Consider the following 433925-nt stretch of genomic DNA (forward strand, 5'->3'; position numbering starts at 1 on the left):
CCGACTTGTCGATGAGCCGTCTGTTTCGTGCCAGGATTCCACCCGTCACCTCACGCCCGCCCCCCCCAGGACCGAGGAGCCCCCACGTGACCACCTCGCCCACCCCCCGCCACTACGACGTCATCGTCCTCGGCGGCGGCTCGCCCGGCGAGCACTGCGCGGGTGCGCTCGCCGAAGGCGGGCTGCGGGTGGCGGTGGTGGAGCGCGAGCTGGTCGGCGGGGAGTGCTCGTACTACGCGTGCATCCCGTCCAAGACCCTGCTGCGGCCCGGCGAGGCCGTGCACGCGGCCCGCGAGGCGGCCGCGAGTGCCGACGTGGACGTCGACGCGGCACTCGCCTGGCGCGACTTCATGGTGTCGGACTACTCCGATGCCGGACAGGAACGCTGGCTCTCCGACAACGGCATCATGCTGCTGCGCGGCACCGGCCGGCTCGCCGGCACGGGCACCGTCGAGGTCGACGGCGAGCGCTACACCGCCGACCACGTCGTCCTCGCCAACGGCGCCGACGCCGCGATCCCGCCGATTCCCGGCCTGTCCGGGCTCGGCACCGGGCCCGACGGTGTGTGGACGAGCCGGGAAGCCACCGCCATGAAGAGCGTCCCGCGCCGGCTGCTGATCCTCGGCGGCGGGCCGGTCGGCGTGGAGATGGCGCAGGCCGTGCGCCGCTTCGGCGCCGAGGTCGCGCTCGCCGACCGTTCCGCGCATGTCCTGGCCCGCGAGCCCGCACCGCTCGGCGAAGCCCTCGGCGAGGTGCTGCGCCGGGACGGCGTGGAACTCCTGCTGTCCGCGGGCGCGAGCGGGGTGAAGCGGGAGGACGGCGAGTACGTCGTCGCGTTCGAGGACGGCCGCGAACTGCGCGGCGACCGCCTCCTCGTCGCGACCGGCCGCCGTCCGCGGGTACAGGACGTCGGCCTGGAGAGCGTGGGCATCACCCCCGATCCGCACGGCGTCCCCGTCGACCCCTACCTGCGCGCGGGGGAGCGGCTGTGGGCGATCGGCGACGTCACCGGCTTGTGGCCGCTGACCCACGTCGGCAAGTACCAGGGCCGCGTGGTCGCCGCGAACATCCTCGGCGGCTCCCGCACCGCCGACTACAGTGCGGTGCCGCGCGTCGTCTACACCGACCCGCAGGCCGCGTCGGTGGGCTCGGACACCGGCCGGTTCAGCGCCACCGTGCCGCTGTCCGGGGTCGCCAAGACGGCGACGTACACGCGGGAGTACGCGGACTCGAACGGCTTCCTCACCCTGCTGAGCGACGGCGAGCACCTCACCGGCGCCTACGCCCTCGGCCCGGAGGCCGGGGAGTGGCTCCAGCAGGCGACGCTCGCCATCCGCGCCCGGGTCCCGCTCGACGTCCTCACCGACACCATCCAGCCGTTCCCGACGTTCTCGGAGATCTACATGTCGGGGCTGAAGGCCCTGCGCGCCGAGATCGCGTCCTGACGCGGATTCGGCACGAAGAGCACCCGCGTGTCATCACGAAGAGCACCCGCGTCTCAGCGCGGGTAGTACCCCGGGGCTCCCGGGGCGCGGCGTGCCGCAAGGCTGCCCGCCACACACGCGACGATCGTCGCGATCAACGTGAGATAGGCGCCCGCTTCCGCGGTCGGCGAGACCGCGTTGACCATCTCCATGGTGGCACCCGCCTCGCGGGCGTCGTGGACCGTCCAGATCAGGTACGCCGGATGCACGACGGAGATCCCCGCTCCGATGCCGGCGAGCGCCGAGAAGAACACGCCGCCCCGGTTCGCGCCGCGAACTTGGATCCCGATGACGAAGAGCAGCGACGCCAGCACGGCGACGCTCACGACCCCGATGCTCAGGTAGGCCTCGTAGCCCTTGTACTTCTCGCTCTCGTCCTCCACCGACGCCGAACCCCACGGCATCAGCGCGGAGAACGACGACAGCACCATCAGCACCAGCGCGAGGGCCGCCCAGCCGCGGCCCGGGCGTGGCGGGCGTCCGTACGCGTACGGCGGCGGCGTCGCCTGGTGGTGCGGGTACGGCCCCGGTGCCCCGCTCCCCGGCCAGCCGCCGTGCGGCATCGGGTTCGGGTACGTCACCGGGTCGGGCTGCCGCCACGCGGGCGGCGGCCCGGCGGGCTGTGCCGGGACGGACGAGCCGGGCGGCGGCGACGTCGGCGGCACCGGGCGCGGCGGCGCGGCGGGCGGCGGAGTGGGAGGCATCGCCGATGCCGTCGGCACGTGGGGGGCGCTCGCGGCCCGCGTCGACTTGACCGTGGGCGGCGCCGCGGGCCGGGCGGGCACACCGCCCGCGTTCGGTGCGGCCGCGGGCGGGGCCGAATAGGCGGCCTGGCGGTCGGCGAACGCCTCGAGCGCGGAGCGGACGTCGGATATCGCCGCGTACCGCTGCTCGGGGTCCTTGGCCAGCATGCGCAGCACGACGGCGTCCAGCGCGGCGGGCACCTCGGCGCGGCGCTGCGACGGCGGGTCGGCCGGCCGTCCGAGGTGCTGGTTCATCACCGCGAACACCGAGTCGCCGGTGAACGGCGTGTGGCCGGTCAGGAGTTCGAACAGCACGCAGCCGAGCGAGTACTGGTCGGCGCGGGCGTCGACGGCGTGGCCTTGGGCCTGCTCCGGCGACATGTAGGCGGGGGTGCCGACGATGCGCCCGGTGGTGGTCAGCCGGGTCGCGGTGTCGGCGAGCATGCGCGCGATGCCGAAGTCGAGGATTTTGACGGCGCCGTTCGTGGTCAGCATGACGTTCGACGGCTTGATGTCCCGGTGCACGATGCCCAGTCCGTGGCTGTGCGCCAGCGCGTCGGCGATGTCCCGGGCGATCGCGGCGGCACGGCCGACGGGGACCGGGCCGGAGCGGATGTACGTGGACAGCGGCTGCCCGTCGACGTACTCCATGACCAGGTACGGCACCGGGTCCGCGGAGTCGTCGTCGCGCCCGTAGTCGTGCAGCACCGTGATGCCCGGATGTGCCAGCGCGGCGACGGCGCGCGCTTCGCGCTGGAAGCGCTCGCGGAACTCGGGCTGGCGGGACAGCTCGCCGGGCAGCGTCTTGATGCCCACGATGCGCGCCAGTTCGCGGTCGCGGCCGCGCCAGACCTGGCCCATCCCGCCCTGGCCGATCGCCTCGATCAGCTCGTAGCGGTTGTTGAGAACACGCATGATCCCCCCGGACCCGAGAGTGGCGGCACGAGTGTATTGCGGGCGCGAACCGCCGGACGTGGTTTTGCCGCCGCGCGCAAGCGACGCTATCCGCCCGACGGGGCCAGCGCGTCCACAAGTCCCCAGGCCAGCGCCTGTTCCGCGGTCAGCGTGTCCCCGGTCAAGGCGAGCCAGGCGGTGCGGTGCCGGCCGATGCGCGGCGGGATGCTGGCGGTTCCGCCCGCGCCGGGGATCAGGCCCATGGCGATCTCCGGAAGCCGGATGGCGGTGTCCGGCGCGGCCACGACGCGGCCCGCGAACGCGGGCAGTTCGATGCCCGCACCGACGCACGCGCCGTGCAGGTACGCGGTGACCCGGGAACCGCAGCGCTGCAGTTGCGCCCCGGGGCTGCGGTGCACGCGGATCAGATGCGCGCGGGCCGGATCCGCGCTGGTGCCGAACTCCGCCAGGTCGCCCCCGCTGCAGAACGCCGGTCCGTTGCCGCGCAGGTGCACCTCGGCGACGGACGGATCGGCCACCGCGATCCGGAACGCCTCGCACAACGCGTCGCGGGTACCCGCGTCCATGGCGTTGCGCGCCTGCGGGCGGTCCAGCGTGACGTGCAGCGCATCGCCGTCGCGGCGCACCAGCACCGGCTCGGCGACGGGCCGGGGCGTGCGGGCCGGCGCGGACTCCCGCCACCCGCGGAACCCGGCGCCGCTCAGCAGCATCGAGTAGGCGAGGGACTCGGCGACGATCCGGTCCGCGCCGGTCAGCGCCAAGCCCATCCGCAGCACCTGGACGAGTGCGAGCGAAGCGGCGGGCTGCGCCTCGACCACCGCGGCGAGCCGGGCCGCGGCGGCGTGCGGATCGCCGCAGCCCACCCACGGGCGCGGCGCGTCGGACGGTCCGGTCAGCAGGACGTCGCAGGACTCCGCGCCGCCCGGCAGGGCCGCGGGGTCGCGCGGCTCGGTGGCGATGCCGACGACGACCCGGTCTTCCCGGCCCCACAGGACGTCGGCGCCCGCGAGGGCGTCCGGGCGGTCGAGATCGACGGCGAGGAACGGCGACTCCACGTTTTCCCTTCGTTTGCCGCGGCCCGGGCCCCATGCGCGGCCCCGGGTCCCTGTTCGTAGCAGAGCCCGGGCGCCGGTGCCAGGCCTGCGGAAAACCGGGTGATCCGGCACGCCGCGGGCCGATGTCGGGCATCCCGCCCGGACTGCCCGACGCCTGGCGGGTACCGATCCGCACGGCCAAGCGCCAGGATCGGAACGCCCGACGGCGCCTCCGCGCCCCGGGCCGTCCCCCGAACCGATCCGCAGAGGTGACACATGGCCTACGCCCTGGACCCCGAAGTCGCCGCCGTCGTGGCGCTGATGCCCGGGACGCCGCTCACCGACATCCCGGCCCTGCGCGGCATCGAGAGCACCCTGACGTCGGCACTCGGCGAACCGGACGCGTCCGGCGTCGACGTCGCCGACCTCACGGTGCCCGGCCCGGCCGGCGCCCCCGACGTCACGGTGCGCGTCTACCGCCCGGCCGGAACCGCGGGCACCGTGCTGCCGCTGGTCTTCGACATCCACGGCGGCGGATTCGTCCTCGGCTCGGTCGACATGTTCCACGGCGGCAACCTCGACCTGTGCCGGTCGCTCGGCGCCGTCGTCGCCTCCGTCGAATACCGGCTCGCCCCCGAAGACCCCTACCCCGCCGGTCTGGAGGACTGCTACGCCGCGCTCACCGCCCTGGTCGGCGCCGCCGCCGACCTCGGCATCGACCCGGAGCGCGTGGCGGTCCGCGGCGGCAGCGCGGGCGGCGGCCTGGCCGCGGCGCTCGCCCTGCTCGCCCGCGACCGCGGCGGACCGCGGCTGTGCTTCCAGTTCCTCGGCTTCCCGGAGATCGACGACCGGCTCGCCACGCCCAGCATGGTCGCGTTCACCGACACCCCGGGCTGGAACCGGCCGAACGCCGAGATCAGCTGGGACGCCTACCTCGGCCCGGGGCGGCGCGGCGGACCCGACGTGCCGGCCTACGCGGCGCCGTCGCGGGCGGAGGACCTGGCCGGGCTGCCGCCCGCGTACATCTCCGTCATGCAGTTCGACCCGCTGCGCGACGAGGGCATCGCCTACGCGCAGGCCCTGCTGGCCGCCGGGATCAACGTCGAACTCCACCTCTTCCCCGGCACGTTCCACGGCTCCGGGCTGGCCCGGCACGCCGAGGTGTCGCGGCGGGAGCGTGCGGAGGAGATCGCCGTCCTGCGGCGCGCCCTGTTCGGCTGACCCCCCGGCCCCGAACCCCCGGGACCGGCGGTGGCGGCGGCAGCCGTCAGTGCCGGGACAGCCTGCGCAGGGTCAGGGCGAGCATGGCGCGGAACCGGTCCGCCGGTTCCGAAAGCTCCCAGCCGAGCGCCCGCCCTGCGCGGGCCACCCGGTCCGCGACCGAACTGTGGTGGAGATGCAGGTGCGCCGCGGCGCCGCGCAGCGACCCGCTGCGGCAGAACGCCTCCACGGCGGCGAGGTCGCCCTCGCCGCCCGGCCGGGCCGCGTAGGCCTCGACCGCGGCCAGCTCCGGACGCCGCCGCAGCTCCTCCGGCGGCAGCGCGGCCAGCACCGCCAGCGCCCCGAGCCCGTCGTGCCGGACGACGGCCGCCTCCGCGTCGCCCGCCACCGCGAACCGCAGCGCGACCCGGGCCTGCGCCCAGGACGTGCGGGCCCGCTCGGCGTCCACCGCGTCCCCGATGCCGACCACGACGCCGGGCGGCACCGCCGGGCCCGCGAACGCGTCCGGTGCCGACGGCGGCTGCACGAGGACCGCGACCACGCCTTCCACCACCGCGTGCGGAGCCCGGCACTCCGCCGGGCGGGCCTGCGGGGGACGCCCGGGCGCCGCACCGCGCACCGCCACGACGGCGAGCGGGCGGCCCGGGACCAGGCCGAGGAGCCGCAGCGCACGGACCCGGCCCTCCGCGGGGGTGTCGTCGGCGAGCACGAGTTCGACGAGCGCGGGGTCGGCCGGCTGCGGGCCGGGCCGGTTGGTGTGCGCGGCGGTCACCGCGGCCAGCGCCATGCGCTCCAGGACCAGCGAGTCCAAAGGGCCGGGGCCGTCCGGACGTTCCAGCCACACACCGCCCGGCCCGGCGGCCAGCGCGGTGGCCGGGAAATTGCCGCGGACCGAGGGCAGCGGCTCGCCGTCGGGCCGGTAGCGCACGACCGTGCCGTCCGGCCGCCACAGGCCCGCCGGGCATTCGGCGAGCGCGGCGGCGGCACGCACCAGCGCGGGCGCGGACGCGCCGCGCGTCACCAGGGCGTCGAAGTACGCGATCACCCGGAGCGCGGCCTCGGCATCCGGATCGAGGGCGGACAACCTCAGCAGAAGACCCTCCACGCGGCGACTCTAGCCGGACGCGGCAACCCCCACACGGGCCGGCAGGATCCTCCCTCGGCTCCCCGCAGGCCCTTGCCGGCCCCGCCTCCGACTGCCCGTCCGTCCGCGCGGGTACAGCGCCGGGATGGTCGACAACTCGGGGCGGGGCGAAGCAAGCGGGCGGGACGGCAGGCCCCACACGGCGGCGGACGTCGTCCGGCACGCCGTCTGGCCCGGAACGGCCGCCCGCGACGGCCGGTTCGTCCCCGCGCTGCTGGCGCTCACCGTCGTCACCGGCCTGGTCGACGCGGTGAGCTACCTCGGCCTCGGACGGGTGTTCGTCGCCAACATGACCGGCAACGTGGTCTTCCTCGGCTTCGCATGTGCGGGTGCGCCCGGGCTCTCCGCGGCCGCGTCCCTGGTGTCCCTCGGCGGCTTCGTCGTCGGGGCGTTCGGCGGCGGGCGCCTGCACCTGGTCACCGAAGTCCCGCGCGCGCGGCTGTTCGCCACCGCGGTCGCCGGGCAGGCGGTGCTGCTGGCCGCGGCCACGGGCATCGCCGCGGCCGGGAAGCCGTTCGCGGACGGTGTCCGCTACGGCCTGATCGCCCTCCTCGGCGTCGCCATGGGCCTGCAGAACGCCGTCGTCCGCCGCCTCGCCGTCCCCGACCTGACCACCACCGTGCTCACCCAGACCCTCACCGGCTTCGCCGCCGACACCGGTGACCGGCGCCGTGCCGCCCGGCGGCTGGCGTCAGCCGTGGCGATGTTCCTCGGCGCGCTCGCGGGCGCGCTGCTCGTCCTGCGCGCCGACCTCGCCCCCGCGCTGGGCACGGCCACCGCCCTGGTGGCGCTGCTGGCCGTGGTGTCCTGGGGATATCTGCGCCGCCGAGCACGGTGAACTCGCCGACCCCGCGACGATTTCCGACTCCGGGGCCGCGAAGGACCGCGGCCGCGGGGGGCCGGTCTGTTAGCCTGGCCGCATGCAGCGTGCCTTCCAGACGACGACGCCGGAGTCCGTCCCGGCGCGCTGAGCGATGACTTGGAGCAGCCCCGGGGCGAGTGCCCCGGGGCTTCGCCGTTTCCGGGGACTCGCCTCGCCGCCATTACCGCGAGGAGAGCACGATGTCCGACTCCGTGGCCCCGAAGAATCCGATGAACCCGATGCCCGGCGGCGACGCCGCCGACCGGCCCGATCCGCGGCACGACCACCGCAGACTCGGCCGGGAACTCGGCCTGTTCGACACCGACCCGCTGATCGGCGCGGGCCTCCCGTACTGGCTGCCGGACGGCGCCGCGGTGCGGCACGCCCTGGAGGAGTACATCCGCGCCGCGGAGCGGCGGGCCGGCTACCGGCATGTGTACTCGCCGGTGCTCGGCAAGCGCGAGCTGTACGAGATCTCCGGGCACTGGTCGCACTACAGCGACGACATGTTCCCGCCCATGGACCTCGGCGGCGAGCAGGTGCTGCTGCGGCCGAGCCTGTGCCCGCACCACGCGCTGATCTACCGCTCGCGGTCCCGCAGCTACCGCGAACTGCCGCTGCGGATGGCGGAACTCGGCGGGATGTACCGGGCGGAGCTGTCCGGCGTGCTCGGCGGCCTGACCCGGGTCCGGTCGATCCAACTCAACGACGCGCACATCTTCTGCACCCTCGGCCAGGTCGCCGACGAGGCGCGCGGCGCGCTGGAGCTGATCGGGCGGGCGTACGAGGCGCTCGGCATCCGGCCGGCCCGCTACCGCCTGTCGCTGCCCGGGCCCGGCGGGAAGTACGTGGCGGCGCCGGAACTGTGGCGCCGGTCCGCGGCGCTGCTGACCGAGGTGCTGGACGGATTGGGGCTGCCGTACGAGGCGGCGGAGGGAGAAGCGGCGTTCTACGGCCCGAAGATCGACGTGCAGATCGCCGACGCGGCCGGGCGCGAGTCGACCCTGTCCACCGTGCAGGTCGATTTCCACCAGCCGGAGCAGTTCGGCCTGGAGTACGTCGGCGCGGACGGCGCGAAGCACCGCCCGGTGATGGTGCACCGCAGCATCGTCGGCAGTGTGGAGCGCGCCGTCGCCCACCTCATCGAGGTGCACGGCGGGGCGTTCCCGGCCTGGCTCGCCCCCGTGCAACTCGTCGCGCTGCCCGTCACCGACGCGGAACTCCCGCACGCCGAGGCATTCGTGGCCGACTGCCTCGACCGGGGCCTGCGCGCCGAAGTCGCGCTTCCGGAGGCCGGCAGCCTCGGCGCCCGCATCCGCGCGGTACGGCTGGTCCCGTACCAGGCGGTCATCGGCGCCAAGGAAGCCGCCGACGACCGGGTCTCCCTCCGCCTCCGCGACGGCCGCCGCCTCGACCCGCGCCCGGCGGACCGGGCCCTGTCCGAGATCACCGCCGTGCTGGCCGGCCACGGCACCGCCCTGTGGGGTTCCTGATGCGACCGGAACGACCGGAACGACCGGAACAACCGGAACGGCCGACCGGCGAGCCGAATGGCGGAAGGCCGTACCCTCGGCGATGATCGACGAGGCGTTATGCCCGTTTTGTCAGAGGAAGGGGTCATGCCTTGGCCGCCGCAAGCACGTTGACCGTCTGGAAGTTCGACAACCCGCAGGGCGCCGAGGAGGCCGAGCGGAAGCTGCTGACCCTCCAGAAGCAGGAACTGATCACCGTCGTCGACGCCGCGGTGGTCTCCTGGCCGCCGGACAAGAAGAAGCCGAAGACCAAGGAACTCCACGACCTCACCGGCGCGGGCGCGCTGGGCGGCACGTTCTGGGGCCTGCTCTTCGGCCTGATCTTCTTCATTCCGCTGATCGGCGCGGCGATCGGCGCCGCGACGGGTGCGCTGTTCGGCAGCCTCAGCGACGTCGGCATCGACCAGGACTTCATCGACCAGGTCCGCGCCGAGATCAAGCCGGGCGACTCGGCGCTGTTCCTCATGAGCAGCGGTGCGGTCCTGGACCGCGTGCTGCCGGAGTTCGAGGGCAGCCACGCGAAGCTGATCCGCACCAACCTGTCGCACGAGCAGGAGACCAAGCTCCGCGAGGTCTTCGCGAACGACTGACCGCGCGAGCGGCAAGCGCATGAGTGGCGCGCGGCGGATGATCCGCCGTGCGCCACACATGTGTCGGGGCCCTTGGTCGGAGTCACCCGAAAGCCACCTTGCCGCACCCCCACGGGCGACAAACCGTTGCGCAGCCCGGGCCGGGTCGTTGGCCGGGGCGTGCAGCATATTGACGTCGATCTCGTCGGTCCGGCCCAGGCCGTGGCCCACATCGTCGCCCGCCTTCGCGAAACGGACGTCCTGGTGTCCGCCCGCGAACTCGTCCGCAACTCCGAGAATCCGGAATACGGATGGCGCAGCATCACCGTCGCCGTCCCCGAGCACGCCGCCCACGACTGACCCGAAGCCGACCGGGGCGGGCAACCGCCCGGCGTCCGCGGCCGGTTCACGACCCGGCCGCGGCGCGCCCGCGCAGCCGCATCGCGTACACCAGGCAGCCGGCCGCCGCCGTCGAGGCCGCCGTGCGGACGATGTTCCAGGCCACCCACGGGTCCTCGAAGTCCCGCCGCACCGCCCCCGGGTCGGCGAGCGCCGCGGCGTCGCCCGCGTCCTTGAGGGTGTTGTTGAGCGGGATGTTGAAGCCCATCGTGGTGAGCAACCCGGCCGTGTACAGCGCGAGTCCGGCGATCGTCCAGCGCAGGGCCGCACCGCCGCCCGCCTTCCGCTGCCGGAACACCGCGATCAGCGGCAGCACGAACGCGCCGAAGAAGCCCGCGAAGAACACCGGGTTCTCGATCTTCACGTTGATCGCCTGCATCGCGGCGACGAACGTCCGGTCGTCGGTGGCCGCGAGGCCCGGCATGACCGCGCATGTGAACGCGAAGTAGGTGCCCGCGACCAGCCCGGTCGCCACGGTGCCGGCGAGCAGCACCCGGTCCCGCGAGCCGCGCGCCGCGGGGGAGGGGGCGGGCACGGGGGAGGCGGCGTGCGGGCCGGCGGGGTGCGTGTTCATCGGATCTCCTCGTCGTCCGGCGCCGACCCGGGCGGCGGCGAGCCGGGGTGGCCAGGGGGCTTGCTGGTTGATGCGTCCAGTCAAGCCCGCGCGAATGAGACTTTCCATCGGCCAGGCGCCCATTTCCATGTTCATTCGTCTACGCTTGCCGTCATGGATGCTCTCGCGGGACTCCTCGACGGCCCACGTGCCCAAGGCGCTTTCCTGCTCCGCTCCGTCCTCGACCCGCCGTGGTCGGTCCGGGTCGAGGACGAGGCGCCGCTCACCCTGGTCGCCATGGTCCGCGGCACCGCGTGGTTCCTCCCACACGGCCCGGACGGCGGCGAGCCCGTCGCACTCGGCCCCGGCGACATCGCGATCGCGCGGGGCCCCGACCCGTACACCGTCGCCGATACCCCGGAGACCGCCGTGCAGGTGGTCATCAAGCCCGGCCAGGTGTGCCTGAGCCCGGACGGCACCAAGGAGTTCGCGCTGGCCGAATTCGGCGTCCGCAGCTGGGGCAACGCCGCCGAGGGCACGACCTGCATGGTGACCGGCACGTACCAGCTGGAAGGCGAGATCAGCCGCCGCCTGCTCGACGCGCTGCCGCCGCTGGTGGTGATCCGCGACGACGAACGCGTCAGCCCGCTCCTGCCGATCTTCGCCCGGGAAGTGGTCAAGGACGAGCCCGGCCAAGAGGCCGTCCTCGACCGGCTCCTCGACGTCATCCTCATCTCCGCGCTGCGCGCCTGGTTCGCCCGGCCCGACGCCGAAGTCCCCGCGTGGTACCGGGCGAACAGCGACCCGGTCGTCGGCCGCGCGCTGCGCGCCCTGCACGGCGACCCGGCCTATCCGTGGACGGTCGCGAACCTCGCCCGCGCCGCCGGCGTGTCGCGGGCCGCGCTCGCCCGCCGGTTCACCGAACTCCTCGGCGAACCGCCCATGACCTACCTGACCACCTGGCGCCTCACCCTCGCCGCCGACCTGCTGCGCGAGCCCTCGGCGACCATCGGCGCGGTCGCCGAGCAAGTCGGCTACGGCAGCCCGTTCGCCCTCAGCACCGCTTTCAAGCGGGTGCGCGGCGTCAGCCCCAAGGAGTTCCGCGCCCTGGCCGTCCGCGCCTGACCGCCCCACCGCCCGGCGCTCCCGGGGCCGGGCGGTACGAGCCGGCGCCGCCCCCTGTGCATACCGCCACGAAATATCCCCCGAATATGCCCCTGAATATGGCGGCAATGCGTCGGTCCTGTCGCCTAAAGTCCGGAACATGACGACGATTGACGTGCGCGGCTACCTCGCCCGCCTGGGACTCGACGGCATATCGGATGTGCCCGGGCCGCCCTCCGGCGAGCTGCTGTTCACGCTGCACCGCGCCCACCTGGAACGCATCGCGTACGAGGGCCTGCACGCCCAGCTCGGCGAGCCGGCCCCCATCGACCCCGCCGCATCGGTCGCCCGCATCGTCGCGGGCCGCGGCGGATACTGCTTCCACCTCAACGGTGCCTTCGCCGAGCTGCTCAAAGCCCTCGGCTTCCCGGTCACCCGGCACCGCGCCGGCGTCCAGCCCCGCTTCGAGGACCCGCCGGGCGTGCTCGGCAACCACATGGCCCTGACCGTGCGCTGCGAGAGCCGCGAATGGCTCGTCGACGTCGGCCTCGGCGACGGCTTCCACGAGCCGCTGCCGCTGCGCACCGGCGTCTACGAGCAAGGCCCCTTCTCCTACGCCCTCGCCCCCTCCGACGTCGTCCCCGGCGGCTGGCGCTTCACCCACGACCGCCGGGGCTCGTTCCCGCGGATGGACTTCGCCCCCGAACCCGTCGACGTGGCGGAGTTCGAAGAGAAGCACCAGTGGCTGTCCACCTCGCCCGAATCGAGCTACCTCCGCACCTGCGCGGTCCTGCGCCGCGACGCGAAGGGCACCGACAACCTCACCGGCTGCGTGCTCAAGCGGCAGGACGCGGCCGGCACCACGACCACCACCGTCACGACCGAAGCCGACTGGTACGCCGTCCTCGCCGACGTGTTCGGCCTCGGCCCTGACAGCCTCGGCCCCGAGGCACGCCGCCGCCTGTGGGACAAGGTGGCCGCGCAGCACCTCGCATGGGAGGACACCCGCGCGAGCACCTGAGCCACCACAGGTCTCCCGGCTAGGGTCGGGCCACGAAAGCGGGCAAAGACACCACCGAGACACTACCGAGGAGGCCGAGTGGGGACGTTGCGGGACCTGTACCCGGAGATCGAGCCGGACGAGCACGGCATGCTCGACGTCGGCGACGGCCAGCGGATCTACTGGGAGCTGTGCGGGAACCCCGAGGGCAAGCCCGCGGTGTTCCTGCACGGCGGGCCGGGCGGCGGCAGCACGCCGACCCACCGGCGGCTGTTCGACCCGGAGAAGTACCGCGTCCTGCTGTTCGACCAGCGCGGCTGCGGCCGCAGCACCCCGCACGTCAGCGGCCAGGACGTCGACCTCGCCGCGAACACCACGTGGCACCTCGTCGCCGACCTGGAACGCCTGCGCGAACTCGCCGGCTTCGAGCGGTGGCTGGTCTTCGGCGGCTCGTGGGGCAGCACCCTCGCGCTCGCGTACGCCCAGACGCACCCCGAACGGGTCAGCGAACTGATCCTGCGCGGCATCTTCACCCTGCGCGCCTCCGAACTGCACTGGTTCTACCAGGAGGGCGCGTCCCAGCTGTTCCCCGACCTGTGGGAGTCGTTCGTCGCACCGATTCCGACGGGGGAGCGCGGCGACCTGATGACGGCCTACCACCGCCGCCTCAACTCGCCCGACCCCGAGGTCCGCGCCGAGGCCGCCGTGGCGTGGAGCGTGTGGGAAGGCTCCACGATCTCGCTGCTGCCGCGCGCGGACGTGATCGCCAAATCCGGCGAACGCGACTACGCGCTCGCGTTCGCCCGCATCGAGAACCACTACTTCGTCAACAAGGGCTTCATGGCGGAAGGCCGGTTGATCGCCGACGCGCCCAAGCTGCGCGGCATCCCCGGGGTCATCGTGCAGGGCCGCTACGACGCCTGCACCCCCGCGCGCACCGCGTGGGACCTGCACCGGGCCTGGCCCGAAGCGGAGTTCGTCATGGTCGGCGATGCCGGGCACGCCTTCGACGAACCCGGCATCCTCGACGCGCTGATCCGCGCCACCGACACGTTCGCCTGACCCGCGCGTGACCGCCGACCGCCGCCCCGCGCGACCGCGGGGGCGGCGGTCACGCCGGATCCGCGAACCAGTCCCCGTGGAAGCCGAACGGCACGCGCACCGGCAAATGCACCGCGGCGACCTGCTCGAGTGTCCCGGCGTCGTGCACCACGAGGTCGCTGGTGCCGCTCGCGGCGTCGTAGACGTAGCCCATCAGCAGGCCGGGGCCGCCCGCGTCGGCGGTCGACGGGACGAACGCCATCTCGTCCGGGCGCCGGCCGGGGCCGTAGGCGTGCACGGCCGCGTCGCCGGTCTCCAGGTCGTAGCGGATCAGCGTGTCCTTGCCGACCGCGTGCCCGAACCGTGCGCCGCGGCCCGCAAGCCGGTCGTCGATACGCGGGAACTCCGCTTCCCGGTCGTCGAGTTGCTCGCCGCGGACGGTGCCCGCGGCCAAGTCGGCCGTCCACCGCCACGCGACCGCGGTGTTCGTGGCGCCGGTCCGGTCGGACAGGTCGGCGAAGCGCGTCGCGGTGAGCACCACGGTGTCCCCGGCGTCGTGCGCGGCGAAGGTGTGGAAGACGTAGCAGGGGTCGATCTCGAACCACCGCACGGGCGTGTCCGGGGCATCGCGCCGCAGCACGCCGATGCGGGCGCCGCAGGACGGATCCCACCGGTAGGGCATCGTGCCCTGGTCCACCAGCGCCATGTCGAAGACCACCGGCAGGTCGAAGAACAGCACATGCCGCTCGGTCAGCTGGAAGTCGTGCATCATCGTCGACCGCGGCACCTCGATCTCCCGGCTGTGGACCAGGTTCCCCGCCGCGTCCGCGCGGTGGTAGGTGAGGAACGGCGGCAGCGGCGAGTAGCCGAAGAAGTGCAGCTCGCCGGTGACCGGGTCGGCCTTCGGGTGCGCGGTCATGGGCGTGCCGAGGCGGCCGGCGAAGTCGTAGGGGCCGACGGTGCCGAGGTCGGGCGTGATCTCGTACGGGAACGACGACTCCACCAGCGCGAGCATCCGCCCGGCGTGCCGCACGACGTGCGTGTTCGCCGCCGCGGAGCGCAGGTTGCGGGTGCCGTCGGGGCGGTGGATGCCGGACCGGTCGGTGTCGACCCAGCGGTTGCGGTACCAGGTCGCGCGGCCTTCCTCGAAGCGCACGCCGTGCAGCATGCCGTCGCCGAGGAACCAGTGGCCGGACGTGCCGGACCGCGGGTTCGGACCGTTGCGGATGTACGTCCCCGTGAGGTCCCGGGGCAGGGCTCCGGTCACCGCGAGCGCGGTCTCGGTGGTCTCGTGCGCCACGGGGGCGTAGTTGCCGGTCAGGTGGTAGGCGGTCACGGGAGCCTCCGGGAGTCCTTCGTGTGAGTCGAATCAGTGTGGAAGCAAAGGGAGTTGGTCAGGCAACCGGGTTTCCGGAACGGGCCTTGGCGCGGGCGCGGGCCGGGTACCGGGCGGTGAACACCGCCGGGATCGCGAACCCGGCCACCTGCACCGCGACGGCGGCGCCGGCCGGGGCGCCGGCCTCGCGCAGTCCGGCGAGCGCGGCCGCGGTCACCGTGAACGACGCCGCCCACACCGCGGTGATGACGACGTTGACGCGCCGGAAGAGCGGGTGCTCCCACAGTTCGCTCGGCACCGTCCGCTTGGCGATGACCAGCGTGAACGGCCGGCGGATGGCCAGCGACACCCACGCGGTCAGGGCCAGCCAGCCCAGCGACAGCGCCGCGGTCCACGGGTGGACCGGCGAGTCCGGGTCGGCGAACGCGACCGCGGTCAGGGCCGCGAAGTACACCGCGGTGCTCACCGTCAGCAGGTCGGCCGGGCTGCCGGTGCGCCGCCCCTGCAGCACCTGCGAGCCCGCGGAGACCAGGGCCGCCGCCGCGCCCCACCGCCAGTCGGCCGTCGACACCGCGACGAACACCAGCCAGGGGATGAAGCTGCGCAGGTAGCTCATGATCCGGTCCCTCCCTGTGCGCCGGAACCCCGGCGGCGCGGTGGCCGCGGCTTCCTGCCTCGACCTGTCACTGTTGACACGTCAAACAATGACGTTCCACAAGTGACATGTCAAGGAGGACATGTATTGTTCGAGGTATGAGCCTTCGCCACGCCCTCCTCGGGCTCCTCGACGCCCGGCCCGCCAGCGGCTACGACCTGCTGAAGACCTTCGAGACGTCGATGGCCAACGTCTGGCCCGCGACGCAGAGCCAGGTCTACGGCGAACTCGGCCGTCTCACCGACGCCGGCCTCCTGGAGGTCTCCGCGGAAGGCGCGCGCGGGCGGAAGGAGTACACGATCACCGACCCGGGCCGCGCCGAACTGCGCACGTGGCTCCTCGCCCCCGAGCCGCCCCGCCCGGTGCGCAGCGAGATGCTCCTGCGGGTGTTCTTCCTCGACCGCATCGCGGCGGATCGGGCACGCGCGTATCTGACCGCCCAGGGCGCGGCGGCGGAGGCGCGCGGCGCGGGCCTGGCCGCGCTGGAGGAGTCCGTCCCGTGGGACGACGGGCCGCTGTCGACGTACGGACGCATCGCCCTCGAATACGGCAAGCGCCAAGCCGCGATGCAGGCCTCGTGGGCCGCCTGGGCGGCCGCCCAGATCCCGGCGGACACGTCCGCGTGGGACGGCGCGACAGGTGGCGCGCCCGCGGGAGGGGGCGAGGGCGGGGCCGCGGATCGGGCCGCGGAAAACCAGTAGCCCTCCGGGTAATTCGTGCGGCATCGTGCGGAGCATGGGCTTGCTGCATTCCATGGCCTCACGCGTCGCCGAAGGCGACACCGTGCAGTTCCGTCCCAGCGGCGCGTCGATGGCGCCGCTGATCCGCAATCGGCAACTCGTGTCCGTGGCCCCGGTCGACGCCGCCAAGCTCGATGTCGGCGACATCGTGCTGGCCCGGGTTGCCGGGACCGTCTACCTCCACCAGGTGTCCGCCGTCGACCGCGAACGCGGCCGGGTCCGCATCAGCAACAACCGCGGCCGGGTGAACGGCTGGACGGCCTTCGCCCGGGTCTACGGCATCTGTGTCGCCGTCGACGGCGAAGACCGTCCGCGTGCCCGCGCCAAGGTGCGTGCGGCAGGCGTCTGGTCCGGCTGACGTGCCGGGAGAAGCATGGGGATTCCGGGCCGGCGGCCCGGAATCCGCTGCCGCGTGCGCGGGGGCCGGGCCGGCGCTGCGGGACGGTGCACCGGTAGGCAAACGGGTTGCCCGGTAGCCCGTAAGGGCGAATTTCGGCAGTCGGCCCGACGTCAACGCGCGGTCGACGCGGAGTCAAAACCGGGTCAAAGCAGGTCGATCGGGGGATCGGGGCCGCGGGTCAGGACGGCTCGCGGACGAAGACCAGCTCCATCCCGGGCGGTTCGTCCGTCGGCTGCTTCGCGACCAGTGTGTAGCCCTTGCTGATCGCCAATCGGACCAGCATCTCCACCCGCACCGGGCCGCCCAGCTCGGGCACCACGACGCGCGGCGAACCGTCGAACAGCTCCTCGTCGCGCCGCCATTTGCCGCGCAGGCGCCCGCCGGTGAGCACGAGCAAGCCCACCACGATCGCCACCGCGATCGACGCGCCCAGGATCAGCATCGTGTGCCCCCAGCCCCCAACGCCTGCCACCGCCGTCCGGCCGCGGCGGGGCGGGCCGCCCGCCGCAGTGCCGCGTCCAGAGTGACGCGGCGCGGGGGCCGCGTCCACTTGCCACACGGTGCGGCTCGCGCGGTTCGTCCCGGGTTCGCCGGAAGTCGGCCGTGATGTGGCCTCGCGCCCGCCCGCCGCTGTCGGCCGATCGCGCTAACGTTCCGGCCATCCTGACCGCGGCAGCCGCCGCTCCGGTGCCACCATCACTTGCCCCGGCGGCCCTCGGCCGCGGGCCGCGGTCAGGTCTCCGCAGGGCGCGCTCCGGCTCGGGCCGGGCGCGTCCGGCGTCCCCGCGGCGGGTGCCGCGGACTCCGATCTGCCCCCCGCGTCGGCGGGCGGCTTCCGGCGGGAGGGACTTGTTCATGGGCTGGGTCCGGGCGGGCGACTACGAGGTCGCCCTCGAGGACGGCACGGTCGTGTGCCGCAATTCCGCGGGCAAGCGGCTGAAAAGCGTCCCCGCCAAACTGGCCGACGATCCGGCCGTGTCCGGGCTGCGCCAGTTCGTCGAATGGCTGGACCGGCACGAACGCGCCTGCGTCGCGGACGTCGAACGCTGGATGGTGCGGTCCCTCGCCGTCCCCGCCCACGTCGTCGTCCGCGTGTGGCCGGACCCCGCCTGGCAGGCCGTGCTGCGCGACCTCGTCGTGACGACCGGCGACGGCACCACCGGATTCCTCCGCGACGCCGACCCGGAGCGCGGCATCGGCATGGTCGACCTGGACGGCGACACCGTCCGCGTCGCCGCCGACGAAGTCCGCATCCCGCACCCGGTGCTCCTCGATGACCTCGACGACCTGCGCGAGTTCGCCGCCGAACTCGGCGTCGACCAGAAGATCGGGCAGCTGTACCGCGAGGTCTGGCACAAGCCGGAGAACCCCGCCGCCGACGCCCGCAGCGTCGACGAGTACGCGGGCGGCAAGTTCGACCAGCTCCGCTTCCTGCTCGGCCGTGCCACGTCGCTCGGCTACCAGGTGCGCGGCGGCGACGCCGTGCTGCCCGTGCTGGAGGACGGCCGCACCACCGAGGCGCATGTGTGGCTCGGCGACTTCGACCCGTACGAGAGCACCGAAACCGGCCAGCTCACCTGGACCGGCCCCGGCGGCCGGGGCCTCCACCTCGCCGAGGTCCCGCCCGTCGCGTGGTCCGAAGGCATGCGCATGGCCGCCGCGCTGTACGCCGGCCGCTCGACCGAGACCCAGGAGGACGCGGCGTGACCGCCCAGCAGCCCCACCCCGACACCGCCGCCGACACCGCCGCCGAGCTTCTCGACGCGGGCGCGATCCTGCCGTCGGGCAGCGTCTCCGGCGACGACGTCGACACACTGACCGCCCGCACCTACGTCCACCCCGCGCTCGACGACCGCCGCATAGTCCGGCTGGTGCCCGGCACCCTCGGCGACGCGGAAGACCTCGCACTCGACTTCCTCGGCCTGGTGCGCGACGGAGACGCCCCCGAGGTCGGCCACGTGCGCCGCGAAACCCTCGGCTTCCCCGCGTGGGCGCTCGTCAACGACCCGGCCAACGGCCACCACGCCCTCGCGCTGGTCCGCGACATCGAACGCCTCGACCGGCAGGCCCGCAGCAAGCCCGGCTTCGCCAAGGACGGGTTCGCCGCGCTCGGCGAACGCCTCGGCCGCGCCGTCCCGCACTTCCTGCCGACGTTCTACGAGCAGGCCGCGCGGATCTTCCTCGCGCACGACAACACGACCTACGCTGCCACGTTCTTCGGCAAGGCCCGGGACGCCGAACGCGTCCACAACCTGGTGGTCGAGGAGGAACGTCTCCGCGCGGTCTTCCTGGAGTTCGCGTTCGCCGGCGCGCTCACCGCGAAGGCGCTCAAGGAGTACGCCCGCGACCTGTCCCGCCGCCTCGGCCCCGACGAAGCCTGGACACAGTTCCGCCGCCTGTGCGTGGAACGGGGCGCCGCGGGGATGGCGCCGTACGCCGGCCTCGCCGAGGACGCCCGCGCCATGATCAAGGCGACCGGCCGGGACCAGGCCGCCGAAGAGCGTGCGCTCATCGCCGAACTGCTGCCCGGCTCGGCGATCGTCCGCGCCCCGGTGTCGTTCTGGAAGACGTTCGCCAAGTCCCTCGCCGCGGCCGCCGCCGAACAGCCCGAACTCCGCATCCGGCTGCTGGAGATCATGCCGAACCCCGGCTCCGGCAAGGCCGAGGACGTCGACGACCTGTGGCTGGGCATCCTCGCCGCCGCCGGCGCGGAGGAACTCCTCACCACCCCGGGCGCCCTGGAGCCCGGCAAAGCGGCGGGCTGGTTCAGCCGCTGGGCCGGGCACATCCGGCGCGGTTACCGCGACCGCGGCCGGCACGTCGAAACCCTCGCGCTCGCCGCCCGCATGGCGCCCGCCCTGCGCGCCGGCGGCGGGGCCGTCGGCCTGTTCGGCGCCACGTGGCGCAAGAACGCCGATCCGGACCTGCTCGACCTCCTCCTCGCCGAGGGCGTCGCGGTCGAGACGCCGCCGGACGGCGCCTCGCTGGAACTGGCCGACTGGTTCAAGGACACCGGCGACGGCCGCCGCGACCTCGCCGCCGCCGCGGCCGACCCGCGCATCGCCCCGCTGCTGCGCGCCGCCGTCGGGAGGCTCGGCAACGCCGACAGCGGCCGGCACCTTCCGGCGACCGCCGCCCACCCGGTGCTGCGCGGCAGCCTGCACGCCTGGCTCGAGGACCGCACCGCCGAACTCGAGCAGCAGGCGGGCCTGCCCGACGCGCTCGCGCTCCTGAGCGTGCTGCGCCCGTTCGCCCGGGTCTGCGCCGACGTCCACCCGGACGCCGCCGCCCGGGTCGCCGCGTTCGACCCCGCCCCGATCCTCGCCCGCACCCTCCGCGCCGGCATCCTCGACGAACTCGGCTGGCCCGCGCTCGACGAGGCGATGAAGCTGCTCGGAGCCGAAGGCCGCGGCATCGCCCCGGGCTACCCGGACGACAGCAAGCTCGTCGTCAACACCGACGAAGCCTGGCCCGCGCTGATCCTGTCCACCCCGACCAAGGCCGTCGTGGTCGGCCCGGACGGCATCCTCCTCGACCACGACCTGCGCATCCCCGGCAAGCCCGACGACCGCGGCCGCACCCGGTTCTTCCACATCGACGGCGACCTCCTCGTCGTCTGGCGCGAGGACGACACCCCACAGGCCTACTGGGCGTCGCGTCCGGCGGACGTCTTCGAGCCGACCGGCGAAGTCCCCAACCGCTGGGGCTACGACCCGGGCCACAAGTCCCTGCCGCACCCGGACGGCGGCCGCGTCACCGGCGACCGCACCTTCCACGCCGGCGACACCGCGCTGCCGCACCGCCGGTCGGTCGCGGGTGACGGCACCGGCTACTGGGTGTGGAACACCGACACCTACCCGTCCGCCTGGTACGAGTACGACCCGGCCACCGGCAACCGCGGCCGCGCCTCGCTGCCCGGCCCGTGGGCCGCCGCGGTCGCCGACGGCGGCAGCCTGGTCGTCGACGAGTGCACGCTGCGCCCGATGCAGCCCGGCCTGGAGGACACCCCGTTCGGCACCGACGGCCGCCTCCTCGGCTCGTGGGTCCGGATCGACGACCACGGCGTCGCGACCGCGGGCACCACCGACGGGCACACCGCGGCCCTGCCCGCCGCCGACCTGCTGTGGAACGGACGTCCGCGCTGGAGCCCCGTCGGCGGCGTCAAAGTCCCCGGGGCCCGCCCGACGGTCGCCGTCCACGACGAGCACGTCCGCCTCTACGACGGCGACCTCCACCTCGGCGACGTGAAGCTCCGGAACCGCGGCAGCGACCACGCGGCCGGCACCCGCTTCGTCCCCGACCTCGCGTACTGGCACGCGCTGCGGCCCCGCGACGAAGCCGCCTCGCAGGCGCTCCGCGCCACCGGCACCGAGCAGGCCCGCGCGCTGATCGACGGCGCCCAAGCCGAGTACGACGCCGCGAAGGCCGCCGCCGAACCGGATACGGCCGTCACCGAGCCGCTGCCGCTCGCCACCGTCGAGGCCGCGCTGCCCGGCGTCGCCCACCCGCGCATCGCCGACGGCGTCGGCGGGATCACCCTGGTCGCGGCCCGCCTCCAGCGCGGCCTGACCGCGTTCGGCAACCCGCCCGCGGCCTCCGCCCAGGACCCCGACGAGTACCAGCCCAAGCACGGCGAGGACGAGACGATCGCCGCCGCCGCCGAAGGGTTCGCCGGACGCGCCTACTGGTACTCGGACGGCACCAGCTTCGGCATCCTCAACCAGATCCGCACGATTGCCGGGCTGCTCGCCACGAGCCCCGACCCGAACGCCGCCGCCGGCTGGTCCACCACACGCGTCCGCCTGGCCCCGCTGAAGACCGACTGGACCCCGCTGGTCGGCAACCTCGAACCGCTGCTCTTCCGGGCGGCCTCGGTGTACCCGGCCGCGAACCACCGCGCGGCGATCCGCCTGCTCGCCGACGAACTGTCCGCCGAGGCCCTGCACCGGCCCGGACAGCTGCGCCGGGTCTGCCTCGCCGCCGAACAGGCCCCCGGCACGCGCGTCGGCGACGTGCTGCGCAACGGCGACCGCATCGTCGTGATCATCGCGCAGGACGGCTGGGGCCACGACCGGCAGCAGGTGTGGCGCGCCGTCGACTACGACCCGAGCGGCGCGTTCGCCGCGGTCGACGGGTTCACCGTCCACGACGAACACCGCTTCGACTACCCGGACGACCGCGCCCGGGTCACGGAACTTCTCCGGCTCGTCGCGGAGTCCGGCCCGATCGCGTGGAACCCGGCGCACGTCGAAGCGCTGTGCGCCGACACCGACCTCCGTCCCGCGGAAGCCGCGTACCTGCTCGCCGGCCTCCCGCGCTTCGGCTCGGGATCCGCCTTCGAGGCGGACGGCCTCGCCGCGATCGGCCTCAAGCCCACCGCGGCCGACACCGCACGCCGACGGCTCGGCAGCCTCGGGGGCCAAGAGGTCCGCGGGCTGCTGCGCACCGCGATCCCGCGGGACGCCGCGGCGCTGTGGACCGACGGCCCGGACACGGCCGCCGTGGTCGCCGCGTGGCGCGCCGCGTTCGGCGCGGTCGTCCGGGTCCCCGAGGAGGTCGCCGACGCGGCCGACAAGGCGCACATCCGCGCCGACGTCCTCGAAGCCGTCTTCAACTCGTCCGACGTGCCGTATCTGACCCGCACGACCACGCAGAAGCTCGACGAGCAGAACCAGCTCGTCGCGGCCGACGCCGCGGCCGTGCCGAACCTCGGCCAGTTGGCCGACCTGATCTTCACTGCCCGCTGGCTGGCCTACCGGCTGCCGTACGGCGACCCGGTCCGCACCCACCTGCCGCGCATCACCGCGATGATCCGCGAACGGCTCCGCGACCCGAACCTGCTCGTCCACGCGGACGTGAACTGGTCCCCGGCCGGCGAATACACCTCGCCCGCGCTCCGCGAAGCGGCCGGCCTGCCCCGCGAAGGCGCCTGGGAGCCCGACGGGCTCCTCCGGATCGGCGACGCGGTCGTGCTCGCCCCCTGGGGACAGGGCGAAGGCGACCACATCTGGGTCCGCCCGGCCGCGTTCACCGGCGCCGACGACCTGGAGCTGCTGCGCCTCGTCGGCCTCGGCGGCGAGTACCGCGGGCACGGCCTCCGATCCCTGCGGGAGGTCCTCGGCGCCGACTTCGACCGCGTGTTCGGCACCGGGATCGGCGGCGAGGTCCACTACGCCCAGGACCCGTCCCGGTCGGTCCCCGACCTGGTCGCCGAGGTCGCCAAGACCCACGAGATCGGCGACGACGCCGCCACGCTCTACCTCCAGCTGCTGGCGCTGCCCGACCCGACCGACCGCAACGCGGCCCGCTGGACCGGCTGGAAGCCGGCCCGGCTCAAGAAGGCCCGCGCCGAACTCGCCGCGACCGACCTGGTCGTCACCGCCAAACGCGCCCGCGCCGGCCGCTCGATGTTCCTGCCCGGCGGCTGGCACGAGTACAAGCGGGCCCTGCCGCTGGAGGTCTGGAAGGACGGGCTCTACCCGGTCGCCGACGCCGTGCGCGGAATCCTCCCGGAAGACCCCGTCGACGAGCTGTTCGTCCGCGCGTGGCAGCGTGTCGCCGAGGGCGACGCGCCCGGATTCGAGCAGCTGGAGACCCGTACCCGGAGGGGACGCCGCCGATGACCACCGACACCACCGAACCCGTGACCGCCGGACGGCAGATCCAGCCGCCGGAGGACGCCTACGCCGCCGAACTGGAGTTCCTGGCCGCGTACGACACCGGCCCCCGCCCGCCCGCGTGGCGGCTCACCCCGCGCGCCGTGGTCACCTTCGTCATGGGCTCCGACGGAGCGCTCAAGCTCCCCGACGGGTCCGCGTCGATGACGATCGCCCGCAAGTTCGTCGGCGAACGCTCCCTCGTGGAACGCTGCGTCGTGACCCTGGCCGGTGAGCGCGGCCTCCTCTTGGTCGGCGAACCCGGCACCGCCAAGTCGATGCTGTCCGAACTGCTGGCCGCGGCCGTCTGCGGCACCAGCGGACTCACCGTGCAAGGCACCGCGGGCACCACCGAGGACCAGCTCAAGTACGGCTGGAACTACGCCCTGCTGCTCGCCCAGGGCCCCAGCCGCGAGGCGCTCGTGCCGTCGCCCGTCCTCACCGCCATGTCCCGCGGCGCCGTCGCCCGCGTCGAAGAGGTGACCCGCTGCCTGCCCGAGGTGCAGGACGCGCTGGTCTCGCTGCTCTCCGAACGCCGGGTCGCGGTCCCCGAACTGGCCGGCACCGGCGACGCCCAGGTGCACGCCGCACCCGGGTTCACGCTGATCGCCACCGCCAACCTGCGCGACCGCGGCGTCTCGGAGATGTCCGCGGCCCTCAAGCGGCGGTTCAACTTCGAGACCATCGGCCCGATCGCCGACCTCGACGAGGAGACCGCCCTGGTCCGCCGCCAGGCCCGCGGCTCGGTGGAACGCGCCGGGGCAGGGTTCGCGGTCGACGACGCGGTCCTCGAAGCCCTCGTCACCGCGTTCCGCGACCTGCGCACCGGCCGCAGCGCGGAAGGCTGGGAGATCGAACGTCCGTCCACGGTCATGAGCACCGCCGAGGCCGTCGCCGTCGCGTCCGCCCTCGGCGTCGCGTCGGCGTACTTCCCGGGCGACCGCGACGTGCTCGGGCTGCTGCCCGGCCACCTGCTGGGCGTCGTCCGCAAGGACGACCCCGCGGACGCCGCCCGGCTGCTCGGCTACTGGGACGCGGCGGTCCGCCGCCGTGCCGAACAGGGCTCGGCGACCTGGCGCACGCTGTGGGACCTGCGCCACGTCCTGGAGGGCTGACCGGGTGTCGGACACGCACCAGGGCACCGGGGAGGCCGCCGTGCGGCCTCCCCGGGCCTTCCCCGCCGCGGACCCGCGCGAGGCCGCGGAACGCCTCGCCGCCGCCGACCGGCCGTTCCTGATCGGCGTACGCCACCACTCGCCGTCGCTCGCCGCCGCGATACCCGCGCTCCTGGACGCCGCCCGCCCCGGCGTCCTCCTCGTCGAACTCCCGGCCGACCTCGCCGAATGGCTGCCGTGGCTCGCCCACGAGGACACCCGCGCCCCGGTGGCGCTCGCCGGGTCCGGGCCGCACGGGCTCGGCTTCTACCCGTTCGCCGACTTCTCACCCGAACTCGCGGCCATCCGCTGGGCGTTCCGCTCCGGCGTGCCGGTCGTCGCCGCCGACCTCCCGCTCGGCCACCGCGGCTGGACGGCCGAACCCGACACCGCTCCGGCGCCCCTCGCCGACACCGACGCGGACACCGCCGCCGACCGCACCGGGCCCGGCCTGCACGGCCTGCTCACCCGGCGCCTCACCGGCCGCCCCGGCGACGACCTGTGGGACCGCCTCGTCGAAGCCGCCGCCCCCGGCGGAACCCCCGAAGCCCTCCGCCGCGCCGCACTCATGGTCGGCTGGGCCCTGCGCCACGACGCCGCGGCCGGCGACGGCGTCCCGGCCGTCGACCTGCGCCGGGAAGCCTGGATGCGCCGCGCCTTGCGCGACGCCACCGCCGACGGCACCCGCGCCGCCGCGGTCGTCGGTTCCTTCCACGCCGCCGCCCTCCTCGCCGACGGCGACCCCGCGGACGCCGAACTCCCGGACACCGCGCCCGAACCCGTCGTCACCTCGCTGGTGCCCTACACCTACGCGCTCCTCGACGAACGCTCCGGCTACCCGGCCGGCATCCGCGACCCCGAATGGCAGCACGACGTCTTCACCGCCGCGGGCGACACCACGTCCCTCGACGACGCGATCGCCCGCACCGCCACCCGGATCAGCGCGGAACTGCGCCGCCTGGGCCACCCCTCGGGCCCCGCCGACGCCCGCGAAGTGGTCCGCGTCGCGGGCGACCTCGCCCGGCTGCGCGGCCTCCCGGCGGCCGGCCGCGGCGAGTTCTCCGAAGCCGTGCAGACCGTCCTCACGCACGGCGAACCGCTCGGCCGCGGCCGAGCCGTGGCCCGCGCCCTCGAACGCGTGCTGGTCGGCAGCCGGGCCGGCCGCCGCGCTCCCGGAACGCCCCGCAGCGGCCTCGGCCCCGCCGTCGAGACCGACCTGGCCGACCTGGGACTCCCCGGCCCGCACGACCCCGGCGCGGGAGAGCGCGAACTGCGCCTCGACCCGCAGCGCGGGGGACCGGACGCCCGGCGCGAGCTGCTGCTGCGCCGGCTCGCGGTGTGCGGGGTGCCGTACGCCGAGGAAACCGACGTGACCGGCACCGGCGGCGCCGACGCGCTCACCACGCGCTGGCGGATCCGCTGGACGCCGTCGACCGCGGCGATGCTCGACGTCGCGGGCATCCGGGGCGTGACCCTGGAGCAGGCCTGCGAAGGCGTGCTGCGCGACCGCCACCGGCGCGAGCACGAGGCCGACGGGCCGACCGCGGCCCAGGTCCTCGCCGGGCTCGAAGCCGCTGCCGCGTGCGGGCTGCCGGACTTGGCCGCGGAACGCGCGGCCGAGGTCGGCACCGTCCTCCCGGCGTGCGGAACGCTGCCCGAACTCCTTTCCGGCATGGCCCTGTTGGACCGCCTGAGCGCGGGCCACGCGCCCGGTCTCGCGGACGTGCCGCCCGGCACCGCCGCCGCGGCTGCCGAACTCGCCGCCGCGGCCGTGCGCCAGATCGACGGCCTCACCGGCTCCGACGACCCCGCCGACGCCCGCGCGCTGGTGGAACTCGCGCGCCGCGCCGACACGTTCGGCGGCATGCGGCTCGCCGACGCGCTCGACCGGCTGGCCCGCGAGGGCACCCCGCTGATGGCCGCGGCGGCCGGCGCCGTCCGGGTCCTGCTCGGCCACGACACCGCCGACGCGTTCGGCGTACGCGCCGCGTCGTGGCTCGACGACGCCGGCACCGCACCACGCCGCGCGGAACTCGCCCGGCGCCTCACCGGCGTCCTCACCGCCGCGAGCCCGCTGCTGGCCGCGGGCGGCGGCGCCCTCGAACCGCTGCTCGACCGCGTCGGCATCCTGTCCGACGAGGCGTTCCTGTCCCGGCTGCCCGCGCTGCGCGGCGGCTTCGACACGCTGTCCCCGGCGGCTCGCGGACGCGTGCTCGCCGTCGTCGAGGAACTCCTCGGCACGGACGTCGACGCCGAAACGGACATCGCCCCCGAGTCGCTCGCGGCGTGGACGACCGCCGACACCGCGGCCCGCCGCGTGCTGGCGGCCCGCGGCCTGTGGCCGGCCGAGCCCGGCACGGCACCCGACCCGGGGACCGAACCGCGACCTTCCGAAGCCGATCATCCGACCGTCAACGCCGCCTGTGGACACCAGACTTCCCCCACCACGAAAGCTCCGGTGGACCGGGCCCTCGGGGGCGCTCCGCAATCTTCCGACCATCCCACCGGTACTACCGCCGACCACCCCGCCGACCACCCCGCCGACCACCTCGACCCCGCCACCCGCTGGCGCCTGGTCCTCGCCCGCCGCACCGACCGGCTCGGCGGCCGCGCCGCCCGCGTCAACACCGCCCTGGACGAGCTGTACGGCTCGGGCCGCGGCGAAGGCTCCCGCCGCGGACTCGGCGGCGACGGAACCGGCGCCGGCCGCGAAGCCTCCTACCCGTCGGCCCGCGACTGGTCCGAAGACCTCGCCGCCCTGTTCGGCCCCGCCGTCCGCGAGGAAGTCCTCGCCGCCGCGGTCGCCGCGGGCCGCCGCGACGCGGTGACCGAACTCGACCCGGCCGCCGCCGTCCCGTCCGTCGACCTGCTCAAAACCGTCCTCGACCTGGCCACCGGCCTCCCGGAATCCCGGGTCGCCGCGCTGCGCCCGCTCGTCGACCGCATCGTCGCCGAACTCACCCGCGAACTCGCCACCCGGCTCCGCCCGGCCCTGTCCGGCATCACCGTGCCGCGCCCCAGCCGCCGCCCCGGCGGCGGCCTCGACCTGCCCCGCACCATCCGCGCCAACCTGGGCACCGCCCGGACGGGCGCCGACGGCACGGTCACCGTCGTCCCCGAGCGCCCGGTCTTCCGCACCAAGGCCCGCCGCAGCGCCGACTGGCGCCTGATCCTCGTGGTCGACGTCTCCGGCTCGATGGAGGCCTCCACGATCTGGTCGGCGCTCACCGCCTCGATCCTCGCCGGCGTCCCCGCGCTCACCACGCACTTCGTGGCGTTCTCCACCGAGGTCATGGACTTCACCGACCAGGTCCACGACCCGCTCGGCCTGCTCCTCGGCGTGCAGGTCGGCGGCGGCACGCACATCGCCGGAGGCCTGCGCTACGCCCGCAAACTGGTCACCGTGCCGTCGCGCACGCTCGTCGCCGTGGTCAGCGACTTCGAGGAGGGCGGGCCGATCGGCGGCCTGCTCGGCGAGGTCCGCAGCCTGGTCGGCGCGGGCTGCCACGTCCTCGGCTGCGCGAGCCTCGACGACCGCGGCAAGCCGCGCTACTCGACGTCCGTGGCCGCCCAACTGGTCGCCGCGGGCATGCCCGTCGCGGCCCTCAGCCCGACCGAACTGGCCCGCTGGGTAGGGGAGAAAGTCCGTTGACCGAGCCGACCGCAGCAACCGCCGCCGACGTCTTCACGGCCGTCTCGGTGCGCCCCGACGTCGCCGCGGCCATCGTCGAGGCGCTGTCCCCGCGCCTGCGCAAGCGCCTCGACGCGGGCGTCGCCAAACTCCGCGACCGCCCCGCCACCCGCGACGGCGACACCTGGCGCATCGCCGTCGACGACGAGGCCGCGCTGACCCTCGACGCCCCCGGGGGTGTCGTCACCCGCGACGAACAGGTCGTGTGCGCCTGCCTGCTGGCCCCGGCCTGCAGCCACCGCGCGGCCGTGGTGTCGGGCCTCGGCGTCGCCCTGGAGGAGCCTGCCGAGGCCGCCGAACCTGCCGGAGCCGACGCACCCGCCGAGTCCGCGGACAGCGGCGACCGGTTGCCCGCCGACGACCGACCGGGGTCGGTCCAGGCCGCGGCAACCGACCCCAAGGAGGCCGCCGCCCGCGCCTCCGCCGCCCAGGCCCTCCGCGACGCCGCGGCGGCCGTCCTCGACGCCGGCACCGCCGGCTCCGGGGCCGTCGTCCAAGCCGGACTGCTCCGGGCCGCGCACACCGCCAAGCTGGCCGGGCTGCACCGCGCCGCCGCGGCGGCCGTCGCGGTCACCGCGGGCCTCCGGGCCGCCCGCGCCGACGACCCGGCCTTCCGCCTCGCCGAACTCACCGACCAACTCGTGGAACTCCTCGACGTCGCCCACCGGGTGTCGGCGGGCGAGACCGGCGGCGAGATCACCGGGACCGCGCGCCAGGCCTACGCGCACGCCGGCTCGCTCCGCCTGCACGGCCTGTTCACCGAGCCGATCCGCACGGACACCGGTCATGCAGGGGTCGCCACCTATACCGTCGGCGCCGACGGTGTCCTCCGTACCGTCGCCGACGTCATGCCCGGCGGCCCGGAGCGCATCGCGGGCGCCGCCGCCCGCGCCATCCGCATGGGCGACGCCGCCGTCGACCACCACGCGCTGACCCGCGCCGGGCTCCTCGTCTCCGGGGCCACCGAATCGCCCACCGGGCGTCTCGGTGCCGGCGCGGCCGTCAAGGCCGTCCGCTCGTCCGGCGTCTCCTGGCACACCGAACCCCTGGCCTCTTTGTGGGACACCCCGCCGGCCGACCAGGCGGTCCGCGCGGCGGCCGCCGCGGAGCTGCCGCCGAACATCCGGCGGGCCGGGGCCGAGCTGATGTTCCTGGACGCCGAGATCCTCGGCGCCGCTCCCGGCGACGATGGCGCCGACCGGGTCCTCGCCCGCTGCGGTTCGCTGCTCGTCTCCCTGCTCGTCGCGGACGACCATCCGAAGCTGGCCTACCGCGACAACCTGCGCCTGCTCGCGTCCCGGCCCGGACTACGGCTCCGCCTCGTCGGCCGCCTCGAACCCGGACCCGCTCCGGCGGTACGCGTCCTGGCCGTCGCCCCGGATCCCGACCAGCCGACCGGCCTGACCCTCGTGGACGCCCTGCACGGCCGCGTCAACCTCGGCCTCGACCGCCTCCGACACGCCGACTTCGGCGGATCGTCCGCGGCCGCCCGGGAGCACGCCGCCGCGGCGGATGGCTCCGGCGTACGCCCCGCAACGCCACCTTTCGCCACCCTCACTGCGGCAGGCACCGCCGACGACGCCTCGCCCGCGTATGTGATTCGCCGTCAGGTGGAGCGCGCCGTTACGGGAGGCCGCCAAGCGCTCGCGCTCGCCGCCGCGCCCCGCACCGGACCGGGCCTCGCCCCCGGACCCTCCGCGTTCGCCCGCGACACCTCCCGCCTGCGGCGTTGCGGGATGGCCGCCGGCGCGGCCGTCCTCGACCGGCTGGCCGCCGCGGCAGCCGACCGCGGCCGCGACGTGTTCGGGCGGCTGCTGCCCGCCGACACCGGGCGGCTCGCCGACGCCTGGCTGGCCGCTTCTCTCTACGAACGCGCCGTCGGCAGCGTGCTCACCGCGTCCGCCTGGGGCGCGCCAGAGGGCGCGAAAGCCGCCGCCGAATGACCCTCGGACATGCGGCGGCTAACCGATTTCCTGTGGGGGGCTCAGGCCGTGTATGGTTTCACCTGCTCGCCCCAATAGCTCAGTCGGCAGAGCGTCTCCATGGTAAGGAGAAGGTCTACGGTTCGATTCCGTATTGGGGCTCTGACGAGGAAGACCCCGCCCGGCGACGGGCGGGGGCCTTCGTCGAGGCGGCGTAGCTCAGTCGGTAGAGCAAGCGGCTCATAATCGCTGTGTCACCGGTTCAAGTCCGGTCGCCGCTACCCAAGGAGCCGATGTGGGGGAGACCCCAGGTCGGCTGCTTCTGCTGCAAATCACCCACGAACCAGGAAGGCGCTCCCGTGGCTGCCACTGATGTCCGCCCGAAGATCACGCTTGCCTGTGTGGAGTGCAAGGAGCGGAACTACATCACCAAGAAGAACCGGCGCAACGACCCGGACCGTCTTGAGATGAAGAAGCACTGCCCGCGCTGCAACGCCCACACGGCGCACCGCGAGACCCGCTGACCCGGCGTCCGCGACCACGACTCGGCAACACCCGCGAGGCCATCCCTGATCCAGGGATGGCCTCGTCGGCGTTTCGCAGCCCCGCCACAATGGCCGGGCCCACCACCAGCACACGCCAGGAGGCCACGCGGATGCCGCTGGATCCGAAGTTCATCGGGCGGACCTACCCGCCCACCGCGCCCTACGAGGTCGGGCGCGAGAAGATCCGCGAGTTCGCCGACGCGATCGGCGACGCGAACCCCGCGTACCGCGACCCGGAAGCGGCCCGCAAGCTCGGCCACCCGGACGTCATCGCGCCGGTCACCTTCCCGATCGTGATCTCGCTCTCGGCCGCCGAGCAGATCGTCATGGACCCCGAACTGGGGCTCGACTACTCCCGCGTGGTGCACGCCGACCAGCGCTTCGCGTACGCCCGCCCGGTGCGGGCCGGCGACCGGCTGGTGGCGGTCGTCACGGTCGAGAACATCAAGACCATGGCGGGCAACGACATCATCACCACGCGCGCGGACATCGCGACCGAGGACGGCGAGCACGTGGTGACCGCCCACTCGACGCTGGCCGCCCGCGGCACCGCCGAAGGGGAGAGCTGAGCCATGGCCGCGAGCATCGACTACGACGCCGTCGAGATCGGCACCGAACTGCCCGCGCAGACCTTCCCGGTGCGGCGCGAGAACCTCGTCCGGTACGCGGGCGCCTCCGGCGACTTCAACCCGATTCACTGGAACGAGCGATTCGCGGTCGGCGTCGGCCTGCCCGACGTCATCGCGCACGGCATGTTCACCATGGCCGAAGCCGTCCGGGTGGTCACCGACTGGGCCGGCGACCCGGGCGCGGTCGTCGAGTACAGCGCCAAGTTCACCCGCCCGGTGGTCGTCCCCGAGCCGGACGGCGCCGTGGTGGAAGTCACCGGGAAGGTCGCGCAGAAGCTCGACGGCCGCCGGGTGCGCGTCGACCTGACCGTCACCAGCGACAACGGCAAGGTCCTCGGCGTGCCCCGCGCGGTCGTCCAACTCGGCTGATCCGGACTCCGCTTCCGCCCGGCGGGGGAGCAGCCCCCGCCGGGCGCCGCGGCGCACCCCGCGACCGGCCGCCCCGTAGGCTGTGCGGGTGGAACACCGCGCCGACGCCCCCCTCGCCCCGCTGACCTCGCTGCGCCTGGGCGGCCCCGCCCGCCGCCTGTACGAGGCCGCCACCACCGCCGAACTCGTCGCCGTCGTCCGCGACGCCGACGACCACGGCACCCCGCTGCTGCTCGTCGGCGGCGGCAGCAACCTGGTGATCGGCGACGAAGGCTTCGACGGCATCGCCGTCCGCATCGCCACCAAGGGGCACACGCTGAGCCCCTCCGGCCTGCTCAGCTCGGACGCCGGAGTGCGCTGGGACCACCTGGTGGAGACCGCGGTGGGCGCCGGGCTCGCGGGCGTCGAGTTCCTGTCCGGCATCCCGGGCAGCGCGGGCGCCACGCCGATCCAGAACGTCGGCGCGTACGGCCAGGAAGTCGCCGAGACCATCTCGCTCGTCGAGGTCTACGACCGCCGCACCGGCCGCATGGACCTGCTCGACCCGAGCGAATGCGGCTTCAGCTACCGCGACAGCGTCTTCAAGGGCGACGACCGGTACGTCGTGCTCCGCGTGCACTTCCAACTCCGCGACGAAGGCGGCCTGTCCGCCCCGGTGCGCTACGCCGAGACCGCCCGCGCCCTGGGCGTCGAGCAGGGCGAGCGGGTGCCGCTGGCGGCCGCCCGGGACACCGTGCTGGGGCTGCGCCGCGGCAAGGGCATGGTGCTCGACGAGGCCGACCACGACACGTGGAGCGCCGGGTCGTTCTTCACCAACCCGATCCTGACGGACGCGCAGTTCGCGGACCTGCGCGTCCGGGTCGCCGAACGCCTCGGCGACGGCGCCGAACCGCCGCACTTCCCGGCGGGGGAGGGGCACGCCAAGACGTCGGCCGCCTGGCTGATCGAGCGCGCCGGCTTCCCCAAGGGCCACGGCACCGGCCCCGCCCGCATCTCGACCAAGCACACCCTCGCGCTGACCAACCGCGGCACCGCGAAGACCGAGGACCTGCTGTCGCTCGCCCGCGAGGTCCGCGACGGCGTCCGCGAGGCCTTCGGCGTCGAGCTGGTCAACGAGCCGGTGTTCGTCGGCGCGGAACTCTGAGGAAGCCCGTTCCCCCGTATGGCGCGCGGGAGATTGACACTCTGGTTATTGAGTAATAACTTACTATTCATGGCAGCCCCCACGACCTCCGCCGGAACCGTGCGGATGACGGCCGACGAGCGTCGGGCCTCCGTCATCCGGGCGGCGATGAGCGAGTTCGCACGCGGCGGCCTGCACGGCACCTCCACCGCCGCGATCGCCAAGCGCGTCGGCGTCTCGCAGCCCTATCTCTTCCGGCTCTTCGACGACAAGAAGGCGCTGTTCCTCGCCACCGTCGACTACTGCTTCACCCGCCTGCGGGACAGCTTCGACCGGGCGGTCGAAGGCCTCGAAGGCGCCGGGGCCATGCACGCCATGGCGCACGCTTACACCGACCTGCTGGGCACCGAGCCGGAGTTCCTGCGCATGCAGCTCCAGGCATACGTCGCCTCGCAGGACCCGGAGTACCAGGCGCCGATCCGCGCCTGCTGGGAACGACTCGACGAGCAGGTCCGCGTGCTGTCCGGCGCGGAAGGCGAAGAACTCACCGACTTCTTCGCCCGCGGCATGCTCTGCAACGTCATCGCGGCGCTCGACCTGCCGCGCGAACGCTACTTCTCGTCCATGAAGGCCGGCGCGCAGCACGTCGACTGCGCGCGCTGCGCGGCCGAGGCCGCCGGGCCCCCCGGGACATCCGCCGAATCCTGCTGACTCCGCCGCCGGGCCTTCCCGGTGCCTCGGCGCACGTCCCCAAAAGTTAGTGAGCAATAACTTAATATCTCGGCAAAAGTTAGTGACCGATAACTATGTACCCGTCGGGGGCACACCATGACCACCGCACCGTCCGCACTCGCATCACCCGCGGCGCCGATGTCCAAGCAGCGCGGCCCGCACACTGTCCTGTGGACCTTCCTCGCCAGCAGCTTCGCGCTTTTCATGGCCGGGCTCGACAACCTCGTCGTCACCACCGCCCTGCCGTCCATCAAGGAGGACCTCGGCGCCGGACTGTCCGAACTCGAATGGACCGTCAACGCCTACACCCTCAGCTTCGCGGTCCTCCTCATGCTCGGCGCCGCCCTCGGCGACCGCTTCGGCCGCCGCAAGGTCTTCGCGTCCGGCATCGCCGTCTTCACCCTCGCCTCCGCGCTCGCCGCGATAGCCCCGAGCACCGGCGGCCTGATCGCCGCCCGTGCCATCCAGGGCGCCGGCGCCGCCGCGATCCTCCCGCTCAGCCTCACGATCCTCACCCGCGCCGTGCCCGCCGAGAAGCGCCCCGTCGCCCTCGGCCTGTGGGGCGGAGTCAACGGCCTCTCCGTCGCCCTCGGCCCGCTCGTCGGCGGCGCCATCGTGGAACACGGCTCGTGGCAGTGGATCTTCTGGCTCAACGTCCCGCTCGGCCTGATCCTGGTGCCGCTGACCCTCTTCAAGGTCGAGGAAAGCCACGGCCCCTCCAAGCGCCTCGACCTGGTCGGCACCACCCTGGTCAGCCTCGGCATGCTCGGCGTCGTCTTCGGCCTGGTCCGCGGCCACGGCGACGGCTGGGCCGCGCCGCACATCGTCGGCGCCCTCGCGGTCGGCGTCGCGCTCATCGCCGCGTTCGTCGCCTACGAGAACCGCACCGCCGAACCGATGCTCCCGATGACCATGTTCAAGGACCGCGCCTTCACCGCCCTGACCTTCTCCGGGCTGCTGATGTTCGCCGGCGTCTTCGGCTCGATCTTCCTGCTCACCCAGTACTTCCAGGGCGTCCAGGGCTACTCGCCGCTCGGCGCGGGCCTGCGCATCCTGCCTTGGACCGCGATGCCCGTCATCGTCGCCCCGCTGGCCGGCCCGCTCGCCGCCAAGATCGGCGGACGCCCGCTGGTCATCGCCGGCCTCGCGATGTCCGCCACCGGCCTGGCCTGGTTCGCGCTCGTCGCCTCGCCGCACGTCACGTACGCCGAGCAGATCCCCGCGCTCGTCCTGTGCGGCCTGGGCATGTCGCTCTACTTCATCCCGACCGCGAGCCTGCTGATGTCCGTGGTCAAGCCCGAGCAGCAGGGCGTCGCGTCCGGCACCAACAACGCCATGCGCGAACTCGGCGGCGTCTTCGGCGTCGCGGTCCTCGCCTCGGTCTTCTCCGCGAACGGCGGCTTCGTCTCCGCGCAGAACTTCGTCGACGGACTCGTCCCCGCCCTGTGGGTCGGCGCCGCCCTGGCCGCCGTCGGCTCGCTCACCGCGGCGCTGATCCCCACCCGGCGCACGCCCGCCGCCGCCGCACCGGCCGACGCCGACGCCTCGGCCAAGGTCCCGGTCGCCGCCTGACCCGCACGACCCGCAGGACCCTGTCCGTCGGCCCCCGACCCGCACGTACGGCACCGGGCGCGGCCTCCGACCACCGGAGGCCGCGCCCGCGGCATGTCCGCGGGGCTCCCGGTCAGCCGGTCAGCCGGTCAACCTGCAGGGCGGCGCGTCAGCCGGCCAGCCAGGCGTCCACCCCGGCCAGCAGCTTCGCCCGCACGTCCTCGCGTGCCACCGACCCGCGGATCGACTGCCGGGCCAGCTCCGCGAGTTCCGCATCGTCGAAACCGTGCTCGTGCCGCGCGATCTCGTACTGCGCCGCCAACCGCGACCCGAACAGCAGCGGATCGTCCGCACCCAGCGCGATCGGCACCCCGGCCTCGAACAGCTTGCGCAACGGCACATCCGACGGCTTCTCGTACACGCCCAGCGCCACGTTGGACGCCGGGCACACCTCGCACACCACTCCGAGCCGAGCCAATTCGGCCATCAGGAGGGGATCCTCCGCGGCCCGTACACCGTGCCCGAGCCGCCGTGCGCCGAGCACCTCGACGCACTCCCGGATGCTCCGCGGGCCGTCCAACTCGCCCCCGTGCGGGTTCGCGAACAGCCCCGAGCGGCGCGCGATGGCGAACGCCCGCTCGAAATCCAGTGCCCGGCCCCGCCGTTCGTCGTTCGACAGGCCGAACCCGACCACCCGCCCGCGGTCCGCGTACCGGGCCGCCAGCCTGGCCAGCGTCCGAGCCTCCAGCTGGTGCTTCGTCCGGTTCGCCGCGATCACCACGGCGATCCCCACCCCGGTCGTGCGCTCGGCCTCCTCGACGGCGTCCAGGATCACCTCCACGGCCGGCGTGAGACCGCCCAGCCGGGGCGCGTACGACGTCGGATCGACCTGGATTTCCAGCCACCCCGAGCCTTCCGCGGCATCGTCCTCGGCCGCCTCGCGCACCAGCCGGTGCACGTCGTCCTCGCCGCGCACACAGGATCGGGCGATGTCGTACAGCCGCTGGAACCGGAACCAGCCGCGCTCGTCGGTGGCCCGCAGCCGCGGGGGAGTGCCCGAGGTCAGTGCCCCCGGGAGGTGGACCCGGTACCGGTCGGCCAGCTCCAGCAGCGTGGCCGTCCGCATGGAACCGGTGAAGTGCAGGTGCAAATGGGCTTTCGGCAGCGCGCGCACATCGCGGACGGGGTCATCCATCTCCCCGATCTTGGCCCACCGCGGCCCCGCCCGGGCGAAGTCGGCGCAGGTTGCCCCGACCGGATGATGCACAACCGGCCGGGAAACGGACATACCGGCCGACCGCACCGCGCAATCCACGCCCCGCCCCGCGCCCGGTACGCCGCGCACCGGCGCCACCCCGGAACGCCGGACGGCCCGGCCCCCCACGGGGGACCGGGCCGTCCGGCGAGAAAACGCCTCTCGGCGGGACCGCGGCTACTTCGCCTCGCCCAGCAGCTTCGCGATCCGCGACACGCCCTCGACCAGGTCGTCGTCGCCCAGCGCGTACGACAGCCGCAGGTAGCCCGGCGTCCCGAACGCCTCGCCCGGCACCACCGCGACCTCGACCTCGTCGAGGATCAGACCCGCCAGCTCCGACGACGTCGCCGGCACCTTCCCGCGGATCTCCTTGCCCAGCACACCCTTGACCGACGGGTACGCGTAGAACGCGCCCTTCGGCTCCGGGCACTCGACGCCCGGGATCTCGTTCAGCATCCGCACGATCGTCCGGCGGCGCCGGTCGAACGCCACCTTCATCTCGTCCACCGCCGACAGGTCGCCGGACACCGCGGCGATGGCCGCGGACTGCGCCACGTTGCACACATTCGACGTGGCGTGCGACTGCAGGTTGGTGGCCGCCTTGATGACGTCCTTCGGGCCGATGACCCACCCGACGCGCCACCCCGTCATCGCATACGTCTTCGCGACACCGTTCACGATGACCGTGCGGTCGAGCAGCTCCGGCACGACGGTCGGCATCGACACGAACTCGGCGTCGTCGTACACCAGGTGCTCGTAGATCTCGTCGGTCAGCACCCACAGGCCGTGCTCGGCCGCCCACCGGCCGATCTCCTCGACCTGCGCCCGCGTGTACACCGCACCCGTCGGGTTCGACGGCGACACGAACAGCAGCACCTTGGTGTTCGGCGTGCGCGCCGCCTCCAGCTGCTCGACGGACACCAGGTAGCCGGTCGTCTCGTCGGCCACGACGTCCACGGGCACGCCGCCCGCGAGCCGGATCGACTCCGGGTAGGTCGTCCAGTACGGCGCCGGCACGATGACCTCGTCGCCCGGGTCGAGGATCGCCGCGAACGCCTCGTAGATCGCCTGCTTGCCGCCGTTGGTCACGAGCACCTGCGCCGGGTCGACCTCGAGGCCGGAGTCGCGCAGCGTCTTCGCGGCGATGGCCGCCTTCAGCTCCGGCAGGCCCCCGGCCGGCGTGTAGCGGTGGAACTTCGGGTCCCGGCACGCCGCTACGGCCGCGTCGACGATGTAGCCCGGCGTCGGGAAGTCCGGCTCGCCGGCGCCGAAGCCGATCACCGGGCGCCCGGCCGCCTTGAGCGCCTTGGCCTTGGCGTCGACCGCGAGCGTCGCAGACTCGGCGATGGCGCCCACGCGCCGCGAAACGCGGCGCTCGGTGGGGGAGGAGACAGGGGTCTGGGGGCTGGAGGAAGGTGCCGTCATGACCCCCATCGTCCCACTGCCGCGGAGGGCCGGGCACGCAGGTTTCGCGATCCGGTCAGCGACGGGTTCGACCTGGGGCACCGCAACCCGTACACTCGTCCCCTGGCGGATCGAACCGCGCTGGACTGTGCCCGGAAACCTTTGGTCTCCGCAGGGCGTTGTCCGCTAGGTTGGGACCACCGAAGGGCACTAGCTCAATTGGCAGAGCACCGGTCTCCAAAACCGGGGGTTGGGGGTTCAAGTCCCTCGTGCCCTGCGATGTACCGCCCCGATCCGACTGTGTTTCGGGGTGTGTACATGCAGTCAGCGCCAGCCATTAAGCGCCGACGACACCGTCGGTGATCCAGTCAGACCGGATCCAGGTGAGGACGAGTGACGGAGGCCCACGGCTCCACGACCACGCCCGAGGACGAAAGCTCGGACGACGTCGGCGTGGACGAGACTCCCCCGGGCGGTCGCAACCGCAAGGGACGCCGGGCCGAGTCCGAGAAGCCCGATCCGAAGAAGAAGAGCATCTTCGCGCGCCTCGCGATCTTCTACCGGCAGATCATCGCCGAGCTTCGCAAGGTCGTCTGGCCGACGCGCAACGAGCTGGTCACGTACACGACCGTCGTGATCGTGTTCTGCCTGATCATCATCGGCATCGTGTACACGCTCGACCTCGGGTTCGCCCGGGCGGCGCTCGAAATCTTCGGCTGACCCCGGCGCGGCGTGCCGCCGCGACGGATCCGGGACTCCTGCGGCCGATCCCGGCCTCCGCCCGGCTACTGTGGTGTCCTGGGGAGATCCTCCCCCGATGCCGTGGGGCCCGGCGCGTGCCAGGCCCGCCCGGCCAGCCCGTTTGATCCCCACCCAGGAAGAAGCAGCCACCGTGTCAGACTCGAACCTGTTCCCCGACGAGGCCGTCGAGGAGACGGGGTCCCAGTCGGAGCAGGCGGCGGACGCGTCCGCGGTCGCTGAAGCCGACACCGAAGCCGGCGCCGAGGCCGTCGAGGAGACCGTCGAGACCGCCGTCGGCGACGACGAGGCTGCCGAGGAGACCGGCGACGCCGAGCCCGCCGGCGACGACGAAGCCGCCGAAGCCCCGCAGGTCGACACGCTCGCCGAGTTCCGCGAGGCGCTGCGCCGCGCGCCGGGCGAGTGGTACGTCATCCACTCGTACGCCGGCTACGAGAACCGGGTGAAGGCCAACCTCGAATCCCGCACGACCTCCCTCAACATGGAGGAGTTCATCTTCCAGGTCGAGGTGCCGATGGAAGAGGTCGTCGAGATCAAGAACGGTCAGCGCAAGACCGTCAAGCGCAACAAGTTCCCCGGCTACGTCCTGGTCCGCATGGACCTGACGAACGAGTCGTGGGGCGCGGTGCGCAACACCCCCGGCGTCACCGGCTTCGTCGGCAACGCCCACGAGCCGTACCCGCTGACCCTCGACGAGGTCGCCAAGATCCTCGCCCCCGAGGAGGAGCAGGCCGCGGCCGGCGGCGGCACCACGACCAAGGCGCCCGCCGAGGTCAAGGTCCTCGACTTCGAGGTCGGCGACTCCGTCACCGTCATCGACGGCCCCTTCGCCACGCTGCAGGCCACGATCAACGAGATCAACGCCGACTCGCAGAAGGTCAAGGGCCTGGTCGAGATCTTCGGCCGGGAGACCCCGGTCGAGCTGTCGTTCAACCAGATCCAGAAGAACTGAGCAGCACCCCACGAGCTTCCGCAGCCGGGCCGTCCGCGAGGGCGGCCCGGACCACGGATTAGGGCGCCTTCGCAACGGTGGTTATCGTTGTGGGGGCGCCACGCCGCGTATGCCGGTCCGCAGGGACCCGGCGCGCGGGGCGCAAGCCGCGTGACAGCACACTCCGCCGGTCCGTCCCGGATCCGGTCGGATGTGCCGTGCGTACCGCGCGGCACCAGGGAAGTACATCTCGTCGAAGGACCCGGAAACATGCCTCCCAAGAAGAAGCTTGCTGCCATCATCAAGCTCCAGATCAAGGCCGGCGCCGCTACGCCCGCCCCGCCGGTCGGTCCGGCGCTGGGCCAGCACGGCGTCAACATCATGGAGTTCTGCAAGGCCTACAACGCTGCGACCGAGTCGCAGCGCGGCGACATCGTGCCGGTGGAGATCTCGGTCTACGAAGACCGCTCCTTCACCTTCATCACGAAGACGCCGCCGGCCGCGCGCCTGATCCTCAAGGCCGCGGGCGTCGAGAAGGGCTCGGGCGAGCCGCACAAGACCAAGGTCGCCAAGCTCACGCGCGACCAGGTCCGCGGCATCGCCGAGACCAAGATGGCCGACCTGAACGCGAACGACCTGGACGCCGCCGAGAAGATCATCGCCGGCACCGCCCGTTCCATGGGCATCACGGTCGAGGGCTGAGCCAGAACTCCCGTCCGCGCCCCGCGGGGGGCGGACATCTCCGCAGTACGTGGCAGGGCCGTGCGTCGGTCCGAATCCACCACGACTCCTTTCGCAGCAACCAGGAGCAGAAGTGACGCAGCGCAGCAAGACCTACCGCCAGGGTGCCGCCCAGGTGGACCGCGAGCGGCTGTACGCCCCGCTCGAGGCCGTCCGCCTGGCCAAGGCCACCTCGAAGACCAAGTTCGACTCGACCGTCGAGGTCGCCCTGCGCCTGGGTGTCGACCCGCGCAAGGCCGACCAGATGGTCCGCAGCACCGTCATCCTTCCGCACGGCACCGGCAAGACCGCCCGGGTCCTGGTCTTCGCGACCGGTGACCGTGCCGAGGCTGCCAAGGCTGCGGGCGCCGACATCGTCGGCTCCGACGAACTGATCGACGAGATCCTCAAGGGCAACCTGCTCAACGAGATCGACTCGGTCGTCGCCACCCCGGACCTCATGGGCAAGGTCGGCCGCCTCGGCCGCGTCCTCGGCCCGCGTGGCCTCATGCCGAACCCGAAGACCGGCACCGTGACCCCGGACGTGGCCAAGGCCGTGTCCGAGATCAAGGGCGGCAAGATCGAGTTCCGCGTCGACAAGCACTCGAACCTGCACTTCATCATCGGCAAGACCTCGTTCACGGACGAGCAGCTGATCGAGAACTACGCCGCGGCCCTCGAAGAGGTCCTGCGGGTGAAGCCGTCGGCGGCCAAGGGCCGTTACGTCAAGAAGGTCGGCTTCACGACCACGATGGGCCCGGGCATCCCGGTCGACCCGAACCGCACCCGCAACCTCCTCACCGAGGAGGACCCGGCCGCCGTCTGATCACGCTGATTGCGTCGATCGGACTGCCGCAGGGCAGCGAACTCCGGTGGCCCGCACACCCCTTCGGGGGAGTGCGGGCCGCTGTCGCGTCGCGGTCGGGTAGCTGCCCGGTGTGTGACAGCGGATGTGCACCAACGGATTTGCCCTGTAGACGTCACGTCACGTACCTTGTACGAAGCCAAAGACCGCCGGTCGTTGCGATGTGCCCGCAAGAGCGCCGCAATCGAAGGTTCCGCCACAGCGGACGGCCTGCGCAGGTGCCTGAGAGGTTCTCCGAGCTTCCCGCGGATTCGTCCGCCGACCGGCTCGTGTTCCGCCCCGTGCGCCTGCGCCGGGGCGTTTTCGTTTGTCCGGGCCCTTTCCCGCCGGTGGTCGTCCAGGCGCCCGGCCGGTCCCACGGCCGGCCGAAGATCGCATCGCGGAAGGAGGCCCGTCCCATGGCGAGGCCCGACAAGGCGGCCGGGGTTGCCGAGATCGCGGACAAGTTCCGCGGCTCGAACGCCACCGTGCTGACCGAGTACCGCGGACTCAGCGTGGCGAAGCTCAAGGAGCTGCGCCGTTCGCTCGCTGGGAACGCAGAGTACGCCGTGGTGAAGAACACGCTGACCAAGATCGCGGCCAACGAGGCGGGCATCACCGAGCTGGACGCCCTCCTTGTGGGTCCGTCCGCCGTGGCCTTCGTCACCGGCGACCCGGTCGAGGCTGCCAAGAGCCTGCGTGACTTCGCCAAGGCGAACCCCCTTCTCGTCATCAAGGGCGGTGTCCTCGAGGGCAAGGCCCTCAGCGCTGACGAGATCAACAAGCTCGCGGACCTCGAGTCCCGCGACGTGCTGCTCGCCAAGCTGGCGGGTGCCATGAAGGCGTCGATGGCCAAGGCCGCCGCGACCTTCCAGGCCCCGCTCACGGAGTTCGTCCGCACCGCGGAAGCCCTCCGGGTCAAGCGCGAGGCCGAGCAGGGCGGTGCCGGCGAGCCGGCTCCCGCCGCCGAGGCCGCCGAGGAGGCCGCGGCCGAGTAATTCCGGCCGCAGCACCTCGCGACTCCGGTCGCCGGGGGCCCTGCCCCCGCCATCCACACCACCCGGCACCTGCCGAACTTATTAGGAAGGACCGCCCATCATGGCGAAGCTCAGCAACGACGAGCTCATCGAGGCGTTCAAGGAAATGACCCTCATCGAGCTCTCCGACCTGGTGAAGCTCTTCGAGGAGACCTTCGACGTCAAGGCTGCCGCCCCGGCCGCCGTCGCCGTTGCCGTCCCCGGCCAGACCGCCGAGGCCGAGGCCGAGGTCAAGGACTCGTTCGACGTCATCCTCGAGGCGGCCGGCGACAAGAAGATCCAGGTCATCAAGGAGGTCCGCGCCCTCACGAGCCTGGGCCTGAAGGAAGCCAAGGACCTGGTCGACGGCGCCCCGAAGCCGCTGCTCGAGGGTGTCAACCAGGAGGCTGCGGACAAGGCGAAGGCCGCCCTCGAGGCCGCCGGCGCGACCGTCTCCGTCAAGTAAGTCCCGGCGCACTCGCGCGGGCTTGCCGACGGCTGCATAGCCGCACCGCCGCCGGGCGGTCTCCTTCGGGAGGCCGCCCGGCGGTTTTTGCGTCCCCGGACGCCCCCTGCCCGTCTCCCGCCGGACGTCCGGCTTGCCCTCCCGCGACCGCTTCCGGGACGTCTCGAAGATCGTCCGGAAACGATCGCTCCGGATGCCCCCGACCCGGCCGCGGCCGGGCCGCGACACTCCGCAGCCACTCCATCGGCCTCCCCCGGAAGAGTGATTCCGGCAACACCAGGGAGCACTCCGCGGCGCCGCGCGCGCCCCCGGCCGTGAGCCTCCGCACACCCGTGCGGCGGCACCCGGCCGGGTGTCCGCGGACGTCCCACGCGCCCCGGAAACACCGGGGAATCCCGCTCCGGCGCGCCTCCCGCGACGCGCGTGTCGGCTCGCCCGCACCGCTGTGACCTGCAAAGGCGTAACGGATTCGGCGCGATTTGCAACCCGCCGGGCAGCGTGCGCCGCGGTGTCGGCGACCTGTGCAAGAGTGGTGCCCGCACCGCCGCAGGTCGGCTCCCTCTTGACGAACCGAACGCGGCGCGCAATTCTTCGGACGCGTCCCGAAGAGCACTGGCCGGGTGGCAGAAGCCCCCGAGATGGCGAGCGCCCGTTCCAGGCGCTGGACAGCGGTGTGCCGTGTGGCTACACTGACCCTTTGCGCTGCCTGTTGACCCTCCGCGGTACCCGCACCGAGGCCGTCCGGCATGCGCATAGTGAGTCCGAGCCCTCGGAAGGACCCCTCTTGGCCGCCTCGCGCACCGCCACGAACGCTACAAACCCCGGCGCCGCCAGTACCGCCCCGCTCCGCATCTCTTTCGCGAAGATCCGCGAGCCTCTCGAGGTACCGAACCTTCTCGCGCTGCAAACCGAGAGCTTCGACTGGCTGCTCGGCAACAGCGTGTGGAAGGCACGAGTCGAAAACGCTCTCGCATCCGGAGCCGATGTCCCCAGGAAGTCCGGCCTCGAGGAGATCTTCGAGGAGATCTCCCCGATCGAGGACTTCAGCGGGTCGATGTCGCTCACGTTCCGCGACCACCGCTTCGAGCCGCCGAAGAACTCGATCGAGGAGTGCAAGGAGCGTGACTTCACGTTCTCTGCGCCGCTCTTCGTGACGGCCGAGTTCACGAACAACGAGACCGGCGAGATCAAGAGCCAGACGGTCTTCATGGGCGACTTCCCGCTCATGACCAACAAGGGCACGTTCATCATCAACGGCACCGAGCGTGTCGTGGTGTCGCAGCTCGTGCGCTCGCCCGGCGTCTACTTCGACAAGCAGATCGACAAGACGTCCGACAAGGACATCTTCAGCGCCAAGGTCATCCCGTCCCGGGGCGCCTGGCTCGAGCTGGAGATCGACAAGCGCGACACCGTCGGTGTCCGCATCGACCGCAAGCGCAAGCAGTCCGTCACGGTGCTGCTGAAGGCGCTCGGCTGGACCGACTCGCAGATCCTCGAGGAGTTCGGCGAGTACGAGTCGATGCGGCAGACCCTGGAGAAGGACCACACCCAGGGCCAGGACGACGCGCTGCTCGACATCTACCGCAAGCTGCGCCCGGGAGAGCCGCCGACCCGCGAGGCCGCGCAGACGCTTCTGGAGAACCTGTACTTCAACCCGAAGCGCTACGACCTGGCCAAGGTCGGCCGGTACAAGATCAACAAGAAGCTGGGCGTCGACCGTCCGCTGGACGCGGGGACCCTCACCGTCGAGGACGTCATCGCGACGATCAAGTACCTGGTGAAGCTGCACGCCGGCGAGACCGAGATGACCGGCCTCAGCGGCCAGGAGTTCGTGGTCGAGGCCGACGACATCGACCACTTCGGCAACCGCCGCCTGCGCAACGTCGGCGAGCTGATCCAGAACCAGGTCCGCACCGGCCTGGCGCGCATGGAGCGCGTCGTCCGCGAGCGCATGACCACCCAGGACGTCGAGGCGATCACGCCGCAGACGCTCATCAACATCCGGCCGGTCGTCGCCTCCATCAAGGAGTTCTTCGGCACCAGCCAGCTGTCCCAGTTCATGGACCAGACGAACCCGCTGTCCGGCCTGACCCACAAGCGACGCCTGTCGGCGCTGGGCCCCGGCGGTCTGTCCCGTGAGCGGGCCGGCTTCGAGGTCCGCGACGTGCACCCGTCGCACTACGGCCGCATGTGCCCGATCGAGACGCCGGAAGGCCCGAACATCGGCCTGATCGGCTCGCTCGCGTCGTACGGCCGGGTCAACGCCTTCGGCTTCGTCGAGACCCCGTACCGCAAGGTCGTCAACGGCGTCGTCACCGACGACGTCGACTACCTGACCGCGGACGAGGAAGACCGCTTCGTCATCGCCCAGGCGAACGCGCCGCTGAACGCGGACAACACGTTCGCCGAGGCCCGCGCGCTCGTCCGCCGCCGCGGCGGCGAGATCGACTACCTGCCCGGCGACGAGATCGACTACATGGACGTGTCGCCGCGCCAGATGGTGTCGGTCGCGACCGCGATGATCCCGTTCCTCGAGCACGACGACGCCAACCGCGCGCTCATGGGCTCGAACATGATGCGCCAGGCCGTGCCGCTCCTGAAGGCCGAGTCGCCGCTCGTCGGCACCGGCATGGAGTACCGCGCGGCGGTCGACGCGGCCGACGTCATCACCGCGGAGAAGCCCGGCCTGATCACCGACGTGTCGGCCGACTACGTCACGGTGATGAACGACGACGCGACGTACACCACGTACCGCGTGCAGAAGTTCATGCGCTCCAACCAGGGCACGAGCTTCAACCAGAAGGTCATCGTCGAGGAAGGCGCACGCGTCGAGGCCGGCCAGGTGCTGGCCGACGGCCCGTGCACCGAAGACGGCGAGATGGCGCTGGGCAAGAACCTCCTCGTGGCGTTCATGCCGTGGGAAGGCCACAACTACGAGGACGCGATCATCCTGTCGCAGCGCCTCGTGCAGGACGACGTCCTCTCCTCGATCCACATCGAGGAGCACGAGGTCGACGCCCGCGACACCAAGCTGGGCCCCGAGGAGATCACCCGGGACATCCCGAACGTCTCCGAAGAGGTCCTCGCCGACCTCGACGAGCGCGGCATCATCCGCATCGGTGCGGACGTCGTCCCCGGCGACATCCTGGTCGGCAAGGTCACCCCGAAGGGCGAGACCGAGCTGACCCCCGAGGAGCGCCTGCTCCGCGCGATCTTCGGCGAGAAGGCGCGCGAGGTCCGCGACACCTCGCTGAAGGTGCCGCACGGCGAGCAGGGCAAGGTCATCGGCGTCCGGGTCTTCGACCGCGAAGCCGGCGACGAGCTGCCCCCGGGCGTCAACCAGCTGGTGCGCGTCTACGTCGCGCAGAAGCGCAAGATCACGGACGGCGACAAGCTCGCCGGCCGGCACGGCAACAAGGGTGTCATCTCCAAGATCCTCCCGGTCGAGGACATGCCGTTCCTCGAGGACGGCACCCCGGTCGACGTCATCCTCAACCCGCTGGGTGTCCCGTCCCGCATGAACCCGGGCCAGGTCCTGGAAACCCACCTCGGCTGGGTCGCCAGCCGCGGCTGGCAGGTCGAGGGCAGCGACGAGGAGTGGAAGGACCGCCTCCGCGGCATCGGCGCGGACGCGGCCGAGCCCGGCACCAACGTCGCCACCCCGGTCTTCGACGGCGCGCGCGAGGAGGAGATCACCGGTCTCCTCAACTCGACCATCCCGAACCGCGACGGCATCCGGATGATCGACGGCTCCGGCAAGGCCAAGATGTTCGACGGCCGCTCCGGCGAGCCGTTCCCTTACCCGGTCTCGGTCGGCTACATGTACATCCTGAAGCTGCACCACCTGGTCGACGACAAGCTGCACGCCCGTTCGACCGGCCCGTACTCGATGATCACCCAGCAGCCGCTCGGTGGTAAGGCGCAGTTCGGTGGCCAGCGCTTCGGTGAGATGGAGGTGTGGGCGCTGGAGGCGTACGGCGCCGCCTATGCCCTCCAGGAGCTTCTGACCATCAAGTCCGACGACGTGCTGGGCCGCGTGAAGGTCTACGAGGCCATCGTCAAGGGCGAGAACATCCCCGAACCCGGCATCCCCGAGTCCTTCAAGGTGCTCATCAAGGAGATGCAGTCGCTCTGCCTCAACGTGGAAGTGCTCTCCAGCGACGGTATGTCCATCGAGATGCGCGACACCGACGAGGACGTCTTCCGCGCGGCGGAGGAGCTCGGTATCGACCTGTCCCGGCGCGAGCCGAGCAGCGTCGAAGAGGTCTGATGTCCGACCCGGGACCCGCTGGGAAGCGGGTTCCGGGCCCCCGGACCACAGACCTGATGAAGACACCCCCGGGGCGGCGGACACCCCGCACCGCCGCCACCGGGACCAAACCCCGAAAGAGGGATTGACGAAACAGTGCTCGACGTCAACTTCTTCGACGAGCTGCGTATCGGCCTCGCCACCGCCGACGACATCCGCACGTGGTCGCACGGCGAGGTCAAGAAGCCCGAGACCATCAACTACCGCACCCTGAAGCCGGAAAAGGACGGGCTCTTCTGCGAGAAGATCTTCGGCCCCACCCGGGACTGGGAGTGCTACTGCGGCAAGTACAAGCGCGTCCGCTTCAAGGGCATCATCTGTGAGCGCTGCGGCGTCGAGGTCACTCGCGCCAAGGTGCGCCGTGAGCGGATGGGCCACATCGAGCTTGCCGCGCCGGTCACCCACATCTGGTACTTCAAGGGCGTCCCGAGCCGCCTCGGCTACCTGCTCGACCTCGCCCCGAAGGACCTCGAGAAGGTCATCTACTTCGCGGCGTACATGATCACGTACGTCGACGACGAGCGCCGCCAGCGCGACCTGCCGTCGCTCGAGGCCAAGATCTCCGTCGAGCGCCAGCAGATCGAGCAGCGCCGCGACGCCGCGGTCGAGGAGCGCCAGAAGAAGCTCGAGGGCGACCTGGCCGAGCTCGAGGCCGAGGGCGCCAAGTCCGACGTGCGCCGCAAGGTGCGCGAAGGCGCCGAGCGCGAGATGAAGCAGCTGCGCGACCGCAACCAGCGCGAGCTGGACCGTCTCGAAGAGGTCTGGACCCGGTTCAAGAACCTCAAGGTCCAGGACCTCGAAGGCGACGAGATCCTGTTCCGCGAGATGCGGGACCGCTTCGGCACCTACTTCCTCGGCAGCATGGGCGCGCAGGCGCTGCAGAAGCGCCTGGAGTCCTTCGACCTCGACGCCGAGGCCGAGAAGCTCCGCGAGATCATCCGCACCGGCAAGGGCCAGAAGAAGACCCGCGCGCTCAAGCGCCTCAAGGTCGTCTCCGCGTTCCTGCAGACCCGCAACAGCCCGACCGGCATGGTCCTGGACTGCGTCCCGGTCATCCCGCCGGACCTGCGTCCGATGGTGCAGCTGGACGGCGGCCGCTTCGCGACCTCCGACCTGAACGACCTGTACCGCCGCGTCATCAACCGCAACAACCGCCTGAAGCGGCTTCTCGACCTCGGCGCGCCCGAGATCATCGTGAACAACGAGAAGCGCATGCTCCAGGAGGCCGTCGACGCGCTGTTCGACAACGGCCGCCGCGGCCGTCCGGTCACCGGGCCGGGCAACCGCCCGCTCAAGTCGCTGTCCGACATGCTCAAGGGCAAGCAGGGCCGGTTCCGCCAGAACCTGCTCGGCAAGCGCGTCGACTACTCCGGCCGTTCGGTCATCGTCGTCGGCCCGCAGCTCAAGCTGCACCAGTGCGGTCTGCCCAAGCAGATGGCGCTGGAGCTGTTCAAGCCGTTCGTGATGAAGCGCCTGGTCGACCTGAACCACGCGCAGAACATCAAGTCGGCGAAGCGCATGGTCGAGCGCGCGCGCCCGGTGGTGTGGGACGTCCTCGAAGAGGTCATCGCCGAACACCCGGTGCTGCTCAACCGTGCCCCCACCCTGCACCGCCTCGGCATCCAGGCGTTCGAGCCGCAGCTGGTCGAGGGCAAGGCCATCCAGATCCACCCGCTCGTCTGCACCGCGTTCAACGCGGACTTCGACGGCGACCAGATGGCCGTGCACCTTCCGCTGTCCGCGGAGGCGCAGGCCGAGGCCCGCATCCTGATGCTGTCCTCGAACAACATCCTCAAGCCGGCGGACGGCCGCCCGGTCACCATGCCCACCCAGGACATGGTGCTCGGCCTGTTCTTCCTGACCTCGGAGCGCGAGGACATGAAGGGCGTCGGCCGGTCGTTCTCCTCGGTCGCCGAGGCGATCATGGCGTTCGACGCACGCGAGCTGGACCTCCAGGCGAAGATCGACCTGCGCCTGCGGGCCGGCACCGTGCCGCCGCGCGGCTGGGTCGCGCCGGACCCGGGTCCGGAAGGCATCGCGTGGGAGCCGGGCCAGCCGCTGCGCCTGCACACCACGCTCGGCCGCGCGCTGTTCCACGAGCTGCTGCCCTCGGACTACCCGTTCATCGACACCGAGGTCGGCAAGAAGCAGCTCTCCACGATCGTCAACGACCTCGCGGAGCGCTACCCCAAGGTCGAGGTCGCCGCGACGCTGGACAACCTCAAGGCCGCGGGCTTCCACTGGGCCACCCGTTCCGGTGTCACGGTGTCCATCTCGGACGTCGTCGTGCCGCCGAACAAGGGCCAGATCCTCGAGGGCTACGAGGCGCAGGCCGACAAGGTCCAGAAGCAGTACGAGCGCGGTCTCATCACCAAGGACGAGCGCGCGCAGGAGCAGATCCAGATCTGGACCAAGGCGACCAACGAGGTCGCCGAGGCGATGAACGCGAACTTCCCGAAGACGAACCCCATCTTCATGATGGTCGACTCGGGCGCGCGCGGAAACATGATGCAGATGCGTCAGATCGCCGGTATGCGTGGTCTGGTCTCGAACGCCAAGAACGAGACCATCCCGCGTCCCATCAAGGCGTCGTTCCGTGAAGGCCTGTCCGTGCTGGAGTACTTCATCTCCACGCACGGTGCCCGCAAGGGTCTGGCCGACACCGCGCTGCGTACCGCCGACTCGGGTTACCTGACCCGTCGTCTGGTGGACGTCTCGCAGGACGTGATCATCCGCGAAGAGGACTGCGGCACCGACCGCGGCCTCGCCCTGGACATCGCGGTCCGCGCCGCGGACGGCTCGCTGCGCAAGACCAACGACGTCGAGACCAGCGTGTACGCGCGCAGCCTCGCCGAAGACGTCGTGGTCGACGGCAAGGTCATCGCCCCCGCGGGCATCGACCTGGGCGACGTCACCATCAACACCCTCGTCGCCCACGGCGTCGAGAAGGTGAAGACCCGGTCCGTGCTGACCTGCGAGTCCAAGGTCGGTACGTGCGCGATGTGCTACGGCCGTTCGCTGGCCACCGGCAAGCTCGTCGACATCGGCGAAGCGGTCGGCATCATCGCGGCCCAGTCCATCGGTGAGCCCGGCACCCAGCTGACGATGCGTACCTTCCACACCGGTGGTGTGGCGGGTGACGACATCACCCAGGGTCTGCCGCGTGTCGTCGAGCTGTTCGAAGCCCGTACCCCCAAGGGTGTGGCGCCGATCAGCGAGGCGGCCGGCCGGGTCCGCATCGAGGACACCGACAAGACCCGCAAGGTCGTCGTCGTGCCGGACGACGGCACGGAAGAGCTGGCGTACGCCGTCTCCAAGCGTGTCAAGCTGACCGTCGAGGAAGGCGAGCACGTCGAGGTCGGCCAGCGCATGACCATGGGTGCGGTCAACCCGCACGACGTGCTGCGCATCCTCGGCCAGCGTGCGGTCCAGGTCCACCTGGTCGCCGAAGTGCAGAAGGTGTACAACTCGCAGGGCGTGTCGATCCACGACAAGCACATCGAGATCATCATCCGGCAGATGCTCCGCCGCGTGACGATCATCGAGTCCGGCGACGCCGAGCTGCTGCCGGGCGAGCTGGTCGAGCGCGGCCGGTTCGAGAGCGAGAACCGGCGCGTGGTGGCCGAGGCGGGCCAGCCCGCGTCCGGCCGTCCGCAGCTCATGGGTATCACCAAGGCGTCGCTGGCCACCGAGTCGTGGCTGTCGGCGGCCTCCTTCCAGGAGACGACCCGGGTGCTCACCGACGCGGCGATCCACGCCAAGTCGGACCCGCTGCTGGGCCTGAAGGAGAACGTGATCATCGGCAAGCTCATCCCGGCCGGTACGGGCATGCCCCGCTACCGCAACATCCGGGTCGAGCCGACCGAGGAGGCGAAGGCCGCGATGTACTCGATGTCCGGGTACGACGAGGCCGACTACTCCGCCTTCGGCACCGGCTCCGGCCAGGCCGTTCCGCTCGAGGAGTACGACTTCGGCGGTTACCAGGGCTGAGCCCGGACCCCGCAGTCCCCGCTGTACCGGCAGGGCCGCCACCGTTTCGGTGGCGGCCCTGCCGTCGTTCCACGACCGCCGCACGCGGTGCACTAAGGTGCCGTGACGCCGCATCGGCGGCCGTTGCGACACCACCGAACACCCGGGGGGGAACTCGTGAGCACACCTGGCGACCCGTGGGGCCAGAACCCCTATCAGAACCCGTACCAGCAGCCCGGCCAGCCGCCCCCGCCGCCGCCCGGCTACGGCCCCGGGTACCCGCCGCCCGGGCCGCCCGGATACGAGTACGGCTACGGCTACGGACCCCAGCCCGGCACCAACGGCTTCTCCATCGCGTCGCTCGTCCTGGGCATCATCTGCGCCTACTGGATCGGCTCGATCCTCGCCGTGATCTTCGGCCACATCGCGCTGTCCCAGATCGAGCGCAGCGGTCAGCAGGGCCGCGGCATGGCCATCGCCGGACTTGTCCTGGGCTACGTCTGGATCGCGGTCGGGATCGTCCTGATCATCATCGCCGTCAACGATCCGAACGCGTTCGACAGCGACGACATGCTCCGGACGCTCCTCGCCGCACGCTGAGCCGGTGCCGCCCGGGACGGCCGGGCGGCACCGTGAAGCTCCGGGCCGAACAGTTCGCGAATGTTCGGCGAACTCCGGAACGAACCCGGGACGAAACTGAGTACGTGTACGCACGCGGCAGCCCCCGTCCGTGGCGCACCATGAACAAGCCGCATCCGCGCGGCGGTGACCCGGAGCCCTAGGGGGAGCGATGCCGAACGGCCGCGACGGTGTGACGCCGGACGAGATGCGGTGCGCGCAGGCCGACCGCGACCGGTGCGCGGACGTCCTCAAGGCCGCCTGGGTCGAAGGCCGGCTCCGCGACGACGAGTACGAGGACCGCCGCGATCGCGTCCTCCAAGCCCTCACCTACGGCGAACTCAACGCGCTGGTACGGGATCTGCCCACGGGTGCGCTGCCCGGTGCCCCGGCCCCGCAGCCGTCCCCGCCCTACCCGGTGCCCCCGCACGCCCTGCACGCCCCGCACCCCGGCGCCCCGCGGCTGCCCGTGTGGGGCTACCCGCAGTACGTCATGCGCCCCGCGCCGGCCGGCGGCCTCGCCGTGACCTCTCTGGTCGTCGGCATCGTCTCGATCGTGGTGATGTGGCCGGCCAGCGCGATCCTGTTCGGCGTCCGGGACCAGTTCAACTGGGTGCCGTTCGTCTCCGCGGCCGTCGCCATCGTCACCGGCCACCTCGCGCTGTACCAGGCGCGGACCCGCGCCGACGGGCGCCGCGGCGGCACGCAGCTCGCCGTCGCGGGCTCGTGCCTGGGCTGGATCCAGGTGGTGTGCGCCGCGCTGGCAGCCCTGCCGAGCTGACCGCCGTGGCGCCCTGCGCCGACGCCCGGTAGCGTGACCCGGGAAAGGGGTACGGAGGGCCGGCAACCGGCAAAACCGGAGGTCGGAGCACGCGGAAGCGTGCGATTCCAAGGTGGCGACAGGGGCGTCGGCTTTCGCTTTGACCTCTGCTCGTGTGGTAGGTACTCTCTTTCCTTGTGCCTGGGGTGTCCCCGGGTTCTTGTGCCTGCGCTCACCCGACATCCGGCTCGGATGCGTCCGTGAGAGGGTGCAGGAGACCGAAACACATACCTCCCGATTCCGTTCCGCGCTGAAGACTGGGCGACACGCCCGACCGCGGGGGCCGGATAGGCGGGTAGGCGATGGCCCTACACCCAGGGAAACAGGCCATCCAGCAGCACATTGAAGATGCAGTCGTTCTACAGACCGCTTGGCACGAAGAAGACGGAGACGCGGTGCCCACGATCCAGCAGCTGGTCCGAAAGGGCCGCCAGGACAAGGTCGATAAGGCCAAGACTCCGGCGCTCAAGGGGAGCCCGCAGCGTCGCGGCGTGTGCACCCGTGTTTACACGACGACGCCGAAGAAGCCGAACTCGGCGCTTCGCAAGGTGGCGCGTGTTCGCCTGACGAGTGGCATTGAGGTCACGGCGTACATCCCCGGTGAGGGTCACAACCTGCAGGAGCACTCGATCGTGCTCGTCCGCGGTGGTCGTGTGAAGGACCTCCCGGGTGTTCGCTACAAGATCATTCGGGGTTCGCTCGACACCCAGGGTGTCAAGAACCGCAAGCAGGCGCGCAGCCGCTACGGCGCGAAGAAGGAGAAGAGCTAATGCCTCGCAAGGGCCCGGCCCCGAAGCGACCGGTCATCATCGACCCGGTGTACAACTCGCCGTTGGTCACCTCGCTGGTGAACAAGGTCCTGCTGGACGGCAAGCGCTCCACCGCCGAGCGGATCGTGTACGGCGCGCTCGAAGGCTGCCGTGAGAAGACCGGCACCGACCCCGTCATCACGCTCAAGCGCGCGCTCGAGAACGTGAAGCCGACCCTCGAGGTCCGCAGCCGCCGTGTCGGTGGCGCGACCTACCAGGTCCCGGTCGAGGTCCGCCCCGGCCGCTCCACCACGCTCGCTCTCCGCTGGCTCGTCGGTTACTCCCGCGCCCGTCGCGAGAAGACGATGACCGAGCGTCTGATGAACGAGCTGCTGGACGCCAGCAACGGTCTTGGCGCTGCTGTGAAGAAGCGCGAAGACACGCACAAGATGGCCGACTCCAACAAGGCCTTCGCGCACTACCGCTGGTAGTCGTCACCCCGTCGAACGAGATACGAGAGAGAAAGCCACATGGCTACCACTGCTCTTGACCTGGCCAGGGTCCGAAACATCGGGATCATGGCTCACATCGACGCGGGCAAGACCACGACGACTGAGCGGATCCTGTTCTACACGGGCGTGAACTACAAGATCGGCGAGGTCCACGAGGGCGCCGCCACCATGGACTGGATGGAGCAGGAGCAGGAGCGTGGTATCACCATCACCTCTGCTGCCACCACCTGTCACTGGACGCTCGAAGATGTAGACAACACGATCAACATCATCGACACCCCGGGCCACGTGGACTTCACGGTCGAGGTGGAGCGTTCGCTCCGCGTCCTCGACGGTGCGGTCACCGTGTTCGACGGTGTCGCGGGTGTCGAGCCGCAGTCCGAGACGGTGTGGCGTCAGGCCGACCGTTACGGCGTCCCGCGCATCTGCTTCGTGAACAAGCTGGACCGCACCGGTGCGGAGTTCTTCCGCTGCGTCGACATGATCGTCGACCGCCTGGGCGCGACCCCGCTCGTCATGCAGGTGCCGATCGGTGCCGAGGCCGACTTCCAGGGCGTCGTGGACCTGGTCCGCATGAAGGCCCTGGTGTGGTCCGCCGAGGCGGCCAAGGGCGAGATGTACGACGTCGTCGACATCCCGGCCACGCACACCGAGATCGCGCAGACCTGGCGCGAGAAGCTCGTGGAGACCATCTCCGAGCACGACGAAGAGATGATGGAGATGTTCCTCGAGGGCCAGGAGCCCAGCGAGGAGCAGCTGTTCGCGGCCATCCGCCGCGCCACCATCGCTTCGACGAGCGAGGAAAAGAAGGACGAGCCGACCTTCACCCCGGTCTTCTGCGGAACCGCCTTCAAGAACAAGGGCGTTCAGCCGCTGCTCGACGCCGTCGTGCGTTACCTGCCGTCGCCTCTCGACCGTGAGGTCATCGAGGGCCACAAGGTGGGCGACGAGTCGACGGTCATCGAGCGCCGGCCGGCCGAGACCGAGCCGCTGGCCGCTCTCGCGTTCAAGATCATGAGCGACCCGCACCTCGGCAAGCTCACCTTCGTCCGGGTGTACTCGGGCCGCATGGAGTCGGGATCTGCCGTCCTGAACTCCGTGAAGGGCAAGAAGGAGCGCATCGGCAAGATCTACCGGATGCACGCGAACAAGCGTGAGGAGATCCCGAGCGCCGGTGCCGGCGACATCGTCGCCGTCATGGGCCTGAAGGACACCACCACCGGTGAGACCCTGTCGGACAGCGCGAACCCGGTCATCCTCGAGTCGATGACCTTCCCGGCCCCGGTCATCCAGGTCGCCATCGAGCCCAAGTCGAAGGGCGACCAGGAGAAGCTCGGCGTCGCGATCCAGCGGCTCGCCGAAGAAGACCCCTCCTTCCAGGTGCACACCGACGAGGAGACCGGCCAGACCATCATCGGCGGCATGGGCGAACTGCACCTCGAGGTGCTGGTCGACCGCATGAAGCGCGAGTTCAAGGTCGAGGCCAACGTCGGCAAGCCGCAGGTGGCTTACCGCGAGACGATCCGTTCGGCTGTCGAGCGCGTGGACTACACGCACAAGAAGCAGACCGGCGGTTCGGGTCAGTTCGCCAAGGTGCAGATCGGCATCGAGCCGCTCGACGCCGGCGGCGACGACAACTACGAGTTCGTCAACAAGGTCACCGGTGGCCGTATCCCCCGGGAGTACATCCCGTCGGTGGACTCCGGTTGCCAGGAGGCCATGGAGTTCGGCGTTCTCGCCGGCTTCCCGCTGGTGGGTGTGCGGGTCATCCTGCACGACGGTGCCTACCACGAGGTCGACTCCTCCGAGCTGGCCTTCAAGATCGCCGGTTCCATGGCGTTCAAGGAGGCGGCCCGCAAGGCGAACCCGGCGCTTCTCGAGCCGATGATGGCCGTGGAGGTGACGACGCCCGAGGACTACATGGGCGACGTCATCGGCGACCTGAACTCGCGCCGCGGCCAGATCCAGGCCATGGAGGAGCGCAGCGGAGCCCGCGTTGTGAAGGCTCTCGTTCCGCTGTCGGAGATGTTCGGCTACGTCGGCGACCTCCGGAGCAAGACCTCGGGCCGGGCCAGCTACAGCATGCAGTTCGACTCGTACGCCGAGGTTCCCAAGAACGTCGCGGACGAGATCATCGCCAAGTCCCGCGGCGAGTAAGACACACCGTCACGGGACATGGGGCCCGGAGTCCTTCGCGGGATTCCGGGCCACCGGCCCGCCCCAGATCACCCCGACGTCGTACGGCGTAAAGAACCAGTCCACAGGAGGACCCCAGTGGCGAAGGCGAAGTTCGAGCGGACTAAGCCGCACGTCAACATCGGCACCATCGGTCACATCGACCACGGTAAGACGACCCTTACCGCGGCGATCACCCGCGTGCTGCACGACGCGTACCCGGACCTGAACCCCTTCACGCCGTTCGACCAGATCGACAAGGCGCCGGAAGAGCGTCAGCGCGGTATCACGATCTCCATCGCGCACGTGGAGTACCAGACGGAGAACCGTCACTACGCCCACGTCGACTGCCCGGGTCACGCGGACTACATCAAGAACATGATCACGGGTGCCGCGCAGATGGACGGCGCCATCCTCGTGGTCGCCGCCACCGACGGCCCGATGCCGCAGACCAAGGAGCACGTGCTCCTGGCCCGCCAGGTCGGCGTTCCGTACATCGTCGTCGCCCTGAACAAGGCCGACATGGTGGACGACGAGGAGATCCTGGAGCTCGTCGAGCTCGAGGTCCGCGAGCTGCTCTCCGAGTACGAGTTCCCGGGCGACGACCTGCCGGTCGTGCGCGTCTCGGCGCTCAAGGCCCTTGAGGGCGACGCGGAGTGGGGCGGCAAGCTCCTCGAGCTGATGGCCGCGGTCGACGAGTCGATCCCGACTCCCGAGCGCGACGTCGACAAGCCGTTCCTGATGCCGGTCGAGGACGTCTTCACGATCACCGGTCGCGGTACGGTCGTCACCGGCCGTATCGAGCGCGGTATCGTCAAGGTCAACGAGACCGTCGACATCGTGGGCATCAAGAACGAGAAGACCACCACCACGGTCACCGGCATCGAGATGTTCCGCAAGCTGCTCGACGAGGGCCAGGCGGGCGAGAACGTCGGTCTGCTCCTCCGCGGCATCAAGCGCGAGGACGTCGAGCGCGGCCAGGTCATCATCAAGCCGGGTTCGGTCACGCCGCACACCGACTTCGAGGCCCAGGTCTACATCCTGTCCAAGGACGAGGGTGGCCGCCACACGCCGTTCTTCAACAACTACCGTCCGCAGTTCTACTTCCGGACGACGGACGTTACCGGCGTGGTGACCCTCCCCGAGGGCACCGAGATGGTGATGCCCGGTGACAACACCGGCATGACCGTCGCCCTGATCCAGCCGATCGCCATGGAGGAGGGCCTGCGCTTCGCCATCCGCGAAGGCGGCCGTACCGTCGGCGCCGGCCAGGTCGTCAAGATCCTCAAGTGATCATCGTCCCGCCCGCCGGCCCGCAAGGGCCGACGGGCGGGACTTTGTTCGTGCCGAAAGGCATGGGAGATCACACCCCCGTTTGTTGGCGGGGCGGACTCCCCACTGTGACCACGGGGCTCCGTGCACTGGCAGCGTGCTAGCGCACGGGCCCCGATTGGCCAAGGCGGCACTCCGTGTTGCATACTGGTCAAGTTGCCCGGTTCGGCCAAGGGGCCTTTGTGTGCCTTTGCCGCGAGCCCTGGCTGTGCGTTCTCACGTGTGAGGGCGCCCGGTTCGGTCGACGGGCTTCAGTGTGGACCAGCCTCCCCGCCGCCCATCGCGTGTTTGCGCGCGTGGTCGTCTCGTGGACGCATCGATGCTCAGCCGCTTGCCGCAGCGGCGCGGGCAGTGCGTTCCGTTGCTTGCTCCGGCTCCCCGAGCCTCCCCGGAAGGGGTGTTCAAGGGTGCCATGCGGGCAACAAGGCGACACGCCCGACCGCGGGGGTCGGAGGACGAGGAGCCCGGAAGGGCTTCCGGACAACACTTCCTCCCGCGACAGCGGGGGTGATCCGCAGCGGTACGAGAGAAGGAATTCAAAGCAGCCATGGCGGGACAGAAGATCCGCATCCGGCTCAAGGCCTACGACCACGAGGTCATCGACAGCTCGGCGCGCAAGATCGTCGAGACGGTGACCCGTACGGGCGCGCAGGTCGCGGGCCCGGTGCCGCTGCCGACCGAAAAGAACGTGTACTGCGTCATCCGCTCGCCGCACAAGTACAAGGACTCGCGCGAGCACTTCGAGATGCGCACTCACAAGCGGCTCATCGACATTCTCGACCCGACGCCGAAGACCGTCGACTCGCTCATGCGTCTCGACCTGCCGGCCGGTGTCGACATCGAGATCAAGCTCTGAGGACGCACCGACGATGACGAAGCAGATGAAGGGCATCCTGGGCACCAAGCTCGGCATGACCCAGGTCTGGGACGAGAACAACCGCGTCGTTCCGGTGACCGTCGTCCAGGCCGGGCCGTGCGTCGTGACCCAGGTCCGTACCTCCGACACGGACGGCTACAGCGCCGTCCAGATCGCGTACGGGCAGATCGACCCGCGCAAGGTCAACAAGCCGCTGGCCGGCCACTTCGCCAAGGCGAACGTGACGCCGCGCCGCCACCTGGTGGAGCTCCGCACCTCCGACGCCGGCGACTACGCGCTCGGCCAGGAGATCAACGCGGACGTCTTCGAGCCCGGCCAGAAGGTCGACGTCTCGGGCACCAGCAAGGGCAAGGGCACCGCCGGTGTCATGAAGCGCCACGGCTTCCACGGCCTCGGCGCCTCGCACGGTACCCAGCGCAAGCACCGCTCGCCGGGCTCCATCGGCGGCTGTGCCACCCCGGGCCGCGTGTTCAAGGGTGTGCGCATGGCGGGCCGCATGGGCAACGTGCGCGTGTCCACTCAGAACCTGACCGTCCACGCTGTCGACGCCGAGAAGGGCCTCATCCTGGTCAAGGGTGCGGTTCCCGGTCCGAACGGCGGCCTCGTCCTGGTCCGCACCGCGGCCAAGGGGGCGTGAACCACATGACCAGCATTGACGTTCTCTCGCCGGCCGGCGAGAAGACCGGCTCCGTCGACCTCCCCGCGGAGATCTTCGGCGTCCAGGTGAGCATCCCGACGATCCACCAGGTCGTCGTGGCGCAGCTCGCCGCTGCCCGCCAGGGCACGCACAAGACGAAGACGCGTGGCGAGGTCCGCGGCGGCGGCCGGAAGCCGTACCGCCAGAAGGGCACCGGCCGCGCCCGTCAGGGCTCGACCCGCGCCCCGCAGTTCGCGGGCGGCGGCGTGGTCCACGGACCCGTGCCGCGCGACTACGCGCAGCGGACCCCGAAGAAGATGAAGGCTGCCGCGCTCCGCGGTGCACTGACCGACCGTGCCGTGCACGCGCGCATCCACTGCGTGTCCGCGCTGGTCGACGGTGACGCCTCCACCAAGGCCGCCAAGACCCTTCTGGGCAAGATCAGCGAGCGCAAGCACGTGCTCCTGGTCGTCGAGAAGGACGACACGGCCGCCTGGCTGAGCGCCCGGAACCTCCCGCAGGTGCACATCCTGGAGCCGGGCCAGCTGAACACCTACGACGTGCTCGTTTCCGACGACGTGGTCTTCACCAAGGCCGCTCTGGACCGGTTCATCGCCGGCTCGCCCTCGGGCAAGTCCGCGACGGCCGTTGCCACTTCGAGCGAGCTTGAAGGGAGCGACGAGGCGTGAGCGAGACCACGCAGGTCACCAGCAAGACCTTCACCGACCCGCGCGACGTGCTGCTGAAGCCGGTGATCTCGGAGAAGTCCTACGGGCTCCTCGACGAGAACAAGTACACGTTCATCGTCCACCCGGACGCGAACAAGACCCAGATCAAGCAGGCCGTCATCGCGGTCTTCGGGGTCAAGGTCACGGACGTGAACACCATCAACCGGCAGGGCAAGCGCAAGCGGTCCCGCACCGGCATGGGCAAGCGCAAGGACACGAAGCGAGCGATCGTCACCCTGGCCGAGGGCGAGCGGATCGACATCTTCGGTGGACCCGTCGGCTGACGGCCGCTGATACGGACGAGGACTAAGAGAAGCCATGGGCATCCGCAAGTACAAGCCGACGACTCCGGGCCGTCGTGGCGCCAGCGTCGCCGACTTCGTCGAGATCACGCGGTCCACGCCGGAGAAGTCGCTGGTCCGCCCGCTGCACAGCAAGGGTGGTCGTAACAACCACGGTCGCGTGACCACGCGCCACCAGGGTGGCGGCCACAAGCGTGCGTACCGCGTCATCGACTTCCGCCGGAACGACAAGGACGGCGTGCCGGCCAAGGTCGCGCACATCGAGTACGACCCCAACCGCACCGCGCGTATCGCGCTGCTGCACTACGCGGACGGCGAGAAGCGCTACATCCTGGCGCCGAACAAGCTCCGTCAGGGCGACCGGATCGAGAACGGCCCGACGGCCGACATCAAGCCGGGCAACAACCTGCAGCTGCGCAACATCCCGGTCGGTACGGTCGTCCACGCGATCGAGCTGCGTCCGGGCGGCGGCGCCAAGCTGGCCCGCTCGGCCGGTGCCAGCGTCCAGCTGCTGGCCAAGGAAGGCGCGTTCGCGACCCTCCGTATGCCGTCGGGTGAGATCCGCCTGGTCGACGTCCGCTGCCGCGCCACTGTGGGCGAGGTCGGCAACGCCGAGCAGTCGAACATCAACTGGGGCAAGGCCGGCCGCATGCGCTGGAAGGGCAAGCGCCCGACCGTCCGCGGTGTGGCGATGAACCCGATCGACCACCCGCACGGTGGTGGTGAGGGCAAGACCTCCGGTGGCCGCCACCCGGTTTCGCCGTGGGGCCAGAAGGAAGGTCGCACCCGCCGGCCGAAGAAGGCCAGCGACAAGCTGATCATCCGCCGCCGCAAGACGAACAAGAAGCGCTAGGAGCAGGTCTGATGCCGCGCAGTCTGAAGAAGGGGCCCTTCGTCGACGACCACCTGATCAAGAAGGTGGACGTGCAGAACGAAAAGGGCACCAAGAACGTCATCAAGACCTGGTCCCGCCGCTCGATGATCATCCCGGCGATGCTGGGTCACACCATCGCGGTACACGACGGCCGCAAGCACGTCCCGGTGTTCGTCACCGAGGCGATGGTCGGCCACAAGCTCGGCGAGTTCGCCCCGACCCGGACCTTCCGTGGCCACGAGAAGGACGACCGCAAGTCGCGTCGTCGCTGACCGGCGAGCTACAAGGAAACCGAACTGAGATGAACAAGGGGACTTCAATGGAAGCCAGGGCCCAGGCGCGGTACATCCGCGTCACGCCCATGAAGGCTCGCCGGGTTGTCGACCTGATCCGCGGCGTCGACGCCGCCGAAGCGCAGGCCATCCTGCGGTTCGCGCAGCAGGCCGCGAGCGAGCCGGTGGGCAAGGTGCTGGACAGCGCCATTGCCAACGCCGGGCACAACCACAACCTCGACACGAACAACCTGTACGTGTCCGAGGCGTACGTCGACGAGGGCCCGACCCTGAAGCGGTTCCGGCCGCGTGCCCAGGGCCGCGCGTACCGCATCCGCAAGCGCACCAGCCACATCACCGTGGTTGTCGCCGAGAAGGAGAGGACCCGCTAGTGGGCCAGAAGGTTAACCCGCACGGGTTCCGCCTCGGTATCACCACGGACTTCAAGTCGCGCTGGTACGCCGACAAGCTGTACAAGGACTACGTCAAGGAAGACGTCGCCATCCGCCGGATGATGACGCAGGGCATGGAGCGGGCCGGCATCTCCAAGGTGGAGATCGAGCGCACCCGCGACCGCGTCCGCGTCGACATCCACACCGCCCGGCCGGGCATCGTCATCGGCCGCCGCGGCGCGGAAGCCGACCGCATCCGGGGCGACCTCGAGAAGCTGACCGGCAAGCAGGTCCAGCTGAACATCCTCGAGGTCAAGAACCCCGAGATCGACGCGCAGCTCGTGGCGCAGGGCGTCGCCGAGCAGCTCTCGTCGCGTGTCTCCTTCCGCCGCGCCATGCGCAAGGCGATGCAGACCGCGATGAAGTCGGGTGCCAAGGGCATCAAGATCCAGTGCGGCGGCCGCCTCGGCGGCGCGGAGATGTCGCGCTCGGAGTTCTACCGCGAGGGTCGTGTGCCGCTGCACACGCTGCGCGCGAACGTCGAGTACGGCTTCTTCGAGGCGCGCACCACCTTCGGCCGCATCGGCGTGAAGGTCTGGATCTACAAGGGCGACGTCAAGAACATCGCCGAGGTCCGCGCGGACAACGCCGCGGCGCGTGCGGGCAACCGCCCGTCGCGTGGCCCGGGCGGCAGCGACCGTCCGCGTGGCGGCCGCGGTGGCGAGCGTCGTGGCGGTGGCCGCGGCGGACGCCCGCAGAACGAAGCGCCGGCGACCGAGTCCGCTGACTCCGCCGCGCCGGCTGCCGAGGCTGCGACCCCGGCGCCCGAGACCGGAACGGAGGCCTGACCCCGATGCTGATCCCCCGCAGGGTCAAGCACCGCAAGCAGCACCACCCCAAGCGTGGTGGGCGCGCCAAGGGCGGAACGGAACTCGCGTTCGGCGAGTACGGCATCCAGGCCCTGGGCCAGGCGTACGTGACCAACCGGCAGATCGAGTCGGCCCGTATTGCCATCACCCGGCACATCCGCCGTGGTGGCAAGGTCTGGATCAACATCTACCCGGACCGTCCGCTGACCAAGAAGCCGGCCGAAACCCGCATGGGTTCCGGTAAGGGCTCGCCCGAGTGGTGGGTCGCGAACGTCAAGCCCGGTCGGGTGATGTTCGAGCTGTCGTACCCGAACGAGAAGGTGGCTCGCGAGGCGCTTCTGCGCGCCACGCACAAGCTGCCGATGAAGTGCCGGATTGTCCGGCGCGAGGCAGGTGAGGCGTGATGGCGGCCGGGACCAAGGCGTCCGAGCTGCGCGACCTGGCGGACGAGGAACTCGTCGCCAAGCTGCGTGAGGCCAAGGAGGAGCTGTTCAACCTCCGTTTCCAGGCGGCGACCGGGCAGCTCGAGAACCACGGGCGGCTCAAGGCGGTCCGCAAGGACATCGCCCGCATCTACACGCTGATGCGCGAGCGCGAGCTCGGGATCGTCAGCGTGGAGGAGACCGGAGGCGCGGCGTGAGCGAGAAGACTGAGATGACTGACACCCGGGGATTCCGCAAGACCCGTGAGGGCCTCGTCGTCAGCGACAAGATGGACAAGACCGTCGTCGTCGCCGTCGAGGACCGCGTGAAGCACCCGCTCTACGGCAAGGTCATCCGCCGCACGAGCAAGCTGAAGGCTCACGACGAGCAGAACGCCTGCGGCGTCGGCGACCGCGTCCTCCTCATGGAGACCCGGCCGCTGTCCGCCAGCAAGCGGTGGCGCATCGTCGAGATCCTCGAGAAGGCCAAGTAGCGAGCGCCGGGCAGGCCCACTGAGGTGGGCCTGCGCCGCGACGTGACGATCAGGAGTTAGACGTGATCCAGCAGGAGTCGCGACTGCGAGTCGCCGACAACACGGGTGCCAAGGAGATCCTTTGCATCCGTGTGCTCGGCGGGTCCGGCCGGCGCTACGCGGGCATCGGGGACGTCATTGTTGCCACCGTTAAGGACGCGATCCCCGGTGGCAACGTGAAGAAGGGCGACGTCGTCAAGGCTGTCGTCGTGCGGACCGTCAAGGAGCGCCGCCGTGTGGACGGCTCCTACATCCGCTTCGACGAGAACGCCGCCGTCATCCTCAAGAACGACGGAGAACCCCGCGGTACCCGCATCTTCGGCCCGGTCGGCCGTGAACTGCGCGAGAAGAAGTTCATGAAGATCATCTCGCTCGCGCCGGAGGTGCTGTAAGCCATGGCGAAGAGCATGAAGATCAAGAAGGGTGACCTGGTCCAGGTCATCACGGGCAAGGACAAGGGCAAGCAGGGCAAGGTCATTGCGGCCTACCCGCAGCTCGACCGCGTCCTCGTCGAGGGTGTCAACCGGATCAAGAAGCACACCAAGGTCGGCCAGTCCGCCAAGGGTGCCAAGACCGGCGGCATCATCACCCAGGAAGCCCCCGTCCACATCAGCAACGTGATGCTGGTCGTGGAGCAGGACGGCAAGAAGGTCCCCACGCGCGTCGGCTACCGGTTCGACGACGAGGGCAACAAGATCCGGATCGCCAAGCGGACCGGTGAGGACATCTGATGACTGTCACCACTGAGGCACGGGCGCTTCCGCGTCTGAAGCAGCGCTACCGGGACGAGATCCAGGGCAAGCTGCGTGACGAGTTCCAGTTCGAGAACGTCATGCAGATCCCGGGCGTCGTCAAGGTCGTCGTCAACATGGGTGTGGGCGACGCCGCCCGCGACTCCAAGCTGATCGACGGTGCGATCAAGGACCTGATGGCCATCACCGGCCAGAAGCCGCAGGTCACCAAGGCCCGCAAGTCCATCGCGCAGTTCAAGCTGCGCGAGGGTCAGCCGATCGGCGCGCACGTCACGCTGCGCGGCGACCGCATGTGGGAGTTCCTGGACCGCCTGGTCTCCGTCGCGCTGCCGCGTATCCGCGACTTCCGCGGGCTTTCGCCGAAGCAGTTCGACGGCCGCGGGAACTACACCTTCGGTCTCACCGAGCAGTCGATGTTCCACGAGATCGACCAGGACAAGATCGACCGGGTTCGCGGCATGGACATCACTGTGGTGACCACGGCCACGAACAACGACGAGGGCCGGGCTCTGCTGCGCCACCTCGGCTTCCCGTTCAAGGAAGCGTGAGCAGCCGTCTAGGCTGAGCGTCGCAATAAGGAGAGCTGAAGTGGCGAAGAAGGCCCTGATTGCCAAGGCCGCTCGCAAGCCGAAGTTCGCGGTGCGCGGTTACACGCGCTGCCAGCGGTGCGGTCGTCCGCACTCGGTGTACCGCAAGTTCGGCCTCTGCCGCGTGTGCCTTCGCGTGATGGCGCACGCCGGCGAGCTGCCCGGCGTCACCAAGAGCAGCTGGTAAGCGAACCCCGCTTGCCGGCACCACTCCGCCTCGGCGGGGTGTCCGTTTCAAACGCTGTAGGTCCCGTCCCGCAGTCGCCTGTGGTGCCGCCCCTCTTCCGGGAGGGGCGGCCCCGGGACAGATCGCATTTCGGGAAACCGCGGCGAGAAAGGCCCTGAGGCCGTCATGACCATGACCGACCCCATCGCAGACATGCTCACGCGTCTGCGGAATGCCAACTCGGCATACCACGACGATGTCGTGATGCCGTTCAGCAAGATCAAGTCGCACATCGCGGAGATCCTCCAGCAGGAGGGTTACATCCAGGGCTGGCGCGTCGAGGACGCCGAGGTCGGCAAGAACCTCGTCATCGACCTGAAGTTCGGCCCGAACCGCGAGCGCTCGGTCGCCGGCATCCGCCGCGTTTCGAAGCCCGGTCTGCGGGTGTACGCAAAGTCCACGAACCTGCCGAAGGTGCTGGGAGGCCTCGGCGTCGCGATCATCTCGACGTCGCAGGGTCTGCTGACCGACCGTCAGGCTGCCAAGAAGGGCGTGGGCGGGGAAGTCCTCGCCTTCGTCTGGTAACGGGAAAGGAGGATAGGCAATGTCGCGTATTGGACGGCTGCCCATCCCGGTTCCCACCGGCGTGGACGTCACCATCAATGGCCGCGAGGTCGTCGTGAAGGGCCCCAAGGGCACCCTGTCGCACAATCTCGCTGCTCCGATCGAGATCGCCAAGTCCGAGGACGGCACCCTTGCGGTGACCCGCCCGAACGACGAGCGCCTCTCGAAGGCCCTGCACGGGCTGTCCCGGACGCTGGTGGCGAACATGATCACCGGTGTGACCCAGGGATACGTCAAGAAGCTCGAAATCAGCGGTGTCGGTTACCGTGTCGCGGCGAAGGGCTCCTCGCTGGAGTTCGCGCTCGGCTACAGCCACCCGATCGTCGTCGACGCCCCCGAGGGCATCTCCTTCGTCGTCGAAAGCCCGACCAAGTTCTCGGTCGAGGGCATCGACAAGCAGAAGGTCGGCGAGGTCGCTGCCAACATCCGCAAGCTTCGCAAGCCCGACCCGTACAAGGCCAAGGGTGTGAAGTACGCGGGTGAGGTCATCCGCCGCAAGGTCGGAAAGGCTGGTAAGTAGGCATGGCCGTCGGTGTGAAGATCGGCAAGGGCGTCGCGAAGAAGTCGACGTCCCGCAAGCGCCGGCACATCCGGGTCCGGAAGCGTGTTTCCGGTACCCCGCAGCGGCCTCGTCTGGTCGTGACCCGTTCCACGCGCCACATCGTGGTGCAGGTGATCGACGACCTGGCCGGTGTCACCCTGGCGTCCGCCTCGACGATGGACGAGTCCATCCGCGGCGGCGAGGGCGACAAGACCGCAAAGGCGCGCAAGGTCGGCGAGCTCGTCGCTGAGCGGGCCAAGGCCGCGGGCATCGAGACCGTGGTGTTCGACCGTGGTGGCAACAAGTACCACGGCCGTATCGCCGCGTTGGCCGATGCCGCGCGTGAGAACGGGCTGGCTTTCTGAGCCCGCTGGTCCGGACAAGCTTCGTACGACAGATGAGGATTTTCTGATGGCTGGACCCCAGCGCCGCGGTGGCGGCGCCGGCGGCGGCGAGCGTCGGGACCGGCGGGATCGGCGGGACGGCGGAGCCGCCGCCGAGAAGACCGCGTACGTCGAGCGCGTTGTCGCGATCAACCGTGTAGCCAAGGTCGTCAAGGGCGGCCGCCGCTTCAGCTTCACCGCGCTGGTCGTGGTGGGCGACGGCGACGGCACCGTCGGTGTCGGCTACGGGAAGGCCAAGGAGGTGCCGGCCGCCATCGCCAAGGGTGTGGAGGAGGCCAAGAAGCACTTCTTCAAGGTCCCCCGTATCCAGGGCACCATTCCGCACCCGATCCAGGGTGAGGCGGCGGCCGGTGTCGTGCTGCTCAAGCCGGCTTCCCCCGGTACCGGTGTCATCGCCGGTGGCCCGGTGCGTGCCGTGCTCGAGTGCGCGGGCATCCACGACGTGCTGAGCAAGTCGCTCGGCTCGGACAACGCGATCAACATCGTCCATGCGACGGTGGCGGCCCTCAAGGGTCTCCAGCGTCCCGAGGAGATCGCGGCTCGCCGCGGGCTTCCGCTCGAGGACGTGGCCCCGGCCGCTCTCCTGCGCGCCCGCGCGGGAGTGGGTGCGTGATGGCTCGCCTCAAGGTCACCCAGGTCCGATCCAAGATCGGCAGCAAGCAGAACCAGCGGGACACGCTCCGGTCCCTCGGTCTCAAGCGCCTTCACGACGTCGTCGTGAAGGAAGACCGTCCGGAGATCCGCGGGATGATTTTCACGGTGAAGCACTTGGTCACCGTCGAGGAGGTGGACTGACATGGCTGGGGAGAACCCGCTGAAGGTGCACCACCTGCGGCCCGCCCCGGGCGCCAAGACCGCCAAGACCCGTGTGGGTCGTGGTGAGGCGTCGAAGGGTAAGACCGCCGGTCGCGGTACCAAGGGCACCAAGGCCCGCTACCAGGTTCCGGAGCGCTTCGAGGGTGGGCAGATGCCCCTCCACATGCGGCTTCCGAAGCTGAAGGGCTTCAAGAACCCGTTCCGCACCGAGTACCAGGTCGTGAACCTGGACAAGCTCAGTGCCCTGTTCCCCGAGGGCGGCGACGTGACCGTCGACGAACTCGTGGCCAAGGGTGCGGTTCGCAAGAACCAGCTGGTCAAGGTGCTCGGCCAGGGCGAGATCACCGTTGCCGTCCGAGTGAAGGTGCACGCCTTCTCCGGTGCGGCGAAGGAGAAGATCGCGGCGGCCGGCGGCTCGGCCGACGAGCTGTAAAGCAACGGCTGTTTGGCAGGGGCGCCTCACCGGTAAGGTGGTGGCGCCCCTGCGTCGTCTGCGGCCAGGCCGCACACAGCACCAGGGTCCCCGGTCGGAACCCCGGATTCCACTTCCGGGCCCGCCGTAATTCCCCCGGTCCGTGCGACACTTCCGCGGTCCGACGCTGTTATTGTCCGTGAGGTTCCAACCGGTACCGGCCCGTACAACGCGGGACCGATCGATCAAACGACTCGCTCGCCTGAGCGAGGCGCAGGAGGCAGTGTGCTCACCGCTTTCGGCCGGGCGTTCCGCACGCCCGACCTGCGCAAGAAGCTGCTCTTCACGCTGGGGATCATCGTCCTGTTCCGGATCGGGTCGCACATCCCCGTTCCAGGCGTGTCCTTCCAGATGGTCCGCACGTGCGTCGATGCCGCGGACCAGGGCGGCCTCTTCGGTCTGGTGAACATGTTCAGCGGCGGCGCGCTGCTGCAACTCACGATCTTCGCGCTCGGCATCATGCCGTATATCACCGCGAGCATCATCCTTCAGCTGCTGACGGTGGTGATCCCACGCCTCGAAGCCCTCAAGAAGGAGGGCCAGGCCGGCACCACCAAGATCACCCAGTACACCCGGTACCTGACCATCGCCCTGGCGATCCTGCAGTCGACCGCGCTGGTCGCGACGGCGCGGAGCGGCGCGCTGTTCAACAGCGCGGGCGGCGGTGAGTGCGTCCCGTCGCAGATCGTTCCGGACCAGAGCCTGTTCCGGATCGTCGTGATGGTGGCCGTGATGACCGCCGGTACGTCGGTGATCATGTGGCTGGGCGAACTGGTCACGGACCGCGGCATCGGCAACGGCATGTCCGTGCTGATGTTCGTCTCCGTGGCGGCGGGCTTCCCGTCCGCGCTGTGGAACATCAAGCAGACCGGCACGCTGGGCGGCGGCTGGGTGGCCTTCTTCACGGTCATCGCGGTCGGCCTGCTCATGGTCGCGCTGGTCGTCTTCGTCGAGCAGGCGCAACGCCGCATCCCGGTGCAGTACGCCAAGCGGATGATCGGGCGCCGTGCGTACGGCGGAACGTCGACGTACATCCCGCTGAAGGTGAACCAGGCGGGCATCATCCCCGTGATTTTCGCCTCGTCGCTGCTCTACATTCCGGCGCTCATCGCACAGTTCTCCGGCAGCAAGTCGGGCTGGGCGGTGTGGATCCAGAACAACTTCGTCAAGGGTGACCACCCGCTTTACATGATCACGTACTTCCTCCTGATCGTGTTCTTCGCCTTCTTCTATGTGGCGATCACGTTCAACCCCGAGGAAGTTGCCGACAACATGAAGAAGTATGGTGGTTTCATCCCGGGCATCCGCGCCGGCAGACCGACTGCGGAGTACCTGAACTACATCCTTACCCGGATCACGTGGCCCGGATCGCTCTACCTGGGCATGATCGCGCTCGTACCCATGATCGCGCTCGTGCTCTTCAACTCCACCAACAGCTTCCCGTTCGGTGGTACGAGCATCCTGATCATCGTGGGAGTGGGTCTGGAAACCGTGAAGCAGATCGAGAGCCAGCTCCAGCAGCGCAACTACGAAGGCTTCCTCCGCTAAATGCGTATCGTTCTTGTGGGCCCCCCCGGCGCGGGTAAGGGAACCCAGGCCCAGTTCATCGCGACAAACCTGTCGATCCCCGCGATCTCGACGGGTGACCTGTTCCGCAGCAACGTAGGCCAGGGCACTCCGCTCGGCCTCGAAGCGAAGAAGTACATGGACGCGGGCAACCTCGTCCCCGACGAGGTGACCATCGGCATGGTCCGCGACCGGCTCGCCCAGCCGGACGCCGCCGACGGCTTCCTGTTGGACGGCTTCCCGCGGAACACCGCGCAGGCCAAGGTGCTCGACGAGATTCTGGCCGGGCACGGCACGCAGCTCGACGCGGTCCTCGAACTCGAGGTCCCGTCGAAGGAGATCATCCAGCGGTTGTCCGGGCGCCGGCAGTGCCGGGCGAACGGCCACGTCTGCCACATAGTGTTCGATCCGCCGAAGACCGAGGGCGTCTGCGACGAGTGCGGCAGCGAGCTGTACCAGCGCGAGGACGACCGCGAGGAGACGGTGAAGCACCGTCTCGACGTGTACAAGGAGCAGACCGAGCCGTTGATCGGCTACTACTCCGAGAAGGCGATCCTCGTGGTGATCGACGCGACGGGACGGGTGGGCGACGTCACCGAGCGCGCGATGACCGCGTTGAAGCCCTTCGCGAAGCAGGACTGACGCGGGGGCCCTTCGGGGCGTACACCCAGCGCCGTGCGGCATGGGCGATCCGGGAGATCCGGGTCGCCCATGTTCGCGTTTCGGAGCGGGTATCGGGGGACCAGGGCATGACCGACGAGGCGACGCCGCACGCGGCGCGGAAGGACAGCAACCCGGTGATCAAGAGGCGGCGGAGCAAGATCGAGCGCAAGACCCCGGAGCAGATCGAGAAGATGCGCCGGGCGGGTGCGGTCGTCGCGGACACGCTGGCGAAGCTGCGCGCCGCCGCGGTGCCGGGGGCCACCACGCGGGAACTCGACGCGCTGGCGGAGGCGTCGATCCGGGGGGCCGGGGCGGTGCCGTCGTTCAAGGGCTACCACGGGTTCCCGGCGTCGATCTGCGCGTCCGTGAACGACGTGGTGGTGCACGGGATTCCGGACGACACCCCGCTGCGGGACGGGGACCTGATCTCCATCGACTGCGGCGCGATCCTCGACGGGTGGCACGGCGACTCGGCGATCAGCGTCGCGGTCGGCGCGGTGTCCGACGAGTTGGCCGAGCTGAGCCGGGTGTGCGAGGAGTCGATGTACGCGGGCATCGCCGCGGCGGTGCCGGGCGCGCGGCTGACCGACATCAGCCACGCGATCGAGAAGGCGATCCGTGCGAACGCGCCGGCGGGCGGCGGGCAATACGGCATCGTGCAGGACTACGGCGGCCACGGCATCGGCACCGAGATGCACCAGGACCCGCACATCCTCAACTACGGGCGTCCGGGCCTGGGCCCGGAACTGCTGCCGGGCGTGTGCCTCGCCATCGAGCCGATGGTGACCCTGGGCAAGCCGGACACCTTCACCATGCCGGACGAGTGGACGGTGAAGACCACCGCGGGCGGCTTCGCCTCGCACTGGGAGCACTCCATCGCCGTCACGGCCGACGGCCCGGTCATCCTGACCCGCCCGCTGGACTGAGGGACGGGCGGAGTCGCGGCGGGGGAGCGGTCGGTCGGCGCGCCTGGTCGCCGGGCCGGGGTCGGCTGTGACGAGGGGTGTCGCGGAGCGGGACGACGGGGCGACAGGATCTGCCCTCCGACGGGCAAGAGGTCTCCGGGCGCGGTGAGTCACGGATCCCGTCGGCCCGCACTGCGGGCTGTGGCGCGGATGGCGCCGCGGAGCCCTGGGCGCCGCGGGTCGGACGGCCGCGTCGGGTGCGGTCGGGCGGGGTGTGCCGGCGGTCGGCCCACGGTGCCGTTGCCGCGGCGTGAACCGAGGCCGTCGGTCGGGGAGTTCGGGTGTCGCCCGGCACGCCCCCGGCGAGGCTGCCGTGGGCGTCTGCCCCGTCCTACCCTGTGCGCATGGACAGTGACGCGGCACGGCCGGTGACCGACGCGGAGCGCGAGCGGGTGACCGGCATTCTGCGGGAGCAGATGGCGTCCGGTCGCCTGGCGCTTTCCGACTACCAGGCCCGGCTGCGGCGCGTGCGTGCCGCGGCGACCGTGGGGGAGTTGGACGCGGTGCTGCGGGACCTGCCGGGCCGACGCGACGACGGCGACGGGGAGGAGCGGCCGCACGCGGCCGCGAGCCCGTCGGCCGAGGCGGCACCCGAGCAGGCTGCGGGCGGCGCCAAGCGCGCGGGGTGCGGGGGAGCGGCCGCGATGCTCGTCGTGGCGTCGGCCGCGGTGTGCGCGGCGGCCGGGTGGACGAAGCGGGCGGGCTGACGGGGCGCACACGCCTGAGTCGACCTGACGCCCACCCACGGGCCGGCCTCGTACGTCCTTGCTGGTCACCCGCCGATTCCGTGGACGATTGAGCCGGTCGTGCGGCGTGTCGTGGGCTGGGGATGCGGTACCGTGCCCGGCTCGGTTTCCCATCTCGTGGGTATGTGGCTTAGACTGACTCGTCGGCTTGTCTGTGCCGCTTTTCACCACGCCTTAGACGAAGCGCCCGCTGTGCGGGTTTCGCGAGGTCCGGCTGCGGCAGTCACGACAGCCACAGGTAGCTGATCCCGAGTAGATGAAGCGCGGAGGACATGCCCAAGAAGCAAGGGGCCATCGAGATCGAGGGCACTGTCATCGAGTCTCTCCCCAACGCCATGTTTCGCGTCGAGCTGCAGAATGGGCACAAGGTCCTCGCGCACATCAGCGGGAAGATGCGGATGCACTACATCCGGATCCTTCCGGACGACCGGGTTGTGGTCGAACTGAGCCCGTACGACCTGACCCGCGGCCGGATCGTCTACCGCTACAAGTAGGCGAGCCCCGTCGCGCAAGCGCGGGTGCGAACCGATAACCGCCTCGGCGACGAGGGTGCCCCAGGGCGCCCTCGTCAGCACGTACCGGAGAGATCATGAAGGTCAAGCCGAGCGTCAAGAAGATCTGTGACAAGTGCAAGGTGATCCGCCGTCACGGCCGGGTCATGGTGATCTGCGAGAACCTGCGCCACAAGCAGCGCCAGGGCTGAGCAGTCACCGCGCACGCGGCACGCGATCGTCGCGCGACGCACGCACCACGTAAGAGTCGCAGCACCCGACCCCCGCAGTAGTCGAGCGCGGGACGCCACCCCCGGACGAAGGCCGGGGACCGAAGGACCCTGTGAACGGACCTTCCGGATCGGTGCTGTGCAGAACCTTCGACGAACCCAGGAGCCACGTACATGGCACGCCTTGTCGGCGTTGACCTGCCCCGCGACAAGCGGGTCGAGGTCGCACTCACCTACATCTTCGGCGTCGGTCGCACCCGCGCGCTGGAGACCCTGAGCAACACCGGCGTCAACCCGGACACCCGCGTCCGCGACCTGACCGAGGACGACCTCGTCAAGCTGCGCGACTGGATCGACGCGAACTACCGCGTCGAGGGCGACCTGCGCCGCGAGGTCCAGGCCGACATCCGCCGCAAGGTGGAGATCGGCTGCTACGAGGGCCTGCGCCACCGCCGCGGCCTTCCGGTCCGCGGACAGCGCACGCACACCAACGCGCGTACCCGCAAGGGCCCGCGTCGCGCCATCGCCGGCAAGAAGAAGCCGGGCAAGAAGTAGTCCGCTAACGCCGGATCACACGGTTCGCGTTACGCAGGACCGACGACCTCAGGAGTTTCCAGCAGATGCCTCCCAAGAGCCGCACCGGCGCCAAGAAGGTGCGCCGCAAGGAAAAGAAGAACGTCGCTCACGGGCACGCCCACATCAAGAGCACGTTCAACAACACGATCGTGTCGATCACCGACCCGCAGGGCAACGTGATCTCGTGGGCTTCCGCGGGCCACGTCGGCTTCAAGGGCTCGCGCAAGTCGACCCCCTTCGCCGCGCAGATGGCTGCCGAGTCGGCGGCCCGCCGTGCCCAGGAGCACGGCATGCGCAAGGTTGATGTCTTCGTCAAGGGCCCGGGTTCGGGTCGTGAGACCGCCATCCGCTCGCTCCAGGCGACCGGCCTTGAGGTGGGTTCCATCCAGGACGTCACCCCCGTGCCGCACAACGGCTGCCGCCCCCCCAAGCGCCGCCGCGTCTGACCTGAGTCCGAGTAGGAGTTAAAGAACCATGGCGCGTTACACCGGCGCTGACTGCAAGCGCTGCCGTCGCGAGAAGATGAAGCTGTTCCTCAAGGGCAGCAAGTGCGAAGGGCCGAAGTGCCCGATCGAGATCCGCCCGTACCCGCCGGGTGAGCACGGCCGCGGCCGTACCAAGGACAGCGAGTACCTGCTGCAGATGCGCGAGAAGCAGAAGTGCGCGCGCATCTACGGCGTCCTCGAGAAGCAGTTCCGCGGCTACTACGAGGAGGCGAACCGCAAGCAGGGCAAGACCGGCGAGAACCTGCTCCGCATCCTCGAGTCGCGTCTCGACAACGTGGTCTACCGTGCGGGCTTCGCCAAGTCCCGCGACCACGCCCGCCAGCTGGTCCGCCACGGCCACATCACGGTCAACGGCGTCAAGACGGACATCCCGTCGGCCCGCGTCAGCGAGAACGACATCGTCGAGGTCCGCAAGGACTCGCTGGAGCTGACCCCGTTCGTGGTCGCCCGTGCCGAGGCCGGCGAGCGCCCGGTTCCGGCGTGGATCGAGGTCATCCCGAGCAAGATGCGGATCCTCGTGCACTCCCTGCCCGCGCGTCAGGTCATCGACACGCAGGTGCAGGAGCAGCTCATCGTCGAGCTGTACTCGAAGTAATCCGCGGTTTTCCGCGCATTCCTTCGGGAACGTAGGACGGATTTTCGGGTCGGGCGGGCCGGGTTTCACCGGTCCGCCCGTACCCTTGCCATAGCCATCGGTGTCATATAGCGGGCACCGGAGACATGGAGGAAGACCATGCTGATCGCGCAGCGTCCCACGCTGACCGAAGACGTCGTCGACGAGTACCGCTCCCGGTTCGTCATCGAGCCGCTGGAGCCGGGCTTCGGCTACACCCTCGGCAACTCGCTCCGCCGTACGCTCCTGTCGTCGATCCCGGGTGCCGCCGTGACGAGCATCCGCGTCGACGGCGTCCTGCACGAGTTCACCACCGTGCCGGGCGTCAAGGAGGACGTCACCGACCTCATCCTCAACATCAAGCAGCTGGTCGTCTCCTCGGAGCACGACGAGCCGGTCGTGATGTACCTGCGCAAGCAGGGCCCGGGTGTGGTCACCGCCGGCGACATCGCGCCGCCGGCCGGGGTCGAGGTGCACAACCCCGAGCTGGTCCTGGCGACGCTGAACGCCAAGGGCAAGCTGGAGATGGAGCTGACCGTCGAGCGCGGTCGCGGCTACGTCTCCGCGGTGCAGAACAAGCAGGCGGGCCAGGAGATCGGCCGGATCCCGGTCGACTCGATCTACTCGCCCGTCATGAAGGTCACGTACAAGGTCGAGGCGACCCGTGTCGAGCAGCGCACGGACTTCGACAAGCTGATCGTGGACGTCGAGACCAAGCCGTCGATGCGTCCGCGCGACGCGATGGCCTCGGCCGGCAAGACCCTGGTCGAGCTGTTCGGCCTGGCCCGCGAGCTGAACGTCGACGCCGAAGGCATCGACATGGGCCCGTCGCCGACGGACGCCGCGCTCGCAGCCGACCTGGCGCTGCCGATCGAAGAGCTGGAACTGACCGTCCGCTCGTACAACTGCCTCAAGCGCGAGGGCATCCACACCGTGGGTGAGCTGGTCGCGCGCAGCGAGGCCGACCTGCTGGACATCCGCAACTTCGGTGCGAAGTCCATCGACGAGGTCAAGGCGAAGCTGGCCGGCATGGGCCTCGCGCTCAAGGACAGCCCGCCCGGATTCGACCCGACCGCCGCGGCCGACAGCTTCGGCGACGAGGACGACCACGGGTTCGCGGAGACCGAGCAGTACTGAGCGACGGATTCCCGTCGAGGATCGCAACGCGGAGACCGAGCAGTACTGAGCAGCAGCCTTCGCTGACTGACTTGTACTGATCACCGCTGATCGTCGCCCGGGGCTCCGGCTCCGGGCGGACCGCCCCCGGCAGGCATGCCGGGGGCTCACGTCCGTGCCGTCCGGCACGGACGGACTGACACCGGTACCTGATACGGCCGGTGCAGGGATATCAAGGAGAAAGAAATGCCCAAGCCCGCCAAGGGTGCGCGCCTCGGTGGCGGCCCGGCTCACGAGCGCCTGCTTCTCTCGGGCCTCGCGACGGCGCTGTTCGAGCACGGTCGGATCACCACGACCGAGGCCAAGGCGCGTCGGCTGCGTCCGGTCGCGGAGAAGCTGATCACCAAGGCGAAGCGCGGCGACCTGCACGCGCGCCGCCAGGTGCTCACCGTCGTCCGCGACAAGAGCGTCGTGCACACGCTGTTCGAGGAGATCGGCCCGCGCTACGCGAACCGTCCCGGTGGCTACACCCGTATCACCAAGGTCGGCAACCGCAAGGGCGACAACGCGCCGATGGCCGTCATCGAGCTTGTCGAGGCCCTGACCGTGGCGCAGACCGCGGTCGGCGAGGCCGAGGCCGCGACCAAGCGCTCCGTCAAGGAGCAGGACGCCAAGGCCACCGAGGCGAAGGTCGAGGAGACCAAGGCCGAGGAGACCGAGGCTGCCGCCGACACGGAGGCGAAGGACGCCTGAGCGTCTCACCGCTGATGTAACGCAGGCCCGCTTTCCCCCTTCGGGTGGGGGAGCGGGCCTGTGGCTTTTGCGCGTGTGTCCTTTCCGCGCGGCACCCTGCCGCGCCCGGTGAATGGGGTTGAGGGTGACTGCCGACGCGGGGCTGCTGCGGCTGCGGATCGATCTGGCGTACGACGGCGCCGAGTTCTCCGGTTGGGCGCGCCAGCCTGGGCTGCGGACCGTGCAGGGCACGTTGGAGCAGGCGCTGACCACGGTGCTGCGGCTGCCCGAGCCCGCGCAGCTGACCGTGGCAGGGCGTACCGATGCCGGGGTGCATGCGCGCGGGCAGGTCGCGCACGTCGACATTCCCGTGGACAAGTGGACGATGGACGGCCACCAGCTGGTGCGGCGGCTGTCCGGGACGCTGCCGCGGGACGTCCGGGTGCGCGCGGTGTCCCAGGCGCCGGACGGCTTCGACGCGCGGTTCGCCGCGGAGTGGCGGCGGTATGCCTACCGGGTCAGCGACGCCGCGGGCGGCGTCGACCCGCTGCGGCGGGCCCACGTGGTGTGGCACGACCACCCGCTGGACGTGGCGCTGATGAACGAGGCGGCGGGGCGGCTGCTCGGCGACCACGACTTCGCGGCGTACTGCAAGCGGCGCGAGGGCGCGTCGACGGTGCGGTGCCTGAAGGAGTTCCACTGGGTGCGCGAGACGCCGGGGGAGTCCGATGCGGGGCCGGGGTATACGCCGCTGGTGATCGCGTCGGTGCGGGCGGACGCGTTCTGCCACAACATGGTGCGGTCGCTGGTGGGCGCGATGCTGGCCGTCGGGTCGGGGCGGCGGCCGGTGGAGTGGCCGGCCGGGATACTCGCCGCGGGCAAGCGCGACTCGTCGGTGCACGTCGCGCCGGCGCACGGCCTGGTGCTGGAGGAAGTGGCCTACCCGTCGGACGAGAAACTGGCGGAGCGGGCGGCCAAGGCCAAGCGGCACCGGCTCGACGTGGTGTGACGGTTACGCTCCGTCAATTATTGAGGGCCTTTTCGGCCGCGGACTTCGCGGCGTTGTAGATCTCTTGGGAGCGCTGTTCGCCGCGGGCGGTCAGGACGCCTTGGGCGGCGGCGTCGAGGTCGGCGCCCATCTGGTCGACCTTGGGGTCGCTGCCCGTGGTGATGCGGTTCTCCGTGCCGGGGTAGCCGCCGATCAGGAAAATGCCGTACCGGCCAAGGGAGTTCGTTTGCCGCAGGCAGACCACCCCCGGGGTTCCGGCGACCGGGTCGGGGCACAGCACCTGCACGGGGCCGCCGGGGAGCGCGGTGAGGGCGGAGGCGGGGTCGGCGTTGCCGTCGCCCGCGGCGGCCTGCGCGTCGCCGGGGTTCGCGAACGACGCGACCGCGACGGTGGCCGCGACGCCGTCCGGGCCGGACGCGGTGATCCGGACCAGCTGCACGCACTGGTGGCGGCGCAGGATCATGCCGAGCGACGGATTCGCGGCGTCCGCGCAGGTGTTGTCCAACTGCCGTGCGACGACGGTGTAGACCCGCCCCTGGACGGCGATCGTGGCGTCCGGGAACAGCCCTTCGGCGGTGAACGGCGCGGTGTCCTTGGCCGGGTCGGCCAGCACCGCGGCGCTGCCCGGCGGGGGTGCGACGACCGGCACCGGCTTGAACGTCGGCTTGCCGCCCGCGGTGGGCGCCGAGGCGGGCTGCTTGTCCGTGCCGCCGTCGGGCCACAGGGCCCAGGCGGTGATGCCGCCGCTGACGAGGGCGAGGCCCAGCAGCGTGGCGGCGGTGCGGAGGCGCTGTTTGCGGCGTCTGCGGCGGCGCGTTTCGCGGTCCGCCATGGCGTTCCAGTCGGGTGTCCCGGAGCCGGACCGGCTTGCCGCGTACGGGGTTTGGGGCGTCGTGCCGGTGCCGTCGTACGGGTCGGCCGCGGCGCCGAATTCCGGCCCGCCGGGGCGCACCGACCACGCCATCGTCGTCTCCGACGGGCTCTCGTCGGGCATGGCGGATCCCGTGCCCGCCGCGCCGTCGACGCCGTCGCCGCGGTTCGTGGTCTCCGCCACACCGCTGCGTCCGGCGTGCGCACGGCGGCGGCCGCGGCCGCCCCGGCCCGTATGGTCTCCGCTCACGGCAGCCTCCCCGCGGTCGCCCGTCGGTCACAGTCCGTTTCTTCGCGCGGCAGCATAGTGGCGCGCGGGGGCCCGGGTTCGCCGCCGGTGGTCGGAACCGCTCCGCGGGCCGGATAGCATGGAACCCTCGGAGGGGGCTCGGGGAGCACAGCCCCCCGACGCTCGTTTTGACCGGCACCCCGGAAACCCGGTATTCTGCCGGTTCGTTGTGCGTATTGGCTTGCTTGAGTGAAGTCGGTACGCCGGGCCGCACGAGGCCCCCGGCTGTACTTCCGGATCATTCGCGGAAGTCGCCGGGCTCAGCCCATGCGCCATCCCGTCAGCACACACTCACTGAAGAAGCGAAGGCTATCGACCGTGCGCACGTACAGCCCTAAGCCCGGCGACGTCCAGCGTCAGTGGCACGTCATCGACGCGACCGATGTCGTGCTCGGCCGTCTGTCCACCCAGGCTGCTGCCCTCCTCCGGGGCAAGCACAAGCCGGTGTACGCGCCGCACGTCGACACCGGCGACTTCGTCATCATCATCAACGCGGACAAGGTCCACCTGTCCGGCAACAAGCGGACCCAGAAGCTGGCCTACCGCCACTCGGGTCACCCGGGCGGCCTCCGCTCGGTGCGCTATGACGACCTGCTCGCGAACAACCCCGAGAAGGCCGTGGAGAAGGCCGTCAAGGGCATGCTCCCGAAGAACACCCTGGGTCGGCAGATGCTGTCGAAGCTCAAGGTGTACGCCGGTCCGGAGCACCCGCACCAGGCCCAGCAGCCGGTGCCGTTCGAGATCACCCAGGTCGCGCAGTAGTCACGGCCACAGCCTGACGATCGAAGTTTTGAGCAGCCGTGTGAACGGCTGAGGATCGCAAAGAGGAGAATCGTGGCCGAGACCACTGCCGAGGTCCCCGTCGAGGAGACCGAAGAGGTCACCCTCGAGAGCTACACGTCCGAGTCCGTGGCTTCGCGTTTCAGCGAGCCGCAGCCGGGCGCCGCGACGGGCCGCCGCAAGGAGGCCATCGCCCGTGTCCGCATCGTCCCGGGCACCGGCAAGTGGAAGATCAACGGGCGCACGCTCGAGACCTACTTCCCGAACAAGGTGCACCAGCAGCTCGTCAACGAGCCGTTCAAGATCCTTGAGCTGGACGAGAAGTACGACGTCATCGCCCGCATCTCCGGCGGCGGCGTGTCCGGCCAGGCCGGCGCGCTGCGCCTGGGTGTCGCCCGTGCGCTGAACGAGGCGGACGTCGAGCTGAACCGTCCGGCGCTGAAGAAGGCCGGCTTCCTGACCCGTGACGCCCGCGCCACCGAGCGCAAGAAGCCGGGTCTGAAGAAGGCGCGTAAGGCTCCGCAGTACAGCAAGCGTTAAGTCGCCGGCTGGTCTGCATATTGCATCGGACCCCGGGGCACAGTTGTGTGCCCCGGGGTCCGATGCTTTTGTGGCAGCACTTCAGCAGCACCCTCAGCACTTCTGCACTTCTATCCACGGGAGGTCCGAAGGTGGGACGACTCTTCGGCACGGACGGGGTACGCGGCCTGGCCAACGGCCGGCTGACCGCCGAACTGGCCCTGGACCTGGCGGTCAGCGCCGCGCGGGTCCTGGGTGCGGAACGCACCGGGCACGGCCGTCGGCCGTTCGCGGTCGTCGGGCGCGACCCCCGGGCGTCGGGCGAGTTCCTGGAGGCCGCGGTCGTCGCGGGCCTCGCGGGCGCGGGTGTCGACGTGTACCGGGCCGGAGTGCTGCCCACTCCCGCGATCGCCTACCTGACCGGCATGCTGGGCGCGGACCTGGGCGTGATGCTGTCCGCGAGCCACAACGCGATGCCGGACAACGGCATCAAGTTCTTCGCGCGCGGCGGCCACAAGCTCCCCGACGACGTCGAGGACCGCATCGAGGCGCTGCTCGGCACCGAGTGGGACCGTCCGACCGGTGCCCAGGTCGGGCGCGTGCAGGACCACCCCGAGGGCCATGCCCGGTACGTCGAGCACCTGCTGGCCACGTTGCCGCACCGCCTCGACGGCCTGAAGGTCGTGCTGGACTGCGCGAACGGCGCGTCGTCACGGGTCGCCCCGGACGCGCTGCGGCAGGCGGGCGCCGAGGTCGTGACGATCCACTGCGAGCCCGACGGCCTGAACATCAACGAGGACTGCGGCTCGACGCACCTGGGCGGGCTCAAGGCCGCGGTGCTGGAGCACGGCGCCGACGCGGGCATCGCGCACGACGGCGACGCGGACCGCTGCCTCGCGGTGGACGCGCACGGCAACGAGGTCGACGGCGACCAGATCCTCGCGGTGCTGGCGCTGGCGATGCGCGACTTGGGCAAGTTGCGCGAGGAGACGCTCGTCGCCACGGTGATGTCGAACCTCGGCCTCAAGCTCGCCATGCAGAGCGCGGGCGTGAAGATGGTCGAGACGGCGGTCGGCGACCGGTATGTGCTCGAAGCGATGCTGGGCGCCGGCTTCACCCTGGGCGGCGAGCAGTCCGGGCACGTGGTGCTGCTGGACCATGCGACGACGGGCGACGGCACGCTGACGGCGCTCCAGCTGCTGGCGCGGGTCGCGCAGACCGGCAAGCCGCTGCACGAGCTGGCGTCGGTCATGACCCGGCTGCCGCAGGTGCTGATCAACGTGTCCGGCGTGGACCGGGCGCGCGTGCACGTGTCGACGGGCCTGGCCGCGGCGGTCGCCGAGGCCGAGCAGCGCCTCGCGGGCGGCGGCCGGGTGCTGCTGCGGCCGTCCGGCACCGAGCCGCTGGTGCGGGTGATGGTCGAGGCGCAGACGCACGAGCAGGCCGAGTACGAGGCGAACCTGCTCGCCGATGTGGTGCGGGTCGAGCTGGCGGTCTGAGCCGCCGTTTTCTTGCCGAACGGCCTCCGCCCGGGATTCCCGGGCGGAGGCCGTTCCGCATTTCCGCATGTGCAGCTGTGGGGGTGTGGGGTGCGATCGGGGCGCGTCAGAGCTTGCGGAGCCGCAGCCGGCTCACCGAGTGGTCGGCGTCCTTGCGCAGCACGAGCGTCGCGCGCCCGCGGGTCGGCAACACGTTCTGCACCAGGTTGAGTTCGTTGATGTCCCGCCAGATGCCCTCGGCGTAGGCGACGGCTTCCGGTTCGGTCATCGCCGCATAGCGCCGGAAGTACGACGCGGGGTCCCGGAACGCGGTCTGACGCAGCTTCAGGAAGCGGTCGAGGTACCAGCGGCGGATGTCCGTGGTGCGGGCGTCCACGTACACGCTGAAGTCGAAGAAGTCGGAGACCGCGAGGCGGGGCCGGCCGTCCGCGCCGACCAGCGCGGGCTGCAGGACGTTGAGGCCTTCGACGATGAGGATGTCGGGCTGCCGGACGACGAGGCGTTCGTCGGCGACGATGTCGTACGACAGGTGCGAGTAGACGGGGGCGGACACTTCGGCCTTGCCGGCTTTCACGTCGGAGACGAAACGGACCAGCGCGCGCTGGTCGTACGACTCCGGGAAGCCTTTGCGGTGCATGATGCCGCGCCGCTCCAACTCCGCGTTGGGGTACAGGAATCCGTCGGTGGTGAGAAGCGCCACGTGCGGATGGTCCGGCCATCGTGCGAGCAGTTCGCGCAGGATGCGCGCGGTGGTGCTCTTGCCGACGGCGACGCTGCCCGCGACGCCTATGACGAAGGGCGTGGGGCGGCGCTCGTCGTTGCCGAGGAACGTCGTGAGCGCGGAATTGAGGCCGCGGGTCGCGCCCACGTACAGGTTCAGCAGCCGGGACAAGGGCAGGTAGACGTCGCTGACCTCGTCGAGATCGACGACGTCGCCGAGGCCTCGGAGCCGTTCCAGTTCGTCGGCGGTCAGCGGCAGCGGTGTGTTCGCCCGAAGCCGGCTCCACGCCTCGCGGTCGAGTTCGACGTACGGAGACAGGTCGCGTGCCGTGCCGGGCGTGACAGAGGTGTGCACGGCACACATTCTCCCCGGGGCCGTCCGGCGGTCGCCTCCGGGGCGGATCCGGCGCTCCACCCCGTAGGCTGACACTCCAGTGCGGCTCGTGGGCAAACCCCACGGAAGGGATACCAGTCTGTGTGTGGGATCGTCGGATACGTAGGTGACAAGTCGGCGCTCGACGTCGTCATCGAGGGTCTGCGGCGCCTCGAGTACCGGGGTTACGACTCGGCGGGCGTGGCAGTGCTCGCCGACGGCGGCCTGGTGAGCGACAAGCGGGCCGGCAAGCTGGTCAACCTGGAGAAGGCCCTCGACGAGTCGCCGCTCGCCGAGGGGACCACGGGCATCGGGCACACCCGTTGGGCGACGCACGGCGCGCCGAACGACGTCAACGCGCACCCGCATCTGGACAACGCGGGCAAGGTCGCCGTCGTGCACAACGGCATCATCGAGAACTTCGCCGCGCTTCGCGCCGAGCTGGCCGAGCGCGGCCACACGTTGCTGTCCGAGACGGACACCGAGGTGGTCAGCCACCTGCTCGCCGACGAGTTCGGCGCGGCGGACGGCGACCTGGCCGAGGCCATGCGCCGGGTGTGCCGCCGTCTGGAGGGCGCGTTCACCCTGGTGGCCGTGCACGCGGACGCCCCGGACGTGGTCGTCGCCGCGCGCCGCAACTCGCCGCTGGTCGTGGGCCGCGGCAAGGGCGAGAACTTCCTCGCGTCGGACGTCGCCGCGTTCATCGCGCACACCCGCGAGGCGGTCGAGCTGGGCCAGGACCAGGTCGTCGAGCTGCGCCGCGGCGGTGTCGAGATCACCGACTTCGAGGGCAACCCGGGCACGTTCCGCGAGTACCACGTGGACTGGGACGCGTCGGCCGCCGAGAAGGACGGCTACGACTACTTCATGCTCAAGGAGATCGCCGAGCAGCCGAAGGCGGTCGCCGACACGCTCCTGGGCCGCATCGGCACCGACGGGCGCCTGCACCTGGACGAGGTGCGCATCCCGGACCAGGTGCTGCGCGAGATCGACAAGGTCGTCATCATCGCGTGCGGCACGTCGTTCCATGCCGCGATGATCGCCAAGCTGGCGATCGAGCACTGGACGCGCGTGCCGTGCGAGGTCGAGCTGGCGAGCGAGTTCCGCTACCGCGACCCGATCCTCGACAAGCAGTCGCTGGTCGTCACGATCTCGCAGTCCGGCGAGACGATGGACACCCTGATGGCGCAGCGCCACGCCCGCGAGCAGGGCGCCAAGGTGCTGGCGATCTGCAACACCAACGGCTCGACGATGCCGCGCGAGGCCGACGCCGTGCTGTACACGCACGCGGGCCCGGAGGTCGCGGTCGCGTCGACGAAGGCGTTCCTCACCCAGCTGGTGGCGTGCTACCTGGTGGCGCTGTACTTGGGCCAGGTGCGCGGCACGAAGTGGGGCGACGAGATCACCGAGGTGATCCAGCAGCTCGCCGAGATGCCCAAGCACGTGGAGAAGGTCCTCGACACGATGGGCCCGGTGCGGGACCTGGCGCGGTCGCTGAAGGACGCCACGTCGGTGCTGTTCCTCGGCCGGCACGTGGGCTACCCGGTGGCGCTGGAGGGTGCGCTCAAGCTCAAGGAGCTGGCGTACATGCACGCCGAGGGCTTCGCGGCGGGCGAGCTGAAGCACGGGCCGATCGCGCTGATCGAGGACGGCCTGCCGGTCGTCGTCGTGGTGCCGTCGCCGCGGGGCCGCAGCGTGCTGCACGACAAGATCGTGTCGAACATCCAGGAGATCCGGGCGCGCGGCGCGAAGACGATCGTGATCGCCGAGGAGGGCGACGAGGCGGTCGTGCCGTACGCCGACCACCTGGTGCGCATCCCGGCGACGCCGGTGCTGCTGCAGCCGCTGGTGGCGACGGTGCCGTTGCAGGTGTTCGCGTGTGAGCTGGCCACGGCCAAGGGGCACGAGGTCGACCAGCCGCGGAACCTGGCGAAGTCGGTGACCGTCGAGTAGGGGTTTCGTTCGGTCGTCGCGTTCGATCGTTCGTGGGGGCGGGCCGGCCGGGTGCCGGCCCGTCCGCGTTTGCGGGAAGGCGTGTGGGCATGGCGGCGCGGTCGCGTCCGGTGGTGGAACTCGTCGATCTGAGCCTGCCGGCGGGGGCGGCGGAGGCGGATGCCGAGCCGTGGATCGCCGGGCTGCGGTCGGCGGTGCGGGGGTTGGCGCCGCGGGTGGACCAGGAGGAGTTCTCCGGGCGGGCGGCGGACACGCTGGCGGTCGCGGACGGGGACCCCTACCGCAGTCCGTTCGCGATCGTGCACGACGGCGCCGCGGTGGGGTTCGGGGTGCTGGACGCGCAGGGCTACCGCGACGAGATCGCGGGTGAGCGGGGACGGCCGGTGCTGCTGCGGGCGTTCTACGTCGCCGCGGCGTTCCAGGGCCGCGGCCTCGGGGGCGCGGCGATCGCGCGGCTTCCGGAGGCGGCGCGGACGGTCGTGCCGGAGGCGGACACGCTGATGCTGACCGTCAACGTGCGGAACGCCGGGGCCCGGGCGGCGTATCTCGCGGGCGGGTTCGTGGACGCGGGCGACCTGTACTTGGGCGGTGACGCGGGGCCGCAGCACATCTTGCGGATGGCGCTCGCAAGCCGGGGCGTCGGCGCCTTGTAGGGCGTTCGGGGCGGCCGGTGGCCGGGCGGGGGCGGGCCCGGCGTTCCGGAGCGGTCTGCGGGTCGGGGCCGCGTGCGGTCAGCCGCCGAGGCTGGTGTCGCCGCGGGAGACCAGCAGCTTGTTGAGGAGCGCGTCGAGCTGACGCTGCTCGTCGGGGGTGAGGACGGCGATGAGGCGTTCCTCGTTCTGCACGTGGCCGGCCACGATGCGGTCGACGAGGTCCTTGCCGTCCGGGGTGAGCCGGATGAGGACGGCGCGGCGGTCGTCCGGGCACGGGCGGCGTTCCACCAGGCCCTTGGCGGAGAGTTTGTCGACGCGGTTGGTGATCGCGCCGGACGTGACCATCGCGGACTTGAGCAGCGCACGGGCGTTCAGCTCGTAGGGCGCGCCGGAGCGGCGCAGGGTGGCGAGCACGTCGAACTCGGAGAAGTCGAGCTGGTGCTGCGCGAAGTACTCGCGGAGCGCGGCTTCGACGAAGACGTGGAAGCGGTTGAAGCGCCCGATCAGCGCCATGGCGGTGGCGTCGATGTCGGGGCGTTCGCGGCCCCACTGTTCGACGATGTCGTCGACGGCGTCGCGCTCGCGGCCGGGGGTGGGGCCGGGGGTGGGGCCGGGGGTGGGCATGTCTCGGGTCCTTCCGGGTGTCGTGGCTGTCGTGGTCGTGGGGCTGGGGCTGGGGCTGTGCTGTGTGTGGTGTGCTGCGGCAGTTCTATCAGTCTTCATTATCTCAACGCTCGCATACTTGACGTTCGCGTTTCCCTGACGTAGAACTATCTCAACGTTCAGATAATCAGCGTTGAGGGGATCGGGGCCATGGGTGGCATGCGGATGGGTTCGGCCGGCCGGATCGGCGTCGCGGCGGCGACTGCGCTCGCGCCGGCGGCGTGGGGCACGACGTACCTGGTGACGACCGAGCTGCTGCCGGACGGCCGCCCGATGCTGCTCGCCGCGATGCGGGCGCTCCCGGCGGGCCTCCTGCTGCTCCTGCTCGGCCGCAAGCTGCCGCACGGCAAGTGGTGGGGCCGGGCGGCGATCCTCGGGATGCTCAACATCGGGTTCTTCTTCCCGCTGATCTTCGTCGGCGCGTACCACCTGCCCGGCGGCGTCGCCGCCACGATCGGGGCGATCCAGCCTCTGCTGGTCATCGGGTTCTCGGCGATGATCCTCGGCGCCCGGCCGACTCGGCGGGCCGTGATCGCCGGCCTGGTCGGCGTGGCGGGTGTGGCGCTGCTGGTCCTCAAGGGCAGCGCCAAGCTGGACGGCATCGGCATAGCCGCGATGCTGACCGCGATCGTGATCATGGCGCTGGGCACGGTGCTCACCCGCAAGTGGGGCAAGCCGGAAGGCGTCACCATGCTGGACCTGACGGCGTGGCAGCTGGCCGCGGGCGGCCTGTTCCTGGCGCCGCTGGCCCTGGTCACCGAAGGCGCGCCGCCGGCGTTCACGGCAGACAACTGGATCGGCTTCGCCTACCTGGGGCTGTTCGGCACGGCGGTCGCCTACGTGCTTTTCTTCCGCGGGATCGACCGGCTCGGCGCGGGCCCGGTGTCCTTCCTGTCGCTGGTCAACCCGGCCGTCGCGACGATCGGCGGGATCGTGGTCCTCGACCAGACGCTGACGGTGTGGCAGGTGCTCGGGCTGCTGCTGGCCCTCGGTGCGATGCTGGCCGGCCAGGCGCCCGCCAAGAGCCGCACGGCGGTGGTCGCCGAGGGCGGGCAGCCGGCGGCGGAGCCCGCGGCTGCGGAGTCGGAGCGGAGCGGGGCGGTCGCGGCCGGACGCTGAGCGGCGGGGACACTGCCGCCGAACGGACGCCGAGCCGCTGAACGGACGAGGGCGGGGCCGGATCACCGGTCCCGCCCTCGTCGCGTGTGCGGGCGCGGCGGCCTACGGCCGGGTGCTGTACGGGGCCGCGTGGGATGCTGGCGCGCGTGATCGTGGGCGTGGGTATCGACGTGGCGGACATCGACCGGTTCGCGAAGTCCCTGGAACGGACGCCGGGGCTGGCCGACCGGCTGTTCACCGACGCGGAGCGCTGGGTCCGGCCCGGCCAGGAACGCGGAATCGCGTCGCTGGCCGCCCGGTTCGCCGCCAAGGAAGCCCTCGCGAAGGCACTGGGGGCGCCGCGCGGGCTCCAGTGGCACGACGCCGAGATCCGCACCGAGGACTCCGGGCAGCCGCGCCTGACGGTGTGCGGCACGGTCGCCGCGCGCGCCGCGGAGCTGGGGGTCAGAAGCTGGCACGTCTCGCTGAGCCACGACGCGGGGATCGCGTCGGCGGTGGTGATCGCGGAGGGGTGAGGCCCGGGCGACACCCGGGGGCGTGCCGGTCGGCTCGGTTACGGCGGGCGGCGCAGACGAGCGCAGGCTCGGGTGCACTTCCCGCCAAACGCCCGACCTCGCGGCGTGGCCGACGTCCGACCGGGGACGGATGCCGTCCCTGTCCGGGCGGCTGGGGTCGCGGGCGTCCGCGGGCGCGGAGTGACGCGGGTCGGCGAGATCGCACGGCCCTCCGGGAACGCCCGGGTGGGCGGTTCGCCCGTGCGGGCGACGCCTGGACGCCCGGCCTCGACCGGCCAGCGCCGCGGTCGGTCGTCCGCCCGCCTGCCCGGCCCCCGCCCGCCCCTCGACCGACGCGCCGCCCGGGCCCGTCCCTCGTCCGGTCCCCACCCGGCCCGGATTCCCCCGCCTTCCGTCGGTGTGGTTCTCTCCCCGCGCGGGCATCGCCTCGGCTGGTGCGCGTGCGGCGCCGTGCGGGCGGCGAAAGCCGCGTCGGCCGGGTGCGCCGGTGCCGGTCGGGTGGAGCGAAGGGAAGGTGCGGCGGTGCGGGAAGCCCACAGTGTCGAGCAGGTGCGGGCCGCGGAGGCGGCGCTGATGGCGGTGCTGCCGGGCGGCGCGCTCATGCAGCGGGCCGCCGCGGGGCTCGCGGCGACGTGTGCCGGGCTGCTCGGGCGGGTGCCCGGCAGCCGGGTCGTGCTGCTGGTCGGCAGCGGCGACAACGGCGGCGACGCGCTGTTCGCCGGGGAACGCCTCGCCCGCCGCGGTTCCCGGGTCGACGCGCTCCTGCTGGCCCCCAAGCGGGCCCACACGGCCGGTCTGGCGGCCTTGCGCGCCGCGGGCGGGCGAATCCATCCGGCCGACGCGCCGGGCTTCCTCGCGGACGCACAAGCCCTCGTCGGCGGCGCCGACCTGGTCCTCGACGGCATCGTCGGCATCGGCGGACGCGGCGCACTACGGCCGCCCGCCGACGTCCTCGCCGCGGCCGCCGCCCGGTCCCGCGCGCTCGTGGTGGCCGTCGACCTGCCCAGTGGCATCGACGCGGACACCGGCGCGGTCGCCGCCCCGCCCCCGGGACCCGACCGCGCCGCCGGGCCCGCCGGGCTCGACGCGCCCGGCGCCGCACCCGGCCCCGTCGCCGGTGCCGCGGAGGCCGTCGAAGGCGTCGGCGGCGCCTGGCACGAAGCCCCGCCGCGGCCCGCGGGCCCGGGGCTGCCCGGCGCCGCCGCCCGCGGCGACCTCACCGCGCACGGCACCGCCGCGCAGGCCCCCGCGGAAGGCGACGCGCACGCCGTGTTCGGCACCGGCATGGCGCTGACCGCGGTGCGCGCCGACGTCACCGTCACCTTCGGCACGTACAAGCCCGGCCTGCTCGTCGACCCGGGCGCCGAGTACGCGGGCGTGGTCGAACTCGTCGGCATCGGACTCACGCCACCCGCACCCGTGCTGCGCGCCGCCCAGCACGCCGACGTCGCCAGGCTGCTGCCCGTCCCGGCCCGCGAGTCGGACAAGTACGCGCGCGGCGTGCTCGGCCTCGTCGCCGGGTCCGAGCGCTACCCGGGGGCGGCCGTGCTCGCCACCGGCGCCGCGCTCCGCGGCGGCGCGGGCGCCGTCCGGTACGTCGGCCCGCGCCCGGTCGGCGACGCGGTGCTCGCCGCCCACCCGGAAGTCCTGGTCGGCGACGGGCGCGTGCAGGCGTACGCGGTCGGCGCGGGCCTGGACACCGGGAGCGAGGCCCGCGCCCGGCTGGCCACCGTCCTCGACGCGGGCGTCCCGGTGCTCGTCGACGCCGACGGACTCACCCTTTTGGCGGAACTTGGCAAGTCGGCTTTGGCGCGCGTCCCCGGCGCGCTGCTGACCCCGCACGCCGGGGAAGCCGTCCGCCTCCTCGCCGGCCTCGGCCTGGCGACAACCCGCGCCGACGTCGAAGCCGAACGACTGGCCACCGCCGCCGAACTGGCTGCGGGCTACGGCGCGACGGTGCTGCTCAAGGGCTCCACGACGGTGATCGCCGACCCGTACGGCGAGACCTGGGCCAACCCCACCGGCACCCCCTACCTGGCCACCGCGGGCAGCGGCGATGTCCTCACCGGCTTGGCCGGCGCCCTGCTGGCCACCGGACTGCGCCCCGTCGACGCCGCCGTGTGCGCGGCCTACCTGCACGGCCTCGCCGGACGGCTGGCCTCCGCCGACGGCGTGCCGTGCGCCGCCTCCGACGTCGCCGCGGCCGCCCCGCGCGCCTGGGCGGAGGTCCGCCGGGCCTGACCACCGGAGCGTCCCCGCCAGCACGACGCGGGTGCGCCTGCCACACTGGGACTCCCGCCCGCAGCCTGCCGCGGGCCATGTACCGCCGAACGACGACCGCCGAATGAGGGGATCCACCGCCCTATGCGTGCCGAAGCCCGGATCGATCTCGACGCGGTGCGGCACAACATCACCGCGGTCCGGGACCGCGTCGGCGCGGCCCAGGTCATGGCGGTGGTGAAAGCCGACGCGTACGGCCACGGCCTGGTGCCGTGCGCCCGCGCCGCCCGCGAGGCCGGCGCGACGTGGCTCGGCACCGCCGTCCCCGAGGAAGCCCTCGCGCTGCGCGCCGCGGGCCTCGACGGGCGGATCCTCACCTGGCTGTGGGTGCCCGGGGACCCGTTCGCCGAAGCGATCGCCGCCGACATCGACATCTCGGTGAGCGCCCGGTGGGCCTTGGCCGAAGTCGAGGCCGCGGCCCGGGCGACGGGCCGCCCGGCACGTGTCCACCTCAAAGCCGACACCGGCCTCGGCCGCAACGGCTGCCAGCCGCACGACTGGGACGACCTGGTCGAAGCCGCGCTCAAAGCCGAAGCCGACGGGCTCGTGCACGTCGTCGGGCTCTGGTCGCACTTCGCCTGCGCCGACGAGCCCGGCCACCCGTCGGTGCCGCGCCAACTCGCCGTGTTCCACGACGCCGTCGCCCGCGCCGAACAGCACGGCGTGGTCCCCGAGGTCCGGCACATGGCCAACTCGCCGGCCATGCTGCTGCTCCCCGAGAGCCACTTCGACCTGGTCCGCAGCGGCTTGGCCACCTACGGCGTCTCGCCCGTCCCGGACCTGCACGGCCCCGCCGACCTCGGGCTGCGCCCCGCGATGACGCTCGCCGCGACCGTCGCCAACGTCAAGCACGTCGCCGAAGGCCACGGCGTCAGCTACGGCCACACCTGGCACAGCGAACGCGCCACCAACCTCGCACTCGTCCCGCTCGGCTACGCCGACGGCATCCCCCGGCACGCCAGCAGTACCGGGCCCGTGCTGGTCGGCGGCCGCCGCCGCACCGTCGTCGGCCGCGTCGCGATGGACCAGTTCGTCGTCGACCTCGGCGGCGACACCGTCGAACCGGGCGACGAAGCCCTGGTGTTCGGCCCCGGCGACCGCGGCGAGCCGACCGCGGAGGACTGGGCGCGGGCCGCCGGCACCATCGCGTACGAGATCGTCACCCGGATCGGGGCGCGCGTGCCGCGCGTGTACCTGGGGGCGCGATGACCGCTCACTGTTGGGGGTCGTGCGCGTGAGCGACCCCACCGCGGGAGCCAACGCGGCGCGCCGGGCCGGGATCTTCGGCGCGGCCGTCGGCGTGCTCGCGGTCGGTGCCGCGGCCGGGGTGGCCATAGAGCGCATGACGGTCGGCCGGGTCCGCCGCCGCGCGGAAGCCGAGATGGACGCGGTCAGCGAGTACGGGATGCTGCGCGGCGAGCCGCACATCGTCACCGCGCCCGACGGCGTCGACTTGTACGCCGAAGTCGACGGCGATCCGCGCGCGCCGCTCACCGTGGTCCTGTGCCACGGCTACTGCCTCAACATGGACTGCTGGCACCACCAGCGCGAGGCGCTGGGCGACGACTACCGCCTCGTCCTGTTCGACCAGCGCAGCCACGGCCGTTCGGGCCGCGGCACGCCGGAGAGCGCGACGATCGACCAGCTCGGCGACGACCTCTACGCGGTCATCAAGGCGCTCGTGCCGAAGGGCCCGATGGTGCTCGTCGGGCACTCCATGGGCGGCATGACGATCATGGCGCTCGCCGACCGGCACCCCGAGCTGTTCGGGACGCGGGTCGTCGGCGTCGGCCTGCTCAACACTTCGGCGGGGCGGTGGGCGACGGTCACCCTCGGCATCCCCGCCGCGGGCGCCCGGCTGATGCACCGGGTCGCGCCCGGGGTAATGCGCACTCTCGGCAAGCGTGCGGCGCTGGTCGAGGCGACCCGCCGGGCGGCGCGGGACCTCGTGTACGTGTTCACCGAGCGGTACGCGTTCGACTCCGACGTGGACCCGGCGGTCGTGCGGTTCACCGACCGGATGATCTCCGCGACGCCGATCGACGTGATCGCGGAGTTCTTCCCCGCGTTCGAGACGCACGACAAGCTGGCCGCGCTGCCGGTGCTCGGCCGCGTACCGACGCTGGTGGTCGGCGGCGCGGGGGACATGATGGCCCCGGCGTCGCACAGCGAGGCCATCCACGACGCGGTGCCGGACGCGGAACTGGTGATCGTGCCGGACTCCGGCCATCTCACCCCGTTGGAGCATCCGGAGGTGGTGGATGCGGCGCTGCGCGGCCTTCTCGCGCGCGCCGCACGCGAAGCCGCCCGGCGCGGTGGCGGCGGTGGACGGCGGCGAAGCGGATCGACGGGTTCCGCCGCCGGGAAGAACGCGGCGGGTGACGCGGCCGGTTGACCCGGCCGCTCGGCCGGTGCGGCGAGCGGACCCGCCGGACGGTCCGGCGGCACGGACTCGGACGGGACGACAGGACAGAGCAGTGGGGCAGGAAACGGTGGAGACGGTGCGGACCGAGCAGATCGAGGTGCCCACCGGCGAGGCGATGCGCGAACTGGGGCGGCGGTTGGCCGCGGTCCTGCGCGGCGGCGACCTGCTGGTGCTGTCGGGCGGCCTGGGCGCGGGGAAGACGACGTTCACGCAGGGGCTCGGGGTGGGGCTCGGCGTGCGCGGGGCGGTCACGTCGCCGACGTTCGTGATCGCCCGGGTGCACCCGTCGCTGGCGGACGGGCCCGCGCTGGTGCACGTGGACGCCTACCGGCTCGGCGGCGCCGATGTCGCGGCCGAGGTGGACGACCTGGACTTGGACGCGTCGCTGGACGAGTCGGTCACGGTCGTGGAGTGGGGCGAGGGCAAGGTCGAGGACCTCTCCGAGGAGCGCCTGCAGATCCTGATCGCCCGGGCGGAAGGCCAGGACGTGGCCGAGGGCGACGACGTGCGGGTCGTGACGTTGCAAGGCATCGGGGAGCGCTGGGCCGGGGTGGACTTCGGGGCGGCGTTGGCGGAGGACAACGTGTGACCTGGGGACGATTTCGGCCCTGTGGACGGGGCGAAGCACGGGTTCGCGGGTCTGCGCTTGAATGATCGAAGGGGATCCCCCCAGCGCATATGACCTGACAAGCCGATGGTCGTCCCAGGCACGGCCTAGCGCCGCCCGGCCAGCTCCGCCGGTCCCTCCGCTCCCTCCGACGGCCCCGACGACCCGCCGCCTCCGCTGCTCGGCGACTGCGTCGCGGTCTCGCCCGTCGACGGCGAGCCCCCGGTCGGCGGTGCCGACGTCCCGGGAGCGCTGCTCGTCGCGGGTGCCGACGTTTCCGGCGTGGAAGGCGGTGCCGAACTGCTCGGCGGGGTGGACGTGGGCGGCTCGCTGGTCTCGGGGGCGCTTCCGCCGCCGTTGTCCGGCGGTACGGCGAAGTCCGCGACCGGTGCCCCGGACAGCGCCTTCGTCATGTACGACGTCCACATCCGCGTGGGCAGGTTGCCGCCGTCGACGCGGGCGAGCCCGGCCGTCCCGTTCATCGACTCGAAGGCGTTCGTGGTCGGGTTCTGCCGGAACATGCCGATCGCTGTGGACAGTTGCGGCGTGTAGCCGACGAACCAGGCGGACCGGTTGTCGTCCGTCGTCCCGGTCTTGCCGGCCGCCGGGCGGCCGAGCTGCTGGGCGCGGAAGCCGGTGCCGTTCTCGACGACGGACTGCAGGACCTGGTTGATGCTGTTCGCCTGGTCCGCGGTGTACGGCTGTTCGGAGCCGTGCCCGGGCAGTCCCACGTCCTCGCCGTTGCGGCTCAGCTTCGCCACCGAGTACGCGGCGATGCGGGTGCCTTGGCCGGCGAACGTGGCATACGAACCGGCCATGTCGAGCGCGCTCGGCGTGGCGGTGCCCAGCGACACCGACGGGTTCGGTTCGAGTCCGGGGGTGTCCTTGTCCAGGCCGGTGCGGATGGAGTCGGCGACCACGAGGTCGGGGCCGACGTCCATGCCGAGTTGGGCGTAGACGGTGTTGGCGGACACGTCCATGGCGCGGGACAGCGTGATCATGCCGTAGCTGCGGCCGTCCTCGTTGCCGGGCTGCCACGGCTTGCCGTTCTCAAGGACGGGCTTGCCGTTCGGATAGGTGATCACGACGTCGTTGTTGCCGTCGTACACCGTCTGCGGGGTGATCGGGACCCGCTTCCTGCCCTTGAGGACGCCTTCGCGCAGTCCGGCGGCCAGCACGTAGGGCTTGAACGTGGAGCCGACCTGGACGTCGCGGCGGGTCGCGCTGTTGACGAACTGCTTGACGTAGTCGGGGCCGCCGTAGATCGCCACGATCTTCCCGGTGGCCACGTCGACGGACGCGCCGCCGACCCGGACGCCCACGTCGGCGCTGTTGCCCGCCGGGTCGAGGCTGCCCGCGAGCGTGCTCTGCACGGTGTCGTACATGGCCTGGGTCTTGGCTTTGTCGAACGTCGTGGTGATCGTGTAGCCGCCCGCGGCCAGCAGGTCTTCGTCGACGACGTCGTTGTCGAGCAGGTACTGCTTGGCGGTCTCGACGAGGTAGCCGTTCATGCCGGCGAGGCCGGGCTGGGTCTTCGGGTCGAGGGGCTCGGGGAAGACCATGGCGGCGCGTTCCTGCGGGGTCAGCCACTTCGACTTGACCATGCCGTCGAGGACGTAGTTCCAGCGGGCGACGGCCTTGGCGCGGCCGTGCTGGGTGGTGTTCTTGACGTCGTAGGCGCCCGGCGCGTTGATCAGCGCGGCCAGGTAGGCGCCCTGTTCGACGGTCAACTGCGAGGCGTCGACGCCGTAGTAGGCCTGCGCGGCGGCCTGGATGCCGTAGGCGCCGCGGCCGAAGTAGACGGTGTTGAGGTAGCCCTCGAGGATGTCGTCCTTGGACTCGGTGCGGTCCATCTTGACCGCGATGATCGCTTCCTTGAGCTTCCGCGACACGGTCTGCGCCTGGGTGAGGTACAGGTTTTTGACGTACTGCTGGGTGATCGTCGAGCCGCCCTGCAGCGAGGCGCCGCCGCTGGTCACCGAGTTGACCAGGCCGCGCATCGTGCCGGTGAGCGAGATGCCGGAGTCGGAGTAGAAGGTGCGGTTCTCCGCGGCGAGGAAGGCGCGCTGGACCTGGAGCGGCACGGACGACAGCGGCACGTTCTGCCGGTTGGTGGTGCCGGTGCGGGCGATCTCGCTGCCGTCGCTCCACAGGTAGATGTTGCTCTGCTTGGTCGCGCTGGCGTTCGGCTGCGAGGGGATGGGGGTGATCGCGTAGACGACGCCCGCGCCGAGGAACAGCAGGCCGATCACGAACAGCAGTGCGGTGAGGAACTGCTTCACCGACGGGATCCAGCGGCGGAACTTGGACTTGCCGGCCCGCGGATAGTCGAAGGCGCGGCGCCGGCGCGGCACGGTGACCGACGGGGCGGCAGGCGGGCCGCCCGCGGGGGTGCCGGGGCCCGGCGTGTGATCTGACACTGCGTCACCGCTTCCGCTCACCGCATATCTGCCTGATCTCGAAGGCGATGATATGTGGATAAATCGGGTGGGGTGATGTTGTACGGCGCGAACGGGTGGTCCGCGCCGCGCGCCGTCAGGCGACGACGACGACGGACGTGCCCACGTCGACGAACTCGTACAGCGCCTTGCTGTCGTCCACCGTTTCGCGGACGCCCGCGTTCGGCTTCTTCGACCCGGTCGTGGTGCGCGGCGACGTCGTGGTCTTCCCGGTGGGCTTGCGCGTGCCGGAAGGCTGGGGCGCGTTGGCCGCCATGATGTCGTCGAGCGGCGTGTCCGTGCCGCTGAAGCCGTAGATCACGCTGCCCGCGGAACCTATGCGCACCGTGTAGACGATCTTGAGGCCGTCGCCGCCGTTCTGCGGCCCGGGGGTCTTGCCCTGGACCCGGTAGGTGCCCACCGGCGTGAGGACCGAGCCGGGCGCCACCTTGTAGTAGCGCGGCACCTTCTCGTTGGCGTCGACCAGCCACACCAGGTTCTGCCCGACCGAGTACACGACCCGCATGCCGGTCCCGGAGTTCGCCGGCACCGGCGGCTGCGCGGGCGACGCGGGCGCCTGCGGCTGCCCCGGCGGGGCCGGTGCCGGGCTGGTCGCCGACACCGCGGCGCGGCGGTCGTCCGGTGCCGAATCGGCGGCCTTCCAGGCCAGCGCGCCCACGCCGATCAGCGCCGCGACCGTGAGGCTCGCGACCGTCGTACCGGGATTCGCCATGACCATGCCCTTCGGTGACCGTGTGCGCCGCGAGGCGCCGTACCGTGCACCCACATCGTGCCAGGCGGGTGACGGCGTCCGTGCCGGGACAGCACGAAACCCCGCGGTACCGGCGACGCCTGCGGGGCGCCCCCGGTTCCGCGGGGTTCCGTGGGGTTTCCCGGGTCAGCTGCCTTGCATCTTGCCGTTCAGCCACACGAACGCGGGCTCCACGAGCTGCCGCCACGTGCCGGTCACGTGCCCGCCGCGCGGCACCGTGAACGACTCCGCCGGCACTCCCGCCTGCCGCGCCGCGAGCACCAGTTCGTCGCTGAACCTGGTCAGCCCGACCTGGTCCTCTTTGCTGGTCATCAGCCACAGCGCCACGTCCGGCGCGGGCTTCTGGTTGTTCAGCAGCCACATGGCGCTGTTCTTGTCGCGCAGAGCGGTGTCGCCGTTGAACACGGACGTGTCGCCCTTGAAGTCGTCGCCCGCGATGCTCATGCCGTAGCGGAACGCCTGCGGGTGCTGCACCGCGAGCTTGACCGCGCAGGTGCCGCCGGTCGAGTAGCCCAGGGTCGCCCACTTCTTCGGGTCGGGCGACACGCGGAAGTTGCCGACCACCATGGACCGCACGTCGTCGGCCAGCCACGTGCCGCGCTTGCCCTTGCCGGGCACGTCGCTGCACTGGGTGTTGTTCGAGTTGTTGCCGATGTCCGCGACGACCAGCACGAACGGCTGCGACTTGCCGCTCGCGAACAGCGGCTCGACCTGCTTCTGCACGTTCATCGCGCCGCCGCCGACCCAGCCGGAGTTGGTGCCCGGGATACCGTGCAGCAGCATCACGACGGGGAACTCGCGGTTCTTGTTCGCGGGGTCGTCGTACTGCGGCGGCGTGTAGACGTCCACCTCGCCGGTGACGCCGGACTTGGGGCCGGTGAAGCTGGTCTTCACGAACCGGCCCGAGTACGGGTCGAACTTCTGATTGCCGCCGTGCGGGCCCCCGTGCGGGCCGCCCGGCGCGTTCTTCCCGGCCACCGACGGCGGCAGGTCGGGGCCGCCGCCCGAGGCCTGTTCGGCGGACACGTCGCCGACGTCCTGGCCGAACAGGTCGGCCCAGGTGACGTAGAACGGGCCGAGCGACTTGTTGACGATGATCAGCGCGCACAGCGCGGCGCACACCTGCCCGGTCACCAGGAGACCGGCCCGCCCGGCCACGTGCAGCGGCGTGCGGCTCGCCAGCTTCGGCCACAGCGCCACGGTGGCGACCAGAGCGGCCACGACCAGCAACACCGTCAGCCACATGAACGGCGTCCCGGCTGGACCCATGGGGAGTGCTCCTTGCTTCCTGTCGCGCTGTCGTCTCGCGTGCGCGGCTGTCGTGTCCTGCCCCACGAGTGACCGGAATTGCGCCTGTCGGGCGGCGGCGCTCCAGTGTCTCCCGGCCCGGGGTGCTCCCGACCGTCCCGGCGGCCCCTCTCGGGCGGGATAGCCTGGGCCGGTGCTGTTGCTCGCTTTCGATACCGCCACCCCCGCAGTGACCGTCGCTCTACACGACGGATCCCGCATCGTGTCCGGTTGCACGCAAATCGACGCCCGTCGGCACGGCGAACTGCTGGCCCCCGGGATCGTCACCGTCCTCGCCGAGGCGGGCCGCGACCGGACGGAGCTGACGGACATCGCCGTCGGTGTCGGCCCCGGGCCTTACACCGGGCTGCGCGTCGGCCTGATGACCGCGCGCGCCCTCGGCGACGCCCTGGGCATCCCGGTGCACGGCATCTGCACCCTGGACGCCCTCGCGTACGCATCCGGCCGCAGCGGACCGTTCGTCGCCGCGACCGACGCGCGCCGCAAGGAGGTGTACTGGGCGCGGTACGCCGACGCCCGCACCCGAACCGCGGGCCCGGGCGTCGACCGCGCCGCCGACATCGCCGAGTCCGTCGCCGGACTGCCCGCGATCGGCGCCGGCGCCGCGCTGTATGCCGACGCTTTCGCCGAGGTCGCCGGCCCGGAACACGTCGACGCCGCCGCGCTGGCCGATCTCGCGGTCGAGCGGCTCAAGGACGGCGGCGAGCTGCTGCCGCCCGAGCCGCTCTACCTGCGGCGCCCGGACGCCAAGGTGCCGGCCAACTACAAGGCCGTCTCGCAGCCCTGAGCACCTGAACCCGGCACGCAGTCCCGCGGCGGGGATGCCACCGCGGGACTGCGTGCCGGTTGGGCATGCCGGTCGGGTATGCCGGTTGGTCGTGCCGGTTGGTCGTGCCATCACTCGTGCGGGTTACTGCGGCGGGTGCCGGTCCAGCCAGTCCTCGAACAGCCGGTCGATCGCGTCGAGGAAGTCGTTCCCTGTGCTCGGCCGCATCCGCAGCACCTGCGGATCGTGGTCGCTGGCCTGGTCCGCGAACTCGGCGTTCACGTGCACGATGTCGTACTCGAACCGGGTGATCCGCGGGCTGGTCAGCACGTGGTCGAGGACCTGGCTGTTGCCGTTGTAGACGTAGCCGTACTGCTCGTCCGCGGGCAGCGTGGTGACCAGGCTGCGCAGTGATCCGTCCGACGTCAGCTGCCGCAGTGCGGGCGAGAAGGCGAAGTCGTTCAGGTCGCCGAGTACGACCAGATTGGCCTTCGGGTCGGACGCCAGCAGCTTGCTCACGAAGTCGTGCAGCACCGCGGCCTGCCGGACCCGCTGCACCTCCGAGGTCCGGGTCGGCGGCTGGAAGCGGCTGTCGAGCGCCTGGTCGCCGCCCTTGGACGCGAAGTGGTTCGCGATCACGAACACCGTCCGGCCGCGGAACAGGAACTCGGCGGCGAGCGGCTTGCGGCTGTTCGCCCACGCCTCGTCGGTCGGCGCGACGCGGCCGGGGGAGGCGGTGAGCTGGGTCTGGCCGTACCAGGTCTTGCGCACGTCGACCGCGGTCGTCGCGTCGCCGCCGGGGCGGTCGACGAACTGCACGCGCTTGGGGTCGAACAGGAACGCGGTGCGGATGTTGCCGCCCGGCTGGCCGCCGTCCTTCCCGTCCTGCGGCGCGATCGACCGCCACTGGTACGCCGGGCCGCCGGCCGCCGAGATCGCGGCGACGAGCCGGCTCAGGGTCTGGTCCGCGGCGACCGTGCCGTCGTCGTCCGGGCCGCTGTTGTCCTGGATCTCCTCCAGGGCCACGATGTCCGGCGTCGCCAGGTTCGTGACGATGCTGCGGGCGAGGCGGTCGAACTTCGCCTGCGTGTCCTTCGGCGACAGGTTCTCCACGTTGTACGTGGCGACCGCCAGTTCGGTGGTCTTCTGATCGCGGGTCACCTCGGGCGTGCGGCCCGCGGAGGTCAGGTTGCCGAGCGTGGTGGCGGCGATGCCGTAGCCGCCGAAGCTGTCGTACGTCATCGGGCCCGCGGTCGGGCCGGAGAGCGTGTCGCCGACGTTCGCCGTCGGGAACGGGCGCTCGGCGAACGGGATGAGCGACGCGACCTTGATCCGGCCCGGGTTCTGCGCGGTGTACGAGCCGTACAGCGTGCCGCCGCCCGCCGTCGGATTCTGCCCCGGCTCGGTGGTGACCCACAGCTCGCCGTGCGTGTTGGTGGCGCCGACGACGCGCGTGTCGGCGACCTGCACACGCTCGCTCTCCAGCGACTCGTAGAAGTCGAGCGCGTAGGCGGACGGCTGGAGCGGCAGCGTGTCCGGCGCACCGTCCTGCGTGTAGACGTCCGGCACGGACGCCGCGTCCAGCACCACCGCCGCGGGCAGCGGGTTGCCGGACGACGCGACCGTCCACGACGCGCCGGTGAGTTCGGTCAGCGACTGCGGCGCCGCGTCGGCGGAACCCGGGTAGTACTCCTCGACCTTGCCGGTCACCGTGACCGCGTCGCCCAACGCGACGCCCTGCGGCGTGGCGTTGCCGGTGAACACGAACAGGCCCTCGGAGGTGCGCGGGTCGTCGTCGGGCTGCGGGTCCTGGATCCAGAAGCCGCGCGACGAGCCGAACGGGCGGATCGCGGTGACGATGCCGGGGACCGCGGAGACCTGGGCGCCGTTCTTCGGCGAGACCCGCGTGGTGCCCTGGATGTCGTGGATGCGCGCGGTCGGCGCGGGCTCGCCGCCCGGCGTCCCCGGGACCTCGCCGCGGGCGTTGACCGGTGTGGGCGCGCCCGCGGTGAAGTCCGCGGCGTTGTCGTCGGTGTCGTCGGACGACGCGTCGCGGGCGACCGCGGCACCGTTCGACGCGCCGGTCGCGGGCGAGCCTTCGCGCACGGCGGCGTTGCCGTAGCCGACGACGTCGCGGATCCGGGTGTCGGCGGCGCACTCGTCGGGCGTCGAGCAGGTCAGCCGGTCGGCGGTGGCGGCCACCGCGACGGTGCCGGCGGTCGCGGACATCGCGATCGACCCGGCGACGTCCGGTGTCGGCAGTGCCACGGTGCCGTTCTGGCCCTTGGCTTCGGCGACGAGCAGGCGCCCGCCCGGGGCGATGCTGCCGGTGAGCGCGGTGGCCTGCCACGCGGTGCCCGCGGCGGCGGTCGCCGAGCGGTACTGCACGGTCCAGCCGGTCAGGTCGACGGCGGCGGCGGACTTGTTGACGAGTTCGACGAAGTCGTGGGTGAGGGCGGCGCCCGCGTTGCCGCCGCCGCCGTAGACCTCGGCGACGAGCACGTCGGGGGAGGGGGCCGCGGCAGCCGGATGCGCGGCGATCAGCACGGGACTCACGGCGAGCACGCCCGCGACGGCCGTCGCGAGCGTGCGGGGAGATCGGCGCCTGCGTGGCGGCGTCGGTCGAGATGTCACCCGGATCCTCCTGATCCTCCTGGGGCGGTGGGCCGAACGGGCAAATCCTCGGGAGCGCTGGTGAACGCGGGCCGTCGCCGGAACGACGGCCGGGCCGTGCGGGGCGGAACAACGAGCGGGAAAGCGGACAACTCGGCGGGCCGGGCACGGCGGGTTTCTCCGCGCGTAGACCCCGAGGGAATCGAAGCAGGTCGGGCGGTGGAATCCCAGGGGGCGCGAGGAGCGGGTTGCCGGGCGCGGGGGCGCGCGCGGCCGTCGCGCGGTCGCGCGGATCGCGGTGGGGATCTCTGCGTGGCGTTTGTGTGGATCTTCGTGGGGCCTTGGACCAGGCTTGTCCGGGCCTCCGCGTGGCCTGCGTGCGGCCTTGGTGGGGTGTTCGTGCGGTCTTCGCGCGGGGTGCGCGTGGCCTTCGTGTCGCCTTCGTGTGGCCTTCGTGTGGCCGGAGTGTCCGCTTCGCCGCCGTAGACTCGCGGCATGGACTCCGCCCCCACGCTCCGCGCCATGCGCTGGTGGGACATCGCACCGCTGCTCGTGCTCGAACACGACCTGTTCCCCGAAGACGCCTGGTCCGAGGGCATGTTCTGGTCGGAACTCGCGGAGCCGGAGACCCACCACTACGTGGTCGCCGAGGACGCGTCCGGCACGATCGCCGGCTACGCGGGCCTGGCCGTGGCCGGCGGCGACGCCGACGTGCAGACCATCGGCGTCCGGCGCGACCTGTGGGGCACCGGCCTCGGCGCCGACCTGCTCGCCGACCTGCTGTCCGCGGCCCGCGCGCACGGCTGCGGGCACGTGCTGCTGGAAGTCCGCGTGGACAACGTCCGCGCGCAACGCCTTTACGAACGCTTCGGGTTCGCGCCGCTCGGCATCCGCCGCGGCTACTACCAGCCCGCCAACGTCGACGCGCTGGTCATGCGCTGCGACCTGAGCCGCACCCCTGTTCCTTCCGCCGCTCCCTCTTCTGCTGCTGCTTCGCCCGACTCGAACGGAGCCCCCGCCGGTGGCTGACGAACCCCTGGTCCTCGGCATCGAGACCTCGTGCGACGAGACCGGCATCGGCATCGTCCGCGGCACCACGCTGCTCGCCGACGCGGTCGCGTCCAGCGTCGACGAGCACGCCCGCTTCGGCGGCGTGGTCCCCGAAGTGGCCAGCCGCGCGCACCTGGAGGCCATGGTTCCCACCGTGCACCGCGCGCTGAAGACCGCAGGCGTCACGATGGCGGACATCGACGCGATCGCGGTCACCTCCGGCCCGGGCCTGGCCGGCGCGCTGCTCGTCGGCGTCGCCGCGGCCAAGGGCTACGCGATGGCGCTCGACAAGCCGGTGTACGGCGTCAACCACCTCGCCGCCCACGTCTGCGTCGACCAGCTCGAACACGGGCGGCTGCCCGAGCCGTGCATGGCGCTGCTGGTGTCGGGCGGGCATTCGTCGCTGCTGATGGTGCCCGATGTGACGTCCGATGTACGGCCGTTGGGCTCCACCATCGACGATGCGGCGGGGGAGGCGTTCGACAAGGTCGCCCGCGTCCTCGGGCTCGGGTTCCCGGGCGGGCCGGTGATCGACCGGAAGGCCCGCGAGGGCGACCCGGACGCGATCGCGTTCCCGCGCGGACTCACCGGCCCGCGCGACGCGGCCTACGATTTCTCCTTCTCCGGACTCAAGACCGCGGTAGCGCGCTGGGTCGAGGGCCGGGCGCGGGACGGACAGCCGGTGCCGGTCGCGGACGTGGCCGCGTCGTTCCAGGAAGCCGTCGTGGACGTGCTGACCCGCAAAGCGATCCGGGCGTGCCGCGAGAACGGCGTCGAACACCTGCTGCTCGGCGGCGGCGTCGCGGCCAACTCGCGGCTGCGCGCGATGGCCGCGGAACGCTGTGCGGCGGCCGGGATCTCGCTGCGCGTGCCCCGTCCGGGCCTGTGCACGGACAACGGCGCGATGGTCGCGGCGCTGGGCGCGGAAATGGTGAACCGCAACCGGCGCCCGTCACTGCTCGACATTCCGGCGGATTCGTCGATGCCGGTTACCGTCACCCAGGCCTGAGGAGTCAGCTGTGACCGCACCCGTGACCGCGTCGATGTGGGAGGCGAAAGCCGAACCCGGCAGCGCCGACGCCCTGGTCGAATGGGTCTACGCGACGGCGCTCCCGTCGCTGCGCAGCGCCCCCGGGCTGACGCGCGCCGAAGTGTTCCGCAGTGCGGACAGCCGCGTCGTGGTCATCAGCCTGTGGACCGGCGACCCGGCCGGACTGCCGGATCCGCCGGCGGATCTGCTGGCACGTCCGCCGCATGCGTGGGACTTCGAGCAGGTGCAGCGCTGAGCCGTCGGATATCGGGCTGCCGCCCGGGCCGGTGCCCGCGCTGGTGTTCGCGTCGCTACTCGCGTTGGTGTTCGGGTGCAACGGTGGGCGGCCTCGCGCGCGTGTAGTGCTCGGAGCCGTCCGTACGCGGGCGGCCCGGGGAACCGCGGTGGTCCTGAGGGCGCTTCGCGTGTCTTCCCGCGACCTGCCGAGAAATCCGGCCCGTCCCCGACGAGGAGGCCTGATTCACAAGCCGGGGACGGGACGGCCGCACCGCATGGCGACGCGCCGCCGCACGCGCCATGCCTTCAGGACTTGAGTGTGCCCTGTGCACGCCGACCTATACACCCGTATCGACATTCCCGGGCCGGTCGGTTGCGCGATGGTGTATGCGGAGCCGCGTACGGTGGGACGCCGGTGTGACGCTGTGGATCGATGAAGGGCGCGGAACCGTGGCGGTACGTACAGCAGTTCGGGCGGCTCGGGCAGCTCGGACGGGGGCCCGGGTGCGGCTCGGTGTGGTGGGCGCGGTCGTCGCGGCGCTGCTCCTGGCGGGGTGCGGGGACGACAACAAGCCGAAGCCGTTCGGACAGAACATGCCCAGCGCCGGTGCGGTGCCCTCCGGTTCGGTCGCGCCCGGCAACAACACGCAGGCCGCTCCGGCTCCGGGCGACGTCCAGGCGGCAGCAGCGCGCTGGGGCATCAAGCCGTTCGCCGCACCCCCCAAGCCGCCCGCGCAGAAGCCGGTGAAGGCGAATCTGTCGGCACCGGTCGTGGTCCGGCAGGTCCCCACCGACCAGAAGATCGTGTTCGTCACGCTCGACGACGGGGCGGAGAAGGACCCGAAGTTCCTCGACATGCTGAAGGACCTCGGCGTGCCGGTGACGATGTTCTTGAACGACACGTACATCAAGCAGAACCCGGACTACTTCAAGAAGCTCCAGCAACTCGGCAACACGATCCAGAACCACACCGTCGACCACCCGAACCTGAAGACGCTGTCGGCGGAGGCGCAGAAGCGCGAGATCTGCGGCGACTCGGACGCGATCGCGGCGGCGTACGGCAAGCGCCCGGTGCTGTTCCGGCCGCCGTTCGGGAACTACAACGACGCCACGCTGAAGGCGGCGGGGGAATGCGGGATGGGCGCGATCATCCTGTGGCGCGAGTCGATGCAGATCAACGACATGCAGTACGACGAGGGCCTGAAGAAGCTCCATCCGGGCGACATCATCCTGGCGCACTTCCGCGGACCGTCGGAGCTGAAGGGCACGACGATGACGCAGATGATGGCGAACCTGTTCAAGAAGATCCAGGAACAGGGGTTCACCATTGCCCGGTTGGACGACTACGTGTGAGTCCGTCGTGTGGTGAGTGCGGGGCTCGTCGGGGGTGGCCCGTGGCCGGATTCCGGCGGGCCCGCCTTACGCGGGGTGGCCGAGCAGCATCGTCGGCGCGCCGTCGACCCGCGTCAGGAACACCGTCGCCGACGTTCGCCCGGACGGCTTGACCTTCTTCAGGACTTCCTCGGGCGTGACGGCCGACCCGCGTTTCTTCACCGTCAGCGTGCCGATATTGCGTTCCCGGACCAGGGCCTTGAGCCGTTTGAGGTTGAAGGGCAGCACGTCGGTGAGCCGGTACGCGTGCGCGAACGGCGTCGGCACGAGAGTGTCGGCGGTGATGTAGGCGATCGACTCGTCCACCAGTACGCCGCCGACCTCCTCGGCCACCTCGGCGACCAAGTGGGCGCGGATGACGGCGCCATCGGGCTCGTAGAGGTAACGCCCCACGGGCCCATGCGGTGCCTGCCGCGGGGTGGCTGCCGCGAGGGACGCGGCCTGCGGCAACAGCGTTGCCCGAAGCGGCTGTTCGACGAGTTCCTCGCCCCACCAGAGGACGGCTTCCTTCACGTCCCCGGCGTAGGACACCCATTCGGCTTCCATCCCCGACGGGATGGCCTCGTGCGGAATCCCCGGCGCGACCTTCGCGGCGCCGCACGGCACCTTCGCGGCGAGCGTGTCGAGGAACGACAGCGGCGGCGAGTAGGCCTCCGGATCGAACACCCGTCCCCGTGCCGTCCGCCGCGCCGGGTCGAGGAACGCGGCGTCGTATCCGGCGAGTTCGACTTCGGTCACATCGGCGCACCGCACCTCGACCCGCTCGGCGAGCCCCAGCGCCTCGGCATTCGCCGCAGCCACCGCACACGTCAGCGGATCCCGGTCGACGGCCACCACCCGTACCCCGGCACGCGCGAGTGCGAGCGCGTCACCCCCGATCCCGCAGCACAGATCCACCGCCGTACGGATGCCCGCGGCGGCGATGCGTGCGGCCCGGTGATCGGCGACCGCCACCCGGGTGGACTGCTCGACCCCGTGCGCCGTGAAGAACATCCGCGCGGCGTCGTCCCCGAACTTCGCCTTCCCCCGCTGCCGCAACCGCTCCTGCGTCATCGCCGCGGCGACCAGCTCCGCCGGGAACTCCTTCCGCAGCCTCGTCGCCAGGGCGATCTCGTCACCGGCCCCAAACCCCCGCACCCGCTCGAGCAGCCCGCGCCCCTCATCGGCCATCAACAACGCAAAGGTCTGGGTATCCACCCACCCATTCTCCCGGTCGGTGCGCCCGCCCCGATCACCCCCGGCACTTTGCCGACCGTATGGTTGTCGCGCGGTGGGGCGGAGCGGCAATGGCGGCGTAGGCACGGGGGAATGTGGGGGGATCGGCGTGGCGCGTGAGAACCGGGGGGCCCGGGGCCCCGCGGACCACCGGAGCCGCCGACCGGGCGGCCTACGGAAGCGCCCCCGTCGAAACCGGCCGCCCACCCGCCAAGGCCTGCGCCGCGCGGCCTACGCCTGGGCGGCCTTCACCGTCGCCATCTGCGCCGCCGGCGTGGACTCCTGGTTCGCCTACTCCGGCCGCACCCGCGTGCTGCACATCTCCGCGCAGATCCTCGCCGCACTCATCGGCACAGGCGTCGCCCTCGACTACTGGCGCCGCTCCACACGCGCCCCCGAAGCGGCCCGCCCGGCCCCCGCGCACTCCCCACCTACGCACGGTGATGGTGCGGAAGGGGGGTGAAGCATTGTCCGGGCGGCTCCCTCGCAAAGAGGACCGTGGCGCTACCGACGAGCCCCGACAACCTTGCGCGCATCCGCCGTCCCGTTCGCAGAATCGCTTGATGCGTAGCGACTTCACCAACCGCACGACCTCACCCGTGGACTGGCAACGGGCTCAGCAGGCGGGAATGGCCACCTTCACCCCGGGGCGACCCAGGACCTCGACGAACATGATCGCGCCATGGACGACGTCGAGGATGACCATGCCGCTCTCGGGGGACAACGCGATGTTCCGGTGCCCCAAGCCGTATCTGCCGGCGGGTCTGGAAGCGGTGTAGAAGCTCTGGCAGTGGTCGCCGTCGCACTCGCACGGCCCGACGACGGGCATGGACGGGAGAAACGCGGCGAGGCCGTACTCCCCTTCGTCACGCAGGAGCCGGCAGATTTCCTCACACAGTTCCGGCAGCAGCTCTGCCACACGCGGCGGCCGCCTCACCGCACCTTTGCCGGGTAGCTCATGGCCGGATTATCGTCCGCAGCACGTGCCCCCGCCAGCGCTTTGAACTGACGGCACGCGTGCCCGATCACGATCGATCGGATCCGCACGAATGCGTTCCGTTACCGCTCGCGGCGCGTTTGGCGCAGGGGACACAGGTGCAACACGCCCCCCGGCTCATTGGCACTCTAGTTGACGGAGTGCTAACCGAAGCCTAGGGTCTGTGACTGGCACTCTCCCCATGAGTGTGCCAACGCGACGGGCAGGTCCGGCACCCGCGACGACGGGCTTACCTGGTCGCCACCTGACAATTACCCCGTGAGATCTCCGAAGGGGGAGGTCGGATCGTGACGACCGCCAGCACCAAGGTTGCCATCAAGCCGCTCGAGGACCGCATTGTGGTCCAGACGCTCGAAGCCGAGCAGACCACGGCCTCGGGCCTGGTCATTCCGGACACGGCGAAGGAGAAGCCCCAGGAGGGCACTGTCCTGGCCGTGGGCCCGGGCCGGTTCGAGGACGGGCAGCGCCTGCCGCTCGACGTGAAGGTCGGCGACACCGTGCTCTACAGCAAGTACGGCGGCACCGAGGTGAAGTACAACGGCGAGGAGTACCTCGTCCTCTCGGCGCGCGACGTTCTCGCGATCATCGAGAAGTGACGATCGCAGCCACCCGCTGAGCCAACGACCCGCCCCGGGCACCCCGACTGGGGCGCCCGGGGCGGTGTCGTTGCGCAGGCAAGGCCCGCGGCGCCGTGACGGTCCGCGCGGCGGTGCGAGGCGAACCGGAACGCATCGCTTCGCACCCGCACGGCAGCGCACCGCACACGCGCCGCATCACGCGCTGAAAAACGGCTGACCAAGCCGAAGAGGAACAGAGGATTCACATCCCATGGCCAAGATTCTCCAGTTCGACGAGCACGCCCGTCGTTCGCTCGAGCGTGGCGTCAACGCGCTCGCGGACGCGGTCAAGGTGACGATCGGCCCCAAGGGCCGCAACGTCGTCATCGACAAGAAGTTCGGCGCGCCGACGATCACCAACGACGGCGTGACCATCGCCCGCGAGGTGGAACTCGACGACCCGTACGAGAACCTCGGCGCGCAGCTCGCGAAGGAGGTGGCGACCAAGACCAACGACATCGCGGGTGACGGCACCACCACCGCGACCGTGCTGGCGCAGGCGCTGGTCCGCGAGGGCCTGCGCAACGTCGCCGCCGGTGCCGCGCCGATGGACCTGAAGAAGGGCATCGACGCCGCGGTCAAGGCCGTGTCGGACGAGCTGCTCGGCACCGCCCGCGCGATCGAGGGCAAGGAAGACATCGCCAATGTCGCCGCGCTCTCCGCGCAGGACCGGCAGATCGGCGAGCTGATCGCCGAGGCGATGGACAAGGTCGGCAAGGACGGTGTCATCACCGTCGAAGAGTCGAACACCATGGGTCTCGAACTCGAGTTCACCGAGGGCCTGCAGTTCGACAAGGGCTACCTGTCGCCGTACATGGTGACCGACCAGGAGCGTATGGAGGCCGTCCTCGACGACCCGTACATCCTGATCAACCAGGGCAAGATCTCGGCGATCGCCGAGTTGCTGCCGATCCTCGAGAAGGTCATCCAGTCGGGCGGCAACAAGCCGCTGCTGATCATCGCCGAGGACATCGACGGCGAGGCGCTGTCCACGCTGGTCGTCAACAAGATCCGCGGCACGTTCAACGCCGTCGCGGTCAAGGCCCCGGGCTTCGGCGACCGCCGCAAGGCGATGCTGGAGGACATGGCCATCCTCACCGGCGCCCAGGTCATCGCGCCCGAGGTCGGCCTCAAGCTCGACCAGGCCGGCCTGGACGTGCTCGGCACCGCCCGCCGCGTGACGATCACCAAGGACGCCACCACGGTCGTCGACGGCGCCGGCGACGCGGAGAAGATCTCCGAGCGCGTCCGCCAGATCAAGGCCGAGATCGAGAACACCGACTCCGACTGGGACCGCGAGAAGCTCCAGGAGCGGCTCGCGAAGCTGGCCGGCGGCGTGTGCGTCATCCGCGTCGGCGCGGCCACCGAGGTCGAGCTGAAGGAGAAGAAGCACCGTCTGGAGGACGCGGTCTCCGCGACCCGCGCGGCGATCGAAGAGGGCATCGTGGCGGGCGGCGGCACCGCGCTCGTGCACGCCTCCGCGGTCCTCGCGGACAACCTGGGCCTGTCCGGCGACGTCGCCACCGGTGTCGCGGTCGTGCGCCGCGCCGCCGTCGAGCCGCTCCGCTGGATCGCGGAGAACGCCGGCCTCGAGGGCTACGTCATCGTCAACAAGGTGCAGGAGCTGGGCGTCGGCGAGGGCTTCAACGCCGCCACCGGCGAGTACGGCAACCTGCTCAAGGCCGGCGTCATCGACCCGGTCAAGGTGACCCGCTCCGCGCTGCAGAACGCCGCGTCGATCGCGTCGCTGCTGCTCACGACCGAGTCGCTGGTCGTCGAGAAGCCGGCCGAGGCCGAGGCGAACGGCCACGGCCACAGCCACGGCGGGCACGGCCACAGCCACTGACGCACCCCGATCCGTCGACCGGCGGGTCACGCGGTACCCCGCGCGGTACCCACGAAGGGCCTCGGCCTGCCTCCCCGGCAGGCCGAGGCCCTTCGGCATGCCCGCTCAGCCCGGCGTCGTACCCGGCGCGGCAGGTACCCCCGGGAAGTATGTGCGCAGGCATCTAGCGGGTCGGTTCTTCCAGGTGCACGGATGTTCTGGAAGAGTGCGCCTGGGCCGGTCGTCTGACTGGTCGTCAGAGACGGGTTCCGGTCCGGTACAGCGCGGACCTGCGCGAACAGCGCGGCGAACAGAGGGAGAACGATGGGCACGTACGCGATCACCGGTGCGGCATCCGGCATCGGCGCCGCCACGAAGGCCCGCCTTGAGGCGGACGGCCACCGGGTCATCGGCGTCGACCTGCACAACACCGACGTCAACGCGGACCTTTCCACCCCCGAAGGCCGCGCCGAGGCGATCGCCAAGGTCACCGAGCTGGCCGGCGAATCGCTCGACGGCTTCGTGCCGTTCGCGGGCCTGGCCGCCGCGACCGGCCGCCCCGGTTCGCTGATGGTGTCGGTGAACTACTTCGGCGCGATCGAGGTGCTGGAGGGCCTCTACCCGCTGCTCGCCAAGGGCACGAACCCGTCCGTGGTGCTGATCAGTTCCAACTCGACGACCTGCCAGCCGAACTGGCCGGTGGAGCTGGCCGAGCTGTGCCTGGCGGGCGACGAGGCGGCGGCCCGCGAGGCGGCCGACAAGGACCCGATGGGCTCCTACCCGGCGGCCAAGGCGGCGCTCGCGTACTACGTGCGCACCAAGGCCGTCGCCGACGAGTGGATCGGCGCGGGCATCCGCCTCAACGCGATCGCGCCGGGCCTCATCGAGACGCCGATGGTCGCGGCGGGCAAGGTCGACCCGCTGACCGCGGAGGGCATGAAGATGTTCCCGCTGCCGATCGGCCGCGGCGGCCGCCCCGAGGAGATCGCCGAGCTGACCGCGTTCCTGCTCGGCCCGACCTCGTCGTTCTTCGTCGGCTCGGTGCTGTTCTGCGACGGCGGCACCGATGCGCTGTTCCACGCCAAGGACTGGCCGAAGGTCTGGGAGCTGGACCTGTCGGCGTTCGGCGGCTGAACCGGAGCGCACGCGGGGCACCCGGCGCCGGAGCCGACCCCGGCGCGCGCCCGAGGCGCACCCCGGAGCACACGCCGGAGCGCGCGCCGCGGCGAGCAATCCGGATCGGAGATGATCAAAAACGATCACGCGTTGGGTGACACGTGACACCCGGCGTACGACGGGCGCGTACGACCGCACACGCGGCAGCGGGCAGCAGCACGCGACGTGCACACCACGACGGTGACCCCGTCCCGGATGCCTCCGGGGCGGGGTCACCGTCGTCTGCGCTCGATCAGCCTGCGGTCGTCACATCGGTCCTGTTGAGCATGCGGCGACGGCCGTCCATCTCGACCCGGTCGTCCTCGGTGAGGCCGCCCCAGACGCCGTAGGGTTCGCGTACGGCGAGGGCGTGTTGGGCGCATTGGGCGCGCACGGGACAGCGCTGGCACACCTCCTTGGCAGCGGCCTCCCGCGCGACCCTCGCGGCCCCGCGTTCGCCTTCCGGGTGGAAGAACAGTGCGCTGTCGACGCCGCGGCAGGCGGCGGAGAGCTGCCAGTCCCACAGGTCGGCGTTGGGGCCGGGGAGCCGTGAGAAATCAGCCATGAGTCGTCCCTCGGTTTCAGGGGCAATTGGTGTCGCGGGGTGTGGCGGGGATGCGGGCCGATCGATCAAACGACGAACCGAAAGCGCCACAGAATGATCAGTTCCATGCAGATATCGGTCTTATGCGCGAAAACCAGTAAAAAATACGCGTCCCGGGCGTAACGCCTGCTGCGGCGCAGCCGACGAGCCCCCGCCTGGCGCACCCGTGGCGCGCCGCCCGCCGGGTCGATCGCGAGAGTGAGGTCGTGTCGCTCGGAAAGGTCACTGTGTCGGCGTGCCCTTCGGAGGGGTCGGCTCGTTGTGGTAGCGGGCGGCCCCACGGCCCCCGAAGAAACCCCGTAACCCTTTCGAGTGATGGTCGTTGGGGTGGGTGAGATGGTCGGCGGTTCGCAAGTCCCGGGCACGACGAGCCGGGGCACACCGGGGACACTCCGGGAACACCGACCGCGTAGGCAACGGAACGTACAGGCGTGGAGGCTCAACGTGACGCGGATCTGCTGCGGAGGCCGGCGATGACGACCGTCCTGGTCTGCGACGATTCCCCGCTGGTCCGGGAGACGCTCCGGCGCGCGGTGGCCACGGTCCCCGGCGTCGAGCGGGTGACCACCGCCACGAGCGGCGAGGAAGTGCTGCGCCGCTGGGGCGCGGAACGCTCGGACCTGGTGCTGATGGACGTGCGCATGCCCGGGCTCGGTGGCGTGGAGGCCGTACGCCGGCTCCTCGCGGGCGACCCCGGTGCGCGGGTGATCATGCTGACGATGGCCGAGGATCTCGACGGAGTGGCCCTCGCGGTCGCCGCCGGGGCCCGCGGCTACTTGCACAAGGACGCGTCGCGCGCCGAGTTGCGCGCGACGGTGTCCCAGGCGCTCGCCGACCCGACGTGGCGGCTCGCGCCCCGCCGGCTCCGCTCGGCGGACATGGGCGTCGCCCCGACGCTGACCGCGCGGGAGATCCAGGTGCTGGAGGGTATGAGCCACGGCCGCAGCAATGCGGAGATCGGCCGTGAGCTGTTCCTTTCCGAGGACACCGTCAAGACGCACGCGCGTCGGCTGTTCAAAAAGCTCGGTGCCTCGGACCGCGCGCACGCGGTCGCGCTCGGCTTCCGCTGGGGTCTGGTGCGGTGACCGCGCGGGGTTTCCGGCCCCGCGATTCGCGCCGCGACGGACCTGGCGCGAACCGCAGGGGCCGGAGCCCGGCATACTGAATCTCATGGGCGGGATCGCCGAGCGCATGCCGGACAGACCGGAGAGGGCCGAGACCCGGGTCGATGACGGCATGCGTGCCGTGGTCGTCCGGGCCGTTTCGGGCGACCTCCAGGCCACCGACGAACTGCTGGCCTATGTACGCCCGCTGGTGCTGAGGTACTGCCGGGCCAGGCTCGGCCGGGTGCCCGGCGCGGAGCACGCGGCGGACGACGCGGCGCAGGAAGTGTGCCTGGCGGTGCTGTCCGCCTTGCCGCGCTACCGCGACGAAGGCCGGCCTTTCGAGGCGTTCGTGTTCGGCATCGCCGCGCACAAGGTCGTCGACGTGCAGCGTGCCGCGGTCCGTGCGGCCGTGCCGACGTGTGACCTGCCCGAGGCGATCGACGACGACCCGGGCCCGGAAGACCAGGTGGTCCGGCGCAGCGACGCCGCGCAGGCGCGGGCGCTCCTCGGCCGTCTTCCCGACAATCTGCGCGAACTCCTCGTGCTGCGGGTGGCCGTCGGCTTGTCCGCCGAGGAGACCGGCCGGGCGATGGGCATGTCGCCGGGTGCGGTCCGGGTCGCGCAGCACCGCGCACTGTCCAGGCTGCGGGCGCTCGCCGAGGAGGAGAAGACGGCGTGAAAGCGGGGATTCCCGGGATGCGGCATGTGCACGTCGGCGGTTCATCGTCGCGAGCGCTCGCCGATCTGGGACTCCTGCGCCGCGACGACGAACTCGTCGAGACGCTGCGCGCCCGCACCGCCGGGCATCCGAACACGGACCGGTTGGCCCGGCTGTTCCACGCGCTGGTCGCGGAGGTCGACGGCGTGCCGTCCGGACGCCGCGCGGTGACCGACCGCTGCTGACCCGGCCCCGGCTCGGACGCGCATCCGGGCCCGGTTGCGAACCCGGCGCGTGCGGTTCGCGGAAACGGGCCGAATCCCGGGCCCGCGAAGGCCTTGACGGGAGCGGGAAGCTCCCGGGACCGGGCGGTGTTGGAGCCGAGTAGCATGGGGGGCCATCCCCCTGGCACACCACCGGGCTGTCGTACCCGCGCGTCCGACCAGCAGCTCCGGTGGAGCCGCCGTATTCGCGCGGCCACGGTGTCGATCAAGGCGAGCGGGCGGCTCCCGGGCGTACCCCTCGAACCGGAACAACCGGAAGGTGTCATGAGTCTCACGGCCGACCGTGCAGTCGACGGTGTACCCGAGAAGTTCGCGATGCTCGGGCTGACCTACGACGACGTGCTGCTGCTGCCCGGCGCGTCCGACGTCGTGCCGAGCGATGTCGACACGACGTCCCGGGTGACCCGGAACATCTCCGTGCGGATCCCGCTGCTGTCGTCGGCGATGGACACCGTCACCGAGTCGCGCATGGCGATCGCGATGGCGCGCCAGGGCGGCGTGGGCGTGCTGCACCGGAACCTGTCGATCGCCGACCAGGCGAACCACGTCGACCTGGTGAAGCGGTCCGAGGCCGGCATGGTCATCGACCCGATCACCATCGGCCCGGACGCGACGCTGCGCGACGCCGACGAGCTGTGCGGGCGCTACCGCATCAGCGGCGTCCCGGTCACCGACGAGAACGGCCGCTTGCTCGGCATCGTCACCAACCGCGACCTGCGCTTCGAGGTCGACCACGCGCGCCAGGTGCGCGAGGTCATGACGCCGATGCCGCTGGTCACCGGCCCGGTCGGGATCAGCGGTGCGGACGCGATGGAGCTGCTGCGCCGCCACAAGGTCGAGAAGCTCCCGCTGATCGACGCGGACGGCAAGCTGCGCGGCCTGATCACCGTCAAGGACTTCGTCAAGAGCGAGCAGTACCCGAACGCGACCAAGGACGCCGACGGCCGCCTGGTGGTCGGTGCCGCGGTCGGCACCGGCGACGACAGCTTCCGCCGCGTGCAGGCGCTGGTCGAGGCGGGCGTGGACTTCATCGTGGTGGACAGCGCGCACGGCCACTCGCGCAACGTCCTGGAGATGATCGCGAAGGTCAAGGCCAACACCAAGGTCGACGTCATCGGCGGCAACGTGGCGACCCGGGACGGCGCGCAGGCGCTGATCGACGCCGGTGTCGACGGCGTCAAGGTCGGTGTCGGCCCCGGCTCGATCTGCACCACCCGCGTGGTGGCGGGCGTCGGCGCGCCGCAGGTCACCGCGATCTACGAGGCCGCGCGCGCGTGCGGCCCGGCGGGCGTCCCGGTCATCGGCGACGGCGGCCTGCAGTACTCCGGCGACATCGCCAAGGCGATCGCCGCGGGTGCGGACACCGTGATGCTCGGCAGCCTGCTCGCGGGCTGCGAGGAGAGCCCCGGCGAGCTGATCTTCATCAACGGCAAGCAGTTCAAGAGCTACCGCGGCATGGGTTCGCTGGGCGCCATGCAGTCGCGCGGCCAGGGCAAGTCGTACTCCAAGGACCGCTACTTCCAGGACGACGTGCTGTCCGAGGACAAGCTGGTCCCGGAAGGCATCGAGGGCCAGGTGCCCTACCGCGGCCCGCTGTCCGCGGTCGCCCACCAGCTCATCGGCGGCCTGCGCGCGTCCATGGGCTACGCGGGCGCGCCGACGGTGCCGGACCTGAAGGAGCGCGGCCGGTTCGTCCGCATCACGTCGGCGGGGCTGAAGGAGTCGCACCCGCACGACATCCACATGACGGTCGAGGCGCCGAACTACCACGGCCGCTGAGCCGCGGCGGCGCTCGCCGCAGCCGGTGCGGGGCACCCGCCCCGCACCCGGGGTTTGCGGTCACGGGGCGGTCGGGAACCTTCGGGTTCGGGCCGCCCCGTAGGCTTGTCCGGGGGCATCCGGGCGGAAATCAGGACAGGCGCCCGGACACGCGCGGCGCATGAGCGCCGCACGTGCGCGTGCAGGGTTCCCACCACCGAGAACGGCAGGAGAGGCGCAACGTGACTGAGGTCGAGATCGGGCGGGGCAAGCGAGGACGGCGTGCCTTCCACTTCGACGACGTCGCCATCGTCCCGAGCCGGCGGACCCGCGACCCCGAAGAGGTCTCGATCGCCTGGCAGATCGATGCGTACCGGTTCGAGCTGCCGTTCCTCACCGCGCCGATGGACAGCGTCGTGTCCCCGGACACCGCGATCGCGGTGGGCCGGATGGGCGGGCTCGGCGTGCTCAACCTCGAAGGCCTGTGGACGCGCTACGAGGACCCGGCGCCGCTGCTCGAGGAGATCGGCAGCCTCGACGAGGCCGCCGCGACGCGCCGCATGCAGGAGATCTACGCGGAGCCGATCAAGGAAGAGCTGATCGGCGCGCGCATCAAGCAGATCCGCGACTCCGGCGTGGTCACCGCGGCGGCGCTGTCGCCGCAGCGCACCGCGCAGTACCACAAGGCGGTCATCGACGCGGGCGTCGACATCTTCGTGATCCGCGGCACCACGGTGTCCGCCGAGCACGTGTCGGGCCGGGCCGAGCCGCTCAACCTCAAGCAGTTCATCTACGACCTCGACGTGCCGGTCATCGTCGGCGGCTGCGCGACCTACCAGGGCGCGCTGCACCTGATGCGCACCGGTGCGGCGGGCGTGCTGGTCGGCTTCGGCGGCGGCGCGGCGCACACCACCCGCCGCGTGCTGGGCGTGGCGGTGCCGATGGCCACCGCGGTCGCGGACGTGGCCGAGGCGCGCCGCGACTACCTCGACGAGTCCGGCGGCCGCTACGTGCACGTCATCGCGGACGGCAGCGTCGGCGCCAGCGGCGACATCGCCAAGGCCGTGGCGTGCGGCGCGGACGCCGTGATGATCGGCTCGGCGCTGGCCCGTGCCACCGACGCGCCGGGCCGCGGCCACCACTGGGGTTCCGAGGCCCACCACCCGGAACTCCCGCGCGGGCGCCGCATGGACCTGGGCGCGGTCGGCACGCTGGACGAGGTCCTCAACGGGCCGTCGCACGTGTCGGACGGCTCGATGAACCTGTTCGGCGCGCTGCGCCGGGCGATGGCGACGACCGGCTACACCGACCTGAAGAAGTTCCAGCAGGTCGAGGTGACGGTGGCGCCGCAGAGCTGAGCATGTGCGGCTTCGCGGCCGCACGGGCGCGGAACGGCCCGGCTTCCCGAGGGGGAGCCGGGCCGTTTTCGTGCGCCGACGGGTCGCCGTGACGGCGGGCCGCGGGTTCAGGTCCCGAGGAACTCGCGGGCCAGGAACCGGGCGACGCCGTCCTCGTCGTTGGGGCCGACCACGTCGGTGGCCGACGCGAGGATCTCCGGGTGCGCGTTGGCGGGCGCGACGCGGCGGTCGGCCACCGCGAACATCGGCAGGTCGTTGAGGTGGTCGCCGCACGCCACGACCGGGCCGGTGAGGGCGTGCCGGTCGCGGAGTGCGAGGACGGCCTGGCCCTTGTCGGCGCGTGCGCTGTGGACGGCGAACTCGACCCAGCCGGGCAGGTAGCCGATCGGATAGCTCTGGACGGTGGTTCCGGCGCTGCCGAGGCCGGCGAGCAGCTCGAGGGCCTCGGGTTCGCGGTCCCGGCGTACCGCGAAGCGCACCAGCGCGACGTCTTCCTCGCGGGCGACCCGGCCGAAGTCGGGGCTGTGCCGGAGCCGTGGATCGCCGTATTTGCGCTTCTCGTCGACGTACCAGGCGGCGCCTTCGTCGGCGAGATCGCCGTGGTGGAGCCGGTCGGTGCGGCCGTCCCAAGTGGTGAGCGCCGGTTCGAGGCCCGCGGCCAGGACGGCCGCGACGAGTTTTGCGGCGGTGGCCCGGTCGAGGGAATGCCGCGAGACATGCCGTCCGGTGGCCGCGTCCGACAGGTACGAGCCGCCCAACTCGATGACCGGGAGCGGGAATTCGACGCCGGCCAGCAGTGCGGTGATGGCCGGGAGGCTGCGTGCGGTGGCGACGGTGAGCGCCACGCCCGCCGCGGTCAGGGCTTGGAGCGTCGTGCGGGAGTAGTCCGACAACGTGCCGCCCGATCGCAGCAGCGTGCCGTCCAGGTCGCATACCACCAGCGGACTGTCGGGTAAGGACGGCGTCACGGGTACCTCGCTCTCGCGCGGGTATTTCACGGTACCCGCCCGTTGGCGGCCGTTCACCCGAATGGCCTACACGGAAGGGGTGCGTGCTCAGCGCGGCGGGGAAGCGGCGGGCGCGCCGCCGGGTGATGATCGGGGCAGCGGAACGGCGGGCGACGGGAGCGGGTGACGGCGCGTTGAAGACCACGGCGTTGGGGTTGCGGGCACGCGAGGCGGCGCTTGAGGCGATGGCCGAGCGGGAGTTGGACGTGGTCGTGGTCGGCGGTGGCGTGGTGGGCGCCGGGACCGCGCTGGACGCGGTGACCCGCGGCCTGAGCGTCGGGCTGGTCGAGGCGCGCGACTGGGCGTCGGGCACGTCGAGCAGGTCGAGCAAGCTGATCCACGGCGGCCTGCGCTACCTGGAGATGCTGGATTTCGCGCTGGTGCGCGAGGCGCTGCGGGAGCGCGGCCTGATGGTGCAGCGGCTGGCGCCGCACCTGGTGCGGCCGGTGCCGTTCCTGTACCCGCTGCAGCACCACGGGTGGGAGCGCGCCTACGTCGGCTCCGGCGTCGCCCTGTACGACACCATGGGCCTCTCCACGGGCCACACCCGCGGTCTGCCCGGGCACCGCCATCTGTCGCGGCGGCACGCGCTGCGGCTGGCGCCCGCGCTGCGCAAGGACGCGCTGGTCGGCGCCGTGCAGTACTACGACGCGCAGGTCGACGACGCGCGGCACACCATGACGCTGGTCCGCACGGCGGCCGGCTACGGCGCGCACGTCGCGTCGCGTGCCACGGTCACCGGGTTCCTGCGCGAGGGCGAGCGGGTCGTGGGCGTGCGGGTGCGCGACGTCGAACAGGGCCGCGAGTACGCGGTCCGCGCCCGGCAGGTCGTCAACGCGACGGGCGTGTGGACGGACGAGACACAGGCGCTGGTCGGCGAGCGCGGCCAGTTCCACGTCCGCGCCTCCAAGGGCATCCACCTGGTCGTGCCGCGGGACCGGATCCACTCGTCGACCGGCCTGATCCTGCGCACCGAGAAGTCCGTGCTGTTCGTCATCCCGTGGGGGCGGCACTGGATCATCGGCACCACGGACACCGACTGGGACCTCGACAAGACGCACCCGGCCGCCAGCCGTACCGACATCGAATACCTGCTCGAACGGGTCAACGCGGTGCTCGCGGTACCGCTCAGCCGGGAAGACGTCGAAGGCGTCTACGCCGGCCTGCGGCCCCTGCTGCGCGGCGAGTCGGACGCCACCAGCCAGCTGTCCCGCGAGCACACCGTCGCGCACCCGGTGCCCGGCCTCGTGGTGGTCGCGGGCGGCAAGTACACGACCTACCGGGTGATGGCCGCCGACGCGGTCGACGCCGCCGTGCACGGGCTCGACCGCAAGGTCGCGCCGAGCTGCACCGAGACCGTGCCGCTCGCGGGCGCCGAGGGCTACCACGCACTGTGGAACGCCCGGACGTCGATCGCCGCGGGCAGCGGCCTGCACGTCGCCCGCGTCGAACACCTGCTCAACCGGTACGGCTCCCTGATCGACGAGGTCCTCGCCCTGGTCGAAGCCGACCCGGAGCTGGGACGGCCGCTGCCCGGCGCGGACGACTACCTGCGCGCCGAGGCCGTGTACGCGTGCACCCACGAGGGCGCCCTCCACTTGGAGGACGTGCTGGACCGGCGCACCCGCATCTCGATCGAGACGTTCGACCGGGGCGTGCGCGTCGCCGAGGAGTGCGCGCGGCTGATGGCTCCGGTGCTGGGCTGGACCGACGAGCAGGTCCGCCGCGAGGTCGACTACTACCTCAAGCGCGTCGAAGCGGAGCGCGAATCGCAGGAGCAGCCGGACGACCGGACGGCGGACGCGGTCCGGATGGGCGCCGAGGAAGTCGTCCCGCTCGCCTGACCGGTTCGGCGAACCGGGCACCTTCGGCGCCGACAGTGCGTTGTACCGGTGGTTCGGATGGTTGACTGGAATGGTCGCGAATCCCGTCCGCGCACGGGGTTCGGCAACCCCAGCACAGGAGCACGCGCATGAGCGACGCGGACGCCGACGGGCGGTTGCTCGCGGGCCGGTACCGGTTGCGCGAGCGGTTGGGCCGGGGCGGCATGGGCACCGTGTGGAGCGCGCTCGACGAGGTCCTCGACCGCGAGGTCGCGGTCAAGGAGCTGCGCGTCCCCGGCCACACCGACGACGACGAACGCGAGACGCTGTCCGCCCGCATGCTCCGCGAGGCCCGCGCCGCGGCCCGGATCGACCACCCCAACGTGGTGACGATCTTCGACGTGGTCGACGAGGACGGCCGCCCGTGGATCGTCATGGAGCTGGTGCGCGGCCTGTCGCTGGCCCAGGCGATCGAGAAGGACGGACCGCTGCCCGCCGGGGAGACCGCCGAGATGGGCCTCCGGCTGCTGTCCGCGCTCGACGCGGCGCACGACGCGGGCGTGCTGCACCGCGACGTGAAGCCCGCGAATGTGCTGCTGGCCCGCAACGGCCGCGTCGTCCTCACCGACTTCGGCGTGGCCTCGGTCGAGGACAGCGCGACGCTCACCCAGCTCGGCGCGCTCGTCGGCTCCCCCGAGTACCTCGCCCCCGAGCAGGTCGACGGCCAGCAGCCGACGGCCGCCGCGGACCTGTGGTCGCTCGGTGTGACGCTCTACGAGGCCGTGGAAGGCAAACCGGCGTACAAGCGCGCCACCCACGCCGCGACGCTGGCCGCGGTCGCCGCCGCCAAGTTCCCCGAACTGGAGCAGGCCGGCTCGCTCATGCCCGCGCTGCGCAGCGTGCTCGTGCAGGACCCGACCGCGCGCGCCGACGCGCCGCTGCTGCGCGAACGCCTGATCGAGGCCGCCGACACAGCCCCCGCCGGCACCCAGCCCGGCCGCGCGCTGCCCGGCCGGGCCCGGGGCACCGGCGCCACGGGACGCCGGCATGCCGTGCACAACGGGCCGCCGGGACGGGCCGTGCGGCACACCGTCGAGGAGACCGCGCCGCGCGGGCACCCGGGCGGCCGCGCCACGGGCGGCACCGCGAAACCCGCCGCCGAGGAGCCGGTCGCGCACGGGTCCGTCACCGAGACCAATCTGCGGGTGCAGCGCACGCACGTCGGCGAGACCGTCCGCGAGCACGAGCGGCCGGCCGAGCCGGACCGCCGCCAGGACCGCAGGCCCGGCCGCCGGGAACGCGCGCGGGCCCGGCGCGGCGGCGGCTTCCGGGCCCGCTACCGGCGCTGGCCGCGCTGGTGGATCCGGCACTGGGCGACCGTGCTGGTGGTCGTCGCGATCATGAGCGCGGCGGTGGCCCGGTGGCTCGCCGACTACGGCTCGTGGGCCGGCATGTACACGATCTCGCTGCTCGCCGCGGTCCTCGCGGTGTGGCTGGTGCTGCCGCACCGGCGGCTGTCCCGGTCGGTGCCGGCGGCGATGCTGATCGGCACCATCGGCGGCGGCGTCCTCGAACTCCGGCACATCAACCCCAACCTCGTCGAAGTCCTCGCGGTGGTCGGCGGCTGCCTGCTGCTCGGCCCGCTCATCGACGGCGCGGTGCTGCGCCGCCTGCGCACCGGTTCCGGGCTCGGGTTCGCGCTGCCGGTGCCGGAAGGCTGGAGCTGCACGACCAGCGACAGCGGCTTGACCGTGCACGACCCGGACCGGCTCATCTCGGTGACGGTGACCGTGGACCGCGGCATCGTCATGCCGCCCGAGGAGTCCGTGCTGCACCGCGAGCACGGCACGCTCGCGTCCCGCGACTACCGGGACAGCGAGAGCTACCGGCGGGTCGAACTCGCCTCGATGGACTACCGCGGGCACGACGCCGCCGAGTGGGAGTACGTGTGGCGCGGCCCGGACGGCGCCGCGTTCCACGGCAAGGACCTCGTCGTGCGGACCGGCGACGGGGTGCGCTACTGGATGACGGTGCGCTGCCGCGAGGAGCTGTGGCCGACGGCCGCCGCGTACTTCGACCACGCCAAGGAGAACCTGGCGATCGTCCGCTGACCGCCGCCGCGACTGCCCGGTACGGTGGGTCGGCGGGACAATCGGCGGCGTTCGCGGGGCGGGGTAGCGCAGATGACAGGTCCGACCGGAGACCGCACGGTGGCGGGCCGCTACCGGCTGACCGAGATGCTCGGCCGCGGCGGGATGGGCACCGTGTGGCGGGCTGCCGACACCGTCCTGGACCGCGATGTGGCGGTGAAGGAAGTCCGCGTCCCGGAGGGCCTCGACGACGAGGAACGCGCCCGCCGCTCGGCCCGGGCGATGCGCGAGGTCCGTGCCGCGGCGCTGGTCGTGCACCCCAATGTGGTGGTCGTCTACGACGTCGTCGAGGACGACGGGCGGCCGTGGATCGTCATGGAATTCGTGCCCGGCCGCACCCTCGCCGAGGACCTCGACGAAGGCCGCCTGCCGGTCCGCGACGCGGCACGCCTCACCCGGCAGCTGATCGACGCGCTGCGCTCGGTGCACGCGGCCGACGTCGTGCACCGCGACGTCAAACCCGGCAACGTGCTGCTCTCCCGCGACGGGCGCGCGGTGCTGACCGACTTCGGCATCGCCACGCTGGTCGGCGCGACGACCATCACCGCCACCGGCACGACGATCGGCACGCTGGAGTACATGGCCCCGGAACGTGCGCAGGGCCTGCGCCCCGGGCCGCCGTCCGACCTGTGGGCGGTCGGCGCGACGCTGTACGAAATGCTCGAAGGCCGCTCGCCGTTCCGCCGCAACGGCGAGTTCGCCACGCTCCAGGCCGTGTTGGACGCGACCTACGACCCGCCCCGGCACGCCGGCCCGCTGGCGCCGCTGATCGCCGGGCTGCTCACCGCGGATCCGGACGCCCGGATGACCGCCGACGAGGCCCTGCGGCTGCTGGCCGAGGTGGAGGCCGCGGGACCGGGGTCGTCGCCGGGCGGGCGTGCAGCCGAGGGCGGAACCGCGCCGGGCGCGGAAGCGACGTGGCTCGGTGCGGGTGCGGGTGCGGGTGCGGGTGCGGGTGCGGGTGCCGGGCCGGGCCCGGCGGCGGGAGTGGCGGGTACCGCGGACGACGCCACACCGACCGGGGATCCGCAGGCCGGTGCGGGTGCTCCGGGGGAGCACCCGGACGCGGTGACCGTGGACGGCGTGCCCGCGCCGCGGCCGACGCGGCCCGAACCGGGCGCGTCCGCGGCATTCGGAGCGGTCTCCGCGGGCGGCCCGTCGGCGGCGCGGGCCGCCGCGCCCGCGCGCGGCGCCGCGGCGCCGCCGCCAATGCCGGCCTCGTTGCCGACCGTCGGCGTGGCCGGTGCGGGTGCACCGCCGCCGATGCCCGCCTCGGCCCCCGGCGTCGGGATGCCGGGCGACCCCGGTGCGGTGGCGCCTGCCCCGCGGCGGCGCGTGCTGCTCCTGTCGGTCGGTGCGGTCGTCCTCGCCGGGGTCGTGATCGCCGTCGCGCTGCTGCTCAAGTCGACGGGGAGCGACAGCGGCGGGAAGAGCTCGGGAAGCGCCGTGGCCGCCGGCAACGCGCCGGCGGCCCTGCCGCCGTCGTCGACGGGCGGCCCGTCGACGTCCGGCGGGGCGGCGTCGCCGACGGCTTCGCCCGTGGCATCGGGGGGTTCGGCGACCGGGCGCCCGGAGTCCGGAGCGTCGCCGGCCGACCAGGCCACGTCCTCGCCGACCGGCGGCTCCGGCCCCGCGGCGCGCTCCGGCTTCCGCCGGGTCGACGACCCCGCGGGGTTCAGCGTCTCGGTCCCGGACGGCTGGAGCGGCCGGGATCCGCAGGGCGACCGGATCTTCTTCCGTTCGCCGGACAGCCTTTCGCGGCTCGGCGTGCGGATCGATCCGGGCGACGCGTCGGGCGACCCGTACGCCGACCTGTCCGCGCAGGACGCGGGCGGCACCGGCAGCTCGTCGACCGCGAGCTACCCCGGCTACCAGCGGGTCCGCCTCGACTCCACGACGTTCGGCGGAAACCCGGCGGTGCTCTGGGAGTTCACCTGGTCCGACGGCGGGACGCAGCGCCGGTCGATCAACATGCGCTACACCGCAGGCGGTCACACGTACGACTTCTGGGTCTCCGGCCCGGACGGCGCGTCGACCGCCCTGCGCGCGGCCTTCGACGAAGCGAAGTCGACCTTCACCACCAGCCGTTGAGTCTGTCCCTGTTCCGTCACGGTGCGGTCCTCAAGCGGTTCTGAACGGATTTCCCGGCTATCGAACCAACGGCGTTCTCTTTACGTTGTCCCCAGGGGGTAGCAGCCACGGTCCAATGGGGAGGGACCCGTGACGGAGGGCAGCGGCGAAAGCCGCCTCGTCAGCGGCAGGTACCGGCTCGGCGAAGCGCTGGGCCGGGGCGGAATGGGCACGGTGTGGCGGGCGGTCGACGAACTGCTGCGCCGCGAGGTCGCGGTCAAGGAAGTCCGTATCCCGGACGACCTGGACGCGAGCGAGCAGGAAGTCCGGCGGGAACGCGCGATGCGCGAAGCCCGCGCGGCGGCGCGGGTGACCCACCCGAACGTCGTCACCATTTACGACGTCGTCGAGGACGACGGGCGTCCGTGGATCGTCATGGAACTGGTCCGAGCCCGCTCCCTCGACGAAGTGATCGAGCACGAAGGGCGGCTCGGCCCGAGCGAAGCCGCCGAGGTGGGCCTGAAGGTGCTCGCCGCGCTGCGCGCCGCGCGCGCGGCGGACGTGCTGCACCGCGACGTCAAGCCGAGCAACATCCTGCTCGGTGCGGACGGCCGGGTCATCCTCACCGACTTCGGCATCGCGACGGTCCTCGGCTCGGCGACGCTCACCGCGACCGGCATGCTCATCGGCTCGCCGGAGTATCTGGCGCCGGAGCGCGTCCTGGGGCGGCGTCCGGGACCGGCCTCGGACCTGTGGTCGCTGGGCGTGACGCTGTATCAGGCGATGGAAGGGCGTTCGCCGTTCCAGCGGACGTCGGCGATCGAAACGCTCACCGCGGTGCTCCAGGACGAGGCCGCGCCGCCGCGGTACGCGGGAGCGCTCGGCCCGGCGCTGGACGCGCTGCTGCGCAAGGACCCGGACGAGCGGCCGGACGAGGACGCCGTCGAAGGGCTGCTCACCGCGGCGCTCAAGGGCAAGTCGGAGCACGGCACCGGCGCGGTCGCGGGGGCCGCCGCGGCGGCGGGTGCGACGGCCGGGGCGACGGCGGTTCCGCCGCCGATTCCGGCACCGCCGCGGCCGCCCGACGCGTTCGCGTCGGCCGCGACGGTCGAGGACCCGCACGGGCCGCTCGGCGCGACCCTCGGCCCCGGTCCCGGGGCACGGTCGGGGCCGGGCTCCGGACCGGGTTCCGGATCGGGCAAGGGCCCCGCGGTCCTCGGCGGAGCGGCGGTGGGCGCGGCGGCCGGTGCGGCCGCGGTCGGGGGGACGGCCTACCCGCCCGACGGGTGGCCGACCGGGCAGCAGGCACCGGCCGGCGGTCACGGCGGATCGGACGCGTGGGCGACGGCGGCGCACGGGCAGGCGGCGGACTCCGGACCCGGCGGGGTCGGGCATCCGCGGTCGGGGGACACACCCCAGCCGTTCCCGATCGGCGGGTTCCAGGGGACGACGCGGCCGATCGAGGAGAACGGCCGGCCGGGCGGCGGGTATCCGCGGCGGCGGCCGCGCGGGGCGTACGCGGTGCTCGCCGGGGTGGCCGCGGCGCTCGTCGCGGCGGCGTTCTGGATCGTGCCGAGTGCGCTGGGCAGCAACGACAAGGGCGGCGACGGGCACCCGGGGACGGGGACGTCCGCCGGTGCGAGCACGGTGTCGTCGCCGGCCGCGCCGTCCGACAACGCGGTCGCCGGCGGCGTCACCGTGACGCCGACGACCGGGCAGGCCACCTACGAGCCGACCGGTGGCCAGGACGACTCCGACTACACCGAACCGACGAAGTCGGCGCCGAAGACGACCAAGCCGAAGCCGACCACGAGCAGGCCGACAAGCTCGACCACGTGGCCGACGACCGGCAAGTCGCCGACCACGACACCGACGGGCAGCACGACGTCGGCCGGCTCGGGCAGCTCGTCCGGTTCCGGTGGGGCCACGAAGTCCGGTGCGGGAAGCGGTTCCACGCCCGCCGCGGGGGCGGGGGCCAAGGCCGACGCGACCGGGTGAGAGGCGGGGGCACGAGGGCCGGAGCCGGGTCTTCGGGTGCGCCGCTCAGGCCCCCGCGGCCGGGCGCGTGCCCACGACGACCGTGGCGTACAAGTCCTCGTCCTCGACCACGCGCGCGGTCAGGCCGCTCGTGGTGAACACCGCGACGGCCTCGGCCGCTTGTTCCTCGCTGGTTTCCACCAGCAGGTGGCCACCGGGGGCGAGCCACCCGGCGGCCTCGGCGGCGATCCGGCGCTGCAGGTCGAGGCCGTCCGAGCCGCCGTCGAGGGCGACGAGCGGCTCGTGGTCGCGGGCTTCGGACGGCAGCAGGCCGATCTCGGCGGTGGGCACATACGGCGTGTTCGCGGTCAGGACGGCCACCCGGCCGCGCACGTCCGCGGGCAGCGGCGCGAACAGATCACCCTCGAACACCCGGGCGCCGTAGGTGGCGAGGTTGCCGCGGGCACAGCGAACCGCGGCGGGGTGGATGTCGGCCGCGTACAACTCGACACCCGGCACCGCGGACGCCACCGCGGCGCCGATCGCGCCCGCGCCGCAGCACAGGTCGACGACGACCGCGCCGGACGTGGCAAGCGCGGCCGCGTGCCGGGCCAAGAACTGGGTGCGCCGCCGCGGGACGAACACGTCTTCGTCCACCGCGATCCGCAGCCCGCAGAACTCCGCCCAGCCGACCACGTGTTCGAGCGGAAGCCCGGCGGCCCGGCGAGCGGTGAGGGTGTCGAGATGCACGGTGTCGTGCGCGGCTTCGGCGAGCAACGCGGCTTCGTCCTCGGCGAACACGCAGCCGGCGGCGCGAAGCCGGGTCACGGTCGCGGCCACGACCGCGGCGGAAAAACCGGGGTCCAGGCGGGGTACGGACGTGGCGTCCGGTGGCGGGAGCGTCATGAGCGGCACCGAGCGTACCGGCGATTTCCCGGTGCCGGATCGGCGGGTTGCCGGGGTCCGTGCGGGCCCAGGAGAGGGCCGCCACGCAACCGGAGCGGTGCGTAGGCCGTAGTCTGACCGGGCGACACAGGGAACCCGGTGGCGCCGTTCGGGGGAGGTCGGCCCACCGAGGAGCGGGGAGGAACGATGGCGGACGTTGCGTCGCCCGGTCAGGCGCGCATCGTGGCGGGGCGGTACCGGCTGACGAGCGTGGTCGGACGCGGCGGCATGGGCACGGTCTGGCGGGCGGTCGACGAGATGCTGCACCGCGAAGTCGCGGTGAAGGAACTCCGGCTGCCCGACCACCTCGACGACGAAGAGCGCGACATCCAGCAGCAGCGCACGCTGCGCGAGGCGCGCACCGCGGCCCGGATCGGCCACGAGAACGTCATCACGATCTACGACGTCGTCGAGGACGGCGGCATCCCGTGGATCGTCATGGAGCTCGTCGAGGCGGAGTCCCTCGCGGACATCCTCAAGACCCGCGGCACGCTCTCCCCGGCCGAAGCCGCCGAAGTCGGCCTCAAGGTCCTCAACGCGCTGCTCGCCGCCGAGGCGAAGGGCGTGCTGCACCGCGACGTGAAGCCCGCGAACATCCTGGTCACGGTGTCCGGCCGGGTGGTGCTGACCGACTTCGGCATCGCCACCGAGGCCGGTTCGGCGACGCTGACCGCGACCGGCATGCTCGTCGGGTCCCCGAACTTCCTCGCCCCGGAACGCGCGCAGGGGCTGCGGCCCAACCTGTCCGCCGACCTGTGGTCGCTCGGGGTCGTGCTCTACATGGCGGTCGAAGGACGCAACCCGTTCGACGGGCCGACGATGATCAGCACGCTCAACTCGATCCTGACCGAGGAGCCCGACCCGCCGCGCCGCGCGGGCCTGCTGCTGCCGGTCATCGAAGGACTGCTGCAGAAGGACCCGGACCGGCGGCTGCCGGCCAAGGACGTGGACCGGATGCTGTCCGGCGTCGTCCGCGGCGACCTCACGCAGTCCCACCCCCGTGCGGTGCCGTCGGGTGTGCCGAACATCGGGCTGGGTGCGGTCGCGGGGCTGGGTGCCGAGGCCGGGCCCGACTCCGACCCGGCATCGGCGCGGTCGGCTCCGCAGTCCGGTCCGCCGTCGGCCGCGCCGTCCGGGCCCCACTCGGGTCCGCATTCGGGCCCCCACTCGGGTCACCCCGGTCCGTACTCGGGTCCGCCGTCGGGTCCGCCTTCGGGGCCGCAGGGCTACGCCGGGGCGCCGACGCTGACCGCCGGGGCCATGGGCATGCCGCCCGCGTCGGGCGGATACGGGCCGCCGCACGGCACGTACCCGGGGGCCGGCAGCGGCTACCCGGGCGTGCCGCAGCAGCCGACCGGGTCGTACGGCGCCGGACCGTACGGTCCCGGCGGGCCGCACCCGGACAGCGGGCCCGGCGTCGCCTGGCCGTCCGCCGAGTACGTGACCGGGAACACCGCGCCCGACACCCGGGCGAACCCGTCCGGCCCGCCCGCGCGGCCGTCCCGCAAGCCGCTCGTGCTGGGCGTCACCGCCCTGGTCATCGCCGTCATCGCGGCGGGCGTCGTGGCGGTCGTGGTGCTCAAGGGCAAGGACGACAAGTCGGACAACGCGAGCGGCCCCGGCGTGTCCACCACGCCCCCCACCGCAACGGCGTCGCCCGGCGCGCAGCCGGGCCCCGGCGGCCAGACCGGACCGACCGCGAGCACGCAGCCGACGCTCACGCCGCCGTCGGGCGCGAGCCGCCCGCCGATCGTGCCGCCCACCGGGGCGAGCCAGGGCGCCGGCAACGACCCCGCGCCGATCGCCGGCTACACCTGGACGCACGACCCGGCCGGCTTCTCGCTGTTCGTCCCCACCGGGTGGACGCGCAGCGCCAACGGCAACCAGATCGACTACACCGACCCGAACAAGCGCACCCTGCTGCGGATCGGCACCGACACGGTCGGCAAGGCGCCGCTGGACAACTTCAACGAGATCGACGCCAACTTCGCGAAGATCAAGCAGAACTACCAGCGGCTCCAGCTCGGCCCGCACCCGATCGGCGTCCCCGGCTGGGACGCCGCGGTGTGGGAGTTCACCTGGAAGGGCAACCCGTTCAACCCGCAGAGCGGCGACCTGCGGCCGAGCCACGCGATGGACCTCGGGATCCGCACCGACCGCGGTTCGGACTACGCCATCTACGTCGCCTCGTTCGAGGACAACTGGGCGCCGTCGCAGAAGGTCTTCAACAACGTGGTGGCGAACTTCCGGCAGGACTGAGCGCGACCGGCGCGGGCCCGGACCACGGGCCCGCGCCGGTCGCGACTCCCTGCCCCGGGCTCTTGTTACCGGAAAGTAGCCCCGCTTAGGCTTGATCGCATGACGGACACTGCCCGCGACGCGGCCTCTGCGATCCACCCCGTGCTCCCGGTCGACCGCCTCGTGCGGCGCGTCGTCACCGGCCCGATGCCGACCCGCGTCACCACGCGCGCCCCGTTCACCGGCGCGCCGATCGCGGAACTCCCGGAGTCCACCGACGAGGACGTGGCGACCGCCTACGAGCGGGCCCGCGCCGCGCAGGCCCGCTGGGCGGAACGCCCGGTCGCCGACCGCGCCGCGGTGTTCCTCCGCTTCCACGACCGGCTCCTCGCCCGCCAGGACGAGATCCTCGACATCATCCAGACGGAGACCGGCAAGGTCCGCAAGCACGCGTTCGAGGAAGTCCTGGACGTCGCGCTCACCTGCCGCCACTACGGCCGCCGGGCCCGCGGCTACCTGCGCTCCCGGCGCCGCGCGGGCGCGCTGCCGGTGCTCACCAAGGCCGTCGAGGTACGCCACCCCAAGGGCGTCGTCGGCCTCGTCTCGCCGTGGAACTACCCGCTGTCGCTGTCCATCGGCGACGCCATCCCGGCGATGATCGCGGGCAACGCCGTCGTCATGAAGCCCGACACGCAGACCGCGCTCACCGCGCTGTGGGCGCTCGACGTCCTCACCGAATGCGGGCTCCCCGAAGACCTGTGGCAGATCGTCGTCGGCGACGGCCCGGTCATCGGCCCCGCCGTCATCGGCCGCGCCGACTACGTGTGCTTCACCGGCTCGACCCGCACCGGGCGCCAGGTCGCCCAGCAGGCCGCCGCCCGACTGGTCGGCGCGTCCCTCGAACTCGGCGGCAAGAACGCCATGGTCGTGCTGCCCGACGCGGACCTCGAACGCGCCGCCGAAGGCGCCGTCCGCGCGTGCTTCTCGTCCGCCGGGCAGCTGTGCGTGTCGATCGAGCGCATGTACGTGCACGCCGACATCCGCGACCCGTTCCTCGAACGCTTCCTCGCCCGCGTCGAAGGCATGCGCCTCGCCGCCGGCTACGGCTGGGACGCCGACATGGGCTCGCTCGTCTCCCGCCGCCAGCTCGACACCGTCACCCGGCACGTCGACCAGGCCCGCGAACTCGGCGCCACCGTCCTCGCCGGCGGCCGCGCCCGACCCGACCTCGGACCGCTGTTCTACGAGCCGACCGTGCTGGACGGGGTCGACCCGGACATGGCGGTGTGCGCCGAGGAGACGTTCGGGCCGGTGGTGTCCGTCTACACGTTCACCGACACGGACGACGCGGTCGCCCGCGCGAACGGGACCGCGTACGGCCTGAACGCCAGCGTGTGGACCCGCAACACCCGGCGCGGCGAGGAGGTCGCGCGCCGCCTGCACGCCGGAACCGTCAACGTCAACGAGGGCTACGCGGCCGCCTACGGCAGCGCGGGCGCCCCGATGGGCGGCATGGGCGACTCCGGACTCGGCCGCCGGCACGGTGTCGACGGGATCATGAAGTTCACCGAAGCGCAGACCGTCGCCACCCAGCGGCTCATCCCGATCGCGGCGCCGTTCGGCATGACCGACGAGCAGTGGTCGCGTTCGCTGACGCTGTCGCTGCGGATCATGAAGACGCTCGGCGTGCGCTGATCCGGGAGGTCCGGGATGCCGCGCCGCGGGCGCGGTGTCCCGGAATGTGCGCCGTCTCTCCCACGGCCGCCCCAACTACAGATAGTGTGGGGGTTCTCGGCGGAGCGTCACGTATGTGGTGCTTCCGCCTGGGCTCGGCGGCCGATGTCGGGCGTCCCCGACACCGGCCGCCGGCGGGGTCGTGACCGGATTGCTGTCCCCTGCGTCCCGGTCACGGCGCCGACGCGAGGTCCCACGGCAGCCTCCTCGGGCGTGCCTCATCGCGCCGACGGTCTTGCACCAGGGCCGCCTGCGGGCGGGCTGGCTCAGCAGGCACAACGACCGGCGGCGCGGGGAGGTTACGCGGTCGGGTCAGCGGACGTCCTCTTTCAGGTGACGTCCGCTCCGTATCCCGGCGGTTCCCCGGCCTGAACGGATGTCAGATCCGGGGGTTGCGGGCGGAACCTGTCGGTCCCGCCGCGGAAAATCGGCAGATCGGGTGGTGCCCGCCCCGGGTCAGATCCGGCCGCGGCACAGTTCCAGCAGCGCCATCGCGACCTCGGTGCCCGGCTTGTCGAGCGCCTCGCGGTAGCGCGCGATGACCTCCATCTCGCGCGACAGCTGCACGCGGCGGCCGCCCGCGGCGATCCGGGTGCGCTGCACTTCCTGCGAGGCGGCGACGCGCTCGGCGATCAGGTCGATGATGCGGCGGTCGAGTCCGTCGATGCGGGCCCGGGCGTCGGCGATGACTTGGTCCGGCGTCCGGTCGTCGGCCTTGGTCCCGGCGGTGTCGGCCGGGCCGGCGGTGTCGGCGGTCGGTGTGGGGGTCTGCGGCGCGGTCATGGGCGTTCTCCTGTCGGTGGAGCCCGGTCCCGGTCCCCGACGGCGCACGCGAAAACGCCCCGGGTTCCAGGAACCCGGGGCGTCGTCGAAGCCTGTTGCTCAGGCGGCAGCGATGGCGCCGGGGTGCCCGGAACCATAGGTAAAGATGTGCGCGGCCGTGAACATGCCCGCCAGTATGCCGTACCGTCACACAGCGCTGCCACCGCCATCCGGATACCGAGACCGGAACGGTTGGCGCGGGGCCCGCGGCGGCCGGTTCCCGGGTGGGCCCGGGGGCCTCCCGGGCGGGCCGTAGAATTGGGGTCGACCCCCCGCACCATCGCCGGAAGGCCCTTCGTGACCTCGACCAGTCCGGACGCGAGCGGAACGGAAACCGTTCTCGTCGTCGACTTCGGTGCCCAGTACGCGCAGCTCATCGCCCGCCGCGTGCGCGAAGCCCGGGTGTACAGCGAGATCGTCCCGCACACCATGCCGGTCGACGAGATCCTCGCGAAGAAGCCCGCCGCCATCATCCTGTCCGGCGGCCCGTCGTCGGTGTACGCGGACGGCGCCCCGAGCGTCGACCGCGCGCTCTTCGAGGCCGGCGTCCCGGTCCTGGGCATCTGCTACGGCTTCCAGGCGATGGCCCGCGCGCTCGGCGGCGACGTCGCCAAGACCGGCCTCGCCGAGTTCGGCGCGACCGACCTGACCGTCACCGACACCGCGTCCACGCTCTTCGACGGCCAGCCCGCCGCGCAGTCCGTGTGGATGTCGCACGGCGACTCGGTCGCCGCCGCCCCGGCCGGCTTCGCGGTCACCGCGACCACCGACGGCGCGCCCGTCGCGGCGTTCGAGGACGACGAGCGCAAGCTCTACGGCGTCCAGTACCACCCCGAGGTGCTGCACTCGAAGTACGGCCAGCAGGTCATGGAGCGCTTTTTGCACGTCGGCGCCGGACTGCACGCCGACTGGACGATGAGCAACGTCATCGACGAGCAGGTCGACGAGATCCAGGCCCGGGTCGGCGACAAGCACGTCATCTGCGGCCTGTCCGGCGGCGTCGACTCCGCGGTCGCCGCAGCCCTCGTACAGCGTGCCGTCGGCGACAAGCTCACCTGCGTGTTCGTCGACCACGGCCTGCTCCGCAAGGGCGAGGCCGACCAGGTCGAGCGCGACTATGTGGCGTCCACCGGCGTCTCGCTCAAGGTCGTCGACGCCCGCGAACGGTTCCTCGACGCGCTCGCCGGGGTCACCGACCCCGAGGAGAAGCGCAAGATCATCGGCCGCGAGTTCATCCGGGTCTTCGAGCAGGCCGCGGCCGAGGTCGTCGCCGAGGCGGGCGCGCACGGCGAGCAGGTCGAGTTCCTGGTGCAGGGCACCCTCTACCCGGACGTCGTCGAGTCCGGCGGCGGCACCGGCACCGCGAACATCAAGTCGCACCACAACGTCGGCGGGCTGCCGGAAGACTTGCAGTTCCAGCTCATCGAGCCGCTGCGCAAGCTGTTCAAGGACGAGGTCCGCGCGGTCGGCGAGGCCCTCGGCCTGCCGAGCGAGATCGTGTGGCGCCAGCCGTTCCCCGGCCCCGGCCTCGGCATCCGCATCATCGGCGAGGTGACCGCCGACCGCCTGGAGACCCTCCGCGACGCCGACGCGATCGCCCGCGAGGAACTGTCGAAGGCGGGCCTGGACCGCGACATTTGGCAGTGCCCGGTGGTGCTGCTGGCCGACGTCCGCTCGGTGGGCGTGCAGGGCGACGGCCGCACCTACGGCCACCCGATCGTGCTGCGCCCGGTGTCCTCCGAGGACGCGATGACCGCGGACTGGTCGCGCCTGCCGTACGACCTGCTGGCCCGCATCTCGAACCGGATCACCAACGAGGTCCGGGAGATCAACCGCGTGGTCCTCGACGTGACGAGCAAGCCGCCGGGGACGATCGAGTGGGAGTGACCCCTGCGCCCGCGTAAGGCGTGAAGCGGCCTGCCGAACCCGGAAGTTCCGGGGGCGGCGGGCCGTTTCGGCTTATTGCCAGGTGGTGCTGTCGAGCGTCGGGTAGCCGTCGGGCATCGGGACCGGTTCGCCGAACTTGACCGTGTGCTTGGTGTCGTAGGCGGGCACGTCGACGTCGCCGGTGGGGTCGGAGTAGAGGGTGACGGTGTGCTCGGTGCGGTCGATGAGGAGGTAGTGGGGGATGGACATGCGAGCGTAGGCGGTGAGTTTGTCACGGGTGTCGGCGCGGCGGTTGGTGCTCGTGACCTCGCCGACGAGGTCAAGGGCTTCGGTGGTCATCCAGTTGCTGTGGAGTTCAGACGCGGCGATTTCCTGGTCGGTGAAAGCGCGGAAGGCAACCCAAAAGTCGGGAACCAGGTGGTTGCCTTTCGTGAGATCGCTGCAGTTTGCTGCCTTGCAAAAACCTTTGCTGCCGAGTCTTGCGTGTGACAGGCCTGCCTGCCGAAGCTGCTCGAACACGTTGTCCGCCGCTTCGTCGTGGTAATGCGCCGGTGCAGGCGTCACGACAATCCCTCCTTCGACGTACTCGACGCGGAAGTTCTCCGCGTTGATGCCATCGAGGAGATGGGGGATGTAGTTGTCGGGTTTTGCTTCGACCATGACGGTCATGTGCCCTCCTCCGTCGAGACGTACCCATCGCACTGCGTTCGGGTCTTGTTGCGCAGGGAGATGGTTGTGGATCACTCGTTCGAATGATCGGATTGGTTGGGGTGGAATTGGTGCAGACAGGAGGAACCCGCAGTGCGGTCAACCCGCGGCTCATCCGTCGGGCGCGGTGGGCGATTGCCGCGGTGTTCTGTGTGCACGGGGCCGTGACGGGCAACTTCGCCACACGGGTGCCGTGGATTCAGGAGCATGTCGGGGTCGGGGCCGGGCTGTTGGGCTTGGCGCTGGTGTTCCCGGCGATGGGGGCCTCGCTGGCCATGCCGTTGGCCGGGGCGGTCAGCCACCGGTTCGGGGGGAGGACCGCGCTGCGGGGGCTGTTGTCGCTGTGGTGCCTGGCCCTCGTGCTGCCGTCGCTGGCGCCGAATCTCGTGGTGCTCTGCGCGGCGTTGTTCGTGTACGGGGCGGCGGCCGGGATGCCGGATGTCGCGATGAACGCGATCGGGGTGGAGACCGAGACCCGGCTCGGCCGGTCGATCATGTCGAGCCTGCACGGCATGTGGAGTGTCGGCGTGCTGATCGGCTCCGGGGTCGGGACGTTGGCGGCACACCTCGACGTCGACGCGCGGCTGCACCATGTGGTGGCGGCGCTGGTACTGACCGGTCTGGGGCTGATCGCCTGTCAGGGCGTGCTCGACGTGCGGGCGGAGCCGGAGGAGGACCCGCCGCCGCGGTTCGCGCTGCCGCCGAAGTCGGCGCTGCTGATCGGCGGGGTCGCGTTCTGCGCGGTGTTCGCGGAGGGCGCGAGTCTGGACTGGTCGGCGGTGTACCTGCGGGATGTCCTGGATTCGTCGGCGGGGTTGGCGGCGGCGTCGACCACGGGCTTCGCGTTCACGATGGCCGTCGCACGGTTGGTCGGGGACCGGGTGGTGGATCGGTTCGGAGCCGTGCGTACCGTGCGGGCGAGCGGGTTCCTGGCCGCGGTGGGCGGGCTGCTGGTGGTGGCGGCGCCGCACCCGGCCGTGGCGATGACCGGGTTCGCCTTCCTGGGGCTGGGGGTCGCCGTGGTGGTGCCGCTGGCGTTCGCCGCGGCCGGACGCCGCGGGCCGAACACCAGCCAGGCGATCGCCGGCGTCGCGACGGTGACGTACACGTCGGGACTGGTGGCGCCGTCGCTGATCGGCGGTATTGCCCACGCGACGTCGCTGGCCGTGTCGTTCGGCGTGGTGACGGCGCTGACCGTGGGCTTGGCCGCGGGGGCGGGCGTGCTGCGGACGGGGTCGCGGCCGGTCGCGGGCGGGGGTGAGCCCGCGGTGCCGGCCACGGCGTCCGAGTCGGCGTAGCAGCCGCTACACGTTCCGCCGGTACTGGCCTCCGACCTCGAAGAACGCGTTGGTGATCTGCTCCAGCGTGCACACCCGCGCGGCGTCCATCAGGACCGCGAAGACGTTCTCGTCGTGCGTGGCCGCGTGCTTGAGCGCGGCCAGGGCGCGGGCCGCGTCGGACTGGTGGGCGGCGCGGAAGTCGCGGACCCGGGTGAGCTGGGACTCCTTCTCGGCTTCGGTGGCGCGGGCGAGTTCGAGGGGGCCGTGCGGGGCGTCGTCGGCGTCGGGCTTGCGGAAGGTGTTGACGCCGACGATCGGCAGGGTGCCGTCGTGCTTGCGCTGCTCGTACAGCATCGACTCGTCCTGGATGCGGCCGCGCTGGTAGCCGGTCTCCATCGCGCCGAGGACGCCGCCGCGTTCGCTGATGCGGTCGAACTCGGCGAGGACGGCGGCTTCGACGAGGTCGGTGAGTTCGTCGATGACGTAAGCGCCCTGCAGGGGGTTCTCGTTCATCGCGAGGCCCCACTCGCGGTTGATGATCAGCTGGATGGCCAGCGCGCGGCGGACCGAGTCCTCGGTGGGGGTGGTGACCGCTTCGTCGAACGCGTTGGTGTGCAGCGAGTTGCAGTTGTCGTAGATGGCGATCAGGGCCTGCAGTGTGGTGCGGATGTCGTTGAAGTCCATCTCCTGCGCGTGCAGCGACCGGCCGGACGTCTGCACGTGGTACTTCAGCTTCTGCGAGCGCTCGTTGGCGCCGTAGCGGTCCCGCATGGCGACGGCCCAGATCCGGCGGGCGACCCGGCCGAGGACCGAGTACTCCGGGTCCATGCCGTTGCTGAAGAAGAACGACAGGTTCGGCGCGAAGTCGTCGATGTCCATACCGCGCGCCAGGTACGACTCGACGTAGGTGAAGCCGTTGGCGAGGGTGAACGCGAGCTGCGAGATCGGGTTCGCGCCCGCTTCGGCGATGTGGTAGCCGGAGATCGAGACGGAGTAGAAGTTCCGCACCTTGTTGCGGATGAACCACTCCTGGATGTCGGCCATCATGCGCAGGCTGAACTCGGTGGAGAACAGGCAGGTGTTCTGGCCCTGGTCCTCCTTGAGGATGTCCGCCTGCACGGTGCCGCGGACCGTCGCAAGCGCGGTCGCGCGGATCGACTCGGCCTCGGGGACGGTGGGTTCGCGGCCTTCTGACTCGCGGAACTTGTCGAGTTCCGCGTCGACGACGGTGTTGAGGAAGAACGCCAGGATCGTCGGGGCCGGGCCGTTGATGGTCATCGAGACCGAGGTGGACGGCGCGGTCAGGTCGAAGCCGTCGTACAGCGCCTTCATGTCGTCGAGGGTGGCCACCGAGACGCCCGAGGTGCCGACCTTGCCGTAGATGTCCGGGCGCTCGTCGGGGTCGCGGCCGTACAGGGTGACCGAGTCGAACGCCGTCGACAGGCGCGTGGCCTCGTTCCCGTGCGACAGCAGCTTGAAGCGGCGGTTGGTGCGGAACGGGTCGCCCTCGCCGGCGAACATGCGCGCCGGGTCCTCGCCGTCCCGCTTGAACGGGAAGACCCCGGCGGTGAACGGGAAGTAGCCCGGCAGGTTCTCTTCGCGCAGGAAGCGCAGCAGCGCGCCGTGGTCGGTGTGCCGGGGCAGCGCCACCCGGCGGATCTTGCTGCCGGACAGCGACTCGCGGGTCAGCGCGGTGTGCAGTTCGCGGTCGCGGATGCGCACTACCTGCTCGTCGCCTGAATACGCCTCGACGGTGGCCGGCCAGGCGTCCAGAAGCGCCTGGTCCGCGGGGGCGAGGGCGGCTTCGGCGTCCTTGTGCAGGGCCTCGACGGACGGGACGGCTTCCGGGAGTTCGGCACGCACCAGGGACACCCGCTGGAGGCGGGCGGCGGCCTCGGACTGCGTCGCGGTGTCGGCGTGGTAGGTGCGGACGGTGTCGGCGACGTCGGCCAGGTAGCGGACCCGCGAGCCGGGCACGATGTGCGCGGCGCCGGTCGAGGTGCGGCCTTCGACGTGCGGCAGGACGCCCGGCACGAGCGGGAGGCCGTGGTCGGTGAGCCGGCCGGCCAGGTGCTGGTACAGCGCGGTCACGCCGTCGTCGTTGAACGTCGCCGCGCTCGTCCCGAACACCGGCATGTCCTCCGGACGGGAGCCGAAGGCCTCGCGGTTGCGCACGAGTTGGCGGGACACGTCGCGCAGCGCGTCCTCCGCGCCGCGGCGTTCGAACTTGTTGATCGCGACCACGTCGGCGAAGTCGAGCATGTCGATCTTCTCGAGCTGCGAGGCGGCGCCGAACTCGGGCGTCATCACGTACAGCGAGGTGTCGGCGTGCTGGGTGACGGCGGCATCGCCCTGGCCGATGCCGGGGGTCTCCAGAATCACCAGGTCGTAGCCGGCCGCCTTGCAGGCGAGCAGCAGGTCGTCGATGCGCTCGGGGAGTTCGGCGCCGGCCTTGCGGGTGGCGAGGGAGCGGAAGAACGTGCGTTCGCCGTCCAGCGCGTTCATCCGGATGCGGTCGCCGAGCAGGGCGCCGCCGCCGCGCCGCCGGGTCGGGTCGACGGCCAGTACCGCGATGCGGAGCTTGTCCTGCTGGTCGGTGCGGAACCGGCGGACGAGTTCGTCGGTGAGCGACGACTTGCCGGAGCCGCCGGTGCCGGTGATGCCGAGCACCGGGACGGGGCGGGCGCCCGCGGCCTCGGCGACGGCCTGCCGGGTGGCGTCGTCCAGCCCGCGGTTCTCGACGACGGTCAGGGTGCGGGCGAGGGCCGCGCGGTCGCCGGCGAGCAGCGCGTCGAGCGGGGCGGGCCGCTCGGTGAGGTCGACGTCGCATGCCTCGATCAGCGTGTTGATCATCCCGGCGAGGCCGAGCCGCTGGCCGTCCTCGGGGGAGAACACGGTGACGCCGGACGCCTTGAGCCGGGCGATCTCCTCGGGGATGATGACGCCGCCCCCGCCGCCGAACACCTTGACGTGCCCGGCGCCGCGCTCGCGCAGGCGCTCCACGAGGTACTCGAAGTACTCCACGTGGCCGCCCTGGTACGAGCTGATGGCGACGCCCTGCACGTCCTCTCCGAGGGCCGCGTCGACGACCTCGCTCACCGATCTGTTGTGGCCCAGATGGATGACCTCGGCGCCCTGCGCCTGGAGGATCCGCCGCATGATGTTGATCGCCGCGTCGTGCCCGTCGAAGAGCGCGGACGCGGTGACGAACCGCACGGGCCGAACCGGGACGTACAGGGGCACCTGAGCCTCCGAGGACACACGTAGTGGCGCGGAAAGGAGCCGAAGGGCTCTCCCCTCAAGATACTAGGAAGTCCAACTATTTCCCACGGTAAGAAAGCTGTGGCGAGAGTGAATTCCTGGGGCTGGTGGATACGGCAGAATGCGCCCTGGCAGGTGCGATTCCCGTACGTCCGCCGCCCTCCGGCAGCACGAGGCCCACGTGCGCGTCCGGTGCGCGGCGGCGTGCATCCGACGGCCGCGCCGCCGTTCCCAGGGGAGGGTTCCTGATGGCGCACGGCCTGAGCGTGCACGGACCGGACTGCCACTGCGTGGTCCGCGAGGAATACCGGCGCGCCCAGGAGGGCTTCGACGAGCACCGGCGCGCCCTCGCCCGCGGCGACGGCGTCCCCGCCGTGGTCGCGCCCTCGGAGTTCGCCACCCGGCAGTGGATCGACGACGAACTGCGCGGCCTCTCCCAGGATGTCGCCGCCCGGCGCCGCGCCCACGGACGCGCCGCGCTGCGCCTGCTCGGCACCCGGACCCTCGCCGGACTGTGGGCCGCCGTGGTCGTCCTGGTGCTGGTGCAGGCCCTCACCGCGATAGGCCCCGGCTGGACGGTGGCCCGCACCGCGGCCCTCACCGCCGCGGCGGTCACCGTCGCCGTGCTGTCCGGTGTCGCGATCTGGACCCGCGAGGGCGCCGGGCTCTACGCGCCGGTGCGCGGGCTCGACGGACGGCTGTCCACCTCGAAGGCCGTCGCCGCACTGTGGGCCGTCGTGCTCACCTACGTGTTCGTCTTCTTCGCCGTCCGGCTTGCCGCCGCCTCCCGCCCCGGCGACCGGTCCGAGCTGCTGCACCACCTCGGCGAGGTCGCGGCCGACCAGATCGTCTTGGTCGCCGTACCGCTGTTCGTCGCGGTGCTGGTCCGCCGGCTGGTCGGCGACAAGGTCAACCGCCGGGTGCTGCAGAAGCCCTATGCCGACCGGGCGTTCCTGCGCGACCTGGTCACCGACGACACCGGCCGCAGTGCCCTCGCCGACGCGCAGTACGTCCTGGTGAACCTGGTCGCCGCAGGCTTCCTGCTGGTCGGCCTGGCCCGCGATCCGGAGGAACTTCCGGACGCCCCGGCTACGTTGGTGGTGCTCGCCGGGATCTCCGCGGTGGTGTACCTGGCCGCCAAGCTCACCGAGAACAACCGGCCGGTCATCCTCTCGGTGGTGCGCGTGCACGTGCCCGGCAGCCTCGACAACGCGCTGCGGCAGGGCGACGACATCGAGATCCGCGGCACCAACCTGGTCGGCGCGGGGGTCCGCGAACCCGACCAACTCGCCCGCGTGGTGGTGCGGTTCGGTGCGATGCACCAGTACGCCCCGCTGGTCCCCACGGAGACCGGCTTCGCCAACCCGTGCGATGCGGTGGTCGTGGTGCCGATCCCGCTGGACGTGGACCCGGGCCGGGTGGAGCTGTGCGTCGTCTCGGCCTCGGGAGTGGAGTCCAACCCGTACGAGATCGAGATCGCCGACTGATCCCCCGGACACCGGGCGCCTCGGCCGGGTCTGCGGCTGCTACTTGGTCAGGTCGACGGGCGCGGACGGGGTGTCGGACGCGGTGAACTCGGCGGTGCGGCGCTTGCGCCGGGACACCATGGCCCACACCGCGCCGGCCAGGCCGGAGGCGCCGACGCCGATGACCGCGAGCGCCAGGGTGACCCCCGGGCGGGCGTCGACCGACCCGTGCGCGTCCAGCAGGTACATGACGGCGATCGCCATGAAGATGGCGCCCGCGATCAGGGCCATGGGGTCGAATTTGTGGCGTTCCACGGAAACCCTCCAGGGGGAACGGTCGGCCGGCGTGGGGTTCGGGCGGGTGGACGGGGCGGTCTGCTCGGGCATGTCGCCGGTCATCCGGCCGAGGGCGCCCCGGTGAGTGCACCCGGGACGGCCGGGACGGCCGGGACGGCGGGGACCGCGGGCGTGACGGTAGGCGTCGGAGTGCCGGGCACCGCCGGGGGCGCGGCGGGGCTCGGGGGCGGCGGCGCGATCTCGACGTCCGCGCCGTCCCGGTGCACGTTCACCTCGCCGATGCCGACCCGGAGGTCCAGCGTGACGGTTCCGCGCGAGGTGCCGTGGACCGGTTCGACGACCTCCTGACGCGAGGCCTTGAGTCCGCTGCTCTCGCGGTCGAGCAGCTGCACCAGGCCGATGTCGGCCTTGGCGTTGATCACCACACGGACGTCGTCGGGGATGGAGATCCGCACACTGCCGGCGCCCACACTCGCGGTGACCCGGACGCCGTCGATCGGGTCGAGGTGCGTCAGGTCGACGCTGAGGTCCCCGAACTTCATGCGGTAGGCCGAATGCACCGCGGCCGGTGTCGCCGGGGTGTACGACTCCTTCCCGCTGCTGCCGGTGAACGGCACGGTGATGTAGGCGAGGACGCTGAGCATGGCGGCCAGCACGACGGCCGGGAGGATCAGCCACCGGGCCCGCCCGAAGAAGGCGCCGACCAGCAGGCCGCCCGCGAGGATCGCGAGCATCACCGCGAGGCCGACCGCGAGCGGCACGTGGACGTCGGTGCTGGCGTCGAGCCACCACAGGAGGCCCCCGGCGAACGCCGCGGCCGAGACGACGGCGGGCGTCAGGAAGGACGCCGGCTTGCGCGGCGGGGCCGGAGGCTTGGGCTCGGGCTGCCCGCCGCTCTGCCACCACGGCGGCGGACCGGGTGCCACCGGCTGCCCGCCGGCCGCCTCCGCGGCCTCGGCCGTGCCCGGGGCGGCGGCGAACTCGGCGGAGCCGGCCTCCGGCCGCGGCGCGGCCGCCGCGACCGCGTCCCGCAGGCCCTTCTTGCGGGACGCGGCGAGCACGATGCCCGCGACGATCAGCAGCGGCCAGGAGCCGGTGAACCCGTCGTCGAAGTAGGAGAAGAACACGCCCGTGCCGACCGCGGTCAGCACGATCGCGGGCACGGCTTCCTTCACCCGGTGCCCGTTGAGGACGTCGCGGGCCATCGGCACCGGCCGGTCGTCGGACGGCATGAGGAGCCACCCCAGGCCGTACAGCAGGACGCCGAGGCCGCCGAACAGCGCGACCGCGGCGAGGACGACGCGGAAGATCACCGGGTCGACGCCGAAGTGGCGCCCCAGGCCCCCGGCGACGCCGGCGACCACACGGTCGTGGGTGTCGCGGGTCAGCGGCGGAGTGCCGCCGTCCGCACCCGGCGGGGGCGGGGTCTGCGTGGATGTCGAGGTCGGGTCGCTCATGGGACCCATCGTGTCGGCCTCGCGCGGGCGCGCCCATCAGGAAGGCCCCGGGTCGTACCCGGAGCCGACCCTGAGACGGAATCAGGGTCGGACCCTGATGCCCCCGGGGCCCGCCGCGTGTGACGATCGGTCGCGTGACTACGGCACCACCCCCCGCCCACCCGGCCGAGGCCCCCGCCCCCGCGCCCCGGGCCGCGCCCACGCTCTACCGCAACCCCTCGCGGCGCATCGTCGCCGGGGTCGCCCGCGGGCTGGCCGACCAGTTCGCGGTCGACGTGGTCTGGATACGCGTGGGATTCGCCGTGCTGACCGGCACGGGCATCGGCGTCGCGGTGTACGGGCTGCTGTGGCTCAACGTCCCGGAAGGCGGCCCGGCCGAACCACCCGTCCCCACCGCGCGCGAACGCCGCCGCCGGCATGCCGCGCTCGCCATCGTCACGCTGTTGCTCGCCTTCACGATGCTGATGATGATCGGCGGCAGCTCGGCGGGCGGCAAGGCGGTCATCTGGCCGCTCCTGGTCGCCGCCGCGGGCGTCGCCCTGGTGTGGCGGCAGGCCGACGACGCGCAGCGCACCCGCTGGCTGTCCCTGGACGGCCGCCGGCGCACCCTGGGCATCGTCCGCACCGCCATCGGCGTCGCCGTCTTCTCCACCGGCATCGGCTTCTTCGTCGCCTACCGCGGCGGCCTCGGCGACGTCTTCGCGGCCTTCCGCGGCGCCCTGCTGCTGCTCTTCGGGCTCCTCGTCATCTTCGGCCCCTACCTGCTCCGCCAGACCCGCGACCTCAGCGCCGAGCGCCGGGCCCGCATCCGCGCGCAGGAACGCGCCGAGGTCGCCGCCCACGTGCACGACTCCGTGCTGCACACCCTGACCCTGATCCAGCGGCACGTGGACGATCCGCGCGAGGTCGCCCGGCTCGCCCGCGCCCAGGAGCGCGAGCTGCGCGCCTGGCTGTACCGCCCCGAAGGCGAGGAGCCCGACCGCACCTTCGCCGCCGCGCTGCGCCAGGAGGCCGCCGAGGTCGAGGACATGCACGGCGTCGCCGTCGAGATCGTGCCGGTCGGCGACTGCGCCGTCGACGAGCGCCTGGCCGCCCAACTCGCGGCCGCGCGCGAGGCGATGGTGAATGCCGCGAAGTACGCGTCGGGCGCGCCGATCCAGGTGTTCGCCGAGGTGGAGGACACCGTCGTGACGGTGTTCGTGCGCGACAGCGGGCCCGGCTTCGACCCCGACACGCTGCCCGAGGACCGGATGGGTGTGCGAGAGTCGATCCTCGGGCGGATGCGCCGCAACGGCGGCACCGCGGTGATCCGCAGCGAACCCGGCGAGGGCACCGAGGTCGAGCTGGAGATGGCTCGCAGCGAGGCGAACAGGAGCAAGTCGTGAGTGAAGCCGCGTCGGAAGGCCGGGTCCGGGTCGTCCTGGTCGACGACCACCGGATGTTCCGCACCGGGGTGCGCGCCGAGATCGGCGAAGCCGTCGACGTGGTCGGCGAGGCCGAGGACGTCGCGTCGGCGGTCGCGGTGGTGCACGAGCAGCTTCCCGACGTCGTCCTGCTGGACGTGCACCTGCCCGGCGGCGGCGGTGTCGAGGTGCTCAAGCAGTGCGCCGACGTGCAGGCCCGGGTGCGGTTCCTCGCGCTGTCGGTGTCCGACGCCGCCGACGACGTGATCGGGGTGATCCGCGGCGGCGCGCGCGGCTACGTCACCAAGTCCATCACCGGCGACGAACTCGTCCGCGCGGTCGGCCGGGTCGCGGAAGGCGACGCGGTGTTCTCGCCGCGGCTCGCCGGGTTCGTGCTGGACGCGTTCGCGGCCACCGACGTGCCGCCGATCGACGAGGACCTCGACCGGCTGACCCAGCGCGAGCGCGAGGTGCTGCGGCTCATCGCGCGCGGTTACGCGTACAAGGAGATCGCGCGGCGGCTGGTGATCTCGGTCAAGACCGTCGAGACGCACGTGTCGGCGGTGCTGCGCAAGCTCCAGCTGTCCAACCGGCACGAGCTGACCCGCTGGGCCACCGACCGGCGGCTGGTCTAGTCCCGGCGGCCCGGCGGCCCGGCGACGCCGGGGGAGGAGCGGGAAACGCGACGGTGCCCCGCCCCCACGCGGGGGACGGGGCACCGTGGGCTGCTGCGGGCGCGGTCGGTTTAACCCGGGCGCATGGCCGCGTAGAACGGCATCTCGCTGATCGGCGCGATCTTGATGACCGTGCCGGTGTGCGGCGCGTGGATCATCAGGCCGTCGCCGATGTACAGGCCGACGTGGCTGTTGTCGCTGTTGAAGAACACCAGGTCGCCCGGCTGGAGCTGGGACTTGGCGACCCGCGGGCCGTCGTTGACCTGGTCCCACGTGGTGCGCGACAGCTTGACGCCGGCCGCGGCCCACGCCTGCTGGGTGAGGCCCGAGCAGTCGAACGAGGACGGTCCGGCCTTGCCCCAGCCGTACGGCTTGCCGATCTGGGCGCGGGCGAACGCGATGGCCTTGGCGGCGCGTTCGGACGCCGGGACGTTCGGCAGGTCGGTGCGCGAGTTGTCGCGCGAGCTGCGGTCGTCCGTCCGCTCGTTCGTGTGGTCGTTGGACTCCAGGATGGCCTTGCGCTCGGCCGCCGAGACGGTGTTGAGCAGCTGCTGGGCCTTGTTGAGCTTCTCCTGGATGGTGTTCTTGTTGTCGTTCAGGTCCTTGCGGAGCTTCTCCAGCTCGGCGAGCTGCGTCGAGGCTTCGGTGCGGTCCTGCTGCAGCATCCGCGACTGGGCGGCGAGCTGCTGGAGCCGGGTGGCCTGCTGCGAGTCGAGCTGGTCGAGCATCGACGCGCGCTTGAGGTAGTCCGCCGGGTCGCCGCTCAGCGCGAGCTGCAGCTCGGGCGGCAGGCCCCCGTTGCGGTAGTGGTCCGCGGCGATCAGGCCGATCTGGTCGCGGAGCGCGTTCATGGACGCTTGTTCCTCGGCCACCCGGTCCTGCGTGGCGTTGGATTCCTTCTGGAGCTTCTCGATCTTCTCCTGGACGCCGTTGTAGACGTCCGTCGCCTTGCCGACTTCGCGGTTCAGCTGGTTGACCTGCTCCTGCACCTGGGCGGAGGTGGGAGTCGGGTCGGCGCTGGCCGGGCCGGCGAACGCGATGACACCGGTCATGGTGGCGGCGGCGGTGGCCAAGGTTGCGGCACCACGGGAGGCGACGAGCGCCTTCGACCGGCGGTGCTGCGCAGGACGACGATGAGACGCCACGCGAGCGTCACTCCTTCCTCGGCCGCCTACCGGGTTAGCTGACAGGCTCGGGCGGAAGAAGACGCCCTACGGCGCGCCAGGTGGCCCTGGCAGCCGATTCGCCTCGGGTGACACATGGGTCCCCGGCTCCGGTGCGTGCCGGGCGCCAACGGGGGGCGGGCGCACGGCCGATACCGAACTCGGCGGTGGCGGGCGTGCGCTCCGGATGGAGCACGGGGGTACGTCCGCCTGGCCGAGAACAATAGTCACAGGGGTGTCACGGCCCCCACGCGGGTCGCGGATTTCGCGCTGACGTTACCAAGTCTTTACTTTGGGACCCGTTTCGATGTCCGGATTGTGATTTTTGTAGGCTCAATCGGAAACCGAGCCTGAGGAGCACTCTGTGGACGTCGTCCGGCAACTCCTGGTCGTACTGCACATCGTCGGGATCGGAGCTCTGCTGGGTGGATTCCTCACCCAGATGAAGGGGATGAAGACCGGCGACGTCCGGATCACCCCCGCCGTGACGCACGGCGCACTCACGATGTTCGTCACCGGCCTCGCCCTCGTCGCGGTCCGCAAGAGCAGCGCCCTCGACCTGCCCGTCGACAACGCCAAGATCGGCACCAAGATGGCGGTCCTCGTGGTCATCCTGCTGCTGGCCTGGGCCAACCGCGGCAAGGACAAGGTCGACACCCGCGTCTTCGGCGCCATCGGCCTGCTCACGATCGCGAACATCGCGATCGCCGTCATGTGGACCTGAGTTCGCCCCGAACCGGCCTCAACGCCGTCGCCGCCGCCGCGGCCGCCCCGGGATCCCCCGGGCGCGCGCCGCGGCACCCCGCACGGCTCGTAGACTCGGCAGACGATGAGCAACCTCTTCGACGACATGCCGCTGCCCGGGTTCGACGCCGACATCCCGCTGCCGCCCGAACCCGCGCACGACGACGTCCCGCCGCCGCCGCCCGAGTACGACCCCGTACCCGACGACCTCTTCGACGGCGCCTACGACCCGCCCGCCGAGCCGCGCGAGGAGTACTACCGCAACGGCGCTCCCAAGCCCGCGGTGGACCCCAGCCGCCTCCTCGACGGCATGAACCCGCAGCAGCGCGCCGCGGTCGTCCACGAAGGCTCCCCGCTGCTCATCGTCGCGGGCGCCGGTTCCGGCAAGACCCGGGTGCTGACCCACCGCATCGCGTACCTGCTCGGGGCCCGCAACGTGCACCCCGGGCAGATCCTCGCCATCACCTTCACCAACAAGGCCGCCGGCGAGATGAAGGAGCGCGTCGAAGCCCTCGTCGGGCCGCGCGCGAAGGCCATGTGGGTGTCGACGTTCCACTCGTCCTGCGTCCGCATCCTGCGCCAGCAGTACAAGAAGCTCGGCCTCAGCTCCACCTTCTCCATCTACGACGCCGCCGACTCGCAGCGCCTGATGGCCATGGTGTGCCGCGACCTGGACCTGGACGCCAAGCAGTACCCGCCGCGCAAGTTCAACGCGCAGGTGTCCAACCTGAAGAACGAGCTGATCGACCCCGAGACGTTCGCCGCCCAGGCACAGAACGACACCGAGCGCCGCCTTGCCGAGGCCTACACGCTCTACCAGTCGCGCCTGCGCCAGGCCAACGCGCTCGACTTCGACGACCTCATCATGACCACGGTGCACCTGCTCCAGGCGTTCCCGGACGTCGCCGAGCACTACCGGCGCCGCTTCCGGCACGTCCTCGTCGACGAGTACCAGGACACCAACCACGCCCAGTACGCGCTCGTCCGCGAGCTGGTCGGCGGCGCCGCCGGACAGGCCCCCAAGCGCACCGTCGACGGCGACCTCGTCAACCCCGACGCGGAAGGCCTCGCCGAGGTGCCGCCCGCCGAGCTGTGCGTGGTGGGCGACGCCGACCAGTCCATCTACGCATTCCGCGGCGCGACCATCCGGAACATCCTCGACTTCGAGGAGGACTACCCGGACGCGACGACGATCCTGCTGGAGCAGAACTACCGCTCGACGCAGACCATCCTCGCCGCCGCCAACGCGGTCATCGAACGCAACACCAACCGCCGCGCCAAGAACCTGTGGACGGACTCCGGCCAAGGTGCCACGATCACCGGCTACGAAGCCGACGACGAGCACGCCGAGGCCCAGTTCGTCGCCGACGAGATCGACCGGCTCACGGACACCGGCGACGTCACACCCAGCCAGGTCGCGGTCTTCTACCGCACCAACGCGCAGTCCCGCGTCTTCGAAGAGGTCTTCATCCGCGTCGGCCTGCCCTACAAGGTCGTCGGCGGAGTCCGCTTCTACGAACGCAAGGAAGTCCGCGACGCCCTCGCCTACCTGCGGCTGCTCGCCAACCCCGACGACGTCGTCTCGCTGCGGCGCATCCTCAACGTGCCCAAGCGCGGCATCGGCGAACGCGCCGAAGCCTGCGTCGAGGTCCTTGCGTCCCGGGAGCGCATCGCCTTCGCCGACGCCCTGCGCCGCGCCAAGGAAGCCCCCGGTATGGCGACCCGCTCGCTCAACGCCGTCAACGGTTTCGTCGAGCTGATCGACAACCTGCGCGCGGTCGTCGACGGCGGCGCCGGACCCGCCACGGTCCTGGAAGCCGTCCTCGAACAGAGCGGCTACCTGGCCGAACTCCACGCGTCGACCGATCCGCAGGACGAGACCCGCGTCGAGAACCTCCAGGAACTCGCCGCGGTCGCCCTGGAGTTCGAGCAGGCCAACCCGGAGGGCACGCTCGCCGACTTCCTCGAGCAGGTCGCCCTCGTGGCCGACTCCGACCAGATCCCCGACGACGACGGCGGCGTGGTCACCCTGATGACCCTGCACACCGCCAAGGGCCTGGAGTTCCCCGTCGTGTTCCTCACCGGGCTGGAGGACGGCGTCTTCCCCCACATGAGGGCGCTCGGCGACACCAAGGAACTCGAAGAGGAGCGGCGGCTCGCGTACGTGGGCATCACGCGTGCCCGGGAACGCCTGTACGTCACTCTCGCGCGCATCCGCAGCGCCTGGGGTGCCCCCGCCTACAACCCGCAGTCGCGGTTCCTGGAGGAACTCCCGGCGCAGCTCGTCGAGTGGCGCGGGAAGCCGCCGTCCGCCGCCAAGACGCTGTCCGCGACGCGTTCGGCGGTGTCCGCGCCGCGGTCCGCGGGGTCCAACGGCCGGCTCAGCGGGCCGAGCCGCATCGTCGACCGTCCGGTGATCGTCCTCAAGGCCGGCGACCGGGTCACGCACGACAAGTTCGGGCTCGGCACCGTCGTCGCCACCCAAGGCGAGGGCGACAAGGCCCAGGCGAGCATCGACTTCGGCGCGTCCGGCACCAAGCAACTGCTGCTGCGGTATGCGCCGGTGGAGAAGCTGTAGTGCCGGGTAGGCCCTGGTAGCCCGTGTGGGCACATGACGATGGGCGGCGCTCCCTCGCGGGAGCGCCGCCCATCGTGTGTCTTTCGGAGGTGCCGTGTCGGTCCGGCCTGATTGACTGACGTCAGGTCAGCCCGTCGGGTCGAGACCGCGGGCACGCAGCCACGGTATGGGGTTTATAGGTGCGCCTCCGCCCGGGCGCACTTCGAGGTGGAGGTGGGGGCCGGTGCTGTTGCCCGAGTTGCCGGAGTAGGCGATGACGTCGCCCGCCTTCACCTGCCCGGAAGCGATCTTGGCCCGCGTCAGGTGGCAGTACCAGGTCTCGGTGCCGTCCGGCGCGGTCAGGATGACCATGTTGCCGTAGGCGGAGTTCACCTCGGTCCGCACGACGCCGTCGGTGACCGCGCGGACGGGCGTGCCCCGGTCCACCGGGAAGTCGATGCCCGTGTGCAGATGGGACCAGCGCCCGCCAGCCTGGCCGAAGTACGCCGACAGGCCCGGCTGCACCGGCAGCACGAACTTGGGCCGCATGGCCTCGCGCTTCTTGCGGTCCTCTTCCTGCTGCCTGGCGAGGTCTTCCTGCCGCTCCTGGAGCGCGATGCGGGTCTGCTCGCGGCTCGCCCGGCCGGCGAAGTCCTCGGCGCCGTCCCGGAGGTCGGCGAACTGCTGGTCGAGCGGCGACGCGGCCAGCGGCACGTCGGCACCGGCGGCGACCGGGCTGTCGGCCTGGTCCTGCTTGTCGGCGGCCTGGATCCCGCCGGCGGCCGCCACAGCGACCGCCGCGACGCCCACGAGCGCGAGAGAGCCGCCGGCGACTCGGGCCAGGGGGCGGGAGCGGCGCGTCGTCTTGCGCCGCTCGGCACGGCTGTTGGCCGCGTCGGCGGTCAGGACGGCGGCACCGGCCTCCGCCTTCTCGGCCTTGTCGCGCTTGCCGCTCTTGGCTTCCCTGTTCGAGTTCGAAGTGCCGGACTTGTCGTCCTTGCCGGCCGCGGTGTCGTCGTCGAGGTAGATCGCGGCGAAGGCGACGGTGCCTTCTTCGTCGGGCGTCGACGGAGTGCGCGCGTCGTTGTCGGGGTCGATTTCGACCATCGGCGACACGCTGTCGACCGCGGTGACGAACTGCGTCGCACCCGGGTCGTCTTCGTGGTCCGTGCGGGGGGCCGACCAGGCCGGGTAGTCCGCGGGCTCCTGCAGCGCGGTGGGCTGGTCGTACCAGTCGGCGGTCTGCGCGCCGTTGCGGGAGTCGGTGAACGCGTCGGCGCTGCGGCGGTTGTCGCCGTGCCACATGTCGGGCGCGGGCGCCGACCAGGCGGCGCCGGTCGACTCGGTGGTCCACGGGTCGTCGGACCAGGTGGCGGGCTGCGCCTCCGGCGCGGCCGTCATGGTGTCGGTGGACCAGGCGGCGGTCTCGTAGGAGGCCTGTTGCGGAACGCTTGCTTGCCCGTAGGCGCCGGTGTCGTACGACGCGTAGGCGGTGGTGTCGTAGGCGCCGCTGTTGTAGGCGGGGTAGCCGCCGCTGTCGTAGGAGGCGTCGTAGGCGGGAGTGGCGTAGGCGCCACTCGAACCGTCGTAGGCCACCGCGGTGTAGCCGCCGGATGCGTCGTAGCCGGACTGCGTGCCGGCGTAGGCGTCCTGGGTGTAGGCCGATGCCTCGTAGCCGCCCGTCGCCCACGCGCCGCTGTCGTAGCCGTTGGCCGCGTAGGTGCCGGAGCCGTAGGTGCCTTCATAGGCCGGGACCGCGTACCCGCCACTGCCGTAAGAGGCGTCGTAAGCGGGGTAGTCGCCGCTGCCGTACGTGGCGGTTCCGTAGGCCGTGCCGTTGTCCGGGGCGCCGGGACTGGAGGGGACTCCGTCCGGATAGCGGCCGTCGGTCACGTGAGTCGCCTTCGTGTCGGGGGTACTAGCGATGTGCGATCAAACCGGGACTCTAGCCCTCGATATGCGGCGCGGACAATCCGACTCGACTCACCCGTGGGGCTACACCTCGTTCACCCGAACGGATGAAAGGTGGGCAATCGGCGCAACGCGATGGCGTGTTCGGCGCGTCTTCATCAGGTATTGACGATTGCGGCCGTGTCTTCTGACGCGTCATTGATGGTGCGCAGTGGTGTGTCCTTCGCGCGTCCCGAGCGTGTCGCACGCTCTCCAGTGCGCCGCGGTCAGGCGGCGAGTGGCGTGGCGGCGGCGTCGGGGGCCTCGCGGTGGTCGGCGCGGTGCCTGTCGGTCAGCAGTGTGCAGAGGTCGAGGACGATGGAGCGGCAGGCGGGCAGCGTCAGGTGGCCTGCGCCGGAGACCCGGATGTTCGCGGCATCGAGGTCCGGGTGGTCGATTGCCCCGGATGCCAGGGGAATCACGAACGGGTCGAGATCACCCCAATAGGCAAGGAATCGGGTGGTGCAGTCGGGTGCGGGCAAGGCCAGCTCGGCGACGACCGCGCTGTCCGGGCACAGTTCGCGGACCAGGGGGTGCGCCCGGAGGAGATGTGCGGCCAGCGTCCCGCGGTGAGGTGTGCCGAGGGTGACGACGGTGCGGACGTGTGCGCCGCGGTCGATCCGCTGGGCGTGATAGCGCGCGACCAAGCCGCCGAGGCTGTGTCCGACCACGTGGACATAGGGCGCGCCGGTCCGCGCACACACCCGCGCGATGTGGTGGTCGAGCAGTTCGGCCTTGCTGCGGATGTCACCGCCGAGCGGGTTGTGGTCGAAGGGGTGGATGTCGGTGAAGCCCTGCCGGTGCAGGGCGCGCCGCAGTACGGCGAAGATCGAGCGGTTGTCCGCCAAGCCGTGGACGAGGACGACCGGGGTGGTGGTGCGGCCTGCGCCGACGGGGGCTTCGCGTGCCGGCCCCCGTGCCGGGTCCGGAGTGAAGAGGCCTGTCGGGTAGAGGACCAGGTGGCCGACGAGCCAGGCGAGTTCGCGGACCGCGCCCAGCACGGGGCCAGGGCATGCGGGCATGACGTACCTCCGTGCGGGGTCGGGTGGATGGGCGCGGTGGCGGCGTCGCCGCGGGCGCCGGGCTCCGGAAGGGGGAGCGCGAACGCGGTCCTACTCGTCGGTATCCCCGGAGGTAATGGGATGAAACGTGTTGTTAACACCCCGGTACTCGCGGATTGCCGCACGAGGCAAGGGATTTCGTGAACGCCTGACATTGATCCGCTGCGGGCGACGGGGTTGACTGCGGCTCATTTCCGCCGACGAGTGGCGTGTTCGCCACCCTCGGGCTGCCGACCCTCGGCGCACGTCGGACGGTTTCCTGAGGTCAGCGTCACGCAGGTTGTTTTCGGACCGGCGGTACAGCTGTCGGTCCCACGCCGTACCGTGACCGTCATGCTGGAACGCTGGACCGCGGATCAGGTGCTCCGACTCGCACCCGACGCCGCGTCGCAGAAGGCCGGATCGAAACTGGCGGCCCCCGGGCCGTGGACCGGACTGGGGGCAGGGGAGATATGCCTCCAGGACGCTGGGGATGAGGGTGGTAAGGCCGCCAAAAGCGGTGTGTGGGGGCTGTGTAAGGGGAGCGGCGCGAAGGCGTACCGCACGGTGGTGGACCTGGAAGGGCCCGCGTGGTCCTGCACGTGTCCGAGCCGCAAACTGCCGTGCAAGCACACGCTGGGTCTGCTGCTGCTCTGGTCCGCCGACGGCGTCGCCGAGACCGCCGACGCGCCGGACTGGGCCACCACCTGGCTGACAGGTCGTCAAGAACGTGCGAAGCAGCGGGAAACCCGCCAGGCGAACGGGCCTGCGGACCCGGTCGCCGCGCAGCGGCGTGCCGACGAACACGCGGCCAAGGTCGCCGACGGCGTCGACAAGCTGGGCCGGTGGCTCGCCGACCAGGTCTCCACCGGGCTCGCGGGCGCCGACCGCACCGGCTACGCGCCGTTCGAGGCGATGGCGGCGGCGATGGTCGACGCCCAGGCGAAGGGCCTCGCGCGGCAGCTCCGCCATGCGGCGACCCGGCCCGGCTCGGGCGAAGGCTGGCCGGGGCATTTGCTGGAGGACTACGCGGCCATGTGGCTGCTGTTGCGTGCTCACGATCGGCTTGGGGCGCTGGACGAGAACGACGCCGCTTTGGCCGCGACCGTGCGTACGCGGCTGGGCTGGGATCAGAAGACCGCGGACCTCGTGCGCCGCGCCGCCGAACAAGGCTCCGCGGTACGGGACCACTGGACGGTGCTGGGGAGCCGGGACAGCGACGACGACAAGCTGACGCGGCGGGAGATCTGGCTGCGCGGGGAGAAGTCCGGCCGTACCGCGGTGGTGATGGCGTTCGGCAGCTCGGGACAGGCGCCGCCGCTTGCGCTGCCGGTCGGGGCCCGCCTGGAAGCCGACTTGGTGTTCCACGACGCGGCGGCGCCGCTGCGCGCCCACCTTGCCGAGCGGCACGGGCCGCCGGAGCCTGCCGAAGTGCCGGCGGGTTGCGGAGCGGAGGCGGCCGCGTTGGCGTACGCGGAGGCGCTGCGTGCCGAACCGTGGCTGGAGACGTGGCCGGTGGTCTTGTCCGACATAGCCGCGGTGCCCGATGTGCTCGGGTGGCGGGTCGTGTCGAGCGACGGGTTCTGGCTGCCGGTCGACCGGGGGCGTGCCCATGACGACGCGTTGTGGCGTCTCGCGGCGATGTCCGGAGGGGCGGGGATGACGGTCTTCGGCGAGTACGGGGCGCGGGGGTTCGCGCCGGTGACGGCGTGGCACGAGGGACGGGCCGTGCCGCTGTAGGGCCCGTCCGCGGGCTGGTGATCGGGCGTTCGTGTGGTTGTCGTGCTGCCTTGATGTGGGCTGTTTGTCCCCAGGCATGTGGTTATCCACAGGCTTGGTCGCGGATGTCGGAGCTTCTTGATTTCCTGTCGGTCAGGTGATTTGCCCGGGCTCGGGCAGGCAACGAACGGGGGAAACCATGACCGCGGACACCGAAGTCCTGTGGCGCGACCTGGTCTCGACGGCACTCGTCGGCACCGCGAAGCGAGGCGTCCCGGAGATCGAGCCGGGTAGTGCGCTGGGCGCCGCGGCGGCCGCGGTCGGGCACACGGATCCGGCCGAACGGCTGCTCGACCTCGCGGCGCTGCTCGTCGTCCACCGCCGTGCCGGCCGGTTGCCGGGCACCGGGGCCGGACTCCCGCCGCGCAGCGCTGCCGACCCCCGGCCGGGTGTGCCCGACCGGGCCCGCGCCCGGCTGCGGGTGCTGCTCGGCTCGGGCACGGGCGAGCGCCGGACGGCCATTGCGGAACTGCTGCCCGAGTGGCTCGCCGAGGCGCGGGCCCGCGGTTGCCGGGCCCCCGAGCCGGAACTCCCCGCGCTGCTCGACCTGGCCCGCGCGCATACCGAACTCCGCGAGGACGTGGCGGCATTGGCCGGCCCCCGCGGGCGGTGGCTGGCCCAGCTCAACCCGGACTGGACGTGGCTGACGCGGATATCCGCCGCCGATCTCGCGCCCGACGGCGAGATATGGGAACACGGGCTTTTCGGGGAGCGGCTCGCGTGCGTGACCGCGCTGCGGAAGCGGGATGCCGACGCGGCGCGGGAACTGCTGGCCACCACGTGGCGGGGCGAACCTGCGGAGGACCGGGCGCAGTTCCTTGCGGTGCTGCGGGTGGGGCTGTCCACCGCCGACGAGCCGTTTTTGGAAGCGGCGTTGGACGACCGCGGCAAGGCGGTGCGGGCCGGGGCCGCGGCGTTGCTGTCGGCGCTGCCCGAGTCGGCGTTCGCCCGGCGGATGGCCGACCGGGCGCGGGCGTGCGTGCGCGTGCATCCGGCGATGGGCGTGAGTGTGGTGCCGCCGGAGACCTGCGACGAGGCGATGCGGCGCGACGGCATAGCGGAGAAGTCCCCGACCGGCCGCGAGGAACGCGCATGGTGGCTCGGTGAGATCGTGGCCGCGACCCCGTTGGCGGTGTGGACGGAGATCTTCGGCGAGACACCCGCGGAGATTCTGCGGCGCCCGCTGCCCCGGCGCACCGCGGGGGACATACGCGACGGCTGGGCCCGCGCCGCCGTGACCCAAGGCGACGTGGCCTGGGCCCGAGCCCAGGTCGGCCGCGGCGCCCCGACCCGGCTGCTGTCGGTACTCCCGGTGACCGAACGCGCGGTGCACGTCGCCGACCACGTCCGCGAGCACGGCCTGTCGGAGGCCTTCCAACTGCTCGCCGGCTGCCCGGCGGTATGGCCGGAGCCGCTCGGACGCTCGGTCGCCGACGCGCTGTCCCAAGCCGCGCGGGAGTCGGCGTACCCGTGGAGCTTCAGCGGGGTGACGGGGTTGGCGGCCCGGTCCCTGGACCCGGGGATGGCGGAGGAGTTCGCGGAGCTGGCGGCGAAGGCGGGCGAGGACGGGTACTGGGGGAGGGCGTTCGGCGAACTGGCGGGAACGCTGCGGGAGCGCGCGGTGATGCGGGGGGAGTTCGGGGGGTAGGAGGCACGTCCTAACCCGCCGTCCCCAACCCGGCATCGCGTGCAATGGCCACCGCCTCCGCGCGGCTCCTCGCCCGGAGCTTCGCCAGGACGTCGCTCACCCGGTTCCGTACCGTCTTCTCCGACAGCACCAACCGCCGGGCGATCGACGGGTTGTCCAGCCCCTGGGCCAGCAAGTCGAGGACTTCGCGCTCGCGGTCGGTGAGCTGCGGGAAAGGCACCGCTCCGCGGGTGTGCGCCGGGGCGCCCGCGAAGAACGCCAGGACCCGCTGGGCGATGCGCGGGCCGAATACCGCCTCGCCGCGGGCCACGCCGAGGATCGCGCGGCGGATGTCGTCGCCGTCGTCCTCCTTCAGCAGGTAGCCGCGGGCGCCCGCGCGCAGCGCGGCGAACACCGAGTCGTCGTCCTCGTCCATCGTCAGGACGATCACCGCGGTCGCCGGGTGTGCGGTGCCGATGCGGGCGGTGGCCTCCAGGCCGCCCATGCCGGGCATGCGCAGGTCCATGAGGACCACGTCGGGTGCCAGGCGTTCGACTTCCGCCAGGGCCTCGGCGCCGTCCGCGGCTTGGCCGACGACATCCAGGTCGTCGAGGTCCTCCAGCACCGTGACCATGCCCGCGCGGAACACCGGGTGATCGTCGACCACCAGCACTCGGACTGTGCTGCTCGGGTTGCTCACTGTTCCTGTCCTCCCGGGAGGCTCGCTCGGATGATGGTGCCGCCGCCGGGCGTCGGCAGGACGTCGACGCGGCCGCCGACTTCGCCCGCGCGCTCGCCCATGCTGCGCAGGCCGACGCCGGCGTGCGGATGGACGGGCATGCCGCAGCCGTTGTCGGCTACCTCGACGACGAGCGTCCCGGCGCGGACGGCGGCGGACAGCCGCAGCTCCCCGGCCGCGCTGTGCCGGACGGCGTTGTTGACGGCCTCCGCGGCGATCGCGTACGCGGCGACTTCGACCGCGGCGGGCAGGGTGTCCAGGCCGGGGCCGAGGTCGACGGTGCAGTGCGGCGTCTCGTACCCCGCGACCAAGTCGCGCAGCGCGCCGGCGACCCCCAGCTGGTCGAGGATCGGCGGCCGCAACCCGTGCACCACCGACCGCAGGTCGGTGACGGTCTGCCGGAGCCGGTCGCGGATGCCGCGGGCGCGGTCGGCCAGGTCGGGGTGGCCGGCGCCGTCGATGCGGCGGGCGAGGGAGTCGAGTTGGTGCGCGGTGCCGGCGAGGGACGGGCCGACGCCGTCGTGGAGGTCGGCCCGCAGGCGGCGGCGTTCCTCCTCGCGCGCCACGACGATGCGGGCACGGCTGCGGGCGACGTCGGCAACGAGGCCTGCCGCGTAGGCGAGGGTCGCGGCGCGGGCGGCGACTTCCTCGACGGCGGCCTGTTCCTCCGGGGTCCAGCGTTCGTTGCCGGGCCGCAGGCCGACGTGGAGTTCGCCGATGTCCTGGCCCAGCGCGGGCGCGGGGACGACCCGCCAGCCCGCCACCGGGTCGCCGCTGACCGCCTGCACACCGCCGTGCCCGTGGAACGCGACGTACGGCAGCCGCAGCGCTTTCCGCAGTGCGTCGACGAGCCGCTGCAGTGCCTCGGTGGGTTCGGACGCGGGCGCGACATGCCGTCCGACGCGGGCGACGACCGCGTACGGGTCGTACCGGTGCCCGAACAGCCACCGGTCGACGCCCTTCTGCACCGCGTCCCGCCCGAACGCGGCCAGCAGCGCGACCACCGCGACCGCCACGATGCCCACCGTCGACTTCGGCGCGAAGTGGCCGACCCCGAGCACCAGTCCCGCGTACGCGCCGACCATCAGCGCGGTCAGCACGATGAACACGACGGTCCGGTTGAGGACCACGACCACGTCGAACATGCGGTACCGCAGCATGGCGACGGCGATGCCGACCGGCGGGCACAGCAGCCCGAGCGCGAACAAGCCCTCGGTGAGCTGCCACCCGGTGAGGATGAACGACACCGCCCAGAAGAGCATCATGCCGATGCCGCCGAGGGCCAGCCAATGCAGTTGCGCCCGCTGCACTCCCACGGCGCGCTTGGTGCGCACGATCACCGACCCGGCGGCCAGCAGTGTGCCCGGAAACAGCGTCGTGAACGCGACGACGACGACGATGTAGCGCAGCCAGCCGGTGCCGGGGATGCCGAGCGGATTGGCGGCTTCCTCGGTGACGTCGACCGATCCTTCGTGCAGCATCGCGGCCAGCGCCGCGATCCCGGCCAGCGCGAAGATCCCGTACGCGGCGAACCGCCAGCGCGGGCCCGGCAGATGCCCGTCCGGGAACAGCAGGAGCAGCATCGGCACGACGACGAAGTACTGCGTGAACCCCCATGTCCCCAGCCACAGCGCGGCACTGCCGCCGGGCAGCGGCGCGTCCGCTATGCGTGCGGAGGTCACGCCGTACAGCGATATCAGCAGGTAGGGGCCGTACGACGCGGGCACCATCAGCAGCCAGCCCACCGGATTCCGCGGCCGCCCCCGCACCACGAATGCCCCGATCACCGGCCACGCCGACCCCAGCACCACGTCGCCGTACGACAACGGCATCAGGTCGACGCGCCGCCCCACCCACGCATGGCACAGCGGATACACGGCCATCGACACGACCGACACCACCGCGAGCACCGCCGCCACCCGCACCAGCACCCGCTCGGGAACCCGCCGGACGGCGGCACGGATGCGGCCGACGGGCGGATCTGCGGAGAGGAGTTCGACAGCTGTCGGGGGGAGTACCGGGGCCGGGTCGGCGAGCCGGGAGCGGCCGGCGGTGCCGTTCGCCCGGGTGGGGATCGCGGCAGCCGCGCCGGTCGCAAGCGCGGGAGCCGTGTCCGCCGCGGACGCCGTCGGGTCGGCGTCGTCGGCCGCCGCTGCCGGTGCGGTGCTCTCACGTGGCGCAGCCGTGCGGCGTGTCCCACCGGTGGCCAAGGCCTTGGGATCGGCCGATGCGGTCTCCGAACCTGCGAGCGCGCCGGTCGTCGGCGCGGCCGCGTTCCCGCCCGCAGCCGCCAGCGCCGCCGACCCCTCGCCCACGGCGGCATCGTCGGGCGCTCGGTGCGGGAGTGGGCTGGTCACACGGTCATGCTGCCGCAGTGCCGCGGCGCTCGACAGACGGCCCGGGGGGGAATCCCGGGGATCGGGGGCGGATGTCCCTGGCGCCCGGGACGCCGTGCCTCGGACAGTGGGAACGTCACCGGGCAAGGCGTCCGGTACGAAGCCGCCAGGGGGGACGCAAGTCCGGCGGCGGACATGTGTGGGGGGAGAAACCACATGACGTACACGGAATCCACGCCTGTCGGCGGGCGTGCCGGGGCGGGGGAGGCCCCGGCACGCCGGATCCTGTGGCCGCTGACGGGGGCGGCCGCCGGACTTCTCGGTCTGGTGTCGACGGTCTTCTTGGACGTCCGCGCCGGGCAGAGCGGCGAACTCGACGAGATGACGATCGCCAAGGTCGACGACATCGACGTGCTGTACTCGCGCCTCGGCTTCCTCGGCGGCTTCATGACCGTCGCGCTGCTGCTGGTGACCGCCGCGGCATGGCGCCGGCACGTCGAGCCGCGGGTGCCGGGCAGCACGGCGGCGCGCGTGGTGGCGAGCGGGCTCAACGCCGCGGCCGGGGCCCTGACGCTCGGCTACGGCTGGAAGGGCGCCATGGCCATCTACGGCAAGGGCGGGCCCGAGGACGACGCCTTCGACCAGCAGGGCCGCTACGTCTACTACATGCTCAACGACTTCGGCGCCTGGATCGGCTGGTTCGCGGTGCTGGTGGCGGCCGGGGGCATCGCGTGGATGGCGCTGCGCGAGCGCACCGTGTCGCGGTGGATCGGCTGGTTCACCGTGGCGGCCATGCTGCCGCCGGTGGTCGGCTTCGTGGTCATGTCGGTGCCGGGGCTCGGCGCCATGACGATGCCGATCTGGATGGCCGTCGCCTTCACGGGACTCGCACTGGGGAAGAGCACCATCACGCGCTGACCGGCGCGCCTGCCGGGGAGGGCAGGAGGCGGAGGCACCGCAGCCGGGAGCACCCGCGAAGGCCGAAGAACCCATGAGACCCCGAGTCGTTCGCGCAACCCGCGCGGCCGACTCGGGGTCTCCACACATGCCTGGGAGACGCGCCCGAGCCCCGAATCGGCTCCGCTGCCGACCGGGAAAAGGAGGACGCGGGTCGCGGTTGCGGCGGGTGGGATGGTGCGGTGTCGATAAGGGATCGGCAGGGGGAGAACACGAGGGCGTGGCTCAGGGGCACGGGGCACAGGGGGACAGGGGCGCAGACGCCTGGGGGTTCCGGGTGAGGCGGAGATGTCAGCCCCGACCGCCATCCTGGAACCCGTCGCCAGGCCTTCCCACCCCTGGCGGCCTCGTCCGTTCCGTCGAATTCGGGGGCTGTCCGTGACCACTTCCGCACCCACGACTCCGGCCGCCGATGCCGTGCTCCGTCCGCATGCCGAGCAGGCGTTCGCCGCGGAACTGGCCGCGCTCGCGGCCGCCGACGACCGGCCGCGGCCGGCGCGCTGGAACCTGTCGCCGTGGGCGGTCGCCACGTATCTGCTGGGCGGGGTGCTGCCGGACGGGACCGTGATCAGCCCGAAGTACGTCGGCCCGCGCCGCATCGTCGAGGTCGCCGTCACGACCCTGGTCACCGACCGCGCGCTACTGCTGATCGGCGTCCCGGGCACGGCCAAGACGTGGGTGTCGGAGCATCTCGCGGCGGCGATCTGCGGCGACTCGACGCTGCTCGTGCAGGGCACCGCGGGCACGCCCGAGGAAGCCATCCGCTACGGCTGGAACTACGCCCGGCTCCTCGCCCACGGCCCGAGCCGCGACGCGCTCGTGCCCGGCCCGGTGATGCGCGCCATGGCGGAAGGCCGCATCGCGCGCGTCGAGGAACTCACCCGCATCCCCGCGGACGTGCAGGACACGCTCATCACGATCCTGTCCGAGAAGACCCTGCCGGTCCCCGAACTCTCCGACGAGGTCCAGGCCGTCCGCGGCTTCAACCTCATCGCGACCGCCAACGACCGGGACCGCGGGGTCAACGACCTGTCGAGCGCGCTGCGCCGCCGGTTCAACACCGTCGTGCTGCCGCTGCCCGCCACCGCCGACGACGAGATCGACATCGTCGCCCGGCGCGTCGCCCAGCTCGGCGCCTCGCTGGAACTCCCGCGGATCGAGGCCGCGCACGCCGAACTCCGGCGCGTCGTCACGGTTTTCCGGGAGCTGCGGGCGGGCCTGACCGAGGACGGCCGCACCAAGGTCAAGTCGCCGTCCGGGACGTTGTCCACCGCCGAGGCGATCTCCGTGGTGACCGGCGGTCTCGCGCTCGCCGCGCACTTCGGCGACGGGGTGCTGCGGCCGTCCGACACCGCGGCGGGGATCCTCGGCGCGGTCGTCAAGGACCCGTCGGCGGACAGCGTGGTGTGGCGCGAGTACCTGGAGACCGTCGTCCGGTCGCGCGACGGCTGGCAGGACTTCTACCGGGCGTGCCGCGAAGCGGGTGCCGCCTGATGCCGAAGCCGGCGAAGGCGAAGGCGCCCCGGCGGCCGCACCTGCTCGGGGTCCGCCACCACGGGCCCGGCTCGGCCCGCGCGGTCGCCGCGGCACTCGCCGCCACCGCGCCGGACATCGTCCTGGTCGAGGGCCCGCCCGAGGCCGACCTGCTGCTGTCCTACGCCGCCGACCCGGAGATGGTGCCGCCCGTCGCCCTGCTCGCCCACGCGAAGGACGACCCCGGGCAGGCCGGGTTCTGGCCGTACGCCGAATTCAGCCCCGAATGGGCCGCCATCCGCTACGCCCTCGACCACGGCGTCCCGGTCCGTTTCATCGATCTCCCGGCCGGCTGCGGCTTCGCCCTCGACCGGGCCCGCGCCGCCCGGCGGAACGCCGCACCGCAACCGGATCCCGAGCCGACGCGCCCCCCTGACGCCCCTGACGCCCCTGACACCACGGAAACCCCGGACACTTCACACCCGCCGATACCCGGTGAAAGCCATCGCACCGACCCCATCGCCGTCCTCGCCCGCGTCGCCGGACACGACGACCCGGAACGCTGGTGGGAGGACGCCGTCGAGCACCAGGCCGGCGGCGCCGACCCGCTCGCCCCCTTCGCGCTGCTCGCCGAAGCGATGGGCGCGCTGCGCGAACCGTCGTCGGCACCCGGGCCCGCCGACCCCGACGGGCCCGTGGCGACCGCAGAAGACGCCGAGACCGCCGAAACCACGGAGACCGCGGAAACCGCCGAGGATCTCCCCGACCTCGAAGCCGCCCGCGAAGCACACATGCGCCTCGCGATCGACACCGCCTACCGGCAGGGCTTCCGCGAGGTCGCGGTGGTGTGCGGCGCCTGGCATGTCCCCGCGCTCGCCGCGTCCCGCCCGGTGGCCGCAGACCGCGCCGTGCTGGCGCCGTTCGCCGCACTCGTGCGCGGCGGGGCACTGCCGCGCGTCAAGGTCGAGACGACGTGGGTGCCGTGGACGTACCGCCGCCTCGGACAGGCCTCCGGCTACGGCGCGGGCGTGCCGTCGCCCGGCTGGTACCACCACCTGTTCGCCACGGACGACCGCGAACGGCTGCTGCCCGCCTGGTTCGTGCGCGTCGCCGAGCTGTTCCGCGCGGCGGGCCGCCCCGTGTCGCCCGCGCACGTCATCGAGGCGGTCCGGCACGCCGAGACGCTCGCCGCGCTGCGCGGCCGTCCGCTCGCCGGGCTCGACGAGACCCTCGAAGCGGTCCGCGCGGTCATGTGCGACGGCGACGACGCCCCGCTCGCGCTCGTCCACGACGACATCGTGGTCGGCGACCGCATCGGCACCGTCCCCGCGACCGTGCCCGCCGTTCCGCTGCAGCGCGACCTCGACGTGCAGCGCAAACGGCTCTCCCTCACCCTGGCCGACCGCAAGCTCGAACTCGACCTGCGCAAGACCCTGGACGCCGACCGCAGCCGCCTGTTCACGCGGCTCACCCTCCTCGACATCCCGTGGGGCACGCCGACCGCGTCCCGGCGCGGTACCGGCACCTTCCGGGAGACCTGGACGCTCGTCTGGCAGCCCGAACTCGCCATCCGGGTCGCCGAAGCGGGCGTGTGGGGCACCACCGTCCTCGGTGCGGCGACCGCGCACGCCGTCGAACTCGCGGCATGCGCGGGCTCCCTCGCCGACCTCACCGCGGTCGCCGAGCAGTGCCTGCAGGCCGACCTGCCCGACGCGCTGCCGCCGGTGATGCGCGCCCTCCAGGACAAGGCCGCGCTCGGCACCGACGTCGCGGGCCTGGCCGAAGCCCTCCCCGCACTCGTCCGCGCCCTGCGCTACGGCGACGTCCGCGGCACCGACACCGCCGCCCTGGCGACCGTCGCCGACGGCCTGCTGCTGCGTATCTGCGTCGGCCTGGTCCCGGCCTGCGCCGGGCTCGACGGCGACGGCGCCCGCGACATGCGCCGCCACCTCGACGCCGTCCACGACGCGGTGCAACTCCTCGCCACCACAGACACGACAGGCACGACAGACACGGCAGCCACCGCGGACACCGCCGAGACGCACAGCACGCGGACCGCCGACCCACGCGACGACTGGTACGCCGCCCTCACCCGCCTCGCCGAGCGCCCCGACCTGCCCGGCCTCCTCACCGGCCGCGCCGTGCGCCTGCTGCTGGACGCCGGCCGCCTCACCGCCGCCGACGCCGCCCCGCGCATGTCCCGGGCGCTGACCCGCGGCACCCCCTTCCGGGACGCCGCCGGGTGGATCGAAGGCTTCCTCGCCGGCGGCGGCCTGGTCCTCGTGCACGACGACGCGCTGCTCGCACTGATCGACGCGTGGGTCGCGGACATCCCCGGCGACGCGTTCACCGACGTCCTGCCGCTGCTGCGCCGCACGTTCGCCACCTTCGCCGCCCCCGAACGCCGCACCCTCGGCGAACGCCTCCGCGCCCCCGGCACCGCCGCACGCGGCGACGACGGACCGCCCCTGCCGTTCGACCCCGCCCGCGCGGACGCCGTGCTCCCGCTGGCCGCCTACCTGCTCGGAGCCGCCCGATGACCGCCGCACCCGGCACGCACCCCGCGGGCCTTCCCGACGCCGAGCGCCTGCGCCGCTGGCGCCTGATCCTCGGCGGCGACGCGGACGGCACCGGGACCGCCCTCACCGGCCAGGACCGCCGCATCGACGAGACCCTCGCCGCGCTCTACCGGCCCGCCCCGGCGGACGGCGGCGGCCGCGGCGGCGGGCAGCGCGCGGCCGGGCTCGGCGCGTCCGCCCCGTCGGTGGCGCGCTGGCTCGGCGACATCCGCGAATACTTCCCGAGCGGCGTCGTGCAGATCCTCCAGCAGGACGCCATCGAACGCCTCGACCTCACCCGGCTCCTCCTCGAACCGGAAATGCTGGAGGCCGTCGAACCCGACGTCCACCTCGTCGGGACGCTCCTCTCGCTCAACCGGCTCATGCCCGAGAACGCCAAGGAAGCCGCCCGCGCCGTGGTCCGCCGCGTCGTCGACGACCTCGAACAGCGCATCGCCCAGCGCACCCGCAGCCTCGTGCAAGGCGCCCTCGACCGGTCCGCGCGGATCCACCGCCCCCGGCACCGCGACATCGACTGGAACGCCACGATCCGCGCCAACCTCAAGCACTACCAAGCCGACCACCGCACCGTCGTCCCGGAACGCCTGGTCGGCTACGGGCGGCAGCGGCACGGCGTGCAGAAAGACGTCGTGCTGTGCATCGACCAGTCCGGGTCGATGGCCGCGTCCGTCGTCTACGCGTCGGTGTTCGGCGCCGTCCTCGCCTCGATGCGGTCGCTGCGCACGTCGCTCGTCGTGTTCGACACGTCCGTCGTCGACCTCACCGAGCAGCTGACCGACCCGGTCGACGTGCTGTTCGGCACCCAGCTCGGCGGCGGCACCGACATCAACCGCGCCCTCGCCTACTGCGAGACCCTGGTGACCCGCCCCGCCGACACGATCGTCGTGCTGGTCAGCGACCTGTACGAGGGCGGCGTCCGGCAGGAGATGCTGCGCCGGGTCGCCGCGATGCAGCGCGCGGGCGTGCGGGTGATCACCCTGCTGGCGCTGTCCGACGAGGGCGCGCCCGCGTACGACCACGAGAACGCGGCGGCGCTCGCCGCGCTCGGCAGCCCCGCGTTCGCGTGCACCCCCGACCTGTTCCCGGAAGTCATGGCCGCCGCCGTGCAGGGCACCCCGCTGCCCGTTCCGGAGGGTTGACCGCGCAATCGGGACGTGGGCTGCGCCACACTGCGGCGGCTTGCCGAGGCCGGAGGGTGCACGCGCGTGCCGGGTACGCAACGATGGATGGGGTGTAAACGGGACGTATCCGGCCCGGTGCGGAGGCCGGTCCCGGACGGCGGCGCGACACGTCGGGCGATGTGATCAAGCCCCCGGTTCTGACCACGCCCCTGCCCCGGTTACTCTGCAAGGCGGATCAGCCGCGCGTACGGACGCCGTCCACCAGAGGTTCCTGGGGGCGAGCCATCCTGGCCTCCATCGGACCTTCATGGTCGACGAACGTGGCGCGAGATGTCTTCCGACAACAACCGCGATCACAAGGACGGACGCGCGTGGACCTGTTCGAGTACCAGGCGAGGGACCTCTTCGCCAAGCACGGGGTGCCTGTTCTCCCCGGTGAAGTCGTCGACACCCCTGAGGCCGCGCGCGCCGCGACCGAGCGCCTGGGCGGCAAGGCCGTTGTCAAGGCCCAGGTCAAGGTCGGCGGCCGTGGCAAGGCCGGTGGCGTCAAGCTGGCGTTCAGCCCGGACGAGGCGGTCGAGAAGGCCACCGACATCCTCGGCATGGACATCAAGGGCCACACCGTCCACAAGGTGATGCTGGCGGGTCTCGGCGAGATCGCGGAGGAGTACTACGTCTCCTTCCTTCTCGACCGCACCAACCGCACCTTCCTCGCCATGGCGTCCGTCGAGGGCGGCATGGAGATCGAAGAGGTCGCGGCGACCAAGCCCGAGGCGCTCGCCAAGATCGCGGTCGACGCGAACGAGGGCGTGACCGAGGCCAAGGCCCGCGAGATCGTCGAGGCCGCGAAGTTCCCGGCCGAGCTGCACGACCAGATCGTCGAGGTCCTCAAGAGCCTGTGGACCGTCTTCATCAAGGAAGACGCCACGCTGGTCGAGGTCAACCCGCTGATCAAGTCCGGCGAGGGCAAGATCATCGCGCTCGACGGCAAGGTCTCGCTCGACGAGAACGCCGACTTCCGCCAGCCGGAGCACGCGGCGCTCGAGGACAAGGACGCGGCCGACCCGCTCGAGGCGGCGGCCAAGGCCAAGGGCCTCAACTACGTCAAGCTCGACGGCGAGGTCGGCATCATCGGCAACGGCGCGGGTCTCGTCATGAGCACCCTCGACGTGGTCGCGTACGCCGGTGAGAAGCACGCCGGCGTCAAGCCCGCCAACTTCCTCGACATCGGCGGCGGCGCGTCGGCCGAGGTCATGGCGAACGGCCTGGAGATCATCCTCGGCGACCCGGCCGTCCGCTCGGTCTTCGTCAACGTGTTCGGCGGCATCACCGCGTGCGACGCGGTCGCCAACGGCATCGTGCAGGCGCTCGAGCTGCTGAAGAGCAAGGGCGAAGCGGTCGACAAGCCGCTGGTCGTCCGCCTCGACGGCAACAACGCCGAGCTCGGCCGGCAGATCCTGACCGACGCCAACCACCCGCTCGTGCAGCAGGTGGACACCATGGACGGCGCGGCCGACCGTGCCGCCGAGCTCGCGGCTGCGAAGTAAGGGAGCCTGAACTCACATGGCTATCTTCCTGACCAAGGACAGCAAGGTCATCGTCCAGGGCATGACCGGCTCGGAGGGTACGAAGCACACCCGCCGCATGCTGGCGTCCGGCACGAACATCGTCGGCGGCGTGAACCCGCGCAAGGCCGGCGAGAAGGTCGACTTCGACGGCACCGAGGTACCGGTGTTCGGCACCGTCGCCGAGGCCATGGAGGCCACCGGCGCGGACGTCACGGTCATCTTCGTCCCGCCGAAGTTCACCAAGGACGCGGTCGTCGAGGCGATCGAGGCGGAGATCGCCCTCGCGGTCGTCATCACCGAAGGCGTGCCGGTCCACGACACGGCGTCGTTCTGGGCGCTCGCCGGCGCCAAGGGCAACAAGACCCGCATCATCGGCCCGAACTGCCCCGGCCTCATCACGCCGGGCCAGTCGAACGCCGGCATCATCCCGGCCGACATCACCAAGCCGGGCCGCATCGGCCTGGTGTCGAAGTCGGGCACGCTGACGTATCAGATGATGTACGAGCTGCGCGACATCGGCTTCTCGACCGCGGTCGGCATCGGCGGCGACCCGATCATCGGCACCACGCACATCGACTGCCTCCAGGCGTTCCAGGACGACCCGGACACCGACGCGATCGTGATGATCGGCGAGATCGGCGGCGACGCCGAAGAGCGTGCCGCGGCGTACATCAAGGAGCACATCACGAAGCCGGTCGTCGGCTACGTGGCGGGCTTCACCGCGCCCGAGGGCAAGACGATGGGCCACGCCGGCGCCATCGTGTCCGGCTCGGCCGGCACCGCCCAGGCGAAGAAGGACGCGCTCGAAGAGGTCGGCGTCAAGGTCGGCAAGACGCCGTCCGAGACCGCCCGTCTCATGCGCGCGATCATGGAGGGCTGACAAGCCCCCGCAGGCCGGCGCCGCACGCGACGGCCGAACGCCCCCGCCGGGATTCCGGCGGGGGCGTTCGCATGCCCGGCCCTGGGGGTTCCGCGGTTGCCGGGGCCGGCCGGTCAGCGGGAGTACTCGGTGATCTTGTCGACCTGGGCGTCGTCGTCGTAGTGCAGTTGGAACGTCGCCTTGGCGAGGCCGCCCTGGGCGAGTCTCTCGAGGAACTTCGGCGGGTCGACGAGCATGGGCTCGCGGTTGCCGAAGGACTTCTCGCCGCGGATGGTCACCTGTTCGGCGAGCGGCACTTCGCGGAGCGGCGGCACGCTCGCGGTGCCGTCGCCGACCCGGGCGGTGCCGACGGTCAGGAAGGTGCCGCCGTCGTGGTCGGCGGCGCTCTGGACGGTGACCAGCTCGTACATGCCGTCCGGCACGTCCTGGGCGCGCGCGGTCGTGTGCCCGAAGCGGAAGTCGCGCGGCCGGTCCGTGGCGTCGGCCCGCAGGGGGTCGCCCGCGGCGGCCCGCGCGGCCAGCGACCGCTGGACTTCCGCCCGTACGTCGGGGAGCTTCCCCGGGCTCGCCATGCCGGCGACCGCGAACCCGCCGAGCGCCAGAACGCCGGCGGACACAACGCCGACCAGCACACCCGTCCGCACCCGTGCCCCGGTGCGCACCGTGGGGGCGGCGCGCAGCTTCGGCCGGTACCGGCCGGTCAGGTCGGCCATCACGGCCTGCAGCCGCTCGTGGGCTGCCGGCGAGTCCGGGTCGGGACCGGTCAATTCGCCCACGCGCCGGGCGAGTTGGTGGTTGCCGCGGGAGATCCGGTCGACCGTGGTGCCGGTCGTCGCCTCGGTTTCGACCGCGACCTGTTCGGCGGACATGCCGAGGTGGTGCCGCAGCACCACGGCCCGGCGGCGCCGGGCGGGCAGCCGGCGCAGGGCCCGCAGCAGCGCGACGTCGGCCGACCAGGCCCGGTCGGCGGCCGCGGCGGCGTCGGTGTCGCCGGTGAGGTCGGGGACGTCGGGTACGGTCCCGTCCGACGCGGGCGCGGGGGGCTCGTCCGCGGACTGCTCGGGTGCCTCACGGCGGACCTTGCGGGCGATGCCGTCCGCGCGCGGTATCCACGCCCCGATCCGGTGCCCGCCACGGTGCAGGTGGTCCAAGGCCATGTCGGAGGCGAGCATGCGGACCCAGGCGTCGGGGTCGGGCAGCGTCTCGACGGTGTCCCATTCGGCGAAGGCGCGGGCGTAGGCGCGGTACGTCACGTGTTCGGCGCGGTGCGGGCTCGCGGTGAGCAGGTAGACGTGGCGGGCGACATCCGCGGCGGTCCGGTCGTAGAACGCGTCGAAGCCCGCGGTGTCCATGCCTGCCGTACTCCTGTCGCCGGGACGCGCGTTGGTGCGCGCAGGATCGTCGGAAGGCTGCGGTTACCCCGACGGGCGAATTGTCATGCAATATGCCTGATGATTTCGGAGAGAATCCGCCGATAAGCGGTCGGAATCGGCCGACACGGGCGGAGCGAACGCCATATACCGGGCGGATCGCCCTCGCGTTGGCAGCATGAGTTCTCGTGAGCGACACCCCTGTACCCGCCGCACAGGACCCCGCCGCCCAGGACCTTGCGGACGCGCCGGAGAGGCCGGAGACCCCGGAGACCCCGGAGACCTCGGAGACCGAGGGTTCCCGGGATCTCCCCGACGGCGCCGAGCCGTTCGACGACGCCGCGCGCGGCGTCCACACCCAGGCCGCCTTCGACGGCGCGCTCGCCGGACTCGCCGCGGCCGGCCTCGGCGTCGGCATCGCGGTGGCGCCGGTGCTCGCCGCCGTGGTCGCGGACGCCCTCGCCGGAGGCTTCGGCGATCCGGGCGGGATCCTGCGCACCGCAGGCCAGATCTGGCTCGCCGCGCACCGCGTCGGACTCGACGTGGCGGGCGACGGGCCGGACGGCTCGGTGCGCCTCGGCATCGTCCCGCTCGGCGTGACCGTGCCCGTGCTGGTCGTGTTGGTCCGGGCCGGCCGCCGGTGCGCGGGGCCGCCCGGCGGCGAACCGCGCGAACCGAAGGCGGCGCTCGTCGCGCTCGGCGCCTGCACGGCGGTGTACGCCGCGCTCGCCTATCTCGCCGCCGTGGTCGCCGCCACCCCCGCGATCCAGCCGGTGCGCGAACGCGCCCCCGTCGCCGCCGCCACCGCCGTGGCCGTGGCGGGGGTTTACGGCCTTCTCCGGGCCGGTGCGTTCCGGACCCTCCCGGACCGGCTGCCGCCGTCGGCCGCCGACCGCCTGCGCCCGTACGCCGTCCCGGCCCGCGCGGCCCTCCGCGCCGGAACCGCCGCGGCGTGCGCGCTGGCATGCGGCGGCGCGCTCATCGTGGTCGCCTCGCTGCTGCGGCACGGCGGCGATGTGACCCGGCTGGCCGACCGCGTCGCGCAAGGAGCGCCGGACATGTTCGCGCTGGCGCTGCTGTGCGTCGCGCTGCTGCCGAACGCCGTGGTGTGCGCGGTCGCCTACGCGTCCGGCGCGGGCTTCGCGGTCGGCGTCGGCACCACCGTCGCGCCCACGGCGGTCAGCCTCGGCGCGGTGCCCGCGCTGCCGCTGCTGGGCACGCTGCCGACCGGCACGTCGACGCTGGGCTGGTGCACCACGGCGGTCCCGGCCGCCGCGGGGATCGTCGCCGGGCTCGTCGCGGCGCGCGGCGTTCCCGCGGGACGGCTCGGCACCGCGGCCGGCGCCGCCGCCCTGTCCGGGCCGGTGGCCGGACTGTTCGCCGCCGCGGCGGCGTGGCTCGCGACCGGCGCGGCGGGCGCGCACCGGCTGACCCGGGTCGGCCCGCACGTGTGGACGACCGCCGGCCTGGTGGCCGCCGAAGTCGCGGTCGTCGCCACCGTGGTCGCGCTCGCGGCGGCCTGGCAGCGGTGGCGCATGGTCCGTGCCGCGGCGCAGGTCGCCACGGCCGTGGTGACGGTGCCGGGCCAGGGCGCGCACCCGACGGTGTGACGGGCAGCCCCTCAGGGGCCGCCGTCAGAACAGCGTTTGGTCCACGTCGTTGATGTTGTCCCGCAGGTAGCTCGGCAGTTCCTGCTTGCACGACTGCTCGGCGGTCTTGGTCAGCGCCGCGTCCATGCAGTCGTAGTAGTCCTGGTGCGACCACCGGAAGCTCCACACGCTGAGCACCCACACGATCGCCATGAGCCCGGTGACCAGGCCCACCATCGCGCCCGGCGGGCGTGTGACGGTGCCGCGCGCGGTTTGCGGCGCCACCACGGCGGGGCGGTCGACGCGGCGCGCCGGACCCGGGTGGTGGGCCGTACCGCCGGGGCCCTGCTCGACCCGCGGGCCGACCCGCGGCGCGGACGTGCCGCGCAGCGTCCGCACACCGAGCACCACCGCGGCGACGCCCATGACGATGCCGATCTCCTGGGACACCATCAGTCCGAAGAGCAGCGCCCACAGGCCGAGCCACATCGCGATCCGGGCGTTCCGGCGGCGCGGGTCGGCGGGCTTCTGCTCGTCGCGGTCCCGGTCGCGGTCCGGACGCTGCTCCTGGCGCGGCCGGCCCCACGGGTCGCGCTGCTCCGGCTCCGGGTTCGGCCCCGAGCCGCCCGAGCCGCCCGAGCCGCCCGCGCTCGGGACGTTCCACGGCGCGGCGGGCGGGCGGTCGGGTGCGCCCTCCGGCGGCGGGGCGTAAGGGTCCCGTTCGTCGGTGTCGTTGCCGGTATTCATCAGCGTGCCCGCCCTCGTCGTGCCGGATCCCCAAGGGGCACCCGCCTGCCTTGCCTCACGCGCGTACATCCCACGCCTGGCGCCGTCCAGCAGAGTGCCCTACCTCCGTGCCGCAGGCCTGGCTGTGTCGAGCCGGCCGAAGTGAACGTTTACCCCGGGATGGTACGTGTGCGCGCCGCCCGCGGATCGCGCGCGGGCGGCAATCCGCGGACGCGGTCCCCGGCCGCCGCCGGGCGGCCCGCCCGGACCCGCCGCGACCCGTCGGCGGGCGTGCGGCGGCTCCCGGGTTCGGTACCCCGTACCCCGTGACGCTATCGTTGCTGACGATCGGGCACCGCCCGCGTGTTCCCGGACCCCCGTACCGCCTTCGTGCGGGACCGCGGGGCAGGCGCCGCGCCGGCGGGCCGCGTGGCCGCCGCGCCGCCGATCGCCACCGTTCGCCCCCCTGGTCGGAGAGAGCCCCGCAGTGGCCGTACACGCCCCGCGCACCCCCGGGCCCGCGCGGCTCGTCGTCCTGGTTTCCGGCTCCGGCTCCAACCTGCAGGCGCTCCTCGACGCTGCCGCCGACCCCGCCTACGGGGCCGAGATCGTCGCCGTGGGCGCGGACCGCGCGGACATCCTCGGGCTGGCCCGGGCGGAGAAGGCCGGGGTTCCGACGTTCGTCGTCAAGGTCGCGGACTTCGCGGACCGCGCCGCGTGGGACCGCGCGCTCGCCGACGCGGTCGCGGCGTACACCCCCGACCTGGTCGTGTCGGCCGGCTTCATGAAGATCCTCGGGCCCGAGTTCCTACGCCGCTATGACGAGCGCACCCTCAACACCCACCCCGCGCTGCTGCCGTCGTTCCCGGGCGCGCACGGCGTCCGCGACGCGCTGGCGTACGGCGCGAAGGTCACCGGCTGCACCGTCCACTTCGTCGACGCCGGCGTCGACACCGGCCCGATCGTCGCCCAAGGCGTCGTCGCGGTCGAACCGGACGACGACGCGGACGGCGGCGAAGCCCTGCACGAGCGCATCAAGACAGTCGAGCGCTCCCTGCTCGTCGACATCGTGGGCCGCCTCGCCCGCGAGGGTTACCGCATCGAAGCTCGAAAGGTCAGATTCGGATCATGAGCACCCCTGACAGCTCCCCGAACAAGCGTCCGATCCGCCGCGCGCTGGTCAGCGTGTACGACAAGACCGGGCTTGAGGGGCTCGCCCAGGGGCTGCATGCCGCCGGGGTCGAACTCGTCTCGACCGGCTCCACGGCCGGCAAGATCGCCGCGGCCGGCGTCCCGGTCACCAAGGTCGAGGAGCTGACCGGCTTCCCCGAGTGCCTCGACGGCCGGGTCAAGACCCTGCACCCGCGCGTGCACGCGGGCATCCTCGCGGACCTGCGCCTGGAGTCGCACCGCGCGCAGCTCGACGAGCTGGGCGTCGCGCCGTTCGACCTCGTGGTGGTCAACCTCTACCCGTTCGAGGCGACCGTCGCGTCGGGCGCCACCCCGGACGAGTGCGTCGAGCAGATCGACATCGGCGGCCCGTCGATGGTGCGTGCCGCGGCCAAGAACCACCCGTCCGTCGCGGTGGTCACCAGCCCGGACCGGTACGCGGACGTGCTCGCCGCGGCCGCCGACGGCGGTTTCGACCTGGCGACCCGCAAGCGCCTCGCGGGCGAGGCGTTCGCGCACACCGCCGCGTACGACGTCGCCGTCGCGTCCTGGTTCTCCGGCGTGTACGCACCGGTCGACGACCAGCAGTTCCCGGCCTTCGTCGGCTCCGCCGAGCAGCGCCGTGCGGTCCTGCGGTACGGCGAGAACCCGCACCAGGGTGCCGCGGTGTACAGCAGCGGCTCCGGCGGGCTCGCGGGCGCCGAGCAGCTGCACGGCAAGGAGATGTCCTACAACAACTACGTGGACACCGACGCCGCGCGCCGCGCCGCCTACGACCACGAGGCCCCGTGCGTCGCGATCATCAAGCACGCCAACCCGTGCGGCATCGCGATCGGCGCGGACGTGGCCGAGGCGCACCGCCTGGCCCACGAGTGCGACCCGGTGTCGGCGTACGGCGGCGTGATCGCGGTCAACCGCCCGGTGTCGCTGGCGATGGCCGAGCAGGTCGCGGAGATCTTCACCGAGGTCATCGTGGCCCCGGACTACGAGGACGGCGCCGTCGAGGCGCTGGCCCGCAAGAAGAACATCCGGGTGCTGCGCGCTCCCGAAGCCCCGGTCTCCCCGGTCGAGTTCCGGCAGATCGACGGCGGGCTGCTGCTCCAGGAGACGGACCGCTTCCAGGCGACCGGCGACGACCCGGCCACCTGGACCCTGGCCACCGGCGAGGCCGCGGACGAGGCGACGCTGCGCGACCTGGCGTTCGCGTGGCGCTCGGTGCGTGCGGTGAAGTCGAACGCGATCCTGCTGGCGTCCGGCGGCGCCACGGTCGGCGTGGGCATGGGCCAGGTCAACCGGGTCGACTCGGCGCGCCTGTCGGTGCAGCGGGCGGGGGAGCGGGCGCTCGGCGCGGTCGCCGCGTCCGACGCGTTCTTCCCGTTCCCGGACGGCCTCGAGGTGCTGGTCGAGGCCGGTGTGAAGGCCGTGGTGCAGCCGGGTGGTTCGGTGCGCGACGAGCTGGTCGTCGAGGCGGCCCGCAAGGCCGGCATCACGATGTACTTCACCGGCACGCGGCACTTCTTCCACTGAGCCGCCGCATGGCCGCCGAACCGAGCGGCTGATCCCGGGAGTTGTCCCGCGGGATGACGAACGGCGAAGGGCCCGGACACGCACTGCGTGTCCGGGCCCTTCGGTTGTGCGGGTCTCCCGGTACTACCGGGCTGTCACGCGCTTACTGGGCCGTGCGGCGCCGCACGACGAAGAACACCAGGCCGCCGCCGAGCAGCAGCACCGCGCCGCCGGTCATGTACAGCGTGGAGTTGGAGCCGTTGCCACCGGTCTGGGCCAGCTCCGGACCGCTCGGCGCGGGAGACGCCGCGGGGGCGGTGGTCGGCGGGGTGCCGCCGCCGCCCGTGGTCGAGGCCGGCTTGCAGTCCACGACGCCGGTGAATTCCTTGAGGACCTTGTTGTCCGGACCGACGATCTTGATGTCGTACTTCTGGTCCTCCGCGACCTTCACCAGCTGCTTGACCGTGCCGCCGTTCTTCGCGACCACGGTCTGCTTGCCGTCGAGCGTGAAGGTGAAGTCCTCGTCGCCCTTGTTCGTCGCGGTGATCTCGACGCCGCCCTCGTCGCACTTCTCGTCGGCGGTGAACGCCGGGAGGGCGCCGGAGGTCGCCCACTTCGCGGTGCCGTCGGCGGTGGCCTTGACCGGCGTGCTGCCGGCCAGGATCAGGAGCTGCGAGGCGACGCTCTGGCCGTTGCGGACGCCCTTGAAGACGCGGCCGACGTCGACGCTGGAGCTGCCGGAGACCTCGAAGGTCGCCTCGCCCTTCTTGCTGTCCGCCGGAGGCTTGACGTACAGCTCGTCGCCGTTGCCGACCTTGGCGGTGATCTCCTTGCCGTCCTTGCCGACCAGCTTGGTGCCCGCCGGAGCGTCCTTGATCTTGGCGGTGATGTCCTTGCCGCCGGCGGTGGTCTTGACGGTGAACGGCCCCACGCCCGGGTTGTCGGACGGCTTGCCGGAGAGGTCGTCCTTCTCCAGGCTCAGCGAGAACTTGGTGCCCTCGCCCGGCTCGACCTTGGCGTTCTGGACCAGCCAGTCGTAGACCTTCTTGACGTCCGGGTCGTTCTTCTTGTCACCCGGGTCGAGGTCGGCGTGGTCGCTGAAGTGCCAGATGGCGGCCTGCGTCGCGGCCCCCGCCTCGCTCTCGTTGAGGCCCGACGCGCCGGTGGCGGCCTTGAGCTGGTCGACCGTCTTGGTCGGGTACGAGTTCAGCAGGATCCACTTGACCTTGCCGCCGTCGTCGGCGCGCTTGCCGAGCCAGGTGTCGTCCCACTTGCCTTCGGCGTAGTTGTCGCCCTGGCCGACCGGGTTCTCCAGGTCGATGCAGTAGACCGAGAGCGTCGGCGCCCCCGAACCCTTGACCTGGAGGTTCATGAGCCCGGCCGGAATGTCCTTCTCGCCGTGGCCGGTGAGCTTGACCTTGTTGGTCTGCCCGGAGGCCATGCCCTTGTACGTGGCCTGCACGCCGTCGTCGGCCATGGCGGGCGCGGCCGCTGCGAGAGCGGCCACGGTCGCCAGAGCCGACGCTGCGGTGATTGCGGACAGCCGGGCCGCCGTCCTGCGTTCTTGAATGCGGATCATCTGGCGCTTCCCCTCGAATTCACGCCCGAAACGACGCGTTGCAGCTTAGGGGCGGATCGCTACACGTCCGGAGAATTGTCACAGCCTTGTTCCAAGGGTTTTACCTTCTTAAGGCAGCGGGTATTGAATTTCCACTGACCAATCGGTCTGTCGACAAATCTCGAAGTAAATGCGCGTCGGGAATTACGCGGGCGATTCGTCCGGATAGGAACGGGAAAAGGCCCCGCCGACTGGCGGGGCCCTTTCCGGCGGCTAAGCCGGATATCCGTCCGGGTGCGGTCGGATCACCGCAAACCCGGCGGGTGTCACGACTGGTGGCGTCCGCGGCGGCGGCTCAGCACGACCGCTCCGCCGCCGGCCAGCAGCAGCGCACCCGCGGCACCGGCGATGAGCGCGGTGTTCGAGTCGTTGCCGCCGGTTTCGGCGAGGTCCTGGCTGTTCGACACCGGAAGCCACGGGACCTCGATCTCCGGGCTGGTGCCGCCGTCGACGATCGGCGTGGCCGGCGGCTTGCTGCCCGACGGCGACGCCTCGGTCGCGGGCGCGGAGGGCGCGGAGGACGTGGTGGCCGGGGCCGCGGACGTGGCGGGCGCCGAGGTGGCCGGGGCCGAGGTGGCGGGCGCCGACGTGGTCGCCGGGGCCGTGGTCGGCGGCTCGGAGGTCTCCGGGGCCTTGGTGGTCGGCGCCTCGGTCGGCGGAGCCGTGGTGGCCGGAGCCGTGGTGGCCGGGGCGGTCGTCGCCGGAGCGGTGGTGGCCGGGGCCGTGGTCGGCGGGGTGGTCGGCTCGGTCGGGGTCTCGACGCAGTCGAGCGTGTTCGCGAACGTCTCGGAGAAGCCGCCCGGGCCGGTCACCTTGACGCTGTACGCGGTGTCCTCGGCGACCTTGACGAACTCGCGCTTCTCGGAGTCGCCCGGGACGGTGACCTTCTTGCCGTTGACGCTGAAGTCCGCCGGCCCGTCGCCGGTGTTCTTCAGCGTGACCGCCACGCCGCCCTCGACGCAGTCCTCCTTGAAGGCCGCGGACGGGACCGGCACCGCCTGGTGCGTCCACTTGACGGTGGCCGACGCGCTGGTCGAGAACGGCTGCGAGCCGGCCGCGATCAGCGTCTGGGTCTGCTTGCGGCTGTCGCCGAGGAACACGCGGCCGATGTTGACGCCGGCCTTCGTGGTGGCGGAGATCTTCGCCTCGCCCGGCTTCTGGCTCTTCGGCACCTTGACGTACAGCTCGGTGCCGTCCGCCGCCGAGTCGACCGGCTTGCCGGACTTGTCGACGAGCTGGACGCCGTCCGCCGGCTTGCCGTCGAGCTTGACCGCGACCGGCTCGGTGCCGGTGGTCTTGACGGTGACCGGGCCGACGCCCGGGGTGTCGCCGTCCTTGCCGGAGACGGTGCTCGGCGTCAGCGACAGCGAGGCGCCGGGCTCGTTGGCGTCACCGGAGTTCGCCTTGCCGGTGAGGTAGTCGTACAGCTCGACGACGTCGTCGTCGTTCCACCAGTCGGACAGGTCGGCGCCGTTGGCGTAGTGCCAGATGGCCGCCTGGGTCGCCTCGACCGCCTCCTGCGCGCTGAGGCCCTTGTTCGGCTTGAACCCGGCGGACTTGGCCAGCGCGTCGAGGTCCTTGACCTTCGGGTACGAGTGGTTCAGCACCCAGTTGATCTTCGCGACCTTCGCGGTGTCCTTGAGCCAGGACTCCGCCCACGTGCCCTCGCGGTAGTCGGCGTTCCGCTGCAGCTTGGTCTCGAGGTCGATGCAGTAGACCAGCAGCTCGGGGCTCTGCGGCCCGCCGGTGCTGAGTACCATCAGCTCGGTCGAGAAGGTGCCGCGGCCCTTGAGGGTCACGTCGCCCTTCGTATCCTTGACCGCGCCCTGGAACCGCAGCCCACCCTGGTCGGCGTACGCGGCGGGCGACATGCCGATCACGGCGACGGCCGCCAGGCCCGTCGCGGCGCATGCCGAACCTGCGCGGGATATGCCCCGTATCGTCCGAAACATGAAAAAGAGGTCTCCTCGCGAAAGAACGCGGCTAACAGCTGCCCGGGCTCGTCACCGGGCGCGCGGCCCCCCAGCCGTCGATTCTCAAAGAATCAAGGTCGCGGCAGATTAAGTCAATTCGCGCGGCGGCGAATTCCCGGGGTGGCTTTCGGGAACGCGCGGGAAAAACACCATCGGCGGCGATCCGTGCGGATCGCCGACGATAATGCAGGCAAATATGTGTTTGTCCGTTTTGCCGGGCCGGCCGTCGGTCGGTCCGGGTCAGCCGGCTTTGACCACCACGGTGCTCGTCACCTTGTCGGCGAACGTCTGCTTCTTCGCGTCCCACAGCGGCCACAGGTAGCCGATCCCGCACGAGATGCTGTCCAGGAAGTGCGCCAGGCGCCGGACGAACGCCATGCCGAAGCCCAGCGTCGAGCCGTCCGCCTCGCGCAGCACGCGGATGCCGACGGCCTTCTTGCCGATGGTCTGGCCGGTCTTGCCCTCCTTGTAGAGCTGCCACAGCATGAAGGCGAACACGATCAGACCGCCGATGACCACCAGCACGATCGGGCCCGGGCCGCCCTCGTACGTCATGGTCTCGTTGCCGTTGATGTCGACTTCGCCGGTCTTCTCCATCTTGGAGAACAGCCAGATGTAGCCGGCGATCATGGGTATGCCGACCAGGACCCCGACGAGCGCGTCCACGAAGGTGCCGCCGACCCGGCTGCCCCAGCCGGCCAGCATCTCGGGCGGCGGCCCGTAGCCGTAGCCGGGCGCGCCGTAGCCCGGGGCGGGGGCGCCGTAGCCGGGGGCGCCGTAACCGGGCTGGTCGTATCCGGGCTGGCCGTACGCCGGGGCGCCGTAGGCAGGCGCGCCGTAGCCGGGCGGGGGAGGGGGCTGCTGGCCGTACGGCTGCTGCCCGTAGGGGTTGTCCGGTCCCGGGGGCATGCCCATGGGTCCCTCCGATCGGTTCGTCCGCGCGGGGCGGTGCGGCCCGCGGTCGGGCACGCCGTGGCTCGGCAAGGTAGCGGTCCCCGGCGGCGGGCGGCAGTGTCTTGGCCGACCGTGATGCCACAGCTACGCACAAAGCACGTATCGGCGGAAGATTCACTACGATTTGCTGTGCTTTGTTGTGAATCGTTCCGGGGGCAGCATGACCGAGGACACCAGGCCGCAGCTCGGCGCCGCGTCCGAGCCGCCGCGCGCTCTGCCGCCCGGTCCGTCGTCCGGCGCGGCTCCTTCCCGCGCCCTCCCGGCAGCGCCCTCGCCCGAGGCGGCCGACGTGCGGCCCCGGCCTGAGGAGTCGTCCGAAGCACCGCCGGGGGGATCGTCGACGGTCCCGCCGGCGAGCACGCTGCCGCCCTTCCCGCACGCCCACCCGCCGGGCCTCGCCCCCGATCCGCGCAGCACCCTGCGGCCGATCGTGACGCTGGCCGGCGACAAGTTCGCGTGGGCCAACGGCGCCCGCGCCATGTTCGCGGTCGGCATCCCGTTCGCGCTCGTCACCGCCGTCGGCGGGGTCGCCAACGGCGCGTCCGCCGCGGTCGGCGGCTACGCCGTGCTCTACGCGACCCGCGACCCCTACGCCCGCCGCGCCCGCGTGCTGGCCGCCGTCGGCCTCGGCCTCGCCGTCGCCTACGCCCTCGGCGCGCTGGTCGCCGGCCACGCCTGGCCGGGCGTGTGCACGCTCACCGTGGTCGCCGCCGCCGCGACGTTCCTGTGCAGCGCGCTGCGCGTCGGCCGCCCCGGCGGCTACATGTTCACGCTGGTGTGCGCGATCGGCACGTTCCTGCCCCCGGACCCGTCGGGCATCCCGGCCGACGTCGGGCTGCTCCTCCTCGGCACCGCGAGCGCCTGGCTGGTGTCCATGTCCGGCTGGCTCGTGCGCCCGCACCATCCCGAACACGTGGCCATCGCCGACGCGTTCCGCGCCGTCGCCGGATTCCTCGACGCGATCGGCGGCGAACAGCTCGACGCCCAACGGCACACGGCCTCCGGCGCGCTCTACGACGCATGGGTCGCCCTCATCGGCGCGGACAGCAAGCACGCCCGCAGGTCCGGCGAAGTCCGCCGCCTCCAAGTGCTCGTGCGCCGCGTCTTCGACATCTTCCACGCCGGCGAAGTCCTCGCCGAGGAACGCTCCCGGCCGCTGCCGCCCCAGATCGGCGACCTCGTGCGCGGCCTGGCGGACGCCGTCGGGCAGCCGGAACGCACCCCGGAACTCCCCGCGTTCCTCGACGACGCGGAAACCGACGGGCAGCGCGAATTGCGCGCTTCGCTGCGCAAAGCGGCCAAAGCCTCCGCCCAATGCGCGATCCCCGGCGCGTCCCCGCTCCAGGGCGAACGCCCCGGCGCGCTCGAACTCGTGCACGCAGCCGCCGGACCCGCGTCGCTCATCGTCCCGGTGTCCGTCCGCACCGGCCTCGCCGTCGGCGCCGCGACCGTGCTGGCGGCGCTCCTGCCGATCGTGCACCCGTCGTGGGTGGCCATCGGCGCGGCGGCCGCCTTGCAGGGCGGCAACGCCGTCCTCGACCTGGAGAAGGCCCTGCAGCGCGCCATCGGCACGTTCCTCGGCGTCGCGATCGTCGTGCTGTTCCTGCACGACCTGTCGCCGGGCCCGTGGGCCATCGTCGTCCTGGTGTCGCTGCTGTACGGCGCCGCGCAGACCGTCATGCGCCGCAACCTCGTGGTCGGCGTCGCCTGCATCACCCCGGTGCCGCTGCTCCTCGTCGGCGCCGGGCTGCACGGCAGCCACGTCGGCGACCTCGCCCCGACCCGGCTGCTCGACATGCTGCTCGGCCTCGGCGTCGGCCTCTTCACCAGCTTCGTGCTGTGGCGCCGGGCCTCGACCGGGCGGCTGCCCGCCGCGCTCGGCCGGGCCATCCGCGCCGAAGCCCTGCTGCTCAAAGCCGCGGTGACCGGCAACGCGGAGGAGAACGCCAGGTGGCTGCGGCTGCGCACCGCGGTCCGCCGCGAACTCGTGGACGCGTGGAACGCCTACGAATCCGCACTCGGCGAACTCGCCGGCCGCCGCGCTTCGGCGGAACGCGCCTGGCCGGTGCTCATCGTCGTCCAGCGCCTCGGCTTCCGGCTCATGACCGCGCCGCTCAAGCCGTCGGTGCCCGCCGAGGAGGCCCTGCCCGGCGACGACGCGGCCGCACTCGACCGCTACCTCCAGGAGCTGGCCTCGGCCGCGGAGGAACGCCGCGCCCCGGTGCCGCCCGAACTCCCGGAACTGTGGGGGCACCCGGTGCTCCGCCAGCACCTCAAGCGCCTCGCACGGGCGCTCACCGAAGCCGCGCAACCGCCCGCACCGGGTTTCGCGTCGCACTTCCTGGCAGGGTTGCCGGAGCCGCCGCGCAGGGTGCGTGAAGCCGAGATGCCGAGTACGGGACAATTGCGGTGACTCAACCGGCGACCCAGTCCAGTCCCGGCCTGCCGTGCCCCGGCGGGCCCCGGGCGGCACCCCCGCGGATCAGGAGAACCTCGATGGCGCACCAGGCCCAGAAGCTCGACGGCAAGGCGACCGCAGCACAGATCAAGGCCGAGCTGGCCGTCCGGGTCGACGCGCTGAAGCAGGCCGGCATCCAGCCCGGCCTCGGCACGGTGCTGGTCGGCGAGGACCCGGGCAGCAAGTCCTACGTCGCGGGCAAGCACCGCGACTGCGCGCAGGTCGGCATCGCCAGCATCCAGCGGCAGCTGCCCGAGACCGCGACGCAGGAAGAGGTCGAGGCGGTCGTCCGCGAGCTGAACGAGGACCCGACCTGCACCGGCTACATCGTCCAGCTGCCGCTGCCGCGCGGCCTCGACGCCAACCGCGTCCTCGAACTCATGGACCCGGACAAGGACGCCGACGGCCTGCACCCGATGAACCTCGGCCGCCTCGTGCTCGGCCAGGACGCGCCGCTCCCGTGCACCCCGCGCGGCATCGTCGAACTGCTGCACCGCTACGACATCCCGCTCAACGGCGCGGACGTGTGCGTCATCGGCCGCGGCGTCACCGTCGGCCGCCCGATCGGCCTGCTGCTGACCCGCCGCACCGAGAACGCCACCGTGACGCTGTGCCACACCGGCACCAAGGACCTGACCCGGCACGCCCTGGAGGCCGACATCATCGTCGCCGCCGCGGGCGTCGCGGGCCTGGTGAGCGCGGACATCGTCAAGCCCGGCGCGGTCGTCCTCGACGTCGGCATCACCCGCACCGAGCAGGGCCTGGTCGGCGACGTGCACCCCGAGGTGTTCGAGAAGGCCGCATGGGTCGCCCCGATGCCCGGCGGCGTCGGCCCGATGACCCGCGCGATGCTGCTCACCAACGTGGTCGAGGCCGCCGAGCGCCAGTTGGCCGCACGCGGGTGACGGCGATGGAACCGGAGGTGCCGGGACGTGCCGCCCGCCGGGCCGCGGCGCGCGGCCGCGAGGACGGAAAGCGCGGCGCGGGCGGCACGTTCGTCCCCGAAGGCGGCACGTCGCCGAGCGGACCCGCGGGCCTGCGCGAATGGCCCGCGGTGCTGGTCCTCGCGCTGCTCGCCGTGTCGCTGGTGGTCGGCGCGCTGTTCGGCTTCCGGTCGGCCACCGTCATGATCGGCGTGACCCTCGCGGCCGCCGCGGTCCTGCGGCTGTGTGTCCGCGAGGTGGGCATCCTCGCGGTCCGCAGCCGGTTCACCGATGTCATGGTGATGCTCGTGCTCGGCACCGCGGTGGTGATGCTGGGCCTGAGCATCCCGCCCGCGGTGGTCGACCTCCCCTGGGTGCCCGAGCGCACCGGCTGACCCGGCGGGGCCACCCGCCCGCCCCACCGGTGGCGTTTCCCACATGGCGCGCCGACCGGTCAACGCGGACGCCCGGGCGGAGTAGGGTGGCCGATGGAAGTATCTCGATCACGAGATATCGCTGACGCCGGGAACCCTCACCCGTCACAAAGCAGGAGATCGCCACGATGACCCGCACGCCCGTCAACGTCACCGTCACCGGTGCGGCCGGCCAGATCGGCTACGCACTGCTCTTCCGCATCGCGTCGGGGCACCTGCTCGGCCCGGACGTGCCGGTCAAGCTGCGTCTCCTGGAGATCCCGCAGGCGGTCAAGGCGGCCGAGGGCACCGCGATGGAGCTGGACGACTGCGCGTTCCCGCTGCTCAAGGGCATCGACATCTTCGACAACCCGACCGACGGCTTCGCGGGCACCAACGTCGCGCTGCTGGTCGGTGCTCGTCCGCGCACCGCGGGCATGGAGCGCGGCGACCTGCTGGCCGCCAACGGCGGCATCTTCAAGCCGCAGGGCGAGGCGATCAACGCCGGTGCCGCGGACGACATCAAGGTGCTCGTGGTCGGCAACCCGGCCAACACCAACGCGCTGATCGCCCAGCAGCACGCGCCGGACGTCCCGGCCGAGCGCTTCACCGCGATGACCCGCCTCGACCACAACCGCGCGGTCTCCCAGCTCGCGCAGAAGACCGGCGCGGCCGTCACCGACATCGCCAAGCTGACGATCTGGGGCAACCACTCGGCGACCCAGTACCCGGACATCTTCCACGCGGAGATCGCCGGCAAGAACGCCGCCGAGACGGTGAACGACGAGGCGTGGCTCGCCGACACGTTCATCCCGACCGTCGCCAAGCGCGGTGCGGCGATCATCGAGGCGCGCGGCGCGTCCTCGGCGGCGTCGGCGGCGAACGCGGCCATCGACCACGTGCACACCTGGGTCAACGGCACCGCCGCGGGCGACTGGACCTCGATGGGCGTCGTCTCCGACGGCTCCTACGGCGTGCCCGAGGGCCTCATCTCGTCCTTCCCGGTGGTCTGCAAGGACGGCAAGTGGGAGATCGTCCAGGGCCTGGACATCAACGAGTTCTCCCGCAAGCGCATCGACGCGTCGGTCGCCGAACTGGCCGAAGAGCGCGACGCGGTGCGCGAGCTGGGCCTGATCTGACCCGGTGCCGCCGGTGACCCGGTCCCGGGCCACCGCACACGCGCCGGTGGGCGCCGTCCCCGCGAAGGGGGCGGCGCCCACCGGCGTTTCGGCGGTCTCCCGACCGCCGGGTCAGCCGTTGCCGGGGCGCTCCAGCAGCCGGCTCAGCACGACCGTGCTGTGCGTCTCGCGCACCACCGACTCCAGCCGGATGCGCTCCAGCACCGTCTCCAGATGCCGCACGTCGGCGGCCAGCAGCCGCACCACCGCGTCGGCCTTGCCGGTCACCGTCTCCGCCCGGACCACTTCGGGATGCCGCTCCAGGCACTTGAGCAGCGCCGCCGGGGTGGTGCGCGGCTCGCAGTACACCTCGACGAGGGCCTCGGTGGTCCAGCCGAGCGCGTGCGGATCGATGCGCGCCGTGAAGCCCTTGATCACCCCGGTGCCGCGCAGCCGGTCCACCCGCCGCTTCACGGCAGGCGCGGACAGCCCGACGCCCGTGCCGATCTCGGCATAGCTGGCACGGGCATCCCGGATCAGGTGCGCGACGATCTGCTCGTCGAGGTCGTCCAGGGGCACGGGACCCATGGTGCGCCTCCGCGCCGCCGGGCGGGGCGGAATCACCGGTTTCCCACCCGGACGTGCGACACCGCGGAACCCGCCGCCCCGCCCGGCGGATCCGGCTTCCCGACGGCCGGCGCGGCCGGGTCAGCGCACGAGCACCGACCGCAGCTGCTCCAGCGCCCAGTCCAGGTCGTCCTTCGCGATGACCAGCGGCGGCGCGATCCGGATCGTCTGTCCGTGCGTGTCCTTCACCAGCACGCCCTTGTCCATCAGCGCCTTCGACACCGCGCGCGCCGTGCCGAACTCCGGGTCGATGTCCACACCCGCCCACAGGCCGCGCCCGCGCACCGCCGTGACCGGACCGCCGACCAGCGCGTTCAGCTCCCGGTGCAGGTGCTCGCCGAGGTCCGCGGACCGCTGCTGGAACTCGCCGGTGCGCAGCATGGCGAGGACTTCCAGGCCGACCGCGCACGCCAGCGGGTTCCCGCCGAACGTCGAGCCGTGCTCGCCCGGCTTGAACACGCCGAGCACCTCGCGTGAGGACACCACCGCGGACACCGGCAGCACGCCGCCGCCGAGCGCCTTGCCGAGGATGTACATGTCCGGCACCACGCCCTCGTGCTCGCACGCGAACATCCGCCCGGTGCGGCCCAGTCCGGACTGGATCTCGTCCGCGACGAACAGCACGTTCCGCTCGGTGCACAGGCGCCGTACCTCCGGCAGGTAGCCGGGCGGCGGGACCAGCACGCCGGCCTCGCCCTGGATCGGCTCCAGCATGACGGCGACGATCTCCGGATCGGCTTCCAGCACGTTCCGCAGCGTCTCGATGTCGCCGTAGGGCAGCACCTCGAACCCGGGGGTGTAGGGCCCGAAGTGGCGGCGCGCCTCCTCGTCGGTGGAGAAGCTGACGATGGTGGTCGTGCGGCCGTGGAAGTTGTCGGTGCCGACCACGATCTTGGCGCGCCCGTCCGGCACGCCCTTGACCTCGTAGCCCCACTTGCGGGCTGTCTTGACCGCGGTCTCGACGGCTTCGGCGCCGGTGTTCATGGTGAGCACCATGTCCATGCCGCACAGCTCGGCGAGCTGGTGGCAGAACGGCGCGAACCGGTCGTTGTGGAACGCCCGGCTGGTGAGCGTGACCCGGTCGAGCTGGCGCTTGGCGGCTTCGATCAGCCGCGGGTTGCGGTGGCCGAAATTGAGCGCCGAGTACCCGGCCAGCAGGTCGAGGTACCGGCGGCCTTCGACGTCCGTCATCCACGCGCCTTCGGCGTGCGCGATCACGACGGGAAGGGGGTGGTAGTTGTGCGCGCTGTAGGTGTCGGCGAGCGCGATCAGTTCCTCATCGTGCTTGATCATGGCGTCCTTCGATTACCGAGAACAATTCAGGAAATTCTGGACTGTCAACGATTGTCGCGCAGTTCCAACACGCAGCTGCGGACGCCCGCGCCCGGGCAGACCAGCCCGGACACGTCGAGCCCGACGGTGCGGAAGCCGTGCCGGGCGAGCAGCCCGGCGAGGCCCGGCGCGCGGTCGGTCAGCACCACGGTGCGGCCGTCGCACACCGCGTCCAGGCCGCCGGCCAGCGCGTCCGCCTCGCCGACCGGCAGGTGTTCCGGGAACAGCCGGGCCAGGCGCTCGCGCGCCGCCGCGGAGAACGCGCCGGGAAAGTAGGCCACGGTGCGGTCGGTCAGCACCGTCAGGGCGCCGCCCAGGCGGGTGAACCTCGGATCCGTCAGCTCCAGCGGCACCACCGGCAGCCCGAGGAACTGCCCGGCCTCGGAGTGCGCCCGCAGTTCGGTGTGCGGGCCCGCGGCGGCCAGCACGTGCCGCCCCGCGGGCAGCAGGTCGCTCGCGCCCTCGTGCGCGAACACCGGTTCCAGCCGGGTGCGGAACCCGCGCTCGGCGAACCAGCGCAGGTATGCGGGCGCTTCGGGCTGCCGCGCGGTGCGCCGGTAGCGCGCGCCCAGCACCCGGCCGTCGACGACCGTCGCGGCGTGCCCGGCCAGCACCATGCCCGGCATGCCGCTGCGCGGCGTCACCAGGCTCACCCGGTGGCCGAGCCCGAGCAGCGTTTCGCGGACCGCCTCCCACTGCTCCAGCGGCGCGGACGCCAGGTGGGCCGGCAGATGGGTCGGCGGGCACATGACGTAGTGCCGCGGCGTGGCCGGGCGGCCGGCCGCGTCGCGGCGGCGCGGCCGGGGCAGCCGGACCCGGCCGCGCGGCGTGCGTGCCCGTTCGGGCAGGACCGGCCGCGCCGCCGCGGGTGCGCCCGCGGGCGGCGGGAAGCTCAGACGCACGCGATCTCCCCTTCTCGCGTTCTCCCGGGTGGCCGTGGTCGCGGCGAGTGCCCCCGGCGTGCTCTTCGGCACGCGGTGGCACTCTTGTCACTCTCGATGCCCGGCCCGCGACATTCCGTATCGGCCGAGGAAAGCCTAGGCGGCGGCGCGCGACCGGGTAAATGCGCGATCGTTGCGCGCCGCCGCGCCTTCGTTGCACCCCCGGGGAACGCGACGGCGCATCGTTGCGGCGCCGCCACGCGCCCCCGTGCGCCCCGGGACCGGGCGGCTCGCGGAGCCTGCGAGAATGGCCGCATGGTCTCGACGCGTCCCCGTGTGCTGTCCGGCATCCAGCCCACCGCAGGCTCGTTCCATCTGGGCAACTACCTGGGCGCGGTGCGCCAGTACGTTGCGCTCCAGGATGCCAACGACGCGTTCTACATGGTCGTGGACCTGCACGCGATCACCGTGCCGCAGGACCCGGCCGAGCTGCGCGCCAACACCCGCGTCTCCGCTGCCCAGCTGCTCGCCGCGGGCCTCGACCCGGACCGGTGCGCACTGTTCGTGCAGAGCCATGTGCCCGAGCACGCGCAGCTCGCCTGGGTGATGAACTGCCTCACCGGGTTCGGCGAGGCGTCGCGCATGACGCAGTTCAAGGACAAGTCCGCGAAGCAGGGCTCGGACTCGGCCAGCGTGGGGCTGTTCACGTACCCGATCCTCCAGGTCGCGGACATCCTCGTATACCAGGCGAACGCGGTGCCGGTCGGCGAGGACCAGCGCCAGCACGTCGAGCTGACCCGCGACCTCGCGCAGCGCTTCAACTCGCGGTTCGGCGACACGTTCACGGTTCCCGAGGCGTACATCGTCAAGGAGACCGCGAAGATCTACGACTTGCAGGACCCGACGGTCAAGATGAGCAAGTCGGCGTCGTCGCCCAAGGGCATCGTCAACCTCCTCGACCCGCCGAGCCAGACCGCGAAGAAGATCAAGAGCGCGGTGACCGACACCGGCACCGAGGTGCGGTTCGACGAGAAGGAGAAGCCGGGCGTCAGCAACCTGCTGGCGATCCACTCGGCGATCTCCGGCACGCCGGTCGCCGAGCTGGAAGAGCGTTTCGCCGGGCGGATGTACGGCGACTTCAAGAAGGAGGTGGCCGAGGTCCTCGTCGACTTCGTCACCCCGTTCCAGCAACGGTTCCACGAGTTCCACGACGACCCGGCGGAGCTGGACCGGACGCTCGCGAAGGGCGCCGCGAAGGCCCGTGAGGTGGCGTCGGTGACGCTGGCCACGGCGTACGACAAGGTCGGTTTCCTGCCGCCGCTCGCCGGGGCCTGAGAGCAGAGGCGGCGGAAGCACGGCACATGCGCACGATCGGCGTCTCCATCGCGATCCCGGAGCCCTGGGGCAGCGCGCTCCAGGACCTCCGGGCGGGTTTCGGCGACCCGCTGGCGCGGGCGATCCCGACGCACGTGACGCTGCTGCCGCCGACCGAGATCGCCGACGACGCGATGCCGGAGGTCGAGGCGCACCTGACTCGCGTCGCGGACGCGGAGCGGACGTTCCGGATGATGCTGCGCGGCACGGGCACCTTCCGGCCGACGTCGCCGGTGGTGTTCGTGCAGGTCGCGCTCGGCATCACGGACTGCGAGCGGCTGGAGCAGGAGGTGCGGTCGGGGCCGCTGCTGCGGGGGCTTGGTTTCCCGTACCACCCGCACGTGACCGTCGCGCACCATCTGCCGGACGACGTGCTGGACCGCGCCTTCGCCGAGCTGGCGGGCTACGAGGCGGCCTTCGACGTGCGCGGGTTCAGCCTGTACGAGCACGGCGCCGACGGGGTGTGGCGGCCGGTCCGGGCGTTCCCGTTCGGCGGCTGACCCGGCCCGTCTCCTGCCCGCATGCCCGGTGCTCCGGGGCAGGGGTGCGCCGGCGCGCGTGTGGGTGTGCGGGTTTCAGGGCACACGAGGTGCGTGGCGATCAAGGAGAAGCTGAGTTCCCTGCCGGTCATCGGGCGGACCATGGAGTCCTATGCCCGCTATACCGACCGCGACGGCAACTTCGCGTCCGCCGCGGTCACCTTCTACGGCTTCCTGTCGCTGTTCCCGCTTATCGCCCTGGCCGCCGCGGTGGTCGCCGCCGCGCTGAGCCCGGGACGGGTGACCGAGCTGCAGGACAAGATCTCCGACCAGATCCCCGGCATCGCCGACAAGATCGACCTCAACGCGCTGGTGAACAACGCAGGCGCGGTCGGCGCGATCGGTGCGGTACTGCTGCTGGTCTCGGGGCTGGGCTGGGTCGAGGCGCTGCGGCCGGCGATCCGCAAGATGTGGTTCGAGGACGAGCCGAAGCCCGAGGGCGTCAAGGCGACGGTGACCACCAAGCTCAAGGACACCGGAACGCTCGTCGGCCTCGGCCTGGCGATGGCGGTGTCGGTGGGCGCGTCCGCCTTCGCGACCAGCGTCATCGGCCGGATCTCCGACTCGATCGGTCTGAGCGACCAGCCGGTGGGGCGGGTGCTGCTGCAGATCGCGGCGTTCGCCGTCGCGGTCTTCGCGAGCCTGCTGCTGTTCCTCTACCTGCTGGTCGGGATGCCGCGGCTGTCGATGCCGCGCCGCACCGCGTTCCTGGGGGCGCTGATCGGCGCGATCGGCTTCGAAGTCCTCAAGGTGCTGGTCGCGGCCTACATCTCCGGGGTCGCGAGCAAGAGCATGTACGGCGCCTTCGGTGTGCCCGTCGCGCTCCTGCTGTGGATCTACTTCGTGACCCGCCTGCTGCTGTTCTGCGCGGCGTGGACGGCGACCGCGAGGCACGGGAAGGACGCCGGCGATCCGGCCGACGCCGACCGGCAGGCCGACCCGGCGGCCGCGGACGACCCGAAGGAATGGCGCGCCGACTCGCAGGCGGCGCGCCGCGCGCCGCAGGCGGAGGGGCCGGGCGACTGATCCGCCGGCCCGGGGCGGGCGGCCCGGCGGCCGCCGCCCCGGAGCGGGATCACGGCAGGATGTCGTCCTCGAACGTGATCTCGGTGCGTCCCCAGCCGCGCTTGCGGATGACGAACATCGTCGCGCCGCCGACCAGCAGGACCGCGGGGATGCCGACGCCGGCCCAGAGCGCCCAGTCCACGCTGCCGCCCGAGCCGTCCGCCGCCGCCGCCGGGGCGGCCGCGGCCTGTGCGGTCTTCTTGCTCTCCGAGGCGCTGGGGGAACCGGACGAGCCGCCGACCGGGTCGACGAGGCTGCCGACCGGTTTGACCCCGGCGGCGTTGCCGAAGCCCCAGTCGAGCAGCTGCTTGGTCTGCTCGTACGTCTTCCCCTTGCCGGCCACGTGCATGATGCTGACCAGCAGCGTCCGGCCGTCGTGCGTCGCCGCGCCCACGAAGGTGTTCTGCGCGTTCGTGGTGTAGCCGTTCTTGACGCCGATCATCCCGGGATAGCTGCCGAGCATCGTGTTGGTGTTCTGTATCCCGAACGTGGTGTTGTCCTTGCCCGGGAACTGCGAGTCCTTGGTCGACGCGTAACTGCGGAAGTCCGCGTTCTTCATGCCTTCGCGGGCGAACAGCGCGAGGTCGTAGGCGGACGACACCTGTCCGGGCATGTCGTAGCCGTCCGGCGACATCACGTGGGTGTCGTTGGCCTGGAGCGACTTGGCCCGCTCGTTCATCTGCGCGACGGTGGTCTCGACGCCGCCGTTCATCGCGCACAGCACGTGCACGGCGTCGTTGCCGGACTGCAGGAAGACCCCGTTCCACAGGTCGTGCACGGAGTAGGCGAGGTTCTCCTTCACACCGACCTTGCTGCTGCCGTCGCCCATGCCCTCCAGCTCCTGGGGGGCGACGGTGTGCACCGTGTTCTTGTCGAGCTTGGGCAGCACGGTGTCCGCGAACAGCATCTTGAGCGTGCTCGCCGGGGCGAGCTGCCAGTGCACGTTCTTCGCGGCCAGGATCTGACCGCTCGTCATATCGGCGACCAGCCACGAATACGCCTCTATGGCCGGCGGCGGGGCGCCGCCCGGCGGCAAGTCGACCTGGACTCCGGGCTGCGCCAGACGGCTTCCCCCCAAACCGGACATATTGCCGGGCGGTTCGGGTTCGGCCGAGGTTGTCGGTGACGGAGCGTTCTTGTGCGGCGCAGGTGCCGCGGAGGCGACAGGTGTTCCCCCGAGGAAGCACGCGGCGGCCACCGCGCCTATGGCGGCCCGCTGCGCCACCGGTCCAGACCTGTATGACATGAAGATGAGCGTAATGGCGCGACCCGGCTGCGGAAGTGTCCGATACGCGCCGCATACTTGTTCAGGACGCGACTGTGACCGAACGGACCAGCCGGCGTCCCGAAAGCCCCCGAACGAACAGGTGCACCTCATGCGGATCGGCCGCGCCACCTCCGCCTTCCTCCTCCTGTTCGGCATCTGGACCTGGTTCCTCTGGCCGAACTTCCTGCGGAACATCTGGGCCGATGACCGCTCCTGGAACGACGGCCCCACCGCGTTCTTCCTCGTCCACCTCGCCCTGACCGCGGTGTCCTTCGCCGCGGGCAACGCCATCGGCTGGATCGGCCTCAAGGGCGTGCGCGCCAACCGTGCCAACCGTGCCGACGGCACCGCCGCGCCGGCGCCGGCCGACGGGCCCGCGCCGTCCGACGCCGCCGCCGAGGCCCGTGCCGGGGCGCGTGGCTGAGGCCGCCGCGGACACCGCGGCCGCCGGCTGCCCCGTCGACGGGCCGGGGCTGTTCACCCGCGAGTTCGTCGCCGACCCCTACCCGGCCTACGCCCACCTCCGCGCGCACGCACCCGTCCACCGCACCACCCTGCCCAGCGGCGTCGAAGCCTGGCTGGTCACCCGCTACGCCGACGCCCGGCAGGCGCTCGCCGACACCCGGCTCAGCAAGAACCCGCGCCACTCGGAACAGGCGTGGAAGCAGGGCAAGGTCGGCGTGCCCGGCGAGCAGCGGTCCGGCATCGGCGCGCACCTGCTCAACCTGGACCCGCCCGACCACACGCGGCTGCGGCGGCTGGTCTCCAAAGCCTTCACGCCGCGCCGGGCCGAGGACTTCCGGCCCCGCGTCCAGGAACTCACCGACCGGCTCATCGACGGCTTCGCGGCCGGCGGCGAAGCCGACCTCATCCACGACTTCGCGTTCCCGCTGCCCATCTACGCGGTCTGCGACCTCCTCGGCGTCCCGGCCGCCGACCAGGACGACTTCCGCACCTGGGCCGGGATGATGATCCGGCACGGCTCGGGCCCGCGCGGGGGAGTGGCGCGCGCCGTCCGGCACATGCGCGGCTACCTCAAGGACCTCATCCACCGCAAGCGCGGCGACCTCGGCGACGACCTCATCTCCGGGCTCATCCGGGCGAGCGACCACGGCGAGCACCTCACCGAGGACGAAGCCGCGGCAATGGCCTTCATCCTGCTGTTCGCCGGGTTCGAGACCACCGTCAACCTCATCGGCAACGGCCTCCGGACGCTCCTCACCCACCCCGACGCCCGCGCCCGCCTCACCGTCGACCCGGAAACCCGCATCGGCCCGGCCGTCGAGGAACTGCTCCGCTACGACGGACCCGTCGAACTCGCCACCTGGCGCTTCACCACCGTCGACACCCCCATCGGCGGGGTGGTCGTCCCCGCGGGCGAGCCCGTCCTCGTGGTGCTGGCGTCCGCCGACCGGGACGGCCGCCGCTTCCCGGACGCCGACACACTCGACCTGGAACGCGCCGACAACCAGCACCTCGCGTTCGGCCACGGGATCCACTACTGCATCGGGGCGCCGCTCGCCCGGCTCGAAGGCCAGATCGCGATCACCACGCTGCTGCGCCGCCTGCCCGATCTGGAACTCGCCGAGCCCCCCGGCGAACTGCGCTGGCGCGGCGGCCTCATCATGCGCGGCCTGCAACGCCTCCCGGTCCGGTTCACCCCGGAACCGGGGTCCGGACGGTCCGCACCGGAACCGGCCGGAGTCCGGCCGGCGGCCCCGTGACGGGGCCGCCGGGCCGTCGGCTGGGCCGCCGGCTCCCCGAGAACCGGCGGGCCCACCGCCCCTCCCCGCATCCGCACTTCCCCGGTACGGATACCCCGGCGCCTCCCCCTGCGCCGTCGGGAACTTGTCTACCCCGCCGCATGGAAGGCACACAACACTTTGCCGGGATAATTGGTCAGCAGGGGTGATTTGCCTTGACGATGAAGGGAATTCGCTTGTACGACGAAATTTTGCGCCGCAACCCGGGTGAGCCGGAATTCCACCAGGCCGTGCACGAGGTCCTCGACTCCCTGGGGCCGATCCTCGCCGCACGCCCGGAGTTCGCCGACGCGCGCGTCGTCGAACGCCTCGTGGAACCGGAAAGGCAGATCATCTTCCGAGTCCCGTGGACGGACGACTCCGGCGCCATCCGGGTGAACCGCGGCTTCCGCATCGAATTCAACAGCGCGCTCGGCCCGTACAAGGGCGGGCTGCGCTTCCACCCGTCGGTCAATCTCGGCATCGTCAAGTTCCTGGGCTTCGAACAGATCTTCAAGAACGCCCTCACCGGTCTGGGCATCGGCGGCGGCAAGGGCGGCAGCGACTTCGACCCGCACGGCCGTTCGGACGCCGAAGTCATGCGCTTCTGCCAGTCGTTCATGACGGAGCTGTACCGGCACCTGGGCGAGCACACCGACGTCCCGGCCGGCGACATCGGCGTCGGCGGCCGCGAGATCGGCTACCTGTTCGGTCAGTACCGGCGGATCACCAACCGCTGGGAAGCCGGCGTCCTCACCGGCAAGGGCCCGGGCTGGGGCGGCTCCGCGGCCCGTCCGGAGGCCACCGGCTACGGCAACGTGCTGTTCACGCAGGCCATGCTGGAGCAGCGCGGCGAAGGGCTGGAAGGCCAGCAGGTCGTGGTCTCCGGTTCCGGCAACGTCGCGATCTACTCCATCGAGAAGGCCCAGGCGCTCGGTGCGCATGTGCTCACCGCGTCCGATTCGTCCGGCTACATCGTCGACGAGAAGGGGATCGACCTCGCGCTGCTCAAGCAGATCAAGGAGGTCGAGCGCGGCCGCATTGCCGAGTACGCGACCCGCCGCGGCGGGTCCGCGCGCTTCGTGCCCGGCGGCAGTGTGTGGGACGTTCCCGCGGATGTCGCGCTTCCGTCCGCGACGCAGAACGAACTCGACGAGGCCGCCGCACGCGTCCTGATCCGCAACGGCGTCAAGGCGGTCTCCGAGGGCGCCAACATGCCCACCACGCCCGAGGCCACCCACCTGCTCAACGAGGCCAAGGTGGCGTTCGGTCCCGGCAAGGCCGCCAACGCCGGCGGGGTGGCGACCAGCGCGCTGGAGATGCGGCAGAACGCCGGCCGCGAGACCTGGCCGTTCGCCACCGTGGAAGCCGAACTCGCGGGCATCATGCGGGACATCCACGACACCTGCTGGCAGACGGCGGAGCGTTACGGCCACCCGGGCGACTATGTCGTGGGCGCCAACATCGCCGGCTTCGAGCGCGTCGCGGACGCCATGCTGGAACAGGGCATCATCTGACGCCCGAACAGTTCCACGGCAGTACGAAGAATCACCCCTTCGGGCAAGCAGACGGGCTCCGCGGGCAATCGCTCGCGGAGCCCGTCCGTGTGTGGGCCCGGAACAGCCGCCTACCGCTTCAAGACCGCGGCAAACATATCCGCGAGCACCTGATATCCCGTCGGATTCGCATGGATGTCGTGCTTGAGGCACATGAACGTCCACTGGCAAATGCGCGCCACGTTCAACGGCACCTCGCCGACGCCCGGCAACGGAACCGTCGGCGTGAACGACCGTGTGGAGAAAGCGGTTGCGGCATCCGCCACCGCGAAGTCGTGCCAGCGCAAGCCGAAGCTGATGATGCCGTTCAGCAACTCCTGCACGAATACCGAAAGTTGCGCGAGCTGCTGGCCTTGCGAGCCGGTCAGCCATGCGGCGAGGAACGGGTCGTAGTACGTCATCCCCGCGTACTGCACCTTCGGCCCGCCCGCGGTGCGCAGGCGCGGCAGGATCTTCGCGAGGTTGTCCCCGACCGTGTGCAGGCTGGCCGACGCGCACGTCATGTCGATGCCCGTCGCCGACGCGCAACGCGCCACGTCGTTGGCGCCGATGTCCAGTGTGAGGTACCGGACTTGGCCACGGTGCGCGCGCAGGAACCGTTCCGCGGCGGCGAGTTGCGTCCCTTCCGGGTAGGTGCACGCGCCGCCGCCGTTCAGCAGCGTCGTGGTGGTCGCTCCGCTGCAGCCCAGCTTGACGTGCTGCAGGCTCGGGTCCTTGGCCTTCAGTGCGGTGAACAGGCGGTCGGTGTAGCCCTGGTCGGTGTCGCCCATCCCCGGCATGTAGCCCTTGGCGAGGGAGTCGCCCAGCGACACGTAGTAGGTGGTCTTCGGCGTCGCCGCGGACGCCGAAGCGACGGCGCCGCCCGCGGCGAACAGGACGGCGCTGAGGAGTGCGGCGAGGAGTGCTCCTGGTCGGATGCGTCTGGTGCGCAATGTGATCCCTCCCGCGAGGGACCGCCGTGCGGCGGTCGCGTGGCGCCCATCTTGGGCGCCCGGACCGGATCCGCAACAGAATTCCGGGGGCAAAAGGTTGTCCGGGACTGACCGCAAGGGCTCTGAACGCGGCCGAACCGGCGCGGAGTTGCCTCTGGACGCGGCCTAGTGCTGCGCGGCGTGGTTGTCGAACGGCGCGACGACCGAGCGCAGCAGGTCGGCGAGCGCGGTGCGCTGCTGCCGGTCGAGGCCGGCGAGGATGTCCCGTTCGTGCTCCAGCAGCTCGGCCATCGCGGCGTCCACCCGGTCGCGGCCGTCGTCGGTCAGCCGGACGAGCACGCCGCGCCGGTCGCCCGGGTCGGGCTGCCGCAGCACCAAGCCCTTCGCGGCCAGGCGGTCGATACGGTTGGTCATGGTGCCGGAGGTGACCAGGGTCTGGGTGAGCAGCTGGCCGGGGGAGAGCTGGTACGGCGCGCCGGTGCGGCGCAGCGCCGACAGCACGTCGAATTCCCACGGCTCGAGGTCGCGCGCGGCGAAGGCGAGGCGGCGGGCGCGGTCGAGGTGGCGGGCCAGCCGGGTGACGCGGCTCAGCACCTCCAGCGGCTCGACATCGAGGTCGGGGCGCTCGCGCTGCCACGCTTCGATGAGTCGGTCGACCTCGTCCTTCATGGTCGCCATTCTAGCGAGTGTTTCGACGCCGAGCCTCTTGATGTCAAGACAAACACGCAAGATCGCGATAGTATCTTGATGTCGAGATACTTTTGATCTACGGGAGGCCGCCATGTGGGACCCGCAGCAGTACCTCGCTTTCGCCGACGAACGGGCCCGCCCGTTCCACGATCTGCTCGTCCGGATTCCGACCGCCGATCCGCGCCGGGTCGCCGACCTCGGCTGCGGCCCGGGCAACCTGACCGCCGAACTGGCCGCGCACTGGCCGGGCGCGCACATCACCGGGCTCGACAATTCGCCGGAGATGATCGCCGCCGCGGACCCGCTCACCCTCCCCGGCCGCCTGGACTTCGCCCTCGCGGACCTCACCGACTGGCTGCCCGGCGAACCGTTCGACGTCATCGTCACGAACGCCGCCCTGCACTGGCTGCCCGACCACCTCTCCCGGCTGCCCGCCTGGACCGACGCGCTCACGCCCGGCGGCGCCTTCGCCGTCCAGGTGCCCGGCAACTTCACCGACACGCCGCACGTCCTCCTTGGCGAACTCGCCGCCTCCGCACGCTGGAAGGACCGGCTCGACGGCGTGCCCCTGCTGCGCCCGCCGGTGCCCGACGCCGACACCTACCTCGACGCGCTCGCCCGGCCCGGCTTCCGCGTCGACGCGTGGGAAACGGTCTACCGGCACGTCCTGCCCGGCGACAACCCGGTCTTCGAATGGACCAAGGGCACGGCCCTCCGTCCGGTCCTGGCCGCGCTGGACGCCGCGGAGCAGGAGGAATTCCTCGCCGAGTACGCGGCCTTGGTCGCCGCCGCCTACCCCGCGCGGCCCTACGGCACGGTCCTGAAGTTCCGCCGGATCTTCGCGGTCGCGGTCCGCGAGGGGGCCTGACCGGTGTTCGACGCCATCGACCACGTGCAGCTCGCCATCCCGCGCGGCGGCGAAGACACCGCCCGCGCCTTCTACGCCGGCGTCCTGGGCATGGCCGAAGTCCCGAAGCCGCCCGCGCTCGCGGTCCGCGGCGGATGCTGGTTCGCCGCCGGGTCCGTGCAGATCCACGTCGGCGTCGAAGAGGACTTCCGGCCCGCGCGGAAAGCCCACCCGGCGCTGCTCGTCGCGGACATCGACGTGCTGGCCGCCCGGCTCGCGGAGGCGGGCGCCCCGGTGCGCTGGAGCGACGAAGTCCCCGGCATCCGGCGCTTCCACACCGAGGACGGGCACGGCAACCGCCTGGAGATGGTCGCGGGCCGGTAGCCCCCGCATCCGCTGCCCCGTCAGCCCCTGCCCCGGGCCAATTCGCTGGCCCGGGGCAGGGGCGCGCCGGGAGGATGAACGGATGGACCGCATCCACAACGCCGCCGCTTCGTTGCGCGGCCTCGCCCTCGGAGACTCCTTCGGACAACGCTGGTTCTTCCGCCGCGGCAACGAACGCGACGAGCAACTCCACAACCGCGTCACGCCCGACGAAAGCCCCTGGTACTGGACCGACGACACCGCCATGGCGCTCTCCGTCGTCCGCATCCTCCACCTGCACGGGCACGTCGACCAGGACGCCCTGGCCGACCACTTCGCGGGTGCCTACATGGCCGACCCCAACCGCGGCTACGGCCCCTCCATGCACGGCGTCCTGCGGGCCATCCACGAAGGCGCCGACTGGCGCGAGGTGACCGCCGCGCAATTCGAGGGGATGGGCTCCTGGGGCAACGGCTCCGCGATGCGCGTCGCGCCGCTGGGGGCGTGGTTCGCCGACGACCTCGACGTCGTCGCCGACCAAGCCGAGCGCAGCGCCGAAGCGAGCCACGCGCACCCGGAAGCCGCCGCGGGAGCGATTGCCGTCGCCGTGGCGGCGGCCCTCGCCACCACCGGCCGCGACGCACCGGCGCCGGCTCCGGGGGAGTTCCTGACCGCCGTCGCCGACCGCACGCCGTACAGCGAAGTGCGCGGCGGCCTGCGCAAAGCGGCCGAGCTGCCCGAGGGCAGCTCCGTCCGGCTCGCGGTCACGGTGCTCGGCAGCGGGCAGCGGATCTCCTGCCCGGACACCGTGCCTTTCGCGCTGTGGACCGCGGCCTGGCACCAGGACGACCTGGTCGACGCGCTCTGGACCACCGCGTCCGGGCAGGGCGACATCGACACGACCTGCGCGATCACCGGCGGTGTCGTGGCGTGCCGCACCGGGCTCGGCGCGGTCCCGGACGCCTGGCTCGCGGCGACCGAAGCGCTGCCCGACTGGGTCGACACCGGCAGCCGCGGACGCGGCACGCACGCCCCGTAGGAAAGCACCGGCAGCCAGGGCAGCCAGGGCAGCCAGGGCAGCGCGGACGGCAAGGACGGCTGAAGACGGCTGACGACGGGTGAGGCCCGGGCAGGCGCATGCCTGCTCGGGCCTACTCGGGTCGGTCGTGCTTGCGCCGGGTCACCAGCCGGGGGTTCTGCTCGAGCCCCGACAGGCCGTTCCACGCCAGGTTCACCAGATGCGCCGCGACCTCCGACTTCGCCGGAGAACGCACGTCCAGCCACCACTGCCCGGTCAGCGCCACCATGCCGACCAGCATCTGCGCGTACATCGGCGCCAGATGCGGGTCGTAGCCGCGCGACGCGAACTCCAGTCCCAGGATGTGCTCGACCTGCGACGCGATGTCGCTGATGAGCGACGCGAAGGTGCCCGTCGACTGGGCCACCGGCGAATCCCGCACCAGGATCTGGAATCCGTCGGTCGAATGCTCGATGTAGTCCAGCAGCCCGAAGGCCGCCTGCTCGAGCAACTCCCGCGGGTGCCCGCCGGTCAGCGCACTCGTCACCCCGTCGAGGAGGATCCGCATCTCCCGGTCGACCACGACCGCGTACAGACCCTCCTTGCCGCCGAAATGCTCGTACACCACCGGCTTGGACACGCCCGCCTTGGCGGCGATCTCCTCCACACTCGTCGCGTCGAACCCGCGCTCGGCGAAAAGCGTCCGACCGATGTCGATCAGCTGCTCGCGCCGTTCCTTGCCGGTCATGCGGACCCGACCGCCGCCCCGCGGCGAACCGCCGCGTCTGCTGCTCTCGGTCATCGCTCCATCATGCCGCGCGCTTGGCATCGATCCGCGCACGGTCCGGCCAACGCACGTCCCGGACCCAGCCGAGCTTCTCCATCCAGCGGATGATCCGCGCGCTGGAGTCCAGCTGGCCGCGCAGCACGCCGTGCCGGGCCGCGGTCTGGTCCGCGTGGTGCAGGTTGTGCCAGGACTCGCCCATCGACGGGATCGCCAGCCACCACACGTTCCCCGACTTGTCCCGGGAGCGGAACGGCTGCTTGCCGACCGCGTGGCAGATCGAGTTGATCGACCACGTCACGTGGTGCAGCAGGCCGACCCGGACCAGGCCCGCCCAGAAGAACGCGCTCAGCGCGCCCTGCCACGACCAGCTGATCAGCCCGCCCAGCGCGGCCGGGGCCAGCAGCGACACCGCGACCCAGAACGGGAACTGCCGCGAAATGCGCACCAGGTCGCGGTCCTTCAGCAGGTCGGGCGCGTACTTGTGCTGGTCGGTCTGCTCGACGTCGAACAGCCAGCCCATGTGCGACCACCACAGGCCCTTGGCCAGCGAGCGCACGCCCGGGCCGTACTTCCACGGCGAATGCGGGTCGCCGTCCTGGTCGGAGAACTTGTGGTGCTTGCGGTGGTCGGCGACCCAGCGGACCAGCGGTCCCTGCACGGCCATGTTCCCGGCGATGCCGAGCGCGACCCGCACGCCGCGGTTGGCCTTGAACGAGCCGTGCGTGAAGTAGCGGTGGAAGCCGATGGTGATTCCGTGGCCGGTGATCGCGTACATCACCACGACCAGCGCGACGTCGAGCCACGAGAGGCCCCACCCCCACGCGAACGGGACCGCCGCGACGAGTGCGGCAAACGGAATACCGATGAACAGGGCCAGCGCGAACTGCTCGGCCCAGTTCTTGCGCTCCCCGCCCAGGGTTCCCCTTATGGGGGCCGGCGTCGGGGTCTCGGTTTCGAGCACGGCGGTGCCGGACGGCGGTGTCATGGGACTCCCTCGCACGTCGGAGACGGGGGCATAGCAGGGTCTTGGGCAGGGCCTGCAGGGCAGGTCAGGGCATACGGACGCGTAACTTACGGGTCCGTAAGTTGTGGTCAGTATGGCACCCGAAGCGCGGTAACTGAGAAGACCTTCCGTCAAAGGGTTTATTGCGCGCCATCAATGCGCGCAGCTCAGAGCGGCCGCCAAATGGGTGAACCAAACATGAGTTCGAGACGGCGACGGGGTGCCCGGACCAGGCTCATGCCCATGAAAGCCAAGACCGACGACCAGGCCCGAGCCCGCGCGCTGCGCCTCCAGGGCAAGACCTACGACGACATCGCACTGGAGCTCGGGGTGTCCAAAAGCTCGGTGTCGCTGTGGGTGCGTGACCTGCCGCGACCGCGGAGGTCGCCCGAGGATCTGAAGCGGCACATGGACATGATGCGCGGAGTACGGAACGCGAACCTCGATCGGACGCGGGCTCGGAACCGGGACGTGGCCCAGAGTGAGATCGAGCCGTTCACGGAACGGGACCTGCTGGTTGCCGGGGTGGCGCTGTACTGGGCCGAAGGGACCAAGAGCAAGCCATGGCGCCGCAGCGAGAACGTCGTGTTCATCAACAGCGATCCGGGCGTGATCACGGTGTTCATGGCCTGGCTGCGCATGCTCGGCATCGTGCCCGCCGACTGTTCGTTTCGCGTGTCGATCCACGAGACGGCCGACGTCGCCGGCGCGCAGCACTACTGGGCGGCGCTGATCGGTATCGACGCCGCGGACTTCATGACGCCGGTGCTCAAGAAGCACAACCCGAAGACCGTCCGGTACAACACCGGCGACGGCTACAAGGGCTGCCTCATCGTGCGTGTGAAGAAGGGAGCGCAGGTATATCAGCGCATCGAGGGCTGGTGGACTGGCATAGTAGAGGCGACACGGGCGGAGCCTCTGGGTAACTAGAGGCAAATGTCCGAAATGTGGTCCGCTGTGGTGTAATCGGCAGCACAGGTCACTTTGGATGATCTAGTTCAGGTTCGAGTCCTGGCAGCGGAGCTCTTGAGTTCGAATGGTCCCGGTCATCCCGGGTTCATCCTCGCCGCGCATCCCGGGTGGCGGGGCCTCCGGGGTGCACCGGTATCCTCGTACGTGTCCGGTTCTTCGCGGCGTGTTCGGGCTGCCGTCGACACGTCGTCACCGGGCGGTCCCCCGCAAGCAGAGCCGAGGAGCCACCCGCGTGAGCCCCGTCCGCCCCGCTGCCGTCGTCGTCCTCGCCGCGGGTGAGGGCACCCGCATGAAGTCCGCGACCACGCCCAAAGTCCTGCACACCCTGGCCGGGCGTTCGCTCGTCGGGCACGTGGTGGAAGCCGCGAGACGCCTCGATCCGGAGCAACTGGTGGTGGTCGTCGGCCACGCCCGTGAGCAGGTCGCCGCACACCTCGCCGAGGTGGACGCCGAGGCGCGCACCGTCGTCCAGGAGCAGCAGAACGGCACGGGCCATGCGGTCCGGGTCGCGCTGGACGCCCTGGCCGCGGAGAACCGCGAGCCGTCCGGCACCGTCGTCGTGGTCTGCGGCGACACCCCGCTGCTCACCACCGAGACCCTCGCGCTGCTGATCGACACGCACCAGGCCGAAGGCAACGCGGTCACCGTGCTGTCGGCGCACGTCCCGGATCCGACCGGATATGGCCGGATCGTGCGGGAAGGCGAAGACGTGGTCGCCGGGATCGTCGAGCACAAGGACGCGTCCGAGGCTCAGCGCGCGATCGCGGAGATCAACTCCGGTGTCTATGCCTTCGACGGAAAGCTGCTGCGTGCCGCGCTGTCCGGCCTGACCACGGACAACAGCCAGGGCGAGGAGTACCTCACCGACACGCTGACCGTGCTGCGTGGCGGCGGGCACCGGGTCGGCGCGGTCGCCGCGGCCGACCACCGGGAGATCCTGGGGATCAACGACCGGGTGCAACTCGCCGAGGCGCGGCGGCTGTTCAACCAGCGGGTGCTGGAAGGCTGGATGCGCGCCGGGGTCACCGTGATGGATCCGGCGTCGACGTGGATCGACGTCGACGTGGTGCTGGAAGCCGACGCGCTGATCCTGCCGAACACCCAGCTCTACGGCCGCACGCGGATCGCGTCGGGTGCCGAGGTCGGCCCCAACTGCACGATGCGTGACACCGAAGTGCACGAAGGTGCGCAGGTGTCCAATGCGACGACGGACGGCGCGGTCGTCGGGCCGGAGGCGACGGTAGGCCCGTACACCTACCTGCGTCCGGGCACCGTGCTGGCCGCGAAGGCGAAGGCCGGCGGCTTCGTCGAGATGAAGAACGCGCAGGTCGGCGAGGGGTCGAAGGTCCCGCACCTGTCGTACGTCGGTGATGCGACGATCGGTGAGGGCGCCAACATCGGTGCCGCTACGATTTTCGTGAATTACGACGGAGTCGCCAAGCACCACACCGTGGTGGGCGACCATGTACGTGTGGGAAGCGATTCGATGCTGGTGGCGCCGGTCACGATCGGTGACGGCGCCTACACCGCGGCCGGATCGACCATCACCGAGGACGTCCCACCCGGAGCGATGGCGGTGGCACGAGGCCGCCAGCGCAACGTCGAGGGCTGGGTGGCGCGCCGGCGCGCGGGTTCGCCCGCGGCCGAGGCTGCGGAGGCGGCACTCGCCGCCCGGGCAGGCACGGCGCAGCAGGATGCGGCCGGGGGCGTGCAGGAGACGGCAGGGCCGACCGCCGGCCAGGTCGAGGCGAGCAACAAGGAGACGGATCAGTGACCGGGATCAAGCTGGCCCCCGAGCGCAAGCTCATGCTGTTCAGCGGCAGGGCCCACCCCGAGCTGGCGAAGGAAGTGGCGGAGAAGCTCGGTGCGTCGCTGGTTCCGACCAAGGCTTTCGACTTCGCCAACGGCGAGATCTACGTACGGTTCGAAGAGTCGGTCCGTGGTTCCGACGCGTTCGTGATCCAGAGCCACACGGCTCCGATCAACACGTGGATCATGGAGCAGCTGATCATGGTCGACGCGCTGAAGCGGGCTTCCGCCAAGCGCATCACGGTGATCATCCCGTTCTACGGCTACGCGCGGCAGGACAAGAAGCACCGCGGGCGCGAACCGATCTCGGCGCGCCTGATGGCGGACCTGTTCAAGACCGCGGGTGCCGACCGCCTCATGTGCGTGGACCTGCACACGTCGCAGATCCAGGGCTTCTTCGACGGCCCGGTGGACCACCTGTTCGCGCTGCCGCTGCTGGCCGACCACGTGGGCAACCGCGTGGACCGCGAGCGCCTGACCGTCGTGTCGCCGGACGCGGGCCGGGTGCGCGTGGCCGACCAGTGGACCGACCGCCTCGGTGCGCCGCTGGCGATCATCCACAAGCGCCGCGACCCGAACATCGCGAACGAGGTCTCGGTGCACGAGGTCGTCGGCGACGTCTCGGGCCGCACCTGTGTGCTGGTCGACGACATGATCGACACCGGCGGCACGATCTGCGCGGCGGCCGAGGCGCTGTTCGCGAACGGTGCCGCGGACGTCATCGTCGCGGCGACGCACGCGGTGCTCTCGGGCCCGGCGGTGGACCGTCTGAAGAACTCGCGCATCAGCGAGGTCATCGTGACGAACTCGCTGCCGATTCCGCAGGAGCGTCAGTTCGACAAGCTGACCACCCTGTCGATCGCGCCGATGGTCGCCCGTGCGATCACCGAGGTGTTCGAGGACGGTTCGGTGACGAGCCTGTTCGAGGGCCACAGCTGATCCCACCCGGGTGACGCCCGGTCCGAACCGCCCTGCGGGGCCGGGCGGATCGGGCCTCGGGACCAGGTGCAGAGGACGCCGTCCGGTCGGGGAGACCGGGCGGCGTCCGGCTGTTCGGGGGTACCCGATTTCAGGCTTGCCGGAGGTTGCGGGTAGGCTTACGGGGTTGCCCGGCGAGGGATGCGAGATCTGCTCCGTGATCGACGCGGTAGCTGACGGCTTGCATGCTCCTCTTCGGTGCACAGGGGACCCGGTGCCACTCGGGCACCACGAGGTCCGATCCGGCTCGTCCGCTCCGTGCGTCGTTCCGGCCGGACTTCATCCGTGGGGATCCCGCCCCGCTCATTCGCCACCGCGTCGCTTTTCGAGGAGTACCCGTCGTGTCCGAGGTCCGTATCGCCGCCGAGTCGCGTTCCGAATTCGGCAAGGGCGCCGCGCGCCGCGCGCGTCGCGAGGGCAAGGTTCCGGCCGTCCTTTACGGTCACGGCACCGCTCCGCTGCATCTGTCGCTGCCGGGCCACGAGCTGATGCTCGCGCTGAAGACGCCGAACGTCCTGCTGTCGCTCGACATCGCGGGCACCAAGGAGCTGGCGCTTCCGAAGGACGTGCAGCGCCACCCGATCAAGCGCCACCTCGAGCACGTCGACCTGATCCTCGTGAAGCGCGGCGAGAAGGTCACCGTCGAGGTCCCGGTCGTCGCGACCGGCACCGTCGCGCCGGGCGGCCTGCTCGAGACCGTCCTGGTCGCCCTCCCGATCGAGGCCGAGGCCACCCACCTGCCGGAGTCCGTCGAGGTCTCCGTCGAGGGCCTCGAGGCCGGTTCGTCGATCCACGCCCAGGACATCGCGCTGCCCGCCGGTGCCACCCTTGCGGTCGACGGCGACACCGTCGTCCTGCACGTGATGGTCCCGGCCGCCGCCGAGGCCGAGGCCTCCGAGGAAGAGGCCGAGGCCGAGGTCGTCGAGGTCTCCGCCGAAGCCTGATCCGGCTCCGCGCCACTCACTGCACAACAACGGGGACGACACCATCATGTCGACGTCGCAGGCCCACGCCGCCGCGGACAACGGTCCGTGGCTGGTCGTGGGCCTCGGCAATCCCGGGCCCGAGTACGCCGGCAACCGGCACAACATCGGGTTCATGGTCGCCGACCTGCTCGCCGAGCGGATCGGCGGCAAGTTCAAAACGCACAAGTCGCGGGCGCAGGTGGTGGAAGGCCGGCTCGCCGGGCACCGGGTGGTGCTGGCGAAGCCGATGTCGTTCATGAACCTGTCCGGCGGACCGGTGACCGCGCTGCGGGACTTCTACAAGGTGCCGCTGGAGCGGATCGTCGTGGTGCACGACGAACTCGACATCGACTTCGCGGTGCTGCGGCTCAAGCGCGGCGGCGGCGACAACGGGCACAACGGCCTGAAGTCGATCACCAAGTCGCTGGGGCCGGACTACTTCCGGGTGCGGTTCGGCATCGGCCGGCCGCCGGGGCGGATGGACGTCGCGGCGTTCGTGCTGAAGGACTTCTCGTCGACCGAGCGCAAGGGACTGGACGTCGAGGTGGACCGGGCGGCGGACGCCGTCGAGTCGCTGGTCTCGGACGGGCTCGAGCGGGCGCAGTCGTTCTACAACTCGTGACGGCTGCCGGCGCGTGGCGCGCCGGTGTGCCGACTTCCGGATCCCCGGGTTCCGCTTGCTGCGGACCGGGGATTCGTCGTTTTCGAGGCCTGTCCGGTGGGTGCCTGGGGTGTGCGGGGCAGCCGGGGCTACCAGGTGCCGTCTTCGCGGATCCGCGCGGGCGCGGTGCCGAGGATGAGCGTGGTGAGCGCGGTGTCCAGGCTGTCGCCGAGGAACCACTCGCCGGTGTGGTCGATGGCGAACACCCGGCCGGCCGGGTCGATGGCCAAGTAGCCGCCGTCGTCGTCCTCTTCGCCGAGCGGGCACAGGTTGGTGCCGATGCTGCGGCCGACGTCGGCGAGCGTGCGGGTGAGGTGCAGGCAGGCCGTCGGGTCGATGCGGAAGGGGCGGCGGGCCACATTGGCGCCGCGTCCTTCGACGGCGACGCGGATGCCGCCGAACTCCGACCACGCCTCGAGGGCGGCCGGGAAGACCGTGTGGCGGTAGCCGTCGGGCGACTCGTGGTCGGCGACCTGCTTGGCCCAGGCTTCCGCCTGGCTCAGCCGTTTGCGGCCGACGGTCCAGCCGGCCCGGCCCAGTTCGTAGACGACCTCGGTGGGGAAACGCGACACGTGCTCAGCCTTCCGTCGCGACGACGCCCAGATGTTCGAAGAGCGCGGCGCACGAACGGCACGGCGGTTGGTAGCCGCCGTGCGCGGGGTCTCCCTCTTCGCGGATGCGGCGCACGGTGACGCGGGCGCCCTTCAGCGCGCGGCGTGCGTCGGCGAGAGCGAAGGGCTTCTTGGCGGCGCGGCCCTTGCGCACCGCCTCGGTTTCGAAGAGGTGCTCGGACAACAGCGCGACTTCGGGGCAGCGGCCGGTCCAGCGTTCGCGCTGCTCGGAAGGCAGTTCGGTGAGCAGGTCGCGGACGACCGGATGGGCGACGGGGACGAGGTCGCCCTTGTGCCCGGCCCGGGTGCGCACCTTCTTGCCGACGAACAGGGCGGCGGCGACGGCCGGGAGGATGCTGTCGCGCGGCACCCGCACGGGCAGGGGTTCGGGGTGCTTCGTGGTGTCCGGCGCTGCCCGGCGCGTCGTCGGGTTGGGCGGGGGCACGATGCACATCCCTCTCTGTCCGGCGGTGGTCGATGGCAGGGTGCCGTGCACCCTGATGACACAGGGTGCCAAATGGCGGCCCGAAAGCGGGCACCAGGGTAACCCTTCGTGATCACCGCCACATGCCGGGCCGGGAGTTGGGCACGATCGCGGCCCGGTGTCCGGCCCGCTTTTTTGTGCGGTTGGGCAGTGGTGGCCGCATATCGGCGCTAGCGTCGTGCTGGCGGTCCGCGCCGCCGCGTTGCCGTCCGGGGTGGGGGGTCCATGCCGGGTACTGCGGCCGCGGTGCGGGGGCGCCGTCGGCCGCGGGTGCCGCGGGTGGGGATGCCGCAGGTCATGGGGGCATGCGGCAGGGGGAGCCGAGGAGTTGACGCTTCGTCATGTCGTCGTCGGTGGGGTTGGCTGTGGTGGGGGCCGGATACTGGGGGCCCAACCTGATACGCAACGCGCAGGCCACGCCCGGTCTGCGGGTGGAGTTCCTGTGCGACCTGGACGAGGAACGTGCCCGGTCGGTGCTGGGCGAGTACAGCACCGTGCGGGTGACGCCGTCCTTCGAGGATGTGCTGAACGATCCCGCGGTGCAGGCGGTCGCGATTGCGACCCCGGCCGCGACGCACTTCGAACTCGTGCGCGCCGCTTTGGAATCCGGCAAGCACGTGCTCGTGGAGAAGCCGATCACGGCCGCGCGGTCGGACGCGGTGAAGCTGGTCGAGCTGGCCGAGAGCAGCGGTCTGACGCTGATGTGCGACCACACCTTCTGCTACATGCCGGTGGTGCGGCGGATCCGCGACATGATCCACGAAGGCGAGCTGGGGGACATCCAGTTCATCGACTCGGTGCGGATCAACCTGGGGCTCGTGCAGCCCGATGTTGACGTGCTGTGGGACCTCGCGCCGCACGACCTCTCGATCCTGGACTTCATCCTGCCGCCCGGCGTCCACCCGATCTCGGTGTCGGCCCACGGCGCGGACCCGATCGGCACCGGGCGGGCGTGCGTGGCTTACCTGACGCTGCGCCTGAACACCGGCGCGATCGCGCACGTGCATGTGAACTGGCTGTCGCCGACGAAGGTGCGTACCGCGATCATCGGCGGTTCGCGGCGGACGCTGGTGTGGGACGACATGAACCCGGCGGCACGTCTGCACATCCACGACAAGGGCATCGACTTCGCGCAGGATGCCGCGCTGGGGCGGGAAGCCCGGCACGCGAAGCTCGTGTCGTACCGCACCGGCGACGTGGTGTCGCCCGCGCTGCCGCAGACCGAGGCGCTGCGCGGCGTGATGGGGGAGTTCGCGGCGGCGATCGCCGAGTCGCGGCCCGCGATGACCGACGGGCGGGCCGGGTTGCGGGTGCTGGAGATGTTGGAAGCGGCGTCGCGGAGCCTGGAGACCGGCGGCGTGGCCGTGCCGGTCGGTCCGGGCGTCCCGGCGGCGCGCACGGTTTCCGGGCGACCCGGGCGACCCGGGCGAGAGGACTGACACGGCATGGCGGACACGGCGGTATCGGCGGCAACCCCGGACGCGGCGATCGCGTTGGCCGGGACGAAGTGCGTGGTCACCGGCGGCGCGGGCACGATCGGGTCGACCATCGTCGACCAGCTTCTCGACGCCGGGGTCCGCGAGGTCGTGGTGCTGGACGACCTGACCCGCGGGCGCCGGGAGAACCTGGCCGGCGCGCTCGACCCGGTGCGCGAGGGCCGGTGCCGGCTCGTCGAGGGCGACATCCGCGACCGGGCGCTGCTGGCGGAGCTGATGCCGGGCACCGACGTGGTGTTCCACCTGGCGGCGATCCGCATCACGCAGTGCGTGGAGGACCCGCGGCTGGCGCTGGAGGTGCTGGTGGACGGCACGTTCGACGTGCTGGAAGCGGCGCAGCGGGCGGGGGTGCGGAAGGTCGTGGCGTCGTCGTCGGCGTCGGTGTACGGGCTGGCGGAGGAGTTCCCGACCGGCGAGACGCATCACCCGTACGACAACGACACGATCTACGGCGCGGCCAAGCTGTTCAACGAGGGCCTGCTGCGCAGCTTCAAGGCGATGTACGGGCTGGACTACGTCGCGTTGCGCTACTTCAACGTGTACGGCCCGCGGATGGACATCCACGGCCTCTACACCGAGGTGCTGATCCGGTGGATGGACCGGATCGCGTCCGGCCAGGCGCCGCTGATCTTCGGCGACGGGCTGCAGACGATGGACTTCGTGTTCACCGGGGACATCGCGCGCGCGAACCTGCTGGCCGCGGCGGCGCCGGTCTCCGGCGAGGTCTACAACGTCGCCTGCGGGGTGGAGACGTCGCTGAAGGAGCTGGCCGAGCGGCTGCTGCGGGCGATGGCCTCGGATCTGGGCGTCGAACACGGGCCGGAGCGCGCGGTCAACGGGGTGACGCGGCGGCTCGCGGACACCGGGAAGGCCGAGCGGGAGCTGGGGTTCCGCGCCGAGGTGGGGCTCGACGAGGGGCTGCGCCGCCTCGTGGCGTGGTGGGCCGGCAACAAGTGAGGTGACGTCCGGGCGGCCGGGGGCGTGCTGCTCCCGGCGGCCCGGTGTGCGGCCCGCGCGGGCCCGGCGTGCCGCGCGGGCGACATTGTGGGGGCACTGCAGGAACACAGTGGGGGGTTTGGTGAGCGAGCGTATTCCGGTCATGCGGCCGTGGTTCGGTCCCGAGGAGGCGGAGGCCGCGGCCGAGGCGGTCCGGTCGGGGTGGGTGGCGCAGGGGCCGCGGGTGGCCGCGTTCGAGGCGGCGTTCGCGGAACGCCTCGGGGTGGCGGACGCGGTGGCGGTGTCGTCGTGCACAACGGCGCTGCACCTGGCGCTGATCGGAGCCGGGGTGGGCCCGGGCGACGACGTCGTGGTGCCGTCGCTGTCGTTCATCGCCACGGCGAACGCGGTGCGGTACGTGGGGGCGCGCCCGGTGTTCGCCGACGTGGCGGAGGAATCCGGGAACCTGACGCCGGACACGGTCGAAGCGGTCCGGACGCCCGCGACGCGTGCCGTGATCCTGGTCGACCAGGGTGGTGTCCCGGCCGACTTGGCGGCAATGCGGGCGCTGTGCGATCCGCTGGGGATCGTGGTCGTCGAGGACGCGGCGTGTGCGGCGGGCTCGGTGCTGCGCGGGCGTCCGGTGGGCGCGGGCGCGGCGTTCGCGACGTTCTCGTTCCATCCGCGGAAGCTGCTGACCACCGGCGAGGGCGGCATGGTGACCGTCGACCGGCCGGAAGTCGGTGCGCGGCTGCGGAGGTTGCGCGAGCACGGGATGAGCGTGAGCGCGGCGGACCGGGATGCGGCGGACCGCGGGGGTGCGGCGCCGGTGCTGGAGACGTACGACGAACTCGGCTTCAACTACCGGATGACGGACGTGCAGGCGGCGATCGGCCTCGTGCAGCTCGGGCGCCTGGACGCGATGGTCGCGCGGCGGCGGGAGCTGGCCGCGCGGTACCGCAAGCTGCTTGCCGGGGTGCCGGGGCTGCGGCTGGTCGACGACCCGGAGTTCGGCGAGTCCAACTACCAGGCGTGCTGGGTGCTGCTCGACACCGGATTCCCGCTGGGGCGCGACGAGTTGCTGGCCCGGTTGGCCGGGGCGGGCATTTCCGCGCGGCGGGGGATCATGGCGGCGCATTTGGAGCCCGTGTACGCCGACACACCCCATGTGCCGCTTCCGGCGACCGAGCGGATCACCCGGGATTCGCTGATCCTGCCGCTGTTCCACGAGATGACGGAGGCCCAGCAGGACCGGGTGGCGGCCGAGCTGGCCGCGGCTGCCGAGGGCGCCGCGGGTGCGGGTGTCGGAGCGGGTGTCGAGGCGGCGGAGGTGCGGGCGTGATTCCCCTGGTGGATCTTCTGGCCGGGCATGCCGAGGTGGCGGCCGAGGTCGAGGCGGGTTTCGCCCGGGTGCTGGACACCGGGGCGTTCGTCAAGGGGCCGGATGTCGGGGCCTTCGAGCGGGAGTTCGCGGAGTTCAGCGGCTCGGCGTACTGCGTCGGCGTGGCCAACGGCACCGATGCGCTCGAACTGGCGTTGCGCGCGGACGGGCTGCCCGCGGGCGCGGGCGTGGTGATGCCCGCGAACACCTTCGTGGCGTCCGCCGAGGCGGTCGTCCGGGCGGGCGGCGTACCGGTGTTCGCCGATGCCGACGACGAGTTCCTGCTGCTGGACCCGGCGGCCGTGACCGTGTCGGAGAACGTGTGGGCGCTGCTTCCCGTGCACTTGAACGGGCAACTGGCGCCGATGGAAGACCTGCTGGACGTGGCGTCCGCCGCCGGGGTGCGGGTGTTCGAGGACGCCGCGCAGTGCCAGGGCGCGACCCGGCACGGCCGCGGTGCGGGAACGTGGGGCCGGGCGGCCGGGACGAGCTTCTATCCGGGCAAGAACCTCGGCGCCTACGGAGACGGCGGCGCGGTACTCACATCCGATGCGGAACTCGACCGGATCGTGCGTGAGTTGGGCGACCACGGATCATCCCGCAAGTACGTGCACGACCGGCTCGGCTTCAACTCGCGCCTGGACACCCTGCAGGCCGTCGTCCTGCGTGCCAAGCTGCGGCGGCTGGCCGACTGGAACGCCCGGCGGCGCGCCGCGGCGGCCCGCTACGACGCGCTGCTCGCCGACGTGGACGGCGTGCGGCTGCCGCGCACCATGCCGGGCAACGAGCATGTCTGGCACCTGTACGCGGTGCGCGTGGCCTGCCGTGACGAGGTGCTGGCGGAACTGAACGCGGCCGGCGTCGGCGCGGGCGTGCACTACCCGGTACCCGTGCACCTGCAGCCCGCCTTCCGGGAACTCGGCTACGTGCCTGGCGACTTCCCGGTGGCGGAGCGTGCCGCGGCGGAGATCCTCACCCTGCCGCTGTTCCCGCAGATCACCGAGGAGCAGCAGGCCCAGGTCGCGGATACGCTGGCGAAGGCGCTGCGGAACCAGGGTGCCGTATGACGGACGGTCAGCGTCGGGCGCTCGGCGGTCTTCCGCCGGGCGCCCGGATCCGGTCCCTCGGCCATGCCGGGTACGAGATCGAGCACGCGGGCGTGCGGCTGCTGATCGACCCGTGGTTCCATCCGGCTTTCCTGGCCTCGTGGTTCCCGTTCCCGGACAACCGGCCGCTGCTCGCCTCGGTGGCGGCCGCCTCGTACGACCTGCTGTATCTGTCGCACGAGCACGAGGACCATTTCGACGCGCACACCCTCGGCATGCTCGATCGGGACGCCACCACGGTGGTGGTGCCGCGCTTCCGGTCGAAGTCGCTTGTGCGGCGGGTGACCCAGCTCGGCTTCCGCAACGTGGTCGCGTTGGGGCACCGCGAGCGCTACGAGGCCGCCGACGGGTTCGTGCTCACCATGCTGCTCGACACCAGCCACAAGGAGGACAGCGGGCTGGTCGTCGACCTCGGCGGCTTCCGCTTCCTCGACCTCAACGACTGCAACACGCCGATGTCCGAACTGCCCACCGATGTGGATGTGTTGTCGGCGCAGTACTCGGGCGCGATGTGGTACCCGAACTGCTACGCCTACCCGGACGAGGTGCAGCGGAAGAAGACCGCGGAGATCCGCGGCGACCTGTTCGACACGCTCGTGCGGAAGGTGCGGCTGACCGGCGCGGCGGCGTATCTGCCGGCCGCCGGTCCGCCGTGCTTCCTCGATCCGGAGCTGGAGCGGTTCAACGACCGCTCGGCGACGATCTTCCCGGTGTGGGACGACCTCGCCGACGACTTCGCGGCGGCGTGCCCGGACGTGGCGGCGGTCCTGCTGGAACCGGGGGACGCGCTGACCGCGGACGGGGTCGCGGAGTCGGCCGATCCGGCGCGCGGGACATGGCGGGATTCCCCGCAGGCCTACCTCGCGGCGTACCGGGAGCGGCGGGCGGAGGAGTGGGGGGCGTACCACGACGAGGCGTTCGAGGCGGTGTCCGCGGAGGAGTTGGACGCCTACTTCGGCAAGCTGACGTCGTGGAACAAGCGCTTCCTGGCCGACTACCAGCGCGACGTCCGGCTGGTCGCCGACGGCCACACCTGGTCGGTACGCCTGGCCCAGGTCGGCGGCGCGCTCGAAGAGGACCCCGTGGACGCGGGCTACACGATCCACGTCCCGTCCCGCGCGCTCCGGGCGATCGTGGACGGCCGCATCGGCTGGGAGGAGGCCCTGCTGTCGCTGCGCCTCAGCCTGCACCGCGATCCGGACGTCTTCGACCTGACCCTGATGAGCCTGCTCCGGTACGGCAACCACCCGGCCCAGACCATGCAGATGGTCCGCGAACGCGCCGAGGCGGCCTCCGGCGAGTCGATCGAGCGCTGCGGCTACAGCTTCCAGCGCTTCTGCCCGCACGCGGGCGAGGACTTGGCCCTGGCCGACATCGACGGCGAGGTCCTGGAGTGTCCGCGGCACCACTGGAAGTGGGATCTGCGGACGGGGGAGTGCGTGTCGGGAGGAACGGTGCCGTTGCGGGTGGACGCGGCGCAGCCTGGCTGAGGATGATGCATATTATGCTGCACTTGCTCTGCTGCAGTCTCTGCATCATGCTGGTGATTATGGAGACAAGGGTTCGCAAGAGTGTTCCGCTGACCGCGGCCGATCGCGATCACCTCGAGCGCCTTCGCGCGCCTGGCAGCGCGGAGCGAGAGGCATTGAGTCAGGTGACGGGGATAGTGCTCGACAGTGACGCATCAGAGGCAGAAGTGCTGCATGCGTTGCTCTTGGCCGGGCGCGCGGCCGTGACCGAGCAAGTGATGCTGACCGGCTATGCGGCGCTGGCAGCAGCGGAGGACGACGAGGACCGCGCCGCGCGCCGCGCCATGCGCGCGCGTGCGGCGGCCCTGGGGGACTGATCGTTGGGAACGGTGATCGTCCCGGTACGGGGGCGTGTGTACATGGCCGACATCGGCAGCGGCCGCAAGCCCTGGTTGGTCGTTTCGAACAACACGCGTAACCAGGCACTCGGGGATTGTCTTGCGGTCCGTGTGACGACTTCGGCCAAGCCGGCATTGCCCAGCATCGTCGTGCTCGACCGACAGGATCCGTTGGTCGGGCGAGTGCTCTGTGATGACATCGCGTTGCTCTACCGTGAGGATCTGGAGGAGGACCGTGGGGCGCTGACGCTCGCGACCATGATGAAGGTGGCCGTCGGACTGCGCGCTGCGTTGGCCATCTGATCCACGCCCTCACGTCCGCCCTCTCAGCAGCGCCAGTACGTCCGCCAGGCGCAGCCCCAGGGTCGTCTTCACCGAGCGGATGACCGTGGCCGCGGGGACCGGTTCCGCTCCGTCCACGGCGATCTCGTGGATGCGCAGGATCCCGTCTCCGGTGAGGACGTCCACCCAGCCCTCGCCCGTGCGGTTCACCGCGACCACCCGGCCCGGGACGCGGCCGGTGTAGTGCGCGGCGTCGGGGGCGGGCTCGGCGCGGTGGACGACCACGGTGTCCAGGCCGAGGTGGGTGAAGGCACCGGGGTAGGGCGGGGTGAGGGCGCGGATCAGGCGGTCGGTGGCGGCCGTCGGGGCGGCCCAGTCGATCTCGCCGTCTTCCGGGAGACGGGTGCAGCCGTAGGTGGCCGCGTCGTGGTCCTGCGGGTCGCCTTCGTCGCCGGAGAGGCGGCGGGCCACGGCGTCGGCCAGGACGGCGCGTTGGCGGGCGTTGAGGCGGTCGTAGAGGTCCGTGACGGTGTCGCGGGGGCCGATCGGGACGGGCTCCTGGTAGAGGATTCCGCCCGCGTCCAGGCCCGGGGCCATGCTGTGCACGGTGATCGCGGTCTCCGGATCGCCGTTGACGATGGCCCAGTTGACGTTGGCCCGGCCTCGGCCGCGGGGCAGCGGCGCGTAGTGCACGTTGACGAACGGGCAGCGGGCGAGGAGGCGGTCCGGGAGGATCCGGTCGTAGGACGAGACCACGACGGCGTCGGGGGCGAGGCGGTCGACCAGGGCCTCGATGTCGGCGATGCGGGTGCCGGGCTCGACGGGGATGCCGAGCTTGGCGGCGAGCCGGGTGGTGTCGTCCTCGCCCGGGCGGACCAGGGCGGCGACGGTGAAGCGGGCGCGGAGGGACTCCAGCGCGTCCGCGGTGGTGGGGCCGATGCCGACGAGGACGATGCGGGCCTCAGCATTCATCGACGTACTCCCTGTCCTCGTCGGTCAGCGTCGCCGGGTCCGCCAGCAGGATCTGGGCGACCTTCAGCCCGCCGGCCTGGAGCCGCACGATCGGTTCGGGGCCGACCGCGGACGGCAGGATCGCCATATGCCCGGCGGCGGGCGCGTCGAGCGGCCAGAACGGCACGCGGGACGCGCCGAGCGCTTCGCGGTCGATGTCGCCCCACACCTGGACGACAGTCGCACCCGGCCAGCGCGCCGCGATCCGCCGGGCTTCCGGTGCGCCGAGGACCGGGCGGTCGCCGGGCCGCAGCGCGACCAGCACGACGTCGACGTCCTGGGGCGTGTTGACCAGCTCCAGCGACGCGGCGACGTGCACGGACGCACCCGCGCGGACCAGCCCGTCGACGATCTCCGGTTCGAACGGGTTGTCGCACAGGACCACGCAGTTCGCGCCGTAGGCGGCGATCCCGCAGTCCGACAGCAGCCGCAGCACCATCCCCCGGTGGTGCTCGAACACGCCGATCATCGGGTGGTGTTCGTTGGTTCCGGCGTAGGCGATGCCGTGCTCGCGCAGCGCCGCGAGGTCGACGTCGTCGCGGCCCAGGCCGATCTCCCAGGCCTCGAACATCAGCGGCACGACCGCGCCCGGTTTGAGAAGCTTGGCGAAACCGGCGTCGATCGGCCGCAGGTGGCCGCTGTTGGTGACGACGTCCGCGGCGGCGATGTGCCGTACCGGGTCCAGCACGGAGACGACCTCGATCGGGCCCCGGGCGTCCGCGAACCCGGCCACGGCACCGGTGAGTTCCGCGGCGTCGGTGACGGATCCGTAGCGGGTGCTCCTGGTGTACGCGATGACGCGCGCGCCCGCCAGCGACGCCAGCACCGGAGTGACGGCGTAGGCGCCGGTCGCCGCCTCGGTGAGGACGGTCTTGCCGGTGAGGTCGAGGCCGAGGTCGGCGGCCGCCCGGACCGCCAGCCGGGCGAGGCGCTCGGGGGCGAACCCCGGGCGGGTCACAGGACTTCCACGTTGGCGGCGGGCGCCAGCGCGCGCCGGCAGTCCAGCACGTAGGCGGCATGCTCGCGCACCAGGTCGAGATCCAGGTCGTCGTGGTCCACCAGCACCACCACCGCGTCGGCCGCCTGAACGGCCTCGGCGGTGAGGTCGACCCGGGTGAGCCGGGCGTCGAGCCGCTGGCCGAGGTCGACGTGCGGGTCGACGGCGCTGACCTCGGCACCCAGGTCGAGCAGCAGTTGCGCGATGCGGGTGGACGGCGATTCGCGGGCGTCGCCGGTGTTCTTCTTGTACGCCAGCCCGAGCAGCAGCACGCGCGAGCCGTTGACCGACCGGCGTCGGGCGTTGAACGACGCGGTCAGGCGGCGTATCACGTAGTCCGGCATGTGGTTGTTGACGTCGTTGGCCAACTCGACGAACCGGAAGCTCTGCCCGAGCGTGCGCTGCACCCGCCAGGACAGGTACGACGGGTCGATCGGCAGGCAGTGCCCGCCGACGCCCGGGCCCGGGGTGAAGCGCATGAACCCGAACGGCTTGGTCGAGCACGCGTCGATGGCCTGCCACACGTCGATGCCCAGGTCGTGGGCGAACATGGCGACTTCGTTGACCAGTGCGATGTTGACGTGCCGGAAGGTGTTCTCGATGAGCTTGACCAGCTCGGCTTCCTTGGGCGACCCGACCCGGACGGTGCGGTCGACGAGTGAGCCGTAGAAGGTGTCGACGACCTCCAGCGAGGGGGCGTCGATGCCGGAGACCACCTTGGGCGTGTTGACGAGGTTCCACGTCGGGTTGCCCGGGTCGATGCGCTCGGGGCTGTAGCCGAGGTGGAAGTCGCGTCCCGCGACCAGCCCGGAGCCTTCCTCCAGGAGCGGGGCGACGAGTTCCTCGGTGGTGCCCGGGTAGGTCGTGGACTCCAGCACGACGGCCGCGCCGGGGCGCAGGAACCGGGCCAGGGTGCGTGCGCAGTCCTCGATGTAGGACAGGTCCGGCACGCCCTCGCGCAGCGGCGTCGGGACGGTGATGACCGCGATGTCGAAGCCGCTGAGTTCGCGCGGTTCGGCGGTGGCTTTGTAGCGGCCCGCGTCGATGATCGCGCGGACGTCGGCGGACGGGATGTCCTCGACGTAGGACTCGCCCGCGGACAGCTGTTTGATCCGGCCCGTGTCGACGTCGTAGCCGACCACGTCGTGGCCGACTTGGGCGGCGCGCACCGCCAACGGCAGCCCGACATAGCCCTGACCCGCGATGACCACGCGCATGACCCGTTCCCTCCCCAAGAACCAGCCGTGCGGCGGGGAGCCGGCGCGCCCACCCGCGCGAACTCCGTTCCCCCACCCGGCGGCCACCCCCGGCCGCGCTTGCCAGGCTATGCGACGGCCGTGGGTCCCGCCGGGGTTTCGGGGAGTTGCGGGGGCGGGTCAGACGTTCGAGGGGGCGTCCGTCCCGGCGCCGCGGCGGCGCAGGGCGACGAGGTCGTGGCGGGCCTCGGGCAGGGTCCGTTCCTCGGCGCCTTCGACGACGAAGCCGGCGTCGGCGATCATCGCCAAGTCGGCGGCGCCGGGCTGGCCTTCGCTGGTCAGGTAGTCGCCCAGGAAGATCGAGTTCGCCAGGTGCAGGGCGAGGGGCTGGAGCGCCCGCAGGTGGATCTCGCGGCCGCCCGCGAGGCGGACCTCGACGTCGGGGAACACGAAGCGGAACAGCGCGAGGATGCGCAGGCAGCGGTGCGGGGTGAGTTCCCAGCGGCCTTGCATCGGGGTGCCTTCGAACGGGATCAGGAAGTTGACCGGCACCGAGTCCGGGTCGACCTCGCGCAGCGCGAACGCGATGTCGACGACGTCGTCGTCGCTTTCGCCCATGCCGAAGATCGCGCCGGAACACGGCGACAGGCCGGCGGACTTCGCGTCGCCGACGGTGCGCACGCGGTCGTCGAAGGTGTGCGTGGAGCAGATGTCGCGGTAGTTCTCCGCGCTCGTGTTCAGGTTGTGGTTGTACGCGTCCGCACCGGCCTCGCGCAGCCGCTCGGCCTGCCCGGGCTTGAGCAGCCCGAGGCACACGCACACCTCGACGTCCGGCGCGGCGTCCTTGATCGCCCCGACGGTGCCGGCGACCCGCTCGATGTCCCGGTCGCCGGGCCCGCGCCCGCTCGCGACCAGGCACACCCGCTTGGCTCCGGCCTCGATCGCCCGCCCGGCGGCCCGCGCGGCCTCGTCCTCGGAGATCCACGAGTACTTGAGGATCTCCGAGGCGGACCCGAGCCGCTGCGAACAGTACGAGCAGTCCTCGGGACACATCCCGCTCTTCATGTTCACCAGGTGGTTGAGCTTCACCCGCCGCCCGAAGAACTCCCGCCGCACCCGCCCCGCGGCCGCCACCACGTCGAGCACGTCGTCGTCCCCGGTCCCGAGCAGCGCGAGCGCCTCGTCCCTCGTAGGACCCTCCCGCCGCAACGCCTTGCCGGTGAGGGTCTCCAACAGCTTGTCCACGCCAAGTTCGGTCATAGTGACCATCCTCGGCAGCGCCGGGCGGGGGCCTCAAGCACCGGGTGGACAGTGTCGGGGCGGGATTCTTGTGGCGAGGGGGGATCGGGCACCTGAACGAGTGACGTGGCGGCGATCGGTCCGACGGCGGCGTCGGACGCGGGACGATCGCGGCGGGAGGTGGTGGCGTTGCGAACTCGGCCACAGGAACCGTATGGCGATGTCGATCCGGAGCGGGCGTTGAAGTATGCCGTTCAGCGCATCATGTGCGACCGCGCCGAGGTGATCGAGGGGGTTGTCCACCCGGTGTCGCGCTCGTGGGGGCACGAGTCGGTCACGGGTGAGATCCGCACCCAGCTCGACCGCCGGGTACGCGAACTCGGATGCGGCACGGGCTCGGGCAATATCGATCTGCCGGGCTCGTGCAATTGGTATGGCCCCGACCTCGCGGTGGCCCCGGATCGGTTCTTCGACGACGACGCCGTATGCCTGCGGCCTGATCAGACCCTGCTTGTCGTCGAGGTGACCTCGCCCGAGACCGCCGACACCGATCGGCGCGTCAAGCGGGCGCGGTACAGCGAGTACGAAGCGCCGCTCTTCCTGCTTGTCGATCGGGACGACCGGACCTGCACGCTGTTCTCGGGCCCGTTGCCGTCGGGCTACGCGCTGGCGGTGGGCCCGCATCCCTTCGGCACCCCCATCCCGCTCCCCGAGCCCTTCGCCCTGGAGCTGGACACGAGCCGCTTCTGAAAGCGCGGCGGCCGCCCCGGGGAAGGATCCCGGGGCGGCCGTCGCGGGTGGTGCGGGGTGGGTCAGCCCTGCCAGACCAGCGACTGGATCTCGCTGTAGGCGTGGAGGCCGTAGGAGCCGCCGTCGCGGCCGACGCCGGACTTCTTGAAGCCGCCGAAGGGGGCTTCCATGTTGCGGCCGACGGTGTTGATGCTGACGCCGCCGGAGCGGATGCGGCGGGCGACGCGGAAGGCGCGCTCGACGTCGCCGGAGAAGACGTAGCTGATCAGGCCGTAGTCCGAGTCGTTGGCGATCTTGATGCCCTCTTCCTCGTCGTCGAACGGGATGACCGTGACGACGGGGCCGAAGAACTCCTCGCGGGCGATCGACATCTGGTTCGTCGCCTCGCTGAACAGCGTCGGGGCGACGAAGAAGCCCTTCTCCAGGTCCGGGCGGTCGCCGCCGGTGACGACGTGCGCGCCCTCGGCCTTGCCGGACGCGATGAGCTTCTCGACGTGCGCGCGCTGGTGGGCGGAGATGACCGGGCCGACCACGACGCCCTCGTCGGCCGGGTTGCCGACCTTGAGCGCCTTGGCGTACTGCTCCAGGGCCGCGACCAGCTGCTGGTACACGCCGCGCTGCACGATGACGCGGGTCGGGGCGGTGCAGATCTGGCCGGAGTAGAAGCTCCACACGGTGCCGATGCCGGCCACCGCGGCGGCGATGTCCGCGTCGTCGAAGACCACGCAGGCGCCCTTGCCGCCCAGCTCCATGAGCTGCCGCTTCATGCCGCGGCCCGCGACCTCGGCGATCTTCTGGCCGACCGCGGTCGAGCCGGTGAAGCTGACCATGTCGACGAACGGCGAGTCGACGGTCGCCTCGCCGACGTCCACGCCCGAGCCGGTCACGACGTTGACGACGCCCTTGGGCAGGCCGGCCTCTTCGAGGGCCTCGACCATGCGGTAGATCGCCAGCGGGTCCTGGGTGGCGGGCTTGACCACGCAGGTGTTGCCCATCGCCAGCGCCGGGGCGATCTTGCCCGCGGAGTTCGCCAGCGGGTTGTTGTACGACGTGATGCAGGTGACGACGCCGACCGGCTGGCGGACCACCAGCGAGCCGAAGACGCCCGCCTTGCTGAGCGCGGTGGCCGGGGTGACCTGCGGGACCAGGGCGTTCTCGACGGGCTCCAGGGCGCCCTTCGCGTAGCGCTTGAAGCGCGCGTACGCGGTGCCGACCTGCATCATCGTCGCGGTCTGCAGGGTCGCGCCGGACTCGGCGGCGGCCAGCGCGGGCAGGTCGCCGCCCTTGAACAGCAGGTCGGCGGCACGGTCGAGGATCGCGGCGCGCTGCTCGGGGGTGGTGCGGGACCACGAGTCGAACGCCTCGGAGGCGGCCTGGGCCGCGGCGTACGCCTGCTCGACGGACGCGTCCGGGGCCAGGCCGACGACCTCTTCGGTGGCCGGGTTGATCACTTCGTAGTGGCCGCGGTCGGGCTCGACCCATTCGCCGCCGATGAAGAGCTTCTGCGCCTCGCCGCTCATATGCTGCGTCGTCTCCCTCGCCCTGTAACGCCTGGTGGACCGGTGGGTACGGCCCGTGCGACCCGTTGTCACGCACGGTAATCCGACGGCTCGTCAGATTTCCTCGGCTCTCATTTGATCCCCTACGCCTTCCGTTGCCAAGAGGCAAGGGCTCAACCGGGGAGCGGCAATCGTCACACCGCAGGCCGCGCGCCGCCCCGAACGGCGGGGGCGGGACACCCACGGCACGACGAGGCGGCGGACGACGCGACCCGGCGCATGGGAGGGCCGCATCGGGCCGGGCCACGGGGTCGGGGAGCAGGGCGGACGCCGGGCGCGCGCCGGGTCGGCGCTCTGCGGCGACCGGCCCGGTGGGGTGGGGCGGCCCGGGGCCCGGGGCGCAACCGGCCCGGACCGTCCCGCCGCCGCGCACGCCCCCGCACGCCCCACCCGACGCTCCGCGTCCGCGCGTCGGCCCGCGTACTCTGGAAGCCACCCCGGCCCCATCTCAGGTCCGGGGCGTTCCGCGTTGCCCGCGCGCCGCCCGTCCGGAGGATCCGCGCAACTCATGAGCCTCACCGGTCTCCTTGATGCCCTCGTCACCGATCCCGCCCTCGCGGAGGCCGTCGCGGCCGCGCGGAGCGGCGGGCGCCCCCACCTCGACCTGGTCGGACCCCCCTCGCTGCGTCCGTTCGTGATCGCCGCGCTGGCCGCCCGCGCCGAGCGTCCCGTGCTGGCCGTCACCGCGACCGGCCGGGAGAGCGAAGACCTGGTCAGCGCGCTCGGCTCGCTGCTGCCGCCCGACTCGGTCGTGGAATTCCCGGCGTGGGAGACGCTCCCGCACGAGCGCCTCAGCCCCCGCTCCGACACCGTCGGCCGCCGCCTCGCCGTGCTGCGCCGCCTCGCCCACCCGGGCGCCCCGGACACCGTCGGGGGGCCGCTCAAGGTCGTCGTCGCGCCGGTCCGCAGTGTCCTGCAGCCGCAGGTGCGCGGCCTGGGCGACCTGGTCCCGGTCAGCCTCGCGGCCGGCGACTCCGCCGACCTGGAAGACATCGTCGAGCGTCTCGCGGCGGCCGCCTACGCGCGCGTCGACCTGGTCGAAAAGCGCGGCGAATTCGCGGTGCGCGGCGGTATCCTCGACGTCTTCCCGCCGACCGAGGAGCACCCGCTCCGCGTCGAGTTCTGGGGCGACCAGGTCGAGGAGATCCGCTACTTCAAGGTCGCGGACCAGCGCTCCCTGGAGATCGCCTCGGACGGCCTGTGGGCGCCCCCGTGCCGTGAGCTGCTGCTCACCCCCGAGGTCCGCGGCCGCGCCGCCGCGCTGCTGGAAGACCACCCCAGCCTGGGCGACATGCTCGGCAGGATCAGCGAGGGCATCGCCGTCGAGGGCATGGAGTCCCTCGCCCCGGCGCTCGTCGACGACATGGAGCTGCTGCTCGACGTGCTGCCCGCGGGCAGCCACGTCGTGGTGTGCGACCCGGAGCGCGTGCGCACCCGGGCGGCCGACCTGGTGGCGACCAGCCGGGAATTCCTGGACGCGTCGTGGGCGGCCGCGGCCGGCGGCGGCGAGAGCCCGATCGACCTGGGCGCCGCGTCCCTGCGCAGCCTCGCGGACGTGCGCGAGCACGCCGCGGAGATCGGCGTGCCGTGGTGGACGGCCAGCCCGTTCGGCGCGGACACCGACCTGGACATCCGCCTGGAGGCCGACACCGCGGCCCTCGGCGCGCACGCCGTCGAGTCGTACCGCGGTGACTCGGCGCGGGTGCTCGCCGACGTGAAAGGCCGCCTGGCCGACGACTGGCGTGTCGTCTTCGTCACCGAGGGCCACGGCCCCGCCCAGCGCTACGTCGAACTGCTCTCCGGGGAAGGCGTCACCGCGCGCCTGGAGCCCGACCTGGCCGGTGTCCCCGGCCCCGGCCTGGTGCACGTCACCACCGGCCGCATCGAGAACGGCTTCGTCTCGGAGAGCCTCAAGCTCCTCGTGCTCACCGAGACCGACGTGTCCGGGCAGCGCAGCTCGACGAAGGACATGCGCAAGCTGCCGTCCCGGCGCCGCAACGTCGTGGACCCGCTGCAGCTCAAGGCGGGCGACTTCGTGGTGCACGAGCAGCACGGCGTCGGCCGGTACGTCGAAATGGTGCAGCGCACCGTCGGCGGCGCGCAGCGCGAGTACCTGGTGCTGGAGTACGCGCCCGCCAAGCGCGGCCAGCCCGGCGACCGCCTGTTCGTCCCCACCGACCAGCTCGAGCAGGTCACCAAGTACGTCGGCGGCGAAGCGCCTTCGCTGCACCGCCTGGGCGGCGCGGACTGGCAGAAGACCAAGTCGCGCGCGAAGAAGGCGGTCAAGCAGATCGCCGGCGAGCTGATCCAGCTGTACTCGGCGCGGATGGCCGCGCCCGGCCACGCGTTCGGCCCGGACACGCCGTGGCAGCGCGAGCTGGAGGACGCGTTCCCGTACGCGGAGACGCCCGACCAGCTGTCCTCCATCGAGGAGGTCAAGGCCGACATGGAGAAGACGGTCCCGATGGACCGCCTGATCTGCGGCGACGTCGGCTACGGCAAGACCGAGATCGCGGTGCGCGCCGCGTTCAAGGCGGTGCAGGACGGCAAGCAGGTCGCCGTGCTCGTGCCGACCACGCTCCTCGTCCAGCAGCACTTCTCGACGTTCGCCGAGCGGTACGCGCAATTCCCGGTCAACATCCGGGCGTTGTCGCGCTTCCAGACCGACGGCGAAGCGAAGGCGACCCTCGAAGGACTCGCCGAGGGCAGTGTCGACCTGGTCATCGGCACACACCGGCTGTTCTCCAACGAGACCCGGTTCAAGGACCTCGGCCTGGTCATCGTCGACGAGGAGCAGCGGTTCGGCGTCGAGCACAAGGAGCAGCTGAAGAAGCTGCGTGCCAACGTCGACGTGCTGACCATGTCCGCGACGCCGATCCCGCGCACCCTGGAGATGGCGGTCACCGGCATCCGCGAGATGTCGACGATCACCACGCCGCCGGAGGAGCGGCATCCGGTGCTGACGTTCGTCGGCCCGTACGACGACAAGCAGATCGCCGCCGCGGTCCGCCGCGAACTCCTGCGCGAAGGCCAGGTGTTCTACATCCACAACCGGGTCGAGTCGATCGACAAGGCGGCCGCGAAGATCCGCGAGATGGTGCCCGAGGCGCGGGTGGCGACGGCGCACGGGCAGATGAACGAGAACACCCTCGAACAGGTCGTCGTGGACTTCTGGGAGAAGGAGTTCGACGTCCTGGTGTGCACGACGATCGTCGAGTCGGGCATCGACATTTCGAACGCCAACACGCTGATCGTCGAGCGGGCGGACAACTTCGGCCTGTCGCAGCTGCACCAGCTGCGCGGGCGGGTGGGGCGCGGACGCGAGCGGGCGTACGCCTACTTCCTGTACCCGCCGGAGAAGCCGCTCACCGAGACCGCGCACGAGCGGCTGGCGACCATCGCCCAGCACACCGAAATGGGCGCGGGCATGTTCGTGGCGATGAAGGACCTGGAGATCCGCGGCGCGGGCAACCTGCTCGGCGGCGAGCAGTCCGGGCACATCGCGGGCGTCGGGTTCGACCTGTACGTGCGGCTCGTCGGCGAGGCGGTCGCCGAGTACAAGGGCGACCAGGCCGAGGAAGTGCCCGAGGTCAAGGTCGAACTGCCGGTCGACGCGCACATCCCGCACGACTACGTGCCGGGAGAGCGGCTGCGGCTGGAGGCGTACAAGCGGATCGCCGCGATCACGTGCGAGGACGACGTGGCCGCGGTGCGCGAGGAGCTGACCGACCGCTACGGGCCGCTGCCGGTGCCGGTGGAGAACCTGCTGGAGGTCGCGAAGTTCCGGGCCCACGTGCGGAAGGCCGGGCTGTCCGACGTCACGCTGCAGGGCAACTTCGTGCGCTTCGGCCCGGTCGACCTGCGCGAGTCGCAGCAACTGCGGCTGCAGCGGCTGTTCCCCAAGACGCTGGTCAAGTCGGCGGTGCACCAGATCCTGGTGCCGAAGCCGATGACCGCGCGGATCGGCGGGCAGCCGCTGCGAGACACCGCGCTGCTCGACTGGGCGCGGGACTTGGTGGACGCGGTGATCCTGGAGCCGATCGGGGCGAAGTAGACCGCCGGATCCGCAGGGCACGGCAACGGGTGGGACACCGGCTCCGGTGTCCCACCCGTTGCCGTCCCGGCCCACCCCGTGCCAAAAACTTGACGAAGTTGCGGATCTTCTTGCGTGCCCGGTCGTATCTTTGATCGTTGGTCATGGGTCATACGCAAAGCACGAAGCCGCCGTAACAGCGCCATCGAACCCCAGGAGTTCGTGTGAGTCGCACGTCGCGTTCCGTTCCCGCCGTCGCCCTCCTCGCCGTCCTCGCCGGACTCGCGCTGACCGGCTGCTCGGACACCAAGTCCGGTGCCGCCGCGGTGGTCAACGGCGACCGGATCGAGATCTCCACGCTGAACAACCGCGTCAAGGAAGCCGTCGACGCCCGCGAGAGCGTCGGCGCGCGGCCCGAGCCCGGCGTGCAGGAGACCCACGACCAGCTGTCCCAACTCGTCGAGCAGCAGGTCACCGACGAGGCGGCCCGGCGCGCGAAGATCACCGTGACGGCGACCGAGATCGACGATGCGAAGCGCCAATGGGAGCAGGGCAACGGCCTCTCCCTGGCGACCGCGAAGGCCCAGGACGGCGTCCCCGCGGAGCGCGTCGACGCGTGGGTGCGCACCCAGCTCCAGCAGATCAAGCTCCTCCAGGCGGCGGGCGTGCCGCTGAACTCGCAGGCGGTGCCGGCCGCGCTCGCCCGGATCCTCAACGACACCGCGAAGTCGATGACGATCACCATCAACCCGCGCTACGGCAGCGCGTGGACGTTCGGCGACATCGCTCCGACGGTGTACCCGTGGCTGAAGCCGGACCAGTTGACGACGGCGTAGCGGCACCGGGGCGGGCTGCCCACACTCCGGAACCCGTGCGCGCATTTCCGGCCTGACCTGGCAGGATGAGCGCGCCGTACGGACATCCGACCGGTTGCCCGGCGGCTGCGCGCCGCGTGCGGGGGGTCGCACGCGGACCGGGGGCTGGGGAGGACTGCGCTCGTGTCCGGGATACCGGGTTTCCGTTCTGCCGCCGTGCTGTCGGCCGTGCTCCTGCTTGCCGGGTGCGGGGCCGGGATCGGCGACGTCGTGGACGGCGCCGCCGCGGCGAAGCCGACTCCGTCGGGCTCCGCCGCACCGACGCCGGCGCCGTCCGACGACAGCAGTCCGGCCCGGCGGTATCTGACGTCCGATCAGCTCGACGAGGCCCTCGTCGGCGAGGACGGCTTCCCGGCAGGCTGGCAGACCCTGCCCGCGACCGACACGACGACGATGCCCGGCAAAGGTCCCATCGTGATCGACAAGCCCGAGTGCGCGAAGGCGAGCGAGCTGCTCAACCTCGGCAACGCCGGCATTCCCCCGATGGGGACCGCCGCCATCGTGGCGATGTCCCCGCGCGACCGGGCCCTGTCGGGGGTGACCGTCGCGGCATTCGGCGCGGGGGACGCGGGACGGCTGATCGACCGGGTGCGCGAGGTGGTGCCGCGCTGCGCGACGTTCTCGTCCACGCGGGACGGCAAGACGTTCACGCAGGAGACGACGTCCGTGCCCCCGCTGAGGCTGGGCGACGAGGCGTACGCGATGGTGGTCGTCACCCGGCCGCCCGCGGGGTCGGCGACGTCCGGGTGGGCGCACACCGCCGCCGTCGTGCGGGTGGGCGACGTGCTGATCGAGACCACGTACGTCAACCTCGACGGCCCGAGCCCCGAGATGCCCGACGAGGACCTCCTCCGCCGCCAGGTCGACCGGGTCAAGGCGGCGCTGGCGGGCAAGCCGCTGCCGCCGGGCTGACGGCTCGGGACCGGTGCCCCGCGGTCCGCCGCCGCATCGGGGCGACGCCAGGACGGGAGGCCCGGACCGGCGGCCCGATCCGGACGACGCCGGGACGATATGCCCGGCGGCGTGCCCGCCGATCCGCGTACGGTGATCCCGTGAGTGATCTCAGCCCCACTGCCGCTTCGCCCCGTCTGATCCTGCTGACCGGCACGCACCGGGTGGCCCCCGGGCTGCTGTCCTGGCCCGCGTGGCAGGTGCTGCGCGAGGCGGACCAGGTGCTGACCGGGGAGGCGGGGCACCCGCAGCTTCCCTACCTGCGCGAGGCCGGGGTCGACGTGACCGTCGTCGGGGAGGTGCCGGTCGGGGGCCTCGTCCACCGCCTGCTCGCGGACGCGCGGTCCGGCCGGGTGCTGTGGCTGTCCGCGTCGGACGGCGACCCGGAGCTGGGCGCGGCCCTCGCGCAGGCGTCGGCGGCCGATCCGGAGGCGTTCCCGGTGATCGAGGTGGTGCCCGGTTCGTGGGACCTGCCGGGCGCGCGGGTGCTGGACCTGGTCGCGGTGATGGACCGGCTGCGGTCGCCGGGCGGCTGCCCGTGGGACGCGAAGCAGACCCACGAGTCGCTGGTGCGCTACCTCGTCGAGGAGGCGTACGAGCTGGTCGACGCGATCGACTCGGGCGACCGCGCGCACCTGCGCGAGGAACTCGGCGACGTGCTGCTGCAAGTGGTGTTCCACGCCCGGGTCGCCGAGGAGGACGCGGACGACCCGTTCGGCATCGACGACGTCGCGGCGGGCATCGTCGACAAGCTGATGCACCGCCACCCGCACGTGTTCGGCGATGTCGTCGCGGAGACCGCGGAGCACGTCGAACGCAACTGGGAAGAGATCAAGTCGGCGGAGAAGACCGAGCGCGAGTCGATCGTCGACGGCATCCCGCTCGGCCAGCCCGCGCTGTCCCTCGCCGCCAAGCTGATCTCCCGCACCCGCCGCGGCGATCTCGACGTCCCGGTTCCCGGCACGATCGCCGCCCCGGACACCGTCGACGCCGCCGCCGTCGGCGACCTGCTCCTCACCGTCACCGACCTGGCCGCCGCCCACGGCATCGACCCGGAGACCGCCCTCCGCGCCGCCGCCCTGCGCCACCGCGACCGCATCCGCGCGGCGGAGGGCACGCCGGGGGAGGACTGACGGCGCTATATGTCCTGGTCGATCAGGTAGGCCGTTTCGTCGAACAGTTGCATCACGATCACGACCAGCACTTGGGCCACGACGGTGTATTCCAGGACGAGGCCCGGCGCGACGTAGGCCTTGCGATAGCTGTCGTCGGGGCCGATGGGGCCGGTCGCCGTCTTGTTGAACGGGTCGCGCGCGAGCACGCGCACCCCGCGATCCAGCATGGCCCGGCGCTCGGCAGGCAGGCTGTCACGGACCTCGGCCGCGGCCTCGGTGAAATCGACGCGGTAAAGCTGGTCGGACACGGGTCCTCCCCACTGGCGGCTGTACTGGCCATAGCGTAGCCCGGGGCGCCGGCAGCGCCCCGGGCGTCGGCCGTCACCCCACGTGCACGCCCTCGTGCACGTTCTCCACCCGTTTCGGCAGCGCCAGGATCAGGACGAACACCAGGCCCAGGCCGCCCGCGACGCCGTACAGGTTGCGTTGGAAGGACCGAGCGAAGTCGGTGGCGCCCGCCGTGGCGCCGGCCTTGTCCACCGCGGTGCGGACCCGGTCCTGCAGCGGCTGCGGCAGGGACCTCAGCTTGCTGTCGTCGCAGGACGCCGGGACGACGGCCGGGTCCTGCTCGTCGGCGCGGTCGTGGACGCAGGTGCGGAAAGCTTTTACCAGGAAGTCCTGGTCGGGGCCGACGATGCCGGCGGCGGCGAGGTCGCGGCGCAGGTCCGGGACCGCCTTGGCCGCCGCCGGGCCGGACTGCGCCGTCATCAGACCGAAGAACACCACGCCGACCACCGCGATGCCGATCGCGTTGCCGAGCTGGTTCACCGCGTTGAGCACGCCGGACGCCGAACCCGCATCCTTCGGCGCCACACCCGACAGCACCGTGTCGGCCAGCGGCGGCAGCAGCAGGCCCATGCCGAGCCCCATCACCACCAGCGGAATCAGCATCTGCCACGCCGAGATCCCGATCCCGAAGTGGTCGACGGCCCACGCATAGGCGACCAGTCCGCCGGCCAGCACGAGCGCGCCCAGACTCAGCACGTTGCGCCCGAGCCTCGGCACCAGGAACTGGATCGACAGACCCGCCGCGACCGACACCCCGAGCGAGAACGGCACCCCGGCGAGGCCCGCGTGCAGCGGCGACCATCCCAAGCCCAGCTGCTGGTACAGCGACCAGGTGAGGAAGAACGCCGCCATGCAGCCCTGGAACAGCAGCAGCACGACCATGCCCACCGAGAACGACCGGGCCCGGAACAGCCCCAGCTCGACCAGCGGCGACCCGTCCCGGCGGGTCTTGCGGTGCTCGTACCCGACGAAGACCCCGAAGACCGGCAGCGAGCCGATCATCAAGGCGAACGTCCACCACGGCCAGCCGAGTTCCCGCCCCTGCACGAGCGGATAGACGAGCATCAGCAGCCCGGACGTGACCAGCCCGACCCCCACGAGGTCGAGCTTCAACGCGTGCGGCGCCTTCGATTCGCGGACGAACATCAGCGTGGCGACGATCCCCAGGATGCCGACGGGGATGTTGACCAGGAAGATCGGCCGCCAGCCCCAGCCGAACACGTCGCCCTGGATGAGGAGTCCGCCGACGATCGGGCCGCTGATCGCGGCCATCCCGGCGACCGCCCCGTACATCCCGAAGACCTTGCCGCGTTCCGACGGCGGGAAGGACACATGTGCGATGGCCAGGATCTGCGGCACCATGATCGCCGCCATCAGCCCCTGGAACGCCCGTGCCCCGATGAGCATCCCGGGCCCCGTCGCCACCCCGCACAGCAGCGAGGCGAAGGTGAAGCCCGCCATGCCGATGACGAACAATCTGCGGCGGCCGAAGATGTCGCCGAGCCGGCCGCCGGTGATGAGCACGACGGCGAAGGACAGCGCGTAAGCCGCCGCGATCCACTGCACCGACGCGTAGCTCGCGCCGAGTTCGTCCTGGATGGCGGGGATCGCCACGTTCACGATCGTGACGTCGAGCAGATCCATGAACCCCGCGGTCAGCACGACCGCCAGGGCAATCCACCGTTTGCGGTCGGGCTCCGGCGGGGCGTCGTCGCCGGTGCCGGGTATTGCCACGTCCATGGTATTGGCCATGTATTGCCCCCATTTGGTCGCACACGTGTCCGCACGAACCGCCGCATGTGCGATTGTGACAAGTGCGTTCAGAGGGCCCGGCACCGGGGTCGGCACAGCGACAAAGCACCGTCTCCGGAAGCCCCCGGAAGCCCCCGGAAGCCCTGGGTCAGTACTTGCGGATGCCGCCCAGCCACGTCCCGAGAACGGCCGTCGCGGAGAGCGCCATCGGGTCGGCGGTCCGCGGATCCCGGTCGAGCCACACCAGGTCCGCGGGCGCGCCCGGCACCAGCCCGGCGCGCCGGTCGTCCGCGAAAGCCTGGTGCGGGACCCCGGTGGTGTACGCGTCCAACGCCTCGTCGACGGACAGCCGTTGATGCGGTGTCCAGCCCTCCGGCGTCGGCGCGCCGTCCGCGGTGCGGCGGGTGACCGCGATCTGCACGCCCTCCATCGGCACGTGCGAGCTGACCGGCCAGTCGCTGCCGAACGACAACGCGACCCCGCGGCGCGCCAAGTCGCCCATCGGGTACTGCAGATCGGCCCGCTTGCCGCCCAGTCGGGGGACCGTCAGAACCGTTTGCAGCGGGTCGAGTTGCGCCCACAGCGGCTCGAAGTTGGCGATCACGCCCAAGGCCGCGAAGCGCACCAGATCGGCGGGATCGACGAGCTGCACATGGGCGATCACCGGACGCCGGTCCCACTCCGGATTGGCGATCTTCGCCGCGGCAATGGCGTCGAGGGCCGCACGGACTCCGGCATCCCCGATCGCATGAATGTGCACTTGGAAGCCCACCGCGTCGAACGCCACCACGGCATCGGTGAGTTGCTCGGGATTCCAGACCGGCATGCCGCACGAATGCGGGGCATCGCAGTACGGCTCCAGCATGGCGGCAGTGCCCGACTCGATGACACCGTCCGCGAAGAATTTCACGGTGTTCGCGGTCAACAGCCCGCGGCCTTCCGCGGCGACCCGGCGCCGGGCCGCGGTGAAGACGTCCCGCTGCGCGTCGAGGTGCCGGTCCGGGTCGGCGCGAAAGGCCAGGTTGGTGCGCACATGCAGGGCGTCCGCACGCACCGCGGCGAGGTACGGGCCGACCATCTCCGGCTCCACCCAGGCGTCCTGCACCCAGGTGACGCCTGCCGCGGCGAACGTGCGTCCGGCGATCCGCAACGCGTCCACGAGTTCCTCGGTCGGCCGGCCCGGGATCCGGTCCAACACCAGGTCGCAGGCGTGCCATTCGCGCAGCGTGCCGAGCGCGGAGCCGTCCGGGCGGCGGACGATCCAGCCGAGCCGCGGATCGGGCAGGTCCGCCGTGACCCCGGCGCGCCGCAGCGCCTCGGAGTTGCACCACACCGTGTGGTAGTCGTACGCGCGCAGCACGACGGGCCGGTCCGGGACCACGGCGTCCAGCCACCGCGCGTCGAACGCGCCGTCCGGCACGAGCGCCGGGTCGTAGCTGGCGCCGACGATCCAGTCCTCGTCCGGATGTGCGGCAGCCCAGCGTCCGACCTCGGCGACGATGGCGTCGACCGAGGCCAGGCCCTTGATCTGCGGGCCGAAGTGCTCCAGCCCGCCGAACATCGGGTGCGCGTGCCCGTCCCCGAACGCCGGCATCAGGATGCCGGCGCCGAGGTCCACGACGTGGTCGGCGGCGAAGCCCGCCGCGGCGTCGCCCACCGCCACGATTCTTCCGCCGCGCACGGCCAGTGCGTCGGTGTCGCCGTGGTGCGGGTCTCCGGTGCGGATCGTGCCGCGGAACAGCCAGGAGTCGGACACTGCGTCGATTTCCTTGTCGTGCCGGGGTTTTGCTGCGTTCGGGGTGAGGCGCGTCAGTCGCGTTCGACGTCGACCGTGGTGAGCTTTGCATAACGTTCCGGCTGCCGTGCCCGGATGCTCAGCGCGACCACGACGCCGATGACGAACACCACCGGGATCGGCACGATGAGCGCGGCGTTCGTCGAGTCGCCGGACGCGGTCAGCATGTCGAAACCGTCGACGACCTTGTAGATCATGTAGCCGAGGCCGACGACCGCGACGATCGGTGCGACGACGACGCGCCATACCGGGAATCCGCGGCGGTCCTTGCGGAAGTAGCCGATGACCGCGAGTGCGGCGAGCAGTTGCATGGCCATGACACCGAGGATGCCGGTCGCATTGGTCCACAGGAACGTGATCATGTACGGGTCCGCGTCGACCGCGATCGTGACCAGGACGCCGATCAGCGCCAGCGCCGACTGCGCGACCACGGCGACCACCGGCGACTCCATGCGGCGGTCGATGGTGGCGAGCTTGCGCGGCATGAGGCCCTCGCGGCCCATCGCGTAGAAGTAGCGCGCGGCGCCGTTGTGGAAGGCGAGCGTGGCCGCGAAGGCGCTGGTGATGATGAGGACGTGCATCGTGTCGGACGCCCACTGCCCGACGAAGTGGCCGGCCGCGGTGTACACCATGTCCGGGCCGCCCTCGCCCTGCGCGACGGCCTGTGCGTTGTCCGAGCCGTAGGCGTTGAGGACCATCCACACGGAGAACGCGTAGAAGATGCCGAGGAAGCCCACCGCGATGTAGGTCGCGCGCGGCACCGAACGGGCCGGGTCCTTGGCCTCCTCGGCGTAGATCGCGGTCGCCTCGAACCCGACGAACGCGCCTATCGCCAGTACGAACATGCCGCCGACGCCGCTGTCGCCGAGGTGGCTCGGGTTGAAGACGGTGAAGTCGAGGCCCTGCGGACCGCCGCCGTCGGCGAAGATGCCGCCGTCGAGCACGAGCAGGATGAGGCACTCCAGGACCAGCGCGACGCCGAGCACCTTGGCGCTCAAGGTGACCTTGAGATAGCCGAGCGCGCCGATTGCGACGAGGCCGATCAGCGACCAGGCCCACCAGACCATGTGGAAGCCGAACACGCTGTCGATGCCGGTTTCGGCGAAGAACCCGAAGCCGGCCAGCAGGCCGACCTCGACCATGTTGTAGGCGAGGATCGCGACATAGGCGGCGCCGACGCCCGCGGGGCGGCCGATGCCCTGGCCGATGTAGGCGTAGAAGGCGCCGGCGTTGCGCACGTACCGGCTCATCGCGGTGAACCCGGCCGCGAAGCACATCAGCAGCAGGCCGGACACGAAGTAGCCGAACGGGGTGGCCTTTCCGCCCATGCCGATGGCGAGCGGCGCGCCGCCGGCGATGACCGTGAGCGGCGCGGCCGCGGCGACGACGAAGAACACCAGGTCGCCGGTGCCGATCGCGCCGCGGGTCAGATGTCCTTCGCCGGAGGGGGCGGAGGAGGTCGGCACGGCAGCGTCGGCGCCGGGCGGGGGAGGGGTGCCGTGCATGGTCATGGGCGTCTCCATGGAAAACTACAGGCTGCAGTTTTAGTGCGCCGACCGTACTGCCAGACCGCCCGGGCGCATAGACCCCGCGTCTTGGAAAAGGTGCAAAACTTGTCCCGCAATGCCCCGCCGCGGGCGTGCCCGATCGCCACCGAGGAGTAAGCCGCCATGGGCAGGCCGCGCCGCGCGCTCCTGAGCGCCGACCTGATCGTGCGCGAGGCGCTCGCGCTGATAGATGCCGACGGCGTCGAGGCCTTCAGCATGCCGAAGCTCGCCGCCCGGCTCGGGGTGAAGTCGGCGTCGCTGTACAACCATGTGGACGGGCGCCCGGCGATCGTCGAGGGCATCCGCGTGCTCATCGTCGACGAAATGGACATGAGCGGCTTCGCCGACCGGCCGTGGTCGGAAGCGCTCATCGCGTGGGGCCGCTCCTACCGCACGGCGTTCGCCCGGCATCCCAACGTCATCGGGCTGATCACCACGACCACGGTCACCTCGCCCGCCACCCTGGACATGTTCGAAACTGTCGTCGACGCGCTTGCCCGCGGCGGATGGCCGCCCGAGACGATCGTGCCGGTGCTGACATCGGTGGAGAACTTCCTGGTCGGCGCGTCCTTCGACCAGGCCGCCCCGGACGTGATGATCGACGTCGCCGAACGCGAGCACGAAGTCCCGCAGCTCGCCGCGGCCTTGCGCGCCGCCGGCACCGCCAAGGCGGGCCGCGCCGAGGTCGCCTTCGAACTGGGGCTGGCGGCGCTGATCGACGGTCTGGCCGCACGACTGGCGGCGCTGACGGACGGGCCGGCATAACCCCCCGCACCCGCGGCGTGGCCCGGTTGTCTGTTGACCTCACCCCCAGCCTCTTCTAGGTTGTCAGACAACTTGCCGTGACATTGCCTGATGCACCTGATCGAGAGGGGCGGCTCACCCATGCGCAATCGATGGACGGATGCGGAGGCCGGCGGGAGCCCGCTGGAGGAGTGCGCGTACGGGTCCCGGCTCATCGGCGCCGAGCCGACCCTGGTGCTGCACGGCGGCGGCAACACCTCCGTCAAAGCCACGGTCGCCGACGTGACCGGTGCCGACGTCGAGGTCCTGCACGTCAAGGGCAGCGGCCACGACCTCGCCACGATCGGCACGAACGGCTTCGCCCCGCTCCGCCTCGCCCGGCTGCGCGAACTGCTCGGGGTGCCCGCGCTGTCCGACCCGCAGATGGTCAACGAACTGCGCTGCGCGCTCCTCGACGCGGCCGCGCCCGACCCCTCCGTCGAGGCCCTGCTGCACGCGATGCTGCCGCACCGCGCGGTGCAGCACAGCCACGCCGACGCGATCCTCTCGCTCACCAACCTGGCGAACGGCGAAGACGTCATCCGCGAGGTCTTCGGCGACGAGGTCGTCATGGTGCCCTACGTGATGCCCGGCTTCGACCTGGCCGTCGCGTGCGCCCGGCTCTGGCCGAAGCGGTCCCACGACGGCACCGTCGGCATGGTCCTGCTCAACCACGGCCTGTTCACCTTCGGCGACCGCACGGAGGAGGCGTACACCCGGCACATCGACCTCATCACCCGCGCCGAGGAGTACCTCGCCGCGCACACCGGCCGCACCGCGCCCCGCCCCGCACCCGCGCTGCCGGACGTGCCGCGTACCGAACTCGCCGCGCTGCGCAGGGCGGTCAGCGGCGCGGCCGGTCACCCGATGGTGGTCGGCAGACACACCGACGAGGCCACCGCCGCGTTCGTCGCCCGCGACGACCTGGCCGCGGTCGCCACCCGTGGTCCCGCGACGCCCGACCACGTCATCCGCACCAAACGCACCGCGCTCGTCGGGACGGACGTCGAGGCCTACGCGGCCGACTACGACGCGTACTTCGGCCGCAACCACACCCGCCGCGGCACCGAGCTGAACCGGCTCGACCCGGCGCCGCGCGTGGTCCTGGACCCGCGGCTCGGCATGCTCACCGCGGGCCGCCGCGCGAAGGACTCCGACATCGCCCGCGACATCTACCTGCACACGATGGACGTGATCGCCAAGGCCGAGGAACTCGGCGGCTACCAACCCGCCTCCGAGGCCCACATCTTCGATCTGGAGTACTGGGACCTCGAACAGGCCAAGCTCCGCCGCGCCGGCGCCCCTCCCGCGTTCGCCGGCGAGGTCGCGCTGGTCACCGGCGCCGCGTCGGGCATCGGGCGGGCGTGCGCCCGGGCACTGCTGGCCGCGGGCGCGAGCGTCGTCGGATGGGACCTCCACGAAGCCGCCGAGACGCTCTCCGACAGCCCCGAATACCTCGGGCAGCGCGTCGACGTCACCGACGCGGACGCGGTCGGCGCGGCGTTGGACGCCGCGGTGACGCGGTTCGGCGGCCTGGACATCGCGGTGCCCAGCGCGGGCGTGTTCGCATCCGGCATGCCGATCGCCGCCTTGGACACGGACACCTGGCGGCGGTCGATGTCCGTCAACACCGAGGCCGTCGCGGTGCTGTTCCGCGAGATCCACCCGTTGCTGGCGCTGGCCCCGCGCGGCGGCCGGGTCGCCCTCATCGCGTCCAAGAACGTCCCGGCGCCCGGCCCCGGTGCGGTCGCGTACTCGGCGTCCAAGGCCGCCGTCACGCAGCTCGCCCGGGTCGCCGCGCTGGAGTGGGCGGCGGACGGCATCCGGGTCAATGTCGTGCACCCGGACGCGGTCTTCGACACCGGGCTGTGGACGCCCGAGGTGATCGCGGAACGGGCGGCGAGCTACGGCCTGACGCCCGACGAGTACAAGCGCCGCAACCTGCTGCACATCGAGGTGGCGAGCGCCGACGTCGCCAACGCCGTCGTGCGGCTGTGCTCGGACGACTTCCGTGCCACCACCGGCGCCCAGCTCCCGGTCGACGGCGGCAGCGACCGCGTGGTCTGAGTACCGGAGTCCCCAAGGCCGAGGAGCCAGGGGAGGCGCGGAAAGGCCCGGAGGCAGCCGCCTCCGGGCCTTTCCGCGGGTGTCCGGGGTCAGTCGCTGGTGCGCACGATCTGGAACTCGTACGCGCCTTCCACGAAGTACGTCTTCGAGTACGCCAGCAGCGTGTGCGCCGCGTCGTAGTGCAGCTGGTCGAGCAGCACGAACAGCCGGTGCTTGGCCGCGTCCGGCCCCCACGCGATGTGCGCCGACATGACCGCGTGCACCTTGGCCAGGCCGAGCGTGGGGTGCAGCCCGAGCAGGTTCTCGAACGCCGCGAACATCGACCCGGACAGGGTGTCGGGGTCGAAATCGGCGGGGAACAGGTCGCGCGGGATCAGGTCGTACGAGTACGCCACCACATCGTGGTCCGCGGTGATCCGCCGCCGCAGCTCCAGGACTTCGGTGTCCGCGGGCACGCCCATCCGCTCCGCCTCGTCGGGCAGCACCTGGCGCAGGGTGCGCCGGCCGTACTCGTGCCCGGGCACCTTGCCGCTCGCTCTGATCCGCTCGGTGATCGACCCCATGCGCTCCAGGCCGTCCTGCACCGAAGGCTGGTCGAGCACGAACGTGCCCGCGCCCTGCTGCGTGCGGATCAGGCCGAGGACGTGCAGCTCCTTGAGCGCGGTCCGCACGGTGGCACGCGACACCCCGAAGCGCTTGCACAGCTCGGCTTCGGTGGGCAGTCGCGTACCCGGGGGGTAATCCCCGTCGCGGATCCGGGCTTTGAGGGACCGGACGATGTCGTCGGCCAGCGGCCTCCGGATGTGGGTCGCCATGCGTAACATCTTGACAGTTCCCAAGTCGTCTGACAACTTCGCCTCACTTGGTCGACGAGACCGGGTTTACGAGGAACGGAGGCGGGGCGGATGCGCACCATCGACTGGGTACCCGCGCAGGGGGACAGCCCCGAGCACATCAGGCTGATCGACCAGACCAAGCTGCCGGAGAACCTCGTCGACCTCCGCATCGACAGCGTCGACACGCTCATCGACGCGATCCGGCGCCTCGCGGTGCGCGGTGCCCCCGCGCTCGGCGTGGCCGGCGCCATGGGTGTCGCGCTCGCGGTGCGGGGCCTGCCGGACGATCCCGCCGCGGACCCGGCCGCGGACCGCGCCGCGCGCGCCGAGATCGACGCGCTGCGCGCCGCCCGGCCGACCGCGGTCAACCTCGCGTGGGGCGTCGACACCGCGCTCGCCGCGTACGACGCGGGCGGGCCCTGGGCGGCGCTGGAAGCCGCGCTCAAGGTCCGCGACGACGACATCGCCGCCTGTGCGGCCATGGCGGACCGCGGCGCCGAGCTGCTGGCCCGGCTGGTGCCGGGGAAGCCCGAGCTGACGGTGATGACCATCTGCAACACCGGCGCGCTCGCCGCGGTCGAACACGGCACCGCGCTCGGCGTCATCGAGAAGCTGCACACCGACGGGCGCCTCGCGCGCGCCGTCGCCTGCGAGACCCGCCCGCTGCTGCAGGGCGCCCGGCTCACCGCGTGGGAGCTGGACCGCATGGGCGCCCGGTACGACCTGATCGTCGACTCCGCGGCGGCCATCACGTTGGCGCGCGGCGGCATCGACGCCGTGCTGGTCGGCGCGGACCGCATCGCGGCCAACGGCGACACGGCCAACAAGATCGGCACGTTCGCCGTCGCCCTGGCCGCCCAGCGTGCCGGCGTGCCGTTCCTGGTCGTCGCACCGGAGAGCACCGTCGACGTCGCCACCCCGGACGGCGACGCCATCCACATCGAGGACCGCGGCACCGCCGAGGTCGTCGACTTCCACGGTGTGCGCACCGCCCCCGCGGGCGCCACCGCGGTCAACCCGGCCTTCGACGTCACGCCCGTCGATCTGATCACGGCGATCGTCACCGACACGCGCGTCGTCGACACCGCCGCCAAGGAGACCCCCGCGGACAAGCCGGCCCCCGCCGGTCCCGCGGACTGAGCACCGCCCCTCACGACCGTCCCCCCGACGAGGAGACCAGGATGAAGTCACCGGCGATACGCGTGCTGGCCGCCGCAGCCCTCGGCGTTTCCGTACTGGCAGGCTGCTCGCAGAACACCGACGACAAGAACGACGCCGCCTCGAGCGGTGCCCCGGGCGGGGGCGGCGGCTCGTCCTCGTGCACGACGAACAGAACCGTCGACAACGCCTTCAAACTGCCCGCCGACAAGCCGGCCGGGCTCAAGGCGAGCTTCAAGGTCGCCCTGGTCCGCCAGTCCGGCGTCGGCGACTACTTCGAGCAGTGGGGCAACGGCGCGACCAAGCAGATCCGCGCCGCGGGCGGCGAGGTCACCGTCTACGACGCGCGCGGCAACAACGCCACCCAGGTCAGCCAGTTCGACGAGGCGATCAACACCAAGCCGGACGTCATCATCGTCGACCACGGCCTCGCCGACTCGGTCAACCCGAAGATCGACCTGGCCATCAGCAAGGGCATCCCGGTCGTCGTCTACGACGTCGCGATCTCCAACTGCAAGGCCGTCTACATCTCGCAGGACGACGCGTCCATCGCGAACAAGATCCTCGGCTTCATGAAGCAGGAGAACGCGAGCGGCGGCAAGGTCGCCTACGTCAACGTCTCGGGTATCGCGCCGCTGGACTCGCGCGACGCGGTCTACAAGCAGTTCCTCAAGGACAACCCCTCCTTCACGCAGTCCGCGAAGTTCGGGAAGTACACCGAGTCGGTCGCCGCGGACACCGCCAGCGAAGGCGCGTCGGCGCTCACCGGCGCCAAGGACACCACCCTCGCGTTCGCCGCGTACGACGAACTGGCCAAGGGCACGCTCATCGCCCTGCGCCAGAACGGCATGTCCAAGGTCAAGGTGTACGGCGTGGACATCTCCACCGCCGACATCCAGCTCATGACCCAGGCCGACAGCCCGTGGCGCGCCACCGCGGCCACCGACCCGTCCAACGTCGGCCAGATCGTGGCCCGCGCCGCGGTGGCCCAGGCGGGCGGCGTGCAGATGCCGCAGAAGATGACGATCCCCGCCGCGCTGATCACCCAGGACCAGCTGCGCGAGAAGAACATCACCAACATGGAGGACCTGCGCAAGGGCCTTCCCGAACTGACCACGCCCGACTACCTCGGCGCCGGTTGGATCCCGCAGGTCCAGCCCACCGGCTGATCCCGCAGACCGCGCCGCCGGCCGACCGCCGGCGGCGCGCCCCGGTCGGAACCGCGTCGCGCGGGCCGCGTCCCCTGTCGGCCCGCGCCGCGGTTCCGACCGCCCCGACCACCCCTCGCCCACCCCCAACCGGCCGGCTCCCCGAACATCCGTGGCACGTCCGGAAAGGAGGCACCCTTGCGGCAGGAATCCAGCCCGGTCCTCGACGTCCGCGGCATCGAGAAGAGCTACGGACCGAACCGGGTGCTGCGCGGTGTCAGCTTCACCCTGGAAAAGGGCTCCATCTACGGCCTGATGGGCGCCAACGGAGCGGGCAAGTCCACGCTCATCAAGGTGCTTTCGGGTGCCGAGGCGCCCGACGGCGGCTCGATCCTCAGGGACGGCGAGACCGTCGTCTTCCCGGACCCGCTCGCCGCCCAGCGCAGCGGCATCGGCACCGTGCACCAGAACCCGAACGACGGGGTCATCCTCGACATGACGGTCGCGGAGAACCTCGCGCTCGACCGGCTCAGCGACGGCTCGTCGCCGGTGCTGTTCAGCCGTCGTCGCACCGAAGCGCAAGCGGTGGAGGTCGCCGCGACGCTCGGCATGCACCTGGACAAGGCGACACTGCGCGCCCCGGTCCGCGAACTCGGCGTTTCCGAGCGCCAGTTGCTGGTGCTCGCCCGGCAGCTCTCGCGTCGGCCGCGCCTGCTCATCCTGGACGAACCGACGTCCGCGCTGTCCAGCGAGGAGAGCGCCCGGCTGTTCGACCTGGTGCGCGCGCTCGCCGCGGACGGCATGACCGTCTTGTTCGTCACCCACAAGCTCGCCGAGATCGACCAGCTCTGCGACCGTGTCGGCGTCCTGCGCGACGGTGCCATGCAGGGCGAGTTCGACCCGCAGCCCGACGGCACCGGATTCTCCTGGCCGACGGTGCTGACCGCACTGTTCGACCGCACGCCCGCGCAGATGGCACGCGACGCGCTGCCCGGCGGGGAGCCCGTGCTGTCGCTGAAGGGCGTGCGGGTGTTCCCGGACACCCCCGCGTTCGGGCTCGACGTCCGCCAAGGCCACGTCACCGTGCTGCTCGGCCTCCTCGGCAGCGGCAAGACCGAACTGCTCGAATGGGTCTTCGGCGCGGGCCGCGCCGCCTCCGGGCGCGGCACGCTCGACGGCAAGCCGTACGCGCCCGGACATCCGCACGACGCCATCAGACAAGGCGTCTACCTGGTGCCCGAATCGCGGCACGAGCAGGCCATCATTCCCGGCTGGTCGCTCGCGTCCCAGATGACGCTGCCGTTCACCGCCGACTTCACGGCCGGCACGCTGATGCGCACCGGTGCCGAACGCCGCGCCGCGGCCGCCAAGATGCGCGAGATCGGCGTGGTCGCGTCCGGGCCGAACGCGCCCATCGAGACGCTGTCCGGCGGCAACCAGCAGAAGGTCGTCATCGGGCGCTGGCTGCTCGGCAAGCCGCGCGTACTTCTGCTCGACGAGCCGTTCCGCGGCGTCGACATCAACGCCCGGCACGACATCGGCGCGATCGTCCGCGAACTCGCGTCGTCGGCCGCGGTCCTCGTGGCCACCTCCGACGTCGACGAAGCCCTCGAAGTCGGCGACCGCATCGTGGTCTTCAACAGCGGGCAGGTCACCGCCGACATGCCGCTCGCGGAAGCCTCCCGGGAGCGGCTGATCGACGCGATGAGCATCCGCGCGTCGCAATTCCTCGGCCCCGAAGCAGGCCCCGGACAACGAACCCCCGGTACAGCCGGAAAGGAGAGGGGTGCATGAACGTGCAGGCATCCGCCCCGAAGACTCGGGCCAACGCGAGCAACCGGGAAGTCCTGGGCATCGCCAGCGACTTCGTGGTGCGCTACGGCGTGATCATGGTCGGTGTCGGGCTCGGCATCTTCTTCTCCGTGACCGCGTCCGGATTCGCCACCTGGCACAACACCGTCTCGATCCTGCAGATCCAGTCGGTCGCCGCGATCGCCGCGCTGGGCATGACGCTCACCGCCATCGTCGGCGACCTGGACCTGTCCGTCGGCGCGGTCACCGGCCTGTCCGTCACGGTGGCCGCCGAGCTGATGATCCATTACGAGCTGACCGGCCCCACGGCCATCGCCGGCTGCCTGCTCGTCGGCCTACTGGTGGGCTGCTTCAACGCCACGCTCATCGTGTTCCTGCGCGTCCCGCCGTTGCTGGCCACCCTCGGCACGATGTTCACCATCCAAGGCCTCAAGCGCTGGCTGGTCGACGGCCAGACCCTCACCACCGGCATGCGGCTCAACGACGGCACCGTGGTGAAGGGCAAGTTCACCGAGGACTTCACGTCGATCGACAGCAAGAAGCTGCTCGGGATGCCGATCTCGGTCTACCTCTTCCTGGTCATCGCGCTGCTCATGTGGGTCTTCCTGGAGCGCACCCGCTACGGCCGGGTGTTCTACGCGGTCGGCGGCAACGAGGAAGCCGCCCGGCTGGCGGGTACCCGGGTGCGGCGCTACAAGTTCGCCGCGTACGCCATCTCCGGCCTCCTCGCGTCGGTCGCCGGCATCATCCTCGCCTCGCGGCTGCGCCAAGGCGACGTGACCGCGGGCGATTCGTCGCTCCTCGACGCGGTGGCCATGACGCTCGTCGGCTTCGCGGTCCTCGGTGCGAAGAAGCCCAACGCGCTCGGCACCTTCGTCGGCGCGGTCTTCATCGGCCTGATCCTGCAAGGCCTGACCATGCGCGGCCTCCCGTACTACACGCAGGACCTCATCAAGGGACTGGTGCTGATCTTCGCCCTCCTGATGTCCTTCTCCCTGCGGCGCAAGGGCCGCGACGGCGGGACCCGTACGGTGGCACCGCCTGCCGCGGCCGCCACGGAGAGCGGCGCCGGCAAGACCAGCGTGGAGGTTTGACATGGCAGACGTGGTGCTGACCGTCGGCGACGTCCCCGGCTACGTCGCGGGCCGCCCGACGCTGCGCGGCCTCGTCGACGCGGACACCCTGACCGTCACCGAGGTCGGCGACGGCAACCTCAACCTGGTGTTCATCTGCGTCGACGCGGCGGGCCGGCGGGTCGTCCTCAAGCAGGCGCTCCCGTACGTCCGCCTGGTCGGACCCGAGTGGCCGATGACCGAACTGCGCGCCGCCCGCGAAGCGTCGGCGCTCACCGTGCACGGCGCGCTGTCCGAGCACGTGTGCAGGCTCCTCGACTTCGACGAGGAGCACAACGTCCTGGTGCTCGAAGACCTGTCCGACCACGAGGTGTTCCGCTCCCGGCTCAACGCGGGCGGCGCGCACGACGGCATCGTGGAGCGGCTGAGCGAGTATGTCGCCGACGTCGCCTTCGGCACGTCCTTCCTCGGACTCACCGAGGAGGAGTTCCGGCTGCGCGCCGCCGCCGCGGCGAACCCGGAGCTGTGCGCGATCAGCGAAGCCCTGGTGTTCACCGAGCCGTTCCTGGGGGCGGAGCGCAACAGTGTCCGCCCCTCCGTCGCCCCGCTGCTCGCCGGGCTCCAGGCCGACGCGGCGTGGGTGGCGGCCGCGCTGGACATGAAGCGCGCGTTCCTCACCCGGCAGGAAATGCTCGTGCACGGCGACCTGCACACCGGGTCGGTGTTCGTGCGGGGCAGCGGCGACGGCGTCTCGGTGAAAGCGTTCGACTCGGAGTTCGCCTGCTACGCGCCGATCGGCTTCGACCTCGGGATGCTGTGGGCGAACCTGGTGTTCGCCGGCATGCGCGCCGCGGTCCTCGGCGACGACGCCCGCGCGGACGCGCTGTTCGGCTCCGTCGAGACGAGCTGGCGGGTCTTCGCGGCCCGCTTCACTGCGCACTGGCCCGAGCGCCGCGACCCGGCCGGCTACCCGGACGTGTTCCTGGACGGCTGGCTGACCGGGATCCTGCGCGACTGCTTCGGCTTCGCGGGCTGCGAAGCCGCGCGGCGCACCGTCGGTCTGGCCAAGGTCAGCGACGTCGAAACCCTCGACGACGCGCCGTACACCGCCGCCGCGTCCGCCATGCTGCGGCTGTCCCGCACCCTCCTCGTCGGCCGTGCCGCGCTGGGTGCCGAAGACGTCGCGGGCCTGTGCCGAAAGGCGCTCGGGGCCGCCGGATGACGGCAGCGGCCGAGGTCGTCGCCCGGCTGATCGACGCCGGGCAGGACAGCGTCGACGCCGGCCTGGTGCTGGCCACCGGGGGCAACCTGTCGGCCCGCGTGCCCGGGACGGACACGTTCGCCGTCACGGGCACCGGATGCCGTCTCGACCGCCTGACGCCGTCCGACTTCGCGGTCATGACGCTGGACGGTGCCGTGCTGCACGGCGCGGAACCGTCCAGCGAATGGCGCCTGCACCAACGCACCTACCAAACCCGCCCGGACGCGGGCGCGATCGTCCACGTCCACCCCGAATACGCGGTCCTCGTCGACGCCATGGGCGAGCGCATCCGCCAAGTCACCCTCGACCACGTCGCTTATGCCCCGGTCGTGGAACGCGTCCCGTTTCATCCCAACGGCTCCACCGCCCTCGCCGACGCCGCCGCGGACGCGGCCCGCCGCGCCGACTGCGTCGTCCTGGCCCACCACGGCTGCTCGACGCTCGGCCCCACCCCGGCCGCGGCCCTGCGCGGCGCTCTCAACTTGGAGAGCGCCGCGCGGTACACCTACCGGATGCTGCTGCGGGGGGACCGGATGACGGAGTTCCCGGTGGAGTTGCGCGAGCACGCGGTGCATCGCTGACGGTCCCGCCTCACTGACCCGGCGGCTCCGGACAACGCGACGGGCCCGCAACCCCGAAGGGTTGCGGGCCCGTCCACGTGCCGGGGGTCAGACGCGCCGGAAGATCAGCGCGCGCTTGACCTCCTGGATGGCCTTGGTGACCTCGATACCGCGCGGGCATGCGTCCGTGCAGTTGAAGGTCGTGCGGCAGCGCCAGACGCCCTCCTTCTCGTTGAGGATCTCCAGGCGCTGTTCGGCGCCCTCGTCCCGCGAGTCGAAGATGAAGCGGTGGGCGTTGACGATCGCCGCCGGGCCGAAGTACTGGCCGTCGGTCCAGAAGACCGGGCAGGACGTCGTGCAGCACGCGCACAGGATGCACTTGGTCGTGTCGTCGAACCGCTCGCGGTCCTCCGGCGACTGCAGGCGCTCGCGCGTCGGCTCGTTGCCGGACGTGATGAGGAACGGCATCACGTCCTTGAAGGACTGGAAGAACGGGTCCATGTCGACGACGAGGTCCTTCTCGACCTCCAGGCCCTTGATCGGTTCGATCGTGATGGGCTTGGTGACGTCGAGGTCCTTGACCAGCGTCTTGCACGCCAGGCGGTTGCGGCCGTTGATGCGCATCGCGTCGGAACCGCAGATGCCGTGCGCGCACGACCGGCGGAACGTCAGCGAGCCGTCCTGCTCGCCCTTGACCTTGAGCATCGCGGTGAGGATGCGCTCGGTCGGGTCCGCCTCGACCTGGAAGTCCTGCCAGAACGGCACCGGCGGCTCGCCGTTCGGGCCGACCAGGTCGGGCAGGAAGCGGCGGACGCGCAGGGTGATGGTGATCGGGGTGTGGTCCCGGGCCGGCTTGTCGGCCGGCGCGGGTCCCGACGAGGTCTCTTCGATCACGGCAGTCATCAGTACTTACGCTCCATCGGCTGGTAGCGGGTGACGACGACCGGCTTCCAGTCCAGCCGGATCGAGTAGTCGCCGTCCGCGTCGACCTCGCGGTACGCCATCGTGTGCTTCATGAAGTTGACGTCGTCGCGCGCCTGGAAGTCCTCGCGCGCGTGGCCGCCGCGGGACTCCTTGCGGTTGGCGGCGCCGACGACCAGGACCTCCGCGAGGTCGAGCAGGAAGCCCAGCTCGACGGCTTCGAGCAGGTCGGTGTTGTACCGCTTGCCCTTGTCCTGGATCGACACGTTCTTGTAGCGCTTCTGCAGGTTCTTGATGTCGGAGAGCGCCTGCTTGAGCGTCTCCTCGGTGCGGTAGACGCCGGCGTTGGCGTCCATCGTCTCCTGCATCTCGGCACGGATCGCGGCGACCCGCTCGGTGCCTTCGCTGTCGCGCAGCCGCTCGATCATCTCGACGACGGTCGCGGCCGGGTTCTCCGGCAGCTCGACGAAGTCGGCGGTGGCGGCGTACTTCGCGGCGGCGATGCCCGCGCGGCGGCCGAACACGTTGATGTCCAGCAGCGAGTTGGTGCCCAGGCGGTTGGAGCCGTGCACCGACACGCAGGCGACCTCGCCCGCGGCGTACAGGCCCGGCACCACCGTGGTGTTGTCGGACAGCACCTCGGCCTCGACGTTGGTCGGGACGCCGCCCATCGCGTAGTGCGCGGTCGGGTACACCGGGACCAGCTCGGTGGTCGGCTCGACGCCCAGGTAGGTGCGCGCGAACTCGGTGATGTCCGGCAGCTTCTCCTCGATCTGCTCCGCCGGCAGGTGGGTCAGGTCGAGGTAGACGTAGTCCTTGTTCGGACCGGCGCCGCGGCCTTCGAGGACCTCCAGCACCATCGACCGGGCGACGATGTCGCGCGGCGCGAGGTCCTTGATGGTCGGGGCGTACCGCTCCATGAAGCGCTCGCCGTCGGCGTTGCGGAGAATGCCGCCCTCGCCGCGCGCGCCTTCGGTGAGCAGGATGCCCAGGCCCGCGAGGCCGGTCGGGTGGAACTGGTAGAACTCCATGTCCTCCAGCGGCAGACCGCGCCGCCACGCGATGCCCATGCCGTCGCCGGTCAGGGTGTGCGCGTTGGAGGTGGTCTTGAAGACCTTGCCGAAGCCGCCGGTCGCGAAGATGACGGCCTTGGCCTGGAAGACGTGGATCTCGCCCGACGCCAGCTCGTAGGCGACGACGCCCGAGGTGGTCTTGTTGCCGAACGCGTCCTCGACCAGCAGCAGGTCGAGGACGTAGAACTCGTTGTAGAACTCCACGTTCTGCTTGACGCAGTTCTGGAACAGCGTCTGCAGGATCATGTGGCCGGTGCGGTCGGCCGCGTAGCAGGACCGGCGTACCGCGGCCTTGCCGTGGTCGCGGGTGTGCCCGCCGAAGCGGCGCTGGTCGATGCGGCCTTCGGGGGTCCGGGAGAAGGGGAGGCCCATCTTCTCCAGGTCCAGGACCGCGTCGATCGCTTCCTTGCACATGATCTCGGCGGCGTCCTGGTCGGTGAGGTAGTCACCGCCCTTGACCGTGTCGAAGGTGTGCCACTCCCAGTTGTCCTCCTCGACGTTCGCGAGGGCGGCGCACATGCCGCCCTGGGCGGCGCCGGTGTGGGAGCGGGTCGGGTAGAGCTTGGTGAGAACGGCCGTGCGGCTGTTCTTGCTCGCCTCCAGGGCGGCGCGCATGCCGGCGCCGCCCGCGCCGACGATGACGGTGTCGTACTTGTGGATCTGCATGGCCTGACTTGTGTCCTCTGGTCCTCGGTACCGCAGCGACCGCGTCGCGCGCCGACTACTGGCCGATGTTCGGGTCGAAGGTGAAGATCACCAGGGTGCCCGTGAAGAGCACGATCAGCGCGGACGTGTAGAGCAGCGCCTTGAGCCAGAAACGGCTCTGGTCGCGCTCCGCGTAGTCGTTGATGATCGTGCGAAGGCCGTTGACGCCGTGCAGTTCGGCGAGCCACAGCATGATCAGGTCCCAGGCCTGCCAGAACGGCGAGGCCCACCGGCCGGCCACGAACGCGAAGCCGATCCGCGACACGCCGCCGTCGATGACGAGCTGGATGATCAGGTGGCCGATGACCAGGACGACCAGCAGGATGCCGGACAGCCGCATGAACAGCCAGCTGTACAGCTCGAAGTTCGTCTTGGTGGAGCGCGGCGAGCGCTTGGAGCGGGGCGCCTCGATGGAGGGGCCGCCGCCGGTGACCTGGGGAGCGTTCTCGATGAGTGCCATCGTCGTCAGCTCCCGAAGATTTCGCGGATCGTGTGCTCGAGCACCCAGTAGAAGCTGCTGCCCATGAGCGCGACCCACAGGCCGCACACGACCCAGAACATCTGCTTCTGGTAGCGGGGGCCCTTCTCCCAGAAATCGACCGCGATGATGCGCAGGCCGTTGAGAGCGTGGAAGAGGATGGCCCCGACGAGGCCGTACTCCATGATGTTGACGACGGGATTCTTGTAGATCTCGATCGTCTGGTCGTAGGCCTCGGGCGAGACGCGCACGAGCGCGGTGTCGAGGACGTGCGCGAACAGGAAGAAGAAGATGAGGACGCCGGTGACTCGATGAGCCACCCAGGACCACATGCCTTCCCGGCCGCGGTAGAGCGTTCCAGCCGGCACGGAAACTACCCTCCGGATGCGGTAGACGGGGCCGGGCCGGCATTGCCGGACGGCAAGCCAGTCGGTTCGGCCCGGCCGGGACCCTTCCTCCGGCCCCCGCCATGCTAGCCATCGAACGCCCCGCCACCCGACCGGGGGCGCGCGATGTGATCGATTCCGCACGCCGACGGGGAACCAAACGGGTGACACTCGGTGTGTAGTCAGCCCGATGTGACGGAGTGTCACGACCCGCGCCCGGCCCGAAAAACTTGGCGGGGTCAAGCGAATGGGCGACTGATGTCACACCAAGGCCGTGTATCGCTCTCCGCGCCCTGTCCCTACGATGCGTGAACATGACGGAGGCTACTGTCGACGGCGGCACGTCTACCGGCTCCACCTTTGCTTCGCAGTTCCCGCAGCCCACGCGGGAACAGTGGCAGAGCCTGGTGGCCGGCGTGCTCCGCAAGTCGAGGGTGATCGGTGCGGACGACGCACCGGACCGCCCTGAGGATCTGCTCGCGACCACCACCTACGACGGCATCACGCTGGCCCCGCTGTACACGGCCGACGATGCCTCGCCGGATGCCGGGGTGCCCGGACTGCCGTCGTACGTGCGCGGCGCGCGCGCGACCGGCAGCAGCACCGAGGGCTGGGACGTACGCCAGTTGCACGGCGACCCCGACCCGGCGCGCACCGCCGAGGCCGTCCTCGCCGACCTGGAGAACGGCGTCTCGTCCGTTTACCTGCAGACCGGCGCCGGCGCCCTCGACCCCGCCGAACTCCCGCGTGTGCTGACCGGCGTGCTCCTCGACCTGGCCCCGGTCGTCCTCGACCCGGGCGCCGACTTCGCCTCCGCCGCCGACGCCCTCCTCGCGGTGTTCCGGGACCGCCGCGTCCCGGCCGACGAGGTCCGCGGCAACCTCGGTGCCGACCCGGTCGGCACCCACGCGCGCACGGGCACCGCGCCCGGGGCCGGTGCGGACCTCGCCGCCGCCGCCGACCTCGCGGTCCGCGCCCACGCGGAATTCCCGCACCTCCAGGCCATCGCCGTGGACGGCCAGCCCTTCCACGAGGCGGGCGCCTCGGAAGGCCAGGAACTCGGCGCCGCCACCGCGGCCGGCGTCGCCTACCTGCGGGCCCTCACCGCGGCCGGGCTCGACGTGGACACCGCGCTCGGCCTGGTCGAGTTCCGCTTCGCGGCCACCGCCGACCAGTTCCTCACCATCGCCAAGCTCCGCGCCGCGCGCCGCCTCTGGGCCCGCGTCGCGCAGGCGTCCGGCGCGGCGAGCGGCGCACAGAAGCAGCACGCGGTCACCTCGTGGTCGATGACCACGCAGCGCGACCCGTGGGTCAACATGCTCCGCACCACCGTCGCCGCCTTCGCGGCCGGCGTGGGCGGCGCCGACGCGGTCACCGTGCGCCCGTTCGACGCGGCCCTCGGCCTGCCCGACGCCTTCGCCCGGCGGATAGCACGCAACACGCAGTCGCTGCTTCTCGAAGAGTCGCACCTCGCGCAGGTCATCGACCCCGCGGGCGGCTCCTGGTACGTCGAGAAGCTCACCGACGACCTCGCGCACGCCGCCTGGGCGTTCTTCCAGGAGATCGAGCGCGCCGGCGGCATCACCGCCGCCCTCGACTCCGGCCTGATCGCCGACCGCATCGCCGAGGTGCGCGCGGCCCGCGACAAGGCGCTCGCGACCCGCGCCGACGCGATCACCGGCGTCAGCGAGTTCCCGAACCTCACCGAAGAGCCGGTGGTCCGCGAGCCCGCGCCCGCCCCGGCGGGCGGCGGCCTGCCGCGGGTCCGCTACGCCGAGTCCTACGAGACCCTGCGCGACCGCGCGGACGCGGTCCTCGCGGAGACCGGCGCCCGGCCCGCGGTCTTCATCGCCACGCTCGGCCCGATCGCGCAGCACACCGCCCGCGCGCAGTTCGCCCGGAACCTGTTCGCGGCGGGCGGCATCGACGCCGCCGATGCGGGCGCGACCGCGGAGACCGCCGACGTGGTAGCCGCGTACGAACGCGCGGGCAAGCCCAAGGTGGCCGTCCTCGCCTCGTCCGACAAGCTCTACGCCGACCAGGCCGCCCCGGCCGCCGCCGCACTCAAGGCGGCCGGCGCGGAGTACGTCTGGCTCGCGGGGGCAGCCAAGAAGTGGGCGGACTCCGGAGCCGACGGCTTCGTCTTCGCCGGCTGCGACGCCGTGGCCGTGCTGAACCGGACTTACGACCTGCTGGGAGGAGGAGCCCGATGAGCATTCCCGACTTCACGGGGATCGACCTCGGCACCCCCGAGGCCGCCGACGCCGAAGCCTGGGTCGCCGCGGTCGCGAACGCGACCGGCAAGGACGCCGCCGAGCTGACCCGCGACACGCCCGAGGGCATCCCGGTCAAGGCGCTCTACACCGCCGAGGACACCCGGGGCCTCGACTTCCTCGCGACGTACCCGGGCATGGCGCCGTTCCTGCGCGGCCCGTACCCGACGATGTACGTCAACCAGCCGTGGACGATCCGCCAGTACGCGGGCTTCTCCACCGCGGCGGAGTCCAACGCCTTCTACCGCCGCAACCTGGCGGCCGGCCAGAAGGGCCTGTCGATCGCCTTCGACCTGGCCACCCACCGCGGCTACGACTCCGACCACCCGCGCGTCGCGGGCGACGTCGGCATGGCGGGCGTGGCCATCGACTCCATCTACGACATGCGGCAGCTGTTCGACGGGATCCCGCTCGACCAGATGTCCGTGTCGATGACGATGAACGGCGCGGTCCTGCCGATCCTCGCCCTCTACATCGTCGCGGCGGAGGAGCAGGGGGTGAAGCCGGAGCAGCTCGCGGGGACGATCCAGAACGACATCCTCAAGGAGTTCATGGTCCGGAACACCTACATCTACCCGCCCAAGCCCTCGATGCGGATCATCTCCGACATCTTCGCGTACACCTCGCAGAAGATGCCGAAGTTCAACTCGATCTCCATCTCCGGCTACCACATCCAGGAAGCCGGGGCCACGGCCGACCTGGAGCTGGCCTACACGCTCGCTGACGGCCTGGAGTACCTCAAGGCCGGCATGGACGCGGGCCTGGACATCGATGCGTTCGCGCCCAGGCTGTCCTTCTTCTGGGCGATCGGCATGAACTTCTTCATGGAGATCGCCAAGATGCGCGCCGCCCGCCTCATCTGGGCGGACATCGTGCAGAGCGCGGGCGCCAAGAACCCCAAGTCGCTGTCGCTGCGCACGCACTCGCAGACCTCCGGCTGGTCGCTGACCGCGCAGGATGTCTTCAACAATGTGGTCCGCACCTGCGTCGAGGCCATGGCCTCCACCCAGGGCCACACCCAGTCTCTGCACACCAACGCCCTCGACGAGGCGCTCGCGCTGCCGACCGACTTCTCGGCCCGTATCGCGCGCAACACCCAGCTGATGCTCCAGCAGGAGTCGGGCACCTGCAGCGTGATCGACCCGTGGGGCGGCAGCGCCTACGTCGAGCGGCTCACGTACGACCTGGCGATGAAGGCCCGCGAGCACCTCGCGGAGATCGAGAAGGCCGGCGGCATGGCCGCCGCGATCGACGCGGGCATCCCCAAGCTGCGGATCGAAGAGGCCGCCGCTCGCACCCAGGCGCGCATCGACTCCGGCCGCCAGCCGCTCATCGGCGTCAACAAGTACCTGGTGGACAACGACCAGCCCATCGAGGTGCTCAAGGTCGACAACCACCAGGTGCGCGCCGACCAGATCGGCAAGCTCGAAAGCCTGCGCGCCGAGCGGGACTCCGCCGAGGTCGCCCGCGCGCTCGCCGCGCTGACCGGGGCCGCCGAGGCGGACCTGGCCGGCAACCGGCCGAACGACCTGGAGCACAACCTGCTCAAGCTCGCCGTGGACGCGGCGCGCGCCAAGGCGACGGTCGGGGAGATCTCCGACGCGCTGGAGTCGGCGTACGGCCGGCACCAGGCGACGATCCGCACGCTCACCGGCGTGTACCGCGAGGAGGTGGGGGCCACGGGCAACGTCGAGCGTGCCCGCGGGCTCGTCGAGGCGTTCGGGGAAGCCGAGGGCCGCCGCCCGCGCATCCTCGTCGCGAAGATGGGCCAGGACGGCCACGACCGCGGCCAGAAGGTCATCTCCACCGGCTTTGCCGACCTCGGCTTCGACGTCGACGTGGGCGCGCTGTTCCAGACCCCGGAGGAGGTCGCACGCCAGGCCGTCGAGGCCGACGTGCACGTGGTCGGCGTCTCGTCGCTGGCCGCCGGCCACCTGACGCTCGTCCCGGCGCTGCGCGAGGAACTGGCCAAGCTGGACGCGGCCGAGATCATGGTCGTGGTCGGCGGCGTCATCCCGCCCGCCGACGTGCAGCCGCTGCTCGACATGGGCGCCGCCGCGGTCTTCCCGCCCGGCACGGTCATCTCCGACGCGGCCGTCGACCTGCTCAAGCGCCTGTACGACCAGCTCGGCCACGCGCTGCCGGCCGAGCCCGCCACCGCGGACTGACGTGGCGCGCCGCGTCGTCGACGTCGGCCAGTACGCCGAAGGCGTGCTGGCCGGCAACCGCACCATCCTGGCCCGCGCGGTCACCCTGGTGGAGTCCACCCGGGCCGACCACCGCGACCAGGCGCAGGAGTTGCTGGTCAAGCTGCTGCCGCACGCCGGCGGTGCCCACCGGGTGGGCATCACCGGCGTGCCCGGGGTGGGCAAGTCCACGTTCATCGAGGCGATGGGCACCAAGCTGACCGAGGCCGGCCACAAGGTGGCGGTGCTGGCGGTCGACCCGTCGTCCACCCGCACCGGCGGCAGCATCCTCGGCGACAAGACCCGCATGGGGAAGCTCGCCGTCGACCCGAACGCGTTCGTGCGGCCGTCGCCGACCGCGGGCACGCTCGGTGGCGTCGCGCGGGCCACGCGCGAGTCGATCGTGCTCATGGAGGCGGCCGGCTACGACGTCGTGCTGGTGGAAACGGTCGGCGTCGGGCAGTCCGAGGTGACCGTGGCCAACATGGTCGACTGCTTCCTGTTCCTCACTCTCGCGCGCACCGGCGACCAGCTCCAGGGCATCAAGAAGGGTGTCCTGGAGATGGCGGACATCGTCGCGGTCAACAAGGCCGACGGCGACTTCGCCCCCGCGGCCCGGGCCGCCGCGCGCGAGCTGCAGGGCGCCCTGCGCCTCATGCGCCGCCCGAACGAGCCCTGGTACACGCCCGTCCTGACCTGCTCCGGCCTGACCGGCGACGGCCTGGACGAGCTGTGGGACACGATCCTCAAGCACCGCGAGGTCCTGGAGTCCACCGGGCGCCTCGCCGAACTCCGGCGCCGCCAGCAGGTGGACTGGACGTGGTCCGCGGTGCACGACGCGCTGCTCGCCGAACTGCGCGCCAACCCGGCGGTCAAACACCTCGTCCCCGTCCTCGAACGGCAGGTCCGGGACGGCGAGATCACCCCGACGCTGGCCGCCGCCCGGATCATCGAGGCGTTCCACGGCGGCGAGGACTGACACCCGGCGTCCGGTGCCGCCGCGTGCGTGCGGGGCACCGGACGGTTCGGCACGCTTCGGCGACCCCTGGGAAACCGCGACAAGCCGCGACAAGCCTCGGCAAGGTTCCACAAACCTGTGGCCGCGATGTCGTCATGGCATGACATAACCTGTTCGGGTGTTCCGTCCCCCGAAAGGACGTCTATGCATACCCCCTACGGCCCTGGTGCATGCGCCGGCGAGGGCGCTTTTTCTCACCCGAACGGGGGTAATTCGCTCTCTACCACGTCGCAGACGGCGATGCAACGTACCCTTGCAGGGGTGAACGCATCCCAGCCCGAAGGCTCCGCGGCCCGCAGAGAAGGCCCGGCTTCGGCCGTGGCCTCCCGCGTCGCCGCCTACACCGAGGAACTCGTCGCGTTTCGCCGCGACCTGCACATGCACCCCGAGCTGGGCCGGGAGGAGTTCCGCACCACCAAGCTCGTAGCCGCGCGCCTGGCCGCCGCGGGTCTGACGCCCCGTCTGCTGCCCGGCACCGGCGTCGTGTGCGACATCGCGCCCCGGCCCGGCAGCGCCGACGGCCGCGGCATGGTCGCCTTCCGCGGCGACATCGACGCGCTGCCCGTCGAGGACATGAAGGACGTGCCTTACCGGTCCACGGTCCTGGGGGCGGCCCACGCGTGCGGCCACGACGTGCACACCGCGGTCACCCTCGGCGCCGGGCTCGTGCTCGCCGACCTCGCCCGCGACGGGCTGCTGACCCGCCCGGTCCGGCTGATCTTCCAACCCGCGGAGGAGAAGCTGCCCGGCGGCGCGCTCGACGTCATCGCGGCCGGCGGCCTCGACGGCGTCGAGGAGATCCACGCGGTGCACTGCGACCCGCGCGTCGAGGTGGGCCGCGTCGGGCTCAAGGTCGGCGCCATCACCTCCGCATGCGACCGGCTGATCATCACGCTGGACGGCCCCGGCGGGCACACCGCGCGCCCCCACCAGTCCACCGACCTGGTCACGGCGCTGGCCAAGATGGCCGCCGAGCTGCCCGCCGCCCTGGCCCGCCGCATCGACCCGCGGTCCGGGATGAGCGTCGTGTGGGGCCGCATCGCGGCCGGCTCCGCGCCGAACGTCATCCCGCAGCGCGGCGAATTGGACGGAACCCTGCGCTGCCTGGACATCGCCGCCTGGCGCCAGGCCCCCGACCTGCTCCAGGAACTCGTCGACGCGATCGCCGCGACGTACGGCGCCAAGTGGGAGCTGGAACACCACCGCGGCGTCCCGCCGGTGGTCAACGACGCCGACGCGGTCGCCGCCGCCCGCGAGGTGGCCGCCGGGCTGCTCGGTGCCGACTCCGTCGAGACCACCGAGCAGAGCCTGGGCGGCGAGGACTTCTCGTGGTTCCTGGAGAACGTGCCCGGCCAGCTCACCCGGCTGGGTGTGCGCCCGGTGGGTGAGGCGCCGTACGACCTGCACCAGGGCCGCTTCGACGTGGACGAGCGCGCGATCGGCATCGGTGCCGCCCTGTTCGCCGGGCTCGCGCTGCGCCCGCCGGCCTGACCCCGGCGGGCCGCCGCGGCCCGTCCCGGCCAACCGCCGCTTATTACAACCAGGTAAGAATTCCGGCCCCGCACCCTCCGGTGCGGGGCCGTGCTTTTACCGTGCCGCAAAGCGGGGAAACCGTGGTGCCGTGAGGACAGCGCCACCGGGGCGGCCCGGTCGTTCCGCAAGCGCCACCCGCGCGGTCCGGAGGTGATCCGGACGGGCTATCGGATCGTGTCCAAGTGGTGATCCGGCCCGTATGTCAGAGATATTGCTTTTGTATGTATGCTCTGCGGCGGTTCATATGTCTACGCGCGTTGGCCGCGAGTCTACTCGCGTTGAACGCGGTGTGTCAGGCCTAGGCCGCAACACGTCGTGCACTTGATTGGCCCTGATTTCCGCGCCGTTAGGCGCGCTTCGGAAGGAGACACCCCGTGCGCCGGGTATCCAAGGTCGCCGTGGTCGCGGTCACCGGGGCTCTCGCCCTGACTGCCACCGCCTGTGGAAGCAAGCCGAAGAGCGAGAGCAACAGCACGCCGTCCGCGTCGGCGGGTGCCGGCGGGGGCGCGAGCGGCACGAAGGTCAAGGCCTGCATGGTCACCGACACCGGCGGCATCGACGACCGCTCGTTCAACGCCTCGGCGTGGCAGGGCCTGCAGCAGGCACAGAAGGAACTCGGCGCGGACGTCAAGTACGTCACCTCGAAGTCCGAGAACGACTACGTGCCGAACCTGGACTCCCTGGTCAAGGAGAACTGCACGGTCATCGTCGCGGTCGGCGGCCTGATGGCGGACGCCACCACGCAGTCCGCGAAGAACAACCCGAACCAGAAGTACCTGATCATCGACTCGTCGAGCGTCGGCAACAACGTCAAGGGCCTCGAGTACAACACCGCGCAGGCGGCGTTCCTCGGCGGCTACCTGGCCGCCGCGCAGAGCCAGACCGGCAAGGTCGCCACCTTCGGCGGCAAGAAGATCCCGCCGGTCACCATCTACATGGACGGCTTCGTCGAGGGCGTCAAGTACTACAACCAGGTCAAGGGCAAGAACGTCCAGGTCCTCGGCTGGGACGAGGCCACGCAGGACGGCTCGATGGCCGAGAAGTTCGACTCGCCCGCCGACGGCGAGCGCATCGCGAACGACTTCATCGCGCAGGGCGCGGACGTCATCCACCCGGTCGCCGGCCAGACCGGCCTGGGCGCCGCCTCCGCCGCCTCGAAGAGCAACGGCAAGGCGAGCATCCTCTGGGTCGACGTCGACGGCTACCAGTCCGCCGAGCAGTACAAGAACGTCATGCTCTCCACCGTGACCAAGGGCATCGCCGACTCGGTGTTCAAGGCGATCCAGGAGACCGGCCAGGGCCAGTACAACACCCAGCCGTACCTGGGCACGCTGCAGAACGGCGGCGTCGGCCTGGCCCCGTACCACGACTTCGACTCCAAGGTCTCCGCGCAGACCAAGCAGGAGATCGACCAGCTGAAGCAGGACATCATCAGCGGCAAGATCCCGATCACCTCGCCGGCCCAGCCGAAGAGCTGACCTCCCGGCCGGGCGCCGCACCCGGGGTCCGCCCCGGAGGCAGCGCCCGGCCGTGCCGCTGTCCGGCCCGCCGCCCGGCGGGCCCCCGGCGTTCCGGCCCCGTCGGGGCCGGGCCCCACGAGACTTTCCGACCACCGCGCGCCCGTGCCCCGGGCGTCGCGCCGCTGAGGAGGTGACCGCGCTGAAGCTGGAACTGCGCGGGATCACGAAACGGTTCGGATCGCTGGTCGCCAACGACCACATCGATCTGACCGTCGAGCCCGGAGAGATCCATTGCCTCCTCGGTGAGAACGGCGCGGGCAAGTCCACGCTGATGAACGTCCTGTACGGGCTCTACGAGCCGACGTCGGGCGAGATCGTCGTGGACGGCACGCCCCGGACGTTCCGGACCGCGGGCGACGCCATCGCGGCCGGCATCGGCATGGTGCACCAGCACTTCATGCTCGTCCCGGTGTTCACCGTCGCCGAGAACGTCATGCTCGGCCACGAGGAGACCGGCGCGCTCGGCTGGCTCGACCGCCGCCGGGCCCGCAAGAAGGTGCTCGACCTGGTCGCCGAGTACGGCCTGGCCGTCGACCCGGACGCGACCGTCGAAGACCTCCCGGTCGGCCTCCAGCAGCGCGTCGAGATCCTCAAGGCCCTGGTGCGCGACGCCAAGGTGCTCATCCTCGACGAGCCCACCGCGGTGCTCACCCCGCAGGAGACCGAGGAACTCTTCCGGGTCATGCGGGCGCTGCGCGAGTCCGGGCACTCGATCGTCTTCATCACCCACAAGCTCAAAGAGGTCAAGGCGGTCGCCGACCGGATCACCGTCATCCGGCGCGGCAAGGTCGTCGGCAGCGCCGACCCGCAGGCCTCCGAGACCGAGCTGGCCTCGCTGATGGTCGGCCGCCCGGTCGAACTCGTCGTGCACAAGGAGCCCGCGCGGCCCGGCGACGTCCGGTTCACCCTGGACAAGGTCACCGTGCTGGACGACCTGGGCAACGTCCAGGTGAACGACGTCAGCCTCGACCTGCGCGAAGGCGAGATCCTCTGCATCGCGGGCGTGCAGGGCAACGGCCAGACCGAGCTGACCGAGGCGATCCTCGGGCTGCGCAAGCCCGCCGCCGGGAAGATCGCCCTCGACAACAAGGACCTGACCGCGCTCAACCCGCGGCGCACGCTCGACTCGGGCGTCGGGTTCGTCCCCGAGGACCGCCAGCACGACGGCATCGTCGGGGAGTTCTCGGTCGCCGAGAACCTCGTCCTCGACCTGGTGACCCGGGAGCCGTTCGGCGGCGGCATCGCGATCAAGCCGAAGCAGGTGCGGGAGAACGCCCGGCAGCGCGTCGCGGAGTTCGACATCCGCACGCAGTCCATCGACAGCCCCGCGGGCACGCTGTCCGGCGGCAACCAGCAGAAGGTGGTCGTCGCCCGGGAGATGTCGCGGCCGCTGCGGCTGTTCATCGCCTCGCAGCCGACCCGCGGCGTCGACGTGGGCGCCATGGAGTTCATCCACCAGCGCATCGTCGCCGAGCGCGACCTGGGCACGCCGGTCGTCATCGTGTCCACCGAACTCGACGAAGTCGTGGCGCTCGCCGACCGCATCGCGGTGATGTACCGCGGGCGGATCGTCGGCGTGGTGCCGCCGACCGCGACCCGCGAACAGCTCGGCCTGCTGATGGCCGGCGTCGACGACCCGGCACTGCTCGCCGAGGCCGGCGGCGGCAAGGCCCTCGACACGCGGTTCGGCGTCGGGCCCGCCCGGACCGACGGCCCGGACCTCGCCAAGTCCGACGGCGCCCCGGCCGACCGCGCGGGTACCGACCAGACCGACCGCACCAGCACCGACGGGGAGGAGGGACCGGCATGAGCGACGCGACCCCAGCCCCCCAGCCGCCCGCCGAAACGGAAAAGCCGCACGGCGGACCGGACAAGAAGCCCTCGATGGGCAAGGCCGTCGTCGACGCGATCGTCACCGGCAACTCGGTCGTCGTGACGTTCCTGGCGATCGTCCTCGGCCTGCTTGTCGGCGCCGTGCTCATCGTGCTGTCCGACCAGGACGTCCTCGACAAGTACAAGTACTTCTTCGCGGACCCGGGCGACTCGCTGTCCGCGTCGTGGGACGTCGTCAAGAACGCCTACGTCGCGCTGTTCAAGGGCTCGATCGTCGACCCGGGCACCTTCGACAGCAACTACGCGCCGTACATCCTCGGCCCGATCTCCGAGACCATCTCGCAGGCCACCCCGCTGATCTTCGGCGGTATCGCGGTCTCGATCGCCTTCCGCGCCGGCATGTTCAACATCGGCGCGCAGGGCCAGATCATCGCCGGCGCCATCCTCGCGTCGTGGATGGGCTTCCAGTTCGACCTGCCGATCGTGATCCATCTCGTGCTGGTGATCATCGCGGGCATCCTGGGCGGCGCGATCTACGGCGGCCTCGCGGGCTTCCTCAAGGGCCGGTTCGGCGCGCACGAGGTGATCGTCACGATCATGCTCAACTACATCGCGCTGTTCTTCTTGTCCTGGCTGCTCACCACGGACGCGTTCCGGCGGCCCGGAACCCAGCAGCCGATCGGCAAATCCGCGCACTCGCACGCCTCGCTGCCCCGGCTGTTCGGCGATGACCTGCGCATCAACTTCGGCATCGTCCTGGCGATCGCCGCGGTGGTCCTCTACTGGTGGATCCTCAACCGTTCGGCGATGGGCTTCGAACTGCGCGCCGTCGGCTCCAATCCGGACGCCGCGCAGACGGCGGGCATGAGCGTGCCGCGCGCCCAGTTCGTCGCGATGGCCCTCGCGGGCGGCATGGCCGGCCTGATCGGCGTGTCGCAGGTGATGGGCCCGTACAACCCGGCGCACAGCCTCACCCCGTCGATCGACGCGGGCCTCGGCTTCACCGCCATCACCGTCGCGCTGCTCGGCAGGACCTCGCCGGTCGGCATCGTCTTCGCGTCGCTGCTGTTCGGCGCGCTCCAGGCGGGCGGTTCCCGGATGCAGGCCTCGGCCGGCGTCTCGATCGACATCGTCATCGTCGTCCAGGCGGTCATCGTGCTCATGGTCGCGGCCCCGCCGCTGGTCCGCACGATCTTCCGGCTCAAGGGCGCACACAGCGGCGGCGAAGGCGCACTGGTCGCCCCGCAGACCACCGGGGCGGGGGCGGAATCGTGACCGACGACAAGCGGCCTGGCGGCCCCGGGCAGCCGGAGACCCCTGGCAGCTCCGGGAACTCCGGGAACTCCGGGCACCCCGACGGGCCGGACAAGGAAGGCGGAGCAGGCGTGGGCACGCTCATCACGCCCGAGGCCGAGGCGCCGCAGACCGCGACCGGCGCGGCGGCCCGGACTCTGGAACGCGCCGCACTGCGCCGCGCGCTGGTCACCGGCATCGGCTTCATCGTCGTCGGCCTCTACGCCCTGTGGGCGTTCGGCCTCGGCACGGACTCCGGCGTCGACGCGGTGTTCGGCATGAACATCGCCAACTCGTCGGCGACCGAGGTCTCGCCGCTGCACGTCGCGGCGCGCGGCACGGCCATCGCGATGTCGATCGTGTGCATGGCGTCGGGCGTCCTGCGGATCGTCTTCGACAAGTCGAAGCTGTGGCGCCGGGTGAGCGCCGGCCTGTTCGTCGCCGCGTTCGTGGTGGCGTTCCTGTGCTGGGCGGTCGCGGGCAAGTCGATGTCCTTCGCGGGCGCGCTGCAGAACACCATGCTCGCCGCGACGCCGCTCATCCTGGGCGCCCTCGCCGGGGTCATCGGCGAGCGGTCCGGCATCGTCAACATCGCGATCGAAGGCCAGTTCCTGTTCGGCGCGTTCGGTGCGGCGCTGACCGCGTCGGTCACCGGCTCGCTGACCGCCGGCCTGTTCGCGGGCGCGGCGGCGGGCGGCCTGGTCGGCCTGCTGCTGGCCGTGTTCGCGGTGCGCTACCTGGTCGAGCAGGTCGTCCTCGGTGTCGTGATCAACCTGCTGGTGTCCGGCATCACGGGCTTCCTGTACACACAGCTGCTCCAACCGAACAGCGACAAGTACAACAACCCGGGCGTCTTCGCGAACCACAAGATCCCCGGCCTGGGCGACATCCCGGTGATCGGCCCGGTGCTGTTCGACGTCAACGTCATCGTGTACCTGATGTACGCGCTCGTCGCCGTCGTGCACTTCGGCCTCTTCTACACCCGCTGGGGCCTGCGCGCCCGCGCGGTCGGCGAGCACCCCACCGCCGCGGACACCGTGGGCATCAAGGTCAACCGGACGCGCTACATCAACGTCGGCCTGGCCGGCTGCATCGCGGGCATCGGCGGCGCGTTCCTCACCATCGGCACGGTCGGCACGTTCAGCAAGGACATGGCGTCCGGTGCGGGCTACATCGCGCTGGCCGCGGTCATCTTCGGCCGCTGGCGGCCGATGGGCGCGGTCGCCGCGGCCCTGCTGTTCGGCTTCTCGAAGGCGCTCGCGACCTCGCTCCAGCCGCTGCACACGCCGATCCCGGCCGAGTTCCTCAATATGATCCCGTACATCGTCACCGTGTTCGCGGTGGCCGGCCTGGTCGGCAAGGTGCGCCCGCCGGCCGCGGCCAACAAGCCTTACACGAAGGGCTGATCCGTGGCGGACGCGATAGACCCGGCGGCGGTCGACTGGGAAGCGCTTCGGGACGCCGCGAGGGCCGCCATGGCCCACGCGTACGTGCCCTACTCGAAGTTCCCCGTGGGCGCCGCCGCCGTGGTCGAGGACGGACGCACGGTGTCCGGCTGCAACGTGGAGAACGCGTCGTACGGCGTGACGCTCTGCGCCGAATGCGGCCTGGTCGGCGAACTGCACATGACCGGCGGCGGCCGCCTGACCGCGTTCACCTGCTGCGACGGCGACGGCGCGATCCTCATGCCGTGCGGACGCTGCCGCCAACTGCTGTGGGAGCACGGCGGCCCGGAGCTGCTGGTGGACACCGAGCGCGGCATCCGGCCGCTGAGCGAACTGCTGCCGGACGCGTTCGGCCCCCACAACCTGAGCTAGGCCGGGCCCGGGTGCGGCGTCGTCCGCCGTACCGGCCCGGAACCGACATCGGCAAGGAGCACGTGGAACCCATGGACGTCATCTCCGTCATCCGTACCAAGCGCGACAAGGGCGAGCTGAGCGACGCCCAGATCGACTGGGTGGTGGACGCGTACACGCGCGGCGAGGTCGCGGACGAGCAGATGTCCGCCCTGGCGATGGCGATCCTGCTCAACGGCATGACCGCGGGCGAGATCAACCGGTGGACCGACGCGATGATCGCGTCCGGCGAGCGCATGGACTTCTCCGGGCTGCCGCGCCCGACCGCGGACAAGCACTCCACCGGCGGCGTCGGCGACAAGATCACCCTGCCGCTCGCCCCGCTGGTCGCCGCGTGCGGCGTGGCCGTGCCGCAGCTGTCCGGACGCGGTCTCGGCCACACCGGCGGCACGCTCGACAAGCTCGAATCGATCCCGGGCTGGCGTGCGCAGCTGTCCAACGACGAAATGCTCGCCGTGCTCGGCGACATCGGCGCGGTCATCTGCGCCGCGGGCGACGGCCTCGCGCCCGCCGACAAGAAGCTCTACGCGCTGCGCGACGTCACCGGCACCGTCGAGGCGATCCCGCTGATCGCCAGCTCGATCATGAGCAAGAAGATCGCCGAGGGCACCGGGGCGCTCGTCCTCGACGTCAAGGTCGGCACCGGCGCGTTCATGAAGGACCTCGCCGACGCCCGCGAACTCGCCCGCACCATGGTGCGGTTGGGCGGCGACCACGGCGTCCGCACGGTGGCGCTGCTCACCGACATGTCCACGCCGCTCGGCCTGACTGCCGGGAACGCCCTCGAAGTCCGCGAGTCCGTCGAGGTCCTGGCCGGCGGCGGCCCCGCCGACGTGGTCGAACTGACCCTCGCCCTGGCCCGCGAAATGCTCGCCGCGGCGGGCATGACCGACCGCGACCCGGCCGACGCGCTCGCGAACGGCAGCGCGATGGACGTCTGGCGCCGCATGATCGCCGCCCAGGGCGGCGACCCCGACGCGCCGCTCCCGGTCGCCCGCGAGCAGCACGTCGTCACCGCCCCGTCGACCGGCATCCTGACCCGCCTCGACGCGTACGACGTCGGCATCGCCGCCTGGCGCCTCGGCGCGGGCCGCTCCCGCAAGGAAGAACCCGTCCAGGCCGGCGCGGGCGCCGAACTCCACGCCAAGCCGGGCGACCTCGTCACGGCGGGCCGGCCCCTGCTGACCCTGCACACCGACACCCCGGAGCGCTTCGCCTACGCCCTCGAATCCCTCGAGTCCGCCTTCGACATCGCCCCCGAGGGCACGGCCTTCACGCCGACCCCCATCGTGGTCGACCGCATCGGCCCGACGGCCTGACGGGACTACCGAGTGAGCAGGGACAGGTCGATTTCGAGCGGGTAGGGCACCTTCAGGCGCAGGACCGCCCGCTCGATCGCCGTGGGGACATAGGTGCCGGTGGTCACGTCCAGCTCGAAGACGTGCACCACCGGCGCGCCGTTGTCCTCTTCGACGCGCCAGAAGTGCGGGATGCCGGCCTCGGCGTACTTGCGGGGTTTGGTATCGCGGTCGCGTTCCGCGGATTCTTCGGACACGATCTCTACCGCGAGGACGACCTCACTCGGCAGGTAGTACGTGCGGCTGGCGTCATATGGCGCCGTAACAGCGACGAGATCCGGCTCGGGCCGGTTGCGTTTGCCGAGCTTGATGGTCATTTCCAGTTCGACGCTTACACCCACCGGTGCCTGGCTGGCGAGGTGGTACAGCAGGTTGCCCATCACGCGGGCATGGAAGCTGCGTTGCGGCGACATCATAAAGACGAGCGCTCCGTCGATCAGCTCGATGTGGCGTGGGGCTTCTGCGGGAAGCAGGTCCAGATCGTCTGCCGTCCAACCGCCGGGACTCGGCGGATACATCCAGTCAGGCAGGTCAGCCACAGCTTTTCCTCCTCCGCGGTTGCCGTGAGTCGGCCGCGCACCGAGTGTGTCCTCGCATCGAACGAGGAGGCCGCCTCCGTGCGCAATGTACGGCGCGCGAAGTGCCTCTGCACGGCCTTCACGGTTAATTCATACCCGGGGTCACGCAGCCTTCGCCGCAGCCCGAGTCCGCACCGACGCCGCCACCGGTGCCGTCCCGGTGCTCTTCAGCGGCGCGGCCGCCCACACCGCGACCGTGCACAGGGCCAGGACGAACACCACCGCGCCCCACCAGCCGACCGCGTGGAAGGCCACGCCGCCGACGGGGCCGCCGAGGCTGGAGCCGAGGTAGTAGGCGGCGATGTAGAGGGCGGAGGCCTGCGCGCGGCCGTGGCGGGCGCGCAGGCCGACCGCCGCGCTGGCGGCGGCGTGGCCGGCGAAGAAGCCTGCGGTAAGGACGATCAGGCCCGGGACCACGAACGCCAGGTGGTCGGGCAAGGTCAGGAGCGCACCGGCGGCGGTGACCGCGGCAGCCGCCCACAGGGTGGCGCGGTGGCCGAAGCGGCCGACCATGCGGCCGGCGGCCGTCGAACTGAACGTGCCGGCCAGGTAGATCACGAAGATCGCGCCGACCACCGACTCCGGCAGGTTGAACGGCCGTCCGAGCAGCCGGTAGCCGAGGTAGTTGTAGACGGTGCCGAAGGCCGCCATGAAGAGCATGCCGAGGGCGTAGAGGCGCCGCAGCGCCGGGTCGCCCAGATGCGACCGCAGTGTCCCGGCCAGTTCCCGCCCGGTCACCCCGCTCGGCGCGAAGTGCCGCGACGGCGGCACCAGCAGCCGGAACACCACCGCGCACGCCAGCGCGAGCAGGCTCACCGCGACGATCGCCGTCCGCCACCCGCCGAGGTCCGCCGCGAAGCCGGTGACCAGCCGGCCGCCCATGCCGCCGATGCTGTTGCCCGCGACATACAGGCCCATCGCGGCGCCCAGCGACGCGCCCTCGACCTCCTCGGCCAGGTAGGCCATCGCCGTCGCGGGCAGGCCCGCCAGCGCCACGCCCTGGAGCGTCCGCAGCGCCACCAGCGTCCCGAAGTCCGGGGCGAACGCGGCCAGCAGACCCAGCAGCGCCGCGGCGAAGACGGACACCGTCATGATCCGGGTCCGGCCCACGCGTTCGGACAGCATGCTCACCGGGATCACCGCGACGGCCAGCGCACCGGTCGTCACCGACACCGACATGCTCGCCGCGGCCGGGCTGAGCGCGAACCGCTCGGACAGCTGGGGGAGGAGTGTCTGCGTCGTGTAGAGCAGCGCGAACGTCGCGCAGCCGGCCAGGAACAGCGCCAGGTTGACCCGGCGGTAGCCGGCCGAGCCGCGGGCGTGGCGGAGCGGGACGGCGGGGGACGGGGCGGTGGGGGACACGGGGGCGGATTCCGCGGCTGGCATACCGGTGAAGGTAGAACCGTCCCGGATCATGCGTCCAATGCATGAATAAGCGATGATTGATGCCATGGTGTATGAGAGCAGCTCAGCCCGGTCGGATCCGGCGGAAAACCCGGTCGCATTGCTTGCCCCGCGCCTCGTGCAATTCGCCGCCGTCGCCCGTGCCGAGCATGTGACGCGGGCCGCCGAACAGCTCGGCGTCCCCCAGCCGACGCTCAGCCGCACCGTGGCCCGGCTCGAAGCCGAGTTGGGTGTGCCGCTGCTGGTGCGCACCGGCCGCGGCGTCCGGCTCACCCGCCAAGGCCGCGCGCTCCTCGCCGCCGCGGAACCCGCCCTGGACGCCCTCGACCGGGCTTGCGACGAGATCCGCGGGGACGCCAGTGCGACCCGCGGCAAGGTCGCGTTCGGCTTCCTGCACACCATGGGCCCGGAAGCCGTGCCGGGCCTGCTGCGCGCCTTCCGCGCCGACCACCCGGGCATCCGCTTCGCGCTCGTGCAGACGTCCGCCGCCGACATGCTCGACCGGCTGCGCGCGGGCGAACTCGACCTGTGCCTCACCTCGCCGCCGCCCGACGACCCGGACCTGGAGGTCCGCCCGCTCGACGAACAGCGCCTGTACCTCGTCGTGCCCGCCGACCACCCCCTCGCCGGGCGCCGCCGGGTCCGGCTGGCCGAGGCCGCGGGGGAGACCTTCGTGTGCATGGAACGCGGGTACGGCCTGCGCCGCATCGCCGACGCCCTGTGCGCCGAAGCCGGCTTCACCCCGCACGTCGCGTTCGAAGGCGAGGAAGCCGAAACCCTCCGCGGCCTGGTCGCGGCCGGCCTCGGCGTCGCGCTGCTGCCGGCCCCCGACGCCGTCCGGCCCGGCACTGTGCAGCTCGCCGTCAGTGCGCCGCGCGCCTACCGCACGATCGGTGTCGCGTGGCGTGCGGGCGGTGCCGAGACGGCGCCTGTCCGCCTGTTCCGCGAGTTCGTGCTGAGCCGCACGGGACGCCTGCTGCGCCCGGCCTGAAATACGCCGCGAATACCGCTCCAGGACACCCGACATTCGCGTCTTCTACGCGCGTAGGTACTAAAGTCTGTGCATGCACAGCCACAACGCAGCCTCGCCCTCGGCCGAGCACATCCGCCGGGCCCCGAAGGTCCTCCTCCACGACCACCTCGACGGCGGCCTGCGTCCGGCCACCATCGTCGAACTGGCCGCCGCGGTGGGCTACGACCGCCTGCCCACCACCGACCCCGACGCGCTCGGCGTGTGGTTCCTCGAAGCCGCCGACTCCGGCTCGCTGGAGCGCTACCTCGAGACGTTCGCGCACACCTGCGCCGTCATGCAGACCCGCGACGCTCTGGTCCGGGTCGCCGCCGAATGCGCCGAAGACCTCGCCGCCGACGGCGTCGTCTACGCGGAAGTCCGGTACGCCCCCGAACAGCACCTGGAGAACGGCCTGACCCTCGACGAGGTCGTCGAAGCCGTCAACGAGGGCTTCCGGCTCGGCGAGCACCGCGCCGCCGAAGGCGGCCACCGCATCAAGGTCGGCGCGCTCCTCACCGCGATGCGGCACGCCGCCCGCTCGCTGGAGATCGCCGAACTCGCCAACCGGTACCGCGACCAGGGCGTCGTCGGCTTCGACATCGCGGGCGCCGAGGCCGGCCACCCGCCGACCCGGCACCTCGACGCGTTCGAGTACCTCCAGCGGGAGAACTTCCACTTCACCATCCACGCCGGCGAGGCCTTCGGGCTCCCGTCGATCTGGGAAGCCGTGCAGTGGTGCGGCGCCGACCGGCTCGGACACGGCGTCCGCATCATCGACGACATCACGGTCAAGGACGACGGCACCGTCGAACTCGGCCGCCTGGCCGCCTACGTCCGCGACAAGCGCATCCCGCTCGAAATGTGCCCGACGTCGAACCTCCAGACCGGCGCCGCGGAATCGTACGGAGATCACCCGATCGGACTACTGCGACGCTTGTACTTCCGTGTCACCGTCAACACCGACAACCGTCTGATGAGCGGCACGTCGATGACCCGCGAATTCGACCACCTCGTCGACGCTTTCGGCTACGGCCTGGACGACCTCCAGTGGTTCACCGTCAACGCGATGAAGAGCGCGTTCCTCCCGTTCGACGAGCGTTTGGCCATGATCAACGAGGTCATCAAGCCGGGCTACGCGGCCCTCCGCTCGGAGTGGCTGTTCGCCCGCGGCTGACCCGTCCGGCATGTGCCCGCGGGCCCGGCTTCGCGCTCCCGGAGGCCCGGCCCGCGGCGTTCCCGGGCCCTCCCGCGTTTTTGCACTCCCGTATCGCGTTCGCTACCTTTCGTGCTCATGTCGTCACGTGGCGTGGCAGTTTCCGCGCCCGCAACCGGAGGATGCACATGCGATCGGTAACACGTAAGGCGGCTGTCACGGCCGGACTCGGTGCGGCGATCGTGGCCGGAGCGGCTGCCCCCGCCCTGGCCGCGGGCAACGGCGCCGCCGGCCTGCTCGACCCGCAGGCGCCCGGCCTGCCGCAGGTGGCGCAGGAGAACGCGGGCAACATCGGCCCGTTCCCGGTGGGCCAGCTGACCGAGCAGCTCCCGACCGGCCAGGTCTCCGGCCTCACCGGCGGACTGGAGCAGACCGCCCAGCAGGCCACCGGCGCGCTGCCGACCGGCACGCTCCCCGGCGTGCCCGGCGTCAGCGGCCTCGTGCCCGGCGGCCTGGTCCCCGGCCTGGGCTGACCGAGCCCGCTTCTCGGGCCGCGCTCCCTCGGGGCGCGGCCCGAGCCGTGCCCGGGGTCGGCCGAGTGGCGGAGGGGGCGTCAGAATCTGCCGTACAGCTGCTGCGCGACGTTCCCCAGATAGGGGCCGGTCATGGTTTTCGCGGCGGTCAGCGTGATGCCCAGCGACACGTTGCTCACCAGGTAGCGTTTGCCGTTCACTTCGGCGAACCAGCCGCCGCCGCTGGACCCGCCGGTCATCGTGCAGCCCATCCACAGCATGTCGGGACGCGGCCAGCCGGTGTTGCGGAAGTCCGTGGTCGGCGACGAGCAGCTGTACATCTCGCGGCCGTCGAACGGCGGTTCGCCCGGGTACCCGTAGGACTCGACGTCCAGGCCGCGCGGCGCGTTGAAGAGTATTTCCGCGCTGCTGCCGAGGGTGTCCTCCAGGGACTTCTTCCCGGCCGGCGGCTGCACGAGGAACGCGCCGAAGTCGAACGGCGAGGCGATGCTGTCGCGTTCCGGGTCGGCGTCCTTCACCCACTGGTCGCTGACCTCGACCTGCCGGGCCGGCCAGCGGCCGTACGGCTCCCGCTCGGCGCGCGTCGCGCCCGCCCCGTTGTAGCCCGGTATGAACGTCACGCGCGTGTAGAAGTCGGCTCCCTTGCCGCCGTGCAGGCAGTGCGCCGCCGTCCACACCATGTTGCCGCTCGGGTGGTGCACCACGGTGCCGCTGCACTCGGCGACCCCGCCGGGCACCTCGAAGAAGATCTTGCCGCGTATCGCCTTGTCGGGATCCGAGTACGGGCCGTCCACCAGCGCCGCCTGGACCGTCGACGGCGGCCGGTAGTTCTGCCCGGACGGTGCCTCCGCGCCGGGCGTGATCTGCGGCCCGACCGGCTTCGCGCTGCCCTGCTTGCCCTCGTCGTCCCAGAACCGGTTGTTGTCCTGGATCTCCTTCTCGGAGTACTCCTTCGACGACATCGCGGACGTCTTGCCGGCCTCGATCGCGAGCGACCCGCTGAGGAACAGCCCCAGCAGCGTCACGATCACGCCGCCGATCACGGACAGCGTGATGATCCGGTTCTTGTGGTGCGTCGGCCCCACCGGGCCTCCCCCCTCGCCTCCGCCGTCCGTCCGGGCCCTCCCCGGGCCGGGCACGGCCGCACGCGGCGGCCGGACCCCTCACGGATGATAGGCGCAGGCGGAGCCTGCGGGGTCACCCCTCCTGCGGGATGACCACCCACATCACCAGGTAGAGCAGGAACTGCGGGCCGGGCAGCAGGCAGGACAGCACGAATCCGATGCGCACCGCCTTCGGCGACCAGCCGAAGCGCTGCGCGAGTCCCGCGCACACTCCGGCGATCATGCGCCCGTCACGCGGGCGGACCAGCTTGGCGGGCTGCGTGGCGTACATGGCGCTCGGCCTCCTCTGCGCGGCACGTCCGTCGTGCCGTCTCGCTTTCGAAGGTAGGCGACCAAAACGGACGTTTCGTCATCCTGCGGGTGTGCCGGACCCTGACCCGGAGGTAGGGGATTACCCCGTCCCCTTGGCCGTCGACGGCGCCGCGGCCGGCGTCTTCTGATAGGCCGCGCACTGCTCCGCCCGCGCCGGTCCGGTCCGTCCGGCCAGCGGCAGCCCCTCGGTCTTCGCGGCGCGCTGCAGCGTGCACACGATCTGTCCGAGGGCCAGCGGGTTGAGCGCCGCCACGTTGTCGACATCCAGCCGCACCAGGTCCGCCGGGTCGCCGGCCTGCGGTTCGGCCAGGCCGATCCCGCCCGCGGGCACCGCGCTCGTCCAGCCCTGCGCGGCTTCCGAGGCACTGGGTCCCTTGGCCAGTTCGCGCAGCAGCCGGTCGATCAGGGACATCCTCAGGGGATCTCCGGGGGCCGCGGCCCGGGTCGCCCCGGGGGCCGGGACCTGGATGTCCACCGCATCGCCGCGCGGCACCGGCTGCGGACGCCCTTCGCGGATCAGGTAGATCTGGTGCTGCGCGACCGGGGCCGTGGTCGCCGTGCCCGGCGCGGGGCGCTTGGCCGGCTCGCCGGCGTTGATCGGCCCGTCCGTGGACCGGATGCCGCAGCCCGCCAGCGTGGCGGCGAGCACGGCCGCCGCCAGCGCCGCGGGCACGCCGCCGGGCAGCCCGGCGCGCGGCCGGGAGCGGAGCGGCGTCCGGCGGCCGGAGGACCGCCGCACCGGGGCTCCGCGCGGGCGCCGCAGGGTTCCGCGTACCGTCACCGCCGTCCTCCCAACTGCGCTCCGTCGTCCAGGTCGTGCCCGGTGTCGTCGGCGAAGTCGCCGCCCTCCGGGCCGTAGTCCGCCGGATCGTCGTCCGGCGGCACCAGCGGCAGCCGCAGGCTGAACATCGCGCCGCCGCCCGGGACGTTCGACGCGGACGCCGTGCCGCCGTGGATCCGGGCGTTCTCCATCACGATCGACAGGCCCAGGCCGCTGCCCTCGGAACGCGCCCGCGAGCTGTCCGCCTTGTAGAACCGGTCGAACACGTGCGGCAGCACGTCCTCCGGAATGCCCGGCCCGGTGTCCGAGACGTGGATGACCAGGTCCTCGGCGCCCGGCTCGGCGAGCAGGCCCGGGTCGGCCGCCCGGGGTTCGCGGCGGATGACCACGGTCACCGGCGAACCGCCGTGCCGCAGCGCGTTGCCGACCAGGTTCGACACCATCACGTCCAACCGCCGGGCGTCCACTCGCGCCACGATGTCGCGCGGCGACCGCAGGTCGACCGCGTCCATCCAGGCCCGCGCGTCCAGGCAGGCGGTGACCAGGTCGGCGATGTTCACCTCGTCGAGGACCAGGGCGGCGGTGCCCGCGTCGAACCGCGACACCTCCATCAGGTCCTCGACCAGCGTCGCGAGCCGCTCGATCTCCGCGACCACCAGCCGCGCGGCCGGGGCGCCCTGCTCGCCGAGGCTGTCCGCCTCCTCCTCGAGCAGTTCGCTCACCGCGGTCATCGCGGCCAGCGGAGTGCGCAGCTCGTGCGACACGTCCGCGACGAACCGCCGGGACGACGACTCCAGCGCCCGCAACTCCGTGACGCTGCGTTCGAGTTTCTCCGCGGCGTCGTTGAAGGTACGGGCGAGATCCGCGAGTTCGTCCGAGCCACGGACGTCCAGCCGGGTGTCGAGCTGCCCCGCACCCAGCTGCCGCGCCGCGTTGCCGAGCCGCCGCACCGGACGCAGCACATGCCGCGCCCCCACGAGGGCCAGCACCGCCGCGGCGCCCAAGGCCAGCACCGCACCCGTGGTCAGGTAGCGGGCCAGCGACGTCAGATCGGTCTGCTCGGCGCGCAGCGACTGGAACATGTACCCGGTCGGCCCGTCGGGCGCGCCGGGCGTGTCCGTGACCACCTTGGTGCCGCCGACGAGATACGGCTGCCCCTTGATGCTGATCCGCTGGAAGTACATGTGGTAGTTGCCCTGCGCATCGCGGGTGTTGACCGCTTTCTGCAGGTCCGCGGGTACTTCCTTCAGCGTGAACTCGCCCGACGTCGCCGCCGTGTTCGTGCCGTCGCCGACCAGCACCACCGCGTAGCCGAAGCTGGTGTTGCGGAGCTGCTGCACGGCCGCGTCGAGTTCGGCGTCCGTCGGGTTCGCCGACAGGTTCGTCGACACCCGGCCGAGGCCGTCGCGGAACTCCTTGATGACCGAGTCCTGGGCACGCTGGAGCACGGCGTTGCGGGTGAGCCAGTAGGCGATCCCGGAGGCCAGGACCGCGGAGATCAGCGCGACGATCGCGAACGCCGCGAGGATCCGCACGCGCAGCGAGCTGAGCCGCATGGCATGCCCGATCCTCGCCAGCACCGGCCGCCGGTTGCGCGGCGTCTTGCGGCCCGTCACGGCGGGTCGAGGCGGTAACCGACGCCGCGGACCGTGCGGATCAACGTCGGCGCCGACGGCACCAACTCGACCTTGGCGCGCAGCCGCTGGACGCAGGCGTCCACCAGCCGCGAGTCGCCGAGGTAGTCGTGTTCCCACACCAGCCGCAGCAACTGCTGGCGCGACAGCGCCTGGCCGGGCCGGCGGCTCAGCTCGACGAGCAGCCGCAGTTCGGTCGGTGTGAGGGACAGCTCTTCGCCGCCCTTGGTCACGATCATCGCGTTGCGGTCGACCACCAGGTCGCCGAACACCGACGCATCGGACACTTCGCGTTCGCCGCGGCGCAGGACCGCCCGGATCCGGGCGTCCAGCACGCGAGGCTGCACGGGCTTGACGACGTAGTCGTCCGCCCCCGACTCCAGGCCCACGACGACGTCGATGTCGTCGTTGCGCGCGGTCAACAGGATGATCGGCAGCGAGTCGGTCCGGCGGATCCGCCGGCACACCTCGAATCCGTCGATCCCGGGCAGCATCACGTCCAGCACGATCAGGTCGGGGCGCTGTTCGCGCCACCGCTCCAAACCAAGCTCGCCGGTGGCCGCCGTCACCACCCGGTGACCCTGGCGGCCCAACGCGAGTTCGAGGCCGGTACGCACGGCCTCGTCATCCTCGATCAGCAACAGGTAGGGCACGCGAGCCATTGTGTCTGACGTCACGAGTGGGAAGAACACGGGTCCGCAATCCCCGGTTCTGCCCGCCCGTTCCCTGTTGCATACCTGTGACACGAGGCAGACGGTCCGATGAAGCCCGACCAGCAGAGTTGTGGTCGTGAACGAACCTCGCGTCGGAGCAGGTTTTGGGGGAGGAACCATGCAGACTCAGATCGACCGCCACGACAACCGCCGTAACGTCGTCGCACTCGCCGCGGTCCCCAGTGCCGGAACGGCCGCCTCGCGTGCCGCGGTGCCGGACACCGGATGTGTGGACGACGACTTCACGGCGTACGTCCGCGAGCGCCGCTCGGCGCTGTTCGCCACCGCGTACCACCTCACGGGGGACCGCAACGAGGCCGAGGACCTGCTGCAGAGCGCCCTGATGAGCACCTACCAGGCGTGGGGCCGCATCCAGGACAAGGCCGCGCTCGGCGGGTACCTCCGCCGCACGATGACCAACCTGCACATATCGGCATGGCGCCGCCGCCGGATCGGCGAGTACCCCACCGAGGAGATGCCCGAGCGCGCCGACTGCTCGGACTCGATGGGCGACACCGAACTGCGCGCCGTGCTCTGGCAGGCGCTCGCCAAGCTGCCCGAGCCGCAGCGCACGATGCTCGTGCTGCGCTACTACGAGGGCCGCACCGACCCCGAGGTCGCCGAGGTGCTCGGCGTCAGCGTCGGCACGGTCAAGAGCAGCATCTGGCGCGCCCTGCGCCGGCTCCGCGAGGACGAGGCGCTGAGCTTCGGCGCGGACGAGGCTTTCGCGGAGCTGGTCGCCTGACCCACGAGCCCGCGTCGGCGGGTCGTGCGCAACGCCGCGAGTGTTCACAGAGTCCGGGGGGGCTTGGTGGGGACTCAGAAGTCCCGGGAACGGTCCGCGAGGGCCGGCCCCGGGACTTCGTCGTTTCCGGGGCCGTGCGGCTGGTGGGGGAGGCAAGGTGTGGTGCGGGGGAGGTCGTGGCGGCGCGCCCGGGGGTCGGAGTCCCCGGTGGCTGCGCGGTCGCGCTGCGGAGGTTACGCGGGCAAAGACGGCCTTTCCCGCCGGTTGGTTCCGGCCTCGTCACAGAGTGGTGCCGGAGACGTGCCGGGCCGCGTCGGCGGACCCGCCGCACGCGCGGCGGACACACCGCCAATTGCCGCCGCGTTGCCCCGGGCGGACGTATTTCGCTACCTTCCGTGGTGATTCGGGCGCTCAGCGTGTCGATGCCGCGCTCGCAAGGAAACGGAAGGAAATCGCATGGCTTCGCCTCTGCGTACCGTGATGGCAGCGTCGCTCGGCGCCGCGGTCGCCCTCGGCATCGGCGCGTCCGCCGCGAGCGCCGCCCCGCCGGTGCAGCCCGGCCAGACGCGCCTGGACCCGGCGCTCGACGCGGCGCTGCCCGCCGTCCTCAACCCGGCCCAGACCGCCGCGCTGAACCCGCTGGCCGGCACCGGCTTCAACCCGCTCGACAACGCGGTCGGCACGGAGGTCGGCGACCTCCCGGTGGGCACCGACATGGCCACCGGCAAGCTCGCGCACGGCACCAACCTGCAGGACCTGCTCGGCAACGGTCCGCTGCAGGGCGTCGGCCCGCTGGTCTGACCCGGTGCGGGCACCCCGCACGGAAAAGCCGGGCGGCCGCCCCGTGAGGCGGCCGCCCGGCCCGTTCCGTCCGCCGGTCAGCTCCCGGTCGGGTGCCAGACCGTACGGGTCTCGGTGAACGCGAGCATCCGCGCCACGCCCGGGTCGGCCGTCCAGTCCGGCTCCTTGGCGTCCGGCCGCAGCACGCGCTTGAGGTTGTCCGCGGCGGCGACCTCCAGGTCGCGCACCGACGCCACCCCGGCGTTGTGCGACGCGCCCGCCAGGTCGATCGCGTTGACGTCCTGGTGCGCGGCCAGCCACGGCGCCACCTCGGCGAGCGGACCGCTGAGGATGTTCACCACACCGCCCGGCACGTCGGACACGCCCAGCACCTCGCCGAACGCCAGCGCGGGCAGCGGCGCCTGCTCGGACGCCAGCACCACCGCGGTGTTCCCGGTTGCGATCACCGGCGCCACCACGCTGGTCAGCCCGAGCAGCGACGACTTCCGCGGGGCGAGCACGGCGACCACGCCGGTCGGCTCCGGCGTGGACCAGTTCGCGTACGGCCCCGCCACCGGGTTCGCGCCGCCGGCCACCTGCGCGAGCTTGTCCGTCCAGCCCGCGTACCAGACCCAGCGGTCCACGGACGCGTCGACGAGCGCCAGCGCCTTGTTGCGGCCCACGCCCTCCGCCGCCGACACCTCGGACGCGTACTCCTCGCGGCGCGCCTCCAGCATCTCGGCGATCCGGTACAGCACCTGCCCGCGGTTGAACGCCGTCGCGCCCGACCAGCCCGGGTACGCCTTGCGCGCGGCGACCACCGCGTCGCGGGCGTCCTTGCGGGTGCCGCGCGGCGCGTTCGCCACCGGCCGGTCCTTCGTGTCGGTCACGGCGTACACCCGTCCGCTCTCGGAGCGGGGGAACTTGCCCCCGATGTACAGCTTGTAGGTCTTGTTGACCGCCAGACGAGACTCAGACATCGAGGTAGGCCTCCAGCCCGTGGCGGCCACCCTCACGGCCGAATCCGGATTCCTTGAAGCCGCCGAACGGCGACGCCGGGTCGAAGCGGTTGAAGGTGTTCGTCCACACGACGCCCGCGCGGAGCCGCTGCGCCGTCCACAGGGCCTTGGCGCCCTTCTCCGTCCACACGCCCGCGGACAGGCCGTACGGCGTGTTGTTGGCCTTCTCGACGGCCTCGGCCGGGGTGCGGAACGTCAGCACGGACAGCACCGGGCCGAAGATCTCCTCGCGCGCGATGCGGTGCGCCTGCGTCACGCCGGTGAACACGGTCGGCGGGAACCAGAAGCCCTTCGCGGGGATCTCGCACGGCGCCGTCCAGCGCTCGGCGCCTTCCTCGTCGCCGGCGTTGACCAGGCGCGTGATGCGGTCGAGCTGCTCGGCCGAGTTGATCGCGCCCACATCGGTGTTCTTGTCCATCGGGTCGCCGAGACGCAGGGTGCCCAGGCGGCGGGTCAGCATGTGCAGGACCTCGTCGGCGACGGACTCCTGCACGAGCAGCCGCGATCCGGCGCAGCACACCTGGCCCTGGTTGAAGAAGATGCCGTTGACGATGCCTTCGACGGCCGAGTCGAGCGCGGCGTCGTCGTAGACGATGTTCGCGGCCTTGCCGCCGAGTTCGAGGGTCAACTTCTTGCCGGTGCCCGCGACGGTGCGCAGGATCTGCTTGCCGACCTCGGTCGAGCCGGTGAACGCGATCTTGTCGACGTCCGGGTGCGCGACGACCGCGCGGCCGGTGTCGCCCGCGCCGGTCACGATGTTGACGACGCCCGCGGGCAGCCCGGCCTCGACGCAGATCTCCGCGAAGCGCAGCGCGGTGAGCGGCGTCGTCTCGGCGGGCTTGAGGACCACCGTGTTGCCCGCGGCGAGCGCCGGGGCGATCTTCCACGCGAGCATCAGCAGCGGGAAGTTCCACGGGATGACCTGTCCGGCCACGCCGAGCGGCTTCGGGTCGGCCCCGAAGCCGGCGTGCGCGAGCTTGTCGGCCCAGCCCGCGTAGTGGAAGAAGTGCGCGGCGACCAGCGGGATGTCGACGTCGCGCGATTCGCGGATCGGCTTGCCGTTGTCCAGCGTTTCCAGCACCGCGAGTTCGCGGGCGTGCTCCTGCACGAGGCGCGCGATGCGGAACAGGTACTTGGCGCGCTCGCTGCCGGGCAGCGCGGACCAGGTGCGGAAGGCCTTGCGGGCCGCCTTGACCGCACGGTCGACGTCCGCTTCGCCGCCGACGGCGACCTCGGACAGGACCTCCTCGGTGGCCGGGTTGACGGTCTTGAGCGTGCCGCCGTCCGCGGCTTCGGTGAACTTGCCGTCGACGAACAGGCCGTACGACGACGCGATGTCGGCCGCGGCGCGGGACTCCGGGGCCGGGGCGTAGGCGAAGGGGTTGCGGGAGGCAGTCACGGGTCAGTCCACCGTCACGTAGTCGGGGCCGGAGTAGCGGCCGGTGGCCTGCTTGTGGCGCTGCATGAGCAGGTCGTTGAGCAGGCTGGAGGCGCCCAGGCGGAACCAGTCGGGGGTCAGCCAGTCCGGGCCGGCGGTCTCGTTCACCAGGACGAGGTACTTGATGGCGTCCTTGGTGGTGCGGATGCCGCCCGCGGGCTTGACGCCGATCTGGCGGCCGGTCGCCGCGCGGAAGTCGCGCACCGCTTCGAGCATCACCAGCGTGACCGGGAGCGTCGCGTTGGTGGCGACCTTGCCGGTGGACGTCTTGATGAAGTCGGCTCCGGCGAGCATGCCCAGCCACGAGGCCCGGCGGACGTTGTCGTACGTCACCAGCTCGCCGGTCTCCAGGATGACTTTCAGGTGCGCGCTGCCGCAGGCCGCCTTGACCGCGACGATCTCGTCGAAGACCGCCTGGTACCGGCCGGACAGGAAGGCGCCGCGATCGATGACCATGTCGATCTCGTCCGCACCCGCGGCCACCGCGGTGGCGACGTCGGCGAGCTTCACGTCGAGCGCGGCGCGCCCGGACGGGAAGGCGGTGGCGACCGACGCGACCTTGACGGGCGCGCTGCCGAGGGCCTGCTTGGCCTCGGCGACCAGGTCGGGGTAGACGCAGATGGCGGCCGGGCGCGGGGTGCCGGGCGTGCCCGGATCCGGGTGCAGCGCCTTGGCGCACAGCGACCGGACCTTTCCGGGGGTGTCGGCGCCCTCCAGCGTGGTCAGGTCGATCATCGAGATGGCGAGGTCGATCGCGAACGCCTTGGCGTCCTTCTTGATCGAGCGCGTCCCGAGCATCGCGGCGCGGGACTCGGCCCCCACCTTGTCGATGCCGGGAAGCCCGTGGAGGAACCGGGTCAAGGCCGCCTCGGAGGACGTCACCTCGACCGGGTCGGCAGGGAAGGCAGACAGCATGGTCACCACATGAGCATATCTACACGCGTAGCGCCTGTCATGGGCCGCAGCGCGCGTTCCGGTGCCGCGACGTGCTCCCCGGTGCTTTCCCGGTGCCTCGACGGCGTCATCCCGACGGGACGTTTCTGCAATCGGGTGATCACCCAAAGAACACATATACGGCGGTACGTTTCGACGGTACGCCTTCGTGCGGCACAATCCGGCCCATGAGCAACGACGAGGGCGTCACCTCCTACCGGTCCAAGCCGGCCGCGTTCACCGGGGTCGTGCTACTGGCGGTGGGCCTGTGGCTGATGATCGACACCCTCGTGCGCGGCAGCGGACGGACCGCCCTCATGGTGATCGGCGTGGTCCTGGCGCTCGGCACGGTGGTCTTCGCGCTGACCCTCCGTGCGGCGGTCTTCGCCGGCCCGGAGCGCCTGGTCATCCGCAACCCGTTCCGCGGCATCGAGATCCCGTGGGGCGCGATCGACGAGATCCGCGCCGAGTACTCGCTGGAAGTCCGCGCACAAGGCAAGTCGTTCCACATCTGGGCGATCCCGGTGTCGCTCCGCGAACGCAAGCGCGCCCTGCGCGCCAACGCCCGCGCGACCGCCGAAGACCCGATGGACCGTGGCCACAGCTCCGTGCACTACATCCCGCAGGCCGCGGTCGCCGACCACGCCCTCGCCGACCTGCGCGGCATGGCCGAGCAGTTCGCCAAGGAGTCGACCGGCGACGTCAAGGCCGTCTGGTACCTGCCTGTCCTCGCGCCGATCGTCGTCGGCATCGTGCTGGCGGCGGTGGCCGCCGCGCTCTGAGCCGGCCGGGACGGCCGAGTCGGAGCGCGGCGGCCCGCGGCGTCACATGCCCAGCGCCGCCGCCAGATCCCTCGTGAGTTCGGCCAGCGTCACCGACGCAACGCGCCGGGCCTCGGCGACCTGGCTGTGCACCGGCACCACGACCTGGAGGTAGCCCTTCAGCTTCGGCTCGGTGCCGCTGGGGCGGACCACGATCCGGGCCGAGGCGACGTCGTCCGCGCCGGCCAGGGTGTAGCGCAGGCCGTCGGTCGGGGGCAGGTCGGCGGAGCCCGCCGCGAGGTCGTCGACGCGGGCCACGCGCAGGCCGCCCAGCTCGGTCGGCGGGGTGGCGCGCAGCCGGGCCATCCCGTCGGCGATCAGTTCGAGCTTGTCGACGCGCACCGCGTACTGGTCGGTCGCGTGCAGGCCGAACTCGATGGCGATCCGGTCCAGCAGGTCGAGGAGCGTCCGGCCCTCGCGCTTCGCGGCGGCGGCCAGCTCGGCGATCATGAGCGCGGCCGACACGCCGTCCTTGTCGCGGACGCCGTCCGGGTCGACGCAGTAGCCGAGGGCCTCTTCGTAGGCGAACGTCAGGTTCGGAACACGTGCCAGCCACTTGAAGCCGGTCAGCGTCTCCACGTAGTCCAGGCCGAAGCGCTCCGCGACCGGGCCCAGCAGCGACGACGACACGATTGTGGTGGCCAGCACCCCCGTCCCGCCGGCCCGCCGGGCGATCTCCACGCCGAGCAGCGCGCCGACCTCGTCGCCGCGCAGCATCCGCCAGCCGCCCTGCACCGCCGGGTCGGGCACCGCGACCGCGCAGCGGTCGGCGTCCGGGTCGTTGGCGATCACCAGGTCGGCGTCCGCGGCCGCGGCGGTCTCGAACGCGAGGTCCATCGCGCCCGGCTCCTCCGGGTTCGGGAACGCGACCGTCGGGAAATCCGGGTCCGGCTCGGCCTGCGCCGCCACCACGGTCGGCACCGGGAAGCCCGCGCGCTCGAACGCGCTGAGCATCACCGCGCCGCCGACCCCGTGCATCGCGGTGTGCACGATCCGCACGTCGCGCGGCCCGTCCGGACGCACCACGCCCGCCGCGCGGTCCAGGTAGGCGTCCAGCAGCGCCTCGCTGAGGATCTCCCAGCCGCCGTCCGCCATCGGCACGTCGGCCAGGGAGCCGACCGCGGCGATCCGCGCGGCGATCTCCTCGTCGGCGGGCGGCACGATCTGCGAGCCGTCGCCCAGGTACACCTTGTAGCCGTTGTCGCGCGGCGGGTTGTGGCTCGCCGTCACCATCACGCCCGCGACGCAGCCCAAGTGGCGGATCGCGTACGCCAGCACGGGCGTCGGCAGCGGCCGCGGCAGGACCAGTGCGTGCAGCCCGGCGGCCTCCATGACCGCGGCGGTGTCGCGCGCGAACACGTCCGACTTGTGCCGGGCGTCGAACCCGACGACCACCGTGCCCGGGTTGGTGGCGTTCAGGTAGGCGGCGAGTCCCGCCGCCGCCCGGATCACCACCGCCCGGTTCATCCGGTTGGGCCCGGCGCCGAGTTCGCCGCGCAGTCCCGCGGTGCCGAACTGCAGCATCCCGGCGAACCGGTCGGCCAGCGCGGCGCGGTCGTCCGCGTCGAGCAGCCGCCGCAGCTCCGCGCGGGTGTCCGGGTCGGGGTCCTCGGCCAGCCACGCGCGGGCGGCCTCGGCGACGTCACTCAAGGGCGGTCTCCTGTCGGGAAGGGGAAAGGCCGGGAAGAGGGGGCCGCGCCGCGCAGCCGCAGACGGAAGCGGCCTAGATCCGGGGGAGCACCTCGGCCAGCAGGCGGCCCATCCGCACCGCGGACGTGCGGCCGGCTTCCAGGACCTCTTCGTGGTTGAGCGGCTCGCCGGTCATGCCCGCGGCCAGGTTGGTCACCAGCGAGATGCCGAGCACCTCGGCGCCGGCCTCACGGGCCGCGATGGCCTCGAGCGTCGTGGACATGCCGACCAGGTGCCCGCCGATGGCGCGGACCATCCCGATTTCCGCGGGCGTCTCGTAGTGCGGCCCGGGGAACTGCACGTAGACGCCTTCTTCGAGGCTCGGCTCGACCTCGCGGCACAGCTCGCGCAGGCGCGGCGCGTACAGGTCGGTCAGGTCCACGAAGTTCGCGCCGACGATCGGCGACGTCGCGGTGAGGTTGATGTGGTCGGAGATCAGCACCGGCTGGCCCGGGGTGAACGTCGGGCGCAGCCCGCCGCAGCCGTTGGTCAGCACGACCGTCCGGCAGCCCGCCGCGACGGCGGTGCGGACGCCGTGCACGACCGAGGCGACGCCGCGGCCCTCGTACAGGTGGGTGCGTCCGAGGAACACCAGGGCGCGCCGGTCGCCGACGGCGATCGACCGGATGGTGCCCGCGTGGCCCGCGACCGCGGGCGGCGGGAAGCCGGGCAGGTCGGTGACCGGGAACTCGTGGTCGGCGGTGCCGAGCATGTCCGCGGCGGGGACCCAGCCGGACCCCATCACCAGCGCGATGTCGTGGCGGGGAGTGCCGGTGATCTCCGCGAGACGCCGGGCGGCGGCGTCCGCGGCGGCGGCCGGGTCGGTGCTGAGAATGGCGTCGGAAGCGTTCACACCGTGAGCGTAAATGGTGGGGTGTCGATCCAGGCGCTTGGGGTCTATGCGCGTAGAGATCGTGTCGCAATCGATGCCGAAAACATCGGGGTGCCGCGCCGCTCGCCCGCAGCACGTCCGGCCCCGCCACCGGAGGGTGGCGGGGCGGTCGATGTGCGTGGCGTGGCTACATCCCCACGGAGCCGCACGGGCGGGTGCGGAGTTCCTTGACGTAGTCGTCGGGCGCGCCCGCGGATTCCGCCGCTTCGGCGACCATGCCGAGGTAGCGTGCGGACGGGAGGCCGCCCTCGTAGTCGTTGAGGACGTACAGCCAGGCGAGTTCCTCGCCGAACAGGGTCTCGACGCGCACCTTGGCCTTCCGGTACAGGCCGAGCGACTCGCCTTCCCAGCGGTCGAGGGCGTCCTCGTCCGCGTCGGTCAGGTCGTACAGCGCGACGAACACCTGCGAAATCTCGTCCTCGACCACGGTGGCAAGGGAGCCCTCCCAGCCCAACTGCTCGCCGCCGAACGTGAGGCGCCAGCCCGGCAGCCAGCCGGTGACGCGGAGCGGGGAGTGGGGAGCGCGCCGTGCCATCTGCCGCGCGTCGAGGTTGCTTGCGTACGCGGCGTAGAGGGGCATGGTTCCGCATCCTACGCGGCGCCCTGCGATGGGAGAGACTCGCCACATAAGAGAGGATGGGACGCGTGACTCGCATAGTGATCGTTGGTGGCGGCCCCGGGGGCTATGAGTCGGCGCTGGTCGCCGCGCAGCTCGGGGCCGAAGTGACCGTGGTCGAGCGCGACGGCGTGGGCGGTGCCGCGGTCCTGACGGACTGCGTGCCGTCCAAGACCCTGATCGCGACCGCGGAAGTCATGACCAACTTCGCCGATTCCCACCAGGAACTCGGCATCTACGTGGACGACGGCACGCCCGGCACGCTCGACCGGCCGAAGGTCGGCGTCGACCTGGACGTGGTCAACAAGCGTGTGCTGGAGCTGGCCCAGGCCCAGTCCGTCGACATCGCCAACGGCCTGCGCCGCGCCGGGGTCGACCTGCTGCGCGGCTCCGGCCGGCTAGACGGGCCGCGCCGTGTGGTCGCCGAGCTGGAGGACGGCACCACCGAGACGCTGGAGGCGGACGCGATCCTGATCTCCACCGGGGCCACCCCGCGCGTGCTGCCCGGCGCGGTGCCGGACGGCGAGCGGATCCTGGACTGGAAGCAGGTCTACGGCCTCACCGAGCTGCCGCGCGAACTCATCGTGGTCGGCTCGGGTGTCACCGGCGCCGAGTTCGCCGGCGCCTACCAGGCCCTCGGGTCGAAGGTGACGCTCGTCTCCAGCCGCGACCGCGTGCTGCCCGGCGAGGACCCGGACGCGGCCGAGGTGCTGGAGAGCGTGTTCAAGCGCCGCGGCATGCGGGTCATGGGCCGGTCGCGAGCCGAGCGCGTCGAGCGGCTCGGGGACAGCGTGATCGTCCACCTGGCCGACGGCCAGACCCTGGAGGGCAGCCACTGCCTCATGGCGGTCGGCGCGGTGCCGAACACGCAGGGCATCGGCCTGGAGGAGTCCGGGGTCTTCCTCAAGGACTCCGGGCACGTGCGGGTCGACCGGGTGTCGCGCACCACCGCGAACGGCGTCTACGCGGCCGGCGACTGCACCGGCGTGTTCGCCCTCGCGTCGGTCGCCGCGATGCAGGGCCGCATCGCGATGTACCACATGCTCGGCGACGCGGTCTCGCCGCTGGACCTCAAGGCCGTGGCGTCCAACGTGTTCACCGACCCGGAGATCGCCACCTGCGGCTATTCGCAGGCCGCGATCGACTCGGGCGAGATCGACGCGCACACGGTGAAGATGCCGCTGTCGCGCAACCCGCGCGCGAAGATGCAGGGCATCCACGACGGCTTCGTGAAGCTGTTCTGCCGTCCGGGCACCGGCATCGTGGTCGGCGGCGTGGTCGTCGCGCCGCGCGCGAGCGAGCTGATCCACGCGGTGTCGCTCGCCGTCGACCTGCACCTGACGGTCGATCAGGTGGCGAACGCCTTCACGGTGTACCCGTCGCTGTCCGGTTCGCTCGCCGAGGCGGCGCGCCGCCTGCACCGCCGCGACCGGGTCTGATCGACCGGGTCCGTACCGCCGCACCGTGACAAGGCCGCGATTCCCGAGCGGGGAGTCGCGGCCTCGCTATTTCCTTGCGGCGTCCGGGTGTTCTCCACTCGATCGGGTGGCTTTCCGGGAACACGCGCGACCGCGCTCGCCAAGCGCGCATACTCGTTTCGGAGTGGTCACGTGTGTGCACGGATGGGCACGACACGACCGCAAGCGATTTCGCGGGCGCTGTGGGCATGGTGGGGACAGCCCCGTTCGGCGAATACGCGCCTCCCGGATGCGGTGTTCCGCGGCTTCGAGCCCGTTCACCGCCGACTTTCGCTGCCCTGAATGCCCCGGATCCTCATCATCTTGGTGAACAAGTTTGGGTAAGACCTGCAACCGGCTGAAAAGAGGTGGTCGGTCGCGTTACCTTCGTCACGTGTTCGCTGCTGAGCGTCGTCAGTTGATTCTGGAAATGGTGCGGGCCAACGGAGCGGTGTCCCTGAGGGAACTCGCCCGGGTGGTCCAGACGTCCGAGGTGACAGTCCGCCGGGACGTGCGTGCGTTGGAAGCCGAGGGGCTTCTCGACCGCAGGCACGGCGGTGCGGTGCTGCCCGGTGGACTCGCGCGGGAGCCCAGCTACTCGCAGAAGACCCATCTCGCCGCCGCGGAGAAGGCCGCGATCGCCGATCTCGCCGTGTCGCTGGTCGACGAGGGAGACGCGGTCGTCGTGGGCGCGGGAACAACCACGCAGGAGCTGGCCCGGAGACTGGCCCGCATCCCCGGCCTCACCGTCGTCACCAACTCCCTTCTCGTCGCCCAAGTCCTCGCGCACGCCAACCGCGTCGAGGTGGTCATGACCGGCGGGACGCTGCGCGGCTCGTCGTACGCGCTGGTCGGCAGCGGTGCCGAACAGGCGCTGTCCGGGCTGCGGGTGCGCCGGGCGTTCGTGTCCGGCAACGGGCTGACCGCGGAACGCGGCCTGTCCACGCCGAACATGCTCTCCGCGAGCGTGGACCGGGCGCTCGTGCAGGCCGCCCACGAGGTCGTGGTGATGGTCGACCACACCAAGATCGGGGTCGACACGATGTTCCAGACCGTGGCGTCGGAACGCATCACGCACTTGGTGACCGACGAGGACGCTCCGTCCGCGGAACTGTCCGCACTCGCCGAGATCGGCGTGCAGATCCACACGGCGCATCTGCCGCAGCGTGCGGTGCCGGGGGCGCGTACCGAGATCAACGGGGACCGGCTGCTCGGCGTGGACCACGCCGGGGCGGGGCCGGACGGGCGCGACCGAAGGCTGTGAGCGCGCCCTGGCCGTCGCACGGCCGGTGCCGGGGGCCCGCCGCCACGGGCCCGCCGGAGCTCGGCCTGACGGGCCGTCAGGACCGGTGCGTGCGGCGGCGCTTGCGGTGCTCGCCGCGCTGGATGCGGGCGGCCAGGTCGTCGTGGAAGGTGCCGTAGCCGGTCGCCGACCACACGGACACGGCAGGGTCCACCGCGTAGTACGGCACGATCCGCCCGTCGGGCGCCCGGTCCGCGAGGTGGGCGGGTGCGTCGCCGCGGCGGATCGCCTTGCGGCACCGGGTGCAGGCGGGGACTTTGAGCGTGGTCTTGTAGCCGGTCCGCCATTCCGCGGTGCGGTCCGAACGCCCGTGCAGCGGGTTGAAGAAGCACGGCCGCGGCAGGGCGGGGAGCGGTTCGTGCCGGTAGCGGGCGGCGGCCACCGCCAGCGACACGCGCGCGTCGCCCGCGAGGACGGCGACGCCCGCGAGTTCGACGAGGTCGGCCACGTCGTCCATGAGCCGCCCGGCGGCGTCGTACGCATCGAGCGCCCGGGACAGCGCCTTGTGCACGTCCGGCGCGGGCTCCGGCGGGAACTCGACGACGGCGAGCAGCTCGCCGACCGCGGTCACTTCGGAGCGCACCGCGTCGGCCATCCGGCCGAGCGCGGCCTGCATCGCGGCCAGCGTGGCGACTTCCTCGGGCGTGGGCTCGTGTCTGGCCGGTCCGGGGGAGAGCCACCGGTGCACGGGCAGGGGGACATGCGGACGAGGTATCCACTGACGCCATCCCGGGCGCGGTGTCGGCATCCTCCGAAGGTACTCCGCCGCACTCCCGCCCACTCCGGCCCCACCGCGCGACGCCCGCCCCGGCGAACGCGGCGCGGCCCCCGTCCGGTTCGGACGGGGGCCGCGGTGTTCCGGGTGCTGCGGGCGGGTCAGTCCTTGATCTCGCAGAGGACCGCGCCGCTGGTGACCGTGGCGCCGACCTCGGCGGCCAGGCCCTTGACCGTGCCCGCGCGGTGCGCGTTCAGCGGCTGCTCCATCTTCATCGCCTCCAGGACCACGATCAGGTCGCCCTCGGCAACCTCCTGGCCCTCCTCGACGGCGACCTTGACGATGGTGCCCTGCATCGGGCTGGCGAGGGCGTCGCCCGAGGCGGCCGCACCGGCCTTCTTCGCGCCCGCGCGCTTCGGGGCCTTCTTCGCCGGGCCGGCCGCGGCCGCGCCGGACGCGCCCAGACCCGCCGGGAGGGTGACCTCGACGCGCTTGCCGTTGACCTCGACGACGACGGTCTCGCGCTCGGCCGGCTCGTCGCCGTCGCCCGCACCGCCCGCGAACGGGGCGATGTCGTTGTCGAACTCGGTCTCGATCCACCGCGTGTGCACGGTGAACGGCTCGGCCGACCCGTGCACCTCGGGGGCGAACGCCGGGTCGCCGACGACCCGCCGGTGGAACGTCAGCGCGGTCGCCATGCCGTCGATCCCGAACTCGGCGAGCGCCCGCGCGGAACGCTGCAGCGCCTGCTCGCGGGTCGCGCCGGTGACGATCAGCTTCGCGAGCAGCGAGTCGAACGCCTGGCCGATGACCGAGCCCTGCTCGACCCCGGAGTCCAGCCGCACGCCCGGGCCTGTCGGCGGCTGCCACACGGTGACCGCGCCGGGCGCCGGAAGGAAGCCGCGGCCCGGGTCCTCGCCGTTGATGCGGAACTCGAACGAGTGGCCGCGCAGCTCCGGGTCGTCGTAGCCCAGCTCTTCGCCGTCCGCGATGCGGAACATCTCGCGGACCAGGTCGATGCCGGCGACCTCTTCGGTGACCGGGTGCTCGACCTGGAGGCGGGTGTTGACCTCGAGGAAGGAGATCGTGCCGTCCTGGCCGACGAGGAACTCGCAGGTGCCCGCACCCACGTAGCCGGCCTCCTTGAGGATGGCCTTCGACGCGCGGTACAGCTCGGCGATCTGCGCCTCGCTGAGGAACGGCGCCGGGGCTTCCTCGACCAGCTTCTGGTGGCGGCGCTGCAGCGAGCAGTCGCGGGTCGACACGACCACCACGTTGCCGTGCTGGTCGGCGAGGCACTGGGTCTCGACGTGCCGCGGCTTGTCGAGGTAGCGCTCGACGAAGCACTCGCCGCGGCCGAACGCGGTGACCGCCTCGCGGACCGCGGAGTCGTACAGCTCGGGGATCTCCTCGAGCGTGCGGGCGACCTTGAGGCCGCGGCCGCCGCCGCCGAAGGCCGCCTTGATGGCGATCGGGAGGCCGTTCTCCCGGGCGAACGCGACGACCTCGTCGGAGCCGGAGACCGGGTCCGGGGTGCCGGCGACCAGCGGCGCGCCCGCGCGCTGGGCGATGTGCCGGGCGGCGACCTTGTCGCCCAGGTCGCGGATGGCCTGCGGCGGCGGGCCGATCCAGATGAGGCCGGCGTCGAGCACGGCCTGCGCGAATTCCGCGTTCTCCGACAGGAAGCCGTAGCCCGGGTGGACGGCGTCCGCCCCGGAGTCGGCCGCGGCCTTGAGCACCTTGGCCATGTCCAGGTAGCTCTCCGCCGGGGTGTTGCCGCCGAGCGCGTGGGCCTCGTCGGCCACCCGCACGTGCACGGCGTCGCGGTCCGGGTCCGCGTAAATGGCGACGCTGGCGATTCCGGCGTCTTTGCAGGCCCGCGCAACGCGGACGGCGATCTCTCCGCGGTTGGCGATCAGCACCTTGCGCACGATCTGGCTCCCTCCTAGAACTGGGCAGAGTCTAGGGAGTGGCACGCGGACATGCAGTGCCGCCCCACCCCGTCACAGGTCGGCGTCCCGGTCGACTCGATGCGTGACGGGACTTCGGCGGCGCTGCCGATGGACCCAAAGTACTCCGGGCATTCCGCACGGTGTTATCGGGGGCGTCACACTCCGGCGCACTTCCTTATAGGGACTTCCGCTTATAAGGACTTCGGCGCGTCGGCCGCGTCGGCAACCGGATCGGCGGTGCCGACGGGGAGCGGGAGGCCGGCGGCGGGGCGCCTCGGGAGGGAGACCCGGCGGCGGTTTCCGGACCCGGCCGCATACCCTTTTCCCTACACCTCGTTCTTGCCTCGTGCGCGCTCCCGGGCCACGCCCTCCCCGGGAACGCGGCGGCGGCAACCGCGCGTTAGCGTGGAGAACGAAATCACCCAATTGGGGAGTTCACCATGGTTGCCGCTCTGGTCGCCCCGAAGATGGTCGACCTCATCCGCCGCTCGCTGCCCGAGCCGCTGCGCCGAGATTTCGACGCGGATCTGCGCCGGACCGAGACGCGCAGACTCCAGCCTCTGCTGCGCATGTGGCGCGCCCGCGGCGCGGCCCGGAACGATCCGGACCGGCTGCGCGAACTGGAAGCCGCGGTGCGCCGCGACCCCGACGGCACCGTGACCTGGACGGCCGAAGGCCACTGACCGGATTCCGACCGGTCCGCGGGTCTGCCGCCCGCCCTGGACCGGCCCGGTCCACGACGGGCGGCACGCCGCCGTCGGGCGGCCGAACCACGACTTACCGGAAGATGCCCGTGTGGCCGAGCGAGTAGCGGCCCGGCTGCGGGTAGACCGCCAGACCGTGCGGGCCCTTCCCGACCTTGATGCGGGCGATGAGGTGCCCGTCGGCGGTGTCGATCGCGTAGACCTCGGAGTCGTAGCGGCCCGAGAGCCACAGCACCTTCCCGTCCGCGGAGACGCCGCCCATGTCGGGGCTGCCGCCGTCGGGCAGGTGCCACTTGGTGTTGATCCTGCCGCCGTTCTCCGCGCCCGGAGTGAACTCCCACAGCGTGATCGTGCCCTCGCCGCGGTTCGACACGTACATGTACTTGGAGTCGCGGCTGATGTAGAGGCCGTGCGTGCCCTTGCCGGTCGGGATCAGCTTCGGTGTGCCGAAGGTGTCGCCGTTGAGCACCCAGATCCCGTGGCTCATCATGTCGGCGATGTACCAGGTCCTGCCGTCCGGTGAGATCTTCACGTCCTGCGGCATGGTGTGGTGCTTGGGCAGCTTCTGCCGCGCGATGATCTCCATCTTCTCGGTGTCGACCTTGAGCAGCTGCCCGTCGAACTCGCACGAGACGATGAAGTAGCGGCCGTCGGGGGAGAAGTCGGCGTGGTTGACGCCGTCGCAGCCGACCGGCAGCTCCTTGACGGTGGCCATCGTGTGCGCGTCGCGGAACACGAGCTCGTGGTCGGCGGACGCCATCACCACCGCGTACTTGCCGTCCGGCGTGAAGTACAGGTTGTAAGGGTCGTGCACGTCCACGGTCGGCCCGGTCTTGCCGGTCGCCGGGTCGATCTCGGTGAGCGTGTTGCCCAGGTCGTTGTTGACCCACAGGGTTTTGAGGTCCCAGGACGGCACGACGTGCTGCGGCTGGCGCCCGACCTTGATGGTCTCGATCACCTGGTACGTCGCCGGGTCGATCACCGTCACCGTGTCCGACTCGGTGTTGGGAACGTACACCCGGGACGGGAAGTTCTTCACCGCGTCGGCGAGTTGGTTCGGCCGGTCGGCGGCGTACAGGTCGTTCGGGTCGAGGACCGGGGGCATCCCCGGCAGTCCCGGCTGCGTCTTGACGTCGCCGTGCGGCGGCAGCGCGGGCTGCACGCCGGTCGACGGCGAAGCGGAGTGCGCATGTGCGGGCGGTTTGCTGTCGCTCGAGCACGCGGTGAAGGTCATGAGCCCGCCCAGGGTGAAGACGAGCGTCCCGGCGGTGGTCAGAGCGACGGCGAAGCGCGACGTATGGGTGCGAGACACCGCCTCAGATTAGAACCTCCGGCGCCGTATTTACACCATATGTCTACATCGGACCTATACATCCGCCACGTACGGCGTAGCGTGGATCGAGGGGCCGCCCACGACCGGAGGCCGGCCATGTCTCTACCCACACTCAACGGACTGCAGGAACGCGTGCACGGCGCGGTGGTCACCCCGAAAGACCCCGGCTACGAGGAAGCGCGCACCGTCTACAACGCGATGATCGACCGCAGCCCGGCCGTCGTGGTGCGCGCCGCCAACGCGGGCGACGCCGTCGCGGCCGTGGACTTCGCCCGGGAAGCCGCCCTGGACCTCGCGGTGCGCGGCGGCGCGCACAGCGTGCCCGGCTTCGGCACCGTCGACGACGGCGTCGTCCTGGACTTCTCCGCGATGCGCGGCGTGCGGATCGACCCGGTGGCCCGCACCGCGCGGGTCGAGGCGGGCGCGACGTGGGCCGACCTCAACGCGGCGGCCTACGCGTTCGGGCTCGGCGTGACCGGCGGCATCATCTCCACCACCGGCGTGGCGGGGCTGACGCTCGGCGGCGGGTTCGGGCACGTGGCCCGGCGGTTCGGGCTGACCTGCGACAACCTGATTTCCGCCGACGTGGTGACCGCCGAGGGGCGGCTGCTGGTGGTGAACGAGGACGAGCACGGCGACCTGTTCTGGGCGCTGCGCGGCGGCAGCGGCAACTTCGCCGTGGTCACGTCGTTCGAATTCCGGCTCCATCCGCTGCGCGACATCTTCGGCGGGCCGATGTTCTTCGAACTCGAGCACGCCGGCGACATCCTGCGCTTCTACCGCGAGTTCATCCAGGACGCGCCGGAAGAGCTGGGCCTGTTCCCGGGCTTCCACATCGCGCCGCCGCTGCCGTTCATCCCGGAGGACCGGGTCGGCGACACGTTCATCGCGCTGGTGCCGTGCTGGTCGGGCGCGATGGAGGACGCCGAACGGGTGCTGCGTCCGGTGCGCGAGGTGGCGCCGACGGTCGCCGAGTTCGTCGGCCCGATGCCGTACCCCGCGCTCAACGCCGCCTTCGACCCGCTGCTGCCGCCGGGACTGCGGCACTACTGGAAGGGCCTGTTCGTCACCGAGCTGACCGACGAGGCCATTGCCGCGCATCTGGAGTACGGGCCGCGGGTCCCGACCGTGAACTCGACCATGCACCTGTACCCGATCAACGGGGCGTGCCACCGCGTCGCGCCGGACGCGACCGCGTGGGGCCACCGGGACGCGACCTTCGCCACCGTCATCCCCGGCGTCTGGGACGACCCGGCGCGCGACGAGGAGATGACCGCGTGGGTGCGCGACTACCACGACGCCCTGGCGCCGCACTCCGCGGCGGGCGGCTACGTCAACTTCCTGAGCGGCGACGACGCCGAACGCCAGGACAAGGTGCGGGCCTCCTACGGCACGCACTACGACCGGCTCGTCGAGGTCAAGCGGCGCTACGACCCGGGCAACCTGTTCCACGTCAACCAGAACATCGCACCATGAGGCACGGCGCCGTCCCGCGGGTTCCGTGATGCGGTGTCAGGTGCCCGCCGCGGGTCGGACGGTCACGCCCACAGGTCGGTGATGCCCACGCCGAGTTCCGCGAGCAGCCTGCGCAGCAGCGGCAGCGACAGGCCGATGACGTTGCCGGGGTCCCCGTCGATGCCGTCGACGAACGGCGCCGACCGGCCGTCGAGGGTGAACGCACCCGCGACACGCAGCGGTTCGCCGGACGCCACGTAGGCCTCGATCTCCGCGTCGGTCGGGGTGCCGAACCGCACCACCGTCCCGCAGATCGCGGACGCCTCGGTGCCCGCCGCGGTGTCGATCACGCAGTGCCCGGTCACCAGGACGCCTTCGCGCCCGCGCATCGCGTGCCAGCGCGCGACCGCCGCCTCCGGGGACGCGGGCTTGCCCAGCGCCTCGCCGTCGAGTTCCAGGACCGAGTCGCAGCCCACGACGAGTTCGCCGCCGGTGCACTCGGCCGCGACCACGCGGGCCTTCGCCTGGGCGAGCACGAGCGCGAGGTCGGACGGGGTAGCGGCGGTCAGCGCGTCCTCGTCCACACCGCTGACCCGCACCTTCGGGTCCAGGCCCGCGGCGCGCAGCAGTCCGAGGCGCGCCGGCGACTGGGACGCCAGAACCAGCGGGCGGGCGGCGGACTGCGGCGCGGGCGCGGGGGAAGACATGCGGCCAACGTATCCGACCCGCGCGGGCCGGCGGGCCGGGGTCCGCAGCTTCGGATCCGGGCGCGGACGTGTACGGGGCTCGGGTCACAACGCCAGCAGCGCGAGCACCACCACGACGCAGACCGGCAGCAACAGCACGACGCGCCGCAGCTGGGCCACGGCGCGTCGCAATTCCTCCGGCGGCTCTTCACGGGTGCGGCGCATGCGGACCATCGTCGGTCCGCGCGGCGCCCGCGCGATTGAGTACCGGTACTCAAATCCCGGCTCACCCGGGTGCCGCACCGGGCCCGGGTACCGGCCGGCACCCGGGCTGCGGAGCAGCGGTCAGCGAGCCCAGCCGCTCGCCTGCCACGCGCCCGGACCCGGGCGCAGCGGCGTGCGGACGAGCCGCGCGGGGGCGTTCCACTCCGACGGGGGCGCGGATGCCTCCACCGCCCCGCCGCCCGCCGCCTTCGCGGCGATGACGGTGACGATCGCCGCGAGTTCCTCGGGCGTCGGCTCACCCCGAACGATCTTGATCACGGAAACTCCTTCGCCGGCTGCCGCCTGACCCGCGGGGGCCCGGCGGCAGCCGATCACAGCCGGTTACAGCGGGATGTTGCCGTGCTTCTTCGGCGGCAGGGTCTCCCGCTTGCCGCGCAGCGCCCGCAGCGCCTTCACCACGTGGGCGCGGGTCGACGACGGCATGACGACCGCGTCGACGTAGCCGCGCTCGGCCGCGATGTACGGGTTGCAGAGCGTGTCCTCGTACTCCTGGATCAGCTCGGCGCGGCGCGCGTCCGGGTCCTCCGACGCGGCCAGCTCCTTGCGGTACACGATGTTCGCCGCGCCCTGCGCGCCCATGACCGCGATCTGCGCGGTCGGCCACGCGAGGTTGACGTCCGCGCCCAAGTGCTTGGAGCCCATGACGTCGTAGGCGCCGCCGTAGGCCTTGCGGGTGATCACCGTGACCAGCGGGACGGTGGCCTCGGCGTACGCGTAGATCAGCTTCGCGCCGCGCCGGATGATGCCGGTCCACTCCTGGTCGGTGCCCGGCAGGAAGCCCGGCACGTCGACGAAGGTCAGCACCGGGATGTTGAACGCGTCGCAGGTGCGCACGAACCGTGCGGCCTTCTCCGACGCGTCGATGTCCAGCGTGCCCGCGAACTGCATCGGCTGGTTCGCCACGATGCCGACGCTGCGGCCCTCGACGCGGCCGAAGCCGACCAGGATGTTCGGCGCGAACAGCGGCTGGACTTCCTGGAACTCGGCGTCGTCGAGCACGTGCTCGATGACCTTGTGCATGTCGTACGGCTGGTTCGCGGAGTCCGGGATCAGCGTGTCGAGCTCGAGGTCGAACTCGCTGGTCTCCAGGTCGGCGACCTCGGGGTAGGCCGGGGCCTCTTCGAGGTTGTTGCTCGGCAGGTACGACAGCAGGCCCTTGACGTAGTCGAGGGCGTCCTTCTCGTCGCCGCCCATGTAGTGGGCGTTGCCGGACTTGGTGTTGTGCGTGCGGGCGCCGCCCAGGTCCTCCATCGAGACGTCCTCGCCGGTGACCGTCTTGATGACGTCGGGGCCGGTGATGAACATCTGCGAGGTCTGGTCGACCATCACGATGAAGTCGGTCAGCGCGGGGGAGTACACGTGGCCGCCGGCCGCGGCGCCCATGATCAGCGAGATCTGCGGGATGACGCCGGACGCGATCACGTTGCGGCGGAAGATCTCGCCGTACAGGCCGAGCGAGACGACGCCTTCCTGGATGCGCGCGCCGCCGCCCTCGTTGATGCCGATGATCGGGCAGCCGGTCTTGATCGCCAGGTCGAGGACCTTGACGATCTTCTCGCCGTAGACCTCGCCGAGCGAGCCGCCGTAGATCGTGACGTCCTGCGAGAAGACGCACACCTGGCGGCCTTCGATCGTGCCGTAGCCGGTCACGACGCCGTCGCCGTAGGGGCGGTTTTTCTCCAGGCCGAAGTTGGTCGAGCGGTGCCGGGCGAACTCGTCCAGCTCGACGAACGAGCCCTCGTCGAGGAGGTACTCGATGCGCTCGCGGGCGGTCATCTTGCCCTTGGCGTGCTGCTTCTCGACGGCACGGGCCGAGCCTGCGTGCACGGCCTCGTCGATGCGGCGCCGGAGGTCGGCGAGCTTGCCGGCCGTGGTGTGGATGTCGGGATCGCCCTGTACCGGGTCCATTGAACGGGCTCCTGTCAAGTCGAACAGCGGCGATCCGTAGCGTAGCCGCGGCCCGAAACACGTTCTCACCGGCCCGGCGTAAAGGGAATCGGGGGAGGAAGTGATGCGCGCCCCAGTCGTGGTGGTGGGGGGATCGGGGGCGGCGTGGTCACGGGGTCGGCCGGGGTGGGGGCGGGCGCAGGGCACGACCCTGCCGACCGGCCCTCGGGCGGCGCCGTCCTCGTGGCCACCACCGCGCACGCGGGACGAGCCGCCCCGCCGTCCTCGTCGTCCCCTCCTCGCCGACATTTGCCGTCTCGCCCTCGGCGACCAACCCCCCGGCGGGTCCGGGCCCACCGGCGAGGCCATGACGCACACGGACGCGGGGCGAGCCGAGCGGGCGGATGCGTCGTGAGACGGGTGGCGTTTCGGGGCTGGTCACGGCGCGGTGGGCGGACTGGGCAGCGGCTGGGGCCGCGTGGGGGCCGCCGTGCGCCGAGCAGTCGCGCGAAACGCCGGCGGCTTCGGCGGGGCCGGGCGGTGATGCGGCGTGGCGGCAGCCTCCACCTGCGCGGACGCTCTGCGGCCGTCCCAGGCGCGACGATCCCGGTGGGCGCGGGCTGTGCTTGTCCGCCCGGGGTGGTGGCTTGTGCGGCGTGTGGCCGCACCCGCACGCGCTCGGGTGTGCGCCCGGGTCTTGGCTCGGCTCCGTCGGTCGGCCGGGCACCGGCCCGCGGGCCCGGTTCCGGTGTCGGCGCGGGGGCCCGGGTGTCCGGGGGGAGGCGCCTAGGGTGGGGGCATGACGAGTGGATCTGCCGACGTGCCCCAGCCTTCGCCGTGGACCGATCTCGAGCGGCCGCCGCTGCGGGAGCGCGAGTTGCAGCGGGCCTTGGTGCGCGGCGGCGGACTGTGGCGCGACGTGGTGGTGCTGCCGGAGACCGGGTCGTCGAACGCCGACGTCGCGGCGCGGTCGGGTGAGGCCGAGGGGCTCGTCGTGGTCGCCGAATCGCAGACCGCCGGACGCGGCCGGCTCGACCGCACGTGGACGGCGCCGCCGCGGTCCGGGCTGTTCCTGTCCATGCTGCTCAAGCCGGTGGACGTGCCGGTCCAGCGCTGGGGCTGGCTGCCGCTGCTCACCGGTGTCGCCGCGGCGCGGGCCATGTCGCGGGCGGGCGGCATCGACGTCCGGCTCAAGTGGCCCAACGACCTGCTCGTCGGCGAACGCAAGCTCGCCGGGATCCTCGCGGAACGCGCGGGCGAGGGCGTCGTCGTCGGCATCGGCCTCAACGTGACCCTGGCCGAGGACGAACTCCCCGTGCCCACCGCGACCTCGCTCGCCCTCGCGGGCTCGATCACCACCGACCGCGACCCGCTGCTGCGCGCGCTGCTGCGCGAGTTCGAGGACTGGTACGTGCGCTGGCGCGAGGCCGGCGGCGACGCCCGCGCGAGCGGCCTCCTGGCCGCGTACACCGACACGTGCGCCACCATCGGCCGCCGCGTCCGCGTCCAGCTCCCGGCCGGCCGCACCCTCGTCGGCACCGCCACGGGCATCGACGACGACGGCCGCCTCGTCGTCGCAGGCCCCGACGGCCCCGAACCGGTCGGCGCCGGCGACGTCGTCCACGTCCGCCCGGCGGACGAGGCCCCGCAGGTCTGACGACGGGCCGGGCGCTCGGCCGGCCGCCGCCACGGCGTCGGGAGGCCGGGTCCCGGCCCGGCGGCCGCCGTTTCCACGAGCCCGAACTCCGCGGACCCGTCTCTGGCTGAGGACCACCCCACCGCGCCCACGCCGCGGACGCTGCTGCCGGGGCCTCGCCCCGTGCTGCGTCCGGGCGCGAACGACCGCAGCCCTGGGCCCGCACACCGAAACCCCGCCGCGAGGACTTCACTCCGCACCCGCGCCGATCGGCCGCGGAGTCCGGCCGAGCCCGCGCGATCACCACAGGCCGAGCGCACGGCACTCCTCGTCCCCGCGCCTCACCCGCGTGGCGCCGTGGCCATCGCGCGGGCCGCCCGGTCCCGCCAAGCCCGCGCGCTCCCGCCGCCTCCCCGCACCCCACCCGCTCGTCCTTCGCCGCACCCGCGTGGCGTCGCGGCGATCGGCGTCGCGCGGCGGACAATTCACTCCCGTGGATCAGAGCGGTCGGCCGATGTCGGGGAGGTGAAACGGTGCTGCGTCCGCGTGGAGGGGTACCTCAGGGGGCCGACGCGCCGCCGCCCGCCGTGGCGGCCGGGCCGCTGGTGCTGCGCGAGCACTGGCGGGTGCTCGTGCTGCCCGCCGTGGTGTTGTTCGTGGACGTCGGTGCCGCCGCGTTCCTCGCCGGGATCGCGCCCGACCGGGCCGGACGGACGTGGTTCCGGCTCGCGGTGCTGTGCGTGGCCGCGGTGGCGATCGTGCGGTGGGCGGTGCTGCCATGGCTGCGCTGGCTGACCACGCGCTACGAGGTCGCCGACGGCCGCCTGCTGCTCCGCACCGGCGTCTTCCGGCAGCAGGTCCGCGCCATCCCGCTCGCCCGGATCGCCGACCTCCTCACCCGCCAGGACGGCGTCGTCGAACGCACCCTCGGCATCGGCACCCTCACCGTCGTCCCCGAGGGCGACCGGGAGCCCGTCGACCTGCCCGGGCTGCCGCGCGTCGCGGACGTCCAGGCGCGGCTGTGGCGGCACGTCGACCTGGCGCGCGACGCGGAGTTCCACGCCGGGTGTTCGGCCTCGGAAGACCGGTGGTGGGAAGGCGGTTGAGCGTCCGTACGCTTCCGTACAGCACGGCTTGCCGTATCGCAACACGGACACCGGCTGACCCGTGTGATGCCGGACACGTAGGGTGGGCCTGACGAGTCACCCGGACCCCACGGTGGAGCGCATGCCCGAGGAACGGGCCCGAGAAGGGCACCGGATCGACGGCCGGAAGACCCCGGCCGACGATCGGAACGACCATCACATAGCGCTGCCGGACCTCGACGACGCCGAGGCCGTCCAGCATTCGATCGCCGACATGGAGGAACTGGTTCTCGGCGCACCCCGCCGCTACACGTCCGGCCAAGTCGCGCAGATGGTCGGCATCCCGTTGGAGGAAGCCCGGCGTCTGTGGCGCGGGCTCGGGTTCCCGGACTTCGGTCCCGCCCGCGCCTTCACCGACGCCGACGTCGAGGCGCTGAGCCACTTGCTGGACCTGATCGGCTCCGGGCTGCTGCCCGAACCGGTCGCCGCGCAGTTCGTCCGTTCGGTCGGCCAGACGATGGCCCGGTTCGCCGAATGGCAGACCGAGGCCTGGGTCGAGTACATCGGCGGCGAGCTGACCGGCGTGCGCAGCGAGCAGGTCGCGGGCGCGGCGGGCGACGTCATGCCGCAGCTCGAGCCGCTCGTGCTGTACGCGTGGCGCCGCCATTTGGCCGCGTCGACCACCCGCGCGATGGAATCGCTGACCGACCACAACACCGTCGGGCAGCGGCTCGCCGTCGGGTTCGCCGACCTGGTCGGCTTCACCCGGCTGTCGCGCAGTCTGTCGGAGGCGGAACTCGGGCGGCTCGTGGAGACGTTCGAGGCCGCGGCGGCGGATGTCGTGACGTCGCTCGGCGGGCGGCTGGTCAAGACGCTCGGCGACGAGGTGCTGTTCGTCGCGTTCAAGCCGGACAGCGCGGTCGAACTCGGCCTGCGGATGGTCGAGGTGATGCGCGAGCAGGGCATGATGCCCGAACTCCGCGTCGGTATCGCCTACGGGCAGGTCCTGTCGCGGATGGGCGACGTGTTCGGTACGACGGTCAACCTGGCCAGCCGCCTCACCGCGCTGGCCCCCAAGAACACCGTCGTCATCGACCGCGACCTGGCCGCCGCCCTCGGCGACGACCCGGCCTTCGACCTCCAGCCGATGTGGCGCCGCCCCGTGCGCGGCCTCGGCCTGGTCGAACCCTGGACGGTCCAGCGCCACCAGGAAGCCGCCGTCGACTCCGGCGACGACGAGTCGGCCATACCGGACCAGGCGGGCCCGGTGAGCTGAGCACGGACAGCCGCAACCGCCCGCGTCGCGAGGGCACCATCGCCCGACCGACGCGGGCGGTCGCCTGCCGGGCAACGGCGACGGCACCGGTTCTGGTGTCGAGGCCGCGGCGGAGGTTGTCGAGGGGGAAGTGCGCGGGAGCAGGCCATCACCGCTCACGGCCGTGGGGTGCCGGGTGGACCACCGCCGGCAGCTGCCCCGCACTCCGCAACGTGTCCGCCGGCCAGGAGTTGCCGCCCCGAACCCCGCAGCGCGCCTACCGTCTCGGCCCACTGGACGACCGAGGCCCCGGAGCCCCCACCGCCCCCGTGTCAGTCCCCTCCGCGACCGTGTTCCCCGCGTCGCGCATTGTCCGCCGCCGGGCCGATCGGGCGGGGGCGGTGCCCAATGTGGCGGTGCTCGGGTCGGGGGCCGGTTGTGGCAGTCGGGCCGAAGCAAGCGCGGGCCGTCCAGACATTCACCGCATCCCTCCAAATGTCGGGGCGGTCTGCGACGGTGCAAACACGTGGCGTGGCCAAGACTGCGCCGTCGGACCGTACGGAGGGGTAAGGTGCCAGCAGCGCGGAGGGAGGGTCCCCGGGGATGCGGGATGCCGCCGAAAGCGGTGTCCGCCGGCTCCCCGGCATGGTCGCGAGGCGTCGGAGGGGGATTCCGGATACGCCCGCGGAATGTGTTCGTGTTGTGACGCAGCGCTGACATTTTGCGCTCTCTTTCTGCTGCGAAACCGGCAAATAGCGACATACCCTGAGTGATGTCAGGCGGGGCTGTACAGCGGCCCGCTGTCCGTCCGGAACCGCCCTACCGGGCGCCCGGCCTGCGGCGACGGCCGCCCGTACCGATTCGGAGGGCGAGGTGAGGAAAGTCGTAGCGCGCGCGGATCGGCACAAGGACGACCGGCCGGATTCCGGCGACTCGGCGACCGCCGCAGACGCCGCCCCCGCGCCCGCCGAGGCTCCCCAAGCCGCCCAGGAACCCCCCGTCCCCGAAGCCGCCCGTCGGCTGCACGCCGTCATGGAGCTGGCCAAAGCCCTCGCCACCGCGCACACCCTCATGGACGTGGTCCGCATCAGCGCCCGCCAAGCGCGCGTCGCGATGCATGCCACGCTGGCGTCCGTCTCCGTCTGGGAGCGCGACTCCGGCCGCCTGCGGGTGCTGGTCAACGACGGCGACCTCGCCGAGGGCGAGGAGGCGCTGCCTGACGCCGAGACCTACGCCGTCACCGACTTCCCCGAGATCATCGACCCTGCCGTCTGGCCGACCACCTGGTCGAACACCGTCGACGACAAAGACTCCGACCACGAACGCGTCGTCGCCCTGCGCCGCCGCGGGCGGCACGGCTGCATGGTCGCGCCGATCATGGTCGAAGGTCGCGTGTGGGGCGAGCTGTACCTGGCCCGCCGCGCCGACCAGCCGCGGTTCGACGCCGTGGACGCCGAGTTCGCCGCGGTGCTCGCCGCGCAGATCTCCGCGGGCCTCGCGCAGGCCGAGCACTACCAGCGCATCGAGAAGCTCGCGTTCACCGACCCGCTCACCGGTCTGGCGAACCGCCGTGCCATCGACGCCCGTTTGGACGCGGCGATGGCCCGGCACTACCGCGACGGCACCGTCGTCAGCTTGATCGTGTGCGACGTGAACGGCCTCAAGCGGCTCAACGACGAGCGCGGGCACGACGTCGGCGACCGGCTTCTGGAACGGTTCGCCGACCAGCTCTCCGCCTGCAGCGCGATGCTGCCCGGGTCCATGGCCGCGCGTCTCGGCGGTGACGAATTCTGCGTGCTGGCCGAGGGGTTCGGTCCGGACGAGGTGGTCGCGGTGGCCGAGGAACTCTGCCGCCGCGCGCTGCGCATGCACGACGGCGACGGGGTGGCCTGCGGCGTCGCCTCGACGGGCGACCCGGTCGGTCCGGTGACCAGCGCCGACCGACTGTTCCGGCTCGCCGACGCCGCGCAGTACCGGGCCAAGGGCAGCCGGGCGATCCACCCGGTGGTGGCCGGCCGCGGCCAACCGCCCGACCTGACGGTGTCGCTCGCCGGGGACGACAGTGCCGGGCCGCTGCCCGAACAGCCCGCCGGGGCACCGCACCGGGACCGCCGCCGGTTCCGCGGCGCCCTGCACAACGCCGACCCGGGGCGCCTGCTCGCCGCCGTCCTCGGCGCGCTCGACGAACGCGAACCGGGGCGCGTGCACCGCGCCGACACGCTCGGCCGCCTGGAGATCGTCGCGGACACGTTCGCGCGCATGCTCGACGGGGTGGCCTGGTGGATCTCCTACGTGCCGCCGCACGGCCGCAGCCTGCGTACCGTCCGCTACTCGATCCACCGCATGACCGGCTCGCCGAACGCGGCCCGCGCCCGCTACGAGGCGGCGACCGCCGAACACGACCTGGCCGCCTACCCGGCATCGGCCGAGGCCGTGCAGGGCGGCGGCTTCGTGCAGCAGGCGGGGGATCCGGGCAACGACCCGTCCGAAGAAGACCTGCTGCTGGTGGGCGGCTACAAGGCGATGGTCGTCGCGGGCGGGACGAACGCCGCGGGCGGCTGGCTCGTCGAAGTGTTCACCGACGACATGAGCCTGCCGGTGCAGGGGCTGGCCCCGGTGCTGCGCGCGCTCGTCGCGGTGGCCCTCACCGGCGGCGCATCGCTGCCGGAATAGCAGCCCGCGGAGCGGCAGCCCGACAGACTGCCACTCGAAGCCCCCCCAACATCCCAAGACCCGAAGGCCCGAATACCCGAAGGCCCGAAGACCCGAAGACCCGAAGAGCCTTCAGGCCGCCACGCGTTCCGTGTGCGTGTACACGTTCGCGCTCGTTCCGCGCAGGAACCCGACCAGTGTCACTCCCGCGTCCTCGGCCAGTTCGACCGCGAGCGACGACGGGGCCGAGACCGCGGCGAGCAGCGGGATGCCGGCCATCGCGGCCTTCTGGGTCAGCTCGAACGACGCGCGCCCGCTCACCATCAGCACATGCCCGGACAGCGGCAGGCGGCCTTCGCGCAAGGCCCAGCCGACGACCTTGTCGACGGCGTTGTGGCGCCCGACGTCTTCGCGTACGCACACCAGCTCGCCCGCGGCGTCGAACAGGCCCGCCGCGTGCAGCCCGCCCGTCGAGTCGAACACCCGCTGCGCGTCGCGCAGTCGGCCGGGCAGGGCGTAGAGCGTCTCCGGGGCGATGCGCAGGCCGTCGGCGGCGACGTCGTACGGGGCGATCTTGCGCAGCCCCTCCACGCCCGTCGTGCCGCAGATGCCGCACGCGCTCGACGTCCACACGCCCCGCTGCAGCCCCGGGGCGAGCGGCGGAACGTGCGGTCCGAGCGCGGCGTCGACCACGTTGTAGGTGTTGCGGCCCTCGTCGTCGGTGCCCGCGCAGTAGCGCAGCGCCGCCACGTCCCGTGTGGCGTGCACCACGCCTTCCGCGACCAGGAAGCCCGCGACCAGGTCGAAGTCGTCGCCGGGGGTGCGCATGGTGACGGTGAGCGTGCGGCCGCCGACGCGGATGTCCAGCGGCTCCTCGGCGGCGAGCGTGTCGGTGCGCCGGACGGCGCCGCCGGCATCGAGCCGGAGGATCTTGCGGCGGCTGGTCACGCGACCCACGGTGTGGCCCCTTCGACGGCACGGATTCGACAACAGGCAGCGGGCAAGGAACGGAAACGGCACCCGCCCGGCCTCCAGCATGCCGCGTCGCCGCGCAATCCCCCGGACCGCGTCCCTTCCGCTGTCGTCATCCATGCACATAATGTCCGAGTGAATAAGGACATGCACCGCGCTTCCGTCACCGTCGCCGACGCCGGCCTCACGCCTGCCGACGTCCTCGCCGTCGCCCGCGGCGGCGCCCGCGTCGAGCTGGCGCCCCGCGCCCTCGACGCGATGGCGACCAGCCGCGCCGTCGTCGACGACCTGGCCGCCTCCCCGCGCCCGGTCTACGGCGTGTCCACCGGTTTCGGCGCCCTCGCCACCCGGCACATCGGCCCCGACCTGCGGGCCCGCCTCCAGCAGTCGCTGGTGCGCTCGCACGCGGCCGGCATGGGCCCGCGCGTGGAGACCGAGGTCGTGCGCGGGCTCATGCTGCTGCGCCTGAAGACCCTGGCGTCCGGCCGCACCGGCGTCCGCCCCGAGGTCGCCCAGGCCATGGCGGACCTCCTGAACGCCGGGATCACCCCGGTGGTGCACGAATACGGCTCGCTCGGCTGCTCCGGCGACCTCGCCCCGCTGTCGCACTGCGCGCTCGTGCTGACCGGCGAAGGCGAAGCCGAAGGCCCCGACGGCACGGTCCGCCCCGCCGCCGGCCTCCTCGCCGAACACGGCCTCACCCCCGTGCGGCTGCGCGAGAAGGAGGGCCTCGCCCTCATCAACGGCACCGACGGCATGCTCGGCATGCTGCTCATGGCCCTCGCCGACCTCGCCGCGCTGTTCACCGCCGCCGACATCACCGCGGCCATGACCCTCGAAGCGCTGCTCGGCACCGACAAGGTCCTCGACCCGGCGCTGCACGCCATCCGCCCGCACCCCGGCCAGGCCGCCAGCGCCGCCAACATGCTCGCGGTGCTGGCCGGATCGGGCATGACCGGGCACCACCAGGACCAGCGCCCGCGGGTCCAGGACGCCTACTCGGTGCGGTGCGCCCCGCAGGTCGCCGGCGCCGGCCGCGACACCCTTGCGCACGCCGCCCTCGTCGCCGACCGCGAACTGGCCGCCGCCGTCGACAACCCGGTGATCCTGGAGGACGGGCGTATCGAGTCGAACGGCAACTTCCACGGCGCGCCCGTCGCCTACGTCCTCGACTTCCTCGCCATCGCCGTCGCCGACCTCGGCTCCATCGCCGAACGCCGCACCGACCGGCTGCTCGACCCGTCGCGCTCGCACGGCCTGCCCGCGTTCCTCGCCGACGACCCCGGCGTCGACTCCGGCCTGATGATCGCCCAGTACACGCAGGCCGCGCTGGTCTCCGAGAGCAAGCGCCTCGCGGTGCCCGCGTCGGTCGACTCGATCCCGTCGTCGGCCATGCAGGAAGACCACGTCTCGATGGGCTGGAGCGCGGCCCGCAAGCTGCGCACCGCGGTCGCGAACCTCACCCGGATCCTCGCCGTCGAACTGGTCGCCGCCGCCCGCGCCACCGACATGCGCACCCAGTCCGGCGACCTGGCGCCCGCGCCCGCCACCGCCGCGGTGATCGCGGCACTTCGCGCGGCCGGCGTGCCCGGTCCCGACGCCGACCGGTTCCTGTCCCCGGAGCTGGCCGTCGCGGAAGAGTTTGTACGCTCGGGCGCGCTGGTCCGCGCCGCGGAATCGGCGACCGGCCCGCTCGCCTGACCCGGCGTCAGAACCGAGCGGCGGAGCGGGACGAGGGGGACAGGGTGGACACCGTGCACGACAACACCGAACGAGGCGACGCCGCGGACACCGGCGCGGCGCCCGCCGAGAGCGCGTCGTCCCGGCTCCTCGCGCTGTTCGAGGAGCACCGGCTGACCCCGACCCAGCGCCGCATCGCGCACTGCCTGGTGCGGCACGCGGGCGAAGCGCCGTACCTGTCGAGCGTCGAGGTCGCGCAGCTCGCCGGGGTCAGCCAGCCGTCGGTCACCCGGTTCGCCGTCGCGCTCGGCTTCGACGGCTATCCGGCGCTGCGCGCCCGGCTGCGCACCCTCGGGCTGCCGGTGCGGACCGAGACCGAGGCGGAGGTGCACCGCAACGAGTACGTGTCCGCGGTGCACGCCGAGATCGCCAACCTGACCCGGCTCGCCGAGCAGCTCGCCGATCCCGGCCCGGTGGCGAAGGCCGCCGCGCTGCTGGCGGACTCACGTCCCCTCGTGGTGCTCGGCCTGCGCACCGGCATGGCCCCGGCGCGCGGGTTCGGGTACTTCGCCGCGAAGGTGCTGCCGGACGTGCGGGTGCTCGACGAAGGCGGCTCGCTGCTGGCCGACCGGCTCGACCAGGCGCGCGCCGCGGGTGCGACGGGGTTGCTGTGCTTCGCGATGCCGCGCTATCCGCGCGAGTTGACCGAGGCGCTGCGTACCGCGCGGGAGGTGGGCCTGCGGATCGTGACCATCGCCGACGGGCCGTTCGCGCCGGCCGCGGCGCTGTCCGACGCGGTGCTGGTCGCCGGGGTCACCGGGCAGCTGGTGTTCGACACCTGCGGGGCGCCGATGCTGCTCGGGCAGGTGCTCCTCCAGGCGATGTGCGACATCGCGCCGGGGCGGGCGCAGGCCCGGCTGGAGGAATTCGACCGTCAGGCCCTGGAACGGGGTCTCTTCGAGGCCTGACCGCGCGGCGGGGGCGCGGGGCGGGACTTGCCGCCCCGGGCCCAGGCGATCCCGACGAGGACGCCGATCAGCGCGCTGCCCGCCGCGATGGCGCCGGTGGCCGCGTAGCGCGGAATGCTCAGCAGGAAGCCGCCGGCCGTGAACAGCAGGCCGGTGAGCAGCATCACCACCGCGATGCCGGGCTCCCGCACCCGGTCGCGGCCGAATGCCAGCAAGGCCGCGGCTGCGCCGGTGGCCAGCGCGCCGAGCGCGGTGAGGCCCCAAATGAGCTGCTCGAGTTGCATCGTGCGTCGGCCTGGCCTTTCGCCGGCCGCGTGCGGGACGAGTTTCGCATGCGGCAAAACGGACTAAATCCCGAAAAAGCGTAGCCCTGTGACCCGATCTCCCTCTGTTCGACGGTCCGAAGAGGAGATACATTCACTCTCGGATGTTCTGAAGATTTCTATACAGGCCACATCGTCCGGAGGGGACTCGTCATGACCCAGCCCAACGCCGCATCGACCGCCGGGGCCCGCCCCGTGCGCGCACCCCGCGGATCCGAGCTGCACACGCTCGGCTGGGGTCAGGAGGGCGCGCTCCGGATGCTCATGAACAACCTCGACCCCGAGGTCGCCGAGCACCCGGACAAGCTGGTCGTCTACGGCGGCACCGGCAAGGCCGCGCGCGACTGGCGCTCCTACGACGCCATCGTCCGCACCCTCCAGACCCTCAAGGGCGACGAGACCCTCCTCGTCCAGTCCGGCCGCCCGGTCGGCGTCATGCAGACCCACGAGTGGGCGCCGCGCGTCCTGCTCGCCAACTCCAACCTGGTCGGCGACTGGGCCAACTGGGAGGAGTTCCGCCGCCTGGAGTCCGCCGGACTCACCATGTACGGCCAGATGACCGCCGGTTCGTGGATCTACATCGGCACCCAGGGCATCCTGCAGGGCACCTACGAGACCTTCGCCGCGGTCGCCGCCAAGCGCTTCAACGGCACCCTCGAAGGCACCATCACCCTCACGGCAGGCCTCGGCGGCATGGGCGGCGCCCAGCCCCTCGCGGTCACCATGAACGGCGGCGTCGCGATCTGCATCGAGTGCGACCCGTCGCGCATCGAGCGCCGTATCGAGCACCGCTACTGCGACGTGCGCGCCGACGGCATCGACGAGGCGCTGCGCCTGGCCACCGAGGCCCGGGACGCGCGCCGGCCGCTGTCGGTCGGCCTGCTCGGCAACGCCGCCGAGATCGTCCCGCAGATGCTCGCGATGAACGCGCCGATCGACATCGTCACCGACCAGACCAGCGCGCACGACCCGCTCGCCTACCTGCCGATCGGGGTCGCGTTCGCGGACATGGCCGAGTACGCGCGCACCAAGCCCGCCGAGTTCACCACCGCCGCCCGCGACGCGATGGCCAAGCACGTCGAGGCCATGGTCGGGTTCCAGGACCGCGGCGCCGAGGTGTTCGACTACGGCAACTCGATCCGCGGCGAGGCCAAGCTGGCCGGCTACGAGCGCGCGTTCGACTTCCCCGGCTTCGTCCCGGCATACATCCGCCCGCTGTTCTGCGAAGGCAAGGGACCGTTCCGCTGGGCCGCGCTGTCCGGCGACGCCAAGGACATCCACGCCACCGACCGCGCCGTGCTCGACCTGTTCCCGGAGAACGAGTCGCTGCACCGCTGGATCAAGATGGCACAGGAGAAGGTGCACTTCCAGGGCCTGCCCGCACGCATCTGCTGGCTCGGCTACGGCGAGCGCGACAAGGCCGGCGAACGGTTCAACGACATGGTGGCGAGCGGCGAACTGTCCGCGCCCGTGGTCATCGGCCGCGACCACCTCGACTGCGGCTCGGTCGCCTCGCCGTACCGCGAGACCGAGGCCATGCTCGACGGCTCGGACGCGATCGCCGACTGGCCGCTGATCAACGCCATGGTCAACGTGGCGTCCGGCGCGTCGTGGGTGTCGATCCACCACGGCGGCGGCGTCGGCATCGGCCGCTCGATCCACGCCGGCCAGGTCACCGTCGCCGACGGCACCAAGCTCGCCGGCGAGAAGATCCGCCGGGTGCTCACCAACGACCCGGGCATGGGCGTCATCCGGCACGTCGACGCGGGCTACGACCTGGCCGCGGACGTCGCCGACGAGCGCGGCGTCCGCATCCCGATGCGCGAAGGCGCCGCGACCTCCGCGACCTCCGAGGGCGCGCAGTCGTGACCTTCGACGCCATGTGGCGGGACCTGCTGCCGGTCGGGCGCGACGCCCGCACCGGCGGCTACCGCCGGTTCGCCTGGAACGCCGCGGACCTCGAATGCCGCGCGTGGTTCCGCGCCGAGGCCGAGCGCCGCGGCCTGCGCTACGAAGTCGACCGCAACGGCAACCAGTGGGCGTGGTACGGCGGTTCCGCCGTCGCCGCGGACCCGGCGTGGACGCCGGAGGACGCCGTCGACGCGGTCGTCACCGGCTCGCACCTGGACTCGGTCCCGGACGGCGGCGCCTACGACGGCCCCCTCGGCGTCATCTCCTCGCTGGCCGCCTTCGACCTGCTGATCGAACGCGGCGCCGAGTTCCGCCGCCCGCTGGCCATCGTCAACTTCGGCGACGAGGAAGGCGCCCGGTTCGGCGTCGCCTGCGTCGGCTCCCGCCTCGCCGCGGGCGTCCTCGCCCCCGAGGCGGCCCGCGACCTGCGCGACGCCGACGGCATCCGGCTCCCGGACGCCATGGAACGCGCCGGATACGACCCCGAGCGCATCGGGGCCGACCAGGAACTCCTCGGCCGTATCGGCGCGTTCGTGGAACTCCACGTCGAACAGGGCCGCCATCTGGTGGACGTCGACGCGCCGGTCGGCGTCGCGTCCGCCATCTGGCCGCACGGCCGGTGGCGGTTCGACTTCCGCGGCGAAGCGAACCACGCGGGCACCACGCGCCTGGAGGACCGGCGCGACCCGATGCTGACCTACGCGACCACCGTGCTCGCCGCCCGCAAGAAGGCCAGGCTGGCCGGCGCGGTCGCCACGTTCGGCAAGGTCGCCGTCGAACCCAACGGCACCAACGCGATCCCCTCGCTGGTGCGCGGCTGGCTCGACTCGCGCGCCCCCGAGGAAGAGGTCCTCGAATCCGTCGTCGCCGAGATCGGCCGCGCCGCGCGGGAACGCGCGGAACGCGACGGGACCGACGTCGAGGTGGTCCGCGAGTCCTACAGCCCGATCGTGGAATTCGCGGGCGGATTGCGCGACCGCATCGCCGGGCACCTGGGCGGCGCCCCCGTGCTGCCCACCGGCGCCGGCCACGACGCGGGCATCCTGTCCGCGGCGCTCCCGACCGCCATGGTGTTCGTCCGCAACCCGACCGGGGTATCGCACTCCCCGGCGGAGTTCGCGGAGGCCGCCGACTGCCTGGCCGGCGTCGACGCACTCGCCGACGTACTCGCCGACCTGCTGTCCGGCACCCCCGACCGCGCCGACGGCACCCGATCCGCCGAGGGACCCGCAGCGTGAACCAAGCCGACACCCGCGAGACCGCCCCGGGCACCGACGTGCTCTGGTGCGAGATCGTGCACACCCGCACCGGGATCGAACGCGACGTCGTCGTCGAGATCGCCGACGGGCGCATCACCGCCGTCCGACCCGACGTCCCGGCCCCGCCGCCGGGCGCGTCGGTGCGGCGCGGCCTCACCGTCCCGGGCTTCGCCAACGCCCACTCGCACGCCTTCCACCGCGTGCTGCGCGGCCGCACCCAGGCCGGCTCCGGCACGTTCTGGACCTGGCGCGACCTGATGTACGCGGCCGCCGGCAAGCTCGACCCGGACACGTACCTCGCGCTCGCCCGCGCCGTGTACGCCGAAATGGCGCTCGCCGGGATCACCGCCGTCGGCGAGTTCCACTACCTGCACCACGCGCCCGGCGGCGCCCGCTACGACGACCCCAACGCGATGGGCCACGCCCTCGCCGAGGCCGCCCGCCAAGCCGGCATCCGCATCACCCTGCTCGACACCTGCTACGTCGCCGGCGGCGTCGGCGCCGAGCCGACCGGCACCCAGCTGCGCTTCGGCGACGGCGACGCGGACGGCTGGGCCGCCCGCGTCGACGCCCTCAAGCCCGCCGACCACCTGCGCATCGGCGCCGCCGTGCACTCGGTCCGCGGCGTGCCCGCCGACCAGATCCCCACCGTCGCCGCCTGGACCGCCGAACGCGGCGCCCCGCTGCACGCGCACGTCTCCGAACAACCCGCGGAGAACCACGCCTGCCTCGAGGCCTACGGCCGCACCCCGGTCGAGGTCTTCGAGGCCGCGGGCGCGCTCGGCCCCCGCTTCACCGCCGTGCACGCCACCCACCTCACCGACCGCGACATCGCGCTGCTCGGCGCATCCGGCTCCGGCGTGTGCCTGTGTCCGACCACCGAACGCGACCTCGCCGACGGCATCGGCCCCGCGGGCGAACTGTCCCGCGCCCAGGTCCCGCTGTCCCTCGGCACCGACAGCCAGGCCTTCATCGACATGTTCGAAGAAGCCCGCGCCGTCGAACTCGACGAGCGGCTCCGCACCGGCAGCCGCGGCCACTTCACCACCGCCCGGCTCCTCGCCCAGGCCACCCGGGTCGGCCACGAGTCGCTCGGCTGGGACGACGCCGGCCGCATCGAGCCCGGCCGCCGCGCCGACCTCGTCACCGTCGGGCTCGACTCGGTCCGCCTGGCCGGCACGATCCCGCGCCTGGCGTCCGAATCCGTGGTCTTCGCGGCCGCGCCGCCGGACATCACGCACGTCGTCGTCGACGGCCGCACGGTCGTCGCGGACGGCGTCCACACCCTCGTCGAAGACGTCCCCGGCACCCTGGCCGCCGCGATCCGGACCGTGGTCGGCGGAGGAGAAGCATGAGCGCCCCCGGCAGCACCGGCAGCATTCTGATCACCGGCATCGGCAGCCTCGTCACCAACGAGCCCGCCCTCGGCACCGGCCCCCTCGGGATCCTCCACGACGCCGCGGTCGTGGTGGCGGACGGCCGGATCGCCTGGGTCGGCCCCGCCGACACCGCCCCTGACGCGGACACCCGGCACGACGCCCAGGGCCGCGTTGTCATCCCCGGCTTCGTGGACTCGCACGCGCACCTGGTGTTCGCCGGCGACCGCACCGCCGAATTCGCCGCCCGCATGGCCGGGCAGGCGTACGCGGCGGGCGGCATCCGCACCACCGTCGCCGCCACCCGCGCCGCGTCCGACGCGGAACTGGCCGCCAACCTCGACCGGCTCGTCGACGAAGCCGCCCGGCAGGGCACCACCGTCCTCGAATGCAAGTCCGGCTACGGCCTCACCGTCGACGACGAAGCCCGCGCCCTGCGCCTCGCGAGCGCCGTCACCGACGAGGTCACCTACCTCGGCGCGCACGTCGTCGCCCCCGAGTACGCCGACGACCCGGCCGGCTACGTCGACCTCGTCACCGGCCCCATGCTCGACGCGTGCGCCCCGCACGCCCGCTGGGTCGACGTGTTCTGCGAACGCGGCGCCTTCGACGGCGACCAGGCCCGTGCGATCCTCACCGCGGGCAAGAAGCGCGGCCTGGTGCCGCGCGTGCACGCCAACCAGCTGCGGCACGGCCCCGGCGTGCAGCTCGCCGTGGAACTCGGCGCGGCGTCCGCGGACCACTGCACGCACCTCGACGCCGCCGACGTCGCCGCGCTGGCCTCGTCCGACACCGTCGCCACGCTGCTGCCCGGCGCCGAGTTCTCCACCCGCGCCGCCTACCCGGACGCGCGCCGGCTGATCGACGCGGGCGCCACCGTCGCGCTGTCCACGGACTGCAACCCGGGGTCGAGCTTCACCACGTCCATGCCGTTCTGCATCGCGATCGCGGTGCGCGAGATGGGCATGACGCCGGACGAGGCCGTGTGGTCGGCCACCGCGGGCGGCGCGGCGGCCCTGCGCCGCACCGACGTGGGCCGGATCGTCCCGGGCGTGCGGGCCGACCTGGTGGAGCTGGACGCGCCGTCGCACGTGCACCTGGCCTACCGGCCGGGCGTCCCGCTGGTGCGGACCGTGTGGCGCGGAGGTGCCGCAGTAGCCTGACAAAACGTCAGGGTTTGCCGGGATGCCGTGACAGGGGCCCCCTGGCCGGGGACCCGCACCTTCGTGGATACTCCGCGGTAACCCTCACGACCAGACGCGTGGCCGGGACCGGTCGAACCGGCCCGGACATGCGCGTTACAGAGAAGGAGGCGCCGCGTGGGCCGCCTTGCGCAGACCGAAGGGCTGACCGACGTCCAGCGGGAGATCCTGTCGACCGTCCGCAGCTTCGTGGACAAGCAGATCATCCCGGTGGCGACCGAGTTGGAGCACCGGGACGAGTACCCGACGGAGATCGTCGAGGGCATGAAGCAGATGGGCCTGTTCGGGCTCATGATCCCCGAGGAGTACGGCGGTCTCGGCGAGTCCCTGCTGACCTACGCGCTGGTCGTCGAGGAGATCGCGCGCGGCTGGATGAGCGTGTCGGGCATCATCAACACGCACTTCATCGTCGCGTACATGATCAAGCAGCACGGCACCGAAGAGCAGAAGAACTACTTCCTGCCGAAGATGGCCGAGGGCGAGATCCGCGGCGCCTTCTCGATGTCCGAGCCGCACTGCGGGTCGGACGTGTCCGCGATCCGCACCAAGGCGGTCAAGGACGGCGAGTTCTATGTGATCAACGGCCAGAAGATGTGGCTGACGAACGGCGGCACGTCCAACCTTGTCGCGGTCCTCACCAAGACCGACGAGGGCGCCGACTCGGTCTACCGGAACATGACCACGTTCCTCATCGAGAAGGAGCCCGGCTTCGGCGAGACCCGCCCGGGTCTCACCGTGCCCGGCAAGATCGACAAGATGGGCTACAAGGGCGTCGACACGACCGAGCTGGTGCTCGACGGCGTGCGCGTCCCGGCCGACCGGATCCTGGGCGGCGTCCCGGGCAAGGGCTTCTACCAGATGATGGACGGCGTCGAGGTCGGCCGCGTCAACGTCGCCTCGCGCGGCTGCGGTGTCGCGCAGCGTGCCTTCGAACTGGGCGTGCAGTACGCGCAGCAGCGCGAGACGTTCGGCAAGCAGCTCGCCGAGCACCAGGCCATCCAGTTCAAGCTCGCCGAGATGGCCACCAAGGTCGAGGCGGCGCACCAGATGATGGTCATGGCGGCCCGCAAGAAGGACGCGGGGGAGCGCAACGACCTCGAGGCCGGCATGGCCAAGTACCTCGCCTCCGAGTACTGCAAGGAGGTCGTGGAGGACGCGTTCCGCATCCACGGCGGGTACGGCTTCTCGAAAGAATTCGAGATCGAGAGGTTGTACCGGGAGGCCCCGATGCTGCTGATCGGCGAAGGCACGGCCGAGATCCAGAAGATGATCATCGGGCGTCGCCTGCTGGAGGAGTACAAGCTCCGCGGCTGAGAGGTATGAGGTCGCCCGGGCACTTGCACGTGAGCGCCCGGGCGATCGTTTTCCCCCACCTGCGTGGGAAGCGTGCGTCCCGGTAGAGGCGTTCGATTTCGAACTCGGGCTCACCCCCGCGTGAGCGGGGACCACGTCAGGTTCAACGACAGCGGTGCGCGCGGGTGACGGCCATCTGGTATATGCGACGCTGGGTCATGATGCCCCGCTCGAACTGCAGCCCCGCCCCCGGCAGCTTCGTCCGCGTCGACGGCACCGTGCTGCACGTCGTCCAGGACGGCGCCGGGCCGACCGTGCTCGTCACCAGCGGCCTCGCCTGCGCGTGGTTCGACTGGGACACCACGGTGCCGCTGCTCGCCCCGCACGGCCGCGTCGTGCGCTTCGACCGGCCCGGCCTCGGCCTCAGCGCCCCCGATCCGCGGCCGCCGACGCTGTACGGCGAGACCGAGCGCCTGCGCGCGGTTGCCGAGGCTGTGGGCGCACCCGGGCCGTATGTGATCGTGGCGCACTCCTACGCCGGGTTCCACGCGGAGGCGTTCGCCCGCCTCCACCCCGAACACACCGCCGGCGTCGTCCTCGTCGACGCGAGCGCCGAACCCGCGGCGCGCGCCCGCCCGGCCCCGGCCGCCCGGCTCGCGCTGGCCCGCGCGATCGGCGGCACGTTCCGGCTCACCGGGCTCAGCCGCCCGGTCGGCCCGGCGCTGCGGCGGCTCGCGGTGCGCGGCTTCAGCCGGCGCGGCCGCGATGCCGGGGACCCGGAGTGGACGCGCCGGTCCTACGCGTCCGGCCGCTTCCTCACCGCGGCGTTCACCGAGAACACCACCTACCTCGACCAGGCCGCCGAACTCCTGCGGCTGCGGGACCGCACGGTGTTCCCCGACGTGCCCCTGCGGGTCCTCGCCGCCGGGGGCGGCCGCGAGCCGGACGCGGTCAAGGCCCGGTGGCTCGACCGGCAGCGGACGTTGGCCGCGCTGGCGCCGCGGGGCCGCTGCGATGTCGTCGAGGACGCCGCGCACATGCTGATGATCGACCGCCCGGACGCGGTGGCGGCGGCGGTCCGAGACGTCCTCGCGGAGGCGTGACCGGTCCGGGGCTCCGGCTTTCGGCCCCTCGGAGTCGCTGGCGGAAATGCGTTGAATCGTCCGAATCGGGTAGACGGTCCGCATCGGGTGGACCGGTACGTGCGCACCGGTCCACCCGCCACGGACCGAGAGGACACCATGTTCGGCCAGGAACGCATTACCCCGGCCGCCGGGGGCGCCCCCGGGGGCGGCGGCGAAGTCATCGCGTCGTACACCGACTACGCCGGGGCCCAGCGCGCCGTGGACTACCTGTCCGACAACGGCTTCCCCGTCGAGCACACCTCGATCGTCGGCGCCGACCTGCGCATGGTCGAGCGGGTGCTCGGCCGGCTCGACGCGAAGAAGGCCACCATGGCCGGAGCCGCGAGCGGCCTGTGGTTCGGCCTGCTCATCGGCTTGTTCCTGGGCATCTTCGCCGAGCGGGCGATGAGCTGGGTGTGGATCGTCCTCATGGGCCTGCTGTGGGGCGCCGCCGCGGGCGCACTGTTCGGCTGGCTCGGCTACCGCTCCACGGGCGGGAAGCGCGACTTCATCTCCAGCAGCCAGATCGTCGCGGCGCGTTACGACGTGCTCGCCGAAGCGGCGTACGCCGAACGCGCCCGCAACATCGTCGGGCGGCTCAGCCTGTAGTCTGCGGGCCGTCCGGCTACAGCCAGCCGTTGCGGCGGAACCCGCGGTGGATCAGCAGGCACACGGTCAGCGTCACGCCGAGCACGGCCGGGTAGCCGTACTCCCAATGGAGTTCCGGCATGTGGTCGAAGTTCATGCCGTAGATCCCGGCGACCATCGTCGGCACGGCGAAGATCGCCACCCAGGCGGAGATGCGCCGCATGTCCTCGTTCTGGGTGACCGTCACCTGGGCCAGGTTGGCCTGGAGGATCGACGTCAGCAGTTCGTCGAACGACGCGACCTGCTCGCTCACCCGCGCGAGGTGGTCCTCGACGTCCCGGAAGTACTCGCGGATGTCCGGGTGGATCTGCCGCATCGGCCGTTCGGCGAGCGTCTGCATGGGGCGGGCCAGCGGGGTCACCGCGCGCTTGAGCTCCAGGACTTCGCGCTTGAGCTGGTAGATCCGGCCGGCGTCGCCGGAGCCGCGGCCGCCGAAGACCTCGTTCTCCACGTCGTCGATGTCGTCCTGGAGCGCCTGGGTGACCTCCAGGTACGTGTCCACGACCCGGTCCGCGACCGCGTGCAGCACCGACGACGGCCCCGCGCCGAGGAGTTCGGCGTTCGCCTCCAGGCGGTGCCGCAGTTCGCCGAGGCCGCCGTGCAGGCCGTGCCGGACGGTGATGACGAAGTCGCCGCCGAGGAACACCATGATCTCGCCGGTCTCGACGACCTCGCTGGTCGCCGTCAGGTGCTCGTGCTCGACGTAGCGGACCGTCTTGAAGACCGCGAACAGCGTGTCGTCGTAGCGCTCCAGCTTCGGCCGCTGATGCGCCTTCACAGCGTCCTCGACGGCGAGCGGGTGCAGGTCGAACCGCTCGGCGATGCCCGCGAGTTCGTCGCTCGTCGGCTCGTGCAGGCCGATCCACACGAAGCCGCTGCCCTGGTCGTGCACGTCGCGGATCGCCTCGCCCGGCGTCGCGCAGCCGACCACCCGGCTCCCGTCGCGGTACACCGCGCAGTCGACCACGCAATTGCCCGAGACGACCGGATCGGGCACGGCGTCCGACGCGGCCCGGCGGCGGGCCACGGCGGGACGGACGGCGGCGCGGAGGTCTCGGATCATCGACATGGCGGGCTCCTTCACAGGAGGGCGCGTCAAGGCATGCGGCTGCCCGCGCACGGCAGTGCGGGGTACGGCGAGCACGGCATGCCCCGGTGCGTCAGCGGCAGCGGGACTCGGGGAACCGCACGCGGAAACGCGCGGATCCGGACCGCGGAGACGGCACGCGGCACGGCGGAACCGGCCCGCGCCGGACGGCGGGGCGGAACGGGGTGCGGCGTCGGCGAAAGCGCGGACTCAGCAGGTGGTTCGCGGGAGGTCGGGTGAACCGCCGGTACTGCACGATGGGCCGGTATGCACCACTACCACCTCCCTCGGCCTGTCCCCGCTAGGGGAAGCCTCCCGCGGACCCGGTCCGACGGGAGCACGTCCACCGCGCGCCGCCGCTCGGGGCGCCCGCACGGTATGCCTGAATAGCCCGGCTCGATCGCGGCGCCCTCCGAGGGCCGCCCGATGGGGCCAGCAAATCAGGGTAGCAGGCGGCAGGTTCCGAGACGGCCCGGTTCCGGTGAACGGCGCGCGGCCGACGTACGATGCGCGCATGTTCGACATGACGCCGCACCACGACGTGCCCGACCCGACGCCCGCGGTGGAGGCCCATCTGACCGCGGCGTTCGGCGAACCGAGCGGGCGCGCCGGCGTCACGTTCGTCGGCACCGATCGCATCGAGGTGCTGCGCTTCGGACCCGACGAGACCGGGGTCGTGCGGTACGCCACGCTCGGCATGTCGCGTGCGCCGATGACCGACCCGGCGGCCGCCCTGGCCGACCCGGTGCGCGGGCCGCGCGCCGAACTCGTGCTGTCCGTCCGCGGATCGCAGGACTCGGCACTCCGGCCGCTCGCCGTGTTCGCCGCGTCGCCGCAGGTCGAGGGTGTGATCGTGGCCCCGGGTGCGTCGCTCGACGTCGGCGGGCCGCTGTGGGAGGGCGCCGCGTTCACCGCCGTCCTGGTCGGCGAACCCGGCGGACTGGTCGCGGACTTGCCGCTTCCCGAGCCCGCCGAACCGGTCCGGTTCCTGCCGCTGCTGCCGATGACCGCGGGGGAGACCGCGTGGAAGCGGGTGCACGGCGGTGAGGCGTTGCAGGAGCGCTGGCTCCGGCACGGCACCGACCTGCGCGACCCGCGCCGCGCGGCCGTCCCCCTCGGGGCGGACTAGAGCCGACCAGGGGCCGACCAGGGGTGGACCAAGGGCTGACCGAGCCCTCGGCCCGGGTGCCGCTTACGGCACCAGCAGCACCGGGCACGGCGCGCGGTGCACGATGGCGTCGCTCACGCTGCCCAGGAACAGCCGCGCCAGGCCGTGGTAGCGGCGCGAGCCGAGCACGAGCACGTCCGCGCCGTAGTCCTTGGCCTGGTCGAGGACGGCGTTCGGGATGTCGCTGCGCAGCGTCTCGCCCGCCCAGCCTTCGACCTCCGCGACCCCCGCGGCGCGCAGCTTGTCGACGGCGTCGGTGACGACCTTCTTGGCCTCGCTGTCGCTCTCTTCCTCGACGATGCCGCCCGCTCCGCCGCCGTCGACCACGTCGACGGTCTGCACGTGCAGCACGCGGACCTGGGCGCCGAGCGGCTTGGCCAGGTCGGCTACGGCCGCGAGCACGTCCGCGGTCTCGGGGGTGGCGTCGACGGCGACGAGGATGCGCTGGTACATGGCTGCTTCTTCCTGATCTGCGTGCTCGGTGGACGGGCTACGGGCGGGCCGCGGCGGGCGTCGGGGTCGACGTTACGCCGACGTGTTCGTCGTTCTCCGCCGGGGTGAGGACGCGCCGGGTGCCGACCACGACGCCCGCGGCAACGACACACGCGGCGGTCGCGACGAGGAACGGCACGTGCACGTCGAAGTGCTCCTCGAGCTTCGGGGCGAGGTACGGCGCGGCCGCCGCGGCGAACCAGCGCACGAAGTTGTACCCGGCCGAGGCGACGGGACGCGGCGCATCCGACACCTCCAGAGCCATTTCGGTGAACACCGTGTTGTTGATCCCGATGAAGGCTCCCGAAACGATGACGCACGTCACGATCACCGGCTTGGACCCGTACGCGATGACCCCGAGGTCCGCCGCGAACAGCACCAGACTGGCCGCCGCGACGTTCACCGAGCCGAACCTGGCCTGCAGCCGCGGCGCGACGAGCACCGAGCACAGCGCCAGCAGCACGCCCCAGCAGAAGAACACCGCGCCGGACTTGTACGGGCTCATGTCCAGCACGAACGGGGTGAACGCGAGGACCGTGAAGAAGCCGTAGTTGTAGAAGAACGCCGAGCCGGCGGTGGCTGCGAGGCCCTTGTGGCCGAGCGCCTTGACCGGGTCGAGCAGGCCGACCTTGGCCGCGGGCCTGGGCTGCTCCTTCAGCAGCACGGTGATGGCGACGAAGCCGACGGCCATCAGCGCGGCGGTCCCGTAGAACGGGTAGCGCCAGCTCGCGTCGCCGAGGACGGCGCCGAGCAGCGGGCCGCAGGACATGCCGAGGCCGAGAGCGGATTCGTAGAGCAGGATCGCCGCGGCGCTGCCGCCGCTGGCCGCGCCGACGATGACCGCCAGCGACGTGGACACGAACAGCGCGTTGCCGAGCCCCCATCCGGCGCGGAAGCCGACGAGTTCGCCGACCGAGTCGGATGTGCCGGACAGTGCCGCGAACACCACGACCAGCGCGAGCCCGAGCAGCAGCGTGCGCCGCCCGCCGATGCGGCTGGACACGAAGCCGGTGACCAGCATCGCGACCGCGGTGATCAGGAAGTAGCTGGTGAACAGCAGGGAGACCTGGCTGGGCGAGGCGTCCAGGCCTTTGGCGATCGAGGGGAGGATCGGGTCGACGAGGCCGATCCCCATGAAGGCGACGACGGCGGCGAACGCGGTGGCCCACACGGCCATCGGCTGCCGCAGGATGCTTCCCCCGGATGCGGCATCGCGGTGCGCGGCGGACATGCCGACCTCCTTTGCTCAGCGTCCGAGCATTCTTTAGCTCTGCTAATTAATGTATCGTACACCTAAATTTTGGGGCGGCGAGGCCGGTCTTCGGCCGGATGCGGGAGCGGGCGGTATCGGCGGGTCGCGGGGAGGGGTGCCCTACCTACCGGTAACCGCCTTCCGGGATGATGTGCCGCAGAACCCCACGGGGCTCCCCGAGAGAGGACCGCATATCCCATGCAGTTTGGCCGCTACTACGAGGAGTTCGAGGTCGGTGCGATTTACAAGCACTGGCCCGGCAAGACGGTCACCGAGTACGACGACCACCTGTTCTGCCTGCTCACGATGAACCACCACCCCCTCCACATGGACGTCAACTACGCCGAGAAGACGACCGACTTCGGCAAGAACGTCGTGGTGGGCAACTACATCTACTCGCTGCTGCTCGGCATGTCCGTGCCGGACGTCTCGGGCAAGGCGATCGCGAACCTGGAGATCGAGTCGCTCCGGCACGTCGCGCCGACGTTCCACGGCGACACGATCTACGGCGAGACCACCGTCCTGGACAAGTGGGAGTCCAAGTCGAAGGACGACCGCGGCGTCGTCCACGTCGAGACCAAGGGCTACAAGCAGGACGGCACCCTCGTGTGCATCTTCCGCCGCAAGGTGATGGTGCCGAAGGTGTCCTACGGCGAGGCCCGCGGCGGCGAGCAGCCCGGCCGCCCGGAGCTGCGCGAATCCTGACGCCGGAACGCGGCGGGACACCCCGGCACCCCGGGGCGTGCGGGGTGTCCGGCCGCGCCGAATCCGCAGGTCAGAGGATGTTCTCCGGCGCCCGCTCGGCGAGTTCGGCCAGGGTCGGGTAGGAGCTTTGCGCTCCGGCCCGCGTGGTCGCCGCGGCACCGACCCGGACGGCGAGACGCACCGCGTCCGCCAATCCGTCGCCGCGGGCGAGCCGCCACGCGAGCGCGCCGGTGAACGCGTCCCCGGCGCCCGTGGTGTCCACCGGCGCCACCTTCGCGGCGGGCACGTGCACCGGCTCCCCGTCGCCGTCGAACAGCACCGCGCCGTCGCCGCCCAGCGTCACCACGACGGACTTCGGGCGCAGCGGGCGGTCGCGCCACGTGCGGAGCGCCGCCAGCGCCTCGTCGGGCGTGCCGCCGAACGACGGCATGCCGAGGATCTCCGCCGCCTCGATCCGGTTCACCACGAGCGGATCGCAGGCGGCCACGTTGTCGTCGGAGGTCCGCCACGGGCCCGGGGACGGGTTCACCACCACCCGGGTGCCGTGCGCGCGGCCGAGCCGCAGCAGCCAGTCCACGGCCTCGTCCGGGATCTCGAGCTGGGTGACCACCACCGGCACCGTCGCGAGCACCGCCTCGACCTGCGCCATCGCCGCCGGGAGCACGGTGGCGTTGGCACCGGGGGAGACCGCGATCGCGTTCTCGCCGGCGTCGTCGACGGTGATCATCGCGACGCCGCTGGCGCCGTCGGACACGCCGACCAGCGCGGTGTCCACGCCCGCGCCGCGCAGGCTGTCCAGCAGCATCGGGCCGTAGGCGTCCGAGCCGACGCGCCCCGCGAACGCCACCCGTGCGCCGAGCCGGGCCGCGGCGACGGCCTGGTTCGCGCCCTTGCCGCCCGGGTGCACCACCAGGTCGGCGCCCAGGACGGTCTCGCCGGGACGCGGGTGGTGCGGGACGCGGACGACGAGGTCGGCGTTGACGGAGCCGATGACGAGGACTTCCGGGGGCGTGGTCATCGCGACAATCTGCCACAGGCCCGCGGGGCCGCGGCCCGGCAGTCAGGCCACGCCCGGGACGTTCCAGTCGCGGAGCGCGTCGAGGAGCCCGTCGGTGAGTTCCAGGCGCAGGAGTTCGTGCGGCGGCACCCAGCGCGCGTCCTCGGCGTCGTCGCCCGCGCGCAGTTCGCCGCCGTGCACGATGCAGGCGTAGTCGCGGATGTCGTAGACGCCGCCGTCGGGCGCGGCCCGGCGGACGGTGCCGACCAGCGGGCCGACCGCTATGTCGAGCCCGGTTTCCTCGGCGAGTTCGCGGCGCAGCGCGTCCGCGTCGGACTCGCCGGCTTCGACGCGCCCACCCGGCAGCGACCACAGGCCCTTGCCCGGCGGGGTACCGCGGCGGATCAGCAAGAGCCGCCCCTCGCCGTCGAGGACGATCGCGCCGACACAGGGAGTAGGCCGCATAACGGGGAGCGTATCCACCAAAGGGGTGCCGTGAACGGGCAATCGGGACGTGTCTGCCGAAGTCTGTGCGTGCTGCGGTGGGGTTGGCCGACGGATCGTCCCCAGGCTGGGTGGGCGCTCGGGGCGCCGACGTGCACGTTTGCGGCAGTCTGGTGAGCAAGGGGACCCCCTTTGGGTATGACCATCGGGTAATCGGAAGTTGCGTTCGCCCGGCCCGGCACGTCGGCCGACCCGTCGGCCCGACACGCCGGTCCCGACCGCGCCGGAGCGCCCGACCTGCCCCGGTGTGGGCCGCGCGACGCCGAAGGGGTGATCGTCCTTGACTCACGCGCGTCGGCAGGGGACCGTCATGCCTATGAAGGGCGAGCCGAGCTGCCCGCGCTGTGGGAGTCGGGTCCGTGCTCCGGGCCTGTTCTCCGAGACCTGGCAATGTCCGCTGCACGGAGCCGTGGCGCCCATGCAGCCGGTGGTTCCGCCGAGCATCGATGCGTTGGACGCGGTCGTCCGCCGCTCCCGGGTTCCGGTCTGGCTGCCCTGGCCGCTTCCGGTCGGCTGGCTGTTCACGGGTGTCGCGCACGCGGGCGACGACAAGTCCGGGCCGCGCGCCGTGGCGGTGGCCTGTACCGGGCCCGGTCCGCTGGGCGGCCTCGGCGAGCTGGTGCTGGTCGCCGAGGAGCTGGGCATCGGCATGGGCGCGCGGTATGCGGGCCTGCCCGGCCCGGATCCGGGCACCGACCTGCTCGGCAGCGGGCCCGCGCCCGCGAAGGTCCTCGCCGCCGGGCACCCCACGCCGCTGTGGTGCGTCCCCGACGCGCCGCCCGACCGGGCGGTCTACGCGGGCGAGGCGCTCGGCCTGTGGATCTGGGCCGTGCTGTGGCCCGGCAAGACCGGGCACCTGGTGTACGACGACGTGGTCCTCACCGACCTGCGCGACGCGGGCGGCGAGATCCAGATGCTGCCGTGCGGCGCGCTGTCGCCGCAGTTGCTGACCCAGCCGCCGCAGAACCCGCCGTCGAGCCCGCTGCCGCCGGCCCGGCCGCCGAACTGAACAGGCGGGCCGCCGAACCGAGCGAACCCGCCGCCCCGCCCGCCCGCGCACCCGCGCTGACTACTGTTGATCGCCTCACCCGATCGACCCCAGCGAGGTCCGCGTGCGCATCGACCTGCACACCCACAGCACCGCCTCCGACGGTACGGACAGCCCCGCCGCGCTCGTCCGCATCGCGCGCGACGCGGGGTTGGACGTCGTCGCGCTGACCGACCACGACACCACCGGCGGCTGGGCCGAGGCCGCCGATGCTCTCCCCGCGGACCTCACGCTGGTGCGCGGCGCGGAGATCAGCTGCATCGACGGCGACGGGATCAGCCTGCACATGCTCGGCTACCTGTTCGACGACGCCGAGCCGGAGTTCGCCCGGGAGCGCGAACTGGTGCGCACCGACCGGGTGCGGCGGGCCCGCGCGATGGTCGAGCGGTGTATCGGACTCGGCGCGCCGATCACCTGGGAGCGCGTCCGGGAGATCGCCGGGGACGGCGCGGTCGGGCGGCCGCACGTGGCGACGGCGCTGGTCGAAGCGGGCGTGGTGGCCGATGTGTCGGACGCGTTCACGCCCGAGTGGCTCAAGGACGGCGGCCGCGCGTTCGTCGGCAAGTACGAGATCACCGCGGTGCACGCGGTCCGGCTGATCCGTGCGGCGGGCGGCGTGCCGGTGTTCGCGCACCCGGCGGCGAGCAAGCGCGGGCGGACGGTGTCCGACGCGACGATCGAGGAACTCGCCGAGGCGGGCCTGGCGGGTCTGGAGGTCGACCACCTCGACCACGACGACGAGACGCGCGCCCGGCTGCGCGATCTCGCGCGCGGCCTCGGGCTCGTCGCGACCGGGTCGAGCGATTACCACGGCTCGCGCAAGATCATCGGGATCGGGCAGTTCACGACGGATCCCGAGGTGTTCGCGGCGATCGCGGACCAGGGCCGCGGGGTTCCGTTGCTCCGGGCGTGAGCGTGTTCGGCGCCCGCGTCCACGGGTCCGCGTGACACCGTTACAGTGCGAAACGAAAGCCGTCCGAGCACTCGGCTTTCGACACGTGTGGACCCGGGCGGCTGTCCCGGGCCGCACGGACCAAGCGCAACATGCACAACCCGCACGACATGCGGAACAGGCGTAACAGGCGGAGGGGAGCAGCGGATGCTGGTTCGTGGTGTGGTGGCTCGGGGCAAGGGCGCGCCGGTCACCGTGGAGAACATCGTCGTCCCGGACCCGGGGCCGGGTGAGGCCCGGGTGAAGGTGCAGGCGTGCGGTGTGTGCCACACCGACCTGCATTACCGCGAGGGCGGCATCAACGACGACTTCCCGTTCCTGCTCGGGCACGAGGCGGCCGGGATCGTCGAGTCGGTGGGCGAGGGCGTCACCGGTCTGGCGCCGGGCGACTACGTGGTCCTGGCGTGGCGGGCGCCGTGCGGCGAGTGCCGTTCGTGTCTGCGCGGGCGTCCCTGGTACTGCTTCGCGTCCCTGAACGCCACGCAGCAGATGACGCTGGAGGACGGCACGCCGCTGGCCCCGGCGCTCGGCATCGGCGCGTTCGCGGAGATGACGCTGGTGGCCGCGGGGCAGTGCGTGAAGGTCGACCCGGCCGCGCGTCCGGAGGCCGCGGGCCTGATCGGCTGCGGGGTGATGGCGGGCTTCGGCGCCGCCGCCAACACGGGCAACGTGCAGCGCGGCGACTCGGTCGCGGTCATCGGCTGCGGCGGTGTCGGCAACGCGGCGATCGCCGCCGCGCACCTGGCGGGCGCGCGCAAGGTCATCGCGGTCGACGTCGATCCGCGCAAGCTGGAGTGGGCGAAGGGCTTCGGCGCGACCGACACGGTCAACGCGCGCGACACGGACCCGGTCGAGGCGATCAAGGCGCTCACCGAAGGCAACGGGGCGGACCTGGTCGTCGAGGCGGTCGGCCGCCCGGAGACCTACGAGCAGGCGTTCTACGCCCGCGACCTGGCCGGCACCGTCGTCCTGGTGGGCGTGCCGACGCCGGAGCTGAAGATCGAACTGCCGATGATCGAGGTCTTCGGCCGCGGCGGCGCGCTCAAGTCGTCCTGGTACGGCGACTGCCTGCCGACCCGTGACTTCCCGATCCTCATCGACCTGTACCTGCGCGGCCGCCTGCCGCTCGACGGGTTCGTGTCGGAGACGATCAAGCTGGACGAGGTCGAGCAGGCGTTCACCAAGATGCACCACGGCGACGTGCTGCGGTCGGTGGTGGTCCTGTGAGCATCGAGCACCTGGTCACCTCCGGCGTCTTCTCGCTCGACGGGCAGGACTTCGACGTCGACAACAACGTGTGGATCGTCGGCGACGCGAGCGAGGCGCTCGTCGTCGACGCCGCGCACGACGCTGACGCGATCGCGGCCGCCGTCGGCGACCGGCGCCTGGTCGGGATCGTGTGCACGCACGGCCACAACGACCACATCAACGCGGCGGCCGCGCTCGCCGAGCGCTTCGGCGCGCCGGTCCACCTGCACCCGCAGGACCGGATGCTGTGGGACGTCGTGTACCCGGAGCGGGCGCCGGACCGGGAGCTGGCCGACGGCGAGGTGTTCAAGGTGGCCGGCACCGAGCTGCGGGTCGTGCACACCCCGGGGCACGCGCCGGGCGCGGTGTGCCTGTACGCGCCCGACCTGGACGTGCTGTTCTCCGGCGACACGCTGTTCCGCGGCGGCCCGGGCGCGACCGGGCGGTCGTTCTCCTCGTTCCCGGTCATCCTCGACTCGATCCGGGACCGGCTCCTCACGCTGCCGGACGGTACGCGGGTGCTGACCGGGCACGGCGACGAGACGACCATCGGCGCCGAGGCGCGGGACTACGACGCCTGGGTGGCCCGCGGTCACTGACGTGCCCCTGCGACTGCCCCGCGGCGCGGCTCCGGCATGCCGCTGGCAGCGAAAGGGCGCCTCACCCGAACGGGTGAGGCGCCCTTCATGCGCAAGTCAGACGGTCTGCGTGGCCGCGGCCGTTTCCGGCTTCGGCGAGACAGGCCTGATGTAGAGGCTTTCACCGCGGGCCGCGGCCCGGGCCACCGCCTCCTGGACGGCCTCGCCGTCCACGAGCGGCTTGCCGGCAGGGTCGGTCGAGTCGTTGCGGGTGAGGTTGGTGATTCGGTAGCGCATACGCGCCTCCCTTCTCCTCGATTCCCGTCGTACTGGGAAAACGTGTTCGGCGGCCGCATCGGGGTGCGACTGCCGAACACGACATAGCGTACAAATCGACCACCGAAAGCGCGCGGCGCACAAGACGTCCGAGAATTCTTTTCGACGACTCGGACGCGGCTCGGCGCGGAACGGTGGTGACCTGCACAACACACTTCACACCCGGCGCATTCCCGGTACCGAAAAGTCACCGGGAAATCCCGGGCGGTGGAAGCCTCGCGGAGGGCGGGCAGGGGACAATACGAACCGGATCGGCGGACCACCGGGAACCCGGCGGCGAGCGCGGTCGGGCGGGGGCCGACGACCAGCAGCGACGAAAGGCCGGACCTTGCACGGCGACGAGCGACGCACAGCGGACCACGCGGGCGGCCCCGACGAGGCCGGCCGCGGCGCGCCGGGCGGCTCCGACACCCCCGGGCCGCAGCCCGCCGCGGTTCCGGTGCGCCTGGTGTCCGCGCCGCCGCACGCAGGGACGCACGCGGTGTTCGTCGACGTCGGCTACGTGTACGCCGCCATCGGCCTGCTCGTCGCGGGCACCGCCGAACGCCGCGCGTTCCGCATCGACGCGGAATTCCTCATCAGCTCGCTCATCGACGAGGCCCGCAAGGTCTTCCCGGAAGGCCGCCTGCTGCGCGTCTACTGGTACGACGGCGCCCGCAACCGGGTCCCCACGTTCGAGCAGAAGCAGGTCGCCGAGCTGCCCGACGTCAAGGTGCGGCTCGGCAACCTCAACGCGCACAACCAGCAGAAGGGCGTCGACTCGCTCATCCGCAGCGACCTGGAGTCCCTCGCCCGCAACCGCGCCATCGAGGACGCGGTCGTGGTCAGCGGCGACGAGGACCTGGTGCTGGCCGTGGAGTCCGCGCAGTCGTACGGGGTGCGCGTGCACCTGTGGGGGATCGAACCCGCGTACGGCATGAACCAGGCCGAGCCACTCGTCTGGGAAGCCGACGTGACGCGCACCCTGCACCACGACTTCTGCGCGCCGTGCGTGCTCCGTTCCGTACAGCCCCCGGCCGTCGCCGTCGCCGCGGCGGCACCGGCGTCGGGTGCCGCGCAGGGCGGCGGCACCGTGCCGACGTTCGACCAGGTGTGGCGGCTCGGCGGCAAGATCGCCGAACGCTGGCTGGGCGCCCGCGGCCGCGAAGACATGATCGGCCTGATGCCCGGCCCCCGGCTGCCGGAGAACGTCGACAAGGCGCTGCTCGTCGACGCGGAAGGCGAACTCCAGTTCTCCCTCCGCCCGCACGAGGACCTGCGGCGGGCGCTGCGCAACGGCTTCTGGGACCGGCTCACCCAGGAGTTCGGTCCGGCGCACGGGGAAAGCTGACCGGGCGCGTCACCCGCGCGGTCGACGCGCCGGTTTTTCCGCCCCGTCCCGGCCGCGGCCTGTCCTACGCTCGGACCCGTGAGCACGCCGCCGTTCCTCGATCTGCCCGACACCGCCCGCGCCCGCCGCGTGCCGACGCCGCGCGGCGCGTTCGCGTGCCTGGAAGCCGCACCGCCCGCCGGGGTGCCGGTCCGCGGCACGGCCCTGCTGGTCCCCGGATTCACCGGCGGCAAAGAGGACTTCATCGCGCTGCTCGACCCGCTCGCGCAACGCGGCTACCGGGTGGCCGCGGTCGACCAGCGCGGGCAGTACGAGACCCCGGGCGGCGCGGACGACCCGGCGGCGTACGACCGCGGCACGCTGGTCGCCGACCTGGCCGCGTTCGGCGACGCGCTGGCCGACGGCCACGCCGGAGTGCCGGTCCACCTCGTCGGCCACTCGTTCGGCGGGCTCGTCGCCCGCTCGGCGGTCTTGGCGGCGCCCGGCCGCTACACGTCGCTCGTGCTGATGAGCACCGGCCCCGCCGCCATCCAGGACAGCGAAGCGGCCCGCCTGGCGATGCTCGAAGACGCGCTCGGCTCACACACCCTCGGCCAGGTCTGGGACGCGATGCGGGCGATGGACGCCGAAGCGGGCATCCTGCCGCCCTCCGACCCGCGCGTCGCGGACTACCTGCGGACCCGCTGGCTCGCCAACACCCCGGCGGCGCTGCTCGCCGCCGCCCGCCAGCTGCGCACCGAACCCGACCGCACCCCGGACCTGGCCGCCCTGATCGTCGGCGGGCTGCCGGCCCTCGTGCTGTCCGGCACGCGCGACTACGCCTGGCCGGTCCCGTGGCAGGCCGAAACCGCCCGCCGCCTCGGCGTCCGCCACGCGGTCGTCGACGGCGCCGCCCACTCGCCCAACGCGGAAGCCCCGGAGCCGACCGCGAAGGAACTCGCGGACTTCTGGGACGGGACCGCACGGAACGCCGACGGCCGGCCGCCGCGGTAAATCCGCGGCCACCGGCCGTCATCGGTCCTGCTGTGCCTACTCCGCTTACTCCGCGGCTTCGGCGGCACCCTCGCCCGCCGGACGGCGGCGACGGCGCCGGCGGCGCGGGGCCTCGGCGTCGCCTTCCGCGGCGGCCTCGGCCACCGGGGCGGCGGTCTCGGCGGGAGCCTCGGCCTCCGCCGCGGGCTTGCGGCGCGTACGAGTCCGCTTCGGGGCTTCCGCGTCGCCGTCCGCGACCGGAGCCACGGTCTCGGCCGGTGCCTCGGCCTCCGCGGCCGGCTTGCGCCGGGTCCGCGTCCGCTTCGGGGCCTGGGCCGGGACGGCGAACGGGTCCGTCGACGGGTTGACCGGCGCCGCGACCGCGGCGTCCGCCACGGTCTCGACGACCGCGACCGCGGTTGCGGCGGCGGCCGGCTCCGTACCGTCGTTCAGACGGCGGCGGCGACGGCTGCCCGGCGCCCGGCGGCGGCTCGGCTCGGCCGGTGCCTCGGCGGTCTCCGGACCGGACCGGGAACCCGAGCGGCCGCGCGACGACGTGCTGCCCGCCTTGCCGCGGCCCCGGCCGCCCTTGCCGCCGGTCTCTCCCAGGTCCTCGACCACCTCGGCGTCGAGGCCCGCACGGGTCCGCTCGGCGCGCGGGAGCACGCCGGTCGCCGACTCGGGAATCTGCAGCTCCGTGAACAGGTGCGCGGACGTCGAGTACGTCTCCGGCGGCTCGGGGAACGGCAGCTCCAGGGCCTTGTTGATGAGGCCCCAGCGCGGCATGTCCTCCCAGTCGACGAGCGTGACCGCGGTACCCGACGCGCCCGCGCGGCCGGTGCGGCCGATGCGGTGCAGGTAGGTCTTCTCGTCCTCGGGGCACTGGTAGTTCACGACGTGCGTGACGCCGTCGACGTCGATGCCGCGGGCCGCGACGTCGGTCGCCACCAGCACGTCGACCTTGCCGTTGCGGAACGCGCGCAGCGCCTGCTCGCGGGCGCCCTGCCCGAGGTCGCCGTGCACCGCCGCGGCCGCGAAGCCGCGCTCGGACAGGCCCTCGGCGAGGTCCGCGCAAGTGCGCTTGGTCCGGCAGAACACCATGGCCAGGCCGCGGCCGTTCGCCTGGAGGATGCGCGAGAGCATCTCCGGCTTGTCCATCGCGTGGGCGCGGTACACGTGCTGGCTGACCGAGGCCACCGTGGTGCCCTGGTCGTCCGGCGCGGACGCGCGGATGTGCGTCGGGCGGCTCATGTAGCGGCGCGCCAGCGTGATGATCTGGCCGGGCATCGTCGCGGAGAACAGCATCGTCTGGCGGCGCGCGGGCAGCCGGTCGACGATCTTCTCGACGTCCGGCAGGAAGCCCAGGTCCAGCATCTCGTCGGCCTCGTCGAGCACCAGCATGCGTACCTGGGAGATGTCCAGGTGGCCCTGCCCGGCCAGGTCGAGCAGCCGGCCCGGCGTGCCGACGACGACCTCGACGCCCTTCCGGAGCGCCTCGACCTGCGGCTCGTAGGCGCGGCCGCCGTACACGGCGAGCACGCGCACCGAGCGCATCTTGCCCGCGCCCTGGAGGTCGTTGGTGACCTGGACGCACAGCTCGCGGGTCGGCACCACGACGAGCGCCTGCGGGCTCTTGCCCGGGACCGCGGTCGCGCGGCCGGCCTCGACGTCGGCCTGGGTCACCACGCGCTGGAGGACGGGGATGCCGAAGCCGAGGGTCTTGCCCGTGCCGGTCTTCGCCTGTCCGATCACGTCGCTGCCCGCGAGGGCCACCGGCAGCGTCATCTCCTGGACGGGGAACGCCTCGGTGATGCCGAGGCTCTCCAGGGCCTCGGCGGTTTCCGGAAATACACCAAGTTCTCTGAATGTGGTCAGGGGTCCAGCCTCTTCTGTGTGTAGGGCCGCCGCTCACCGAGGCGGGTCAGGACCGCGTTGCCGCAGCCAGGCGCGCCGAGCGGATTCGGGGCGGACCTCGTCGTCCGCTGCCGCTCTGTGCCTGGGGCACGACACGGGACCTCGACCTCGATGGGGCCCCAAGTCGTCTTGGGGGCCCTCCCTGCCGGGGGCTGGGTGCGGGTCGGTCGGAGCCGATCGTCCTCCGACCGGGCATCCGCGTGCTGTACCACTGTACCCGCCGGTGTACTCCGAGAGGGGTGATGCTGGTTACGCTGCGGTCTCATGACTGAGGGAACACGGCCGGACACGGGCCCGGACACGGACCGGGCGCCGGACCAGACGCCGGACCACACGCCGGAGGCGGCGGCCGCGACGCAGGCGGCGGTGATCGAGCTGCTCGGCGTGTTGGCGTACGGCGAGATCACCGCGTTCGAACGGCTGGCCGAGGACGCCAAAATGGCGCCGTCCGTCGACGACAAGGCGGCGCTGGCCGCGATGGCGGTCGCCGAGTTCCAGCACTTCACCCTGCTCCGCGAGCACCTCGCCGGGCTGGGCGTCGACCCCGCCGAGGCGATGGCGCCGTTCGTGAAGCCGCTCGACGCGTTCCACCGCCACACCGCGCCGTCCGACTGGCTGGAAGGCCTGGTCAAGGCGTACGTCGGCGACGGCATCGCGGCCGACTTCTACCGCGAGGTCGCCGGGCACCTGGCCCCGGACAGCCGGACCCTGGTGGAAGAAGTCCTCGCCGACACGGGCCATGCCGACTTCGTCGTGGAGACCGTCCGCGCCGCCATCGCCGCCGACCCGCGGGTCGCCGGCCGCCTCGCGCTGTGGGGCCGCCGGCTGATGGGCGAGGCGCTCAGCCAGGCCCAGCGGGTCGCCGCGGAACGCGACGCGCTGTCCGCGCTGCTCGTCGGCGGACTGACCGTGCCCGGTTTCGACCTCGCCGAGATCGGCCGGATGTTCACGCGCATCACCGAAGCCCACACGGCGCGCATGGCGGCGCTGGGGCTGGCGTCCTAGCGCCAGCCCGCCCGGACACGGCGAAGGGGCCGCCCGCGGAATGCGGGCGGCCCCTTCGTGCTGCGTTCGTGCGGTGCTGCGTCCGGCGGTGCGGCGTCAGACCGCGCCGAAGCCGACGCGGCGGACGGCGGGCTCGCCGATCTCCACGTACGCGAGGCGGTCGGCCGGGATGATGACCTTGCGGCCCTTCTCATCCGTGAGCGACAGCACTCCGGCCGGGCTGGACAGCGCCTCCGCGACCGCGCGCTCGACGGCCTCCGCGCTGTCCGTGCTCTCCAGCACCAGCTCTCGTCCGGCGTGCTGCACGCCGATCTTGACCTCCACGGCTGTCCCTCCGATGTTCGGCGAACCCTCGACGAATACTCGACTACTCGACGAATGGGGGCGGCCTGCGACAGCACGCACCCGTACAGAGGGAAGGCTAATCCAGCCGGACGGGCACCCACCGCATGTCGGGTACGCCGAGCGCGAACGGGCGCCGGGAACAAACCCGGGATGCCGCCCCCGACCCGGCCCGCGGGCTCAGCTCGTCGGGACCTCGTCCCGGCGCGGGAAGCGCGAGATGCCGCGCCAGCCCAGCGTGGAGATCAGCCGGGACGCGGTGTCGCGGGGGATCGGCACGCCCTTGGAGACCCAGTAGCGCGCGGTGACCTGCGACATGCCGGTCAGCGCGACGGCGAGCAGCATCGCCTCGTCCTCGCCCAGGCCGGTGTCCTCGGCGATGACCTTGCTGACCGCCTCGGCGCAGACCTCGGCGACCCGGTCGACGCGGTCGCGCACCGCCTGCTCGTTGGTCAGGTCCGACTCGAAGACCAGGCGGAACGCGCCGCCGTGGTCGTCGACGAACGCGAAGTACGCATCCACCGTCGCGGCGACCCGCAGCTTGTTGTCGTGCGTGGACTCCAGCGCCGCCCGCACGGCGGCGACCAAGGCCTCGCAGTGCTGGTCGAGCAGCGCGACGTACAGCTCGAGCTTGCCGGGGAAGTGCTGGTAGAGCACCGGCTTGCTGACGCCGGCCTTCTCCGCGATGTCGTCCATCGCCGCCGCGTGGTAGCCCTGCGCCACGAACACCTCGTGGGCCGCGCCGAGCAGCTGGTTGCGCCGGGCCAGCCGGGGCAGCCGGGTGCCGCGCGGGCGGGAATCCGCATCCTGGATGGCTGTCACGGCGCTCCTCAAACGTGCTTCATACGTGTCCGACTACGCTTCGGACAAGGTCCCGACCGCGCGGCCGTAGGCGGGGCCGGCGGCGTGTTCCGCCACGTCATCCTACTTTTGGGTAACGCGTCGCCGTAAGTTTCGTGGCGCAACGAACAGGGTTACGGCAACGGCGGTGCCTTGCAAGGCCGTCCCGAATGCCGTCCCGAATGCCGTCCGGGCCCGGTCAGCGGTATTCCTCCTCCTCGCCGGGGGCGACCACGCGGCGCTGCGCGGTGGCGTCCGCGGGATCCACCCCGTCCGGTACGGGCTGCCACACGGCGGCGTCCTCGTCGGCGGCCTCGTCCACGACGGCGGCGCGCTGGGCGGCGACGTCGGCTTCGGGGGCCTCCATGTCGAGGTCGTCGGGGGCGGGCACGTCTTCCGGGTCGTCGTGGCGCAGTTCGACCTCGGGGTCGATCTCCGGGGCGAAGTCGGGCATGTGGGGCTCCTTCCGGGTATTGAGGGGTGTCCGGGGGCGGCCGAGGGTGCCGACAGCCCCGTATACCCCCCGTACCCGCGTTGCGCGTCCACGATCATCGATACCGAACCGTTGCCAGCGGAGCGGTTGGCTCCGGGGGCAAATATGCCCATACGACGTCCAAATCGCGCGCCCGTGCCGACCGCTTGGGGTGTCCGCCCCTTCCACGCCGGTGACCGTCTCGTAATATTGGCGAACGTGACGACCACTCAGGCGGAATCCGACGCTCCCGCGGCGGCCTGGCCTGCACGTACGGTCGCGGTGGCAGGTGAGACCACGGTGGCGGTACGGCGGCATCCGGAGCACGACCCGGCGCTGCCCCCCGCGGTCCTGGTGCACGGGCTCGGCGGGTCATCGCTGAACTGGGCCCACCTCGCCCACGAACTCCGCGGCGACCTTGCGGCCGACCTCGTCGACCTCCCCGGTTTCGGCTTCTCGCCCCCTCCGCACGACGGCGACTACTCGCTGTCCGCGCACTGCCGCGCGGTGGAGGGTCTGATCCTCAGCCTCAACCGCGGCCCCGTGCACCTGGTCGGCAACTCGATGGGCGGCGCCGTCGCCACCCGTGTCGCCGCCCGCCGCCCGGACCTGGTCGGCACCCTCACGCTCGTCTCGCCCGCCCTCCCCGACCTCAGACCGCAGGTCACCGCGCTGCCGACCGCCCTCATGGCGGTCCCCGGCTTCTCCGCCGGCCTGAACCGGCTCACCAAGGGCATGACGCCCGAGCAGCGCACGCGCGTTTCCGTAGGCCTGATTTTCGGCAGCCCGGACCTCCTGCCCGACGCGGAGTTCGCCGCGCTGGCCGCCGAATACCGGCGTCGGCTGGGGCTGCCCTACATGTCGGACGCCTTCACCCGGTCCGCCCGCGGCGTCGTCGCCGCGTACCTGGAACGCGGCCCGCGCAACCTGTGGAAGCAGGCCGCCGCCGTGCAGGCGCCGACCCTGCTGGTCTACGGACGCCGGGACCGGCTGGTGAACTCGGCCGTGGCGCGCCGCGCCCAGGCGACGTTCCCGGACCCGCGCCTGGTGATGGTGCCCGACTCCGGGCACGTCGCGATGATGGAGCACCCGCGGGTCGTGGCCCGCGCCGTACGTGAGCTGCTCGCCGAATCCGGCAAGCCGCCGATAACCGCCGACACCCCCGAAACGGCAGGGTGACGCTTAGTGGACAGACTCGGGGACCCTTCGACCAGCGGCGCTTACCCGTCGTACGAAGGCCAGCAGCCACAACAGCACCAGCACCAGCAGCAGTACCAGCAAGGCCAGCAGCAGTACCCGGCGGCCGCCTACGGTGAGGCCACCTACGGCGACTACGCCTCGGGTGAGTACGCCGCGTACGGCACCGGCTACGCCGAGCAGCAGCCCGCAGCGCAATACAGCGGCGAGTACGCCGTCGACACCAGCGGCCAGTACGCGGCGGCGCCGCAGTACGCCGCCGAGGGTTACTACGCACCGCAGACCGGTGGGTACGAGCAGTCCCTGTACGAGCAGGCGGCTTACCCGCAGCAGGGCTATCCGCAGCAGACGTACGAGCACCAGGCCTACGAGCAGGCGGCCTACCAGCAGCAGACGTACGACGGGACGTACGAGGGCCAGGCATACGGCTATGGCCAGCCGCAGGAGCCCTACGGCCACCCGCAGGTCGACGTGCCGCAGCCCGGATACGGGGCTCAGGCCCAGTACCCGGCGGCGTACGCTTTCGACCCCCTGAACGACCCGCTTCAGGACCCCCTGCACGACCCGATGCCGGCGGTACCGGCGCAGTACATGCCCGACCAGCACCAGCAGTACTTCCCCGAGCCGGAACCGCAGTTCGCCGCCCCGCCGCGGCAGATGCCGGACCCGGAGCCCGAGTTCGACCCGGAGCCCGCGGCGTGGGGCGACGCGGTGTACGTCGACCCGGTCGACGACCCCGCGCCGGCGGCCGTCCGTCCGCCGGTCCGCGATGCCATAGCGCCGCGCGCCAGGGCGGCCGCGGGCAGCGCCGCGGCCGGGACGACGGCGGCGGCAGGGCGTGCCGCGCAGACCCGCACGACCCCGCGGACCACGCGGTCGGCGCATGGATCGACCGCGTCGCCGGCCGCGTCCCGCTCGACGTCCTCGCGTTCTTCTTCGCCGGGCTCGTCCGGATCCTCGTCGCCGTCGTCGCCGGGCGGCCGGGCGGCGGCCCGGCGGGCCGCCGCGGAGGCGCCCGCGCGCAAGTCCAAGCGGCCGCTGGTCGCCGCGGGCGGCGCGGTGGTGACCGGTGCGGTGCTGGCCGGTGTGGTGGCGATGCAGATGCCCGACGGCGGTTCGTCGGCGCAGGCCAAGCCGGACACGGCGCACACCGAAGACCCGTCGCGGCGGACCGACGACCCCGCGTCCCGCAGTTCGGACCGCGAGCAGGTGCAGCCGGCCGGGGCGACGCAGAGTTCCCCGGCACCGGGGCCGTCGACGGTGCCGATTCCGACGCCGACGTCGCCCGGGTCGCTCACCGACCGGATGAAGGTGAAGTTCGACCTGGACCAGCAGCTCGCGCTGTCCGGCAGCTTCGACGTCCTGCCGGGCAGCGTGAAGGCGCCCGGGTCCGGCAAGAAGTACACCTACCGAATCGAGACCGAGCGCGGCCTGAACCTGGATCCCGAGCTGTTCGGCGAGGCGGTGCAGACGACGCTCAACGACCCGCGGTCCTGGGCGCACGACGGCAAGACGTTCGAACGCACCGACGGCAAGGCGGACTTCGTGATCCGCCTGGCGAGCCCGGGGACGACGAACAAGCTGTGCGGCGCGGTCGGCCTCGACACGTCCGAGCAGACGGTGTCGTGCGACGCGGCGGGCACCCCGTACGTGGTGATCAACGCGTGGCGGTGGGCGCAGGGTTCGGAGACGTTCGGCGACGAGATGGTCCTGTACCGCGAGATGCTCATCAACCACGAGGTCGGGCACCGGCTCGGCCACGGGCACGAGTACTCCTGCCGCCCGGACGGGCTGGCGCCGGTGATGATGCAGCAGACCAAGACGGTGACCGCGCAGAACGGCAAGGTCTGCAAGATCAACGCGTGGCCGTACCCGGCCTGACCGGCGTGGACGCGCCCGGGTACGGCGAGTGAGACGACCGTCTCACGGTCCGGACCCCCTGCCGGGGAATGGGGGGCCGCGTGGCACTGTTGGGTGGAGAAATGTCGCAATGACAAGGTCTGACCATCGGAGTCTCCGTGTCGCTACCACCCTTGGTCGAGCCGGCTGCCGACCTGACCGTCGATGAGGTCCGCCGCTACTCGCGCCACCTGATCATCCCGGACTTCGGGATGTCCGGGCAGAAGCGCCTGAAGAACGCGAAGGTCCTGTGTGTGGGCGCGGGCGGCCTCGGCTCCCCGACCCTGCTCTACCTGGCCGCGGCCGGTGTGGGCACGCTCGGCATCATCGAGTTCGACACCGTGGACGAGTCCAACCTGCAGCGCCAGATCATCCACGGCCAGAGCGACGTGGGGAAGTCGAAGGCGCAGTCGGCGCGCGAGAGCGTGCTGGAGGCGAACCCGTACGTCGACGTGGTCCTGCACGAGGAGCGCCTCGAAGCGGACAACGTGATGGAGCTGTTCGCGCAGTACGACCTGATCGTCGACGGCACGGACAACTTCGCCACCCGCTACCTGGTGAACGACGCGTGCGTGCTGCTCGGCAAGCCGTACGTGTGGGGTTCGATCTACCGCTTCGACGGCCAGGCGTCGGTGTTCTGGGCCGAGCACGGCCCGTGCTACCGCTGCCTCTACCCGGAGCCCCCGCCCCCCGGCATGGTGCCGTCGTGCGCCGAGGGCGGCGTGCTGGGCGTGCTGTGCGCGTCGATCGGGTCGATCCAGACCAACGAGGCGATCAAGATGCTCACCGGCATGGGCGAGCCGCTGCTCGGCCGGCTGATGATCTACGACGCCCTGGAGATGACGTACCGCCAGGTCAAGGTCCGCAAGGACCCGGAGTGCGCGGTGTGCGGCAAGAACCCGACGGTCACCGAGCTCATCGACTACGAGGCGTTCTGCGGCGTCGTGTCCGAGGAGGCCCAGGAGGCCGCCGCGGGTTCCACGATCACCCCGCGGACCCTCAAGGAGTGGATGGACGCGGGCGAGAACATCCACGTCATCGACGTCCGCGAGCCGAACGAGTACGAGATCGTCTCGATCCCCGGCGCGGTGCTGGTGCCGAAGAACGAGTTCCTCATGGGCCGTGCGCTGGAGAACCTGCCGCAGGACAAGAAGATCGTCCTGCACTGCAAGACGGGCGTGCGTTCCGCGGAGGTCCTCGCGGTGCTCAAGTCGGCCGGCTTCAACGACGCCGTGCACGTCGGCGGCGGCGTGATCGGCTGGGTCAACCAGATCGAGCCGGAGAAGCCCGTCTACTGACGGTTTCGAGACACGCGTCTCGTCATCCGGGACGGATGAGCTGGACGAGCTAGACGAGATAGACGAGGGAAGGGCCCTCCCCTGCAGGGGAGGGCCCTTCTTCGTGTCTCAGATGGCCTGCTTGCGCTGGAGGTAGGTGAACGCCAGCCAGCCGGGCAGCACCGGCAGCCAGAAGGTCAGGAAGCGGAAGAGCAGCACCGCGGCCGTCGCCGTCTCGATGGGCAGCTTGGCGGTCGTCGTGAGACCGGCGATCAGCGCCGCCTCGATCGCGCCGATGCCGCCCGGCACCGGTGCCGCCGAGCCGATCGCGTTGCCCGCGAGGAACACCACCGCGATCGCCGCGAAGCTGGCCGAGCCGCCGAACGCGCGCACCGACGCGTCCAGGCACAGCACGAACGACAGCGTCAGCATCACCGTGCCGCCCAGGCCGGCCAGCAGCTTGTTCGGCGTCTGGAGCACGTCGAGCAGCCGCGGCACGATGCCGGAGAACAGCGCGCGCAGCCGCTTGGCCACCGTCCGGCGCAGCGGCGCCACCGCCATGATCAGCAGGCACACCAGCGCGAGGATCAGCAGCCCGGCGATGACCGCGCCGGACGGCGCGAACGACGGGGTCTGCTCGGTGCCCGCGATGTAGCCGAAGAAAACCAGCAGGCCGATGTGGAACACCAGGCCGCCGAGCTGCGAGACGCCGATGCTGGCCGCCGCGAGCGCCGGCGGCACTCCCGCCTTCTGCAGGTAGCGGGCGTTGAGCGCGACACCGCTGACGGCGGCGGGCATGACGAGCTTCACGAACGACCCGGCGAGCTGCACGATCGACGTCCGCCACACCGACAGACGTTCCGGCACGAATCCGAGGAGCATGAGCGCCGCGGCGACGTAGCTGAGCGACGACGCGATGAGGCCGATGGCCGCCCAGCCCCAGTTGGCGCGTTCGAACACGTCGCCGAGGTCGGCGTGGGTCAGTTGGGTGAGCAGGAAGTAACCGGCGAACGCGCTGGCGCAGACGGTGACGAGCGTCCGCGGCCGGATCCGCTCCAGCCGCACCGGCTCGGCGACGGCGCGCGGCCGCAGTTCCAGGATCTGCTCGCGGATCCCGGACAGCAGCGTCTTTTCCTTGCGCAGTGCCGCGCGCGTCGACCGGTTGAGCGCGACCTTCTGCAGCAGCGGCAGGCAGGCCGCGACCGCGTCCACGCCGAGGCCCTCGGAGGCGGTGCGCACCGCGCGTTCCTCGCCGACCCGGAGGGCGACCGAGGTCAGCAGCTGCGCGGTGTCGATGAGCAGCGACAGGTCGCCGGACGCGATCTCGCCGGCGCGCAGGTCGATCAGCCACGGGCGGCCGTCGCCGTCCACCAGGAAGCTGCCGGTGCCGAGGCGGCGGTGGGTGAGCCGGTGGGCCTGCATGAGCGAGATCTGCCGCCAGATCTCCACCAGCAGAGCGTCGGTCACCTCTTCGTCGGGGATGGCGTCCAGGCCGCGTCCGGCGACGTGCGTGTAGGCGAGCAGGGCGGCGTCCGAGCCGACTTCGGTGGCGGCGATCAGGCGCGGCGTGCGGACGCCCGCGTCGGCCGCCGCGTACGCCATCAGCGACTCCTGCTCCAGGGCGCGGCGCAGCGACTGGAAGGTGCGCCGCGCGGTGGTGACGCGGAGCCGGACGCGGCGGTAGAAGCGGTAGACGGCGCCCGACGTCTGGGTGTCCCGGTCCAGGACGGTGACGTCGAGGAGCTGGTCGTCGGTGAGCCGGACGGCGTACCGGCGGCTCTCGTCGGGTCCGTCGTCGGTGCGGACGGCCGAGGCGGCGACCAGGCCGAACCGGCGCAGGGCGGCGACGACGGCTTCGGCGGGCGGGCGGCGGTTGGGGACGCCGACCGTGTACATCGTCGCGTAGGCGATCGTGCGGCCCAGCAGCACGCTGGTGACCAGGGCGAGCGGCGTGGTGTAGCCGCCGACGAGCACGGTGGCCGCGTTGAGCGCGAGGAGCGTCCAGAACAGCGCCTGCCAGCGCGGGCGGCGCACCAGGCCGACGGCGGTGATGTAGGCGACGACCGGGGCGATGTAGCTGTGCACCGGGTCGGTGAGGCCGCCGCCTTGCAGCGGCCGGGTGAGGGCGGCTTCCAGGGCGTCGGGGCCGGGGCCGGTGACCCACCAGTCGAGGCCGAGGGAGGCGGCGTAGGTCAGGGCGGCGGCGATGACGCCGTCGGCGACGCGCAGGCCGTCGCGGCGCAGCAGCCGTTCCACGCCGTAGGCCACCGGGACGACCAGCACGGCGACCGCGAACACGCCGCCGGACAGGTTGAGCAGCACGCGCGGCAGGCTGGTCTGGGCGCCGCGCACGACGTCCGACTCCAGGCCGGACGTGGTCTCGCGGGCGAGGCTGGCCAGCACGAAGACCGCGACGATCGCGAGCAGGCCGAAGAGCACGCGGAGCAGGTCCGCGGACCGGTGCACGCGCACCGGCTGCGAGGGCTCCACGATCAGGGCGCGCCCGGACGCGGGAGGATCCGCGGGGGGATCCCCCGGAGGGCCGTCCGCCTGCTCGCGGAACGCGTCGCGAAATTCGTCTCGAATCACCAGTCACCGCCGCCTTGATGGTGGCACGGCGCGACGGATCGCGGCGGGTGCGCGGCGCCGGGTCTGGCACGATGCGGGGCGTGAGTCTTCCCACGCCGATCGCCGAACGCGTTCTCGACCTGGTGGCCCGCATCCCGCCGGGGCGGGTGATGGCGTACGGGGACGTGGCGGCCTACCTCGCGGAAGCCGAGGCCGCCGAGGTCGCCGAGGTCTCCGGGGAACCGGGGGAGTCCGAGGAGCCCGGCGAGCCCGGCGAGCCCGGATCTCCGGCGGAGCCCGTGCGGCTCGGGCCGCGGCAGGTCGGCCGGATCATGGCGATGTACGGCGGCGGTGTGCCGTGGTGGCGCGTGCTGCGCGCGGACGGCACCCACGCGCCCGGGCTGGAGGAGGGCCTGCGGAAGCTGCGGGCGGAAGGCGTTCCGCTGCGCGCGGGCGGGACCCGGGTGGACATGGCGCGGGCGCGCTGGGACGGCGGCGCGGGCGGCACCGGACCGGATCCCCGCAGCTCCGCGGCGGACTAGGCCGCAAGTGGCACGAGGGTCGCGTGTGATCTGATGGGGCAAGGCCGCGCCCTGCCGACCGGGGCGCGGCCGCATACAGCTGCTGTACCCGCGAGGGAAGGACGTTCCCGCGTCGCGGCCGGCCGTTCCGGACCCCGTGTGCCGTGCCGCCTCGATGACCCGCTCCACTTCTCCCCGCTCCGCCGCTTCCCCGCCGTACCGCCGTGTTCCGGGGGTCCGGGTCGCCCCGGTCCCGTACGATCCCCGTTCCGGTCCCGTCCGCTTCCGACCCCGCTCTCCGCCGTCCTGCCGATCTGTTCCCCCCGGCTTCCCCGTAAGGCCCCGAGCCATGACGACCGCGACCTCCGCGTACCGCTTGCGGCGTACCGGCATCACGCCGCCGCCGCCCCCGACGCTCGACGCGCAGCAGCGTGCCGTCGTGGCGCACCCGGGCGGTCCGCTGCTGGTCCTGGCCGGTCCGGGTACAGGCAAGACAACCACCTTGGTGGAGGCGGTCGCCGACCGGGTCGCCCGCGGGATGCTTCCCGAAGAGATCCTGGTTCTCACCTTCAGCCGCAAGGCGGCGGGGGAGCTGCGCGACCGTATCGCGACGCGGCTGCGGTCCGGCGGAGCACACGCGGGGGGCGCGCTGCCGACGGCCACGACGTTCCACTCCTTCTGCTACGCGCTGGTCCGGCAGCACCAGCCGCCGGAGCTGTTCACCTATCCGCTGCGGCTGATGTCCGGACCGGAGCAGGACGTCTTCGTCCGCGAGCTCCTGGCCGGACAGGCCGAGGACGGCACGGTGCACTGGCCCGCCGAGCTGCGCGCCGCGCTCGCCACCCGCGGGTTCGCCGACGAGGTCCGCGCGGTGGTCGCGCGCAGCCGGGAAATCGGCCTCGACCCGGACGCGCTCGCCCGGTTCGCCGCCGCCACCGGCCGCGCGGACTGGCGGGCCGCCGCGGACTTCCTCGGCGAGTACCTGAACGTGCTGGACGCGCAAGGCGTCGTCGACTACGCCGAGCTGGTGCACCGCGCGGTCATCCTCGCCGAACGCCCCGAGGTCGCCGAGCAGCTGCGCCGCCGGTACCGGGCGGTGTTCGTCGACGAGTACCAGGACACCGACCCCGCGCAGGTCCGGCTGCTGCAGGCGCTGGCCGGCAACGGGCGTGACCTGGTCGCGGTGGGCGACCCCGACCAGTCGATCTACGCGTTCCGCGGAGCGGACGTCAACGGCATCCTCGACTTCCGCGACCGGTTCCCGGACCGGGACGGCGACCCGGCGCGCACGATCGTGCTGCGCACGTCGCGGCGCGCCGGTGCGGGGCTGCTGCGTGCGTCGCGGGAGATCACCCGGCGGATGCCGCTGAGCCGCCTCCCGGCGGCGGACGCGCTCGCGCACCGCGACCTGGCGGCGGACCGGACGGGGGAGGACGATCCGTCGCGGGTCGAGGTCTACACGTACCCGACGCCGGGGGCGGAGCTGGACAACGTCGCGGACATCCTGCGCCGCGCGCACCTGGAGGACGGGGTGCCGTGGGGCGAGATGGCGGTGCTGGTGCGGTCGGGCGCGCGCTCGATCCCGGCGATCCGCCGCGCGCTCTCGGTCGCGGGCGTCCCGCTGGAGATCGCGGGCGACGAACTCCCGCTCGCCGCCGAGCAGGCGGTCGCCCCGCTGCTGACCGCCCTACGGGTGGCCGCGGATCCGGACGCCCTGGACGAGGAAACCGCCCGGATGCTCTTGGTGTCCCCGATGGGCGGCCTGGACTCGGCCGACCTGCGGGTGCTGGGGCGGGCGCTCCGCGCGGAGGAACGCGCGGCGGCGGAGGCGGGCGCGGACGAGGAATCGGCCGAGGGCGAGCCCGAGCCGGAGCACGGGATCGCGACGAGCGGCGAGGACGGCGGGCGCGCCGCCGCACTGGACGCCGCCGCGATCGCCGACGAGCCGGTCGACGCGGCCGGGCAACCGGACGGGGCGGACGAGGACGGGGCCGCCGCCGCGCCGGGAGACCAGGCGCAGGCCGCCGCGGCGGAGGCTCGCGGCGGCGAGACGGCCATGGACGACGACGCACTGTTCCCCCGCGACTTCGCCGATGTCCAGCCCACCACGCCGCACGACGACGCTCCGGAGTCCCTCCGCCCGGCGGCTTCGCCCGCCGCCGACGCCCGGGCGCGGAATCGCGGCGTGACCGCGCACGTCGGCGACGCGGACCCCGCCGCCGCGCCGGTGGGCGACGCGGACGGCACCGACGGGCCCGCGCAGGCCGCGTCTGCCGACGCGGCAGCCCCTGAGCCCGCGTCGGCTGCCCCCGAAACCGACCCCGCCCATGACCCCACCCGTACTCCCACTCCGCGTCTCCCCTTCGTCGGGCGGTCCTCCGCCGAACTCGTCCGGGAGGCTCTCGCGCACCCCGAGCAGCTCGTGGCCGTCGACGAGCGGGTCGGGCGCGGGGCCTATCGGCTCGGGCGCCTCATCGAGGCCGCGCGGGCGGTGCTCGACGGGGGCGGTACGACCGAGGCCGCGTTGTGGGAGCTGTGGCAGGGGACGCCGTGGCCGGCCCGGCTGGAGCGGTCGGTGCTGCGCGGCGGTGCCGCCGGGCGCAACGCGGACCGCGATCTCGACGCGGTCGTCGCGCTGTTCGAGGTCGCCGCGCGGGCCGAGGAGCGGGCCGGGCACCGCGGTGCGCTCAACTTCCTCGAGGAGCTGACCGCGCAGCAGATCCCCGGCGACCGGCTGGACGACGCCGCGCTGCGCGGCGAGTCGGTGCGTCTGCTCACCGCGCACCGGTCGAAGGGTCTGCAGTGGCGGCTCGTCGTCGTCGCGGGCGTGCAGGAAGGCCTCTGGCCCGACCTGCGCCGCCGCGGGTCGCTGCTCGAAGCGGACCGGATCGGCAGCGACGGCCTCGCCGAGCCGCTGTCGCCGGGCGCACTGCTGGCCGAGGAACGGCGTCTGTTCTACGTCGCCGCGACCCGCGCCCGCGAGCGGCTGGTGGTCACCGCGGTGAAGTCCGCGTACGACGACGGAGACCAACCCTCGCGTTTTCTGGCCGAGTTGGGCGAGGAAGGCGTCGAACGCGCGGACGTCACCGCGCGGCCCCGCCGCCCGCTCTCCACGTCCGCGCTGGTCGCCGAACTCCGCGCCTCCGCCGTCGACCCCAAGGCGCCGAGGGCCGTGCAGCTGGCCGCGGCGCGGCGGTTGGCGCGGTTGGCCGCGCTGCGCGACGAGGACGGCTATCCGTTGGTCCCGGCGGCGCATCCGGACCGGTGGTGGGGGCTCGTGGAGCCGACCGACCCGGGGATTCCGGTGCGGGATCCGCGGGTGCCGGTGCGGCTGTCCGGCAGCGCGGTCGAGAAGGTCGACACGTGCACGCTGAACTGGTTCCTGGGCCGCGAAGTCCGCGCCGAGTCGGCCCGCAGCGCGGCACTCGGCTTTGGCAACGTGGTGCACGCTCTGGCCGACGAGGTCGGCACCGGTGCCACGCCCGCGGAACTCCCGGTGCTGATGGAGCGGTTGGACCGGGTGTGGGACGCGCTCGCGTTCGACGCGCCATGGCAGTCCGCGCAGCAGAAGGAGGAGGCGCGGTCCGCGCTGGAGCGCTTCCTCGCGTGGCACACCCACGAGCGGCACCGCATGGTGGCCGCGACCGAGCACGAGTTCGAGGTGAGCCTGACCGCGGGCGACCACCGCATCGAGATCCGCGGGTCGATGGACCGGGTGGAGCGCGGCGAGGACGGTCTGGCGTACGTCGTCGACTTCAAGACCGGCAAGTCGAAGCCCAACGCCGACGACGTCGCCGCGCACCCGCAGCTGGCGGTGTATCAGATGGCGGTGGCCAACGGCGCGTTGGACGAGGTCGAGGCGTTCGGCGGGGCGCGCCCGGAGTCCGGCGGCGCCGAGCTGGTGCAGCTGCGGCACCGGTTGCCGGGTGCCGAGTCGGTGCCCCTGCCGGTGGTCCAGGAGCAGGTGCCGCCCGAGCCGGACGAGGACGGGCGCACGTGGGTGTCGGCGCTGCTGGCGGACGTCGCGGGCCGCATTCTGGGCGAGAGGTTCACGCCGAAGTCCGGTTCGCACTGCGACCGGTGCGATTTCCGGAAGTGCTGCAGTGCGCGAACGGAAGGCCGTTCGGTCGTCGAGTAGCACGCTCAAAAAGCGCGGGCGATCGAAAACCCGGTCGTGGGAGAGTTTTTGCCTTTGTCATACTGGCGGGCAACATCTTCACAGGTACGGGAGTCTCTGTGCGTATTCGCCGTCTGGCCGCTGCCGCTTCGGTGACGGTCCTTGCTTTCTCCGCACTCACGGCGTGCGGCGGCAGCGACGAGAAGGACAACAGCAAGACCGACGCGAAGGCCTTGGCGGACCAGGCCACCGAGGCCATGAAGGCGAAGAATTCCGTCAAGGTCGTCGGTACCGGCACCGACGAAGACGGCAAGAGCATGTCGATGGATGCCTGCGCGGACATCAAGACCAAGGCCGTCAAGGGCACCATGACGATGGACGGCCGCAAGGTCGAGATCCTGCAGACCGACGGGTCGATGTACATGAAGGCCGACGCGGTGTTCTGGGCCGCGCAGTCGGGGAACGAGAACAACCCGGCAGCGCTGGACGCCGTCACCAAGGCGGGCGGCGACAAGTGGATCAAGAACGAGGCGGACAAGGACGACGACTTCGCCGACTTCTTCGACGGCAAGACCGACGGTCTGGCCAAGGGCGAGGTGACGACCTTCAACGGCAAGAAGGCCATCCCGCTGTCGCGTTCCGAAGACGGCACGAAGAAGACGTACTTCATCGCCGCCAAGGGCACGCCGCTCATCCTCGGCTCGGTCGAGGAGAAGGAGGACGGCAGCAAGGAGCGCGAGGAGTCGAAGTTCAGCACTTCCTCCGACAAGTGCGACCCGAAGGCGCCGGCCGAGAGCGTCGACATCGAGGTGTTCTCGAAGAAGATCGACGAGGCGATGGGCAGCGACGGCTGACGCGCCCCCTCCGCCGCGCCCTGCGCGGGGAGCCCGACCCGCCCGAGTACGCCACGGATGACTGTCCGTCAGATGCTTGACAGGGTCGGGATACTGGGCGCGCCATGCTCCGACGACGAGGCGCCGGGCACCGTACGCGTGCCCGGCGCCTCGTCGTCCTTCCCCGAGGAGTACCTGTGCGTCTGCCCCACCCCGTCGTGCGCCGTGCCGCGGCCGGTGCCACCGCGTTCGTGCTCGCCCTGGCCGCGTTGACCGCGTGTTCCGGCGGCAGCGCCTCCGATCCCGAGGAGGCCGGCCGGACCGGTCCGGGCGCGCCCGGCGGCAAGGCGCCGTCGGCCGGGGGCGTGCTGCCGAACGAGTCCCCGGGCGCGGCGGACAACCGCCCGCCCGGCGAGCTGAGCGGGCGCGAGCTGGCGGACCGGGCGGTGCAGCTGATGGCCGCCACGTCCTACAAGCTGACCGGGCGGCTCGGCGCGGGCGGCGACGCGGCCGACGTGACCGTCGAGGTCACCAAGCAGCGCGACGCCCGGCAGACGGTGGCCGGGGCCGACGTCCGGCAGGTCCTCATCCGGGTCGGCGGGACGGTCTACACGAACGTGGAGAGTGTCGTCGGACCCACCGCCGCCCCGTCGCTGCCCGCCGACCTGCGCGGCCGCTTCGTCAAAACCGACGGGCAGCAGCTCGACGCCAAGCTCGTCGACCCGTTCGCGGGCACGTTCGGCGCCGGGTCGGGGGACGTCGCCAAGGGCGCCGTCGAGCAGGTCGACGGCAAGGGTGTGTGGCCGCTGACCGTGAAGTCCGCGGACGGCGCCACGACCACGATGTACGTGATGGCCGCGGGCGACCCGTACCCGATCAAGATCACCGTGGCCGGCGGCGACCCGCTCGACCTCAAGGTCGGCGACTTCGGCGCGGACGTCGCGGTCGCCGCACCGAGTCCCGACCTGGTCCTCGACCAGGCCGCGCTGCAGCGGGCGCTGGCCGGCTGACCGGCGCTTCCGTAGCCGCCCGGAGCCCGGGCCGGCGGGGCGCGCGATGATACGCCGCCGCGCCGGTCCGGCCCGCGGTATCGGGGACGATGCGGCACCTGTCCTCCGGTGCGTCTAACGTTGCGCCGGTGCGACCCGCTCACCCGACCCCTCTGCGCGACCCCGAGGACCTCAAATCCCTCCTCGGCGTCCCCTATACCGCCGAGCAGATCGCCGCCATCACCGCCCCGCTCGAACCCGGCGTCATCGTCGCGGGCGCCGGATCCGGCAAGACCACGGTCATGACCGCACGCGTGGTCTGGCTCGTCGGCACCGGCGCGGTCCGCCCCGACGCCGTCCTCGGCCTCACCTTCACCAACAAGGCGGCCGGCGAACTCGCCGAACGCGTGCGCACCGCCCTCGCCAAGCTCCGGCTCGGCGGCCCCGGACCGCTCGGCCTGCCCGAGGCCGTCGGCCTGCCGCTCGACGACGAGGACGCGGGCGAGCCGACCATCTCCACCTACCACGCGTTCGCCGGGCGGCTGCTGTCCGAACACGGTCTGCGCATCGGCCTCGAACCATCCGCGCGGCTGCTCGCCGACGCCACCCGCTACCAGCTCGCCGCCCGCACCGCGCGCCGCGCGCCCGGTCCGTTCCCGACCCTTACCAAGACCCTGTCCGCGATCACCGCGGACGTGCTGGCGCTCGGCGGCGAAATGGCCGAACACCTCGTCCCGGTGGAGGTGTTGCGCGCCTTCGACGTCGCGCTGCTGGCCGACGTCGACGCGCTGCCCAAGCCGTCCGCGGGCGCCAAGAAGGCCGCCGAGGCCGCCCGCAACCGCCTGGACCTCCTGCGGCTCGTCGCCGACTACGCCGACGCCCGCCGGCACCGCGACCTCCTCGACTTCGGCGACCAGATCGCCTACGCCGCGCAACTCGCCGAGGAGCGCCCCGAAGTCGGCCGCATCCTCCGCGACACCTACCGCGTCGTCCTCCTCGACGAGTACCAGGACACCTCGGTCGCGCAACGCCGCCTGCTCTCCGGTCTGTTCGGCATTCCGCACGACACCGACCCGGGCCTCGCCGAAGGCCGCGGCCACCCGGTCACCGCGGTCGGCGACCCCTGCCAGGCCATCTACGGCTGGCGCGGCGCGTCCGTCGCCAACCTCGACGAGTTCCCCGAGCACTTCCCGCGCCGCGACGGAACCCCCGCTCTGCGCTTCTCCCTCGCCGAGAACCGGCGCAGCGGCGGGCGGCTGCTGCGCTTCGCGAACGACCTCGCCGAACCGCTGCGCGCGATGCACGAAGGCGTCGAAGCGCTCCGCCCCGCCGACGGCGCGGAAAGCGACGGCTGGACCCGCTGCGCGCTGCTCGCCACCCACGACGGCGAGATCGCCTGGATCGCCGACCAGGTCCAGCACGTCATCGGCACCCGGTTCCGGCCCGACGGTGCGCTGATCGGGCCCGGCGACGTGGCCGTTCTCGCGCGCACCGCAAGCGAGTTCGCGGAAATCCACAAGGCGCTGGTGGAACGCGACATCCCGGTCGAGGTGGTCGGCCTGTCCGGCCTGCTGAACCTTCCCGAGGTCGCCGACCTCGTGGCCGCCTGCGAGGTCCTCGACGACCCCACGGCCAACGCCGCGCTCGTGCGCCTGCTCGCGGGTCCCCGCTGGCGTATCGGTCCGCGCGACCTCGCCTTGCTGGGCCGCCGCGCCGCCGACCTGGTGCGGTTCGAACGCGGCCCCGCGGAAGGCCCCGACGCACGTCTGGAAGAGGCCGTCGCGGGTGTCGACCCCACCGAGGTCGTGTCGCTGTCCGACGCGGTCGCCGATCCCGGCGACGACCACCCGTTCTCGCGCGAGGCCCGGGTCCGCTTCGCGCGCCTCGCCGCCGAGATACGGGAACTCCGCCGGCACCTCGGCGAACCGCTCATGGACGTGCTGCACCGGATCCTCGCGGTCACCGGCCTCGAAGTGGAACTGTCCGCGTCGCCCAACGCGCTCGCCGCCCGCCGCCGGGAGACCCTGCACTCCTTCCTCGACGTCGCCGCCGGATTCGCCGACCTGGATGGCGACCCGTCGCTGACCGCGTTCCTCGCCTTCCTGCGCACGGCCGCGGAGCACGACAAGGGCCTCGACGGGAGCCTGCCGAGCACCGGCGAGGCCGTGCAGGTGCTCACCGCGCACAAGTCCAAGGGCCTCGAATGGGAGGTCGTCGCCGTGCCGGGGCTGGTCACCGGCGGCTTCCCGAGCACGCAGGCGCAGAAGAAGTGGACGGGGAGCGGCGCGACGCTGCCGCACCCGCTGCGCGGCGACAAGGACGGCGTCCCGGAACTCCCGGACCTGACCCCGAAGGGCTTCAAAGCCTTCGACGCCGGCATGAAGGCGCACAAGGCCGTCGAGGAACTCCGCCTCGGATACGTCACGTTCACCCGCCCCAAGCAGCTCCTCGTGGCGTCCGGGCACTGGTGGGGCCGCACTCAGAAGAAGAAGCGCGGCCCGTCGGAGTTCCTCGGGCGCCTCGCCGAGCACTGCGCGGCGGGCCACGGCGAAATCGTCACCTGGACGGACGACCCGGTCGAGGAGAGCAACCCGCACCTGGCGGGCGACGTCGAACAGGCGTGGCCGCTGCCGCTCGACGCGACCGCGCTGGAGGAACGCCGCCGGGCGGCCCGCGACGTGGCGGAGGCGCTCGTACGCGTGGAGGCGGCGGCTGCCGAAGCCGCCACGGCGGCCGCGGCCGGGATCGAGCCGGCGCCCGCGACGGCCGGCGACGGCTACACCGACGTGCCGTTCTTCGACGAGCCGCCGGACGACCCGGAGGAGTACCCGCCGCCGCCCGAGGACTGGCCCGACGACGGTGCGGAGCCGGACGGCTGGCAGGACACGGCCGACGAGGGCCCGGACTCCGGGAGCGACGGGACCGCCGCCGCGCCGGGTACGGACGCGCCTGCCGACGCGACCGGCCCCGACGGCGGACCCGGCCTCGCGGCCGGCCCCTCCGCGGCCGGCCCCTCCGCGGCCGGCTCCTCCGGTTTCGGCTTCGACCCGGAGATCGACGTGCTCGGCCTCGGCCCCGCCGACCAGGACCTCGTCGATTCCTGGGACCGCGACCTCGACCGGCTCGTCGAAGAGCTGGCCCGCGGCCGGTCGGGGGTGCGCGAAGTCGACCTGCCCGGGTCGCTGTCCGCGTCGCAACTGCTGCGGCTCGCCTCGGACCCGGACGGGCTGGCCCGCGAACTCGCCCGGCCCATGCCGCGCCCGCCCGCTCCCGCGGCCCGCCGCGGCACCCGGTTCCACGCGTGGATCGAGGCGCAGTTCGGCGAACGCCCGCTGCTGGAGCCCGACGACCTGCCCGGCGCCGCGGACGAGGACATCAGCGACGAGGCCGACTTGGTGGAACTCCAAGAGGCGTTCCTGCGCACGTCGTACGCGCAGCGCGCGCCGTACCGGATAGAAGAGCCGTTCCAGCTCGTGCTGGGCGGCCGCGTGGTGCGCGGCCGCATCGACGCGGTGTACCGGGACGGCGACGGCTTCGAGGTCGTCGACTGGAAGACCGGCCGCGCGCACAACGCCGACCCGCTCCAGCTCGCCGTCTACCGGCTCGCCTGGGCGGACCTCGCCGGCGTGCCCCTCGACCGGGTGACGGCCTCGTTCGTCTACGTGCGCTCCGGCCACGTCATCCGCCCGACCGGTCTCCCGGACCGGGCCGGGATCGAACAGGTGCTCGCCGGACCGGCCGACGACGCGGAGGACACCGGGGCGGACTGACCACGGGGTTTTCGAGGTACAAGCCCGACGATGCCAGCACGCGACCTGGAGCTTCAGCCCGTCGAGCCGCCGGACGTCCCCGAGGACGCCCGGAGCCGGCGCCTGCGCGTGGTCGGTTCGACGCTGCGCCTGCTGCCGTTCGCCGTGATCGTCCTGGTCGTCGTGATCGGCTTCAGCACGCCCGCCGAAGTGCACATCGGGCCGCTGCTCGCGGTCGCCCCGGCCCTCGCCGGCATCACGCCGGGCCAACGGCGCACCCCGCTGGTCGCCGGGCTGTTCGCCGCGTTGGCGATGATCCTGCTCACCGCGAGCGGCGAGAGCCGGGGCAGCGGCGAACCGCTCGTCACGCTGCTGGCGATCCTCATCGTGTCGCTGTCCAGCTGGGTCGGCGTCATCGTGCGCGAGCGGCAGGAACGCATCATCGAGGACGTCCGCAGCGTCGCCGAGGCCGCGCAGAGCGTGCTGCTCAGCCCGGTGCCGCGGCGCATCGGGCCGCTGCGGGTCGGCGTCCGGTACCGGGCCGCGGCGGCGCAGGCGCGGATCGGCGGGGACCTGTACGAGGTGATCCTCACCCCGTACGGCGCACGCGCGGTCGTCGGCGACGTCCGCGGCAAGGGCCTCGGCGCGGTGCAGACCGCGGCGGCCGTGCTCAGCGCCTTCCGCGAGGCCGCCTACGAGGAGCCCGAGCTGCCCGGCGTGGTGCGCCGTATCGCGGCCAGCATGAGCCGCCGTCTGGAAGCCGATGTCGAGGAGTTCGTCACCCTGGTCCTGGTCGCCTTCCCGGTCGAGGGCGTGGTCGAGGTCGTCAACTGCGGGCATCCCTCGCCCCTGCTGCTGCGCTCCGCCCGTGCGGAGCCCCTCGACCCGCCGTCGCCGGTGCCGCCGCTCGGCATCGTCGATCCGGGGCTGTTCGAGATCCCGGTGCTGACCGCGCCGATCCGGCTCGGCGACCGGGTCCTGATGTTCACCGACGGCATCGTGGAGGCCCGCGACCCGCAGGGCGCCTTCTATCCGCTCGCGGAACGCGCCCCCGACGCGCTGCCGGGTGTGGAAGAGACCCTCGACCGGATCGAGCACGACGTCGAACGGCACGTCGGCCGGGCTCTCGAAGACGACGCGGCGATGCTGCTGCTCATGTACGCGCCGCAGGCGGGCACGGCGGCGGAGCCGGCGCCGCGCGCGGCCGGGCCCGCCGATTTCGCCGGACCTGCCGAACCCGTCGAGTGAGTCCGGTGAGTCCGATGAGCACGTCGGGCCGGTCGGCGGCCGGCCGGGTCACAGCTCAAGCTCCACGACCAGCGCGCAGTGGTCCGAGACGCCCATCCGGACGGTCTCGGTGCGGCGCACCGCATCCGGCCCCAGCCCGTGCCCGAACACGTGGTCGAACTGCACCCGCGGCCGGTACGACGGATACGTCGGCACCCGGGCCAGCGACCGCCACCGCACGCGCTGCCGCCGTGGCCGCGCGGGCCCGTTCGCGTCCCGCTCCCGGCGCCCGACGACCGCTTGCGGGATCCGCCCCGGCAGGTTGAAGTCGCCGAGCAGCAGCTGCGGCTGCGGCAGGTCCGCCGACGACCGGCCGACTCGGGCCAGCTGCGACACGTTCCATCCCGGCACGAACGACAGATGCGCGGCCAGCACGGTCAGCGGCCCGGACGGCCTCTCGACCACCGCGGCCAGCATCGACCGCGGCTCGTCCGGCACCCGGGTCAGCCCCGGACGGCCCTGCACGCGCAGCGGCAGCCCGAACGGCGCCGCCGGGAACCGCCGCGCCCGCCAGCGCAGCACCGGCAGGCGGGAGACCAAGGCGATGCCGTACGACGGGCCGCCCACGCCGTCCTGCTCCGGCCCGTACACGTGCCGCTCCGGGTTCCCCGCATCCGCCAGCCACCCGGACACCGGCGCCGGAACCCCGTGCACCGCGGCCAGGAAGCGCCAGTGCTCGGCCCCGAGCGCCTTGGCCGCCACCGCGGCCTGGTCGGCGCCCTGCGAGCGGGCCTGGTGCCGGTCCACCTCCTGCAGCGCGACGATGTCCGCGTCCAGCGCGGACAAGGCCTCGGCGAGCTGCCCCGGACCGGCCGTACCGTCGTCCAGCGACATGCCGTGCAACACATTGAACGTGGCGACGCGCAGCACCGTCATGCACCGACGGTACGCCGCCCGCCGACCCCGGACACGCCCTCGCGCCGCGATCGTGTAGACCGGATCATGCGGACGGCGTTGTCACGTGCGTCCGGCACCACCGCGGGACCGACCGGACCCGGCAGGACGAGAACGACCCAGGGGAGGGTTTCGTGGGCGATCGCGAACAGACGTTGCCGCTGACCGGCGCCGAGCACGACCGGGCCGCGCACCACCGGCTCGACGAGGCGTGGCTGGCCGCCGCCTGGGAGGCGCCCGAGACCCGCGTCCTGGTCATCGAGCAGGGCAAGGTGCACTGGCGCGACCTCGGCCCGGAGGACGGCGGGCCCGTGCTGGTGCTGCGCGGCACCGCGGACGCCCCGGAAGGCGAGCGCTACTTCCTCGGCGTCGAACCCGACGGCACCGCGCACTTCGCGGTCGCCGCGGCGGCCCTGCCCGAGGTCCCCGACGACGCGGGCATCCAGGTCGGACACCTCTACACGCTCGGCTCGGTGCTCGGCGACCGCGACGCGGGCCTGCTCGTGCATGCGCTCGGCCTGGAGAACTGGCACCGCACGCACGGCTTCTGCTCGCGCTGCGGACAGCCGAGCGAACCCACCGCGGCCGGGCACGTCCGCAAGTGCACGGCGTGCGCCACCGAGCACTTCCCGCGCACCGACCCCGCGGTGATCATGCTGGTGGTCGACCCGCAGGACCGCGCCCTCCTCGGCCGCCAGCCGAGCTGGCCCGAGAAGCGGTTCTCCACGCTGGCCGGCTTCGTCGAACCGGGCGAGTCGCTGCGCCAGGCCGTGGTGCGGGAGGTGGCGGAGGAGGTCGGCACGCGGGTGGTCGACGTCGCCTACGTCGACAGCCAGCCGTGGCCGTTCCCGTCCAGCCTGATGCTCGGCTTCCACGCCACCGCCGCCGACGACCACGTCGACGTCGACGGCACGGAGATCGCCGAAGCCCGCTGGTTCACCCGCGAGGAACTCGGCGCCGCCGTGGAAGCGGGAGAGATCCTGCTGCCGGGCGGCATCTCGATCTCCCGGCGGCTCGTCGAACTCTGGTACGGGAAGCCGATCGCGGAGTCGAACAAGTGGTAGCCAACCGCCGTTAGACGCCCCGCCCGCATGCCGCTCGGGACCCCGGAATCCGGGGTCCCGAATCGCATGGTGCGGAGCTGGGCGGTATGGAGTCGGCGGGCGCGGAATGCGGCAGGGCGGAGCCGGGCTCCGTCCGCGTCAGGCCGCGGCTTCCGACACGGCGGCCTTGACCTGGGCCAGGCTCGGGTTGGTCGCGACCCACTGGATGTCGCCGCCGGGGCCCGCGAGGACGACCGTCGGGACGGTCTGGTTGCCGCCGTTGACGCTCATCACGTACTCGGCCGCCTGCGCGTCCTGCTCGATGTCGACCTCGGTGTACGCCACGCCCTCGCGCTCCATCTGGCTCTTGAGGCGGCGGCAGTACCCGCACCAGGGGGTGCTGTACATCGTCACGGTGGCCGACATCTCGGGGATCTCCTCTGCTCGGGTGCTGCGGGCGTTCCGCACAACGTACGCCGGATCCGGATTTCTTCCCGCCGCCGGCCCCGCAGCCTGTGGACAACCTCACCCCCGGGAGCGGGCCTGTGGACAACGGCCGGTATGTGACGGAGCCGCCTGAGAGGATGTCCCGGTGATCGACCACTACGGCCCCCCGCCCACCGCCGACGAGGTCCTCGACGCGCTCGACCCCGAGCAGCGCCGGGTGGCCAAGTCCGTCGACGGTGCGGTCTGCGTCCTCGCGGGCGCCGGGACCGGGAAGACGCGGGCGATCACCCACCGCATCGCCTACGGCGTCCTCACCGGCGTCATGCAGCCCGGGCAGACCCTCGCCGTCACCTTCACCGCGCGCGCCGCGGGGGAGATGCGCGGCCGGCTGCGCCAGCTCGGCGTGCCCGGCGTCCAGGCCCGGACCTTCCACGCGGCCGCGCTGCGCCAGCTCCAGTTCTTCTGGCCGCGCACGTACGGGGTGAACGCGCCGCGGCTCGTCGACAGCAAGGTCCCGCTGGTCGCGGAGGCCGTCCAGCACTGCCGGATGCGCGCCGACCGCGCCGAGCTGCGCGACCTCACCGGCGAGATCGAATGGGCCAAGGCCACCCAGGTCGCGCCGGACGACTACGTGGCGCAGGTCGCCGCGTCCGGCCGCAAACCGCCGCGCGACGCGGCGGAGGTCGCGCGCGTGTACGCGGCGTACGAGAAGGCGAAATCCGGCCGCGGCCAGATGGACTTCGAAGACGTCCTGCTGCTGACCATCGGCCTCCTCGACGAACGCCTCGACGTGCGCGAGCAAGTCCAGTCCCAGTACCGCCACTTCACCGTCGACGAGTACCAGGACGTCAACCCGCTCCAGCAGCGGCTCCTCGACCTGTGGACGCAGCACGCGCGCAGCCTGTGCGTGGTCGGCGACGCCAGCCAGACCATCTACTCCTTCACCGGCGCCACGCCTTCCTACCTGCTCGGCTTCCGCCACCGCCACCGCGGCGCCGAAGTCGTCGAGCTGGTGCGGGACTACCGCTCCACTCCCCAGGTCGTGGGGCTGGCGAACCGGCTGCTCACGCATGCCACCGGGGAAGCCGCCAAGCACCGTCTCGAACTCGTGTCGCAGCGCGCCGAAGGCCCCGCACCCGAGTTCGTCGAGTACGGCGACGAACCGGGCGAGGCCGAGGGCGTTGCGCGGCGCGTCAAGCAGCTCCTCGAACGCGGGGTGCGGGCCGCGGAGATCGCCGTGCTGTTCCGCACCAACTCGCAGTCGGAGGCGTACGAGCAGGCGTTGGCCGACCGCGGCATCCCCTATGTGCTGCGCGGCGCCGAGCGGTTCTTCGAACGTCCCGAGGTGCGGCAGGCCGCCGTGCTGCTGCGCGGCGCGGCCCGCTCGGCGGGGGGAGCCGACGGCGACGGGCTGGCCGCCGAGGTGTCCGCCGTCCTCGCCTCCGGCGGCGGCTGGACACCGGAACCGCCGAGCGGATCCGGGCAGGTCCGCGAGCGCTGGGAGTCCGTCAACGCGCTCGTGCGCCTCGCCGAGGACTTCTCCGCCGGGCGGCCGGAGGCGACGCTGCGCGACTTCGTCGACGAACTCGCCGAACGCGCCAACGCCCAGCACGCTCCCACGGTCGACGGCGTCACGCTCGCGTCGCTGCACGCCGCCAAGGGCCTGGAATGGGACGCGGTGTTCCTGGTGGGCCTGACCGAGGGCATGCTGCCGATCACCTACGCCGATACCGACGCCAAGATCGAAGAAGAGCGCCGCCTCCTCTACGTCGGGATCACCCGGGCGCGCGAGCACCTCGTGCTGTCGTGGGCGCTGTCCCGTTCGCCGGGCGGGCGCGCGCACCGCAAGGCGTCGCGGTTCCTGGACGGGCTGCGCGGCGGATCGGCGGCGTCGGGTGCGTCGCTGTCCGCGGGGCGCGGGCCGGTGAGCCGGGCGGGGGAGCCGTTCACGCCGCGCGAGAAACGCCGCAAGGCCGGACCCGTGCGGTGCCGGGTGTGCGGGCGCGGGCTGGCCGAGGCGGCGGAGCGGAAGCTGGCGCGGTGCCTCGACTGCCCGTCGAACGTCGACGAGGCGATGCTGGAACGGCTGCTGGACTGGCGGCAGGACCGCGCGAGCGAGCTGGGGCAACCGGCCTACTGCGTGTTCACCGATGCGACCGTGACGGCGATCGCCGAAGTGCAGCCGTCGTCGGCGGTGCAGCTGGCGCGGATCGCGGGCGTCAACCGGACCAAGCTGGACCGGTTCGGTGCGGAGGTGCTGGCGCTGGTCGCCGGACGGGATCCCAAGGGCGCGGACGAACCTGCCGAAGAAGTTTTTTCGGTGGCGCCCGAGGACGACGTGCCCGCCCCGCCGGACGACGAGTTCTGATCCGCGGGCGGCCTCGGACGGCCTCGGACGGGCCCGGCGAACCGGCCTTGACCTGGGACTTCGATCTTCCGCGCGGGCAGTTCCGGGAGTAACGTGCGAACGCTCCGCAAGGTTCCGGTCACGCGGGAAGCAGCCGCATCCCGAGGGACTTCCCTCGAGTGAGAGCGGACACGCGGAAAATAGTTTGCGCATCCTTCCGGACCCGATCTAACCTCACGAGCACGGTCAACGTGTTGACCGTGCTCGGTTGTGAAACCGGGCCGCACACCGCACGTCCAGCACTGCACACCCTGCACCAAGCACAGCAGCACTGCCCACCAGTTTTCCGGAACCGCCCAGTCGGCGGCGCCCCGAGACCCCCGTGGAAGGGAGGCGAACGACATGACGATCAACTTCAAACTCGCAGTTGCCGGTCCTGCCGTCGCCCCGTCCGCGATGTCGGTGCGTTCTGCTGAGCTGGGTTCGCTTCTGCCTGCCTCCGTCCTGAAGCTCGACGGCTTCGCGGTGCGGAACCTGCCCTCGGCGACCTATGCCGAGACCGATGCCCGTGTGATTACCGACGCCGCCCGTCTCGCGGGTCGCGGCGAAAGCATCGGTCTGGCGCACAGCGTCGAGCAGGCATGGCGGGGCAGCGAGCGCACGACCGTCCTCACGCGCGATGCACGACCGTTGGCATCGAACGTGGCGGCATGTGAGCAGCAGCAGGTCACGGACATGGCACACGCCATGGGATCGACCGGATTTGCCGGTATGCACGGGTACCCGTCCTGGAGGACGCGAACCTGACGACACGTCAGGTCTGCTCTCCAGGGCCGCGGAACCCGTATACACCGGGATCCGCGGCCCTTGTCTTTGCCCTGAAACCCGCCAGGACCGCGCACACGCATGAAGTGGCAGCAATGCCGGCCGAGCCCGCTCGGCGATTCACCAACGAGGAGCACCACGTGCCGTACGACAAGCCGCCAACCGCCGCCGCTCTGGCCGTCCCCGTTCCGGAGGTAGACCTGATGACTTTGACCGCGTTCGACGACATCGACACCGTCGAGGGCACGATCCCGTGCCGCTCTTACGACCCGGAGGTGTTCTTCGCCGAGTCGCCCGCCGACGTCGAGTACGCGAAGGCCCTCTGCCAGGAGTGCCCGGTCCGTGCCGCGTGCCTCCAGGGCGCGCTCGAGCGGCGCGAGCCGTGGGGCGTCTGGGGTGGGGAGCTGTTCATCCAGGGCGTCGTCGTCGCCCGCAAGCGGCCGCGTGGGCGTCCGCGCAAGACCGAGGTCGCCGCGTGAACCCCGCCGATCTCCCCCGCGCATCCCTCGTCCGCCGCAATCGCACCGCAAGCCAGGAACCCATGACCACCTACCAGCCTTCCGCGACCGAGCCGACCTCTGCGCCGGTCGTCGACAGGAGCCGTGACATGCATCTCCTTTACGAAGCCCTCGCAAGAGCACAGATGGAGGAGCGACTACGCGAAGCCGAACTGCACCGCAGGGCCGCCCACGTCCGCGCCGCTCGCAAGATGAAGCGCCGCGCCGAGGTCGCCAGCCTGCGGGCACGGAGGGCCTTGGCCCTCGCGGTCATGCAGTAGTCGCGCCCCGAACCTCGCCGCCCGCCCCCTGCCGGGGACGGCCGGCGGCACAACCCCGTGGCCTCGATGCTCCGCCGCTGTCGATGCGGAGTGTCGGGCGTGCGACGGGGTGAACGATCCGCCCTGCGGCCGGTTTTCCGGCTGACGGGGTGGACCGTGCAGGACCGCAGTCGGCTTCGGCCGGCCGCGGGAGTGAACGACTCACCTGGCGGCCGGTTTTCCGGCTGACTGGGCGGGCCGTGCCGACCCGCACTCGGCTTCGGCAGACTGGCGGACCGGCAGGTGAACTAGCAGACCGTGCACAGGACTTGCCCGCGGACCCACCGTCGGGCGCCTTGCGAGGCGCCGGGCGGGAGGGTCCGCGTGTGCGTGGGGGGTGGGTGATCGGGCGGGCGGTTCGGGCGGGGATGGTCCGGTGCTGTTGCGTGTGTCCGTGCGTCGGGTGGGTCGGGCGCGGTGCCGGGGTGTGGCGTCGTCGACCGGGCCCGGGCGCGTGGCTGACCCGGTGGGCGCGCCCGGCTTCGCTGATCGTCGACCGGCCGGCGAACTGCGAGAGCGTGCGGAGTATTCGCCCGCAGGCCCACCGCCGGGCGCCTATCGGGGCCGTCCGGCGCGAGGTCCCGCGTGCGCGTTGCGGGCGGTCGTCTGGGGCCCTGCAGGCGTCGGCTCGGCTTCGGCCGGGCCGTGCGGTGAACGACTTGTTGCGTCGGCTTCCCGGCTGATCGGTCGGACTGCGCAGGGACATCCCCGGCTTCGAGCGATCGCCCGAACGGCCGGTGGACTACAAGGATGCGCACAGGACTTGCCTGTGGACCCCGCCATCGAGTGCCCTCGACAGGGCGTCAGTCGGTGGCGTCCTTGGCCTCGACCTCGTCGAACTCCTCGTACTCGTCGAACTCGTCGTCGATTTCGTACTCCAGCTCGGCGAAGCCCGGCAGCCACGTCTCCAGTTCCTCGCGGAACGGGACCTCGGCGTTGAGCTGGCACAGCACGCCGACGGTGCTGAGCGTGACGCGGTGGATCAGCAGGTAGTTCGGCGGCAGGTTGAGCTGGCGCGCCATCACGGACGCGGGGTTGCGAGGGTCGCCGATCCGCGCGCCCTGGATCCGCATCCACGCCCGCGTGAACCGGAACCGCTCGACCTGCGCGGGCTCCACCATCGGCAGCAGGTAGTCGAGGACTTCCTGAGCGTCGAGCTCGATCGACGGCTTGACGAAGCCCTCCGTGCGGAGGACCTCCATGACACCGTCGGCCTCGTTGTCGAGCGCGAGCCGCATCGCGGTGCCGATCGGCTCCGGGAGGCCGTCCGGCAGCCGGTTGACGGTGCCGAAGTCGAGGACGCCGAGTCGGCCGTCCGGCAGCAGCCGGAAATTGCCCGGGTGCGAGTCGGCGTGCAGCATGCCGGTGCGCACCGGGCCGGAGAACAGGAAGCGGACCAGCAGGTGCCCCACCTGGTCGCGCTCCTCCTGCGTGCCCTTGTCGATGATGCGGGAGAGCGGGGTGCCCTCCATCCACTCACTGATCAGCACGCGCTCGGCCTGGAAGACGACACGCGGGACGTAGATGTCCGGGTCGTTCTCGAACTCGTCCGCGTGCGCCTGCTGGGATTCCGCCTCCAGCTCGTAGTCCAGCTCCTCGGCGACCCGCGCCTTCAGCTCGGCGATCAGCGGCTTGACGTCGATCCCGGGAATCAGCGACCCGGCGAAACGCGCGACGTGGCCGAGCTGGTTGAGGTCGGAGATCAGCGCGTCGCCGGCACCCGGGTACTGGATCTTGACGGCCACCTCGCGCCCGTCGTGCCACACGGCGCGGTGTACCTGCCCGATGGACGCGGCGGCGGCCGGCTTGTCGTCGAATTCGAGGAACAGGGAGCGCCAGTCCGTACCGAGGTTGTCCGCGAGCGCCTTGTGGATCGTGCGGGCCGGCATCGGCGGCGCGGCATCCTGCAGCTTGGTCAACGCGGCCCGATAAGGACCCGCGACCTCCTCGGGTAGCGCGGCCTCGAAGACGGACAGCGCCTGCCCGAGCTTCATGGCGCCGCCCTTGAGCTCGCCCAGCACTTTGAACAGCTGCTGCGCGGTGCGCTGCTGCAACTCGGCAGCGACGATCTCGGCGGGGCGACCGCCGATACGCCGCCCGAGCCCCAGCGTCGCTCTACCCGCCACCCCGAGGGGCAACGAGGCGAGCTTGGCCGTCCGGGTCACTGCCCTGCGCGGAAGATCGCTCACGACATCCATTGTGTCGGACGCCCGAGCCTCCCATACGTGATCGCGCTCACGCGATCACCCACTTGGTGGTTGTCTGGGGCGAGTATCCGCACGTGGACGAGGGGGAACCGGACAGCGTGGCCTCGGACAGGAAGGGACGAGGAAACGCGGGGCGCGGGTGCGGACTGGACGTGCTGGGGCGGGGTGACGCGGCGGGGGAGGGGCCGGGTGGAGACTTCAGCCGACCTCCGCCAGTGGTCTCGTTGCTTCCGATGCTTCGAAGGATCCGCAGGGGCAGCTGGGGTGGGGGTGCCAGGTGCGGCGATGGGGGTGGGCGTCGGGGAGAGGGATCTCGATCGTGGCGCCTTGGGTGGTGGGGGTGTCGCCGTCGAGGTGCATGAGGACCTGGAGGGCGGTGGTGGCGGCGACGGCGGTGGCGAGGACCGTGTCGCACGCGCGGTGCGGGGAGGGCTCGACGGCGGCGAGCTGGGTCAGGAGGCGGGGCCAGGCCGGGTCGCGGTCGCGGCGGTGCAGGTCGAGGCAGCGGCTGCACGGGGTCAGGCCGGGCTGCACGAACGGCCCGACCACGCCGGTGGTCTCCCGGGTGTCCGCGAACACGTGCGGGACGCCGTGGGTGCTCAGCTGCGCGGCCAGTCTCGGCGCGGGGCGCCCTTCGGCGACGATCACCGCGGCGTCGGGGGTCCGCCCGCGCGGCAGCACGCAGCGGACCGCCGGGGCGGTGCGCCGCAGCGCGTCCCGGGCGGCGGCGTCGCGTTTGCGGCGGTCGCCGTTCCACACGACCCCGGCGGGGGTGGCATCCGATGGGGTGGACGGACGCCGGTCGACGACCTCGACCGTGCCGACGCCGGCGGCGGCCAGCAAGGCGGCGGTCGCGGAGCCGACGCGTCCGCCGCCGTAGACGATCACGGCCGCGGTGGCACGGCGGGCGAGCACTCCGGCGCCGCCGTCCGGCTCGCGGCGCAGCAGGCTCGCGGAGGCGCGGTCGGGGGCCCGCGGATCGCCCGGCCGCACGCGGGCGGCGTCGGCGTCCTCGATCAGCCCTCCGTCGGCGAGGACGCGCAGTAATTCGCGGACGCGTGCCGGGGTCGTCCCGAGGGCGACCGCTTGATCGGCCAGCTCGGCGGGTGTGCGGGTGCCGTCGATGCGGTCGACGACCTGCGCGGTCCCCGGATCGAGCCCGGTGAGCATGACGGCCGTCGCCGGGTCGAGTCCGAGCTGGAGCGATGCGCGGTCGCGCCAGAGACGGGCGAGGGCGGGACGCAGACGCGGACGCATGGCGGTCTCCCCGTGGATGTGGATACGGACGTAGGTGTGAGCGCTGGGGCGGATGTTGCGGGTGGTAGAGCCGGGGCGAGTGCGGCGTCGCCCGTACGACAACCCTGCCGCGTCCGGAAAATTCGTGCGGAAAGTTATCCACAGGGTGGGGGTTGTCCACAGCCGGTGGTCTGCGAGAGTGAACCGGGATCGGCCATGGCTCGAATCAGGACTCATGTGCTGATCGGAATGATCTGCCGAATTGCCCCCACAACCAGGTGAAACTTCGCAAAATGCGCGGTTGTCTTTCGGCAACCTGGGGGAATTGCGGACGCGGCCGCGAAGCAACGGCTCGTGGCGTGCGCCGTTGGGTAACGTCTGGTTGTGGCCGCCGATCCCGGGGCCGGGCGCTCCAGCATGCCCGGAAACCCGCACGAGCACGCCGTCGAGATCCGCCGCAGCGCTCGACGGCGGCGAACCGTGTCGGCGTATCGCGACGGCGATCGCACGGTGGTGCTGCTTCCGGCACGGATGTCCGCGGCCGAGGAGCAGCGCTGGGTCGGGATCATGCTCGACCGGCTCGCCGCCCAGGAGCGCCGCCGTCGGCCGAGCGACGATGCGCTCGCCCAGCGCGCCCGCGACTTGTCCGAGCGGTACCTCGGCGGCCGCGCGATTCCGGCCAGCGTGCGGTGGGTCGACAACCAGAACACGCGCTGGGGCTCGTGCACGCCGCTCGACGCGTCGATCCGCTTGTCGAGCCGACTCCAGGGCATGCCGCCGTACGTCGTCGACTACGTCCTGCTGCACGAGCTGGCGCACCTGCTCGTGCCGGGTCACGGACCGCGCTTCTGGACGCTGCTCGCCGCGTACCCGCGCACCGAACGCGCTCGCGGCTACCTCGAAGGCGTCGCGGCGGCCGGCGGGCTCGACATCTCCGACGACCGCGACGAGGACGACGCGGACGCGCCGAGCGACACCGCCGAGCCGTCCGCGGAACGCATCGACCAGCCCGACGACCTGAGCGAGCGCACCGCCGGCGACGGACCGCCCCGCGGCCCCGACGCCGCCCCCCGCCCCACCCGCAACAGCGCAGCCGCCTCCGGCCGCCCCCGCAAGGGCGCCACCGGCCGAACCCCACCGGGCAGCAGGGCCTGACGACGGGTCGTGGCGACCCGCGCGGTTCAGCGCGCCGGGGCCGGGCGGGGCAGGCGACCGGGTCGCGCCGTCGACATGCACCGACCGCACCGGGCCCCGCGCGGGCCACGCACAGCGGGCCCCCGGGCGGTGCCTGGGCGGGCCTGGTCGCCGCGGACCGGGCCGCACTGGGTGCGGCTTCCGCCCGGCCTGCTTCGGCCGGCCGCTGCATCGGCCTCCTGGTCGGCGTGGCGACGCTGCCGCGGACCGGCCTGCCTAAACCCGGCGTTGGGCTCGCGCCGCGTGGCCTCTGGCCTCGGTCCGACGCGGCGGACTCCCGGTCGGCGCGAGCCGCCCATACGCCCGACGACGCCCGGATCCGTGAGCACCCGCAACGTCAAGGCCCGCCCCAAAGCACCCAAACCGGTCGAGGTCCAAGATCGACAACCCCGGCCACCCCTGCCGAAGCCGCCCACCCGTCTGACCCGTAGTCGCTCGATCAGCAGGCACCGCGACGCCAAGGCCCGCTCACTCCACTGCCCCGCGAACCCCACCCAACCGCCGGCCCTTGCCGAAGCCGGCCACCCGTCCGGCCCGCCGCCCGCCCCCAGGCGCTGTCGCCACCGCGAGCACCGCGACGTCAAGGTCCGCCCGCACCACCTCCCCCCGCGCGAAACGCACCCCGCCCCTGTTCCTCCAGCCGAGTGCCATCCGCCCCGGCCCCCGCGCCTCGCGGATGAACGGCTGCTGCACCGCTGCGCTCGTAGGTGGCGCCGTAATACGGTGTGGGCTTGCCCGGTGGCGATTCGGCGTGGTGTCTTGCGGGTTTTGCCCGGGTTTGGGCGGGGGCTGCGGCCGTCGTGTGGAACCGGAGCAGCCGCGCGCACGTCGGGAGTCGACGGGGAGACAACGAGGCCGAGGGACCGGGTTCGGCCGGGGTCGATGTGTTGTAGCGTGCCGTGCGCGGTGAGGGGTCATGCCCGGGTGGGCCCCTTCCGGCAGGAAGGGAGCCACGAGGTGGTCGAGTTCAGGAAGGGTCAGAAGGCCAAGCTTGCCGATCTGACACCGGGAACCGATCTGTACGTCGGCCTGCGGCTGGATGCCCCCGGCCTGACGTTCGACATCAGCTGCTTCGGACTGGATGCGAACGACCGGTTGTCCGACGACCGGTACTTCGTCTTCTTCAACCAGCCGAAGTCCCCCGAAGAGTCGATTCAGCTGCTCGGCGCGCAAGCGGGCGACCAGGAGTCGTTCCGGGTGACGCTCGACCGGGTGCCGCCGCAGATCGGGAAGCTCGCGTTCACCGCGACGCTCGACGGCCAGGGCCAGATGTCGCAGGTCGCGTCCGGGTACATCCGGATCGCCGTCGGCGGGCAGGAAGTCGTCCGCTACGCGTTCACCGGTACCGAGTTCAGCACCGAGCGCGCCGTCATGATCGCCGACATCTACCGCAAGGAGCCGAACGTCTGGCGGTTCGCCGCGGTCGGCCAGGGCTTCGACGGCGGGCTCAAGGCGCTGCTGGAGAACTTCGGCGGCGAGGCGATGGAGGACGAGGACGACGGCAAGGGCGAACCGCAGGGCGGATTCGCTCCGCCGCCGCAGGCCTCCGCGCCCTCGTTCGGCCCGCCTCCGGGCGCCCCTGCGCCGCAGACGCCCGTGCCGCAGCCCAACCCGCTCATCGGCCCGCCGCCCGGTGCGCCGCAGCCGGTGCCTGCGCACTCCGCGCCGCCGATGCAGCCGCCCGGGCAGTTCCCCGGCCAGGGTCCGCCGCCGGGCCAGTTCCCCCCGCCGGGAATGCCGCAGCCGGGAATGCAGCCCCCCGGTATGCCGCAGCCCGGTTTCCCGCCGCCCGGCGGCCAGCCCGGCATGATGCCGCAGGGCCAGATGGCGCCGCCCGCGCCGATGCCCGTGCCGCAGCAGGGCGGCATGCCCGGCCAGTTCCCGCCGCCTCCCGGTATGCCGCAGCCCGGTTTCCCGCCGCCCGGCGGCCAGCCCGGCATGCCGCAGCCCGGAATGCCCGCGCCGGGCATGGGTGCGCCGATGGGCGCCCCGGGGATGCCCCAGGCTCCGGCCGGCGGCGACCAGACCTACGCCTACGGCCTCCAGCAGTTCGCCGAGGTCCAAGGCCAGGCCCGCTGGACGCAGCAGAACCCGAAGATGGTCAAGGTCCTCGTCGGCAACGGCCCCAAGGTGATCGCCCGCCAGGGCAGCATGGTCGCCTACCAGGGCAAGGTCGACTTCAAGTTCCAGGGCCAGCGCATGCGCGACCGGTTCGAGAACCGGATGACCGGCCAGTCCCTCGAACTCATGCGCGTCGAAGGCGACGGCGAGGTCTTCCTCGCCGAGCAGTCCGCCGATCTGCACATCGTCGAGCTGGGCGGCAACCGCCTCTGTGTGAACGCGGCGAACCTCCTGGCCTGGGACGAAGGCCTCACGCTCGAGCCGCGCCGCATCGAAGGCCAGGGCATTCCGGGCGGCGGCCTCTTCGTGCAGACCATTTCCGGCAACGGCGCGGTGATCGTCAAGACCAAGGGCCACCCGCTGGTCCTGCCGGTGGCGCCGGGCGCGCCGACGTTCGCGGACACCAACGCGATCGTCGCATGGACGGACGGCATGCAGGTCTCGACGAGCACCGCCGTACGCGTGCGGCGCACCGCGTACCCGGGCCACAGCGGCGAGACCGTGTCGCTGCAATTCCGCGGTATGCAGGGGCACTTCATCGTCGTCCAGCCGTACGAAGTGTGAGGGAACGATGGATCAGCAGATGATCGCGGCGTACGGCCAGACCGCCCCGTCCGCACGCATGCAGCCGCACGGCAACAAGATCTGCCGTGTCGCCCTCCAGCAGGGCTACGACCTGATGGCCAAGCAGGGCTCGATGATCGCCTACACGGGCTTCATCACCTTCGAGCCGTGGCGCGACTCGCGCGGCCAGCGCATGATGGGCTCCGTCGTCGGCGAGCGCCTCGGCCTCATGAAGTGCACCGGGCAGGGCGACCTCTACCTGGCGGACTACGGCGCCGACGTGGTGATGATGCAGCTCAACAACGACGGGATCTCGGTCAACGCGGCCAACGTCCTGGCGTTCGACGCGCAGCTCGAGCACAAGATCGAGAGCATCTCCGGCCTGGTCAACAAGTTCAGCGGCAACGGCATGTTCAACATCGCCATCCGCGGCACCGGCTGGGTGGCGATCACCACGCAGGGCACGCCCGTCGTGCTGAACCCGGGGGAGCGCGAGACCTGCGTCGACCCCGACGCGCTGGTCGCCTGGTCGACCGGGCTGCGGGTGAAGAGCAAGCGCTCGGCGCGCCTGGGCGCGCTGGTCGGCCGCGGCACCGGCGAGGCCATGCAGGTCGCGTTCACCGGGGCGGGCTACGTCGTCGTTCAGCCGTCGGAAGACTCGACCGACCGCTTCCACTTCCGCGGCTGAGCAGGGGAGACCGAAGTGCAGAGTTCGTTGTTCGCCAACGCGGAGATCCAGACGCAGGAGCGCTGGGCCCTGCAGAACAAGCACATGCTGCGGGTCGCCTTGGGCGGCCAGTCCCGCGAAGTCCTGGCCCGCAAGGGCACGATGGTCGCCTTCACCGGCGGCGTCGACTTCGACGGCCACCTGCAGACCGGCGGCGAGCGCCGCGCCGCGGGCATGACCGGTGAGCAGCTCAACCTGATGCGGTGCTTCGGCGCGGGCACGGTGTTCCTCGCGAACCTCGCCCAGTCGGTGCACATCATCGACTTGCAGAACACCGGCCTGACCGTCGACGGCCAGTACGTCCTCGCCCTCGACGCGACGCTGAGCTGGAACGTCGTGGCGATCGAGAGCGAGCAGCAGATCGCCGGCGTCGGCAGCTACCAGCTGGAGATCGGCGGCACCGGCAAGCTCGCCGTGATGACCTCCGGGCGCCCGCTTGTCATGCCGGTGACCCCGCACCAGGAGGTCTTCGCCGACGCGGACGCCGTCGTCGCGTGGAGCAGCAACCTGGTGCCGCGCATGGAATCCCAGGTCACCTCGCAGCGCGTGTGGAGCCGCCGCGGCGGCACCGGCGAGGGCTGGAACCTGAGCTTCCAGGGCGAGGGCTACGTACTCGTGCAGCCGAGCGAGCTGCTGCCGCCCGTCGAGTTCACGATGCCGGGCGGCTTCCTCGCCAACCGCGGCATGGGGCAGCAGGGCGGGATGCGCGGGAACACCTGGGGCAGCTGAGCCCCCGCAGAGCACGTACCGAGGGGCGCGTCCGATTTCTCGGACGCGCCCCTCGGGCGTTCTCGGCGGGCCCGGCCGTCGGCCGGCCCGGCGGCGTCAGCCGGCCAGTGCCGCGGCCTGGGTCACCAGACGGCGCACCGCGTCGTCGGTCCGCTCCGGCAGCGCGCCGAACGCGAACCACCGCAGGTCCAGCGACTCAGCACTGATCTCCGGCACCGCGTCGGACGGTGCGATCACCGCGTACTGCACGTCGTAGTGGACGCTCCACGCGTTCGGCCCGCCGCAGCGCACGTCGTGCCGGTCCAGCCGCACCGGGTCCGGCAGCAGCTCCAGCCCGGCGATCCCGGACTCCTCGGTCGCCTCGCGCAGCGCCGCGGCGGCCAGCGACGCGTCGCCGGCCTCCAGATGGCCGCCGGTCTGCAGCCACAGGCCGACCTTCGGGTGCAGGGTGAGCAGCACGCGGCCGGCCGTCGGGTCGATGATCGCTGCGCTGGCCGTGACGTGGCCTTCGGGCCGCACCCGGTACGTGCCGTCCGGATAGGCGGCCAGATGCGCGAGATAGGCGTCGCGCAGCCGTGCCTGGTCGTCGTCGGGCGCGTCCCAGCCGGACAGCACCCGCACGGTGTCGCCGTGCAGGGCGTCGGGCAGCGGGGCGCCGAGGCGCGTGGCCGGGGCGCCGGTGGAAGCGCCGTCGGGAACGCCGGTCCGGGAATCGGGCAGGCTCACGCAGAACCGTCCTTCGGACCGTCTTCGCCGCCCTTGCCGTCGTGGCCGCCGGTCTCGTCCGCGCCGCCGGGGGCGTCCGGCGTGTCGTCCGACTCCCCGCGACCCTTCTTCTCCAGCGCTTCCAGGTCCGCGTCCAGCTGCGCCGTCAGGCCCGACAGGTCGAGTTCCTCGCGGTGCACGAAGCCGTCCGGGTCGTCCAGGTCCGAGGCCGTCGGCAGCATGTCCGGGTGCGCCCACAGCGCGTCGCGGCCCTCGATGCCGCGCGCGTCGGCGAGCGACGCCCACAGCCGGGACGCGTCGCGCAGCCGCCGCGGCCGCATCTCCAGACCGACCAGCGTGGCGAACGTCTGCTCGGCGGGGCCGCCGGTCGCCCGGCGCCGCCGCAGCGTCTCACGCAGCGCGGCCGCGGACGGCAGGCGCGGCGCCGCCGCGCTGTGCACGACCGCGTCCACCCAGCCCTCGACCAGCGCCAGCGCCGTCTCCAGACGGGCCAGCGCGGCCTTCTGCTCGGGCGTCTCCTCGGGCTCGAACAGACCCTGCGTGAACGCCTCCTGGAGCGCCTCCGGGTTCGTCGGGTCGATCCGGCCCGCGGCCTCCTCCAGACGGCTCATGTCGACCTTGATGCCGCGCGCGTACGCCTCGACCGCGCCGAACAGGTGCCGACGGAGCCACGGCACATGCGCGAACAGCCGCTGGTGCGCCGCCTCGCGCAGCGCCAGGTACAGCCGCACCTCGTCCTGCGGCAGGCCCAGGCCCTCGCCGAACGCCGCCAGGTTCGCGGGCAGCAGCGCCGCCCGCCCGGCCGGGCCCAGCGGCAGGCCGACGTCCGCCGACCCGACGACCTCGCCCGCCAGCGCGCCGAGCGCCTGGCCGACCTGGGCGCCGAACATCGCGCCGCCCATGCCGCGCATCATGCCCATCAGCGGCCCGGCCATCTGCTGCATCTCGTCGGGCATCATCTCGCCCATGGCGCTGACCACCCGGGTGGCCAGCGGCTCGACCAGGTCGCGCCACTGCGGCAGGGTCGCCTCGATCCACTCCGCGCGGCTCCACGCCAGCACCGTCGACGCGCCGGACGGCAGCGGCGTCGCCTCGTCCAGCCACAGCTCGGCCAGCCGCATCGACTCCTCGACCTCGGTCCGCTCGACCCGGCCGACGCTCGCGTCGCCGCGCTGCGCGATGGTCTGGCGCGCGATGTCCTTGGCGAGATCCCAGTTCACCGGGCCGCCCTCGTAGGAGAGCAGTTTGCCGAGCTGCTGGAACGCGGCGCCCAGGTCGGCGGGGTTCATCTGGCCGAAAAGCGCGCCGAACGGGTTGTTCGGGTCGCCGAACGGGTCGAACCCGCCGGGGCCCACCGGACCGGATCCGCCCGGTCCCCCCGAACCGCCGGAACCCGGGCCTGGACCGCCGAATCCGATGCCGCGGGAACTTCCCGACCCGCCCGACGCGTCCGAGGAATCGTCCGAGTCGTTGCGATCGGGATCGTCCCCGCCGCCGGAAGGTTTGCCGAAACCGAAGGGGAAGTCACCCATGACAACCTCCATGCCGACCCCCGGTGGGGGTGTGGGGGCGGCGGCCTGCGGGGACCACTGCGCCTCGTTCGAGCTGCCCGCGGGCAGCCGCCGACCGCCCGCGTCGGCGCGTAATCGCGCCTCGCTTGCTGGTCATGGCCACACCTCGGGCAGGATGGATTGCGGATGTTGCGTCGCGTGCGAACGAACCGAACGCGTACTCCTCAGTAAACGTAGGCGAGCCGCACGTACCAAACTAACCACGGGAGGCGCCGAGTGAGTTCCCAGCCTCCGCACGTTCGCTCTGGGCGGAGTGGGCGCGACGAGCAGGCCGGGGCTCCGGCCGAGACGCCTCAGGAGGACGACATCGAGACGCCCCGACGCGGCCCGGGCCCGAGCACACGCCCCGTCGTCGCGGTCACCGGCGCGGCATCCGGACTCGGCCACCGGGTGGCCCTGCTGCTCGCCGAGAACGAGCAGGTCAAACGGCTGATCGCGATCGACGAGCGGCGCGGCGACATCCCCGGCGCACAGTGGCGGATCATGGACGTCCGCGACCCGGCGCTGGCCGGCCGCCTCGACGGCGTCGACGTCGTCCTGCACCTCGCGCTCGACCTGTCCCTCGACTCCGATCCGCGCGCCCGCGGAGCCCGGAACGTCCGCGGCACGCAGACCGTGCTGACCGCCGCCGCGGCGGCCGGCGTGCCCCGGGTCGTGCTCTGCACGTCCGCGATGGTCTACGGAGCGCTGCCGGAGAACGAGACTCCGCTCGACGAGGACGCCCCGCTCAAGGCGACCGCCGACGCCTCCCTGGTCGGCGACCTGCTGGAGATCGAGGAGCTCGCCGCCCGCGCGCCCCGCGCGCACCGCGCCCTCAACGTCACCGTGGTGCGGCCCGCGACCCTGGTCGGCGGCCCGGAAGCCGACTCGGTGCTGACCCGGCACTTCGAGGCGCCGCGGCTGCTGGTGGTCTCCGGCAGCCGCCCGCAGTGGCAGTTCTGCCACGTCGACGACCTGGCGTCCGCGCTGGTCTACGCGGCGCTCGGCAAGGTCGAGGGCGTCGTCACGGTCGGCTGCGAGGGCTGGCTGGAGCAGGAGGAGATCGAGGAGCTGTCCGGCATGCGCCGCATGGAGCTGCCCGCGTCCCTCGCGCTCGGCACCGCGGAGCGCCTGCACCGCCTCGGCCTCACGCCCGCGCCCGCCGGCGACCTCGCGTACACGATGCACGGCTGGGTCGTGCCCTCGACCCGGCTGCGCGACGCGGGCTGGCGGCCGCTGTGGACGAACGAGCTGGCATTCGCGAGCCTCCTGGAGGACGTCGCCGGGCGCCACGCGCTCGTCGCCCGCCGCCTCGGCCGCAAGGACGCCACCACGCTCGGCGCGGCCGGCGCGACCGTCGCGCTCATCGGCACCGCGGCGATCGTGCGCAAGGTCCGCAAACGCCGCGGCATCTGACCGGCGGCTCCGGCCGGCGGCGCGGACCGGCAGTTCCGGCCGGGCGGTGTCCGGGGGATACTGCGCCGCATGGCAGCCGAAACAACCGAATCGACCGAAACAGGTGCCGGGATGGTTCCGGACGTGATCCGCTTGGCGGAGATCCGAGAGACGCCGCTGTCCGTGGACGAGGTGTTCGCCGCGGTCGGCGACGCCGCGGCGGGCGGCACCGCGCTGTTCGTGGGAACGGTCCGCGACCACGACCACGGCCACCACGTGACCGCGCTGGAGTACTCCGCGCACCCGAGTGCCGCCGACGAGCTGCGCCGCGTCGCGGAGAAGGTGGCGGCCGACTACCCCGTTCGCGCGCTGGCCGCGGTGCACCGGGTCGGTTCGCTGGAGATCGGCGACCTCGCGGTGGTCGTCGCGGTGTCGTGCCCGCACCGCGGCGAGGCGTTCGAGGCGTGCCGCAAGCTGATCGACACCCTCAAGCACGAGGTGCCGATCTGGAAGCACCAGCACTTCGCGGACGGCACGTCGGAGTGGGTCGGGGCCTGCTGACGGAACCATCCGTCGCTGGTGGAGCGTCAGATCCACCAGGGACGGGTCGGCGGGCACCCCGCCGCCGTACTGCCCACTACCCGACACCCCGCCGAACTCCTCGCCGGGTTAAGCGGATCGGGTGAAGGCCTCCCTTGCGGGAATGCACCCATCCATCCGAATAGATACGATTAACGCACTAATCCGTGGACTTTTGGGCGGGGGTGCGTCATGGCCTCGATCGCATGGTGGTGGGCCATTCCGGCGGCGGCATTGATCCTCGCGGTCCTGTGGGCCGCGTGGCATACGCGCACCCGCAGAGCGCCCGGAATGCGCGAGACCACGGAGCATTTCGCGCAGTACCAGGCGATCCTCACCAGGGTGGTCGAATCCGGCGACGGCAGCGCCGCCCGGCACAACCCGAACGGCCCCCAGGGCGCGGCGACCGCACGGCGTGACGTGCCGTAGTGTCGCCACCATGTCGCGTCGAACTGCCTCGCTGATCATCTCCGGGCTGCTGTTCATAGCCATGGCGTTGGCCGCGACCCTGACGTCGGTGCCGTACGGGGAACTCACCCCCGGCCCCACCGTCAACACCCTGGGCCCCTACCGCGGCAAGCCGGTGATCGAGGTCTCCGGCGCACCGACGTACCCGGCCTCCGGGCACCTCAACATGACCACCGTTTCGGTAACCAGCAAGGGCTACAACATGCCCCTGCTGTCCGCGTTCATCGGCTGGGTCAAGGGCGACGCCGACGTCGTGCCGAAGAAGTCGCTCTACCCCGACGACAAGACCGAGAAGGAAGTCGAGCAGGAGAACGCCGAGGAGTTCACCTCGTCGCAGGAGCACGCGAAGGTCGCCGCGTTCCACCAGCTCGGCATCCCCGTCGAAGAGCAGGTCATCGTCGGCAAGGTGGCCAAGGACATGCCCGCCACCGGCAAGCTGCACGCGGGCGACATCATCGTGAGCATCGACGGCACCCCGATCAAGACCCCCGAAGACGTCGCCGCCGCCATCACCAAGCACAAGGCCGGCGACACCGTCGTCTTCGTCGTCGACCCGGTCGACGCCCGCGGCACGCAGCGCACCGTCGAGGTCGGCACCGTCGCGGCCCCCGACGACGGCCGTGCCCTCGTCGGCATCACCCCCGGCACCCTGCCGAAGTTCCCCTTCCAGGTGACGATCCACCTCGAGGACGTCGGCGGCCCCAGCGCCGGGCTCATGTTCGCCCTGGGCATCGTCGACATCCTCAGCCCCGGCGACCTCACCGGCGGCAAGTTCGTCGCGGGCACCGGCACGATCGACGACGACGGCAGCGTCGGCCCGATCGGCGGCGTGACCATGAAGACCATCGCCGCCCGGGACGCGGGCGCCAAGTACTTCCTGACGCCCAAGGGCAACTGCGCGGAGGCCGCCAAGGAGCGGCCGGGCGGCCTCACCCTCGTCCAGGTCGACTCGGTCCAGGACGCGGTCAAGGCGCTCGACGTCATCCGCACCGGGCAGGGCACGCTCACCGAGTGCAAGGCCGGCTGAACCCGGCACCGAGCAGACGAACGGCCCGGCCCCCTTCGCGGGGGGCCGGGCCGGATGCGTGGTGCGGCCGAGAGCGCGCCGCGTACGGCGGACCAGCGGCTACTCGAACGTCGCCTTCAGCGCCTCCGCCAGGCCCGGGACCAGCTCCGAACCCGACAGCACCTCGCTGTCCGCGTCCTTCTCCCGCAGCCGCAGCACCGACTCGCGCGTGCCGTCGCGCAGCACGCCCACGGCGATCCGCACCTCCTGGCGGTCCGGGCGCGCGGCCACCCACGCGGCGATCTCCTCGTCCGAGCCCGCCGACGGCATCTCCGCCTCGGCCGCGGGCGGCAGCATCAGCCGCTCCAGCACGATCGCGCAGCCCGCGACCGCGTCCGGCCAGGCGATGCCCGCCAGGAACTCGTCCACCGGGGTCTCGGCGGGGATCTCGTCCTGCTCGATCGGGGTCAGCGTGGTCGCCGCGCCGTCCTCGACGGCCAAGCCGAGGTCCTTGGCGAGCTGCGGCTCGGACCGGACCAGCGCGGCCGTGTCGACGAGCGCGTAGAGGCGGGCGGGCTGGTCCCACCCGAAGGCCGAAACGTGCCGCTCGATCTCGACGACGGCCTGGGTCAGTGCAACGGTCATGCGCACCATCATCCCGTGCCGCCGGGCCGGACCGGGGCAGCAGCCCCGCAGCCGGACCCGTGGTGACCCGCGGTGACCCGCGGTGCGCGTGTCACCCACCCGGCGCAAGGGCCGCAACCGTCCCGTCAGCCGGACAGTTCGGCCGTGTCGGTGGGGAACCATGTCAAGGCTCGGTAAGTTGACACGTCGAGCGCCGACCGGGCGCAACCAGGTAATGATCGAGGTGCGCACCCTTGGTTTTTCAGATGCCCGAACGTGGCGACCCAAGAGGTCGCCGTATCAGACTGGGAGCCCCGTCCCGCCGTCTCCGCACCCTGCTGCTGACGCTCGCCATCCTCGTGGTGCTCGGCGTCGCCTGGGTGCTGTTCGCCAATTTCTGGACCGACTGGCTGTGGTTCAAGTCGGTCGGATACGGCGACGTATGGCAGCGCAAGCTGTGGACCCGCCTCGGTCTGTTCCTGGTCTTCGGCCTGCTCATGGCCGCTTCCGTGGCCCTCAACGTGTATTTCGCGTACCGGCTGCGACCCGCCTTTCGCGGCATGTCCGCGGAGCAGCAGAGTCTCGACCGCTACCGGTCCGCGATCGCCCCGTTCCGCGCCTGGATCCTGGCCGGCCTGTCGATCGTCGTCGGCGTCATCGCCGGCACCTCGGCGGCCGGGCACTGGGGCACGTGGCTGCAGTTCGTCAACGGCGTCAAGTTCGGCGTCAAGGACCCGCAGTTCCACAAGGACGTGTCGTTCTTCGCGTTCGACCTGCCGTTCTACCGGTTCGTCCTGGACTTCGCGTTCATCGCGGTGGTCGTCGGCCTTGTCCTCGCCGTCCTGACCCACTACCTGTACGGCGGGCTCCGCATCCAGAGCCCCGGCGCCCGCGCGACCCCGGCCGCGCAGGCCCACCTTTCGCTGCTGCTCGGCCTCTTCGTGCTGCTCAAGGCCATTGCCTACTGGCTGGACCGCTACGCGCTCGCCGTGCACTCGGGCGACTTCAAGGAAGCCTCGCAGTTCACCGGTCTGCGTTATACCGACGCCAACGCGGTGCTGCCCGCGAAGACGATCCTGTTCATCGTCGCGCTGATCTGCGCGGTGCTGTTCTTCGTCAACGTGTTCCGCCGCACCTGGTCGCTGCCGGTCATCGGCTTCGGCCTCATGGTGCTGTCCGCGCTGCTGATCGGCGGGCTCTACCCGTTCATCGTCGAGCGCTTCCAGGTCAAGCCGAACCAGCAGGCCAAGGAAGCCAAGTACATCGAGTACAACATCAAGGCGACGCGGGACGCCTACGGCATCGCCGACGTGCAGGCCGAGGGCTACCAGGGCGCGACCGACCTCAAGCCCGGCCTGAAGGACGAGGCGGCCTCCGCGGCCAGCATCCGCCTGCTCGACCCGAACATCGTCGGGCCGACCTTCCAGCAGCTCCAGCAGCTGCGGCAGTACTACCAGTTCAACTCGACGCTGGACGTCGACCGGTACCAGGTCGGCAACCAGACCAAGGACACGGTCATCGCCCTGCGCGAGCTGAACCCGGACGGCGGCCAGACCCGCAACTGGGTCAACGACCACACCAAGTACACCCACGGCTACGGCGTCGTGGCCGCCGAGGGCACCCAGATCGGCCCCGAAGGCAAGCCCTTGTTCATGGACAAGGACATCACGCCCAACGGCTCCGGGGTCATCGGCAACTACGAGCCGCGCATCTACTTCGGCGAGAAGACGACCGAGTACTCGATCGTGGGCGCCTCCCAGGGCACCGCGCCGACCGAGATCGACTTCCCGACGGCGAACGACGCGGCCGGGCAGCAGACCTACACGTACACCGGTGCCGGCGGCGTGCCGATCGGGTCGACGTTCAACAAGCTGCTGTACGCGACCAAGTTCGGCGAAGGCAACATCCTGCTGTCGGACTCGATCAACTCGAAGTCGAAGATCCTCTACAACCGCACGCCGAAGGAACGGGTCGAGGCCGTCGCGCCGTGGCTCACCATCGACGGCGACGCGTACCCGGCGGTCGTCGACGGGCGCATCCAGTGGATAGTCGACGCGTACACCACGACGAACGGCTACCCGTACTCGACGCGCACCACCCTGGGCGAGGCCACCAGCGACGCGCTGGTGCGCCAGAACCAGGGCCGCAGCACGCTCGGCAACACCGGCCAGGTCAACTACATCCGCAACTCGGTGAAGGCCACCGTCGACGCGTACAGCGGCAAGGTGACCCTCTACCAGTGGGACGAGCAGGACCCCGTCCTCAAGACGTGGATGAAGGCGTTCCCGGGCACGGTCGAGAAGAAGTCGAAGATCTCGCCCGGACTCATGGAGCACCTGCGCTACCCGCAGGACCTCTTCAAGGTGCAACGCGACCTGCTGACCCGGTACCACGTCACCGACCCGAAGACGTTCTTCAACGGCTCGGACTTCTGGAAGGTGCCGAAGGACCCGAGCGGCGGACGCCAGGCGAGCGGTGACCAGCCGCCGTACTACCTGTCCATGGAGATGCCCCCGGCACAGGGCCAGCCCGAAGAGAACGGGCAGGCTTTCCGGCTGGTGACCAGCTTCGTGCCGAAGGAACGCCAGAACATGGCGTCGTTCATGGCGGTGAACGCCCAACCGGGACCCGATTACGGCAAGTTCAGACTCCTGACCTTGCCGTCGACGACCGCGATCAACGGCCCCGAGCTGATGCAGAACGCGTTCACCTCGGAACCCGCGGTGGGCCAGGTGCTGAACATCCTTCAGCAGGGCGGCTCTCAGGTGGTCTACGGCAACCTGCTGAGCCTCCCGGTGGGCGGCGGCATCCTCTACGTCGAACCGGTGTACGTGCGCGCCAACGCGACGAACTCGTACCCGCTGATGAAGAAGGTGCTGGCCAGCTACGGCAACAAGATCGCCTTCGAGGACACCCTCGACCAGGCGCTCACCAAGGTCTTCGACGTGAATACGCCACCGGCCTCCGGCGGCACGACACCCGGCGGCGCGACGCCGGGACAGACCACGCCGCCGGCCACGCCGGGCACCACGACACCTCCGGCCACCGGCCAGCCGACGAACCCGACGGTCAAGCAGGCGCTCGACGACGCGACCAAGGCGCTCGCGGACGCGAACGAAGCCCTGAAGGCCGGCGACTTCACCAAGTACGGCGAGGCGCAGAAGCGGCTGACCGACGCGATCAACAAGGCGGTCGCAGCGGAGCAGGCGGCGGGCACCGGCGGCGGAGGCGGCACCACGCCGGCTCCGGGCCAGAGCCAGCAGCCCGCGCTGCCGCCGGCCACGGGAGGCGCGACGCCGAAGCCGTGACCCCGGGCTGACCGGTCGAAAGGCCCCGTGAAGGCCCCGCTGCTTCTTTCCCGAAGCGGCGGGGCCTTCGCCGTTCGGGCGGCCTCCCCCGGGCCCGGGGGAATGGATTTGGTGTTCCCGGTGGTCATCGCGTATGGTTAAGACACAACGACGCGGGGTGGAGCAGCTCGGTAGCTCGCTGGGCTCATAACCCAGAGGTCGCAGGTTCAAATCCTGTCCCCGCTACCAAAGGAAAGACCCGGTTCTTCGGAACCGGGTCTTTCGCTTTTCCTCGGGTCGTGCGGGCTTGCCCGCTTCCGCGATTTCCCGAGTCCGGGTGCGGCTGCGAAAAGCGGGCGCGCAAATGCCACGCCGACCGGTCCCGGTGGGGCGGTCGGCGTGGCAGGGAAAGTCAAAGGCAGTGCTGCCGCCGGAGGCGGGCCGCGCCGTTCCTGGGGAAGCTCCGACGTGTCAGAGCGAAATGCGGCGGCGCAGGCCGCGCAGAGGCGCGGTCAGGACGGCGCGGGACAGGCGGTGGCCGGCCCGCGACGGGCGCGGCGTTATGTCCTGGATGAGCGTGGCGGACTCGCGTGCGGCCACTGCGGCAACCGTGCCCGGATCGGGAGCCGCGGCCGGTGCCGGGGCATGCCCGAAGAGGGCGAGGTGCCGTTCGAGTCGGTCACCGCTGCCGCCGCGCAGGGTGTCGACCGCGGGGATCGGAACCCGCCGCGGCCTGCTCGAATGGTCCATTCCTGATATGACCACGACGCAGACCGTACCCCATCCGGGGCGTGCTGTGACCGCGAGTTCGGCCATGCCGCGGGCTGTTTCGGCGGGCTTTCGGCCGGCTTTGCGGACGGCCCGGAAGGTCGATTTCTCGCCGTCCCCAACCGGATCGACTTACCTCCCGCAGCAGAACGGGCCAATCGGGCGAATCGTGCGGTCATATATCGATTCGACGACGTGCCGGGAACGGGTGACCGGGGTGGCGGCGCGCGCATTTCCGGAATCCCCGGCCAGGGAATGTGACGAACGTCATGTCCCGCGTGCCGCGCATTCCGGACCCCTGTTGATCTCACGCCGAACGGACTACCGTGCCGCGCCACGGAACGGCGGGAACGGGAGCGCGCGATGGCGGACGGCAAACTGGGTGTGGTCATAGTCGGGACCGGTTTCGGGTGCCTCACGCACCTGCCCGCGTTCCGCGACGCCGGGTTCGAGGTGAAGGCCCTCGTCGGCCGCGACCCGGAGAAGACCGCGGCCCGCGCGGAACGGTTCGGAGTGCCGCACGCGGTGACCTCCCTCGCCGACGCGCTCGCGCTGGACGGCGTCGACGCGGTCAGCGTCGCCACGCCGCCCAACACGCACGCCGACCTCGTGGTCGAGGCCGTCGAGGCCGGCAAGCACGTGGTGTGCGAGAAGCCGTTCGCGGCCGACCTCGGCGAGGCCCGGCGCATGCTCGCGGCAGCCGAGAAGGCCGGCGTGGTGCACCTGCTCGGCACCGAGTTCCGCTGGTCGGCGTCGCAGGCGCTGCTCGCCCGGCTGGTCGCCGAAGGCGCCGTCGGCACGCCCCGCTTGGCAACCTGGCTGCTGCACATCCCGGTGCTCGCCGGACCCGCCGCCGAAGTTCCGGAGTGGTGGGGCCGTGCCGAGGACGGCGGCGGCTGGCTCGGCGCGCACGCGACCCACTGGATCGACCAGATCCGCTACACGCTCGGCGAGTTCGAGGGCGTGAGCGCGGGCCTGCCGATCGTGTCGGACCGGCCCGGCCAGACCGCCGAGGACACCTTCAACATCCGCTTCCGCACGGTCACCGGCGTGGAGGGCTCGCTGCAGAGCTCGTCGGGCGTGTACGGGCCGCCGCTCATGACCACGCGCGTTGCGGGCACCCACGGCACCGCCTGGGTCGAGTTCGACGACGTGTACGTCGGCGACGCGGAAGGCGACCGCAAGATCGCGGTCCCGGACGACCTGGCGAACCCGGCGCCCGAGCCGCCGCCCGGCGACCTGCTGCACACCGCGTACGACCTGCTCCACTGCATGGGCATCGACCGGGCGCCCTACGCGCGCCTGGCGGGCACCTTCCGCGACCTGATCCTCGGCCGCGAGGTGCCCGCCGACCCGCCGTACGCCACGTTTGCGGACGGCGTCGCCGGGCAGGCCGTGCTGGACGCCGTGCGCAAGTCCGCCGCGGACGGCGCCTGGGTGCCGGTCGCGCGGGCCTGACGACGGGCCTGCGGCAATCGATTTGGACTATCGGGCCCGCTGCCGTACTGTTGTCTTCACCGACGCGGGGTGGAGCAGCTCGGTAGCTCGCTGGGCTCATAACCCAGAGGTCGCAGGTTCAAATCCTGTCCCCGCTACCACGTACGAGGTCCGGTCGCCGAACAGGCGGCCGGGCCTTCGTCGTTACTGTCACTCGATTGACATCTTTCTATCGAGAAATCGACCCTGACGCGTGCGTCCGATGATGCGACGATGGACGCATGGGGGCAGAGCGGGGTCAAGGGGAGCGGAGCGCGCACGCGCGACCGCCACTCGACGCTGCCCGAAATCGGGGCCACGCAACTCCCGGCATGGTCGCGGGAGATGACGACGGGTGGGGCGAAGACCCGGACACCGTCGTCCTGGACCGCGGCCGCGCCGACGCATTCGCCCGTGGCCGGGCCAAACGCCCCGACGACTACGCGGTGTTGGTGCCGTTCCGGTCGCGCCGCCGCGGCTCGGGCGACGATCTCGCGGGCGGTGACGACCCGGGCCTGGAACCGGGAGAGGATCTCGACCGCCGCGAACTCGCCGAACTGGAACGCCGCTACCGCGAACGCGCGGGCCGCGACGCGACCGCGGCCAGCCGGCTCGGCCTCCTGCTGCTGCGCCGCGGCGACGCGGAAGCCGAGACGTGGCTGCGCCGTGCGGCGGAATCCGGCCACCGCGGTGCGGCGACGAACCTCGGCGTGCTCATGCACCGCGAGGACCGGGTCGACGAGGCACGCCGCTGGTGGCTGCGCGCCGCCGAGGCGGGCAGTCGGATCGCCGCGTTCTCGCTCGGGGCGCTGTTGTTGGACGGCGCGCCGGAGGATGCGGGGCCGCACGAGTCGGAGGACGTCGGCCAGGCGCTGTACTGGCTGCGCAATGCCGCCGAAGCGGGGCACGTCCGGGCCGCGTTGGTGCTGGGCGAGTTCCACGAGCAGCGGGGGCAGGCCGGGGCCGAGCGCTGGTACCGGCGCGCGGCTGAGGCCGGGCATCCCGAGGCGGCGTACCGGCTCGGCCGGACCGGGCAGGAGCGCGGCGACGAACGCGCCGCGGCGGCCTGGTTCTTGCGGGCCGCGTCGTGCGGGCACATCCGCGCCGCGGTGCGGCTGGCGCAGTTGCTGCAGCGGGCGGGCGATCTGCCGGAGGCGGAGAGCTGGTTCCGGCTGGCCGCGGAGGAAGGCGATGCGGCGGCCGCGCGGGCGCTCGGGTTCCTGCGCCAGGACGGCGGCGACGTGGACGGTGCGGCGCACTGGTGGCGGCGTGCCGCGGAGGACGGCGACGGGACTGCGGCGAACGCGCTCGGTGCGCTGCTGGCCGCCGAAGGGCGGGCTGCCGAGGCCGCGCACTGGTACGAACGCGCCGCGGCGACGGGCGAGTCCAACGGTGCCTTCAACCTCGGCCTGCTGCACGCCTCGCGCGAGGACGACGCGGAAGCCGAGCGCTGGTACCGGATGGCCGCGTACGCGGGGCACGCCGAGGCGGCGAACGCGCTCGCCGGGCTGCTGCTGGCCCGCGACGACGAAGAAGAGGCCGAGGTGTGGTTCGCGCGCGCCAGCGAAGCGGGCAGCATCGACGGCGCGTACAACCTGGGCATCCTCTACGCGCGTCGGCCGACCGCGGAGGGGGCCGCGGCGGCGGAGCGGTGCTGGGCGCGGGCGTGCGAATCCGGCCATCCGGACGCGGCGTTGCAGTTCGGCATGATCCTGGAGCGGCGTGGCGCGGCGGAGGCCGCGGTGCGGGCGTACCGGGTGGCGGCGGCGGCCGGGCGCACGGTGGGTGCGGTGCGGCTCGCGGCGTTGCTGGCGCAGCTCGGCGACGCGGCGGGTGCCGAGGACTGGTACGCGGCGGCGGCCGATGCGGGGCACGTCCCGGCCATGCTGCGCTGTGGTGTGCTGCTCGCCCGGCGCGGTGCCGAAGGGTCGGCGGCGCGGCGGTTCCGGGCGGCCGCGGATGCGGGAAGTGTGGCCGGCGCCTGGAACTTGGGCCTGGTGCATCTGCGGCGCGGGGATCCGAAGGGTGCCGAGCCGTGGCTGCGGGCGGCGGCCGAGCACGGGCACGGGCGGGCCGCGATGCGGCTGGTCGTCCTGGCGCTGAAACGGAGCGACGTGGCGGCGGCGGAACGCTGGTGCGGTCCGGTGATCGCCTACGGGCCGCCGGAACTCGCGGCGCGCGCGGAGCGGTTGCTCCATGCGCTGCGCGCCGAGATGGCGTCCTGATCCGGGCGTCCCGCGTCGACGCGACGCGGCACCGGCCTGTGCAGGCCGGTGCCGCGGAGGTGCGGGGTGCGGGTCAGCCGTTGTGGCCGACGGCTTCCGCGTAGAAGGACCGGTCCACGAGCTTGTCCTCGGGCAGCGCCGGTGCTTCGACGACCTTGCCGGCGACGAACTGCTCCTGGGCCTTGTCGACGGTGCCCTTGCGGATCTCCCAGTCGGTCACCAGGGACGGCACGGCCGACAGCAGTTCGGGCTTGCTGCCGAGCGTGGTGGCGAGTTCCTGGACGAACGCCGGGTCGGACTTGTAGTCGCCGGCGAAGTAGGTGTTGATCGTGCGGATCAGCGCCCGCGCGAACGCGACGCCGGCGTCGCGGTTCTTCTCCAGCAGGTTCGGGCCGTAGAGGAAGCCGCCGATCGGCTCGCCGGCGGGCTGGCCGCCGAGGAACGCGTAGCCGGGCTTGTTGTCGAAGTTCTTCCAGACCGGGTCGAGCAGCCAGGCCGCGTCGACGCCGCCGTTCTCCAGCGCCTGCGCGACGCCCTGCGCGTCGAGCTGCTTGAAGTCGACGTCGGTGGGCTTGGCGTTGTGCTTGTCCAGCACCGACGCGATCGGGTACATGATGATCGACGTCTTGCCGACCAGCGAGCCGAAGGACTTGCCCTTGAGGTCGACCTGTTCGGCGGTCTGGCCGTCCTTGAGGCGGGCCCACACGCCGGACTTCGACTTGGGGTCGGACGAGTAGTTGCCGAGGACCCACTTGACGTCGAAGTTCTGCTTTGCGGCGTTGACGAAGCCGGCCTCGGGCGCCGAGTAGAGGGCGTCGATCTGGCCCTTGGCGAGCGAGGTGATGGCGTCGGTCGACGGCATCTGCTTGATCTCGACGTCGAGGTTTTCCTTGTCGAACTCGCCCTTGGCCTTGGCCATGCGCAGCGGGCCGAGGTATTCGGCGGAGAGCGTGCCCGCGGTGACGACGATCTTGGTCTTGGCGGCGAGCGGCTTGGGCGCGGGGGTGTTGGGCGCGCAGCGGGCCGGGGCGCGGGTGGGGGACAGGTCGGCCGGGTCGGTCCAGCCCTTCTCACATCCGGCGACGGCGGCGACGGGCGTGGTGGGGGACGGGGCGGACTTGGCGTTGTCGGTCTTGTTCCCGTCGTCCGACGAGACGCACGCGGTGAGCAGTGCGGTGCACGCGAGCAAGACCGTGGCCACGGTGGTGTGGCGACGTGCCATGAGGGTTTCCTCCGGGGGACATGAGGTGTGGAGCAGACCGCCGCCGGGGCTGCGGTGGTCCGGCCGTGCGTGCGGCTCAGCTGCCGCCGGCGCCGCGGCGGTCGGGTGCCCACGGGGTGAGCAGCCGGCCGATGAAGCGGACGAGTTCGGAGAAGGCGACGCCCACGATGGCGACGACGATGATGCCGACGTACATCGCGCGGTTGTCGAAGAGTTCCTTGGCGTTGAAGATCAGGTAGCCGAGGCCGTCGCGGTTCGGCGAGGCGATGCCCTCGGACGCGACGATGACGAGTACCGCCATCCCGGACGCGAGGCGCAGACCGACGACCACCTGGGGCAGCGAGGCCGGGATGAGGATGTGCCGGTACATCTGCCACCGCCCGGCGCCGAAGACCGTCGCGGCTTCGCGGTAGCCCTCGGGGACGGTGAGGACCGACGCCATCGTCTGGATCCACACCACGAAGAAGACCGTGACGGCGATCAGGACGATGTGCGGGGTCTCGCCGAGGCCGAAGATGATGAGGAAGACCGGCAGCAGGGCGAGCTTGGGGACGACGTACAGGGCGTCCAGCATCGGTTCGAGGGCGGCGCGGACCAGCGGCATCGAGCCGGTGAGCAGGCCGACGGCGTAGCCCGCGAACGCGCCGAGGGTGAAGCCGAGCAGGGCGCGGCGCACGGTGGCCCAGATGTCCGGCCACAGCTTGCCGTCCACGAGCCGGTCCCAGCCGTCCTGGAAGATCGTCTGCGGCGCCGGGTAGAGCCGCGAGTCGATCCAGTTCTGCTGGACGGCGAGCTGCCACCACAGGATCAGCAGCAGCGGCACGGCGATGCCGAGGCCGATCTCCAGCACCCGGCGGCGGACGCGGGTCTTGCCCGGGTCGAGTTCGGCGGGGCCGGGCGCGCGGACGAGGAGCAGGCCGGGCTTGGCGGCGGCGGACGCCGCGGGCCGGGCGGCCTTGTCGGTCCCGCCGGACCGGGGGGCCGGGGGCGCTGTACTGCCGGTGGCATCGGCGGACTTCGCCCCCGGTTCGGCGCCGGCGGCGGTGTCGTGCTGCGCGGTGTTCTCGGTCATGACGTGGCTCCGGCCGTGGCGGTCTCGACCTCGCCGCGCAACAGGGCCCACAACTCGGCCTGCATCTCGGCGAATTCCGGGGAGGTGCGGACGGCACCGGTCCGCGGACGGGCGAACGGCGGGACGCGTTCGGCGATGATGCGTCCGGGCCGCGACGACATCACCAGGACGCGGTCGCCGAGCAGCAGGGCCTCCTCCAGGCTGTGCGTGACGAACAGGACGGTGCGCTGGTCGGCTTGGCAGACCTCCAGCAGCTCGTCCTGGAGGATCGTCCGGAGCTGGGCGTCGAGAGCGGCGAACGGCTCGTCCATGAGCAGGATCTCCGGCTCCACGGCGAGTGCCCGCGCGATCGACACGCGCTGCTGCATGCCGCCGGACAGAGCGGCGGGGTACTGGTCGGCGAACTGGGCGAGGCCGAGGCGGCCGAGCCAGTCGCGGGCGCGTGCGTCGGCTTCCTTGCGCGGCACGTGCTGGATGTCCAGGCCGAAGCGGACGTTGGCGAGGACGGTCTTCCACGGACTGATGCCGTAGTTCTGGAACACCATGGCGGCGGGGTGCGGCGAGTTCGCGGCGATCTCGACGCGGCCCGCGGTCGGCCGGACGAGGCCGGCGACGATGCGCAGGAACGTCGACTTGCCGCAGCCGGACGGGCCGACGATGCAGCAGAACTCGCCGGTACGGATGTCCAGGTCCAGCGGGCCGAGGGCGTCGACGCGTTTGGCCCCGCGGCCGAAGTGGCGTTCCACGTCGGCCGCGTGGATCTTCACATCCGGTGCGCCGGCACCGCCGGTCACCGGATCCGGTGGCGTTGCGGTCACGTTCATCCACTCCCGGGAGCAATCGGAGGGTTGGTGCGAGGTGTTCGCCTCTCGGGGGTTTTCGGTATCCGAAAAGTGATCACCGTCGTGCCGCGTGACGATATGACGGGTCGTCAGGTGAGACAAGAGAAATCGACGTTTGGGTCGACAAAGACACAATGTGGGATGCGGATGCGGGGGAGTCGAGCCGCGTACGGCAGGCTGGACGGCGAGGCGGGGGCCGGAGGTCGCGAACGGTGGCGGGCGCGGCGCGCGGATGCGGCGAGGGGGCCGCTCCGCCGACGCCGCCGCACGGCGGTGACCTGGGGCGGCGTCACGCGGATGAGCCCCGGCTGCGGCGGTATGAACGCCGTGCGGCCGTGGCGGTCCGGCCGGGGCGCGGCACGAAGTGGGCAGCGGCGGCACGACGGCCGCCGGACGGGAGGGGCGGGATGCGGGCCGAGGGAGACGACGGACAGCGCGGAACGGATAGCGCGCGGGCGGAGGCGTCCCCGGGCATCCCGGCGAGCCGTCGGGGGCGGAGCGAGGATGCGGCCGCGAAATCGGCCGTGGATGCGAGGGCCGAGGGCGGCCGGGCCGAGCGTTCGGACGCCGCAGCCGCAGCCGCAGCCGCAGCCGCAGCCGCAGTCGCAGTCGGTGCGTCGGGCTCGGGCGGCGCCGCGGACTCGGTCGGCCATGGTCCCGTCGGAGGCGCTCCGGCGGCGCGCTCCGCGCCGCACGGTTCTGCGGGCATCCGTTCTGCGGGCATCCGTTCCGCGGAAGCCGTCGTCGACGACGCGATCGCCGGACGCCCTTCGCGTGAAGCGGTCGTGTCCCTCGCCGCCGAGGCGGCCGCCGGATTTCCCGCGGCGCGCGCGGATGTTCTGCTCGCGTTGCTCCGCGAAGCCGCTGCCGACGGCCATGTGCCCGACCTCGACGCCGCTGCCGCCGCCCTCGCCGAACTCCCGCCCCGCACCCTGGTCGCGCTCGACGCCGCCGCCCGGCAACCGGGCGCGGCACGGGAGTTCGCCGGTGGAGTGAAGAGCCGCCGGGGGCTGCTCGGGCAGGGGCATCTTGCCCTGCTTGCGCTGCTCGCGATGGACGAGAACGGCGGCATCCGCGAGGAAGCCGTCGTGCGGTTGGCCGCCCGACCCGGCCGGCTTGCCGCCGCGATGCTGGCGCTGCGCAGCGACGACTGGGCCGAGCCGGTGCGGCGCCGAGCCCGCGTGGGGCTGATGTGGCGGCTGGACCCCGACGAAGCCGCCGCCGTCGTGCCGATTCTCGACCTGCGGCGCGGCAGGTCACGCGCCGAGGGCATCTCCGACGTGTATCGGGACGCCTATCGCGCCGCGCATCTGCCCGCACGGCGTCACGGGCCCGCCCGCGACCTGGCCGCGTCGCCGACTCCGCCGCTGCGCCGGTTCGGCCACGAACTCGCCCGGGGTCTGGGGATATCCGACGACAAGGAGCTGCTGCGGATCGCCCTGCGCGACCGGGACCACGCGTGCCGGTCGGCGGCGGGGCACGAGCTGCTGCGTCGGTTGCGGGGCCGGCATCGCGACCGGGCTGCGTTGGCGTTGCTGCGGGTGGACGACGCGGGTGTGCGTGAGCGCGCGGTCGAGGCGTTGCCGCCGATGAGCGACCCGCGCCCGTTGGCTTCCGCCCTTGCCGACCGTTCGCCCGCGGTTCGCGCCGCCGCACGCGGCCGTCTGGTCGCGGGCGGCACCGACCCCGCGAGCGCCTATCGCGCGCTGCTCGACAAGCCGCCGGGCCGCGGCCTGGTGCCCGGGCTGTTGATCGGGCTCGGCGAATGCGGTCGGGAGCACGATCTGGCGGAACTGCATGCGCACTTGGATGCCGACGAGCCCGCGTACCGCCGCGCGGCCCGCGCCGGAGCGGTGGCGTTGACGAGGACGTGGCTGCCCGAGGAGCACGGGGACCGGTGAGTGACGGGGGCCGGAGAACGCCGGGCGGGTGGGGCGGTAGCGCTGTGCCCGGATGGTGCGATGGCGCCCGGTCCGCAGGCGCGAGCGGCCGGTTGCCTCGGCGTGGCGAGAGCCCGTCCGGGGCCTGACCGCCTCCGGGCCGCTCAGCCCCGGCAGTCCGGGCACAGCCCCCGGTAGGTGATCTCCACCCCGGTCACCGCGAAGCCGAACGCCGCGTCGTCCGGCAGCAGGCCGGTGTCCGGCGGGGCCGGCACGTCGCGGATGGTCCGGCAGCCGGTGCACACCAGGTGGTGGTGCGGCCGGTGCGCGTTCGGGTCGTAGCGCTTCGCGCGCCCGTCGGTGGCGACCTCGAGGACCTCGCCGAGGGCGACCAGCTCGCCCAGCGTGTTGTACACGGTCGCGCGGCTGATCTCGGGCAGCCGCTGCCCCGCGCGCTCGTGCACCTCGTCGGCGGTGAGGTGCACGTGCTCGCCGTTGAGGACCTCGGCCACGACGCGCCGCTGCGCGGTCAGCCGCCACCCGCGTTCGCGGAGGCGTTCCAGAAGGTCGGTCATGCGGGAAGAGTACACCCCTACCAACTTTGGAATCAGTCCAAATTCAGAACTAGACAAGTTCTAAGTTCGGATCTAGGTTGGAGTCCGTCCGCAGGCCGGGACGCCGCGACACCGGCGCCCGGGGTCCGAAGGGGAGTACTCGCATGTCCGACACCACCGCCTCGCGCGCCACCCTCACCACCGAGTCCGGGGCGCCGGTCGCCGACAACCAGAACTCCGCGCAGGCCGGCGTCGGGGGTCCGCTGCTGATCCAGGACCAGTACCTGCTGGAGAAGCTCGCCCGTTTCAACCGGGAGCGGATCCCGGAGCGCGTGGTGCATGCCCGCGGGTCAGGCGCGTACGGCTACTTCGAGGTCACCGCCGACCTCACCCGCTTCACCAAGGCGCATTTCCTCGCCGAGCCGGGGCGCCGCACCGAGGTCTTCGCCCGCTTTTCGACGGTCGCCGGCAACCTCGGCGCCGCCGACGCGGTGCGCGACCCGCGCGGGTTCGCGCTGAAGTTCTACACCGAGGAAGGCAACTACGACCTCGTCGGCAACAACACCCCGGTCTTCTTCATCAAGGACCCGCTGAAGTTCCCCGACTTCATCCACACGCAGAAGCGCGACCCGTACACCGGCATCCAGGAAGCCGACAACGTCTGGGACTTCTGGGGCCTGTCGCCCGAGGCGACCCACCAGGTGACGTGGCTGTTCGGCGACCGCGGCATCCCCGCGTCGTACCGCCACATGGACGGGTTCGGCTCGCACACCTACCTGTGGACGAACGCCGAGGGCCAGGCGTACTGGGTGAAGTACCACTTCAAGACCGACCAGGGCATCCGCACCCTGACCTCCGCCGAGGCCGCCGAACTCGCCGGCCGCGACCCCGACTCGCACCAGCGCGACCTGCGCGAGGCCGTCGACGCCGGGCAGTTCCCGTCGTGGACGCTCAAGGTCCAGCTCATGCCGGTCGCCGACGCGGCGAAGTACCGGTTCAACCCGTTCGACCTGACCAAGGTGTGGCCGCACGCCGACTACCCGCTCGTCGAGGTCGGCCGGCTGGTCCTGGACCGGAACCCGGAGAACGTCTTCGCCGAGGTCGAGCAGGCCGCGTTCTCGCCGAACAACTTCGTCCCCGGCATCGGTCCGTCGCCGGACAAGATGCTCCAGGGACGGCTGTTCGCGTACGCGGACGCGCACCGCTACCGCCTGGGCGTGAACCACACCCAGCTCGCCGTCAACGCCCCGCACGCCGCGACCGCGCGCAACCACGGCCGGGACGGCGCGATGGCGACGAACACCGGCGGCCGGGCCAAGAACTACGAGCCGAACAGCTTCGGCGGCCCGTACGAGACCGGCGAGCCGCTCTACGCGGCCTCCCCGGTCACCGGCCACACCGGCACGTTCGAGGCCCCGTCGCACGCCGAGGACGACGACTTCGTGCAGGCGGGCAACCTGTACCGGCTGATGTCCGAGGACGAGAAGGCCCGGCTGGTCGCCAACCTCGCCGGGTTCATCGCCCAGGTCACCCGCGACGATCTCGTCGACCGGGCGGTCGCGAACTTCCGGGCCGCGGACGCGGAGTACGGCGACCGGCTGGAAGCGGCGGTGAAGGCGCTGCGCACCGGCTGACGCGGCCGCGCACCCGGAGCGGGCGCGGACCGGGGCCGCCCGGCGGGGGATCCGCCGGGCGGCCCGCGGCTATCCCACGAGTTCCGCGGCGGCCTTCAGCCGGGCCGCCCGCTCCTGTTCGCGGAGCGTGCAGCGCACGATGTCGCGGACCGAGATGATGCCGACGACTTCGTGGCGGTCCACCACGATCAGATGCCGGAAGCTGCCGCGGTCCATCGCCGCGGCGGCGTCCGCGAGCGACCAGCGCGGCGTCGCGAACACGACGTTCGAGGTCAGGTGGTCGCCGGCGATCTCCCGGTCGGGATCCTCCGCGGCGCCCAGCGAGTTGAGGATGTCCCGTTCGGTCAGGATGCCGATCCCGCCGGCGTCGGGATCGATGACGACGGCGGCGCCGATCTGCCGGGCTGCCATGAGCCGGGCGGCGTCGCGCAGGGTGTGGGTCGGGCCGATGGTCAGGACGACCGTGCTCATGCCGTCGCGGACGAGCATGCTGCACCACCTCCGGAATTGGGGGTCGGGCGTCGCGGAACGGCCACTTGAGAACCAATTCACAAGTTCACAAGCGCTTCCATGCTCATAGTCACACGGGCATGCGGGCAGGCGAAAGCTTTGTCGGGATTTACCGAGAATTTCTTGCTTTCCGGCGGCTTCCGGGGAGTTGGTGCCGGAGTCCGTGACGGGCTTCGTTCCCGGATGCGGTGCGGGTGCGGTGCCGGTGTGGTGCGGGTGCGGTCAGCCGCGCTGGTTGAGGTAGCCGAGCAGGTCCTCGTGCAGCCGGCCGTTCGACGCCGCGGCGTTGCCTTCGGCCGGGCTCGCGATCCCGTCCAGCGACGTGAACTTGCCGCCGGCCTCGGTGACGATGACCGACAGCGCGGCCAAGTCCCACAGGTTGACCTCGGGCTCCGCGCACATGTCCACGGCGCCTTCGGCGACCAGCATGTAGGACCAGAAGTCGCCGTACGCGCGGCTCCGCCACACCGCCCGGGTCAGGTCCAGCATCCCGTCCAGCGCGCCCCGGTCCTCCCAGCCGCCCAGGCTGGAGTACGCGAACGACGCGTCCTCGACGCGCGCCACTTCGGACACCCGGATCCTGGATGCCTGCGACAGGCTTCGCCCGGTGAACGCCCCGGCGCCCTTCGACGCCCACCAGCGGCGGCCGAGCGCGGGCGCGGAGACCAGGCCGACGACGACCTCGTCCCCGTCCATCAGCGCGATCAGCGTCGCCCACACGGGCACGCCGCGCACGAAGTTCTTGGTGCCGTCGATCGGGTCGACGACCCAGCGGCGCGGCCCGTGGCCGGTCGACCCGTATTCCTCGCCGAGTACCGCGTCGCGCGGCCGGGCCCGGCCGAGCTGGGCGCGGATCAGCTCCTCGGCGGCCTTGTCCGCGTCGCTGACCGGCGTCATGTCCGGCTTGGTCTCGATCTTCAGGTCGAGCGCCTTGAAGCGGTCGAGCGTGGTCGCGTCGGCGGCGTCCGCGAGGACGTGGGCGAAGCGCAGGTCGTCGTCGTAGCCGGGCATGGCGCGAACACTAGTCGCTCGGGGCCCGCGGCTGCCACGCGGGAGGCGGGGCCTGGCGGGCCGGGTGGCGGACGGGGCGGCCGGGGGCGCGCGGAGGGGCGCGCGGGGGCCGCTGCGGGCTTCTGTCCCCCGGTACGGCGAACGGCCTTTCGCGGTGTCCCGCGGGGCTCGTACGCTTCGGGGGCAGACGTTCACGGCCGCCGGTCGGTGAATCGGTGGAGCCAAGAGAAAGGGCCCGGGGGCCGCGATGGCACGATTCGGCATGAGCGGCGGACGAGCGCGCGGCGACGAGGCCGTGCCGGGGCCGGACGTGGTGGCACCGCGCCGGAGCCTGGACGGCTGGACCCTGGAGGGCACCGCCCTCGGCGCCCGGTTCACGGGCGAGGAGCTGCGCGAACTCGGCACCCTCATGCACGGGGTCAGCGCGGGGATGGACACTCCGTGGACGTACGAGCGCGCCGCGGACATCCTCGAAGCGGGCGGCGAACGCCCGCAGGCACTGGCCGTGTTGGACGCCTACTTCGCGCTGCCGAGCCGCATACACGACGCGAACCCGGTCTCGACCAGGGCTTTGGCCCGGCGGCGGCAGCGGCTGCGCAAGCGGCTCGGGGTGCGGGTGCCGGACGCGGTGGACCTGGCGGTGGACACGGCGGACGACGACGCCGAGGTGCCGGCGAGCCGTGCGGGCGAGGTGCAGGCACTCGCCGACCTGGACGTGGCGGCGTTCGCGAAGGCGGGCGACGCGGGGGCGACTTCGGGTTCGGGCAACGGCACCGGGACGCGCGCCGCCGGAGCATCGGGCGCGGCGGCCAAGACGGGCACGGCGCCGGGAGGCTCGCCGAACGGTGCGGGGGGTGCCGGGGCATCCGCCGGATCCCCGCCGCGGCCCGCGGGCCCGAGTGCCGCCCGCCGCGGTTTGGCCGCGGCCAAGCGCAAGAGCAAGGCGGTAGGCCGTGTGATCGCCGCGAAGGCGGCAGCGGCGGCGCCGAGCGCGGGGCCGGCGAGCGCCCCGGACGACGACACGCGGCCGGAACTGCCGCAGGCGCCCACGGTGATCCCGCCCCGCCCGGCATCCCCGCCGCCTCCGATCGACGGCACCGCCCCGATCCCGCGCAAGCCGGAGAGGGGCGTGACCGACATCCCGCTCCCGCCCAAGCCCGCGACCCCGCCCCCGGTCGACGACGCGGCAGAGCCCGACCCGGCCGACAAGCCGTAGGCGGGCACGCGAGGGCGAAGGGCACGCGGTGGGATGCCGGGGCGCCGCGACCGCGGCGGTCCCGGATGCTCCGGCTCCGGGCACCCGCCCCGGGTGCGCGGCGGATGCAGCCACCGGGGCGGACCCCGCCTCGTATCGGGGCTCGCGGTTGCTCGACTTCGCGGGAGTCCCGGCGCTCCGGCGTGCCGCTGTGGGTCGCGCCGACGGCCTCCGACGGCAGCCGCATGTTGCTTGAAAGCAGCAGCTACCCCCCGCTCCTCGGGCGTCCCGGGCACGTCCCCACGGCGCACGGGGTCGGGTGGGCTGCGGCCGTCTGCACCCGACCGGCCGTCGGGTGAGCCGCTTCGGTCGGTGCCCGCCCGCATCGGCTTTCCCGGCCAACCGCCGCCCCTGCCGCGGTTTTTCCGCATGCCCGCAGCGTCGCCCGCGGGCGGGTGGACCCCGTTCCGTCCCCGCGCCACGATGAGAAGACACCCTCGCGACAGAAACCGGGTGAATCGTCATGGCCGAACACGCCGACAGCGCCATGGTCCGCCGCGGATACGAAGCGTTCTCCGCCGGTGACATGCAGACCCTCGGGGCGATGATGACCGGCGACGTGACCCACCACGTTCCCGGCGACCATCCGCTCTCCGGGCACATGAAGGGCCTCGACAACGTCCTCGGCTACTACGGGCGGCTGTTCTCCGAGACCGACGGCACGGTGCGCGTCACGTTGGAGCACGTGTTCGCGGACGGGCGCGGGCACGCGATCAGCGTCCACCGTTTCACCGCGACCCGGAAGGGCCGCTCGATCGACCAGCGCGGCGGGCTCTTCTTCACGATCGTCGGCGGCAAGATCACCGACATCGACGAATGCTCGCCGGACATCGACGTGGACAACGAGTTCTGGAGCTGACCCCCAGTCGGAATCGGCTGCCCCCGCGGGACACCTTGACGGCCGCCTCGCGGGCGAGTGAAGCTTGACACGAAAGACGTTCGTGTAAAGCCCACTTCGGTTCATCACCCGCTCGTGGGGAGCCGCCGGTGCCGTCCGTCCGCGAAGCACTGCTGCAAGCCGCCCGCGACGCCGCGGTCGCCGGCGCCTGGTCCACCACGCGCATGGCCGACGTGGCCGCCGCCGCGGGCGTCTCCCGGCAGACCCTCTACAACGAGTTCGGCACCAAAGACGCGCTCGCCGAGGCCCTCACCCACCGCGAGGCCGAGCACTTCCTCGCCGGCACCTCCGCGGCGAGCCGCCGCACCCCCGGCGACGCGGGCGACTGCACCCGCGCCGCCACCTTGTGGGCACTCCACGAGGCGCGCCAGAACCTGCTCGTCAAAGCCGCGCTGACCGACGAGGCCGCGGGCCTGCTGCCCACCCTCACCACCCGGTCGGCGGGACTCGTCGCGCTGTTCCGCGACAACGCCGCCGCCGTCCTGCGGGAACGCTGGCCCGACCTCGACCCCGGCGAAGTCGCGTGGGTGGCCGAGATGGCCGTCCGTATCACCGTGTCGCACCTTGTCGTGCCGACCGAGGCCGCCGAAGTCACCGCGGACCACATCGCGGTGCTCGTCCGCAGACTCCTCGGCACCTCCGCCGTGCCCGCGCCCGACGCGCCGCGGCCCTGACCGCCGAAGCCCCCGAATCCTCCCTGAGCATCCCCGAGCACCTCCGGAACCCGTACGTCACCAGGCACCACCGGCTCACTCCGCCACGAAGGAGATCGCCCGTGTCGACGCACGACCTCTACGCGCTCCCGGCCGACATGACCGTCTGGGAAGTCCCCGCCGCCGGCTCCGCCCGGTTCACGTGGGAGTACGACGAAGGCCGCGACCGCCTCCTCGCCCTCTACGCCAAGGGCAAGGACAAGCAGTGGGACGCCGCCAAGCGCATCGACTGGGACCTCCCCGTCGACCCCGTCTCGCCGCTCGGCCTCCCCGAGGAGACCCACACCCTCTACGGCACGCCCAGCTGGAACAAGATGTCGCGGAAGGAACGCGACGAACTCGGCCGGCACAGCATGGCCTGGCAGTTCAGCCAGTTCCTGCACGGCGAACAGGGCGCGCTGATCTGCTCCGCGCGCATCGCCGAATCCGTCCCCGACCTGGACGCGAAGTTCTACGCCGCCACACAGGTCATGGACGAGGCCCGGCACGCCGAGACGTACGCCCGCTTCCTCAAGGACAAAGTCGGGCTGTACTACCCGATCAACCCGCAGCTGAAGCAACTCCTCGACGACACGCTGTCGGACGGCCGCTGGGACATGCCGTACCTGGGCATGCAGGTCCTCATCGAGGGCCTCGCGCTCGCTGCGTTCGGCATGCTGCGCGACATCACGCCGGTCGAACTGCCCAAGCAGATCCTCGCGTACGTCATGCAGGACGAGGCCCGGCACGTGGCGTTCGGGCGGCTCGCGCTGCGCGACTACTACCGCGAACTCACCGATGCGGAGCTGGCCGAGCGCGAGGAGTTCGTCGTCGAAGGCTGCTACCTGATGCGCGACCGGCTGCGCGGCGAGGAAGTCTGGGACAACTTCGCCATCGACAAGGCCGAGGCGCTGGAAGCCACCGAGAACTCCGAGTACCTGCGGGACTTCCGCAAGCTGCTGTTCAGCCGGATCGTGCCGTGCATCAAGGACATCGGCCTGTGGGGCCCCAAGGTGCGCGACGCGTTCGCCGACATGGGCGTGCTGGACATGGCATCGACGGACGTCGAGGTGCTGATGCGCGCGGACGAGGACACCGCCGAGGAACTCGACCGCACGCGGCGCTTCGCCGCCGAGGAAGCGGCCCGGGCCGCGGAGGTCGCCGAGATGGTGGCACTCGGCGGGGAATGAGGACGGGAGTGCGCGCGGCGCGGGCGCGGGTACATTCGGCGGCATGAGCGATCTTGTCCGGTATCCGCCGCCCGCGTTCGTTTTCGACCTCGACGGCACCCTCGTCGACAGCGTGTACCAGCACGTCATCTCGTGGCAGGAAGCACTCCTCGAAGCGGACATCCCGCTCGCGACCTGGCGGATCCACCGCAAGATCGGCATGAGCGGCGGCCTGTTCGTCAAGGGTGTGCAGCGCGAGACCGGCATCGTCCTCGACGACGCCGAGGTCGAGCGCCTCCAGGACGCGCACGGCCGGCACTACGCCAAGCGGGTCGCGGACGTGCAGCCGCTGCCCGGCGCCGCCGAGCTGCTCCGGCACCTGACGAACGTCGGGATCAAGTGGACGATCGCCACCAGCGGCCGCCGCTCCGGCGCCGAACCGATGCTCGCCAAGCTCGGCGCGCCCGCCGACCTGCCGATGGTGACGCGCGACGAGGTGGCCCGCGCCAAGCCCGACCCCGACCTGTTCCTGGCCGGCGCGGCCAAGCTCGGCGTCGAGCCGCGCGACTGCGTCGTGGTCGGCGACAGCATCTGGGACCTGCTGGCCGCGCGCCGCGCCGGATCGCTCGGCGTCGGCCTGCTGTCCGGCGGCTACGGCGCCGACGAACTCGAGCGCGCGCACGCGTTCCGCGTGTACGAGGAGCCGGGCGACCTGCTCGCGCACATCGACGAGCTGGGCGTGCGCGGGGTCTGACCCGACTTCGCCCCCGACCGGTCCGCGGTGCCGCCCGAGCCGTCGTCGCGGCGAAACCGGCCGGGTCCGACCGGAGTTCACCCGTTCGGCGGCACGGGGGACGGCGGGGGTGCCCCCGTAAAATTCCGGCATGGCATCAGGTCCGACGCAATCTCCGCGGGACGCCGCAGCACTGCTCGGGGTGCTCGCCGCACCGGACCGGCTGCGGGTGTTCGCCGCGCTCGTCCTCGACGCGCGCGGCACCGCGGAGATCGCCGACCGCGCCGGTCTGGCCCCCCGGGACACCGTGCGGATCCTGGCCCGGCTGGAGGACGCCGGGCTCGCGGCCCGGGTGGGCGACGGCTGGCACGCCTGCCCGGAACGCCTCGGGGAAGCCGCCTTCGCGCCCGACGGCAGCGGCGCCGCCGACTACCCGGGACGCACGCCCGGCGACGTCGCGGTGCTGCGCACCTACCTCGACGACGGGCGGCTCCGGCAACTGCCTCCGCAGCGCGCCAAGCGCCTCGTCGTCCTCGACCACCTCGCCGGACACGTCGAACCGGGCGTGCGCTACACCGAAGCCCAGCTCGCCGACATCCTGCGGCCGCTGGCCGACGACCCCCTGGCGCTGCGGCGACTCCTCGTCGACGAGGGCTTCCTGGGGCGCGAGGGCGGGGTCTACTGGCGGACCGGCGGGACGTTCGACGTGTGACCCCGGCGGGCCGCGGTCACGGCGTGGGGACGGCCGTGGGGACCGGCGTGGGCGTCGCGGTGCTCGCGTAGTCGACCTTCACCGAGCCGTTGTCGCTGGAGATGTCGATCAGGCGCGGGGACATCGGGTCCTGCCGCACGTTGTTCTTGTCGCTGCCGTTCGACGCGCTGAGCTGCACGTTGTAGGCCTCCGGTCCCCTCGGCAGGTACAGCTTGGCGCTGCCGTTGTCGGACGACCCCTTGACGTACGTCGGCGCGTTCAGCAGCGTCGCGCGCAGCGACCCGTTGTCGGTCGAGAAGTCGAGCCGGTCGGCGACCGTGCGGTCCACCGAGATCGAGCCGTTGTTGCTGGTCAGCTTCAGATTGCCGGACGAGTCGCGGACCTTGATGGAGCCGTTGTTGCTGCGCAGGTCGAGCTGCTGGCGCATGCCGTCGGCGGTGATCGAGCCGTTGTCGCCGCGCACCGTGATGGGGATCCCCGTGGGCACCGAGACGGTGTAGTCGCCGTCGCAGGTGATCGACATGAACGACGGGCAGTTGGTGTCGAGGGCGAGGGTGGTGCCTTCGAGCTTCCAGGTCGGGTTGCCGCCGCGGATCGAGTCCGTGATCGTGCGGTCGACGTGCAGGTTGCCCGCCGCACCCGGCACCAGGTGGATCGAGCCGCCGTCGGTGGTGATCTTGAGCTGGTCGCCGGAGAACGCGAAGTCCTTCTGGCTGTCCACGTCGTGCGTCGACGCCAGCACCAGGCCGGCCAGCGCCCCGGAGCCGATCAATCCGACGAGCAGCACTCCGCCGAAGGCGAAGAGCGTCGTACGCAGCGGCCTGGTCATGGCGGGCTCCCGGGATCGGAACGGCGGTCTCGGCGGTGGCCGCGCCGCTCGGGTGCGGCGTTCGGACTCTGGGAGCCTACGAGGCGCGGATGCCGGTGCGGCATGTGGCACTCTCCCGGATCGAGGGTAGGGACAGCCCCACCTTGAACCGGTCGGGCCCCGGCGACGTGCAAGAACGTGCCGGTGCCGGTGCCGGGGAACGAAGATTTCCGCGGATGTCGGCGGCAGATGCCGGGTTCGCCGATGGCGTGAGGAGCCTCCGTATGTTCGACACCGTGTTCGGTCTTCCCGTGCACGTGCTGGTGCTGCACTTCGCTGTGGTGCTGGTGCCGCTCGCCGCGCTCGCCACGATCGCGGTCGCGGTGCGTCCGGCCTGGCTGCCGCGGTTCGGCGTGTGGGTCGCGGCGCTCGACGCGGTCATGGTCGTGCTGGTGTGGGCGACCAAGGAGAGCGGCGAGAAGCTGCTGAAGCGGATCTACCCGGATCCGTCCGCACGCCCGGCGGCGATGCGCACGCACATCGAGCGCGGCGACGACCTGCTCTGGTACGTGGTCGCCTTGTTCGTCGTCGCGGCCGCGCTGGTGGTGGTGGCCCGGCTGCGGGCGGGCGGGCAGGCGGCCATGCGGGACACCGTTCCGGCGTTCGTGGTCCCGGTGGTGGCGGTGCTCGCGGTCGCCGCGGCAGTGCTGGTCACCGTGCAGGTCGTCCGCACCGGGCACGCGGGATCGCAGGTGGTGTGGAAGCCGATCGTGCAGTCCACCAACGGTTGATGCGCGGGTGACGGGCGGGCGCGGGTCAGTCGTCTTCGGCCTGTTCGCGGCTCGCCAGCAGACGCCGCAGCGAGGTCAGCCGGGCCGGGTCGGCGTGGCCGGCCTCGACCCACGTGTCCAGCGCGCAGTCCGGTTCGTCGTGCGAACAGGCGCGGGGGCAGTCCGCCGTGCCCGGCTCCAGGTCGGGGAAGGCGTGGATGATCCGCCCGAGGTCCACGTGGTTGAGGCCGAACGACCGTACGCCCGGGGTGTCGACGGCCCACCCGGAACCGCGCTCGTTGCCGAACCGGGGCAGCCGCAGCGTCAGCGCGGACGTGGTGGTGTGGCGGCCGCGCCCGGTCACCACGTTCACGTGACCCGTGGCCCGCTGCCGGTCCGGTACCAGCGCGTTGACCAGGGTCGTCTTGCCGACGCCGGAGTGGCCGACGAAGACCGTCGTGCGGCCCGCGAGGTGGGCGCGGATCGGGTCGAGGTCCCAGTCGTCGTCGGCGTCGCCGCCACGGGTGACGACGTAGGGCACGCCAAGTGCGCCGTACAGCTCCAGCAGCGACTCGGGCCCGCGCAGGTCCGCCTTGGTGAGCACCAGCAGGGGCTCCATGCCCGCGTCGTAGGCCGCCACCAGGCACCGGTCGATCAGCCGCGGCCGCGGCTCCGGATCGGCGAGGGCGGTGACGATGGCGAGCTGGTCGGCGTTCGCCACGATGATGCGTTCGAACGGGTCGTCGTCGTCCGCGGTCCGCCGCAGCACCGAACGGCGGTCCTCCACGCGCACGATCCGGGCCAGCGCGCCCTTGTCGCCGCTCATGTCGCCGACGATCGCCACGCGGTCGCCGACCACGACGCCCTTGCGGCCGAGTTCGCGGGTCTTCATGGCGGTCACTTCGTGCTCGCGCCGGGTGTCTTCCTCGACCAGGCAGGTGTACCGGCCGCGGTCGATGGTCAGCACCCGGCCGGTCTCGGCGTCGTCGTGCTTGGGCCGGATCCGGGTCCGCGGGCGCGATCCGCGCCGGGAGGGACGGACGCGGACATCGTCTTCGTCGTAGTCGGTGCGGCGCGTGGACCGGGCGTTCGCCATCGTGGGATCCGTCCGCTCAGCTCGCCTGGTCGGCCGGCATGAGCAGGGCGTGCCACAGCGCCGGGAAGTCCGGCAGCGTCTTCGCCGTCGTGGCGATGTTCTCCACCTCGACCCCCGGCACCGCGAGGCCGATCACCGCGGCGGCGGTGGCCAGCCGGTGGTCGTCGTAGGTCGCGAACTCGCCGCCGTGCAGCGGCCGCGGCCGGATCACCAGGCCGTCCGCGGTGTCGGTGACGTCGCCGCCGAGCCCGTTCAGCTCCTTGGCCAGCGCGGCCAGCCGGTCCGTCTCGTGCAGGCGCAGGTGGGCGATGCCGGTCAGCTCGCTGGGGGAGTCGGCGAGGGCCGCCACCGCGGCGATCACCGGGGTCAGTTCGCCGACATCGTGCAGGTCGGCGGTGATGCCGTGGATCTTGCCGGTGCCGGTGAAGACCAAGCCGTCGTCGGTGAACTCCCACGCGCCGCCCATGCGCGCGAACAGGTCGCGCAGCCAGTCGCCGGGCTGCGTGGTCGCCACCGGCCAGTCGCGCACCGTCACGCGGCCGCCGGTGACGAGCGCGGCGGCGAGGAACGGCGCGGCGTTCGACAGGTCCGGCTCGACCACGACGTCGCGGGCGGCGATCGGGCCCGGGGCGACCTTCCACACGTCCGGCTCGGAGTCGTCGACGGCCACCCCGGCGGCGCGCAGCATCGCGACCGTCATGTCGATGTGCGGCATCGACGGCACGGAACTGCCGATGTGCCGGACCTCGACGCCCTCGGCGAACCGGGCGCCGGACAGCAGCAGCGCGCTGACGAACTGCGAGGACGACGAGGCGTCGATCTCCACGATCCCGCCGCGGAGCGAGCCCGCGCCGCGCACCGTCATCGGCAGGCGGCCGGTGCCCGCGTCGTCGATGTCCGCGCCGAGGTCGCGCAGAGCGAGGATGACGCCGTCGAGCGGCCGCTCGTATGCACGCGGGTCGCCCTCGAAGCGCACGTCGCCCGCGGCCAGCGCGGCGACCGGCGGCAGGAAGCGCATCACGGTCCCGGCGTTGCCGACGTCGACGTGCGCGGGGCCGCGCAGCGGCGCGGGGACGACGCGAAGGTCGCCGTCCGCGGTGTCCTCCACGGTCGCGCCGAGCGCGCGCAGACCCGCCGCCATGAGCGTGGTGTCGCGGCTGTACAACGGCTGCCGCACGGTGCTCGGGCCGTCCGCGAGCGCCGCGAGCACCAGCGCGCGGTTGGTCACCGACTTCGAACCGGGCAGCGCGACGACCGCGTCGACGGGAGCGGAGGCGACAGGAGCGGACCAGAGCGGGGAGGTCATGGTCCATCAGCCTATACGGGCGGCCCCGGCCTCCCCGGGGGGATTTCCGCCGCCACTCCACCGAACGTGCGAGGGTAGGGCCCATGTGTGGTCGGTACGCCTCCAGCCAGCAGCCCGACGATCTGATCGAGCTGTTCGAGATCGAAAAGTCCGCGGTGCCGGAAACGCTCCCGCCGGACTGGAACATCGCGCCGACGAAGAACGTGTACGCCGTTCTCGAACGCTCCGTCGAACGTGAGGGCCCCGCGGTCCGCCAGCTCCGCACCGTGCGGTGGGGCTTGGTGCCGTCGTGGGCGAAGACCCCGGAGACCGGCGCGAAGATGATCAACGCGCGGTCCGAGACCGTGTTCGAGAAACCCGCCTACCGCAAGGCGTTCGCCGGCCGCCGCTGCCTGCTCCCGGCAGATGGCTACTACGAGTGGTACACCCCCGAGACGGCGCCCGACGGGCCCAAGGGCAAGGCCCGCAAGCAGCCGTTCTGGATCCACCACGCGGACGGCTCTCCGCTGGCCTTCGCCGGACTCTACGAGTGGTGGCGCGACCGGACGCGCCCCGACGACGACCCGCTGGCGTGGCTGTGGACCTGCACGATCATCACGACGGACGCCGAGCCGGAACTGGCCCGGATCCATCCGCGGATGCCGCTCGTCTTGGACGCGTCGCGCTGGGACGCGTGGCTCGACCCGTCGCTGGGGGACACCGAACGGGCCCGCGGGCTGCTGACGCCGCCGGAGCCGGGGCGGATGGCGGCGTATCCGGTGTCGATGGCCGTCAACAGCGTGAAGAACAACGACGCGCACCTGCTCGACCCGCTGCCGCCGGAGGAGGTGGAGGAGGGGGACACGACGTTGTTCTGAGCGGGTGGAGTGCGTTTTCCCCGGGGCGGGGGCCGCGGGACTGCCGGGTCCGCTCGGCACGGGATCGGCGGGCCTTCGGGGCAGCCGCGGCGATGGGCGGGGCGATCGGCGCGTGTGCCCAGCGGCACGGGACCGGCGGCGACCCGGAGCCGCCGCGCACCTCCACCCGGCCTACCACCACACCGGGTGTGGTTCGGGTGAGGTGTGCGGGAAGACACGGGTCTGCGGGGGAGGCGGTCGCGGCAGTCGGCCTGCCGGGCCCGGAGGCGGTCGGGTGCCGATGGTCCTCGCAACGCCGCCGGCACTGCCGGTTGTGGCCCTCGCCGGGTGGCTTGCCGTCGGCGACGCCGGTGCGCAGGGGTGGCTGCGGGCGCGGTGATGGTCTCGCCGCGTCGTGTCCAGGCGCGGTCGGCCGCCCGGCGGCTGTTGGAGTGATCGGGCCGCAGGGCGTGGTGGGTCGTCTTCCGTGGGGCGGGTCCGGGAGGATCGGGGGGTGAGTGTGCGCAACTCTTCTCCGCAGTCCTCGGTCGAGGCGGCGTCGGGCACGGACCCGGCCGAGCCCGACGTCCGCACCATCCCCACGCCGGTCGGTGACGCCCGGGCCACGCTGTATCCGGCTCCCGGCACGGTCCGGGGCTGGTTCGTGGCCTCGCACGGGGCCGGGGGCGGTATCGAAGCGCGTGATTTGGCGGCGCTGGCCGCGGCGCTGCCGCCGCTCGGCGTGACCGTGGCGCTGGTCGAGCAGCCGTGGCGGGTCGCGGGGAAGAAGCTCGCGCCCGCGCCGAAACGGCTCGACGAGGCGTGGATCCCGATCGTCGACGCGCTCAAGGCCGATATGGCGGGCGCGCGGTTCGCCGTCGCGGGGCGGAGCGCGGGGGCGCGTGTCGCGTGCCGGACGGCGGCCGCGACCGGCGCGGCGGGCGTGGTCGCGCTCGCGTTCCCGCTCCACCCGCCGGGCAAGCCCGCCGCGTCCCGCGCCGACGAACTACTCGGCGCGGGAGTCCCGACGCTGGTCCTGCAAGGCGACCGCGACCCGTTCGGCGGCCCCGACGAGTTCCCCGCCCTCGGCGCCACCGGCACCCTCACCCCGGTTCCCCACGCCGACCACGGCTTCGCCGTGGCGAAACGCGCCCCGGTGAGCCAGGACGAAACCCTGAAGACGATCACGGACGCCGCGGGCACGTGGCTGGTGAAGCTGCTCGGCTGAGACGGGAGACCCGCGGCCGCGACGGGAAGCCGTCGCCACGCGGGACGGTCGCGCCAAGCCCCCGTACGGCTCCCCCGGCGGGGCTGTCGGCCCGCGATGCATCGTCACGGCGCCGCTCGGCCAGGGTCCTCGGGGAAGCAGCGCCGCTCCGATATGACGGAATCGCCGCCGAGCTGCGGTGCCCGCGCGGTCGAGTGCGGCGACGGGTGCGGGGTGGTCGGGGTGCGGGGCCGGGGTGTCCAGGGCGAGGTCGGCGCAGGTTTCGTCGACGACGAGGACGGTGGCGGCGGCGTCGCCTGGCCGACTTGGTGCCCTGAGCACGCGCCCCCCGCAGGCAACCCGCTCACGCTCGTCTGGCCGCCGGCAGACCGAACCGGCACGCCGCGAAGTGTCCGAGCCGGACGGCCGCCCGGCTCTGTCGCCGTGGGGCCGGCCGCGTCCCGCGACACACCCCTCGCCGCCCGGCATTTCTCCGCCGTGCTCGGCAAGCCTCAGGGCCCGTGTCCGCGCCGGATCGACGGAGCCGCCGGCCGTTCGCGTCCGCGCCGTCAGCCCGCCGGCCCATCCGTCGTCTCGTCCGACACGCCCGTCCCACGCAACTCGCCTCGCCCGTCTCGACCGTCCGACCCACCCCCCGTTCGGACGCGCCCGACCTCGTGGACCTGGCGTGGTACTCCGGCGCGCGGGCGGTGCCGACGGGCGCCGGAGTGTGCGCCCGGGGGCCGTGTGCGCCGGGGAATGATCGCCGTGCTCCTCGCGTTGTCGCCGGTACATCCTCGATCTGTGGAGGTCGCCAATGCTCACTGCCACGCCCCCTGTCGGCCGTGCCGACGCCGGGAACGACGCGTCGATCCTGACTTGGCCTGCCTGGGTGCCGGGCGGTGATCGCAAGCGACCGATATCGTCGACGTCTAGCGGGTCGAAGGTGGTCCGCGAGGACCATCGGGTTGAGGAGGTGGGTCCGGTCGCGGAGACAGAGACCCTGGAGCAGCGGGACGCGCGGTTCGAGCGCGACGCGCTGCCGTATCTGGACCAGCTGTACTCGGCCGCGCTGCGCATGACGCGCAATCCCGCCGATGCCGAGGACTTGGTGCAGGAGACGTTCGCCAAGGCGTACGGGTCGTTCCACCAATTCCGCGAGGGCACCAACCTCAAGGCATGGCTGTACCGGATCCTCACGAACACCTTCATCAACAGCTACCGCAAGAAGCAGCGGGAGCCCCAGCAGAGCGCCACCGAGGAGATCGAGGACTGGCAGCTCGCGCGGGCCGAGTCGCACATGTCGACGGGGCTCCGCTCGGCCGAGGCCCAGGCGCTCGACCGGCTGCCCGACTCCGACGTCAAGGAAGCCCTCCAGGCCATCCCGGAGGAATTCCGCATCGCCGTGTACTTGGCCGACGTCGAGGGATTCCCGTACAAGGAGATCGCGGACATCATGGGTACCCCCATCGGTACGGTGATGTCCCGGCTGCATCGCGGACGCCGCCAGTTGCGCACCCTGCTGGAGGACTACGCCCGCGAGCGCGGGCTCGTCCCGGCCGGCACGGGCACGGATTCGAAAGGTTCCGTCTCATGAGCTGCGGCGACCACCACGAGGTTGACTGCGCGCAGATCCTCGGCAAGCTCTACGAGTACATCGACAACGAGCTGGCCGATGCGGACTGCGGCGATATTCGGACACATCTGGACGAGTGCTCGCCGTGTCTGGAGAAGTACGGGCTGGAGCAGCACGTGAAGGCGCTCGTGCAGCGCTGCTGCGGCTGCGACGACGTGCCGGTCGACCTGCGCAGCAAGGTCCTGGCCCGGATCCGCGAAGTGAAGATCGAGGTCGCGACGCAGTCCGACGGCAGCCGGATCGTGGTGGAAGAGCAGGTCGACACCGTGATCGTCGACAAGCCGGGCGCCTAGCGGGCGAATCCGCGCGACGACACAGGGCGCAGACTTGCGAAGGCGCGCCGGGCATCGCCCGGCGCGCCTTCGGCATTTCCGGGCCCGCGTATGCGCGGGGCGCGAAAAGCCGCGAACCCCACATTGCGCGCCCCCCGTTCGGGTTAATCCGGCAGAATCGGGCGTTGTAAAACGGACAGAAGGCGCTCAGCGCCCGTACGCCGTCCTATTCTCGGTTGGCGGTTGAATGCGCGACCGGAGCCCGAGGAGGCAGTCGCATGGGAACCCTGCCGACTGTTCCAGACGGCCGGTCCACCACCCGAACCCTCTGTGTGGGGGCCGGGATTGCGTTGCAGGGCGCAGTGATGGCGTCCGCCGCGCTGCTGTATCTGCGGCGCAACCTGACGCGGGTGCGCGGTGAAGCGGCACGCGACGCGGCGGTGCGCAGCCTGCTGCGGGCCGTCGAGGTCAAGGACGGCTATACCCGAGCGCACAGCGAACGCGTGGCATACGCCTCCGTATTGATTGCCCGTCAGCTCGGCATGGGCCGGCAGCGCATTGTGCTGCTGCGCTACGCCGCCCTGCTGCACGACGTCGGCAAGCTCGGCGTGCCGACCCGGCTGCTCACCAAGTCCGGTCCGCTGGACGCCGACGAGCGCGAGACGATCCAGCGGCACCCGCAGTGCGGTGCCGACCTGGTGCGCGACCTGGACTTCCTCGGCGAGGGCCGGGACGGCATCCTGCACCACCACGAGCGTCTCGACGGCCGCGGCTACCCCGGTGGCCTCGCGGGCGACGCCATCCCGGAGTTCGCCCGCATCATCGCGGTCGCCGACGCCTTCGACGCGATGACGTCGACCCGGTCGTACCGCCGGTCCCGGCCGATCGAGGCCGCGCTGACCGAGCTGCACCGGTGCAGCGGCGACCAGTTCGACCCGCGCATGGTCACCGCGCTGGAGACCGCGCTGCGCCGCTACGGCTGGCCGCTCGCCGAACGCCCCGCCGCCGGGCTCACCGCACCGGTCGGCACCGGGTTGGAAGGGCTGCCGCCGCTGCCCGTGCCGCGGCTCGGCACGCAGGACTCGCATAGCGTCGCGGGGGCGTTGGCCGCGGAGCACGCGGACGGCGCCTGAGCCGCACCACTACGGCCGTCAGGAACTCTTGAACCACGCGCCGGACTTCACCAGCGAGGCCAACTGGTCCTTGGTGAGCGGCGGTTGGTCGTAGCGCGGGCCGAGGCCGCCCGGGCCGGTGATGCCGGACGAGGCGTAGATCTCGACCTGGTTGCCGTTCGGGTAGATGATCCACGCGTCGTAGCCAGGACCCGACACGTGATCGCTGCCCGGTTCCTGCTGGTTGCCGGGCGCCGAGAACGTGGACAGCAGCGAGCCGTCCGGCAGCGTGACGTGCGCGCAGTCGGTGTTCGGCGCGACGATGCCGAAGTCCTCGCAGTGGTTGGTGGCGCGCTCCTGCGCCATGGTCGGCCGCGGCTGGTCGGCGTTGACCTTCTTGTCCACGACCGTGATGTCGAGGTAGGCGGTCTTGCCGTTCTTGGTCAGCAGGTAGCGGCCGGACATCGGGTTGGGCGTGTACGAGGGAGTGACGCGGTCGGCTTCCCGGCGCACCGTGCCGGTGCCGGCCGGCAGCAGGGAGTTCACGAGCGCGGCGGGGCCGGCCGTGGAGGGCGTGCCGGTCGTCGTCGCGGTCTTGCTCGGCGGCGGACTGGCCGTCTTCGGTGTGGTGGTGGGCCGGGCGGAGGTGTGCGGCGGTTCCGGGTCGTCGCCGTTCCCGTGCAGGCCGCTCCGTGGGGCGCCGGTTGCCGAGGCGGAGGGGCTCGGCGTCCCGGTCCGCGCGGTGGCGGACGGTGCCGCGGATGCGGCCGCCGAAGGCGAGGCGGACGACGCCGGGGGATCCCCCAGCGCCGAACTGCTGCCGTCCGCCCGCGGCATCAGCGCGGTGCCCAAAGCCACCGCCGCCACCGCGACCGCCGACCCGCCGACCAGCGCGAACCGGCGCCTCCGCCGGATCCGCCCGGCGTGCCGGAGGACGGCGTCCACCTGCGCGGTCGAGGCGGATCCGTACGGGATCGGCAGGCTGTCGCCGGCGATCCCGAGGAGCCGGTGTGCGTGCATGTCGTCGGAATCCTGTTCGGTGCGGTCAATGCCGTGCAGGTCGTCCGGGTGGTTCAAAGCCTCGCCTCCTCGGCGGACGTGACGCGGCGCGCGGCCTCGTCGGGCAGTGCGTCCCCCAGCGCGGCGCGCAGCGTCGCCAGGCCGCGCGCGCTCTGGCTCTTCACGGTGCCCGGGGAGACGCCGAGCAGCTGGGCGGTTTCCTCGACGCTGAGGTCCTCCCAGTACCGCAGCACCAGCACGGCGCGCTGGCGCGGCGGCACGGCGGACAGGGCGACGCGTACCGCGAGGCCCATGTCGGGGTCGCCGCCCGCGGCCGCCGCGGTGTCCGGCGGTGCGGCGTGCGGGTGTTCGCGCCGCCACATACGGCGGCGCGAGGATATGAACACGCTCATGAGCGTGCGGCGCGTGTACGCCTCGATGTTGTCGATCCGGTCCAGCCTGCGACCGGCGAGCACGACCTTGACCAGCGTCGTCTGGACCAGGTCCTCCGCGTCGTGCATGTCGCCGCACAGCAGGAACGCGCTGCGCAGCAAAGGCCCGCGCCGCACGGCGATGAACTCGCGGAGCGCTTCGTCGTGACCCCCCAACGCCCCACCTCCCCGGGCCCCCGGAGGGCCTCTACGAGGGAAGAGAGCCGGAGCGCGCCGGAGGTTGCGCCTTCCCGGGAAGAGTTTTGGCGAGGCTGACGGAGCCTGCCGAGCGGGCGGAGTCGACGGAGCGCACGGAAGCGGCGGCCGAACCGGCCGAAGGCCCGCGGCCGTTGCCGGACGGCCGGGCGAACCGGCGCCGCAGGGCCTGCGGGATCGGCGGCAGCCGCCGTGGCCCGCGGTCGCGCAGCATGCCGTCCACCACGAGCAGGCCGACCCCGGCGGCGACCAGGAGGTCGCCCGGGCTGTCCACCTCGGGCCGCAGCGGCAGCGGGACCGGCAGGGACTCGGCGAACCAGTCGAGCCTGGTGTCCGGCCCGGCGGCCAACCGGCCCGCTTCGCTCGGCCGTTCCAGCGGCACCCCGGCACGGGCCGCGGCGTGTTCGGACACCGGCATGCCGCCGTTGACCGCCATCACCAGCGCGTTGAGCAGCAGCCCGGCGGCGGCCAGCGGCACGCCCGCGAGATGCAGGTTGCCCGCGGCGAACCGCGCGGCCAGGCCCGCGGACGCGAGCAGGGCGAGCTGGTGCGGGGTCACGTCGGTGGCCAGCGCGCCCGCGAGCTGGCACGCGAACGCGGCGCCCAGCCACGGCAAGTGCCGCACCGGGAGCCGGGACAGGCCGGAGACCCGTCCGCCGAGGGCGGCCCCGACGGCGAGCGCGAGCAGGAGGACGAGCACGGCGAGACCCATGGCCGCATTGTCGCCAATCCGGAGGACCCTGGATGGTCTGCGACATACCGCCGTATGGGCCGGTGTGATGGTCGTATCGCGCTGCGCGGTCCGAGACCCGGTACGCCGCGCCGACGCCCCTACAAAGTTCCGCGCCGTGTGTTGTACCCCGCGCCATCCCGGAGGGGCCTTCGCCGCGTGGTTGGATTTTTGCCGGGCGGGCGCTACCGCGACCCCCGCGGGCGCGTACGCGGGCCGCGCATCGATCCGCGCCCCGACACCGGGTGCGGACCATACGAACGAGGAGCGGGGATGGCCGAGGAGGTCTACGCCGAGATGGTCGCCAACGTCGCCCAGATCGTCGTCGCCGAGGGCGACGCGGTCGAGGCCGGCACGACGCTGGTGATCCTGGAGTCCATGAAGATGGAGATCCCGGTGCTGACCGAGACGGCCGGCACCGTCAAGGCGCTGAAGGTCGCCGAGGGGGACGTCATCCAGGAGGGCGACCTCATCGCGGTCATTTCCTGAGCGCCGCCGCAGGCGGCCTCAGCCCGAGGTCCGCACCCCGTGCTCGACGCACTTCGCGGTCCAGCCGCGCGGCGTCACCTGCACGACCATCCGGCGCCGGCAGTCCGCGCAGTACCGCGGCGGCTCCAGGTCGCGGCGCCGGGCGCACGCCTCGTGGCCGGCCGAGCCGGCGGGCTCGCCGCACTGGTCGCAATAGCGGTCGACGTCCGCGGCGGTGGGGGTCTCCGAAGCGCTCACGGTCGTTAGAGTACGGGCCCATGCCGCACGAGCCGATCCCGGTGTCGCCGGGAACACACGCCGAGCTGACCCACACCGTCACGGACGCCGACACCGCGGCCGCGGTCGGCAGCGGCGACCTGCCGGTGCTCGGCACGCCGCGGCTGCTCGCGCTCGCCGAAGCGGCCACCGTCCGCGCCCTCGTCGGGTTGGTCGGCGCGGACCGCACCTCGGTCGGCACCCGGGTCGCGCTCGAGCACCTGCTCGCCACGCCGGTCGGCGGCACCGTCACGGTCCGCGCCGAAGTCGTCTACGTCGACGGCCGGTTGGTGCGCTTCTCGATCGTCGCCGAGGACGCCGCGCGACGGCTCGTCGGCCAAGGCGAAGTCACCCGGGTGATCGTCGACCGCGAACGCTTCCTCAAACGCGTGCCTCGGGACTGACCCGACCCGACCCGACCGAGGCCGCACGGGGCGGTCACACGCCGTTGGTGCTGCGCGGGTACACCGCCTCCGGGTCGGTGAGCACGTTGACCAGGTACGGCACGTCCGACGCGAACGCCCGGGCCAGCGCCGGGGCGATGCCGTCCGGGGCCGCCACCGTCTCGCCCGCGCCGCCGAGCGCGCGGACCACCTCGTCGTAGCGCGTGCCGGGGGCGAGGTCGGCGGCCACGTCGTAGCCGTACAGCGACCGCATGGGGTGCTTCTCCAGGCCCCAGATGCCGTTGTTGCCGACGATCATCACCACCGGCAGGCGGTGCCGGACCAACGTGTCGACGTCCATCAGCGAGAAGCCCGCGGCGCCGTCGCCGAGCAGCAGCACGATCTGCGCGGCCGGGCGGGCGAGACGGGCGCCGATCGCGTAGCCGAGGCCGGTGCCGAGGCAGCCGTACGGGCCCGGGTCGAGCCAGCCGCCGGGGCGGGCGGGCTCGACGTACTTGCCCGCGTACGAGACGAAGTCGCCGCCGTCGCCGATCACCACCGCGTCGTCGTCGAGGACGCGCAGCAGTTCGCCGTAGACCCGCACCGGATGGATGGAGTCGCCGCCCGCGTCCAGCAGTGCCCGGTCCGACTGGTACGCCGTCCGCGCGGCCCCCTGCACCTCCGCGCTCCAGTCCCGGTACGCCCGCGGCGCGGCCTTGCGCGCCCACGCTTCGACCAGTGCGTCCAGCGCGAGCGCCAAGTCGGCGCGGACCGACACCGCGGGCGCGCCGCCGCCGGGTGCGGACTGGCCGGGGCCGTCGGTCAGGTGCACGACGCGGGCCGGCGGGGTGCCGTCGCGGCCGCCGAAGACGCCGTAGCCGAGCCGGAAGTCCAGGGGCGCGCCGACGACCACGACGACGTCGGCGCGGCCGAGGGCGGCGGCGCGGGCCCGGGACGCGAGGAGTTCGTGGCCGCGGGGCAGGATGCCGCGCCCCATGCCGTTCGCGACGACCGGGATGCCCGTGGTTTCCGCCGCACGCCGTGCCGCGTCTTCGGCGCCGCCCATCCACACGTCGTGGCCGAGGACGAGGACCGGGTGGCGGGCGTCGGCGAGCAGGGCGGCGGCCGCGTCGATCGCGTCCGGGTCGGGGGCGACCGGGGCGATGCGGGCGGGGACCGGGGCGGGGGCGCTGCCGCGGTCGAACAGCACGTCCATCGGGACGTCGAGGAACACCGGGCCGCGGTGCGGGGTCGCGGCGAGCGTCAGCGCGTCGGATACGTCGGCGGCGATCCGCTCGGTCTCGTGCACGGTCGCGGCGCGTTTGGTGACGGGGGCCAGCAGCGGCGGGTGGTCCAGCTCCTGCAGCGCGCCGGATCCCCAGCGGAAGGCGGGCGCGCGGCCGCCGAAGACCAGCAGCGGGGAGCCGTTCATGTGCGCGGTGGTGACGGCGCTGACCCCGTTGGTGACGCCGGGGCCGGCGGTCAGCACGGCCAGGCCTGGGCGGCGGGTCAGCTTCGCGGTGGCCTCCGCGGCGAAGACGGCGGACTGCTCGTGCCGCACGTCGAGGATCCGCAGGGGTTCGGCGGCCTTGACCGCGCCGTCGTAGACCGGGAACACGTGGCCGCCGGACAGCGTGAACATCGTGTCGATGCCGTGCGCGCGGAACGCGGCCACGGCATGCTCGCCGCCGTGACCGGTGAGGCCGTCGTCACCGTCCCCCGCGTCGGTGCCGGGTACCGCTTCCGTGTCCGTCATGCCGCCCACCTCCGAGGGGCACGGTATGCCGGGTCGGGCGAGGGGGACAGGGCTTTCCGGAGCTTTCCGGAGCTTTCCGAGAGCGGGTCCGGGGACGCGTCGGGCCCGTGCCGCAACCGGCACGGGCCCGACGGACGAGTTGCCTTTACAGCGTCTGGTTCAGCGCCTTGACCGGCATCTGCAGGTCGGCGAGGAGTTCCAGGTCGCTCTCCGGCTTGCGGCCGAGGGTCGTCAGGTAGTTGCCGACGATGACCGCGTTGATGCCGCCGAGCAGGCCCTTCTCGGTGCCGAGGTCGCCCAGGGCGATCTCGCGGCCGCCCGCGTAGCGCAGGATCGTGCGGGGGAGCGCCAGGCGGAACGCGCCGATGATCCTCAGGGCCTCACGCGGCTCGATGACCGTCTGCTCGCCGAACGGCGTGCCCGGCCGCGGGTTGAGGAAGTTCAGCGGCACCTCGTCCGGCTCCAGCTCGGCGAGCTGCCCGGCGAATTCGGCGCGCTGCTCGTCCGTCTCGCCCATGCCGACGATGCCGCCGCAGCACACCTCCATGCCCGCGGCGCGCACCATGCGCAGGGTGTCCCAGCGCTCTTCCCAGGTGTGGGTGGTGACCACGTTCGGGAAGTAGGAGCGGGCGGTCTCCAGGTTGTGGTTGTAGCGGTGGATGCCCATGTCGGCCAGCTCGTCCACCTGCTCCTGGGAGAGCATGCCGAGCGACGCGGCGATGTTGATGTCCACCTTGTCGCGGATGGCCTTGACGCCGTCCCGCATCTGGTTCATCAGACGCTCGTCGGGCCCGCGCACCGCGGCCACGATGCAGAACTCGGTCGCGCCGGTCGCCGCGGTCTCCTCGGCGGCCTTGACCAGCGACGGGATGTCCAGCCACGCGGCCCGCACCGGGGACGGGAACAGGCCGGACTGCGAGCAGAAGTGGCAGTCCTCGGGGCAGCCGCCGGTCTTGACCGACACAATGCCCTCGACCTCGACCTCGGGGCCGCAGTGCCGCATCCGCACTTCGTGGGCGAGTTGCAGCAGCTCCTCGAGGCGGTCGTCGGGCAGCCGCAGCACTTGGAGCACCTGGTCGGCGGTCAGGCCGCGGCCCTGCTCCAGGACCTGCTCGCGCGCGACGGCGAGGATGTCGCCGTCCGCGGGGGCCTGCCGGTTCGTCGTGTCGAGCGTCTCCGTCACCGTTCACCTCGCGCTGGATCGTGGGCGGCACGGAACACGCCCGCGTCGAAGGTACCGCCCAGGGCTGGAGCCAGACTCGAGCGGGCCGCCCCGAGGAACTCCGCGGGGTGCAGCGCGCCCGCGCCGGCGCCGATCGCACCGGCCAGCGGGCGGGCCGCGAGCGTCTCGAGATCGCGCACGTTGGAGCGCATCGCGAGGTCCGGCTTTTCCGGCCACGAGCCGATCACCACCCCCGCGAGGTCGATGCCGCGGTGCGCCATCGCCTCCAGCGTGAGGGCGGTGTGGTTGAGGGTGCCGAGGTCGGGGCGGGTCACCACCAGGACCTGCGCGCCGAGCGTGTGCGCGAGGTCGGCGAGCGTGGTGCCTTCGTCGTCGAAGCGGACCAGGAGGCCGCCGGCGCCCTCGACGAGGACCAGGCGGCGGGTTTCGGCCAGCTCGCGGATCCGGTCGGCGGCCGAGTACAGGTTCACCGGCGCGCGGCCCTCCAGGCGGGCCGCTGCGGCGGGGGACAGCGGGTCGGCGAACCGCGCGTACTCGTGCAGGTCGGTGATGCCCGCGAGGCGCCCGATCTCGTCCACGTCGGGCACGTCGCCGGTCGCCACGCCGGTCTGTGCGGCCTTCACCACGGCCACCGACGAACCCCGCGTGGCCGCCAAGGCCGCCACGGCGGCCGTCACCACGGTCTTCCCGACGCCGGTATCGGTCCCGGTCACCACCAAGATGCTCACGGGGCGAGAGCTTAGGGCCCGGGCGGGCAATCGGGACTTTGGTCCCGCATACCGGGACTTCCGGGCCGGGGTTCGGCGCCGGCTCCCCGGGCAGGATCGGGGTGTGGGCGTGGAGCCCGGACCGGGCGGCGGCCCGGATCCGGGCACGCGACCCCGGCCTTCTGCACAGGCGGAAACCCGGAGTGAACGGCAATCCTCTCCGGACGGCGGCCGGAACCCGGCGAGCGGCGGCTCCCGGGATCCGGCCGCCGTTGGCGTTTCACCGGGCTTTTTCCGAGTTTTTCAGGTTTCCGTGCTTCTCTGCACCGGGCGCCGCACCAGCCCCCATATGTCCGTTTGCTTGCGCGTATGTCACCCTTGGGGTCGCTGCAGGCGCGCCACGAACTTGTAGCGGTCGCCGCGGTACACCGAGCGGACCCACTCCACGGGTTCGCCGTCCGTGTCGAAGCTGTGCCGGGACAGGAGCAGCAGCGGCATCCCGACGTCCGTGGACAGCAGTCCGGCCTCGCGCGGGTTGGCGAGGGCGGTCTCGATGGTCTCCTCGGCTTCCGCGAGATGCACGTCGTACGCCTCGCTCAGCGCGGTGTACAGCGACGTGTACCGGTCGAGGGTGCGCCGCAGCGACGGGAAGCGCTTGGTGGACAGGTGCGTCGTCTCGATCGCCATCGGTTCGGCGTTGGCCAGCCGGAGGCGCTCGATGCGCAGCACGCGGTTGCCGGGCCGGACGGCGAGCCGTTCGGCGAGCTGGTCGTCGGCGTTGATGTAGCCGATGTCGATGAGACGGGAGGTGGGTTCGAGGCCCTGGGCCCGCATGTCCTCGGTGTACGAGGTCAGCTGGAGGCTTTGGGCGACCTTGGGCTTGGCGACGAACGTGCCGCGTCCCTGGATGCGTTCCAGGCGGCCTTCGATCACCAGCTCCTGGAGAGCCTGGCGGACGGTGGTCCGGGAGATGTCGAACTCGCCGGCCAGGGTGCGCTCCGGCGGCACGGGGGTGCCCGGCGGCTGGGTCTGGGTGAGTTCGAGCAGATGCTTCTTGAGCCGGTAGTACTTCGGCTCCCGCGCCGCGCTCTCCGCGCCCTCGCTGGTCTCGCTCGCGTGGTGGTGCTCCGCGCCCGCCGTCGCGGTCGCCCCTTGTTCCGCCGTCACCGGTGCCCTCCTGACACGTTCGGTCCCCATCGTGGCACGACCACCTCGCGGCGGATGCCCCGGACGGGGTCCTCCGAGAGGTTCTCCGACCGGCCAGGTGTCGGTCGGATAACGGCTGACAGCGGGTCTCTTGCGGAACCTTGACACCCCAATTGGTCTATGCCAACCTCCGGAATGGTCTAAACCATTGGTGGTCACCGCGCAACCCTCGTCCAGGTTCGCACTCCGTATTTCTCCCCCCAGGCGCAAGCCGAAGGCCCGTTGCACACGGCGGGCCGAAGCGGGGAGCGCGAATCCCGCGGCCAGCGGTACCAAGCATCCTGAGGAGGATGGTGTGAAGCGTCGTCTCTTCGTCGCGGCGGGTGTCGCGGCGGCGCTCACCGGCGTTGCCGCCTGCGGCAGCTCGGACAGCGGTGACAAGAAGGACAGCTCGTCCTCGGCGGCTCCGGCGAGCAACGCACCGGCCGACGGCAAGGGCAAGAAGGTCACCGTCTGGGTGATGAAGGGCTCCACCAGCGACGCGTACAACGCGGACATCAAGGCCAAGTTCGAGGCCGCCCACCCGGGTGCCACGCTCGACATCCAGGTCCAGCAGTGGAACGGCATCGGCCAGAAGATCAGCAGCGCGATCGCCAGCAACGACGCCCCGGACGTCGTCGAGGCGGGCAACACCCAGATCGCGGGCTACGCGGCCACCGGCGGCGTGTACGACCTGACGTCGAAGGTCGACGAGCTGGGCGGCAAGGACTGGATCCCCGGCCTGGCCGGCCCGGGCAAGGTCGACGGCAAGCAGTACGGCATACCGTTCTACGCGGCCGACCGCGTCGTCATCTACAACAAGGAAGCTTTCACCGCGGCCGGCATCACCCCGCCGAAGACCCGCGCCGAATGGCTCGAGGCCACCAAGAAGCTCAACACCGGCGACCAGCAGGGCATCTACCTGCCCGGCCAGAACTGGTACTTCTACAGCGGCCTGCTGAAGGACGAGGGCACCGACCTCACCACGAAGGACGGCGACAAGTGGAAGGCCAACGTCGGCACGCCGCAGGGCGCCGCCGCCGCGAACTTCTACAAGGAGCTGGCGTCCTACGGCAAGGGCCCGAAGGACAGCGACGAGAAGACCCAGCCCGAGACGGTGGCCGCGGCCAACGGCAAGATCGCGCAGTTCGTCGCGGTCCCCGGTGAGCTGGCCAACGTCATCAAGGCCAACCCGGCGCTCGCCGGCAAGTACGACTACTTCCCGATCCCGGGCAAGGACGCGGCCAAGCCGGGCGCGAACCTGACCGGCGGCTCCGACCTCTTCATCCCGGAGAAGTCGAAGAACAAGGAACTGGCGTACGACCTCATCAAACTGATCAACAGCGACGAGTACCAGGTCAAGCTCGCCAAGGAACTCACCTACGTGCCGAGCAAGACCACCCAGGTCACCGCGCTCGAAGGCGTCCCCGGCGCCACCGCGCAGGCCATCGGCGCGCAGAACGGCTTCGTCATCCCGGCCACGGCGTCCGACAACTGGGGCGCGGTCGAGGACGCGAACCCGCTGAAGGCGTACCTGACCAAGGTCCTCACCGGCAGCGACCCGATCGCGGCCGGCAAGGAAGCCGACGAGGCCATCACCAAGGTGCTCAACACCAAGAGCTGACCCGCCGGCGCGGATCGGGCGGCACCGTCCCGCGACCGTCCTCAACGGACGCCGCCACGATCCGAACGGCCGCACAGCACCGCGCGTCCGGTCCCGCCCGGGGAACAGTCCCCGGCGGGGCCGGACGCAGGCCCGACACCCGACACCGAACGACGGGAAGGCACCAGTGTCCGCCTCGAAGGCAGATGCGGTGGTCGCGACGCCCACGCAGCCCCCGCGGAACGACGCGCCGGCCGGCGAGTCGAACTCCCACAAGCGCCCCCGGCGCAGACGCGGCCCGCTCCAGCTGGTCAGCCCCTACCTGATGGTCGCCCCGGCGGCCCTCGGGATCGTCTTCCTGCTGTTCTATCCCGTGGTCAAGAACGCCATCCTCGGGTTCAAGCACTACGGCAAGAAGGAATTCACCCTCGGCCTGTCGGGCGACTGGGTCGGCTTCGACAACTTCAAGGAGATCTTCCAGGACGACAAGTTCTGGGAGGTCACCAAGCGCAGCTTCTGGTTCACCGGCGTCAACGTCGTCGCGATCATGGTGCTCTCCACCCTGATCGCGCTCATGCTGATGCGCCTCGGCAAGGTCATGCGCATCCTCGTGCTGACCAGCCTCGTCACCGCGTGGGCCATGCCGGTCATCGCGGCCACCACGGTCTTCAAGTGGCTGTTCCGCTCGGACAACGGCATCGTCAACTACCTGCTGGTCAAGCTCGGCTTCGACTCGTTCGACGACTACACGTGGTTCGCGCACGGCTCGTCGACGCTCGTCGTCGTGTTCATCCTGCTCGTCTGGCAGTCGGTGCCGTTCGCGACGCTCACCATCTACGCGGGCCTCACCACCATCCCGACCGAGGTCTACGAGTCCGCCCGGTTGGACGGCGCGGGCCCGGTGCGGATCTTCCGCTCCATCACCTTCCCGATGCTCCGGCCGATCTTCCTGCTGGTGACCTCGCTGGAGATCATCTGGATCTTCAAGAGCTTCGCGCAGATCTGGTCGATCGCCGGCGACAACGGCCCGATCGACGACGTCGCGACGCTGCCGGTCTACGCCTACCAAGTCGGCATGCAGCTCAAGCGCTACGGCGTCGCCGGCGCCATCTCGACGGTCACCGTGCTGCTCATCGCGGCGATGCTCGTCTTCTACTTCCGTCAGTTGTTCAAGCAAGAGCGGGAGGCCGAAAAGTGAAGGCCCTGAAGCCTCGCACCCTCAAGCGGATCCCGCTCAACATCGCGGCGCTCATCACGTTCGTGGTGATGATCTTCCCGGTGTACTGGATGCTGCTGACGGCATTCCGGCCGGCCAAGGAAATCGGTGCGGACACCCCCAAGTTCCTGCCGTCGTCGCTGACGTTCGAGCATTTCAAGGCCGCCGTCGACGTCAAGAACTTCTGGGACTACTGGACCAACAGCCTCGTCATCGCGATCGGCGGCGTCGGACTGTCGCTGGTGATCGCCTGCTTCGCCGCGTTCGCGGTGGCCCGCATGCAGTGGCCCGGCCGCGCGCAGTTCATCCTCATGGTGTTCATCGCCCAGATGGCGCCGTGGGAAGCGCTGATGATCCCGATGTTCCTCATCGGCCGCGACCAGGACCTGCTCAACTCGCTGCCGTTCCTCACCGCGATCTACTTCGTGATGACCCTGCCGTTCGCGATCGTCACGCTCCGCGGATTCCTCGGCGGCATCCCCGTCGAGCTGGAGGAAGCCGCCCGCGTCGACGGCTGCACGCGGTTCGGCGCGTTCCGCCGCGTCGTGTTCCCGCTGCTCGCCCCCGGCCTGCTGTCCACGTCGCTGTTCGGCTTCATCACCGCGTGGAACGAGTTCGCCTTCGCCAACGCGCTGCTCTTCTCCGACCCCAAGCAGCAGACGCTGCCCAAGTGGCTGAACGACTTCAGCAACGGGCTCACCGTCGACTGGGGCGCCACCATGGCCGCCGCGTCGCTGTTCATGCTGCCCGTCCTGCTGATCTTCCTGGTGCTGCAAGGCAAAGTCTCCGGCGGTCTCACCTCCGGCGCGGTCAAGGGCTAGGGCTGATATCTCGATGTCGCACGCGTCGCACCACCTCGAACGTCTTGCCCTGACCGTCCTCCAGCCCGGCTTCGCCGGCACCGAGGCACCCGACTGGGTCCGCCGCCGGATCGGCGAGGGCCTCGGCTCGGTCGGACTCTTCGGCCGCAACATCCACTCCGGCGACCAGGTCGCCGCCCTCACCGCCGCCCTCCGCAAGGAGAAGGAGGACATCCTCGTCGCCGTCGACGAGGAAGGCGGCGACGTCACCCGCCTCGAAGTCGGCACCGGCAGCTCCTGGCCCGGCAACCTCGCCCTCGGCGTGGTCGACGACCCGGACCTGACCCGCGACGTCGCCACCGGCCTCGGCCGCGACCTGGCGCGCTGCGGCATCACCTTCAACTGGGGCCCGGACGCCGACGTCAACTCCAACGCCGACAACCCGGTCATCGGCGTCCGCTCCTTCGGCGCCGACCCGGAACTCGTCGCCCGGCACACCGTCGCCTACGTCGAAGGACTGCAGGCCACCGGCGTCGCCGCATGCGTCAAGCACTTCCCCGGACACGGCGACACCGCGGTCGACTCCCACCTGGGACTGCCGCGCGTCGACGCGACGCGCGAACTCCTCGCCGCCCGCGACCTGCTGCCGTTCCGCGCGGCCATCGCCGCGGGCGCCAAGGCCGTCATGTCCGCGCACATCGTGCTGCCCGCCTACGACGACACGCACCCGGCGACGCTCAGCCGCGCCATCCTCACCGGACTGCTCCGCGAGGAACTCGGCTTCGACGGCCTGATCGTCACCGACGGCATCGAGATGGGCGCCATCGCCGACACCTACGGCATCGCCGACGGCACCGTTCGCGCGCTCGCCGCCGGTGCCGACGCGGTGTGCGTCGGCGGCGGACTGTGCGACGAGGACACCGTCGTGCTGCTGCGCGACGCGATCGTCGCCGCCGTCCGGGAAGGCCGCCTCGCCGAGGACCGCCTCGCCGACGCCGCCCGCCGGGTCGGCGAACTCGCCGCCTGGACCACGTCCGTCGCGGCCCGCGGCGGCCCGGCCGGCGACCACGCCGTCGGCCTGGCCGCGGCCCGCCGCGCGATCCGCGTCGACGGCGCCTTCACGCCGCTGAGCGGCCCGGCGCACGTCCTCGAACTCACCTCGCAGGCCAACATCGCGGTCGGCGACCGCACCCCGTGGGGCGTCGGCGCGTACCTCGCCGACGCGCTGCCCGGCACCACCGTCGCCCGCCCCGGCCTCCGCGCCTTCGGCCTCGTCGACGGCCAGCTCGCCGCCGCCGCGGGCCGGCCGCTCGTGGTCGTCGTCCGCGACCTGCACCGCAATATCTCGGCAGCCGACCTGCTCGCCGGAATCGTCGCGGCCCGGCCGGACACCGTCGTCGTGGAAATGGGCCTGCCTTACGGTGATGCCCAGGGACTGACCCGAGTCTCCACCCACGGTGCCGCACGCGTGTGCGGCATCGCCGCGGCAGAAACCCTCACCGGGCGCACCCTGGGTTGAGTCCGACCGGCTCCACCGACGAACCCGGCTGCTCCGGCAGCACCGACGGAAGGCACCACAGACGATGTCGACCAGCACCGATGCAGCAACGCCGCGCGGCGGGATCATGTCCGCCGAGATGGCCGAGCAGCCGCAGGTACTGCGCCGAATCCTGACCGAGGGCGCGCCGCGCATCCGCGCGGTCGCCGCGGAGATCGCCGCCCGCAACCCGCGCTTCGTGCTGCTCACGGCGCGCGGGACCAGCGACAACGCGGCCCTGTACGCGAAGTACCTGATCGAGGTGCTGCTCGGCAAGCCCGCCGGGCTGACCTCGATGTCGACGACGACCGCGTACGGTGCGGAACCGGACCTGACGGACTGCCTGGTGATCACCGTCAGCCAGTCCGGCGGATCGCCCGACCTGGTGGCGTCCACCGAGGCCGCGCGCAAGGCCGGGGCGGTCACGCTCGCGGTCACCAACAACGCGGAGTCGCCGCTGGCCGCGGTGTCCGAGTTCCACATCGACGTCCTGGCCGGCCCGGAGAAGGCGCTGCCGGCGACGAAGACGTACACCGCCGAACTGCTGGCGCTGTACCTGCTGGTCGAGGGCCTGCGCGGCGGCGACGGCGCGGCCGCGGCGGACCTGCCGGACCTCGCCGCGGGGATCCTCGCGCGGCAGTCCGAGATCGCGGAGATCGCCCAGCGGTACCGGTTCGCGCAGCGGCTGGTCCTGACGTCGCGCGGCTACGGCTACCCGACGGCGCGGGAAGCCGCGCTGAAGATCATGGAGACCAGCTACATTCCCGCGCAGCCGTTCTCCGGTGCCGACCTGCTGCACGGCCCGCTGGCGATGGTGGACAACGTCAGCCCGGTGGTCGCCGTGGTGCCGGACGGGCGCGCGGGGGAGGCCCTCCAGCCGGTGCTGGAACGGCTGCGGGGCCGCGGCGCCGACCTGATGGTGGTCGGGCAGGCCGACCAGGTGGCGCACGCGAGCGCGGGCTTCGCCCTGCCGTCGGGGGTGGCGGAGGAAGTGCAGCCGATCCTGGAGATCCTGCCGCTGCAGCTGCTGGCGTACGAGGTGACGATGGCGCGGGGCCTGGACCCGGACGCGCCGCGGGCGCTGGCGAAGGTGACGGAGACGCACTGACCCGCTGATCCACTGACCCGCTGACCCGCTGACGCATCCACGACTGCACGACGGCTCCGGCCCGCCCCAGCCTCCCTGGGGCGGGCCGGAGCCGTTCCGACCGGACGGCCTAGGACACGGCCTGGACCTCGGGTAGGGATGGGGCGGGTGTCCACGGGGCGGGCGCGGTGAGGGACCGGCGTTCGTGGTCGCGCCAGGCGTCGTCGATGAACAGGTAGTCGTGCGACAGGCCCTCGTATCGGAAGCCCAGGCGTTGCGCCAAGGCCGACGACGCCTTGTTGCCCGGCAGAACTCGTCCTCGTCGGCGTTCGTGAGCGGGCGGAATTCCACCTGAGGGCGGCGTCGTGGACATCCGGCCATGCCAGGCGCGGCGGCACGCAAGCGGGCGCCGGACCGCGGGGGTGGTCCGGCGCCCGTCGTGCGTTCCGTTCCGCTGCGGTGGCAGCCGCGCGTGCGGAACGAAAGTGGTGGCGGCCTTCAGTGCGGCTGCGGCCGCCACCACGTCCAGTCGGCCTGGCTGCGCCAGGCCTCCGTCATGCCTGGTCGGCCTCGTAGGCCGTCTCCCCGCCGACCCACGTCCTTCGCACCGTCAAGTCGTCGTCCCACCACACCAGGTCGGCCCACGCGCCCGGCGCGATGCGCCCCAGGTCCTCGCGGCCCAGCGCATCAGCCGGGACCGTCGACGCCGAGCCGACGACCCCGGCGAGGTCGTGGCCGAGGCCGGCGAGGTTGCGCACCGCCTGGTCGAGGGTGAGTGCCGAGCCCGCGATCGTGCCGTCCGGGTTGCGCGGCACGTCGCCCTCGGTGAGCGTGACGTCCACGTCGCCGAGCCGGTAGCGCCCGGGCGGCATGCCCGCGGCGGCCATCGCATCGGTGACCAGCGCGGTGCGCGAGCCGGCGATGCGCATCACCAGCGAGCACACCGCGGGCACGACGTGGTGCAGGTCGGCGATCAGGCCGGGGGTGAGCCGTTCGTCGGTGAGGGCCGCGCCGACCACGCCGGGTTCGCGGTGGCCGAGGCCGCGCATCGCGTTGAACAGGTGGGTCACGAGCGTGGCGCCCGCGTCCGCGGCCTGGCCGATCTCGGCGGCGGTCGCGTTGCTGTGCCCGAGGGAGACCTTGATGCCGGCCGCGGTGAAGCGGCGTACCGCGTCGAGGCCGCCGGGCAGTTCCGGGGCGAGGGTCACGAGCGCGAGGACGTCGCGCACCTCGTCCCGGTCGAGCAGCCGGGAGACCAGCGCGGGCTCGGGCTCGCGCAGGTACTCCTTCGGGTGGGTGCCGGCCTTGGCCGGGGACAGGAACGGCCCTTCCAGGTGGACGCCGAGCACCCGGGCGGCGCGTTGCGCCGCCAACGCCGCCCGGGTGGCGTGCGCCCTGGTCAGCGCGTCGACCAGGGTGTCGAGGTCGCCGGTGATGAAGGTGGGCAGGAACGCCGTGACGCCGGTGGACGCGAGGCGTTCCGCGACGGTGCGCCACTCGTCCGGGGACGCGGCCACGAAGTCGGCGCCGAAAGCCCCGTTGACCTGCAGGTCGACGAGGCCGGGAGTCAGGATGCCGTGGGGGAGTGCGAGGTGGTCGGGGCCCGGCGGGGGAACGGTCTCGTCGACGCGGACGATCCGGCCGTCCTCGACGACGACGGCGGCGGGCCCGGAAAGGCGGCCGCCGACGAGCACCCGAGGTGCCGAGATGGTGCCCACGCGCGGTCCTTCCCTCAACGGTCCTCTACCCCGGCGGGTGCGACGTCCGCCGGGGTAGAGCCTCCTGGATCAGAGCAACGCGGACCATTGTGGTTCAGACCAATCTCAGATGTCTAGACCAATCGCGCGCGTTGCCCGGAAGACCGTCTCGGTCGCTCCACTTGCCCCCTTTTGCGCCGCCCGCTCACACCGCCTTCGCGAGCACGTCCAGCGCCCGCGCCACCTCGGCGTCGGTCAGGTCCGCACGGGCCGCCAGCCGCAGCCGGGAGATGCCGTCCGGCACCGACGGCGGACGGAAGCAGCCCACCCGCACACCCGCGTCGGCGCACCGCGCGGCCGCCGCGAACGCCGCGTCCGGCTCGCCCACCAGCACGGATGCCACGGCGCCCGACGGTGTCGTGGCGTTCAGCCCCAGCGCACGGGCGCCCTCGGCCAGCTCCAGCGCACGCCGCCGCACGCCGTCGGCCAGCTCCGGCTGCTCGCGCAGGATCCGCAGGCTCTCCAGCGCCGCCGCCGCGGACACCGGGGCCAAGGCCGTGTCGAAAATGAACGGCCGCGCGGTGTCGACCAAGTGGTCGACGACACGTTGCGGGCCGACGACCGCGCCGCCCTGCGAGCCCATCGACTTCGACAGGGTGACCGTGCGCAGCACGTCGTCGGCGTACGCCAGGCCGGCCTCGTGCACCGCACCGCGGCCGCCCGCGCCGACCACGCCGAGGCCGTGCGCCTCGTCGACGAGCAGGACGGCGTTGTAGCGCCGTACGACGGCCGCCAGCTCGGCCAGAGGGGCGAGGTCCCCGTCCACCGAGAAAACCGCGTCCACGACCACCAGGGCCCGTTCCTCGGCCCGGTCCGCGAGCACCGCGGCGACCGCGTCGACGTCGCAGTGCGGGGTGACGGCCACGCGGGCGCGCGACAGGCGGCACGCGTCGACGATCGACGCGTGGTTGACCGCGTCCGACACGACCAGGTCGCCACGGCCGACCAGGGACGTGATCGCGGCGATGTTCGCGAGGTAGCCGGAGGAGAACACCAGCGACGCCTCGGCGCCCGAGTGCGCGGCCAGCTCGGTCTCCAGCTCGGCGTGCAGGTCCGTCGACCCGGTCACCAGCCGCGACCCGGTCGAGCCCGCGCCCCACGCGGCCACCGCGGCGGCGGACGCGGCCAGCACACGCGGATGCCGGGCCAGCCCCAGGTAGTCGTTTCCGGCCAGGTCGAGGACTCCCGGCTCGTCCGCCGGACGCGGCCGCACGCGGCGCCGCAGGCCCGCCGCGACGCGCTCCTTCTCATTGGCGTCCAGCCAGTCCAGGGGGTGGCCGCCGGACCGCGCGGGCGCGTCCGCGCCGGCCGGGGGATGGTTCTCGGACACGTCGACCTCCGAACGGTGATCCGGGCCGCACGCGGCGGTCCCGGTGCCGCCCGGCCGCCGCCGGGCGTTACGGGCATCCTGACAGAGGTCGGACGGAACGCCGGAGTTACGCTCGGCACGTGCGCTCCCTGAACAACCTCGTCCGCAACTACGGCGACCTCCCGCCGGACGACCTCGAATGGCTGCACCTGCTGGTCTCCGAATGGCAGCTGCTGGCCGACCTGTCGTTCGCCGACCTGGTGCTGTGGGTGCCGACCAGCGACGGCCGCTATGTCGCGGTTGCCCAGATGCGTCCCAATACCGGGGCGACCTCGCACCAGGACGACCTGGTCGGCGACTTCGTGTCCCGCGGCGAGCGCCCGATGCTGGACGTCGCCTGCGACGAAGGCCGCATCGTCCGCGAAGGCGACCCCGAGTGGCGCGACGACGTCCCGGTGCGGGTCGAGGCGATCCCCGTCCGCCGCGACGGCCGCGTCATCGGCGTGATCGCCCGCAACACCAACCTGCTCACCGCGCGCACCCCGAGCCGGCTCGAACTCACGTACCTGCAGAGCGCCGCCGACCTGGCGCAAATGATCGCCTCGGGCTTCTTCCCCTACAAGGGCGAGCAGGTCGACATGGACGCCTCCCCGCGCGTCGGAGACGGCCTCATCCGCCTCGACGCCGAAGGCTTCGTGCTCTACGCGAGCCCCAACGCGCTGTCCGCATACCACCGCATCGGCCTGACCAGCGACCTGGTCGGCTGCCACCTCGGCCGCACCACCGCGGAACTCGCCCCTGCGGAAGGCGCCGTCGACGAGGCGATCTCCGCGGCCGCCAGCGGCTGGGCGCCCCGCGAGACCGAGATCGAGACCAGCGCCGGCGTCGTGCAGCTCCGTGCGATCCCGCTCAAGCCGCGCGGCGCCCGCATCGGCGCGATCGTGCTGCTCCGCGACGTGACCGAACTCCGCCGCCGGGAACGCGAACTCATCACGAAGGACGCGACCATCCGGGAGATCCACCACCGGGTGAAGAACAACCTCCAGACAGTCGCCGCCCTGCTCCGCCTGCAAGCCCGCCGCATGGACGCGCCGCAGGCCAGGGCCGCCCTGGAGGAAGCGGTCCGGCGCGTGGGCTCGATCGCGATCGTGCACGAGACCCTGTCGCAGACCTTGGACGAGCGGGTCGACTTCGACGAGATCGCGGACCGCGTGCTCAGCATGGTGACCGAGGTCGCCGCGTCGGCGGTCCGGGTCCGCACCGCGCGGCACGGCAGCTTCGGCGAACTCATCGCGGAGACCGCCACCCCGCTGGCGATGGTGCTCACCGAACTGCTGCAGAACGCCCTGGAGCACGCCTTCGACACGCACTCGGGAAGCCTGGAGATCACCGCGAAGCGGGAGAACGAGCGGCTGATCATCACCGTCGCCGACGACGGCTCGGGCCTGCCGGACGACTTCGACCCGCAGGTGTCCGGCAACCTCGGCCTGCAGATCGTCCGCACCCTGGTGGGCAGCGAACTCGGCGGCCGCTTCGACATGACGTCCCGGGAGACCGGCGGCACGGTCGTCACCCTGGACTTCCCGGTCCGGCAGCGCGCCCGCGGCTGACCGGGGCCAGGCCGCGCCGCGGAAAACGGCCGGCCGCCGGAAACGCACCGGGACCGGCCGAAGCCGGCCGCCGGAAACGGCAACGCCCCGGGCCGCGGTCCTGGGGACCGGCGCCGGGGCGTTGCCGAAAATCAGTGTTGGTGCCGTGGAGATCCGGAATGCAGGGGATCAGGCAGAGGCGCGTGCGCGGTTGCGCGCGGCACGGCGCTTGAGCGCGCGGCGCTCGTCTTCGCTCATCCCACCCCAGACGCCCGCGTCCTGACCGGACTCGAGGGCCCACTGGAGGCACGCTTCCATCTCGGGGCAGCGACGGCACACGGCCTTCGCCTCCTCGATCTGCAGCAGCGCCGGACCGGTGTTACCGATCGGGAAGAACAGCTCCGGGTCTTCGTCACGGCAGGCGGCACGGTGGCGCCAGTCCATGCGGTCCAACTCCTCGTCAACGGGCGAAGCTTGTGGCCTCGCCAAGTTTCGGCTTGTGAATGTGAACGCTTTCACGAATCCCCCAACAACGTAAGGGCCGACAATGTCGGTCCCTCGGGTTTGGTGGTGGAGTCGGGCGGAGAGGATCTGCTTTTCGGGCTTGTCCTGCCGCCACGTAGAGCCTGACAAACCTGGGGCGCGGACACAACCCCTCTTGCGAAGGATTTTTTGATTCGTCGGTGTCGGGTAGGTCACACCCCTACTTCCAAGGGATGAAGGGCGTTCTGCATTCGACTGAAAGGCCGAATGGTCCTTTCACTCACACAATCACACGCAGTGCATGAGGAACGCCCCGGAAGGTGACACTGCGATGTTGCCCCAGGTGGTCGCCGTCGACTTGAAGCGACACCGCCTCGTCAGCCCCAAGAGTGAACGTTGCGCAGTCGTGCAGTGACACTACGTGACGTCCTTGCGGCGCACGCCCGGGTGCGTCTCCCGACGAAGCCAGCATGCGGCGCAGGTGCCGCAAAGTGGGGAGCGTCGTCATCTTGGTCAGACCGAAGAGGTCGAGACCCGTGTCGAACGACGCGTCGGGACACGCGTGCACCGGACGGTCGCCGAGGAATGTCCAGGGGCTGGTGTTCTGCACAATGCCGAGACACAGGCCCCCGACCGGCTCGCGGCCCGGTTCCTCCAGTGTGAGGGGACCGGACCGCCTCGTGCCACCACTTCGGTAAAACCTGCGCATCGCGGACCGTACATACAACCCGTGCGTGGACTTCCGGCCTTCCGCGCGGCGCCGTTCGACCCGTGCCACGACGTCGGCGTCGAAGCCGAGACCCGCGCAGAACAGGAACCAGCGGTCGTCCGCCATGCCCAGGCCGATGCGCCGGCTGCGGCCGCTGCGCAGCGCGTCCAAGAGGACGCCGGTCGCCTCGACCGGGTCGTTCGGCATCCCCAAAGCGCGGGCGAACACGTTGGTGCTGCCGCCGGGGACGACCGCGACCGCGGGCAGGTCAGGGGAGGGGCCGTCGGCGAGTATCCCGTTTGCGACCTCGTTGACCGTGCCGTCGCCGCCGAGCGCGATCACCAGGTCGACGTTCTCGCGGGCGGCCGCGCGGGCGAGTTCCGCGGCGTGGCCCCGGTGCCCGGTGGTGGCGACGTCGAGCTTGAGGTCGCTCGCCAGTGCGTGCGCCAGGACGTCCCGCATCCGTTCACTGGTGGTCGTGGCCTTCGGGTTCACGACGAGGAGGGCACGCATGTACGACAGAGTAACTTCGCTGCCCCGCCCGGCGGCGGCCCGGTGCCGGCCCTGTTCCGGCCCTCCTCCGTCTTGCTTCCGGCCTGCTTCCGGCCTGGGCGGGCGCGAGTGCGGACCCCGCCGCGCGTCCGTCTACCCTCGTGGGGTGATGACTGAAGCCGCCCCCGCCTCCCGGTCCCCCCTCCGGTCACTGCCCGCGAGCTTCCGAGTGGCGACCGGAATCGTCGCGCTGGAGACCGTGATCGGTCTCGGTTTCGCCCTGTATCTGCTGCTGGCCAGCGTGTTCGGGCATCCGGTGCACCGCGACAAGGGCATCAGCGAAGGCGCGTACCTGCTGGTCCTGGGGCTGGGCATGCTCGCGACTGTGGTCGGCATGGTGCGCGGGCGGCGGTGGAGCCGGTCGCCGGCGATCACCATCAACCTCATCGTGCTCGGCATCGGCTACTGGATGATCAGCGGCAGCGGACGCTGGGCGGTCGGCGCGGTCATCGCCGCGGTCGGCGTCGGGGCGATCGGGATCCTGGTCCGGCCGAGCCTCTACCAGGCCCTGGAGAAGCTGCACGACGAGCGCCGGGCGCCGACCGACGGCTGAGCCCGCGCGGGGCGCCGGGCGGGAGGCCGGAAGCGCGGACACACCGGCACTCAGGCACGCAGGCGCACAGACACACAGGCATACAGAAACGCGGTCCGGGTGATCCCGGACCGCGTTGTCGTTCCCCGGGGGCGTCGTGCCCCCGGCGGCTACTCCTCGACCAGCAGGCGTTCGCGCAGCTGCGCGAGGGTGCGCGCAAGCAGCCGGGAGACGTGCATCTGCGAGATGCCGACCTCCTGCGCGATCTGCGACTGCGTCATGTTGCCGAAGAACCGCAGCAGCAGGATGCGCTTCTCGCGAGGCGGCAGCTGCTCCAGCAGCGGCTTGAGCGACTCGCGGTACTCGACGCCTTCCAGCGCCTCGTCTTCCGAGCCGAGTGTGTCGGCGACCGCGGGCGACTCGTCGTCGGTGTCCGGCACGTCCAGCGAGAGCGTGCTGTACGCGTTCGCGGACTCCAGGCCTTCGAGCACCTCCTCTTCGGAGATGCCCAGGTGCCCGGCGAGTTCGGCGACCGTCGGCGACCGGCCGTTGCGCTGCGACAGCTCCGCGGTCGCGGCGGTCAGCGACAGCCGCAGCTCCTGGAGGCGGCGCGGCACGCGGACCGCCCAGCCCTTGTCGCGGAAGTGCCGCTTGATCTCGCCGACGATCGTGGGGGTCGCGTAGGTGGAGAACTCCACGCCGCGGTCCGGGTCGAACCGGTCGACGGACTTGATCAGTCCGATGGTGGCGACCTGCACCAGGTCGTCGAGAGGCTCGCCGCGGTTGCGGAACCGGCGCGCCAGGTGCTCGACCAAGGGCAGGTGCATCTCCACCAGGCGGTCCCGGATCACCCGGCGGTCGGGGTCGTCCGGGGGCAGCTTGGCGAGTTGCGCGAACATGCCCTTGGCGAGTTCGCGCTCGTGCTGCGAGTGGCCGCCGCCCGGCCGACGCCGACCGGGCGTGCCCAACGCCGCCGTGCCGTCGTCCTTGTGGTCGGCGGCCTGGTCGGCGTTGCCGGTATCGCCGGTATTGCCGTTGTCCGGGTCCGCGGTGCCGTGCGCGTCGGCCTCTGCAGCGCCTGCCGAGGCGCCTTCGGGGACGCTGTCGGCCGGGTGGAGCGGGTCGGTCTCGTGCGTTTCCTCCGGCGCCGCGGCCTCGGCCGCGGTCACCCGCGTGTCACTGACCATGTCGGCCTCCCGGGCCCCGTCCTCCGGAGCGGATCCGCCCCGGGGGTCACTCGCGCGCTCGGTGCTCACGGCGCCCCCGGCCCGCCACCGCGCTTCTTGTGGAGGCTGATGCTGACGACGTCGTTCTCGTCCACGGTGGCGTCGACCTCGCCCGCGAGCGCGGACAGGACGGTCCACGCGAACGTGTCCCGGGCGGGGGTGTGCCCGTCGGTCGTCGGCGCGGACACCGTGATCTCCAGGGCGTCGCCCACCAGGTGGAACACGCAGGACAGGACGCTCCCCGGGACGGCTTGTCCCAGCAGCATCGCGCAGGCCTCGTCGACCGCGATGCGGAGATCCTCGATCTCGTCCAGGGTGAAGTCCAGGCGGGCGGCAAGGCCGGCCGTCGCGGTACGAAGAACCGAGAGGTACGCCCCCGCGGCGGGCAACCGGACCTCGACGAAGTCCTGCTGGCCGGCGCCGGCTTCGTCCGCCGTGTGTGCGGATCGCTGGGACACCCTCACCTCCAAGGTGCTGCGTAGGTGATCACGGCTGTGACCACGACCGATGACGGGGGACCCCGTTGACGCTACCGCGCGGACCCCCGACCCGTCTCCGCCACCACTCTCCCAGGGAGCTGGATCGTGATCTCCGCTGGCATCCCGTCCCGGCCCGCAAGCCTTTCGTCGTATCGCCTACGCGTACGACAGTACGTCACCGCATGTGATTTGGCGAGTACACAGTGTACCGGTTTCCCGGGTCTCTGCATCGCGGTAGACCCGAACGGGTGAAAGTCCCCCACCTGAGAGAAACCAGCCAACGGGGCCCGATGTCAAGGATGTTGCGGGAAAGATCGCCGGATGGAGGGAATCGGGGGTGGCTGCGGAGCTTGCGGGCAACGCGCGAGCGCGCGCGTGAGCGGGTTTCAGGGGTCGGGGGCGAGCGGGCCCGAGGTGGGCTGCGGGGTTCCGTGGGGGGTGGGTCGGGGGTGCTGGTTGTGCGGGCGCCGATCTCAGGCGAAGGAACGTTCCCGCGGTAGAAAGCATGTTTCGCCTGGGATGGCAAGCGGGTTCGTGCTAATGATCGCAAGTGGATTCCCCCGTTTCGGGGACCGCGGCGTGGGAGCGCCGCGGCCGCCACCGTTCTCGACCGGGCGGTCGGTCACAAGGCCCGGTTGCGGGGGGTCGACTGTCGATGTGCAACGGGCGATCGGCCGCCAGAAAAGAGGTGATGGATGGCGCGACCAGCCGGACCCGGGCGTGAGGCGCTGCTCCGCGCGGGACTCGAAGTCGCGGACGCGCGCGGGCTGTCGCGGATGTCGGTGAACGCCGTCGTGGCGGCGGCGGGCATGGCGAAGGGGAACTTCTACACGCACTTCAAGGACCGCCGCACCTATCTGGTCGAGCTGCACCGCCGGTACCACGGGGGCCTGGAGGAACGCGTCCAGGCGGCGGTCGACGGGCTGGTGCCGGGGCGCGACCGGTTCGTGGCCGGGATCACCGCGTATCTCGACGCGAGCCTGGCCATGACGGGGACCCGGGGCCTGCTGACGCAGGCGCGGACCGATCCGGACCTGAGTGACGAGACACGTGTCCACAGCACCCGCGCGGCGGAACGGCTCCGGCCGGAGATCGCCGAACTGGGGTGGGACCCGCCGGACCCGGTGGCGCACATGGTCGTGGCGATGGTGGTCGACATCGGCCACCAGGAACTGTTCGACGGGCGTCGGGAGGATCTGCGGGAGGCGCTGTTCGGGCTGGTGGTGCGCTGAAGGGGGCCTGAGGGGGGCGTGGGGGCGGTGGCGTGTGCGGCGGGGCGCCGTCCGGGGGCGTCGCGACGGCTTCGGAAATACGGACGATTCGGCGGTGGTGCCGCACTAGACTGCGCGGATCGCGGCCGGCGGATCCCCGGTTCCCGCGCGCCGTGGCTCCCGCACACCCCACGAGACGAAGGTCGTTGGCCCATGCGCTGGTCGGATCTCTACGTGCCCACGCTCCGGGACGACCCGGCGGACGCCGACGCCGCCAGCCACCGCCTGCTGGTCCGCGGCGGCTTCGTGCGCCAGCTGATGGCCGGGCACTACTCGCTGCTGCCGCTCGCCGTCCGCGTGCGGGCGAAGGTCGTCGGCATCGTCCGCGAGGAGATGGACCGCATCGGTGCCCAGGAGTGGCTGTTGCCCGCCATGCACCCGGCGGAGGTGTGGCAGAAGACCGGCCGGTGGGAAGCCATGGGGGAGGAGATGTTCCGCCTCAAGGACCGCAAGGGCGCCGACCTCGCGCTGGGCATGACGCACGAGGAGATCGTCGCGACGGCGGCGCTGGAGCTTGCCTCGTACAAGCAACTGCCCCAGACCTGGTACCAGTTCCAGACCAAGTTCCGGGACGAGCCGCGGCCGAAGAGCGGGCTGATGCGGGTCCGCGAATTCACCATGAAGGACGCCTACAGCTTCGACCTCGACCAGGCGGGGCTCGACCGGTCGTTCGAACGGAACCACGGCGCGTACACGAGGATCTTCCGGCGCCTGGGCATTCCGGCGATCCCGGTGCAGGCGTCGAGCGGAAGCATGGGCGGCAGTACCTCGATCGAGTTCATGTCGCCGACGGAGGCGGGGGAGGACCTGGTCGCGCACTGCGCATGCGGCTACGCGGCCAACATCGAGAAGGCGACGTCGGTGGTGGCGGCGGTGGAGGACGCGGCGTCTTCGGCGCTGCCGGAACCCTTCGACACGCCGGATGCCAAGACCATCGACGAACTGGCAGCGCGCCACGGTGTACCGGCGGACCGGCAGATCAAGACGCTGGTCTACGTCCTCGACGGCCGCCTCACGCTGGTGCTGATGCGCGGCGACCACGGCCTCGTCGAACAGAAGCTGCTGGACACCATGGCGGCCCGCACGCTGCGCCCGGCGCGGCCCGACGAGATCCGCGATGCGCTCGGCGCCTCTCCGGGCAGCCTCGGCGCGGTCGGCGTCGCGCACCTGCCGGTGATCGCCGACGAAGCGCTGCGCGGGCGCCGGGCGATGACCACGGGGGCGAACAAGGACGGCGTGCACCTGCGCGGCGTGGACGTCGGCCGCGACCTGGCCGTGGGGCAGTGGGCGGATCTGCGCGAGGTGGCCGTTGGGGAGCCGTGCGTGGTGTGCGGGGCGGCTCTGGCGGTCGTCCGCACGGTCGAGGTCGGCCACATCTTCCAGCTCGGCACCAAGTACACCGAGGCCCTCGGCGTGACCGTGCTCGGCCCGGACGGCTCCCGCGTCACACCGGTCATGGGCTGCTACGGCATCGGCGTGGAGCGGGCGATGGCGGCGGTCGTGGAGGCCCACCACGACGACGCGGGGATCGTGTGGCCGGTGGCGGTGGCGCCGTTCGAGGTGGCGATCGTGCCGATCGGGGGCGCGAACGAGGCGGTCGCGGCGGTCGTCGGGTCGCTGTACGACGGGCTGCGCGCGCAGCGGGTCGACGTGGTGCTGGACGACCGGGACGAACGGCCCGGGGTGAAGTTCCGGGACATCGAACTGGTGGGCATCCCGTACCGGATCACGGTGGGGCCGCGCGGGTTGGCGGAGGGTCAGGTCGAGGTGACGGTGCGGGAGACGGGCGGGAGCACGTCGGTGGCGGTGGGGGAAGCGGTGGCGTACGTACGGGGGTTGGTCGCGGACGCGACGGTCCGGTAGGGCCGGGCGCTTCCGGGGGTTGGTGCGGCGCGCTCGCCGGGTGGGGCGAGCGCGCCGCGGTGGTGCCGGTGCCGGTGCTTCGTGGGTTGAACGGATGCCGGATGCGGTCCGGTGGTCCGGTGGGCGGGGCGTTCAGGCGTTCAGTGCGGCGAGTTCGGCGTTCGCGCGCTGGTTGACCAGGGCGAGGACACGGCCGACGGCGGCGAGGTCGTCGGCGGGGATGTCGCCCCAGATGCGGGCGGAGACGGGTGCGGTCTCCGCTGCGGCCGCGGCGATCAGCTTGCGGCCGGCGTCCGTGGGGACGACGTGCGCGCCGCTCTCGACGAGCAGGCCCTCGGCCAGCAGTTCGCCGAGCGTGGCGTGGATGGCGGCGGGGTCGGCCTTGAGCGAGCCGCAGACTTGCGCGACGAGTTCGTCCGGTGTGCGCGGGGTGGGGGCGGCGACGGCGTCGCGCAGGGTGATCTGCTGCTGGAAGGTGATGCCGTGGCGGGCCAGGACGTGCTCCAGGACTCCGCGGGCGGCGTAGTGGGCCAGGGCGAGGGCGCGGGCGTCGGCGGTGGGGGCGGTGGTGGTCATCGGTGTCTCCTGGGTGGTCTCTGCGGACGGTGGGTGTCGGGCGGGCCGGGTGTGCGTCGCGGCTCGGTCCAGTCGCGCGGCTCGGCCTAGACGGCGCGGCCGAGGGCTTCGGTGAGGGCAAGCGGTTTGACGTCGAGGCGGTCGAAGCGCCAGCCGTCCTCGGTTCGGCGCGCGCGGTAGTGGTGGCTGCCGGCCGCGATGGCCTCCGTCTTGTCGTCGAGGGTGAAGACGGCGATGTCGTGGGCCCGCACGGTGGCGGTGTCGCCGTCGATGTCGACGACGAGGTTGGACTTGTTGTGCAGGGTCCCGGTGTACGTGTCGTGGCCCTTGCGGACGAGTTCGACGAGGGCGTCGATGCCGTGGGCGTGGCCGCGCGGGGACGTCACGACCACGTCCTCGGTGAACAGCCGGCCGGTCTCGTCGTAGCGGCGTTCGTCGATCCACAGGCTGTGGCGGGCGACCAGGTCGGCGAGTTCGGCACGGTCGGCGAGGGTGCGGAGCAGGGTTTCCGAGGTGCTGGTCATGACGGGCTCCCTATTCGTTAGAACTACTAACGTTCATGTTGTGAACGAATATAGGTCGTTAGTGCTACTAACGCAAGAGTCCTAGGCTGTGCGCATGGAGACCGACGACGACCTGCGCTTCGACCACGGCGAAGCGACCCCCGAGCGGCTCAAGGGCCAGTTCTCGCGCCTGGTGGGCAAGACGGCCGCCCAGACCCGCCGCGTCGCGGGCGACGCGCTCCGCGCGGTGGGGGCACGCAAAGACGACTTCGTGGTGCTGGCGGTGCTGGCCGAGTCCGGGCCGGCGAGCCAGGCGGTCCTGGCGGGCCGTACGCAGATCTACAAGAGCGACCTCGTCGCGGTCCTCAACGAACTCGCCGAGCGCGGCTGGGTCCTCCGTGCCCCGGACCCGGAGGACAGGCGCCGCAACGTCGTCACCCTCACCGACGACGGCCGACGCCGCCTCGCCGAACTCGACGGCGTCCTCGACGGCGTCAACGAGCACATCATGTCCCCGCTCGACGCCGCGGAACGCACGCAACTGTTCGCCCTGCTGGGGCGAGTGAACGCACACCTTGCGGGGGCGGCGGAGGAGTCCTGACCGTACGGCGTTGCGGTGTACGCGGTGCCGGAGGCCGTGGCCGGGGGAGCGTCGGCGCTGCGGCGACTACTCGACAGCCGTGCGAAGGCCGAGGCCGATCAACACGGTTCCGCTTGCCCGGCTGATCCAGCGGCGGAATCGCGGTGCCTCGACGACGTGACGTGTGGCCGCGACCACCGAGGTCCAGAACAGGAGCCAGGCAAGGACCACCAGGACGTGCGCGACGGCCAGGGCCGCGATCTGGGGTGCGACGGCGCGGTCGGCGGTCAGGAACTGGGGGACCAGGGTGAGGTAGACGGACGCCGCCTTGGGGTTCAGGGCGTTGGACCAGAGTCCCTGGCCGAACCCTCCCAGCCCGGTCCACGGCACGCGCCAGTGCCGACGGTTCGCGGGTGCGGGGGTGGCCCGGGTCGACCGCCAAGTGGCGATGCCCAGCCAGACCAGGTACGCGGCTCCGAGGATCTTCACCACGGTCAAAGCCTCGGCGGATGCCATGACCAGTGCCGACAGGCCGACCGCGGCGAACGTGGCATGCACGAGCAGGCCGCACGTGGTGCCGAACGCGACGAGGACACCGTCGCGCCGCGAACCGGCGATCACCTTCTGGGTGACGAGCGTGAAGCTGGTCCCGGGGATCAGCGTCAGCGGCGTCACGGAGGCGACGAAACCGAGTATCTGGTGCCCCTGCACGCGGCGAGCGTAGGGCGGGCGCCGCCACGAGGCCACCGGATTCCCGGACCCCGCAGACCGTTTCGCGCCGATGAGCCGGAAGACCGACCGCACCCGGCCCCCACCACGCCGAAGGCTTGGTGTCGCACGGGGTCGGGTGCGGGCGACGATGCGAGCCCGGGGCCGGAAAGGCCCTGGCGTCGGATCAGGCAGCAGCCTTCTTCGTCTCCCAGAAGATCGCGTCGATCTGGGCGATCAGGTCGAGGAGGGCCTGGCCGGTGGCCGGGTCGTTCGAGCCCTTGGTGCCGCCGGCGCCGGCGGCCTTGACGGCGTCGTTGAAGAGGGTGTGGAGGTTCGGGTAGGCCTCGAAGTGCGGGGCCTTGAAGTAGTCGCTCCACAGCACCGACAGGTGGTGCTTGACCAGCTCGGAGCGCTGCTCCTTGATCTCGATGGCGCGGGCGCGGAAGGCCGGGTCCTCGTTGCCCTGGTACTTCTCCTGGATCGCTTTGACCGACTCGGCCTCGATGCGCGCCTGCGCCGGGTCGTAGACGCCGCACGGCAGGTCGCAGTGCGCCTCGGCGGTCACCGTGCTCGCGAACAGACGAGAGAACATGTGTGTCCTTTCTGTGATCGTCTTCCCACAGGGGACCCTACTCTGGGGAGCGCGGGATTTTCCGGCCGCCCCGGGCGGGGAACGCGGCGTGTTCCCCGGGTGGTTGGCGGAGCGTCAGGTCGGGAGGTGCGGTGGCGCGGGCACGTGGAGCGCACCGGGCGTGGCTGCCCTGGGGGTTCGTCGTCGTCACCGGGGGGTCGATGCTGCCCAACCTGCGGGACGGCGACCGCGCCGTGGTCCGCTATCGCGCCGCCGTCCGTCCGGGTGACGTGGTGCTGGTCCGCCGCCCCGACCGGCCCGAGGTGACGATGGTCAAGCGGGTTTGCGAGCGGCGGCCGGGCGGTTGGTGGGTGCTCGGCGACAATCCGTACCGCAGTACGGACAGCCGCGAGTTCGGGCCGGTGCCCGAGGACTTGGTGCTCGGGCGCGTGCTGCGCGTGCGCCGGACCGGGGGGAAATGGGAACGGGTCGGCGCCGAGAACCCGTTCGAGTAACCCCCGGTACATAGGCCGTTCAGGTGAAATGGCCGGAAAAGGCGGACATACCCGGTCAGTCCGCCGACCGTGCCTTCCGCCGCGCCCGGTACACCGCCACGTTCGCACGGGTGGCGCAGCGTTCCGAGCAGTAGCGCCGGGAGCGGTTCGCGGACGCGTCGACGAAGACGTTCCGGCACGGGGGAGCGTCGCAGAGCCCGAGGCGTTCCGGGCCGAGCGAGGTGAGCTGGACGGCGAGGCCCATGCCGGCCACGGCCGCGTACGACTCCGCGGTCCCGGCCTGGTCGTCGGCGAGGTGGATGTGCCACGGCCGCCCGTCGTGCCCGGTCACGCGCGGGTGCACGGGGAACTCGGCGAGCACACCGTTGAGCGTCGCCACCGCCTCCTCCGGGCGGCCCTCCGCCGCGTCGGCGAACACCGAGCGGAGCCGGGCGCGCACGGCGCGCAGCCGCGGGACGTCGGATTCGGCGACGCGTGCCGCGGGGCGTCCGACGGCGGCGAGCAACCGGGCGACGTCGGCGGTGGTCCGCAGCTCGTCGGTGCCGCGGCCGGGGGCCTCGGTGTTGACCAGCCGGACCGCGTAGTCGGCGTACGCGGAGAGTTCCACGGCGGTCCGCTCCAAGTGCTCCGGGGTGTGGCGGTGGTTACAGCAAGCCTACTGTCCGTCGCAGTACCGTTTGCCCCCACAGGGCGGTGCGCGTTCACCAACGGTCACTACCGTCTTCAGGGCAGCGTCATCGCCCCGACGCTTCGCCGTTCGGGGGTTGTGGAAAGCTGGATATCACGGGTGACCCCCGTACCCTCGTCGGATCGTGAGCGCGGACAGCAGCGCCGGCGCCGTCGATGGCAGGCAGCATCCAGCCGTGCTCCGTGCGGCCATTTCCCGGGCCGTACCCCCCGGTGGTGGCCCGCATCGCCGAGGAGCTGCACCACTCATCCAAAGTTGACAAAGGGGTCACTGTGGCAGCGGAGATCATCCCCACCGAGAACACGTCCCAGGACGACCTGGACCCGGCGTTCGCCCTGCACCGGGGCGGCAAGCTCGAAGTCCGGTCGACGGTGCCGGTGCGCAACAAGGACGACCTGTCCCTCGCCTACACGCCGGGCGTGGCCCGCGTCTGCACGGCCATCGCGGAGAACCCCGAGCTGGTCAACGACTACACCTGGGTCGCCAACACCGTCGCCGTCGTCACCGACGGCACCGCGGTCCTCGGCCTGGGCGACATCGGCCCGAAGGCGTCCCTCCCGGTCATGGAGGGCAAGGCGCTGCTGTTCAAGCAGTTCGGCGGCGTGGACGCGGTGCCGATCGCGCTCGACTGCACGGACGTCGACGAGATCGTCGAGACCGTGGTGCGCCTCGCCCCGTCGTTCGGCGGCATCAACTTGGAGGACATCTCCGCGCCGCGCTGCTTCGAGGTCGAGCGTCGGCTGCAGGAGCGCCTGGACATTCCGGTCTTCCACGACGACCAGCACGGCACCGCGATCGTCGCGCTCGCCGCGCTGCGCAACGCCGCCACGGTGACCGGCCGCGAGCTGAAGGACCTGCGCGCCGTCATCTCCGGCGCGGGCGCGGCCGGCGTCGCGATCGCGAAGATCCTGCTGGAGGCCGGCATCGGCGACCTGTGCGTGGTCGACTCGCGCGGCATCGTGCACGAGGGCCGCGAGGACCTGACGTCGATCAAGCGCCTGATCGCCGAGCTGACCAACAAGGCCAAGCTGCAGGGCGGCATCGAGGTCGCGTTGGAGGGCGCCGACGTGTTCCTCGGCGTCTCGGCCGGCAAGGTCCCCGAGGACGTCGTCGCGACGATGGCGCCGAACGCGATCATCTTCGCGATGGCCAACCCGGACCCGGAGATCATGCCGGAGGTCGCGCAGAAGTACGCCGCGGTCGTGGCGACCGGGCGCAGCGACTACCCGAACCAGATCAACAACGTGCTGGCGTTCCCGGGCGTGTTCGCCGGTGCGCTGTCGGTGCGCGCGACCCGCGTCACCGAAGGCATGAAGGTCGCCGCGGCCGACGCGCTCGCGGCGGTCGTCGCCGACGAGCTGTCCGCGGACAAGGTCATCCCGAGCCCGTTCGACGAGCGCGTCGCCCCCGCGGTGACGCTCGCCGTCGCCGAGGCGGCGCGCCGCGACGGCGTGGCCCGGATCTGACCCCGGCGGCCGGACGAGCGTTCGTCCGGCGACCGCGCCGCGGCGCGCGGAGTGGACACGTGCCACTTCGCGCCGCCCCGGCCCCAGGCAGGACACCCCTCGGCGGGCGGCCGCACCACGCGGCCGCCCGCCGACGGTCGTCCGGCCCCGCGCGCGGCACCGGGACGAGACCCCCGCCGCGCCGCCCTCCCGTACCCCCGTCGCATAAGGTCGCTGCCATGTTTGCCGTGAGCGCCGTACGCATCAGCCCCGAAGACCCGCTGTCCGGCCTGGAGCTGGGCGAGCGCCCCGAGCCCGGCACCGAGCGGCCGCTGCCGCCCGGCTGGACGACCGTCACGGTCAAGGCCGCGAGCCTCAACCACCACGACCTGTGGACGCTCAAGGGCGTCGGCATCACCGACAAGCAGCTGCCGATGATCCTCGGCTGCGACGGCGCGGGCATCGACGAGGACGGCAACGAGGTCGTCATCCACTCGGTCGTCGGCGGCCTCGGCACCGACGAACCGCGGTCGATCCTCACCGAGAAGTACAACGGCACCTTCGCCGCCAAGGTCGCCGTGCCGCGCTGGAACCTGCTGCCCAAGCCGAAGGAGCTGTCCTTCGAAGAGGCCAGTTGCCTGCCGACGGCATGGCTGACCGCCTACCGGATGCTGTTCACCAACTCCGGTGTGCGGCCCGGCGGCACGGTCCTCGTGCAGGGCGCGGGCGGCGGCGTCGCGACCGCGCTGGTGGTGCTCGGCAAGGCGGCCGGATACCGCGTGTGGGTGACCAGCCGCGACGAGGCCAAGGGCGCGCGAGCGGTCGCCCTGGGCGCCGACCGGGCGTTCGCGTCCGGCGAGCGGCTGCCGGAACGCGTCGACACGGTCATGGAGACCGTCGGCGCGGCCACCTGGAGCCACTCCGTGCGCAGCCTCAAGCCCGGCGGCAGCGTCGTCATCTCCGGCGCGACCAGCGGCCCGAACCCGTCGTCCGCGGAACTCACCCGGATCTTCTTCCAGGAAATGCGCATCGTCGGCTCGACGATGGGCGACAAGGACGAACTCGCCGGGCTGCTGAACCTGTGCGTCAACAGCGGGATCCGGCCCGTCATCGATACCGTTCTCCCGCTCGACAAAGCGCGCGAAGGCTTCGCGCGGCTCGCGCAGGGTGACCAGTTCGGGAAGATCGTGTTTACCGTCTGACGGCACTCTGCCGGACGGAAGGACCTCGATGGATCTCGGCCGACGACGCTTCCTCGCCCTCGGCGCGGGAGCCGGGCTCGCGGCGGCCGCGGGCGGACTGCTCACCGGCTGCTCGGACGCGCCCGCGCTGCGCACCGGAGGCACGCTGACGGTGGGCCTGCCCGGCTACCCGGCGCTGCTGAACCCGACGCAGGGCGTCTCCGAGGAAACCCGCTGGATCGCCGACCCGGTCGTGGAGACGCTCTACCGGTACCGCGACGACACGACCCTCGAACCGGTCCTCGCCGCCGCGGACCCGGCGGTGTCCGGCGACGGCCTCGCCTGGACGCTCGCGCTGCGCGACGGGGTGCGGTTCGCCGACGGGACGCCGTTCGACGCGGAACACGTCGCGGCCTGCCTCCGGCACGTGAACGACCCGGCGACGGCGGGGGAGTGGGCGCCCTACCTGGCCGGGCGGCTCGGCACCGTCACGGTCGTCGACGCGGGCACGGTACGGCTCGACCTGCCGCGCCCGTTCGGCGTCCTGCGCCCGCTCCTCGCCCGCCTGCCGATCCCGCACCAGGCGTCGCTCGCCGACCCGCAGGCGCTGGTCGGGACGGGGCCGTTCCGCGCCGAGCGGATCGTGCCGGGGCAGTCGGTGCTGCTGCGCCGGAACGACGCTTACCGGGGCGACCGGGCGCCGTACGACGCGATCGAGTTCCGCGTCGCCGCGGCCGACGCGGCAGCGGCGCAGCTCAAGAGCGGCGCGATCCTCGTCGACCCGCGGCCGACGCCCGCGCAGACGAAGGTGCTGCGCAAGACGTCGTCGCTGCAAGCCCACACGGTGTCCGCGCCGGTGGACCTGGCCACCGCACTGAACCTGCGGCGCGCCCCGTTCGACAACGTGGCGATCCGGCGGGCCCTCGCGGCCGGCATGGACCGCAAGACCGTGCGGGACAGCGTCTACCTGGGCTTCGCCGTCCTCGGGCAGGGGCCGATCGGTCCCGCGACCGAGGGCTGGGGCGAGTCCCCGTCGCCGACCGCGACACCCACCGCGTCGCCGAGCGCGCCCGCCGGACCGCGGCCCTACGGCGAGCGGGTGGACGCCGACCGGGTCCGCGCGCTGCTCGCCGAAGCGGGCACCACCGGGCCGGTGCGGTTCACCGTGCTGGCGACCGAGGAGGTGCGCGCGGTCGCGACCGCGCTCGCCGCCGGCTGGGTGAAGGCCGGGTTCGAACCCGCCGTGGACGTCGTCGACGACGCGACGTGGCGACACCGCCGCGCCGCCGGCGACTTCGACTTCGCGCTGTCCGTCCGGCGGCCCGCGTATGCGGTGGGCATCACCGCCTACGACGTCCTCGCGCCCGCGGCGTCCGACCACCCGGACAACACCGGCTACCGCAACCCCGGCCTCGACAAGCTGCTCGCCGACGCGTGGGCCGCCGGCGACGCGAGCCGCCGCGAGAAGCTGTGCGCGCTGGCCGACGAGATCCTGGTGCGCGACGCGGTGATGATGCCGCCGGTGTACCCGAAACTCCTGGTGGGGCAGAGCCGGTCGGTGGAATCGATCGACGAGACGCGGATGGGCTTCGGCGAGCTGGAGCTGGCGACGCTGCACCGGCGGGGCTGACGGGCACCGCGCTTCACCCGTCCGGGTGTTCCGCGGCCCTCCACCGCGCTCCCGGGCCGCCCGGACCGCAACCGGCGCCTACTGTCGTGCCATGGCCCCGTTGCCTCAGTTGCCGCAGTTGCCCCCGCTGTCGCCGCCGAGCCGTCGTGCCGTGCTCGGGGCCGCGGCGGGGGCCGGTCTGCTGCTCGTCGGCGGCGGGGCGCGTCCGCACGCCGCGTCGGCGCGCGCGGCGGTGCTGCCCGACCGGGCGCCCAAGCTGCTGCTGCCCGCCCGGCCGGGGCTCGTGGCCGCGGAGAACGCCCGTACCGGAAGCGCCGGTTGGCGCCTCGGCCCGCGCACGACGTCGGACACCGACCCCCGCATCAAGGTGTACGCCGCCGACAGCGCGGTGCCGGTCGGCGGCCGTCTGCGCCTCAAGGTGTCCACCTCCCAGGCCCGGCCGTTCGCCGCGGAGATCTACCGGCTCGGCGACTACGGCGGCACCGGCGGACGGCTGGTGTACCGCGCCGACGGCATCCCCGGCACCCGCCAGGCACCGGCGCACCTCGACCGGTCTTCCGGAACGGTGACCTGCGCGTGGTCCGACACCTGGCAGACCGACGTGCCGGAGGACTGGCTGCCCGGCCTCTACACGGCCGTCCTCGCCGACGCCGACGATGTACGCACCGCGGTGCCGTTCGTGGTCACCGACCTGCCGCGGGCCGCGGACTACCTGGTCGTGCTGCCGACGACGACCTACCAGGCGTACAACGAGTACCCGGTGGACGGCGCCACGGGCCGCAGCCTGTACTACGGCCAGGACCCGGCGACGCGCACGTCCGCGGCCAAGCTGAAGGCCCGCGTGGTGTCCTTCGACCGCCCGTACGCGGGCGCCGGACTCCCGCAACTGTTCGAACTCGACCACGCGTTCGTCCGCTGGGCCGAGGCCCGCGGCTACGACCTGGCGTACGCCACCAGCGCCGACCTGCACGCCGGCCGCGTCGACCTGCGGCGCTACAAGGCGGTCGTCTTCCCCGGCCACGACGAGTACTGGTCACAGGAGATGCGGGCCCGCGTCGAAGCCGCCTCGGAGGCCGGGGTCGGGCTCGCCTTCCTCACCGCCAACAACGTGTACTGGCACGTGCGCATGCTGCCCGGCGCCGACGGCACGCCCGACCGGCTCATGCGCTGCAACAAGGACGCCTCGTCGTCGCACGACCGCGCCGATCCCGGGCCGACCGTCAAGTGGCGCGACCTGCACCGGCCCGAACAGGAGCTGCTGGGCGTGCAGTACGTGAGCGTCGTCAAGGGCGAATACCCGATGGGTGTGCGGGAGTCCGGGCACTGGTTCTGGTCCGGCACCGGGGTGCGGGACGGCGACGCGCTCCCTGGGATGGTGTGGGGCGAAGCCGACCGCCGGTTCGACGAGACGGCCCGGCCGCGCGGCGAGGAAGTGTTCCTCGCCGGGTCGCCGTACCGCGACGCACGCGGCGGCGCGCAACGCCAGCAGACCGGCCTGTACCGCGCGGCGTCCGGCGGACTGGTGTTCACCGCGGGCACGTTCCGCTGGCCGCAGGCCCTCGGCGACCCGCGCTACGCGGACCCGCGCGTCGGGCGGGCGACGGAGAACCTGTTCGCGGCCCTCGTCGCCCGCTGAGCCGCCCGGACGCCCCGGGCACCCCCGCCGCCGCGGACGCACGAGCGCCTGCCGGGTCAGCGCGGTCGCAACAGCACCGCCCCGAACGGCGCATGCGGCATGTTCCGCCGTGCTTCGTCCGCCCGCATATGCGCCAACAACCCGTGTGCACCGGCCTGTTCCATGATCCGCACCGCGGTCGGCGGATCCGGCGGCGGACCCGCGCCGCCGTCCAGGAGCGCGATGGTGTGCACGCCGGGCAGCGGTGCGCTGCCGCACACCGCGTCCGCCGCGGCCGCCGCCGGGCGGGCCCCCGCGGCATGCCTCTCCCCGGCCGGATCCGCGGCGGCGTGCGCCGCGGCACCGCGGCGCACCAGGACCGCGCCGGTGCCCAGCACGAGATGGTCGAGGCGGCCGTCGGCGACCCGCACCGCGGTCACCGATGCGGTGGGGGCGCCGTGCCGGGCCAAGTCGCAACGGCCGCCGTGCAGAGCGGCGGTCTCCGCGACCGCGTCGGCGAGGCAGTCGCGGAGCGGCCGTTCGGGACGGTCGACGATCCGGGTCAGCAGGTGCGCGGCGAGGCGGCGCAGGAACCAGCCGCTGCCGTGCCCGCAGCCCGTACCGTCGGCCCGGTACGCCGCGCCGGCCGCGGCCAGCACCGCGGCCTCCGGCCCGGCGAGCGCGAACACCCGCTCCGCGGCGCGCGGTTCGCCGACGAGTGCGGCAGGGGCGGACGATCCGGGGTCGGTGAGGACTTCGACAAGCACACCGCCCAGTGTCCGGCAGCAACGCCCCTCGGGTGGGGCACAATCCCGCGATTTGATCCGATCGGGGCACGCGGCGTACCGCAGGGTCAGGAATCCGGCTCGGCGGGGGCTCTCGTCGGCCCCAGCAGCCGCGCGAGCATGTCGACGAGCAGCCGGTGCGCGCGTTCCGCGGTGACCGCCGGGTCCGGCAGCGCGGCCGCCAGGCCGATGCCGCCGGACATCGCAAGGGCCTGCAGCGCGACCTGGTCGGGGTCGGCGTCGGCCCGGAACCGGCCCGCGGCGACGCCTTCGGCGACCGTCTCGGCGATGATCTTGCGCCAGTCCGCGGCGTCCGCGAGGACTTCGGCGCGCCACACCGGGTCGCGCTGCGCCCAGCGCCACGCTTCCACGCGCAGGTGCCACGAGTAGGGCGCGGCCGCCTCGCAGAAGCCGAGCGCGAACGCGCAGGCCGTGGACAACCGCTCCCACGGGTCGGCGAGCGGGGCGAGGGCGGCGCGGACCGCGGCCACGTCCCGCAGCGCGGCGTGCCGGAACGCGGCGATGAGCATGTCGTCGAGCGTGCCGAAGTAGTACTGGAGGGTGCTGACCGGCACCCCGGAGGCTTCCGCGACATCGGCGAACCGGGTGGCGTCGGCGCCGCGTTCGCCGACCACCAGGCACACGTGGGCGAGTACGTCCGCGCGCTTCCGGCCGGAACGGCGGCCCACCCGGCGCGCGGTGGCCGGGATGCGGGCGGAAGCGGAGGTGTCGGACACGTCATGTTGTCTATCACGCGTGCCCGACACGTCGGGAACGCCGCCGGAGCGACGTTCCTCACGGGCTGCACAACGGATCCCGAGGCGAACCGCCGGGCCTGCCTCTAGACGAGTCTTTCCGAATGCCTGCGGGCATGGAGCGAGGGTGTCCAGGATCCGTTTGTGACGACAGACCTCGACACCCTCGCGATCGCACTGTACGTGAAACTCGACGACGACTGGGCGGACTTG

At 72.1% G+C, this 433925-nt stretch carries 384 protein-coding genes, 6 tRNA genes, 2 pseudogenes and 1 riboswitch; of the genes and pseudogenes, 260 read left to right on the forward strand and 132 right to left on the reverse strand.

Going from position 1 to position 433925, the window contains the following annotated elements; genetic code table 11:
* The first annotated feature begins 86 nt into the window (after positions 1-86).
* The gene (locus ABEA93_RS02435; protein WP_345673557.1) at positions 87-1445 is read left to right on the forward strand and encodes a dihydrolipoyl dehydrogenase family protein; all 1359 of its coding nucleotides are present in this window, start codon (positions 87-89) and stop codon (positions 1443-1445) included.
* A gap of 53 nt (positions 1446-1498) precedes the next feature.
* On the opposite strand, the gene ABEA93_RS02440 is transcribed toward ABEA93_RS02435, so the two are convergent.
* Entirely contained in the window at positions 1499-3142 is a 1644-nt protein-coding gene (locus ABEA93_RS02440; RefSeq protein ID WP_345673558.1) for a serine/threonine-protein kinase, read from the reverse strand.
* Between the two features lie 86 nt (positions 3143-3228).
* A complete protein-coding gene (locus ABEA93_RS02445) occupies positions 3229-4197 on the reverse strand; it encodes an enoyl-CoA hydratase/isomerase family protein (RefSeq protein WP_345673559.1) in 969 nt (322 codons plus the stop codon).
* A 255-nt stretch (positions 4198-4452) separates the two neighbouring features.
* Here ABEA93_RS02445 and ABEA93_RS02450 point away from each other — a divergent pair, with 255 nt between their 5' ends.
* Positions 4453-5397 carry an alpha/beta hydrolase gene (locus ABEA93_RS02450; RefSeq protein ID WP_345673560.1) on the forward strand — a complete coding sequence of 315 codons (945 nt, stop codon included), beginning with the start codon at positions 4453-4455 and terminating at the stop codon, positions 5395-5397.
* A gap of 46 nt (positions 5398-5443) precedes the next feature.
* Here the strand turns inward: ABEA93_RS02450 and ABEA93_RS02455 are convergent, their stop codons facing one another.
* Positions 5444-6502, reverse strand: coding sequence for a helix-turn-helix domain-containing protein (locus ABEA93_RS02455; protein ID WP_345673561.1), 1059 nt, complete (start codon positions 6500-6502; stop codon positions 5444-5446).
* Positions 6503-6626: 124 nt separating this feature from the next.
* Between ABEA93_RS02455 and ABEA93_RS02460 the strand changes: the two genes are divergently transcribed.
* From ABEA93_RS02460 to ABEA93_RS02475, 4 genes are all read left to right on the forward strand, one after another.
* Complete coding sequence (locus tag ABEA93_RS02460) at positions 6627-7379, forward strand: YoaK family protein (protein ID WP_345673562.1); 753 nt, start codon at positions 6627-6629, stop codon at positions 7377-7379.
* 263 nt (positions 7380-7642) lie between these two features.
* On the forward strand, positions 7643-8896 hold the full coding sequence (gene thrS, locus ABEA93_RS02465) for a threonine--tRNA ligase (RefSeq protein ID WP_345673905.1): 1254 nt from the start codon (positions 7643-7645) through the stop codon (positions 8894-8896).
* A gap of 131 nt (positions 8897-9027) precedes the next feature.
* Positions 9028-9525, forward strand: a complete 498-nt coding sequence (locus ABEA93_RS02470; RefSeq protein WP_345673563.1) for a DUF1269 domain-containing protein — start codon at positions 9028-9030, stop codon at positions 9523-9525.
* Between the two features lie 159 nt (positions 9526-9684).
* Positions 9685-9864 carry a hypothetical protein gene (locus tag ABEA93_RS02475; protein ID WP_345673564.1) on the forward strand — a complete coding sequence of 60 codons (180 nt, stop codon included), beginning with the start codon at positions 9685-9687 and terminating at the stop codon, positions 9862-9864.
* Positions 9865-9910: 46 nt separating this feature from the next.
* On the opposite strand, the gene ABEA93_RS02480 is transcribed toward ABEA93_RS02475, so the two are convergent.
* Positions 9911-10477, reverse strand: a complete 567-nt coding sequence (locus tag ABEA93_RS02480) for an anthrone oxygenase family protein (RefSeq protein WP_345673565.1) — start codon at positions 10475-10477, stop codon at positions 9911-9913.
* 153 nt (positions 10478-10630) lie between these two features.
* On the opposite strand from ABEA93_RS02480, the gene ABEA93_RS02485 reads away from it, so the two are divergent.
* From ABEA93_RS02485 to pip, 3 genes are all read left to right on the forward strand, one after another.
* Positions 10631-11581 carry an AraC family transcriptional regulator gene (locus tag ABEA93_RS02485; protein ID WP_345673566.1) on the forward strand — a complete coding sequence of 317 codons (951 nt, stop codon included), beginning with the start codon at positions 10631-10633 and terminating at the stop codon, positions 11579-11581.
* A gap of 139 nt (positions 11582-11720) precedes the next feature.
* On the forward strand, positions 11721-12581 hold the full coding sequence (locus ABEA93_RS02490) for an arylamine N-acetyltransferase family protein (protein WP_345673567.1): 861 nt from the start codon (positions 11721-11723) through the stop codon (positions 12579-12581).
* A 78-nt stretch (positions 12582-12659) separates the two neighbouring features.
* Positions 12660-13622, forward strand: a complete 963-nt coding sequence (gene pip / locus ABEA93_RS02495) for a prolyl aminopeptidase (RefSeq protein ID WP_345673568.1) — start codon at positions 12660-12662, stop codon at positions 13620-13622.
* A 49-nt stretch (positions 13623-13671) separates the two neighbouring features.
* Here pip and ABEA93_RS02500 read toward each other — a convergent pair whose 3' ends face one another.
* Together ABEA93_RS02500 and ABEA93_RS02505 are read right to left on the reverse strand one after the other, a co-directional pair.
* The gene (locus ABEA93_RS02500; protein WP_345673569.1) at positions 13672-14937 is read right to left on the reverse strand and encodes a carotenoid oxygenase family protein; all 1266 of its coding nucleotides are present in this window, start codon (positions 14935-14937) and stop codon (positions 13672-13674) included.
* Between the two features lie 58 nt (positions 14938-14995).
* Complete coding sequence (locus tag ABEA93_RS02505) at positions 14996-15553, reverse strand: DUF3159 domain-containing protein (RefSeq protein WP_345673570.1); 558 nt, start codon at positions 15551-15553, stop codon at positions 14996-14998.
* A 137-nt stretch (positions 15554-15690) separates the two neighbouring features.
* Between ABEA93_RS02505 and ABEA93_RS02510 the strand changes: the two genes are divergently transcribed.
* Complete coding sequence (locus ABEA93_RS02510; protein WP_345673571.1) at positions 15691-16293, forward strand: PadR family transcriptional regulator; 603 nt, start codon at positions 15691-15693, stop codon at positions 16291-16293.
* Between the two features lie 34 nt (positions 16294-16327).
* Positions 16328-16690 carry a S24/S26 family peptidase gene (locus ABEA93_RS02515; RefSeq protein WP_345673572.1) on the forward strand — a complete coding sequence of 121 codons (363 nt, stop codon included), beginning with the start codon at positions 16328-16330 and terminating at the stop codon, positions 16688-16690.
* Between the two features lie 220 nt (positions 16691-16910).
* Here the strand turns inward: ABEA93_RS02515 and ABEA93_RS02520 are convergent, their stop codons facing one another.
* Positions 16911-17204: a hypothetical protein gene (locus tag ABEA93_RS02520; RefSeq protein ID WP_345673573.1), complete on the reverse strand. Its 294-nt coding sequence runs from the start codon at positions 17202-17204 to the stop codon at positions 16911-16913.
* Between the two features lie 383 nt (positions 17205-17587).
* On the opposite strand from ABEA93_RS02520, the gene ABEA93_RS02525 reads away from it, so the two are divergent.
* The 13 genes from ABEA93_RS02525 (at position 17588) to ABEA93_RS02585 (ending at position 35125) form a co-directional block, all read left to right on the forward strand.
* Complete coding sequence (locus ABEA93_RS02525) at positions 17588-18439, forward strand: DUF4132 domain-containing protein (RefSeq protein ID WP_345673574.1); 852 nt, start codon at positions 17588-17590, stop codon at positions 18437-18439.
* Entirely contained in the window at positions 18436-23355 is a 4920-nt protein-coding gene (locus tag ABEA93_RS02530; protein ID WP_345673575.1) for a hypothetical protein, read from the forward strand. The genes ABEA93_RS02525 and ABEA93_RS02530 overlap by 4 nt, the downstream gene beginning before the upstream one ends.
* Positions 23352-24503, forward strand: coding sequence for an ATP-binding protein (locus ABEA93_RS02535; RefSeq protein WP_345673576.1), 1152 nt, complete (start codon positions 23352-23354; stop codon positions 24501-24503). Before ABEA93_RS02530 ends, ABEA93_RS02535 begins: the two co-directional genes overlap by 4 nt.
* 4 nt (positions 24504-24507) lie before the next feature.
* The gene (locus tag ABEA93_RS02540; protein ID WP_425584781.1) at positions 24508-28194 is read left to right on the forward strand and encodes a DUF5682 family protein; all 3687 of its coding nucleotides are present in this window, start codon (positions 24508-24510) and stop codon (positions 28192-28194) included.
* A complete protein-coding gene (locus ABEA93_RS02545) occupies positions 28191-30176 on the forward strand; it encodes a hypothetical protein (RefSeq protein WP_345673577.1) in 1986 nt (661 codons plus the stop codon). Before ABEA93_RS02540 ends, ABEA93_RS02545 begins: the two co-directional genes overlap by 4 nt.
* Positions 30177-30244: 68 nt before the next feature.
* A tRNA-Thr gene (locus ABEA93_RS02550) sits at positions 30245-30317 on the forward strand.
* Between the two features lie 46 nt (positions 30318-30363).
* A tRNA-Met gene (locus tag ABEA93_RS02555) sits at positions 30364-30436 on the forward strand.
* A gap of 78 nt (positions 30437-30514) precedes the next feature.
* Positions 30515-30679 carry a 50S ribosomal protein L33 gene (rpmG, locus tag ABEA93_RS02560; protein ID WP_004571794.1) on the forward strand — a complete coding sequence of 55 codons (165 nt, stop codon included), beginning with the start codon at positions 30515-30517 and terminating at the stop codon, positions 30677-30679.
* 131 nt (positions 30680-30810) lie between these two features.
* Entirely contained in the window at positions 30811-31269 is a 459-nt protein-coding gene (locus ABEA93_RS02565; RefSeq protein ID WP_345673578.1) for an FAS1-like dehydratase domain-containing protein, read from the forward strand.
* 3 nt (positions 31270-31272) lie between these two features.
* Complete coding sequence (locus tag ABEA93_RS02570; RefSeq protein WP_345673579.1) at positions 31273-31698, forward strand: MaoC family dehydratase; 426 nt, start codon at positions 31273-31275, stop codon at positions 31696-31698.
* Positions 31699-31786: 88 nt separating this feature from the next.
* Complete coding sequence (locus ABEA93_RS02575) at positions 31787-32842, forward strand: UDP-N-acetylmuramate dehydrogenase (RefSeq protein WP_345673580.1); 1056 nt, start codon at positions 31787-31789, stop codon at positions 32840-32842.
* A 69-nt stretch (positions 32843-32911) separates the two neighbouring features.
* Entirely contained in the window at positions 32912-33532 is a 621-nt protein-coding gene (locus ABEA93_RS02580; protein WP_345673581.1) for a TetR/AcrR family transcriptional regulator, read from the forward strand.
* Positions 33533-33649: 117 nt separating this feature from the next.
* Positions 33650-35125: a DHA2 family efflux MFS transporter permease subunit gene (locus ABEA93_RS02585; RefSeq protein WP_345673582.1), complete on the forward strand. Its 1476-nt coding sequence runs from the start codon at positions 33650-33652 to the stop codon at positions 35123-35125.
* Between the two features lie 148 nt (positions 35126-35273).
* On the opposite strand, the gene ABEA93_RS02590 is transcribed toward ABEA93_RS02585, so the two are convergent.
* Both ABEA93_RS02590 and ABEA93_RS02595 read right to left on the reverse strand, forming a co-directional pair.
* Entirely contained in the window at positions 35274-36299 is a 1026-nt protein-coding gene (locus ABEA93_RS02590; RefSeq protein ID WP_345673583.1) for an adenosine deaminase, read from the reverse strand.
* Between the two features lie 237 nt (positions 36300-36536).
* Positions 36537-37793 carry a pyridoxal phosphate-dependent aminotransferase gene (locus tag ABEA93_RS02595; RefSeq protein WP_345673584.1) on the reverse strand — a complete coding sequence of 419 codons (1257 nt, stop codon included), beginning with the start codon at positions 37791-37793 and terminating at the stop codon, positions 36537-36539.
* 174 nt (positions 37794-37967) lie between these two features.
* On the opposite strand from ABEA93_RS02595, the gene ABEA93_RS02600 reads away from it, so the two are divergent.
* The 48 genes from ABEA93_RS02600 (at position 37968) to truA (ending at position 76463) form a co-directional block, all read left to right on the forward strand.
* Positions 37968-38040, forward strand: a tRNA-Trp gene (locus ABEA93_RS02600).
* Positions 38041-38156: 116 nt separating this feature from the next.
* Positions 38157-38483, forward strand: coding sequence for a preprotein translocase subunit SecE (secE, locus tag ABEA93_RS02605; RefSeq protein WP_345673585.1), 327 nt, complete (start codon positions 38157-38159; stop codon positions 38481-38483).
* A 172-nt stretch (positions 38484-38655) separates the two neighbouring features.
* Positions 38656-39474: a transcription termination/antitermination protein NusG gene (nusG, locus tag ABEA93_RS02610; RefSeq protein ID WP_345673586.1), complete on the forward strand. Its 819-nt coding sequence runs from the start codon at positions 38656-38658 to the stop codon at positions 39472-39474.
* A gap of 249 nt (positions 39475-39723) precedes the next feature.
* On the forward strand, positions 39724-40155 hold the full coding sequence (gene rplK, locus ABEA93_RS02615; RefSeq protein ID WP_345673587.1) for a 50S ribosomal protein L11: 432 nt from the start codon (positions 39724-39726) through the stop codon (positions 40153-40155).
* A 112-nt stretch (positions 40156-40267) separates the two neighbouring features.
* The gene (gene rplA / locus ABEA93_RS02620) at positions 40268-40999 is read left to right on the forward strand and encodes a 50S ribosomal protein L1 (protein WP_345673588.1); all 732 of its coding nucleotides are present in this window, start codon (positions 40268-40270) and stop codon (positions 40997-40999) included.
* 437 nt (positions 41000-41436) lie between these two features.
* A complete protein-coding gene (gene rplJ, locus ABEA93_RS02625; RefSeq protein ID WP_345673589.1) occupies positions 41437-42015 on the forward strand; it encodes a 50S ribosomal protein L10 in 579 nt (192 codons plus the stop codon).
* 100 nt (positions 42016-42115) lie between these two features.
* Positions 42116-42499: a 50S ribosomal protein L7/L12 gene (rplL, locus tag ABEA93_RS02630; protein WP_345673590.1), complete on the forward strand. Its 384-nt coding sequence runs from the start codon at positions 42116-42118 to the stop codon at positions 42497-42499.
* A gap of 784 nt (positions 42500-43283) precedes the next feature.
* Entirely contained in the window at positions 43284-46769 is a 3486-nt protein-coding gene (gene rpoB, locus ABEA93_RS02635) for a DNA-directed RNA polymerase subunit beta (protein WP_345673591.1), read from the forward strand.
* 135 nt (positions 46770-46904) lie between these two features.
* The gene (locus ABEA93_RS02640; RefSeq protein ID WP_345673592.1) at positions 46905-50798 is read left to right on the forward strand and encodes a DNA-directed RNA polymerase subunit beta'; all 3894 of its coding nucleotides are present in this window, start codon (positions 46905-46907) and stop codon (positions 50796-50798) included.
* Between the two features lie 156 nt (positions 50799-50954).
* The gene (locus ABEA93_RS02645; RefSeq protein WP_345673593.1) at positions 50955-51377 is read left to right on the forward strand and encodes a DUF4190 domain-containing protein; all 423 of its coding nucleotides are present in this window, start codon (positions 50955-50957) and stop codon (positions 51375-51377) included.
* 190 nt (positions 51378-51567) lie between these two features.
* Positions 51568-52176: a DUF1707 and DUF4190 domain-containing protein gene (locus tag ABEA93_RS02650; RefSeq protein WP_345673594.1), complete on the forward strand. Its 609-nt coding sequence runs from the start codon at positions 51568-51570 to the stop codon at positions 52174-52176.
* 434 nt (positions 52177-52610) lie between these two features.
* A complete protein-coding gene (rpsL, locus tag ABEA93_RS02655; RefSeq protein WP_020549242.1) occupies positions 52611-52985 on the forward strand; it encodes a 30S ribosomal protein S12 in 375 nt (124 codons plus the stop codon).
* Positions 52985-53455 carry a 30S ribosomal protein S7 gene (rpsG, locus tag ABEA93_RS02660; RefSeq protein ID WP_345673595.1) on the forward strand — a complete coding sequence of 157 codons (471 nt, stop codon included), beginning with the start codon at positions 52985-52987 and terminating at the stop codon, positions 53453-53455. The genes rpsL and rpsG overlap by 1 nt, the downstream gene beginning before the upstream one ends.
* 39 nt (positions 53456-53494) lie before the next feature.
* A complete protein-coding gene (gene fusA, locus ABEA93_RS02665; protein ID WP_345673596.1) occupies positions 53495-55633 on the forward strand; it encodes an elongation factor G in 2139 nt (712 codons plus the stop codon).
* A gap of 117 nt (positions 55634-55750) precedes the next feature.
* Positions 55751-56944: an elongation factor Tu gene (gene tuf, locus ABEA93_RS02670; RefSeq protein ID WP_345673597.1), complete on the forward strand. Its 1194-nt coding sequence runs from the start codon at positions 55751-55753 to the stop codon at positions 56942-56944.
* Positions 56945-57530: 586 nt separating this feature from the next.
* Positions 57531-57839, forward strand: a complete 309-nt coding sequence (gene rpsJ / locus ABEA93_RS02675) for a 30S ribosomal protein S10 (RefSeq protein ID WP_066889903.1) — start codon at positions 57531-57533, stop codon at positions 57837-57839.
* A gap of 13 nt (positions 57840-57852) precedes the next feature.
* Positions 57853-58497 (forward strand): 50S ribosomal protein L3, encoded by a 645-nt coding sequence (gene rplC / locus ABEA93_RS02680; protein ID WP_345673598.1) that lies wholly within the window; start codon positions 57853-57855, stop codon positions 58495-58497.
* A gap of 5 nt (positions 58498-58502) precedes the next feature.
* Positions 58503-59186: a 50S ribosomal protein L4 gene (gene rplD / locus ABEA93_RS02685; protein WP_345673599.1), complete on the forward strand. Its 684-nt coding sequence runs from the start codon at positions 58503-58505 to the stop codon at positions 59184-59186.
* Positions 59183-59509 (forward strand): 50S ribosomal protein L23, encoded by a 327-nt coding sequence (rplW, locus tag ABEA93_RS02690; RefSeq protein ID WP_345673600.1) that lies wholly within the window; start codon positions 59183-59185, stop codon positions 59507-59509. Before rplD ends, rplW begins: the two co-directional genes overlap by 4 nt.
* 34 nt (positions 59510-59543) lie before the next feature.
* On the forward strand, positions 59544-60380 hold the full coding sequence (gene rplB, locus ABEA93_RS02695; protein WP_345673602.1) for a 50S ribosomal protein L2: 837 nt from the start codon (positions 59544-59546) through the stop codon (positions 60378-60380).
* 11 nt (positions 60381-60391) lie between these two features.
* Entirely contained in the window at positions 60392-60673 is a 282-nt protein-coding gene (gene rpsS, locus ABEA93_RS02700) for a 30S ribosomal protein S19 (RefSeq protein ID WP_345673603.1), read from the forward strand.
* 47 nt (positions 60674-60720) lie between these two features.
* Positions 60721-61065 carry a 50S ribosomal protein L22 gene (rplV, locus tag ABEA93_RS02705; RefSeq protein WP_231778761.1) on the forward strand — a complete coding sequence of 115 codons (345 nt, stop codon included), beginning with the start codon at positions 60721-60723 and terminating at the stop codon, positions 61063-61065.
* Entirely contained in the window at positions 61065-61913 is an 849-nt protein-coding gene (rpsC, locus tag ABEA93_RS02710; protein ID WP_345673605.1) for a 30S ribosomal protein S3, read from the forward strand. Before rplV ends, rpsC begins: the two co-directional genes overlap by 1 nt.
* Positions 61914-61918: 5 nt before the next feature.
* Positions 61919-62338, forward strand: a complete 420-nt coding sequence (gene rplP, locus ABEA93_RS02715; RefSeq protein WP_235054805.1) for a 50S ribosomal protein L16 — start codon at positions 61919-61921, stop codon at positions 62336-62338.
* A complete protein-coding gene (gene rpmC, locus ABEA93_RS02720; RefSeq protein WP_281469068.1) occupies positions 62338-62574 on the forward strand; it encodes a 50S ribosomal protein L29 in 237 nt (78 codons plus the stop codon). The genes rplP and rpmC overlap by 1 nt, the downstream gene beginning before the upstream one ends.
* Entirely contained in the window at positions 62571-62849 is a 279-nt protein-coding gene (rpsQ, locus tag ABEA93_RS02725; RefSeq protein ID WP_423528427.1) for a 30S ribosomal protein S17, read from the forward strand. Before rpmC ends, rpsQ begins: the two co-directional genes overlap by 4 nt.
* 62 nt (positions 62850-62911) lie before the next feature.
* Entirely contained in the window at positions 62912-63280 is a 369-nt protein-coding gene (gene rplN, locus ABEA93_RS02730) for a 50S ribosomal protein L14 (protein ID WP_235054803.1), read from the forward strand.
* A gap of 15 nt (positions 63281-63295) precedes the next feature.
* A complete protein-coding gene (rplX, locus tag ABEA93_RS02735; protein ID WP_345673907.1) occupies positions 63296-63619 on the forward strand; it encodes a 50S ribosomal protein L24 in 324 nt (107 codons plus the stop codon).
* Complete coding sequence (gene rplE / locus ABEA93_RS02740; protein WP_345673608.1) at positions 63619-64188, forward strand: 50S ribosomal protein L5; 570 nt, start codon at positions 63619-63621, stop codon at positions 64186-64188. Before rplX ends, rplE begins: the two co-directional genes overlap by 1 nt.
* 40 nt (positions 64189-64228) lie before the next feature.
* On the forward strand, positions 64229-64414 hold the full coding sequence (locus ABEA93_RS02745) for a type Z 30S ribosomal protein S14 (protein WP_179814568.1): 186 nt from the start codon (positions 64229-64231) through the stop codon (positions 64412-64414).
* A 165-nt stretch (positions 64415-64579) separates the two neighbouring features.
* A complete protein-coding gene (rpsH, locus tag ABEA93_RS02750) occupies positions 64580-64978 on the forward strand; it encodes a 30S ribosomal protein S8 (protein ID WP_345673609.1) in 399 nt (132 codons plus the stop codon).
* Positions 64979-64997: 19 nt separating this feature from the next.
* The gene (gene rplF, locus ABEA93_RS02755) at positions 64998-65537 is read left to right on the forward strand and encodes a 50S ribosomal protein L6 (protein ID WP_345673610.1); all 540 of its coding nucleotides are present in this window, start codon (positions 64998-65000) and stop codon (positions 65535-65537) included.
* A gap of 2 nt (positions 65538-65539) precedes the next feature.
* On the forward strand, positions 65540-65923 hold the full coding sequence (gene rplR / locus ABEA93_RS02760) for a 50S ribosomal protein L18 (protein WP_345673611.1): 384 nt from the start codon (positions 65540-65542) through the stop codon (positions 65921-65923).
* A gap of 46 nt (positions 65924-65969) precedes the next feature.
* Complete coding sequence (gene rpsE, locus ABEA93_RS02765) at positions 65970-66575, forward strand: 30S ribosomal protein S5 (RefSeq protein ID WP_231778751.1); 606 nt, start codon at positions 65970-65972, stop codon at positions 66573-66575.
* A complete protein-coding gene (rpmD, locus tag ABEA93_RS02770) occupies positions 66575-66757 on the forward strand; it encodes a 50S ribosomal protein L30 (protein ID WP_345673612.1) in 183 nt (60 codons plus the stop codon). Before rpsE ends, rpmD begins: the two co-directional genes overlap by 1 nt.
* Before the next feature lies 1 nt (position 66758).
* On the forward strand, positions 66759-67211 hold the full coding sequence (gene rplO, locus ABEA93_RS02775; protein ID WP_345673613.1) for a 50S ribosomal protein L15: 453 nt from the start codon (positions 66759-66761) through the stop codon (positions 67209-67211).
* Between the two features lie 264 nt (positions 67212-67475).
* The gene (secY, locus tag ABEA93_RS02780; protein WP_345673614.1) at positions 67476-68798 is read left to right on the forward strand and encodes a preprotein translocase subunit SecY; all 1323 of its coding nucleotides are present in this window, start codon (positions 67476-67478) and stop codon (positions 68796-68798) included.
* Entirely contained in the window at positions 68799-69458 is a 660-nt protein-coding gene (locus ABEA93_RS02785; protein ID WP_345673615.1) for an adenylate kinase, read from the forward strand.
* Between the two features lie 107 nt (positions 69459-69565).
* Positions 69566-70405, forward strand: coding sequence for a type I methionyl aminopeptidase (gene map / locus ABEA93_RS02790; protein ID WP_345673616.1), 840 nt, complete (start codon positions 69566-69568; stop codon positions 70403-70405).
* A 383-nt stretch (positions 70406-70788) separates the two neighbouring features.
* On the forward strand, positions 70789-71151 hold the full coding sequence (locus ABEA93_RS02795; RefSeq protein ID WP_345673617.1) for a DUF1707 SHOCT-like domain-containing protein: 363 nt from the start codon (positions 70789-70791) through the stop codon (positions 71149-71151).
* A 311-nt stretch (positions 71152-71462) separates the two neighbouring features.
* A complete protein-coding gene (gene infA / locus ABEA93_RS02800; RefSeq protein ID WP_018382544.1) occupies positions 71463-71684 on the forward strand; it encodes a translation initiation factor IF-1 in 222 nt (73 codons plus the stop codon).
* A 95-nt stretch (positions 71685-71779) separates the two neighbouring features.
* Positions 71780-71893: a 50S ribosomal protein L36 gene (gene rpmJ / locus ABEA93_RS02805; protein ID WP_009740505.1), complete on the forward strand. Its 114-nt coding sequence runs from the start codon at positions 71780-71782 to the stop codon at positions 71891-71893.
* A gap of 192 nt (positions 71894-72085) precedes the next feature.
* Positions 72086-72466, forward strand: coding sequence for a 30S ribosomal protein S13 (gene rpsM / locus ABEA93_RS02810; RefSeq protein WP_345673618.1), 381 nt, complete (start codon positions 72086-72088; stop codon positions 72464-72466).
* Between the two features lie 65 nt (positions 72467-72531).
* Positions 72532-72933 carry a 30S ribosomal protein S11 gene (gene rpsK / locus ABEA93_RS02815; RefSeq protein WP_345673619.1) on the forward strand — a complete coding sequence of 134 codons (402 nt, stop codon included), beginning with the start codon at positions 72532-72534 and terminating at the stop codon, positions 72931-72933.
* Positions 72934-72961: 28 nt separating this feature from the next.
* Entirely contained in the window at positions 72962-73588 is a 627-nt protein-coding gene (rpsD, locus tag ABEA93_RS02820; RefSeq protein ID WP_345673620.1) for a 30S ribosomal protein S4, read from the forward strand.
* A 138-nt stretch (positions 73589-73726) separates the two neighbouring features.
* Positions 73727-74743 carry a DNA-directed RNA polymerase subunit alpha gene (locus ABEA93_RS02825; RefSeq protein WP_345673622.1) on the forward strand — a complete coding sequence of 339 codons (1017 nt, stop codon included), beginning with the start codon at positions 73727-73729 and terminating at the stop codon, positions 74741-74743.
* Between the two features lie 225 nt (positions 74744-74968).
* Complete coding sequence (gene rplQ, locus ABEA93_RS02830) at positions 74969-75475, forward strand: 50S ribosomal protein L17 (RefSeq protein WP_345673623.1); 507 nt, start codon at positions 74969-74971, stop codon at positions 75473-75475.
* 124 nt (positions 75476-75599) lie between these two features.
* Positions 75600-76463 carry a tRNA pseudouridine(38-40) synthase TruA gene (gene truA / locus ABEA93_RS02835; protein ID WP_345673624.1) on the forward strand — a complete coding sequence of 288 codons (864 nt, stop codon included), beginning with the start codon at positions 75600-75602 and terminating at the stop codon, positions 76461-76463.
* Positions 76464-76476: 13 nt separating this feature from the next.
* Here the strand turns inward: truA and ABEA93_RS02840 are convergent, their stop codons facing one another.
* Positions 76477-77583, reverse strand: coding sequence for a hypothetical protein (locus ABEA93_RS02840; RefSeq protein ID WP_345673625.1), 1107 nt, complete (start codon positions 77581-77583; stop codon positions 76477-76479).
* A 357-nt stretch (positions 77584-77940) separates the two neighbouring features.
* Here ABEA93_RS02840 and rplM point away from each other — a divergent pair, with 357 nt between their 5' ends.
* The 3 genes from rplM to glmM all read left to right on the forward strand — a co-directional run bounded on the left by rplM (position 77941) and on the right by glmM (position 80420).
* Entirely contained in the window at positions 77941-78384 is a 444-nt protein-coding gene (gene rplM, locus ABEA93_RS02845; RefSeq protein WP_345673626.1) for a 50S ribosomal protein L13, read from the forward strand.
* A 72-nt stretch (positions 78385-78456) separates the two neighbouring features.
* On the forward strand, positions 78457-78942 hold the full coding sequence (gene rpsI, locus ABEA93_RS02850; protein WP_345673627.1) for a 30S ribosomal protein S9: 486 nt from the start codon (positions 78457-78459) through the stop codon (positions 78940-78942).
* A gap of 131 nt (positions 78943-79073) precedes the next feature.
* Positions 79074-80420 carry a phosphoglucosamine mutase gene (glmM, locus tag ABEA93_RS02855; protein ID WP_345673628.1) on the forward strand — a complete coding sequence of 449 codons (1347 nt, stop codon included), beginning with the start codon at positions 79074-79076 and terminating at the stop codon, positions 80418-80420.
* A 106-nt stretch (positions 80421-80526) separates the two neighbouring features.
* On the opposite strand, the gene coaA is transcribed toward glmM, so the two are convergent.
* Entirely contained in the window at positions 80527-81504 is a 978-nt protein-coding gene (gene coaA / locus ABEA93_RS02860; protein ID WP_423528418.1) for a type I pantothenate kinase, read from the reverse strand.
* Positions 81505-81615: 111 nt separating this feature from the next.
* Here coaA and glmS point away from each other — a divergent pair, with 111 nt between their 5' ends.
* Both glmS and ABEA93_RS02870 read left to right on the forward strand, forming a co-directional pair.
* Positions 81616-83466: a glutamine--fructose-6-phosphate transaminase (isomerizing) gene (gene glmS / locus ABEA93_RS02865; protein WP_345673630.1), complete on the forward strand. Its 1851-nt coding sequence runs from the start codon at positions 81616-81618 to the stop codon at positions 83464-83466.
* Positions 83467-83555: 89 nt separating this feature from the next.
* The gene (locus tag ABEA93_RS02870; protein WP_345673631.1) at positions 83556-84119 is read left to right on the forward strand and encodes a GNAT family N-acetyltransferase; all 564 of its coding nucleotides are present in this window, start codon (positions 83556-83558) and stop codon (positions 84117-84119) included.
* A 78-nt stretch (positions 84120-84197) separates the two neighbouring features.
* On the opposite strand, the gene ABEA93_RS02875 is transcribed toward ABEA93_RS02870, so the two are convergent.
* On the reverse strand, positions 84198-84743 hold the full coding sequence (locus ABEA93_RS02875) for a MarR family winged helix-turn-helix transcriptional regulator (RefSeq protein WP_345673632.1): 546 nt from the start codon (positions 84741-84743) through the stop codon (positions 84198-84200).
* 189 nt (positions 84744-84932) lie between these two features.
* On the opposite strand from ABEA93_RS02875, the gene ABEA93_RS02880 reads away from it, so the two are divergent.
* The 6 genes from ABEA93_RS02880 (at position 84933) to tsaE (ending at position 91710) form a co-directional block, all read left to right on the forward strand.
* Positions 84933-85901, forward strand: a complete 969-nt coding sequence (locus ABEA93_RS02880) for an EamA family transporter (RefSeq protein ID WP_345673633.1) — start codon at positions 84933-84935, stop codon at positions 85899-85901.
* 134 nt (positions 85902-86035) lie between these two features.
* On the forward strand, positions 86036-86416 hold the full coding sequence (locus ABEA93_RS02885) for a holo-ACP synthase (protein ID WP_345673634.1): 381 nt from the start codon (positions 86036-86038) through the stop codon (positions 86414-86416).
* A 522-nt stretch (positions 86417-86938) separates the two neighbouring features.
* Positions 86939-88657 (forward strand): NAD(P)H-hydrate dehydratase, encoded by a 1719-nt coding sequence (locus ABEA93_RS02890; RefSeq protein WP_345673635.1) that lies wholly within the window; start codon positions 86939-86941, stop codon positions 88655-88657.
* Positions 88658-88780: 123 nt separating this feature from the next.
* Positions 88781-89905: an alanine racemase gene (gene alr, locus ABEA93_RS02895; protein ID WP_345673636.1), complete on the forward strand. Its 1125-nt coding sequence runs from the start codon at positions 88781-88783 to the stop codon at positions 89903-89905.
* Between the two features lie 25 nt (positions 89906-89930).
* Positions 89931-91091: an alpha/beta fold hydrolase gene (locus tag ABEA93_RS02900; protein ID WP_345673637.1), complete on the forward strand. Its 1161-nt coding sequence runs from the start codon at positions 89931-89933 to the stop codon at positions 91089-91091.
* Positions 91092-91236: 145 nt separating this feature from the next.
* Positions 91237-91710 carry a tRNA (adenosine(37)-N6)-threonylcarbamoyltransferase complex ATPase subunit type 1 TsaE gene (tsaE, locus tag ABEA93_RS02905; protein WP_345673908.1) on the forward strand — a complete coding sequence of 158 codons (474 nt, stop codon included), beginning with the start codon at positions 91237-91239 and terminating at the stop codon, positions 91708-91710.
* Between the two features lie 125 nt (positions 91711-91835).
* Here tsaE and ABEA93_RS02910 read toward each other — a convergent pair whose 3' ends face one another.
* The 3 genes from ABEA93_RS02910 to ABEA93_RS02920 all read right to left on the reverse strand — a co-directional run bounded on the left by ABEA93_RS02910 (position 91836) and on the right by ABEA93_RS02920 (position 96207).
* Positions 91836-94148, reverse strand: a complete 2313-nt coding sequence (locus tag ABEA93_RS02910) for a transglycosylase domain-containing protein (protein WP_345673638.1) — start codon at positions 94146-94148, stop codon at positions 91836-91838.
* Between the two features lie 115 nt (positions 94149-94263).
* Complete coding sequence (locus ABEA93_RS02915) at positions 94264-94899, reverse strand: hypothetical protein (protein ID WP_345673639.1); 636 nt, start codon at positions 94897-94899, stop codon at positions 94264-94266.
* Between the two features lie 165 nt (positions 94900-95064).
* On the reverse strand, positions 95065-96207 hold the full coding sequence (locus tag ABEA93_RS02920) for an alpha/beta hydrolase (RefSeq protein WP_345673640.1): 1143 nt from the start codon (positions 96205-96207) through the stop codon (positions 95065-95067).
* Between the two features lie 172 nt (positions 96208-96379).
* Here ABEA93_RS02920 and tsaB point away from each other — a divergent pair, with 172 nt between their 5' ends.
* Positions 96380-97033, forward strand: a complete 654-nt coding sequence (tsaB, locus tag ABEA93_RS02925; protein WP_345673641.1) for a tRNA (adenosine(37)-N6)-threonylcarbamoyltransferase complex dimerization subunit type 1 TsaB — start codon at positions 96380-96382, stop codon at positions 97031-97033.
* A gap of 123 nt (positions 97034-97156) precedes the next feature.
* On the opposite strand, the gene ABEA93_RS02930 is transcribed toward tsaB, so the two are convergent.
* Positions 97157-99577, reverse strand: a complete 2421-nt coding sequence (locus ABEA93_RS02930) for an endonuclease/exonuclease/phosphatase family protein (RefSeq protein WP_425584804.1) — start codon at positions 99575-99577, stop codon at positions 97157-97159.
* 543 nt (positions 99578-100120) lie between these two features.
* Between ABEA93_RS02930 and rimI the strand changes: the two genes are divergently transcribed.
* The 4 genes from rimI to ABEA93_RS02950 all read left to right on the forward strand — a co-directional run bounded on the left by rimI (position 100121) and on the right by ABEA93_RS02950 (position 103295).
* A complete protein-coding gene (gene rimI, locus ABEA93_RS02935) occupies positions 100121-100654 on the forward strand; it encodes a ribosomal protein S18-alanine N-acetyltransferase (RefSeq protein ID WP_345673643.1) in 534 nt (177 codons plus the stop codon).
* The gene (gene tsaD / locus ABEA93_RS02940) at positions 100647-101684 is read left to right on the forward strand and encodes a tRNA (adenosine(37)-N6)-threonylcarbamoyltransferase complex transferase subunit TsaD (protein ID WP_345673644.1); all 1038 of its coding nucleotides are present in this window, start codon (positions 100647-100649) and stop codon (positions 101682-101684) included. Before rimI ends, tsaD begins: the two co-directional genes overlap by 8 nt.
* A 10-nt stretch (positions 101685-101694) precedes the next feature.
* On the forward strand, positions 101695-101961 hold the full coding sequence (locus tag ABEA93_RS02945; protein WP_345673645.1) for an antibiotic biosynthesis monooxygenase family protein: 267 nt from the start codon (positions 101695-101697) through the stop codon (positions 101959-101961).
* Positions 101962-102446: 485 nt separating this feature from the next.
* Positions 102447-103295, forward strand: a complete 849-nt coding sequence (locus tag ABEA93_RS02950; RefSeq protein ID WP_345673646.1) for a polysaccharide deacetylase family protein — start codon at positions 102447-102449, stop codon at positions 103293-103295.
* A 66-nt stretch (positions 103296-103361) separates the two neighbouring features.
* On the opposite strand, the gene ABEA93_RS02955 is transcribed toward ABEA93_RS02950, so the two are convergent.
* A complete protein-coding gene (locus ABEA93_RS02955; RefSeq protein WP_345673909.1) occupies positions 103362-104504 on the reverse strand; it encodes a class I SAM-dependent methyltransferase in 1143 nt (380 codons plus the stop codon).
* A gap of 154 nt (positions 104505-104658) precedes the next feature.
* On the opposite strand from ABEA93_RS02955, the gene ABEA93_RS02960 reads away from it, so the two are divergent.
* Positions 104659-105012: a hypothetical protein gene (locus ABEA93_RS02960; RefSeq protein WP_345673647.1), complete on the forward strand. Its 354-nt coding sequence runs from the start codon at positions 104659-104661 to the stop codon at positions 105010-105012.
* Between the two features lie 153 nt (positions 105013-105165).
* On the opposite strand, the gene ABEA93_RS02965 is transcribed toward ABEA93_RS02960, so the two are convergent.
* Entirely contained in the window at positions 105166-105468 is a 303-nt protein-coding gene (locus tag ABEA93_RS02965; RefSeq protein WP_345673648.1) for a hypothetical protein, read from the reverse strand.
* Between the two features lie 365 nt (positions 105469-105833).
* On the opposite strand from ABEA93_RS02965, the gene groES reads away from it, so the two are divergent.
* The 3 genes from groES (at position 105834) to ABEA93_RS02980 (ending at position 109122) form a co-directional block, all read left to right on the forward strand.
* Positions 105834-106142 (forward strand): co-chaperone GroES, encoded by a 309-nt coding sequence (gene groES, locus ABEA93_RS02970; protein ID WP_345673649.1) that lies wholly within the window; start codon positions 105834-105836, stop codon positions 106140-106142.
* 232 nt (positions 106143-106374) lie between these two features.
* A complete protein-coding gene (groL, locus tag ABEA93_RS02975) occupies positions 106375-108009 on the forward strand; it encodes a chaperonin GroEL (protein ID WP_345673650.1) in 1635 nt (544 codons plus the stop codon).
* A gap of 303 nt (positions 108010-108312) precedes the next feature.
* Entirely contained in the window at positions 108313-109122 is an 810-nt protein-coding gene (locus ABEA93_RS02980; RefSeq protein WP_345673651.1) for an SDR family oxidoreductase, read from the forward strand.
* Between the two features lie 274 nt (positions 109123-109396).
* Here ABEA93_RS02980 and ABEA93_RS02985 read toward each other — a convergent pair whose 3' ends face one another.
* Complete coding sequence (locus ABEA93_RS02985; RefSeq protein ID WP_345673652.1) at positions 109397-109708, reverse strand: WhiB family transcriptional regulator; 312 nt, start codon at positions 109706-109708, stop codon at positions 109397-109399.
* A 512-nt stretch (positions 109709-110220) separates the two neighbouring features.
* Here ABEA93_RS02985 and ABEA93_RS02990 point away from each other — a divergent pair.
* The 5 genes from ABEA93_RS02990 (at position 110221) to ABEA93_RS03010 (ending at position 114911) form a co-directional block, all read left to right on the forward strand.
* Complete coding sequence (locus ABEA93_RS02990; RefSeq protein WP_235054757.1) at positions 110221-110832, forward strand: response regulator transcription factor; 612 nt, start codon at positions 110221-110223, stop codon at positions 110830-110832.
* Positions 110833-110983: 151 nt separating this feature from the next.
* On the forward strand, positions 110984-111532 hold the full coding sequence (shbA, locus tag ABEA93_RS02995; protein WP_423528970.1) for an RNA polymerase sigma factor ShbA: 549 nt from the start codon (positions 110984-110986) through the stop codon (positions 111530-111532).
* Positions 111529-111756 carry a hypothetical protein gene (locus ABEA93_RS03000; protein WP_345673653.1) on the forward strand — a complete coding sequence of 76 codons (228 nt, stop codon included), beginning with the start codon at positions 111529-111531 and terminating at the stop codon, positions 111754-111756. The genes shbA and ABEA93_RS03000 overlap by 4 nt, the downstream gene beginning before the upstream one ends.
* A gap of 303 nt (positions 111757-112059) precedes the next feature.
* On the forward strand, positions 112060-113574 hold the full coding sequence (gene guaB, locus ABEA93_RS03005) for an IMP dehydrogenase (RefSeq protein WP_345673654.1): 1515 nt from the start codon (positions 112060-112062) through the stop codon (positions 113572-113574).
* A 221-nt stretch (positions 113575-113795) separates the two neighbouring features.
* The gene (locus ABEA93_RS03010; protein WP_345673655.1) at positions 113796-114911 is read left to right on the forward strand and encodes a GuaB3 family IMP dehydrogenase-related protein; all 1116 of its coding nucleotides are present in this window, start codon (positions 113796-113798) and stop codon (positions 114909-114911) included.
* Positions 114912-115018: 107 nt separating this feature from the next.
* On the opposite strand, the gene ABEA93_RS03015 is transcribed toward ABEA93_RS03010, so the two are convergent.
* Positions 115019-115849, reverse strand: a complete 831-nt coding sequence (locus ABEA93_RS03015) for an HAD family hydrolase (protein WP_345673656.1) — start codon at positions 115847-115849, stop codon at positions 115019-115021.
* Positions 115850-116103: 254 nt separating this feature from the next.
* On the opposite strand from ABEA93_RS03015, the gene ABEA93_RS03020 reads away from it, so the two are divergent.
* The 4 genes from ABEA93_RS03020 (at position 116104) to ABEA93_RS03035 (ending at position 123959) form a co-directional block, all read left to right on the forward strand.
* Positions 116104-117762 carry a glycerol-3-phosphate dehydrogenase/oxidase gene (locus ABEA93_RS03020; RefSeq protein WP_345673911.1) on the forward strand — a complete coding sequence of 553 codons (1659 nt, stop codon included), beginning with the start codon at positions 116104-116106 and terminating at the stop codon, positions 117760-117762.
* A 128-nt stretch (positions 117763-117890) separates the two neighbouring features.
* On the forward strand, positions 117891-119852 hold the full coding sequence (locus ABEA93_RS03025; RefSeq protein WP_345673657.1) for a serine/threonine-protein kinase: 1962 nt from the start codon (positions 117891-117893) through the stop codon (positions 119850-119852).
* A 72-nt stretch (positions 119853-119924) separates the two neighbouring features.
* On the forward strand, positions 119925-121982 hold the full coding sequence (locus ABEA93_RS03030; RefSeq protein WP_345673658.1) for a serine/threonine-protein kinase: 2058 nt from the start codon (positions 119925-119927) through the stop codon (positions 121980-121982).
* 129 nt (positions 121983-122111) lie between these two features.
* Positions 122112-123959: a serine/threonine-protein kinase gene (locus ABEA93_RS03035; RefSeq protein WP_345673659.1), complete on the forward strand. Its 1848-nt coding sequence runs from the start codon at positions 122112-122114 to the stop codon at positions 123957-123959.
* 45 nt (positions 123960-124004) lie between these two features.
* Here ABEA93_RS03035 and ABEA93_RS03040 read toward each other — a convergent pair whose 3' ends face one another.
* The gene (locus tag ABEA93_RS03040) at positions 124005-124844 is read right to left on the reverse strand and encodes a putative protein N(5)-glutamine methyltransferase (protein WP_345673660.1); all 840 of its coding nucleotides are present in this window, start codon (positions 124842-124844) and stop codon (positions 124005-124007) included.
* A 186-nt stretch (positions 124845-125030) separates the two neighbouring features.
* On the opposite strand from ABEA93_RS03040, the gene ABEA93_RS03045 reads away from it, so the two are divergent.
* Positions 125031-127142: a serine/threonine-protein kinase gene (locus ABEA93_RS03045; RefSeq protein ID WP_345673661.1), complete on the forward strand. Its 2112-nt coding sequence runs from the start codon at positions 125031-125033 to the stop codon at positions 127140-127142.
* 99 nt (positions 127143-127241) lie between these two features.
* Positions 127242-128816: a succinic semialdehyde dehydrogenase gene (locus ABEA93_RS03050; RefSeq protein ID WP_345673662.1), complete on the forward strand. Its 1575-nt coding sequence runs from the start codon at positions 127242-127244 to the stop codon at positions 128814-128816.
* A 495-nt stretch (positions 128817-129311) separates the two neighbouring features.
* On the opposite strand, the gene ABEA93_RS03055 is transcribed toward ABEA93_RS03050, so the two are convergent.
* Positions 129312-129638: a chorismate mutase gene (locus tag ABEA93_RS03055; RefSeq protein ID WP_345673663.1), complete on the reverse strand. Its 327-nt coding sequence runs from the start codon at positions 129636-129638 to the stop codon at positions 129312-129314.
* A 336-nt stretch (positions 129639-129974) separates the two neighbouring features.
* Between ABEA93_RS03055 and guaA the strand changes: the two genes are divergently transcribed.
* Entirely contained in the window at positions 129975-131564 is a 1590-nt protein-coding gene (gene guaA, locus ABEA93_RS03060) for a glutamine-hydrolyzing GMP synthase (protein WP_345673664.1), read from the forward strand.
* A gap of 72 nt (positions 131565-131636) precedes the next feature.
* Here guaA and ABEA93_RS03065 read toward each other — a convergent pair whose 3' ends face one another.
* Positions 131637-132233 carry a Uma2 family endonuclease gene (locus ABEA93_RS03065; protein WP_345673665.1) on the reverse strand — a complete coding sequence of 199 codons (597 nt, stop codon included), beginning with the start codon at positions 132231-132233 and terminating at the stop codon, positions 131637-131639.
* 110 nt (positions 132234-132343) lie between these two features.
* Between ABEA93_RS03065 and ABEA93_RS03070 the strand changes: the two genes are divergently transcribed.
* Positions 132344-133570 carry an MFS transporter gene (locus ABEA93_RS03070; RefSeq protein ID WP_345673666.1) on the forward strand — a complete coding sequence of 409 codons (1227 nt, stop codon included), beginning with the start codon at positions 132344-132346 and terminating at the stop codon, positions 133568-133570.
* A 6-nt stretch (positions 133571-133576) separates the two neighbouring features.
* On the opposite strand, the gene icmF is transcribed toward ABEA93_RS03070, so the two are convergent.
* Entirely contained in the window at positions 133577-136795 is a 3219-nt protein-coding gene (gene icmF / locus ABEA93_RS03075; protein ID WP_345673667.1) for a fused isobutyryl-CoA mutase/GTPase IcmF, read from the reverse strand.
* A 266-nt stretch (positions 136796-137061) separates the two neighbouring features.
* Here icmF and ABEA93_RS03080 point away from each other — a divergent pair, with 266 nt between their 5' ends.
* On the forward strand, positions 137062-138300 hold the full coding sequence (locus ABEA93_RS03080; RefSeq protein ID WP_345673668.1) for a hypothetical protein: 1239 nt from the start codon (positions 137062-137064) through the stop codon (positions 138298-138300).
* 39 nt (positions 138301-138339) lie between these two features.
* Here ABEA93_RS03080 and ABEA93_RS03085 read toward each other — a convergent pair whose 3' ends face one another.
* Together ABEA93_RS03085 and ABEA93_RS03090 are read right to left on the reverse strand one after the other, a co-directional pair.
* Entirely contained in the window at positions 138340-138594 is a 255-nt protein-coding gene (locus ABEA93_RS03085; RefSeq protein ID WP_345673669.1) for a hypothetical protein, read from the reverse strand.
* Positions 138595-138674: 80 nt separating this feature from the next.
* Entirely contained in the window at positions 138675-140033 is a 1359-nt protein-coding gene (locus tag ABEA93_RS03090) for a PspC domain-containing protein (RefSeq protein WP_345673670.1), read from the reverse strand.
* A 134-nt stretch (positions 140034-140167) separates the two neighbouring features.
* Here ABEA93_RS03090 and ABEA93_RS03095 point away from each other — a divergent pair, with 134 nt between their 5' ends.
* Together ABEA93_RS03095 and ABEA93_RS03100 are read left to right on the forward strand one after the other, a co-directional pair.
* The gene (locus ABEA93_RS03095) at positions 140168-141418 is read left to right on the forward strand and encodes an ATP-binding protein (protein WP_345673671.1); all 1251 of its coding nucleotides are present in this window, start codon (positions 140168-140170) and stop codon (positions 141416-141418) included.
* Positions 141415-142071 (forward strand): response regulator, encoded by a 657-nt coding sequence (locus ABEA93_RS03100; RefSeq protein ID WP_345673672.1) that lies wholly within the window; start codon positions 141415-141417, stop codon positions 142069-142071. The genes ABEA93_RS03095 and ABEA93_RS03100 overlap by 4 nt, the downstream gene beginning before the upstream one ends.
* 110 nt (positions 142072-142181) lie before the next feature.
* Here the strand turns inward: ABEA93_RS03100 and ABEA93_RS03105 are convergent, their stop codons facing one another.
* Entirely contained in the window at positions 142182-143255 is a 1074-nt protein-coding gene (locus ABEA93_RS03105) for an NlpC/P60 family protein (protein WP_345673673.1), read from the reverse strand.
* Positions 143256-143263: 8 nt separating this feature from the next.
* Positions 143264-143410, reverse strand: a riboswitch (cyclic di-AMP (ydaO/yuaA leader).
* Between the two features lie 227 nt (positions 143411-143637).
* On the opposite strand from ABEA93_RS03105, the gene ABEA93_RS03110 reads away from it, so the two are divergent.
* Complete coding sequence (locus tag ABEA93_RS03110) at positions 143638-143997, forward strand: hypothetical protein (protein ID WP_345673674.1); 360 nt, start codon at positions 143638-143640, stop codon at positions 143995-143997.
* 105 nt (positions 143998-144102) lie between these two features.
* On the forward strand, positions 144103-146595 hold the full coding sequence (pcrA, locus tag ABEA93_RS03115; RefSeq protein ID WP_345673675.1) for a DNA helicase PcrA: 2493 nt from the start codon (positions 144103-144105) through the stop codon (positions 146593-146595).
* 126 nt (positions 146596-146721) lie between these two features.
* Here pcrA and ABEA93_RS03120 read toward each other — a convergent pair whose 3' ends face one another.
* Both ABEA93_RS03120 and ABEA93_RS03125 read right to left on the reverse strand, forming a co-directional pair.
* Positions 146722-148467 carry a M23 family metallopeptidase gene (locus ABEA93_RS03120; protein ID WP_345673676.1) on the reverse strand — a complete coding sequence of 582 codons (1746 nt, stop codon included), beginning with the start codon at positions 148465-148467 and terminating at the stop codon, positions 146722-146724.
* Between the two features lie 284 nt (positions 148468-148751).
* Positions 148752-149546 (reverse strand): esterase/lipase family protein, encoded by a 795-nt coding sequence (locus ABEA93_RS03125; RefSeq protein ID WP_345673677.1) that lies wholly within the window; start codon positions 149544-149546, stop codon positions 148752-148754.
* 372 nt (positions 149547-149918) lie between these two features.
* Between ABEA93_RS03125 and ABEA93_RS03130 the strand changes: the two genes are divergently transcribed.
* Together ABEA93_RS03130 and ABEA93_RS03135 are read left to right on the forward strand one after the other, a co-directional pair.
* Positions 149919-151304: an SWIM zinc finger family protein gene (locus tag ABEA93_RS03130; RefSeq protein WP_345673678.1), complete on the forward strand. Its 1386-nt coding sequence runs from the start codon at positions 149919-149921 to the stop codon at positions 151302-151304.
* A gap of 178 nt (positions 151305-151482) precedes the next feature.
* Positions 151483-152991, forward strand: coding sequence for a DUF5691 domain-containing protein (locus ABEA93_RS03135; RefSeq protein ID WP_345673679.1), 1509 nt, complete (start codon positions 151483-151485; stop codon positions 152989-152991).
* A gap of 10 nt (positions 152992-153001) precedes the next feature.
* Here the strand turns inward: ABEA93_RS03135 and ABEA93_RS03140 are convergent, their stop codons facing one another.
* Both ABEA93_RS03140 and ABEA93_RS03145 read right to left on the reverse strand, forming a co-directional pair.
* Positions 153002-153670 carry a response regulator gene (locus ABEA93_RS03140; protein WP_345673680.1) on the reverse strand — a complete coding sequence of 223 codons (669 nt, stop codon included), beginning with the start codon at positions 153668-153670 and terminating at the stop codon, positions 153002-153004.
* A complete protein-coding gene (locus ABEA93_RS03145; protein ID WP_345673681.1) occupies positions 153667-156066 on the reverse strand; it encodes a sensor histidine kinase in 2400 nt (799 codons plus the stop codon). Before ABEA93_RS03145 ends, ABEA93_RS03140 begins: the two co-directional genes overlap by 4 nt.
* A gap of 195 nt (positions 156067-156261) precedes the next feature.
* Between ABEA93_RS03145 and ABEA93_RS03150 the strand changes: the two genes are divergently transcribed.
* From ABEA93_RS03150 to sucD, 6 genes are all read left to right on the forward strand, one after another.
* Entirely contained in the window at positions 156262-156963 is a 702-nt protein-coding gene (locus ABEA93_RS03150) for a hypothetical protein (RefSeq protein WP_345673682.1), read from the forward strand.
* 411 nt (positions 156964-157374) lie between these two features.
* Positions 157375-158496, forward strand: a complete 1122-nt coding sequence (locus ABEA93_RS03155; protein WP_345673912.1) for an ATP-binding protein — start codon at positions 157375-157377, stop codon at positions 158494-158496.
* Entirely contained in the window at positions 158496-161015 is a 2520-nt protein-coding gene (locus tag ABEA93_RS03160) for a DUF5682 family protein (protein ID WP_345673683.1), read from the forward strand. The genes ABEA93_RS03155 and ABEA93_RS03160 overlap by 1 nt, the downstream gene beginning before the upstream one ends.
* Positions 161012-162193, forward strand: a complete 1182-nt coding sequence (locus ABEA93_RS03165) for a VWA domain-containing protein (protein WP_345673684.1) — start codon at positions 161012-161014, stop codon at positions 162191-162193. The genes ABEA93_RS03160 and ABEA93_RS03165 overlap by 4 nt, the downstream gene beginning before the upstream one ends.
* Positions 162194-162546: 353 nt before the next feature.
* Entirely contained in the window at positions 162547-163722 is a 1176-nt protein-coding gene (gene sucC, locus ABEA93_RS03170; protein WP_345673685.1) for an ADP-forming succinate--CoA ligase subunit beta, read from the forward strand.
* A gap of 16 nt (positions 163723-163738) precedes the next feature.
* Positions 163739-164623, forward strand: a complete 885-nt coding sequence (gene sucD / locus ABEA93_RS03175) for a succinate--CoA ligase subunit alpha (protein WP_345673686.1) — start codon at positions 163739-163741, stop codon at positions 164621-164623.
* A 113-nt stretch (positions 164624-164736) separates the two neighbouring features.
* Here sucD and ABEA93_RS03180 read toward each other — a convergent pair whose 3' ends face one another.
* Positions 164737-165975 carry an RNA polymerase sigma factor gene (locus ABEA93_RS03180; RefSeq protein WP_345673687.1) on the reverse strand — a complete coding sequence of 413 codons (1239 nt, stop codon included), beginning with the start codon at positions 165973-165975 and terminating at the stop codon, positions 164737-164739.
* A 206-nt stretch (positions 165976-166181) separates the two neighbouring features.
* Between ABEA93_RS03180 and ABEA93_RS03185 the strand changes: the two genes are divergently transcribed.
* Positions 166182-167603 carry a cell division protein PerM gene (locus tag ABEA93_RS03185; RefSeq protein WP_345673688.1) on the forward strand — a complete coding sequence of 474 codons (1422 nt, stop codon included), beginning with the start codon at positions 166182-166184 and terminating at the stop codon, positions 167601-167603.
* 24 nt (positions 167604-167627) lie between these two features.
* On the opposite strand, the gene ABEA93_RS03190 is transcribed toward ABEA93_RS03185, so the two are convergent.
* The gene (locus ABEA93_RS03190) at positions 167628-168329 is read right to left on the reverse strand and encodes a hypothetical protein (RefSeq protein WP_345673690.1); all 702 of its coding nucleotides are present in this window, start codon (positions 168327-168329) and stop codon (positions 167628-167630) included.
* A gap of 466 nt (positions 168330-168795) precedes the next feature.
* On the opposite strand from ABEA93_RS03190, the gene purN reads away from it, so the two are divergent.
* A complete protein-coding gene (gene purN / locus ABEA93_RS03195) occupies positions 168796-169440 on the forward strand; it encodes a phosphoribosylglycinamide formyltransferase (RefSeq protein ID WP_345673691.1) in 645 nt (214 codons plus the stop codon).
* On the forward strand, positions 169437-171005 hold the full coding sequence (gene purH / locus ABEA93_RS03200; protein WP_345673692.1) for a bifunctional phosphoribosylaminoimidazolecarboxamide formyltransferase/IMP cyclohydrolase: 1569 nt from the start codon (positions 169437-169439) through the stop codon (positions 171003-171005). The genes purN and purH overlap by 4 nt, the downstream gene beginning before the upstream one ends.
* Before the next feature lie 142 nt (positions 171006-171147).
* On the opposite strand, the gene ABEA93_RS03205 is transcribed toward purH, so the two are convergent.
* The 3 genes from ABEA93_RS03205 to ABEA93_RS03215 all read right to left on the reverse strand — a co-directional run bounded on the left by ABEA93_RS03205 (position 171148) and on the right by ABEA93_RS03215 (position 175490).
* Positions 171148-172563, reverse strand: a complete 1416-nt coding sequence (locus ABEA93_RS03205; RefSeq protein ID WP_345673693.1) for a thioester domain-containing protein — start codon at positions 172561-172563, stop codon at positions 171148-171150.
* 305 nt (positions 172564-172868) lie between these two features.
* On the reverse strand, positions 172869-174554 hold the full coding sequence (locus ABEA93_RS03210) for a thioester domain-containing protein (protein ID WP_345673694.1): 1686 nt from the start codon (positions 174552-174554) through the stop codon (positions 172869-172871).
* A 261-nt stretch (positions 174555-174815) separates the two neighbouring features.
* Entirely contained in the window at positions 174816-175490 is a 675-nt protein-coding gene (locus ABEA93_RS03215; RefSeq protein WP_425584789.1) for an RDD family protein, read from the reverse strand.
* 199 nt (positions 175491-175689) lie between these two features.
* On the opposite strand from ABEA93_RS03215, the gene ABEA93_RS03220 reads away from it, so the two are divergent.
* The 4 genes from ABEA93_RS03220 (at position 175690) to ABEA93_RS03235 (ending at position 180462) form a co-directional block, all read left to right on the forward strand.
* Positions 175690-177942, forward strand: coding sequence for an FUSC family protein (locus ABEA93_RS03220; protein WP_345673695.1), 2253 nt, complete (start codon positions 175690-175692; stop codon positions 177940-177942).
* 83 nt (positions 177943-178025) lie between these two features.
* Positions 178026-178892, forward strand: coding sequence for a bifunctional methylenetetrahydrofolate dehydrogenase/methenyltetrahydrofolate cyclohydrolase (locus ABEA93_RS03225; RefSeq protein ID WP_345673696.1), 867 nt, complete (start codon positions 178026-178028; stop codon positions 178890-178892).
* A 5-nt stretch (positions 178893-178897) separates the two neighbouring features.
* Positions 178898-179305 (forward strand): DUF3017 domain-containing protein, encoded by a 408-nt coding sequence (locus tag ABEA93_RS03230; protein WP_345673697.1) that lies wholly within the window; start codon positions 178898-178900, stop codon positions 179303-179305.
* A 167-nt stretch (positions 179306-179472) separates the two neighbouring features.
* Entirely contained in the window at positions 179473-180462 is a 990-nt protein-coding gene (locus ABEA93_RS03235) for a malate dehydrogenase (RefSeq protein ID WP_345673698.1), read from the forward strand.
* A gap of 111 nt (positions 180463-180573) precedes the next feature.
* Here the strand turns inward: ABEA93_RS03235 and ABEA93_RS03240 are convergent, their stop codons facing one another.
* The 3 genes from ABEA93_RS03240 to ABEA93_RS03250 all read right to left on the reverse strand — a co-directional run bounded on the left by ABEA93_RS03240 (position 180574) and on the right by ABEA93_RS03250 (position 183302).
* Positions 180574-181029, reverse strand: coding sequence for an Lrp/AsnC family transcriptional regulator (locus ABEA93_RS03240; protein ID WP_345673699.1), 456 nt, complete (start codon positions 181027-181029; stop codon positions 180574-180576).
* 120 nt (positions 181030-181149) lie between these two features.
* Positions 181150-182361 (reverse strand): ornithine--oxo-acid transaminase, encoded by a 1212-nt coding sequence (rocD, locus tag ABEA93_RS03245; protein ID WP_345673700.1) that lies wholly within the window; start codon positions 182359-182361, stop codon positions 181150-181152.
* A gap of 44 nt (positions 182362-182405) precedes the next feature.
* Positions 182406-183302, reverse strand: a complete 897-nt coding sequence (locus ABEA93_RS03250; RefSeq protein ID WP_345673701.1) for a dimethylarginine dimethylaminohydrolase family protein — start codon at positions 183300-183302, stop codon at positions 182406-182408.
* A gap of 294 nt (positions 183303-183596) precedes the next feature.
* Between ABEA93_RS03250 and trpS the strand changes: the two genes are divergently transcribed.
* The 3 genes from trpS to ABEA93_RS03265 all read left to right on the forward strand — a co-directional run bounded on the left by trpS (position 183597) and on the right by ABEA93_RS03265 (position 186220).
* Positions 183597-184616 carry a tryptophan--tRNA ligase gene (trpS, locus tag ABEA93_RS03255; protein WP_345673702.1) on the forward strand — a complete coding sequence of 340 codons (1020 nt, stop codon included), beginning with the start codon at positions 183597-183599 and terminating at the stop codon, positions 184614-184616.
* A gap of 26 nt (positions 184617-184642) precedes the next feature.
* Positions 184643-185155 carry a 2'-5' RNA ligase family protein gene (locus tag ABEA93_RS03260; RefSeq protein ID WP_345673703.1) on the forward strand — a complete coding sequence of 171 codons (513 nt, stop codon included), beginning with the start codon at positions 184643-184645 and terminating at the stop codon, positions 185153-185155.
* A 93-nt stretch (positions 185156-185248) separates the two neighbouring features.
* Positions 185249-186220, forward strand: coding sequence for a YihY/virulence factor BrkB family protein (locus tag ABEA93_RS03265; RefSeq protein ID WP_345673704.1), 972 nt, complete (start codon positions 185249-185251; stop codon positions 186218-186220).
* A 49-nt stretch (positions 186221-186269) separates the two neighbouring features.
* On the opposite strand, the gene ABEA93_RS03270 is transcribed toward ABEA93_RS03265, so the two are convergent.
* Complete coding sequence (locus ABEA93_RS03270; protein ID WP_345673705.1) at positions 186270-187505, reverse strand: D-alanyl-D-alanine carboxypeptidase family protein; 1236 nt, start codon at positions 187503-187505, stop codon at positions 186270-186272.
* A gap of 130 nt (positions 187506-187635) precedes the next feature.
* On the opposite strand from ABEA93_RS03270, the gene ABEA93_RS03275 reads away from it, so the two are divergent.
* The 3 genes from ABEA93_RS03275 to gdhA all read left to right on the forward strand — a co-directional run bounded on the left by ABEA93_RS03275 (position 187636) and on the right by gdhA (position 190785).
* Positions 187636-187950 (forward strand): SCO4848 family membrane protein, encoded by a 315-nt coding sequence (locus ABEA93_RS03275; protein WP_345673706.1) that lies wholly within the window; start codon positions 187636-187638, stop codon positions 187948-187950.
* Positions 187943-189250 carry a cytochrome P450 family protein gene (locus tag ABEA93_RS03280; RefSeq protein WP_345673707.1) on the forward strand — a complete coding sequence of 436 codons (1308 nt, stop codon included), beginning with the start codon at positions 187943-187945 and terminating at the stop codon, positions 189248-189250. Before ABEA93_RS03275 ends, ABEA93_RS03280 begins: the two co-directional genes overlap by 8 nt.
* Before the next feature lie 200 nt (positions 189251-189450).
* Complete coding sequence (gene gdhA / locus ABEA93_RS03285; protein ID WP_345673914.1) at positions 189451-190785, forward strand: NADP-specific glutamate dehydrogenase; 1335 nt, start codon at positions 189451-189453, stop codon at positions 190783-190785.
* 110 nt (positions 190786-190895) lie between these two features.
* On the opposite strand, the gene ABEA93_RS03290 is transcribed toward gdhA, so the two are convergent.
* The gene (locus ABEA93_RS03290; RefSeq protein ID WP_345673708.1) at positions 190896-191756 is read right to left on the reverse strand and encodes an SGNH/GDSL hydrolase family protein; all 861 of its coding nucleotides are present in this window, start codon (positions 191754-191756) and stop codon (positions 190896-190898) included.
* 165 nt (positions 191757-191921) lie between these two features.
* Complete coding sequence (locus ABEA93_RS03295) at positions 191922-192425, reverse strand: MarR family winged helix-turn-helix transcriptional regulator (protein ID WP_345673709.1); 504 nt, start codon at positions 192423-192425, stop codon at positions 191922-191924.
* A gap of 112 nt (positions 192426-192537) precedes the next feature.
* On the opposite strand from ABEA93_RS03295, the gene ABEA93_RS03300 reads away from it, so the two are divergent.
* The 3 genes from ABEA93_RS03300 (at position 192538) to ABEA93_RS03310 (ending at position 194695) form a co-directional block, all read left to right on the forward strand.
* On the forward strand, positions 192538-193314 hold the full coding sequence (locus tag ABEA93_RS03300; RefSeq protein WP_345673710.1) for a trans-aconitate 2-methyltransferase: 777 nt from the start codon (positions 192538-192540) through the stop codon (positions 193312-193314).
* Positions 193315-193317: 3 nt separating this feature from the next.
* Positions 193318-193677 (forward strand): VOC family protein, encoded by a 360-nt coding sequence (locus ABEA93_RS03305; RefSeq protein ID WP_345673711.1) that lies wholly within the window; start codon positions 193318-193320, stop codon positions 193675-193677.
* A gap of 82 nt (positions 193678-193759) precedes the next feature.
* Complete coding sequence (locus ABEA93_RS03310) at positions 193760-194695, forward strand: ADP-ribosylglycohydrolase family protein (protein WP_345673712.1); 936 nt, start codon at positions 193760-193762, stop codon at positions 194693-194695.
* A 112-nt stretch (positions 194696-194807) separates the two neighbouring features.
* Here the strand turns inward: ABEA93_RS03310 and ABEA93_RS03315 are convergent, their stop codons facing one another.
* A complete protein-coding gene (locus tag ABEA93_RS03315) occupies positions 194808-195476 on the reverse strand; it encodes a TetR family transcriptional regulator (RefSeq protein WP_345673713.1) in 669 nt (222 codons plus the stop codon).
* 7 nt (positions 195477-195483) lie between these two features.
* Positions 195484-196446, reverse strand: a complete 963-nt coding sequence (locus ABEA93_RS03320; protein WP_345673714.1) for an acyl-CoA desaturase — start codon at positions 196444-196446, stop codon at positions 195484-195486.
* A 261-nt stretch (positions 196447-196707) separates the two neighbouring features.
* On the opposite strand from ABEA93_RS03320, the gene ABEA93_RS03325 reads away from it, so the two are divergent.
* The 6 genes from ABEA93_RS03325 to pth all read left to right on the forward strand — a co-directional run bounded on the left by ABEA93_RS03325 (position 196708) and on the right by pth (position 201810).
* Positions 196708-197394: a hypothetical protein gene (locus ABEA93_RS03325; protein WP_345673715.1), complete on the forward strand. Its 687-nt coding sequence runs from the start codon at positions 196708-196710 to the stop codon at positions 197392-197394.
* Positions 197395-197415: 21 nt separating this feature from the next.
* A tRNA-Gln gene (locus ABEA93_RS03330) sits at positions 197416-197487 on the forward strand.
* A gap of 181 nt (positions 197488-197668) precedes the next feature.
* Entirely contained in the window at positions 197669-199210 is a 1542-nt protein-coding gene (gene glmU / locus ABEA93_RS03335; RefSeq protein WP_345673716.1) for a bifunctional UDP-N-acetylglucosamine diphosphorylase/glucosamine-1-phosphate N-acetyltransferase GlmU, read from the forward strand.
* Positions 199207-200184, forward strand: coding sequence for a ribose-phosphate diphosphokinase (locus tag ABEA93_RS03340; RefSeq protein WP_345673717.1), 978 nt, complete (start codon positions 199207-199209; stop codon positions 200182-200184). Before glmU ends, ABEA93_RS03340 begins: the two co-directional genes overlap by 4 nt.
* Positions 200185-200564: 380 nt before the next feature.
* On the forward strand, positions 200565-201167 hold the full coding sequence (locus ABEA93_RS03345; protein ID WP_345673718.1) for a 50S ribosomal protein L25/general stress protein Ctc: 603 nt from the start codon (positions 200565-200567) through the stop codon (positions 201165-201167).
* A gap of 46 nt (positions 201168-201213) precedes the next feature.
* A complete protein-coding gene (gene pth / locus ABEA93_RS03350) occupies positions 201214-201810 on the forward strand; it encodes an aminoacyl-tRNA hydrolase (RefSeq protein ID WP_345673719.1) in 597 nt (198 codons plus the stop codon).
* Between the two features lie 128 nt (positions 201811-201938).
* Here pth and ABEA93_RS03355 read toward each other — a convergent pair whose 3' ends face one another.
* Together ABEA93_RS03355 and ABEA93_RS03360 are read right to left on the reverse strand one after the other, a co-directional pair.
* Positions 201939-202421 carry an SUKH-3 domain-containing protein gene (locus tag ABEA93_RS03355; RefSeq protein ID WP_345673720.1) on the reverse strand — a complete coding sequence of 161 codons (483 nt, stop codon included), beginning with the start codon at positions 202419-202421 and terminating at the stop codon, positions 201939-201941.
* A gap of 4 nt (positions 202422-202425) precedes the next feature.
* The gene (locus tag ABEA93_RS03360; RefSeq protein ID WP_425584790.1) at positions 202426-202914 is read right to left on the reverse strand and encodes a YwqJ-related putative deaminase; all 489 of its coding nucleotides are present in this window, start codon (positions 202912-202914) and stop codon (positions 202426-202428) included.
* Positions 202915-203285: 371 nt separating this feature from the next.
* Here ABEA93_RS03360 and ABEA93_RS03365 point away from each other — a divergent pair, with 371 nt between their 5' ends.
* The 7 genes from ABEA93_RS03365 to ABEA93_RS03395 all read left to right on the forward strand — a co-directional run bounded on the left by ABEA93_RS03365 (position 203286) and on the right by ABEA93_RS03395 (position 210033).
* Positions 203286-204383: a Gfo/Idh/MocA family protein gene (locus tag ABEA93_RS03365; protein WP_345673722.1), complete on the forward strand. Its 1098-nt coding sequence runs from the start codon at positions 203286-203288 to the stop codon at positions 204381-204383.
* A gap of 6 nt (positions 204384-204389) precedes the next feature.
* On the forward strand, positions 204390-205397 hold the full coding sequence (locus ABEA93_RS03370) for an NAD-dependent epimerase/dehydratase family protein (RefSeq protein WP_345673723.1): 1008 nt from the start codon (positions 204390-204392) through the stop codon (positions 205395-205397).
* Between the two features lie 121 nt (positions 205398-205518).
* Positions 205519-206718, forward strand: a complete 1200-nt coding sequence (locus ABEA93_RS03375) for a DegT/DnrJ/EryC1/StrS family aminotransferase (RefSeq protein WP_345673724.1) — start codon at positions 205519-205521, stop codon at positions 206716-206718.
* Positions 206715-207824 (forward strand): DegT/DnrJ/EryC1/StrS family aminotransferase, encoded by a 1110-nt coding sequence (locus tag ABEA93_RS03380; RefSeq protein WP_345673725.1) that lies wholly within the window; start codon positions 206715-206717, stop codon positions 207822-207824. Before ABEA93_RS03375 ends, ABEA93_RS03380 begins: the two co-directional genes overlap by 4 nt.
* The gene (locus ABEA93_RS03385; protein WP_345673726.1) at positions 207821-209353 is read left to right on the forward strand and encodes an MBL fold metallo-hydrolase; all 1533 of its coding nucleotides are present in this window, start codon (positions 207821-207823) and stop codon (positions 209351-209353) included. Before ABEA93_RS03380 ends, ABEA93_RS03385 begins: the two co-directional genes overlap by 4 nt.
* Positions 209354-209367: 14 nt before the next feature.
* Complete coding sequence (locus ABEA93_RS03390; protein WP_345673727.1) at positions 209368-209709, forward strand: hypothetical protein; 342 nt, start codon at positions 209368-209370, stop codon at positions 209707-209709.
* Between the two features lie 36 nt (positions 209710-209745).
* Positions 209746-210033 carry a type II toxin-antitoxin system PemK/MazF family toxin gene (locus ABEA93_RS03395; RefSeq protein WP_425584792.1) on the forward strand — a complete coding sequence of 96 codons (288 nt, stop codon included), beginning with the start codon at positions 209746-209748 and terminating at the stop codon, positions 210031-210033.
* 9 nt (positions 210034-210042) lie between these two features.
* On the opposite strand, the gene ABEA93_RS03400 is transcribed toward ABEA93_RS03395, so the two are convergent.
* From ABEA93_RS03400 to bioB (ABEA93_RS03415), 4 genes are all read right to left on the reverse strand, one after another.
* Entirely contained in the window at positions 210043-210984 is a 942-nt protein-coding gene (locus ABEA93_RS03400) for a methionyl-tRNA formyltransferase (RefSeq protein ID WP_345673729.1), read from the reverse strand.
* Complete coding sequence (locus tag ABEA93_RS03405) at positions 210974-211981, reverse strand: Rossmann-fold NAD(P)-binding domain-containing protein (protein ID WP_345673730.1); 1008 nt, start codon at positions 211979-211981, stop codon at positions 210974-210976. The genes ABEA93_RS03400 and ABEA93_RS03405 overlap by 11 nt, the downstream gene beginning before the upstream one ends.
* Positions 211978-213237 carry a nucleotide sugar dehydrogenase gene (locus ABEA93_RS03410; RefSeq protein WP_345673731.1) on the reverse strand — a complete coding sequence of 420 codons (1260 nt, stop codon included), beginning with the start codon at positions 213235-213237 and terminating at the stop codon, positions 211978-211980. The genes ABEA93_RS03405 and ABEA93_RS03410 overlap by 4 nt, the downstream gene beginning before the upstream one ends.
* Before the next feature lie 159 nt (positions 213238-213396).
* Positions 213397-214476 carry a biotin synthase BioB gene (gene bioB, locus ABEA93_RS03415; protein WP_345673732.1) on the reverse strand — a complete coding sequence of 360 codons (1080 nt, stop codon included), beginning with the start codon at positions 214474-214476 and terminating at the stop codon, positions 213397-213399.
* A gap of 168 nt (positions 214477-214644) precedes the next feature.
* On the opposite strand from bioB (ABEA93_RS03415), the gene ABEA93_RS03420 reads away from it, so the two are divergent.
* A complete protein-coding gene (locus tag ABEA93_RS03420; protein ID WP_345673915.1) occupies positions 214645-215205 on the forward strand; it encodes a Uma2 family endonuclease in 561 nt (186 codons plus the stop codon).
* A gap of 62 nt (positions 215206-215267) precedes the next feature.
* Here the strand turns inward: ABEA93_RS03420 and ABEA93_RS03425 are convergent, their stop codons facing one another.
* Positions 215268-216725 carry an aldehyde dehydrogenase family protein gene (locus tag ABEA93_RS03425; protein ID WP_345673733.1) on the reverse strand — a complete coding sequence of 486 codons (1458 nt, stop codon included), beginning with the start codon at positions 216723-216725 and terminating at the stop codon, positions 215268-215270.
* A gap of 547 nt (positions 216726-217272) precedes the next feature.
* Here ABEA93_RS03425 and mfd point away from each other — a divergent pair.
* The 4 genes from mfd (at position 217273) to ABEA93_RS03445 (ending at position 223756) form a co-directional block, all read left to right on the forward strand.
* Entirely contained in the window at positions 217273-220818 is a 3546-nt protein-coding gene (gene mfd / locus ABEA93_RS03430) for a transcription-repair coupling factor (RefSeq protein WP_345673734.1), read from the forward strand.
* Between the two features lie 203 nt (positions 220819-221021).
* The gene (locus tag ABEA93_RS03435) at positions 221022-221633 is read left to right on the forward strand and encodes a SurA N-terminal domain-containing protein (protein ID WP_345673735.1); all 612 of its coding nucleotides are present in this window, start codon (positions 221022-221024) and stop codon (positions 221631-221633) included.
* Between the two features lie 162 nt (positions 221634-221795).
* Complete coding sequence (locus ABEA93_RS03440) at positions 221796-222584, forward strand: hypothetical protein (protein WP_345673736.1); 789 nt, start codon at positions 221796-221798, stop codon at positions 222582-222584.
* 140 nt (positions 222585-222724) lie between these two features.
* Positions 222725-223756, forward strand: a complete 1032-nt coding sequence (locus ABEA93_RS03445) for a nucleoside triphosphate pyrophosphohydrolase (protein WP_345673737.1) — start codon at positions 222725-222727, stop codon at positions 223754-223756.
* Positions 223757-223761: 5 nt separating this feature from the next.
* Here ABEA93_RS03445 and ABEA93_RS03450 read toward each other — a convergent pair whose 3' ends face one another.
* The 4 genes from ABEA93_RS03450 to ABEA93_RS03465 all read right to left on the reverse strand — a co-directional run bounded on the left by ABEA93_RS03450 (position 223762) and on the right by ABEA93_RS03465 (position 229144).
* Positions 223762-224046: a hypothetical protein gene (locus ABEA93_RS03450; RefSeq protein ID WP_345673738.1), complete on the reverse strand. Its 285-nt coding sequence runs from the start codon at positions 224044-224046 to the stop codon at positions 223762-223764.
* A 73-nt stretch (positions 224047-224119) separates the two neighbouring features.
* Positions 224120-225838, reverse strand: a complete 1719-nt coding sequence (locus tag ABEA93_RS03455) for an MFS transporter (RefSeq protein WP_345673739.1) — start codon at positions 225836-225838, stop codon at positions 224120-224122.
* 148 nt (positions 225839-225986) lie between these two features.
* Positions 225987-227594: an amidohydrolase gene (locus ABEA93_RS03460; RefSeq protein WP_345673740.1), complete on the reverse strand. Its 1608-nt coding sequence runs from the start codon at positions 227592-227594 to the stop codon at positions 225987-225989.
* Positions 227595-227647: 53 nt separating this feature from the next.
* A complete protein-coding gene (locus ABEA93_RS03465) occupies positions 227648-229144 on the reverse strand; it encodes an APC family permease (protein WP_345673741.1) in 1497 nt (498 codons plus the stop codon).
* A 159-nt stretch (positions 229145-229303) separates the two neighbouring features.
* Between ABEA93_RS03465 and ABEA93_RS03470 the strand changes: the two genes are divergently transcribed.
* Together ABEA93_RS03470 and ABEA93_RS03475 are read left to right on the forward strand one after the other, a co-directional pair.
* Complete coding sequence (locus tag ABEA93_RS03470) at positions 229304-229945, forward strand: TetR/AcrR family transcriptional regulator (RefSeq protein ID WP_345673742.1); 642 nt, start codon at positions 229304-229306, stop codon at positions 229943-229945.
* A 120-nt stretch (positions 229946-230065) separates the two neighbouring features.
* A complete protein-coding gene (locus tag ABEA93_RS03475) occupies positions 230066-232030 on the forward strand; it encodes a bifunctional aldolase/short-chain dehydrogenase (RefSeq protein ID WP_345673743.1) in 1965 nt (654 codons plus the stop codon).
* A gap of 89 nt (positions 232031-232119) precedes the next feature.
* Here the strand turns inward: ABEA93_RS03475 and ABEA93_RS03480 are convergent, their stop codons facing one another.
* A complete protein-coding gene (locus ABEA93_RS03480; protein ID WP_345673744.1) occupies positions 232120-232845 on the reverse strand; it encodes a GntR family transcriptional regulator in 726 nt (241 codons plus the stop codon).
* A gap of 90 nt (positions 232846-232935) precedes the next feature.
* Between ABEA93_RS03480 and mtnA the strand changes: the two genes are divergently transcribed.
* The 6 genes from mtnA (at position 232936) to ABEA93_RS03510 (ending at position 239899) form a co-directional block, all read left to right on the forward strand.
* Entirely contained in the window at positions 232936-234006 is a 1071-nt protein-coding gene (gene mtnA / locus ABEA93_RS03485) for an S-methyl-5-thioribose-1-phosphate isomerase (RefSeq protein WP_345673745.1), read from the forward strand.
* 41 nt (positions 234007-234047) lie between these two features.
* Entirely contained in the window at positions 234048-235193 is a 1146-nt protein-coding gene (locus tag ABEA93_RS03490; protein ID WP_345673746.1) for a sugar ABC transporter substrate-binding protein, read from the forward strand.
* Positions 235194-235370: 177 nt separating this feature from the next.
* A complete protein-coding gene (locus ABEA93_RS03495; RefSeq protein WP_345673747.1) occupies positions 235371-236966 on the forward strand; it encodes a sugar ABC transporter ATP-binding protein in 1596 nt (531 codons plus the stop codon).
* Positions 236963-238078 carry an ABC transporter permease gene (locus ABEA93_RS03500; protein WP_345673748.1) on the forward strand — a complete coding sequence of 372 codons (1116 nt, stop codon included), beginning with the start codon at positions 236963-236965 and terminating at the stop codon, positions 238076-238078. Before ABEA93_RS03495 ends, ABEA93_RS03500 begins: the two co-directional genes overlap by 4 nt.
* A gap of 1 nt (position 238079) precedes the next feature.
* A complete protein-coding gene (gene mtnK / locus ABEA93_RS03505) occupies positions 238080-239279 on the forward strand; it encodes an S-methyl-5-thioribose kinase (RefSeq protein ID WP_345673749.1) in 1200 nt (399 codons plus the stop codon).
* Positions 239276-239899, forward strand: a complete 624-nt coding sequence (locus tag ABEA93_RS03510) for a class II aldolase/adducin family protein (protein WP_345673750.1) — start codon at positions 239276-239278, stop codon at positions 239897-239899. Before mtnK ends, ABEA93_RS03510 begins: the two co-directional genes overlap by 4 nt.
* Before the next feature lie 87 nt (positions 239900-239986).
* Here ABEA93_RS03510 and ABEA93_RS03515 read toward each other — a convergent pair whose 3' ends face one another.
* The 4 genes from ABEA93_RS03515 to sdhC are packed head-to-tail and all read right to left on the reverse strand — an operon-like array spanning position 239987 to position 243423.
* The gene (locus ABEA93_RS03515) at positions 239987-240781 is read right to left on the reverse strand and encodes a succinate dehydrogenase iron-sulfur subunit (protein ID WP_345673751.1); all 795 of its coding nucleotides are present in this window, start codon (positions 240779-240781) and stop codon (positions 239987-239989) included.
* On the reverse strand, positions 240781-242538 hold the full coding sequence (gene sdhA / locus ABEA93_RS03520; protein WP_345673752.1) for a succinate dehydrogenase flavoprotein subunit: 1758 nt from the start codon (positions 242536-242538) through the stop codon (positions 240781-240783). Before sdhA ends, ABEA93_RS03515 begins: the two co-directional genes overlap by 1 nt.
* A 55-nt stretch (positions 242539-242593) precedes the next feature.
* Positions 242594-243037 carry a succinate dehydrogenase hydrophobic membrane anchor subunit gene (locus ABEA93_RS03525; protein ID WP_345673753.1) on the reverse strand — a complete coding sequence of 148 codons (444 nt, stop codon included), beginning with the start codon at positions 243035-243037 and terminating at the stop codon, positions 242594-242596.
* A gap of 5 nt (positions 243038-243042) precedes the next feature.
* Complete coding sequence (gene sdhC / locus ABEA93_RS03530) at positions 243043-243423, reverse strand: succinate dehydrogenase, cytochrome b556 subunit (RefSeq protein ID WP_345673754.1); 381 nt, start codon at positions 243421-243423, stop codon at positions 243043-243045.
* Between the two features lie 332 nt (positions 243424-243755).
* On the opposite strand from sdhC, the gene ABEA93_RS03535 reads away from it, so the two are divergent.
* The 10 genes from ABEA93_RS03535 (at position 243756) to ABEA93_RS03580 (ending at position 258272) form a co-directional block, all read left to right on the forward strand.
* A complete protein-coding gene (locus tag ABEA93_RS03535; protein ID WP_345673755.1) occupies positions 243756-245654 on the forward strand; it encodes a methylmalonyl-CoA mutase subunit beta in 1899 nt (632 codons plus the stop codon).
* On the forward strand, positions 245651-247882 hold the full coding sequence (gene scpA, locus ABEA93_RS03540; RefSeq protein WP_345673756.1) for a methylmalonyl-CoA mutase: 2232 nt from the start codon (positions 245651-245653) through the stop codon (positions 247880-247882). The genes ABEA93_RS03535 and scpA overlap by 4 nt, the downstream gene beginning before the upstream one ends.
* Position 247883: 1 nt before the next feature.
* Positions 247884-248879, forward strand: coding sequence for a methylmalonyl Co-A mutase-associated GTPase MeaB (gene meaB, locus ABEA93_RS03545; protein WP_345673757.1), 996 nt, complete (start codon positions 247884-247886; stop codon positions 248877-248879).
* A gap of 300 nt (positions 248880-249179) precedes the next feature.
* Positions 249180-250409 (forward strand): amidohydrolase, encoded by a 1230-nt coding sequence (locus ABEA93_RS03550; protein ID WP_425584793.1) that lies wholly within the window; start codon positions 249180-249182, stop codon positions 250407-250409.
* A 416-nt stretch (positions 250410-250825) separates the two neighbouring features.
* Positions 250826-251929: a BMP family lipoprotein gene (locus ABEA93_RS03555; protein WP_345673758.1), complete on the forward strand. Its 1104-nt coding sequence runs from the start codon at positions 250826-250828 to the stop codon at positions 251927-251929.
* Positions 251930-252101: 172 nt separating this feature from the next.
* Positions 252102-253781: an ABC transporter ATP-binding protein gene (locus tag ABEA93_RS03560; RefSeq protein ID WP_345673759.1), complete on the forward strand. Its 1680-nt coding sequence runs from the start codon at positions 252102-252104 to the stop codon at positions 253779-253781.
* The gene (locus ABEA93_RS03565; protein ID WP_345673760.1) at positions 253778-255079 is read left to right on the forward strand and encodes an ABC transporter permease; all 1302 of its coding nucleotides are present in this window, start codon (positions 253778-253780) and stop codon (positions 255077-255079) included. Before ABEA93_RS03560 ends, ABEA93_RS03565 begins: the two co-directional genes overlap by 4 nt.
* Positions 255076-256503: an ABC transporter permease gene (locus ABEA93_RS03570; RefSeq protein WP_345673761.1), complete on the forward strand. Its 1428-nt coding sequence runs from the start codon at positions 255076-255078 to the stop codon at positions 256501-256503. Before ABEA93_RS03565 ends, ABEA93_RS03570 begins: the two co-directional genes overlap by 4 nt.
* Positions 256504-256506: 3 nt before the next feature.
* Entirely contained in the window at positions 256507-256914 is a 408-nt protein-coding gene (locus ABEA93_RS03575; RefSeq protein WP_345673762.1) for a cytidine deaminase, read from the forward strand.
* A gap of 71 nt (positions 256915-256985) precedes the next feature.
* Positions 256986-258272 (forward strand): thymidine phosphorylase, encoded by a 1287-nt coding sequence (locus tag ABEA93_RS03580; protein WP_345673763.1) that lies wholly within the window; start codon positions 256986-256988, stop codon positions 258270-258272.
* A gap of 5 nt (positions 258273-258277) precedes the next feature.
* On the opposite strand, the gene ABEA93_RS03585 is transcribed toward ABEA93_RS03580, so the two are convergent.
* Both ABEA93_RS03585 and ABEA93_RS03590 read right to left on the reverse strand, forming a co-directional pair.
* Positions 258278-258850, reverse strand: coding sequence for a Uma2 family endonuclease (locus ABEA93_RS03585; protein WP_345673764.1), 573 nt, complete (start codon positions 258848-258850; stop codon positions 258278-258280).
* 141 nt (positions 258851-258991) lie between these two features.
* A complete protein-coding gene (locus tag ABEA93_RS03590; protein ID WP_345673765.1) occupies positions 258992-260275 on the reverse strand; it encodes an MFS transporter in 1284 nt (427 codons plus the stop codon).
* Between the two features lie 64 nt (positions 260276-260339).
* Here ABEA93_RS03590 and ABEA93_RS03595 point away from each other — a divergent pair, with 64 nt between their 5' ends.
* From ABEA93_RS03595 to ABEA93_RS03605, 3 genes are all read left to right on the forward strand, one after another.
* On the forward strand, positions 260340-261284 hold the full coding sequence (locus ABEA93_RS03595; RefSeq protein WP_345673766.1) for a LysR family transcriptional regulator: 945 nt from the start codon (positions 260340-260342) through the stop codon (positions 261282-261284).
* A gap of 73 nt (positions 261285-261357) precedes the next feature.
* On the forward strand, positions 261358-262479 hold the full coding sequence (locus ABEA93_RS03600) for an adenosine deaminase (RefSeq protein ID WP_345673767.1): 1122 nt from the start codon (positions 261358-261360) through the stop codon (positions 262477-262479).
* A 167-nt stretch (positions 262480-262646) separates the two neighbouring features.
* Positions 262647-262991 (forward strand): hypothetical protein, encoded by a 345-nt coding sequence (locus ABEA93_RS03605; protein ID WP_345673768.1) that lies wholly within the window; start codon positions 262647-262649, stop codon positions 262989-262991.
* 80 nt (positions 262992-263071) lie between these two features.
* On the opposite strand, the gene ABEA93_RS03610 is transcribed toward ABEA93_RS03605, so the two are convergent.
* The 5 genes from ABEA93_RS03610 to ABEA93_RS03630 form a co-directional block, all read right to left on the reverse strand.
* Positions 263072-264076, reverse strand: a complete 1005-nt coding sequence (locus tag ABEA93_RS03610) for a trypsin-like serine peptidase (RefSeq protein WP_345673769.1) — start codon at positions 264074-264076, stop codon at positions 263072-263074.
* A 112-nt stretch (positions 264077-264188) separates the two neighbouring features.
* On the reverse strand, positions 264189-264386 hold the full coding sequence (locus ABEA93_RS03615) for a PspC domain-containing protein (RefSeq protein ID WP_345673770.1): 198 nt from the start codon (positions 264384-264386) through the stop codon (positions 264189-264191).
* 120 nt (positions 264387-264506) lie between these two features.
* The gene (locus ABEA93_RS03620) at positions 264507-265208 is read right to left on the reverse strand and encodes a hypothetical protein (protein ID WP_345673771.1); all 702 of its coding nucleotides are present in this window, start codon (positions 265206-265208) and stop codon (positions 264507-264509) included.
* On the reverse strand, positions 265205-266764 hold the full coding sequence (locus ABEA93_RS03625; protein ID WP_345673772.1) for an ATP-binding protein: 1560 nt from the start codon (positions 266762-266764) through the stop codon (positions 265205-265207). Before ABEA93_RS03625 ends, ABEA93_RS03620 begins: the two co-directional genes overlap by 4 nt.
* 56 nt (positions 266765-266820) lie before the next feature.
* A complete protein-coding gene (locus ABEA93_RS03630) occupies positions 266821-267495 on the reverse strand; it encodes a response regulator transcription factor (protein ID WP_281475360.1) in 675 nt (224 codons plus the stop codon).
* A 178-nt stretch (positions 267496-267673) separates the two neighbouring features.
* Here ABEA93_RS03630 and ABEA93_RS03635 point away from each other — a divergent pair, with 178 nt between their 5' ends.
* Positions 267674-268300, forward strand: a complete 627-nt coding sequence (locus ABEA93_RS03635) for a SigE family RNA polymerase sigma factor (RefSeq protein ID WP_345673773.1) — start codon at positions 267674-267676, stop codon at positions 268298-268300.
* Positions 268301-268756: 456 nt separating this feature from the next.
* Positions 268757-269101: a hypothetical protein gene (locus tag ABEA93_RS03640; RefSeq protein ID WP_345673774.1), complete on the forward strand. Its 345-nt coding sequence runs from the start codon at positions 268757-268759 to the stop codon at positions 269099-269101.
* 77 nt (positions 269102-269178) lie between these two features.
* On the opposite strand, the gene ABEA93_RS03645 is transcribed toward ABEA93_RS03640, so the two are convergent.
* From ABEA93_RS03645 to deoC, 3 genes are read right to left on the reverse strand one after another with little or no spacing between them, the layout of a single operon-like run.
* A complete protein-coding gene (locus ABEA93_RS03645) occupies positions 269179-270060 on the reverse strand; it encodes an aldehyde dehydrogenase family protein (RefSeq protein WP_345673775.1) in 882 nt (293 codons plus the stop codon).
* The gene (locus tag ABEA93_RS03650) at positions 270053-271498 is read right to left on the reverse strand and encodes an aldehyde dehydrogenase family protein (RefSeq protein ID WP_345673776.1); all 1446 of its coding nucleotides are present in this window, start codon (positions 271496-271498) and stop codon (positions 270053-270055) included. Before ABEA93_RS03650 ends, ABEA93_RS03645 begins: the two co-directional genes overlap by 8 nt.
* A 3-nt stretch (positions 271499-271501) precedes the next feature.
* Positions 271502-272452, reverse strand: a complete 951-nt coding sequence (deoC, locus tag ABEA93_RS03655) for a deoxyribose-phosphate aldolase (protein ID WP_345673917.1) — start codon at positions 272450-272452, stop codon at positions 271502-271504.
* Positions 272453-272658: 206 nt separating this feature from the next.
* On the opposite strand from deoC, the gene ABEA93_RS03660 reads away from it, so the two are divergent.
* Positions 272659-273252, forward strand: a complete 594-nt coding sequence (locus ABEA93_RS03660; RefSeq protein WP_345673777.1) for a PH domain-containing protein — start codon at positions 272659-272661, stop codon at positions 273250-273252.
* Between the two features lie 42 nt (positions 273253-273294).
* Here the strand turns inward: ABEA93_RS03660 and ABEA93_RS03665 are convergent, their stop codons facing one another.
* The 3 genes from ABEA93_RS03665 to ABEA93_RS03675 form a co-directional block, all read right to left on the reverse strand.
* The gene (locus tag ABEA93_RS03665; RefSeq protein ID WP_345673778.1) at positions 273295-274941 is read right to left on the reverse strand and encodes a phospho-sugar mutase; all 1647 of its coding nucleotides are present in this window, start codon (positions 274939-274941) and stop codon (positions 273295-273297) included.
* A gap of 73 nt (positions 274942-275014) precedes the next feature.
* Positions 275015-275833, reverse strand: a complete 819-nt coding sequence (locus ABEA93_RS03670; RefSeq protein WP_345673779.1) for a purine-nucleoside phosphorylase — start codon at positions 275831-275833, stop codon at positions 275015-275017.
* Positions 275834-275999: 166 nt separating this feature from the next.
* Complete coding sequence (locus ABEA93_RS03675) at positions 276000-276452, reverse strand: gamma-glutamylcyclotransferase family protein (RefSeq protein ID WP_345673780.1); 453 nt, start codon at positions 276450-276452, stop codon at positions 276000-276002.
* A 56-nt stretch (positions 276453-276508) separates the two neighbouring features.
* Between ABEA93_RS03675 and ABEA93_RS03680 the strand changes: the two genes are divergently transcribed.
* Positions 276509-277927: an NAD(P)H-quinone dehydrogenase gene (locus ABEA93_RS03680; protein WP_345673781.1), complete on the forward strand. Its 1419-nt coding sequence runs from the start codon at positions 276509-276511 to the stop codon at positions 277925-277927.
* A 448-nt stretch (positions 277928-278375) separates the two neighbouring features.
* Positions 278376-279367: pseudogene (locus ABEA93_RS03685) on the forward strand (DeoR/GlpR family DNA-binding transcription regulator).
* On the opposite strand, the gene ABEA93_RS03690 reads toward ABEA93_RS03685, so the two are convergent.
* On the reverse strand, positions 279286-279996 hold the full coding sequence (locus ABEA93_RS03690; protein WP_345673782.1) for a hypothetical protein: 711 nt from the start codon (positions 279994-279996) through the stop codon (positions 279286-279288). The pseudogene ABEA93_RS03685 and the gene ABEA93_RS03690 sit on opposite strands and share 82 nt — an antisense overlap.
* Before the next feature lie 128 nt (positions 279997-280124).
* Positions 280125-281894: an acetyl/propionyl/methylcrotonyl-CoA carboxylase subunit alpha gene (locus ABEA93_RS03695; protein WP_345673783.1), complete on the reverse strand. Its 1770-nt coding sequence runs from the start codon at positions 281892-281894 to the stop codon at positions 280125-280127.
* Positions 281895-282355: 461 nt separating this feature from the next.
* On the opposite strand from ABEA93_RS03695, the gene ABEA93_RS03700 reads away from it, so the two are divergent.
* The gene (locus ABEA93_RS03700; protein WP_345673784.1) at positions 282356-282598 is read left to right on the forward strand and encodes a hypothetical protein; all 243 of its coding nucleotides are present in this window, start codon (positions 282356-282358) and stop codon (positions 282596-282598) included.
* A 94-nt stretch (positions 282599-282692) separates the two neighbouring features.
* Here ABEA93_RS03700 and ABEA93_RS03705 read toward each other — a convergent pair whose 3' ends face one another.
* Positions 282693-283853 carry a YncE family protein gene (locus tag ABEA93_RS03705; RefSeq protein WP_425584805.1) on the reverse strand — a complete coding sequence of 387 codons (1161 nt, stop codon included), beginning with the start codon at positions 283851-283853 and terminating at the stop codon, positions 282693-282695.
* A 195-nt stretch (positions 283854-284048) separates the two neighbouring features.
* Here ABEA93_RS03705 and ABEA93_RS03710 point away from each other — a divergent pair, with 195 nt between their 5' ends.
* On the forward strand, positions 284049-285428 hold the full coding sequence (locus ABEA93_RS03710; protein ID WP_345673786.1) for an FAD-binding oxidoreductase: 1380 nt from the start codon (positions 284049-284051) through the stop codon (positions 285426-285428).
* A 62-nt stretch (positions 285429-285490) separates the two neighbouring features.
* On the opposite strand, the gene ABEA93_RS03715 is transcribed toward ABEA93_RS03710, so the two are convergent.
* The 4 genes from ABEA93_RS03715 to ABEA93_RS03725 form a co-directional block, all read right to left on the reverse strand.
* A complete protein-coding gene (locus ABEA93_RS03715) occupies positions 285491-286114 on the reverse strand; it encodes a Maf family protein (protein ID WP_345673787.1) in 624 nt (207 codons plus the stop codon).
* An 84-nt stretch (positions 286115-286198) separates the two neighbouring features.
* The gene (mmpB, locus tag ABEA93_RS42070) at positions 286199-286318 is read right to left on the reverse strand and encodes a morphogenic membrane protein MmpB (protein WP_423533393.1); all 120 of its coding nucleotides are present in this window, start codon (positions 286316-286318) and stop codon (positions 286199-286201) included.
* Between the two features lie 120 nt (positions 286319-286438).
* Positions 286439-286636, reverse strand: a complete 198-nt coding sequence (locus ABEA93_RS03720) for an acyl-CoA carboxylase subunit epsilon (RefSeq protein ID WP_345673788.1) — start codon at positions 286634-286636, stop codon at positions 286439-286441.
* Positions 286637-286699: 63 nt separating this feature from the next.
* Entirely contained in the window at positions 286700-288286 is a 1587-nt protein-coding gene (locus tag ABEA93_RS03725) for an acyl-CoA carboxylase subunit beta (protein ID WP_345673789.1), read from the reverse strand.
* Positions 288287-289064: 778 nt separating this feature from the next.
* On the opposite strand from ABEA93_RS03725, the gene ABEA93_RS03730 reads away from it, so the two are divergent.
* The 4 genes from ABEA93_RS03730 (at position 289065) to ABEA93_RS03745 (ending at position 294914) form a co-directional block, all read left to right on the forward strand.
* Positions 289065-289922, forward strand: coding sequence for a biotin--[acetyl-CoA-carboxylase] ligase (locus ABEA93_RS03730; RefSeq protein ID WP_345673790.1), 858 nt, complete (start codon positions 289065-289067; stop codon positions 289920-289922).
* A gap of 512 nt (positions 289923-290434) precedes the next feature.
* On the forward strand, positions 290435-291007 hold the full coding sequence (locus ABEA93_RS03735; protein WP_345673791.1) for a PH domain-containing protein: 573 nt from the start codon (positions 290435-290437) through the stop codon (positions 291005-291007).
* A gap of 121 nt (positions 291008-291128) precedes the next feature.
* On the forward strand, positions 291129-292262 hold the full coding sequence (locus ABEA93_RS03740; RefSeq protein ID WP_345673792.1) for an adenylate/guanylate cyclase domain-containing protein: 1134 nt from the start codon (positions 291129-291131) through the stop codon (positions 292260-292262).
* A gap of 852 nt (positions 292263-293114) precedes the next feature.
* The gene (locus tag ABEA93_RS03745) at positions 293115-294914 is read left to right on the forward strand and encodes a sensor domain-containing diguanylate cyclase (protein ID WP_345673793.1); all 1800 of its coding nucleotides are present in this window, start codon (positions 293115-293117) and stop codon (positions 294912-294914) included.
* 111 nt (positions 294915-295025) lie between these two features.
* On the opposite strand, the gene fdhD is transcribed toward ABEA93_RS03745, so the two are convergent.
* Positions 295026-295850 carry a formate dehydrogenase accessory sulfurtransferase FdhD gene (gene fdhD, locus ABEA93_RS03750; RefSeq protein ID WP_345673794.1) on the reverse strand — a complete coding sequence of 275 codons (825 nt, stop codon included), beginning with the start codon at positions 295848-295850 and terminating at the stop codon, positions 295026-295028.
* A 162-nt stretch (positions 295851-296012) separates the two neighbouring features.
* Here fdhD and hutH point away from each other — a divergent pair, with 162 nt between their 5' ends.
* Together hutH and ABEA93_RS03760 are read left to right on the forward strand one after the other, a co-directional pair.
* Positions 296013-297566, forward strand: a complete 1554-nt coding sequence (hutH, locus tag ABEA93_RS03755) for a histidine ammonia-lyase (protein WP_345673919.1) — start codon at positions 296013-296015, stop codon at positions 297564-297566.
* Positions 297567-297619: 53 nt separating this feature from the next.
* The gene (locus ABEA93_RS03760; RefSeq protein WP_425584806.1) at positions 297620-298513 is read left to right on the forward strand and encodes a MurR/RpiR family transcriptional regulator; all 894 of its coding nucleotides are present in this window, start codon (positions 297620-297622) and stop codon (positions 298511-298513) included.
* On the opposite strand, the gene ABEA93_RS03765 is transcribed toward ABEA93_RS03760, so the two are convergent.
* Complete coding sequence (locus tag ABEA93_RS03765; protein ID WP_345673795.1) at positions 298480-298797, reverse strand: hypothetical protein; 318 nt, start codon at positions 298795-298797, stop codon at positions 298480-298482. The genes ABEA93_RS03760 and ABEA93_RS03765 overlap by 34 nt on opposite strands.
* A gap of 192 nt (positions 298798-298989) precedes the next feature.
* Here ABEA93_RS03765 and hutU point away from each other — a divergent pair, with 192 nt between their 5' ends.
* The 7 genes from hutU (at position 298990) to ABEA93_RS03800 (ending at position 307610) form a co-directional block, all read left to right on the forward strand.
* Complete coding sequence (gene hutU / locus ABEA93_RS03770; protein ID WP_345673796.1) at positions 298990-300705, forward strand: urocanate hydratase; 1716 nt, start codon at positions 298990-298992, stop codon at positions 300703-300705.
* Between the two features lie 11 nt (positions 300706-300716).
* Positions 300717-301985, forward strand: coding sequence for an allantoate amidohydrolase (locus tag ABEA93_RS03775; RefSeq protein WP_345673921.1), 1269 nt, complete (start codon positions 300717-300719; stop codon positions 301983-301985).
* Positions 301986-302023: 38 nt separating this feature from the next.
* Positions 302024-303361 (forward strand): formimidoylglutamate deiminase, encoded by a 1338-nt coding sequence (locus tag ABEA93_RS03780; RefSeq protein ID WP_345673922.1) that lies wholly within the window; start codon positions 302024-302026, stop codon positions 303359-303361.
* A complete protein-coding gene (gene hutI, locus ABEA93_RS03785) occupies positions 303358-304545 on the forward strand; it encodes an imidazolonepropionase (protein ID WP_345673797.1) in 1188 nt (395 codons plus the stop codon). The genes ABEA93_RS03780 and hutI overlap by 4 nt, the downstream gene beginning before the upstream one ends.
* A 156-nt stretch (positions 304546-304701) precedes the next feature.
* On the forward strand, positions 304702-305898 hold the full coding sequence (locus ABEA93_RS03790; RefSeq protein ID WP_345673798.1) for an acyl-CoA dehydrogenase family protein: 1197 nt from the start codon (positions 304702-304704) through the stop codon (positions 305896-305898).
* 182 nt (positions 305899-306080) lie between these two features.
* Complete coding sequence (locus tag ABEA93_RS03795; protein WP_345673799.1) at positions 306081-306980, forward strand: alpha/beta fold hydrolase; 900 nt, start codon at positions 306081-306083, stop codon at positions 306978-306980.
* Between the two features lie 99 nt (positions 306981-307079).
* On the forward strand, positions 307080-307610 hold the full coding sequence (locus ABEA93_RS03800) for a YflT domain-containing protein (RefSeq protein WP_345673800.1): 531 nt from the start codon (positions 307080-307082) through the stop codon (positions 307608-307610).
* A 16-nt stretch (positions 307611-307626) separates the two neighbouring features.
* Here ABEA93_RS03800 and corA read toward each other — a convergent pair whose 3' ends face one another.
* Positions 307627-308718 carry a magnesium/cobalt transporter CorA gene (gene corA, locus ABEA93_RS03805; protein WP_345673801.1) on the reverse strand — a complete coding sequence of 364 codons (1092 nt, stop codon included), beginning with the start codon at positions 308716-308718 and terminating at the stop codon, positions 307627-307629.
* A gap of 532 nt (positions 308719-309250) precedes the next feature.
* On the opposite strand from corA, the gene ABEA93_RS03810 reads away from it, so the two are divergent.
* Positions 309251-309865, forward strand: coding sequence for a suppressor of fused domain protein (locus ABEA93_RS03810; protein ID WP_345673802.1), 615 nt, complete (start codon positions 309251-309253; stop codon positions 309863-309865).
* Positions 309866-309928: 63 nt separating this feature from the next.
* On the opposite strand, the gene ABEA93_RS03815 is transcribed toward ABEA93_RS03810, so the two are convergent.
* On the reverse strand, positions 309929-310357 hold the full coding sequence (locus ABEA93_RS03815) for a universal stress protein (RefSeq protein ID WP_345673803.1): 429 nt from the start codon (positions 310355-310357) through the stop codon (positions 309929-309931).
* Between the two features lie 37 nt (positions 310358-310394).
* Positions 310395-311627 (reverse strand): MFS transporter, encoded by a 1233-nt coding sequence (locus ABEA93_RS03820; protein ID WP_345673804.1) that lies wholly within the window; start codon positions 311625-311627, stop codon positions 310395-310397.
* 219 nt (positions 311628-311846) lie between these two features.
* On the opposite strand from ABEA93_RS03820, the gene ABEA93_RS03825 reads away from it, so the two are divergent.
* Positions 311847-312353 carry a MaoC family dehydratase gene (locus ABEA93_RS03825; protein WP_345673805.1) on the forward strand — a complete coding sequence of 169 codons (507 nt, stop codon included), beginning with the start codon at positions 311847-311849 and terminating at the stop codon, positions 312351-312353.
* 70 nt (positions 312354-312423) lie between these two features.
* On the opposite strand, the gene ABEA93_RS03830 is transcribed toward ABEA93_RS03825, so the two are convergent.
* Both ABEA93_RS03830 and ABEA93_RS03835 read right to left on the reverse strand, forming a co-directional pair.
* Positions 312424-313371 carry a ribokinase gene (locus ABEA93_RS03830; protein WP_345673806.1) on the reverse strand — a complete coding sequence of 316 codons (948 nt, stop codon included), beginning with the start codon at positions 313369-313371 and terminating at the stop codon, positions 312424-312426.
* A gap of 42 nt (positions 313372-313413) precedes the next feature.
* A complete protein-coding gene (locus ABEA93_RS03835) occupies positions 313414-313815 on the reverse strand; it encodes an NUDIX hydrolase (protein WP_345673807.1) in 402 nt (133 codons plus the stop codon).
* Positions 313816-314170: 355 nt separating this feature from the next.
* Here ABEA93_RS03835 and ABEA93_RS03840 point away from each other — a divergent pair, with 355 nt between their 5' ends.
* The 4 genes from ABEA93_RS03840 to ABEA93_RS03855 all read left to right on the forward strand — a co-directional run bounded on the left by ABEA93_RS03840 (position 314171) and on the right by ABEA93_RS03855 (position 317701).
* Entirely contained in the window at positions 314171-314863 is a 693-nt protein-coding gene (locus ABEA93_RS03840; protein ID WP_345673923.1) for a DUF6758 family protein, read from the forward strand.
* Between the two features lie 103 nt (positions 314864-314966).
* Positions 314967-315815, forward strand: coding sequence for a PHP domain-containing protein (locus tag ABEA93_RS03845; RefSeq protein ID WP_345673808.1), 849 nt, complete (start codon positions 314967-314969; stop codon positions 315813-315815).
* Positions 315816-316001: 186 nt separating this feature from the next.
* A complete protein-coding gene (locus ABEA93_RS03850) occupies positions 316002-317081 on the forward strand; it encodes an S-(hydroxymethyl)mycothiol dehydrogenase (RefSeq protein WP_345673809.1) in 1080 nt (359 codons plus the stop codon).
* The gene (locus tag ABEA93_RS03855; protein WP_345673810.1) at positions 317078-317701 is read left to right on the forward strand and encodes an MBL fold metallo-hydrolase; all 624 of its coding nucleotides are present in this window, start codon (positions 317078-317080) and stop codon (positions 317699-317701) included. Before ABEA93_RS03850 ends, ABEA93_RS03855 begins: the two co-directional genes overlap by 4 nt.
* A gap of 96 nt (positions 317702-317797) precedes the next feature.
* Here ABEA93_RS03855 and ABEA93_RS03860 read toward each other — a convergent pair whose 3' ends face one another.
* Positions 317798-317977 carry a hypothetical protein gene (locus ABEA93_RS03860; protein ID WP_345673811.1) on the reverse strand — a complete coding sequence of 60 codons (180 nt, stop codon included), beginning with the start codon at positions 317975-317977 and terminating at the stop codon, positions 317798-317800.
* Positions 317978-318344: 367 nt separating this feature from the next.
* Here ABEA93_RS03860 and ABEA93_RS03865 point away from each other — a divergent pair, with 367 nt between their 5' ends.
* Positions 318345-319346: an NYN domain-containing protein gene (locus ABEA93_RS03865; RefSeq protein WP_345673812.1), complete on the forward strand. Its 1002-nt coding sequence runs from the start codon at positions 318345-318347 to the stop codon at positions 319344-319346.
* Positions 319347-319424: 78 nt separating this feature from the next.
* On the forward strand, positions 319425-320339 hold the full coding sequence (locus ABEA93_RS03870; protein WP_345673813.1) for an alpha/beta fold hydrolase: 915 nt from the start codon (positions 319425-319427) through the stop codon (positions 320337-320339).
* A 45-nt stretch (positions 320340-320384) separates the two neighbouring features.
* On the opposite strand, the gene ABEA93_RS03875 is transcribed toward ABEA93_RS03870, so the two are convergent.
* Positions 320385-322103: a DEAD/DEAH box helicase gene (locus ABEA93_RS03875; RefSeq protein WP_345673814.1), complete on the reverse strand. Its 1719-nt coding sequence runs from the start codon at positions 322101-322103 to the stop codon at positions 320385-320387.
* A gap of 393 nt (positions 322104-322496) precedes the next feature.
* Between ABEA93_RS03875 and ABEA93_RS03880 the strand changes: the two genes are divergently transcribed.
* Positions 322497-323237 carry a ferritin-like fold-containing protein gene (locus ABEA93_RS03880; protein ID WP_345673815.1) on the forward strand — a complete coding sequence of 247 codons (741 nt, stop codon included), beginning with the start codon at positions 322497-322499 and terminating at the stop codon, positions 323235-323237.
* A 96-nt stretch (positions 323238-323333) separates the two neighbouring features.
* On the opposite strand, the gene ABEA93_RS03885 is transcribed toward ABEA93_RS03880, so the two are convergent.
* The 3 genes from ABEA93_RS03885 to ABEA93_RS03895 form a co-directional block, all read right to left on the reverse strand.
* The gene (locus ABEA93_RS03885; RefSeq protein ID WP_345673816.1) at positions 323334-323561 is read right to left on the reverse strand and encodes a DUF3107 domain-containing protein; all 228 of its coding nucleotides are present in this window, start codon (positions 323559-323561) and stop codon (positions 323334-323336) included.
* Between the two features lie 198 nt (positions 323562-323759).
* A complete protein-coding gene (locus tag ABEA93_RS03890; RefSeq protein WP_345673817.1) occupies positions 323760-324401 on the reverse strand; it encodes a TetR/AcrR family transcriptional regulator in 642 nt (213 codons plus the stop codon).
* 217 nt (positions 324402-324618) lie between these two features.
* Positions 324619-324873 (reverse strand): hypothetical protein, encoded by a 255-nt coding sequence (locus ABEA93_RS03895; protein ID WP_345673818.1) that lies wholly within the window; start codon positions 324871-324873, stop codon positions 324619-324621.
* A gap of 237 nt (positions 324874-325110) precedes the next feature.
* On the opposite strand from ABEA93_RS03895, the gene ABEA93_RS03900 reads away from it, so the two are divergent.
* From ABEA93_RS03900 to moeZ, 3 genes are all read left to right on the forward strand, one after another.
* Positions 325111-326070: an alpha/beta fold hydrolase gene (locus ABEA93_RS03900; RefSeq protein ID WP_345673819.1), complete on the forward strand. Its 960-nt coding sequence runs from the start codon at positions 325111-325113 to the stop codon at positions 326068-326070.
* A gap of 6 nt (positions 326071-326076) precedes the next feature.
* Entirely contained in the window at positions 326077-327969 is a 1893-nt protein-coding gene (locus ABEA93_RS03905) for a DUF3152 domain-containing protein (protein WP_345673820.1), read from the forward strand.
* A gap of 137 nt (positions 327970-328106) precedes the next feature.
* Positions 328107-329285 (forward strand): adenylyltransferase/sulfurtransferase MoeZ, encoded by a 1179-nt coding sequence (gene moeZ, locus ABEA93_RS03910; RefSeq protein ID WP_345673821.1) that lies wholly within the window; start codon positions 328107-328109, stop codon positions 329283-329285.
* A gap of 108 nt (positions 329286-329393) precedes the next feature.
* On the opposite strand, the gene ABEA93_RS03915 is transcribed toward moeZ, so the two are convergent.
* Positions 329394-331853: a lysylphosphatidylglycerol synthase domain-containing protein gene (locus ABEA93_RS03915; RefSeq protein WP_345673822.1), complete on the reverse strand. Its 2460-nt coding sequence runs from the start codon at positions 331851-331853 to the stop codon at positions 329394-329396.
* A gap of 71 nt (positions 331854-331924) precedes the next feature.
* On the opposite strand from ABEA93_RS03915, the gene ABEA93_RS03920 reads away from it, so the two are divergent.
* The 6 genes from ABEA93_RS03920 to ABEA93_RS03945 all read left to right on the forward strand — a co-directional run bounded on the left by ABEA93_RS03920 (position 331925) and on the right by ABEA93_RS03945 (position 343289).
* The gene (locus tag ABEA93_RS03920; RefSeq protein ID WP_425584796.1) at positions 331925-332374 is read left to right on the forward strand and encodes an MGMT family protein; all 450 of its coding nucleotides are present in this window, start codon (positions 331925-331927) and stop codon (positions 332372-332374) included.
* A 328-nt stretch (positions 332375-332702) separates the two neighbouring features.
* Positions 332703-336491 (forward strand): ATP-dependent helicase, encoded by a 3789-nt coding sequence (locus tag ABEA93_RS03925; RefSeq protein WP_345673824.1) that lies wholly within the window; start codon positions 332703-332705, stop codon positions 336489-336491.
* Between the two features lie 98 nt (positions 336492-336589).
* Positions 336590-337324 (forward strand): hypothetical protein, encoded by a 735-nt coding sequence (locus ABEA93_RS03930; RefSeq protein ID WP_345673825.1) that lies wholly within the window; start codon positions 336590-336592, stop codon positions 337322-337324.
* Between the two features lie 176 nt (positions 337325-337500).
* Positions 337501-338313, forward strand: coding sequence for a hypothetical protein (locus ABEA93_RS03935; RefSeq protein WP_345673826.1), 813 nt, complete (start codon positions 337501-337503; stop codon positions 338311-338313).
* 89 nt (positions 338314-338402) lie between these two features.
* Complete coding sequence (locus ABEA93_RS03940) at positions 338403-342062, forward strand: ATP-dependent helicase (protein WP_345673827.1); 3660 nt, start codon at positions 338403-338405, stop codon at positions 342060-342062.
* Between the two features lie 30 nt (positions 342063-342092).
* Positions 342093-343289, forward strand: a complete 1197-nt coding sequence (locus ABEA93_RS03945) for a PP2C family protein-serine/threonine phosphatase (RefSeq protein ID WP_345673828.1) — start codon at positions 342093-342095, stop codon at positions 343287-343289.
* A gap of 48 nt (positions 343290-343337) precedes the next feature.
* On the opposite strand, the gene ABEA93_RS03950 is transcribed toward ABEA93_RS03945, so the two are convergent.
* The gene (locus tag ABEA93_RS03950) at positions 343338-344204 is read right to left on the reverse strand and encodes an endonuclease/exonuclease/phosphatase family protein (protein ID WP_345673829.1); all 867 of its coding nucleotides are present in this window, start codon (positions 344202-344204) and stop codon (positions 343338-343340) included.
* Between the two features lie 152 nt (positions 344205-344356).
* Here ABEA93_RS03950 and nudC point away from each other — a divergent pair, with 152 nt between their 5' ends.
* The gene (gene nudC, locus ABEA93_RS03955; RefSeq protein ID WP_345673830.1) at positions 344357-345286 is read left to right on the forward strand and encodes an NAD(+) diphosphatase; all 930 of its coding nucleotides are present in this window, start codon (positions 344357-344359) and stop codon (positions 345284-345286) included.
* A gap of 138 nt (positions 345287-345424) precedes the next feature.
* On the opposite strand, the gene ABEA93_RS03960 is transcribed toward nudC, so the two are convergent.
* Entirely contained in the window at positions 345425-345691 is a 267-nt protein-coding gene (locus ABEA93_RS03960; RefSeq protein ID WP_345673831.1) for a mycoredoxin, read from the reverse strand.
* Between the two features lie 166 nt (positions 345692-345857).
* Between ABEA93_RS03960 and ABEA93_RS03965 the strand changes: the two genes are divergently transcribed.
* From ABEA93_RS03965 to ABEA93_RS03980, 4 genes are all read left to right on the forward strand, one after another.
* Positions 345858-348080, forward strand: a complete 2223-nt coding sequence (locus tag ABEA93_RS03965) for an ATP-dependent DNA helicase UvrD2 (RefSeq protein ID WP_345673832.1) — start codon at positions 345858-345860, stop codon at positions 348078-348080.
* 381 nt (positions 348081-348461) lie between these two features.
* The gene (locus tag ABEA93_RS03970; protein WP_345673833.1) at positions 348462-348866 is read left to right on the forward strand and encodes a hypothetical protein; all 405 of its coding nucleotides are present in this window, start codon (positions 348462-348464) and stop codon (positions 348864-348866) included.
* A gap of 113 nt (positions 348867-348979) precedes the next feature.
* Positions 348980-349363, forward strand: a complete 384-nt coding sequence (locus ABEA93_RS03975) for a WhiB family transcriptional regulator (protein ID WP_423533309.1) — start codon at positions 348980-348982, stop codon at positions 349361-349363.
* A 62-nt stretch (positions 349364-349425) separates the two neighbouring features.
* Positions 349426-349662, forward strand: coding sequence for a hypothetical protein (locus tag ABEA93_RS03980; RefSeq protein ID WP_345673835.1), 237 nt, complete (start codon positions 349426-349428; stop codon positions 349660-349662).
* An 842-nt stretch (positions 349663-350504) separates the two neighbouring features.
* On the opposite strand, the gene ABEA93_RS03985 is transcribed toward ABEA93_RS03980, so the two are convergent.
* Together ABEA93_RS03985 and ABEA93_RS03990 are read right to left on the reverse strand one after the other, a co-directional pair.
* On the reverse strand, positions 350505-351890 hold the full coding sequence (locus ABEA93_RS03985) for an ABC1 kinase family protein (protein WP_345673836.1): 1386 nt from the start codon (positions 351888-351890) through the stop codon (positions 350505-350507).
* A 216-nt stretch (positions 351891-352106) separates the two neighbouring features.
* A complete protein-coding gene (locus tag ABEA93_RS03990) occupies positions 352107-353165 on the reverse strand; it encodes a TOMM precursor leader peptide-binding protein (RefSeq protein ID WP_345673837.1) in 1059 nt (352 codons plus the stop codon).
* Between the two features lie 396 nt (positions 353166-353561).
* Between ABEA93_RS03990 and ABEA93_RS03995 the strand changes: the two are divergent.
* From ABEA93_RS03995 to ABEA93_RS04010, 4 genes and pseudogenes are all read left to right on the forward strand, one after another.
* Positions 353562-354119 (forward strand): annotated as a pseudogene (locus tag ABEA93_RS03995) (M48 metallopeptidase family protein); the annotation flags it as partial.
* Between the two features lie 1176 nt (positions 354120-355295).
* A complete protein-coding gene (locus tag ABEA93_RS04000) occupies positions 355296-357023 on the forward strand; it encodes a TerD family protein (RefSeq protein ID WP_345673838.1) in 1728 nt (575 codons plus the stop codon).
* A 7-nt stretch (positions 357024-357030) separates the two neighbouring features.
* Complete coding sequence (locus ABEA93_RS04005) at positions 357031-357711, forward strand: AIM24 family protein (RefSeq protein WP_345673839.1); 681 nt, start codon at positions 357031-357033, stop codon at positions 357709-357711.
* A 15-nt stretch (positions 357712-357726) separates the two neighbouring features.
* Positions 357727-358479 (forward strand): AIM24 family protein, encoded by a 753-nt coding sequence (locus ABEA93_RS04010; protein WP_345673840.1) that lies wholly within the window; start codon positions 357727-357729, stop codon positions 358477-358479.
* Positions 358480-358575: 96 nt separating this feature from the next.
* Here ABEA93_RS04010 and ABEA93_RS04015 read toward each other — a convergent pair whose 3' ends face one another.
* Both ABEA93_RS04015 and ABEA93_RS04020 read right to left on the reverse strand, forming a co-directional pair.
* The gene (locus ABEA93_RS04015) at positions 358576-359127 is read right to left on the reverse strand and encodes an NUDIX hydrolase (RefSeq protein WP_345673924.1); all 552 of its coding nucleotides are present in this window, start codon (positions 359125-359127) and stop codon (positions 358576-358578) included.
* Positions 359128-359201: 74 nt separating this feature from the next.
* A complete protein-coding gene (locus tag ABEA93_RS04020) occupies positions 359202-360737 on the reverse strand; it encodes a zinc-dependent metalloprotease (RefSeq protein ID WP_345673841.1) in 1536 nt (511 codons plus the stop codon).
* Between the two features lie 345 nt (positions 360738-361082).
* Here ABEA93_RS04020 and ABEA93_RS04025 point away from each other — a divergent pair, with 345 nt between their 5' ends.
* The 4 genes from ABEA93_RS04025 (at position 361083) to ABEA93_RS04040 (ending at position 364224) form a co-directional block, all read left to right on the forward strand.
* On the forward strand, positions 361083-362171 hold the full coding sequence (locus tag ABEA93_RS04025) for an NAD-dependent epimerase/dehydratase family protein (RefSeq protein ID WP_345673925.1): 1089 nt from the start codon (positions 361083-361085) through the stop codon (positions 362169-362171).
* A 69-nt stretch (positions 362172-362240) separates the two neighbouring features.
* Positions 362241-362711, forward strand: coding sequence for a molybdenum cofactor biosynthesis protein MoaE (locus ABEA93_RS04030; protein WP_345673842.1), 471 nt, complete (start codon positions 362241-362243; stop codon positions 362709-362711).
* A gap of 210 nt (positions 362712-362921) precedes the next feature.
* Positions 362922-363158, forward strand: coding sequence for a hypothetical protein (locus ABEA93_RS04035; RefSeq protein WP_345673843.1), 237 nt, complete (start codon positions 362922-362924; stop codon positions 363156-363158).
* Between the two features lie 10 nt (positions 363159-363168).
* The gene (locus ABEA93_RS04040) at positions 363169-364224 is read left to right on the forward strand and encodes a YlbL family protein (RefSeq protein WP_345673844.1); all 1056 of its coding nucleotides are present in this window, start codon (positions 363169-363171) and stop codon (positions 364222-364224) included.
* Positions 364225-364323: 99 nt separating this feature from the next.
* On the opposite strand, the gene ABEA93_RS04045 is transcribed toward ABEA93_RS04040, so the two are convergent.
* The gene (locus tag ABEA93_RS04045) at positions 364324-364848 is read right to left on the reverse strand and encodes a PPA1309 family protein (RefSeq protein ID WP_345673845.1); all 525 of its coding nucleotides are present in this window, start codon (positions 364846-364848) and stop codon (positions 364324-364326) included.
* A 245-nt stretch (positions 364849-365093) separates the two neighbouring features.
* Here ABEA93_RS04045 and ABEA93_RS04050 point away from each other — a divergent pair, with 245 nt between their 5' ends.
* A complete protein-coding gene (locus ABEA93_RS04050; protein WP_345673846.1) occupies positions 365094-368135 on the forward strand; it encodes a UPF0182 family membrane protein in 3042 nt (1013 codons plus the stop codon).
* 151 nt (positions 368136-368286) lie between these two features.
* Positions 368287-368363, forward strand: a tRNA-Met gene (locus ABEA93_RS04055).
* Between the two features lie 222 nt (positions 368364-368585).
* Here ABEA93_RS04055 and ABEA93_RS04060 read toward each other — a convergent pair.
* Positions 368586-368879 (reverse strand): hypothetical protein, encoded by a 294-nt coding sequence (locus ABEA93_RS04060; protein ID WP_345673847.1) that lies wholly within the window; start codon positions 368877-368879, stop codon positions 368586-368588.
* Positions 368880-369245: 366 nt separating this feature from the next.
* On the opposite strand from ABEA93_RS04060, the gene ABEA93_RS04065 reads away from it, so the two are divergent.
* The 3 genes from ABEA93_RS04065 to ABEA93_RS04075 all read left to right on the forward strand — a co-directional run bounded on the left by ABEA93_RS04065 (position 369246) and on the right by ABEA93_RS04075 (position 372583).
* Positions 369246-370340: a Gfo/Idh/MocA family protein gene (locus ABEA93_RS04065; protein ID WP_345673848.1), complete on the forward strand. Its 1095-nt coding sequence runs from the start codon at positions 369246-369248 to the stop codon at positions 370338-370340.
* A gap of 63 nt (positions 370341-370403) precedes the next feature.
* A tRNA-Met gene (locus tag ABEA93_RS04070) sits at positions 370404-370480 on the forward strand.
* Positions 370481-370690: 210 nt separating this feature from the next.
* Positions 370691-372583 (forward strand): sel1 repeat family protein, encoded by a 1893-nt coding sequence (locus ABEA93_RS04075; protein WP_345673849.1) that lies wholly within the window; start codon positions 370691-370693, stop codon positions 372581-372583.
* 73 nt (positions 372584-372656) lie between these two features.
* On the opposite strand, the gene ABEA93_RS04080 is transcribed toward ABEA93_RS04075, so the two are convergent.
* The 3 genes from ABEA93_RS04080 to ABEA93_RS04090 form a co-directional block, all read right to left on the reverse strand.
* Entirely contained in the window at positions 372657-373805 is a 1149-nt protein-coding gene (locus tag ABEA93_RS04080; protein WP_345673850.1) for an ABC transporter substrate-binding protein, read from the reverse strand.
* 76 nt (positions 373806-373881) lie between these two features.
* Positions 373882-374877: an ABC transporter permease gene (locus ABEA93_RS04085; protein WP_345673851.1), complete on the reverse strand. Its 996-nt coding sequence runs from the start codon at positions 374875-374877 to the stop codon at positions 373882-373884.
* A complete protein-coding gene (locus ABEA93_RS04090; protein WP_345673852.1) occupies positions 374874-375695 on the reverse strand; it encodes an ABC transporter ATP-binding protein in 822 nt (273 codons plus the stop codon). The genes ABEA93_RS04085 and ABEA93_RS04090 overlap by 4 nt, the downstream gene beginning before the upstream one ends.
* Before the next feature lie 809 nt (positions 375696-376504).
* Between ABEA93_RS04090 and ABEA93_RS04095 the strand changes: the two genes are divergently transcribed.
* Complete coding sequence (locus ABEA93_RS04095; RefSeq protein ID WP_345673853.1) at positions 376505-377620, forward strand: hypothetical protein; 1116 nt, start codon at positions 376505-376507, stop codon at positions 377618-377620.
* 143 nt (positions 377621-377763) lie between these two features.
* On the opposite strand, the gene ABEA93_RS04100 is transcribed toward ABEA93_RS04095, so the two are convergent.
* Positions 377764-378174: a Fur family transcriptional regulator gene (locus ABEA93_RS04100; RefSeq protein ID WP_345673854.1), complete on the reverse strand. Its 411-nt coding sequence runs from the start codon at positions 378172-378174 to the stop codon at positions 377764-377766.
* A 143-nt stretch (positions 378175-378317) separates the two neighbouring features.
* On the opposite strand from ABEA93_RS04100, the gene ABEA93_RS04105 reads away from it, so the two are divergent.
* Positions 378318-379787, forward strand: a complete 1470-nt coding sequence (locus ABEA93_RS04105) for a catalase (RefSeq protein WP_345673855.1) — start codon at positions 378318-378320, stop codon at positions 379785-379787.
* A 69-nt stretch (positions 379788-379856) separates the two neighbouring features.
* Here the strand turns inward: ABEA93_RS04105 and ABEA93_RS04110 are convergent, their stop codons facing one another.
* Positions 379857-380276, reverse strand: a complete 420-nt coding sequence (locus ABEA93_RS04110; RefSeq protein ID WP_345673856.1) for a CBS domain-containing protein — start codon at positions 380274-380276, stop codon at positions 379857-379859.
* 243 nt (positions 380277-380519) lie between these two features.
* Entirely contained in the window at positions 380520-381308 is a 789-nt protein-coding gene (gene hisN / locus ABEA93_RS04115; protein ID WP_345673857.1) for a histidinol-phosphatase, read from the reverse strand.
* Positions 381309-381570: 262 nt separating this feature from the next.
* Between hisN and ABEA93_RS04120 the strand changes: the two genes are divergently transcribed.
* The 6 genes from ABEA93_RS04120 (at position 381571) to ABEA93_RS04145 (ending at position 386767) form a co-directional block, all read left to right on the forward strand.
* Complete coding sequence (locus tag ABEA93_RS04120; RefSeq protein ID WP_345673858.1) at positions 381571-382524, forward strand: hypothetical protein; 954 nt, start codon at positions 381571-381573, stop codon at positions 382522-382524.
* A gap of 502 nt (positions 382525-383026) precedes the next feature.
* Positions 383027-383422 carry a nuclear transport factor 2 family protein gene (locus ABEA93_RS04125; protein WP_345673859.1) on the forward strand — a complete coding sequence of 132 codons (396 nt, stop codon included), beginning with the start codon at positions 383027-383029 and terminating at the stop codon, positions 383420-383422.
* A 128-nt stretch (positions 383423-383550) separates the two neighbouring features.
* Positions 383551-384135: a TetR/AcrR family transcriptional regulator gene (locus ABEA93_RS04130; RefSeq protein ID WP_345673860.1), complete on the forward strand. Its 585-nt coding sequence runs from the start codon at positions 383551-383553 to the stop codon at positions 384133-384135.
* 101 nt (positions 384136-384236) lie between these two features.
* A complete protein-coding gene (locus tag ABEA93_RS04135) occupies positions 384237-385343 on the forward strand; it encodes a ferritin-like domain-containing protein (protein WP_345673861.1) in 1107 nt (368 codons plus the stop codon).
* A 43-nt stretch (positions 385344-385386) separates the two neighbouring features.
* A complete protein-coding gene (locus tag ABEA93_RS04140; protein WP_345673862.1) occupies positions 385387-386076 on the forward strand; it encodes an HAD family hydrolase in 690 nt (229 codons plus the stop codon).
* A gap of 130 nt (positions 386077-386206) precedes the next feature.
* Positions 386207-386767, forward strand: a complete 561-nt coding sequence (locus ABEA93_RS04145) for a DUF2087 domain-containing protein (protein ID WP_345673863.1) — start codon at positions 386207-386209, stop codon at positions 386765-386767.
* A gap of 16 nt (positions 386768-386783) precedes the next feature.
* Here the strand turns inward: ABEA93_RS04145 and ABEA93_RS04150 are convergent, their stop codons facing one another.
* The gene (locus tag ABEA93_RS04150; protein WP_345673864.1) at positions 386784-387596 is read right to left on the reverse strand and encodes a DUF4097 family beta strand repeat-containing protein; all 813 of its coding nucleotides are present in this window, start codon (positions 387594-387596) and stop codon (positions 386784-386786) included.
* Between the two features lie 263 nt (positions 387597-387859).
* Here ABEA93_RS04150 and ABEA93_RS04155 point away from each other — a divergent pair, with 263 nt between their 5' ends.
* Positions 387860-388366 (forward strand): DUF2231 domain-containing protein, encoded by a 507-nt coding sequence (locus ABEA93_RS04155; RefSeq protein ID WP_345673865.1) that lies wholly within the window; start codon positions 387860-387862, stop codon positions 388364-388366.
* 25 nt (positions 388367-388391) lie between these two features.
* Here the strand turns inward: ABEA93_RS04155 and rsgA are convergent, their stop codons facing one another.
* Positions 388392-389441, reverse strand: coding sequence for a ribosome small subunit-dependent GTPase A (gene rsgA, locus ABEA93_RS04160; protein WP_345673866.1), 1050 nt, complete (start codon positions 389439-389441; stop codon positions 388392-388394).
* A 16-nt stretch (positions 389442-389457) separates the two neighbouring features.
* Positions 389458-390747 (reverse strand): 3-phosphoshikimate 1-carboxyvinyltransferase, encoded by a 1290-nt coding sequence (gene aroA, locus ABEA93_RS04165; protein WP_345673867.1) that lies wholly within the window; start codon positions 390745-390747, stop codon positions 389458-389460.
* Between the two features lie 83 nt (positions 390748-390830).
* Here aroA and ABEA93_RS04170 point away from each other — a divergent pair, with 83 nt between their 5' ends.
* From ABEA93_RS04170 to ABEA93_RS04190, 5 genes are all read left to right on the forward strand, one after another.
* Complete coding sequence (locus tag ABEA93_RS04170) at positions 390831-391604, forward strand: SOS response-associated peptidase (protein WP_345673868.1); 774 nt, start codon at positions 390831-390833, stop codon at positions 391602-391604.
* A 574-nt stretch (positions 391605-392178) separates the two neighbouring features.
* Positions 392179-392811 carry an alpha/beta hydrolase family protein gene (locus ABEA93_RS04175; RefSeq protein WP_425584807.1) on the forward strand — a complete coding sequence of 211 codons (633 nt, stop codon included), beginning with the start codon at positions 392179-392181 and terminating at the stop codon, positions 392809-392811.
* 796 nt (positions 392812-393607) lie between these two features.
* Positions 393608-394387: a sigma-70 family RNA polymerase sigma factor gene (locus tag ABEA93_RS04180; protein ID WP_345673869.1), complete on the forward strand. Its 780-nt coding sequence runs from the start codon at positions 393608-393610 to the stop codon at positions 394385-394387.
* Complete coding sequence (gene rsrA, locus ABEA93_RS04185) at positions 394384-394719, forward strand: mycothiol system anti-sigma-R factor (RefSeq protein ID WP_345673870.1); 336 nt, start codon at positions 394384-394386, stop codon at positions 394717-394719. Before ABEA93_RS04180 ends, rsrA begins: the two co-directional genes overlap by 4 nt.
* A 344-nt stretch (positions 394720-395063) precedes the next feature.
* A complete protein-coding gene (locus ABEA93_RS04190; protein ID WP_425584797.1) occupies positions 395064-395831 on the forward strand; it encodes an HD-GYP domain-containing protein in 768 nt (255 codons plus the stop codon).
* A gap of 18 nt (positions 395832-395849) precedes the next feature.
* On the opposite strand, the gene ABEA93_RS04195 is transcribed toward ABEA93_RS04190, so the two are convergent.
* Genes ABEA93_RS04195 through ABEA93_RS04205 form a run of 3 tightly spaced genes read right to left on the reverse strand, consistent with a single transcriptional unit; the run spans position 395850 to position 398168 of the window.
* Complete coding sequence (locus ABEA93_RS04195; RefSeq protein ID WP_345673871.1) at positions 395850-396887, reverse strand: hypothetical protein; 1038 nt, start codon at positions 396885-396887, stop codon at positions 395850-395852.
* A complete protein-coding gene (locus tag ABEA93_RS04200; protein WP_345673872.1) occupies positions 396884-397417 on the reverse strand; it encodes a SigE family RNA polymerase sigma factor in 534 nt (177 codons plus the stop codon). Before ABEA93_RS04200 ends, ABEA93_RS04195 begins: the two co-directional genes overlap by 4 nt.
* 31 nt (positions 397418-397448) lie before the next feature.
* Positions 397449-398168 (reverse strand): DUF5317 family protein, encoded by a 720-nt coding sequence (locus ABEA93_RS04205; RefSeq protein WP_345673873.1) that lies wholly within the window; start codon positions 398166-398168, stop codon positions 397449-397451.
* Between the two features lie 291 nt (positions 398169-398459).
* On the opposite strand from ABEA93_RS04205, the gene ABEA93_RS04210 reads away from it, so the two are divergent.
* Positions 398460-398675, forward strand: coding sequence for a biotin/lipoyl-binding carrier protein (locus ABEA93_RS04210; protein WP_345673874.1), 216 nt, complete (start codon positions 398460-398462; stop codon positions 398673-398675).
* 18 nt (positions 398676-398693) lie between these two features.
* Here the strand turns inward: ABEA93_RS04210 and bsaP are convergent, their stop codons facing one another.
* Positions 398694-398912 carry a biotin synthase auxiliary protein BsaP gene (bsaP, locus tag ABEA93_RS04215; RefSeq protein WP_345673875.1) on the reverse strand — a complete coding sequence of 73 codons (219 nt, stop codon included), beginning with the start codon at positions 398910-398912 and terminating at the stop codon, positions 398694-398696.
* Positions 398913-398932: 20 nt separating this feature from the next.
* Between bsaP and ABEA93_RS04220 the strand changes: the two genes are divergently transcribed.
* Positions 398933-399334 carry a thioesterase family protein gene (locus ABEA93_RS04220; RefSeq protein ID WP_345673876.1) on the forward strand — a complete coding sequence of 134 codons (402 nt, stop codon included), beginning with the start codon at positions 398933-398935 and terminating at the stop codon, positions 399332-399334.
* A gap of 34 nt (positions 399335-399368) precedes the next feature.
* Here ABEA93_RS04220 and ABEA93_RS04225 read toward each other — a convergent pair whose 3' ends face one another.
* From ABEA93_RS04225 to ABEA93_RS04240, 4 genes are all read right to left on the reverse strand, one after another.
* Complete coding sequence (locus tag ABEA93_RS04225) at positions 399369-401069, reverse strand: acetolactate synthase (RefSeq protein ID WP_345673877.1); 1701 nt, start codon at positions 401067-401069, stop codon at positions 399369-399371.
* A gap of 145 nt (positions 401070-401214) precedes the next feature.
* Positions 401215-402252 (reverse strand): biotin synthase BioB, encoded by a 1038-nt coding sequence (gene bioB / locus ABEA93_RS04230; protein WP_345673878.1) that lies wholly within the window; start codon positions 402250-402252, stop codon positions 401215-401217.
* Positions 402249-402980, reverse strand: a complete 732-nt coding sequence (gene bioD / locus ABEA93_RS04235) for a dethiobiotin synthase (protein WP_345673879.1) — start codon at positions 402978-402980, stop codon at positions 402249-402251. Before bioD ends, bioB (ABEA93_RS04230) begins: the two co-directional genes overlap by 4 nt.
* A 351-nt stretch (positions 402981-403331) precedes the next feature.
* Positions 403332-404156 (reverse strand): GntR family transcriptional regulator, encoded by an 825-nt coding sequence (locus tag ABEA93_RS04240; protein ID WP_425584799.1) that lies wholly within the window; start codon positions 404154-404156, stop codon positions 403332-403334.
* Between the two features lie 304 nt (positions 404157-404460).
* On the opposite strand from ABEA93_RS04240, the gene ABEA93_RS04245 reads away from it, so the two are divergent.
* From ABEA93_RS04245 to ABEA93_RS04265, 5 genes are all read left to right on the forward strand, one after another.
* Positions 404461-405768: an extracellular solute-binding protein gene (locus ABEA93_RS04245; protein WP_345673881.1), complete on the forward strand. Its 1308-nt coding sequence runs from the start codon at positions 404461-404463 to the stop codon at positions 405766-405768.
* A 166-nt stretch (positions 405769-405934) separates the two neighbouring features.
* Positions 405935-406945 carry a carbohydrate ABC transporter permease gene (locus ABEA93_RS04250; protein WP_345673882.1) on the forward strand — a complete coding sequence of 337 codons (1011 nt, stop codon included), beginning with the start codon at positions 405935-405937 and terminating at the stop codon, positions 406943-406945.
* Entirely contained in the window at positions 406942-407784 is an 843-nt protein-coding gene (locus ABEA93_RS04255) for a carbohydrate ABC transporter permease (RefSeq protein ID WP_425584800.1), read from the forward strand. The genes ABEA93_RS04250 and ABEA93_RS04255 overlap by 4 nt, the downstream gene beginning before the upstream one ends.
* Before the next feature lie 13 nt (positions 407785-407797).
* Positions 407798-409282 (forward strand): glycoside hydrolase family 3 protein, encoded by a 1485-nt coding sequence (locus ABEA93_RS04260; protein WP_345673883.1) that lies wholly within the window; start codon positions 407798-407800, stop codon positions 409280-409282.
* 64 nt (positions 409283-409346) lie between these two features.
* Entirely contained in the window at positions 409347-410408 is a 1062-nt protein-coding gene (locus ABEA93_RS04265; RefSeq protein ID WP_345673884.1) for an SIS domain-containing protein, read from the forward strand.
* A 109-nt stretch (positions 410409-410517) separates the two neighbouring features.
* Here ABEA93_RS04265 and ABEA93_RS04270 read toward each other — a convergent pair whose 3' ends face one another.
* The 3 genes from ABEA93_RS04270 to ABEA93_RS04280 form a co-directional block, all read right to left on the reverse strand.
* Positions 410518-410670, reverse strand: a complete 153-nt coding sequence (locus ABEA93_RS04270; protein WP_425584801.1) for a hypothetical protein — start codon at positions 410668-410670, stop codon at positions 410518-410520.
* A gap of 271 nt (positions 410671-410941) precedes the next feature.
* Positions 410942-412105 (reverse strand): N-acetylglucosamine-6-phosphate deacetylase, encoded by a 1164-nt coding sequence (gene nagA, locus ABEA93_RS04275; RefSeq protein WP_345673885.1) that lies wholly within the window; start codon positions 412103-412105, stop codon positions 410942-410944.
* Positions 412106-412289: 184 nt separating this feature from the next.
* Positions 412290-413474: an 8-amino-7-oxononanoate synthase gene (locus tag ABEA93_RS04280; RefSeq protein ID WP_425584802.1), complete on the reverse strand. Its 1185-nt coding sequence runs from the start codon at positions 413472-413474 to the stop codon at positions 412290-412292.
* Between the two features lie 128 nt (positions 413475-413602).
* On the opposite strand from ABEA93_RS04280, the gene ABEA93_RS04285 reads away from it, so the two are divergent.
* Positions 413603-415063 (forward strand): sensor histidine kinase, encoded by a 1461-nt coding sequence (locus tag ABEA93_RS04285; protein WP_345673929.1) that lies wholly within the window; start codon positions 413603-413605, stop codon positions 415061-415063.
* Positions 415064-415231: 168 nt separating this feature from the next.
* Here ABEA93_RS04285 and ABEA93_RS04290 read toward each other — a convergent pair whose 3' ends face one another.
* Positions 415232-415486 (reverse strand): WhiB family transcriptional regulator, encoded by a 255-nt coding sequence (locus ABEA93_RS04290; protein ID WP_231778498.1) that lies wholly within the window; start codon positions 415484-415486, stop codon positions 415232-415234.
* 319 nt (positions 415487-415805) lie between these two features.
* Complete coding sequence (locus tag ABEA93_RS04295) at positions 415806-416747, reverse strand: diacylglycerol/lipid kinase family protein (RefSeq protein WP_345673886.1); 942 nt, start codon at positions 416745-416747, stop codon at positions 415806-415808.
* A 148-nt stretch (positions 416748-416895) separates the two neighbouring features.
* Between ABEA93_RS04295 and ABEA93_RS04300 the strand changes: the two genes are divergently transcribed.
* Complete coding sequence (locus ABEA93_RS04300) at positions 416896-417339, forward strand: hypothetical protein (protein ID WP_345673887.1); 444 nt, start codon at positions 416896-416898, stop codon at positions 417337-417339.
* A gap of 149 nt (positions 417340-417488) precedes the next feature.
* Here the strand turns inward: ABEA93_RS04300 and ABEA93_RS04305 are convergent, their stop codons facing one another.
* Both ABEA93_RS04305 and ABEA93_RS04310 read right to left on the reverse strand, forming a co-directional pair.
* Positions 417489-418505, reverse strand: a complete 1017-nt coding sequence (locus tag ABEA93_RS04305) for an RNA polymerase sigma factor SigF (RefSeq protein ID WP_345673888.1) — start codon at positions 418503-418505, stop codon at positions 417489-417491.
* A 65-nt stretch (positions 418506-418570) separates the two neighbouring features.
* Positions 418571-419014: an ATP-binding protein gene (locus ABEA93_RS04310; protein ID WP_423533219.1), complete on the reverse strand. Its 444-nt coding sequence runs from the start codon at positions 419012-419014 to the stop codon at positions 418571-418573.
* A gap of 704 nt (positions 419015-419718) precedes the next feature.
* On the opposite strand from ABEA93_RS04310, the gene ABEA93_RS04315 reads away from it, so the two are divergent.
* Complete coding sequence (locus tag ABEA93_RS04315; protein WP_345673890.1) at positions 419719-420255, forward strand: TetR/AcrR family transcriptional regulator; 537 nt, start codon at positions 419719-419721, stop codon at positions 420253-420255.
* A 192-nt stretch (positions 420256-420447) separates the two neighbouring features.
* The gene (locus tag ABEA93_RS04320; RefSeq protein ID WP_345673891.1) at positions 420448-422157 is read left to right on the forward strand and encodes a proline--tRNA ligase; all 1710 of its coding nucleotides are present in this window, start codon (positions 420448-420450) and stop codon (positions 422155-422157) included.
* Positions 422158-422289: 132 nt separating this feature from the next.
* Here ABEA93_RS04320 and ABEA93_RS04325 read toward each other — a convergent pair whose 3' ends face one another.
* Both ABEA93_RS04325 and ABEA93_RS04330 read right to left on the reverse strand, forming a co-directional pair.
* Entirely contained in the window at positions 422290-422733 is a 444-nt protein-coding gene (locus ABEA93_RS04325) for a MarR family transcriptional regulator (RefSeq protein WP_345673892.1), read from the reverse strand.
* Positions 422734-422819: 86 nt separating this feature from the next.
* Positions 422820-423257, reverse strand: a complete 438-nt coding sequence (locus ABEA93_RS04330; RefSeq protein ID WP_345673893.1) for a nuclear transport factor 2 family protein — start codon at positions 423255-423257, stop codon at positions 422820-422822.
* Between the two features lie 94 nt (positions 423258-423351).
* On the opposite strand from ABEA93_RS04330, the gene ABEA93_RS04335 reads away from it, so the two are divergent.
* Positions 423352-423837 carry a MarR family winged helix-turn-helix transcriptional regulator gene (locus ABEA93_RS04335; RefSeq protein WP_345673894.1) on the forward strand — a complete coding sequence of 162 codons (486 nt, stop codon included), beginning with the start codon at positions 423352-423354 and terminating at the stop codon, positions 423835-423837.
* A gap of 66 nt (positions 423838-423903) precedes the next feature.
* On the opposite strand, the gene ABEA93_RS04340 is transcribed toward ABEA93_RS04335, so the two are convergent.
* Together ABEA93_RS04340 and sodN are read right to left on the reverse strand one after the other, a co-directional pair.
* On the reverse strand, positions 423904-424527 hold the full coding sequence (locus tag ABEA93_RS04340; protein ID WP_345673895.1) for a LysE family translocator: 624 nt from the start codon (positions 424525-424527) through the stop codon (positions 423904-423906).
* A 184-nt stretch (positions 424528-424711) separates the two neighbouring features.
* Positions 424712-425119 (reverse strand): superoxide dismutase, Ni, encoded by a 408-nt coding sequence (gene sodN, locus ABEA93_RS04345; RefSeq protein ID WP_345673896.1) that lies wholly within the window; start codon positions 425117-425119, stop codon positions 424712-424714.
* Positions 425120-425250: 131 nt separating this feature from the next.
* On the opposite strand from sodN, the gene sodX reads away from it, so the two are divergent.
* Entirely contained in the window at positions 425251-425613 is a 363-nt protein-coding gene (gene sodX / locus ABEA93_RS04350; RefSeq protein ID WP_345673897.1) for a nickel-type superoxide dismutase maturation protease, read from the forward strand.
* 55 nt (positions 425614-425668) lie between these two features.
* Here sodX and ABEA93_RS04355 read toward each other — a convergent pair whose 3' ends face one another.
* Complete coding sequence (locus ABEA93_RS04355) at positions 425669-426220, reverse strand: CGNR zinc finger domain-containing protein (protein ID WP_345673898.1); 552 nt, start codon at positions 426218-426220, stop codon at positions 425669-425671.
* A 353-nt stretch (positions 426221-426573) separates the two neighbouring features.
* Between ABEA93_RS04355 and ABEA93_RS04360 the strand changes: the two genes are divergently transcribed.
* From ABEA93_RS04360 to ABEA93_RS04375, 4 genes are all read left to right on the forward strand, one after another.
* On the forward strand, positions 426574-427767 hold the full coding sequence (locus ABEA93_RS04360) for an NAD(P)-dependent malic enzyme (RefSeq protein ID WP_345673899.1): 1194 nt from the start codon (positions 426574-426576) through the stop codon (positions 427765-427767).
* A 218-nt stretch (positions 427768-427985) separates the two neighbouring features.
* A complete protein-coding gene (locus ABEA93_RS04365; RefSeq protein WP_345673900.1) occupies positions 427986-428948 on the forward strand; it encodes a zinc-binding dehydrogenase in 963 nt (320 codons plus the stop codon).
* A 28-nt stretch (positions 428949-428976) separates the two neighbouring features.
* Positions 428977-430557 carry an ABC transporter substrate-binding protein gene (locus ABEA93_RS04370; RefSeq protein ID WP_345673901.1) on the forward strand — a complete coding sequence of 527 codons (1581 nt, stop codon included), beginning with the start codon at positions 428977-428979 and terminating at the stop codon, positions 430555-430557.
* A 91-nt stretch (positions 430558-430648) separates the two neighbouring features.
* Positions 430649-432193 (forward strand): N,N-dimethylformamidase beta subunit family domain-containing protein, encoded by a 1545-nt coding sequence (locus ABEA93_RS04375; RefSeq protein WP_345673902.1) that lies wholly within the window; start codon positions 430649-430651, stop codon positions 432191-432193.
* Positions 432194-432249: 56 nt separating this feature from the next.
* Here the strand turns inward: ABEA93_RS04375 and ABEA93_RS04380 are convergent, their stop codons facing one another.
* Together ABEA93_RS04380 and ABEA93_RS04385 are read right to left on the reverse strand one after the other, a co-directional pair.
* Complete coding sequence (locus tag ABEA93_RS04380) at positions 432250-432939, reverse strand: hypothetical protein (protein ID WP_345673903.1); 690 nt, start codon at positions 432937-432939, stop codon at positions 432250-432252.
* Between the two features lie 86 nt (positions 432940-433025).
* Positions 433026-433694, reverse strand: a complete 669-nt coding sequence (locus tag ABEA93_RS04385) for a TetR/AcrR family transcriptional regulator (RefSeq protein WP_345673904.1) — start codon at positions 433692-433694, stop codon at positions 433026-433028.
* Positions 433695-433925: the final 231 nt, after the last annotated feature.

Source organism: Yinghuangia aomiensis, assembly GCF_039542225.1.
Lineage (GTDB): Bacteria > Actinomycetota > Actinomycetes > Streptomycetales > Streptomycetaceae > Yinghuangia > Yinghuangia aomiensis.

Bases quoted from the DNA above. Each gene is read 5' to 3' on its own strand.
- ABEA93_RS02440 (WP_345673558.1), bottom strand. From the start codon at position 3,142: ATGCGTGTTCTCAACAACCGCTACGAGCTGATCGAGGCGATCGGCCAG.
- ABEA93_RS02450 (WP_345673560.1), top strand. From the start codon at position 4,453: ATGGCCTACGCCCTGGACCCCGAAGTCGCCGCCGTCGTGGCGCTGATG.
- ABEA93_RS02460 (WP_345673562.1), top strand. From the start codon at position 6,627: ATGGTCGACAACTCGGGGCGGGGCGAAGCAAGCGGGCGGGACGGCAGG.
- thrS (WP_345673905.1), top strand. From the start codon at position 7,643: ATGCCCGGCGGCGACGCCGCCGACCGGCCCGATCCGCGGCACGACCAC.
- ABEA93_RS02480 (WP_345673565.1), bottom strand. From the start codon at position 10,477: ATGAACACGCACCCCGCCGGCCCGCACGCCGCCTCCCCCGTGCCCGCC.
- ABEA93_RS02485 (WP_345673566.1), top strand. From the start codon at position 10,631: ATGGATGCTCTCGCGGGACTCCTCGACGGCCCACGTGCCCAAGGCGCT.
- ABEA93_RS02490 (WP_345673567.1), top strand. From the start codon at position 11,721: ATGACGACGATTGACGTGCGCGGCTACCTCGCCCGCCTGGGACTCGAC.
- ABEA93_RS02505 (WP_345673570.1), bottom strand. From the start codon at position 15,553: ATGAGCTACCTGCGCAGCTTCATCCCCTGGCTGGTGTTCGTCGCGGTG.
- ABEA93_RS02510 (WP_345673571.1), top strand. From the start codon at position 15,691: ATGAGCCTTCGCCACGCCCTCCTCGGGCTCCTCGACGCCCGGCCCGCC.
- ABEA93_RS02515 (WP_345673572.1), top strand. From the start codon at position 16,328: ATGGGCTTGCTGCATTCCATGGCCTCACGCGTCGCCGAAGGCGACACC.
- ABEA93_RS02525 (WP_345673574.1), top strand. From the start codon at position 17,588: ATGGGCTGGGTCCGGGCGGGCGACTACGAGGTCGCCCTCGAGGACGGC.
- ABEA93_RS02535 (WP_345673576.1), top strand. From the start codon at position 23,352: ATGACCACCGACACCACCGAACCCGTGACCGCCGGACGGCAGATCCAG.
- ABEA93_RS02565 (WP_345673578.1), top strand. From the start codon at position 30,811: ATGCCGCTGGATCCGAAGTTCATCGGGCGGACCTACCCGCCCACCGCG.
- ABEA93_RS02570 (WP_345673579.1), top strand. From the start codon at position 31,273: ATGGCCGCGAGCATCGACTACGACGCCGTCGAGATCGGCACCGAACTG.
- ABEA93_RS02580 (WP_345673581.1), top strand. From the start codon at position 32,912: ATGGCAGCCCCCACGACCTCCGCCGGAACCGTGCGGATGACGGCCGAC.
- ABEA93_RS02585 (WP_345673582.1), top strand. From the start codon at position 33,650: ATGACCACCGCACCGTCCGCACTCGCATCACCCGCGGCGCCGATGTCC.
- ABEA93_RS02590 (WP_345673583.1), bottom strand. From the start codon at position 36,299: ATGGATGACCCCGTCCGCGATGTGCGCGCGCTGCCGAAAGCCCATTTG.
- ABEA93_RS02595 (WP_345673584.1), bottom strand. From the start codon at position 37,793: ATGGGGGTCATGACGGCACCTTCCTCCAGCCCCCAGACCCCTGTCTCC.
- rplK (WP_345673587.1), top strand. From the start codon at position 39,724: ATGCCTCCCAAGAAGAAGCTTGCTGCCATCATCAAGCTCCAGATCAAG.
- rplJ (WP_345673589.1), top strand. From the start codon at position 41,437: ATGGCGAGGCCCGACAAGGCGGCCGGGGTTGCCGAGATCGCGGACAAG.
- rplL (WP_345673590.1), top strand. From the start codon at position 42,116: ATGGCGAAGCTCAGCAACGACGAGCTCATCGAGGCGTTCAAGGAAATG.
- ABEA93_RS02650 (WP_345673594.1), top strand. From the start codon at position 51,568: ATGCCGAACGGCCGCGACGGTGTGACGCCGGACGAGATGCGGTGCGCG.
- rpsG (WP_345673595.1), top strand. From the start codon at position 52,985: ATGCCTCGCAAGGGCCCGGCCCCGAAGCGACCGGTCATCATCGACCCG.
- fusA (WP_345673596.1), top strand. From the start codon at position 53,495: ATGGCTACCACTGCTCTTGACCTGGCCAGGGTCCGAAACATCGGGATC.
- rpsJ (WP_066889903.1), top strand. From the start codon at position 57,531: ATGGCGGGACAGAAGATCCGCATCCGGCTCAAGGCCTACGACCACGAG.
- rplC (WP_345673598.1), top strand. From the start codon at position 57,853: ATGACGAAGCAGATGAAGGGCATCCTGGGCACCAAGCTCGGCATGACC.
- rplD (WP_345673599.1), top strand. From the start codon at position 58,503: ATGACCAGCATTGACGTTCTCTCGCCGGCCGGCGAGAAGACCGGCTCC.
- rplB (WP_345673602.1), top strand. From the start codon at position 59,544: ATGGGCATCCGCAAGTACAAGCCGACGACTCCGGGCCGTCGTGGCGCC.
- rpsS (WP_345673603.1), top strand. From the start codon at position 60,392: ATGCCGCGCAGTCTGAAGAAGGGGCCCTTCGTCGACGACCACCTGATC.
- rplV (WP_231778761.1), top strand. From the start codon at position 60,721: ATGGAAGCCAGGGCCCAGGCGCGGTACATCCGCGTCACGCCCATGAAG.
- rplP (WP_235054805.1), top strand. From the start codon at position 61,919: ATGCTGATCCCCCGCAGGGTCAAGCACCGCAAGCAGCACCACCCCAAG.
- rpmC (WP_281469068.1), top strand. From the start codon at position 62,338: ATGGCGGCCGGGACCAAGGCGTCCGAGCTGCGCGACCTGGCGGACGAG.
- rplX (WP_345673907.1), top strand. From the start codon at position 63,296: ATGAAGATCAAGAAGGGTGACCTGGTCCAGGTCATCACGGGCAAGGAC.
- rplE (WP_345673608.1), top strand. From the start codon at position 63,619: ATGACTGTCACCACTGAGGCACGGGCGCTTCCGCGTCTGAAGCAGCGC.
- rpsH (WP_345673609.1), top strand. From the start codon at position 64,580: ATGACCATGACCGACCCCATCGCAGACATGCTCACGCGTCTGCGGAAT.
- rplF (WP_345673610.1), top strand. From the start codon at position 64,998: ATGTCGCGTATTGGACGGCTGCCCATCCCGGTTCCCACCGGCGTGGAC.
- rplR (WP_345673611.1), top strand. From the start codon at position 65,540: ATGGCCGTCGGTGTGAAGATCGGCAAGGGCGTCGCGAAGAAGTCGACG.
- rpsE (WP_231778751.1), top strand. From the start codon at position 65,970: ATGGCTGGACCCCAGCGCCGCGGTGGCGGCGCCGGCGGCGGCGAGCGT.
- rpmD (WP_345673612.1), top strand. From the start codon at position 66,575: ATGGCTCGCCTCAAGGTCACCCAGGTCCGATCCAAGATCGGCAGCAAG.
- rplO (WP_345673613.1), top strand. From the start codon at position 66,759: ATGGCTGGGGAGAACCCGCTGAAGGTGCACCACCTGCGGCCCGCCCCG.
- ABEA93_RS02785 (WP_345673615.1), top strand. From the start codon at position 68,799: ATGCGTATCGTTCTTGTGGGCCCCCCCGGCGCGGGTAAGGGAACCCAG.
- map (WP_345673616.1), top strand. From the start codon at position 69,566: ATGACCGACGAGGCGACGCCGCACGCGGCGCGGAAGGACAGCAACCCG.
- ABEA93_RS02795 (WP_345673617.1), top strand. From the start codon at position 70,789: ATGGACAGTGACGCGGCACGGCCGGTGACCGACGCGGAGCGCGAGCGG.
- infA (WP_018382544.1), top strand. From the start codon at position 71,463: ATGCCCAAGAAGCAAGGGGCCATCGAGATCGAGGGCACTGTCATCGAG.
- rpmJ (WP_009740505.1), top strand. From the start codon at position 71,780: ATGAAGGTCAAGCCGAGCGTCAAGAAGATCTGTGACAAGTGCAAGGTG.
- rpsM (WP_345673618.1), top strand. From the start codon at position 72,086: ATGGCACGCCTTGTCGGCGTTGACCTGCCCCGCGACAAGCGGGTCGAG.
- rpsK (WP_345673619.1), top strand. From the start codon at position 72,532: ATGCCTCCCAAGAGCCGCACCGGCGCCAAGAAGGTGCGCCGCAAGGAA.
- rpsD (WP_345673620.1), top strand. From the start codon at position 72,962: ATGGCGCGTTACACCGGCGCTGACTGCAAGCGCTGCCGTCGCGAGAAG.
- ABEA93_RS02825 (WP_345673622.1), top strand. From the start codon at position 73,727: ATGCTGATCGCGCAGCGTCCCACGCTGACCGAAGACGTCGTCGACGAG.
- rplQ (WP_345673623.1), top strand. From the start codon at position 74,969: ATGCCCAAGCCCGCCAAGGGTGCGCGCCTCGGTGGCGGCCCGGCTCAC.
- coaA (WP_423528418.1), bottom strand. From the start codon at position 81,504: ATGTGTGCCGTGCACACCTCTGTCACGCCCGGCACGGCACGCGACCTG.
- ABEA93_RS02870 (WP_345673631.1), top strand. From the start codon at position 83,556: ATGGCGGCGCGGTCGCGTCCGGTGGTGGAACTCGTCGATCTGAGCCTG.
- ABEA93_RS02875 (WP_345673632.1), bottom strand. From the start codon at position 84,743: ATGCCCACCCCCGGCCCCACCCCCGGCCCCACCCCCGGCCGCGAGCGC.
- ABEA93_RS02880 (WP_345673633.1), top strand. From the start codon at position 84,933: ATGGGTGGCATGCGGATGGGTTCGGCCGGCCGGATCGGCGTCGCGGCG.
- ABEA93_RS02885 (WP_345673634.1), top strand. From the start codon at position 86,036: ATGCTGGCGCGCGTGATCGTGGGCGTGGGTATCGACGTGGCGGACATC.
- alr (WP_345673636.1), top strand. From the start codon at position 88,781: ATGCGTGCCGAAGCCCGGATCGATCTCGACGCGGTGCGGCACAACATC.
- tsaE (WP_345673908.1), top strand. From the start codon at position 91,237: ATGCGCGAACTGGGGCGGCGGTTGGCCGCGGTCCTGCGCGGCGGCGAC.
- ABEA93_RS02915 (WP_345673639.1), bottom strand. From the start codon at position 94,899: ATGGCGAATCCCGGTACGACGGTCGCGAGCCTCACGGTCGCGGCGCTG.
- ABEA93_RS02920 (WP_345673640.1), bottom strand. From the start codon at position 96,207: ATGGGTCCAGCCGGGACGCCGTTCATGTGGCTGACGGTGTTGCTGGTC.
- rimI (WP_345673643.1), top strand. From the start codon at position 100,121: ATGGACTCCGCCCCCACGCTCCGCGCCATGCGCTGGTGGGACATCGCA.
- ABEA93_RS02955 (WP_345673909.1), bottom strand. From the start codon at position 104,504: ATGGCCGATGAGGGGCGCGGGCTGCTCGAGCGGGTGCGGGGGTTTGGG.
- groL (WP_345673650.1), top strand. From the start codon at position 106,375: ATGGCCAAGATTCTCCAGTTCGACGAGCACGCCCGTCGTTCGCTCGAG.
- ABEA93_RS02980 (WP_345673651.1), top strand. From the start codon at position 108,313: ATGGGCACGTACGCGATCACCGGTGCGGCATCCGGCATCGGCGCCGCC.
- ABEA93_RS02985 (WP_345673652.1), bottom strand. From the start codon at position 109,708: ATGGCTGATTTCTCACGGCTCCCCGGCCCCAACGCCGACCTGTGGGAC.
- ABEA93_RS02990 (WP_235054757.1), top strand. From the start codon at position 110,221: ATGACGACCGTCCTGGTCTGCGACGATTCCCCGCTGGTCCGGGAGACG.
- shbA (WP_423528970.1), top strand. From the start codon at position 110,984: ATGCGTGCCGTGGTCGTCCGGGCCGTTTCGGGCGACCTCCAGGCCACC.
- guaB (WP_345673654.1), top strand. From the start codon at position 112,060: ATGAGTCTCACGGCCGACCGTGCAGTCGACGGTGTACCCGAGAAGTTC.
- ABEA93_RS03020 (WP_345673911.1), top strand. From the start codon at position 116,104: ATGGCCGAGCGGGAGTTGGACGTGGTCGTGGTCGGCGGTGGCGTGGTG.
- ABEA93_RS03025 (WP_345673657.1), top strand. From the start codon at position 117,891: ATGAGCGACGCGGACGCCGACGGGCGGTTGCTCGCGGGCCGGTACCGG.
- ABEA93_RS03030 (WP_345673658.1), top strand. From the start codon at position 119,925: ATGACAGGTCCGACCGGAGACCGCACGGTGGCGGGCCGCTACCGGCTG.
- ABEA93_RS03040 (WP_345673660.1), bottom strand. From the start codon at position 124,844: ATGACGCTCCCGCCACCGGACGCCACGTCCGTACCCCGCCTGGACCCC.
- ABEA93_RS03045 (WP_345673661.1), top strand. From the start codon at position 125,031: ATGGCGGACGTTGCGTCGCCCGGTCAGGCGCGCATCGTGGCGGGGCGG.
- ABEA93_RS03050 (WP_345673662.1), top strand. From the start codon at position 127,242: ATGACGGACACTGCCCGCGACGCGGCCTCTGCGATCCACCCCGTGCTC.
- ABEA93_RS03055 (WP_345673663.1), bottom strand. From the start codon at position 129,638: ATGACCGCGCCGCAGACCCCCACACCGACCGCCGACACCGCCGGCCCG.
- ABEA93_RS03065 (WP_345673665.1), bottom strand. From the start codon at position 132,233: ATGACCGTCATGGTCGAAGCAAAACCCGACAACTACATCCCCCATCTC.
- ABEA93_RS03080 (WP_345673668.1), top strand. From the start codon at position 137,062: ATGGCGCACGGCCTGAGCGTGCACGGACCGGACTGCCACTGCGTGGTC.
- ABEA93_RS03090 (WP_345673670.1), bottom strand. From the start codon at position 140,033: ATGAGCGACCCGACCTCGACATCCACGCAGACCCCGCCCCCGCCGGGT.
- pcrA (WP_345673675.1), top strand. From the start codon at position 144,103: ATGAGCAACCTCTTCGACGACATGCCGCTGCCCGGGTTCGACGCCGAC.
- ABEA93_RS03125 (WP_345673677.1), bottom strand. From the start codon at position 149,546: ATGCCCGCATGCCCTGGCCCCGTGCTGGGCGCGGTCCGCGAACTCGCC.
- ABEA93_RS03130 (WP_345673678.1), top strand. From the start codon at position 149,919: ATGCTGGAACGCTGGACCGCGGATCAGGTGCTCCGACTCGCACCCGAC.
- ABEA93_RS03135 (WP_345673679.1), top strand. From the start codon at position 151,483: ATGACCGCGGACACCGAAGTCCTGTGGCGCGACCTGGTCTCGACGGCA.
- ABEA93_RS03150 (WP_345673682.1), top strand. From the start codon at position 156,262: ATGACGTACACGGAATCCACGCCTGTCGGCGGGCGTGCCGGGGCGGGG.
- ABEA93_RS03160 (WP_345673683.1), top strand. From the start codon at position 158,496: ATGCCGAAGCCGGCGAAGGCGAAGGCGCCCCGGCGGCCGCACCTGCTC.
- ABEA93_RS03165 (WP_345673684.1), top strand. From the start codon at position 161,012: ATGACCGCCGCACCCGGCACGCACCCCGCGGGCCTTCCCGACGCCGAG.
- sucD (WP_345673686.1), top strand. From the start codon at position 163,739: ATGGCTATCTTCCTGACCAAGGACAGCAAGGTCATCGTCCAGGGCATG.
- ABEA93_RS03180 (WP_345673687.1), bottom strand. From the start codon at position 165,975: ATGGACACCGCGGGCTTCGACGCGTTCTACGACCGGACCGCCGCGGAT.
- ABEA93_RS03190 (WP_345673690.1), bottom strand. From the start codon at position 168,329: ATGAATACCGGCAACGACACCGACGAACGGGACCCTTACGCCCCGCCG.
- purH (WP_345673692.1), top strand. From the start codon at position 169,437: ATGAGCACCCCTGACAGCTCCCCGAACAAGCGTCCGATCCGCCGCGCG.
- ABEA93_RS03205 (WP_345673693.1), bottom strand. From the start codon at position 172,563: ATGATCCGCATTCAAGAACGCAGGACGGCGGCCCGGCTGTCCGCAATC.
- ABEA93_RS03210 (WP_345673694.1), bottom strand. From the start codon at position 174,554: ATGTTTCGGACGATACGGGGCATATCCCGCGCAGGTTCGGCATGCGCC.
- ABEA93_RS03215 (WP_425584789.1), bottom strand. From the start codon at position 175,490: ATGGGCATGCCCCCGGGACCGGACAACCCCTACGGGCAGCAGCCGTAC.
- ABEA93_RS03220 (WP_345673695.1), top strand. From the start codon at position 175,690: ATGACCGAGGACACCAGGCCGCAGCTCGGCGCCGCGTCCGAGCCGCCG.
- ABEA93_RS03225 (WP_345673696.1), top strand. From the start codon at position 178,026: ATGGCGCACCAGGCCCAGAAGCTCGACGGCAAGGCGACCGCAGCACAG.
- ABEA93_RS03230 (WP_345673697.1), top strand. From the start codon at position 178,898: ATGGAACCGGAGGTGCCGGGACGTGCCGCCCGCCGGGCCGCGGCGCGC.
- ABEA93_RS03235 (WP_345673698.1), top strand. From the start codon at position 179,473: ATGACCCGCACGCCCGTCAACGTCACCGTCACCGGTGCGGCCGGCCAG.
- ABEA93_RS03240 (WP_345673699.1), bottom strand. From the start codon at position 181,029: ATGGGTCCCGTGCCCCTGGACGACCTCGACGAGCAGATCGTCGCGCAC.
- rocD (WP_345673700.1), bottom strand. From the start codon at position 182,361: ATGATCAAGCACGATGAGGAACTGATCGCGCTCGCCGACACCTACAGC.
- trpS (WP_345673702.1), top strand. From the start codon at position 183,597: ATGGTCTCGACGCGTCCCCGTGTGCTGTCCGGCATCCAGCCCACCGCA.
- ABEA93_RS03260 (WP_345673703.1), top strand. From the start codon at position 184,643: ATGCGCACGATCGGCGTCTCCATCGCGATCCCGGAGCCCTGGGGCAGC.
- ABEA93_RS03270 (WP_345673705.1), bottom strand. From the start codon at position 187,505: ATGTCATACAGGTCTGGACCGGTGGCGCAGCGGGCCGCCATAGGCGCG.
- ABEA93_RS03275 (WP_345673706.1), top strand. From the start codon at position 187,636: ATGCGGATCGGCCGCGCCACCTCCGCCTTCCTCCTCCTGTTCGGCATC.
- gdhA (WP_345673914.1), top strand. From the start codon at position 189,451: ATGAAGGGAATTCGCTTGTACGACGAAATTTTGCGCCGCAACCCGGGT.
- ABEA93_RS03295 (WP_345673709.1), bottom strand. From the start codon at position 192,425: ATGAAGGACGAGGTCGACCGACTCATCGAAGCGTGGCAGCGCGAGCGC.
- ABEA93_RS03300 (WP_345673710.1), top strand. From the start codon at position 192,538: ATGTGGGACCCGCAGCAGTACCTCGCTTTCGCCGACGAACGGGCCCGC.
- ABEA93_RS03310 (WP_345673712.1), top strand. From the start codon at position 193,760: ATGGACCGCATCCACAACGCCGCCGCTTCGTTGCGCGGCCTCGCCCTC.
- ABEA93_RS03315 (WP_345673713.1), bottom strand. From the start codon at position 195,476: ATGACCGAGAGCAGCAGACGCGGCGGTTCGCCGCGGGGCGGCGGTCGG.
- ABEA93_RS03320 (WP_345673714.1), bottom strand. From the start codon at position 196,446: ATGACACCGCCGTCCGGCACCGCCGTGCTCGAAACCGAGACCCCGACG.
- ABEA93_RS03325 (WP_345673715.1), top strand. From the start codon at position 196,708: ATGAAAGCCAAGACCGACGACCAGGCCCGAGCCCGCGCGCTGCGCCTC.
- pth (WP_345673719.1), top strand. From the start codon at position 201,214: ATGTCGACGTCGCAGGCCCACGCCGCCGCGGACAACGGTCCGTGGCTG.
- ABEA93_RS03360 (WP_425584790.1), bottom strand. From the start codon at position 202,914: ATGTGCATCGTGCCCCCGCCCAACCCGACGACGCGCCGGGCAGCGCCG.
- ABEA93_RS03365 (WP_345673722.1), top strand. From the start codon at position 203,286: ATGTCGTCGTCGGTGGGGTTGGCTGTGGTGGGGGCCGGATACTGGGGG.
- ABEA93_RS03370 (WP_345673723.1), top strand. From the start codon at position 204,390: ATGGCGGACACGGCGGTATCGGCGGCAACCCCGGACGCGGCGATCGCG.
- ABEA93_RS03385 (WP_345673726.1), top strand. From the start codon at position 207,821: ATGACGGACGGTCAGCGTCGGGCGCTCGGCGGTCTTCCGCCGGGCGCC.
- ABEA93_RS03390 (WP_345673727.1), top strand. From the start codon at position 209,368: ATGCTGCACTTGCTCTGCTGCAGTCTCTGCATCATGCTGGTGATTATG.
- ABEA93_RS03400 (WP_345673729.1), bottom strand. From the start codon at position 210,984: ATGAATGCTGAGGCCCGCATCGTCCTCGTCGGCATCGGCCCCACCACC.
- ABEA93_RS03410 (WP_345673731.1), bottom strand. From the start codon at position 213,237: ATGCGCGTGGTCATCGCGGGTCAGGGCTATGTCGGGCTGCCGTTGGCG.
- bioB (WP_345673732.1), bottom strand. From the start codon at position 214,476: ATGACCGAACTTGGCGTGGACAAGCTGTTGGAGACCCTCACCGGCAAG.
- ABEA93_RS03425 (WP_345673733.1), bottom strand. From the start codon at position 216,725: ATGAGCGGCGAGGCGCAGAAGCTCTTCATCGGCGGCGAATGGGTCGAG.
- mfd (WP_345673734.1), top strand. From the start codon at position 217,273: ATGAGCCTCACCGGTCTCCTTGATGCCCTCGTCACCGATCCCGCCCTC.
- ABEA93_RS03455 (WP_345673739.1), bottom strand. From the start codon at position 225,838: ATGGCCAATACCATGGACGTGGCAATACCCGGCACCGGCGACGACGCC.
- ABEA93_RS03465 (WP_345673741.1), bottom strand. From the start codon at position 229,144: ATGACCATGCACGGCACCCCTCCCCCGCCCGGCGCCGACGCTGCCGTG.
- ABEA93_RS03470 (WP_345673742.1), top strand. From the start codon at position 229,304: ATGGGCAGGCCGCGCCGCGCGCTCCTGAGCGCCGACCTGATCGTGCGC.
- ABEA93_RS03475 (WP_345673743.1), top strand. From the start codon at position 230,066: ATGCGCAATCGATGGACGGATGCGGAGGCCGGCGGGAGCCCGCTGGAG.
- ABEA93_RS03480 (WP_345673744.1), bottom strand. From the start codon at position 232,845: ATGGCGACCCACATCCGGAGGCCGCTGGCCGACGACATCGTCCGGTCC.
- mtnA (WP_345673745.1), top strand. From the start codon at position 232,936: ATGCGCACCATCGACTGGGTACCCGCGCAGGGGGACAGCCCCGAGCAC.
- ABEA93_RS03490 (WP_345673746.1), top strand. From the start codon at position 234,048: ATGAAGTCACCGGCGATACGCGTGCTGGCCGCCGCAGCCCTCGGCGTT.
- ABEA93_RS03500 (WP_345673748.1), top strand. From the start codon at position 236,963: ATGAACGTGCAGGCATCCGCCCCGAAGACTCGGGCCAACGCGAGCAAC.
- mtnK (WP_345673749.1), top strand. From the start codon at position 238,080: ATGGCAGACGTGGTGCTGACCGTCGGCGACGTCCCCGGCTACGTCGCG.
- ABEA93_RS03510 (WP_345673750.1), top strand. From the start codon at position 239,276: ATGACGGCAGCGGCCGAGGTCGTCGCCCGGCTGATCGACGCCGGGCAG.
- ABEA93_RS03515 (WP_345673751.1), bottom strand. From the start codon at position 240,781: ATGACTGCCGTGATCGAAGAGACCTCGTCGGGACCCGCGCCGGCCGAC.
- sdhA (WP_345673752.1), bottom strand. From the start codon at position 242,538: ATGCAGATCCACAAGTACGACACCGTCATCGTCGGCGCGGGCGGCGCC.
- ABEA93_RS03525 (WP_345673753.1), bottom strand. From the start codon at position 243,037: ATGGCACTCATCGAGAACGCTCCCCAGGTCACCGGCGGCGGCCCCTCC.
- ABEA93_RS03535 (WP_345673755.1), top strand. From the start codon at position 243,756: ATGACGGAGGCTACTGTCGACGGCGGCACGTCTACCGGCTCCACCTTT.
- scpA (WP_345673756.1), top strand. From the start codon at position 245,651: ATGAGCATTCCCGACTTCACGGGGATCGACCTCGGCACCCCCGAGGCC.
- ABEA93_RS03565 (WP_345673760.1), top strand. From the start codon at position 253,778: ATGAGCGACGCGACCCCAGCCCCCCAGCCGCCCGCCGAAACGGAAAAG.
- ABEA93_RS03580 (WP_345673763.1), top strand. From the start codon at position 256,986: ATGGACGTCATCTCCGTCATCCGTACCAAGCGCGACAAGGGCGAGCTG.
- ABEA93_RS03590 (WP_345673765.1), bottom strand. From the start codon at position 260,275: ATGCCAGCCGCGGAATCCGCCCCCGTGTCCCCCACCGCCCCGTCCCCC.
- ABEA93_RS03595 (WP_345673766.1), top strand. From the start codon at position 260,340: ATGGTGTATGAGAGCAGCTCAGCCCGGTCGGATCCGGCGGAAAACCCG.
- ABEA93_RS03600 (WP_345673767.1), top strand. From the start codon at position 261,358: ATGCACAGCCACAACGCAGCCTCGCCCTCGGCCGAGCACATCCGCCGG.
- ABEA93_RS03605 (WP_345673768.1), top strand. From the start codon at position 262,647: ATGCGATCGGTAACACGTAAGGCGGCTGTCACGGCCGGACTCGGTGCG.
- ABEA93_RS03615 (WP_345673770.1), bottom strand. From the start codon at position 264,386: ATGTACGCCACGCAGCCCGCCAAGCTGGTCCGCCCGCGTGACGGGCGC.
- ABEA93_RS03625 (WP_345673772.1), bottom strand. From the start codon at position 266,764: ATGCGGCTCAGCTCGCTGCGCGTGCGGATCCTCGCGGCGTTCGCGATC.
- ABEA93_RS03635 (WP_345673773.1), top strand. From the start codon at position 267,674: ATGCAGACTCAGATCGACCGCCACGACAACCGCCGTAACGTCGTCGCA.
- ABEA93_RS03640 (WP_345673774.1), top strand. From the start codon at position 268,757: ATGGCTTCGCCTCTGCGTACCGTGATGGCAGCGTCGCTCGGCGCCGCG.
- ABEA93_RS03645 (WP_345673775.1), bottom strand. From the start codon at position 270,060: ATGTCTGAGTCTCGTCTGGCGGTCAACAAGACCTACAAGCTGTACATC.
- deoC (WP_345673917.1), bottom strand. From the start codon at position 272,452: ATGCTGTCTGCCTTCCCTGCCGACCCGGTCGAGGTGACGTCCTCCGAG.
- ABEA93_RS03660 (WP_345673777.1), top strand. From the start codon at position 272,659: ATGAGCAACGACGAGGGCGTCACCTCCTACCGGTCCAAGCCGGCCGCG.
- ABEA93_RS03675 (WP_345673780.1), bottom strand. From the start codon at position 276,452: ATGCCCCTCTACGCCGCGTACGCAAGCAACCTCGACGCGCGGCAGATG.
- ABEA93_RS03680 (WP_345673781.1), top strand. From the start codon at position 276,509: ATGGGACGCGTGACTCGCATAGTGATCGTTGGTGGCGGCCCCGGGGGC.
- ABEA93_RS03690 (WP_345673782.1), bottom strand. From the start codon at position 279,996: ATGCCGACACCGCGCCCGGGATGGCGTCAGTGGATACCTCGTCCGCAT.
- ABEA93_RS03700 (WP_345673784.1), top strand. From the start codon at position 282,356: ATGGTTGCCGCTCTGGTCGCCCCGAAGATGGTCGACCTCATCCGCCGC.
- ABEA93_RS03705 (WP_425584805.1), bottom strand. From the start codon at position 283,853: ATGACCTTCACCGCGTGCTCGAGCGACAGCAAACCGCCCGCACATGCG.
- ABEA93_RS03710 (WP_345673786.1), top strand. From the start codon at position 284,049: ATGTCTCTACCCACACTCAACGGACTGCAGGAACGCGTGCACGGCGCG.
- ABEA93_RS03715 (WP_345673787.1), bottom strand. From the start codon at position 286,114: ATGTCTTCCCCCGCGCCCGCGCCGCAGTCCGCCGCCCGCCCGCTGGTT.
- mmpB (WP_423533393.1), bottom strand. From the start codon at position 286,318: ATGCGCCGCACCCGTGAAGAGCCGCCGGAGGAATTGCGACGCGCCGTG.
- ABEA93_RS03725 (WP_345673789.1), bottom strand. From the start codon at position 288,286: ATGGACCCGGTACAGGGCGATCCCGACATCCACACCACGGCCGGCAAG.
- ABEA93_RS03730 (WP_345673790.1), top strand. From the start codon at position 289,065: ATGACGAGTGGATCTGCCGACGTGCCCCAGCCTTCGCCGTGGACCGAT.
- ABEA93_RS03740 (WP_345673792.1), top strand. From the start codon at position 291,129: ATGCCCGAGGAACGGGCCCGAGAAGGGCACCGGATCGACGGCCGGAAG.
- hutH (WP_345673919.1), top strand. From the start codon at position 296,013: ATGCACCGCGCTTCCGTCACCGTCGCCGACGCCGGCCTCACGCCTGCC.
- ABEA93_RS03765 (WP_345673795.1), bottom strand. From the start codon at position 298,797: ATGCAACTCGAGCAGCTCATTTGGGGCCTCACCGCGCTCGGCGCGCTG.
- hutU (WP_345673796.1), top strand. From the start codon at position 298,990: ATGACCCAGCCCAACGCCGCATCGACCGCCGGGGCCCGCCCCGTGCGC.
- ABEA93_RS03775 (WP_345673921.1), top strand. From the start codon at position 300,717: ATGTGGCGGGACCTGCTGCCGGTCGGGCGCGACGCCCGCACCGGCGGC.
- hutI (WP_345673797.1), top strand. From the start codon at position 303,358: ATGAGCGCCCCCGGCAGCACCGGCAGCATTCTGATCACCGGCATCGGC.
- ABEA93_RS03795 (WP_345673799.1), top strand. From the start codon at position 306,081: ATGCGACGCTGGGTCATGATGCCCCGCTCGAACTGCAGCCCCGCCCCC.
- corA (WP_345673801.1), bottom strand. From the start codon at position 308,718: ATGTCGATGATCCGAGACCTCCGCGCCGCCGTCCGTCCCGCCGTGGCC.
- ABEA93_RS03810 (WP_345673802.1), top strand. From the start codon at position 309,251: ATGTTCGACATGACGCCGCACCACGACGTGCCCGACCCGACGCCCGCG.
- ABEA93_RS03815 (WP_345673803.1), bottom strand. From the start codon at position 310,357: ATGTACCAGCGCATCCTCGTCGCCGTCGACGCCACCCCCGAGACCGCG.
- ABEA93_RS03820 (WP_345673804.1), bottom strand. From the start codon at position 311,627: ATGTCCGCCGCGCACCGCGATGCCGCATCCGGGGGAAGCATCCTGCGG.
- ABEA93_RS03825 (WP_345673805.1), top strand. From the start codon at position 311,847: ATGCAGTTTGGCCGCTACTACGAGGAGTTCGAGGTCGGTGCGATTTAC.
- ABEA93_RS03830 (WP_345673806.1), bottom strand. From the start codon at position 313,371: ATGACCACGCCCCCGGAAGTCCTCGTCATCGGCTCCGTCAACGCCGAC.
- ABEA93_RS03835 (WP_345673807.1), bottom strand. From the start codon at position 313,815: ATGCGGCCTACTCCCTGTGTCGGCGCGATCGTCCTCGACGGCGAGGGG.
- ABEA93_RS03840 (WP_345673923.1), top strand. From the start codon at position 314,171: ATGAAGGGCGAGCCGAGCTGCCCGCGCTGTGGGAGTCGGGTCCGTGCT.
- ABEA93_RS03850 (WP_345673809.1), top strand. From the start codon at position 316,002: ATGCTGGTTCGTGGTGTGGTGGCTCGGGGCAAGGGCGCGCCGGTCACC.
- ABEA93_RS03860 (WP_345673811.1), bottom strand. From the start codon at position 317,977: ATGCGCTACCGAATCACCAACCTCACCCGCAACGACTCGACCGACCCT.
- ABEA93_RS03875 (WP_345673814.1), bottom strand. From the start codon at position 322,103: ATGACGCTGCCGGTGGCCCTCGCGGGCAGCGACGTGATCGGACAGGCG.
- ABEA93_RS03880 (WP_345673815.1), top strand. From the start codon at position 322,497: ATGACTGAGGGAACACGGCCGGACACGGGCCCGGACACGGACCGGGCG.
- ABEA93_RS03895 (WP_345673818.1), bottom strand. From the start codon at position 324,873: ATGCCCGACTTCGCCCCGGAGATCGACCCCGAGGTCGAACTGCGCCAC.
- ABEA93_RS03920 (WP_425584796.1), top strand. From the start codon at position 331,925: ATGCGGGGCGTGAGTCTTCCCACGCCGATCGCCGAACGCGTTCTCGAC.
- ABEA93_RS03925 (WP_345673824.1), top strand. From the start codon at position 332,703: ATGACGACCGCGACCTCCGCGTACCGCTTGCGGCGTACCGGCATCACG.
- ABEA93_RS03940 (WP_345673827.1), top strand. From the start codon at position 338,403: ATGCGGCACCTGTCCTCCGGTGCGTCTAACGTTGCGCCGGTGCGACCC.
- ABEA93_RS03945 (WP_345673828.1), top strand. From the start codon at position 342,093: ATGCCAGCACGCGACCTGGAGCTTCAGCCCGTCGAGCCGCCGGACGTC.
- ABEA93_RS03950 (WP_345673829.1), bottom strand. From the start codon at position 344,204: ATGACGGTGCTGCGCGTCGCCACGTTCAATGTGTTGCACGGCATGTCG.
- ABEA93_RS03960 (WP_345673831.1), bottom strand. From the start codon at position 345,691: ATGTCGGCCACCGTGACGATGTACAGCACCCCCTGGTGCGGGTACTGC.
- ABEA93_RS03970 (WP_345673833.1), top strand. From the start codon at position 348,462: ATGACGATCAACTTCAAACTCGCAGTTGCCGGTCCTGCCGTCGCCCCG.
- ABEA93_RS03975 (WP_423533309.1), top strand. From the start codon at position 348,980: ATGCCGGCCGAGCCCGCTCGGCGATTCACCAACGAGGAGCACCACGTG.
- ABEA93_RS03980 (WP_345673835.1), top strand. From the start codon at position 349,426: ATGACCACCTACCAGCCTTCCGCGACCGAGCCGACCTCTGCGCCGGTC.
- ABEA93_RS03990 (WP_345673837.1), bottom strand. From the start codon at position 353,165: ATGCGTCCGCGTCTGCGTCCCGCCCTCGCCCGTCTCTGGCGCGACCGC.
- ABEA93_RS04005 (WP_345673839.1), top strand. From the start codon at position 357,031: ATGGATCAGCAGATGATCGCGGCGTACGGCCAGACCGCCCCGTCCGCA.
- ABEA93_RS04020 (WP_345673841.1), bottom strand. From the start codon at position 360,737: ATGGGTGACTTCCCCTTCGGTTTCGGCAAACCTTCCGGCGGCGGGGAC.
- ABEA93_RS04030 (WP_345673842.1), top strand. From the start codon at position 362,241: ATGGCAGCCGAAACAACCGAATCGACCGAAACAGGTGCCGGGATGGTT.
- ABEA93_RS04035 (WP_345673843.1), top strand. From the start codon at position 362,922: ATGGCCTCGATCGCATGGTGGTGGGCCATTCCGGCGGCGGCATTGATC.
- ABEA93_RS04040 (WP_345673844.1), top strand. From the start codon at position 363,169: ATGTCGCGTCGAACTGCCTCGCTGATCATCTCCGGGCTGCTGTTCATA.
- ABEA93_RS04045 (WP_345673845.1), bottom strand. From the start codon at position 364,848: ATGACCGTTGCACTGACCCAGGCCGTCGTCGAGATCGAGCGGCACGTT.
- ABEA93_RS04050 (WP_345673846.1), top strand. From the start codon at position 365,094: ATGCCCGAACGTGGCGACCCAAGAGGTCGCCGTATCAGACTGGGAGCC.
- ABEA93_RS04065 (WP_345673848.1), top strand. From the start codon at position 369,246: ATGGCGGACGGCAAACTGGGTGTGGTCATAGTCGGGACCGGTTTCGGG.
- ABEA93_RS04075 (WP_345673849.1), top strand. From the start codon at position 370,691: ATGGTCGCGGGAGATGACGACGGGTGGGGCGAAGACCCGGACACCGTC.
- ABEA93_RS04080 (WP_345673850.1), bottom strand. From the start codon at position 373,805: ATGGCACGTCGCCACACCACCGTGGCCACGGTCTTGCTCGCGTGCACC.
- ABEA93_RS04085 (WP_345673851.1), bottom strand. From the start codon at position 374,877: ATGACCGAGAACACCGCGCAGCACGACACCGCCGCCGGCGCCGAACCG.
- ABEA93_RS04100 (WP_345673854.1), bottom strand. From the start codon at position 378,174: ATGACCGACCTTCTGGAACGCCTCCGCGAACGCGGGTGGCGGCTGACC.
- ABEA93_RS04105 (WP_345673855.1), top strand. From the start codon at position 378,318: ATGTCCGACACCACCGCCTCGCGCGCCACCCTCACCACCGAGTCCGGG.
- ABEA93_RS04110 (WP_345673856.1), bottom strand. From the start codon at position 380,276: ATGCTCGTCCGCGACGGCATGAGCACGGTCGTCCTGACCATCGGCCCG.
- hisN (WP_345673857.1), bottom strand. From the start codon at position 381,308: ATGCCCGGCTACGACGACGACCTGCGCTTCGCCCACGTCCTCGCGGAC.
- ABEA93_RS04120 (WP_345673858.1), top strand. From the start codon at position 381,571: ATGAGCGGCGGACGAGCGCGCGGCGACGAGGCCGTGCCGGGGCCGGAC.
- ABEA93_RS04125 (WP_345673859.1), top strand. From the start codon at position 383,027: ATGGCCGAACACGCCGACAGCGCCATGGTCCGCCGCGGATACGAAGCG.
- ABEA93_RS04140 (WP_345673862.1), top strand. From the start codon at position 385,387: ATGAGCGATCTTGTCCGGTATCCGCCGCCCGCGTTCGTTTTCGACCTC.
- ABEA93_RS04145 (WP_345673863.1), top strand. From the start codon at position 386,207: ATGGCATCAGGTCCGACGCAATCTCCGCGGGACGCCGCAGCACTGCTC.
- ABEA93_RS04150 (WP_345673864.1), bottom strand. From the start codon at position 387,596: ATGACCAGGCCGCTGCGTACGACGCTCTTCGCCTTCGGCGGAGTGCTG.
- ABEA93_RS04155 (WP_345673865.1), top strand. From the start codon at position 387,860: ATGTTCGACACCGTGTTCGGTCTTCCCGTGCACGTGCTGGTGCTGCAC.
- rsgA (WP_345673866.1), bottom strand. From the start codon at position 389,441: ATGGCGAACGCCCGGTCCACGCGCCGCACCGACTACGACGAAGACGAT.
- aroA (WP_345673867.1), bottom strand. From the start codon at position 390,747: ATGACCTCCCCGCTCTGGTCCGCTCCTGTCGCCTCCGCTCCCGTCGAC.
- ABEA93_RS04170 (WP_345673868.1), top strand. From the start codon at position 390,831: ATGTGTGGTCGGTACGCCTCCAGCCAGCAGCCCGACGATCTGATCGAG.
- ABEA93_RS04180 (WP_345673869.1), top strand. From the start codon at position 393,608: ATGCTCACTGCCACGCCCCCTGTCGGCCGTGCCGACGCCGGGAACGAC.
- rsrA (WP_345673870.1), top strand. From the start codon at position 394,384: ATGAGCTGCGGCGACCACCACGAGGTTGACTGCGCGCAGATCCTCGGC.
- ABEA93_RS04190 (WP_425584797.1), top strand. From the start codon at position 395,064: ATGGCGTCCGCCGCGCTGCTGTATCTGCGGCGCAACCTGACGCGGGTG.
- ABEA93_RS04205 (WP_345673873.1), bottom strand. From the start codon at position 398,168: ATGGGTCTCGCCGTGCTCGTCCTCCTGCTCGCGCTCGCCGTCGGGGCC.
- ABEA93_RS04210 (WP_345673874.1), top strand. From the start codon at position 398,460: ATGGCCGAGGAGGTCTACGCCGAGATGGTCGCCAACGTCGCCCAGATC.
- ABEA93_RS04220 (WP_345673876.1), top strand. From the start codon at position 398,933: ATGCCGCACGAGCCGATCCCGGTGTCGCCGGGAACACACGCCGAGCTG.
- ABEA93_RS04225 (WP_345673877.1), bottom strand. From the start codon at position 401,069: ATGACGGACACGGAAGCGGTACCCGGCACCGACGCGGGGGACGGTGAC.
- ABEA93_RS04240 (WP_425584799.1), bottom strand. From the start codon at position 404,156: ATGGGGACCGAACGTGTCAGGAGGGCACCGGTGACGGCGGAACAAGGG.
- ABEA93_RS04260 (WP_345673883.1), top strand. From the start codon at position 407,798: ATGTCGCACGCGTCGCACCACCTCGAACGTCTTGCCCTGACCGTCCTC.
- ABEA93_RS04265 (WP_345673884.1), top strand. From the start codon at position 409,347: ATGTCGACCAGCACCGATGCAGCAACGCCGCGCGGCGGGATCATGTCC.
- ABEA93_RS04290 (WP_231778498.1), bottom strand. From the start codon at position 415,486: ATGGACTGGCGCCACCGTGCCGCCTGCCGTGACGAAGACCCGGAGCTG.
- ABEA93_RS04295 (WP_345673886.1), bottom strand. From the start codon at position 416,747: ATGCGTGCCCTCCTCGTCGTGAACCCGAAGGCCACGACCACCAGTGAA.
- ABEA93_RS04300 (WP_345673887.1), top strand. From the start codon at position 416,896: ATGACTGAAGCCGCCCCCGCCTCCCGGTCCCCCCTCCGGTCACTGCCC.
- ABEA93_RS04305 (WP_345673888.1), bottom strand. From the start codon at position 418,505: ATGGTCAGTGACACGCGGGTGACCGCGGCCGAGGCCGCGGCGCCGGAG.
- ABEA93_RS04315 (WP_345673890.1), top strand. From the start codon at position 419,719: ATGGCGCGACCAGCCGGACCCGGGCGTGAGGCGCTGCTCCGCGCGGGA.
- ABEA93_RS04320 (WP_345673891.1), top strand. From the start codon at position 420,448: ATGCGCTGGTCGGATCTCTACGTGCCCACGCTCCGGGACGACCCGGCG.
- ABEA93_RS04325 (WP_345673892.1), bottom strand. From the start codon at position 422,733: ATGACCACCACCGCCCCCACCGCCGACGCCCGCGCCCTCGCCCTGGCC.
- ABEA93_RS04330 (WP_345673893.1), bottom strand. From the start codon at position 423,257: ATGACCAGCACCTCGGAAACCCTGCTCCGCACCCTCGCCGACCGTGCC.
- ABEA93_RS04335 (WP_345673894.1), top strand. From the start codon at position 423,352: ATGGAGACCGACGACGACCTGCGCTTCGACCACGGCGAAGCGACCCCC.
- sodN (WP_345673896.1), bottom strand. From the start codon at position 425,119: ATGTTCTCTCGTCTGTTCGCGAGCACGGTGACCGCCGAGGCGCACTGC.
- ABEA93_RS04365 (WP_345673900.1), top strand. From the start codon at position 427,986: ATGTTTGCCGTGAGCGCCGTACGCATCAGCCCCGAAGACCCGCTGTCC.
- ABEA93_RS04370 (WP_345673901.1), top strand. From the start codon at position 428,977: ATGGATCTCGGCCGACGACGCTTCCTCGCCCTCGGCGCGGGAGCCGGG.
- ABEA93_RS04375 (WP_345673902.1), top strand. From the start codon at position 430,649: ATGGCCCCGTTGCCTCAGTTGCCGCAGTTGCCCCCGCTGTCGCCGCCG.